The 393,072-nt window shown below is 69.6% G+C and carries 331 protein-coding genes, 6 tRNA genes and 1 other RNA gene (1 of these 338 cut by a window edge); 192 read left to right on the top strand and 146 right to left on the bottom strand.

Features of this window, described 5'->3' with window-relative positions; genetic code table 11:
* Positions 1-45: 45 nt before the first annotated feature.
* The 3 genes from B9Y95_RS14805 to B9Y95_RS14795 all read left to right on the top strand — a co-directional run bounded on the left by B9Y95_RS14805 (position 46) and on the right by B9Y95_RS14795 (position 3,213).
* Complete coding sequence (locus tag B9Y95_RS14805) at positions 46-294, top strand: HNH endonuclease signature motif containing protein (protein WP_234994127.1); 249 nt, start codon at positions 46-48, stop codon at positions 292-294.
* 629 nt (positions 295-923) lie between these two features.
* Complete coding sequence (locus B9Y95_RS14800) at positions 924-1,751, top strand: inositol monophosphatase family protein (protein ID WP_085512866.1); 828 nt, start codon at positions 924-926, stop codon at positions 1,749-1,751.
* Positions 1,752-2,067: 316 nt separating this feature from the next.
* The gene (locus tag B9Y95_RS14795; protein ID WP_143736501.1) at positions 2,068-3,213 is read left to right on the top strand and encodes a M23 family metallopeptidase; all 1,146 of its coding nucleotides are present in this window, start codon (positions 2,068-2,070) and stop codon (positions 3,211-3,213) included.
* Positions 3,214-3,729: 516 nt separating this feature from the next.
* On the opposite strand, the gene rfbB is transcribed toward B9Y95_RS14795, so the two are convergent.
* Positions 3,730-4,728, bottom strand: a complete 999-nt coding sequence (gene rfbB / locus B9Y95_RS14790) for a dTDP-glucose 4,6-dehydratase (RefSeq protein WP_085512862.1) — start codon at positions 4,726-4,728, stop codon at positions 3,730-3,732.
* A 55-nt stretch (positions 4,729-4,783) separates the two neighbouring features.
* The gene (gene poxB / locus B9Y95_RS14785; RefSeq protein ID WP_085512860.1) at positions 4,784-6,520 is read right to left on the bottom strand and encodes a ubiquinone-dependent pyruvate dehydrogenase; all 1,737 of its coding nucleotides are present in this window, start codon (positions 6,518-6,520) and stop codon (positions 4,784-4,786) included.
* A gap of 244 nt (positions 6,521-6,764) precedes the next feature.
* On the opposite strand from poxB, the gene B9Y95_RS14780 reads away from it, so the two are divergent.
* The 4 genes from B9Y95_RS14780 to treZ all read left to right on the top strand — a co-directional run bounded on the left by B9Y95_RS14780 (position 6,765) and on the right by treZ (position 14,101).
* Positions 6,765-7,826: a serine/threonine-protein kinase gene (locus tag B9Y95_RS14780; protein ID WP_159453425.1), complete on the top strand. Its 1,062-nt coding sequence runs from the start codon at positions 6,765-6,767 to the stop codon at positions 7,824-7,826.
* Positions 7,827-7,920: 94 nt separating this feature from the next.
* The gene (gene glgX, locus B9Y95_RS14775) at positions 7,921-9,969 is read left to right on the top strand and encodes a glycogen debranching protein GlgX (RefSeq protein WP_085512855.1); all 2,049 of its coding nucleotides are present in this window, start codon (positions 7,921-7,923) and stop codon (positions 9,967-9,969) included.
* Positions 9,966-12,320, top strand: coding sequence for a malto-oligosyltrehalose synthase (treY, locus tag B9Y95_RS14770; protein ID WP_085512852.1), 2,355 nt, complete (start codon positions 9,966-9,968; stop codon positions 12,318-12,320). The genes glgX and treY overlap by 4 nt, the downstream gene beginning before the upstream one ends.
* A 5-nt stretch (positions 12,321-12,325) precedes the next feature.
* Positions 12,326-14,101, top strand: a complete 1,776-nt coding sequence (gene treZ, locus B9Y95_RS14765; protein WP_085512951.1) for a malto-oligosyltrehalose trehalohydrolase — start codon at positions 12,326-12,328, stop codon at positions 14,099-14,101.
* A 203-nt stretch (positions 14,102-14,304) separates the two neighbouring features.
* On the opposite strand, the gene B9Y95_RS14760 is transcribed toward treZ, so the two are convergent.
* Complete coding sequence (locus tag B9Y95_RS14760; protein ID WP_085512850.1) at positions 14,305-16,089, bottom strand: glycoside hydrolase family 13 protein; 1,785 nt, start codon at positions 16,087-16,089, stop codon at positions 14,305-14,307.
* Positions 16,090-16,307: 218 nt separating this feature from the next.
* On the opposite strand from B9Y95_RS14760, the gene B9Y95_RS14755 reads away from it, so the two are divergent.
* The 4 genes from B9Y95_RS14755 (at position 16,308) to B9Y95_RS14735 (ending at position 17,965) form a co-directional block, all read left to right on the top strand.
* The gene (locus B9Y95_RS14755) at positions 16,308-16,685 is read left to right on the top strand and encodes a PGPGW domain-containing protein (RefSeq protein ID WP_085512847.1); all 378 of its coding nucleotides are present in this window, start codon (positions 16,308-16,310) and stop codon (positions 16,683-16,685) included.
* A 73-nt stretch (positions 16,686-16,758) separates the two neighbouring features.
* Positions 16,759-17,697 carry a lytic transglycosylase domain-containing protein gene (locus B9Y95_RS20900; protein ID WP_234994120.1) on the top strand — a complete coding sequence of 313 codons (939 nt, stop codon included), beginning with the start codon at positions 16,759-16,761 and terminating at the stop codon, positions 17,695-17,697.
* An 80-nt stretch (positions 17,698-17,777) separates the two neighbouring features.
* Positions 17,778-17,849 (top strand) — tRNA-Thr (locus tag B9Y95_RS14740).
* A gap of 42 nt (positions 17,850-17,891) precedes the next feature.
* Positions 17,892-17,965, top strand: a tRNA-Met gene (locus tag B9Y95_RS14735).
* Positions 17,966-18,021: 56 nt separating this feature from the next.
* On the opposite strand, the gene B9Y95_RS14730 is transcribed toward B9Y95_RS14735, so the two are convergent.
* The 4 genes from B9Y95_RS14730 to B9Y95_RS14715 all read right to left on the bottom strand — a co-directional run bounded on the left by B9Y95_RS14730 (position 18,022) and on the right by B9Y95_RS14715 (position 20,298).
* A complete protein-coding gene (locus B9Y95_RS14730; RefSeq protein ID WP_085512842.1) occupies positions 18,022-18,507 on the bottom strand; it encodes a DUF3592 domain-containing protein in 486 nt (161 codons plus the stop codon).
* A 36-nt stretch (positions 18,508-18,543) separates the two neighbouring features.
* Positions 18,544-19,095 (bottom strand): hypothetical protein, encoded by a 552-nt coding sequence (locus tag B9Y95_RS14725; protein WP_143736499.1) that lies wholly within the window; start codon positions 19,093-19,095, stop codon positions 18,544-18,546.
* 82 nt (positions 19,096-19,177) lie between these two features.
* Positions 19,178-19,756 (bottom strand): hypothetical protein, encoded by a 579-nt coding sequence (locus B9Y95_RS14720; RefSeq protein ID WP_143736497.1) that lies wholly within the window; start codon positions 19,754-19,756, stop codon positions 19,178-19,180.
* A gap of 143 nt (positions 19,757-19,899) precedes the next feature.
* Positions 19,900-20,298, bottom strand: coding sequence for a MerR family transcriptional regulator (locus tag B9Y95_RS14715; RefSeq protein ID WP_085512836.1), 399 nt, complete (start codon positions 20,296-20,298; stop codon positions 19,900-19,902).
* Between the two features lie 92 nt (positions 20,299-20,390).
* On the opposite strand from B9Y95_RS14715, the gene B9Y95_RS14710 reads away from it, so the two are divergent.
* Positions 20,391-21,092 (top strand): SDR family oxidoreductase, encoded by a 702-nt coding sequence (locus B9Y95_RS14710; RefSeq protein ID WP_085512834.1) that lies wholly within the window; start codon positions 20,391-20,393, stop codon positions 21,090-21,092.
* Between the two features lie 101 nt (positions 21,093-21,193).
* Here B9Y95_RS14710 and B9Y95_RS14705 read toward each other — a convergent pair whose 3' ends face one another.
* The 3 genes from B9Y95_RS14705 to B9Y95_RS20415 form a co-directional block, all read right to left on the bottom strand.
* On the bottom strand, positions 21,194-21,883 hold the full coding sequence (locus B9Y95_RS14705; RefSeq protein WP_085512832.1) for a M23 family metallopeptidase: 690 nt from the start codon (positions 21,881-21,883) through the stop codon (positions 21,194-21,196).
* A 103-nt stretch (positions 21,884-21,986) separates the two neighbouring features.
* Positions 21,987-22,637, bottom strand: a complete 651-nt coding sequence (locus B9Y95_RS14700) for a M23 family metallopeptidase (protein WP_159453424.1) — start codon at positions 22,635-22,637, stop codon at positions 21,987-21,989.
* A gap of 113 nt (positions 22,638-22,750) precedes the next feature.
* A complete protein-coding gene (locus tag B9Y95_RS20415; RefSeq protein ID WP_143736495.1) occupies positions 22,751-23,119 on the bottom strand; it encodes a hypothetical protein in 369 nt (122 codons plus the stop codon).
* Between the two features lie 154 nt (positions 23,120-23,273).
* Between B9Y95_RS20415 and B9Y95_RS14690 the strand changes: the two genes are divergently transcribed.
* The 3 genes from B9Y95_RS14690 to B9Y95_RS14680 are packed head-to-tail and all read left to right on the top strand — an operon-like array spanning position 23,274 to position 24,423.
* The gene (locus B9Y95_RS14690; protein WP_085512825.1) at positions 23,274-23,717 is read left to right on the top strand and encodes a helix-turn-helix domain-containing protein; all 444 of its coding nucleotides are present in this window, start codon (positions 23,274-23,276) and stop codon (positions 23,715-23,717) included.
* Positions 23,680-24,108, top strand: coding sequence for an ImmA/IrrE family metallo-endopeptidase (locus B9Y95_RS14685; protein ID WP_159453423.1), 429 nt, complete (start codon positions 23,680-23,682; stop codon positions 24,106-24,108). Before B9Y95_RS14690 ends, B9Y95_RS14685 begins: the two co-directional genes overlap by 38 nt.
* A gap of 21 nt (positions 24,109-24,129) precedes the next feature.
* Entirely contained in the window at positions 24,130-24,423 is a 294-nt protein-coding gene (locus B9Y95_RS14680) for a DUF3253 domain-containing protein (protein WP_085512820.1), read from the top strand.
* Positions 24,424-24,447: 24 nt separating this feature from the next.
* On the opposite strand, the gene B9Y95_RS14675 is transcribed toward B9Y95_RS14680, so the two are convergent.
* Positions 24,448-24,855 (bottom strand): DUF6855 family protein, encoded by a 408-nt coding sequence (locus B9Y95_RS14675; protein ID WP_085512818.1) that lies wholly within the window; start codon positions 24,853-24,855, stop codon positions 24,448-24,450.
* A gap of 101 nt (positions 24,856-24,956) precedes the next feature.
* Between B9Y95_RS14675 and B9Y95_RS14670 the strand changes: the two genes are divergently transcribed.
* The 6 genes from B9Y95_RS14670 to B9Y95_RS14645 all read left to right on the top strand — a co-directional run bounded on the left by B9Y95_RS14670 (position 24,957) and on the right by B9Y95_RS14645 (position 29,153).
* Positions 24,957-25,547 carry a histidine phosphatase family protein gene (locus B9Y95_RS14670; RefSeq protein WP_085512815.1) on the top strand — a complete coding sequence of 197 codons (591 nt, stop codon included), beginning with the start codon at positions 24,957-24,959 and terminating at the stop codon, positions 25,545-25,547.
* A complete protein-coding gene (locus tag B9Y95_RS14665; RefSeq protein ID WP_234994119.1) occupies positions 25,544-26,341 on the top strand; it encodes a sulfite exporter TauE/SafE family protein in 798 nt (265 codons plus the stop codon). Before B9Y95_RS14670 ends, B9Y95_RS14665 begins: the two co-directional genes overlap by 4 nt.
* Before the next feature lie 99 nt (positions 26,342-26,440).
* Entirely contained in the window at positions 26,441-27,019 is a 579-nt protein-coding gene (locus tag B9Y95_RS14660; RefSeq protein ID WP_085512813.1) for a DUF937 domain-containing protein, read from the top strand.
* A 108-nt stretch (positions 27,020-27,127) separates the two neighbouring features.
* A complete protein-coding gene (locus B9Y95_RS14655; RefSeq protein ID WP_085512810.1) occupies positions 27,128-27,577 on the top strand; it encodes a MaoC family dehydratase N-terminal domain-containing protein in 450 nt (149 codons plus the stop codon).
* The gene (locus B9Y95_RS14650; RefSeq protein ID WP_234994118.1) at positions 27,574-28,005 is read left to right on the top strand and encodes a MaoC family dehydratase; all 432 of its coding nucleotides are present in this window, start codon (positions 27,574-27,576) and stop codon (positions 28,003-28,005) included. Before B9Y95_RS14655 ends, B9Y95_RS14650 begins: the two co-directional genes overlap by 4 nt.
* Before the next feature lie 11 nt (positions 28,006-28,016).
* Positions 28,017-29,153 (top strand): UDP-N-acetylmuramate dehydrogenase, encoded by a 1,137-nt coding sequence (locus tag B9Y95_RS14645; protein WP_085512808.1) that lies wholly within the window; start codon positions 28,017-28,019, stop codon positions 29,151-29,153.
* Positions 29,154-29,199: 46 nt separating this feature from the next.
* Here the strand turns inward: B9Y95_RS14645 and B9Y95_RS14640 are convergent, their stop codons facing one another.
* The 3 genes from B9Y95_RS14640 to aceA all read right to left on the bottom strand — a co-directional run bounded on the left by B9Y95_RS14640 (position 29,200) and on the right by aceA (position 33,650).
* Positions 29,200-30,429: a pyridoxal phosphate-dependent aminotransferase gene (locus tag B9Y95_RS14640; protein WP_085512942.1), complete on the bottom strand. Its 1,230-nt coding sequence runs from the start codon at positions 30,427-30,429 to the stop codon at positions 29,200-29,202.
* 121 nt (positions 30,430-30,550) lie between these two features.
* Positions 30,551-32,215, bottom strand: a complete 1,665-nt coding sequence (gene aceB, locus B9Y95_RS14635) for a malate synthase A (protein WP_085512806.1) — start codon at positions 32,213-32,215, stop codon at positions 30,551-30,553.
* An 88-nt stretch (positions 32,216-32,303) separates the two neighbouring features.
* Positions 32,304-33,650, bottom strand: a complete 1,347-nt coding sequence (gene aceA / locus B9Y95_RS14630) for an isocitrate lyase (protein ID WP_085512940.1) — start codon at positions 33,648-33,650, stop codon at positions 32,304-32,306.
* Positions 33,651-33,801: 151 nt separating this feature from the next.
* On the opposite strand from aceA, the gene B9Y95_RS14625 reads away from it, so the two are divergent.
* Positions 33,802-35,295, top strand: a complete 1,494-nt coding sequence (locus B9Y95_RS14625) for a helix-turn-helix transcriptional regulator (RefSeq protein ID WP_085512938.1) — start codon at positions 33,802-33,804, stop codon at positions 35,293-35,295.
* Positions 35,296-35,355: 60 nt separating this feature from the next.
* Here B9Y95_RS14625 and B9Y95_RS14620 read toward each other — a convergent pair whose 3' ends face one another.
* Positions 35,356-36,429, bottom strand: a complete 1,074-nt coding sequence (locus B9Y95_RS14620) for an alkene reductase (protein ID WP_085512804.1) — start codon at positions 36,427-36,429, stop codon at positions 35,356-35,358.
* 237 nt (positions 36,430-36,666) lie between these two features.
* On the opposite strand from B9Y95_RS14620, the gene B9Y95_RS14615 reads away from it, so the two are divergent.
* Positions 36,667-37,935, top strand: a complete 1,269-nt coding sequence (locus tag B9Y95_RS14615) for a low temperature requirement protein A (protein ID WP_085512802.1) — start codon at positions 36,667-36,669, stop codon at positions 37,933-37,935.
* Here the strand turns inward: B9Y95_RS14615 and B9Y95_RS14610 are convergent.
* Positions 37,910-38,464, bottom strand: coding sequence for a DUF805 domain-containing protein (locus B9Y95_RS14610; RefSeq protein ID WP_085512800.1), 555 nt, complete (start codon positions 38,462-38,464; stop codon positions 37,910-37,912). The two genes, B9Y95_RS14615 and B9Y95_RS14610, sit on opposite strands and share 26 nt — an antisense overlap.
* Before the next feature lie 243 nt (positions 38,465-38,707).
* Between B9Y95_RS14610 and B9Y95_RS14605 the strand changes: the two genes are divergently transcribed.
* The 6 genes from B9Y95_RS14605 (at position 38,708) to B9Y95_RS14580 (ending at position 42,174) form a co-directional block, all read left to right on the top strand.
* Positions 38,708-38,780, top strand: a tRNA-Trp gene (locus B9Y95_RS14605).
* Positions 38,781-38,821: 41 nt separating this feature from the next.
* Complete coding sequence (gene secE / locus B9Y95_RS14600) at positions 38,822-39,094, top strand: preprotein translocase subunit SecE (RefSeq protein WP_079706702.1); 273 nt, start codon at positions 38,822-38,824, stop codon at positions 39,092-39,094.
* A gap of 139 nt (positions 39,095-39,233) precedes the next feature.
* On the top strand, positions 39,234-40,190 hold the full coding sequence (gene nusG / locus B9Y95_RS14595) for a transcription termination/antitermination protein NusG (protein ID WP_064294553.1): 957 nt from the start codon (positions 39,234-39,236) through the stop codon (positions 40,188-40,190).
* Between the two features lie 93 nt (positions 40,191-40,283).
* On the top strand, positions 40,284-40,715 hold the full coding sequence (rplK, locus tag B9Y95_RS14590; RefSeq protein WP_056014074.1) for a 50S ribosomal protein L11: 432 nt from the start codon (positions 40,284-40,286) through the stop codon (positions 40,713-40,715).
* 114 nt (positions 40,716-40,829) lie between these two features.
* Positions 40,830-41,519 (top strand): 50S ribosomal protein L1, encoded by a 690-nt coding sequence (gene rplA, locus B9Y95_RS14585; RefSeq protein ID WP_085512798.1) that lies wholly within the window; start codon positions 40,830-40,832, stop codon positions 41,517-41,519.
* Between the two features lie 79 nt (positions 41,520-41,598).
* Positions 41,599-42,174 (top strand): GNAT family N-acetyltransferase, encoded by a 576-nt coding sequence (locus B9Y95_RS14580; RefSeq protein ID WP_085512796.1) that lies wholly within the window; start codon positions 41,599-41,601, stop codon positions 42,172-42,174.
* 23 nt (positions 42,175-42,197) lie between these two features.
* Here B9Y95_RS14580 and B9Y95_RS14575 read toward each other — a convergent pair whose 3' ends face one another.
* Entirely contained in the window at positions 42,198-43,226 is a 1,029-nt protein-coding gene (locus B9Y95_RS14575) for an NADP-dependent oxidoreductase (protein ID WP_412458827.1), read from the bottom strand.
* Between the two features lie 230 nt (positions 43,227-43,456).
* On the opposite strand from B9Y95_RS14575, the gene B9Y95_RS20720 reads away from it, so the two are divergent.
* Complete coding sequence (locus B9Y95_RS20720; protein WP_159453422.1) at positions 43,457-44,086, top strand: Pr6Pr family membrane protein; 630 nt, start codon at positions 43,457-43,459, stop codon at positions 44,084-44,086.
* Positions 44,083-44,856 (top strand): DUF998 domain-containing protein, encoded by a 774-nt coding sequence (locus B9Y95_RS14570; RefSeq protein ID WP_159453421.1) that lies wholly within the window; start codon positions 44,083-44,085, stop codon positions 44,854-44,856. Before B9Y95_RS20720 ends, B9Y95_RS14570 begins: the two co-directional genes overlap by 4 nt.
* Here B9Y95_RS14570 and B9Y95_RS14565 read toward each other — a convergent pair.
* Positions 44,823-46,049: an ROK family transcriptional regulator gene (locus tag B9Y95_RS14565; protein ID WP_085512792.1), complete on the bottom strand. Its 1,227-nt coding sequence runs from the start codon at positions 46,047-46,049 to the stop codon at positions 44,823-44,825. The genes B9Y95_RS14570 and B9Y95_RS14565 overlap by 34 nt on opposite strands.
* Before the next feature lie 42 nt (positions 46,050-46,091).
* On the bottom strand, positions 46,092-46,754 hold the full coding sequence (locus B9Y95_RS14560; protein ID WP_085512790.1) for a YqaJ viral recombinase family protein: 663 nt from the start codon (positions 46,752-46,754) through the stop codon (positions 46,092-46,094).
* A gap of 153 nt (positions 46,755-46,907) precedes the next feature.
* On the opposite strand from B9Y95_RS14560, the gene B9Y95_RS14555 reads away from it, so the two are divergent.
* From B9Y95_RS14555 to B9Y95_RS14540, 4 genes are read left to right on the top strand one after another with little or no spacing between them, the layout of a single operon-like run.
* Entirely contained in the window at positions 46,908-47,654 is a 747-nt protein-coding gene (locus B9Y95_RS14555; RefSeq protein WP_085512788.1) for a sugar phosphate isomerase/epimerase family protein, read from the top strand.
* A complete protein-coding gene (locus B9Y95_RS14550; RefSeq protein WP_085512786.1) occupies positions 47,651-48,760 on the top strand; it encodes a Gfo/Idh/MocA family protein in 1,110 nt (369 codons plus the stop codon). Before B9Y95_RS14555 ends, B9Y95_RS14550 begins: the two co-directional genes overlap by 4 nt.
* A complete protein-coding gene (locus tag B9Y95_RS14545) occupies positions 48,757-49,875 on the top strand; it encodes a Gfo/Idh/MocA family protein (RefSeq protein WP_085512935.1) in 1,119 nt (372 codons plus the stop codon). Before B9Y95_RS14550 ends, B9Y95_RS14545 begins: the two co-directional genes overlap by 4 nt.
* Positions 49,872-50,906 carry a sugar phosphate isomerase/epimerase family protein gene (locus B9Y95_RS14540; protein WP_085512784.1) on the top strand — a complete coding sequence of 345 codons (1,035 nt, stop codon included), beginning with the start codon at positions 49,872-49,874 and terminating at the stop codon, positions 50,904-50,906. The genes B9Y95_RS14545 and B9Y95_RS14540 overlap by 4 nt, the downstream gene beginning before the upstream one ends.
* A 148-nt stretch (positions 50,907-51,054) precedes the next feature.
* Here the strand turns inward: B9Y95_RS14540 and B9Y95_RS14535 are convergent, their stop codons facing one another.
* On the bottom strand, positions 51,055-51,315 hold the full coding sequence (locus B9Y95_RS14535; protein ID WP_200811423.1) for a thioredoxin domain-containing protein: 261 nt from the start codon (positions 51,313-51,315) through the stop codon (positions 51,055-51,057).
* A gap of 109 nt (positions 51,316-51,424) precedes the next feature.
* Between B9Y95_RS14535 and B9Y95_RS14530 the strand changes: the two genes are divergently transcribed.
* On the top strand, positions 51,425-52,282 hold the full coding sequence (locus B9Y95_RS14530; RefSeq protein WP_085512782.1) for an NAD-dependent epimerase/dehydratase family protein: 858 nt from the start codon (positions 51,425-51,427) through the stop codon (positions 52,280-52,282).
* 168 nt (positions 52,283-52,450) lie between these two features.
* Here B9Y95_RS14530 and B9Y95_RS14525 read toward each other — a convergent pair whose 3' ends face one another.
* From B9Y95_RS14525 to B9Y95_RS14505, 4 genes are all read right to left on the bottom strand, one after another.
* Positions 52,451-52,942, bottom strand: a complete 492-nt coding sequence (locus B9Y95_RS14525; RefSeq protein WP_123539745.1) for a MarR family winged helix-turn-helix transcriptional regulator — start codon at positions 52,940-52,942, stop codon at positions 52,451-52,453.
* 17 nt (positions 52,943-52,959) lie between these two features.
* Positions 52,960-54,762: an MDR family MFS transporter gene (locus B9Y95_RS14520; RefSeq protein WP_412458826.1), complete on the bottom strand. Its 1,803-nt coding sequence runs from the start codon at positions 54,760-54,762 to the stop codon at positions 52,960-52,962.
* A 360-nt stretch (positions 54,763-55,122) separates the two neighbouring features.
* The gene (locus B9Y95_RS14510; protein WP_085512775.1) at positions 55,123-55,803 is read right to left on the bottom strand and encodes an ABC transporter ATP-binding protein; all 681 of its coding nucleotides are present in this window, start codon (positions 55,801-55,803) and stop codon (positions 55,123-55,125) included.
* A gap of 90 nt (positions 55,804-55,893) precedes the next feature.
* A complete protein-coding gene (locus B9Y95_RS14505; protein ID WP_085512772.1) occupies positions 55,894-57,417 on the bottom strand; it encodes an ABC transporter permease in 1,524 nt (507 codons plus the stop codon).
* 235 nt (positions 57,418-57,652) lie between these two features.
* Between B9Y95_RS14505 and B9Y95_RS14500 the strand changes: the two genes are divergently transcribed.
* From B9Y95_RS14500 to B9Y95_RS14485, 4 genes are all read left to right on the top strand, one after another.
* Positions 57,653-58,411 carry a response regulator transcription factor gene (locus tag B9Y95_RS14500; protein ID WP_123539744.1) on the top strand — a complete coding sequence of 253 codons (759 nt, stop codon included), beginning with the start codon at positions 57,653-57,655 and terminating at the stop codon, positions 58,409-58,411.
* Positions 58,408-60,003: a sensor histidine kinase gene (locus B9Y95_RS14495; protein ID WP_085512770.1), complete on the top strand. Its 1,596-nt coding sequence runs from the start codon at positions 58,408-58,410 to the stop codon at positions 60,001-60,003. Before B9Y95_RS14500 ends, B9Y95_RS14495 begins: the two co-directional genes overlap by 4 nt.
* Positions 60,004-60,030: 27 nt before the next feature.
* Positions 60,031-60,651 (top strand): phosphoribosylanthranilate isomerase, encoded by a 621-nt coding sequence (locus B9Y95_RS14490; protein WP_085512767.1) that lies wholly within the window; start codon positions 60,031-60,033, stop codon positions 60,649-60,651.
* A gap of 100 nt (positions 60,652-60,751) precedes the next feature.
* The gene (locus B9Y95_RS14485) at positions 60,752-61,162 is read left to right on the top strand and encodes a DUF5684 domain-containing protein (protein ID WP_079706722.1); all 411 of its coding nucleotides are present in this window, start codon (positions 60,752-60,754) and stop codon (positions 61,160-61,162) included.
* A gap of 24 nt (positions 61,163-61,186) precedes the next feature.
* On the opposite strand, the gene B9Y95_RS14480 is transcribed toward B9Y95_RS14485, so the two are convergent.
* Positions 61,187-62,344, bottom strand: a complete 1,158-nt coding sequence (locus tag B9Y95_RS14480) for an AAA family ATPase (RefSeq protein WP_085512765.1) — start codon at positions 62,342-62,344, stop codon at positions 61,187-61,189.
* 320 nt (positions 62,345-62,664) lie between these two features.
* On the opposite strand from B9Y95_RS14480, the gene rplJ reads away from it, so the two are divergent.
* The 5 genes from rplJ (at position 62,665) to B9Y95_RS14460 (ending at position 66,017) form a co-directional block, all read left to right on the top strand.
* Complete coding sequence (gene rplJ / locus B9Y95_RS14475; protein ID WP_056014121.1) at positions 62,665-63,183, top strand: 50S ribosomal protein L10; 519 nt, start codon at positions 62,665-62,667, stop codon at positions 63,181-63,183.
* Positions 63,184-63,261: 78 nt separating this feature from the next.
* On the top strand, positions 63,262-63,645 hold the full coding sequence (rplL, locus tag B9Y95_RS14470) for a 50S ribosomal protein L7/L12 (protein ID WP_056014124.1): 384 nt from the start codon (positions 63,262-63,264) through the stop codon (positions 63,643-63,645).
* A 329-nt stretch (positions 63,646-63,974) separates the two neighbouring features.
* Complete coding sequence (locus B9Y95_RS20715; RefSeq protein WP_159453420.1) at positions 63,975-64,118, top strand: hypothetical protein; 144 nt, start codon at positions 63,975-63,977, stop codon at positions 64,116-64,118.
* A 148-nt stretch (positions 64,119-64,266) separates the two neighbouring features.
* Positions 64,267-64,728: a MarR family winged helix-turn-helix transcriptional regulator gene (locus B9Y95_RS14465; protein ID WP_064294532.1), complete on the top strand. Its 462-nt coding sequence runs from the start codon at positions 64,267-64,269 to the stop codon at positions 64,726-64,728.
* Positions 64,725-66,017, top strand: a complete 1,293-nt coding sequence (locus B9Y95_RS14460) for an MFS transporter (RefSeq protein WP_085512762.1) — start codon at positions 64,725-64,727, stop codon at positions 66,015-66,017. The genes B9Y95_RS14465 and B9Y95_RS14460 overlap by 4 nt, the downstream gene beginning before the upstream one ends.
* A gap of 113 nt (positions 66,018-66,130) precedes the next feature.
* Here B9Y95_RS14460 and B9Y95_RS14455 read toward each other — a convergent pair whose 3' ends face one another.
* A complete protein-coding gene (locus tag B9Y95_RS14455; protein WP_085512759.1) occupies positions 66,131-67,180 on the bottom strand; it encodes a LacI family DNA-binding transcriptional regulator in 1,050 nt (349 codons plus the stop codon).
* 298 nt (positions 67,181-67,478) lie between these two features.
* Between B9Y95_RS14455 and B9Y95_RS14450 the strand changes: the two genes are divergently transcribed.
* The 3 genes from B9Y95_RS14450 to B9Y95_RS14440 all read left to right on the top strand — a co-directional run bounded on the left by B9Y95_RS14450 (position 67,479) and on the right by B9Y95_RS14440 (position 71,027).
* Entirely contained in the window at positions 67,479-68,792 is a 1,314-nt protein-coding gene (locus B9Y95_RS14450) for an ABC transporter substrate-binding protein (RefSeq protein WP_085512757.1), read from the top strand.
* Between the two features lie 130 nt (positions 68,793-68,922).
* Entirely contained in the window at positions 68,923-70,056 is a 1,134-nt protein-coding gene (locus B9Y95_RS14445) for a carbohydrate ABC transporter permease (protein ID WP_085512754.1), read from the top strand.
* Positions 70,053-71,027: a carbohydrate ABC transporter permease gene (locus B9Y95_RS14440; protein ID WP_079706730.1), complete on the top strand. Its 975-nt coding sequence runs from the start codon at positions 70,053-70,055 to the stop codon at positions 71,025-71,027. The genes B9Y95_RS14445 and B9Y95_RS14440 overlap by 4 nt, the downstream gene beginning before the upstream one ends.
* 237 nt (positions 71,028-71,264) lie before the next feature.
* On the opposite strand, the gene B9Y95_RS20710 is transcribed toward B9Y95_RS14440, so the two are convergent.
* Positions 71,265-71,786 carry an endonuclease domain-containing protein gene (locus tag B9Y95_RS20710; protein ID WP_159453419.1) on the bottom strand — a complete coding sequence of 174 codons (522 nt, stop codon included), beginning with the start codon at positions 71,784-71,786 and terminating at the stop codon, positions 71,265-71,267.
* A 667-nt stretch (positions 71,787-72,453) separates the two neighbouring features.
* Between B9Y95_RS20710 and B9Y95_RS14430 the strand changes: the two genes are divergently transcribed.
* The 6 genes from B9Y95_RS14430 to B9Y95_RS14405 all read left to right on the top strand — a co-directional run bounded on the left by B9Y95_RS14430 (position 72,454) and on the right by B9Y95_RS14405 (position 80,490).
* Positions 72,454-74,343, top strand: a complete 1,890-nt coding sequence (locus B9Y95_RS14430) for an ABC transporter ATP-binding protein (RefSeq protein WP_085512929.1) — start codon at positions 72,454-72,456, stop codon at positions 74,341-74,343.
* 201 nt (positions 74,344-74,544) lie between these two features.
* Positions 74,545-76,791, top strand: coding sequence for an adenylate/guanylate cyclase domain-containing protein (locus B9Y95_RS14425; RefSeq protein WP_200811422.1), 2,247 nt, complete (start codon positions 74,545-74,547; stop codon positions 76,789-76,791).
* Entirely contained in the window at positions 76,788-78,209 is a 1,422-nt protein-coding gene (locus B9Y95_RS14420; protein ID WP_085512750.1) for a mechanosensitive ion channel domain-containing protein, read from the top strand. Before B9Y95_RS14425 ends, B9Y95_RS14420 begins: the two co-directional genes overlap by 4 nt.
* 32 nt (positions 78,210-78,241) lie before the next feature.
* A complete protein-coding gene (locus B9Y95_RS14415) occupies positions 78,242-78,910 on the top strand; it encodes a GntR family transcriptional regulator (RefSeq protein ID WP_085512748.1) in 669 nt (222 codons plus the stop codon).
* A gap of 121 nt (positions 78,911-79,031) precedes the next feature.
* Positions 79,032-79,823 carry an aquaporin gene (locus B9Y95_RS14410; protein WP_085512746.1) on the top strand — a complete coding sequence of 264 codons (792 nt, stop codon included), beginning with the start codon at positions 79,032-79,034 and terminating at the stop codon, positions 79,821-79,823.
* A gap of 157 nt (positions 79,824-79,980) precedes the next feature.
* Entirely contained in the window at positions 79,981-80,490 is a 510-nt protein-coding gene (locus tag B9Y95_RS14405) for a hypothetical protein (RefSeq protein WP_085512744.1), read from the top strand.
* 92 nt (positions 80,491-80,582) lie between these two features.
* Here the strand turns inward: B9Y95_RS14405 and B9Y95_RS14400 are convergent, their stop codons facing one another.
* From B9Y95_RS14400 to B9Y95_RS14390, 3 genes are all read right to left on the bottom strand, one after another.
* Complete coding sequence (locus B9Y95_RS14400; RefSeq protein ID WP_079706736.1) at positions 80,583-80,792, bottom strand: antitoxin; 210 nt, start codon at positions 80,790-80,792, stop codon at positions 80,583-80,585.
* A gap of 118 nt (positions 80,793-80,910) precedes the next feature.
* Positions 80,911-81,699: a DUF305 domain-containing protein gene (locus B9Y95_RS14395; protein ID WP_234994116.1), complete on the bottom strand. Its 789-nt coding sequence runs from the start codon at positions 81,697-81,699 to the stop codon at positions 80,911-80,913.
* A gap of 4 nt (positions 81,700-81,703) precedes the next feature.
* Positions 81,704-82,408: a DUF3105 domain-containing protein gene (locus tag B9Y95_RS14390; RefSeq protein ID WP_085512741.1), complete on the bottom strand. Its 705-nt coding sequence runs from the start codon at positions 82,406-82,408 to the stop codon at positions 81,704-81,706.
* Between the two features lie 175 nt (positions 82,409-82,583).
* Between B9Y95_RS14390 and B9Y95_RS14385 the strand changes: the two genes are divergently transcribed.
* The gene (locus tag B9Y95_RS14385; protein WP_234994115.1) at positions 82,584-83,828 is read left to right on the top strand and encodes an Nramp family divalent metal transporter; all 1,245 of its coding nucleotides are present in this window, start codon (positions 82,584-82,586) and stop codon (positions 83,826-83,828) included.
* Between the two features lie 81 nt (positions 83,829-83,909).
* Here B9Y95_RS14385 and B9Y95_RS14380 read toward each other — a convergent pair whose 3' ends face one another.
* The gene (locus B9Y95_RS14380; RefSeq protein WP_085512736.1) at positions 83,910-84,587 is read right to left on the bottom strand and encodes a metal-dependent transcriptional regulator; all 678 of its coding nucleotides are present in this window, start codon (positions 84,585-84,587) and stop codon (positions 83,910-83,912) included.
* A gap of 119 nt (positions 84,588-84,706) precedes the next feature.
* Between B9Y95_RS14380 and B9Y95_RS14375 the strand changes: the two genes are divergently transcribed.
* From B9Y95_RS14375 to B9Y95_RS14325, 11 genes are all read left to right on the top strand, one after another.
* A complete protein-coding gene (locus tag B9Y95_RS14375; RefSeq protein ID WP_085512731.1) occupies positions 84,707-85,915 on the top strand; it encodes a hypothetical protein in 1,209 nt (402 codons plus the stop codon).
* Positions 85,906-87,861 (top strand): GMC family oxidoreductase, encoded by a 1,956-nt coding sequence (locus B9Y95_RS14370; RefSeq protein ID WP_085512729.1) that lies wholly within the window; start codon positions 85,906-85,908, stop codon positions 87,859-87,861. Before B9Y95_RS14375 ends, B9Y95_RS14370 begins: the two co-directional genes overlap by 10 nt.
* 2 nt (positions 87,862-87,863) lie before the next feature.
* On the top strand, positions 87,864-89,723 hold the full coding sequence (locus B9Y95_RS14365; protein WP_159453418.1) for a GMC oxidoreductase: 1,860 nt from the start codon (positions 87,864-87,866) through the stop codon (positions 89,721-89,723).
* A complete protein-coding gene (locus tag B9Y95_RS14360; RefSeq protein ID WP_085512725.1) occupies positions 89,720-90,781 on the top strand; it encodes an alpha/beta hydrolase in 1,062 nt (353 codons plus the stop codon). The genes B9Y95_RS14365 and B9Y95_RS14360 overlap by 4 nt, the downstream gene beginning before the upstream one ends.
* Entirely contained in the window at positions 90,778-91,479 is a 702-nt protein-coding gene (locus tag B9Y95_RS14355; protein ID WP_085512723.1) for a hypothetical protein, read from the top strand. The genes B9Y95_RS14360 and B9Y95_RS14355 overlap by 4 nt, the downstream gene beginning before the upstream one ends.
* A 54-nt stretch (positions 91,480-91,533) precedes the next feature.
* Entirely contained in the window at positions 91,534-91,896 is a 363-nt protein-coding gene (locus tag B9Y95_RS14350) for a hypothetical protein (RefSeq protein ID WP_085512720.1), read from the top strand.
* A gap of 228 nt (positions 91,897-92,124) precedes the next feature.
* Entirely contained in the window at positions 92,125-93,489 is a 1,365-nt protein-coding gene (locus tag B9Y95_RS14345; RefSeq protein WP_085512717.1) for a cystathionine beta-synthase, read from the top strand.
* A gap of 129 nt (positions 93,490-93,618) precedes the next feature.
* Positions 93,619-94,797 (top strand): cystathionine gamma-synthase, encoded by a 1,179-nt coding sequence (locus B9Y95_RS14340; RefSeq protein WP_071258797.1) that lies wholly within the window; start codon positions 93,619-93,621, stop codon positions 94,795-94,797.
* A gap of 183 nt (positions 94,798-94,980) precedes the next feature.
* A complete protein-coding gene (locus tag B9Y95_RS14335; RefSeq protein WP_085512715.1) occupies positions 94,981-96,486 on the top strand; it encodes an MFS transporter in 1,506 nt (501 codons plus the stop codon).
* 180 nt (positions 96,487-96,666) lie between these two features.
* Positions 96,667-97,233, top strand: a complete 567-nt coding sequence (locus B9Y95_RS14330) for a DUF1648 domain-containing protein (RefSeq protein WP_159453417.1) — start codon at positions 96,667-96,669, stop codon at positions 97,231-97,233.
* A 116-nt stretch (positions 97,234-97,349) separates the two neighbouring features.
* Positions 97,350-98,237, top strand: a complete 888-nt coding sequence (locus B9Y95_RS14325; RefSeq protein WP_085512710.1) for a DarT ssDNA thymidine ADP-ribosyltransferase family protein — start codon at positions 97,350-97,352, stop codon at positions 98,235-98,237.
* A gap of 304 nt (positions 98,238-98,541) precedes the next feature.
* Here B9Y95_RS14325 and B9Y95_RS14320 read toward each other — a convergent pair whose 3' ends face one another.
* From B9Y95_RS14320 to B9Y95_RS14305, 4 genes are read right to left on the bottom strand one after another with little or no spacing between them, the layout of a single operon-like run.
* Positions 98,542-99,591: a LacI family DNA-binding transcriptional regulator gene (locus tag B9Y95_RS14320; protein ID WP_085512707.1), complete on the bottom strand. Its 1,050-nt coding sequence runs from the start codon at positions 99,589-99,591 to the stop codon at positions 98,542-98,544.
* A gap of 59 nt (positions 99,592-99,650) precedes the next feature.
* On the bottom strand, positions 99,651-100,568 hold the full coding sequence (locus B9Y95_RS14315) for a sugar phosphate isomerase/epimerase family protein (RefSeq protein WP_085512705.1): 918 nt from the start codon (positions 100,566-100,568) through the stop codon (positions 99,651-99,653).
* Entirely contained in the window at positions 100,565-101,752 is a 1,188-nt protein-coding gene (locus tag B9Y95_RS14310) for a dihydrodipicolinate synthase family protein (protein WP_085512703.1), read from the bottom strand. Before B9Y95_RS14310 ends, B9Y95_RS14315 begins: the two co-directional genes overlap by 4 nt.
* Positions 101,749-102,918 (bottom strand): Gfo/Idh/MocA family protein, encoded by a 1,170-nt coding sequence (locus B9Y95_RS14305; protein ID WP_085512922.1) that lies wholly within the window; start codon positions 102,916-102,918, stop codon positions 101,749-101,751. The genes B9Y95_RS14310 and B9Y95_RS14305 overlap by 4 nt, the downstream gene beginning before the upstream one ends.
* Before the next feature lie 358 nt (positions 102,919-103,276).
* Between B9Y95_RS14305 and B9Y95_RS14300 the strand changes: the two genes are divergently transcribed.
* From B9Y95_RS14300 to B9Y95_RS14275, 6 genes are all read left to right on the top strand, one after another.
* The gene (locus tag B9Y95_RS14300) at positions 103,277-104,233 is read left to right on the top strand and encodes a carbohydrate ABC transporter permease (protein ID WP_085512701.1); all 957 of its coding nucleotides are present in this window, start codon (positions 103,277-103,279) and stop codon (positions 104,231-104,233) included.
* Positions 104,226-105,152, top strand: a complete 927-nt coding sequence (locus tag B9Y95_RS14295) for a carbohydrate ABC transporter permease (protein ID WP_079003233.1) — start codon at positions 104,226-104,228, stop codon at positions 105,150-105,152. Before B9Y95_RS14300 ends, B9Y95_RS14295 begins: the two co-directional genes overlap by 8 nt.
* A gap of 117 nt (positions 105,153-105,269) precedes the next feature.
* Positions 105,270-106,583: an ABC transporter substrate-binding protein gene (locus B9Y95_RS14290; RefSeq protein WP_085512699.1), complete on the top strand. Its 1,314-nt coding sequence runs from the start codon at positions 105,270-105,272 to the stop codon at positions 106,581-106,583.
* Between the two features lie 95 nt (positions 106,584-106,678).
* Positions 106,679-107,689, top strand: a complete 1,011-nt coding sequence (locus B9Y95_RS14285; RefSeq protein ID WP_085512697.1) for a DUF6807 domain-containing protein — start codon at positions 106,679-106,681, stop codon at positions 107,687-107,689.
* Entirely contained in the window at positions 107,686-109,047 is a 1,362-nt protein-coding gene (locus tag B9Y95_RS14280; RefSeq protein ID WP_085512695.1) for a Gfo/Idh/MocA family protein, read from the top strand. The genes B9Y95_RS14285 and B9Y95_RS14280 overlap by 4 nt, the downstream gene beginning before the upstream one ends.
* Positions 109,044-110,531 (top strand): dienelactone hydrolase family protein, encoded by a 1,488-nt coding sequence (locus tag B9Y95_RS14275; RefSeq protein WP_085512693.1) that lies wholly within the window; start codon positions 109,044-109,046, stop codon positions 110,529-110,531. The genes B9Y95_RS14280 and B9Y95_RS14275 overlap by 4 nt, the downstream gene beginning before the upstream one ends.
* A gap of 119 nt (positions 110,532-110,650) precedes the next feature.
* Here B9Y95_RS14275 and B9Y95_RS14270 read toward each other — a convergent pair whose 3' ends face one another.
* From B9Y95_RS14270 to B9Y95_RS14255, 4 genes are all read right to left on the bottom strand, one after another.
* Entirely contained in the window at positions 110,651-112,276 is a 1,626-nt protein-coding gene (locus tag B9Y95_RS14270) for an aldehyde dehydrogenase (NADP(+)) (protein ID WP_085512691.1), read from the bottom strand.
* An 81-nt stretch (positions 112,277-112,357) separates the two neighbouring features.
* The gene (locus tag B9Y95_RS14265) at positions 112,358-113,452 is read right to left on the bottom strand and encodes a mandelate racemase/muconate lactonizing enzyme family protein (RefSeq protein ID WP_085512689.1); all 1,095 of its coding nucleotides are present in this window, start codon (positions 113,450-113,452) and stop codon (positions 112,358-112,360) included.
* Positions 113,453-113,454: 2 nt separating this feature from the next.
* Entirely contained in the window at positions 113,455-114,396 is a 942-nt protein-coding gene (locus B9Y95_RS14260) for a 5-dehydro-4-deoxyglucarate dehydratase (RefSeq protein ID WP_085512687.1), read from the bottom strand.
* A gap of 14 nt (positions 114,397-114,410) precedes the next feature.
* Positions 114,411-115,379, bottom strand: a complete 969-nt coding sequence (locus B9Y95_RS14255) for an NAD-dependent epimerase/dehydratase family protein (protein WP_085512686.1) — start codon at positions 115,377-115,379, stop codon at positions 114,411-114,413.
* A 127-nt stretch (positions 115,380-115,506) separates the two neighbouring features.
* On the opposite strand from B9Y95_RS14255, the gene B9Y95_RS14250 reads away from it, so the two are divergent.
* Genes B9Y95_RS14250 through B9Y95_RS14235 form a run of 4 tightly spaced genes read left to right on the top strand, consistent with a single transcriptional unit; the run spans position 115,507 to position 120,839 of the window.
* A complete protein-coding gene (locus tag B9Y95_RS14250) occupies positions 115,507-117,516 on the top strand; it encodes a DUF6807 family protein (RefSeq protein ID WP_085512684.1) in 2,010 nt (669 codons plus the stop codon).
* Positions 117,513-118,673, top strand: a complete 1,161-nt coding sequence (locus B9Y95_RS14245) for a Gfo/Idh/MocA family protein (protein ID WP_085512682.1) — start codon at positions 117,513-117,515, stop codon at positions 118,671-118,673. Before B9Y95_RS14250 ends, B9Y95_RS14245 begins: the two co-directional genes overlap by 4 nt.
* Positions 118,670-119,722 (top strand): M24 family metallopeptidase, encoded by a 1,053-nt coding sequence (locus B9Y95_RS14240; RefSeq protein WP_085512680.1) that lies wholly within the window; start codon positions 118,670-118,672, stop codon positions 119,720-119,722. The genes B9Y95_RS14245 and B9Y95_RS14240 overlap by 4 nt, the downstream gene beginning before the upstream one ends.
* Positions 119,723-119,726: 4 nt before the next feature.
* Positions 119,727-120,839, top strand: coding sequence for a glycerate kinase (locus tag B9Y95_RS14235; RefSeq protein WP_085512678.1), 1,113 nt, complete (start codon positions 119,727-119,729; stop codon positions 120,837-120,839).
* 25 nt (positions 120,840-120,864) lie between these two features.
* Here the strand turns inward: B9Y95_RS14235 and B9Y95_RS14230 are convergent, their stop codons facing one another.
* The 3 genes from B9Y95_RS14230 to xylA all read right to left on the bottom strand — a co-directional run bounded on the left by B9Y95_RS14230 (position 120,865) and on the right by xylA (position 125,861).
* The gene (locus tag B9Y95_RS14230) at positions 120,865-121,908 is read right to left on the bottom strand and encodes an NADPH:quinone reductase (protein ID WP_085512676.1); all 1,044 of its coding nucleotides are present in this window, start codon (positions 121,906-121,908) and stop codon (positions 120,865-120,867) included.
* Positions 121,909-123,106: 1,198 nt separating this feature from the next.
* Positions 123,107-124,540, bottom strand: coding sequence for an FGGY family carbohydrate kinase (locus tag B9Y95_RS14220; protein WP_085512672.1), 1,434 nt, complete (start codon positions 124,538-124,540; stop codon positions 123,107-123,109).
* 130 nt (positions 124,541-124,670) lie between these two features.
* Positions 124,671-125,861, bottom strand: a complete 1,191-nt coding sequence (gene xylA / locus B9Y95_RS14215; RefSeq protein WP_085512670.1) for a xylose isomerase — start codon at positions 125,859-125,861, stop codon at positions 124,671-124,673.
* A gap of 187 nt (positions 125,862-126,048) precedes the next feature.
* Between xylA and B9Y95_RS14210 the strand changes: the two genes are divergently transcribed.
* The 7 genes from B9Y95_RS14210 (at position 126,049) to B9Y95_RS14180 (ending at position 133,644) form a co-directional block, all read left to right on the top strand.
* Positions 126,049-127,095, top strand: coding sequence for a LacI family DNA-binding transcriptional regulator (locus B9Y95_RS14210; protein ID WP_085512668.1), 1,047 nt, complete (start codon positions 126,049-126,051; stop codon positions 127,093-127,095).
* Positions 127,096-127,321: 226 nt separating this feature from the next.
* Complete coding sequence (locus B9Y95_RS14205) at positions 127,322-128,512, top strand: Gfo/Idh/MocA family protein (protein ID WP_123539742.1); 1,191 nt, start codon at positions 127,322-127,324, stop codon at positions 128,510-128,512.
* A gap of 50 nt (positions 128,513-128,562) precedes the next feature.
* Entirely contained in the window at positions 128,563-129,873 is a 1,311-nt protein-coding gene (locus B9Y95_RS14200; protein WP_085512666.1) for an extracellular solute-binding protein, read from the top strand.
* A gap of 7 nt (positions 129,874-129,880) precedes the next feature.
* On the top strand, positions 129,881-130,807 hold the full coding sequence (locus B9Y95_RS14195) for a carbohydrate ABC transporter permease (protein WP_071258845.1): 927 nt from the start codon (positions 129,881-129,883) through the stop codon (positions 130,805-130,807).
* Positions 130,807-131,760 carry a carbohydrate ABC transporter permease gene (locus tag B9Y95_RS14190; protein WP_085512664.1) on the top strand — a complete coding sequence of 318 codons (954 nt, stop codon included), beginning with the start codon at positions 130,807-130,809 and terminating at the stop codon, positions 131,758-131,760. Before B9Y95_RS14195 ends, B9Y95_RS14190 begins: the two co-directional genes overlap by 1 nt.
* Positions 131,761-131,809: 49 nt before the next feature.
* Entirely contained in the window at positions 131,810-132,505 is a 696-nt protein-coding gene (locus tag B9Y95_RS14185) for a ThuA domain-containing protein (protein ID WP_064295003.1), read from the top strand.
* Positions 132,490-133,644: a Gfo/Idh/MocA family protein gene (locus B9Y95_RS14180; RefSeq protein WP_234994114.1), complete on the top strand. Its 1,155-nt coding sequence runs from the start codon at positions 132,490-132,492 to the stop codon at positions 133,642-133,644. Before B9Y95_RS14185 ends, B9Y95_RS14180 begins: the two co-directional genes overlap by 16 nt.
* On the opposite strand, the gene B9Y95_RS14175 is transcribed toward B9Y95_RS14180, so the two are convergent.
* A complete protein-coding gene (locus B9Y95_RS14175; protein WP_085512662.1) occupies positions 133,641-134,159 on the bottom strand; it encodes a metallophosphoesterase family protein in 519 nt (172 codons plus the stop codon). The genes B9Y95_RS14180 and B9Y95_RS14175 overlap by 4 nt on opposite strands.
* 151 nt (positions 134,160-134,310) lie before the next feature.
* Here B9Y95_RS14175 and B9Y95_RS14170 point away from each other — a divergent pair, with 151 nt between their 5' ends.
* The 7 genes from B9Y95_RS14170 (at position 134,311) to yicI (ending at position 143,916) form a co-directional block, all read left to right on the top strand.
* Positions 134,311-134,922 carry a hypothetical protein gene (locus B9Y95_RS14170; RefSeq protein ID WP_064295001.1) on the top strand — a complete coding sequence of 204 codons (612 nt, stop codon included), beginning with the start codon at positions 134,311-134,313 and terminating at the stop codon, positions 134,920-134,922.
* Positions 134,923-135,118: 196 nt separating this feature from the next.
* Positions 135,119-136,135, top strand: coding sequence for a LacI family DNA-binding transcriptional regulator (locus B9Y95_RS14165; protein WP_159453416.1), 1,017 nt, complete (start codon positions 135,119-135,121; stop codon positions 136,133-136,135).
* Positions 136,136-136,326: 191 nt separating this feature from the next.
* Positions 136,327-137,607 carry an ABC transporter substrate-binding protein gene (locus tag B9Y95_RS14160; RefSeq protein WP_085512657.1) on the top strand — a complete coding sequence of 427 codons (1,281 nt, stop codon included), beginning with the start codon at positions 136,327-136,329 and terminating at the stop codon, positions 137,605-137,607.
* Between the two features lie 87 nt (positions 137,608-137,694).
* On the top strand, positions 137,695-138,630 hold the full coding sequence (locus B9Y95_RS14155) for a carbohydrate ABC transporter permease (RefSeq protein WP_085512655.1): 936 nt from the start codon (positions 137,695-137,697) through the stop codon (positions 138,628-138,630).
* 8 nt (positions 138,631-138,638) lie between these two features.
* The gene (locus tag B9Y95_RS14150; RefSeq protein WP_085512653.1) at positions 138,639-139,535 is read left to right on the top strand and encodes a carbohydrate ABC transporter permease; all 897 of its coding nucleotides are present in this window, start codon (positions 138,639-138,641) and stop codon (positions 139,533-139,535) included.
* Positions 139,532-141,571: a beta-galactosidase gene (locus tag B9Y95_RS14145; RefSeq protein WP_085512651.1), complete on the top strand. Its 2,040-nt coding sequence runs from the start codon at positions 139,532-139,534 to the stop codon at positions 141,569-141,571. Before B9Y95_RS14150 ends, B9Y95_RS14145 begins: the two co-directional genes overlap by 4 nt.
* Entirely contained in the window at positions 141,568-143,916 is a 2,349-nt protein-coding gene (yicI, locus tag B9Y95_RS14140) for an alpha-xylosidase (RefSeq protein WP_085512648.1), read from the top strand. Before B9Y95_RS14145 ends, yicI begins: the two co-directional genes overlap by 4 nt.
* A 105-nt stretch (positions 143,917-144,021) precedes the next feature.
* Here the strand turns inward: yicI and B9Y95_RS14135 are convergent, their stop codons facing one another.
* Positions 144,022-144,459 carry a GNAT family N-acetyltransferase gene (locus B9Y95_RS14135; protein WP_085512646.1) on the bottom strand — a complete coding sequence of 146 codons (438 nt, stop codon included), beginning with the start codon at positions 144,457-144,459 and terminating at the stop codon, positions 144,022-144,024.
* A 158-nt stretch (positions 144,460-144,617) separates the two neighbouring features.
* On the opposite strand from B9Y95_RS14135, the gene B9Y95_RS14130 reads away from it, so the two are divergent.
* Complete coding sequence (locus B9Y95_RS14130) at positions 144,618-145,814, top strand: ROK family protein (protein WP_234994113.1); 1,197 nt, start codon at positions 144,618-144,620, stop codon at positions 145,812-145,814.
* A 224-nt stretch (positions 145,815-146,038) separates the two neighbouring features.
* Here B9Y95_RS14130 and B9Y95_RS14125 read toward each other — a convergent pair whose 3' ends face one another.
* Complete coding sequence (locus B9Y95_RS14125; protein ID WP_064294998.1) at positions 146,039-147,058, bottom strand: LacI family DNA-binding transcriptional regulator; 1,020 nt, start codon at positions 147,056-147,058, stop codon at positions 146,039-146,041.
* Positions 147,059-147,192: 134 nt separating this feature from the next.
* Between B9Y95_RS14125 and B9Y95_RS14120 the strand changes: the two genes are divergently transcribed.
* The 10 genes from B9Y95_RS14120 to B9Y95_RS14080 all read left to right on the top strand — a co-directional run bounded on the left by B9Y95_RS14120 (position 147,193) and on the right by B9Y95_RS14080 (position 159,311).
* The gene (locus tag B9Y95_RS14120; RefSeq protein ID WP_085512643.1) at positions 147,193-148,212 is read left to right on the top strand and encodes a serine hydrolase domain-containing protein; all 1,020 of its coding nucleotides are present in this window, start codon (positions 147,193-147,195) and stop codon (positions 148,210-148,212) included.
* Positions 148,213-148,477: 265 nt separating this feature from the next.
* Positions 148,478-148,618 (top strand): hypothetical protein, encoded by a 141-nt coding sequence (locus B9Y95_RS20705; protein ID WP_159453415.1) that lies wholly within the window; start codon positions 148,478-148,480, stop codon positions 148,616-148,618.
* A gap of 107 nt (positions 148,619-148,725) precedes the next feature.
* On the top strand, positions 148,726-149,838 hold the full coding sequence (chvE, locus tag B9Y95_RS14115) for a multiple monosaccharide ABC transporter substrate-binding protein (RefSeq protein ID WP_079706775.1): 1,113 nt from the start codon (positions 148,726-148,728) through the stop codon (positions 149,836-149,838).
* Positions 149,839-149,975: 137 nt separating this feature from the next.
* The gene (gene mmsA / locus B9Y95_RS14110) at positions 149,976-151,484 is read left to right on the top strand and encodes a multiple monosaccharide ABC transporter ATP-binding protein (protein WP_064295024.1); all 1,509 of its coding nucleotides are present in this window, start codon (positions 149,976-149,978) and stop codon (positions 151,482-151,484) included.
* Between the two features lie 31 nt (positions 151,485-151,515).
* Positions 151,516-152,769 carry a multiple monosaccharide ABC transporter permease gene (mmsB, locus tag B9Y95_RS14105; protein ID WP_085512640.1) on the top strand — a complete coding sequence of 418 codons (1,254 nt, stop codon included), beginning with the start codon at positions 151,516-151,518 and terminating at the stop codon, positions 152,767-152,769.
* Between the two features lie 41 nt (positions 152,770-152,810).
* Entirely contained in the window at positions 152,811-154,547 is a 1,737-nt protein-coding gene (locus tag B9Y95_RS14100) for a hypothetical protein (RefSeq protein WP_085512638.1), read from the top strand.
* A gap of 233 nt (positions 154,548-154,780) precedes the next feature.
* Positions 154,781-156,478 carry a ribulokinase gene (gene araB / locus B9Y95_RS14095; RefSeq protein ID WP_412458830.1) on the top strand — a complete coding sequence of 566 codons (1,698 nt, stop codon included), beginning with the start codon at positions 154,781-154,783 and terminating at the stop codon, positions 156,476-156,478.
* Positions 156,475-157,182 (top strand): L-ribulose-5-phosphate 4-epimerase, encoded by a 708-nt coding sequence (locus tag B9Y95_RS14090; protein WP_071258853.1) that lies wholly within the window; start codon positions 156,475-156,477, stop codon positions 157,180-157,182. The genes araB and B9Y95_RS14090 overlap by 4 nt, the downstream gene beginning before the upstream one ends.
* Before the next feature lie 140 nt (positions 157,183-157,322).
* On the top strand, positions 157,323-158,840 hold the full coding sequence (gene araA, locus B9Y95_RS14085; RefSeq protein WP_056014267.1) for an L-arabinose isomerase: 1,518 nt from the start codon (positions 157,323-157,325) through the stop codon (positions 158,838-158,840).
* A 150-nt stretch (positions 158,841-158,990) separates the two neighbouring features.
* Positions 158,991-159,311: a hypothetical protein gene (locus B9Y95_RS14080; protein WP_085512633.1), complete on the top strand. Its 321-nt coding sequence runs from the start codon at positions 158,991-158,993 to the stop codon at positions 159,309-159,311.
* Between the two features lie 30 nt (positions 159,312-159,341).
* Here the strand turns inward: B9Y95_RS14080 and B9Y95_RS14075 are convergent, their stop codons facing one another.
* From B9Y95_RS14075 to B9Y95_RS14055, 5 genes are read right to left on the bottom strand one after another with little or no spacing between them, the layout of a single operon-like run.
* Complete coding sequence (locus B9Y95_RS14075) at positions 159,342-160,184, bottom strand: hypothetical protein (RefSeq protein WP_085512631.1); 843 nt, start codon at positions 160,182-160,184, stop codon at positions 159,342-159,344.
* A 42-nt stretch (positions 160,185-160,226) separates the two neighbouring features.
* On the bottom strand, positions 160,227-161,543 hold the full coding sequence (locus B9Y95_RS14070) for an alpha-L-fucosidase (RefSeq protein WP_234994112.1): 1,317 nt from the start codon (positions 161,541-161,543) through the stop codon (positions 160,227-160,229).
* The gene (locus B9Y95_RS14065) at positions 161,540-162,418 is read right to left on the bottom strand and encodes a carbohydrate ABC transporter permease (RefSeq protein ID WP_085512627.1); all 879 of its coding nucleotides are present in this window, start codon (positions 162,416-162,418) and stop codon (positions 161,540-161,542) included. Before B9Y95_RS14065 ends, B9Y95_RS14070 begins: the two co-directional genes overlap by 4 nt.
* Positions 162,415-163,326: a carbohydrate ABC transporter permease gene (locus tag B9Y95_RS14060; RefSeq protein ID WP_085512625.1), complete on the bottom strand. Its 912-nt coding sequence runs from the start codon at positions 163,324-163,326 to the stop codon at positions 162,415-162,417. The genes B9Y95_RS14065 and B9Y95_RS14060 overlap by 4 nt, the downstream gene beginning before the upstream one ends.
* Positions 163,323-164,675 (bottom strand): extracellular solute-binding protein, encoded by a 1,353-nt coding sequence (locus B9Y95_RS14055; protein WP_085512622.1) that lies wholly within the window; start codon positions 164,673-164,675, stop codon positions 163,323-163,325. Before B9Y95_RS14055 ends, B9Y95_RS14060 begins: the two co-directional genes overlap by 4 nt.
* A 225-nt stretch (positions 164,676-164,900) precedes the next feature.
* Between B9Y95_RS14055 and B9Y95_RS14050 the strand changes: the two genes are divergently transcribed.
* On the top strand, positions 164,901-165,881 hold the full coding sequence (locus B9Y95_RS14050) for a cyclase family protein (RefSeq protein ID WP_085512619.1): 981 nt from the start codon (positions 164,901-164,903) through the stop codon (positions 165,879-165,881).
* Positions 165,882-165,936: 55 nt separating this feature from the next.
* Here B9Y95_RS14050 and B9Y95_RS14045 read toward each other — a convergent pair whose 3' ends face one another.
* A complete protein-coding gene (locus B9Y95_RS14045; protein ID WP_085512616.1) occupies positions 165,937-168,819 on the bottom strand; it encodes a hypothetical protein in 2,883 nt (960 codons plus the stop codon).
* Entirely contained in the window at positions 168,816-170,705 is a 1,890-nt protein-coding gene (locus B9Y95_RS14040) for an HSP90 family protein (RefSeq protein WP_085512613.1), read from the bottom strand. Before B9Y95_RS14040 ends, B9Y95_RS14045 begins: the two co-directional genes overlap by 4 nt.
* Positions 170,706-171,033: 328 nt before the next feature.
* Here B9Y95_RS14040 and B9Y95_RS14035 point away from each other — a divergent pair, with 328 nt between their 5' ends.
* The gene (locus B9Y95_RS14035; protein ID WP_205858686.1) at positions 171,034-172,275 is read left to right on the top strand and encodes a multidrug effflux MFS transporter; all 1,242 of its coding nucleotides are present in this window, start codon (positions 171,034-171,036) and stop codon (positions 172,273-172,275) included.
* Between the two features lie 210 nt (positions 172,276-172,485).
* Here B9Y95_RS14035 and B9Y95_RS14030 read toward each other — a convergent pair whose 3' ends face one another.
* On the bottom strand, positions 172,486-172,914 hold the full coding sequence (locus tag B9Y95_RS14030) for a YchJ family protein (protein WP_085512611.1): 429 nt from the start codon (positions 172,912-172,914) through the stop codon (positions 172,486-172,488).
* A 162-nt stretch (positions 172,915-173,076) separates the two neighbouring features.
* Between B9Y95_RS14030 and B9Y95_RS14025 the strand changes: the two genes are divergently transcribed.
* From B9Y95_RS14025 to B9Y95_RS14000, 6 genes are all read left to right on the top strand, one after another.
* Positions 173,077-173,862, top strand: coding sequence for a phosphatase PAP2 family protein (locus tag B9Y95_RS14025; protein ID WP_234994111.1), 786 nt, complete (start codon positions 173,077-173,079; stop codon positions 173,860-173,862).
* A 306-nt stretch (positions 173,863-174,168) separates the two neighbouring features.
* Entirely contained in the window at positions 174,169-175,221 is a 1,053-nt protein-coding gene (locus B9Y95_RS14020) for a LacI family DNA-binding transcriptional regulator (protein ID WP_085512609.1), read from the top strand.
* A gap of 43 nt (positions 175,222-175,264) precedes the next feature.
* Positions 175,265-176,317 (top strand): LacI family DNA-binding transcriptional regulator, encoded by a 1,053-nt coding sequence (locus B9Y95_RS14015; protein ID WP_085512607.1) that lies wholly within the window; start codon positions 175,265-175,267, stop codon positions 176,315-176,317.
* A gap of 91 nt (positions 176,318-176,408) precedes the next feature.
* Positions 176,409-177,917 (top strand): arabinosylfuranosidase ArfA, encoded by a 1,509-nt coding sequence (arfA, locus tag B9Y95_RS14010; RefSeq protein ID WP_085512604.1) that lies wholly within the window; start codon positions 176,409-176,411, stop codon positions 177,915-177,917.
* Between the two features lie 209 nt (positions 177,918-178,126).
* Complete coding sequence (locus B9Y95_RS14005) at positions 178,127-179,638, top strand: cryptochrome/photolyase family protein (RefSeq protein ID WP_085512602.1); 1,512 nt, start codon at positions 178,127-178,129, stop codon at positions 179,636-179,638.
* Positions 179,639-179,705: 67 nt separating this feature from the next.
* Positions 179,706-181,727: a helicase HerA-like domain-containing protein gene (locus B9Y95_RS14000; protein ID WP_085512599.1), complete on the top strand. Its 2,022-nt coding sequence runs from the start codon at positions 179,706-179,708 to the stop codon at positions 181,725-181,727.
* A 229-nt stretch (positions 181,728-181,956) separates the two neighbouring features.
* On the opposite strand, the gene B9Y95_RS13995 is transcribed toward B9Y95_RS14000, so the two are convergent.
* Positions 181,957-182,832 (bottom strand): aminoglycoside phosphotransferase family protein, encoded by an 876-nt coding sequence (locus tag B9Y95_RS13995; RefSeq protein WP_200811421.1) that lies wholly within the window; start codon positions 182,830-182,832, stop codon positions 181,957-181,959.
* A 612-nt stretch (positions 182,833-183,444) separates the two neighbouring features.
* Between B9Y95_RS13995 and B9Y95_RS13990 the strand changes: the two genes are divergently transcribed.
* Positions 183,445-184,047, top strand: coding sequence for a GNAT family N-acetyltransferase (locus B9Y95_RS13990; protein WP_085512597.1), 603 nt, complete (start codon positions 183,445-183,447; stop codon positions 184,045-184,047).
* Positions 184,048-184,135: 88 nt separating this feature from the next.
* Here B9Y95_RS13990 and B9Y95_RS13985 read toward each other — a convergent pair whose 3' ends face one another.
* Positions 184,136-184,645 (bottom strand): hypothetical protein, encoded by a 510-nt coding sequence (locus B9Y95_RS13985; protein WP_143736493.1) that lies wholly within the window; start codon positions 184,643-184,645, stop codon positions 184,136-184,138.
* 203 nt (positions 184,646-184,848) lie between these two features.
* Here B9Y95_RS13985 and B9Y95_RS13980 point away from each other — a divergent pair, with 203 nt between their 5' ends.
* From B9Y95_RS13980 to B9Y95_RS13960, 5 genes are all read left to right on the top strand, one after another.
* Positions 184,849-185,517 (top strand): GntR family transcriptional regulator, encoded by a 669-nt coding sequence (locus B9Y95_RS13980; protein WP_085512592.1) that lies wholly within the window; start codon positions 184,849-184,851, stop codon positions 185,515-185,517.
* Between the two features lie 119 nt (positions 185,518-185,636).
* A complete protein-coding gene (locus tag B9Y95_RS13975; RefSeq protein ID WP_079706802.1) occupies positions 185,637-186,647 on the top strand; it encodes a 1-aminocyclopropane-1-carboxylate deaminase in 1,011 nt (336 codons plus the stop codon).
* Between the two features lie 390 nt (positions 186,648-187,037).
* Positions 187,038-188,060 (top strand): acyl-CoA/acyl-ACP dehydrogenase, encoded by a 1,023-nt coding sequence (locus B9Y95_RS13970; RefSeq protein ID WP_085512590.1) that lies wholly within the window; start codon positions 187,038-187,040, stop codon positions 188,058-188,060.
* The gene (locus B9Y95_RS13965) at positions 188,060-189,505 is read left to right on the top strand and encodes a bifunctional PIG-L family deacetylase/class I SAM-dependent methyltransferase (protein WP_085512588.1); all 1,446 of its coding nucleotides are present in this window, start codon (positions 188,060-188,062) and stop codon (positions 189,503-189,505) included. The genes B9Y95_RS13970 and B9Y95_RS13965 overlap by 1 nt, the downstream gene beginning before the upstream one ends.
* Before the next feature lie 23 nt (positions 189,506-189,528).
* The gene (locus tag B9Y95_RS13960; protein ID WP_234994110.1) at positions 189,529-190,248 is read left to right on the top strand and encodes a glycosyltransferase family 2 protein; all 720 of its coding nucleotides are present in this window, start codon (positions 189,529-189,531) and stop codon (positions 190,246-190,248) included.
* On the opposite strand, the gene B9Y95_RS13955 is transcribed toward B9Y95_RS13960, so the two are convergent.
* Positions 190,233-190,997, bottom strand: coding sequence for a DeoR/GlpR family DNA-binding transcription regulator (locus B9Y95_RS13955; RefSeq protein WP_085512583.1), 765 nt, complete (start codon positions 190,995-190,997; stop codon positions 190,233-190,235). The genes B9Y95_RS13960 and B9Y95_RS13955 overlap by 16 nt on opposite strands.
* Before the next feature lie 56 nt (positions 190,998-191,053).
* On the opposite strand from B9Y95_RS13955, the gene B9Y95_RS13950 reads away from it, so the two are divergent.
* Together B9Y95_RS13950 and B9Y95_RS13945 are read left to right on the top strand one after the other, a co-directional pair.
* Entirely contained in the window at positions 191,054-191,413 is a 360-nt protein-coding gene (locus tag B9Y95_RS13950) for a DUF4406 domain-containing protein (RefSeq protein ID WP_085512580.1), read from the top strand.
* 54 nt (positions 191,414-191,467) lie between these two features.
* Entirely contained in the window at positions 191,468-191,968 is a 501-nt protein-coding gene (locus B9Y95_RS13945; RefSeq protein WP_159453414.1) for a GNAT family N-acetyltransferase, read from the top strand.
* Between the two features lie 209 nt (positions 191,969-192,177).
* Here B9Y95_RS13945 and B9Y95_RS13940 read toward each other — a convergent pair whose 3' ends face one another.
* The 8 genes from B9Y95_RS13940 to B9Y95_RS13905 all read right to left on the bottom strand — a co-directional run bounded on the left by B9Y95_RS13940 (position 192,178) and on the right by B9Y95_RS13905 (position 202,301).
* Positions 192,178-193,731: an MATE family efflux transporter gene (locus B9Y95_RS13940; protein ID WP_085512576.1), complete on the bottom strand. Its 1,554-nt coding sequence runs from the start codon at positions 193,729-193,731 to the stop codon at positions 192,178-192,180.
* Between the two features lie 233 nt (positions 193,732-193,964).
* Complete coding sequence (locus B9Y95_RS13935; protein ID WP_085512573.1) at positions 193,965-194,408, bottom strand: MarR family winged helix-turn-helix transcriptional regulator; 444 nt, start codon at positions 194,406-194,408, stop codon at positions 193,965-193,967.
* Positions 194,409-194,707: 299 nt separating this feature from the next.
* A tRNA-Ser gene (locus tag B9Y95_RS13930) sits at positions 194,708-194,795 on the bottom strand.
* Positions 194,796-194,938: 143 nt separating this feature from the next.
* The gene (locus B9Y95_RS13925; RefSeq protein WP_123539741.1) at positions 194,939-197,476 is read right to left on the bottom strand and encodes a transglutaminase TgpA family protein; all 2,538 of its coding nucleotides are present in this window, start codon (positions 197,474-197,476) and stop codon (positions 194,939-194,941) included.
* Complete coding sequence (locus B9Y95_RS13920; RefSeq protein ID WP_085512569.1) at positions 197,463-198,857, bottom strand: DUF58 domain-containing protein; 1,395 nt, start codon at positions 198,855-198,857, stop codon at positions 197,463-197,465. The genes B9Y95_RS13925 and B9Y95_RS13920 overlap by 14 nt, the downstream gene beginning before the upstream one ends.
* Before the next feature lie 62 nt (positions 198,858-198,919).
* Positions 198,920-199,963 (bottom strand): AAA family ATPase, encoded by a 1,044-nt coding sequence (locus tag B9Y95_RS13915; RefSeq protein WP_085512568.1) that lies wholly within the window; start codon positions 199,961-199,963, stop codon positions 198,920-198,922.
* The gene (locus tag B9Y95_RS13910) at positions 199,960-200,586 is read right to left on the bottom strand and encodes a hypothetical protein (protein ID WP_085512566.1); all 627 of its coding nucleotides are present in this window, start codon (positions 200,584-200,586) and stop codon (positions 199,960-199,962) included. Before B9Y95_RS13910 ends, B9Y95_RS13915 begins: the two co-directional genes overlap by 4 nt.
* 1,064 nt (positions 200,587-201,650) lie before the next feature.
* A complete protein-coding gene (locus B9Y95_RS13905) occupies positions 201,651-202,301 on the bottom strand; it encodes an SDR family oxidoreductase (protein ID WP_085512564.1) in 651 nt (216 codons plus the stop codon).
* Between the two features lie 154 nt (positions 202,302-202,455).
* Here B9Y95_RS13905 and ffs point away from each other — a divergent pair.
* Positions 202,456-202,552, top strand: an RNA gene (gene ffs / locus B9Y95_RS13900) — signal recognition particle sRNA small type.
* Positions 202,553-202,750: 198 nt separating this feature from the next.
* Here ffs and B9Y95_RS13895 read toward each other — a convergent pair.
* Entirely contained in the window at positions 202,751-204,229 is a 1,479-nt protein-coding gene (locus B9Y95_RS13895) for an LPXTG cell wall anchor domain-containing protein (RefSeq protein ID WP_143736492.1), read from the bottom strand.
* Positions 204,230-204,674: 445 nt separating this feature from the next.
* On the opposite strand from B9Y95_RS13895, the gene pta reads away from it, so the two are divergent.
* The 3 genes from pta (at position 204,675) to B9Y95_RS13880 (ending at position 209,736) form a co-directional block, all read left to right on the top strand.
* On the top strand, positions 204,675-206,843 hold the full coding sequence (gene pta / locus B9Y95_RS13890; RefSeq protein ID WP_085512560.1) for a phosphate acetyltransferase: 2,169 nt from the start codon (positions 204,675-204,677) through the stop codon (positions 206,841-206,843).
* A gap of 12 nt (positions 206,844-206,855) precedes the next feature.
* Positions 206,856-208,079, top strand: a complete 1,224-nt coding sequence (locus B9Y95_RS13885) for an acetate/propionate family kinase (protein WP_085512558.1) — start codon at positions 206,856-206,858, stop codon at positions 208,077-208,079.
* Positions 208,080-208,644: 565 nt separating this feature from the next.
* The gene (locus tag B9Y95_RS13880; RefSeq protein ID WP_085512556.1) at positions 208,645-209,736 is read left to right on the top strand and encodes a hypothetical protein; all 1,092 of its coding nucleotides are present in this window, start codon (positions 208,645-208,647) and stop codon (positions 209,734-209,736) included.
* Positions 209,737-210,258: 522 nt separating this feature from the next.
* Here the strand turns inward: B9Y95_RS13880 and B9Y95_RS13875 are convergent.
* Together B9Y95_RS13875 and B9Y95_RS13870 are read right to left on the bottom strand one after the other, a co-directional pair.
* On the bottom strand, positions 210,259-211,785 hold the full coding sequence (locus tag B9Y95_RS13875) for an LPXTG cell wall anchor domain-containing protein (protein WP_085512554.1): 1,527 nt from the start codon (positions 211,783-211,785) through the stop codon (positions 210,259-210,261).
* Between the two features lie 167 nt (positions 211,786-211,952).
* Positions 211,953-213,551, bottom strand: a complete 1,599-nt coding sequence (locus tag B9Y95_RS13870; RefSeq protein ID WP_085512552.1) for an HNH endonuclease signature motif containing protein — start codon at positions 213,549-213,551, stop codon at positions 211,953-211,955.
* Between the two features lie 150 nt (positions 213,552-213,701).
* Between B9Y95_RS13870 and B9Y95_RS13865 the strand changes: the two genes are divergently transcribed.
* Positions 213,702-214,055: a hypothetical protein gene (locus tag B9Y95_RS13865; protein ID WP_085512550.1), complete on the top strand. Its 354-nt coding sequence runs from the start codon at positions 213,702-213,704 to the stop codon at positions 214,053-214,055.
* A gap of 440 nt (positions 214,056-214,495) precedes the next feature.
* Here the strand turns inward: B9Y95_RS13865 and B9Y95_RS13855 are convergent, their stop codons facing one another.
* The 12 genes from B9Y95_RS13855 to B9Y95_RS13805 all read right to left on the bottom strand — a co-directional run bounded on the left by B9Y95_RS13855 (position 214,496) and on the right by B9Y95_RS13805 (position 228,739).
* Positions 214,496-216,235 carry an alkaline phosphatase family protein gene (locus B9Y95_RS13855; protein ID WP_085512548.1) on the bottom strand — a complete coding sequence of 580 codons (1,740 nt, stop codon included), beginning with the start codon at positions 216,233-216,235 and terminating at the stop codon, positions 214,496-214,498.
* Between the two features lie 469 nt (positions 216,236-216,704).
* Complete coding sequence (locus tag B9Y95_RS21195; protein WP_085512546.1) at positions 216,705-217,661, bottom strand: glycosyltransferase; 957 nt, start codon at positions 217,659-217,661, stop codon at positions 216,705-216,707.
* Complete coding sequence (locus B9Y95_RS20895) at positions 217,603-218,880, bottom strand: hypothetical protein (RefSeq protein WP_170169561.1); 1,278 nt, start codon at positions 218,878-218,880, stop codon at positions 217,603-217,605. The genes B9Y95_RS21195 and B9Y95_RS20895 overlap by 59 nt, the downstream gene beginning before the upstream one ends.
* Positions 218,877-219,263 (bottom strand): CatB-related O-acetyltransferase, encoded by a 387-nt coding sequence (locus B9Y95_RS20890; RefSeq protein ID WP_200811420.1) that lies wholly within the window; start codon positions 219,261-219,263, stop codon positions 218,877-218,879. The genes B9Y95_RS20895 and B9Y95_RS20890 overlap by 4 nt, the downstream gene beginning before the upstream one ends.
* 160 nt (positions 219,264-219,423) lie before the next feature.
* The gene (locus B9Y95_RS13840) at positions 219,424-220,731 is read right to left on the bottom strand and encodes a lipopolysaccharide biosynthesis protein (RefSeq protein WP_143736488.1); all 1,308 of its coding nucleotides are present in this window, start codon (positions 220,729-220,731) and stop codon (positions 219,424-219,426) included.
* The gene (locus B9Y95_RS13835) at positions 220,728-221,792 is read right to left on the bottom strand and encodes a glycosyltransferase (protein WP_143736486.1); all 1,065 of its coding nucleotides are present in this window, start codon (positions 221,790-221,792) and stop codon (positions 220,728-220,730) included. Before B9Y95_RS13835 ends, B9Y95_RS13840 begins: the two co-directional genes overlap by 4 nt.
* 20 nt (positions 221,793-221,812) lie before the next feature.
* The gene (locus tag B9Y95_RS13830) at positions 221,813-222,970 is read right to left on the bottom strand and encodes a polysaccharide pyruvyl transferase family protein (protein ID WP_085512536.1); all 1,158 of its coding nucleotides are present in this window, start codon (positions 222,968-222,970) and stop codon (positions 221,813-221,815) included.
* Positions 222,951-223,478 carry a glycosyltransferase gene (locus B9Y95_RS21190; RefSeq protein ID WP_412458829.1) on the bottom strand — a complete coding sequence of 176 codons (528 nt, stop codon included), beginning with the start codon at positions 223,476-223,478 and terminating at the stop codon, positions 222,951-222,953. The genes B9Y95_RS13830 and B9Y95_RS21190 overlap by 20 nt, the downstream gene beginning before the upstream one ends.
* Positions 223,479-224,041: 563 nt before the next feature.
* Positions 224,042-225,553 carry a sugar transferase gene (locus tag B9Y95_RS13820; protein ID WP_085512531.1) on the bottom strand — a complete coding sequence of 504 codons (1,512 nt, stop codon included), beginning with the start codon at positions 225,551-225,553 and terminating at the stop codon, positions 224,042-224,044.
* Between the two features lie 203 nt (positions 225,554-225,756).
* Positions 225,757-226,764 carry a beta propeller repeat protein gene (locus tag B9Y95_RS13815; RefSeq protein WP_085512529.1) on the bottom strand — a complete coding sequence of 336 codons (1,008 nt, stop codon included), beginning with the start codon at positions 226,762-226,764 and terminating at the stop codon, positions 225,757-225,759.
* A complete protein-coding gene (locus tag B9Y95_RS13810; protein ID WP_085512527.1) occupies positions 226,761-227,360 on the bottom strand; it encodes an arsenate reductase/protein-tyrosine-phosphatase family protein in 600 nt (199 codons plus the stop codon). The genes B9Y95_RS13815 and B9Y95_RS13810 overlap by 4 nt, the downstream gene beginning before the upstream one ends.
* Positions 227,357-228,739: a tyrosine-protein kinase domain-containing protein gene (locus B9Y95_RS13805; protein ID WP_085512525.1), complete on the bottom strand. Its 1,383-nt coding sequence runs from the start codon at positions 228,737-228,739 to the stop codon at positions 227,357-227,359. The genes B9Y95_RS13810 and B9Y95_RS13805 overlap by 4 nt, the downstream gene beginning before the upstream one ends.
* 151 nt (positions 228,740-228,890) lie before the next feature.
* Between B9Y95_RS13805 and B9Y95_RS13800 the strand changes: the two genes are divergently transcribed.
* The 3 genes from B9Y95_RS13800 to B9Y95_RS13790 all read left to right on the top strand — a co-directional run bounded on the left by B9Y95_RS13800 (position 228,891) and on the right by B9Y95_RS13790 (position 232,253).
* Positions 228,891-229,643: a CPBP family intramembrane glutamic endopeptidase gene (locus tag B9Y95_RS13800; RefSeq protein ID WP_085512523.1), complete on the top strand. Its 753-nt coding sequence runs from the start codon at positions 228,891-228,893 to the stop codon at positions 229,641-229,643.
* Positions 229,644-229,804: 161 nt separating this feature from the next.
* A complete protein-coding gene (locus B9Y95_RS13795) occupies positions 229,805-231,565 on the top strand; it encodes a DUF4012 domain-containing protein (protein WP_159453412.1) in 1,761 nt (586 codons plus the stop codon).
* A gap of 142 nt (positions 231,566-231,707) precedes the next feature.
* Positions 231,708-232,253 (top strand): hypothetical protein, encoded by a 546-nt coding sequence (locus B9Y95_RS13790; RefSeq protein WP_085512517.1) that lies wholly within the window; start codon positions 231,708-231,710, stop codon positions 232,251-232,253.
* A gap of 76 nt (positions 232,254-232,329) precedes the next feature.
* On the opposite strand, the gene B9Y95_RS13785 is transcribed toward B9Y95_RS13790, so the two are convergent.
* Positions 232,330-232,509, bottom strand: a complete 180-nt coding sequence (locus B9Y95_RS13785) for a hypothetical protein (protein ID WP_064296076.1) — start codon at positions 232,507-232,509, stop codon at positions 232,330-232,332.
* A gap of 224 nt (positions 232,510-232,733) precedes the next feature.
* Here B9Y95_RS13785 and B9Y95_RS13780 point away from each other — a divergent pair, with 224 nt between their 5' ends.
* Together B9Y95_RS13780 and B9Y95_RS13775 are read left to right on the top strand one after the other, a co-directional pair.
* Positions 232,734-233,156, top strand: a complete 423-nt coding sequence (locus tag B9Y95_RS13780; protein ID WP_085512515.1) for a hypothetical protein — start codon at positions 232,734-232,736, stop codon at positions 233,154-233,156.
* A complete protein-coding gene (locus tag B9Y95_RS13775) occupies positions 233,153-234,007 on the top strand; it encodes a CPBP family intramembrane glutamic endopeptidase (protein WP_085512512.1) in 855 nt (284 codons plus the stop codon). Before B9Y95_RS13780 ends, B9Y95_RS13775 begins: the two co-directional genes overlap by 4 nt.
* 159 nt (positions 234,008-234,166) lie before the next feature.
* Here B9Y95_RS13775 and B9Y95_RS13770 read toward each other — a convergent pair whose 3' ends face one another.
* The 4 genes from B9Y95_RS13770 to B9Y95_RS13755 form a co-directional block, all read right to left on the bottom strand.
* A complete protein-coding gene (locus B9Y95_RS13770; RefSeq protein ID WP_085512510.1) occupies positions 234,167-236,029 on the bottom strand; it encodes a glycoside hydrolase family 2 protein in 1,863 nt (620 codons plus the stop codon).
* Between the two features lie 171 nt (positions 236,030-236,200).
* Positions 236,201-237,529 carry an ABC transporter substrate-binding protein gene (locus B9Y95_RS13765; protein WP_159453411.1) on the bottom strand — a complete coding sequence of 443 codons (1,329 nt, stop codon included), beginning with the start codon at positions 237,527-237,529 and terminating at the stop codon, positions 236,201-236,203.
* Between the two features lie 69 nt (positions 237,530-237,598).
* Complete coding sequence (locus B9Y95_RS13760; RefSeq protein WP_085512504.1) at positions 237,599-238,528, bottom strand: carbohydrate ABC transporter permease; 930 nt, start codon at positions 238,526-238,528, stop codon at positions 237,599-237,601.
* A complete protein-coding gene (locus tag B9Y95_RS13755) occupies positions 238,521-239,462 on the bottom strand; it encodes a carbohydrate ABC transporter permease (RefSeq protein ID WP_085512502.1) in 942 nt (313 codons plus the stop codon). Before B9Y95_RS13755 ends, B9Y95_RS13760 begins: the two co-directional genes overlap by 8 nt.
* Positions 239,463-239,683: 221 nt before the next feature.
* Here B9Y95_RS13755 and B9Y95_RS13750 point away from each other — a divergent pair, with 221 nt between their 5' ends.
* Positions 239,684-240,685, top strand: a complete 1,002-nt coding sequence (locus tag B9Y95_RS13750; RefSeq protein ID WP_085512499.1) for a LacI family DNA-binding transcriptional regulator — start codon at positions 239,684-239,686, stop codon at positions 240,683-240,685.
* Position 240,686: 1 nt separating this feature from the next.
* Here the strand turns inward: B9Y95_RS13750 and B9Y95_RS13745 are convergent, their stop codons facing one another.
* From B9Y95_RS13745 to B9Y95_RS21160, 5 genes are all read right to left on the bottom strand, one after another.
* Positions 240,687-241,265, bottom strand: a complete 579-nt coding sequence (locus B9Y95_RS13745; RefSeq protein ID WP_143736484.1) for a hypothetical protein — start codon at positions 241,263-241,265, stop codon at positions 240,687-240,689.
* Positions 241,262-242,578, bottom strand: a complete 1,317-nt coding sequence (locus tag B9Y95_RS20405) for a signal peptidase I (RefSeq protein WP_200811419.1) — start codon at positions 242,576-242,578, stop codon at positions 241,262-241,264. Before B9Y95_RS20405 ends, B9Y95_RS13745 begins: the two co-directional genes overlap by 4 nt.
* 10 nt (positions 242,579-242,588) lie before the next feature.
* Complete coding sequence (locus tag B9Y95_RS13735; protein WP_123539740.1) at positions 242,589-243,227, bottom strand: SipW-dependent-type signal peptide-containing protein; 639 nt, start codon at positions 243,225-243,227, stop codon at positions 242,589-242,591.
* 20 nt (positions 243,228-243,247) lie between these two features.
* Positions 243,248-243,892: a SipW-dependent-type signal peptide-containing protein gene (locus tag B9Y95_RS13730; RefSeq protein WP_234994109.1), complete on the bottom strand. Its 645-nt coding sequence runs from the start codon at positions 243,890-243,892 to the stop codon at positions 243,248-243,250.
* A gap of 197 nt (positions 243,893-244,089) precedes the next feature.
* Positions 244,090-246,978 carry a helix-turn-helix transcriptional regulator gene (locus tag B9Y95_RS21160; RefSeq protein WP_085512493.1) on the bottom strand — a complete coding sequence of 963 codons (2,889 nt, stop codon included), beginning with the start codon at positions 246,976-246,978 and terminating at the stop codon, positions 244,090-244,092.
* A 514-nt stretch (positions 246,979-247,492) separates the two neighbouring features.
* On the opposite strand from B9Y95_RS21160, the gene B9Y95_RS13720 reads away from it, so the two are divergent.
* The 7 genes from B9Y95_RS13720 to B9Y95_RS13690 all read left to right on the top strand — a co-directional run bounded on the left by B9Y95_RS13720 (position 247,493) and on the right by B9Y95_RS13690 (position 262,473).
* The gene (locus tag B9Y95_RS13720; RefSeq protein WP_159453410.1) at positions 247,493-255,703 is read left to right on the top strand and encodes a choice-of-anchor G family protein; all 8,211 of its coding nucleotides are present in this window, start codon (positions 247,493-247,495) and stop codon (positions 255,701-255,703) included.
* Between the two features lie 117 nt (positions 255,704-255,820).
* Complete coding sequence (locus B9Y95_RS13715; protein WP_085512489.1) at positions 255,821-256,897, top strand: DUF5819 family protein; 1,077 nt, start codon at positions 255,821-255,823, stop codon at positions 256,895-256,897.
* Entirely contained in the window at positions 256,894-257,919 is a 1,026-nt protein-coding gene (locus B9Y95_RS13710; protein WP_085512487.1) for an HTTM domain-containing protein, read from the top strand. Before B9Y95_RS13715 ends, B9Y95_RS13710 begins: the two co-directional genes overlap by 4 nt.
* 257 nt (positions 257,920-258,176) lie before the next feature.
* Positions 258,177-258,965 carry a DeoR/GlpR family DNA-binding transcription regulator gene (locus tag B9Y95_RS13705; protein ID WP_085512485.1) on the top strand — a complete coding sequence of 263 codons (789 nt, stop codon included), beginning with the start codon at positions 258,177-258,179 and terminating at the stop codon, positions 258,963-258,965.
* Positions 258,962-259,963 (top strand): 1-phosphofructokinase family hexose kinase, encoded by a 1,002-nt coding sequence (locus tag B9Y95_RS13700; protein ID WP_085512483.1) that lies wholly within the window; start codon positions 258,962-258,964, stop codon positions 259,961-259,963. Before B9Y95_RS13705 ends, B9Y95_RS13700 begins: the two co-directional genes overlap by 4 nt.
* 118 nt (positions 259,964-260,081) lie before the next feature.
* On the top strand, positions 260,082-262,124 hold the full coding sequence (locus tag B9Y95_RS13695; protein WP_085512481.1) for a PTS fructose transporter subunit IIABC: 2,043 nt from the start codon (positions 260,082-260,084) through the stop codon (positions 262,122-262,124).
* 79 nt (positions 262,125-262,203) lie between these two features.
* Entirely contained in the window at positions 262,204-262,473 is a 270-nt protein-coding gene (locus B9Y95_RS13690; protein WP_056014456.1) for an HPr family phosphocarrier protein, read from the top strand.
* Between the two features lie 606 nt (positions 262,474-263,079).
* On the opposite strand, the gene B9Y95_RS13685 is transcribed toward B9Y95_RS13690, so the two are convergent.
* On the bottom strand, positions 263,080-266,988 hold the full coding sequence (locus tag B9Y95_RS13685) for a glycoside hydrolase (protein WP_085512479.1): 3,909 nt from the start codon (positions 266,986-266,988) through the stop codon (positions 263,080-263,082).
* Positions 266,989-267,289: 301 nt separating this feature from the next.
* A complete protein-coding gene (locus B9Y95_RS13680; protein ID WP_085512477.1) occupies positions 267,290-268,330 on the bottom strand; it encodes a LacI family DNA-binding transcriptional regulator in 1,041 nt (346 codons plus the stop codon).
* Between the two features lie 150 nt (positions 268,331-268,480).
* Between B9Y95_RS13680 and B9Y95_RS13675 the strand changes: the two genes are divergently transcribed.
* From B9Y95_RS13675 to recR, 7 genes are all read left to right on the top strand, one after another.
* Positions 268,481-269,404 carry a carbohydrate ABC transporter permease gene (locus B9Y95_RS13675; RefSeq protein WP_085512474.1) on the top strand — a complete coding sequence of 308 codons (924 nt, stop codon included), beginning with the start codon at positions 268,481-268,483 and terminating at the stop codon, positions 269,402-269,404.
* Positions 269,404-270,354, top strand: a complete 951-nt coding sequence (locus B9Y95_RS13670) for a carbohydrate ABC transporter permease (RefSeq protein WP_085512471.1) — start codon at positions 269,404-269,406, stop codon at positions 270,352-270,354. Before B9Y95_RS13675 ends, B9Y95_RS13670 begins: the two co-directional genes overlap by 1 nt.
* 185 nt (positions 270,355-270,539) lie before the next feature.
* Complete coding sequence (locus tag B9Y95_RS13665) at positions 270,540-271,892, top strand: ABC transporter substrate-binding protein (protein ID WP_085512469.1); 1,353 nt, start codon at positions 270,540-270,542, stop codon at positions 271,890-271,892.
* A 117-nt stretch (positions 271,893-272,009) separates the two neighbouring features.
* Positions 272,010-273,767 carry a glycoside hydrolase family 35 protein gene (locus B9Y95_RS13660; RefSeq protein WP_085512467.1) on the top strand — a complete coding sequence of 586 codons (1,758 nt, stop codon included), beginning with the start codon at positions 272,010-272,012 and terminating at the stop codon, positions 273,765-273,767.
* Positions 273,768-274,113: 346 nt separating this feature from the next.
* On the top strand, positions 274,114-278,097 hold the full coding sequence (locus tag B9Y95_RS21115) for a family 43 glycosylhydrolase (protein WP_085512465.1): 3,984 nt from the start codon (positions 274,114-274,116) through the stop codon (positions 278,095-278,097).
* 134 nt (positions 278,098-278,231) lie between these two features.
* Positions 278,232-281,042, top strand: coding sequence for a DNA polymerase III subunit gamma and tau (locus B9Y95_RS13650; RefSeq protein WP_085512462.1), 2,811 nt, complete (start codon positions 278,232-278,234; stop codon positions 281,040-281,042).
* A 3-nt stretch (positions 281,043-281,045) separates the two neighbouring features.
* Complete coding sequence (gene recR / locus B9Y95_RS13645; protein WP_056014479.1) at positions 281,046-281,645, top strand: recombination mediator RecR; 600 nt, start codon at positions 281,046-281,048, stop codon at positions 281,643-281,645.
* Positions 281,646-281,776: 131 nt separating this feature from the next.
* On the opposite strand, the gene B9Y95_RS13640 is transcribed toward recR, so the two are convergent.
* On the bottom strand, positions 281,777-282,529 hold the full coding sequence (locus tag B9Y95_RS13640) for a GNAT family N-acetyltransferase (protein WP_085512460.1): 753 nt from the start codon (positions 282,527-282,529) through the stop codon (positions 281,777-281,779).
* Positions 282,530-282,741: 212 nt separating this feature from the next.
* On the opposite strand from B9Y95_RS13640, the gene B9Y95_RS13635 reads away from it, so the two are divergent.
* The 6 genes from B9Y95_RS13635 (at position 282,742) to B9Y95_RS13610 (ending at position 289,584) form a co-directional block, all read left to right on the top strand.
* Complete coding sequence (locus B9Y95_RS13635; RefSeq protein ID WP_079706865.1) at positions 282,742-284,028, top strand: aspartate kinase; 1,287 nt, start codon at positions 282,742-282,744, stop codon at positions 284,026-284,028.
* A gap of 113 nt (positions 284,029-284,141) precedes the next feature.
* Positions 284,142-285,209: an aspartate-semialdehyde dehydrogenase gene (locus tag B9Y95_RS13630; RefSeq protein WP_085512458.1), complete on the top strand. Its 1,068-nt coding sequence runs from the start codon at positions 284,142-284,144 to the stop codon at positions 285,207-285,209.
* 34 nt (positions 285,210-285,243) lie between these two features.
* Positions 285,244-285,975 (top strand): SGNH/GDSL hydrolase family protein, encoded by a 732-nt coding sequence (locus B9Y95_RS13625; RefSeq protein ID WP_085512456.1) that lies wholly within the window; start codon positions 285,244-285,246, stop codon positions 285,973-285,975.
* Between the two features lie 115 nt (positions 285,976-286,090).
* Positions 286,091-287,557, top strand: coding sequence for a malate:quinone oxidoreductase (locus B9Y95_RS13620; RefSeq protein WP_085512454.1), 1,467 nt, complete (start codon positions 286,091-286,093; stop codon positions 287,555-287,557).
* Positions 287,558-287,629: 72 nt separating this feature from the next.
* Positions 287,630-288,277, top strand: coding sequence for a thymidine kinase (locus B9Y95_RS13615; RefSeq protein ID WP_085512452.1), 648 nt, complete (start codon positions 287,630-287,632; stop codon positions 288,275-288,277).
* A complete protein-coding gene (locus B9Y95_RS13610) occupies positions 288,274-289,584 on the top strand; it encodes a UDP-glucose dehydrogenase family protein (protein WP_085512450.1) in 1,311 nt (436 codons plus the stop codon). Before B9Y95_RS13615 ends, B9Y95_RS13610 begins: the two co-directional genes overlap by 4 nt.
* Here the strand turns inward: B9Y95_RS13610 and B9Y95_RS13605 are convergent.
* Positions 289,560-289,997: a VanZ family protein gene (locus B9Y95_RS13605; protein ID WP_085512448.1), complete on the bottom strand. Its 438-nt coding sequence runs from the start codon at positions 289,995-289,997 to the stop codon at positions 289,560-289,562. The two genes, B9Y95_RS13610 and B9Y95_RS13605, sit on opposite strands and share 25 nt — an antisense overlap.
* Before the next feature lie 179 nt (positions 289,998-290,176).
* Between B9Y95_RS13605 and B9Y95_RS13600 the strand changes: the two genes are divergently transcribed.
* From B9Y95_RS13600 to B9Y95_RS13585, 4 genes are all read left to right on the top strand, one after another.
* On the top strand, positions 290,177-291,976 hold the full coding sequence (locus B9Y95_RS13600) for a DUF4012 domain-containing protein (RefSeq protein ID WP_085512446.1): 1,800 nt from the start codon (positions 290,177-290,179) through the stop codon (positions 291,974-291,976).
* A 123-nt stretch (positions 291,977-292,099) separates the two neighbouring features.
* Complete coding sequence (locus B9Y95_RS13595) at positions 292,100-292,645, top strand: hypothetical protein (RefSeq protein ID WP_085512445.1); 546 nt, start codon at positions 292,100-292,102, stop codon at positions 292,643-292,645.
* Between the two features lie 308 nt (positions 292,646-292,953).
* Positions 292,954-293,493, top strand: a complete 540-nt coding sequence (locus tag B9Y95_RS13590; RefSeq protein WP_143736480.1) for a hypothetical protein — start codon at positions 292,954-292,956, stop codon at positions 293,491-293,493.
* A gap of 123 nt (positions 293,494-293,616) precedes the next feature.
* A tRNA-Pro gene (locus tag B9Y95_RS13585) sits at positions 293,617-293,690 on the top strand.
* A gap of 559 nt (positions 293,691-294,249) precedes the next feature.
* Here the strand turns inward: B9Y95_RS13585 and B9Y95_RS13580 are convergent.
* From B9Y95_RS13580 to B9Y95_RS13570, 3 genes are all read right to left on the bottom strand, one after another.
* The gene (locus tag B9Y95_RS13580) at positions 294,250-295,224 is read right to left on the bottom strand and encodes a metallophosphoesterase (RefSeq protein WP_231884382.1); all 975 of its coding nucleotides are present in this window, start codon (positions 295,222-295,224) and stop codon (positions 294,250-294,252) included.
* Between the two features lie 149 nt (positions 295,225-295,373).
* Positions 295,374-297,926 carry a transglycosylase domain-containing protein gene (locus tag B9Y95_RS13575; protein ID WP_123539738.1) on the bottom strand — a complete coding sequence of 851 codons (2,553 nt, stop codon included), beginning with the start codon at positions 297,924-297,926 and terminating at the stop codon, positions 295,374-295,376.
* Between the two features lie 121 nt (positions 297,927-298,047).
* Positions 298,048-300,399, bottom strand: a complete 2,352-nt coding sequence (locus B9Y95_RS13570; protein ID WP_085512437.1) for a transglycosylase domain-containing protein — start codon at positions 300,397-300,399, stop codon at positions 298,048-298,050.
* A gap of 108 nt (positions 300,400-300,507) precedes the next feature.
* Here B9Y95_RS13570 and B9Y95_RS20880 point away from each other — a divergent pair, with 108 nt between their 5' ends.
* Together B9Y95_RS20880 and B9Y95_RS13565 are read left to right on the top strand one after the other, a co-directional pair.
* Positions 300,508-300,663: a Sp36 family protein gene (locus B9Y95_RS20880; protein ID WP_162852301.1), complete on the top strand. Its 156-nt coding sequence runs from the start codon at positions 300,508-300,510 to the stop codon at positions 300,661-300,663.
* Positions 300,664-300,686: 23 nt separating this feature from the next.
* Positions 300,687-301,157 (top strand): RidA family protein, encoded by a 471-nt coding sequence (locus tag B9Y95_RS13565; protein ID WP_085512435.1) that lies wholly within the window; start codon positions 300,687-300,689, stop codon positions 301,155-301,157.
* Positions 301,158-301,222: 65 nt separating this feature from the next.
* On the opposite strand, the gene B9Y95_RS20700 is transcribed toward B9Y95_RS13565, so the two are convergent.
* Both B9Y95_RS20700 and acs read right to left on the bottom strand, forming a co-directional pair.
* On the bottom strand, positions 301,223-301,753 hold the full coding sequence (locus tag B9Y95_RS20700; protein ID WP_159453409.1) for an endonuclease domain-containing protein: 531 nt from the start codon (positions 301,751-301,753) through the stop codon (positions 301,223-301,225).
* Positions 301,754-302,206: 453 nt separating this feature from the next.
* The gene (gene acs, locus B9Y95_RS13555; RefSeq protein WP_085512429.1) at positions 302,207-304,198 is read right to left on the bottom strand and encodes an acetate--CoA ligase; all 1,992 of its coding nucleotides are present in this window, start codon (positions 304,196-304,198) and stop codon (positions 302,207-302,209) included.
* A 411-nt stretch (positions 304,199-304,609) separates the two neighbouring features.
* Here acs and B9Y95_RS13550 point away from each other — a divergent pair, with 411 nt between their 5' ends.
* Together B9Y95_RS13550 and B9Y95_RS13545 are read left to right on the top strand one after the other, a co-directional pair.
* Entirely contained in the window at positions 304,610-305,254 is a 645-nt protein-coding gene (locus B9Y95_RS13550; protein WP_085512427.1) for a SatD family protein, read from the top strand.
* Positions 305,251-306,048, top strand: a complete 798-nt coding sequence (locus tag B9Y95_RS13545) for a hypothetical protein (RefSeq protein ID WP_085512425.1) — start codon at positions 305,251-305,253, stop codon at positions 306,046-306,048. Before B9Y95_RS13550 ends, B9Y95_RS13545 begins: the two co-directional genes overlap by 4 nt.
* Positions 306,049-306,091: 43 nt before the next feature.
* On the opposite strand, the gene B9Y95_RS13540 is transcribed toward B9Y95_RS13545, so the two are convergent.
* From B9Y95_RS13540 to uriH, 3 genes are read right to left on the bottom strand one after another with little or no spacing between them, the layout of a single operon-like run.
* On the bottom strand, positions 306,092-307,015 hold the full coding sequence (locus B9Y95_RS13540; protein ID WP_085512423.1) for a ribokinase: 924 nt from the start codon (positions 307,013-307,015) through the stop codon (positions 306,092-306,094).
* Between the two features lie 10 nt (positions 307,016-307,025).
* A complete protein-coding gene (gene uriT, locus B9Y95_RS13535; protein ID WP_412458825.1) occupies positions 307,026-308,462 on the bottom strand; it encodes a uridine transporter UriT in 1,437 nt (478 codons plus the stop codon).
* On the bottom strand, positions 308,459-309,406 hold the full coding sequence (uriH, locus tag B9Y95_RS13530) for a uridine-preferring nucleoside hydrolase UriH (protein WP_079003118.1): 948 nt from the start codon (positions 309,404-309,406) through the stop codon (positions 308,459-308,461). The genes uriT and uriH overlap by 4 nt, the downstream gene beginning before the upstream one ends.
* 150 nt (positions 309,407-309,556) lie before the next feature.
* Here uriH and B9Y95_RS13525 point away from each other — a divergent pair, with 150 nt between their 5' ends.
* From B9Y95_RS13525 to B9Y95_RS13515, 3 genes are all read left to right on the top strand, one after another.
* The gene (locus tag B9Y95_RS13525; protein WP_327083101.1) at positions 309,557-310,636 is read left to right on the top strand and encodes a LacI family DNA-binding transcriptional regulator; all 1,080 of its coding nucleotides are present in this window, start codon (positions 309,557-309,559) and stop codon (positions 310,634-310,636) included.
* Between the two features lie 111 nt (positions 310,637-310,747).
* Positions 310,748-311,782, top strand: a complete 1,035-nt coding sequence (locus B9Y95_RS13520; RefSeq protein ID WP_085512421.1) for a TadA family conjugal transfer-associated ATPase — start codon at positions 310,748-310,750, stop codon at positions 311,780-311,782.
* Positions 311,782-312,843 carry a type II secretion system F family protein gene (locus tag B9Y95_RS13515; RefSeq protein WP_085512419.1) on the top strand — a complete coding sequence of 354 codons (1,062 nt, stop codon included), beginning with the start codon at positions 311,782-311,784 and terminating at the stop codon, positions 312,841-312,843. The genes B9Y95_RS13520 and B9Y95_RS13515 overlap by 1 nt, the downstream gene beginning before the upstream one ends.
* A gap of 46 nt (positions 312,844-312,889) precedes the next feature.
* Here B9Y95_RS13515 and B9Y95_RS13510 read toward each other — a convergent pair whose 3' ends face one another.
* Positions 312,890-313,453, bottom strand: coding sequence for a hypothetical protein (locus tag B9Y95_RS13510; RefSeq protein ID WP_234994108.1), 564 nt, complete (start codon positions 313,451-313,453; stop codon positions 312,890-312,892).
* Positions 313,450-313,800, bottom strand: a complete 351-nt coding sequence (locus B9Y95_RS13505) for a PadR family transcriptional regulator (RefSeq protein WP_085512417.1) — start codon at positions 313,798-313,800, stop codon at positions 313,450-313,452. The genes B9Y95_RS13510 and B9Y95_RS13505 overlap by 4 nt, the downstream gene beginning before the upstream one ends.
* A 175-nt stretch (positions 313,801-313,975) precedes the next feature.
* Here B9Y95_RS13505 and B9Y95_RS13500 point away from each other — a divergent pair, with 175 nt between their 5' ends.
* From B9Y95_RS13500 to B9Y95_RS13490, 3 genes are read left to right on the top strand one after another with little or no spacing between them, the layout of a single operon-like run.
* Entirely contained in the window at positions 313,976-314,188 is a 213-nt protein-coding gene (locus B9Y95_RS13500) for a DUF4244 domain-containing protein (protein WP_085512415.1), read from the top strand.
* A gap of 45 nt (positions 314,189-314,233) precedes the next feature.
* Positions 314,234-314,545 carry a TadE family type IV pilus minor pilin gene (locus tag B9Y95_RS13495; RefSeq protein WP_159453408.1) on the top strand — a complete coding sequence of 104 codons (312 nt, stop codon included), beginning with the start codon at positions 314,234-314,236 and terminating at the stop codon, positions 314,543-314,545.
* Entirely contained in the window at positions 314,542-314,964 is a 423-nt protein-coding gene (locus B9Y95_RS13490; RefSeq protein WP_085512412.1) for an Rv3654c family TadE-like protein, read from the top strand. Before B9Y95_RS13495 ends, B9Y95_RS13490 begins: the two co-directional genes overlap by 4 nt.
* A gap of 19 nt (positions 314,965-314,983) precedes the next feature.
* On the opposite strand, the gene B9Y95_RS13485 is transcribed toward B9Y95_RS13490, so the two are convergent.
* Complete coding sequence (locus B9Y95_RS13485; RefSeq protein WP_064294660.1) at positions 314,984-315,229, bottom strand: hypothetical protein; 246 nt, start codon at positions 315,227-315,229, stop codon at positions 314,984-314,986.
* Between the two features lie 161 nt (positions 315,230-315,390).
* Between B9Y95_RS13485 and topA the strand changes: the two genes are divergently transcribed.
* From topA to B9Y95_RS13450, 7 genes are all read left to right on the top strand, one after another.
* Entirely contained in the window at positions 315,391-318,246 is a 2,856-nt protein-coding gene (gene topA / locus B9Y95_RS13480; RefSeq protein ID WP_085512897.1) for a type I DNA topoisomerase, read from the top strand.
* On the top strand, positions 318,243-318,878 hold the full coding sequence (gene tmk / locus B9Y95_RS13475; protein WP_085512410.1) for a dTMP kinase: 636 nt from the start codon (positions 318,243-318,245) through the stop codon (positions 318,876-318,878). Before topA ends, tmk begins: the two co-directional genes overlap by 4 nt.
* A gap of 542 nt (positions 318,879-319,420) precedes the next feature.
* Positions 319,421-320,554 carry a DNA polymerase III subunit delta' gene (locus tag B9Y95_RS13470; protein WP_085512408.1) on the top strand — a complete coding sequence of 378 codons (1,134 nt, stop codon included), beginning with the start codon at positions 319,421-319,423 and terminating at the stop codon, positions 320,552-320,554.
* A 9-nt stretch (positions 320,555-320,563) separates the two neighbouring features.
* Positions 320,564-322,189 (top strand): alpha/beta hydrolase, encoded by a 1,626-nt coding sequence (locus B9Y95_RS13465; RefSeq protein WP_085512406.1) that lies wholly within the window; start codon positions 320,564-320,566, stop codon positions 322,187-322,189.
* 19 nt (positions 322,190-322,208) lie between these two features.
* Positions 322,209-322,844: a TetR/AcrR family transcriptional regulator gene (locus B9Y95_RS13460; RefSeq protein ID WP_234994107.1), complete on the top strand. Its 636-nt coding sequence runs from the start codon at positions 322,209-322,211 to the stop codon at positions 322,842-322,844.
* Positions 322,845-322,879: 35 nt separating this feature from the next.
* Positions 322,880-322,955, top strand: a tRNA-Thr gene (locus B9Y95_RS13455).
* Between the two features lie 114 nt (positions 322,956-323,069).
* A complete protein-coding gene (locus B9Y95_RS13450; RefSeq protein ID WP_085512402.1) occupies positions 323,070-323,576 on the top strand; it encodes a DUF6301 family protein in 507 nt (168 codons plus the stop codon).
* A gap of 22 nt (positions 323,577-323,598) precedes the next feature.
* On the opposite strand, the gene B9Y95_RS13445 is transcribed toward B9Y95_RS13450, so the two are convergent.
* On the bottom strand, positions 323,599-325,026 hold the full coding sequence (locus B9Y95_RS13445) for an MFS transporter (protein ID WP_085512400.1): 1,428 nt from the start codon (positions 325,024-325,026) through the stop codon (positions 323,599-323,601).
* A 173-nt stretch (positions 325,027-325,199) separates the two neighbouring features.
* Here B9Y95_RS13445 and B9Y95_RS13440 point away from each other — a divergent pair, with 173 nt between their 5' ends.
* Together B9Y95_RS13440 and B9Y95_RS13435 are read left to right on the top strand one after the other, a co-directional pair.
* Positions 325,200-326,069 carry a helix-turn-helix transcriptional regulator gene (locus tag B9Y95_RS13440; protein WP_327083100.1) on the top strand — a complete coding sequence of 290 codons (870 nt, stop codon included), beginning with the start codon at positions 325,200-325,202 and terminating at the stop codon, positions 326,067-326,069.
* A 17-nt stretch (positions 326,070-326,086) separates the two neighbouring features.
* Positions 326,087-327,055 carry an aldo/keto reductase gene (locus B9Y95_RS13435; RefSeq protein ID WP_085512398.1) on the top strand — a complete coding sequence of 323 codons (969 nt, stop codon included), beginning with the start codon at positions 326,087-326,089 and terminating at the stop codon, positions 327,053-327,055.
* A gap of 50 nt (positions 327,056-327,105) precedes the next feature.
* On the opposite strand, the gene B9Y95_RS13430 is transcribed toward B9Y95_RS13435, so the two are convergent.
* Positions 327,106-328,743, bottom strand: coding sequence for an ATP-binding protein (locus B9Y95_RS13430; RefSeq protein ID WP_085512396.1), 1,638 nt, complete (start codon positions 328,741-328,743; stop codon positions 327,106-327,108).
* A gap of 128 nt (positions 328,744-328,871) precedes the next feature.
* Between B9Y95_RS13430 and B9Y95_RS13425 the strand changes: the two genes are divergently transcribed.
* Positions 328,872-329,555 carry a suppressor of fused domain protein gene (locus B9Y95_RS13425; protein ID WP_085512394.1) on the top strand — a complete coding sequence of 228 codons (684 nt, stop codon included), beginning with the start codon at positions 328,872-328,874 and terminating at the stop codon, positions 329,553-329,555.
* Between the two features lie 85 nt (positions 329,556-329,640).
* On the opposite strand, the gene B9Y95_RS13420 is transcribed toward B9Y95_RS13425, so the two are convergent.
* Genes B9Y95_RS13420 through B9Y95_RS13400 form a run of 5 tightly spaced genes read right to left on the bottom strand, consistent with a single transcriptional unit; the run spans position 329,641 to position 336,307 of the window.
* Positions 329,641-330,948 (bottom strand): glycoside hydrolase family 125 protein, encoded by a 1,308-nt coding sequence (locus B9Y95_RS13420; RefSeq protein ID WP_085512392.1) that lies wholly within the window; start codon positions 330,946-330,948, stop codon positions 329,641-329,643.
* The gene (locus B9Y95_RS13415) at positions 330,936-333,206 is read right to left on the bottom strand and encodes a glycoside hydrolase family 3 N-terminal domain-containing protein (RefSeq protein WP_085512390.1); all 2,271 of its coding nucleotides are present in this window, start codon (positions 333,204-333,206) and stop codon (positions 330,936-330,938) included. The genes B9Y95_RS13420 and B9Y95_RS13415 overlap by 13 nt, the downstream gene beginning before the upstream one ends.
* Complete coding sequence (locus B9Y95_RS13410) at positions 333,203-334,054, bottom strand: carbohydrate ABC transporter permease (RefSeq protein WP_085512388.1); 852 nt, start codon at positions 334,052-334,054, stop codon at positions 333,203-333,205. The genes B9Y95_RS13415 and B9Y95_RS13410 overlap by 4 nt, the downstream gene beginning before the upstream one ends.
* A 19-nt stretch (positions 334,055-334,073) precedes the next feature.
* Positions 334,074-335,006 (bottom strand): carbohydrate ABC transporter permease, encoded by a 933-nt coding sequence (locus tag B9Y95_RS13405; RefSeq protein ID WP_085512386.1) that lies wholly within the window; start codon positions 335,004-335,006, stop codon positions 334,074-334,076.
* Between the two features lie 17 nt (positions 335,007-335,023).
* Positions 335,024-336,307 carry an ABC transporter substrate-binding protein gene (locus tag B9Y95_RS13400; protein ID WP_085512383.1) on the bottom strand — a complete coding sequence of 428 codons (1,284 nt, stop codon included), beginning with the start codon at positions 336,305-336,307 and terminating at the stop codon, positions 335,024-335,026.
* A gap of 140 nt (positions 336,308-336,447) precedes the next feature.
* On the opposite strand from B9Y95_RS13400, the gene B9Y95_RS13395 reads away from it, so the two are divergent.
* Both B9Y95_RS13395 and B9Y95_RS13390 read left to right on the top strand, forming a co-directional pair.
* Positions 336,448-337,488, top strand: coding sequence for a LacI family DNA-binding transcriptional regulator (locus B9Y95_RS13395; RefSeq protein WP_085512381.1), 1,041 nt, complete (start codon positions 336,448-336,450; stop codon positions 337,486-337,488).
* A gap of 8 nt (positions 337,489-337,496) precedes the next feature.
* Entirely contained in the window at positions 337,497-338,759 is a 1,263-nt protein-coding gene (locus tag B9Y95_RS13390; RefSeq protein WP_234994106.1) for a glycoside hydrolase 5 family protein, read from the top strand.
* A gap of 205 nt (positions 338,760-338,964) precedes the next feature.
* On the opposite strand, the gene B9Y95_RS13385 is transcribed toward B9Y95_RS13390, so the two are convergent.
* Positions 338,965-340,059, bottom strand: a complete 1,095-nt coding sequence (locus tag B9Y95_RS13385; RefSeq protein WP_085512377.1) for a hypothetical protein — start codon at positions 340,057-340,059, stop codon at positions 338,965-338,967.
* Between the two features lie 154 nt (positions 340,060-340,213).
* Here B9Y95_RS13385 and B9Y95_RS13380 point away from each other — a divergent pair, with 154 nt between their 5' ends.
* A complete protein-coding gene (locus tag B9Y95_RS13380; RefSeq protein ID WP_085512374.1) occupies positions 340,214-340,843 on the top strand; it encodes an isochorismatase family protein in 630 nt (209 codons plus the stop codon).
* A 14-nt stretch (positions 340,844-340,857) separates the two neighbouring features.
* Here the strand turns inward: B9Y95_RS13380 and B9Y95_RS13375 are convergent, their stop codons facing one another.
* From B9Y95_RS13375 to B9Y95_RS13345, 7 genes are read right to left on the bottom strand one after another with little or no spacing between them, the layout of a single operon-like run.
* Positions 340,858-342,366: an ABC transporter substrate-binding protein gene (locus B9Y95_RS13375; protein WP_085512893.1), complete on the bottom strand. Its 1,509-nt coding sequence runs from the start codon at positions 342,364-342,366 to the stop codon at positions 340,858-340,860.
* A 55-nt stretch (positions 342,367-342,421) separates the two neighbouring features.
* A complete protein-coding gene (locus B9Y95_RS13370) occupies positions 342,422-343,294 on the bottom strand; it encodes a MurR/RpiR family transcriptional regulator (RefSeq protein WP_085512373.1) in 873 nt (290 codons plus the stop codon).
* Positions 343,275-344,150, bottom strand: coding sequence for a phosphonate ABC transporter, permease protein PhnE (gene phnE, locus B9Y95_RS13365; RefSeq protein ID WP_085512370.1), 876 nt, complete (start codon positions 344,148-344,150; stop codon positions 343,275-343,277). Before phnE (B9Y95_RS13365) ends, B9Y95_RS13370 begins: the two co-directional genes overlap by 20 nt.
* Positions 344,147-344,980 carry a phosphonate ABC transporter, permease protein PhnE gene (phnE, locus tag B9Y95_RS13360; protein WP_085512368.1) on the bottom strand — a complete coding sequence of 278 codons (834 nt, stop codon included), beginning with the start codon at positions 344,978-344,980 and terminating at the stop codon, positions 344,147-344,149. Before phnE (B9Y95_RS13360) ends, phnE (B9Y95_RS13365) begins: the two co-directional genes overlap by 4 nt.
* The gene (phnC, locus tag B9Y95_RS13355; protein ID WP_085512366.1) at positions 344,977-345,801 is read right to left on the bottom strand and encodes a phosphonate ABC transporter ATP-binding protein; all 825 of its coding nucleotides are present in this window, start codon (positions 345,799-345,801) and stop codon (positions 344,977-344,979) included. Before phnC ends, phnE (B9Y95_RS13360) begins: the two co-directional genes overlap by 4 nt.
* A gap of 39 nt (positions 345,802-345,840) precedes the next feature.
* The gene (phnD, locus tag B9Y95_RS13350) at positions 345,841-346,851 is read right to left on the bottom strand and encodes a phosphate/phosphite/phosphonate ABC transporter substrate-binding protein (RefSeq protein WP_085512364.1); all 1,011 of its coding nucleotides are present in this window, start codon (positions 346,849-346,851) and stop codon (positions 345,841-345,843) included.
* Between the two features lie 31 nt (positions 346,852-346,882).
* On the bottom strand, positions 346,883-347,590 hold the full coding sequence (locus B9Y95_RS13345) for an HAD family hydrolase (protein ID WP_085512362.1): 708 nt from the start codon (positions 347,588-347,590) through the stop codon (positions 346,883-346,885).
* A 150-nt stretch (positions 347,591-347,740) separates the two neighbouring features.
* On the opposite strand from B9Y95_RS13345, the gene B9Y95_RS13340 reads away from it, so the two are divergent.
* The gene (locus tag B9Y95_RS13340; RefSeq protein WP_200811418.1) at positions 347,741-348,364 is read left to right on the top strand and encodes an amino acid deaminase; all 624 of its coding nucleotides are present in this window, start codon (positions 347,741-347,743) and stop codon (positions 348,362-348,364) included.
* A 6-nt stretch (positions 348,365-348,370) separates the two neighbouring features.
* On the opposite strand, the gene B9Y95_RS13335 is transcribed toward B9Y95_RS13340, so the two are convergent.
* Both B9Y95_RS13335 and B9Y95_RS13330 read right to left on the bottom strand, forming a co-directional pair.
* Positions 348,371-348,931 carry a hypothetical protein gene (locus B9Y95_RS13335; RefSeq protein WP_085512360.1) on the bottom strand — a complete coding sequence of 187 codons (561 nt, stop codon included), beginning with the start codon at positions 348,929-348,931 and terminating at the stop codon, positions 348,371-348,373.
* Positions 348,932-349,014: 83 nt separating this feature from the next.
* Positions 349,015-352,134 (bottom strand): DUF7507 domain-containing protein, encoded by a 3,120-nt coding sequence (locus tag B9Y95_RS13330; RefSeq protein WP_085512358.1) that lies wholly within the window; start codon positions 352,132-352,134, stop codon positions 349,015-349,017.
* 175 nt (positions 352,135-352,309) lie between these two features.
* Between B9Y95_RS13330 and B9Y95_RS13325 the strand changes: the two genes are divergently transcribed.
* Positions 352,310-353,941 (top strand): LuxR C-terminal-related transcriptional regulator, encoded by a 1,632-nt coding sequence (locus tag B9Y95_RS13325; protein WP_085512356.1) that lies wholly within the window; start codon positions 352,310-352,312, stop codon positions 353,939-353,941.
* Positions 353,942-353,983: 42 nt separating this feature from the next.
* On the opposite strand, the gene B9Y95_RS13320 is transcribed toward B9Y95_RS13325, so the two are convergent.
* Genes B9Y95_RS13320 through B9Y95_RS13305 form a run of 4 tightly spaced genes read right to left on the bottom strand, consistent with a single transcriptional unit; the run spans position 353,984 to position 358,519 of the window.
* Positions 353,984-355,291: a glycoside hydrolase family 32 protein gene (locus tag B9Y95_RS13320; RefSeq protein WP_085512891.1), complete on the bottom strand. Its 1,308-nt coding sequence runs from the start codon at positions 355,289-355,291 to the stop codon at positions 353,984-353,986.
* A 53-nt stretch (positions 355,292-355,344) separates the two neighbouring features.
* Positions 355,345-356,178, bottom strand: coding sequence for a carbohydrate ABC transporter permease (locus tag B9Y95_RS13315; RefSeq protein WP_079706931.1), 834 nt, complete (start codon positions 356,176-356,178; stop codon positions 355,345-355,347).
* 8 nt (positions 356,179-356,186) lie between these two features.
* Complete coding sequence (locus B9Y95_RS13310) at positions 356,187-357,137, bottom strand: carbohydrate ABC transporter permease (RefSeq protein ID WP_079002957.1); 951 nt, start codon at positions 357,135-357,137, stop codon at positions 356,187-356,189.
* A complete protein-coding gene (locus B9Y95_RS13305) occupies positions 357,137-358,519 on the bottom strand; it encodes an extracellular solute-binding protein (protein WP_085512355.1) in 1,383 nt (460 codons plus the stop codon). The genes B9Y95_RS13310 and B9Y95_RS13305 overlap by 1 nt, the downstream gene beginning before the upstream one ends.
* Before the next feature lie 150 nt (positions 358,520-358,669).
* Here B9Y95_RS13305 and B9Y95_RS13300 point away from each other — a divergent pair, with 150 nt between their 5' ends.
* Complete coding sequence (locus B9Y95_RS13300; RefSeq protein ID WP_085512353.1) at positions 358,670-359,710, top strand: LacI family DNA-binding transcriptional regulator; 1,041 nt, start codon at positions 358,670-358,672, stop codon at positions 359,708-359,710.
* A gap of 37 nt (positions 359,711-359,747) precedes the next feature.
* Positions 359,748-360,665, top strand: coding sequence for a carbohydrate kinase family protein (locus B9Y95_RS13295; RefSeq protein WP_085512351.1), 918 nt, complete (start codon positions 359,748-359,750; stop codon positions 360,663-360,665).
* Between the two features lie 19 nt (positions 360,666-360,684).
* On the opposite strand, the gene B9Y95_RS13290 is transcribed toward B9Y95_RS13295, so the two are convergent.
* The gene (locus B9Y95_RS13290) at positions 360,685-361,317 is read right to left on the bottom strand and encodes a MerR family transcriptional regulator (RefSeq protein WP_085512349.1); all 633 of its coding nucleotides are present in this window, start codon (positions 361,315-361,317) and stop codon (positions 360,685-360,687) included.
* A 69-nt stretch (positions 361,318-361,386) separates the two neighbouring features.
* On the opposite strand from B9Y95_RS13290, the gene B9Y95_RS13285 reads away from it, so the two are divergent.
* Positions 361,387-361,878, top strand: coding sequence for a DUF4188 domain-containing protein (locus B9Y95_RS13285; RefSeq protein ID WP_085512347.1), 492 nt, complete (start codon positions 361,387-361,389; stop codon positions 361,876-361,878).
* A 3-nt stretch (positions 361,879-361,881) separates the two neighbouring features.
* Here the strand turns inward: B9Y95_RS13285 and B9Y95_RS13280 are convergent, their stop codons facing one another.
* Both B9Y95_RS13280 and B9Y95_RS13275 read right to left on the bottom strand, forming a co-directional pair.
* A complete protein-coding gene (locus tag B9Y95_RS13280; protein WP_085512345.1) occupies positions 361,882-362,505 on the bottom strand; it encodes a hypothetical protein in 624 nt (207 codons plus the stop codon).
* A gap of 46 nt (positions 362,506-362,551) precedes the next feature.
* Positions 362,552-363,820, bottom strand: a complete 1,269-nt coding sequence (locus B9Y95_RS13275; protein ID WP_085512342.1) for an ammonium transporter — start codon at positions 363,818-363,820, stop codon at positions 362,552-362,554.
* Between the two features lie 178 nt (positions 363,821-363,998).
* On the opposite strand from B9Y95_RS13275, the gene B9Y95_RS13270 reads away from it, so the two are divergent.
* Positions 363,999-364,310, top strand: a complete 312-nt coding sequence (locus B9Y95_RS13270) for a GNAT family N-acetyltransferase (RefSeq protein ID WP_085512888.1) — start codon at positions 363,999-364,001, stop codon at positions 364,308-364,310.
* Positions 364,311-364,407: 97 nt separating this feature from the next.
* Here B9Y95_RS13270 and B9Y95_RS13265 read toward each other — a convergent pair whose 3' ends face one another.
* The gene (locus tag B9Y95_RS13265; RefSeq protein WP_085512340.1) at positions 364,408-365,751 is read right to left on the bottom strand and encodes a BNR-4 repeat-containing protein; all 1,344 of its coding nucleotides are present in this window, start codon (positions 365,749-365,751) and stop codon (positions 364,408-364,410) included.
* Between the two features lie 619 nt (positions 365,752-366,370).
* On the bottom strand, positions 366,371-367,642 hold the full coding sequence (locus tag B9Y95_RS13260; protein WP_085512338.1) for an HNH endonuclease signature motif containing protein: 1,272 nt from the start codon (positions 367,640-367,642) through the stop codon (positions 366,371-366,373).
* A gap of 710 nt (positions 367,643-368,352) precedes the next feature.
* Between B9Y95_RS13260 and B9Y95_RS13255 the strand changes: the two genes are divergently transcribed.
* A complete protein-coding gene (locus B9Y95_RS13255; RefSeq protein WP_085512336.1) occupies positions 368,353-368,943 on the top strand; it encodes a DUF805 domain-containing protein in 591 nt (196 codons plus the stop codon).
* An 87-nt stretch (positions 368,944-369,030) separates the two neighbouring features.
* Here B9Y95_RS13255 and B9Y95_RS13250 read toward each other — a convergent pair whose 3' ends face one another.
* Positions 369,031-369,489, bottom strand: a complete 459-nt coding sequence (locus B9Y95_RS13250) for a VOC family protein (protein ID WP_085512333.1) — start codon at positions 369,487-369,489, stop codon at positions 369,031-369,033.
* A 98-nt stretch (positions 369,490-369,587) separates the two neighbouring features.
* Between B9Y95_RS13250 and B9Y95_RS13245 the strand changes: the two genes are divergently transcribed.
* Positions 369,588-370,595 (top strand): helix-turn-helix transcriptional regulator, encoded by a 1,008-nt coding sequence (locus B9Y95_RS13245; protein ID WP_085512331.1) that lies wholly within the window; start codon positions 369,588-369,590, stop codon positions 370,593-370,595.
* On the opposite strand, the gene B9Y95_RS13240 is transcribed toward B9Y95_RS13245, so the two are convergent.
* The 9 genes from B9Y95_RS13240 to B9Y95_RS13200 form a co-directional block, all read right to left on the bottom strand.
* Positions 370,549-371,136: a DUF1349 domain-containing protein gene (locus B9Y95_RS13240; protein ID WP_085512328.1), complete on the bottom strand. Its 588-nt coding sequence runs from the start codon at positions 371,134-371,136 to the stop codon at positions 370,549-370,551. The genes B9Y95_RS13245 and B9Y95_RS13240 overlap by 47 nt on opposite strands.
* A gap of 57 nt (positions 371,137-371,193) precedes the next feature.
* Positions 371,194-371,676, bottom strand: a complete 483-nt coding sequence (locus B9Y95_RS13235; RefSeq protein WP_085512326.1) for a hypothetical protein — start codon at positions 371,674-371,676, stop codon at positions 371,194-371,196.
* Positions 371,677-371,787: 111 nt separating this feature from the next.
* A complete protein-coding gene (locus B9Y95_RS13230) occupies positions 371,788-373,365 on the bottom strand; it encodes a glycoside hydrolase family 32 protein (protein ID WP_085512325.1) in 1,578 nt (525 codons plus the stop codon).
* An 82-nt stretch (positions 373,366-373,447) separates the two neighbouring features.
* Positions 373,448-374,890 carry a glycoside hydrolase family 32 protein gene (locus tag B9Y95_RS13225; RefSeq protein WP_085512324.1) on the bottom strand — a complete coding sequence of 481 codons (1,443 nt, stop codon included), beginning with the start codon at positions 374,888-374,890 and terminating at the stop codon, positions 373,448-373,450.
* A gap of 10 nt (positions 374,891-374,900) precedes the next feature.
* The gene (locus tag B9Y95_RS13220; RefSeq protein WP_085512323.1) at positions 374,901-375,941 is read right to left on the bottom strand and encodes a LacI family DNA-binding transcriptional regulator; all 1,041 of its coding nucleotides are present in this window, start codon (positions 375,939-375,941) and stop codon (positions 374,901-374,903) included.
* On the bottom strand, positions 375,938-376,852 hold the full coding sequence (locus B9Y95_RS13215) for a carbohydrate ABC transporter permease (protein WP_085512322.1): 915 nt from the start codon (positions 376,850-376,852) through the stop codon (positions 375,938-375,940). The genes B9Y95_RS13220 and B9Y95_RS13215 overlap by 4 nt, the downstream gene beginning before the upstream one ends.
* Positions 376,849-377,730, bottom strand: coding sequence for a carbohydrate ABC transporter permease (locus tag B9Y95_RS13210; RefSeq protein WP_056013507.1), 882 nt, complete (start codon positions 377,728-377,730; stop codon positions 376,849-376,851). Before B9Y95_RS13210 ends, B9Y95_RS13215 begins: the two co-directional genes overlap by 4 nt.
* Positions 377,731-377,800: 70 nt before the next feature.
* Positions 377,801-379,162 (bottom strand): ABC transporter substrate-binding protein, encoded by a 1,362-nt coding sequence (locus tag B9Y95_RS13205; protein WP_234994105.1) that lies wholly within the window; start codon positions 379,160-379,162, stop codon positions 377,801-377,803.
* Between the two features lie 81 nt (positions 379,163-379,243).
* Positions 379,244-380,734, bottom strand: coding sequence for a glycoside hydrolase family protein (locus B9Y95_RS13200; protein WP_085512321.1), 1,491 nt, complete (start codon positions 380,732-380,734; stop codon positions 379,244-379,246).
* A gap of 139 nt (positions 380,735-380,873) precedes the next feature.
* Here B9Y95_RS13200 and B9Y95_RS13195 point away from each other — a divergent pair, with 139 nt between their 5' ends.
* The 5 genes from B9Y95_RS13195 to B9Y95_RS13175 all read left to right on the top strand — a co-directional run bounded on the left by B9Y95_RS13195 (position 380,874) and on the right by B9Y95_RS13175 (position 384,028).
* On the top strand, positions 380,874-381,149 hold the full coding sequence (locus tag B9Y95_RS13195; protein WP_085512320.1) for a hypothetical protein: 276 nt from the start codon (positions 380,874-380,876) through the stop codon (positions 381,147-381,149).
* 42 nt (positions 381,150-381,191) lie between these two features.
* Positions 381,192-382,205 (top strand): squalene cyclase, encoded by a 1,014-nt coding sequence (locus B9Y95_RS13190; RefSeq protein ID WP_085512319.1) that lies wholly within the window; start codon positions 381,192-381,194, stop codon positions 382,203-382,205.
* 78 nt (positions 382,206-382,283) lie between these two features.
* Positions 382,284-383,267, top strand: coding sequence for an intradiol ring-cleavage dioxygenase (locus B9Y95_RS13185; RefSeq protein WP_085512318.1), 984 nt, complete (start codon positions 382,284-382,286; stop codon positions 383,265-383,267).
* A gap of 56 nt (positions 383,268-383,323) precedes the next feature.
* A complete protein-coding gene (locus tag B9Y95_RS13180) occupies positions 383,324-383,515 on the top strand; it encodes a twin-arginine translocase TatA/TatE family subunit (protein WP_079706953.1) in 192 nt (63 codons plus the stop codon).
* A 15-nt stretch (positions 383,516-383,530) separates the two neighbouring features.
* Complete coding sequence (locus B9Y95_RS13175; RefSeq protein WP_200811416.1) at positions 383,531-384,028, top strand: twin-arginine translocase TatA/TatE family subunit; 498 nt, start codon at positions 383,531-383,533, stop codon at positions 384,026-384,028.
* On the opposite strand, the gene B9Y95_RS13170 is transcribed toward B9Y95_RS13175, so the two are convergent.
* Positions 384,009-385,595 (bottom strand): MFS transporter, encoded by a 1,587-nt coding sequence (locus B9Y95_RS13170; protein ID WP_085512317.1) that lies wholly within the window; start codon positions 385,593-385,595, stop codon positions 384,009-384,011. The genes B9Y95_RS13175 and B9Y95_RS13170 overlap by 20 nt on opposite strands.
* 236 nt (positions 385,596-385,831) lie before the next feature.
* On the opposite strand from B9Y95_RS13170, the gene mmuM reads away from it, so the two are divergent.
* A complete protein-coding gene (mmuM, locus tag B9Y95_RS13165) occupies positions 385,832-386,731 on the top strand; it encodes a homocysteine S-methyltransferase (protein ID WP_234994104.1) in 900 nt (299 codons plus the stop codon).
* Here mmuM and B9Y95_RS13160 read toward each other — a convergent pair.
* Positions 386,728-387,537 carry an SDR family oxidoreductase gene (locus tag B9Y95_RS13160; protein ID WP_085512315.1) on the bottom strand — a complete coding sequence of 270 codons (810 nt, stop codon included), beginning with the start codon at positions 387,535-387,537 and terminating at the stop codon, positions 386,728-386,730. The two genes, mmuM and B9Y95_RS13160, sit on opposite strands and share 4 nt — an antisense overlap.
* Before the next feature lie 54 nt (positions 387,538-387,591).
* A complete protein-coding gene (locus B9Y95_RS13155) occupies positions 387,592-388,179 on the bottom strand; it encodes a TetR/AcrR family transcriptional regulator (RefSeq protein WP_085512314.1) in 588 nt (195 codons plus the stop codon).
* 32 nt (positions 388,180-388,211) lie between these two features.
* Here B9Y95_RS13155 and B9Y95_RS13150 point away from each other — a divergent pair, with 32 nt between their 5' ends.
* Positions 388,212-389,237, top strand: a complete 1,026-nt coding sequence (locus B9Y95_RS13150; protein ID WP_085512313.1) for a DMT family transporter — start codon at positions 388,212-388,214, stop codon at positions 389,235-389,237.
* Here B9Y95_RS13150 and B9Y95_RS13145 read toward each other — a convergent pair.
* Positions 389,155-389,772, bottom strand: coding sequence for an FMN-binding negative transcriptional regulator (locus tag B9Y95_RS13145; protein ID WP_085512312.1), 618 nt, complete (start codon positions 389,770-389,772; stop codon positions 389,155-389,157). The two genes, B9Y95_RS13150 and B9Y95_RS13145, sit on opposite strands and share 83 nt — an antisense overlap.
* 7 nt (positions 389,773-389,779) lie before the next feature.
* Entirely contained in the window at positions 389,780-390,694 is a 915-nt protein-coding gene (locus B9Y95_RS13140) for a DMT family transporter (protein ID WP_085512311.1), read from the bottom strand.
* Between B9Y95_RS13140 and B9Y95_RS13135 the strand changes: the two genes are divergently transcribed.
* The gene (locus B9Y95_RS13135; protein ID WP_085512310.1) at positions 390,693-392,105 is read left to right on the top strand and encodes an aminotransferase-like domain-containing protein; all 1,413 of its coding nucleotides are present in this window, start codon (positions 390,693-390,695) and stop codon (positions 392,103-392,105) included. The genes B9Y95_RS13140 and B9Y95_RS13135 overlap by 2 nt on opposite strands.
* Before the next feature lie 21 nt (positions 392,106-392,126).
* Here the strand turns inward: B9Y95_RS13135 and B9Y95_RS13130 are convergent, their stop codons facing one another.
* On the bottom strand, positions 392,127-392,612 hold the full coding sequence (locus tag B9Y95_RS13130) for a pyridoxamine 5'-phosphate oxidase family protein (RefSeq protein WP_085512309.1): 486 nt from the start codon (positions 392,610-392,612) through the stop codon (positions 392,127-392,129).
* 283 nt (positions 392,613-392,895) lie between these two features.
* Here B9Y95_RS13130 and B9Y95_RS13125 point away from each other — a divergent pair, with 283 nt between their 5' ends.
* Positions 392,896-393,072, top strand: the 5' portion of a protein-coding gene (locus tag B9Y95_RS13125) for a hypothetical protein (protein WP_085512308.1). The gene runs 132 nt beyond the window's last position; 177 of the gene's 309 nt are visible here — the first part of the coding sequence; the start codon lies at positions 392,896-392,898; its stop codon lies beyond the right edge, outside the window.

Genomic DNA, 393,072 nt, shown 5'->3' with positions numbered 1-393,072 from the left:
CGGAAGCAGTACCGGGTTCCGGCCGATCTGCAGCGCGCGGTCCGCTTGCGAGACGGCACCTGTCGGGCACCGGGGTGCGGCAGGCGCGCCAGAGCGTGTGACCTCGATCATTCGGTCGCGTGGGAGGACGGGGGCGCGACGGATGTCGGCAATCTCGCGTGCCTGTGTCGACATCACCACCGGATGAAGCACCTCCCCGGGTGGAACCTCGACCACGGTCCCGGTGGTGTGCTCGGGTGGACGACACCCGACGGCAAACACCACCGGACCGAACCGGACCCCGCGCCGTTCTGACCCGGAGACGCTCCGGTCCCTGGGTCTGTTGAAGGGTTCCTCGTGGGCACTTCGACAGGCTCAGTGAGCGGGCTGGACTGTGCTCGCAAGCTTTTCGGTCCCTGAGCCTGTCGAAGGGTACTCGGGTCGCGCCACCTCGATGAGCGGGAGAGGAGCACCCGGAACGAGGAGGGTTTCTCGTGGGCACTTCGAAAGGCTCAGTGAGCGGGCTGGACTGTGCTCGCAAGCTTTTCGGTCCCTGAGCCTGTCGAAGGGCACTCGGGTCGCGCCACCTCGATGAGCGGGAGGGGAGCACTCGGAACGAGGAGGGTTTCTCGTGGGCACTTCGACAGGCTCAGTGAGCGGGCTGGACTGTGCTCGCAAGCTTTTCGGTCCCTGAGCCTGTCGAAGGGCACTCGGGTCGCGCCACCTCGATGAGCGGGAGGGGAGCACTCGGAACGAGGAGGGTTTCTCGGGGGCACTTCGACAGGCTCAGTGAGCGGGAGGGGTGTGTCCGGGAGACTCCGGTCCCTGAGCTTGTCGAAGGGCGCTCGGGTTGTGGCGCCTCGGCCCGCGGCGGACGTGTGCCCGGGCTCGTTCCGGTCCCTGAGCTCGTCGATCGGCGGCGTGAGCCGCCATAGGGTGGTGGGGTGACCGGACACGAAGAACTCCTCCAGATCGCCACCGACATCGCCGCAGAGGCCGGCGAACTGATCCTGCGCCGACGCCGGGAGGGCGTCGAGATCGCCGCGAGCAAGTCGTCGGTCGAGGATGTCGTGACGCGAGCCGACCGCGAGTCCGAGCAGTTCATCCGCGACCGCCTCATCGCAGCACGACCGGACGACGGATTCCTCGGCGAGGAGACCGGCACGGAGGGTGGAGCGACGGGTACCTCCGGCCTGACCTGGGTCGTCGACCCCATCGACGGCACCGTCAACTACCTCTACGACATCCCCGCGTACGCCGTCAGCATCGGGGTCGTCGAGGGCGAACCGGACCCGGCCACCTGGACCGCCCTCGCCGGAGCCGTGGTGAACCCGGTCCTGGGTGAGCACTACACCGCCTCCCGCGGCGGTGGAGCACGACTGAACGGCCGCGCTCTCGAGGTCAACCGAGGCGTGGCACCGAACGTGGCGCTGCTCGGCACCGGCTTCTCCTACACCGCGTCGCGGCGCATGGAGCAAGCGGCCGTGCTCGGAGCCCTCCTCGGGACGTTCCGCGACGTCCGTCGGATCGGCTCCGCCGCACTCGACCTCTGCAGCGTCGCGTCGGGCCGCCTCGACGCCTACTACGAGAGCGGCCTGAAGCCGTGGGACCAGGTCGCAGGCGCGCTCATCGCTGCCGAGGCGGGCGCGACGGTCGCCGGCTTCGACGGTGCTCCGGCCACCACGCAGCTCATCATGGCCGCCGATGCGCCGCTGCTCGCGGTCCTCGAACGGCTCCTCATCGAGCAGGGCTTTGCGACGCCGATCGGGTGACACCGGATGCGCGCCGCCGCCGCTCGCGGTAGCGCTCCGGTGGCGACTCGTTCATAAGAGAACTCTCATATAGCCTCTGACCAGGGCTTTATCGTGCAAAACCGAGCACTGCCATGGCTTTTTCAGCCTCCCGTTGCTAGCATTTATGCATTCGTTACCTTCGCCTTCCCCCGCGCGGACGGACGTCGAGATCTTCTTGCTAGCCCATTGAAAGGCCCCCGCCCCCTTGTCACGCCATGCCAGCCCTGAGGACACCCCTGTGCTTCCCGACCCTCAGGACCCGCAGAACACGTCTGTCGAGAACGACGCTGCACCCGTGCAGACACCTCCGCTCGGCCGCCGTGAACTCCGCGAACGTGAGCGTCAGGCGGCGGCTGCCCTGGAGCACCAGGAGTCCGTACTGCAGGAGCCGACGCACGAGGCCAGCGCCGACCAGGAGGAAACGGCCGCGGCCGTCGACCCGGTCGACCAGATGATCGCCGAGGCGATCGACGCCGTGCACACCACCGACGTCGCAGACATCGCGCCGGTCGAGGCAGAGCCGCTCATCACTGAACCGGCCGTGGCTTCCGAGTCCACCCCGGCCACCGAGTCCATCACCGTGACGGTCGACGCGTCCACGATCGACGCCCCCCGTGTGCGCCGCGCAGCTGCACCGAAGCCGGCCTCGAAGCCACGCGCATCGTCCGGCCCGGCCACCGCACCGGCGTCGCCCCGCCCGACGACCATCGCGCGCAAGCGTCGCATCACCACCAAGATCTTCGCGGGTGCCGCGATGGGCTTCGTCGCGCTCATGGCCGTGGCCACCTCGGTGCCCGCCAACGCGCTGCTCACCGCTGAAGACGTCGCGACGTCGGTGGCAGAGGCCTCGCAGGCCGAGCTCGGCGACGGCAACGGGCTGAGCAACCAGGCGTCGCAGTCGCTCGACAGCGAGGGTTCGGCCGAGTTGACCTTCACTCGCGACGACTACACCACAAGCACCGTCGAGGAAGCCGCCGCCGCCATGGGCATCCGCCCGGCGAACACCTTCACGAACAACCCGAACGGGACCATCCAGTGGCCGTTCGCGGTCGGGGTCACCATCGGTGACCGCTTCGGTGCCCGCGACTGCGCCGGGTGCTCGAGCGACCACCACGGCCAGGACTTCAACCCTGGCAACGGCGCGCCCATCCAGGTCATCGCCGACGGCGTCGTCCGCCACGTCGAAGACGGCGAAGGCTCGCTCGGCGTCAACGTCATCGTCGACCACACCATCAACGGCCGCCTCGTCTCGAGCGTCTACGCGCACATGCAGCACGGCTCGGTCCGCGTCGTCGAGGGGCAGGCGATCAAGGTCGGCACCATCCTCGGCCTCACCGGCAGCACGGGCATGTCCACGGGCCCTCACCTCCACTTCGAGATCCGACTCGACGGCGTCACCTGGGTCGACCCGCTCGAGTGGCTCTACGCGAACGTCGACTGACGCCGCGGAACCCAACGCTTCGACTGCCTCGCCCGACTCCGGGCGGGGCAGTCGTGTCTCGCCCCGAGGACGGGCGCCCTTCGACAGGCTCAGGGACCGGGAGGGGTTCCCAGGGGTGGGGATGGGGCCCTCGTGGTGCGGGGTACTTCCTTCGGTCACTGAGCTTGTCGAAGTGCCCACGGGGTACGTCGCCCTTCGACAGGTTCAGGGACCGGTGTTGGGGGCTGAGGGACCGGTGTTGGGGCTGAGGGACCGGGAGGGGTTCCCAGGGGTGGGGATGGGGCCCTCGTGGTGCGGGGTACTTCCTTCGGTCACTGAGCTTGTCGAAGTGCCCACGGGGGTATGCCGCCCTTCGACAGGCTCAGGGACCGGTGTTGGGGCTCAGGGACCGGTGTTGGAGCTGAGGGACCGGTGGTGGGAGCTCAGGGACCGGTGGCGGGGCTCAGGGACCGGGCACCGGACGACGAAGGCCCGCCCGGCTGCTGCCGGACGGGCCTTCGTGACGGTGGCAGAGGGTTACTGGCCCTGCTCCTGGTACTTCGCCTCGGTGGCGGCCTTCTGCGGCTTCCACCACGACTCGTTGTCGCGGTACCAGGCGATCGTGTCGGCGAGGCCGGCCTCGAAGTCGCTGAACGCCGGGGTCCAGCCGAGCTCCGTGCGCAGCTTCGACGAGTCGATGGCGTAGCGGAGGTCGTGGCCGGGACGGTCGTTCACGTGGTCGTAGGCGTCCGCCGACTGTCCGAGCTGAGTGAGGATGAGCTCGACGACGTCCTTGTTGTTCTTCTCGCCGTCGGCACCGATGAGGTACGTCTCGCCGATGACCCCCTTGTCGAGGATCGTGAGGACGGCGGACGAGTGGTCGTTCGCGTGGATCCAGTCGCGCACGTTCTCGCCCGTGCCGTACAGCTTCGGGCGCTCACCGCCGAGCACGTTCGTGATCTGACGCGGGATGAACTTCTCCACGTGCTGGTACGGCCCGTAGTTGTTGGAGCAGTTCGAGATGGTCGCCTTGACGCCGAAGGAACGCACCCACGCGCGGACGAGGAGGTCGCTGCCGGCCTTCGTCGAGGAGTACGGGCTCGACGGGTTATACGGCGTCTGCTCGGTGAAACGCTCCGGGTCGTCGAGCTCGAGGTCGCCGTAGACCTCGTCGGTCGAGATGTGGTGGAAGCGCGTGCCGTGCTTGCGAGCCGCCTCGAGCAGCGTGTACGTGCCGATGATGTTCGTGTCGAGGAACGGGCGCGGGTCGTGCAGGGAGTTGTCGTTGTGCGACTCCGCTGCGTAGTGCACGACGGCGTCGTGACGGCCGAAGAGCTCGTCGACGAGCGTCGCGTCCTGGATGTCGCCGACGACGAGCTCGAAACGATCGGCCGGGAGGCCGTCGAGCGAGGCGCGGTTGCCCGCGTAGGTCATCTTGTCGAGGACGGTCACCGAGTGATCGGTGTTGTTCAGGACGTAGTGGACGAAGTTCGAGCCGATGAATCCGGCGCCGCCGGTAACGAGAAGTCTGGACACGGTAGTCGAGTCTACCCGGCGGTCTCTGGATACCGCGGGGGAATCCGCTCGTCGCTCAGTGACCGGGCAGGATGCGGCGCAGCAGGTTCGTGTTCGCGAGGTCGAGCAGTTCGTCGCCCCTGCCCGACATGACGGTCCGGAGCGCGTACAGGGTGAAGCCCTTCATCTGCTCGGCGGTGATCGTCGGCGGGATCGACAGCTCCTGTCTGGCGGTCACGACGTCGACGAGCGCCGGACCGTCGTGATCGAAGGCCCGACGGATGGCGCCCTCCAACTCGCTGGCCCGTTCGACGCGTTCGCCGTGGATGCCCATACCCTCGGCAACGCGGGCGAAGTCGGGGTTCTCGAGGTCGGTACCGTAGGTGACGAATCCGGCCGCCTTCATCTCGAGCTCGACGAAGTTGAGCGAGGAGTTGTTGATCACGATGATCTTCACCGGCAGCTTGTTCTGCGTGAGGGAGATGAGCTCGCCGAGCAGCATGGTGAGTCCACCGTCGCCCGCGAGCGCGACGACCTGACGACCCGGGTGCGAGGCTTGCGCGCCGAGCCCGTGCGAAACGGCGTTCGCCATGCTGCCGTGGCTGAACGAACCGATGAGTCGACGCCGACCGTTCATGGTGAGGTAGCGCGACGCCCAGACGACGGGGGAGCCGACGTCGGGGATGAACACGGCGTCGTCCGTCGCCAGTTCGTCGACGACCTTCGCGAGGTACTGCGGGTGGATCGCCTGGCCGTCGTGGTCCGCGGTCGCCAGATCGTCGAGCCCCTTCCGCGAGCTGCGGTAGTGCTTGAGCGACTCCTCGAGGTGCTTGCGATGGGTCTTGCGCTCGAGCTTCGGCAGCAGCGCGTCGAGGGTGTCGCGGACGGTGCCGACGAGTGGGAGGTCCACCGGGTGTCGGCGGCCGATCTGCTCGCCGCGGATGTCGACCTGGATGACGGTCGCGTCCTCGGGGAAGAACTGCGGGTAGGGGAAGTCGGTACCGAGCATGAGGAGGACGTCGCACGACAGCATCGCGTGGTAGCCGCTGGCGAATCCGAGGAGGCCGGTCATGCCGACGTCGAAGGGGTTGTCGTATTCGACGTGCTCCTTGCCCCTGAGGGCGTGCACGATGGGCGCGGCGAGGGTGTCGGCCGTGTCGATGAGCTGGGCGTGAGCGCCCGCGACGCCCGCACCGGCCAGGATCGTGACGCGCTTGCCGGCGTTGAGGATGCGTGCGGCCTCGTCGAGCTCGTGCTCCGACGGCAGGATCCGAGGCTGCGTGGCGCGGATGGCGGAGACGTGCTCGCTCACGGCCCGCTGGAGCATGACGTCGCCCGGCACGACGACAACGGCGACGCCGCGGCGCTCGACCGCGGTGCGCATCGCGATCTCGAGCACCCGCGGCAGCTGTTCCGGGACGGACACGAGCTCGACGTAGACGCTGCACTCCCGGAACAGTTCCTGGGGGTGGGTCTCCTGGAAGTAGGTGCTGCCGATCTCCGAACTCGGGATGTGGGCGGCGATCGCGAGCACCGGTACCCGCGAGCGGTTCGCGTCGAAGAGGCCGTTGATGAGGTGGAGGTTGCCGGGGCCGCAGCTCGCCGCGACGACCGCCAGCTCCCCGGTCAGCTCCGCCTCCGCAGCTGCGGCGAAGGCGGCCGCCTCCTCGTGGCGCACGTGCACCCAGTCGATGCCGCCGGAGGAGCGGAGGGCGTCGGTGAAGCCGTTCAGGGAGTCGCCCGGGAGTCCGTAAACGCGTTGCACACCGCTGGCCTGGAGGGTTGCGACGACGGTTTCAGCGACAGTGGACATGGGTGCTCCTCGCAGCAGACGACTCGGCCCGGGTTCCCCGGCCCCCTCCATGGTCCTCGTCGCGGTTCGGGGCCCGCAAGGGAGCATCGTGGTCTTGCAGACGCCTACCAGGTGCGCTAGCCGTTCTCAACACTCCGACACGAATCCGGCTGAACGACGAACGCCTTGTAACGTGGTTGCTGGAACAGCCTGCCGAGAACGCGGTGGCGCGGCCAACATCGACTGCACCGTGAAGGGGGCGGCCGTGAGCGACTCTTTGCACCGCCCGCCGGCACACGCCGGATCGATCACCGATCCAGCTGCGATGTTCACCGAGCACACCGAGACGGTCGTCACCGGTGTCAGCCTGTCGAACGGGCGTTACAGCATCGGTGAGCAGCTCGGCTCCGGCGGTTCCGCCAACGTCTACCGGGCACGCGACGAACTGCTCTCTCGTCCCGTCGCCGTGAAGCTCTTCCGCGACGAGGCCGCGACCGCGAACGACCGGCTGCGCCAGGAGCGGGAGATCCGCCTGCTCGGCGAACTCCGCCACCCGGGCCTCGTCGAGCTGTACGACTCCGGTTCCGTCGTCCACCGCGGCGTCGAGCACCGGTTCCTCGTCATGGAGTACATCCCGGGCGCCACGCTCACCGACAAGCTGCAGGCCGGCCCGATGCTCCCGCGCGACGCCGCAGCGCTCGGTGCGCAGGTCGCCGACGCGCTGTCCTTCATCCACACGCGGTCGATCGTGCACCGCGACATCAAGCCCGACAACATGCTGTTCAGCGACATCGCCGCGTTCGGGCACGCGAACCTCGTGAAGCTGTCCGACTTCGGGATCGCGCACTTCGTGGGCGGGTCGCGCCTCACGAACACCGAGGCCATCTCCGGCACGGCGTCCTACCTCTCGCCCGAGCAGGCGCTCGGCGACACCGTCGGCACCGAGACGGACATCTACTCCCTCGGCCTCGTGCTGCTCGAGGCTGTCACCGGCCGCCGGGAGTTCGACGGCGGTCTCGTCGAGGCGGCCATCGCACGCCTGCACCGCGACCCGGTGATCCCGCCCGAGCTCCCCGCCGCATGGCACCCGCTCCTGCGGTCGATGACCGCCCGCAAGCCGGAGGACCGACCCGCCGCGCACGAGGTCGCAGCCAGCCTGCGCGAGATCTGGTCCGAGTCGCGCGTCCGCCGGGTCCGCCGGGTGCGTGCGCGCCTCGGTCTCGTCGTCGACCAGGGCGTCGACCCGCGGATCGCGTTGCTCCTCGCCGCCGCGACGGCCGCTGCAGGGCTCGCCATCGGTGTGGCGATCGGCATCTTCGCGTTCTGATCGGCCCATTACCACGTTTCGTCCGGATCCGGGGAAGTCATCCGGGCGGTGTACCGTCTCAACAACGATCGATCCCTTCGAGTGAAAGGGCGCCATGACGCTCTCGACCCCCTATCCGCTCGGCGTCACCCTTCGGGGCGATGGTGCGAACGTCGCCATCTACTCGGAGACCGCCGACGCCGTCACCGTGTGCATCTTCCCCGAGGGCGGGGAGGAGCAGCAGACGCGCCTCGAACAGCGCACCGGACACGTGTTCCACGGGTTGGTGGAGGGCCTTCTCCCCGGGACGCGCTACGGCATCCGCGTCGACGGCCCCTGGGACCCGGCGAACGGCCTCCGCCACAACCCGGCGAAGGTGCTGCTCGACCCGCACGCGACGGCGGTCACGGGCCGCTACGACCTCGGCCAGGCGCAGTTCAGCCACCGTCTCGACGCACCGGAGACGATGGACGACACCGACTCCGCAGGCCACGTCGCGCTCGGCGTTGTCACCGACCCGTCCTCGTTCGACTGGGACGCCGACGGCCAGGACGTCGCTCCGCGCATCCCGCTCGCCGAGACGATCGTGTACGAGGTCCACGTGAAGGGTTTCACCAAGCAGCTCGCCGAGGTGCCCGAGGAGATCCGCGGCACCTACGCCGGCCTCGCCCACCCGGCGGCCATCCGCTACCTCACCGAGCTCGGCGTGACGGCGGTCGAACTCCTCCCGGTGCACCAGTTCGTGCAGGACAGCCACCTCGAGGAGAAGGGCCTCCGCAACTACTGGGGCTACAACTCCATCGGCTTCTTCGCCCCGCACGGCGAGTACGCGGCCGCCGGCGACAGCGGTGGGCAGGTCGACGAGTTCAAGGCCATGGTCAAGGCGATGCACGCGGCCGGCCTCGAGGTCATCCTCGACGTCGTCTACAACCACACGGCCGAGGGCAACCACATGGGCCCGACCCTGTCGTTCAAGGGCATCGACAACGCGGCCTACTACCGTCTCGTCGACGAGGACCGCGAGCACTACTTCGACACCACGGGCACGGGCAACAGCGTCAACGTCGGCCACCCTGCGGCGCTCGGCCTCATCATGGACTCCCTGCGCTACTGGGTGACCGAGATGCACGTCGACGGCTTCCGCTTCGACCTCGCGACGACGCTCACCCGCCAGGACGGTTCCGCCGAGATCCACAGCGCGTTCCTGTCGCTCATCGAGCAGGACCCGGTGCTCGCACCGATCAAGATGATCGCCGAGCCGTGGGACACCGCCGGCTACCAGGTCGGCGGCTTCCCCGCGAGCTGGTCCGAGTGGAACGGGAAGTTCCGCGACGACGTCCGCGACTTCTGGAACGGCGCCGACAGCGTGCTCGGCACCATGTCGCAGCGCGTCCTCGGCAGCCCCGACGTCTACGAGGCGTCCCGGCGCTCACCGCTGTCCAGCGTCAACTTCGTCACCGCGCACGACGGCTTCACCCTCGCCGACCTCACGGCGTACTCGATGAAGCACAACGCCGCCAACGGCGAGGACAACAACGACGGTGAGAGCGACAACCGCTCCAGCAACAACGGTGCGGAGGGCCCGACGGACGACCCCGCCGTGAACGCGCGCCGCGATCGCCAGCGCCGCAACTTCCTCGCGACGGTCCTGCTGTCGGCCGGTGTCCCGATGATCCTCGGCGGCGACGAGATCGCCCGCACCCAGGGCGGCAACAACAACGCCTACTGCCAGGACAACGAGGTGTCGTGGTTCGACTGGGAGCACGCCGACCACGACCTCCTCGGCTTCACGAAGCGCCTGATCGCCCTGCGCCTCGCCGAGCCGGCGCTGCGACCCGACTGGTTCCGCCAGGGGCCGGGCTCCAAGGCCGACGACCGGGTCTTCATCACCCGGTCCGACGACGAACCCTTCGCCGACGAGGACTGGGACAACCCCGACGCCCGCTCGATCACCTTCGTGTTCCGTCACGCCGGATCGGCGTCCTTCGCGCTGTTGCTCAACGCGGCCGAGAACGGCGTGGAGTTCAGCCTGCCGAAGGCTCCCGGCCTGCCGTGGACGCTCGTCGAGTCGAGCGACCCGGAGCAGATGCTCGCCGAGGGGTCGACGACGGTGATCGTGCAGGGGACCTCCTTCACCCTCCTGCGATCGGGGGTCGCATCATGACCACCGCGTCCGGCGGCGGGCCACAGCGTTCCACCGTGCCCGTCTCGACCTACCGTCTCCAGCTGACCGCGGACTTCCGGCTCCAGGACGCCGCGGCGCTCGTCGACTACCTCCAAGCTCTCGGCGCCGACTGGGTCTACCTGTCGCCGATCCTCCGTGCGGAACCCGGATCCACCCACGGCTACGACGTCGTCGACCACACCGAGGTCGACCCGGAGCGCGGCGGTGCCGACGGGCTCACGGCGCTCGCCGAAGCAGCCCATGCGGCCGGCCTCGGCGTCCTCATCGACACCGTCCCGAACCACATGGGCGTCGCGACACCGGTCGAGAACGCCTGGTGGTGGGACCTGCTCCAGCACGGTCGGGATGCAGAGCACGCGGCCGCGTTCGACGTCGACTGGGAGGCCGGCGACGGTCGGATCCGCGTCCCGATCCTCGGCGACGACGAGGACGGCCGCAGTGCGCTCGACGACCTCAGCATCGAGGACGGCGAACTGCGCTACTTCGACCACCGACTCCCCATCGCCCCCGGGACGGCCGACGACGACGCGAGCCCGCGCGAGGTGCACGACCGGCAGCACTACGAACTCGTCAACTGGCGCCGCGCCGACAGCGAGCTGAACTACCGACGGTTCTTCGCCGTCAACACGCTCGCAGCGATCCGGGTCGAGGACCCGGCGGTCTTCGACGGCTCGCACGTCGAGATCGGTCGCTGGTTCGACGACGGCCTCGCCGACGGGATCCGCGTGGACCACCCGGACGGACTCCTCGACCCCGGTGCCTACCTCGATCGACTGTCCGAGCGCATCGGTGGCGCACCCATCTGGGTGGAGAAGATCCTCGAGGGCGAAGAGGACCTCCCGGCCGAGTGGGCCACGCTCGGCACCACCGGCTACGACGCCCTGGGCGACGTCGACCGGGTGCTCGTCGACCCGACCGGTCTGCCCACGCTCGGCCAGCTCGCGGGGGTCGAGCTCACACGCGAAGCCTGGGACGACCTCGTGCACACCACGAAGCGGGGCATCGCCGACGGGATCCTCGGTTCCGAGGTCCGACGCCTCGCGAGGCTCGTCCCCGAGGTGCCGGACGCCGTCGACGCGCTCGCCGAGATCCTGACCGCGTTCCCCGTCTACCGTTCCTACCTGCCGCTCGGCGACGAGTACCTGGACGCCGCGCTCGACGAGGCGGAGACCCGGCGGCCGGAGCTCGCCGACGCCTTCGCCGCGCTGGCTCCGCGCCTGCGCAGTGCGACCGATCCGCTCGCCGCGCGGTTCCAGCAGACCTCGGGCATGGTGATGGCGAAGGGCGTCGAGGACACCGCGTTCTACCGCTACACGGCGCTGACCTCGCTGACCGAGGTCGGCGGCGACCCCGCCGAGACCGACATCAGCGTCGCCGAGTTCCACCACCGTCAGGCACGGCGGCAGGCGGAGTGGCCGTCCTCGATGACGACGCTCAGCACGCACGACACGAAGCGCAGCGAGGACGTCCGTGCCCGCATCGACGCCCTGAGTGAGGTCGCGGACCGGTGGGCGGAGCACGCCGTCGCCCTCCACACCTCGAACGGCTTCCCCGACCGGCAGCTCGAGCAGCTGGTCTGGCAGGCGGCCGTCGGTGCGTGGCCGATCGAGCGCGAGCGACTGCACGCCTACGTCGAGAAGGCCGCCCGCGAGGCCGGCGACTCGACCACCTGGACCGCACCGGACGAGACGTTCGAGGCCGCTCTGCATGCGGCGGTCGACGGACTGTACGACAGCCGTCGTGCGAACGCCGCGCTGCTCGACGCCGTCGCGGACGTCGAGGCGGCCGGATGGTCGAACAGTCTGGTCGCCAAGGCGATCCAGCTGACGATGCCGGGCGTGCCGGACGTGTACCAGGGCAGCGAGCTCTGGGACCGATCGCTCGTGGACCCCGACAACCGTCGCTCCGTCGACTACGCCGAGCGTCGCGCGGTGCTCGCCCGTCTCGACGAGGGTTGGCTACCGCCGGTCGACGCCGACGGAGCGGCGAAACTCCTCGTGACCAGCCGACTCCTCCGCCTGCGACGGGAGCACCCGACCCGGTTCGCCGAGTACACCCCCATCGGGGCGGACGGACCGGCCGCCGACCACGTCGTCGCGTTCTCACGCGGTGGAGTGACCACGGTCGCGACCCGGCTCTCGCTCCGGCTCGCGGAGCATGGCGGTTGGAAGTCGACCACGGTCACCCTGCCGGAGGGCCGGCTCGTCGACGTGCTGACCGGCCGTGAGTTGCAGGGCGGCGAGGTCCGTCTCGCGGCGCTGCTGGAGCAGTATCCCGTCGCCGTCCTGACGCGGCCCGACGATGCGGCCGAGGCCGCGAGCGAGGAGTGAGCACGATGACGACCAGCACCACGAGTCCGGCTGACGGGTTCCGCGTCTGGGCACCCGAGGCCCAGCGCGTCGACCTCGTCCTGGACGGTGAGCAGCACCCGATGGACCGCGACGTCGCGGAGGGGTGGTGGATCGCGCTCGACGGTGCCGAGCCACGTGCGGCGGTCGTCGACAGCGACTACCGCTACCTCGTCGACGGTGAGGGTCCGTTCGCTGATCCCCGCTCGCGTCGGCAGCCGGAGGGCGTCCACGGCCCGTCACGCGTCGTCGCATCCGACCCCGTGCCGTGCGACGGGACCGGCTGGCGGGGGCGCTCGCTCATCGGTGCCGTTCTCTACGAACTCCACATCGGGACGTTCACCGAGACGGCGACCTTCGACGGGGCGATCGAACGCCTCGACGAGCTGGTCGAGCTGGGTGTCGACGCCGTCGAGATCCTGCCGGTCAACGCGTTCAACGGTGTCTGGAACTGGGGCTACGACGGCGTCTTCTGGTCGGCGGTCCACGAGGCCTACGGCGGACCGGACGGCTACCGTCGCTTCGTCGCCGCGTGCCACGAGCGCGGGCTCGCCGTCATCCAGGACGTCGTGTACAACCACCTCGGTCCCTCCGGCAACGTCCTGCCCCGCTTCGGTCCCTACCTCGCGGACGGTGCCGGGAACACCTGGGGCGACAGCCTCAACCTCGACGGGCCGGACTCCGACGAGGTGCGTCGGTACATCATCGACAGCGCGCTGCTGTGGTTCGAGGAGTATGGCGTCGACGGCCTGCGCCTCGATGCGGTCCACGCCCTGCACGACACCCGTGCGATCCACCTCCTCGAGGAACTCGACGCCGCGGTGGACGCGCTCAGCGCCGACCTCGACCGACCGTTCACGCTCATCGCGGAGTCGGATCTGAACGACCCGAAGCTCATCACGCCCCGGGGTCCCGGCGGCGCTGGCGGGTACGGTCTCGACGCGCAGTGGAGCGACGACTTCCACCACGCACTGCACGTGGCGCTCACCGGCGAGGTGTCCGGCTACTACGCCGACTTCGCCCCGCTCGGTGCGCTCGGCAAGGTCATGGAGGAGGGGTTCTTCCACAACGGCACCTGGTCGAGCTTCCGCAAGCGCCACCACGGCCGCCGCATCGACCTCGAACGGACGCCGAGCTGGCGACTCGTCGTGTCCGACCAGAACCACGACCAGATCGGGAACCGGGCGACGGGCGACCGGCTGGCCGCGACGCTCGACGACGGGCAGCTCGCCATCGCCGCCGCGGTCACGCTGCTCGGACCGTTCACCCCGATGCTGTTCATGGGGGAGGAGTGGGCCGCCTCGACGCCCTGGCAGTTCTTCACCTCGCACCCGGAACCCGAGCTCGGTGAGGCGACGGCGAAGGGCCGGATCGCCGAGTTCGCGCGGATGGGTTGGAACGAGGCCGACGTGCCGGATCCGCAGGATCCTGAGACCTACCGTCGGTCGGTGCTCGACTGGTCGGAGCGATCCGGTGGACGGCACGCGACGCTGCTGACCTGGTACCGACGGGTCATCGAGCTGCGACGCACGGTCCCGGCGTTCACCGATCCGGCGTTCGCCGACACCACGGCGATCGTCGATGAGGCGACCGGCTCGTTCGTCCTGCGTCGTGGCTCGGCCACCCTCGCGGTCAACTTCGGGACGGAACCCGTCGAGCTCGCGCTGCGGGTCGGCGAACTCCTCGACAGCTTCGGTGAGGTCGTCACGACGGACGGTTCCCTCCGGCTCGGCCCCCACGCGGTCGCGATCCTCCACCACTGACCTGCCCTGCCCTTGGGCCAGCGCGGTGCGCTGACGCGAGCGCGGGTCTCCGGCGTGAGCGCGCCCCTCCGGAGGGGCGCGCTCACGCGCACGCCCCGCGGCGGGGCCGATTCCGGCGCGCTCGCGTCAGCGCACCGCGCCGGCACCGAATCGCCCGCGGTCACGTCAGCGCACCGCGCTGGGCAACCGGCCGACGGAGTGACTCAGGCGACGGGCAGGGTCGAGGGCGTCGTGAACCAGACCGTCGTGTCGCCGTGGATGGTGCTGCCGTCGAAGGGTCCGCTCGCGACGAGCACTGCCGAGTCCGCGAGCGACGAGGGCACGGCGATGTCGTCGGCACCGGTGTTCGCGACGACCGTGACCGCACCGTTGGTCAGCGCGAGGATGGTCTCGGGAGCCCCCTCGATCCAGGCGATCGAACCGAGTCCCAGCGTGTGCTCGCGGCGCAGGCGGAGCAGCGTGCGGTACAGCTCCAGCGTCGAACCGGGGATGCCGGCCTGTGCGTCGCGCGAGTAGTCGTTCCAGTCGTCGGGCTGCGGCAGCCAGGACGCACCGGTCGTGTTGAAGCCGTATGCGGGGTGCCCGGCCTCCCACGGGATCGGCACGCGGCAGCCGTCGCGGCCGTACCGCTCGTGGTTCGTGCGGAACCACGTCGGGTCCTGTCGGGCGTCATCCGGCAGGTCGATGACCTCGGGGAGCCCGAGCTCCTCGCCCTGGTAGAGGTACGCCCCACCGGGCAGACTCAGCATGAGGGCGGTCGCCGCCCTGGCCCGCTGCAGCCCGAGTGCCCGATCGGGCTGGCCGGGGGTGTTCGGACCGACACCGTAGCCCTGGGGGTTCTCCTCCGTGAGCGCGAGACGGGACGCGTGGCGGACGACGTCGTGGTTGGACAGCACCCACGTGCTCGGAGCGCCGACCTGCGCGAACGCCCGCAGCGACTCGCCGATGACCGTCTTGAGGTCCGCGGCGTTCCACGGGGTCTCGAGATACGGGAAGTTGAACGCCTGCTGCATCTCGTCTGGACGCACCCACAGCGCCATCTTGTCGAGCGGGTCGACCCAGGCCTCGGCGCACAGCACCCGGTCGCCGTCGTAGGTCGCGAGGAGCTCGTGCCAGTCGCGGTAGATCTCGTGCACGCCGTCCTGACCCCAGTACGGTGCCGTCTCCGGCCACGAGGCGGGCCCGGTGCTGATGCCGGGTTCGAGTGCGACGCCCGCCGAGGCGCCACCCATGCTGCCGCCCTCGGCCGGCGGGGTGTAGTCGGGCAGGCCGTCGGCCTTGATCATGCCGTGCGCCACGTCGACGCGGAACCCGTCGACGCCGCGGTCGAGCCAGAACCGGAGGATGTCGCGGAACTGCTCGCGGACCCACGGGTTCGTCCAGTCGAAGTCGGGCTGCGAGGAATCGAAGATGTGCAGGTACCACTGGCCAGGCGTGCCGTCGGCCTCGGTGACGCGTGTCCAGGCCGGACCGCCGAAGACGGACTCCCAGTTGTTGGGGGCGATCTCACCGTGCTTGCCCTTCCCGTCGCGGAACATGTATCGCGCGCGCTCCGCCGAGCCGGGGCCGGCCGCGAGGGCTTCCTGGAACCAGCGGTGGGCGCTCGAGGAGTGGTTGGGGACGAGGTCGACGATGACGCGGATGCCGGCAGCGTGCGCGGCTGCGGTCATCGCGTCGAAGTCGGCGAGCGTGCCGAAGATGGGGTCGACGTCGCAGTAGTCGGCGACGTCGTAGCCGGCGTCCTTCTGCGGGCTCGTCATGAAGGGGGACAGCCAGATGGCGTCGACGCCGAGCTCCTGCAGGGCGCCGAGGCGGGAGGTGATCCCGGGGAGGTCGCCGAGGCCGTCGCCGTTCGCGTCCGCGAAGGATCGCGGGTAGATCTGGTAGATGACGGCGGAGCGCCACCACTCCGAACCGGGGGTGGAGCCTCCTGCGGGGGAGGCGTGCTGAGCTGCGGTCGCCGACGTGGTCGGGAGGGCGGAGTCCATGTCGCTACCCTAGGCCATTCACGGGGGCCGTCGCCGCTCGTGGACTGGCCAGCGCGGTGCGCTGACACGAGTGCGGTGCATGGCGGCGAGCGCGGCGCTCCGGAGGGGTGCGGTCGCGCTGGCACCCCGCACTCACGCCGGTTCGGTCACACGGGAACCGCGTCGATTCTGACCGGATTCCCGGCCACCGACCCGCCCGTCCTGCTTAGAGTGGGGACATGACCACGGAATCGGACGGCTCGGCCCGCAGCACGGCGAAGCGCGTCGCCGCGCAGGCGGGAGGCATCGCCGGATCAGCGGCCCGCACGACGCGTGGCATCATCCGTCGGAATCCGACCGCGAACCGGGTGTACCGGGCGGGTGTCGGAGTCGTCGGCGGTGGCACCGTGGCGCTTGGCGTGGCTCTGATCCCGCTCCCCGGACCGGGCGCACTGATCGCCGTCGGCGGGCTCGCCGTCCTCGCCTCGGAGTTCGAGGGTGCGAAGCAGGCCAGCACGAAGGCGAACGCCGCCGCCAAGAAGGGTGTCGCCGTCGCGAAAGACCTTCGGGCGAAGCGCCAGGCCAAGCAGGCTGCGAAGGCCGCTTCGGAGCGCTGAGCCCGCGGCGCATCGCTGACCCGGCTCGCGTGGGCGCACCGCGCCGACACCAGCGCCGGGCTACGGTGGATCGGTGGGGACATCGGCGAAGGGGCGTGGCGCGCGCCGGCCCGCACGACGCAAGACCGCTGCGCCCGGACGACGCACGACCAGCACCACCCGCTCGACGCGGAAGCCGCGGTCCCGACCGACCAGCGCGCGCAACCGCTCCCGACGTCTGACCGCGCCGACGCGCCGGAACCGGCTGTCGAGCATCCGGGTGGGATGGCTCGTCGCCGGCGGGGCGGTCGCGATCGTCGGTCTCGCCGTCATCGTGGCAGCGGTCGTCTGGGGACCGGAGCTCATCAGTCGAGCGGAAGCACGGGACTCGACCCTCGGAACCGCGCCACATGCTGCCGTCGAGGGACCCGGGATCCCGGCACTCGGCTCGGCCGGCACGGCGCCGGCGGCCATCACCGACCGGGTGGACCGTGCCTGGGCGACGGCCACGGCGCTCCGCCTCGGCATCCCCGAGCGGGCGATGGTCGCCTATGCCGGTGCGGCGCTCGCCGTCGCCGAGAGCCAACCGGGCTGCGGGATCGCCTGGAACACGCTGGCCGCGCTCGGCAGCGTCGAGTCCGGGCACGGCACGATCTTCGGCGGTGCACTCGACGACGCCGGTCGGGCCGTTCCGCCCATCGTCGGCCCGGCGCTCACCGGCACCGAGTTCGACGCCGTCACCGACACGGACCGTGGTGCCTTCGACGGCGACGCCAGATGGGACCGCGCGGTCGGGCCGATGCAGTTCATCCCGTCCACCTGGCAACGGTGGGGAGCGGACGGGAACGGCGACGGTGTCGCGGACCCGCAGCAGATCGACGACGCGGCGCTCGCCGCAGCGCACTACCTGTGCCATGGTGGCCGGGACCTCCGCGTCGAAGCCGACTGGATCGCGGCGATCGGCTCGTACAACGGGGCCGCGTCGTACCTGCAGAAGGTCGTCCACGCCGCGGACACCTTCGCCGCGAACTGATCCCGATCCGGTGTACGAAGCACCCCTCGCGGGATGCTAGTCTCTACTGGTGCCATTTCCGCGTGAGCGGTTTGGTTCGCGCTCCGATAGCTCAGTGGTAGAGCACTTCCTTGGTAAGGAAGAGGTCGCGGGTTCAAGTCCCGCTCGGGGCTCGTTCTCTCCGTCACTGCTCTCGCCGGCATACGGAGAGACGTGGCAGGGTAGCTCAGTTGGTGAGAGCGCACGACTCATAATCGTGAGGTCGAGAGTTCGAATCTCTCTCCTGCTACGCAAGGCCCGGGATACCGGGCCTGTTGCGTTTCCCGGCCGCTCGTCTCGGTGCCGTCAGTCCTTCGGCTCGGGTCCCCGCCCCGCACGGAGCAGGACGCCGACGAGCATCGCGGTGCCGATCAGGAGACTCACGCCGGTCAGTACGACACCGATTCCGACGACCGAGGTCCCCGGCCCGTCATAGCCCTCGAGCACCGCCGTGCCGGGGTCGTCCGCTCGATAGATCACGGTGACGACGTCGCCGACGGCGGGTTTGCCGTCGAGGGGCCAGTCCGCCCAGACGCGCTGTGGCGAACCGTCGGGCGCCAGATAGTCGGTCCTGAACCGGTGGTCCGACGCGTTCCTCCCGTCATCGACCTCGGTGACCGTCCCACTCGTCCGCTCCCCGTTCTGCAACAGGTCGCTGTCGGCAGCCATCATGAAGGAACCGACGACCACGGCCACCGGACCGGCCAACAGCATCAGGGCGATCGCCACCGTCTGGAACACCCTGCTGTGCAGGAAGCCCCGTGTGTCGCCTGTCGCGCGTTTCCGTGCCATCACCAGTGCGCACCGTCCCGATTCGAAGCTCCTGCATCAATGGTTCCCAGTGAGGGAGAGACTCAGCATGACGATGGCGGGCACGATCAGGCCGATCGCGACGCCAGCGGCCGCCGCCCAGAGCCCGATGCGGACGTGGGGGCTCATGCGGGGGCGCAGACCGAGTTCCTCGCCGATCTCCTTGATGCGCGCGCGTTCGTTCTCGGGACTGAACGCGATCTCGAACCCGCCGGGGGAGGTCCCGAGCATGATGACCCTGGCGTATCGGACCCGGCCGGACTGCCAGGAGAACGACCAGGAGAGGCGCGGCACGAAGCCGGAGACACCAGCCGACCAGCTCATCCGCTTGAGTTTGTCGGTGATGCTGAACCGCCGCCGTCGTTCGTCGACCCGCACGGTGTAGGTGATGCTGTCGGACACCTCGTTCAGCTGCAGGACGTTCCACCAGCGGGCGTCCGCGAGGTCGTATCCGACCTGGAACCCGTCGGGGAGGCGGGTGACGATGAACGGGGTGTTCTGCAGCTCGGCCTCGACGGCCCACTGATAGTCCTCGAGCACGCCTGCCGGTGCATCTTCGGTTCCACTCACGGACTCAGTATGGCAACGCGGTGAGAGTACGCGCCCATCGTCGGATGGGCAGTGCTCCCCATCGCAGATTGGCCTCGAACAGTCATCGCTCCCAGATGCGACGGTAGCCGGGCATGAAGGCGATCATCGCCGCGAGCAGGGTGCCGAGGTTGAGGAGTGGCAGCGCCGGGCCGATGGTCCAGGGCGAGTCGGCGTAGACCCCCATCAGCATGACCATCCAGGCGCCGATGTTGCCGAGGATGAGCACGATGATGAAGGTCACAGCGGTCGCTCCCGCCCGGGACGAGATGCGCTTGCCCGCGAGCGTCGGCGCGGTGCAGATCGTGCCGATGATCACGACGATGAGCACCAGGAACGCGCTCGCGAACAGGATCGAGGCGGCCTCCGGGTCGCCGTCGTCGTCACGATCGGCGAATCCCGCGAGGAAGAAGAACAGGTTGAAGGACTCGGGGTCCTCATCCGTCTTCGTCTGGGTCGCGTAGGGGACGAACAGCGAGAGGATGAGGGCGATCTCGAGGAGCAGCATCGGGACCGAGATCAGGATCGATTCGATGCCCGCCACGCGCTCCTCGAGCCGGGTGCGGGCCGCCTGGGCGGCGACCGATTCGGTCGCGGTCGCTTGGCCCTGCTTCGCTGGGCTCTGCTTCACTGGTTCACTCATCGCTGACCCCCCGGATCGGGAGTCGGGCTCAGGCGTGCCCGACTCGACTGCCGCGAAGGCGAGCGACCGGTTCTGTCCTCGACCTCCGACGAGGTCATGGTAGCTGCGATGGGCCGACCATGCCGGAGTTGTGCCGGATGGCGTCAGGCGGCGTCCAGCTCGGCCGGAAGCTCGTCGCGCAGCGCGGGGCAGTGCTCCGGCGTCGGGTGGAGGGTGATGTCGATGACCGCTTCCAAACGGGCGCGTGCTGCTTCGAGGTCGGCCATCTGCGCGGTGATGCGGTCACGTTCGGTCCGGAGCAGCGCGAGCGACTCCGGCGTCGCGACGCCCGCATCGACGCAGGGGAGCAGCTGGACGATCGTGCGGCTCGGCAGACCTGCGGCGAAGAGTTGCTGCACGAGTTCGACGCGTTCCACTGCTGCTCGTTCGTAGGTCCGCTGGCCGCTCGTCGTGCGGGTGGCGGTGAGGAGTCCTTGCTCCTCGTAGTACCGGAGCGAGCGGACGCTCACCCCGGTCCGAGCCGCGAGATCTCCGATGCGCATCGAGCTTCCGTTCCTGGCTTGCACCTGACATTGATGTGAGGTCTTAGCCTAACCAGGCTGCTGCGGGATCGCCCCGCACGCGGAAGGGAATCATGGACATCGCAGGATCCGTCGCACTCGTCACCGGCTCGAACCGGGGCATCGGCCGCCGGTTCGTCGTGCAACTGCTCGAGCGCGGCGCGTCGAAGGTGTACGCCACCGCGCGGCGCCCGGAACTCGTCGACATCCCGGGCGTGGAGGTGCTGCAACTCGACATCACCGATCAGGCGTCCGTCGCTGCGGCGGCCGAGATCGCGACCGACGTCACGTTGCTCGTCAACAACGCCGGGATCGCGACACAGGGCTCGATGCTGACCGACGACCTCGCGAACGCTCGGCGGGAGATGGACACGCACTATTGGGGCAACCTCGCCATGGTGCGTGCGTTCGCGCCGGTGATCGAAGCGAACGGTGGAGGGACGATCGTCAACGTGCTCTCCGCCCTGAGCTGGTTCGCCCATCCCGGCTCCGGCGGATACGCCGCGGCCAAGGCGGCGGAGTGGAACATGACGAACGCGGTCCGTCTGGAACTCGCGCCGAAGGGTGTCACGGTGCAGGGGCTCCACCTCGGGGCCGCCGACACCGACATCATGGCCGGCTACGACGGCCCCATGGTCGACCCGGCGGACGTCGCACGGGCCAGCCTCGACGGCGTCGCGTCCGGCGCTTCCGAGGTCGTCGTCGATGAGTGGAGTGCCATGGTCAAGGCCTCGCTCGCCCACGACCCTGACGCGTTCTACGCGCAGTTCGCCTGAGTATCGAGCTTGCACGCTGTGCTCCGGGCGTGCACGGTGCAGAATGGAGGAAGCCCCCGAACAGTTACGGTCTGCTCGGGGGCTTCCTCACGCCCGTGCGGCTACCGCAGCCCCGCGACGAGTTCGGCGAAATGCTGACCTCGTGCGTTCGCCTCCGCGACCAGCGTGGTGACCTGGTCTTCGGTCAAGCCGCTGACCTGACCGTAGGCCTGCGTGTTCGCGGCGATGGAGAACCCCTGCCCGCCGTCGGGCGAGGTGTACTTCGTCCCGAAGGTCTCGGTGACGAGCGCGATGGTGCCGGCCGGCACGCTGATGATCTTGGGCATGTCTGACTCCTTGAATGGGTGTCCCGGGTCGTCGCCGTTCAGGCGAGCGTTGATGAACGGATACGGATCGGTCGTGACTCCGATGTCGGCGTTGTTCCATGTGCCGTCCGCGGTGAAGGTGATGGTGAGATGCAGATGGGCTCCGCTGGAAGCGGACCCGGTGTTCCCGACGACGCCGACGGGTTCACCGCGGACGATCGCCGCACCGACCTGGTGCGGTGAGGCGGCCGCCAGGTGGCAGTAGCCCGAGTACATGCCGTCGGGGTGGGCGATGACCAGGACGTTGCCGAGCGCGTCGCTCCAGCGGTTGGCGGAGACGACGCCGGCTGCGACCGCCGGGATCGCGGCATCGGCGCCGGGCTGGTAGTCCAACCCGCGGTGCGGTTGGGATCGTCCTCCTGCCATCGAACCCCAGCCGTCGGCCAGATCCATCTGCGGGAACGGGTGTTGATAGCGGAGGACCATGTGGCTCCTTTCCTGGCGCGGAGGGTGGGCCCCCGAGCAGTTACGGTCTGCTCGGAGGCCGTTCTCCGTTGCCGGTCAGTGGTGACTCGAGGTCACCGGTGCGCTACGCCTGGTTCGACGTGAGCTCCCGGATGGTGGTGTAGAACTGGTCGCCCGTGAGGTTCACGAACGAGCCGTAGGTCGGCACCAGGGCGTCGTAGACGGCCGGTGCGGGGATGTAGCGGACGTAGCCGGGGCCGACGAGCGCCATGGCGCCGAAGGTCTGCTTGCCCTGCCAGACGTAGCCGGACTGTCCCTGACGGATGATCTTCACGAGTTGTTCTCCTGTGTTTGTGGATGGGTTCGCGGAGCCGAAGTAGCTCCACGGGTTCTGGCGGCTGCCAGAGGGGTCGAGCAGGTGACGGTGGAGGTGCTGAGGCACGCCTCCCGTGTTGCCCGAATAGGCGATGATGTCGCCCTGGTTGAAGTGCTGACCGTTGCTCCCGACGTATCGGTCGAGGTGCGAGAACACATCGGCCCATCCGGGGTTCTGGTCATGGTTGAAGCGGCACGAGTTGCCCGCTGATCCGTCGTTCGGAACCCAGTTCATGGTTCCGGGCGTGGGTGCGAGCACCGGGGTGCCCACAGCGGCGACGAGGTCGACCCCGCCTCGGCCGGTCCGGTCGAGGTGGTTCTGCCAGGACACGTAGGGGTCGCGGTTGTCGTCCGCGATCACCGTGGACGGGCCGTTCAGCACGTAGTTGTTGAGCGCCACTCTGCCTCCAATCTGTTGTTTCGTGGAGGAAGTGTCCTCCGAAATTCGAACGTGTGTTCGAGAGAGACTCTACGACGATCTCGTCGTTTTGTCCAGTTCAATTTGCCTATTCATCATGAAATTCTTTCTTCAGAGGCAGATTCAGCATCCGAATCGAGTCGAGCATGGCGAGGTGTCGAGCCTGCGCTCAGTCTGGTCAGGAACCCGTTCACGCCGGGGATCGCCATGATCCGGGCCAGTGCTGCGGCGATCGCCGCCGTCGTGGCCACGGCCGCCGCCGCCCAGGCGTAGACGTCGTCCGGGAGGAGTTCCCGAATCGCCTCCAGGAGCTGTGGCGCGATGATGCTCGCAGTCGTGACGCAGGCCGCCGAGCTCAAGATCACGGCCGCCGTCGTCTGGATCACGGTGCGGATGATCCGCTGTGCCGGAAACGGGACGGGTGGTGGTGTCGCTGGTTCCGGTGATGTCCGGTGTTCGGTCATAGTGCCTCCTCAGGCGTCGTGGGTGGTGATGGACGACCTGGATGGTTTCCAGAAGTTGTCTGATCTGGCATCATTCAGGTCGGAGGTGACACTATAGAGCGCAGGAGGCAGGTTTTCTGCCGTTCACGACAGGGTTTCTGGCTACGATCGGAACGTGAACGCAGCAGAGGCGATGGTCAATCAGGCGTTGGCGGACGAACTCGTCGCCGCCTACAAGCGGCGACGCATGAATCAGCGCGCCCTGGCTGAGGCGACGGGGATGAGTCCGACGACCCTGCAACGTGTCCTCGCCGGTCGCAGCGAGATCAGTGGCCCGACGTTCGTCACGCTCTGCGCGGCGACCGGCGCCGATCCGGTGCGCCTCCTGGCCGACGCCCTGCAAGCGGTCGGGGGGATGAGTCGGATCGAGGCCGAACTGCAAGCGAGCGACGACGAGCGCGTGGCTCCCGTGTCGGACACCACTGCTACGAATGACGAGCTGGATCGCAGACGCCGGCAGAGGGAAGCTGCGTCGTGGACGACGGAGCAGTTGGAGGGGGAACGTGGGGCGGCAATCACCGATGGAGAACTGGAGCAACCCGAGCCGGAAGCCCCGTGAGCGCGGGCGCGCCTACGACCCGTATGCGCACGCGGAGGAGCTCGGTCTCGCGGTGATCTTCCGGCCCCTGCGGGTCTCCCATGAGCGCTGGCTGCCGTCCGCGCACACGATCGTCATCCAGGAGTCGCTCCGGTCCGTCCACCGGCGGAACGCCCTCGCCCACGGCATCGCGCACTGCGTGCTCGGCCACGAGGACGACAGGCCGAAGCACGAGGTGCAGGCCGACCGCTTCGCCGCGTCGAACCTCATCGACCTCGACGAGTTCCGGGCCATCGCGCGTTGGGCACCGGACCTCGAGCATCTCGTCGCGGAACTCGGCGTCACGAAGCGCCTGGCCCGGGCGTTCGTCGCGCAGCATGAGGACCTGGCCCAGCACGCCGACCTCGCGTAGCGGCGCGCGCATACTGGGACCATGACCGACGAAGCCGCACCGGACCCGCAGCCTGCGGCAGCCGTCGACGACGACCTCCTGGAGTCGACGATGCTCGACCTGCTGGGGAAGCGGGCCGCGACCTCCTCCATCTGCCCGTCCGACGTGGCGCGAGCCGTCGGCGGCGACGACTGGCGAGCGCTGATGGACGACACCCGCCGGGTCGCCTGGCGCCTGGTGGACGAGGGGCGGGTGCGGATCACGCAGGGCGACGAGGCGGTCGATCGCGCGACGGTCCGCGGCCCCATCCGGATCCGATGGGCAACCGAGGACTGAAGCCGAGTCGGTGGGACCAGCCCGTCAGCGCGCCCTGATGCGGTTGTTCCGTGCGTCGTGGGTCAGCTCCGCGAGGCCGAGCGCCTCGAGCAGTGGCGGGAGGTACATGCCGAAGCGTCCACGGAACCCCTTGCGGAGGCCGTACCAGCCGCCGACCGGGTTGTCCTCGGAACGCCCCCACGCCTCGACCGAACCGGCGGCCGGCTCCTTCTGCTCGTCGGCGGCGCCGAGTGGCACCCAGTCCGCCCGCTCGACCAGCCAGGCGTGCAGGTCGTCGACCGCACTCGCTCGATAGCTCAACGTCGTCGAGCCCACGCGGCAAACGAGGGCCGGGGGAGTCCCCTCATCGTCCCGGTACATCGTGTAGGCCGAGCTGCCGGGAGCCGTCGAGAGCTCCCAGGGTGATTCCTTCGAACCGGTTCCGGTCACCATGACGTCTCCTCGATCGTCCACGCAGGATCGGCGTCGATCGTGCGCTCACAGTATGCGCCCGCATCGGAGAGGGCACCAGCGACGCCGGTTAGGCTGGAGACATGACCATCGCCCTCATCCGTCACGGACAGACCGCCTGGAACTTCGAACGACGGCTGCAGGGCACGACGGACATCCCCCTGAACGACACCGGGCGGGAGCAGGCGGCGACGGTCGCCCCTCGGCTCACCGGCACCTGGGACGTCGTCGTCAGCTCCCCACTGGGGCGCGCACGCGAGACCGCGCAGATCATCGCGGACGCGCTGGGTCTCGAGCTCGGCCCCACGTACACCGACGTCGTCGAGCGCCACTACGGCGACGCCGAGGGCGCGACGGCGCAGATGGTCGTCGAGAACTGGCCCGACCACCAGTACCCGAACCTCGAGACCGAGGAGTCGGTCATCGAACGCGGACTCCGCGGCATCGAGGCCATCGCACGCGACTACCCCGGGCGGAACGTCCTCGTCGTGAGCCACGGCACGCTCATCCGCCTCACCCTGAGCCACCTCTCCGGTACGACGGTCCCGCCGCTGGAGAACTGCTCCGTGTCGGTCATCGAGGCGACCGAAAGCGGTTGGTCGCTCCTGGACGCCGGGACCGCTCGCACGACGCCCTCGCTCGAGACGGCGCTCTCCGGTTCCAGCGCGCAGTGAGCGGGAACGACCCGATCGGCCGTCCGGTCCGCTCCCCGTCGGGCATCGCCTGGCTGATCGGCATCGGACTGACCGCCGGATTCCTCTCCGGGCTGTTCGGGGTCGGCGGAGGCATCCTCATCGTCCCGGCCGTCGTCTTCCTCCTCGGCTTCGGACAGCGGCTCGCCGCGGGGACCTCCCTGGCCGCGATCGTCCCGACCTCGCTCGTCGGCGTCGTGTCCTACGCGGTGAACGGGACCGTCGACTGGGTGGCGGCGATCCTGCTGGCGATCGGTGCGATCGGCGGCGCACAACTCGGCAGCTATCTCCTCTCCAAGCTCCCCAAGAAGGCGCTCCAGTGGGGCTTCATCGGCTTCCTGCTCGTCGTGGTGGTGTCGCTGTTCCTGATCGTCCCGTCTCGTACGGCCGAGATCGATCTGCACGTCGGCTCGATCATCGGCCTCATCGTGCTCGGCTTCCTCACCGGCGTCCTGTCGGGGCTGCTCGGCATCGGCGGCGGGGTCGTCGTCGTACCGATGCTCATCCTGCTGTTCGGTGCGAGCGACCTCATCGCCAAGGGCACCTCGTTGCTCATGATGGTGCCGACCGCGATCTCCGGCACCATCGGCAACGTCCGGCGAGGCAACGTCGACCTGACGGGCGCAGCGATCATCGGCATCGCTGCCTGCACGACCACGGCCCTCGGCGCCATCGTCGCGTCGGTCGTCCCGCCGTTCGTCGGCAACCTGCTCTTCGCCGCGTTCCTCGTGGTCATCGCCATCCGCATGGTGTTCCAGGCGCTCAAACGTCCGTAGCCGGTCCACGCCCCAGCACCACCCCTGGTGTCGCAGCCGGGGCGGCGCTAGCCTCTGGCCGAGAGTTCCGCCACCGGGGCGGCCTCGGAGGGGAACAGCATGACCAGCCTGGACGACATCTTGGGGACCCTGCCGATCGGCGACATCGCGAAGAAGCTGGGCGTCGACAGCGCGACCGCGGAGGCGGCGGTGAAGCAGGCGCTTCCCGCGCTCGTCGGCGGCCTCGAGGCCAACGCCAAGGACGGGGGAGCGACATCGATCGAGCAGGCCGTCGAACGGCACGGATCGTCGCTCGTCGACGGCGGCGTGACACTCGACGACGTCGACACGGACGACGGGGAGAAGATTGTCGACAACGTCTTCGGTGCGAAGAAGCCCGAGGTCGTCGCAGCACTCGGATCGTCGCAGCCGGCAGCGGCCGGCGGCATCAGCCCGGAGCTCATCGGCAAGGTCCTGCCGATCCTGGCACCGATCGTCTTGAGCTTCCTTGCGAAGCAGTTCTCGCCGAAGCCCACCGGCGAGGCGACCGAGTCGGCGCCGAAATCGACCACGGGCGGTGGCGGCATCGGCGATCTCCTCGGCGGACTGCTCGGCGGCGGCGGGTCGGGATCAGGCGGTGGTGGCCTCGGTGATCTCCTCGGCGGCCTCGGTGGCCTGCTGGGCGGCGGGAAGCGCTGAGCGTTCACGATTCAGGACCGTTGCGGCGCGTCGTGGTCCGGATCCGCGAGGTCGGTTCAGCTCGCCGTGCACGTCCTCCGTCGTGAACCGGCGGGTAGGCTGGAGGGCGTGTCAGTGAACCCAGAGCTCGCCGGTCGGGTCTTCCCGCCCGTCGCCCCGTACCTGGTCGGACGCGAGAAGATCCGCGAGTTCTCGCGGGCCGTCTTCGCGACGAACCCGATCAACCTCGACCCGGAGGCGGCCCGCGCCGCAGGATACGCCGACGTCGTGGCGCCGCCCACCTTCGCCGTCGTCGTCCAGGAGCACACGCTCCAGCAACTGCTCGCCGCACCCGACGCGGGTATCGACTTCAGTCGGGTGGTCCACGGCGACCAGCGCTTCGTGCACCACCGTCCGATCGTCGCCGGCGACGAGCTCACCGCGCAGCTGACCGTCACCGCGGTGAAGTCCCTGGGTGGCCACTCGATGGTGACGTGCGACTCGGTCATGACCGATGCCACCGGTGAGCCCGTGGTCACCGCGACCTCGACGCTCGTGGTGCGAGGAGACGAAGGATGAGCGACGTGCAGCAGACCCCGACCATGCCGGTTGTCGGCGACGTCGTCGCGGAGCGGACCGTCCACCTGACGCGCGACGCCCTCGCGCGGTACGCCGGCGCCTCCGGAGACTTCAACCCCATCCACTACCGGGACGATGTCGCGGCCTCCGTCGGGCTGCCGGGCGTGCTCGCCCACGGCATGCTGACGATGGGGATCGCGGCCCAGCCGGTGGTCGACTGGATCGGCGACCCCGGTCGGGTGCTCGAGTACCAGGTGCGGTTCACCCGACCCGTCGTCGTCGATCCCGAGACCGGTGCCGACCTCCAGATCGTCGCCAAGGTCGGCAAGGTCGACGAGGAAGCCCGCTCCGCGCGTGTCGACCTCACCGTCACCTATGCCGAGCAGACGGTGCTCGGCAAGGCGCAGATCGTCGTCAGCTTCGCCTGACCCGGAGGACCATGACCGACACCATCCGTCTGAGCGAGCTCACCACCCTCGGGGTGGGTGGGCCCGCCGCAGCCTTCGTGGAGTGCACGAGCGAGGCCGAGCTGATCGAGGCCGTGCTCGACGCCTGGAACACCGACCAGCCGTGGCTGTTGCTCGGTGGCGGGTCGAACCTGCTGATCGGCGACGAGCCTCTCGACGCGACCGTCATCCGGGCGGCGAACCGCGGCATCGAACGCCTCGACGCACCGTCCGGTCGCGTCCGCCTGCGGGTGCAGGCCGGTGAGGACTGGGACGCGCTCGTCGCCTCCACCGTGGAGCACGGCTGGGCGGGTGTCGAGGCGCTCTCCGGTATCCCGGGATCCTGTGGAGCTGCGCCCGTGCAGAACATCGGCGCCTACGGGCAGGAGATCGTGTCGTCGCTCGTCGCCGTCGACCTGCTCGACGAGGAGTCGCAGACCGTCGAACGCGTTCCGGCCGCGGAGCTCGGGCTCGGCTACCGGACATCGGTCCTGAAGCGCCACGGTGGCGGGGAACCCGAGCGCTCCGGCGTGGTCGTGGCGATCATCATCGACCTCGACGACGTCGGTGTCGACGGACTCGCCGCACCCATCGCCTACCAGCAGCTCGCCTTCGCACTCGGGGTCGAGGTCGGCGAGCAGGTCCGCCTCGCCCAGGTGCGCACGACCGTGCTCGCACTCCGGGCGTCGAAGGGCATGGTGCTCGATCCCGACGACCCCGACACCGCCAGTGCCGGTTCGTTCTTCACGAACCCGATCGTGTCGGAGCACGTCGCCCGGTCACTGCCGGGGGACGCCCCGTGGTGGCCGGTCGACCCGGCGGCCGACGACGACACCGAGTACGTCTTCCCGCTCGGCGAGGTCGTCAACCCGCCCAGACCGGCTCCCGTGGAGCGCCTCGCGAAGCTCTCGGCCGCCTGGCTGATCGAGCGGGCCGGCGTCCGTCGCGGGTTCGCGCTCCCCGGATCGCACGCTGCGGTCTCCACGAAGCACACGCTCGCCCTGACGAACCGGGGCGGGGCGACCGCCACCGAGATCGCCGAGCTCGCGCGATTCGTGCAGGCGCGCGTCCACGCCGAGTTCGGTGTCCTCCTGCAGCCCGAGCCCGTGGTGGTCGGCGTCACGATCTGACGCTGCCGAGGTCCGCTCGCCTGAAGACGAGCGGACGGACCACGGGTCAGGACGCGAACAGGCGCTGGAGACGCTTGACGCCCTCGAGGAGCTGGTCGTCGCCGAGTGCGTAGCTGAAGCGCAGGTAGCCGGACGGCCCGAACGCCTCGCCGGGCACGGCCGCGACCTCGGCCTGGTCGAGCATGAGGTCGGCGAGTTCGAGCGACGTCCTGGGCGTCACCCCGCCGAACGTCCGGCCGAGCAGCGCCCTGACGTCGGGGTAGACGTAGAAGGCGCCCTGTGGGGTCGGCGTGTCGAAGCCATCGATCGTGTTGAGCTCGCCGACGATGAGCTTGCGGCGGCGGTCGAACGCCTCACGCATCGCCTCGGCGGCGTCCTGCGGACCGGTGAGGGCCGCGATCGCCGCGCGTTGCGCGATGTTGTTCACGTTGCCGGAGAGGTGCGACTGGAGGTTGCCGAGCGCCTTGATCGCGTCCGCCGGGCCGACGGTCCACCCGACGCGCCAGCCCGTCATCGCGTACGTCTTGGCGACGCCGTTCACGAGGAGCGTCTGCTCGGCGAGCTCGGGGACCGCCTCGACGATGGAGATCGCCTTCACCGCCTCGCCGCTGTCGCCGGCCGAGTAGGTGAGGTTCTGGTAGATCTCGTCGGAGATCACCCAGATGCCGTGCTCGAGCGCCCACTCACCGATCGCCTTCGTCTGCTCGGGGGAGTAGACGGAGCCGGTCGGGTTCGATGGCGAGACGAAGAGGAGGACCTTGGTGCGCGGGGTGCGAGCCGCCTCGAGCTGCTCGACCGTGACCTGGTAGTTCTGCGAGGCGTCGGCGAAGACGTCGACCGCGACACCGTCGGCGAGGGCGATGGCCTCGGGGTAGGTGGTCCAGAACGGCGTCGGCACGATGACCTCGTCGCCCGGGTTCAGCAAGACCTGGAACGCCTCGTACACCGACTGCTTGCCGCCGTTGGTGACGATGACGCGGCTCGGGTCGACCTCGAGACCGGAGTCGCGGAGCGTCTTCTCCGCGATGGCGGCACGGAGGTCCGGCAGGCCGGCCGCTGGGGTGTACCGGTGCGCCTTCGGGTCGCGGGCGGCGACGAGCGCCGCTTCGACGATGTGCTCGGGCGTCGGGAAGTCCGGCTCGCCCGCCGCGTAGGAGATCACGGGCCGGCCTTGCGCCTGCAACGCCTTCGCCTTCGCGTCCACCTTCAGCGTGGCGGACTCGGCGATCGCTGAGATCTTCGTGGACAGACGGGGCGTGGGAGTCGATTCAGGCACGAGTCCGAGCGTACCGAACCCGGTGTCGAGAGGACAGTGCGTGTCCGACCTCGCGTACAGCGAGGTGAGGCACCTCGTCGCCCGGTCCACCGGGGAACGACGACGTGCCTCACCTCGGTCCTCATGCGGGGTCGACGAGGTACCGCGTGTACGCCGGGACGGTGAGGAAGGTCGGGAACTCGTCGCGCAGTGCCACCTCGCGGAACAGCTCGGCGGCGTCGTCGAAGCGGTCGTCCGCGGTGCGGGGGAGCGAGGCGAGGAGCTCGTCGAGGAGGCCTTCGACCCGCTCACGGGTGATCGGACGGCCGTCGTCGGTCGCGACGTCCTGGTGGATCCACTGCCAGACCTGCGATCGACTGATCTCCGCCGTCGCCGCGTCCTCCATCAGTCCGTCGATGGCCGCGGCGCCGAGCCCGCGGAGCCAGGAGTCGAGGTAGCGGACGGCGATCGACACGTTGTCGCGGAGACCGACGTCCGTGACCGCGCGACCGATGCGGACGTCGAGGAGCTGCGACGGCGTCACCGACACATCCTCACGCAGGCGGTCGAGCTGGTTCGGACGATCACCGAGGACCGCGTCGAACTCGGCCCTGGCGGTCTCGATGAGGTCCGGGTGCGCCACCCAGGTCCCGTCGAAGCCGTCGCCCGCCTCGCGGCGCTTGTCGGCTGAGACCTTCTCTATCGCGCGCGCCGTCGCCTCCGGATCGCGACGGTTCGGGATGAATGCGGACATCCCGCCGATCGCGTGCGCACCGCGGCGGTGGCACGTCTGCACGAGGAGCTCGGTGTAGGCGCGCATGAACGGCACCGTCATCGTCACCTCGCTGCGGTCGGGCAGGACGAACCGGGCACCGCGCCCCCGGTAGTTCTTGATGATCGAGAAGATGTAGTCCCACCGACCGGCGTTGAGACCGGCGCAGTGGTCGCGGAGCGCGTACAGGATCTCGTCCATCTCGAACGCAGCCGGGAGCGTCTCGATGAGCACGGTGGCGCGGATCGTGCCGTGGTCGAGACCCAGGCGTTCCTCGGTGAACGTGAAGACGTCGTCCCAGAGCTGCGCCTCCTCGCTCGACTCCAACTTCGGGAGGTAGAAGTAGGGCCCTCGGCCGGCGTCGATGAGCGGGCGGGCGTTGTGGAAGACGTAGAGGCCGTAGTCGACGAGGCTTCCGGAGGCCGCCATCGCCGCTCCGGAGCGGTCGACGAACCGCAGGTGCTTCTCCACGAGGTGCCAGCCGCGTGGGCGCATGACGATCGTCGGCGTCTCCGTCGCGGTGACGCGGTACACCGTGCCCGCTTCGTTCGTGAACGTCAGCTCGCTGCGGACGGCGTCGCGCAGCGAGAGCTGACCGCCGATGACGTTGGCCCACGTCGGGCTCGTCGCGTCCTCCTGGTCGGCGAGCCAGACGTTCGCGCCGGAGTTGAGGGCGTTGATCGTCATCTTCGGATCGGTGGGGCCGGTGATCTCGACCCGGCGGTCCTCGAGACCGGGCCCGGCGCCGGCGACGCGCCAGGAGCGGTCCTCCCGGATCGCCGCGGTGTCGTCGCGGAACCGCGGGTCGCGGCCGTTCCCGATCTCGAAGCGTCGGCGCATGCGCTCGGCGAGGCGGTCGTGCCGTGCACCCGCGAACCGCTGGTGCAGGTCGGCGAGGAAGGCGAGGGCGTCCGGGGTGAGGATCTCGTCGTACCGGTCCCCGAGACGACCGACGACCTCGATGGCGGGGCCGGTGCGCTGCGTGGGCACCGGCGCGGTGGTGGGCGTGGACGGGGAAGCGAGCAGGGTGTTCATGGGGTGACTCCGTTTCGGATGGTCGTGCGTCGGATGGGCCCTTCGAGCGGTCCCTGAGCTTGTCGAAGGGCGGGGCTGGTATGGATCATCAGTGGAACTGTTGTTCCTCGGTCGACCCGGCGAGGGCGAGGGTGGCGCTGCCGGGGTTGAGGGCGGTCGCGACCAGGTCGAAGTAGCCGGTACCGACTTCCCGCTGGTGCTTGGTGGCGGTGTAGCCGCTGGCCTCTGCGGCGAACTCGGCTTCCTGGAGGTCGACGTAGGCGCTCATCGCCCGCTCCCGGTAGTCGTTCGCCAGGGTGAACATCGAGTGGTTCAGCGCGTGGAAGCCGGCGAGGGTGATGAACTGGAACGCGTACCCCATGGCGGCGAGCTCGCGCTGGAAGGACGCGATCTGCGCATCGTCGAGGTGCGACTTCCAGTTGAACGACGGCGAGCAGTTGTAGGCGAGCAGCTTGCCCGGGAACCGCTCGTGGACGGCCTCGGCGAACCGCCGGGCGAGGTCGAGGTCGGGTTCCGCCGACTCGACCCAGAGCAGATCGGCGTATTCCGCGTAGGCGAGGCCGCGCGCGAGCACCGGACCGATGCCGTTCTCCACCTCGTAGAAGCCCTCCGGGGTCCGGTTCCCGTTCAGGAACGGCAGATCGCGCTCGTCGATGTCGCTCGTGAGGAGCGTGGCTGCCAGCGCATCGGTGCGGGCGATGACGATGGTCGGCACACCGGCGACGTCCGCCGCCAGCCGGGCCGCATTGAGGGTCCGGATGTGCTGGCTCGTCGGCACCAGCACCTTGCCGCCCATGTGGCCGCACTTCTTCTCAGCCGCGAGCTGGTCCTCCCAGTGGACGCCCGCGGCGCCGGCCTGGATCATGCCGGCCATGAGTTCGTAGGCGTTGAGCGGTCCACCGAAGCCGGCTTCGGCGTCGGCGACGATCGGCGCGAGCCAGTCGATCGCCTCGGGTCCCGGCGTCTCCCCGACGGCTCGCTCGGCGAAGTCGATCTGCTCGGCCCGGAGCAGCGCGTTGTTGATCCGCCGGACGACCGCCGGAACCGAGTTCGCCGGGTAGAGGCTCTGATCGGGGTAGGTCTGCCCGGAGAGGTTCGCGTCGGCGGCGACCTGCCATCCGGAGAGGTAGATCGCCTGCAGGCCCGCCCGGACCTGCTGCACGGCCTGGTTGCCGGTCAGCGCACCGAGTGCAGGCACCCACTCCTCGGTGTGGAGGAGGTTCCACAGGCGCTCCGCGCCTCGGCGGGCGAGCGTCGGTTCCTCCCGGACACCGCCACGCAGGCGGACGACGTCCTCGGCGGTGTAGTCGCGGCGGACCCCGTCCCAGCGCGGGTCGGTGTCCCACTCGCGCTGCAGTTCCTCGGCCGTCTGCGTCTGGTCGCCGGCGCGGAGGGGCGTGCGGTGGTCGGTCGGTCGGGTGGCTTCGTTGCTCACGATGACTCCTGTGGTGTCGAGGTCGGTGGGGCGGGTCGTGCTGTGGGAACGATCCTGCGCTCGCCGCAACCCCGACGGACGTCATCCGTGGACAGAAGAACGGCCGACCTTCTGTTTGCCGGAACAACCGGGGCGTGTGAGCATGATGACCATGACCAGCACCGCCGCTGCTCCACCCGCCTCCGCCACCCCTGGTGACGGAACTGCTCCGCACGCGGACGCCCTCGTCCTCGGTCGCCGGATCCGCGATGCCCGGTCCCGCGCGGGCCTCACGCTCGACGAGCTCGCGCAGGCGATCGACCGCGCACCGTCCCAGGCGTCGGCGATCGAGAACGGGCATCGGGAGCCGAGCCTGTCGATGCTCCGCGTCATCGCCGCGGCCCTCGACACCACCGTCGACGACCTGCTCCGTGACGAACCGCCGAGCGACCGCGCCGCGCTCGAGATCGCCGTCGAGCGTGCCCAGCGGGGCCCCGTCTTCTCCGCCCTCGGGATCGCACCCATCCGCGTCTCGAAGGGGACGGCGGACGAGACGCTGCGCACCGTGCTGGCGCTGCACGACGAGGTCGCCCGCCTGCATCGGGAGCGCGCGGCGACGCCGGAGGAGGCGCGCCGGGCCAACGCGGTCCTCCGGGCGGACATGCGGGCGGCCGACAACCACTTCCCCGATCTCGAGGCCGTCGCGAAGGGGCTGCTCGACGCCGTCGGCTACACCGGAGGGCCGGTCTCGCACCAGACGGTCGCCGAGATGGCACAGCACCTCGGGTTCTCACTCCACTACGTCGGCGACCTGCCGCACTCGACGCGCTCGGTCACCGACCGGCGCAACGGTCGGATCTACCTGCCGACCGAACCCTCGATGTCCCGTGATTCGCGTTCCCCCATCCTGCAGGCGTTCGCCAGTCACCTGTGCGGGCACGAAGAGCCGGGAAACTACGCGGACTTTCTGCGGCAGCGCGTTGAGACCAACTACCTGACGGCGGCCATCCTCCTGCCCGAGCGCGACGCCGTGCGCGTCCTCGGCGAGGCGAAACAGCTCCGGCGCATCTCGATGGAGGACCTGCGCGACGCGTTCGCGGTGTCGTACGAGACAGCCGCGCACCGCTTCACGAACCTCGCGACGAGGCACCTCGGGCTCCCGGTGCACTTCATGAAGGTGCACGAGTCGGGGACGATCATCAAGGCCTACGAGAACGACGGGGTCACGTTCCCATCCGACGTCCTCGGAGCGGTGGAAGGCTCGCTCGTCTGTCGCAACTGGACGGCCAGGACCGTCTTCGACGTCGAGGACCGCTTCAGCCCGTGGTATCAGTACACCGACATGGACACCGGCACCTTCTGGTGCACCTCGCGGATCGAGAAGGCCAAGGAGGGCGAGTACTCGGTCAGCGTCGGCGTCCCGTTCGCGCACGTGAAGTGGTTCCGCGGACGCGAGACACCGCATCGGTCGACCTCGAACTGCCCCGACGAGCGATGCTGTCGTCGGGCCTCACCGGCGCTCGCCGAGCGGTGGGAGGGGAACGCCTGGCCGGCGGCGCGGACACCGACGAGTCTGCTGGCGGCCCTGCCGACGGGATCCTTCCCGGGGGTCGACTCCGTCGAGGTGTACGAGTTCCTCGAGTCGCACGCGCCACGGGCGGACTGAGGTGAGGCACCTCGTCGCCCGACGAGGTGTCGAGCGACGAGGTGCCTCACCTGAGCGTGATCAGCTCGCGAGGCGCGGGTAGTCGGTGTAGCCCTCGGCGCCCGGGCCGTAGAAGGTGGCCGGGTTCGGCGTGTTCTCCTCGTGCTCGCCCGCCCAACGCTCGACGAGGTCGGGGTTCGCGATGGCGAGACGCCCGACGGCGACGGCGTCGGCGTGCGCGTGCTCGACGAGGGCGATCGCCTCGTCGCGCGTCGTGACGGTGCCGAAGCCGCTGTTGACGATGAGCTTGCCGCCGAAGTGGCCGCGCAGGTCCTGGACGAGCTCGCCGGCCGGGTCCTCGTGGAGGATGCTGAGGTAGGCGAGGCCGAGCGGTGCCAGGGCGTCGAGCAGTGCCTCGTAGGTCGCTCGGACGTCGGCCTCGTCGGTCTCCGCCGTGTCGCCGGCGCCGTTCATCGGGGAGATGCGGATGCCGACGCGCGCTGCGCCGACCGCCTCGGCGACGGCACCGACGACCTCGGCGACGTACGACGCGCGAGCCTCCGGGCTGCCTCCGGCGCGGTCGTCGCGCACGTTGGAGACGGGGGACAGGAACTGGTGCAGCAGGTAGCCGTTCGCGGCGTGGAGCTCGACGCCGTCGAGCCCTGCCTCGATCGCGTTGCGGGCGGCCTGGACGAACTCCTCGCGGACCGTGTCGAGCTCCTCGGTGCTCAGCGCGTGCGGGACGGGGTACGGCTGGGCGCCCGTCGGCGTCCGGACCTCGCCGGCGATGGCGATCGCGCTCGGCGCGACGATGCGGTCGGTGCCCGTGATGTCGGTGTGCGAGACGCGGCCACCGTTCATGAGCTGCATGACGATGAGCCCGCCTGCTCCGTGCACGGCCTCTGCGACGCCACGCCAACCCTCGACCTGCTCGGGGGTGACGATGCCGGGCTGGCCCGGGTAGGAGCGAGACTCGGCGCTCGGGTAGGTGCCCTCCGTGATGATGAGCCCGAGCCCTGCGCGCTGGCTGTAGTGCTCGGCGACGAGGTCGCCGGGGACGCCGTCGGCTCCGGACCGCATGCGGGTGAGCGGGGCCATGACGACGCGGTTGGCGAGTTCGAGGTCGCCGAGTCGGACGGGGGCGAAGAGATCCATACGGGTGGTGCCTTTCGTGGGGGTGCGGCACGCGGACGACGCGGCCTTCGGACGCAACCCGCCGGTGGCCGCCGATATTCCGATGATGCTTCTGGACCTTGTGCATCTGGAATACTTGTTGCTACGCTCGCCTGGTGGTCGTCGGGCTCTGTCCCCGCAGCTCGCGACGACCACGACCCGGTGTCGACGAATCCGAGGGGGAGGCGTCGGCACCGGGAACCCTGCCAGGATACGAAGATGCCCGCCCCCAGATTCGGCCTCGTCGCTGATCTCCGTCGCCCGGAGTCCGGTGAACGCGCCGAGCGCGTCACATTCGTCGAGTTGTTCTTCGACCTCGTCTTCGTCTTCGCGCTCACCCAGCTGAGCAAGCTCATCGCCGACGACCAGAGCGTCACCGCCGCGCTCGAGTCGATCGTCCTCATCCTGGCGCTCTGGTGGTCCTGGGTGTCCACGAGCTGGGTGACGAACTGGCTCGACCCGGAACGGCTCGCGGTGCGACTCGCGCTCATCGGCTTCGGCCTGTTGGCGTTCGTCGCGGCGGTGTCGGTGTCGGCGTCGTTCACCGACCGCGCGCTGGCGTTCGCCGTCGCCTACGTCGTGCTCCAGCTCGTCCGGACGCTGTTCATGGTCGTGGCGACCTGGCGGCACGACCGCGACGTGGCCCTGAGCTTCGCACGCGTCCTCGTCTGGACCGCGTTCGCCGCCGTCTTCTGGATCGCCGGCGCGCTGGTGCCGGCCGACTGGCAACTGGCGTTCTGGATCGGCGCCGTCGCCATCGAGTACGGCGGCGGGGCCCTCGGATTCCGGCTGCCGGGTGTGCGGGCCTCGAAGGTCGAGAGCTGGGAGCTCTCCGGTGCGCACCTCTCCGAGCGGGCGTCGCTCTTCATCATCATCGCGATCGGCGAGTCGCTGCTCGTCACCGGGTTCGCGTTCGTCGAGCTCGAGACCTCGGTCGCCGGCGTCGTCGGGATGCTGAGCGCCTTCGTCTCCGCGGTCGCGCTGTGGTGGTTGTACTTCCACCGCACGGAGGCGGCGGGGCGCCGAGCGGTGGAGGCCGCCGAGGCGGAGGGCGACCGCGCCGACCGCGACGAAGGCCGTCCCGGTCGACGGGGGCCGGGTCGTCTCGGTCGCATCGCGCGCGACGGGTACAGCTACGCCCACGTCGTGATCGTCGCCGGGATCGTGCTCGTGTCGGTGGGGGACAAGGAGATCCTCGACCGACCGGCGGACGCCGTCGAGCTCGCCGGAGGCGTCGTGATCCTCGGCGGTCCTGCCCTCTATCTCGTCGGGTTGTCGCTGTTCCGGTTCGTCGTCGATCGCGCCGTTCCGCTCGCGCCGGTCATCGGCCTCGCGATGCTGGCGGCCTGCGGGGTCACCGCGCTCCTCGTGCCGCAGCTCGGTGAACTCGTCCTCGGGTGCCTCTGCACGGCGGTGCTCGTCGTCGCCGCGATCGCCGACACGGTCCTCCCGGACCGGCGGGTCACTGCGGAGCGTCGGCAGGCTTGATCGGGGCGCCCTCGCGGTTCGGCCCCGTGTCGTAGCGGGCACCGCCCCGGTCGCTCGGCTGCGCCGCGAGCCAGATGAAGAAGAACCACCCGAAGATCGGGACCAGGTTGATGAGCTGCCACCAGCCGCTGTGGTCCGTGTCGTGCATGCGGCGCGCGTTCAGCGACAGTCCCGGGATGATCGTCGCGAGGCCCCAGATCCCGGACAGGATGCTCTGGGCGCCCCAGGCAGGGCCTTCGGTCACCTGACCCTCCCAGAACCCGGTCGTCGCCCCGGTCGCGACGTCGACGCCGCGACCGATCACCAGGAGCGCGGTGACGATGACGGCGTGGACGACCACCCACCACCAGAACTCGCTCCGGCTGGCCCGCCCGGTGAAGATCGGATACCGCTTCCAGAACCGGAGGAACGCCTGGATCGGGCCGGCACCCGGGAGTGGGCTGTCATCCGCGAAGCGGGGTGGGATCGGGTGGTCGTGCTTCCGGATCGTCTCCGGTGCGGCCTGCGGGTCTTCGTCGGCGTTGCTCATCGGTCCCCCTGGGTCGAGTCGTGGTGCGTTCGAACCAGCAACCCTACGCGGGCCTCGCCGAGTGAGGTGGGCGCTGAGCACACGCGGCGCCCACCGCTGGTTTTACAGCCGGGCGACCGTGCCGTACACTGGATGGAGGTAGTTGAAATCTGCCATGATTTTCTGCGCCTGTTTTCGCCCCTGTGGTGAGGCAACGTTCAGGAGGTCAGGGTAGCTTCGACCCCTCCGGTGCGTCAGCACTGAAGGGCGGTGGCTCAATTGGTAGAGCAGCGGTCTCCAAAACCGCAGGTTGCAGGTTCAAGTCCTGTCCGCCCTGCGAGTCGGTGCGTATGCACCGGCACACGAAAGGTGTAACGAGTGGCCCCGAAGAGTACCGACACGCCCGGCGAGGACGTCGTCGTCAAGGCGAAGGCGGACCGTGCCGAACGGCGCGGCTTCTTCTCGGGCATCGTCCTGTTCCTGAAGCAGGTCTTCGCGGAACTCAAGAAGGTCGTCACGCCGACGCGGAAGGAACTCCTCAGCTACACGGCTGTGGTGCTCGTCTTCGTCTGCATCATGATGGCGCTCGTCTACGGCATCGACTTCGTCTTCGCCTGGGTCGTCACGCTGGTGTTCGGTACCGCGAGCTAGTTCCGCTCAGGTTCCGGTGCTCCGGTCCGGCACCCGGGTTCCACAATCACAGACGGCGACGCAGTCGTCACGCGCCAGGATCTGGCGCCGCGGTCGGGGATCACCCACGATGCGCACAACAGAAACGGAATGGAAATCAGTGTCTGAGCGAAACTCGAACGACGTCGACTGGGCAACCGCTGCCGAGCAGTCCTCGGAGGACGACGAGGCCCAGGAGGGCAACGTGCTCTCGGCCGACGAGCACTCCGTCGACCCCGCTGAGCACAACGCCGTCCACGTCGAGGAGACCGGCGACACCGAGGTCGACCTCGACGCCGTGCTCGACGCGATGGCCGAGGCCGTCGACCCCGAAGCCGACGCCGTCGTCGACGACGCCCTCGAGCTCGACGAGGCAGCCGAGGTCGAAGCCGCAGCAGAGGCCATCGCCGAAGAAGAAGCGGACCCCACCGACGCCGAGCCCGCCGAGGAGTCCGAGGAGGACCCCTACGACGCGTTCCGCAAGGAACTCCGCTTCCTGCCCGGCAAGTGGTACGTCATCCACTCCTACGCCGGTTTCGAGCGCAAGGTGAAGGCCAACATCGAGCAGCGCAAGTCGACGCTCGAGGTCGCGGACTACATCTACCAGGTCGAGGTCCCCATGGAAGACGTGGTCGAGATCAAGAACGGCCAGCGCAAGATGGTCACCCGCGTCCGCATCCCCGGCTACGTGCTCGTCCGCATGGACCTCAACGAGGACAGCTGGTCGGTCGTCCGCCACACGCCTGGCGTCACCGGCTTCGTCGGCAACGCGCACAACCCCACGCCGCTCCGCTTCGAAGAGTCCTTCAACATGTTGAAGTCGCTCGTCGAGGTCAAGGAGACCGCGCCCGTCAAGGGCTCCGGCACCAAGGGCAGCGCCACGCAGCAGCGGGTCATCCCCGCCGAGGTCGACTTCGAGATCGGCGAGACCATCACGATCAAGGAAGGCTCGTTCGCGGGTCTCCCCGGCTCCATCAGCGAGATCAAGCCCGAGAGCGGCAAGCTCACGGTGCTCGTCTCCCTCTTCGAGCGCGAGACGCCGGTCGAGCTCAGCTTCGACCAGGTCACCAAGCTCTAAGCCACACGGCTCCACAGTCCACCGCCGCCCGACGGGCGCGCGGGAGAGCGCACATCATCCGATGGCGTTCGAACCCCAGAAGAAGGAAGAAACATGGCACCGAAGAAGAAGGTCACGGGTCTCATCAAGCTGCAGATCCAGGCCGGCGCCGCAAACCCTGCTCCCCCCATCGGCCCCGCCCTTGGTCAGCACGGCGTCAACATCATGGAGTTCTGCAAGGCGTACAACGCGGCCACCGAGTCGCAGCGCGGCAACGTCATCCCCGTCGAGATCACCGTCTACGAGGACCGTTCGTTCACCTTCATCCTGAAGACCCCGCCCGCAGCGGAGCTCATCAAGAAGGCCGCCGGCGTCGCCAAGGGCTCCGGTACCCCGCACACCGTCAAGGTCGCGAAGCTCACCAAGGAGCAGGTCCGTCAGATCGCCGAGCAGAAGGCTCCCGACCTGAACTCGAACGACATCGACGCAGCCGCGAAGATCATCGCCGGCACCGCCCGCTCCATGGGCATCACGGTCGAGGGCTAGTCCTTCCGAACCGCACGGGGTGAGCCGTCCAGGCCACACCCTCGCACCTTTCTTTTTCACTCGTGGCAGCGCCGGCCAGGCGCAGATGACCACATTTCTCATAGGAGAACGCACATGGCACAGAAGTCGAAGGCCTACCGGGCCGCAGTCGAGAAGATCGAGGCTGACAAGTTCTACACCCCGAACGAGGCCGTCGCCCTCGCCAAGGAGACCGGTTCCGCCAAGTTCAACAGCACCGTCGAGGTCGCCCTCAAGCTCGGTGTCGACCCGCGCAAGGCTGACCAGATGGTCCGCGGCACGGTCATCCTCCCGCACGGCACTGGCAAGACCGCCCGCGTCATCGTCTTCGCGACGGGCCCGGCAGCAGAGGCCGCGATCGCGGCCGGTGCTGACGAGGTCGGCGGCGACGAGCTCATCGCGAAGGTCGCCGAGGGCTACACCTCGTTCGACTCCGCGGTCTCCACCCCGGAGCTCATGGGTAAGGTCGGTCGCCTCGGTAAGGTCCTCGGTCCCCGTGGCCTCATGCCGAACCCCAAGACCGGCACCGTGACGCCGGACGTGGCCAAGGCCGTGTCCGACATCAAGGGCGGCAAGATCGAGTTCCGCGTCGACAAGCACTCCAACGTGCACTTCGTCGTCGGCAAGGCCTCGTTCGACGCATCGCAGCTCGAGGAGAACATCAACACCGCGCTCGAGGAGATCCTCCGCCTCAAGCCGTCCTCCTCGAAGGGCCGTTACATCCAGAAGGGCGCCGTGTCGACCACGTTCGGCCCCGGCATCCCGCTGGACGTCAACTCCATCTAGTCTCACCAGCACGAAGGCCCGGTCGCGTCACGCGACCGGGCCTTCGTCGTACGCCGGGGTGGCGTCGTACGATGCAGGAATGGTCTCCACCCGCACCGCCACGGCCGATGACGCCGCCACCCTCGCCACGCTCGCCGCAGCGACCTTCGCCCTCGCCTGCCCGCCCGGCACCGCGCAGCAGCACATCGACGCGTTCATCGCCGAGCACTTCACCCCCGACCGGTTCGCCGGGTACCTGGCCGACCCCGGACGCGCGCTCCGGCTCCTGGTCGACGACGATGACAGCACGGCCATCGGCTACACGATGCTCGTCTTCGGTGATCCGGTCGACCCCGACGTGTTCGCCGCGGTCACGCACCGCCCGACGGTGGAACTCAGCAAGCTGTACGTGCTCCCCGCGAGCCACGGTGCCGGCGGAGCGCGCACACTCATGGAGGCGACCCTCGACGACGCCCGGTCCCGAGGCGTCACGTCGGTGTGGCTCGGGGTGAACCAACAGAACGCCAGGGCGATCCGGTTCTACGGCAAGAGCGGGTTCACGGTCGTCGGGACGAAGACGTTCCTCGTCGGACCCGAACGGCACGACGACTTCGTCATGGAGCAGGTCGGTCCTCCGGTCCCTGAGCTTGTCGAAGGGCGGTCCTCCGGTCCCTGAGCTTGTCGAAGGGCTGAGCGGATTCAGCCGTCGGCGACCTTGAGCACGATCTTGCCGCGTGAGTGACCGCCTTCGAGGAGCACGTGGGCCTGCCGGACGGCGTCGAGGTCGAACACCTGGTCGACGAACACCCGGACGTCCCCGGACTCCAGCAGCCGACTGATGGTGTCGAGTGTGGCGCCGTCGGGTGCGACGGTGAACCGCGTCGCGCGGACGCCCGCGGCCCGGGCCTCATCCTCGAGCGTCGGCCAGGATCCGGTCGGCGCGTTGATGATGAGCCCGCCGGGGCGGAGGACTCGCAGGGAACGCGACCCCGTGTCCTCCACGGTGTTGCCGACGAGGTCGATCACGACGTCGACCTGGTCGACGACGTCCTCGAACCGGTGCGACTCGTGGTCCACCGCCTGATGGGCGCCGAGTTCACGCAGCCAACCGACGTTCCGACCGGAGCCGGTGGCGATCACCCGCGCGCCGAAGTAGCTGGCGAACTGCACGGCGAAGTGACCGACGCCGCCGCTCCCGGCGTGGATGAGGATGCGCTGCCCCTCGTGGGCCTTCGCGACGTCGACGACCATGCCCCACGCGGTCAGCGCGGCGAGGGGGACCCCGGCGGCCTCGACGTGTGACAGGGTCGTCGGCTTCCGCGTCAGGCTCAGGGAGGACACCGCGACGTACTCGGCGTAGCTGCCGCCCGTCCGCGGGAAGCTGGTCATGCCGTAGACCTCGTCGCCGGGCAGGAGACCGGCGGCCGCGAACGGTGACTCGACCACGATGCCGCTGAAGTCGTACCCGAGGACGGCGGGCATCGCCGTGATGGCGGTGGAGACGCCCCGGCCCGCGCGGGTCTTCGCATCGACCGGGTTCACGCCGGCCGCGACGACCTTCACGAGGAACTCCGCCATGACCGGACGCGGTGTCGGTACGGTCTCCATCCGGAGGACCTCGGGGCTGCCGACGGCGTCGATGACCGCGGCTCGCATGGTCTCCGGTGCCGGCTTCACCGCGTCCGCGGTTGTCACCAGTGACCAGGAGTGTCCGGCTCCTTGACGCATCGAGTACTCCTTCGTCGTTCATCCCCCGAAAGCTCCACCCGGCGGAGGTCGGCTCGGCGACGAGTCTCGCTCCGGTGCGTGGTCCGGCTCTGCTCTCATCAAAGCCGTCGAATGAGTCGGCGCTGTTACGGGGGTGTCAATTGGCTGGAAACGATTCCCTCTCTTCGGGGGACACGGCGGCCCGGTCCCACCTCCGACCGAAGGGCGTGTGCTTCCGATACAGTGGCGCAATGCGAGCACTGTTCGGAGTCATCAGGATCGTCGCAGGTGGCGTGATCATCGCAGCCATCGTGGGACAGCTGGTCTACACGCTGTCGTTCGATGACGCCCCCGAGGACTTCCTCGTCAACTTCTTCAGCTACTTCACGATCCTGTCGAACGCCCTGAGTGCGATCGTGCTGTTGATCGGAGCCTGGTTCTGCTTCCGGGTGCGGCGTGACCCGGCCTGGTACAACCTGGTCCTCGGCTGTGCAGTGACCTACATGGCCACCACCGGTGTCGTCTACAACCTGCTGCTCCGCGGTATCAAGCTCGACCAAGGGCACACCCTCGCCTGGTCGAACGAGGTGTTGCATCTCATCGCCCCGATCTACCTGGTGCTCGTGTGGATCGTGACGCCCGGCAAGTCGCGGCTGGAATGGCGTCAGGTGTGGGCGATCATCGTGTTCCCGCTCGTCTGGACCGTCTACACGATGATCCGCGGACCGATCGTGGGCTGGTACCCCTACCCGTTCCTCAACCCGGCGCAACCCGGCGGGGTCGGGGCCGTCATCGTGTACATGATCGCCATCGCCGGGTTCATCGGCCTGATGGGCTGTGCCGTCATCGCGTTGAGTCGGACGAGGCTCATCCGCGGATGACGGGGACCGTATCAGGCCAGCGGATCCCTCGCCCGTCGGCCGCACGTCGGCGCCGATCCGTCGCCCTCGGGTTCGCGACCATCGGTGGCGTGCTCGTCGTGGTCGCCACGGCCATGATCTGGGCCGCGCGCCTCAGCCTCGGTAAGAACAGCTATGTGAGCGGCCTCGGTGCCACCGGCGAGGTGACGGCTCCGGTCTTCAACACGGCGCTGCTCATGGTCGCGGTCGGTGGTCTCAGCATCGCCGTAGCGCTGCAGCGAGTCGTCCCGTCCCGCGAGCCCGGTCAGCGCCGCACGAGGGTGGGACTGCCGCTCGTCCCCTGGCTGCTCGTCGGACTGTCGAGCCTGTGCTTCCTCGTGGCGTCACGGGTGACCTGCACGTACGAGTGCCCGATCCCGTCGAATCCGCTGTTCACGCTCCAGGATGCGGTGCACATCTCCTTCGCGGTGCTGGGCTTCGCGCTCGCCTGCCTGGCGATGATCGGGTCGGCCCTCGGATCGCGGCTGCGCGCCGTCCGGCGGCTGTCCTGGTTCGCCGGGTCCGCCGTCGCGGTGATCGCGGGTCTCGGCGGCCTGCTCTCGCTCGCCGAGGTCGGGCAGCAGGTCGGCAGTTGGTTGGAGTTCGCCGCGATGACCATCGCCCTGCTCTGGCTCGTCGGGTACGGCCTGGCCGAGGTACTCGCCATCGGGAAGACGGACGACGTCGGACGCCCCGGATCCGCAGTGGGGGACGCGCGTCAGGTCGATGCGGCGTCGAGCGCCCGGGGCTGAGTCATCGCGTCGATCGCCGGTGCGGACAGAGCGTCGCGCAGCACCATGATCGCCGCTCCCAACACCCCGGCCTCCTCGCCAGCCGTCGAGGTGACGATACCGAGGTGCCCGGTGGCGAGCGGCATCGACCGACGGTAGACCACCTCGCGGACGCCGGTGAGGAGATGTCCGCCCGCCCGGGTCATCGTCCCGCCGAGCACGATGACCGTCGGGTTCAGCAGGTTGACGACCACACTGAGCACCTCGCCGATCTCCCGGCCGGCCTGCCGGGTGGTCTCGATGGCCTTTCGGTCACCCGCACGGATGAGCGCTGCGACGTCGCGACTGCTGACGGCGTGGATCCCGTGGGCGCGGAGTTCGGTCGCGATCGCCGGTCCACTCGCGATGGCCTCGAGGTCGCGCTCGTCGTCCGCGGGGCGCGGTGAGTCGCGGCCGACCGGAACCTGGACGTGTCCGATGTCGCCCGCCGCCCCGAGTGCTCCCCGCTGCAGCTCACCACCCGCGATGATGCCGGCGCCGATACCCGTGGAGACCTTCACGTAGACGAGGTCGTCGGTGTCAGGCCAGGAGATCGCGTGCTCCCCGAGGGCGAGGACGTTGACGTCGTTGTCGACGAGGACCGGGACGTCGATGGTCCGTCGGATGTAGGCGGGGACGTCGAACCGGTCCCAACCCGGCATGATCGGCGGGTTGGTGGGCCGTCCCGTGGAGTGCTCGACCGGTCCCGGGAGGCCGATCCCGATCCCGATGACCGGGGGAGCGAGCGGCTGGGGTGTGGCCCAGGTGTGCGGAGCGTCCAGCAGAGCCGACGCCGCTTCGACCACCCAGTCGAGGACGGGCTCCGGTCCTGCGGCGATCTGCAGCTCCGCGCGGCTCGTCGTGAGGATCGCCCCGGCCAGGTCGGTGACGGCCACCGTCCCGTGTGTCGCCCCGAGGTCGACGGCGACGACGACGCGCGCGAGCGGGTTGAACGCGATCCGGGCGGGCGGTCGGCCGCCCGAGGACGCCGCTTCTCCGGCGGGACGGAGCAGGTCCGCGGCCACGAGGGCGTCGATGCGGAGGGAGACGGTGGAGCGGGCCAGACCGGTCAGGGCGCACAACTCCGCCTTCGTGCGTGCCTCACCGCCGCGGAAGAGTTGGAAGAGGTCGCCGGCGCCCGGTGCTCCGGGGGAGGGGCGTTGCGGCTCGGTCATGGCGACAGTCAACCACCTCGGTCGACTTCTGTCGACTTGTCGTCAGAAGTCGAGGCTCAACAGGGGTTCCCGGAGCGGCCGAGTGCCGGGCGCGGGCTCCGGGAGGACCGGGCGCCGGGCGGCTGGATTGGTGCGGTGGTACAGCTCGTCGATGAGTGCGTTCGCGAGGCCGACCAGCTTCGCGATCTCGGCGTCGTCCCGCTCGACCCACCGACAGAGCGGTTCGTCGTCGATGGGGACGAAGTCCTTGTGCTCCTCCCAGACCACGAGCGTCCGCTCCGCGCCGATCACGTACTGCTGCCACCACACCTGACGCAGGTAGTTGCGGGGGATCGAGCGCCAGGACTTCGTCGTGGTCTTGATCTCCGCGAGCACGACGGCCCCGCGCTCGGTCACGGCGATGCCGTCCGGGGTGGCGAGGTGACGGTGTTCGACCTCGGCCCGGAAGAGCGCCGACGAGGGGTTGATCCCGTGCGTCGCGGCGACCCACCGGGCGATCTCCGGCTCGCGGGCGCGTCCGTGGTCGGTGAAGGCGTTGCCGGAGAAGCCCGTCCCACCGAGCTTCGCGTCGGCCGCCCGCTGGATCGAGGCCGGGGTCGAGAGGGTGGCGACGTCGGTCGCGGTGATTCCGCGCGAACGAGCCCGCAACCACGAGATGCGGTCGCTGGAGTCAGCGACGATCCGGGAGAGCAGAGCTGAGTTCACCTCTCCATTGTCCCCCACGCTTCCGACTCCTGCGGTATTCGTCGCCGGGGAGCGGCGAGCGGTGGACGACTTTTGTTTGACCACCGACAGAAGTGTGGTTACCCTGGATCTCGCAGCAGCGGCTGCCTGACACCATCATCATTGAGGAGCATCGTGTCGACTTCCCAACTCTCTGTCCAGCTCTACTCGGTACGGGAGCCGCTCACCGCGGATCGTGCCGCAGCGCTGCAGCGCCTGACCGAGATCGGTTTCCGCCAGGCCGAGCCGTTCGGCTTCGGTCCCGGCGTCAGCCTGCAGGACATCCACGATGCCGGCCTCGCCACCCCGAGCGCGCACGGCAAGGTCATCGCCGACGACATCGACCTGTCGGCGGCTTTCGGCGCGGCGGCTGAGCAGGGCGTGGAGGTCCTCATCGATCCCGCCATCGCCGAAGAGCGCTTCGCCACGGCCGAGACGGTCGCATCGATCGCCGACGAGCTGAACGCCGCGGCGGCGGTCGCCGCCGGTCACGGGGTCCAGGTGGGCTACCACAACCACTGGTGGGAGCTCGAGGGCGACGTGGCGGGCACCAGCCCGCTCGAGCACCTCGCCGCACTGACCGACCCCGCCGTCGTGTTCGAGGTCGACACCTACTGGGTCGAAGTCGGCGGACGCCGCGCGGTCGACGTCCTCGGTGCGATCGGTGATCGCGTGCGCTTCATCCACGTCAAGGACGGCGACGCCTCCCGCGACACGCTGAAGCAGCTGCCCGCGGGTGCCGGGGTCGTCCCGGTGCTCGACATCCTCGCCGCGGCACCGCAGGCCCTGCGTGTCGTCGAGTTCGACGCGTTCGACGGCGACATCTTCCAGGGGCTCGAGCAGAGCTTCACGTACCTCACCACGAACGGAGTCCAGGCATGAGCAACAGCACCGGAACGGTCGGTGTCGGGCTCATCGGCGCCGGCGTCATCAGCGACCAGTACCTCAGCAACCTGGTCACCTTCCCCGACCTCGACGTCCGGTTCGTCGCGGACCTCGACCTCGAGCGGGCGAAGACGCAGGCCGAGAAATACGGGGTGCCCGGCCACGGCTCCGTCGCCGAACTCCTGGCCGACCCCGAGATCGAGATCGTCGTCAACCTGACCATCCCGAAGGTCCACGTCGAGGTCGCCATGCAGATCCTCGACGCCGGCAAGCACGTGTGGAGTGAGAAGCCCTTCGCGCTCGACCGTGAGAGCGGGCAGGCCCTGCTGGCCGCCGCGAGCGAGAAGGGGCTCCGTGTCGCCACAGCCCCCGACACCTTCCTCGGCGCCGGCATCCAGTCCGCCCGGCGACTCGTGGAGGCCGGTGGCATCGGCCAGCCCCTCACCGCGCTGACCCTCATGCAGAGCCCCGGCCCGGAGTCATGGCACCCGAACCCCGACTTCCTGTTCCAGGACGGCGCCGGTCCGCTCTTCGACATCGGCCCCTACTACATCACGGCGCTCGTGCAGCTGTTCGGTCCGATCGCCCGCGTCACCGCGCTGGCCTCGCAGGCCTTCCCGCAGCGGACGATCGGATCCGGCCCGCGCGCCGGTCAGTCGTTCGACGTGACGGTGCCGACGCACGTGAGCGCCCTCTTCGAGTTCGAGAGCGGCCAGCTCGCGCAGAGCGTCTTCAGCTTCGACTCCAAGCTCGGCCGCACGCAGTTCGAGGTCGCCGGCTCGACCGGCACGCTCGTCGTCCCCGACCCGAACACCTTCGAGGGCGACCTGCTCGTCTACGGCGGCGGCGAGGAGCCCGAGTCGATCCCGTCGACCGGTCCGACGCAGGGCCGCGGAACCGGAGTGGTCGAGCTCGCCCAGGCGATCCGCGCCGGTCGCCCCGAGCGCGCCTCCGGAGAACTCGCCTACCACGTGCTCGACGTGATGGTCTCGACGGCCGAGTCGGGCCTGAGCCGCACCTCGGTCGACGTCGTCAGCACCGTGGAGCTCGCTCCCGCGCTGCCCGAGTCGTGGACGCCGGCGGACGGCACCTTCGGAGCATGACCGTGGCCGGTCCCGGTATCGCGGTGGTGGGCGGTGGCTTCATGGCCACCGTCCACAGCCGGGCGGCCCGGGCGGCGGGGGCCAGGCTGGTCGGTGTCGTCGCCTCGACGCCCGAACGCTCGCGGGAGGTCGCCGCGAACCTCGGGTTCGAGCGCGGGTACGGCTCGCTCGACGAGCTGCTGGTCGACCACTCGGTCGATGTGGTGCACGTCTGCACGCCGAACGCGCTCCACGCCGAGCAGGCCCTCGCGGCCATCGCGGCGGGCAAGCACGTCGTCTGCGAGAAACCCCTCGCGACCGACGCCGCGACCGCCGAGCGTCTCGTCACCGCCGCAGCCGCGGCCGGTGTCGTCGGCACGGTGCCGTTCGTGTACCGCTTCCACCCGCTCGTCCGGGAGGCCCGCGCGCGTGTCGCCGCCGGTGACCTGGGAACCCTGCTCACGATCAGCGGGTCGTACCTCCAGGACTGGTTGCTCGCGCAGGCAGACGACAACTGGCGGGTCGACTCGGCGGCCGGCGGTCGTTCGCGCGCCTTCGCCGACATCGGTTCGCACCTCGTCGACCTCCTGGAGTTCATCACCGGCGCGCGCATCACCGAGCTGAGTTCGACGGTCCGCACCTTCTTCGCCGAACGCGCGAACACCCCGGAGGTCACGACCGAAGACGCGGCCGCGGTCGTCATCCGGCTCGAGGGCGGCGCCATCGGCACGCTGCTCGTCTCGCAGGTCGCGCCCGGTCGGAAGAACCGGCTGCACCTCGAGGTCGCCGGGACGGAACTCAGCATCGGCTTCGATCAGGAAGCGCCCGAGACGCTGTGGCTCGGACGTCGGTCGGGGACGCAGGTGCTGCCTCGCGATGCCGACCAGCTGCATCCGGACGCCGCACGCCTGTCCATCGTCCCATCCGGGCACCCGATGGGCTATCAGGACGCCTTCAACGCGTTCGTGGCCGACAGCTACGCGGCGATGGCCGGACAGTCGCCGGACGGCCTACCCGTCTTCGCCGACGGACTCCGCACCGCGCGTATCACCGAGGCCGTCCTGGACGCGGCCGGAACCGGCAGCTGGCAAGCGGTCGGCACCTCCACCGACGACGAGCAGAGGATCACCGCATGACCGAGACCTCCGACAAACGGTATGCGAGCCGCCTCCCGGTGACGCTGTTCACCGGACAATGGGCCGATCTCCCCTTCGAGGAGGTCGCCCGTCTCGCCGCCTCCTGGGGCTACGACGGCCTCGAGATCGCGGCCTCGGGCGACCACCTCGACCTGAAGCGCGCGGATGAGGACGACGCCTACCTGCAGTCCCGCCTCGACATCCTCGACCGGCACGGGCTGGAGGTCTTCGCGATCTCGAACCATCTCACGGGCCAGGCCGTGTGCGACGACCCGATCGACTTCCGCCACCAGGCGATCGTGCGTGACTACACGTGGGGCGACGGCGACGCGGAGGGGGTGCGCCAGCGGGCGGCCGAGGACATGAAGCGGTCCGCGCGGGTCGCGCGCAAGCTCGGCGTCGACACGGTCGTCGGCTTCACCGGGTCGAAGATCTGGCAGTACTCCGCGATGTTCCCGCCGGTGCCGGCCTCCGTCATCGACGCCGGCTACGAGGACTTCGCGACCCGCTGGAACCCGATCCTCGACGTCTTCGACGCCGAAGGCGTCCGCTTCGCGCACGAGGTGCACCCGTCCGAGATCGCGTACGACTACTGGACGAGTGTCCGCACCCTCGAGGCGATCGACCACCGCCCGGCGTTCGGTTTCAACTGGGACCCGTCGCACATGATGTGGCAGGGCGTCGACCCGGTCGGGTTCATCGTCGAGTTCGCGAACCGGATCTACCACGTCGACTGCAAGGACACGCGGATCCGGCCGGCCACCGGTCACGCCGGTATCGTCGGCTCGCACCTGCCCTGGGGCGACCCGCGACGCGGCTGGGACTTCGTGTCGACCGGTCACGGCGACGTGCCGTGGGAGGACGCCTTCCGTGCGCTGTCGAGCATCGGCTACGCCGGGCCGATCTCCATCGAGTGGGAGGACGCCGGCATGGACCGCCTGCACGGAGCCGAGGAGGCCGTCGGATACATCAGGAACCTGCTCTGGAAGCTGCCCGAGCAGTCATTCGACGCGGCCTTCAGCACCCAGTAGCCCGGTCCCTGAGCTCGGAACCCGGTCCCTGAGCTTGTCGAAGGGCGGTCCTGGAGCTGCTCCTCCGGTCCCTGAGCTGCTCCTTCGGTCCCTGAGCTGCTCCTCCGGTCCCTGAGCTGCTCCTCCGGTCCCTGAGCTTGTCGAAGGGCTACAACGCCTTCGCCGCCGCGACGAGCACCTGGTTGAGCGTGGGCGCACCTGTCGCGCGGAACACCTCGGTGCCGTCGTCGGCCGTGATGATGACCGTCGGGGTGGAACGGATGTCGTCGGCCTCCGCCTCCGCCGAACGGAAGGCGACGTCGCGCTCCTCGACGACGGCGCCGGCCACGAGCGCCGGGACCTCGGCCAGGACGGCGCGAGCCTGCATGCAGGGGGCGCAGAACGCGGAGGTGTACAGGGTGAGCTTCACACCTCGTCCAACGCGACCCGGCGACCCGCCATTCCGCTTCGGTCGCCCGATCCTGGGGGAGTTGTCAATCGTCCACGCGATCACGGGTTGATGGACCAGGATGGGCGTCATGAGAATCGCAGTGACGGGAGGCTCGGGCAAGCTCGGGCGAACAGTGGTCGGCCACCTTCGGGAGCACGGTCACCTGGTGATCAACCTCGACCAGGCGGGAGAGCGGGGCGACGGCTTCGTCCGCATCGACCTGCGTGACGCGGGCCAGGTGTTCGACGCCCTCACCGGTGTCGACGAGCAGGCGCCGGACGGGTTCGACGCGGTCGTCCACCTGAGCGCCATCCCCGCGCCGGGGCTCTCGACGAACACGGCGACCTTCCAGAACAACATCCTCAGCACCTACAACGTGTTCAACGCCGCCATCAAGGCCGGCATCACGAACATCGTCACGGCGTCGAGCGAGACCGTCCTCGGGCTGCCGTTCGACACCCCGCCGCCCTACATCCCCGTCGATGAGGCCTACGCCGCCCGACCCGAGTCGACGTACTCGCTGTCGAAGCACCTCGAGGAGCAGCTCGCGATCGAGCTCACGCGGTGGCACCCCGAGCTCAAGATCATCGCCCTCCGCTTCTCCAACGTGATGGACGAGGCCGACTACGCGGCGTTCCCGTCGTTCGACGCCGACGCCACCCTCCGCAAGTGGAACCTCTGGGGCTACATCGACGGCCGTGACGGCGCCCAGGCCGTGCGGCTCGCGCTCGAGCACCAGGCCACGGGGTTCGACCGGTTCATCATCGCCGCGGCCGACACGGTCATGTCGCGCGACAACGTCGAGCTCGTCGCCGAGGTCTTCCCGGACGTCCCCGTCCATGGCGACATCGCCGGCAACGGCACGCTGCTCTCGATCGACCACGCCCGCGAGGTCCTCGGGTACGACCCGAAGCACAGCTGGCGAGACACGGTCGCCCCGGCCTGACCCGCGTGTGGTTCTCTCCCTAACTCAGGAAGCGCCCGGCGTGTCGCCCGGCTCCCGCGATGGGCCGCGTCGACACGCCGACGGCGTCCTGAGTTAGGGAGAACAGAATGGGGCGGTGTGGTTGGGGTGTCAGGGGAGTGAGGAGCTCACTGGACGGAGCGACTCGGGTCAGAGGGCGCCGTTGAGCTTCGCGAGGAGTTCGGCGAGCCGCCGCACCTCGGCCTCGTCCCAGGACGAGAGCTGCTGGTAGAGCATCGCCTGGTCGTTGGCCCGTGTCGACTCCATCCGGCGCTCGCCCTCGGCGGTCGCGACCACGAGGCTCGCACGGCCGTCCTCGGGGTCCGGCGTCCTCGTCACGAGGCCGAGCGTCTCCAGCTGGTGGATGAGGCGGCTCACCGCGCTCTTGTCCGTCGCGAGCATCTCGGCCAGGGCACCGGCGCGGATCGCTCCGGATCGCGAGACCATGCTGAGCAGCTTGTAGCCGGCCGGCTGGAGTCCTGGGGAGATCCGCTCGGCGCGGTCGCGGATGCCGTTGCGGATGCGGTTGACGAGCAGGGCGAACTGCTCCTCCACGGCACCGATCGCGAGGTCGTGCGCGGTGCCGGCCGCTGCGTCGTCGGCAGCGGCCGGCCCAACCTGGGCGTCGTGATCGATGGACATCGTTCGCATTGTACGGACTAGCGGCCGTGGCGGGGGCTGTGCGCCTCGGCCTCCGAGCCGCTGTCGGCGGTCTCGTCCCGTCCTCGCTCGAGCCGGGTGTCCGCCTCGCCACCGATCATGGCCTCGGCGACGTCGAGCGCACCGGTCGCGAACGACTGGGTCGACGTGGACGCGGTGGCCGTCGTGACGGAACCGGTGGCCGCACCGACGAGGGCCGGCTCCCCGGCGCCCTGCTCGGCCATGCGCTGCACGGCGTTCTTCGAACCGAGCTTCTTGTTCGGCAGGAAGATCACGGCGATGATCGTCAGGATCGCGAGTGGTGCGGCGACGAGGAAGATGTCGGCCACCGCGTCACCGTAGACGGATTCGATGATGGTCCGCACCGACTCGGGCAGCGTGCTCACCTTCGGGATCGTGCCGCTCGAGAGCGTCTCGGCGATCTTGGCGCCGGGAGCACCGAGGGCGACGATGGCCGCCTGCAGGTCGTCCTGCCGGTCCGAGAGCATGTCGGTTACCTTCGTCGCGAGCACCGAGCCCATGACCGAGACGCCGATCGTGCCGCCGAGGCTGCGGAAGAACGCGACTCCCGCGCTCGCCGTCCCCAGCTGCTGCGGCAGGACGTCGTTCTGGACCACGAGCACGAGGTTCTGCATGACCATGCCGACACCGGCGCCGAGGACGAACATGTACACGGAGACGAGCAGGTAGTTCGAGTCGTAGTGGATCGTGCTCATGAGGAACAGGCCGACGGTGAGGAGGATCGAACCCACGATGAGGTACGGCTTCCAGTGGCCGAAGCGGGAGATGAACTGCCCGACCACGATGGAGGCGATCAGGAGGCCGCCGATCATCGGGAGCGTGAGCAGGCCCGACTCGGTCGGCGTCGCTCCACGCGCCAGCTGCATGTACTGGCTGAGGAACACCGAGGTGCCGAACATCGCCACACCCACCGAGATGCTCGCGACGACCGCGAGGGTGAAGGTGCGGTTCTTGAACAGCGACATCGGGATGATCGGCTCGTCGACCTTGATCTCGACGATGACCGCCGCGGCGAGCAGGAGGACGGAGATGCCCACCATGACGAGCGTCGTGAAGCTCGCCCACTCGAACTGCGTCCCGGCCAGGGTGACCCAGATGAGCAGCAGCGAGACGCCGCCGGCGATCAGGGCTGCGCCGAGGTAGTCGATCTTGACCTTGCCCACGTTCCGCTTCGGGAGGTGGAGCGTGCGCTGCAGGAGGAAGATCGCGGCGATCGCGAAGGGGACGCCGACGAAGAAGTTCCAGCGCCAGCCGAGCGAGTCGGTGAGGAGGCCGCCGAAGAGCGGGCCGCCGACCGTGCCGACCGCCATGACCGCGCCGAAGAGGCCCATGTACCGCCCACGCTCACGCGGGCTGATGATGTCGGCCATGATGATCTGGCTGAGCGCCGTGAGACCACCGGCGCCGAGGCCCTGCAGGACGCGGAAGCCGATGAGCGTTCCGGTGTCCTGCGAGAAGCCGGCGAGCGCCGAGCCGAGGACGAAGACGCCGAGGGCCAGCTGGATGAGCAGCTTGCGGTTGAAGAGGTCGGCGAACTTGCCCCAGATGGGCGTCGAGACGGTGGTGGCGAGCAACGTGGCCGTGACGACCCAGGTGAACGCCGTCTGGTCGCCGTTCAGGTCGGAGATGATCCGCGGGAGGGAGGTCGAGACGACGGTTCCGGCGAGGATCGACACGAACATGCCGAGGAGGAGGCCGGAGAGGGCCTCGAGCACCTGGCGATGCGTCATGCCGTTGTCCGCGCGAGCGGGCGTGGCGGGTGTTGAGGTGGTGTGTGACATGGGCTCCGCGATCGTGATGACGTCAGCTAGTTGATATGCGTCAACTATATGAGAAGTAGTTGATCAGTGTCAACCAATCACGACGGCGCGGTATTCCCGTGGCCCTTCGACAGGCTCAGGGACCGGGGAGGGGCGGATCAGGGACCCGGGGAGGGGCGGCTCAGGGACCGGGGAGGGGTGGCTCAGGGGCCCGGGAGGGGCGGCTCGGAGACGGGGAGGGGCGGCTCAGGGGCCCGGGAGGGGCGGCTCGGAGACGGGGAGGGGCGGCTCAATGACTGAGCGCGATGGCTCAGGGACCGGGGAGGGGCGGCTCGGGGAGCGGATGGGAGCCACTCCCCGAGCCTGCCGGGGAGGGGCCGGTCAGCGCCGAGTCGTGACGTCCTTGAGCTTCCCGTTCGCGATGTGCAGACGACGCTCGGCGCGCTTGGCGACCGCGGTGTCGTGCGTCACCACCACGACCGTGAGCCCGCGGTCCCGCCACAGGCCCTCGAGCAGGTCCATGATCTCGTCGCGGGTCTCCTCGTCGAGGTTGCCTGTCGGTTCGTCGGCGAGCAGCACCTCGGGCTCTTTGACGAGCGCACGGGCGATCGCGACCCGCTGCTGCTGCCCGCCCGACAGCTCGGCGGGGAGGTGCGAACCCCGCTCCGCGAGTCCGACGGACGCGAGCGCCGCCCGAGCCCTGGTTTCGCGTTCGGCCCGCGGGGTGCCGATCGGGACCAGGGCCATCTCGACGTTCTCCTGAGCCGTCAGCGTCGGGATGAGGTTGAACCCTTGGAACACGAAGCCGATCTCCGTGGCGCGGATCCTGCCGAGCTTCGTCTCGCTGAGCGTCGAGAGGTCGTCGCCGGCGAGGGAGATGCTGCCGGAGGTCGGTCGGTCCAGTGCGCCGAGCATCTGGAGGAGCGTCGACTTGCCGCCGCCGGTCGGGCCTTGGATGGCGACGAGCTGTCCGTCCGGGATCTCGAGGTCGACGCCGTCGAGCGCCGTGACGGAGCGCTTCGCCTGGCGGTACTGCTTGGTGAGGCCGGTGATCGTGTACATGGGGTCCTTCGTTCTGCTGGTCGGAGTGAGGAGTGGGACCGCCAGGTGGTCGCGGGGGAGACGACCACCCGACGGCGTCTGGTGCGTCGTCTAGGCGACGGAACGGAGCGCCTCGGCCGGGCGCAGTCGTGAGGCGCGCCACCCGCCGATGGCACCGGCGAGCAGCCCGCCGAGGATGGCGATACCAACGGCGATGACGATGATCCACGCGGTCACGGGAGCCTGGAGGACGATGTCGGTGGTGGTCGCGGCCGCAGCGCCCGGGGCGCCGCCGAACCCACCGGCCGCTCCCGCCGCCGCATCCGACGGCATGCCCGCGGCGCCGCCGGGGCCGCCGAGTCCGCCACCGGCCGAGGTCGTCGCCGCCGCGCTGAGCGTCGGAGCGACGAGGTTCACGACGAGGATGCCGACGAGGCCGACCGCGACACCGACGGCGCCGCCGATGAGCGACTGCACGACGGACTCACCGGCGACCTGGCCGACGATGCGCCGGTCGCTCCAGCCGATCGCCTTGAGCGTGCCGAACTCTCGGGTCCGGCGCGTGACGCCGGAGATCGTGAAGAGGATCGCGATGAGGAAGGCGGCGGCGAGCACGATGATCGAGAGCCAGGTGCCGAGGTTCGACACGAGCGTCGACGCCGAGGCGAGCGAGCCGGACACGGTGGACGCGAGGTCCTCCTGGGTGCTCACGGTCGCGTCCGGCAGGGCTGCCTCGATGTCGGTCTGCACCTGCGTGATGTCGGTCGACGAGGCGGCCTGCACGTACACGTCGCTGACCTGGCCGTCGAGGCCTGCGAGGGTCTGCGCGACGTCGAGGGGGATGTAGACGTTCGACGCGGTCGTGGCGTCGGCCCCGGAGGCGGTCACCGTGCCGACCACGCTGAACGTGGTGCCCGCGATGTCGATCGTGTCGCCGGTGCCGATCCCCGCCTCGGTGGCGTAGGAGGCGTCGAGGACGGCGACGTCTGTGCCCGCGTCGTCGGCGGCGAGCGACCGACCGTCGCTGAGAGTGACGGCCGAGAGTGGCCCGACGGCGTCACCCGAGGGGTCGAGCCCGAGGACCGTGAAGGAGTCGACGCCGAAGGAGCTCCCGCCTGCGCCGTCGGGACCGCCCTGCGGCGGGGTCGCACCGGACGCGTCACCGCCGGGCACGCCTGCCGACCCGTCGGATCCCTGCGTCTGGGAGAAGTCGGGCAGCTCGCCCGTGAAGGTCGTGTTCGTGAGCGACAGGGTGGCTGCGGCGGCCTCGACGTTGGCGACGTCGGTGATCGTGCCGAGCGCCGTCGCGTCGAAGGTCGAGGTGCCGCGCGCCGCCTCCAACCGCGACTGGTTGACGGTCGTCGTGCCGTCGCTCGTCGACCCGTCGCCCGAGCCGAAGTCGAAGTTCTGGCCGGGGCCGCCGCCCTCCGTCGGCGCCTCGGCGGCCTGACTGACGGTGATGTCCGTTCCGACCCCGTAGACGGACTCCAGCACCGACGCCTGCGCCGTCTTCACGCCGGCTGCCACCGAGTTGACGATGATCACGAGGGCGATGGCGAGCGCCATCCCGATGGCGATGATGATGGTCTGTTTGCGACGACCGACGAGTTCCCGCCGGAGATAGGTTCCGAACATGTCTGCGTTTCCTTCTGCTCTGGTGCACGTGCCGGCGTCCCCGTTGCGCGACGCCGACGATCCGCACGTCGCGGATGACTTGGACCGGACGCTACGGACGCTCGCTTGGCCTGCGCCTCGGCGACGCTATGAATCGGCCCAGGCCGCTGCGGGCGCTTCGCCGGCTCGGGAAGGGCACAGCATCCGTCTGGTCGGTTCATAGACAGCTCATAGGGCGGAGGCGAATACTGAATGCGTGAACATCCCGACCCAGGCGCCCGGTGCCGCGCGAAGCGCACTCAAACGGGCCGACGGCACCGCCGTCCGTGTGCTCGTCGTCGACGACGAAGCGACGCTCACGGACCTCCTGCAGATGGCCCTGCGCTACGAGGGCTGGGAGATCCGGACCGCCGCCGACGGCCGCGAGGCCCTCGCGACCGCCCGCGACTTCCGCCCGGACGCCATCGTGCTCGACATCATGCTGCCCGACCTGGACGGCCTGCAGGTGCTGAACCGCCTGCGGACCTCGGGGAGCGACGTCCCCGTGCTGTTCCTCACCGCCAAGGACTCGCTCGACGACCGCATCGCCGGCCTCACCGCCGGCGGCGACGACTATGTGACGAAGCCCTTCAGCCTCGAGGAGGTCGTCGCCCGGCTGCGCGGGCTCATCCGCCGCTCGACCCTGCTGGCGGCGGACGAGTCCGGCCCGGACATCGTGGTCGGCGACCTCGTGCTCAACGAGGACAGCCACGAGGTGACGCGCGACGGCGAGCCCATCGAACTCACCGCGACCGAGTTCGAGCTGCTGCGGTTCCTCATGCGGAATCCGCGCCGGGTGCTGAGCAAGGCCCAGATCCTCGACCGGGTGTGGAGCTACGACTTCGGCGGTCGTGCGAGCGTCGTCGAGATCTACATCTCCTACCTGCGGAAGAAGATCGACGCCGGGCGCGAGCCCATGATCCACACCGTGCGCGGCGCCGGCTACATGTTGAAGATCCCGACGGTCGGTTCGTGACCACGAGCGCCCCCGTCACCGACCCGGCAGCGACGACCACCGGCTCCGCACACCCCAAGCGCGCTCCGTGGACGCTCCGTCGACGCCTGATGGTCGTCGTCGTCGGGCTCCTCGCCATGGGCAGCGCCATCGTCGGTGTCGCGAGCGCGGTGGCGGTGAGCGGCCTGCTCACCGAGGGCGTCGACAACCAGCTCACGAAGGCCGCCGAGCGGATCGTCGACTACGGCCGGAACGGTCAACTCCCCGCGCCGGATTCCCTGCCGGACTCCGGTATCCCGGACGGCTACGGCGGCGGTTCGGGCACGCGCGAACCACCCGCCTTCATCGGCGCTCCAGGCCTCGGGCCCGGCGCACTCGGTGCGATCGTCGTCGACGGCACCATCGTCAACGCCGGATACCTCAACGCCGACGGCAGCACGGTCCCGTGCACCGAGAGTCAGGACGCCATGATCCTCACGGTGTCGGCCGGCGACCGACCGTCGACCATCAACCTCGGGGAGCACCTCGGCGACTACCGCGTCGTCGCCGTCACCGACGCGAGCGGCGCGACGAGGATCATCGGGCTTCCGCTCGCCGAGGTCGCGTCGACGGTCATGCAGCTCGTCACCCTCATCGCGATCATGAGCGTCGTGGTCCTGCTGCTCGCCGGGCTGGCCGCGTTCGCGATCGTGCGGTACTCGCTCCGCCCGCTCGACCGGGTCGTCGCGACGGCCGCGGTCGTCGCCGAGCTGCCCCTCGACCGCGGTGAGGTGGCGCTCGCCGTCCGGGTACCGGAGTCGGACACCGACCCGCGCACCGAGGTCGGACGCGTCGGATCGGCGATCAACCGCATGCTCGGGCACGTCTCCTCCGCCCTGAACGCCCGGCAGGCGAGCGAGAACAAGGTGCGCCGGTTCGTCTCGGACGCGAGCCACGAACTCCGGACCCCGCTGGCGTCCATCGCCGGATACTCGGAACTCGCCGCCCGGAAGTCGGACGCGCTGCCGGAGGACGTCACCCACTCCCTCGGCCGGATCCGCTCCGAGGCCGGTCGCATGACCACGATCGTCGAGGACCTGCTGCTGCTGGCGCGGTTGGACGAGGGACGCGAACTCGCGAAGCGACCCGTCGACCTCACCGAACTCGTCATCCACACCGTCGGCGACGCCCATGTCGCCGGGCCGGACCACGTGTTCGAACTGGATTTCCCCGAGGAGCCCGTCCTCGTCACGGGGGACGCGTCCCGGCTGCAACAGGTGATCGTCAACCTGCTGGCCAACGCCCGGACCCACACGCCCGCCGGGACGACCGTGCGGACGGGACTGGCGGTCGAGAGCGGTCCTGCGGGCGAGATCGCCGTGCTGACCGTGTCGGACGACGGCCCCGGCATCGACCCTGCGCTGCAGCCCAACCTCTTCGAGCGCTTCGTCCGCGGTGACGACTCCCGCTCGCGGGCCACCGGGAGCACCGGCCTCGGGCTCGCGATCGTGCACGCCGTCGTGGCCGCGCACCACGGCGCGGTCAGGTGCGAGAGCGCACCAGGACGGACGGTGTTCCGTGTGGAGCTGCCCGCCGTCGCCACCCCGGACGTCCTCGTCCCGACGGCGGAGTGATCCGTGCGGCCGGGTAGCGTGGTCCCCATGTGGGTGAAGGTGTGCGGTCTGTCCGAGGCGTCCGATGTCGCTGCGGCGGTGGACGCCGGAGTCGACGCGATCGGATTCGTGTTCGCGCCGGGGTCGCCCCGGACCGTCGAGCCCGAACGCGTCGCGGCGCTGCTCGCCGGCGTCCCCGAGTCGGTGCTGACCGTCGGCGTCTTCCGGCGACAGTCCGTCGAGGAGGTCTCTCGGATCGCCGGCGCTGCCGGGGTGCAGGCCGTCCAGCTCCACGGCGACGAACCACCCGAGGCGTTCCAGGAGCTGCAGGCGATGGGGTGGCGGACGCTCCGGGCGACCTCGGCGGTGCACTACGCCTCCGAGAACGCCGCCGAGCGCGCCGCCTACGCTGAGGAGCTGTTGCTCCTCGACGCACCGGACCCGGGAGCCGGGAAGACCTTCGACACGATCGCCCTGGTGGCGAACCCACCCACCCGCACCTGGATCCTCGCCGGCGGTCTCACACCGGAGAACGTCCAGGGCCTCGTCGCGGAGCTCCGCCCCTGGGGGGTCGACGTGTCCAGCGGGGTCGAGTCCTCGCGCGGGGTGAAGTCACCGGAGCTCATCCGGTCGTTCGTGCACGCTGCACGCACCGCCCGGGCGGTCTGAGCGTCTGAGGACCCCCGCTGGTCCGGGGTGTGACCCGCACGCTACATTCGTCGGATGAGGCGGTCGGTCGACCGCGATGACGACAAGGAGCGCCACCACCGTGATCGACACCATCCTGCTCGCCGCGGACGACAACGGTCGTGCCGCCATCGAGTTCATGAACGCCCCCGCCAACGTCTTCGGCGGCATCATCGGCTACGCCCTGTTCGTCGCCTCCGTCTGGGGGATGTTCGAGAAGTCGGGCCGCTCCGGCTGGACCGCGATCATCCCGATCTACAACTGGTACGTCGTCGTGAAGCTCGCCGGCTTCACGGGCGCGGCGACCATCCTCTACTTCATCCCGCTCGTGAACATCGTGTTCGGTTGGATCGTCGGATGGCACATCGGCAAGCAGTTCGACAAGAGCACGGTGTTCCGGATCTTCGGACTCGTCCTGTTCCAGCTGATCGGGTTCTTCATCCTCAGCTACGGTTCGGACCGCTACCTGGGCAAGCAGGCCGACCGCGCCTAGACGGCGGTCACCGGAGCCGGACGCTCACCGGGACGGCCAGGCCCACGGCGGCGTCGACAGCAGGCCCTGATCCTCGACGGTCGTCTCGCCGAGTCGCTTCACCAGCCGGTGCTCGTGCACCTCGCCGGCCTCGAGCATGGCCTCGATGAGCGGGCGGGCGTGGGAGACGACCACGAGCTGTGTGTCGGCGCTCGCCGCGGTGATGAGCCGAGCGAGCTGGGGGAGGAGGTCGCCGTGCAGGCTCGTCTCGGGCTCGTTCAGCACCATGAGCTCGGGCGGGCGAGGGGTGAGGAGCGCCGCGACGAGCAGGAGGTAACGGAGCGTGCCGTCGGACAGCTCGCCGGCCGAGAGCGGACGGAGCATCCCGGGCTGTTCGAGCTCAAGCCGGAACACCCCGTCGTCGGCGCGCACGCGCAGCACGCTGCCGGGGAACGCATCGTCGACGGCGGCGTCGAGGCGATCCCGGCCGCCGGACTCGATGATCGTCTGCACCGCGGCGGCGAGGTCCGCGCCGTCGTGCCCGAGTACAGGCGTCCTCGTCCCGACCTGCGGCGCACGTGCGGGGGCATCGCGGTCGGTGCGGAACTGGTCGTAGAACCGCCAGCCGCGCACCTGGCCGCGCACGCGGAGGACCTCGGGCGTCGCGTCGGCGTCCGAGAACTCGGTGAGGATGCTCTCCGAGGTGCCGAGCGTTCGACCGATCGGACGCCACGACCCGTCGCGGACGCGGACCGCCGGACCATGTCGGTCGACGAGGAGGCTGCTCGGTTTGGCCAGTGCGCCGGCGAAGATCTGCTCCAGCTTGATCTCGGGGTCGCGGCCGAACAGCGTCGTGGACGGCTGCGGGATCCCGAGGTCGATGAGATACCCCAGCGTGTCCGTCGCGAACCCGAGTCGCAGGCTGATCGGACCCGAGCGGCGCGTGCCCTGGACCGGGACGGAGCCGTCGACCATGGCCCGACTCACGTGCTCAGGGCCGGCCCAGAGCGTCGAGGAGAGCCCGCCGTCGCGCGCGAGGGATCCGACGACATCGCCGTCGCCCGCACTCGCGAGGAGTCGGAGTGCCCGGTAGAGGTTGGACTTGCCCGTGCCGTTCGCGCCGGTCACGACGTCGAGGCCGTGCAGCTGCAGCACGGTGTCTCGGATGGACCGGTAGCCGGAGATGGCGAGCGTCTGGATCATGGCTCCATGGTGCCGGTCGCCTCGGACATCCGGACGGGGGGTCGTGAGCGCCCGGTGCACGCCTGTCGGAACGGGGCCGGGGGTGTGTTATGGTTATCGAAACCAAAGACCGCCGGTCACTGTCGCGTGCAAACGAGACAGTCGAAGGTTCTCATGACGAGACGTCCAGCGCAGGTGTATGAAGAACTGATCGAGGCTCGCCTCTCCCCAGCTCCGTGCGCTTGCGCCGGAGCTTTTTTCATGCCCGAACCCTTCACCGGCCCGGCGGTTGGTGTGTGCGGCCTCCGCTGCATGCATTCAAGATTCGAAAAGGAGTGGCCATGGCGAACAAGGAAGCCTCGGTTGCCGAACTCACGGAGAAGTTCCAGAGCTCGACCGCCGTTCTGCTGACCGAGTACCGCGGCCTCACTGTTGCTCAGCTCAAGACCCTGCGCAAGAGCATCAGTGCGGACGCAACCTACGCCGTGGTGAAGAACACGCTGACCAAGATCGCGGCGAACAACGCCGGCATCTCGTCGTTCGACGACGAGCTCGCCGGTCCGTCCGCGATCGCATTCGTGCACGGTGACCCGGTCACCGTCGCGAAGGCTCTTCGTGACTTCGCCAAGGCAAACCCTCTCCTCGTGGTCAAGGGCGGTTACTTCGACGGTAACCCGCTGACCGCTGAAGAAGTCGGCAAGCTCGCCGACCTCGAGTCCCGTGAAGTGCTGCTGGCAAAGCTTGCCGGCGCCGTCAAGGCCTCGCTGTTCGGAGCTGCCTACCTCTTCAACGCACCGCTCTCGAAGGCCGTTCGCACGGTCGAGGCGCTGCGCGAGAAGCAGGAGTCCGCGGCCGAGTAATTCGGTTCCGCGAACAATCAACCCCGTACCTGTCCGCCGCGTGATGCGGTTGCAGGGCATGAAACAAGGAGAACAATCATGGCAAAGCTGTCAAACGAAGAACTGATCAACGCGTTCAAGGAGCTCACGCTCATCGAGCTCAGCGAGTTCGTCAAGCTGTTCGAGGAGACCTTCGAGGTCACCGCTGCTGCTCCCGTCGCCGTCGCCGGCCCGGCTGCTGCTGGCGCTGCTGTTGAAGAGGTCGAAGAGAAGACCGACTTCGACGTCATCCTCGAGGCTGCTGGCGACAAGAAGATCCAGGTCATCAAGACGGTCCGCGAGCTCACCTCGCTCGGCCTCGGCGAGGCCAAGGCTCTCGTCGACGGCGCTCCGGCTGCCGTCCTCGAAGGCGCCAACAAGGAAGCCGCTGACAAGGCGAAGGAAGCCCTCGAGGCTGCCGGCGCCACCGTCACGCTCAAGTAGTCGGTCCCCTGCGGGGGACAACCACTGGGCTGGCGACCGACTCCGGTCGGTCGCCGCTGACGATCGCGGATCTTCCTGAGACGAGTGCTGCATGCACTCGGCAGAGACATCCGTGATCGGAGGGCATCGCCCCCGATTCGTTCGGGAGCGGTGCCCTCCGTCAGTTCACCGGAGGGTTTGCGATTCGTCGCGTCACTCCACACGGCCGCGGATGCTCTGCACCCGTCGACGACGTTCGTCGACGGTTCACGCAGGTATCCGCGTCGTCGTCCCGCTCCGTGTGAGCGTGGGCCGTCGGTACGGTGCCCGAATCGGGAGAACCCACCACCATGAACACCCACGCACGCTGGCGTGCAACCATCACCTGGATCCGAGCCCAGCTCGCATCCGCCTTCACCGAGTCGGAACGGGCGAGCGACGCCCGCCCGCCCGATCCGCGGGTCGGCCAGTCCTTCACCACCTGGATGCGCTGACCCTCGGACCACTCCCTCCCCAACTCAGGAACACCGCGGCGTGTCGCCTCGGGCGCCCGGCGCTGCCGGGCGACACGCCGCCGATCTCCTGAGTTGGGGAAGTGGCGCAGGGCCAGTGCATAGCTTGGCTATGTATACTGGGTGGATCATGACCGAGAACCGTACGCATTCACCCCTGCACACCATCCTCGGCGACCTCATCACGGCGTCGCACCGGCTCACTCGCCTTGCCGCCCAGGCCACCGGATCCTCCGAATCGCCCGCCGTCTGGCGCACGCTCTCCGTGCTCACCACGGTCGGCCCCGTCCGGGTCGGCGAACTGGCCCGCCAGAGCCGGGTGTCCCAACCCACGATGACGAAGCTCGTACAGAGCCTCGACGAACGCGACTGGATCAAGCGGATCGCCGACGTCGACGACCACCGCGCGTGGCTCATCGCCATCGCCCCCAAGGGGACGGCCGCCCTCCTCGCCTGGCGCGACGAGCTCACCGACGCCCTGGAGCCTGCCTTCACCGACCTCGAGGACGACGACCTCGCCGCGATCGCCAGGACGGTCGAGATCATCCAGGCCCGCGTGGCCGTCGAGGTCGCCTCGGAGCTGACGGCATGAGCGCCGACACCAGCGCACGCACGTCCTCCACGCCCACGGCGTCGAGCCACGGCCACGGCTCCGGCCACAGTGCAGGCCTCGGCGGCATCCTGCACCAGCCGAAGGCCGTCTGGGCGGTCGCCTTCGCGAGTGTCATCGCCTTCATGGGCATCGGCCTCGTCGACCCGATCCTGCCCGCCATCGCCGAAGACCTCCAGGCGACGCCGACGCAGGCCGAGATGCTCTTCACGAGCTACCTGCTCGTCACCGGTGTGGCCATGCTGTTCACGAGCTGGCTGTCGAGCCGGATCGGTGCCAAGCGCACGCTCCTCATCGGACTCGCACTCGTCGTCCTGTTCGCGCTCCTCGCGGGCCTGTCCGACTCCGTCGGTGCCGTCATCGGTTTCCGGGCCGGCTGGGGCCTCGGCAACGCGCTCTTCATCTCGACGGCACTCGCCACCATCGTCGGAGCGGCAGCTGGCGGTCGCGCCAATGCGATCATCCTGTACGAGGCCGCACTCGGGCTCGGCATCGCGATCGGTCCACTCCTCGGTGGTCTCCTCGGCGGCATCGGCTGGAAGTGGCCGTTCTTCGGCACCGCGACGCTCATGGCGGTCGGGTTCATCGCGATCGTCACCCTGCTGAAGACCGAGGGGCCGAAGCCTGCGCCGCTCAAGCTGTCCGCGCCGTTCAAAGCGCTGGCGATCCCGTCGCTGGGAACCCTCGCGGCAGCCGCCCTGTTCTACAACATCGGCTTCTTCACGCTCCTCGCGTACTCGCCGTTCCCGCTCGGGCTCGATGCGATGGGGCTCGGGTTCACCTTCTTCGGCTGGGGTGTCGCGCTGGCGGTCACGAGCGTGTTCGTCGCTCCGCTGCTCACGGCTCGGATGCGTCGCACCTCCGTGATCAAGCTGGTCCTGCCGTTGCTGGCACTGGACCTCGTCGCGGCCGGACTCCTCGTCCAGTCCACCACCGGCCTCATCGTCTGCATCGTCGTCGGCGGGCTGCTGCTCGGCGTCATGAACACGGTGCTGACCGAGTCGGTCATGGAGGCGACGGACCTGCCGAGCAACGTCGCATCCTCGGCGTACTCGTCGGTCCGGTTCCTCGGCGGTGCCATCGCGCCGCCGGCAGCCGCGGAGATCGCGAAGCTCATCTCGCCCGCCGCGCCCTACTACGTGGCCGCCGGCTCGCTCATCGTCGCGGTGCTCATCGTCGTCCTCGGACGCAAGCACCTCGCCCGCGTCGACGGTCCGGTGGAGAGCGAGCTCGACGAGGCCATCGCGATCACCGCAGCCGACGCGAGCTGATCGGACCGCTCACCGCGCCCCACTGACGCGAGCGCTCCCCTCCGGGGGCGTGCGCTCACGTCAGTGGGGCGCGCTCGGCTCAGCGCACCGCGCTGGGAGTGCAGCCGGGGTGTCTACTCGGCGGACTCGGGGCGCGTCGTGGTCTGCCGGATCACCAGACGGGTCGGCCAGCGCACCTCGGAGACGGTGCTGCCCGGCTCCCCGGAGTCCGGGGCCTGCGCGCGTTGCTCGTCCTCCAGGTCTTGGAGGAGGATCTCGACGGCATGCCGCCCCTGCGCGCGGGGCTCCTGCTCGAAGGTGGTGAGCGCGAACATCTCCGCGTAGGAGTGCCCGTCGATCCCGATGACCGACAGCTCCGCCGGAACGGTGATCCCGAGGCGTCGTGCGGCGATGATGATGCCGATCGCCACCTCGTCCGTCGAGGCGAACACCGCCGTCGGACGGATCCTCGAGTCCCGCAGCAACTGCGCCGCGGCCTCGTACCCGCCCGGCAACGAGTGGACCGCGGGCAGAACGTGCACGGCGGAGGTGAGCCCCGCATCCTCCATCGCCGCCAGGTAGCCGGCCAGGCGCCTGCCGTGCACGGTGTCCGTCTGCAGTTCGGCGTCGTGGCCGGTGATGTGGGCGATGCGCGTGTGCCCGAGCGTCATGAGGTGCTCCGTCGCCTCGCGGCCGAGCGCCTGGTCGTCGATGTTGATGGAGTGGGCCCCGCGGATGTTGCCCCCGATCGACACCAGCGGGCGGGGGTTGGCGAGCAGGCGCGCGATCTCGTCCTGCGAGGCCTCGATCCCGATCGAGATCATGCCGTCGAAGCGCTTGTTCGTGAGGTACGAGTCGAAGATGCGGTCGCGTTCCGGGGAGTCGGGCGGCAGATGGTGGAGCGTCAAGTCGTAGCCCCGAGCACGGAGAGCGCCCTCGGCGCCTTCCAGGACCTCACCGAAGTACCAGCGGTTGAGGAACGAGGTGAGGACGCCGATGGCCAGCGTGCGTCCAGTGGACAGGCTCGCGGCGATGGGCGAGGCGACGTACCCGATCGTGGCCGCGGCCTGCACGACCCGTTCCCGGGTCTCGGCCGACACGTATCCGCGCCCGGTGAGCGCTCGCGAGGCCGTCGCTTTCGAGACGCCGGCGAGGGCCGCGACATCACTGATGGCACCACTCATGCCGACTCCCTCCGTTGGGTAGCACCACCATAGCGAATCTGGAACAGACCTGGAACTACCGACTGGAACTGATCCATAACATCTGGAACACGAATGGTCCGTCCGGCCGCGTGATTTCGGTGGGAGCGCTCTCACTGTCTATTTCGTTATGTTCTCGTGCTTGCATCCTGTCGCCGGGTGAAGTACTTTGACGCATGGAAACGGTTCCGCATCCGGACCGATTCCGCACCAGTGCATCATCGGAACGGCTCGACCCTGGAGACGTTCGAACCTGCAGCACTCAATGAGGAGGACACAGATGAGTTTCATTCGGACCCGCCGGACGGCCCTGCCGCTGGCCGTCCTGGCCGTCGCGGGCGTCGCGCTCACCGCTTGTTCAGGCGGATCGGGCAGCAGCGGCGGTGGCGACGACGACAAGACCGTCACCATCTACGGGACGATCGCCGACACCGAGGCGAAGCTGCTCGAGGAGAGCTGGGCCGACTTCGAGAAGGACAGCGGCATCACGATCAAGTACGAGTCCTCCAAGGAGTTCGAGTCGCAGATCGGTATCCGCGCCCAGGGTGGTAACCCGCCCGACCTCGCGATCTTCCCGCAGCCCGGCCTCCTGGCCGACCTCGCCAAGCGCGACTACCTGAAGCCCGCGCCCGACAGCGTCAAGGCGAACATCGAGAAGTACTGGTCGACGGACTGGGCCGCCTACGGCACCGTCAACGACACCGTCTACGGCGCTCCGCTCATGGCGAGCGTCAAGGGCCTCGTCTGGTACCAGCCGGCCAAGTTCAAGGAGTGGGGCGTCGAGGTCCCCAAGACCTGGGACGAGCTGCTCACGCTGACCAAGACCATCCAGGAGAAGACCGGCGCAGCACCCTGGTGCGCCGGCTTCGGCTCCGGCGACGCCTCAGGCTGGCCCGGCACCGACTGGATCGAAGACCTCGTCCTGCGCCAGCAGGGCCCGGACGTCTACGACGACTGGGTGGCCAACAAGGTCAAGTTCACCGACCCGAAGATCAAGGAAGCGTTCGACTCGGTCGGCGAGATCCTCAAGAACCCGGAGTACGTGAACGCGAGCTTCGGCGACGTGTCCTCGATCAACTCGACCGAGTTCGGTGACGTCGCTCCGGCGCTCGCCTCCGGCGCCTGCGCACTGCACCACCAGGCATCGTTCTTCTCCGGCTTCCTCGAGGACGCCGGCGCGACCGTCGCCCCCGACGGTGACGTGTGGGCCTTCGTGACCCCCGGCATCAAGGAGGGCGAGACCGCTGTCACCGGTGGTGGCGAGATCGTCGGCGCGTTCAGCGACGACGAGAGCACCGTCAAGGTCCAGGAGTACCTCTCGAGCCCTGAGTGGGCGAACAAGCGGGTCAAGCTCGGCGGCGTCATCTCCGCCAACAACGGCCTCGACCCGGCGAACGCCTCGACGCCGATCCTCAGCCAGGCGATCGAGATCCTGCAGGACGAGAAGACCACGTTCCGCTTCGACGCCTCCGACCTGATGCCCGGTGCCGTCGGCGCCGGAACCTTCTGGAAGGGCCTCGTGAACTGGATCAACGGCGACGAGACCGACCAGGTCCTCAAGGACATCGAAGCCGGCTGGCCCTCCAGCGAGTAATCGATATCCGGAACTGCTGCTCATGAGCGGAAGCGCCGGAGGGTGATCACCACCCTCCGGCGCTTCCGCCTCGGCAGTGGAACCCCCTAGGGTTCACTCAGGGTCCAACGCCGTACTCGAAAGGCCAGCTATGTCAGGTTTCCTCAACTGGTTGGGCGGACTGCCACCGCTCGCCCAGATCCCGATCGTCGTCATCGCCTTCGGCGCGGTGGTGGCCCTCCTCCTCTTCTTCGTGGACATCGCGCCACGCAAGGGCACCCTCTACACGGTCATCCGTCTGGCGTTCTGCGTCCTGGTGCCCGTCGTCGTCGTCCTCTTCTTCGGCTCGTTCCTGTGGGCCGCTGCCGTCGCAGCCGTCCTGGGTGGCGTGCTCTTCCTGCTCGACTACCGGTCCAAGAAGGGCGTCGGGTACCTCGTCCAGCTCGTCGGCTTCCTCGCACCGGCCTTCCTGCTGCTGCTGATCGGCCTGATCCTGCCGTCGATCAACACGACGATCGCCGCGTTCATGTCGGCCTCCGGCAAGAACTTCGTCGGGCTGAACAACTTCATCTGGCTGTTCACGCAGCCGAGCGCCATCCGGACCGTGATCAACACGATCATCTGGGTGCTGCTCGTCCCGTCGCTGTCGACGGCCTTCGGCCTCGCCTACGCCGTGTTCATCGACAAGTCCCGCGGCGAGAAGTACTTCAAGATCCTCGTCTTCATGCCGATGGCGATCTCCTTCGTCGGCGCCTCCATCATCTGGCGTTTCATCTACGCCTACCGTGAGGCGGGCGCGACCCAGATCGGTCTGCTCAACCAGATCGTCGTGTGGTTCGGCGGCACCCCGGTGCAGTGGTTGCAGAACGAGCCGTGGAACACGCTGTTCCTCATCGTCGTGCTCATCTGGGTGCAGACCGGGTTCGCGATGGTCGTCCTGTCCGCCGCGATCAAGGGTGTCCCCACCGAGCAGATCGAGGCCGCCGAGCTCGACGGCACGAACGGCTGGCAGCGCTTCACCAACGTCATCGTCCCCGGCATCCGCTCCTCGCTGGTCGTCGTCGTCACGACGATCTCCATCGCGTCGCTGAAGGTCTTCGACATCGTCCGCACCATGACCGCCGGCAACAACGGCACCTCGGTCATCGCGAATGAGATGTACACCCAGTTCAAGAACTTCGAGAACGGCCGGAGTGCGGCATTCGCCGTGATCCTGTTCATCCTCGTGCTGCCGATCGTCATCTACAACGCACGGCAGATCAAGAAGCAGAGGGAGATCCGATGAGTGCTGTGCAGCCGATCGAACTACCGATCGACGAGTCCACGAAGGACCAGCTCGCGAAGGGTGAACGCGGCATCGAGGCTGCGAGCCGACGGACGAAGAAGCGGCTCACGAGCCGTGGCGCGACCATCGCGGCCGTCGTCATCGCGGTGCTGTGGACGATCCCGACCTTCGGTCTCTTCGTCTCCTCGTTCCGGCCTGAGCAGCAGGTGAAGACCACTGGTTGGTGGACGATCTTCTCCGACTTCCAGGTCACCATCGACAACTACGTGCAGGTGCTGCAGGCCGGCAACTCGACGCTGAACCTGGCGGGCTCGTGGGTCAACTCGATCGCCATCGCGGTCCCGGCGACCCTGATCCCGCTGGTGGTGGCGAGCCTCGCGGCGTACGCGTTCGCGTGGATCGACTTCCGCGGCAAGAACTTCCTGTTCATCCTCGTGTTCGCGCTGCAGGTGGTGCCGATCCAGATGGCGCTCGTCCCGCTGCTGTCGACCTTCTCCCGTGGCCTGAACATCTTCGGTCTGCAGGTCGGCGAGGGACTGGACGCGAGCGGCACCTTCGCCCAGGTGTGGATCGCCCACACCATGTTCGCGCTGCCGCTGGCGATCTTCCTCCTGCACAACTTCGTCGCGGAGATCCCCGGCGAGGTCATCGAAGCGGCACGCGTGGACGGCGCCGGTCACGGTCAGATCTTCTTCCGGATCGTGCTGCCGCTGACCATGCCCGCCATCGCGTCGTTCGCGATCTTCCAGTTCCTGTGGGTGTGGAACGACCTCCTGGTCGCGCTCATCTTCGCGGACGGCGAGGTCGCACCGATCACGAAGCTGCTGGCGGAGATCACAGGTACGCGTGGCAACGAATGGCACCTGCTCACGGCCGGCGCGTTCATCTCGATCCTCGTCCCGCTCGTCGTGTTCTTCGCACTGCAGCGGTACTTCGTCCGCGGGCTCCTGGCCGGTTCGACGAAGGGCTGACCCGACACGCGGTTCGATCCTCCGATCGACAGCGTCGTCGGTGCGCGGACGCCCCGGGAGCTCACGCTCCCGGGGCGTCCGTGCGTCTGCGGGTCGTTCCCTTCTCGTGCTGTTTCCCTCCCTAACTCAGGAGCGTCTCGGCGAGCCTCGCCGAAGAGGGGCGTGACAGACCCGACACGCCGCGCCTCTCCTGAGTTAGGGAACGTTTCGAACCAGGGCGGGCAGCTGTTGGATCGATCAGGGGCGGCGTTGCGCGACGTGTGGAGGTGGGCCGAGTGGACCCGCGGCCAACGTCGACCGGATAGCACCCAGGACGACGTACCAGTCGTTCATCACCATGCGATATGTGAACCTCAACACCTGATACCCCTGCACGACCAACTGGGCGTCCCGCCAGCGATCCTCTTCGTGAGCGTCGCGATTGTCGTGGAACTCACGGCCATCCCACTCGAGGACGAGCCATCCGTCGATCACCTGATCGACCCGGCCGACAGCCGGAATGACGACCTGGTGACGGCCGACAATGCCGGCGGACTCGAGGCGGATGCGAGCGATGCTCTCGAGAAAACTGTGGCAACCCGGTTCCACACGCGGTAACCGCTCGGCGCGTGGCGACGGAAGTGCATCGATCCAGGAGGGGAGTGCTGTCGACAGCGCGGGTTCTCTGTGGGTGAACGAGTCCAGAGCCGCCCCGACGACCTCAGGGTGCTGGCAATCGACCAGGTGGCCGATCACCTGTCGCCGTGGTTCGACGAGCATCGGGAGGAGGGTGCCGCGGGTGGGGGTTGTGGCCCAGTCGTCCCAGTGGAGCACGGCGTCGTCGCGGTCTTCGGCCGGCGGACGTTTCCACCGCTCATCGGCCGAACGGAGGCGGGCTGCATTCGGCGGTAGCGCGACATGGAGTCGAGGCGTCGACGGAACGGCCCAGCCGTACCAACGTGCTGCCGAGACGCAGCTCAGTCGGCCCCCGACTCGCACAGCCCTCACCAGGTCACTCGCCGCGTCCGGCGCCGCGTACCAACCGCGCCGCACCCGTATCAGCATCCCGGTCTCGACCGAGATCCGAAGTGTCTCCTTCGTGTGCCCGAGCCGCCGGAGCTGATGGACGGTGGCGATCCCATGAGCTGGCTCCAGGAAGGTCGTCGCAATCGTCATCCTCCGATCGTGCGCGCCGGGGCTGGTCGCCCTCCTACCCGAGCGCCCCCGTCGTGCAAGGTGTCGCGCACACGCGGGCTGTGGAGGGTCGTGCCTGGCTTGCCTAACTCAGGAAGTGGGCGGCGTGTCGCGCGGGCGGTAGCCCGTGACGGGGCGCCGCGCCGGAGAGTTCCTGAGTTAGGGAGAAAGAAAGGACGGGACCGGACGGGGCGATGGAGGAGGGGAGAGGGGCGGGGAGGACGGTGGGCGGGGATAGGGTGGCGGAATGAGCATGCACGGCGGACGGGGCGGGCCACGCGGCGGTGCACCCGGGGGCGGCGGGCCCCGCGCGGGTAGCCGCGTCAGCGGTGGCGACATGGCGGCGCAGAAGGCGCTCAACGCCGAGGCACCGCGGATCCCGAACCTGGGCAAGCGCATCGTCGCGCTGTTCGTGCCCTTCCGCGCCAAGATCATCCTCACGATGGTGCTCGTCGTCATCGGCGCGGCCCTCGCGGTGCTCCCACCGCTGCTGGTCAAGCAGGCGTTCGACGTCGGCCTGTTCCCGACCGACGGTGGCAGCCCGAACCTCGTCGCCCTCGCGGAGATCGTCGGCGCGATGGTGGCGCTGTTCATCATCGCCGCCCTGCTCGGGGTCTGGCAGACCTACCTCACGGCGACCGTCGGCAACAGTGTCATGGGCGCCCTGCGCATCAAGCTGTTCTCGCAACTGCAGGCGATGGAACTGAGCTTCTTCACCCGAACGAAGACGGGCATCATCCAGTCGCGCCTCCAGAACGACGTCGGCGGCGTCGCGAACGTCCTCACCAACACCGTGTCGAGCGTGCTCGGCAACACCGTGACGGTCATCTCCGCGCTCGTCGCGATGCTCATCCTCAACTGGCAGCTGACGATCGTCGCCCTCATCCTCATGCCGATCCTGGTGATCGCGCAGCGCCGCGTCGGTCAGGTCCGGGCACGGATCGCGACGAAGACGCAGGAGTCGCTGTCGGAGATGACCGCGATCACCCAGGAGGCGCTGAGCGTCTCCGGCGTGCTCCTCGCGAAGAGCTTCAACCGTCAGGACACCGAGGTCGAGCGGTACAGCGCCGAGAACCGCACCCAGATCCGCCTCCAGGTCAGCCAGGCGATGAGCGGTCAGTGGTTCTTCGCGATGGTGAACATCTTCCTGTCGTCCATCCCTGCGATCGTGTACCTCGTGGCCGGCTGGCTCATCACCGGTGGAGCGGCGGACGTCACTGCCGGCTCGATCGTGGCTTTCACCACCATCCAGGCCCGCCTGCTGTTCCCGCTCATGGGCGTCATGCGCGTCGCCCTCGACCTGCAGACCTCCGGCGCCCTCTTCGCCCGGATCTTCGAGTACCTGGACCTCAAGCCGGCGATCGCCGACCGCGCAGGTGCCGCACCGCTCCCGAGCGCCGCGCCGCAGATCCGCTTCGACGACGTCACCTTCCGATACGCCGACGCCCAGGACGACTCGACACCCACCCTCGACGGCGTGTCCTTCACGATCGAACCCGGACAGTTCGCCGCGTTCGTCGGCCCCTCAGGAGCGGGCAAGACGACCATCTCGTACCTCATCCCGCGCTTCCAGGAGGTGTCGGGCGGCCGGGTCATGGTGGCGGGCGCCGACGTCCGCGACGTCACGCAGGAGTCCCTCGTCTCCCGCATCGGCATCGTCAGCCAGGAGACCTACCTCTTCCACGCGACGATCGCGGAGAACCTCCGCTACGCGAAGCCGGACGCCACCCTCGACGAGCTCGAGACCGCCTGCCGCGCGGCGAACATCCACGAGACGATCGCTCGGTTCGAGGACGGCTACGACACGCTCGTCGGGGAACGCGGGTACCGCTTGTCCGGCGGCGAGAAGCAGCGCATCGCCATCGCGCGCGTCCTGTTGAAGGACCCGGAGGTGCTCATCCTCGACGAGGCGACGAGCGCCCTCGACACGATCTCCGAACGGGTCGTGCAAGTGGCGCTCGACGACGCGACCCGCGGACGCACCACGGTGTCGATCGCGCACCGCCTGTCGACCATCGTGCACGCCGACGTCATCTTCGTGCTCGATCGCGGGCGCATCGTGGAGCGCGGCACCCACCAGGAACTGCTCGCCGCCGGCGGCGTGTACGCGACGCTCTACGCCCAGCAGGCCGTCACCGTCTGAACCGGGTCGCGGGACACCCCTCCCGGTCACGCCACGACGCAGCGCGCCGCCGCGCGGCCGCGCCGCCGCGCAGTGTCCAGTCCGCGAACAACTGTGGTCCAGCCATTGTGGGCGCGTGACCAGTGTGGCTAAAGTGAGCGCCATCGTGACCCCCGAAGGAGGGGCGCCCGCGCACCGCCGGATCGAGTAGGGGACTCGTCGATGACCGCAGCTGTGAACGCACCATCCGGACCATCGCCACACGACGGCACCGCAGCCGCTGAAGCCTCGACGACGGGTCCGCCGATCCCACCCGCGCCGTCGTCGGCAGCGCGGTCCCGCGGCCTCGGACGTGGTCGCTTCGGGCGGCCCGGCTTCAGCATCCAATCCAAGCTGCTCGTGATGCTGCTGCTCGTCAGTGTGGGCGCGTCGGTCGTGACCGGAATCGTCGGCTACCTCTCCGGCAGCGAATCGCTCCGGCAGGCGTCGTTCGAGCGATTGACCGAGCTGCGCGAGTCGCGTGCTCGGGAGATCACCAACTTCTACCGCCAGACGGCGGACTCACTGGTCGTGTACACCCGCGGCACCACCGTCGTCGACGCGATGAACCGGTACCACGACGCGTTCCACGAGTTGGAGGAGCAGCCGGTCGCCCCGGAGCGAGCCGCAGCCGTCGACCGCTTCTACACGGACACCTTCGTCCCCGCGCTCGACGAGCAGACCGGCGACACCGCGGATCCGGAGGCGTTCATCCCGACGAACCCGGCGCAGACCTACCTGCAGTCCGTCTACACGCCCGAGGATCTCGACTACGACCAGGCGATCACGGTCGACGACGCCGGTGACGGGAGCACCTGGTCGGCCGTCAATGCGACCTACAACGACTACTTCCGCGAGATCATCAACCGTTTCGGCTATGAGGACGCCCTGCTCATCGACGACGAGGGCGATGTGGTGTACAGCGCGTTCAAGGGACCGGACCTCGGGACCAACGTGCTGACGGGCCCGTACCAGGGCGGTGTGCTCGGCGACGGCTTCACGAAGGCGTTGCGGTCCAACGCGGTCGACTACACGGGCATCACGGACTTCGAGCGGTACCAGCCCTCGCTCAATGTACCGACACAGTGGATCTTCTCGCCGGTCGGACAGGACGGGCGCATCGACGGCGTCCTGGCGTTGCAGGTGCCCATCAGTCAGATCAACACGATCATGACGAGCGGTGGCGAGTGGAAGGACGACGGTCTGGGGGAGACCGGCGAGACCTATCTCGCCGGACCCGACCAGCTGATGCGCTCGACCTCCCGGCTGCTCCTCGAGGACCCCGAGGCGTACCTCAAGCAGTCGATCGCCGCCGGGACGCCGCCGCAGGACGCGCAGCGCGCCGTCGACGTCACGGGCACCATCCAGATCCAACCGACGCGCACGATGTCCGTCGAACGTGCGCTGGCCGGTCAGACGGGCACGCTCATCGGTCGCGGCTATCTCGGCGGCGAGAACCTGACCGCCTACACACCGCTCGACATCGACGGGCTCCAGTGGGTGCTCGTCGCGCGGATCGACTCGTCGGAGGCCTTCGCACCGGTCACCGACTTCACCCGGAACCTCATCATCTCCGTCCTCGCGATCGTGGTCGTGGTGTCGTTGCTCTCCTTGCTCCTCGCGCAGGTCTTCGCGCGCCCGGTGCGGGCGCTGGTCGGCGCGGTGCGGCGCGTGGCGGCCGGTGACTACAGCGTCGAGGTGCCCAATACGAGACGCGACGAGTTCGGCGACCTGGGTGCCGCCTTCAACGACATGAGTCGCAGCCTCCGGGTGAAACAGGAACTCATCGACGAGCAGCGGGCCGAGAACGAGAAGCTCCTGCTGACGCTCATGCCGGCGACGGTGGCGAAACGCTACAAGGAGGGCGAGGAGACCATCTCCGAGGTCCACCAGGACGTGTCCGTCATCTTCGCCGACCTCGTCGGGTTCGACGACCTCACCCGTGGCCTCGATCCGGAGCGCGAACTGTCGATGCTCAACGCCCTCGTCCGCAGCTTCGACGAGGCGGCGGAACGACTCGGGATCGAGCAGGTGCGGACGCTGCGGGAGGGCTACCTCGCGAGCTGCGGCCTCATCGTGCCCCGCGTCGACAACGTCCGCAGGACCCTCGACTTCGCGCTGGAGATGCGGACCATCGTCGAACGCTTCAACGCGCAGCACCAGGCGAACCTGACCCTGCGGATCGGGGTGGACACCGGTGTCGTGACGAGTGGCCTCGTCGGCCGGACGAGCCTCGCCTACGACATGTGGGGTGACGCGGTCAGTCTCGCCAACCAGGTGCAGTCGGTCTCCGGTCGGGCCGGGATCTTCGTCAGCCAGCGGGTCCGCGACCGTATGCAGGACACGGTCTCCTTCGAGTCCGCCGGCACCGTTGAGACGCGCGGCGGTCCGCAGGCCGTCTGGCAGGTCGTCTCGGGGCCGAAGTCATGACGCAGGTGTGGCAGGAGGCGTGGTTCCCCTGGGCCGTCGCGCTGGCCGTCGGCGTCCCTGTGCTGCTCATCGTCCTGACCGAAGTGCTCGGTGCGCTCAACCGCCGGAAGCACGCGGCGGCGAAACCGATCCGTCTGCTGCGCAACTATGTGGTGCCGGTCGGCGCGGTGTTCGCGCTCCTGGTGTTCGCCACGGCACGGGCGGACGACATCACCTGGGTGCGGATCGTCGGCACCCTCCTCGGGTTCCTCGTGATCCTGCTCATCCTCTCCGCCTTCAACGTCGCCCTGTTCGCGAACGCCGAGGAAGGGTCGTGGCGGGACCGGATCCCGTCGATCTTCGTCGACCTCGCGCGGTTGGCCCTCATCCTCATCAGCCTGGCGATCCTGTTCTCCTGGGTGTGGGGAGCCGACATCGGTGGCCTCGTCACCGCGCTCGGCGTGACGTCGATCGTGATCGGCCTCGCCCTGCAGAACGCGGTCGGTGGGGTCATCTCCGGGCTGCTGCTGCTGTTCGAGCAGCCGTTCCGGCTCGGCGACTGGCTCGACACGGGAAGCGTCCGCGGTCGCGTGGTCGAGGTGAACTGGCGCGCCGTGCACCTCGACACCGGCAACGGCATCCAGATCGTGCCGAACTCCTCGCTCGCCGGGGCGTCGTTCACGAACCTCAGTCAGCCGGCCGGTGCGTACACCGCGAGCGTCGAGGTGACCTTCTCGACCGACGACCCGCCCGACGACGTGCTCCGGCTGCTCCGCGAGGTCGGATCGGGCCTCCCGATGCTGGAACCGGGGGACGTGGTGTCCGCCTCCTACCTCGGTTCCGCGCGGTTCTCCGTCACCCTGCCCGTGTCCGGGCCCTCCACCGCCGACGCCGCCGTCGCCCTGTTCCGCGCCTGGCTCTGGTACGCCTCGCGGCGCCGCGGTCTCGCGCTCGACGGCGACGGCTCCGACCCGATCGCGACGCCGGAGCGATTGCGCAGTGCGATCGCGGCCTTGGCACCGACCCTCCACGCGCGGGAGGAGGACTACGACGACCTCGCCCGGACCTGCGCGCTCGAGCGGTACGGGCCGGGGGAGACCATCCAACAGGCGGGGATCATCCCCGGCGCGATGCGGTTCCTCGTCGAGGGTGGCGTCCATCTCGCCGTGCCGACGACGGACGGGCTCATCACGTTCCAACGACTCGGCGTCGGCGACTTCATCGGCCAGACGGCGCTGACGAGGGAGGTCGCCATGGCCGCCGCGATCGCCGACGGGACGACCCTGGTCCTGCGGATGCCGCTGTCCACCATCGACCAGCTCGTGCGGAGCAAACCCCGACTGGCCCAGGAGATCGGCGCCTCGATCGACAACAAGCACCGGCAGGCGCAGGCGGCGCTCGCCGAGGCGGGGATCGTCCGCGGTACGATCGGCCGGTAGCCAGCAGCCGTCCCCAGCCGAGCGAGGAACCGATGACGAACCCCGATGGACCGTCCAGGTCTCGCCCGTCTCCCGTCGGTGAGTCCGTGACCGAGCGGATCCGCAACGCGATCTACGACGGGACGCTCGCCTCCGGCGAGCTGCTCATCGAGGAGGAGCTGCGGGTGTGGCTCGGCGCGCCGACCGATGCGATCGTCGCAGCACTCCGGGAACTCGAGCGCGTCGGACTGGTCGAGACGGCACCGCAACGGCACACCCGCGTCGCTCAGCCACGGGCCGAGGACCGGACAGCCGTCCTGCAGACCCTCGGAGCGCTCGTCAGCGGCGTCGTCCGGGTCACCGTCCCGACGTTGACCGCAGGACAACGGGCCGAACTGCTGGCGTTCGTCGAGCACACCATGACGACGGTGGCGGCGGAGGACGCGGATGCGCACGGCCGCTGCGTCTGGGGGCTCGTGGACCGGTTCCTGAAGCACTGCGAGAACCCGGTCCTCGTCAGGGCGACGAAGGACGTGATCGGCGCCCTGATCTACCGCGTCGCTGCGACGCGGTCGGCTGAGACGGTGGACTGGTCGGATCTGCGCGTCGGCTACCCGCACCTCCGCTCAGCGATCGCCTCGGGCGACGCCGTCGGCGCGGAGCTCGCGATCGAGCACGTCTTCCGGCTCCAGGTCCCGCTCCACGACCTGGAGGTGCACTGACGGACGGCGACATGCGGACCGCGGGCTGTCGCCGGTGGAACGCCTGGCAATAGTCTGCTGGTGACGCGGTGGCCGCCAGCCGACCACGTCCACGTCGTCACCACGAGCGAGAAGAGCCCAGATGTCCTCCCCGGAAGTCCCACCCTCCGTCGAACCGACGACCGCGTCGCAGCTGCTCGCCGAGGTCGCGGGCACCTTCCTGCTCGTCTTCGGTCTCGTCGGGACGGCGACCTTCTCCGCATTCTTCGGCGAGGAGACGTCCAACCCCCTGGGCGTCGGTTTCCTCGGAGTGGCGATCGCCCTCGGCCTCTCGGTGACCATCGCCGCCTACGCGTTCGGCCCCATCTCGGGCGGGCACTTCAACCCCGCGGTGACGCTCGGGTTGGCCGCGGCCGGTCGGTTCCCCTGGCGTGCGACGTGGACGTTCATCCTCGCGCAGCTCGTCGGAGCGTTCCTCGGTGCGCTCGCGGTGTTCGGCCTCGCTGCCGGCGGCCCGGCGGGCTTCCTCGACAAGGCCGTCGCGAGCGGCTTCGTCTCGAACGGCTTCGGCGAGCTCTCGCCCGGCGGATTCGGACTCGTCTCGGCGATCGTGATCGAGGTCGTCATCACCGCACTCTTCCTCTACGTCATCCTCGGCGTCACGCACACGCGGGCGGCCGCGGGCTTCGCGCCGATCGCCATCGGCGGCACCCTCACGCTGTTCCTGTTGATCGCGATCCCGATCGACAACGGCTCGATCAACCCGGCGCGCTCCATCGCGACCGCGATCTTCGGCGGAGGCGACTGGCTCGCGCAGGTCTGGGTGTTCATCGTGTTCCCGATCATCGGCGCGCTGATCGCCGGATTCAGCTACCGGATCCTGTTCGAGGGGACCCGCCCGGTGGGTTCCCGACCGGTCGCGAACCGCAGCTGAGTCGTCCGGGCCTCGCCCGCACCCCGTCCGCCCTGGCGGACGGGGTGCGTCGTTTCGGGTCGGCACCCCGCGAACGCGGGCAACCCGCATTGGGGGACGCGCTTTCCACGGACACCGAGCATGCTTGACGTTCGAGCGCCGGAACCTTGGAGGGGCGATGACGATGACCGAACGCGACGCCCCCACGACCGCGTGGGTGGGTCCGCTGCAGGATGGCGGCAGCGTGCCCGATGCGCCGCTCCCACCGGACGTCGCCTGGGAGCTCCTCCGGGAGGCGCTCGTCGAGGACTTCATCGACGACCTCCCACGTCCGGTCCGGACGGCGGAACTCGCCGCGCGGCTCCATGTGAGCCGAGCGTCCCTCATGACCAACATCCGTCGTGGCAATGTCGTCGCGAACCGTCGCGCCGGCCGATGGGAGATCGACACCGTCGCGAGCCGCACCTATCTGCGGTCGGCGATCCTCAGCCTGGGTGAACGTCGTCGCGCGCTGAGCGGTGTTGATGAAGACCGCTCCACGACCGTGCAACTGACGCTCAGCGGACGCGCGTCGGAAGTCCTCTCGGACCTGATGCAGGACACGCACCTGTCCGCTCCCGAACTCGTGGCCATCGCACTCGACCGGTTCCGGAGCAACCCCGTCGACGCCGACGTCGACGGGCGCTGACCGGCACGGAGTGACGATCGACCGCTGACCGTCGCAGACGCGAACGGCCGGGCTCCCATCGGGACCCGGCCGCCACGTCTCGAGCCGGGGGACTACTCGTTGCCGACGGCCTTGTCCGCCGCGTCGCGGGCGCCGTCGATCTGCTCGTCGAACTTGCCGCCGGTGACCTTCTTGGCCGCGTCGGCCACGCTGCCGAGGAGCTTGTCGCTGATGTCCTCGGCCTGTTCGCTCTTCAGTGCGTCCTTGACCTTGTTGTCCTTCAGGAATTCCTGAGCCTTCTTGGTGATGTCGTCGAGTGCCATTCGTCGCTCCTGTTCATCGGGCCCGTTCGGGCGTCGGGATCATTCTTCGCCGTCGAGTGGTGTTCTGGCTAGCCCCTTGTCGGTGCCGGTAGATCGACCGGGCGGTCGACGGGAGGCGTCAGTCGACGAGGTCGACCGGTCCGCCGCGGTCGTCGAGCATGCGGGTCATGAGCTCGATCTCCGCCTGCTGGCTCGCGATCACCGCGCGCGTGAAGGCCAGCGCGGTCGCGTTCGTGGTCCGCGGCTGCAGCGCCTCGGCCATCTCGACCGCGCCCTGATGGTGGGCGATCATCAGGGTGAGGAACACGCGCTCCGCCTGGAGACCGGACGCCGCCGTCAGCTGGTCGATCTGGGCGGGTGTGGCGAGGCCCGGCATCGGTTCGCCCGGGGTGTGGGTGGACCCCGGCGTCGCCGTGTCGCCGCCATGTGCATGGCCGCTCGCACCCGTGAGCGTGGGCAGCGTCATCCACGTCATGTCCGGCTGCCGCGAACCCTGCGGCAGGTTCCACTGGACGAGCCAGTCGTACAACTGGCCCGACTGCTGCGCCTGGGTGGTCGCGATGTCGTACGCGAGGGTGCGCACGTCGACCGCGTCCGTCCGGTCGCGGATGATCATGGCGAGCTCCACGCCCTGGTTGTGGTGCACCTGCATGTCGCGCGAGAAGCCCGCCTCGGCACTCGTCGTGGTCGGTGTCGGGTCGGCGAGGGTGCTGAGCCGGCCGACCGAGAAACCGATCGCCGCGGCGACCATGATCGCGACGACCGCCATCGCGGCGATGACGACGCGGGTCCGGCTGGAGCCGTCGGGGGAGCCTTGCGCCTCCCAGGCGGCGAGTTCCTCGTCGGTCACGCCGCCGTCGGACGGTTCACCGGTCGCCGGGGCGTCGGGTGTGCTCGCCGGGGTCAACGGATCAGACCTTGCCGGGGCCGTCGATCGCGCCGGTGCAGGCCGCGCCGGGCTCCGGGACGTTGTTGCTCTTCCAGAACTCCTCGAAGAAGTCGGCGATGCGCGCGTCGCTCGCGTTGTTGACCTGCAGCTGCGAGTTCCAGCCGCTCAGCACGATCGGCGAGGGGAGGTCGGACTTCGGCGACAGGACGACGTACGTGGTGGGGAGGATCTCCTTGAGCTTCGTGAGCTCCGCGTCGCTGAGCGACGGGTCGTAGGTGACCCAGATCGCGCCGTGCTCGAGGGAGTGGACCGCGTTCTCGTTGGTCTGCTCCTCGGTGTAGACGCCGCAGTTCAGCCAGTACTGGTTGTGCGGGCCACCGGCCGGCGGGTTCTGCGGGTAGTCGACCGTGCCCTCGACGTGCTCCGAGGTGTTCTGGAACAGTTCCACGCCCGCGATGTCCTGGCCGGTGCCGGTGCCACCGCCGGGGTAGCTGGCGTTCTTCGGCAGGGTGAGGACGACGCTCGTGATGAGGACCGCGATGACGGCCACGCCGCCCACGACGCCGGCCCAGATCCCGATGCGGCGGTTGCGGTTCTTCCGCTTCTGCGCCTGCTTGAACGCCGCGACCTTGGCCTGACGCTGGACTTCGCGCTCCTGCTTCACGCTCTGCTGCTTGACGGCGGGCGGGACGGGGGTGTTCTTGGGGCGATCTGCTGCGGGGGTCACGGGGGCCTCTCGAAAAAGTTGTATGCGTAACTATCGAACCAGATGTGCTTCCGGGGGCCGTTCCGGCGCCTGACGATGCGCAGTCGATTCTCAGGCTCATCCAAGCAGACGGCGGGTGAATCCAAGAGTTAGACTCGTCTAACAAATGTAGCGCGGTCTTGCTAACATGGCCGACGTGACCACTGACCTCGCCGCTCCGACGACCCGCGCGCCCCGCGGACCACGACTCCTGTTCCTCCTCGGGCCCGCCTTCGTGGCGGCGATCGCCTACGTCGATCCAGGGAACGTCGCGGCCAACCTCACGGCGGGAGCCCAGTACGGCTACCTGCTCGTCTGGGTGCTCGTCGCCGCGAACGCGATGGCCGTGCTCGTCCAGTACCTCTCCGCCAAGCTCGGCCTCGTCACCGGGCAGAGCCTGCCCGAGCTGCTCGGCTCGCGACTGCGCACCGGGCCGCGTCGGCTCTACTGGGTGCAGGCGGAGCTCGTCGCCGCCGCGACCGACCTCGCCGAGGTGATCGGCGGTGCCGTGGCGCTCTACCTGCTGTTCGGGATCCCGCTCGTGCTCGGCGGCGTCATCGTCGGGGTCTTCTCGATCGGGCTCCTCGCCGTGCAGAACCGGTACGGCCAGCGGCACTTCGAGTTCGCGATCCTGACGCTCCTCGCCGTCATCGCCGTCGGCTTCCTCGCCGGCCTGTTCGTCAGCCCCGTCGACTGGGGTGCCGCGGCCGGTGGCCTCGTTCCGCGGTTCGAGGGCACGGCGACGGTCCTCCTCGCCGCGAGCATGCTGGGCGCGACGGTCATGCCGCACGCGATCTACCTCCACTCCTCGCTCAGTCGGGACCGGCACGGCGTCCAGACGAACGACGGCGCCATCCGTCGGCTCATCGTGGCGACCCGCTGGGACGTCGCGGCGGCACTCGTCCTCGCCGGAGCGGTGAACATCGCGATGCTGCTGCTCGCGGCCGCGTCGCTCGGCGGCGTCGAGGGGACGGACTCGATCGAGGGGGCGCACGCGGCGATCACCGCTGCGCTCGGACCGGTCATCGGCGTGATCTTCGCCATCGGTCTGCTCGCCTCGGGGCTCGCCTCGACCTCGGTGGGCGCCTACGCGGGAGCGGCGATCATGGGTGGGCTCCTCAAGGTGCGCATCCCGTTGCTCGCCCGACGCGTGATCACCCTCATCCCGGCACTCGTCATCCTGGCGGCGGGCATCGATCCGACGACCGCGCTCGTGCTCAGCCAGGTGTTCCTCAGCCTCGGCATCCCCTTCGCGCTCATCCCGCTCGTGCGCTACACGGGCGACCGGCGGATCATGGGTGTCCACGTCGACCGGCCCGCCACCCGGGTGTTCGCCTGGATCGTGGTCGCGCTCATCGTCACGCTGAACGTCGCGCTCATCGTGCTGACGTTCTTCGGCTGATCAGCCCGGCGGTTCGTTCGCCCATCCTTGGGCGAACGAACGCCCGTTCGCCCAAACCTGGGCGAATGAGACGGGCCGCGATCAGGCGATGACCGTCACCCAGACGGCATCGGCGGCGAGGCGACCGAGCGTGAGGCGGGTGCCGGTGGCGGTGAGCCGGAGTTCCAGTTCGCCCGCGAACGCACGGTGGTCGTCCACGCTGAGCTCGGTGTCGAGGACGATGCCGAGGGTGCTCAGGTGGCGGAGGGTCTCCGGGTCGGCGTCCGAGATGCGGCACACCGTCAGCGGGCTGTCCGACGGCGCCTCGTTCAACCGGACCGCGTCCGGGCGGTGCGGGGTTCCGTCGGCAGAGGGGATCGGATCGCCGTGCGGGTCGCGGATCGGGTGGCCGAGCGCGGCGTCGATGCGCTCGATCATCGTGTCGCTCGCCGCGTGCTCGAGGATCTCCGCCTCATCGTGGACCTCGTCCCAGCCGTAGCCGAGCATCTCGACGAGGAAGGTCTCGATGAGCCGGTGCCGCCGCACCATCGCGACCGCGTGCGCCTGCCCGGCAGGGGTGAGCTCGATGCTGCCGTAGGGCTCGTGCACGACGAGTCCCTGGGCGGCGAGTCGCTTCACGGCGTCGGAGGCGGTCGCGGGACGGACACCCATGCGATCCGCGAGCAGCTTGACGGTGGCCGACTCGTCGGCCCACTCGGAGGTCGTCCAGATCGTCTTGAGGTAATCCTGGGAGACGGCGGAGAGGCCGGAGACGGTCATGTTTCGATTGTACGGATGCCCGTCGGGCTGAGCCGACGGCGTGTTCCGAGCGTCGCACCGACGCTGTTGTCACCGGTTTGAAATACACACAGGATATATATCATCGGTACATTTGACTCATGTCGAATTCCGATCACGCGGGGACGCAAGGTCGCCCCCGCCGACACGCCACCGGCGACAGCGGGACCGATCGTCTCGCGGCGAGCACCGTCGGGGTGCTCACGCTCGCCGTCGGCATCGTCCTCTTCGTTGCCCAGATCCTGCCGTTCGTCGATGGCTGGGTGTACCCCGTCGTCATCGGTGCGGTCACGATCGCGCTCCTCGTCTTCGGGCGACGCGCCGCAGCCCGCGCGCGCACGGCGACCGCCCGCCTCTGGGCCGGATGGGCCGGTCTCACGGCCTCCGTCGTCGTCTTCGCGGCCATCAACCTCGTCGGGCTCGGCGGAGCCCTCGTCTCCATCCTCCTCGTCGTGATCGTCGTCAACGCGCTCATCGCGCTCTGGTTCCGTTCGGGTGTCCATGCCGCGATCGTGCAATGGCTCGGCTTCGGATGGGCGGTGGTCGCCTACCTGTACGGCGTCGGACCTTGGGCCGCGATCGTGCTCGCGCTGGCCGGACTGTGGTGGGTCGGGCGGATCGGCATGTCCCGTGCGGTCGTCGCGTCGACCACGCTGCTCATCCCGCTGACACTCGCACTGGCCCTCCACCCGGTGACCCATGACGGCTTGGCGATCGACGGCGGGGACATCGCCACCGCGGCCGGGCTGACCGCGCTCGCCCTCCTGATCGGGGCCGTCATCGGCCGGCGGGAGCAGTACGCGTCGTTCTGGCCGACCATGCGCGTGACGGCGATCGTCTTCCTCGTCCTGCAGATCCTCCTCGCCGGGACCCCCGCCGTCGCAGCCGTGTTCGAACCGGTGGACCCGCTCCCGTCCCTGCTCGGAGCGCTCGCCGCCTGGTTCGTCGCGGCGCTCGTCGCCACTGCCGTCCCGACGAGACCGGGCATCGCGAGTGCACTCACGTACCCCGCCGTCCTGTGGGCCGTCATCGCCTCCTCGGTCTGGTTCGGCGGGCCCTGGCCGACGATCATCGCCGCAGTCGCGCTGGCTGTGCCGCTCGGCTGTCGACTCCTGGCCGGCGCACCGTGCGGGATCCTCGGCGGGGTCTCCTCCGACGGGCGCGGCGTGGTGCTCCCGACGCTCGGGATCGCGCTGCTGGTGGGGTTCGCGCTCGTCGGGACGTCTGCCGGCGTGTCCGTCGTCATCCCCGTGCTCATCGTCGTGGGCGTCGGTCTGATCATCGTCGTCGGGAGGCTGACATGGACGTGACCAGACGCGGGCTCATCACGGGTCTCGCCGCTGGAGCCGCAGCAGCGGCCGTCGGAGCGATCGCAGCAGCCGTCCCCGGACGAGTGGCGTTCGACCCGGAGGGTCCGAGGCGTCCCGTGATCGACACCGACGCGCTGGAGAGCAAGGACGAGTACGACTACGTGATCGTCGGCGCCGGCGCGGGTGGTGGACCGCTCGCCGTCAGGCTCGCCGAAGCGGGCTACGAGGTACTCGTGCTCGAAGCAGGCCCTGCGAAGACGGACGCCGACACGTATTCGGTGCCCGCGTTCCACTTGTTCGCCTCCAGCGACCCGGAGATGAGCTGGGACTTCTACCCCCGGCACTACTCCGACCGAGCACTGCACGGCAGCCGCTTCGTCGACGCTGAGGACGGCATGTTGTACCCGCGCGCGTCGACGCTCGGCGGATGCACCGCGCACCACGCGCTCCTCATGCTCGCGCCCGAGTCGGACGACTGGGATCGGATCGGACGGATCACCGGCGACCCCAGTTGGAACGCGCTCACGATGGCCGAGTACGAGCGCCGGGTGCTCGAGTGGTTGCCGATCGAGACGTCACCCGCATCGATCCTCGCCCAGGATGAGACGCTCGCCCGCCTCGTCGCTGCGGCCCTCATCGACACCGGAGCCGAGTCCGCGCCGATCAGCGCGGTCGACCTCAACCGGGGTCGGTTCGACGGCACCCTCATCGATCCCAACGACCCGGCGAACATCGAGGCGTACCGCGAGGGCGTCACCCTCGTACCGCAGTCCTCGCGCGACGGTCGCCGCTACGGCACCCGCGAGCGTCTGCTCGATGCGGCGCCGGGTCTCGTCGGAAACCTCTTCCTCCAGACCGATGCGCTCGCCGAGCAGGTGGTCTTCACCGCTTCGGACGACGGAACACCGCGGGCGAGCGGCGTCGAGGTGCTCGTCGCCCCCTACCTGTACGGCGCGAGTCCGCTCCGGCGACCGAGCGATCCGGACGAGCGGGAGCGCATCCGCCGGCGGGTCACCGCACGGCGCGAGGTCGTGCTCGCCGGTGGGGCCTTCAACACCCCGCAACTGCTCATGCTCTCCGGCATCGGGCCCGAGGAGCACCTGCGCGAGCACGGCATCGACGTCGTCGCCGCATCCGAGGGTGTCGGTGGCAATCTGCAAGACCGCTACGAGATGACCGTCGTCACCGAATTCGACCGGCCGTTCGGCGTGCTGGAGGGGAAGACCTACGGCAACCGACGCGACCCCGGACTCGCCGAATGGCGCTCGGGCGACCCCAACGCCCTCTACCGTTCGAACGGACTGCTCGTCGGGCTCAAACACCGCTACAGCCGCGGCAGCGAGCATCCCGAGCTCTTCGTCTTCGGTGCGCCGTCGAACTTCACCGGCTACCGACCCGGTTTCGCGGAAGACGGCCTGGCGGGTGCGAACCACTTCAGCTGGGCCGTGCTGCGCGGATACGAGGAGAGTCAGCGCGGGACGGTGCGTCTCCGATCCGCCGACCCGACCCGGACGCCGGAGATCAACTTCCGGTACTTCGACGACGGCGCAGGCGGCCCGGGGAGCGACCGTGATCTCGAAGCGATGCGCGAAGGCCTCAGCCGTGCCCGGAGCATCAACGAAACGGCAAGACGTCTGCGCTTCGCCGACGCCGCGACCGACGTCGAGACCTTTCCCGGGCCTGATGTCGTCTCGGACGCACGACTCGATGAGGAGATCCGCCGGGAGGCGTGGGGGCACCACGCGAGCTGCTCCGCCCCGATGGGGTCGGACGGTGATCCGATGGCGGTGCTCGACTCACGCTTCAGGGTGCGTGGAGTCGCCGGCTTACGGGTCGTGGACGCCTCGGTGTTCCCGAAGATCCCAGCGCTCTTCCCCCTCATGACGATCTTCGCGATGTCGGAACGAGCTGCAGCCACCATGATCGACGATGCGAGACGAGGATGAGCGTGGAGCGTTCGACCAGCAGTGCGGAGGGAACGGCCTCCGGTCGTGCCCGGCTCGCGACCGACGACCTGCCCGAGGAGTGCGGCGTCGCCGTGATCGGATCGGGCTTCGGCGGCTCGGTCATCGCCGCGAGGCTCGCCGGCGCCGTGCCCGACGGTGAGCTCGTGGTTCTCGAACGCGGGATCGAGCGGGTGCCGGGGGAGTTCCCCAACTCGTTCGCGAGCATGCGGTCGTCGATCAGGACACGACGCAATCCGTTCGGGCTCTTCGAGCTGCACTTGGGACGCGACGTCGATCGTCTGACCGCCTGCGGGCTCGGAGGCGGATCGCTCATCTACGCGAACGTGCTCCTCGAGCCTCGGCCCGAGGTCTTCGACGACTCCTGGCCGTCGCAGATCGATCTCGACACACTCGCTCCGTACTACGACCGGGTGCGGTCGATGCTGCAGCCGGAGGTCTACGTCGACGAGCAGGACGTCCGCGACGGCGGGCCGGTCGTGACCCGAGGGGCGCTTCGTGGTTCGGCTTTCGAACGAGTGCTCGACGATCCGAACGCCACCGGACGCACCGACTGGGCAGGGCGGACGTTCGACCAGCGCCGGGTGCTCGGCAAGGTGCGGGCGCTCTCCGGACTGGCCGAGAAGCGTGGCGCCGTCGCGATGCGCGTCCCCGTCGCGATCAACCTCACCTCGCCCGCTGAGCGCAACGCCCACGGTGTCGGGCAGCCGAAGTGCACGATGTGCGGCAACTGCGTCACGGGATGCAACGTGGGCGCGAAGACCACGATGTGGGCGAGCTACCTGAGGGTGGCCCGTACAGCGGGTGCCCGGATCGTGACGGCTGTGGAGGTGCGCACCATCGTCCCGTCCACGCGTCCCGACCGGCGATGGATGCTCCGTGGACGGCGCTGGCTCGAAACAGGCGGACGACGCAGAGCGGTCGGTTTCGAGCTGCACTGCGACGTCGCCGTGCTCGGAGCGGGTGCACTCGGCACCACCGGCATCCTGCTGCGCAGCGCAGCGGCCGGTCTCCCGGTCGCCGCAGGGCTCGGGCGACGCTTCTCCGGCAATGCCGACGCCCTCGCCGTGTCCTACAACTCCGCGTGGCGACAGAGCGGCACCGGTGCTCCCGACGAGCACCAGCCGGACCCTGAGCCCGGTCCGACCATCACCACTGAGCTCGACCGTCGCACCCCGGAAGGCGGATACCTGCTCCAGGACGGCGCGATGCCCAACGCCCTCACCGAAGCGCTCCGACGCATCCTCGCACTCCGCTTCGCGTTCTCCGGTGATCGCAGGATCTGGTGCGATCTCCGCCCAGGTGGCTGCCCTCCCGGATGCGGAGCGATCGAGCATTCGCAGGTGTGGCTGGCGATGGGATCCGATTCCGCCGAGGGCACCGTCGGGCTCGACCGACGTGGCGAGCCCCGGGTGCGGTGGGTCGGCTCCGGAAAGCAGTCGATCTACGCCCAGGAAGCCGCCGACCTCGCGCAGCTGTCGGACGGTGCCGGGGCGACGCACGTCAGCAATCCGCGGCACGCTCTCCTCAGCGGCGGCATCCCCTCGTACACGCCGATCACCGTGCACCCGCTCGGCGGAGCAGCGATGTCGGACGATCCGGCGACCGGTGCGTGCGACGCCGACGGACGCGTGTACCGGGCGGACGGCTCTCGCCACGAGGGCCTCTACGTCGCCGACGGCTCCGGCTGCCCGAGTGCCACCGGTGCGAACCCCGCACTGACGATCGCCGCGCTCGCGGAACGGATCGCCTCGACGCTGCTGAACGGTCGCCTGGCGGCGCTCACCCGGCTTCGTCCCGCCACCACGAACCCGGTGGCCGACCCGTCGACGGTCAGCCCATGACCGCGGCTCGGCCCCGCGGCCGTCTCTTCGGCGGTGTCCTCGCCGCCGCAGCCGTCGTGAGTGTCCTGGTACCCATGGTGACCGGCTTCGAGACCGAAGGCGTCGCCGCTGCGACGGTGGCGCAGACCGTGACCGACACCGGCCTCGACCTCAGCATCGACCCGACGGGTCCGGTCGTCGGCCTCGCGACCGGCTGGCTCGACGTCTCGGACCTCGCGCCGCCGGGGATCGCCGGCGGCGAGCACCGCGTGCGCGTCGGGGTGATGGAACCAGCAGGCGAAGCAGTCGCCGACGTACTCTTCCTGCACGGACACGCCGACCGTCTCGACAACCACCCCGCACTGTTCGAACACCTCGCCGCGCGGGGGCTCCGCGTGATCTCGTTCGACCTACCGTCCCACGGCGAGACGGACGCCGGCCTCATCGACGCGTGGTCCTTCGACGACGTCGCGGCGCTCGCCGGACGGGTCGAACGCGCGACCACCGAGGACCGGAACCGGCCATTCGTCCTGGTCGGTTGGTCGTTCGGCGGACTCCTCGAGACGACCATCGTGCAGTCACCCGAACGGCGCGCGGCCTTCAGCCGTCCGATCGCCGGCCTCGCGCTCGAGGCGCCGGCGATCGTGCCCCTCGCCTTCTCCGGCGGTGACGGCGTCTCGAAGCTGCGCACCCTCACCCACGATCTCCGTGCCCCCGTGGCCGGACCACCGAGTCCGGCATCGCCGTTCCAGGACCCGCTGTTCGCCGTCAGGCTCCTCGCCCAGGCGCAGCTCGCGGCGATCACCCCGTTGCCGTCGGACGTCCCGGCGCTCGTGGTGCTGGGCGATCCGGCACTCGACCGCTACATCGACGTCGCCGCCGTGGACGACTGGGCGCGGACGACCGCCGGCGGGGACGGTGCGCCCGTGCGTGTCCTCTCCTGCGATGGAGCCCGCCACGGCCTCGACCTGGAGTCGTGGCCGATCGGCGAGGCGGTCGGGCAGGCCGTCGGTGACTTCGCGGTCGAGGTCGCGACCGGACGCACCACCGCCACCCACGAGAGCGGAGCCTGCGAATGACGGCACGACCGACGAGCTTCACCGAGCGGATGGTCGGACCGGTCACCGCGGTCGACTGGGCGGTGCCCGTGACCCTGCCGGCGCGCGGACCTCGGTGCGGTGACGGTGTCCGTGCGCAGGCCGAGTCGTACCTCGCCGACGCCGTCGGCACCGGGGCGCCCACCCGGACGCTCGATCTGGACGCGCTCGAACTCGTCGTCGACCCGGCACCCGACCGCTACGACGGATACCGCGCCGAGATCGTCGGCGGACGCGCCACCGGGCTCGGCGCAGGACTCGACGGTCCGATCGTCGCCGGCTTCGCCGATCTGCTCCTCCGGGCGCGTACGGGCCGGCGCTTCTCCTACCGGATGCTCGTCGACGGCGGCGCTGGGAACGAGGCCCGCTGGCGGATCGTCGAGGGCATCAAGTCGGTCGCCGGCGGCGCTCGTCGGGCATGGCCGGAGACGACCACGCTCTACACCAGGGTCTTGCGTCCGGTGAGCCTCGCCGGGACGGACGAGCTGGGATCCGACTTCGGCCGCACCCTCAGCGAGGGGGTGGCGGGGGAGATCCCCGCGGCGTTCGTCGAGTTCGTGGGAGTCCTGCGTATCCGGCCCGCTGATCTGTTCGCGCAGGGGTGCTCGATGCGTGGTGGCGTGCTGCCGTTCCTCGCCGGATTCGGCGCCCGGATCGTCGACCGCGGAATCGTCCGCTGAAACCGTTCACGAGCCTGCCCGGCCGCAGACGCACATCGTTCAACTCTGCCCCCTATGCTGGGGGCACTCGTCCATCCGACCGATCGGCACACCGTGCTCGAAGCAGGCACCACACCGCACCCAGGTTCCACGCTCACGCAGCGGCTCTCCTCCGGTGCGCGCGCGACGCTCGAGCTCATGGCGGCAGCGCTCGCGGGTGAGGGACACCGTGATGCGGCCGAACGGTCGGGCGCCGGTCGCGGCCGCCCGGTCGAGGTCTCGGTGCGTCGCCTCCCGGCGGTCGTCGTCGTCCTCCTGCTCGGTCTCATCGTCCTGACGGCCATCGGGACGCTGTTCGTCATCGCCGCGATCGGCACCGGCGTCGCGGCCGTGCTCGGTGCGGTCGATCAGCGTCGGCAGCACCTCGCGATCCGCTGAGCGGGCGGCGAGGGCGCGGTGACGCTCCCCACCACCACCGCGCGGCCCCGTCATCCGGCTGCGTTCCCCGCACTCGCCGGGTAGGGTGGTCTGTATGCGTCTCCGCCTGTCGTGTTCCTGCTGTCCCCGCTGAACCGTCCCCGCCGGGATGCCGCCTCAGCCGCCCCAGCCATCCGGTGACGCACGCGAGAGTCGTGCGGTGACGCACCACAGGAACAGATTGCAGACATGAACTACGCAGACTCCGTCCTCGATCTCATCGGGAACACGCCCCTCGTCAAGCTCAACCGGGTCACCGAGGGCATCGCGGCCACCGTGCTCGTCAAGGTCGAGTACCTCAACCCGGGCGGCTCCTCGAAGGACCGCATCGCGACGCGCATCATCGACGCCGCCGAGGCGTCGGGCGACCTCAAGCCGGGCGGCACGATCGTCGAGCCCACCTCCGGCAACACCGGTGTCGGCCTCGCCCTCGTCGCCCAGCAGCGCGGGTACCGCTGCGTGTTCGTCCTGCCCGACAAGGTCGGCGAGGACAAGCGGAACGTGCTCACCGCCTACGGTGCGGAGATCGTCGTCACGCCCACCTCCGTCGCTCCCGACAGCCCCGACTCGTACTACAGCGTGTCCGACCGCCTCACCGCCGAGATCCCGGGCGCGTTCAAGCCCAACCAGTACGCGAACCCGAACGGACCGCGCAGCCACTACGAGTCGACCGGTCCCGAGATCTGGCGCGACACCGAGGGCGAGATCACCCACTTCGTCGCGGGCGTCGGCACCGGAGGAACCATCTCCGGGACGGGCAAGTACCTCAAGGAGGTCTCCGAGGGCGGCGTTCGCGTCATCGGTGCAGATCCGGAGGGCTCGGTCTACTCGGGCGGCACCGGGCGCCCGTACCTCGTCGAGGGCGTCGGCGAGGACTTCTGGCCGACCGCGTACGACCCGTCCATCCCCGACGAGATCATCGCCGTCACCGACGCCGAGTCGTTCGCGATGACGCGTCGCCTCGCCCGCGAAGAAGGACTGCTCGTGGGCGGCTCCAGCGGCATGGCGGTCCAGGCCGCTCTCGTCGCGGCCCGCGACCTCCCGGCGTCCGCCGTGGTCGTCGTCCTCCTGCCCGACGGCGGGCGTGGTTACCTCGGCAAGATCTTCAACGACTCCTGGCTGCAGTCCTACGGGTTCAGTGAGGTCGCCGACGACCGCACCGTGGGCGACATCCTCCGTGGCAAGGGCTCGGAGATGCCGGACCTCGTGCACGTGCACCCGAGCGACACCGTCCGCGACGTCGTCGACATCATGACCGAGTACGGCGTCTCGCAGCTCCCGGTGCTGAGCGCCGAGCCGCCCGTGGTGATGGGCGAGGTCGTCGGTGCGATCGACGAGGCGAGCCTCATGGACGCCGTCTTCAGTGGCGCGGCCAAGATGAACGACGCCGCGAGCGCGTTCGTCGGCGACCCGCTGCCGCTCATCGGTCTCGGTGAGTCCATCCCGGCGGCGCGCGCGGCGCTCGGCTCCGCTCCGGCCTTCCTCGTCACCGACGGCGGCAAGCCGATCGGCGTCATCACGCGGCACGACCTCCTCACGTACCTGGCGGGTTGAGCGTGGGCGGCATGCAGGTCGTCTGGGCGGATTCGGGGCGATGTCCCGACCACGCCCGACCCAGGTGACGCCGTCCGACCGGTCGCCCACCCAGACACCTCCTCGAATCCTGAACCGAAAGAGTCACCCATGAGCAAGCACGACCACGGCTTCGCCACCCGCAGCATCCACGCCGGACAGGAGTTCGACCCCACCACCGGGGCGATCATCCCGCCGATCTACCAGACGTCGACCTTCGTCCAGGACGGCGTGGGCGGGCTCCGCGGCGGCTACGAGTACAGCCGCTCCGCCAACCCGACCCGCACGGCGCTCGAGACGCAGCTCGCCGCCCTCGAGGGTGCGAAGCACGGCTTCTCCTTCGCCTCCGGCCTCGCCGCCGAGGACGCGCTCATCCGCACGGCGCTCCGCCCCGGCGACCACATCGTCATCGGCAACGACGTCTACGGCGGCACCTACCGGCTGATCAACCGGGTGCACGGCGCCTGGGGGATCGAGCACACGGTCGTGGACCTCGGCGACCTCGCGGCCGTCGAAGCGGCGATCATCCCGGGCCGCACGAAGCTGCTGTGGGTCGAGACGCCGAGCAACCCGCTCATGAAGATCAGCGACATCGCGGCGCTCGCGGCCCTCGCGCATCGCCACGAGGTGCTCTCCGTGGTGGACAACACCTTCGCCTCGCCGGCGCTGCAGCAGCCGCTCTCGCTCGGGGCCGACATCGTCGTGCACTCCACGACGAAGTACCTCGGTGGTCACTCCGACGTCCTCGGTGGCGCCATCATCATGAACGACGACGAGCTCGCCGAGCAGCTCGGCTTCGTGCAGTTCGCTGCCGGCGCGGTCTCGGCCCCGCTCGACGCGTGGCTCACGACGCGTGGCATCAAGACCCTCGCGGTGCGCATGCGTCAGCACAGTGCGAACGCGCAGGCGATCGCCGAGTTCCTCGACGGCCACGCCGCCGTCGAGCGCGTCTACTACCCGGGTCTCGAGAGCCACCCCGGTCACGAGCTCGCCGCCCGCCAGATGTCCGGGTTCGGCGGCATGCTGTCGCTCGCGCTCGTCGGTGGCCCGGCTGCGGCCACGCGCCTCGTCGAGAAGACGAAGCTCTTCGCGCTCGCCGAGTCGCTCGGCGGCGTCGAGTCGCTCATCGGCCTGCCGGCGCAGATGACGCACGCCTCGGTGAAGGGCACGGAGTTGGCCGTCCCCGAGAACGTCGTCCGGCTGTCGGTCGGCATCGAGGACGTCGCCGACCTCATCGCCGACCTCGACCGCGCGCTCGCGAAGGTCCTGAAGGCGAGCGCCAAGCACTAGCGGGCCGTTCCGGCTCGTTCGCAATTCATCCTCCTGCCCCTCCCTAACTCAGGACGCCCGCGGCGTGTCGCGCGCTGAGGCCGACGTCGGCCGGCGACGCGCCGGGGCCGTCCTGAGTTGGGGAGGGGTGCGGGGTGGCGGGCGCTTGACCTCAAGTCACGTTGAGGTTCTAGGCTCGGAATCGTGACCACAGCGACGACCCCCGAGCCCGCGACCGGAGCCGACCCGACGCCCCGCGACCGCGGGATCTTCAGCCGCCGCTTCGTCCTCGTCACCATCGGTGCGTGCGCGCTCGTGTTCCTCGGCGCCTTCGAGTCCCTCGCCGTCACGACGATCATGCCGCTCGTGAGTGGCGAGCTCGGCGGCGAGCAGCTCTACGCGCTCGCCTTCGCCGGCCCGCTCGCCGTGAGTGTCATCGGCATGGTCGCGGCCGGCTCGGTCGCCGACCGCCTCGGCCCGGTCCAGCCGCTGCTCGCGTCCGTCGTCCTGTTCCTCGTCGGTCTCCTCCTGGCCGGAACCGCGACCACCATGTGGGCCGTCGTCGCCGGACGCCTCGTCCAGAGCCTCGGTTCGGGAGCGATGACCGTCGCCCTGTACGTCCTCGTCGCACGCATCTACCCACCGGCCCTGCACCCGCGGATCTTCGCCGGCTTCGCGGCCGCCTGGGTGGTCCCGTCCCTGATCGGACCGTTCCTCGCCGGGGTGGTCGCCGAGCGGTTCAGCTGGCACTGGGTCTTCCTCGGTGTGGTCGGGCTCGTGGTCGTCGCGACGATCCTCCTCCTGCCGGCCCTCCGGATGCTGCGCGCCTCCGCAACCGAACGAGCCGAGCGGCAGGCCGCCGAGCAGGAGTCGGCGGAGGGCAGCGGCGAGGCGGCCACCGTCGCGCGGACGGGCGCGGAGCTGCGTCGACTCGGGTGGGCGGTGCTCGTCGCGGCGGCGGTCCTCGCGGTCAACCTCTCGACGGAGTTCTCGGGATGGACCGCCTGGGCGCTCCCGGTCGTCGGTGCGATCGTCGCGATCCTCGCCCTCCGACCACTCATCCCGCTCGGCACGCTCACCGCACGCCGCGGGCTCCCGACGGTCATCCTGGTGCGCGGACTCACCTCCGCCGCGTTCTTCGGCGCCGAAGTGTACGTGCCGTACCTGCTGACCCGCGAGCACGGGCTCACGCCAGCGCTCGCCGGACTCGCGCTCACCGGTGGGGCGATCGCGTGGTCGCTCTCATCCTGGTTGCAGGGGCGCCTCGGGGACCGGCTGTCGAATGCGAACGCCGTGCAGATCGGGTCGTCACTCGTCACGGTCGCCGTCGCGATCGCCCTCTCCGCAGCCCTCGTCGGCCTGCCGCCGGCGGTGCCGGTCGTCGCCTGGGTGGTGAGCGGCGGCGGGATGGGACTCATGTTCCCGCGACTCAGCGTGATGACGCTCGCCTACTCCGACGAGCGCTCGCAGGGGTTCAACAGCGCGGCGATGTCGATCGGCGACGCGATCGGCGGGGCCCTCGCGCTCGCGGCGACCGGGCTGGCGTTCACGGCACTCGACGGCTCTCGCGTGTTCGCGGGGTTGGGCTGGATCGCTCCCGGCGGGATCGCGTTCGCCGGATGCTTCGCCATCGCGCTGGTCGCCGGTGTCGGAGCGGTCGTCGTCGCGCGTCGGGTGAGCCGATCAGCTGAGGCAGGCGCGACCGGGTGAGCCGAGACGCCGTCGCCTGGGTAGTGCTGCGGTGCGTGGGGGGTAGCGTCGCCCACGCATCGCTGCAGTGTCCAGGCGGCGGACTCGCGCTCGAGCGCCGCGCACCGGGTATGATTGATGCAGATATTCCGCGGGCCACGACATGCGTCATCGGTGGCGCTCGCCCAGACGAGGAGCGCCATGCAGGACCCGACGACCACTCGCCCGGAGCAAACCGTTCGCCGGACGCCGGTCTGGCCGCATCTCGTCGCACTCGTCATCGTCGCGGCGACGCTGGTCGTCGGCCTGGCGGTGTATCCGTCTGCACCGGATCCGATGCCGGTGCACTTCGACGCCGCACTCCAGCCGGACACCTGGGCGGCCAAGAGCCTCGGCGGGTTCCTGCTGCCGGTCATCATCGGCACCGCGGTCGTGGCGGTCTTCTGGATCATCGCCGCCTGCACGCCGCTCGCTGGAACGACCCGGTCGGACGACGGCCCACACCCATCGGCCACTGCATCGACGTGGTCCACGCAACTGTCGCCTCGTCCCGAGGTGACAGCGGCCACGACGGCGGCCACGATGCGGCTGCTGGGCGACATGTCGATCGCGACCGCCGCGCTCATCGCGGTCGTCGCACTCACCACCTGGCTCGGCGTGCCCGCGTGGATGGCGCCCTGGCTGCTCCCGGTGCTCCTGGCGATGTTCTTCGGATCACTCGCCGTGTCGTGCGTCCGGGTGTTCCGGGCGCAGCGCGGGCTCGGTTGACGGCGCCCGCGTTCACGAGGGGTGCCGAAGCCGCGTACCCTTGATGCGTACGTCTCGGCTCGTCCCCCCAGTGACCCGCTCCTCGTGTCTCGGAGCCGGACTGCAGAAGGACTCTCTTGAGCGACGAATGCAAACACGGTTTCGACAACGGCCTCTGCGCGACCTGCTTCCCGCCGCCGCCTCGCGAGGTGCCGGTCGCTGAACCACCCGCTCCCAAGGTCCGTCGGTCGACGGTCGCTCCCTCGCTCCGCGAGCCGGCCCCGACCCGCGTGCGGACCGCCGCCACCACGAAGACGGTGACGAAGGCGGCAGCCGCCCTGCCCGTCGTGCGCGTCGGCGAGCAGCGGCTGTACCACGTCACCCACATCCGCAACCTCGAGCGCATCCTCGAGACCGGCAGCATCCTACCGGTGGCGTCACCGGCGCTCCCCGACGGGCCGGTCGTCGACATCGCCGCTGCGAGCCACCGCGAGGCGCGACGCACGATGGTGCTCGCCGGCACCGACGACCTCACGCCGGCCGACTTCGTCCCGTTCTTCCTCACCCCGGACGCCGACCTCTGGGCGGGCATCCGCGCGGGCGAGCACGACGTCCGCCTGTCCGCCGAGGCGTTCGCATCATCGGTCAACGACTACGTCGTGCTCGTCACCACGATCGACGGCGCCGCCGTGCACCCGGGTGAGTTCGACGCCGACACCGGCCGGCCCTCCCGGGCACGCGTCGTGGTCGCCGACGGTGACGCCTCCCACGTGCTCACGAGCATCGGCGCCAACGCGATGACCGCCGACCGCATGGTGCAGCGATTCGCGACCGACGAGGACCCTGCGGCCCTCCGACGCGCCGAGGTGCTCGTCGCCGACGCCGTGCCGTTCGACCGAGTCACGGTGATCGGTGTCGCGACGGTCAACGTCCGCGAGCACGTCAAGCGACTGGTCGCCGGCGCCGGCCACCGCACCAAGGTCGCCGCCTACACCCCCTGGTTCCAGGAGCACGTCGCCGAGTAGGCGAAGCCTCACCGCGTTCACAACTCCTGGTGTGCGGTGCCGGAACCGACTGCCGGCGCCGTGTCGGGCGGTCCAGCCGCCCTCAGCAGGAGTTGTGCGCGGGAACGAGTGCGCACCTCGGCCGCGCGGAGGTGACGCGTCCCCGTCCGAGGGCACCGGACTCAGGGCGAGCTGCTGTCCGCAACTCCTGCTGCATGGCCCCAGGACCACCGCGCCGGACGCGGAAAGGCCGGATCGGGGCGAGCTGCAGGAGTTGTGCACGGATGAACGCCCCGGGGGAGGGGACGGGACAGGACGGGACTGGTCAGGCGCGCGGCGGCGTGCTCTCGCGGAGGAGGACGGTCGCGCCGACGGGCTCCGTCGTCGTGCTGTCCGTCGCCGGGTCCAGCGCCAGTCGCACCGCGTGCTCACCGACCGCCTCGAGCGGCACGGCGACCGTGGTGAGCGCCGGGGTGACGTCGCGGGAGGTCGCGATGTCGTCGTAGCCGGCGACCGCGAGGTCCTCGGGAAGGCGGAGCCCGGCCGCGCGGAACGCCGACATCGCGCCGATCGCCATCACGTCGTTGACGGCGAAGACCAGGTCGACGTCGTCGAGTCCCAGCTGCAGGAGTTCGGCGGCACCCTGGCGCCCGCCGTCGCGGGTGAACTCGGCCCGGACGATCCTCGACGGATGGATCGCGATACCGTGCTCGGCCAAGCCCTCGGCGAACCCGCTCACGCGCTCGCGGGAGGTCAGCAGGCGATCGTCGCCGGCGATGACGGCGAACCGGCGGTACCCGGCACCGACGAGCTCCCGGGCCAGCTCGCGGGCGCCGGTCGCGTTGCCGAGCTGCACCGTGGCGAACGGCAGCGTCCGCTGCGAGACGAGGACGACGCGTCCACCCGTCGACTCGTAGGCCGCGAGCTCATCCGACAGTCGGTGCTCCGACGCGACCCCGTCCCAGCGGCTGCCCGTCAGGATGATGGCACGTGGCCGTTGCCCGCGGAGCACCCGCACGAGTTCGAGTTCGCGCTCGTGGTCGCGGTGCGTGACCGCCATCGTCGTGGCGATGCGCTGCTCGTCGGCCGCGCGGATGGCCCCGGCCGCGATGGACGAGAAGTACGGGTCGGCGATGTCGCTCACGAGGAGCGAGATCGTCGACGACAGCCCCTTCGCGACCGCCTGGGCCGACAGGTTCGGCGTGTAGTTCAGGCGGAGCGCGGCGTCGAGGACCCGCCGGCGGAACGTCTCGTTGACCGTCCGGGTGCTCCCGTTGAGCGCGCGCGACGCGGTGGCGAGGGAGACCCCCGCCTCACGGGCGACGTCGTGCAGCGTCGGTGGGACCGGCGTCGCCCGGTGCTCGTCGACCGACATGGCGCTCCTTCGTACTGGCGGCTGCTGAGACACACTCTGCCACAGGGCGGCCGCGGCGATCAGGGGTGGTGGATCGCGTCGTCGTCGTGGTCGAGGTGCGGGACGACCGTCGCCTGGAACGCGTCGACGGTGCGATCGACCACCTGCTGGAACGGGCTGTCCCAGATGTCCTGGTTGAAGAGCTCGACCTCGATGTCGCCCGTGTACCCCGCCGCCTCGACGGCACGGGTGAGCGAGCCGAAGTCGACGACGCCGTCGCCCGGATAGTGCCGGGAGAGGAGGACGTCCGCGGCGAGCGGCGTCACCCAATCGCACGCCTGGTAGCTGGAGATCCGACCGGTCGCACCCGCGCGGGCGATCTGCTCGAGCACCTGCGGGTCCCACCAGATGTGGAAGGTGTCGACGACCACTCCGACGGACTCCGGAGCGAACTGCTCGGAGATGTCGAGGGCCTGACCGAGCGTCGAGACGACCGCGCGGTCCGACGCGTACATCGGGTGCAGCGGCTCGATGGCGAGCTGCACGCCGGATTCGAGCGCGTGGTCGGTGAGTTCACCGATCGCGTCACGGACGAGTTCGCGGGCGCCGATGAGGTCGCGGGACCCGGCAGGGAGGCCGCCGACCACGAGGACGAGTGCCGGGGCGCCCAGGGCTGCGGCCTCGTCGATCGCGGCCCGGTTGTCGTCGATCGACGTCCGGCGAGCCGGTCCCTCGGGCATGGTGAAGAAACCACCACGGCACAGGCTCGAGACGCGCAGGCCGCTGTCCGTGAGGAGGCTCGCCGAGGCTGCGACGCCGTACTCCTGAACGGGCTCGCGCCAGGCGCCGAAGCTCGTGACGCCGGCCGCGGTGACGGCCGCGACCGCCTCCGGGAGGGTGGCGTACTTGATCGTGGCCTGGTTGACCGAGAGTCGCGGGTGCGGGGTGGTGCGCCCCTCGACAGGCTCGGGGACCGGGGTGTGGGTGGTGGCGCTCATCGGGTTCCTCCCGCAGTGGTCAGCGTGCCGACGACGCCGGCCGTGCGCAGCAGGCCCGTCCAACGTTCGGCGGCGAGCTCCGGGTGCTCGAGTGCGCCGGCCGCGTCGGCGAGGCGCACGATCTCCGACAGGTGCGGCAGGCTCCGGGCCGCGTGCAAGCCGCCGACCATCGAGAACGCCGGCTGGTGGCCGTTCAACCAGCTGAGGAAGGCGATGCCCGTCTTGTAGTAGTACGTCGGCGCGGCGAAGATCTGCCGCGACAGGGCCTCGGTCGGTCGGAGGATCCGCTCGTAGGCGGCCGGGTCGCCGGCGTCGAGCGCTCGGATCGCGGCGGACGCGGCCGGAGCGATCGCGGTGAACGCTCCGAGCAGGGCGTCGGAGTGTCCGACGGCGTCACCGGCGATGAGGTCGACGTAGTTGAAGTCGTCACCGGTGAACATCGTCGTGCCGGCCGGGAGGCGACGTCGGACGGCGATCTCCGCGTCGGCGTCGAGGAGGCTCATCTTGACCCCGGCGACGTGGTCGACGTGGTCGGTCATGATGCGCAGCAGCGTGTCGGAGGCCTCGGCGACGTCGGTCGAACCGAAGTACCCCTCGAGGCTCGGGTCGAACGCCGTGCCGAGCCAGTGCAGGACCACGGGCGACTGCGCGGCCGACAGGACCCGGTCGTAGACGCGACGGTAGTCGTCGGCGGACTGCGCCGCCCTCGCCAGGTGTCGGCTGGCCATGAGCACGGTCCCGGCGCCCGCGTCCTCGGCGAACGCGAGTTGTTCGAGGTAGGCGTCGGCGACCGCGTCGAGCGAGACGGTCTCATCGGTGAGGTGGTCGGTGTTGACGCCCACGACGAGCGCGCCGCCGACGGAGGCGGCCTCCGCGGCGCTCCGGGTGATCAGCTCGCGCGTGGCGGCGGTGTCGAGCCCCATGTTCCGCTGGGCGGTGTCCATCGCGTCCGCGACGCCGAGGCCGTACGACCATACGTGGTGGCGGTAGGCGAGCGTCGCGTCCCAGTCGAGCTCGGCGGGCGCGCCCGGCACGTTGTCGCCCCAGGCCGTCGGTACGACGTGTGCCGCGGCGTAGGCGGTGCGGCTCGTCAGGGGAGTGCTCGGGCGCTCGGCCACGACGGGCTCGCGGAGCTCCAGCGCGGTGACCGTGCCGTCGGTCGAGAGCAGCGGGACGGACGTCATCGTGCGACCGAGGCCTCGAGCGACGCCAGCTCCTCGTCCGCGCCGGCGGTGTCGCCCGGGCTTCCGAGCGTCACCTCGGGAAGGTCGAGGCGGCGGCCGGTGCGCGAACTCTCGAGGCCGAGTTCCGCGAGCAGGACGCCGCGCGCGCCGGCGAGCAGGTCGTACTCGTAGGGGCCGTCCTCGACGACGTGGCGGAGGAACTCCTCCCACTGCGTCTTGAAGCCGTTCTCGAACACGTCGTTCGTCGGCACGTCCTGCCAGTCGCCCGCGTAGTCGTGGTCGTCGGCGAGGTCGGGGTTCCACACCGGCTTCGGGGTGACGTTCCGCGGCTGCACCTTGCAGCCGAAGAGGCCGGCGACGGCGGAGCCATGCGTGCCGTCGACCTGGAACTGCACGAGCTCGTCGCGGTCGACGCGCACCGTCCAGCTGGAGTTGAGCTGGGCGATGACGCCGCCCTCGAGCTCGAAGACCCCGTAGGCGGCGTCGTCGGCGGTGGCCGCGTAGGCCTCGCCCCGTTCGTCGAAGCGCTCGGGGATGTGCGTCGTCGCCTTCGCGTACACGGACTCGACCCGACCGAAGAGGTTCTCGAGCACGTAGCTCCAGTGCGGGAACATGTCGACGACGATGCCGCCGCCGTCCTCGGCCCGATAGTTCCAGCTCGGGCGCTGCGCCGGCTGCCAGTCGCCCTCGAACACCCAGTAGCCGAACTCACCGCGGACGGAGAGGATCCGACCGAAGAAGCCCGAGTCGATGAGGCGCTTGAGCTTGCGCAGCCCCGGCAGGTAGAGCTTGTCGTGCACGACGCCGTTCTTCACGCCCGCCTCGGCGGCGAGGCGTGCGAGCTCCAGCGCCTCCTCGAAGGACTCCGCCGTCGGCTTCTCCGTGTAGATGGTCTTGCCGGCGGCGATCGCCTTGCGCAGTGCGGTGGCGCGGGCCTTGGTGACGAGGAAGTCGGCGTAGATGTCCCAGCGGGGGTCGGCGAGGACCGCGTCGAGGTCGGTCGAGGTGTGTTCGATGCCGTGCCGCGCGGCGAGCTCGTCGAGGGTCACCTGGTTGCGGCCGACGAGGATCAACTCGATCTGGCGGCGGGTGCCGTCGGACAGCTGCACGCCGCCCTGCTCCTGGATGGCCAGCAGCGAGCGCACGAGGTGCTGCCGGTAGCCCATGCGCCCGGTGGCGCCGTTGACGATGATCCCGATGGTCTGCTCTGACACGGTGGCTCTTCCTCTGGTTCGTGTTCCGGTCCCGGCGGCCTCGGGCCGTCCGGAAAGCGTTTACCGGGTCACTGTAGAACGACGTGCAGGGCCGTGGCAAGCGTTCGAACCGATTCGGTCACAGGTGATCACATATCGGACACGGATGCGGATTGAATCGTTGCATCGTCCGACGGGGCCGTGATAGAACTTGATGCAGCTCAGCCGGGAAACGCTTTCCGGGAAGTCATCAACGACGATCGACAAGGAGGTCCGACGTGGTCCGTGCAACTCCAGGAGCGCCCAGGACGACACTCGCGAGGGGTGTTCGGTGAGCGCGCTCGGCGAGCTCCGCAAGCTCAGCGCCGGCAAACGCCCGCAGACGGCGGCCGAGAAGGCCTTCATCAAGAAGGACAACCGCCGCGACAACAAGGCCGCCTACCTGTTCCTCCTCCCGTGGCTCATCGGACTCGCCGTCATCACCGTCGGCCCGATGGTCGCCTCGCTCGCGCTGTCCTTCACGAAGTACAACCTGCTGCAGGCGCCCAAGTTCATCGGCCTCGACAACTTCATCCGCATGATCGGCGACGAGCGGCTCCACAACTCGCTCGGCGTCACGTTCGTGTACGTCTTCGTGTCGGTGCCGCTCCAGCTCGCCGCGGCCCTGGCGCTGGCCGCCCTGCTCGACCGCGGTCTCCGCGGCCTCGCGATCTACCGGTCCGTGTACTACCTGCCGTCGCTCCTCGGCTCCTCCGTCGCCATCGCGGTGCTGTGGAAGCAGGTGTTCGGCGGCGAAGGCCTCGTGAACCAGTTCATCGCGATCTTCGGGATCGAGGGCCGCAGCTGGATCGCCGACCCGTCCACCGCCCTCTCCACACTGATCACGCTGAACGTGTGGACCTTCGGCGCACCGATGGTGATCTTCCTCGCCGGCCTGCGGCAGATCCCCGTCATGTACCACGAGGCGGCGCAGATGGACGGCGCGACGAAGTGGCAGCGGTTCACCAAGATCACCCTGCCGCTGCTCACCCCGATCATCTTCTTCAACCTCGTGCTGCAGATCATCCACGCGTTCCAGGCCTTCACGCAGGCCTTCATCGTGTCGGGCGGAACGGGCGGCCCAGCCGACTCGACGCTGTTCTACACGCTGTACCTCTACAACCGCGGCTTCTCGAACTTCGACATGGGCTACGCCTCGGCCATGGCCTGGTTCCTGCTCCTCATCATCGGAGTCTTCACCGCGATCAACTTCTGGGCCTCGAAATACTGGGTGAACTACGATGACTGACACGCTGACCACACGGTCCATCACGACGGACAGCAAGAACCGCAGTCGCGAGGCCAAGGAGGCCGAACGGCAGTACCGCCGCGCTCGTGGCTGGTCGCCCTGGAAGTCGGTCCTGAAGCACATCGGCCTCATCCTCGTCGGCTTCATCATGCTCTACCCGGTGATCTGGCTCGTCGTCTCCTCGCTCCGCCCGACGGAGGAGATCTTCCGGAACCCCGGCATCGTCCTCGACAGCTTCGAGGTGAGCAACTACAGCGAGGGCTGGAACACCCTCTCCGAGCCGTTCCACGTGTTCCTGCTGAACTCCGTGCTCATCGTCCTCGGCTGCATCGTCGGCAACCTCGTGTCCTGCTCGATGGCCGCCTACGCCTTCGCCCGGCTGAAGTTCAGCGGCAAGCGCTGGTGGTTCGCGGCGATGCTCATGACGCTCATGCTGCCGATCCACGTGATCATCGTGCCGCAGTACATCATGTTCTCCCAGCTCGGTTTCGTGAACACGTACCTGCCGCTGATCCTGCCGAAGATCCTCGCGACCGACGCGTTCTTCGTCTTCCTCATGGTGCAGTTCATCCGCGGCATCCCGAAGGAACTCGACGAGGCGGCACGCATCGACGGCTGCGGCCACCCGCGCATCTTCGGGGTCATCATCCTGCCGCTCATGGTGCCGGCGCTCGCGACGACCGCCATCTTCACCTTCATCTGGACCTGGAACGACTTCTTCAGTCAGCTCCTGTACCTGACGAAACCGGAGATGTACACGGTGCCGCTCGCCCTGCGGGCGTTCATGGACGCGCAATCGTCCACCTCGTGGGGGCCGATGTTCGCGATGAGTGTCGTCTCGCTCCTGCCGATCTTCCTCGTCTTCCTGTTCGGTCAGCGGTTCCTGTTGAAGGGCATCGCGACGACCGGCGGCAAGTGAGGGCCGACCCACCGACCAGCACCTCCGCAGCACCCGCACCAGACCACCAGCACCACACCCAGCACCACCGGATCCAGCAGCTCCGGATCCGGATCGATCGATTCGAAAGGGAACAGCATGAGCATCAGCAAGCACGGCAGAGCCGCCGGCTTCATCGCGACGGGAGCCGTCGCAGCCCTCCTCCTCGCCGGCTGCAGCGCCGGGGGCGACGCCGCCACCGAACTGTCCGACGAGCCCGTCACCCTCCGCTTCACCTGGTGGGGCAACGACGCCCGCACGGCGGCGACCCAGGAGGTCATCGCGGCCTTCGAGAAGGAGCACCCGAACATCACCATCGAGCCGCAGTTCACGGACTGGGCCGGCTACTGGGACAAGCTCGCCACCGAGACGGCGGCGAACGACACCCCCGACATCATCCAGATGGACGAGAAGTACATCGCCACCTACGGCGACCGGGGCGCGCTCCTCGATCTGAACACGGTCACCGACCAGCTCGACCTCGGCGACTTCCCCAAGGAGACGCTGACGTCCGGCACGGTCAACGACTCGCTCTACGGCGTCCCCTCGGGCATCACGAGCTACTCCTTCGTCGTGAACCCCGACCTGCTCGCCTCGGCCGGCATCGAGATGCCCGATGACGAGACCTGGACGTGGGACGACTTCACCGAGCTGAGCGAGCAGGTCTCGGCAGCCGGTGGCGGATCGATCTACGGCTTCCAGCCCTTCGGCTTCGAGGACGGCGGCCTGAACAACTGGGCCCGTCAGCACGGCGACGAGCTGTACAACGACAAGGGTGAGGTCTCCATCAAGCCGGAGACCCTGTCCTCCTGGTGGGCGTACCTCCTCGACCTCGTGAATGCGGGAGCGACGCCGTCGCCGTCCGCGATCATCGAGAAGCAGGCCGGTGGCCTCGCCGAGTCGTTCACCGCGACCAACTCGGCCGCGTTCGCCCCCTGGTGGAACAGCCAGCTGACGGCCCTGACCGAGGCGAGCGGGTCGCCGCTCGAGCTCCTGCGGGTGCCGACGGTGGACGGCGGCGCCGATGGTTCCGCGTACTACAAGCCGTCGATGTACTGGTCGGCGTCCGCCCGGACCGAGCACCCCGCCGAGGCCGCGCTGTTCATCGACTTCCTCGCCAACAGCGAGACCGCGGCCGACTCGCTCCTCACCGAGCGCGGCGTCCCGGCCAACACGAAGATCCGTGAGTACATCACGCCGAAGCTGGCCGAGACCGACCAGGCGGTCGTCGAGTTCCTCGACGGGCTCGCCGACGACATCGGTGAGCCGCCGACCGTCACGCCCGCCGGTGGCAGCGCGATCGAGGCGCTCGTGAAGCAGTACACCGAGCAGGTCCTCTTCGGCAAGAACACGCCCGACCAGGCCGCCGAGGGGTTCATCAAGGACCTCAAGGCCGCCGTCGCAGCCGGCTGATCCTGCCACCGCCTCTCGACCGGCTCGGGGAACGACGTCCGTTCCCCGGGCCGGTCGATCGGCAGCTCCACCACCGCTTCATCCGAGGGGATCCCGTGACCACCGACCACCGCCCCCGTCCGACCGGTCTCGCGCTGACGCACGAGGTCGGTTCGGCCATCACCGTGCACCTCGACGGGATCGCCATCCTGCGGTACACCTACCGACCGGACACGGTCCAGCGCGAATCGCCGAAGCCGTACCTCCATCCGGTGCGCACGGCAGGTGGCGCGCTCGTGACGCTGGCCAGACCGCACGACCACGTCTGGCACACCGGGATCGCCTGGGCCCTCCCGCACGTCGGCGACGACAACTTCTGGGGCGGCCCGACCTTCACCGGGACCGCCTACGAACAACTCGCGAACAACGGCCGCTCCGAACACGTCGCCGTCACGGACCTCCGCGCCGACCCGGACGAGGTGCGGTTCGCGCATACGCTCGCGTGGACCGCGGAGGACGGTCGGCACCTCGTCGACGAGGAGCGCGCGCTCACGGTGCGACCGGCCGCCGGCGACTGGACGCTGACCTTCGAGACCCGGATGCGCAACGTCTCCGGCCGGGACCTGTCGATCGGGTCGCCCACGACGAAGGGGCGGGAGAACGCCGGCTACGGCGGGCTCTTCTGGCGCGGCCCGCGATCCTTCACCGGCGGCACCCTGCACACCCCCGACGGGAGCGGCGGCGAGGAGTTCCGCGGCACCCGCCACGCGTGGATGGGCTTCACCGGCCTCCACGACGGAACGGCCGCGGCGTCGAGCATCGTCATCGTCGACGACCTGCGGAACCCCGCGCACCCGCCGCAGTGGTTCGCGCGCACCGAGGAGTTCGCCGGCCTCTGCCCGGCGCCGTTCTTCAGCGAGGAACTGCCCTTCGGAGTCGACGAGACCCTCGAGTTCCGCTACGCCGTCGTCGTCGCCGACGGTGCAGCCGGGGACGGCCGGGCCGCTGCGCTCGCCGCATCCGGTCGAGACGCGCTCGAACGGTCGCGTTCTGGCCGTGCCGATCACCACGACAGCGCGCCCACAATAGCGCCCGCCGCACCGACCCGGAAGGACCCACACGCATGACCACGACCCGCGAACGCTACGCCCTCATCGGCACCGGACACCGCTCGCAGATGTACCTCGACGCCATCGCCGGCCCGCACGCCGACGTCGCCGAGCTCGTCGCCTGGAGCGACAGCAACCCCGGCCGGCTCGACCACTACGAGGCGGTCCTCGCCGAGCAGGGGGTCCCGCTGCCGGCTCGGTACGGCCCGGACGACGTCGAGCGGCTCATCGCCGAGGAACGCGTGGACCGGGTGATCGTGACGACCCCCGACTTCACGCACGCCGAGATCGTCTCGCGCGCGCTCCTCGCAGGCGCCGACGTCGTCGTCGAGAAGCCGCTCACCATCGATCGCGAGGGCGTCGAGCGCATCGCGGCGGCCGTCGCCGAGAGTGGCCGGAACGTCGTGACGACCTTCAACTACCGCTACAGCCCGCGGAACTCGGAGCTGCGCCGCATCGTGCAGGACGGTGGGATCGGACGGGTGACGAGCGTGCACTTCGAGTGGGTGCTCGACACCGTGCACGGCGCCGACTACTTCCGCCGCTGGCACCGCGAGAAGGAGCACTCCGGCGGGCTCCTCATCCACAAGGCGTCGCACCACTTCGACCTCGTCAACTGGTGGATCGGTGCGCGGCCGGCCTCCGTCTACGCCACCGGAGGCCTCCGCTTCTACGGTGATGCCAACGCGGCCGAGCGCGGGCTCGCGGCGCGTCCAGGGCGTGGATCGGTGCCGGACGACGCCGAGGCGGCGGCTCGCGGGCGCTCGAACGACCCGTTCGCCCTCGACCTGCGTGACGACCCGCGGCTCGAGTCGCTCTACCTGCGGGCGGAGCAGCACGACGGGTACCTGCGCGACCGCGACGTCTTCTCGCCCGGGATCGACATCGAGGACAACCTGTCCGTCCTCGTCGCGTACGACGGCGGCGCCTCGCTCAGCTACTCCCTGAACGCCCACGCGCCGTGGGAGGGGTATCGCGTCGCCGTCAACGGGACGGAGGGCCGGGTCGAGCTCGAGGTCGTGGAGCGCGCCGCCGTGCTCGTGGGGGCCGACGGGCGCGTCGTCCTCGACCCGAGCCTGAGCGGCGACGGCGAGACCGCCGACGGCGCTGCCTCCGCCGCACCGGTCCGCTCGCGCGGGGAACGCCTCGTGCTGCAACGCCACTGGGAGGAGGCCCGGGAGGTCGAGATCCCCGAGGGCGTCGGCGGACACGGCGGCGGCGACGCGTTCCTGCTGCGGCACCTCTTCGACCGCGTCACCGAGGACGAACTGGGACGGCCCGCCGGCTACGACGACGGCGTGCGGGCGATCTCGGTGGGCATCGCCGGGAACGAGTCGCTGCTGACCGGGCGTCCGGTCGCGACGATCGCGCCGTGAGCAGCGGCTCGGAGGCCGGCGCCGGCGCCGACCCGGACGTCGGGTCGACCTCGGCCGCTGAGCCGATGACCGAGCCCGCCCAGATCACCGAGTCTGTTCCGGCCGCTGAGTCTGTTCCGGTCGCCGAGTCTGTCCCGGTCGCCGAGCCTGTCGAGGTCCGGTCCCGGACAGGGTCGGTCCCGGTCCCGGATGCTGCCTTGCGGGATGGTCCCGTATCGGTCGGCGTCCCGGTCGCCGGCCACGTCCCGGTCGTGGACCATGTCGCGGTCACCGAGCCCGTCGAGGTGCGGTCCCGACCGGTCATACCTCCACCTGCGCGCGACCCCGGTCTGCGGGCGCTCGCCGCCCGGTTCCGGGAGTCGATCCGGGGCGTCAGTGCCGCAGACTGGTCGCTCGACGCCACGCGAACGCGCCTCGCCGAGGTCCTCGGTCTCTTCCCACGACCGGCGCCGCCCGAGCCGCCCGAGGAGCTCGGCAGCTGGACCCGTGACGGCGTCGACGGGGTCGGACTCCGCTGGTCGACCGGTTTCGGTGCGCCGACGTCGGCGTGGCTGTTGCGGCCGGCCGGCGAGACGGGCGTGCTCCCGGGTGCGCTGGCCCTGCACGACCACGGTGGGTTCACGCGCGTCGGGCGGGAGAAACTCGCGGACGGGCCCGATGGCGTGCCCGCCACGACGTCCGTCTCGTGCGAGGAGCTGCAGGCGTTCCGCGACCGCTACTACGGAGGCCGCGCCGTCGCGTCCGACCTCGCGCGCGACGGGTTCGCCGTGCTCGTGCACGATGCGTTCGGGTGGGGATCCCGGCGGATCCCGGACGAGGCCGTCGCCGAACGCTTCCATCGGACCGTCGACCTGCAGCTCGCCGGCCGTCGGGCTGAGTCGATCCGACGCGGAATGGAGGTCGCGGTGGTGTCGCCCGGGCAGCGGTCCGAGCTCCTCGCGGCGGCCAACGAGCCGCAGCTCGCGAAAGAGCTGGGCGTCCTGGGCACCTCGCTCGCCGGTCTCGTCCTCCGCGACGACCTCATCGCGCTCGACCAGCTGGCGGCCGCGCCCGGGGTCCGTTCCGGAGCCGTCGCGTGCTTCGGCCTCTCCGGTGGCGGTGCCCGGGCCGTCCTGCTCTCTGCCATGGACGACCGGATCCGTGCTGCGGGCGTGGTCGCGATGATGTCGACGTTCGACGGGGTGCTCGACGGGCACGCCGATCAGCACTCGTGGTCGTTCCTCTCACCGGGACTGTCGCGGGTCGGCGACTGGCCGGAGCTCGCCTCCCTGCGCCCCGGGCTGCCGCTGCTCGTCCAGTACGCCGAGCGCGACGAACTCTTCGAGCCGGCCGGGATGCGCGATGCCCACGCGATCCTCGCCGAGCGGTACCGGATCGGTGCCGAGCGCTCGGCCTACACGGGCACCTTCCACGACGAACCGCACAGCTGGTCCGTACCGATGCAGGCCGAGCTGCGCGCCTGGCTCGCCGCCGCCCTCGCCTGACCCGTCATCCGCCGGTTCTGTCCCAACTCAGGAGAAGTGCGGTGTGTCGGGTCTTTGCGGACCCTCAGGTGGGTGACGCGCCGGAGAGCTCCTGAGTTGGGGATGAACGGGAGCGGCGGTCAGGCGGGGAGCTCCAGGACGCCGTCGACGCGGCGGGGGAGACGGAGCGGGTTCGCCTCGTGCAGGGCCTCGGGGAGCGCACGCTCGGGTGCGTCCTGGTAGACGATCGGACGCTGGAAGCGGCGCACCGCCGACGCACCCACCGAGGTGTGGAGCGAGGTCGTCGCCGGCCACGGTCCGCCATGGTGCTGCGCCCAACCCACAGCGACACCCGTCGGCCAGCCGCCGAAGAGCACCCGGCCGGCGATCGGCTCGAGCCGCGACACGAGACCGGCGATGTCCTCACCGGGCGCCGCGTGCACGGTCGCGGTGAGCGCGCCACCGACCTCGGCCAGGACCGCGAGCAGCTCGGCGTCGTCCGCGACCTCGATGACGAGCGTCGCCGGCCCGAAGATCTCCTCGAGCAGGACCTCGGGGGCGTCGAGCACTGTCGCGGCGGTGGTCGCGAGGACGGTCGGAACGCCGGAATCCGCAGCCGCCGTCTCGCCGCCGAGGAGCGTCCGCACCCCGGGATGGCCGGCGGCGCGAGCGGTACCCGCGGCATAGGCCTGGGCGATGCCCGGCGTCAGCATGCGCCCGGCGACGGTGTCCGCCGCGGCCTGCGCGACGAGCTCGGCGAACCCGCTGCCGCTCGGCACGAGGACCAGGCCGGGGTTCGTGCAGAACTGCCCCACGCCGAGCGTGAAGGATGCCGCCAGCCCGCGAGCGAGGTCACCCGCCGCCTCACCCTGCAGCGCGGCCTCGGTGATGACGACCGGATTCGTGCTGCCGAGCTCGCCGTAGAAGGGGATCGGGGCCGGCCGCTGCGACGCCAGGTCGAACAGTGCGCGCCCGCCGGCGAGCGAGCCCGTGAACCCGACCGCGGTGATCGCCGGGTGCTGCACGAGGGCGGTGCCCTGCTCACGACCCTCGACGAGCGCGAAGGTGCCGTCCGGGGCTCCGGCCGAGCGCAACGCCTCGGTGACGATCGCCGCGGTCAGCCGGGAGAGTCGCGGGTGGCCGGAGTGCGCCTTCACGATGACCGGGCACCCGGCAGCCAGCGCCGACGCCGTGTCGCCGCCGGCGACCGAGAACGCGAACGGGAAGTTCGAGGCACTGAAGACCGCGACCGGCCCCGTCGGCCGGAGCATCCGTCGCAGCTCCGGCTTGGGCGGGGTGGCGGAGGCGTCGGCGTGGTCGATGACGACTTCGAGGAATGCGCCGTCGCGGAGGACGGCGGCGAACAGCCGCAGCTGGCCCGTCGTCCGCGCGACCTCGCCCGTGAGGCGCGCGGTCCCGAGGTGGGACTCCTCGTCGGCGAGTGCGACGAGCTCGTCGACCCGGGCGTCGAGTGCGTCGGCGGCGGCCTCGAGCCAGGCGGCGCGGGTCCAGGGCGCGGTGGATGCGAGCTCGGAGGAGGACGCGGCTGCTGCCGCGGCGACCTCGTCGACGGTCGGAACGGCGGCACGGCCCGCGTCGGAGGTGATGGCTGCGGTTCCCGCGGCGCTGGCGGCCGAGCTTCCGGTGCGTCCGCTGCCGCTGCCGCTGCCGCTGCCGGCGTCGGGGCCGGCGGTCCTGGCGGTGGCGCCCTGCAAGTCGGCCTCGGTGCGGTCGATCGTGCCGGTGCTGTGGTCGGTGTCGTGCATGGCGATGACTCCTCGAGGATGCGGGTACGGCTGGTGATGATCGGGGCGTGTGGCCGGCCTGCGGAAGGCCGAGCGGACGGGTCAGCGCCCGACGGCAGCGGTCTCGGCGATCCGGTCGCGGATGACGAAGCCGAGGCCCGGTCGCTGCTCGACCTGCACCAGGCCCGCCGCGATGGTGACCGGCCCGGGCGGGTCGATGGCGCCGATCGCGACGAAGCCCGCATCCTCGACGTCCTCGACCTCGGTGAGCTGCGGGAGGGCGAGGGCGAGCTGCCCGGAGAGGTCGGGGAGCAGGTGCGGCGCGAGCGTGAGTCCGGCGTCGTCGACGAGCGCGGCGATCGCGAGGAAGGGGGTGATGCCGCCGACGCGGACCACGTTCGGTTGCAGGACGTCGGCGACGCCACGGTCGACGAGGTCGCGGAACCGGTGGATCGTGTGCACGTTCTCGCCCAGTGCGATCGGGAGGTCGGTCGCCTGACGCAGCCGTTCGTACCCCGCGGTGTCGTCCGAGCGCAGCGGCTCCTCGATCCAGGCCGGGTCGACGACGCCGAGCCGTTCCAGGGACGAGACCGCTTGGTCGACGTCCCAGCGCTGGTTCGCGTCGATCATGAGCCGGCGGTCCGGTCCGAGCAGTTCGCGCACCATCGTCACGCGGTCGACGTCCTCGGCGAGGTCGGGCTTGCCGACCTTGATCTTGACGGCGTCGTAGCCCGCCGCGATCCACCGCTCGACCTGCGCGGCGAGCGAGGCGGCGTCGAGGTGGAGGTTCACGCCACTGCCGTACGCCCGGACCGTGTCGCGTCGACGGCCGAGGAGGTCGGCGAGCCCGAGACCGGCCCGTCGCCCGCGGAGGTCCCAGAGCGCGGTGTCGAGCCCGGCGAGCGCGATCGTGGTGATCCCGCCACCACCGGCCTCGTGCAGATGCGCCCACAGCCGCGGCCAGAGCGTTTCGGGGTCGGTCGTCGCTCCGAGGGCGGCGGCCGTGATGTCGTCGTCGAGCAGCGCCCGGACGGCCGTGGCTCCGATCGTCGGTGTCCAGGTGAAGCCCGAGCCGGTCGCGCCCTCGTCGTCGACGACGTCCACGCGGATGAGATGGAGCCACGGCGCCTCGGGCACCCAGGGGCGCGGCATGGCGAATCGGCCGAGCGAGGTGGTGATGGAGGCGATCCCGGGCATCGTCAACGCCCTGCGGCCAGGGTCGCGTGCTCGGCGACGAGGTCGGCGCCGGTCGCGAGGAGTGCGTCCAGGCGGTCGGTCTGCTCGGGGGTCGGATCGACGAAGGGCGACCGCACGGAACCGACCGGCAGACCGCCGAGCCGGACGCCGGCCTTGATGAGCGACACGGCGAAGCCGGGGGTCTCGTCGCGGAGGGCGACCAGCGGCCGGTAGAAATCGCGGAGCAGGCGCTCGCGCAGCGGTTCGTCGTGCTCGGTGTACGCGCGGTAGAACAGCGTCGCGAGCTCGGGCAGCATGGCGAAGACGGCCGAGGAGTAGAGCGGGATGCCGATGCCGCGGTAGGCGGCCTGCGTGAGCTCGGCGGTGAGGAGGCCGTTGAAGAAGGCGAAGTCGCAGCGTCCCTCCTCGTGCACCGCCAGCACGATGTCCTGGGCGGCCGCGACGTCGCCGACGCCGTCCTTGAAACCGACGACCTGGGGGTTGCGCGCGAGGTGGCGCATCGTCGCCGTCGTGTACCGGGCGTTGTTCCGGTGGTAGACGATCGCCGGGAGGCTCGTCGCCGAGAGGACGTCCTCGACGTACGCCTGCAGACCGGCTGCCGGCCCGGAGACGAGGTACGGCGGCATGAGCAGGATCGCGTCGGCCCCCGCCTCTTCGGCTGCCACGGCGAGTTCCTTGGCGGTCGCCACGCCCCCGCCGGCGCCGCCGATGACCGGGACGGCGCCGTCGACGACCTCGACGGTGCGCCGGACGACGCGGGCGGCCTCCGACGGCGACATCGCGTGCAGCTCGCCGGTGCCGCAGGCGGGGAACACCCCACCTGGCCGGTGTTCGAGTCGCGACTCGAGGTGGGTGCCGAGGAGCCCCAGGTCGACCTCGCCTGCGGCGTCGAAGGGGGTGATCGGGAAGTACAGGACGCCGTCGAAGGCGAGTGGTGCTGGCATGGTGGAGGTCCTCGTCATCGTGGGGCTGGGGCTGGGGCTGGAGTGGTGGCCGGCCGGCCGCTGTCGGCGGCGAGTAGATCGGTGAGCCGGGCCGCCTCGGCGGGGCTGAGCGCGGACCGCCAGTCGTGCTCCGGGCGCCACCCGAGGTGGGCGGTAGCCTTCGCACTGCTGAAGGCGGCGGCTCGATCGATGAGTCCGTCGGCGAATCCGGCGGTGCTCGGTACGTGCGCGGGCAGCAGGGTGGACAAGGGAGCGAGGGCCAGGGCGTCGTCGGCGCCGACGAAGTACACCTCACCGGAGTGCCGGGCGTCCGCACGATCGATCCAGGCGGCGACGAACCGGCCGGCGTCACGCGCGTCGACGTAGTTGTAGAGCGAGACGGCGGCGAGTGCGGGATCGGCGAGCCGGTCGACGATGGTGTGCCCCTGCTGCGTCGGCGCCCCCTCCCATTCCTCCGGGGAGACGACGAAGCACGGCCGGAACGCGCCGGTGACGACGGTGTCGCCGTGGGCTCGGGCGAGCATCGCGACCGTCGACTCGATCGCGACCTTCGACAGTGCGTAGGCGTTCCACGGGGCAACCCGGTGCTCCTCGGTGATGGGGAGCGCCTCGGGCGTCCACCCGTGCGGGGCGCCGTAGCCGATGACGGTCGGGCTGCTCGCGGCCAGCAGCCTGGTCGCCCCGGCGGCGATCCCGGCGGTGAGGGCGGTGAAGGCGAGCGTCTGGTTGGTGGACAGGATGACGTGCTCCGGCGCGCTGAAGGGCACGGCGATCGCCGCCAGGTGCACGACGGCGTCGGGCCGCAGGGTGGCGAAGAGCTCGTGGGTGGCGTCGTGGTCGAGGAGGTCGGCGGTCCGGCCCTCGACGCCGGGCAGTCCGGGGTCGGTCCGATCGACGGAGACGACCTCGTGGCCTGCTTCGGCGAGGGCGCTCGCGACGCTCCGCCCGAGTCGTCCTGCGCCGCCGGTGACGATGATGCGCATCGGTGTCCTCTCTGACCACGTCCGGGTCGACCAGGTCGACCAGGCAAAACCGAGAAACCGGTTTCTCAACGTGAGCCTATAGGATGATTGAGGACGGCACCACCCGTGACGAGTCGAACGAGGACGTATGAGCAACCGGTTCCCCAGCGCTGGACCGACACCGACGATCTCCGACGTCGCCGTGCAGGCGGGCGTCTCGAAGGCCACCGTGTCACGTGTGCTCAACGGCAAGGCGACCGTCGACGCGGCGATCGCCGACCGCGTCCTCGCCGCGGTGGACGCCCTCGGCTACCGCCCGAGCATGCTGGCCCGAAGCCTGTCGCTCGGCCGCACGAACACCATCGGGGTCGTCGTGCCCGACCTCGAGAACCCGATGTTCCAGGAGATCCTGCGCGGGGTCACCCGGGCCGCGGCGGCCGACGGCTACCGCGTCCTCGTGACCGACACCGAGGAGGACCCGGCCGACGAGGCTGCGGCGGCCCGCGAAGCCCGTCGTCGCTGCGACGCGATCGTCCTCTGCTCACCCCGTCTGGCCGAACCGGAGCTTCGAGCGCTGCTCGCCGAACTCCACCCGGTCGTGCTCGTCAACCGCGAGCTCGCCGACTCGCCCGTGCCGTCGGTGTCCATCGACTACGCCAGCGGCATGGAGCAGGTGCTCGCCGAGCTGCACGCGCTCGGGCACCGGCGCATCCTGTACCTCGCGGGGCCCACCGCGAGCCAGGGCGATCGCCTCCGACGGGTCGGCATCGCCCGCGCGCGCTCGGACCACGACGACCTCTCCGTCGACATCGTGCCGGCCGGGTCAGCGCTGGTGGACGGCGCCGCGGTCGTCGAGACGGTGGTGCAGCACGACGCGACCGCCGTGGTCGCCTTCAACGACCTCGTCGCCCTCGGGCTCGTCTCGGCGCTCCGCGGCGCCGGTGTGTCCGTCCCCTCGGCGCTCAGTGTGGTCGGCTTCGACGACATCCCGTTCGCGGCGTTCGCGGTGCCGGCGCTCAGTACGGTGTCCGTCCCGCGACGCGAGCTCGGCGCCGAGGCGTGGACCAGACTGCGCGACACCATCGGCGGCGCGGAGGGTGGACACCCGCTCGTCTTCCGGCCCCGGTTCGTCGCCCGGGAGAGCACCGCAGCGCGCCCGGCCGCGAGTCCACCGGTCTGGCGCGGAACCGAGCAGCACCCCACGTCACCGGAGCTGACCGCCCGGCTCGGCGACCGAGAGGTCCTCATCCTCCACGACGGCAGCGGCCTCGAACCGGCCGACGCCCCGCGACCGTTCGCGCACCCCGTCACCTCGCTCGACGGGACCGTCGTCACGGAATCCGCTCCCGACGACCACCCCCACCATGTCGGACTCTCGATGGCCGTCGCCGACGTCGACGGCGTCTCGTACTGGGGCGGTCGCACCTACGTCGCCGGGCAGGGGTCGACGATGCTCGACAACCACGGTGTCCAGCGCGTCACCGAGACCGAGGTGGACGCCGGTGTGCTGCGTCAGTCGCTCGACTGGATCGGGCGCGACGGGACGACGCAGCTGCGGGAGTCGCGCAGGACGGTCGTCGAGGAGTTCGCCGTGCCTGGCGTCGGGAGCGGGAGGTCGGCGCTCCGCGTCGCCGTCTCCAGCGTCCTCCGGACGACGGGATCGACGGCGACGATCGGGTCGCCGGCCACGAACGGCCGCGAAGGTGCCGGCTACGGCGGATGGTTCTGGCGATTGCCCGCGGACGCCCACCGGTCCGTCCTCAGCGCGGACGGACCGGGGGAGTCGACCGCGCACGGCTCCCGTGCGGCCTGGGTCGCCTTCGTTCTGGACGCCGACGGAGGTGCCGACCCGGATGCGGGTGACACCACCGAGCCCGCCCCGACGCCGGCTCGACGCCCCACCACGGTCCTGTTCCGACAGCCCGCAGCGAACGCCTTCCCCTGGTTCCTCCGCGCGGCCGAGTACCCGGGTGTCGGGGTCTCGCTCGCCGCCACCACCCGCACCACCATCACCGCCGACACCCCGCTCGTCACCGGTCTGGAGGCGGTCGTCATCGACGGCGCTCTGGACGCGCAGCAGGCGGAGGCCATCCACCGCGCGCTCCTCATCGCTGAGGAACGCCGCACCGAACCGCGCAGCACAGGGAGTGACGCATGACCAGCACCGACCACCCCACCGCCCCGACCGTCGTGGTCGTCGGGATCCACGGCCATGGCGCCAGCCACGTGGCGGCGGCCAGGGCGCTCGCCGCGACCGGCGCGATCCGCCTCGTCGGCCTCGTCGACCGGACGTTCACCGAGGAGGACCGCGCAGCCGGGGACGCTCCGCTCCGCGACTCGCTCGAGGAGTGCTTCGCCGCCGGGCAGGTGGACATCGTCATCCTCTCGACCCCGATCCACACGCACCTGGACCTCGCCGTCGCCGCGCTCGAGCACGGCGCCGACGTCCTGCTCGAGAAGCCCCCGGTGACCTCGAACGACGAACTCGATCGGCTGCAGGCCACCGCCGCCCTGACCGGCGGGCTCGTGCAGGTGGGGTTCCAGAGCCTCGGGTCGCACGCGATCGGCGAGATCGCGGACGTCGTCGACAGCGGGGAGATCGGGGCCGTGACGGCACTCGAGGCGAGGGGCACCTGGGTCCGCACCGTCGGGTATTGGACGCGTGCCGCGTGGTCGGGCCGGCGCACGCTCGACGGCACACCGGTCGTGGACGGCGTCGTCACCAACCCGTTCGCGCACGCGGTCCAGACCATGCTCCGGCTTGGCGGCACGACCGACCGCGCGGGGATCGCCACCATCGACCTCGATCAGTACCGGGCGAACGACATCGAGGCCGACGACACCTCGGTCGTCCGCATCACCCCACGGCGCGGCCCGATCATGACCGCGGCGCTCACCCTGTGCGCACAGGAGACGACCGACCCGGTGGTCACCGTCCACGGTGAGCTCGGTTCGATCCGGTTCCACTACACGCGCGACGAGGTCGAGGTGGTCGTCGACGGCGTCACCCTGCGACGCTGGACGACGGGCCGGACCGACCTGCTCCCCGACCTCCTCCGCGCGCGCGAGGCGGTCCTGGCGGGTGAGGATGCCGCACTCGTCAGCTCCCTGGCCGACGCGTCCGCCTTCACCGCCGTCCTCGACGCGGTCCGGTCGGCCCCGGCGCCACACCGCATCCCCGCTGATCTCGTCGACTGGCTCGGGACGGGCGACGAGCGCCGCCCGGTCATCCCGAGGATCGAGGAGCTCGTCGCCGAAGCGGCCGCCACCGGCAGCACCTTCGCCGAGCTCGGGATCGATTGGGCCCGGCGATGAACCACGAGCGGCCCGGGCCGGACGAGGTCGACCGCCGTCGCAAGCACGCCCGATTGGTGTCGCTCCTGGAGGCCCGCGGAGCAGGCACGATCGTGCTGCGGTCCGCCGCCGCGGTCGGCTGGTACCTCGACGGCTCGCGCGTCCACGTGAGCCTCGCGGCCGACCCGATCGTCGCGGTCGTCGTCTCGCCGGGCGACGCGTGGCTCGTCGCGACCTCCAACGAGGTGGACCGGCTGCAGGCCGAGGAGCTGCCCGACATCCGGGTGCGGACGGTGCCGTGGCACACGCCGATCGACGCGGTGCTGCCGAGTGGGGACGGGGTGCTGCAGGAGGCCGACGTCGCCGCCGAGCTGCGGGCGGCGCGTGCGTCGCTCCTCCCGGCCGAACTCGCGCGCTTCCGTTCGCTCGGTCGGGAGACGACGTCGGCGGTCGAGGCGCTCGTCGACGAGCTCGACCCTGCCCGGACGGAACGCGCGGTCGCGGCCGACCTCGCCGGGCGCCTCGTCGCAGCCGGGATCGACCCGCTCGTCCTCCTCGTCGCCGGGGAGGGCAGACTCGCCCACCGGCACCCGCTGCCGACCGAGGGGCGACTCGGTTCCCGGGCGATGGTCGTCGCCTGCGGCCGCCGCGACGGGCTCATCGTGAACCTCACGCGGTGGTTCGACGATGGCGGCACCCCGGCGGAGCCGTTCGCCACGGACATGCAGCGCATCCGCGCCGTCGAACACGCCTATCTCGACGCCACCGTGCCGGGCGCCTCGCTCGCCGACATCCTGCGGACGGGGAGTGCGGCCTACGCGGAGCAGGGCTTCGACGCCGACGAGTGGACGAGGCACCATCAGGGCGGTGCGGCCGGTTACGCGGGACGCGATCCGCGTGCCATGCCTGAGGCGACCGACGTCGTCCAGCCGTGGCAGGCCTTCGCCTGGAATCCGACCGCCCCCGGCGTGAAGGTCGAGGACACCGTCGTGATCACACCGGACGGTGTCGAGGTGCTGACGACGAGCGCGCCCTCGACCCACCCGACCCCGTCCACCGTGGGAGGCTGAAGGCATGACCCAGCACATCGTCATCGCACCCGACTCGTTCAAAGGCACCGCCACCGCCGCGGAGGTCGCCGAGGCGATCGCCGACGGGTGGCGCACTCTACGGCCCGATGACCTCCTGCAGTCGCTCCCCATGGCTGACGGCGGCGAGGGCACGCTCGACGCGTTCGCGGCAGCCGTTCCCGGCGCGCGTCGGCACCAGATCACGGTCACCGGCCCGGTCGGCGACCCGGTGGACGCCGAGTGGCTCGAGCTGCCTGACGGTTCGGCGGTCGTGGAACTCGCGCAGACGAGCGGGCTGACACTCCTCGACCCCCTGCAACCGTTCGCGGCGCACACCGTCGGCTTCGGTGAGGCCATCGAGGCCGCGCTCGACCATGGCGTGCGACGACTGCTGCTCGCGATCGGCGGAAGCTCCAGTACGGACGGCGGAGCCGGGCTGCTCACCGCGCTCGGAGCGCGGCTGGTGGACGTCGACGGGGGACCGGTTGCCACCGGCAACGCCGGGCTCGCGACGATCCGCGACATCGACACCGCCGGACTCCGCGCGCTGCCGCCGGACGGCGCGGTCATCCTCAGCGACGTGACCAACCCGCTGCTCGGCGACCGCGGTGCCGCTGCGGTCTTCGGTCCGCAGAAGGGTGCGACCACTGTGGACGTCGCCGTCCTCGACGCGAATCTCGCACGGTTCGCGAGCCGCGCTGCGGAGGCGTTCGGGCGGGACCATGCGGAACGCGCAGTGGTCGAGCCCGGTGCCGGTGCTGCGGGCGGTGCGGGCTACGGCCTCCTGCTGTGGGGCGCCACCGCCACCTCGGGCGCGCGCGGCGTCGGTGAGGCGATCGCCCTCCCGGAAGCGGCCGCCGCGGCGTCGATCGTGATCACGGGAGAGGGCCGTTTCGACGACCAGACGGCCGACGGCAAGGTCGCCTCCTGGGTCGCCGGGCTCGCGGCGGACCGGACCATGCTCGTGGCCGGAGCGATCCAGGCGCCCACCGAGGGGATCTTCCTCGCGGCGGCCTCGCTCACGGAGCTGGCCGGCGGCGTCGAGGCGGCGATGGCCGAACCGCTCGTCCACCTGCGTGCGGCAGGGGCGGCACTGGCCACCCAGTACCGCCCCTGATCACGTCACGTCGACGCGCCGCCGGTCACGCGGTGACGTCGATGAGGACCTTCCCGACCGTGTCGTCCTCGACGGCGGTGTGGGCCGCAGCCGTCTCGGCGAGCGGGAACACCGTCAGCGCCAGACCGTGGTCTTCGCCGACGTGGAGCGCGCCGTCCTCGATCGCTGCGGTGATGTCCTCAGCGGCGGCGTGGAGTGCGGCGTCGCCGACCGTGTAGAGCAGCATGAACTGGAGCCGCGTGTTGAGCCCCATGTGCGGCCGGATGTCGAGCGTGATCGAGTCACCGCCGTTGTTCGCGTAGCTGACCACCGTGCCGCGCGGGGCGAGGACCGCCTGGTCGAGGGGGAGGTTCTGCGCGATCGCGACCTCCACGACGAGGTCGACGCCGTCGGGTGCCACCTCGCGGATCGCCGCGGCGGTGTCACCCTCGCGGTAGTTCACGACGTGGTGTGCTCCCGCGGCGGTCGCGAGGCGGGCCTTCTCGTCGCTGCTGATGGTGCTGATCACCGTCGCGCCGGCCCAGCGGGCGAGCTGGATCGCGGCGTTGCCGACGGCGCCGGCGCCGCCCTGGACGAGGACCGTCCGGCCGTCGAGGGCACCGGGGGAGAGTCGGGTCGGGCCGTCCTGCGCGACGGTGAGGGCGCGGTGCGCGGTCATCGCGGGGACGCCGAGGCTGGCGCCGAGCTCGAACGACGCGGCGTCGGGTAGGGGGACCACACGGGAGACGGGCTGCACCGTGAACTCCTGGGCCGTGCCCAGCGGGCTCTCGTGCGCCGCGAGGTACACCCAGACGCGGTCGCCGACGGTGAAGGTGGTCGTGGTCGCCGCGTCGCCGGTGGCGGGGCCGACCGCGTCGATCACGCCGGCGCCGTCGAGGTTCGGGACGACCTCGGGGAAGGGCATGCCACCCGAGGGGCCGCCGCCGCGCCTGGTCTTCCAGTCGGTCGGGTTGACTCCGGAGAACGCGAGCTTGACCCGGACCTCGCCGGGGCCGGGCTCGGGGAGCTCGCGCTCGACGAGGTGGAGGACGGACGGGTCACCGTTGGTGGAGTAGACGATCGATCGCATACCGGGGCCAACGTCTCCGCCCCGCGGAAGATTCCGCGGTGGCACTTCGACAGGCTCAGTGACCGGTGCGGCGTGCTCGGTGACCGGGGCTGGCTCGCGTGACCGGGGTGGGGGTACGCGTTCCCTGAGCTTGTCGAAGGGCCCCCGGGGTGACGTCGCGGGTCTGGGGGCTTCGGTGTGTGGCACTTCGACAGGCTCAGTGACCGGGAGGGGCGGCTCAGTGACCGGGAGGGGCGGATCGGTGACCGGGAGAGGTCTGCTCAGTGACCGGGAGAGGTCTGTCCGTTCCCTGAGCTTGTCGAAGGGCCCCCGGGGAGGCGTTGCGGGGCGGGAGGCTTCGGGGTGTGGCACTTCGACAGGCTCAGTGACCGGGAGGGGTCTGCTCAGTGACCGGGAGAGGTCGGCTCAGTGACCGGGGGCGGTCTGCTCAGTGACCGGGGGAGGGATGTCCGTTCCCTGAGCTGCGCCGCACTGAGCTTGTCGAAGTGTCGAAGGGCCCCCGGGGTGACGTCGCGGGTTTGGGGGCTTCGGTGTGTGGCACTTCGACAGGCTCAGTGACCGGGAGGGGCGGCTCAGTGACCGGGAGAGGTCGGCTCAGTGACCGGGGGCGGTCTGCTCAGTGACCGGGGGAGGGATGTCCGTTCCCTGAGCTGCGCCGCACTGAGCTTGTCGAAGTGTCGAAGGGCCCCCGGGGTGACGTCGCGGGTCTGGGGGCTTCGGTGTGTGGCACTTCGACAAGCTCAGTGACCGGGAGGGGCGGATCGGTGACCGGGGGAGGGATGTCCGTTCCCTGAGCTTCGCCGCACTGAGCTTGTCGAAGTGTCGAAGGGCCCCCGGGGAGCGTTGCGGGGCGGGAGGCTTCGGGGTGTGGCACTTCGACAAGCTCAGTGACCGGTGCGGGTTGCTCGGTGACCGGGGCGGGTTGCTCGGTGAGCGGGGCTGGCTCGCGTGACCGGGGTGGGGGTACTCGTTCCCTGAGCTTGTCGAAGGGCCCCCGGGGAGCGTTGTGGGTCTGGGGGCTTCGGTGTGTGGCACTTCGACAGGCTCAGTGACCGGTGCGGGTTGCTCGGTGACGGGGAGAGGGCGGCTCGGTGACCGGGAGGGGCGGCTCAGTGACCGGGAGGGGCGGCTCGGTGACCGGCAGGGGTCGGCTCGGTGACCGGGGCTGCTCGGCGGCCGGGGAGGCCCGGGCACCGCCTCAGGCTCGGGCGGCGTACTGCTCCCGCGCGATGCCGGAGGCGTCTGCATCGACCGCGTCCGCCTGGTCGGCGCCGTCGCCGGCCCCCACCGCAGCCCACGACGGGCGAGTGCCGCTGAGTGCCCAGGCCGCCTGCACCGCGGCGCCGTCGGCGACGTACTCCCCGGGGGCCGGCACGACGACCGGCACGTCGAAGACCTCGCGCGCGATCACCTGCACCGCCGGGTTCTGCGCCGCACCGCCGATGAGGAGGACCCGCTCCGCCGTGACTCCCTGCGCGAGCACTGCTTCGAGGCCGTCGGCGAGTCCGCAGAGCAACCCCTCGATCGCCGCCCGGGCGAGGCCCTCGCGCGTCGTCGACTCCAGGGTCATGCCGAAGAGGGTCGCCGTCGCGTCCGGCCGGTTCGGCGTGCGCTCGCCCTCGAAGTACGGCTGGAGCACGAGACCGCGTGCCCCGGCCGGGGCCTCGAGCGCGAGTCGACCGAGTTCCGTGTGGTCGACGCCGAGCAGCGCGGCCACCGCGTCGAGGATCCGGGCGGCGTTGAGCGTCGCGATGAGCGGCAGGAACGCGCCGTCGGCGGAGGCGAACCCGGCGACGGTGCCCGAGCTGTCACGGACCACGGCCGGCGTCACGGCGAACACCGTCCCGCTCGTGCCGATCGACACGACGACGTCGCCGGCCGTCGCCCCGAGCCCGAGGGCGGCTCCCGCGTTGTCTCCGGCACCCGCCCCGATGACCGTGTCCGGCCCGATGAGGCCGCCGTCGACACCGGTCCCGGCGGACTCCTCGGGCGCGAGCACGCGCGGCAGGATCGCATCGTGGCCGAGAGCCGCGACGAGCAGCTCGCGGTCGTACTCGCCGTCGGTGGGGGACCAGTACCCGGTGCCGGACGCGTCGGAGCGGTCGGTCGTCAGTTCGGCGAGGTCCGCGCCGAGTGGGCTCTCGTCGGCCGGACCGAAGCCGCGCAGACGCCAGCTCAGCCAGTCGTGGGGGAGCGCGACGGCGGCGACCTCGGCGGCGTTCGCGGGTTCGGCGTCGCGCAGCCAGCGCAGCTTCGTGATCGTGAAGGAGGCGACGGGGACGCACCCGGTCCGCTGGGCGAGCTCCGCAGCGCCGAACTCGGTGATGAGATCCGTCGCGGCCTGCGCGCTCCGGGTGTCGTTCCACAGGAGTGCCGGACGGATGACGCGTCCGTCGACGTCGAGCGCGACCATGCCGTGCTGCTGGGCCGCGACCGACACCGCGGCGACATCGGCCAACCCTCCGGCGGCGGAGGCCGCCTCCTGCAGCGCCTGCCACCACGCGGCCGGGGCGACCTCGGTGCCGGCGGGGTGCGCCGCGCGTCCTTCGCGGACGAGCGCTCCGGTCTCGGCGTCGCGGATGACGACCTTGCAGCTCTGGGTGGACGAATCGATGCCGGCGACGAGCGTCATCGCTCTCCCTGTTCTCGGTGGTGGGCGGTCGGTTGACCGCCGGGTCTGCTGTGGGGGTGGAACGCGGAACGGCGTTCCGCCCCCGATCCTCTCGGATCAGGAGACGGAACGCCAGGTTCACGGGTGTCGGCTAGCGCGCACCCATGAGGTGGTCGACGGCCAGCTGCTGCAGGCGGACGAACCCGAAGCCCTTGCCGCCGAAGTAGGCGTCGGCGTCGAAGTCCTCGTACGACGAGCGGTCGGCGAGCAGCTGCTCGACGGTCTCACCGGGGTTGAGCGTCGGCTCCCGCAGCTCGGGCACGCGGGCAGCGGCCAGCGCCTCCTGCACCTCGGGGTCGGCGCGGAACGCCTCGGCGCGCTCCTTGAGCAGCAGGTACATGCGCATGTTGGCGGCGGCGGAGTCCCATACGCCCATGATGTCCTCGGTGCGGCTCGGCTTGTAGTCGAAGTGACGCGGGCCGTCGTACGCGGGGCCGCCGTTCACTCCACCGTGCTCGAGGAGGTCGACGAGCGAGAACGCGTTCTGCAGGTCGCCGTGACCGAAGACGAGGTCCTGGTCGTACTTGATGCCCCGCTGGCCGTTGAGGTCGATGTGGTAGAGCTTGCCCTGGTAGAGCGCCTGGGCGATGCCGGCGGTGAAGTTGAGGCCCGCCATCTGCTCGTGGCCGACCTCGGGGTTGATGCCGACGAGCTCCGGGCGCTCGAGGGTCTCGATGAACGCCATCGCGTGGCCGAGCGTCGGGAGCAGGATGTCGCCGCGGGGCTCGTTGGGCTTCGGCTCGATCGCGAAGCGGATGTCGTAGCCCTTGTCGGTCACGTAGTCGCCGAGGAAGTTGACGGCCTCGCGGTAGCGCTCGAGGGCCGCCTGCACGTCCTTCGCGGAGTCGTACTCGGCGCCCTCACGGCCGCCCCACATGACGAAGGTCTTGGCGCCGAGCTCGGCGGCGAGGTCGAGGTTGCGGAGCACCTTGCGCAGGGCGAAGCGGCGGACGGCGCGGTCGTTCGAGGTGAAGCCGCCGTCCTTGAAGACGGGCGCGCTGAACAGGTTGGTGGTGACCATCGGCACGATGACGCCGGTGTCGGCGAGTGCCTGCTTGAGACGGTCGATCTGCTTCTGGCGTTCGGCGTCGGTCGAGCCGAAGGCGAAGAGGTCGTCGTCGTGGAAGGTGAGGCCGTAGGCGCCGAGGTCGTTCAGGCGGGTGACGGCCTCGACCACGTCGAGGTCGGGGCGGGTGGGGCCACCGAACGGGTCGGTCCCGTTGTAGCCGATCGTCCAGAGGCCGAAGGAGAACCGATCGGCTTTGGTGGGGGTGAGGCTCATGCGTGCAGTCCTTCAACGTCGTTGGTGAGCGGATGATTTGTTGTTAACCACAACTTATAGTCCAGAGTAGCAGATCGTCGGCCTCGCGTCACCGGTCGAGTGTCGCGAAATATTTCGTTAGCATGGGCAGAACTTCTCGCTGCAGAGACGGCCGTCCGGCCAGACCGAGGGGGATCGGAGGACTCGGATGAGCGACGACCTCGCGGTGCAGACCGCTGGACCCGGTGCCGTCGGCGGGCGGGCCACCCTGTCGCGCATCGCCAGGGAGGCCTCCGTGTCGGTGTCGACCGCCTCGAAGGTACTCAACGGGCGACCGGGGGTCTCGCCGGACACCCGGGAGATCGTCGAGCGACTGCTGGACCGCCACGGCTACAGTCGCCGCGGTGCCGAGCTCGCGCAGGGTTCGCTCATCGAGCTCGTCTTCGAGTACATCGACAGCTCCTGGTCGCTCGAGATCATCCGCGGTGTCGAGAAGGTCGCGCGCCAGCATGGCATGAGCGTCACCCTGACCGAGACGGGCGCCCGGCGTTCGACCGGCGAGGGCTGGGTCGAGAGCATCATCTCGCGGAAGCCGGTCGGGGTCATCCTCGTGTTCTCGGACATCGACCCGGCGTACCGGCGCCAGCTCCACACGCGCAACATCCCGGTCGTCGTGGTCGACCCGGCGGGGGACCCGGGCCCGGAGGTCGCCGCCATCGGCTCCACGAACTGGTCAGGTGGGATGGCCGCGACGCGCCACCTGATCGAGCTCGGACACCGCAGGATCGGCCTGATCTCAGGCCCGCAGGACCTCATGTGTTCGCGGGCGCGGGTCTCGGGCTACCGGTCCGCGCTCGAGGAGGCCGGGATCCCGCTCGACGAGACGATCCTGCGGCGCGGTGAGTTCATCCCGGAGGCCGGGCGCGTCCTGGCGCTCGAACTGCTGCAGCTCGACGACCGTCCGACCGCGATCTTCGCCGGCAACGACATGCAGGCGTTCGGTGTCTACGAGGCGGCGCGCTCGCTCGGGATCTCGATCCCGGAGCAGCTGTCGGTCGTCGGGTACGACGATGTCCCGCCGGCCAAATGGGTCGGTCCGGCCCTTACGACCATCCGGCAACCGCTCATCGAGATGGCCGAGGAGGCCACCCGCCTGGTGCTGAAGCTGCGGTCCGAGACGGTCGACAACATCCGCCTCGACCTCGCCACCTCCCTCGTCGTCCGCGGTTCGACCGCAGCCCCGCCCACCCCCTAGCCCGCGAACTGTCACTCGCTGCTAGTCCGAGCGGCCGGGACTGTGTCGGAGTGACAGTTCGCGGGCAGGGGCGGGCAGGGGCGGGAAGGGGGGTGTGCGAAAAGTTTCCAATGAGGGATAGGGAAGTTGCGGGGGGACAGGCGGCGGGGCTAGCTTCAGGGCACCGCAGCGAAGCGATCCGGAACCCCGGGGCCGCAGCTGCGCGAGCATCTCGGGAGCGTTGGACATGGCGGGAAGCGGACGGCCGGAACTCCGGGTCGCGATGATCGGATACGGCTTCATGGGAGCCGCACATTCGCAGGCCTGGCGCACCGCACCGCGCTTCTTCGACCTCGACGCGGAACCGGTCATGGCGACGATCGTCGGCCGCAACGCCGAGGCACTCGAAGCGGCCCGCGTGAAGTTCGGCTGGGAGTCGGCCTCGACCGACTGGCGGCGTGTCATCGCCGACCCGTCCATCGACATCGTCGACGTCTGCACGCCCGGCTCATCGCACGTCGAGATCGCGATCGCCGCCCTCGAAGCCGGCAAGCACGTCCTCTGCGAGAAGCCGCTCGCCAACAGCGTCGAGGAGGCGGAGCTGATGGTCGCCGCGGCCGAGGCGGCGAGGGCTCGCGGCGTCCGCTCCATGGTCGGCTTCAGCTATCGTCGTGTGCCCGCCATCGGCTACGCCCGCCAGCTCATCGCGGAGGGCGCACTCGGCGACGTCCGCCAGATCCGCGCGCTGTACCTCCAGGACTGGCTGAGTGACGAAGAGGGTCCGATGACCTGGCGCCTCGACAAGGACCAGGCCGGCTCCGGCTCCCTCGGCGACATCGGCGCGCACGCCATCGACCTCGTGCAGCACCTGACCGGTGCCCGACTCGACACCGTCAGCGGGACGCTCGCCACCTTCGTCACCGAGCGACCGCTCCTCGGCGAGACCGTCGGCCTGAGCGGGACCGCCTCGGAGGAACGCGGCGCGGTCACCGTCGACGACGCCGCCTGGTTCACCGCGAAGCTGACGGGCGGACTCGCGGACGGCGCGATCGGCGCGTTCGAGGCCACCCGCTACGCGACCGGCCGGAAGAACGCGCTCCGCATCGAGCTGAGCGGCTCCCGCGGAGCCATCGCCTTCGACCTCGAGCGGATGAACGAGCTCGAGGTGTACGACGCCACCGCTCCCGCCGGCAAGCAGGGCTTCACGCGCATCGTCGTCACCGAGCCGGAGCACCCGTACATGGCCGCCTGGTGGCCGACCGGCCACGGCATCGGCTACGAGCACCCGTTCTCGCACCAGGTGCGGGACCTCGTCCAGGCCATCACCGCCGGCACCGATCCCGAGCCGTCCTTCGCCGAGGGGCTGCAGGTCCAGCGGGTCCTGCACGCCGTCGAGTCCAGCGCCGCGAACGGCAGCGCCTGGACACCCACCGATTGACCCGACCACATCGCACCATCAGCAGCAGCACCCACCAAGGAGAGAACGCAATGACGCTTCGTACTTCATCCCGCCGTCGGACCCGACTGGCCGCAGTCGCCCTCGGCGTCTCGGCCCTCATGCTCGGCGCGACCGCCTGCTCCAGCGGCGGTGGTGCCCCGAGTGGCAGCGCCACCCTCTGGGGCCTCACCGGCACCGACGAGGACACCGTCCTCGGCCCGTCGCTCAAGGAGTGGAACGGCGCCAACGCCGACGGCCAGGTCGCCGCGACCTACTTCCAGAACGACGCCTACAAGACCAAGATCCGCACGGCGGTCGGCGCGGGCAGCGCTCCGACCATCATCTACAGCTGGGCGGGCGGCACGCTGAACTCCTACGTGGACGCCGGCAAGGTCGCCGACATCACCTCGGAGACCGCGGACGCCAAGGGCAAGTTCCTCGAGTCCGTCTGGAACCAGGGCGTCATCGACGACAAGGTCTACGCGGTGCCGATGAACGCCACCACGCCGATCATGTTCTATTACAACAAGGACGTCCTGAAGGCCGCCGGCGTCGAGGTCCCGACGAACTTCGATGAGATCGTCGACGCCATCCCCAAGCTCAAGGCCGCAGGCGTGGCCCCGTTCTCGCTCGCCGGTGCCTCCAAGTGGCCGTCGCTCATGTGGGAGGAGTACCTCGTCGACCGCGTCGCCGGACCCGAGGCCTTCAACAAGATCATGGCCGGTGAGGCCGACGCGTGGAGCGACCCCGGCATCATCGAGGCGAACGAGAAGATCCAGGAGCTCGTGAAGGCCGGTGCGTTCGTCGACGGCTACGCCTCGGTCACCGCCGACAGCAACGCCGACGTCGCCCTGCTCTACACGGGTAAGGCCGCGATGATGCTCCAGGGCGCCTGGGTCATGACGACCTTCAAGCAGCAGGCGGCCGAGTTCGCCGAGAAGGGTCTCGGCTACACGACCTTCCCCGCCGTCACCGGTGGCAAGGGCGACCCGTCGAACATCGTCGGCAACCCGTCCGGGTACTTCTCCATCTCCGCCTCGGCGACGAAGGAACAGCAGGCCAGCGCGCTGAAGTACCTCACCGAGGGCGTGTTCGACAAGGGCTACATCGACCGCATGGTGAAGGCCGGCCAGGTGCCGCCCATCACCGACATCGACGCGGAGATCGCGGACGCCGGCGGCGACTTCGGCACGACCGTCTACGACCTCACGAAGAACGCGAAGAACTTCCAGATGTCGTGGGACCAGGCGCTCCCGCCCGCACAGGCGACCGCGCTGCTGACGAACCTCGACCAGCTGTTCAACCTGCAGATCACCCCGCAGGAGTTCTCCGACAACATGAACAAGACGATCGGACAGTGATCTCCCGATGACCGTCACCCGTCCATTGAACGGGGCCCGAGGGGCCGGTGCGGCAGCGATGCGCCGCCGCACCGGCCCCAGTGGCTGGATGGTCGCGCCGGCGCTGGGCTTCTTCCTCGTCTTCGCGATCATCCCGCTCATCGTCGCCCTGTACCTGAGCTTCACCCGCTGGGACGCGATCACCGACCCCGCGTGGGTCGGCCTCGACAACTGGGCCTCGGTCCTCGTCGACCCGGTCGCCATCGACGCCCTCGTCCTGACCCTCAAGGTCATCGTGATCTCCTGGATCGTCCAGACGCCGATCAGCCTGCTGCTCGGGACGTGGACCGCCGGCAAACAGCGCAACCGGGCCGTCCTCGGCGCGATCTTCTTCCTGCCGCTCCTGCTGTCGTCGGCGGCGACGGCCATCGCGTTCAAGGCGATCCTCGACCCGAACTTCGGTCTGTCGGCGTCGCTCGGCATCCCGTTCCTCAAGCAGGACTGGCTCGGCAACCAGCAGCTCGTGCTCTTCGTCGTGATCTTCATCATCGCGTGGCAGTTCGTGCCCTTCCACACGCTCCTGTTCCAGGGCGGCGTGCGGCAGATCCCGGCGTCGCTCTACGAGGCGGCCGAGATCGACGGCGCTGGGACGGTCAAGCAGTTCTTCCACATCACGCTCCCGCAGCTGCGGTACACGCTCGTGACGTCGTCCACGCTCATGATCATCGGTTCGCTCACCTACTTCGACGTGATCTTCGTGCTCACCGGCGGTGTTCCGAGCGCCGGCACCCGCATCCTCCCGATCCTCATGTACGTGACGGGCTTCTCCGCGAGCCAGTTCGGGCAGGCGAGCGTCATGGCGATCATCCTGGCCGTCATCGGTCTCGCCATCGCCCTGCTGCTCACCAAGCTGAGCGGCTTCGCCAAGATGGACAGTCAGCAGGAGGGCCTCTGATGTCAGCGACCAACCGACTCACGAAGCCCGGCGCGCTCCCGACCGGGAGCCTCGACACGGTCAGCGTCTCGACCGCCGGCTCGAAGCGCGGACGCCCCGGCGAGCACGAGACGCGAGGTAGGCGCCCCCGCGGCGCGCGCCGCAAGCCGAACATCATCGGCGGTATCGGCGCCTGGATCTGGCTGCTCATCATCGTGCTGCCGATCTACTACATCGTCATCACGAGCGTGCGCCCGCAGGCCGGGTTCTTCTCGAGCAACCAGCTCATCCCGCCCACCGATCCGACCCTCGACGGCTACGCCCTCGTCCTGCAGAGCGACTTCTTCCTCTACCTCGGCAACAGCGTCATCATCACCGTCGCGAGCGTCGCCGTCACCGTGTTCGTCTGCCTGATGGCGTCGTTCGCCATCGTGCGCACCAACTCCCGGTTCACGCGGGGAGCGTTCTCGTTCTTGCTGCTCGGCCTCGCGATCCCGCTGCAGGCGACGATCATCCCGCTGTTCTACATGCTCAGCAAGGCGGGGCTCTACGACACCCTCCTGGCGCTGATCCTGCCGTCGATCGGCTTCGCGGTGCCCGTCACCGTGCTCATCCTGTCGAACTTCATCCGCGACATCCCCAAGGAGCTGTTCGAGTCGATGACCGTCGACGGGGCGTCGAGCTGGCGGACCCTCGTCTCGCTCGTCCTCCCGCTCGCCCGGCCAGCGATCGTCACCGTCGCGCTCTACAACGCACTCAACGTGTGGAACGGGTTCCTGTTCCCACTGGTGCTCACGCAGTCGCCGAGCAACCGGGTGCTGCCGCTGTCGCTGTGGACGTTCCAGGGGTCGTTCAGCGTGAACGTGCCCGCCGTGCTCGCCGCCGTGGTGCTGTCGACCCTGCCGATCTTCATCCTGTACCTGTTCGGCCGACGCCAGTTGATCAGTGGCATGACCGCCGGCTTCAGCAAGTAGTGCTGATCGCGAGCCGACCAATGACCGAACCATCCCCTGAGAGGAACACATGACTGACAAGCAGGCGCTCGTGGTGCGAGGCGGCTGGGACGGGCACATGCCCGTCGAGACGACCGCGGCCTTCATCCCCTTCCTGGAGGCGAACGGGTTCACCGTCCGCGTCGAGGACGGGACCACCGTCTACACGGACACCGACTACCTCGACACGGTCGACCTCATCGTGCAGATCAACACGATGAACACCATCGAGCCGGAGGAGTTCGCCGGCCTGCAACGCGCCGTCCTGAACGGGACGGGCATGGCCGGTTGGCACGGCGGGATCGCGGACTCGTACCGCAACAACGCCGACTACCTCCACATGATCGGTGGCCAGTTCGCGCACCACGCCGGCAAGGACCCGGCCGAGCGGACGGGGGAACAGTCCGACAACTACATCCCCTACACCGTCCACATCACCGAGTACGGCCGGACCCACCCCATCACGGAGGGGATCGAGGACTTCGACCTCGTCACCGAGCAGTACTGGGTGCTGAGCGACGAGTACAACGACGTCCTCGCGACGACGACGCAGGAGGTGCGGCCCTGGGACGCGTGGAACCGACCCGTCACGGCGCCCGCCATCTGGACGCGGCAGTGGGGGAAGGGCAGGATCTTCGTGTCCGCTCCCGGCCACCGCATCGAGATCGTCGAAGATCCGAACGTCCGGACCATCATCGAAAGGGGCCTGCTGTGGGCAGCACGCTGAACGGGGCATCGGAGACCGCCGGGGGATCCGTCCTCAGGGTCGGCGTCATCGGCGTCGGCAACATCTCGAAGCAGTACTTCGCCGAGTTCCCGGAGCTGCCGAACCTCGAGCTCGTCGTCGTCGCGGACCTCGACCTCGTCCGCGCCGCGGAGGTCGCCGCCGAACAGGGCGTGCGGTCGTCGAGCGTCGACGAGCTGCTCGCCGACCCCGAGGTCGACGTCGTCCTGAACCTCACCATCCCGGCCGCGCACGCCGAGGTCGCGCTCCGAGCCCTCGAGGCCGGCAAGCACGTCTACGGGGAGAAGCCCCTGGCCCTGTCGACCGCCGAGGCGCGACCGGTGCTCGAGCTCGCGGCGGCGAAGGGCCTCCGCGTCGGCAGCGCACCGGACACCGTCCTCGGGTCGGGGGTTCAGACGGCGCTCGCCGTGCTCGACAGCGGCGCCATCGGTCGGCCGATCGCCGCGGCGGTCGCCTGGAGCGCCCCGGGCCATGAGCTGTGGCACCCGGCCCCCGCGTTCTACTACCAGCCGGGTGGCGGACCGCTCCTCGACATGGGGCCGTACTACCTGACGAGCCTGGTGTCGTTCTTCGGTCCCGTCGTGCGGGTGTCGGGGGCGGTCGCGCGGTCGGATCGTGAGCGGTCGGTGGCGACGGGACCGCTTGCCGGGACGCCGATCCCGGTGCACGAGGAGGTCGACACGCACGTCACCGCGATCCTCGAGCACGCGAACGGGGTGGTCTCGACCGTGACGGTCTCGTTCGAGGTGTGGGCGAGCCGCGTGCCGCTCTTCGAGGTCTACGGGACGGGTGGGACGGTCGCCGTGCCCGACCCGAACCGGTTCTCGGACCCGGTGGAGATCGCGACGGCCGACGACCGCACCTGGCGTGCCGTCCCCGACAGCGCCGGCTTCGTCGACGCCGGGCGCGGGGTGGGCCTGTCCGACCTGGCCGAGGCGATCGAACAGGACCGCCCGCATCGGGCCTCGGGCGACCTCGCGTTCCACGTGTTGGAGATCATGGAGGCGATCATCGTCGCCGGTCGTGAGCACCGCGTCGTGGACCTGACCAGCACGGTTGACCGTCCGGCACCGGTGGCCCGCGAACTGTCACTCCGGCACAGTTACAGCCGCTCGGACTAGCGCCGAGCGACAGTTCGCGGGACCGGAAGCAGGTGGAGGTCAGTGAGGGTGGCGTCGGTGACCCGCGCGGTCATCATCGTGCACTCCGGTTGACGACGGCGGTCCGTCGGCGACCCGGGGTTCAGCAGGCGCAGACCGGCGGGCGAGACCGAGTCCCACGGGATGTGGCTGTGCCCGAAGACCAGGACGTCGGTGTCGGGGAAGGCCTCGTCGGCCCGTCGCTCGCGCCCGGTCGCCGCCCCGGTCTCGTGGACGACGGCGAACCGCAGCCCGTCGAGCTCGAAGCGAGCGACCTCGGGGAGACGCGCGCGGAGTCCGGGGCCGTCGTTGTTGCCGAAGACGCCGACGAGGCGGGCGGCCCGGGCCTCGAGGGCGTCGAGGGTCGCCTCGTCGACCCAGTCACCCGCGTGGACGACGAGGTCCGCCGTGTCGACGGCGGCCCAGACCGCGTCCGGCAGGACCTTCGCCCGCTTCGGCAGGTGGGTGTCGGCGAGCAGGAGCAGCGAGGTCGGCATGCTCCAACGGAAGCGGATCGCGCCGACGCCGTCAACCGGGTGGTGCTCCCGTGCCGTTCGACAGGCACAGGGACCGGGCGCGGCTCAGGGACCGGGCCGCGGCCCGCCCGTTCACGGATACTCCCGCAGCATGGGCGACTAGGGTGATCCCATGCCAGCAACCGACCTTCGTTTCTCCGGGAGGATCGCCGGCTACGGCACCACGGGCGGCGTCCGCATCGTCCTCGGACTCTGGTCCACCTCGCCGTTCGGCTCGTTCGCCGACGCGATGATCGAGGACTCCCGCGGCAAGCGCCTGCTGCTCGCGCCGACGCAGGAGATCGCCGACTTCATCTCCTCCACGTACACCTTCGACGACGTCGAGATCGGCACGGTCGGCTGGACACGCCTGCCGACGGGGCTCCGCTTCGTGGGCGGTCCGCTCGACACGACGCTCCGCATCGGTGGGAGCTCTCCGCTCGGTCGTGCGCTCCGGGTCGTCCCCAAGCCGGTGGCCGTCAACCCCGTCTGGCTGCAGACGATCGACCCCCTCGCCCGGGTGCTCCAGCCCGGCGCCCGCACGGCGGGCTCCGCCGGCAACGGTCGTCGCGAGTACTACGGCGTGACCGGCGCTCGCCGCATCACCGCCGCCACCGCGAGTTGGTCCGGCGCGGACCTCGGCACCCTCGCCCGTCTGGACCCACCCGTGCGCTTCGGCTTCGGTTCCGCGCCGGCCGACCCGCACCTCGTCGACATCGTCACCACGGTCCGCCAGCCGGCGTGAGCTCGGCCGACCTTCGGCAGGCGATCGGCGCGAGGGCAGGACACTCCCACCAGGATCGTCCTGTTGCGACGCGGATCTCCTGTCCTCGCGCCGGCGGCCATTTGTTGGCGCTCGCCACAAAAGACTTGCGTCCCGACGCGACCTCGCTTAGGCTCCCTCACGAAGCAATCGAAACGTATCGACGATGGAGTCCGAGATGGTGAGCATTCACGATGTGGCGCAGGCCGCAGGTGTCTCCATCAGCACGGTCTCCTACTCCCTCACGGGGAAGCGCTCGATCACCGAGAGCACGCGCCTCCGCGTCGAGGAGGCGGCCAACGCCCTCGGCTACCGGGCCAACGCCGGCGCCCGGATGCTCAAAGGTGCCCGCACCAACCTGCTCGCCCTGAGCGCTCCGCTGCACGCCGGCACCCATGCCCCGGCGCACATGACCTTCGTCCTCGCCGTCGTGAACGCGGCGCGCGAGTACGACTACGACGTCGTCCTCCTCACCCAGGACGACGCGACCGACGGGCTCCGTCGCGTCTCGCAGTCCTCCCTCGTCGACGGCATCGTCCTGCTCGACGTCTCGACCACCGACGAACGCGCGGACCTCGTTCGCGAACTGGGTGTTCCCGCGACCCTCGTCGGTGTCCCGGCCGACACCGACGGACTCGTCTGCGTCGACCTCGACTTCGAGCGTTCGGCCTGGCTCGCGGTCGAGCGTCTCCTCGCACTCGGCCATCGGCGGATCGCGTGCATCGGCCAGTCGCCCGCGATCTACGAGCGCGGGTCGAACTTCCCGCCGCGGTTCCGCGACGCGTTCATCGCCGCGTGCGAGGCGAACGGCGTCGAGCCGGTGTTCCGGGCGTGCGCCGAGGATGCGGGGAGCGTCGTCCGCGCCCTCGACGACATCGAGGCCCAGCTCGGAGCCGCGCCCACCGGGCTCGTCTTCCAGAGCAACGAACCCGTCCAGGCGATGGCGCTGGACGTGCTCGCCCGCCGTGGCGTCCGCATCCCCGAGGACCTCTCGGTCATCTCGGCGTGCTCCAGCTTCGACACCGCCCACCTCGAGCCGGCGATCGACGTGATCCCCCTGCCGGCCGAACAGTCCTGTGCGCGAGCCATCGCGCTCACCATGCGGCAACTCGAGACCCCGGTCGAGCCGCACGTCGAACTCATCGAACCCTGGTTCGTCGAGTACGGCTCCGTCGCGGCTCCGCCCGCCGACTGATCCTGCCCGCCCCGGTCGCCCATGGTGGCCGCACCTGCATCATCGAAACGTTTCGACAACCGACCCGACCCATCGACCCCGACCTCGGACCGTCCGGACCGCGCCCACCCGGGTCCTCCACGCACCACCTCCCGCACCACCCGACACCACCACCCCGCGGTCGACCGACCGCCCTACAAGGAAGTAGCGCCATGAAGATCATCAGCAGAGCAGCGTCCGTGGCAGTCGTCGCGGCCGTCGGCATCTCCCTCGCCGGCTGCAGCGCCGACAGCGGGTCCTCGGGCCCCGTCCAGCTCGAGTACTGGGGCTGGGCTCCGAACATCGCCGACGTCATCGACGTCTGGAACGAGGACAACCCCGACATCCAGGTCAAGCTCGTGCAGGCGGCTGGCGCGGACGACATCGTCGCGAAGACGCTCGCGGCCAAGCGCGCCGGCGAAGGTCCGGACCTCGTCCAGGCCGAGTACCAGAAGATCCCGAACCTCGTCACGAGCGACGTGGCACTCGACATCACCGAGGATGTCGCGTCGTTCAAGGACGAGTTCACCGACGCCACCTGGGCGCTCACCTCCCTCGGCGACGCCGTCTACGCCGTGCCCCAGGACACCGGCCCCATGGTGTTCATGTACCGCGCCGACCTGTTCGAGCAGTACGGCCTGCAGGTGCCGACGACCTGGGACGAGTACGCGGCGACGGCGGCGCAGGTCCGTCAGGTGGCCCCGGACGCCTACCTGGGCGGGTACCCCGACGACGCGTCCACCTTCGTCGCCTACGGTCAGCCGCTCGGCGTCGACTGGTGGTCGATCGACGGTGAGGCCTGGGGCGTCGACGTCGACTCACCCGAGTCCACGCGCGTCGCGGACTACTGGCAGGGACTCGTGAGCGGCGGACTCGCCGACACGACGCACTTCTTCACGCCGGAGTGGAACACGAAGATGAACGACGGCTCGCTCCTCAGCTTCACGGCGGGTGTCTGGGCGCCAGGGGCCGTCGCCTCCGTCGCACCCGACACGGCCGGGCTCTGGAAGATCGCGCCCATGCCGTCGTGGGACGGCGAGACCGCGGCCGGGCTCATGGGCGGCTCCTCCGTCATGGTCACCACGATGAGTGAGCACCCGAAGGAGGCCACGAAGTTCCTCGAGTGGCTGAACGGTTCGCAGGAGGGCTCCTCGGCCCTCGCGTCGATCGCCGGTCTGTTCCCGGCGTCCATCGCCGGGCAGGAGAGCCTGTCGTCGCTGCCACTTCCCGAGCTCGTCTCCGGGCAGTCCGACTTCTGGACGGTGGCCGCCGACATCGCCGCGGACACGGCACCCGTGACCTGGGGGCCGAACACGCAGGTGGCGTTCGACACCTACACGGACGGCATCAAGGCCGCGACCGCGAACGGCACCTCCTTCGCCGACGTCCTCACGAAGACCCAGCAGGCGGTCGTCGACGACCTGAAGAAGTCCGGGTACGACGTCGCCGAGTAGGTCACGGTGGGCGGGCGCCGCTCCGGCGTCCGCCCACGCCCACCCGCACCTGCAGCCCCACCCAGCTCGTCACCGAGAAGGAGCATCATGACCACCGCACCGACCACTCGGGTTGGCCGCACCCGTCGGCGGAGGACAGCCGGCGGGGCGCTCGCCCCGTGGGCGTTCCTCTCGCCCGCGGCCATCCTCTTCGTCCTCTTCCTCATCATCCCCATCGGCTACGCCCTCTACCTGTCCTTCACGCAGCTCAAGGTCGCCGGCGGAGCCTTCGGGAAGAAGCAGCAGGTGTTCGTCGGATTCGACAACTACGTCGCCTCGCTCACCGACCCGGAGTTCGTCGCCTCGCTCGGCCGACTCGGGATGTTCGCCGTCATCGCCGTGCCACTCACCCTCGGACTGGCGCTCGTCTTCGCCCTCCTGCTCGACATCCCCCGGGTTCGGGCGACGCGGTTCTCCCGGACCGCGATCTTCCTGCCGTACGCCGTCCCCGGCGTCATCGCGACGCTCATGTGGGGGTTCATGTACCTGCCCTCGACGAGCCCGTTCACCGCGGCGTTCACGAGCCTCGGTCTCCCCGCCCCGGACTTCCTCGCGGCCCCGGAGATCTTCGGCTCGCTCGCGAACATCGCGATCTGGTCGGGCATCGGCTTCAACATGGTGGTGATGTACACCGCGCTGCGGTCCATCCCCACGGAGCTCTACGAGGCGGCCCGGATCGACGGCGCGAACGAGTGGACCATCGCCTGGCGGATCAAGATCCCGCTGCTGTCGCCGGCGCTCATCCTGACGTTCCTGTTCTCGGTCATCGCGACCCTGCAGGCCTACGGCGAACCGCAGACCCTCCGCAGCCTGTCGAACTCCATCTCCTACTCCTTCTTCCCGCTGATGAAGGTGTACCGCGACGCGTTCGCGCTCGACAACATCCCCGGTGCCGCGGCGACCTCCGTCGTCCTCGCACTCGGGACGCTCCTCATCTCGGTCTTCCTGCTGCGCGGCCTGCAGCGCCGGACCTTCGACAGCTAGGACACTCCGTGAACACCACCTCCGCCACCGTCGCGCGACCTCGTCTCGGTCACGCGCTGCCCACCCGCCGCACCCGACCAGGTGTCCGGGTCATCCCGACGATCATCCTGCTCCTCGGCGCCGTCTACACGCTCCTCCCGATCATCTGGGTCATCACCGCCTCCACGAAGTCGTCGGGCGAGCTGTTCACGAGCGGCTCCTTCACCTTCGGCACCGGTTTCTGGGACAACCTCGCCCAGCTCTCCGCCTACTCGGGCGGCGCCTTCTGGAAGTGGGCGGGCAACAGTCTGCTCTACGCGGGCGGCGGTGCGATCCTGTCCACCTTCGTCAGCGCGACGGCCGGGTACGCCCTCGCCCGCTACAACTTCCGAGGGCGCAGCCTCGTCTTCACGGTGCTGCTCGCCGGGGTGCTCATCCCGCAGATCACGCTCGCGATCCCGCAGTACCTGCTCGTCTCGGAGATCGGCCTGTCGAACTCCTATTGGTCGGTCCTGCTCCCGTCGATCATCAACCCGTTCGGCATCTACCTGGCCTGCATCTACGCGCAGTCCTCGGTGCCGGGCGACACGATCGAGGCCGCGCGGATCGACGGCGGCAACGAGTTCCGCATCTTCCGATCGATCGCCCTGCCGATGATGGTGCCGGGGCTCGTGACGGTCTTCATGCTGCAGTTCATCGGCATCTGGAACAACTTCCTCCTGCCGTTCATCATGCTGAGCGACGAGTCCAAGTTCCCGCTCACGCAGGGCCTCTACCTCCTCCTCAACCGAGGCACCGGCACCCCGGTCCTCTACACCCTGGCCATCATGGGCGCCCTGCTCTCGATCATTCCGCTGGTCGCCCTGATGCTCTTCCTCCAGCGCTTCTGGCGCCTCGATCTCATCAGCGGGAGTCTCAAAGGATGAACACGTTCACATCGACGGCCGACGACCTCGGCGCACCCCGGGAGTTCCCCTGGATCGCCGACGGCCTGGCCTACGGCGGCGACTACAGCCCCGAACAATGGCCGGAGGAGGTGTGGCCGGAGGACGTCGCGCTCATGCGCGAGGCGGGGGTCAACACCGTCAACCTCGGCGTCTTCTCGTGGGGCCTCCTCGAGGTCGCCGACGGCGTCTTCGAGTGGGGCTGGCTCGACCGCATCATGGATCTCCTTCACGAGGGTGGTGTCGGCGTGAACCTGGCGACACCGACCGCGGCCCCGCCGATCTGGCTGCTGCAGGCGCACCCCGAGATCACGACCGTCGACGCGATGGGCGTCCGGGTGTCGCAGGGCGGTCGACTCGCGTGGTCGCCGAGTTCCGCGACGTTCCGCCGCTATGCGCTGCGCGTCGTCCGGGCGATGGCCGAACGCTACGGCTCTCATCCGGCGCTGCGCCTGTGGCACGTGAGCAACGAGCTCGGTAACGAGAACGCCCGCAGCTACGACGACGAGACCGGCGCCGCGTTCCAGCGCTGGCTCGCCGAACGCCACGGCTCCGTGGAGGCGCTGAACCAGGCCTGGGGATCCGCGTTCTGGGGGCACCACTACACCGCGTTCGAGCAGGTGCAGCCGCCGCGGTTCGCCTCGACCGGACACAATCCCGGACTGCTCCTCGACTTCGAGCGCTTCACGAGCGACGCGCTACTCGGGTACTACGAGGCCGAGCGCGCCGTGCTCCGAGACGTCACCCCGGACATCCCGATCACGACCAACTTCATGGTCATGAACGAGCCGGGTGTGCATGATTACGCGCGCTGGGCGAAGGCTGTCGACGTCGTCGCGAACGACCATTACACGATCGGTGCCGACCCGCACCGCGCGGGCGAGCTCGCCTTCAGCGCGGACCGCACCCGCGGGATCGCGGCGGGCGAATCGTGGCTGCTCATCGAGCACTCGACCGCCGCCGTCAACTGGCAGGGCGTCAACCGCGCGAAGGGTCCCGGGGAGATGCGTCGCGACACGCTCGCGCACGTCGCGCGAGGAGCCGACGGCGCGATGTTCTTCCAGTGGCGCGCCTCGACCGCCGGCTCGGAGCAGTTCCACTCGTCGATCGTCCCCCACGCCGGAGCCGACTCCACGATCTTCCGAGATGCCGCCGCTCTCGGCTCGGACCTCGTGTCCCTCGCGCGGGTCCGGGGCAGCCGGGTCGAACGGGCGAAGGTCGCGATCCTGTACGACCAGTTGAGTGCCGCAGCGCTCCGGAGCGGACGGAACCCGAGCAACGACGTCACCTCGACGCGCGAGCCCATCGCGATGCACCGGGCCCTCACCGACGCCGGTGTCGCGGTGGACGTCCTGCCGTCCGACGCCGCACTCGACGCCTACGCCGTCGTCCTCGTGCCGACGCTCTTCCTGGCACCGGACGGCCTCGCCGAGCGACTGGACGCGTTCGTCGCCGGAGGCGGGCACCTGCTCGTCGGCTACAGCTCCGGCATCGTCGACGAGACCAACCGGGTGATCCCGGGCGGCTACCCCGGCGCGTTCCGGGAGACGCTCGGGATCCGTTCCGACGAGCACTTCCCGCAGTTCGCGGAGACCGTGCTGCGCCTCGACTCCGGGGCGACCGCCGGCCGATGGGTCGAGCGCGTGGAGGCACGCGACGCGGAGGTGCTCGTGCGCTTCGACGGCGGCGACTTCCACGGCTGGCCTGCCGTGACGGTCCGTCGCGTCGGTTCCGGGTCCGCCCGCTACCTCGCGACGAGCCTCGACGACGCCGGGTTGGCGCAGCTGCTCGCCGAGGTCGTCGCGGATGCCGGGGTCGCCCCCGTGGTCGTGCGCGACCGCGGACTCGACGCGGTCCGACGTGTCGGTGACGGTGCCTCGTACCTCTTCCTGATCAACCAGAGCGACCGGCCGTGCACCGCGGAGGCCGGCGGGGTCGACCTGCTCACCGGAGTCACACACACCGGCCGGGTGACCGTCGAGCCCGGCGCGGTCGTCGTCCTGGAGGAGGCCCGATGAAGTTCACCGACGGGTTCTGGCACACGAGACCACGCGTCGACGCCCGCTACGCGCAGGAGGCCTACGACCTCGACGCCGCGCCGGACGGCCGCTCGCTCGTCGTGACCGCGCCGACGAAGGTCCTCGCAACCCGCGGCGACACACTCAACCGCACGGTGCTGACGGTCACGCTGTCGTCGCCGCTCGAGGGGGTCATCAGTGTCCGCGTCGTCCACCACAGCGGGGCTCGGCGCAGTCCGGGCTTCGAGCTCGTCGGTGCGACACCCGGCGGGGTCGGCGAGGTCACGATCGACGCGGAGGGCGGCTCGCTCACCAGTGGTCGGCTGACGGCACGGGTGAGCGCCGGCGCACCGTGGTCGCTCGAATTCCTCGACGACGGTGAGCGGATCACGGTGAGCGGAGCGAAGTCCATCGCGCTCGTGCACCTCGACGACGGCGCGCCGGTCACGACCGAACCGGCCGGGGTCGCCGGCGTCACGACCACCGGGCTCGCCGCACCCGGCGCCTACGTGCACGCACAGCTCGCCCTCGGCGTGGGCGAGCTCGTCTACGGACTCGGCGAGCGGTTCGGGCCGTTCGTCAAAAACGGTCAGACGATCGACGTCTGGAACGCGGACGGCGGCACCTCGAGCGAGCAGTCCTACAAGAACGTGCCGTTCTACCTCACGAACCGCGGGTACGGCGTGCTCGTGAACCACCCCGAGCACGTCTCCTTCGAGGTCGGGACCGAGGCCGTCGAGCGCGTGCAGTTCTCCGTCGCAGGGGAGTCCCTCGAATACCTGGTGTTCGCGGGCCCCACGCCCAAGGAGGTGCTCGAACGGTACACGGAGCTCACCGGGCGGCCCGCCCGGGTACCCGCGTGGTCGTACGGACTGTGGTTGTCGACGTCGTTCACCACCCAGTACGACGAGGGCACCATCAACAGCTTCATCGACGGCATGGCCGAGCGGAGCCTGCCGCTCAGCGTCTTCCACTTCGACTGCTTCTGGATGCGCGAGTTCAACTGGACGGACTTCGAGTGGGACGCCCGGGTCTTCCCCGACCCGGAGGGCATGCTCGCGCGGCTCCATGACCGCGACCTCAAGGTGAGTGCGTGGATCAACCCGTACATCGGGCAGCGGTCGAAGCTGTTCGCCGAGGCGGCGGACGCAGGCTACCTCGTGCGCCGCGCCGACGGATCGGTGTGGCAATGGGACATGTGGCAGGCGGGCATGGGCCTCGTCGACTTCACGAACCCCGCGGCGACCGCCTGGTTCCAGGACAAGATCCGCACGCTCGTCGGCCAGGGCGTCGATGCCATCAAGACGGACTTCGGCGAGCGGATCCCGACCGACGTCGTCTGGCATGACGGCAGCGACCCGCAGATCATGCACAACTGGTACGCCCAGTTGTACAACGCCGCGGTGTTCACGGCGCTCGAGGAGGCGAGCGGCGTCGGCGAGGCCGTCCTCTTCGCGCGGTCCGCGACCGTGGGCGGTCAGCAGCAGCCGGTGCACTGGGGTGGCGACAACTCCTCGAGCTACGAGTCGATGGCGGAGACGCTGCGCGGCGGGCTCTCACTCGCGGCGAGCGGGTTCGGGTACTGGAGTCACGACATCGGCGGGTTCGAGGGTTTCCCCGACCCGGCCGTGTTCAAACGGTGGCTGGCGTTCGGGCTCATGTCGAGCCACTCGCGCCTGCACGGCTCCTCGAGCTACCGCGTGCCGTGGGCCTTCGACGACGGCACCGAGGCGCCCGGCCAGAGCGCCGTCGACGTCGCCCGTCGCTTCACGAACCTCAAGCTGCGACTCATGCCGTACCTGTACGAGGTCGGGCTCGAGGCGGCGTCGCGGGGCATTCCGTTCATGCGTCCCATGCAGCTCGAGTTCCCCGGCGACCCCGCCGTCGACCACCTCGACCGTCAGTACCTGCTCGGCGAGCACCTGCTCGTCGCGCCGGTGTTCAGTGAGGTCGGCGACGTGCAGTACTACCTGCCGACGGGGACCTGGACCAACCTGCTGACCGACGAGGTCGTCCAAGGTGGGACGTGGCGGAGCGAACGGCACGACTTCTCGTCGCTGCCGCTGTGGGTCCGCGAGGGCGCCGCGCTCGTGACCGGGGTACGCGACGACCGCCCCGACTACGACTACACCGACGCGCCGCTCATCACGGTGTACCCGGGGGCTCCCGGGGTCTCATCGGTGCGTGTGTCCGATCCGACCGGCGGGGAGGCGGTCTCGTTCGCGGTCTCACGCACGGACGAGGGTGCGACCGTCAGCGGTCCGACGGGTGCTTCGTTCAGCGCTCGGCTGGCTGGCGGACGGGTCGTCGAGGCGGTCGAGGGCCTCGCGCGGCTCACCCGGTAGCCGGAACCGGCGTCGTGGCAGGAGGAGATCCGCTCGGTGACAGGACGTTCCCTAGCCGGACGTCCTGCTGCGGTGCCGATCTCCTGCTGCCGTGCCGCTGGGTGTTCAGCCCCGGCGGACCATCCAGACGTCGACCTCGTCCTCGCGTTCGAGCGTGAAGCCGTGGCGCTCGTAGAGGCGGCGGGCCGGGCTGCCCTGGAGGACGTTGAGACGGAACGGGCGCGGGTCACCGTCGTCGGACAGGAGCTGCGCGAGCACCGCGGTGCCGAGGCCCGCGCCCTGGTGCTCGGGCGCGAGGTAGAAGTGCTCGAGCCATCGCTCGTCGGGTTCCGGACGAAGGGCGACCAGCCCGGCTGTGACCCCGTCGACCTCGATCACCGAGGTGTGTTCCGGTCGATATCCGTCGAGGAAGCGCTGGCGCACGCGGGTCTCGTCGTAGCGACCGAGGCGCTCGAGGTCGGGCCGCATGACGACGGCGCGCAGCTCGGCCATCCAGGTCGAGTCGTCGATGGTTGCAGGGCGGAGTGTCCAGGCGGCGGGCATCCGACCAGTCAACCATCCGCGGCGGACGTGGATGAACGGGCACGTGCCCGGACTCGGGGCACTCCGTGGAACACGTGCCCCGAGCGGGTGCGAGTGCCGGGTGAACCGGCGCGTGCCCGGATAGGGAACACTGGAGGGATCGAGCAGAGGGTGTGCGTGTGAGCGAGTCGACAGCGGTCGGGGCGGGTCCGGCGGGCGGATCCGGCATGGGGAGCGGACTCGACTCGGTGCGCCGTCGCAACCTCGGGCGGATCGTCGAGCTCGTGCACCAGGGCGGGGTGCAGTCGCGGTCGGCGCTCACGAGGGCGACCGGGCTCAACCGGTCCACGGTCGCCGCGCTCGTCACGGAACTCGCCTCGACCGGCATCGTCACGGAGTCGGTCCCGGTCGGCGGGCAGGGAGTCGGCCGGCCGTCGCCGCTCGTCTCGGCCGGCCAGCGAGCCGTCGCCTTCGCGGCGAACCCGGAACTCGACGCGATCACGGTGGCGGCCGTGCGACTCGGCGGCGAGGTCCTCGAGCGCGTGCGTCGCGAGGTCGACACGACACCGACGGCGGCCCAGGCGACGGCGATCATCGCGGAGCTGGTCGCGGAACTCGCCGACCGCCTGCCCGACGAGGCGCGCGGCGGCGGTGGGATCGGGCTGGCGATCCCCGGTCTCGTCCGGGACGCCGACGGGGTCGTCCGGCTCGCGCCGCACTTGGGGTGGGTCGACGAACCCCTGGTCGAACGGCTGCGTGCCGCGACCGATCGTGCGGTGTTCGCGGCCAACGATGCGAGCCTCGGCGCACGGGCCGAGCGGACCTTCGGCGCGGGCCGCGGTATCGACGACCTCGTCTACCTGAACGGCGGCGCGAGCGGTATCGGTGGTGGCATCATCGCCGGTGGCCGACCCGTCGGTGGTGCGCGCGGATACGCGGGGGAGTTCGGTCACACCTCGGCGACGGCCGCCGGCAACGCGCTCGAAGACGCCGTCCGACGCAGTGAGCTCCTCCGTGTCGCCGGCCTCACCGCAGGGGACGACGCGGTCCTCGAAGCGGCGCTCGCCGAGGGCATCGCTGCCGATCCGGCGGGGGCGATGCGGGAGGAGGTCGCCCGGCAGGCCCGGACGCTCGGACGGGCGCTCGCCGGGACGGTGAACATCCTCGACCCCGAACTCGTCGTCCTCGGTGGGCATCTCGGGATCGTGCTCGAACTGGCGTCGGAGGAGTTGCACGACGCGGTCCGTGAGCGGGCGCTCGTCCCGCCGTTCGAGGACGTCACGATCGTGCGTGCCGAACTCGGTCAGGACCTCCTGCTCATCGGTGCCGCGGAACTCGCCTTCGACCGCCTCATCGCGGACCCCGCCGCCTGGTGACCGTCGCCTCGGTTACTGTCGGCCTGGTGGTCAGCGCGGTGCGCTGGCGCGAGACGTGCCCACCCGGTGTCAGCGCGGTGCGCTGACGTGAGCTCGCCCGAATCGGCGTGGGCGCGGGGCGTGGACTCGAGCGCGGGCCTCCGGAGGGTAGCGCTCACGCGTGTGACCCGCGCTCACGTCAGCGCACCGCGCTGGCGCCACCACACCACACACGACCACCAGGGTCAGAAGGCCGGACGACCCGTCGACTTCCGCACGATGAGCTCCGGCTCGATCGTTCCGCGGTACCCGACGGCGTCGACCTCGAGGTTGCCGAGCAGCCGCGCGACACAGCGACGCCCCAGCTCGTCGAAGTCCTGCCGCACCGTCGTGAGCGGCGGCCAGAAATGGGGCGCCTCCGGGATGTCGTCGAACCCCACGATCGACACGTCGCGCGGCACGTCGTACCCCTCGTCGCGGATCGCGTGGATGAGGCCGAGCGCCATCTGGTCGTTCGACGAGAAGATCGCCGTGAAGTCGCGCACCCGCATGAGTTCGATCCCGGCGCGATAGCCGAAGTCGGCCGTCCAGTCACCGAGGATCGGCGCGGTCGTCGGCACGTCCTGCGCACTCATCTCGGCGAGGAACCCGTGCATGCGCGCCTCGGCCTCGATCCAGTCCTGCGGGCCGGCGAGGTGGTAGATGTTCCGATGCCCGAGCTCGATGAGGTGCCGCGTCGCCAAACGTCCACCGGCGACCTGGTCGACGCCGATCGAGTGGTCGTCGAGGTCGCCGCCGGACTGCACCGCGATGAACGGCACCCGCACCTGCAACTCCTCGATCGCCCGGAACACCCGGACCTGCGGCGCGATGACCACGATGCCGTCGACCGACTGCGCGAGCAGATGCTCGACGGCGGCGACGATCGACGCGTCGGAGACGTCGGGCAGGTTCGCCGTGCTGACGAGGTACCCGGCGTCCTTGCTCGCGTTCTCGATCGCCTGGATCATGCTCGCCGGACCGTACTGCGACCGCTGGCTCGCGAGCACGCCGATGGTGCGCGACCGACTCGTCACGAGCGCCCTGGCCGCCCGGTTCGGACGGTAGTTGACCTCGTCCATGACGGCGAGGACCCGGTCGCGGGTCGAGTCGCGGATGCTCGGATGGTTGTTGAGCACTCGCGAGACCGTCTGGTGGGAGACCCCGGCCAGGCGCGCGACATCACGGATATTGGGGGCTCGCCCCCGTTCGGCGTCGTCGCTCACGGATTCCTCGGACCTCGATGTGCACGGTCACATTTCGTGCTGCACCCATTATGCACGCGCGTCCGGCACCTGACGGATCGGGTCCCCCAGGGTGCGTGGAGCCATGGAGGGGTCCGCGACGGTACCGTTGGGGGATGGATACCGAAAGCGTCGCCCGCGTCATCGAAGCCACCGACTTCTCGGGCGTCGTGCTCGTCAAGCGCGGTGACGAGACGCTCTTCGAGGCCGCCCGCGGCCTCGCCTCCCGGGAGCGAGACGAGCCCATCACCCTCGACACCCGCTTCGACACGGCGTCCATCACGAAGCTCTTCACCGCCGCCGCCGTGCTCCAGCAGGTCGACGCCGGACACATCGACCTCGACGAGTCGATCCACGAGTACGTCGACCTCGACGGCACCACCATCCGCCGCGACGTCCAGCTGCTCCACCTGCTCACCCACACCTCCGGCATCGCCGACGACGCCGACGAGACCGCCGGCGAGAGCTACGACGACCTCTGGGCGGAGCGCCCGGCCTCGTCGATCCGCGAGACCGCCGACCTCCTGCCGCTCTTCGCCGACAAGGAGCCGCTCGCGGCCCCTGGCGAGGAGGCGAACTACGTCAACGCGGGCTACGTGCTGCTCGGGCTCGCGCTCGAGGGCGTGACGGGACTGCCCTACCGCCAGCTCATCGAGCAGCAGGTGTTCGCGCTGCTCGGCATGGACCACTCGGGCTTCGTCGACCGCCGGACGGGCGAGCCCGGCCTAGCCGAGGGCGGCGACGTCGACGACGACGGCGTCTGGCACTCGAACGCCGACGCCTTCCCGCCGCTCGGCGGCCCCGACGCCGGTGCACAGTCCACCGCGGCCGACCTCATCACCTTCCTGCGCGCCGCCCGCGACGCGAAGATCCTCACCGCCGAGCTGACGGAGGAGTTCACCTCCCCGCAGATCGAGGTCGACGAGGAGATCTCCTACGGCTTCGGCTTCGAGTTCGACGTCGACGAGGACGGTCAGGTGCGATCGATGTACCTCGACGGTGTCAACCCCGGCGCGAGCGGCATCGTCCGCACCTACTTCGGCCCGACCGCCGCGGACGCCATCGACGTCGTCGTGCTGTCGAACTCCGAGGACGGCGCCTGGGACGTCATCCGCGCCATCGACGCCGAACTCTAGGCGACCACTGGGATCGCCCGGGCACGTCCCCGGGTTACAGGTACGCCGTGCAAGGCGTGCCCGTGGCCGGGGTACGTGTCCGCACGGGCCCACTGAGAGCGCGACCATGCCCCGACCGTCGCCGGTTATGAAAATGAGACCCATCCCGACTTGACATCAGGTGGAGGTCTGGGGCTATCGTGTGACACACAATGTGAACGGTCACATTCGGAGTGACGAGGAAGTCGACGTGGGAACGAAGCGCAATGGAGCGAGCAGGTCGGCGATGAGCCGCCTCCCGATCCACGGCACCGATCGATCCGACCACGACTCCCTCTCGGCCCGGCTCTCCGCCGGCCACCTCTCCCTGCACCCTCGCCGGCACCACGACGAGGCGTCCGCACCCGCACCCGCGAACGCCACGTAGCCGACGAGCGGCCTCGATGAGCTGGACACATCGATGCCGACAGACCTGCGCATGACAATGACGTCCAAGCAACTCCCTAGGGAAGGAACCACACAGTGAAGAAGAGAATGCTCCTCGCCACGCTGGCCGCAGGCACGATGGTCGTGTCGCTCGCCGGTTGCTCCGGCGGCGCAAGCGGCGGATCGGGCGGCGGCGAAGGCGACGGCAAGCTCGTCGGCGTCGCGATGCCCACCAAGAGCTCCGAGCGCTGGATCCAGGACGGCAACGCCGTCAAGGAGCAGCTGGAGAAGGAGGGCTTCAAGGTCGACCTGCAGTACGCCGAGGACGACATCCCGACCCAGGTCTCGCAGATCGAGAACATGATCACCAAGGGCGCCTCCGTCCTGATCATCGCCTCGATCGACGGCACCACGCTCACGAGCGTGCTGCAGGAGGCCAAGGACGGCGACATCCCCGTCATCGCCTACGACCGCCTGATCCGCGACAGCGAGAACGTCGACTACTACGCGTCGTTCGACAACTACAAGGTCGGCGTGCAGCAGGCCAACTCGGTCCTCAACGGCCTCGGCCTCGTCGACCTCGAGGGCAAGCCCACCGAGGGCGCACCCGCCGGTCCGTTCAACATCGAGATGTTCGCCGGCTCGCCCGACGACAACAACGCCACGTTCTTCTGGGACGGCGCTCAGGACACCCTGAAGCCGTTCATCGACGCGGGCACCCTCAAGGTCGCCAGCGGCCAGACGTCCTTCGAGCAGGCTGCAACGCTCCGTTGGGACGGTGAGACCGCGCAGAAGCGTATGGAGAACATCCTCACGTCGACCTACTCCGACGGCAGCAAGGTCAACGCGGTCCTGTCGCCCTACGACGGCATCTCGCGAGGCATCATCTCGGCGCTGACCGACGCCGGCTACTCGGTGGGCGACGGCTGGCCCGTCATCTCCGGCCAGGACGCCGAGCTCGACTCGGTCAAGGCCATCGAGTCCGGCGAGCAGTACGCGACCATCTTCAAGGACACCCGCCAGCTGGCGAGCGAAGCCGTCAAGATGGCCGTCGCCGTGCTGAACGGTGAGAAGCCCGAGGTCAACAACACCGAGGACTACGACAACGGCAAGAAGGTCGTCCCGTCCTTCCTCCTCGAGTCGCAGATCGTCGTCAAGGACAACATCCAGGAGGTCCTCGTGGACTCCGGTTACTGGACCGAAGACGAGATCAAGGGCTAGTCAGTCCTGCAACACCCTTTTCGACAGGCTCAGGGAACGGAATCACTTCCGATCCCTGAGCCTGTCGGAGGGCCCGGTTCAACGACGATCACCTGTAAGGAGACACGGTGTCAGGCGAGACCACGAGCATCCTCGAGATGCGCAACATCATCAAGACCTTCCCCGGCGTCAAGGCCCTCTCGAACGTCACGCTCGATGTGCAGCGCGGTACCGTGCACGCCATCTGCGGTGAGAACGGCGCCGGCAAGTCGACGCTCATGAAGGTGTTGTCCGGCGTCTACCCGTTCGGCACCTACGAGGGCGACATCGTCTTCGAGGGCGAGACGATGGAGTTCAAGGACATCCGCGACTCGGAGTCCAAGGGCATCGTCATCATCCACCAGGAGCTGGCCCTCAGCCCCTACCTCTCCATCGCGGAGAACATCTTCCTCAACAACGAGCTGAAGGGGCCGCTCGGCCTCATCGACTGGAACCGCACCAACCAGGAGGCGGCAGCACTGCTCGCCCGGGTCGGCCTGCGGGAGAACCCGACGACCAAGATCCTCGAGATCGGCGTCGGCAAGCAGCAGCTCGTCGAGATCGCGAAGGCCCTCTCGAAGCGCGTGAAGCTCCTCATCCTCGACGAGCCGACCGCCGCACTGAACGACGAGGACTCCGACCACCTGCTCGACCTGATCCTGCACCTCAAGGAGCAGGGGATCACGTCGATCATCATCAGTCACAAGCTCAACGAGATCAAGAAGGTCGCCGACACCGTCACCGTCATCCGCGACGGCAAGACCATCGAGACGATCGTGAAGAACGACGTCACCGAAGAGCGCATCATCAAGGACATGGTCGGCCGCGACCTCGAGCACCGCTACCCGGACCACACGCCGAACATCGGCGAGGAGATCCTGCGTGTCGAGGACTGGACCGCCCACCACCCGCAGGACCCGACCCGCGTGATGGTGGACGCCGTCAACCTCAACGTCCGCGCCGGTGAGATCGTCGGCATCGCCGGCCTCATGGGTGCCGGCCGCACCGAGTTCGCGATGAGCCTGTTCGGCCAGTCGTACGGCAGCCGCATCAGCGGCAAGGTCTTCAAGAACGGCACCGAGATCCGCACCCGCACGGTGTCGGAGGCGATCGACAACGGACTCGCGTACGCCACCGAGGACCGCAAGTACTACGGCCTCAACCTCATCGAGGACATCAAGCGGAACATCTCGATGGCCTCGCTGAAGAAGCTCGAACGCGGCGGACTCGTCAACGACAACGAGGAGTACAAGGTCGCCGAGGAGTACCGGAAGAGCATGAACATCAAGGCTCCGAACGTGCTCGCGAAGACCGGGAAGCTCTCGGGCGGAAACCAGCAGAAGGTCGTCCTCTCGAAGTGGATCTACTCCGACCCCGACGTCCTCATCCTCGATGAGCCCACCCGTGGCATCGACGTCGGTGCGAAGTACGAGATCTACACGATCATCAACCGCCTCGCCGCCGAGGGGAAGGGCGTCATCGTCATCTCCTCCGAGCTCCCCGAGCTCATCGGCATCTGCGACCGCATCTACGCCCTCAGCGAGGGCCGCATCACCGGCGAACTGCCGATCGAGGAAGCGAACCCCGAAGCGCTCCTCAAACTCATGACCATGGAGAAGCCCCGCTAGGCGGGCGCGGACGGATCGAAGGAGAACCGCAATGTCCGATCTGGACACCAAACCCACCGTCCCGGCAGGCGACGGCACCGCCGCAGGCGGCCTCGTCAACCCGGCCACCAACCGCTTCACGAGCTGGCTGACCCACATCCTCAGCGACCTCGGCAAGAACGGCATCTTCATCGCCCTCCTGCTCGTCGTCGTGTTCTTCGCCGTCATCACCGACGGCATCCTGCTGCGGCCGCAGAACATCTCCAACCTGATCGTGCAGAACGGGTACATCCTCGTCCTCGCGATCGGCATGGTGATGGTCATCATCGCCGGCCACATCGACCTGTCGGTCGGTTCCGTCGCGGCCTTCGTCGGTGCGGTCTCCGGTGTGTTCGCCGTGCAGATGCAGATGCCGTGGTGGATCGCGATCATCCTGTCGCTCGCCATCGGCGCGCTCGTCGGTGTCTGGCAGGGCTTCTGGATCGCCTACGTCGGGATCCCGGCGTTCATCGTGACGCTGGCCGGCATGCTCATCTTCCGCGGCCTCGCGCTCGTGGTGCTCGGCAACGCCAACATCGGTTCCTTCCCGGCGGAGTACCGCGCGCTCGGCAACGGCTTCCTGAACGACGTGTTCGGTGACTTCCCGATCGACCCGCTCACGCTCGGGATCGGTGTCATCGCCGTCGTCGGCCTCGTCGTGCAGCAGGTCCGCACGCGCCTCGGCCGTCAGAAGTACGGTCAGGACACCGAGCCGTTCCCGTGGTTCGTCGCCAAGCTCGTCCTCATCATCGCGGGCATCGGCTTCTTCGTGTACGCCCTCGCCGCGTACAAGGGCATCCCGGTCACGCTCATCGTGCTGGCCGTCCTCGTGCTCGTCTACGGCATCGTCATGAACCGCTCGGTCTTCGGCCGCCACATCTACGCGATCGGTGGCAACCGTCACGCCGCGGAGCTGTCCGGCATCAAGACCCGCAAGGTCGACTTCTTCCTGTTCGTCAACATGGGCTTCCTCGCGGCGCTCGCCGGCCTCATCTTCACGGCCCGCCTGAACCTCGCCGGTCCGAAGGCCGGTGACGGCTTCGAGCTCGAGGCGATCTCCGCGGCCTTCATCGGTGGCGCAGCGGTGCAGGGTGGCGTCGGTACCATCGGCGGCGCGATCATCGGTGGTCTCATCATCGGTGTGCTGAACAACGGTATGTCGATCATCGGCCTCGGCATCGAGTGGCAGCAGGCCGTCAAGGGCCTCGTGCTGCTGCTGGCCGTCGCGTTCGACGTCTACAACAAGCGCCGCAGCGGCGGACGCTGATCCCGAGGTCCGCGACCGCGGAACCCGGATCGATCCGACGCATGGACATCCACCACGGAGGCGAGAGCACCGGCGACCTGGCCGGTGCCCTCGCCTCCGTGCGTGGTGGCGAGGCGACCGCCGAGCGCGAGTCCTCGTCGGTCCCGCCGGCGGCGCTCGCGATCCTGCGGGACGGCACGCCGCTGCTCGAAGTGCCCGTCGGTACGGTGCACGCCGTGCTCGGACCGGTCTCCACGCTCCGGCACCTGATCGCGCGGTTGTCCGGGACGTCTCCCGCCCCGCGCGGCGCGGCCAGGGCCTCCGGCTCCGAGACGGTGCTCGTCGACGGCAGGCCGGCGCGGTTGTCGTCCCGGGCCGCATCGAGCGCCTCCGGGGTGGCGGTCGTGACGGCTGGGCAGGCCATCAGCTGGTCGCAGACCATCGGTGAGAACGTGCTGCTCGGGTCCGAGCGTGCGGCGGGCCTGCGGGAGACGGTCATGCGGCTCCTCCGAGGACCGTCCGCCGACCGGACGTCCGTGGGACAGAGCGATGCCGCGCGGATCCACCGTGCCCTGGGCGTCGTCGGGCTCGACCGGTCACCCGCGGACTCCGCCGGTGCCCTGTCCGTCGTGGAGCGTCGGCTCGTGGAGCTGGCCAGGGCGGTCGCCGCGGAGGCGTCGCTCATCGTGATCGACGACAGTGGCCCCGCGCTTCGAGCGGACGACCTGGAACGGTGGCGACAGGCGATGGCCGGGGTGGCCCGAGCTCCTCGAACCGCTGCCCCCGCACCCGGGGTCCTGCTCGCGACCGGGGCCGTGACGGGACTCGCCGGCTTCGCGACGACCGCGACCGTCCTCGACGGACACGGTGCCCCGTCGCCCTCGATCAGACTGTCCACCGCGGGCGGTGAACGCGAGGTGCTCGCGGCGTTGACGGACGCGGCGGCCGTGGGCGCCACACCCGACCCTCCCTCGGACGCGTCCACGACGCCGGACTCGGCTGTGTCCATCGCATCGTCGGTGACGGCTACCGGCCTCGCCGTCGGACACTGGACCGCGAGCCACCCGGCGGACCCCGAGCGGACCGTCGTCGACGACCTGTCCTTCGCCTGTGCACCGGGGGAGGTGCTCGGGCTGTTCGGTCCGCCCGACTCCGGTGCCGGGGAGGTGCTGCTGAGCGTCTTCGGGCTGTCGTACGGCGCACGGACCCGTGGTTCGGTGGCGCTCGACGGTGCGGTGGTCGACGTCTCGACGCCGGACCTGGCGCGCGCCGCGGGGGTCCTGTACACGACGGAGCACCCGATCCGCTTCGACCTCTCGTTCCTCGGCGGGGTGCCGTCGAGCGTCTCCCCGGACGCCCTCGCGAGGATGGTCAGGCTCGGCGTGGCCGACCCGCGCCGCGACTACCGGGCGACCACCGTGCCGAGCGGCCTGCTCGCCGCGCTCCCCGGCGTGCACCGCGGACCGGACGCCGACCAGTTCACCGAGTCGCTCCGGATCATCGCGGACACGGGGGCGCGCGCCGTGCTGCTCGCCGAACCGTTCGGTCGGGCGGGCGCCCCCGGCTCCGAGAAAGCACGTCGGCGGGCTGAGCGGTGCGCCCTCATCCGCTCGCTCGCGGCTTCCGGCCGGGCGGTCGTCGTCTCGAGCGAGGACCCGGCGGCACTCGCAGCCGTCTGCGACCGGGTCGTCGCCGTCCGCGCGGGCCGGATCGTGGGGACCGTGGGCGCGATCGGCGTCGCGGATGCCGAGCGTCTCGACGCACGCGCCGTCATCGAGGCGATGGGCGGTCTCGCATGAGTCGAGATCGCATCGTCCTGTCCATGGCCACGGCAATATACAACGTTGTACACTGGAGCGCGGCCCAGCCCTGATCCACCCGACCGAGCAACCGCCCCCACCCGCTTGCACCACCGCATCGCGAATCAACCGAGCACCAGATCGACGAAGGAGTCCCACCGGTGAACACCGAGCAGAACCCGGCCGCCAGCGCCCCCGAGCAGGCGACAGCAACGCACGCCGAGACCTACACGATCGGTGTCGACTTCGGCACACTGTCCGGCCGAGCCGTCGTCGTGCGCGTGTCCGACGGTGCCGAACTCGGGTCGGCGGTGCTCGACTACCCGCACGCCGTCATGGATCGCGAGCTCGCCTCCACCGGCGCCGCGCTGCCGCCCGACTGGGCGCTGCAGGTGCCGGCCGACTACGTCGCCGTCATGCAGTCCGCCGTGCCGCGCGCCGTCGAGGCCGCCGGGATCGACCCCGCCGCCGTCATCGGCATCGGCACCGACTTCACCGCCTGCACGATGGTCCCCGTCATCGCCGACGGGACGCCGCTCAACGAGCTCCCCGAGTACGCCGACCGCCCGCACGCCTACGTGAAGCTGTGGAAGCACCACTCCGCGCAGCCGCAGGCCGACCGCATCAACGAGCTCGCCGCCGAGCGGGGCGAGTCCTGGCTGCCGCGCTACGGCGGCCTCATCTCGAGCGAATGGGAGTTCGCCAAGGGCCTCCAGCTCCTCGAGGAGGACCCCGAACTCTACGAGCGCATGGACCACTGGGTCGAGGCGGCCGACTGGATCATCTGGCAGCTCACCGGCACCTACGTGCGCAACGCCTGCACCGCCGGCTACAAGGGCATCTACCAGGACGGTGCCTACCCGAGCCACGAGTTCCTCGCGGCCCTCAACCCCGCGTTCGAGCGGTTCGCCGACGACAAGGTCGCGCACGAGATCGGTGAACTGGGCGCCGCCGCCGGCACCCTGTCGGCCGAAGCCGCTGGGTGGACCGGTCTCCGCGAGGGCATCGCGGTCGCGGTCGGGAACGTCGACGCGCACGTCGCGGCACCCGCGGCGCAGGCCGTCTCGCCCGGCCAGATGGTCGCGATCATGGGCACCTCCACCTGCCACGTCATGAACGGCGACGTCCTCCGCGAGGTCCCGGGCATGTGCGGCGTCGTCGACGGCGGCATCATCGCCGGCCTCTACGGCTACGAGGCCGGGCAGTCCGGCGTCGGCGACATCTTCGCCTGGTACGTCGCGAACCAGGTCCCCGCCCGATACACCGAGGAGGCCGCCGCGCGCGGTGTCAGCATCCACGAACACCTCACCTCGCTCATCCAGGACCAGCCCGTCGGCGCGCACGGGCTCGTCGCCCTCGACTGGCACTCGGGCAACCGCTCGGTCCTCGTCGACCACGAGCTCTCCGGCACCGTCCTCGGCCTGACGCTCACGACCCGCACCGAGGAGGTCTACCGCGCACTGTTCGAGGCGACCGCCTTCGGCACCAGGAAGATCGTCGAGACGTTCAACGCCTCGGGCGTCCCCGTCACCGAGTTCATCGTCGCCGGCGGTCTGCAGCGGAACCCCTTCCTCATGCAGACGTACTCCGACATCCTGCGCCTGCCGATCTCGATCACCGCGAGCGACCAGGGGCCGGCGCTCGGCTCGGCCATCCACGCCGCCGTCGCCGCCGGGGCCTACCCGGACGTCCCGGCCGCCAGTGCCGCCATGGGCAAGGTGAACCGCGCCGTCTACACGCCGAACGAGGCAGCCGCCGACGCGTACGACCTGCTCTACGCGGAGTACGCGACGCTCCACGACTACTTCGGTCGTGGCGCCAACGACGTCATGAAGCGCCTGAAGCGCATCCGCCGAGCCGCCCTCGGTGGCGGCGTCGACAGCCTGCCGACCGACACCGAGACCACCGCCCTCGAAGGAGCAACCGCGTGAACACCTACTCACCCGAGATCGAGGTCGCGATCGCGCGCGTCCGATCCGACGTCGCCAAGCTGCACGGCGAGCTCGTCCGGTACGGGCTCGTCATCTGGACCGGCGGCAACGTCTCCGGTCGGGTGCCGGGAGCCGACCTCTTCGTCATCAAGCCCTCCGGCGTCGACTACGACGACCTCGCGCCCGAGAACATGATCCTCTGCGACCTCGACGGCAACGTCATCCCGGGCACGCCCGGTGCTGAACGGTCGCCGTCGAGCGACACCGCGGCGCACGCATACGTCTACCGGCATATGCCCGAGGTCGGCGGCGTCGTGCACACCCACTCCACCTACGCGGTGGCCTGGGCGGCACGCGCCGAGCCCATCCCGTGCGTCATCACGGCGATGGCGGACGAGTTCGGCGGGGAGGTCCCGATCGGTCCGTTCTCGATCATCGGCGATGACTCGATCGGACGCGGCATCGTCGAGACGCTCACCGGTCACCGGTCGCGCGCGGTGCTCATGCAGAACCATGGGCCGTTCACGATCGGGAAGGACGCCCGCGACGCCGTGAAGGCCGCGGTCATGGTCGAGGACGTCGCCCGCACCGTGCACATCTCGCGTCAGCTCGGCGAGCCGAAGCCCATGCCGACCGAGGCGATCGACGCCCTGTTCGACCGCTACCAGAACGTCTACGGCCAGGCGCCGCAGGGCGCGCTCTAACCCGACCGACCTCCGGTCCCTGACACCCTCCCGGTCCCTGACACCCTCCCGGTCCCTGAGCTTGTCGATGGGCCACCCCGCCACGGTCCCGCGCTTCGACAGGCTCAGGGACCGAAACGACCTCAAGAAAGAACCCACCAATGCCGAAGCCCACCACCACGCTCGACCACTACACCGTCTGGTTCCTCACCGGCAGCCAGAACCTCTACGGCGAGGAGACCCTCCGTCAGGTCGCCGAGCAGTCCCAGGCCATCGCCGCCGAGCTCGGCGCAGCCGCCGACGTCCCCGTGCGGATCGAGTGGAAGCCCGTCCTCAAGGACTCCGAGTCGATCCGTCGCGCCATGCTCGACGCGAACGCCGACGACAGCGTCATCGGTCTCGTCACCTGGATGCACACCTTCAGCCCGGCCAAGATGTGGATCGCCGGCCTCGACGCGCTGCAGAAGCCGCTGCTCCACCTCCACACGCAGGCGAACGTCGAGCTGCCGTGGTCGGAGATCGACTTCGACTTCATGAACCTCAACCAGGCCGCGCACGGCGACCGCGAGTTCGGGTACATCCAGACGCGTCTCGGCGTCGCCCGCAAGACGGTCGTCGGCCACGTCTCCGACCCGCGCGTCCAGCGTGAGGTCGGCACCTGGCAGCGCGCTGCCGCCGGTTGGGCGGCCACGCACGAGCTCAAGCTCGCACGCTTCGGCGACAACATGCGGTACGTCGCCGTCACCGAGGGCGACAAGACCGAGGCCGAGCTGCGCTTCGGTGTGCAGGTCAACACCTGGAGCGTCAACGAGCTGGCCGAGGCCGTGCACGCATCGACGGACGCCGACATCGACGCCCTCGTCGCCGAGTACGAGGAGCTGTACGACGTCGTCCCCGAGCTGCGGAAGGGTGGCGAGCGGCACGAGTCGCTCCGCTACGGTGCGGCGATCGAGCTGGGCCTGCGCTCCTTCCTCGAGGCCGGCGACTTCGCCGCGTTCACGACGAGCTTCGAGGACCTCGGCGAGCTGCGTCAGCTGCCGGGCCTCGCCGTCCAGCGTCTCATGGCCGACGGCTACGGCTTCGGTGCGGAGGGCGACTGGAAGACCGCCGTCCTCGTGCGCGCCGCGTCCGTCATGGGTGCCGGCCTCCCCGGTGGCGCCTCGCTCATGGAGGACTACACGTACCACATGGAGCCCGGCAACGAGCTCATCCTCGGTGCGCACATGCTCGAGGTCAGCCCGACGCTCTCCTCGGCGCGCGCCACCCTCGAGGTGCACCCGCTCGGTATCGGCGGCAAGGAGGACCCGGTGCGCCTGGTCTTCACGGCCGACTCCGGCCCCGCCGTGGTCGTCGCGATGAGCGACATGCGCGACCGCTTCCGGCTGACGGCGAACGTCGTCGAGGTCGTCCAGCCCATCGAGGCCCTGCCGAAGCTGCCCGTCGGGCGCGCCGTGTGGAAGCCGGCTCCGGACTTCGCGACCTCGGCCGCCGCCTGGCTCACCGCCGGTGCCGCGCACCACACGGTCATGTCGACCGCCGTCGGGGTCGAGGTGTTCGCCGACTTCGCGGAGATCGCCAAGACCGAGCTCCTCGTGATCGACGAGTCGACCACCACGCGCGACTTCCAGCGCGAGGTCCGCTGGAACAACGCGTACTACCGCCTCGCCCAGGGGTTCTAGTCCCGGGACGATACGACCGAGACGGCCTCCCGCCCACCGGCGGGAGGCCGTCTCGCGTCGTGGTGTCCTCGATCGTGCGGTGCGACGACGGCGCTTGCTAGCCTGGGGCGACGCGCCGGGGGTGGCGCGCTGAACGACGGGGGTCGACCGATGACGGATGTGTTCACGCAGACGGAGCAGCACGAGCCGGGCGACGACGGGACAGCCGAGCCGACGAGGCTCGGATGGAAGCTCGCGATCGGTGGGACCGTCCTCGTCGCCGGTGTCGGAGCGGTCCTCGCGATCGTCGCAGCGACGGGCGGGTTCACGGCAGCCGACCCAGCGGCCGCCGAGCGGGCGATGGAACGGTGCATCGCGGAGCGGGCGAGCACCATCATCGACGCCGGCGACCGCACCCCGGCCGAGGCCGCCGCCGAGGGATGTGCGCTCGATGCCGAGTCGGACACGTTCCTCGACGAGTACGGCGACTGACCCGGGTCGGTTCGGGCGCGTTCGGGCGCGCTACCGGAGCCCGATGATCGTGCCGACGACGAACAGCCCGAGCGCGCTCCACATGAGGATGTCGTCGACGCTCATCCGGACGGTGAGGCGCCGACCACGGGTGCTGACGCGGCCGGCCGCCGCGGTCGAGGCCGACTCGTCCGCCTTGGCGCTTCGCCGGTCGCCTCGGGTCTCCCGCCACCGTGCCCAGCGTTCGACGCGGTCGTCCACGGCGTCGACAGCGGCGGCGATGTCCTGCCAATCGTCGACCTTGGTCGTGACGAGGTCGTCGGTGGTGACGAGCAGCAGCCAGTCGTCGACGATCTCCACGTCGAAGCCGCGTACGTGGTCGAGCAGTCGCGCCATCACGTCGGGCGTGAACAGGTGGAGGGCGTCGGCCTCGTAGCCGACCGGGCAGTACAGCTGGAAGTGGCGGTCGAACCCGCCCTCGAGGCTGAGCCGTTGCGTATCGGCAGGGGCGCCGGCACCGCTCATCCCTCGGCGCCGGCCGTCCTGGGCGCGCAGCAGGATGTGGGGGAGCGCGACGGGCATCCGAAGCGCGCAGTAGCCGCCGAAGGGGGCCGCGAGGTTCTTGCGGTTGCCGATGACCTCGTCGTCGGCGATCTCGATGCCGCGCGGCTCCCGGCTCCGGAGGACTCGGTGGAGGTTCACCGACCCGCGGCTCCGCCAGGGCATGTCGCGCTGGAGGGCGATGGGACCGACGCGGTAGTCGAATCCGTTGGCCTCGGCGAAGGTGGCGAGGCGGAGGTGTGTGCGCCGCAGGGTCCTGCGTGACCAGACGCGGATCGTCATGCGGACGAGGATCACGGCGAGGAGGATCATGACCACCACGAGCGTGCCCATGCCGAAGGCGATCCCTCCCGCGTTCCTGCCGCCTTGAGCCGCTCAGTCGGGGGCGTCCGTCGGGGCCTCGTACCCGACCGGCAGCTCGGGGACGGTGCTCGTGCCGGCGCGGAACGCGGTGACCGCGAGGAGCGCCGGTACCGGCGCTTCCGCAGAGCGGCCCGCCTCGTCGGCGACGTCGGGGACGAGCGCGATCGTCAGCCGGTCGGTGGTGATCGGTTCGAACACGTGCACCCTCGAGACGCCGACGGAACCGGCTTCGACGAGCGTGCGGCCGTCTGCTGCCTGGACCTCGTGGCGGTCGATGAGCTGCCCGGCGGTGAGGTCCTCGTGCAGCCGGAGGTGATCGATGGTGACCGGCTCCGCGAACGTGACGGTGACCGTCGACCCGTCGGTGGTCAGCGTTCCCGGGATCGGTCGCGCGAAGCGTCGGTCGCGCTCCGCGGCCCAGGCGGTCACGCGTTCCACATCGGCGTCGGGGAGGAGCCCACGGGTGTCTGGTGGGAGGTTGAGGAGCAGGTTCGCGCCGAGTCCGACGGACCGGTAGAAGATCGCGAGCAGATGCTCGACCGACTTCGGCTCGTCGTCCGGGTGCCAGAACCAGCCGCGGCGGATCGAGACGTCGCACTCGGGCGGGAGGTAGAGGGCCTCCTCGAACCGGCTGGTGACGACGGTGTAGTTGCTGAAGTCGGTGTGGTCGACGACGTACCGCACCGGGTCTTCGGCGAGACCGTTCTCGTTGCCCACCCAGCGGATCGTCGGGGCGCCCATGTTGAACACCATCGCCTGCGGCTGGAGCCGTTCGATGATCGCGGAGATGCCGGGCCAGTCGTAGCTGTACCCCTCGGACCCGGCGCCGTCGAACCACAGCTCGACGAGCTCGCCGTAGTTCGTGCACAGTTCGGTGAGTTGGCGGGCGTACACCTCGGCGTAGCGCGCCTCGTCGGCGTACTCGGGAGCGTGGCGATCCCACGGCGAGAGGTACAGCCCCAGTCCGAGACCCGCTTCGCGACAGGCTGCTGCGAGCTCGGCCACGATGTCGCCGTGGCCGTCCCGCCACGGTGAGGATGCGACGCTGTAGTCGGTCGTCGTGGTCGGCCAGAGACAGAACCCGTCGTGATGCTTCGCGGTGAGGATCACGTATCCGGCGCCGATCGAGGCCGCCACGCGCACCCACTGCCGCACATCGAGGTCGCTCGGATCGAAGCTCGAGGCGGGGAGTGTGCCGTCGCTCCATTCCTTGCCGGCGAAGGTGTTGACGCCGAAGTGGAAGAACACGCCGAACCCGTTCTGTTGCCAGCGCAACTGGCCCTCGGTCGGGACGGGACGGTGCTGGTGGTGGTGCGGCTGTTGACTCACTTGACTCCTCCTGCTGCGACGCCTCGATGGAACCATCGTTGCAGCACGATGAACACCACGAGGACGGGGACGACGGCGATGATGGATCCGGCCATCACGACCCTGGGGTCGAACCCGAACGACGACGCCGAGAGTCGTGCGAGTCCGAGCGAGACGGTGAACGACGACTCGCTCCGCAGGACGAGGAGCGGCCACAGGAAGTCGTCCCACGCGGTGATGAACGAGTTGACGACGACGACGAGCATGGCGCCGATCGACGACGGCAGGAAGAGGGCGGTGAACCGCTGCCACTCCGAGGCTCCGTCGAGGAACGCGGCGTCTTCGATCTCGTCGGGCACCGCCGTGAACGCGGCTCGCATGATGAGGACGTTCATCGCGGAGACCGCGCCGGGGAGCCACGCGCCGACGAGGGTGTCGAGCAGGCCGAGCTCCTGGGTCATGAGGAAGAGCGACACCATGATCGACTCGAACGGCACGACCATCGACACGATCAGCACGGTGAAGGTGACCCGCCGCCCGCGCCAGCCGCGTCGGGAGAGCATGTACCCGGCGGCGGTCGGCAGCACCACCTGGGAGGCGATGGTGAGCGCGCAGACGATCGCGCTGTTCGTCAGGTAGGCGTCCATCGGGATCTGCCGGAAGATCGTGACGTAGGCGTCGAGGGTCGGCGACTGCGGGAACAGGGTTGCGTCGCGCCCGAAGAGTGCTTCGCCGGAGCCCTTGAGCGACGACAGGAATTGCCACAGCAATGGGCCGATGGAGATGACGAGCACGAGGAGCAGGAGCGCGTACCGCACCGGTGTCGTCCTCGACCAGCGCTGACGCCGACGCCGCAGGAGTGGTCGTGCGGGCGGCTGCTCGATGTGCGCGCTCATGCGTCCCGCTCCCCGCCGAAGCGCTGAGCCAGCACGGCGAACACGGCGGTGAGTGCGAACAGCGCCACGCTCGCGGCCGCACCGTAGCCCGCGTTACCGGTGATGGGGTCGAGCGCTGCGTCGCGGATGAAGAACGGGAGTGTCCGTGCCTCGCCTCCCGGACCGCCGGTGGCGCCGCCGAGCAGGTAGACCTCGCTGAACACGCGGAGCGACCCGATGCCGGCGAGGAGCCCGACGAGGAGCATCGTGAGGCGGGTGCCCGGCACCGTGATGGTGAGGAACCGTCGCGTCGGGCCGGCGCCGTCGAGCTCGGCCGCCTCGTACAGCTCACGGGGGATGTTGGAGAGCGCCGCCAGGTAGAAGATCAGGTACCACCCGAGCCCACGCCACACCGTGAGGGCGATGGCGCTGAGCAGGATGAGCGATCCCTCTGAGAGGAACGGCACCGCCTGCTGGACGAGACCGACCCGTTGGAGCATCGTGTTCACGGGCCCCTGTTCACCGAGGAGGTTCTGCCAGACCAGTCCGACCGCGACGACGGACGCCACGATCGGAGCGGCGTAGGCGGAGCGGAAGAACCCCATCCCGGGCAGCCGGGTGTGGACGAGCTGTGCGAGCAGCAGCGGGAGGACGACCAGCAGCGGGACGGCGATGATCGCATACAGCACGCTGTTGCCCGTCGCGGACCAGAACGCGGGGTCCTGCAGGATCGAGCGGTAGTTGTCGAGGCCGACGAACGCTCCACCCATGCCGAGCGGGGACGCGTCGGTGAACGACAGCGCGATGGTCCCGACGAAGGGCCCGACGCTCCAGACAGTGATCATGAGCAGCGCGGGGGCGCACCACAGCAGGGGCACCCAGGGCGGTCGATAGCGCGCCGCCCCGTTGAGGTGGATGGCGGTCGTCATCGGGCGTCGGCTCCGATGACCCGGTTCGCCGCGTCCTGGGCGGCCTGGAGTGCCTCACGCGGCGGCTTCTTCCCGGTGAGGGCCAGCTGGAGCTCGGCGTTGACCGCGTTCGCGACCGCGTCGCTCCACTGCACGATGGTCACGATCTCCGCTTCGTCGGCGAGGTCGACGGCGAGACGGTTCGCCTCGTCGATGGGTGCGGTACCGGTGATGTCGGTGAGCTTCGGGATGTCGAGCGACTCGGTGGTGCTCGGGAAGTTCTGGATGCGTGGGTCGCTGATGAAGCGGCTCTGCTGCTCGGCGGCGAGGAGGAACCGCGCGAACGCGATGGCGGTGGCCGGGTTGGTGCTCGTGCTCGGGACACCGATGGTCTGCACCTCGGCGATCGCCGTGCCGCGTCGGTCGAGGAGGGACGAGACGCCCACGTGCTCGTAGACGCCCGGGTTGCCCTCCTGCACGTACCGGAGCGACGAGGCGTTCGGTGAGCCCCAGACGGCCGCGCCCTGGGTGAACAGGGCGGTGGGCTCGTCATCGGACGCGATCGAGTCCTTCGGGATGCCGCCGGCCAGCGCGAGTCGTGTCATGCGCTCGGTCCACTCCTGCACGGCCTGATCGTCGGCGAAGACGAACGCCGAACCGTCGTCGGCGATGACCTCGGCCTCCTGCAGCTGCCACTCGAGCGGGAGTCGCAGACCGAGACTCGCGGAGAAGGCGCTGAACTCGCCGTTCGACCGTTCGGCGACCTGATCGGCAGCATCGAAGAGTTCCTCGAAGGTGGTCGGCGGTTGCTCCGGGTCGAGCCCGGCGCGCTGCATGAGCTCGGTGTTGTACGTCTGGAGGCCGATGAGGCCCCAGTACCAGGGGAGCATGTAGTGGTGGTCGTCGCCCGGGAGGACCAGGCTGTCCCACAGGCTCGGGATGAAGTCGTCGCCGATGCCCGGTGACGCGGCGTCGAGGTCGGCGAGGAAGCCCTGTTCGCGCAGCCCGCCGGCGGTGGCGAGCGGCATGTTCACGACGTCTGCCAGCGAGCACGCCTGCGCGTCCGCGACGAGCCGGGTGGCGAAGCTGCCGTCGCCAGGGTCGTCCTCCCAGGTGACGGTGGTGCCGGGGTAGGCGGCCTCGAACTCCTCGATGAGTTCGGTGAAGTACTCGGAGAACGAGGCCTTCAGCGCGGTGGTCTGGAACGTGATCTCGCCCGACGGCGTCGTGTCGACCGGCGTGCCAGCGGCGAATTCGTCTGCGATCGCGCAGCGACCGACCCGCTCGCCCCCGGCGTCGCTCGTGCACGCGGAGAGCGCGGCCAGTGTGGCGGCTGCAGCGGCGATCGACAGGGTTCGATGGTGCTTCATGGTGGCTCTCCTCGTCCGCGGACGGGTTCGTCAGCCGTCCTTGCATATCGAGGATAAGCATGAGGTATGTGATATGCAAGCCCTGTGTACAAAAGCCTCACGAGGGCTGCTTGTGGAGTGCGCTCAGCCGTCCAGTCGACGGGACCCCACGGTCATGGCCGGATATCGGTGGCCCATGGCCGAGAATCCCTCGGCAGGGTTCGCGGCACCCGTCAGAATGAGGGCATGACCGAACAACGCGCCGTCCTCGATGCCACCGTCAGCTTCCTGAACGGCGGCGGTCTCGCCGTCGAGGACTTCCGTCTCGACCTGCCACCCGCCATCGCACAGACGAAGGGGAAGGCGCAGCAGCAGGAGGTCGGTCGGCTGCTCGTCACGCACCTCGGTCTCGCGATGGTCGGCGAGATCCGCATCACCAAGCTCGAGATCGTGCGCGAGCAGCACAAGGGCTCGCGCGGGATCCTGGCGGCGGCAGCGGCGGCCGGGCTCGAGATCCCGGACACCGCAGCCCAGGCGGACGCCGTGCGCCCCCGTCCGGAGGGCGCGCTCGTCGAACTCAGCCACCCGATCCGAGCCGGCCTCCGCACCTACCCGGGGCTGCCGGAGCCGGTGATCCGTCCGTTCCTCACGCGTGAGGACTCGCGCTCGAAGTACGCCGAGGGCACCGAGTTCGCGATGGACATGATCGAGATGGTCGGCAACACCGGCACCTACCTCGACAGCCCGTACCACCGCTACGCCGGCGGCGGCGACCTCGCGAGCCTGACGCTCGAGCAGCTTGTCGACCTCCCGGCCGAGGTGTTCCACCTCCAAGACTCGACGGAACGCGGCATCGGCGCGAACGTCTTCCTCGAGCGCGACCTGCGCGGGACCGCCGTGCTCCTGCACACCGGGTGGGACCGCCACTTCGCGACCGAGGCCTACACGAAGGACGCTCCCTACCTCGCCGAGGACGGGGTGCGGTACCTCGTCGAGCAAGGCGTGGTGCTGGTCGGCATCGACTCCATCAACATCGACGACGCCGAGCCCGGGTCCGGTGGCGCGCGTCCGGCCCACTCGCTGCTCCTCGAGGCCGGGATCCAGGTGGTCGAGCACCTCACCGGCCTCGAGCAGCTCCCCGCGAGCGGCGCCGCCTTCACGGCGACGCCGCCACTCGTCGAGGACTTCGCGACCTTCCCCGTCCGCGCCTTCGCGCGACTGCCCTAGGCGCGGTCCGAAGACCGTCCTCGCGGTGCCGTCGGCCCGCTGAGGACGATCCCGATCACTCCTCGATCTCGGCCCGGAGCAGTGCCGCATCGGTGTGCTCCTCCAAGCGCTCGTACGCGTCCGCGAGCTCGGCCGTGACCGTCGTCCAGTCGGGCGAGCCTGCAGGGAGGCGTCCGCGAGCCGAACGGAACAGCTCGACGGCGCCGGTGTGGTCGTCGACGGCGACCCGCGACCTCGCCGCGAACACCTCGGCCACCGCCGCGCCGTTCTCGTCACCGGCGGCCACGAACCCCGCGGCGGCGAGCCGAGCGGTCGCCGTCGCGTCGTCCGCGCGACCGAGCGCACCGAGCGAGCGGGCCTCCGAATCGGTGATGTCGGCCACGAGCCACGCCGCCTCGTGCGCCGAGGCGATGTCACGAGCCTCCGAGTAGAGCGGCAGCCCGGTGTCGTCGCCGAAGGCCGCCCGTGCGCTCGCCGCACGCTGGAGTGCCTGGACGAGGAGCTGCGGGTCGCCCAGCCGGCGAGCGGCGGTGAGTGCCTGGTCGATGACCTCGACCGCGTCGTCGTCCTCGAACTGGACGAGGAGCGTGCTCAACCCGAAGCCGGTGCGGATGACCACCTGGTCGTTCCCGACGGACGCGGCGTCGTCGATCGCGGCGCGCCACACCCCGTACGCCATGCCGTGTTCGCCGATCATGCGCGCGGCCTCGCCCATGTTGGCGAGCAGGTCCGCGAGCTCACCCGGCGCGGCGTGCTCGCGCTTCGCCTGGTAGACCTCGTCGTAGTGCTCGAGCGCCGTGGCGGCATCGCCCGCGAACTGGAGGTACCGCGCGAGTTGGAGCGTGAGCGAGTCGAGGTCGGCGTACTCCGCCCGCTTCGCGTGGGTGATCGCGAGCTGCATGCGGGCCGCGGCCTCGCGATCACGGTCGGCGTCGCTCAGGAGGGCTGCCGAGAGGGAGCACGCCTGGATGATCCCGAGTCGGTTGCCGAGGACGGTCTGGAGCGCGACGAGTTCGTCGGCGAGCGCGACCCCTTCGGCGAAGGCCCCGGCACCGCCGAGCATGCGGGTGCGGAGCGTCAGTGCCGGGAGGCGGACGGACGCCCGCTGCCCGGGCTCGAGGAGTGGGTCGAGGAGCTCCACCGCCTCCTCGATCCGGCCGGTCACGGCGAAGAGGTGCGCGTGCAGGAGGCGGGCCGGCGGGCCTGCTTCGCCCGGGTCGTCGACCGCGGCGGCGAGCACGGCCTCTCCCGCGAGCCGGTCGGCGATCCCCATGAACCGTTCCGCGGACTCCTGCTCGGTCTGCGATCCCGCCAGCTCGAACGCATGGCGTGCGGTGACGACGAGCGTGTGGATGAGCCGGTCCGCGTCGACGGGGACGAGACGGGCGTCGTCGAGCTCGGCGAGCAGGAGGGTGAGCCGGTCCTCGGTCGCCGTGCCGAGGAGGGCCACGCCGAAGCGGGCCTCGACGTCCGCGACCGCGATACGTCCTGCTGCACGCAGCGCGGTGTCGCGGTCGGCCCAAGCCGCCCACGCGCGGTCGTCGTCACCCTCGATGACCGCTGCCTGCGCGATCGCGCCCAGGAGTCCGGCGCGGAGGTTCTCGTCGGGATCCGCGTCGTCCGCGAGGAGCGCGAGGCCCTGCTCGGCGGCGACGATCGCACCGCGTGGATCGGCGCTCTGCAGGAGCGCGGAGGTCCGTTCGCGCCACTCGGCGGCCGTGGTCGCCGGTTCAGGCTCAGCGACAGGCGCTGCGAAACCCTCGACCGACAGCGGGAGGTCCCACTGTTCCGTCGCGAGTGCCCGCGCGGCCTCGAGCCGCTCGGTGCGGAATCCGTTGCCGTTGCGTTCGTCGAAGGCACGGGCCAGGTGCTCGGCGGCTGCCCAGGCGCGCGCCGCGACCGCGGTGACGGTCCACTCGGCCGGGTCGGTCGACTCGGTGCCGAGGTACCGCGCGAGCTCCGGGGCGTCGGCACCGCGGACGGGCAGATCACCGTGACCGGCTCGGGCGACGGCATCCAGCAGGACCCCGACCGCGATCAGCCCGTCGGCGTGCCCGGACAGGTTAATGGGGTCGTTGACGAGGGCCGGCAGGTGGCGTTCGAGCATCGCCAGGCCGCGCGCCTCGTTGCCCGTGACGGCGCAGAACACGAGGTGGTCGGCGATGATGCCGAATCCGTCGGCGTTGGAACGGGCGACCCGGTAGCTGCGCTGGTGCGCCGCCTTGGCATCGTCGAACCGGCAGGCGCGGAGGTAGGGGAGGAGCGCCTGTGCCTCGCTCGTCTCCGGCTCCTCGCCACAGCTCATGCGGTTCTCGAACATCTCGTCATAGATCCGGATCGCGTCGTCGTCGTGCCCGCGGAGCTGGTGGAACCAGGCGTCCTCGTTGCGCACGCACGCTTCGCAGTGGCTGTAGCGGTCGTCCTCGATGGTCGAGCGGCGTTCCAGGAACGCGGCGGCCTCGTCGAGGCGACCGGTCACCGTCGCGATGTGGAACTGCGACTGCACCACGCCGCTCATCGTGGCGCCCGCCGCCGCGTACCTCGCCCGCATGTCCTCGTGCATGGCCTCGATCTGCGCGAGCGAGAAGGTCGGGTTCGTCGACAGCCGGCCGGCCATCCACTTGTACTGGAACAGCAGGTCGCAGCCGTCGACCGTGATCGGGAAGCGCTCCGGGTCTGCGTCGTGCTTGCCGACGCACCAGCCGAAGGAGCTGAACATCGCGTCGGTGTCGCCCGTCATGTGCGCCGACTGGGTCAACCGCATGCGGGTCGCGTAGGCGGCCTCCTCGTCGCCGGCGGCCTCAGCTCGCCGGAGTGCCTCGTCGAGCAGGGCGCGCTCGGCGGGACCACACGGCAGGGTGTCGGCCTCCTCGAGGAGGTCCTGGACGCTCGCGTCGGGGTCGATGTCGTTCACGGGGGTGGCGGTGGTGTCGGTCATCGGAGTTCCTTGTCGTCGAGACCGACACTGAGGCCGATCAGGTCGGTCATGGCTGCGTCGAGCATGCGGCGGTCGCGTGCTTCGAGGGGGCGGTGCCCGGCGAGGAGCGCCTGGACGTAGAGCAGTTGGATGCTGCGCTCGAACACGAGGTCGTCGTCGAGGGTCGCCAAGCGGCGGACGAGCGCCGCGTTCCAGTTGAGGCAGAGCCGGGCTGCGGTGTCGGCCTCAGTGCCTCCTGGGCTGGCTTCGGCGAGGAAGGAGTCGACGGCCCCGACCACCTGCGACCAGATACCCGGCGCGACCGAGGCGGCCCGGTGCCGCTCGAGCCGTCGGAGCACGGACGGGTCGGCGACGTACAGCGCGGCGAGGTCGTCCGGCCGGTACCGGCGCACCGATACCCGGCACTCGACCTCGGCGAGCACGCGGCTGGCGCGGTCCTCGAGTGCCGTCGTCGCGGCGAGGTCGTCCAGGTGCGGCGGCTCGAGGTTGTCGAGCTCGTCGGCGACCGTCACCCGTTCGACCCGAACGCCGTCGATCAGGTGGGGCAGTCGCTCCAGGATCTCCTGGTCGTACACGTACCCGCCGTTGACGATCGGTGAGGCCGGATCGACGACCGCGGCGATCTGACGGAACTCGTCGCGGGATGCCGTGTACCGGATGACGCCGGTCTGCGACAGATGTTCGTCGATGGTCATCGTGCCGGCGGAGGTCTCGATCGGCAGCCATCGGACGACGGCGCTCGCGAGGTCGTCGTCGTGCGCGGCGATCGCCTTGATGCCGAGCTGGTGGACGCCGATGAACTCCTGGAGCCGGTGCGGCCGCTGGCGGGCGAGGTCGAGGATCCACCGTCGCAGGGCTGATCCGATGGCCTCGCGGGTGAACTCCAACGCGTCGTCCTGCACGAGCTGCTCGCGCGACGCCGTCGGGCGGAGCCCCGTCGTGTCGACGATGCAGCGCACGAAGAACGCCCACTCGGGAAGCAGGTCGTCGATCTGTTCGCTCAGCAGCATGCCGCCGAGGTAGACCCGGCTCGCCTGCCGGGCGCCCGGCGGAGGCGGTGAGGGGAGGACGAAGGCGGTGCCGCGGGTGCCGGTGCCTGGCACCACGATCTCGATGGCATCGAACGGGCGCGTCCCGAGGAGGTCCTCCCCGAACGCCAGGAGCGCCTCGCGAGTGGTGGCCTCAGCCGTCCGGAACACCGGGTCGACGTTGATGCGCACCGGGTGGTCGGGTGCGGAGGGATCGACCACCTCGACGTCGAGGTCGAGGAACCGTCCGAAGGTCGTGGCGAGGCCGAGCACCGTGCCGTGACCGAGCAGACTGCCGTCGTGCAGCGGGCCGTCGATGCGTGGGTCGAGTACGACCTCCGAGCCGATCGGCATGGCGGCGGTCGTGGCGTCGTCGAGTTCTCGGATCGTGAACGTGCCGTCGGCGTCGCCGATCCACTCGATGGCCGGACCGCCACGAGCCGAGCGGCTGCGGACGGTGATGGTGTCGGCGACCATGAAGCAGCTCAGCAGACCGATGCCGAACCGGCCGAGGTAGTCGCCGCGCTGGAGTTCGTCGAGGTCGCCGCGCTTGGAGCTGCGGCCGACCGTCGCCAGCAGCTCGGCGGCTTCGTCGCGGGTGAGCCCGACGCCGTCGTCGCGGAATCGGAACGGTGAACCCGCCTCCGAGCCGGACGGTGGAACGTGCGGGGTGATGAGGAGTCTGCCGGGAGGTGCCGTCGGGTCCTCGGCGCGACGGGCGGCGACGGCGTCGCGTCCGTTCTGCAGGAGCTCGCGGAGGTAGACGCGCGGTCCCGAGTAGATGTGGCGGCTGAGCAGGTCGACGACTCCGCGGAGGTCGACCTGGAACGGCAGCGGGGCTCGGGAGTGGTCTGGCATGGCTCTCTTCCGTCGGCGGCTACGGGGCCTGCATCGGGGGTATATGCAGGGGGGATCGGGCTCCGGGCAGGCGGACCGCGACCGGTTCGTCTGCAGCCGGATCAGCCTAGCGAACGTCGTGAAACGGATGCTGGGCGGTCGTCTGGGAGTCGTCGAGACGACCGCGCTCCCCAGGGGCTGTGGAGTGAGGTCGGCGCCGATCGGTCGTCCGGGGGTGTCGCGAAAACGCGTCCCCGGCTGCTAGCCTTGACGCCGCTTCTCGAATCGATTCGACATCGGTTCGGACCACCCCTCCCACCCCCGCACCTCGCTAGGAATCCGTTCACCAGTGCACACCGCAGGAATCACCGTCGTCCACCCCGGGGACTCGCTCTCGGGCAGGCAGCGCCTCGTCTACATCCTCGTGCTCGGCGCGCTCACCGCGCTCGGGCCGTTCACCATCGACCTCTACCTGCCGGCGTTCCCGATCCTCGAACAGGACCTCGACGTCCCGGTCAGCCTCATCCAGCTCACCCTCACCGGGACCACGATCGGCTTCGCGGTGGGTCAGCTCTTCATGGGGCCCTGGAGCGACAAGGTCGGCCGGCGTCTCCCGCTCATCCTCGCGACGAGCATCCACATCCTGGCCTCGGTCGGCGCGGCGTTCGCGCCCGACATCGGGTGGCTCATGGTGTTCCGCGTGCTGCAGGGTGCCGGTGCGGCGGCCGGTGGCGTCGTCGCGATGGCGATGGTCCGCGACCTCTTCGGCGGCAAGCCGCTCGTGCGGATGCTGTCGCGACTCGCGCTCGTGAACGGGCTCGCACCGATCGCCGCCCCGGTCATCGGGTCGCAGCTCCTCCTCGTCCTCGACTGGCGCGGACTCTTCGTGTTCCTCGCCGCCTACGGACTGTTCGTGGTCATCGCGGTGTCGCTCTGGATCGTCGAGACCCTGCCGCCGGCGCGGCGTCGCGACGCCGGACACAGCACCGTCCGCGACCGCTACCGCTCGGTGTTCAGCGACCGCGTGTTCGTCGGTGTCGCCCTCATCGGTGGCATGAGCTTCTCGGGCCTGTTCGCCTACCTCTCGAGCTCGTCGTTCCTCTTCCAGGAGGTCTACGACTTCGACGCGCAGGAGTACGGTCTCCTGTTCGCGGTGAACTCGCTCGGCATCGTCGCCGGCGTGCAGATCTCGTCCCGCCTCATGCGCTGGTACGGGCCGCAGTGGATCCTCGCGTGCACGACCATCGTGCAGCTCATCTCGGCGGTCACGATCGTCGCGCTGACGATGGCCGACGTCGGGCTGTTCGGTGTGCTGGTGCCGCTGTTCTTCTTCATCCTGTCGTGCGGCTTCGGCTTCCCGGCGGTGCAGGTGCTCGCACTCGCGAACCACGGGCACGAGGCCGGGACGGCGGCGTCGCTCCTCGGGGCCCTCAACTTCGGCCTCGCGGGGCTCATCTCGCCCATCGTCGGGGTGCTCGGGATCGGTACCGCGATCCCCATGGGTGCCGTGATGGCCGCGACCTCGGTCGTGTCGGTGTGTGCGCTCTGGTTCATCGTGCAGCCGAAGAAGGTCCCCGCCCTCGCCGGCTGACCTGGTGGGTTGCGCCAGCGCGGTGCGCTGACGTGAGCGCGGTCCTGTGGCGTGAGCGCGGGTCTCCGGAGCGGTGCGCTCACGGCTGCGCCCCGCGGTCACGCCGGTTCGCGGTCACTCGGATGGCCGCACCGCGCTGACGCCGGTTCGGGGCGGTTCGGGCCAGCGCACCGCGCCGGCTCGGGGCCGGATCGGGCGAGCGGGTCCCGGTCAGGCGGAGGGGTCCACGCCGTCGACGTACGTCCACGCGCCGGTGTCCTTCGAGAACCGACTCCGTTCGTGCTGGCTCCCCGCCGAGCCCCGCACGCCGGGAACCTTGTGGTGCGCGACGAACTCGACCATCCCCTCGGTGTCGAGCAGCCCACCGCGGGAGGTCGCGACGATGTCGAGCCGGTACCAGCGGAGCGAGCCGTCCAACTCGAGCGACGCCGGCCTGGTCGACGGATGCCACGTGCGCAGCAGGTACTCCGCGTCGCCGACCGCGAAGGCCGAGAACCGCGACCGCATGAGCGCCTCCGCGGTCGCCGCCACCGACTCGCCTCGGTGCAGGCGCCCGCAGCAGGCGCCGTACGTCTCACCGGACAGGCAGGGGCACCGCGCGTCGTCGGCGAGGGCAGCGGTTCGGGAGTCGGTCGTCACCGCTCCAGTATCGCCCGTCAGGCGCGCCCGTCGTGCCCGTCTGACGTCGGCCGCCACTGCCCGTCCGCGCGTATCCGGCGGCGCATCGGCGCGGTGATCAGGGCTTCATCCTCGTGGTGCAAGCCCACGCGTGAGACATGGCTGACACGGCATGATGGGACGATGACGGCACCCGACGACCACGACGACCCAGCAGCCGCACCGGCTCCCGAGGTGCACGAGGCGGTCTCGCCAGCCCTCGACGAGTCGGGCGCACTCGCGATGGATCCGGACCCGGCGTCGATCCGGCCCGATCCGAAGCTCGCGGCGAAGGTCTCCCGGCGATGGCCGTTGATCAGCGGCGCGATCGCCGTGGTCCTCGTCCTCCTGCTCGGCGTGCTGCTCTTCCAACGTGGCCCGAACGCCCCGTTCGGGTTCGACGAGGAGTGGATGCAGGAGGTCCTCGAGGAGCGTTCGCCGTGGCTCGTCCAGGCTGCGCTCGTCATGAACTGGCTCGGTGGCGGGGTCGTCGCGATCTTCGTCGTGCCGCTGCTCGGGATCGCCGTCCTCCTGCTGTTGCGCCGTCCATGGGCCGCCCTGTACTTCGCGCTCGTCTCCGCCCTGAGTGCCGGAGCGGTGCAGATCATCAAGAACATCGTCGGTCGGTCGCGGCCCGAGGACATCCTCGTCCACGCGGACTTCGGTTCGTTCCCCTCGGGGCACAGTGCGAACGCGGCGACCATCGCCGTCGCGTTCGGGATCATCTTCCCGCGGGTCTGGGTGTGGCTGATCGGTGTCGCCTACACGCTGCTGATGATGCTGTCGCGGACCTATCTCGGTGCCCACTGGGTGAGTGACACGATCGGTGGGCTGCTGCTCGGTGCCGGTGTCGCGCTCATCATCGCGGTGCCGTTGCTGCACCGGATGTCGACCGAACCGAAGAAACGGGTCCCGCTCACCGGCGGCTGACCGGTAGGACGCCCGTCGCTCGACGCCTGTCGTCTACCCCCCCGTCGTTCGTGTTCGGTCCCTGACGCCAGCGCGGTGCGCTGACCCCAGATCGATCGAATCGGTGTGAGCGCGGGCCATGCGCGTGACCGCACCCCTCCGGAGGCCGGCGCCCACGCGTCTGACCCGCGCTCGCGTGGGCGCACCGCGCTGGCCGGGGCCACTGACCCGCGCTCGCGTGGGCGCACCGCGCTGGCGGCCACGACACCCCGTGCCGGCGGAGCGGTAGTCTGCTGACAGCCGTGAGCCGGCCGGGGGAGGAGACGCGTGTCGATCACGATGCACGACGTCGCCGCCCGCGCGGGTGTCTCGATCAAGACCGTCTCGAACGTCGTCAACGACTACCCGCACGTGAGCGACGCGACCCGCTCCAAGGTCGAGCGGGCGATCGCCGAACTCGGCTACCGCCCCAACCTCTCGGCCCGGAGTCTCCGCTCAGGTCGGTCCGGCGTGATCAGCCTCATCATCCCCGACCTCCGCAACGCCTACTTCGCGGAGCTCGCCGACGCGGTCATGCGTCAGGCTCGTGCGCGCGGGCTCTCGGTGCTCATCGAGCAGGTGGCCGGCGGACGTGACGTCGAGCTCGAGATCCTCCGCGGGCCGCGCATGCAGCTCGTCGACGGCATCCTCTACAGCCCGCTCAGCCTCGACCGCGACGACAGCGCGCTGCTCCCGGACGGGCCCATGGTGATCCTCGGTGAGCAACTGTTCGACGGCGACCGCGACCACGTGACGATGGCCAACGTCGACGGAGCCCGCGCGGCGACCGAACACCTGCTCGCGCAGGGCAGACGCCGGATCGTCGCGCTCGGCACCGACCCGCACGACACCCTGGGCCCGGCCGCCCTCCGCCTCCAGGGGTATCGGGAGGCGCTCGAAGCCGCCGGCATCCCCGCCGATCCGGCCTACGTCAGCACCGTCGTCAGCTGGCACCGCAGCGACGGGGCGAACGCGATGCGCGAGGTCATCGCCGCAGGCCTGCCGTTCGACGGCGTGGTCGCCTTCAACGATGCGATGGCCCTCGGCGCCATGCGCGTCCTGCAGGACGCCGGGCTCCGGATCCCCGACGACGTCGCGATCATCGGCTTCGACGACCTGGACGAGACGCGCTACGCCCTCCCCACCCTGTCCACGGTCGACATCGGCCGGGAGGAGATCGCCGAGCGCGCCGTCGAGCTCCTGATCGAGCGGATCGCCGCACCCGGGCAGCCGGAGGCTCCGCGCGCGATCGTCAGCGGCTTCCTCGTCGTCCCGAGGGAGTCCACCGGTTCCTTGATCGCCCACACGCCCGGATCCGGGGCCGCTCCTTCAACGTTGTAGAGTGCGTACTGGGCGGCCGGGCATGCCGCCGCCGAGGAGGATCATGGCGACCACCCTGCACGACGTGGCGAAGCTCGCCGGGGTGTCCGCCAAGACCGTCTCGAACGTCGTCAACGACTACCCCCACATCAAGCAGGCGACGAAGGAGCGGGTGCTCGCGGCGATCGCCGAGCTCGGCTACCGCCCGAACCTCTCCGCACGGGGGCTCCGCTCCGGCCGGTCCGGCGTCATCAGCCTGATCATCCCCGACCTCCGGAACTCCTACTTCGCCGAACTCGCCGACGCCGTCATGCACGCCGCCGACCAGCTCGGCCTGTCGGTGCTGATCGAGCTGAGCGGCGGCGACCGGGCGCGCGAGGCCGAGTTGTTGCGCGGCGCACGACTCCGTGCGGTCGACGGCGTCCTCTACAGCGCGCTCCACCTCGGCGACGAGGACCTCGCCGTCGTGGAGGAGGTCACCATCCCGATGGTGCTCCTCGGTGAACGCATGTTCAACGCTCCGAACGACCACGTGACGATGCGCAACACCGAGGGAGCGCGTGCCGCGACGGAGCACCTGATCGCGCTCGGTCGGACGCGGATCGTCGCCTTCGGAGCGCACCGCGCCGACATCGTCAGTTCGGCCAGTCTGCGTCTCGCCGGCTACCGAGCCGCGCTGGACGCTGCCGGCATGGTGTTCGATCCTGCGCTCGTCCGAGAGGTCCCGGTCTGGGGCCGCTTCGATGGAGCGGTCGCGATGCGCGCGATGCTCGATGAGGGTGTCGCGTTCGACGGCATCGTCGCGTTCAACGACGCCCTGGCGCTCGGAGCCATGCGGGTCCTGAGTGAACGAGGCGTCGCCATGCCCGACGAGGTCGCGGTCATCGGCTTCGACGACATCGACGAGGGTCGGTACTCCCTGCCGTCGCTGTCGACGATCGCACCGGGGCGGGAGCAGATCGCCCGGACCGCCGTGTCGCTGCTCATCGAGCGGATCGCCGGGGGAGTCGACGACGTGCCTCCCCGTCGGGTCTACGCCGACTTCGAACTGGTGCGACGCGAGTCGACCGCGACCTCGCCGGTCGGTGCCGATTCCTCAGCTGCAGACGTGTCTTGACAGCTGCCGATCGGCGCACGAGACTGCTTCTACAACGTTTACCTTCAACGTTGTAGAAATCTGGACGACGTCGTCCCCGGAGAGGACCCCAATGACCACCGCACGCATCGCCATCGACCCGAATGCCACGGTCGCCCCCGTCAACCGCCGGATCTTCGGCTCGTTCGTGGAGCACCTGGGACGCTGCGTCTACGACGGCATCTACGAGCCCGGTCACCCCACCGCCGACGCCGACGGTTTCCGCGGCGACGTCGTCGACCTCGTCACGGAGCTCGGCACGAGCACCATCCGCTACCCCGGCGGCAACTTCGTCTCCGGCTACCGCTGGGAGGACGGCGTCGGGCCGCGCGAGAACCGCCCCGTGCGCCGCGACCTGGCCTGGCACTCGCTCGAGACCAACCAGGTCGGCGTCGACGAGTTCGCCAAGTGGTGCAAGCTCACCGGCAGCGAGATGATGATGGCCGTCAACCTCGGCACGCGGGGGGTGCTCGAAGCGCTCGACCTCCTCGAGTACACGAACCACCCGAGCGGCACCGCGCTGTCCGACCAGCGGATCGCGAACGGCGCACCAGAGCCCTACGGCATCAGCATGTGGTGTCTCGGTAACGAGATGGACGGGCCGTGGCAGGTCGGCGCGATGTCGGCCGACGACTACGGCAAGCTGGCCGCCCGGACCGCGTCCGCGATGAAGATGGTCGACCCGAAGCTCGAACTCGTCGTCTGCGGTTCGTCGAGTTCCTCGATGCCGACCTTCGGCGACTGGGAGCGCACCGTCCTCGAGCACAGCTTCGACTCTGTTGACTACATCTCCTGCCACGCGTACTACCAGGAGCGCGACGGCGACCTCGGGTCGTTCCTCGCGTCGTCCCTCAACATGGAGTACTTCATCCGGACGGTCGTCGCGGCCGCCGACCACGTGCAGCACAAGCGTCACTCCGACAAGCAGATCCAGCTCTCGTTCGACGAGTGGAACGTCTGGTACCTCGACGAGTGGAACGCGATCGAAGGCACGATCGAGGAGTGGGCTTACGCGCCCCGCCTCATCGAGGACGTCTACTCGGTCGCGGACGCGGTCGTGTTCGGCAACCTGCTGATGACGCTGCTCAAGCACAGCGACCGCGTCGGTTCCGCGAGCCTCGCGCAGCTCGTGAACGTCATCGCCCCGATCATGACCGAGCCGGGCGGTGGCGCCTGGCGGCAGACGACGTTCTTCCCGTTCTCGGTCACCAGTCGGCTCGCGTCGGGTGTCGTGCTCGCGCCGCGCATCGAGGTCGCTACCTACACCACGAAGGTCCACGGCGACGCGCCACTCGTCGACTCGGTCGCGACGTACGACGCCGAGGCCGGGACCGCGGCCGTGTTCCTCGTGAACCGCCACCAGGACGAGGCGATCACGGTGACCGTCGACGTCTCGGCGCTCGGCGTCGGTTCGATCGTCGAGGCGAACGGCATCCACGACGAGGACGTCTACGCGAAGAACACGATCGACGACCGCGAGCGCGTCGGTCTCGTCGCGAACGAGAGCGCGTCGCTCGCCGACGGCTCCCTGACGATCACGCTCCCGCCCGTGTCGTGGACGGCGGTCGCGCTCGGCGCCTGATTCGCGCTCGGCGCCTGGTCGGGTCGCGGGTCTGTGGGTGCCGGCGCGGTGCGCTGACGTGAGTGCCGGGGAGTCGGCGCCAGCGCATCCCGGCTGCGTGAGCGCAGGTCTCCGGAGACCCGCGCTCACGCGCGCGCGGCGCGCTCACGTCAGCGCACCGCGCTGAGCAAGCCCCCGGCGGTGTGTCTCGTCACGCGTAGCCTGAGGCGATGGACACCATTGGCCGGAGCGCCGCCGAGCGCGACGACGAAGCGACCCCTCGTCGGCGATGGATCCTCACCGGCCAGCTCGGCCCGGCGTTCGACGACGGCGGACCGACCCTGCTCATCGAATCGAAGTCCACCTTCAACAAGCGACCGATGCACCGGGCGAAGGCGCACCTCTTCCTCTCGGCCATCCGACATCGTGCGGCGGAACTCGGCGAGCGGGCGGAGTTCCACCAGGTCGACCGCTACGAGGAGGTCGTCGAGGTCGGCGCCGACCTCGAGGTGATCGACCCGCCCTCGTGGACGGCTCGGCGCTTCGTCCGTGAGCGCGGACTCCGGGTGCTCCCGAGCCGCGGCTTCGTGACCTCGGAGCCGGACTTCGCGGCCTGGGCGTCGACGCGGGACGGCAAGCGGCTCCTCCTGGAGGACTTCTACCGCACGGTGCGGGAGCGGACCGGGATCCTCATGCGCGGCGACCAGCCGGAGGGCGGCCGCTGGAACTACGACCACGACAACCGCAACCCGCCGCCGAAGGGAGCCGCCCGGCTCGGTCTGCCCGAGCCGCTCTGGCCCGAGGAGGACGACATCGACGCGGAGGTCCGGGAGGACCTCGACCGGTGGCAGCGCGACGGACTGGTCCAGCTGGTCGGCGACGACGGGCCCCGGCGCTTCGCGGCCACCGCGGCCGAGGCGGAGGCGGCGCTCGCGGACTTCATCGAGACGCGGCTGGGTGACTTCGGACCGTTCGAGGACGCCATGCTCGGCGGCGACTGGACGATGGCGCACTCCCTGCTGAGCGCGCCGCTCAACCTCGGCCTGCTCGACCCGCGCGACGCCGTCGAGACCGTGGTCGCCGAGTACCACGCCGGTCGCGCACCGCTGTCGAGCGTCGAGGGCTTCACCCGCCAGATCATCGGCTGGCGCGACTACGTCTGGCATCTCTACTGGCACCTCGGCGAGCCGTACCGGACGAGTCACAACGCCCTCGGAGCACACGAGCCGCTCCCACGTCAGTTCCGCGAACTCGACGCCACCGCCATCCAGTCCAACTGCCTCCGCGAGACGATCGACGGGATGCGTCGCCACGGTTGGGCGCACCACATCCAGCGGCTCATGGTGCTCGGCAACTGGGCCCTGCAGCACGGATACGACCCGGTCGCACTCAACGACTGGTTCATCGACATGTTCGTCGACGGCACCCCCTGGGTGATGCCCGCGAACGTCATCGGCATGTCGCAGCACGCGGACGGCGGCATCGTCGCGACGAAGCCCTACGCCTCGGGCGGTGCGTACATCGACAAGATGTCCGACTACTGCGGTGGGTGCGTCTTCAATCCCAAGGTGCGGCTGGGCGAGGACGCCTGCCCCTTCACCGCCGGGTACTGGGCCTTCCTCGACCGCGTGGAACCGCGCATCCGGCAGAACACCCGCATGGCGCAACCGCTGGCCGGGATGCGGCGACTGTCCGACCTGCGTGCCGTCGTCGACCAGGAGCGCATCCGCGAACAGTGGTGATCGGAGCAGCCGCCTCGCCCTCGCGCGACCCCTCGACCCGTGGGGAACGCGTCGCTAGGCTCGGCACATGACGCCCAGTGATGCAGCATCCGACCCACAGATCGCCGCACTCCAGGCTGCCGCCGCCCACGCACAGGCCGAGCTCGAAGCCGCCCAGGCGCAGGCGGCGCTCGCCGCAGCGAAGGTGAAGGCGGCCGAGGCGGCAGCGGCGCTCGCCGGGGCCGGGATCACCGCGTCGGGCGGTGCCTCGGCGGCGGCGTCACCGGTCGAGCCGGCGGGCCCCGGATCCGAGAGTGACGCGCCGGCCGCCGAGGCCCCAGCCGATGTCCCGGCGGACGTCCCAACCGACGACGCGGCCGGTGGCGACACCAGCAGCACGGCCCCCAGCAGCAGCGGCGACGGCGCCAGCAGCACCGATGACCTCAGCGCCGACACCATCGGCCCGGGCCCGCTCGGCCTCGACGACGTGCTGAAGATCCGCGACGGCTACCTCGTGCACGGCCCGGCGCTCGAGATGGGTGCCCTGGTCAACGGCGAACCGCTGCCCGGTGTGCAGGTCCGCATTCCGCTCAGCGTCATGAACCGGCACGGGCTCGTCGCCGGCGCCACCGGAACCGGGAAGACCCGCACGCTCCAGGGCCTCGTCGAGCAGCTCTCGGCCGCCGGTGTCCCCGTGTTCGCCGCGGACATCAAAGGTGACCTCTCGGGCATCGCGACCCCGGGGGAGTCGAACGAGAAGCTCCTCGACCGCACCCGCGGCATCGGCCAGGACTGGACGCCGGCCGCCACCCCGACGGAGTACTTCGCGCTCGGCGGCGTCGGCAAGGGCGTCCCGATCCGAGCCACCATCGCCGCCTTCGGCCCGTTGCTGCTGAGCAAGGTCCTCGGCCTCAACGCCACGCAGGAGTCCAGCCTCGGCCTCGTCTTCCACTACGCCGACAAGGCGGGCCTGCCGCTCCTCGACCTGAGCGACCTGCGCGCGGTCCTCACCTACCTCGCGAGCGACGACGGCAAGGGCGAGCTGCAGGAGCTCGGTGGGCTGTCGGGCGCCACCGTCGGGGTGATCCTGCGCGAGCTCATCACCTTCGCCGACCAGGGCGCCGACGTCTTCTTCGGCGAACCCGAGATCGACACCGCCGACTTCATCCGCCTCGACCCGAGCGGGAAGGGCATCGTCAGTCTGCTCGAGGTGCCGGGCGTCCAGAACCAGCCGGCCCTCTACTCGACGTTCCTCATGTGGTTGCTCGCCGACCTCTTCAACACCCTCCCCGAGGTGGGCGACCCCGAGAAACCGAAGCTCGTGTTCTTCTTCGACGAGGCGCACCTGCTGTTCCGCGACGCGTCGAAGGACTTCCTCGCCCAGATCACGCAGACGGTCAGACTCATCCGGTCGAAGGGTGTCGGCATCTTCTTCGTCACCCAGACGCCGAAGGACGTCCCGGGCGAGGTGCTCGCGCAGCTCGGCTCGCGCGTGCAGCACGCCCTCCGGGCCTTCACCCCGGACGACGCGAAGGCACTCAAAGCGACCGTGTCGACCTACCCGACCTCCGGCTACGCGCTCGGCGAGGTCCTCACCTCCCTCGGCACCGGTGAGGCGGTCGTCACCGTGATGAACGAGAAGGGGGCGCCGTCGCCGGTCGCGTGGACGAGACTGCGGGCGCCGCAGGGACTCATGTCGCCCAGTGCCGACACGGCGATCGACGCGGCGATCGCGGCCTCACCGTTGCTCGCGCGGTACGGGACGCCCGTCGACCGTGAGTCGGCGAGGGAGATCCTGACCGCGAAGCTCGAGGAGGCGAACCAGGCTGCGCTCGCCGCCGAGGCCGAACTCGAACGGCAGCGCATCGCGGCGGAACTCGCGAAGCAGCAGGCCGCCGCCGACAAGGCGCAGGCCGCGGCGCAGAAGAAGGCCGACGCCGAGTACGAACGGTTGCTCCGGAAGACCGCCGGCACGACCCGCCGGACGTCGACGAGGTCGTCGTCGACGTCGACGAAGAGTCCGCTCGAGGAGATCCTCGGGTCGAAGGCGACGCGGTCGATCCTCACCGGTGTCGTCGAGGGCATCTTCGGGACGCGTCGCCGCCGCTGAGCGGCTGCCCCGTTCCTCAAGCGGTGTCCCGTTCCCCTGAGCGGTTCCCCATTCCCTGAGTGGAGTCCCGATCCAGAAGGTTCCCCCGGTCCCAGAAGGTTCCCCCGTTCCCTGAGCGGTTCCCCGGTCTCTGAGTGGTTCCTCGGTCCCTGAGTGGTTCGCGGTCTCTGAGTGGTTCCCCGTTCCCTGAGTGGTTCCCCGGTCCCTGAGCTTGTCGAAGGGCGCGTACCTACCGGAGGCCGTCTTCGGCGAGGCGACCGAGCTCGACGGTGGCCCGGGCGTCGTCGAGCAGCCCGTCCTGCAGCGACCACACGGCGGACAGTGCGGAGCGCGCGACCCCCCACTCGAGGAGGACGGTTCGCGACAGGCCGAGCGATCGACTCACCAGCTCTATCCGGTCGGCGAACAGCTGCGGGTTCCGCGCCGTCGCTGGATCGGGGTTGCTGAACAGTGCTGCGGCGTCGAAGGCGCGGTGGCCGACGATGCCCTTGGGATCGATCGCCCGCCAGTCGCCGGGTGCGAACTCGAGCACGTTCATGTGGTGGAGGTCCCCGTGGAGCACGACGACGTCGGCGGGGGTCGTGGTGTCGAGCAGTCGATCGGCGAGCTCCCGCCCACGCTCGAGGAACGCGGCGCTCGCCGGATCACCGAGGAGAGTGCCGGGGGCTGAGTCGTCGTCGGCGAGCAGCTCGCGGAACCACCGGCGGAGCGTCGGGAGCTCGGCGATGACGCCACCGGCATCGGTCTGCGCCGGGGTTGCGATCGCCGTGTGCAGAGTGTCGAGCACGGAGCACAGGATCGCGACGGCTCCGAGGTCGCCACCTGCGCGGGTCAGCGAGGCGAGATCACGGCCGCTCGTCGCGCGTTCCAGGACGATCGCGTGGTCATCGCCCGCGAACACCGCCGCACACCCGGCGCCGTTCCACGCCGCGAGCAGCCGCCCGCCGAGCGCCTCCTCGTGGACGAGCGGCACCTTGAGCATCGCCGGTCGTCCGTGGTGCGTCACGGGGAGCAGCCGGCTCGACGGCGTCACGATGAGCTCGCCGTCGGGCACGAGTCGCCACTGCTCGACGGCCGCGTCGATGCTCCCTGGTCGCCATGTCACGAGTCTCAGCCTAGGCAACCCGGTTGAACCGGGGCGTGGGTCGTGCCTCGGGTGGTCCGTGGGTCGCGCCTTGATCGCCCCCTCGGTCGGTCCCTGGGCCGCTCCTCGGTCGGACCCTGGGCCGCTCCTCGATCCTTGGGCCACACCTCGATCGCCCCCTCGGTCGGATTTCGGGCCGCACCTCGATCCCTGGGCCGCACCTCGATCGGTCCCTGAGCTTACCGAAGGGCACACGGGTGGACGCCGCCCTTCGACAGGCTCAGGGACCGGGGAGGCTGGGGCTCAGGGACCGGAGGGTGGGGGGCGGGCTCACGAAGGAACGCCGCCCTTCGACAGGCTCAGGGACCGGGGAGGCTGGGGCTCAGGGACCGGAGGGTGGGGGACGGGCTCACGAAGGAATGCCGCCCTTCGACAGGCTCAGGGACCGGGGAGGCTGGGGCTCAGGGACCGGGAGGGTGGGGGCTCAGGGACCGGGAGGGTGGGGGCTCAGGGACCGGGAGGGTGGGAGCTCAAGGACCGGGAGGGTGGGAGCTCAAGTACCGGGAGGGGGAGCAGGCACCCGAAAGACGGCGAACCGGTCCGTCGGGGTGCCCCGCCGGTTAGGCTGGCGCGGTGACCGAGATCCGCGCGTACCGACCGTCCGACCGCGCCGCCGTGGCGGCGATCTGCACCCGAACGGGCGACTCGGGGGCGGACGCGACCGGGCAGTTCAGCACGGACGACCTCCTGCCCGACATCTATGCCTTGCCCTACGTCGAGCACGAGCCCGAGTTGGCGCTGCTCGTCGACGCCGGTGCCGGCCCGATCGGCTACATCCTGGGCACCGCGGACACGACCTCCTTCGACCGCTGGTTCGTCGAGCGCTGGTGGCCGACCGTCGAGAGGAAGTACGAGGCCGCGGCGGCCTCCGGTGCCGCCTCGGAGGGGGAACGCGGCATCGTCCGATCCGCGACCGACCGCGGGGGTCTGGCCCCGGAACTCCTCGCGCAGTATCCGGCGCACCTGCACATCGACCTGCTGCCGGAGACACAGGGGATGGGTGTCGGCAGACGGCTCATCGACACGTTCTGCGAGCTCCTCGCGGAGCGCGGCGTCCCGGGCGTGCACCTCGGAGTCGGCGTCGCGAACACCGGGGCGCAGCAGTTCTACCAGCGGACGGGCTTCATCCGGGTGGACGGCGATCCCGGGGCCCACTGGTACGCGAAGGCGCTCTGACCCGGTCGGTGTCCGACCCGGACCGGATCCCGCGCGGTGCGACAGCGCTCTGGCGCTCCATCGCAGTAGCCGGTGCGAGACGTGTCGGTTAGAGCAGTTCGGCGCGCGCCCAGCGCAGGCGCTCGAGGGGGGTGAGCAGATCGGGGTGGTCTTCGCGCAGGTCGTCGAGCGAGACCGGCTGGCGAGGTCGCTCCACCGGGCCGTCGTAGGCGGCGACGACAGCCGCGATGCTGTCCGTGCTCCAGCGGTTGCTGCGCATGCGGAGGAGCGGTCGGTTCTCGGCGTCGCAGACGAAGAACTGCGAGCTCGCTTGCAGCCCCCGACCTCGGAACTCGAAGAGCAGGCTGCGGCCGATCGCCTCCCGCGGCACGAACCGTTGCCGCCCGACGATGGGCTGCTCGAGGAACCCGTCACGACACACGACGATGCGTTGGCGTCGAGACAGGACGGCCACGCCGAGCAGCACGACCATGCCGATGATGCCGAGCGTGATGACCCACGCGCGTTCGACACTCGGGGCGGGGCCGACGAGCCAGAGCGAGACACCCCAGACGGGGAGGACGACGATGGCGGCGCTCAGGACCGCGCTCCAGAGCACGCGTGGATGCGGTCTGACCGTCACCGGTTTGTCACCCCGTCGCACCACGCGCTCACCCCCGCCGACCATCGTGGCCTGCTTTCAGTGGGTGGACAATCCGCCATCTGGGGGACAAGTAGGACGAATACCCCATTCTTCGAGCCGGTCCACCCGATTGCGCTGATGCGCTTGACTTCGCGGTCTCGCGATGTGCAATATATTGCATGCCTGCTCCCGCTCAAGCCAACCCGCATCGCCGAGCGCTCCTCCGCGACGACGTCTATCAGTCGCTCCGCAACGCGATCGTCGACGGGACATTTGTTCCGGGCGAGAAGCTCGTCGACACCGAACTCGAACGCTGGCTCGGCGTGAGCCGCACGCCCATCCGTGAGGCCGTCCTGCGCCTCGCCCGGAGTGGGCTCGTCATCGCGAAACCCGGACGGTCGACCGTCGTCGCCCCGCTCGACAGCCGGGCGACGTTGCAGGCGCAGGCGGTCGCCGCCGCCATGCACGAACTCGCCGTCCGTGAGGCGGTGCCGCACCTGAGCGCGGCCGACCTCGATCGCATGCGCGCGGCGAACCGTGACTTCGCAACCGCGCTCCAACGTGACGATGCCGACGCGGCGCTCGCAGCGGACGACGCCTTCCACGCCGTGGCTGTGGACGTGGCCGGGAATCCGTTCATCCGTGATGCGCTCGAGGCGGTCACCCCGTTGCTGCGCCGGATCGAACGGTTGCGATTCTCCTCGGTCGCCGCGCGCGGGTCGATCGCGCAGCACGACGCCGTCATCGAGCACTGTGCGGAGGGGGACGTCGACGCGGCGGCCGCGCTCGTCCGGGGCAACTGGACGACCCTCGCCGACCTCGTCCTCGCCCACCTCGACGAGGACTGAGCGGCGCCCACCACTTGACCCGTTCCCCACCACCCGACCCGCTCCCCGAGCTCGTCGAGGGGCCCGCCGGCACCGATCGCCACCACTCAGCCGCACCACCGAGACCCAGGAGCCACCACATGTCCCTCAGCGACTTCTCGCGCTACCCGCTCACCTTCGGACCGAGTCCCGTCCACGAACTCAACCGCCTCACCGCCCACCTCGGTGGCGCGACGATCTGGGCCAAGCGCGAGGACGTCAACAGCGGTCTCGCCTACGGCGGCAACAAGACCCGCAAGCTGGAGTACCTCATCCCCGACGCGATCGCGCAGGGTGCCGACACGCTCGTGTCGATCGGTGGCTACCAGTCCAACCACACGCGTCAGGTCGCTGCGGTCGCGGCGAAGCTCGGGATGCAGGCCGTGCTCGTGCAGGAGAACTGGGTGGACTGGCCCGACTCGGTGAACGACCGGGTCGGCAACATCATGCTGTCGCGGATCATGGGTGCCGAGGTCCGTCTCGATCCCGCGGGCTTCGGCATCGGCTTCAAGTCGAGCTGGGAACGTGCCCTCGACGACGTGCGCGAACGCGGCGGCACCCCGTACGCGATCCCGGCCGGGGCGTCGGATCACCGGCTCGGTGGTCTGGGATTCGCGAACTGGGCCGCCGAGGTCGAGCAGCAGGAGCGTGAACTCGGGGTGTTCTTCGACACGATCGTCGTCTGCAGCGTCACCGGGTCCACGCACGCCGGCATGATCGCCGGGTTCGCCGGGCAGGACCGACCGCGCCGGGTGATCGGCATCGACGCGTCGGCGAAGATCCAGGAGACCCGCGACCAGGTCGCACGCATCGCCCGCAACACGGCGGAGCTCATCGGCCTCGAGCGCGAGCTTCGCGACGACGAGATCACGGTGTTGGAGGGGTGGGCGGGCGACCTCTACGGGATCCCGGTCGAGTCGACGATGGAGGCGATCCGCTTGACCGGTCGGCTCGAGGGCGTGATCATCGACCCGGTGTACGAGGGGAAGTCGATGGCGGGGCTCATCGACCTCGTGACGAGCGGTGACATCCCGGCGTCCAGCAACGTCCTCTACGCGCACCTCGGTGGGCAGCCGGCGATCAACGCCTACAGCGCCCTCTTCCGCGACTGAGCCGGTGCCCGGCACCTCGCCCGAGCGGGGTGCCGGCGCGGTGCGCTGGGCTGAGGTGTCGAAACCTGGCGTCAGCGCGGTGCGCTGACGTGAACCCGAGGGAATCGGCGTGAGCGCGGGTCAGGCGACCGAGCGCGCCCTTCCGGAGACCCGCGCCCACGTCGATGACCCGCGCTCGCGTCAGCGCACCGCGCTGGCACCCCTCCGGAGACCCGCGCCCACGTCGCTGACCCGCGCTCGCGTCAGCGCACCGCGCTGACCCACTACCAGGGTCGATGGTCGCGGTCCAGGGGCGGGCGGCGTCGCGTGGCGGTGCGAGACTTGGACCTCCACGACGCGAGGAGGTCGCATGCGCGCACCGATGGAACCCCGACACCAGACGCGGAACGCATGATCCGTCTGCAGCCGACCGCCTGGCCCACCAGCGGCACCTCCCTCGACCTCGGCGCCCTGCACGACGCGGCGACAGGGGCGTTGGCGAGCATCGAGTCGCGCCTGGCCTTCACGTCGACGGCCGTGCGACTCGTCGGCCCGCTCGAACAGCACACCGCCGGGCGGGTCTTCGCGGGACTCGGCGCGATCGCGGCGGTCGACGTCACGCTCGCACGCGTCGTCGAACCGCACCTCGACGCGCTCGCCATCCTGCATCAGGCCGACCTCGAACCGCCGGCCGTCTCCACCTGGGGTGTGTTCGCGGCCGAGGCACCAGGGCTGCGTCTCGACGCGACCATGGTCGACGACGCCTGGCAGCTGACGGGCACCAAGCCGTGGTGCTCCCTCGCGTCCCACCTGAGCGACGCCCTCGTCACCGCCCACACCGCGCCGGGGGAGCGGCGGCTGTTCGCCGTCGCACTCACCGACCCCGGGGTCACGACCGACGACAGCGCGTGGCTCGCCCGCGGACTGCCGCTCGTCCCGAGTGGCCCGGTCGGCTTCGACGGGGTCCCCGCCTCCCCGGTCGGCGACGACGGGTGGTACCTGCGACGCCCCGGCTTCTCCTGGGGCGGGATCGGCGTCGCCGCCTGCTGGTGGGGCGGCGCGATCACGCTCGTCGACCGCCTGCTCGCCGCTGCACGCACGCGACCCGACGCCGACCTCCTCCTCCGCACGCTCGGCGCCGCGGCCATCGACCTCTCGATCGCCGAGCAGGCGATCGCCGACGCGGCCCAGGCCATCGAGCACGGCCACGCCGACGACGTGGCCGGTCCGCGCCTCGCCCAGCGCGTGCGGTCGACGGTCCGCGGTCGGGTCGACGCCATCCGCGCCGGGGTGCTCGGAGCACTCGGTCCCGGCCCGCTCACCTCCGAACCCGCGTATCTCGCGCGGATGTCCGACCTCGAGCTCTACGTCCAGCAGGACCACGGCGACCGCGACCTCGCGCGCTACGGCCGCATGCTGGTGGAGGCCGACTGATGCCCGCCTTCGACCACCGCGATCCCGGCACGTCGGCAGCCGCCTGGGCGACCCGCTTGCACGAGCTCGACCTGCCCGTCTGGGACGGCTGGCGCCACGCCACCGATGTCGTCGTCCTGTCGCCGCACCCCGACGACGAGTCGCTCGGAGCCGGCGGGCTGATCGCGGCAGCCGCAGCCGCCGGGATCCCGGTCGAGGTCCTCCTCGTGACCCTCGGCGAGGGATCGCACCCCGACTCGCCGACCACCACCCCCGAGGAACTCGCCCCGCGCCGGGAGGCGGAGTTCGTCGACGCGGTCGGTCGTCTCCACCCGACGGTCGGGTACGACGTCCTGCACATCCCGGACGGCGGCCTCGACACCGAACGCGCGGGCATCGCGGAGCGACTGCGTGCAGCCGTCGCCACCGCCGGGTCGCGACCGCTCATCGTCGCCCCCTGGCGCGGCGACGGGCACCGCGACCACCGGATCGCGAGCGAACTCGCCACGGCCCTCGCGACCGAGCTCGACCTCGCGCTCGTGGAGTTCCCCATCTGGCTCTGGCACTGGGCCGACACCGACGACGCGACCCTGCCGTGGGCCGAGGCGCGGATCGTGCCGCTCGACGCGGCGGCGCACGGAGCGAAGATCGCCGCGATGGACGCCTACCCCTCGCAGACGGAGCCCCTCTCGGACGCACCGGGCGACGAGGCGATCGTCGACCACCACCATCTGCAGCACTACGCACGGCGGTTCGAGGTGCTGTTCCCGAACGGACGTGCGCTGGGCCTCGAGCCCGACGGCGACCCGGATGCAGGTGCGGCGGCGGATTCCGACACCGACACCGCCACCGACGCAGCGACGGCCGATACGACCTCGCGGTCGAAGGAGTCGTTCGAGGACCACTACCGCGACCACCCCGACGGCTGGGACTTCGGGTCCTGGTACGAGGAGCGCAAACGTCGGGTCCTCCTCGCCGCCCTGCCGCGTCAGCGCTTTGGCTCGGTGCTCGAACTCGGCTGCGCGACGGGCGTCCTCACGGAGCGGCTCGCGGACCGCAGCGACGACGTGCTCGGGGTCGACATCGCCGAAGCGCCACTCGAGACCGCCCGTCGACGGGTGCCCGCGGCCCGGTTCGAACGGGGCACACTCCCGGACGACTGGCCGAGTGGTGCGTTCGACCTCGTGGTGATGTCGGAGGTCGGCTACTACCTGTCGGCGAGCGACCTCGACCGGGTCATCGACCACCTCCTCGGCTCGCTCGCTCCCGGCGGGAGCATCGTCGCATGTCACTGGCGGCACGCCGACGACCACGCCACGACCTCGGCCGAGTTCGTCCATCGCCGGTTGCTCGAACGCTGGCCCGGCCGTCGGTCGATCCAGCACGTCGAGGACGACTTCCTGCTCGACGTCCTCGTGCCTGCCGATGAGGCGAGCGTCGCCGCGGTGGACGGTCTGACGGGCTGATGCTGCGTCGGATCGATGCCGTCGTGCCCGCACACGACGAGGAGGAGCTGATCGGGGCATGCCTCGACGCGCTGCTCATCGCGCGTTCCGCCGTGCTGCGTGTCCGTCCCGAGCTGCAGGTGGGGATCGTCGTGGTGCTCGACGACTGCCGCGACGACACGGCGCGGATCGTCCGGGCGCGGTTGGCGGGCTTCGGCCCCGAGGAGGCGGTCACCGTCGTCATCGACGAGCGCAGTGTCGGGGCGGCCCGGCGGGCGGGTGTCGCGGCCGCTGTGGGATCGGGTGCTGGGGGATCAGGTGCTGTCGGATCGGCCGCTGCCGACGTGTCAGAGCGGTGGATCGCCAACACCGACGCCGACTCGCGCGTCCCGGAGGACTGGTTCTCCGTGCACGCCGATGCGTTCGACGACGGTGTCGACGTCCTCCTCGGGACCGTCCGTCCCGCCTTCACGGACTTCTCCGAGGACGACGTGGAGCGGTGGTCGCTGACCCACCCGCCCGGACATCTGCCGGGCAACGTACACGGGGCCAATCTGGGTGTCCGGGCCGATCGGCTCGACGAACTCGGCGGCTTCCGTGAGCTGGCCGAGCATGAGGACGTCGATCTCGTCGAGCGTGCCCGGGCATCGGGCCTCCAGGTCGTGCCGACGCTGGATGCGCCCGTCGAGACCTCGGGTCGGCGACGCGGCCGGACCCCGGGTGGCTACGCCGCGTTCCTCGCCGAGACCTACCCGCGATCCTGATGATCCCGCGCGTCTGAACCCTCGGTTCGCGTCGATGGATCAGGTCCGTCCGTCTTCGGGTCGACGATGACCTCGGTGACCTCGCCGACATCGAGCACCGGGTACCGGGAGACGGCTCCGACCTTCTCCTCGCTCGCGAGCACGTAGACGTCGGTGCTGCGCTCGGCGAGGGCCCGTTTCGTCGCGGCGTCGTCGAGGTCGCCGGTGGTGAGGCCGTGTTCGGGATGGAAGCCCGTGACGCCGAGGAAGCAGGCGTCGGCGCTCAGGTGGCGAATGGCTTCCGCGGCGAGAGCGCCGCCCGCGACCATCGAGTGACGTCCGAGTTCGCCGCCGATCATGATGACGCGTGCCGGCGAGTGCTCCGCCACGGCGAGTGCGACCGCCGGGCTCGGGGTGATGACGGTGAGGGTCGGGTCGTCCGGGAGGAGTCGCGCGAGTGCGAGCGCGGTGGTGCCGGCGTCGATGATGATGGTGCTGCCGGGTCGGATCCGCTCGGCGGCGATGCGGGCGACGCGCTCCTTGCTCGCCGTCCCGAGGGACAGTCGATCCCGGAACGGGCGGTCGGCCGCCGGGACCGGGAGCGCCCCGCCGTAGACGCGGACGCAGAGGCCGGCTTCGGCCAGCTCGCGGAGGTCTCGGCGGATCGAGTCCTCGGAGAGTCCGAGCGCAGCAGCGGCGTCCTTCGCGACGATCCGGCCGTCCCGATCGAGGAGGTCGAGCAGGTGTGACCGTCGTTGGGCGCTCAGCATGCGTGCTCCTTCGTGATGTTGCACGATCGTGCACGGTTAACGCTACAGTGCTGGACATGACAACGCCACTCCTCATTCTCATCGCCGGCCCTTACCGCTCCGGGACCGGCGGTGATCCCGACGCCATCGCCCGCAACCTGGAACGACTCGAAGCCGCTGCGGCGCCCATCTACGCGCTCGGTCACGTCCCGATGATCGGGGAGTGGGTCGCGCTGCCGATCCTGCGTGGGATCGACACCGCGGCGGGCGACAGTGACGTGATGTACGAGACGGCGAGGCGGTTGCTCCAGCACTGCGACGCCGTACTCCGGTTGCCGGGGGAGTCGTCCGGTGCCGACACCGACGTCGCGATCGCCCGTCAGCGCGGAATCCCCGTGTACACCGAGCTCTCGGAGATCCCGGCGTTCGAGGGCTGAGGTCGCTTGCTCGCGGCGTCGCGGCCTCCCGGCGCTCCGGCTAGGCTGACGCGCGTGCTCGATGACGCCCGGATCCGCCGCTACCGCGACACCGATGCGCGAGCGACCAGGTCGGTCTTCCGGCGCGCGGTGCGGGTGACGGCTGCCGCCCACTACACGGCCGAGCAGCTCGCCGCCTGGGTGCCGGACGACCCGGCAGGCGCCGTGCTGGACGATTGGGCCGCCCGGCGTGCCGCGGTGACGACGTGGGTGGCCGAGCTCGACGGTTCGGTGGTCGGATTCACCGATCTGCACGTCGAGACCGGCTACCTCGACATGCTGTTCGTCGATCCGGACGCGGGACGACGCGGTGTCGGGTCCGCGCTCATCCGTCAGGTGCTCGACGAAGCCCGGGCGGTGGGGCTCGGGGAGGTGACCGTGCAGGCGAGTCGGACGGCGCAGCCGGTGTTCGAGCGCCACGGCTTCGTCGTGGTCCGCGAGCAGCGCGTCGAGCGCCGCGGGGTGCTCATCGAGAACGCGGTGATGCGGGTGGTCCTCGACGCCTCGGCGGGGTGATGCGCCCGGGCCGGTCCGCGCGCCCGGCGGGGTGTCGCCAGCGCGGAGCGCCGACCCGAGCGCGGTGGTGTGGGCGCCGGCGCGGTGCGCTGACGTGAGATAGCTGCAATCGGCGTGAGCGCGGGTCATGGACGTGGGCGCGGCCCTCTGGAGGCCCGCGCCCGCGCGTGTGACCCGCGCTCACGTCAGCGCACCGCGCTGGCAGTCCGTCAGGCGTCGGCGAGTTGCGCCTCGGCGCGCTCCGGGGAACCGGCTGCGAGCCCCCGATCGATGGCCCGTCGCGAGCCGAGCCAGAGCAGGACCCCCACCAGGAAGACGATGACCTCCGTCACGGTGAGCGACCAGACGATGCCACCGAGTCCGAACCACAGGTTCCCGAGGAGGACGATCGGGACGAACAGCACGCCCTGGGTGACGGCCATGACCGCCGCGGGAAGTGCTCGCCCGGTCGCTTGGAAGAGCGAGGTGATGAGCCCGGTGAACCCGTTGGCGATCATCGCGGTGAGCTGGGCGACGAGGATCGTGACGCCGAGGCCGAGGACGGCGGGATCGGCGATGAACGCGGAGACGATCGGCTCACGCAGGACGAAGACGACGCCGGCGAAGAGGACCGAGATCCCACCGACCGCGAGTGCCGAGGCGCGGAGAGCGGACCGGAGGCGCGCGCCGTCGCCCTTGCCGAACGCGTAGGCGAGCAGTGGGAGCACGCCGAAGGTGACGCCCATCACCAGGAACTCGGGTACCTGGGCGATCCGGACCGCGACGCCCATGGCGGCGAGTGGGGCGTCTCCGTAGGCCGCGGCCAGCGTGTTCAACACGAGCGCGGTGACGATGAGGAACCCGGACTGCAGGAGCGTGCTGACACCGACCCCGAGGACCGGCTTGAGGATGGTCGGTGACAGCGTGAACCAGCGCGGTGCCAGGCTGACGTGCTCGCTGTTGCGCTGCAACCACGCCACGAAGTAGACGAGGACACCGAGGTTCGCCACGCCCATCGCGAGCGCCGCACCGGCGACACCCCAGCCGAAGCCGAGGATGAAGACGAGATCGAGGACGAGGTTCGCCACGGCCGACGCGATGAGGGCGATCATCACCTGACGGGCGGCACCCTCGGCCCGCACGAGCTGTTCCAGGCAGAACGCGGTCGCCATGACGGGGATGAACGCGAGCATGACACCGATGAACGCCGAGGTCGCCGGGGCGGTGACCGCGTCCGCCCCGAGCAGTGACACGAGTGGACCGAGGAAGACGAGGCCGATCCCACCCAGGACGGCGCCCGTCAGGAATGCGCCCCAGACGGAGAAGGAGGCGGCCCGTTTGATGTCCCCGGCCTGTGCCGGGTCGTGTTCGGAGGCGCCCAGGAGTCTGGAGATGAGGGCGCCGCCACCGACGCCGAACAGGTCGCCGATGGCCATGATCAGTCCGAGGATCGGGGCTCCGAGCGTGATCGCGGCGAGCAGGGTGGTGTCGTGCAGCGAGCCGACGACACCCGCGTTGATGAGGTTGTAGACGGCGCTCACGACCAGGGCCGCTGCCATCGGGACGCACAGGTGGATCAGTGCCCTGATGATCGGGGCGGTCGAGAGGTACCAGCGGTTGCCACCCACCGCGTTCGCGGCGCCGGTGACCGGAGCGGAGGCGGTCGCGGTGTCGGGTGCGGCGGCAGGGACGGAAGTGGTCGTGGATGCGGCGTCCGTCGAGGGTGCGGTGCTGCGGTCGATGGGTGTTCCGGTTGTCGGATCGGTGTGGTCGTCGGGGTGCATGGCAGGCTCCGTTTCGGGCGGGTTCCGGGCGCGACGATGAGCGCCGGCGCGGCGAGGGTTCGATGATGGGGTGGTCGTCCGGCGCGGCTGGGCGGAAGGGCTCAGCAGGCGTCCGGGCGCGACGGACAGCGCCGTCGTGGCGTTCGCGGTCGCCATCGTGTGCGGCGGTCGGTGGATGACGCGGCGAGTGGTCTCGGCGCGTGGTCAGGGAGCTCGGGTTCCCCGAGCGTCGATCAGCGGGTCGGCTGCGGCAGGTGGGCCGTCAGCTTCGTGAGCAGAGCGTGCAGGGTGTCGCGTTCGCTCTGGTCCAACGGGGTGAGGATGATGTCGTCGGCCTCGGCCATCGCGGTCTCGAACCCGGCGATGAGGTCGGTGCCGAGCGGGGTGGCGTAGACGCGCTTGGTGCGTGCGTTTCCGTCTTCCGTGCGGCGTTCGACGAGGTCTCGACGTTCGAGTCCCTGCAGGAGGCTCGAGACGCTGGCGGCGCTCGTCCGGCTCACCTCGGCGATGTCGCGTTGGCTCGATCCTGGATGCCGGACGAGGTGGCCGAGGACGAAGGCCTGTTCGTGACTGAGCTCGCGGGCTCGGATCCAGTCCTCGCCGGCTTTGCGCTGGGCCCACCCGATCCAACGGACCAGTTCGAGTGCGCTGCTGAGAGTGGGTGTCTCGTCGTCCATGGTTAGAACACTAACGCTTTGAGTTCTAACTGTCAACCATCGAATGATCCACTCATTCAGCGCGGTGCGCTGACGTGAGGTGGGCGGACTCGGCGTCAGCGCGGTGCGCTGACCCGGGAGTCGCGCATTCGGCGTGGGCGCGGGTCGTAGCCCTGAGCGCGACCCTCCGGAGACCCGCGGTCACGCGTGTGACCCGCGCTCACGTCAGCGCACCGCGCTGGCACCACGGGAATACGTCACTTGGGTTGACCCCGGAAACGCAGAACGCCCCGCGGTGGGCGGGGCGTTCACGGCGAAGCTGGCGGAGAATGGGGGATTCGAACCCCCGAGGGCGTTAACCCAACACGCTTTCCAAGCGTGCGCCATAGGCCACTAGGCGAATTCTCCATGGCTGTTTGTGAAAAACGGCCAGATAGCAGCATACCTGGTTCCCGGACCGCCGCGCGCCACCCGGCCCCGCCGCCGCGCTCCGAGCCCGGCCGAGCACGAACACCCACGGTCGGAGACACCGACACGGACCGCCGCTCCAGTCAGCTCGCGGCAGGCGGTCGCCAGTCCACCCGTTGGTCGCGCCGCAGCACGAGCGATCGAGGGAGGACTGCCGCGAGGACACGTTCGAGCGGCTGGCTCGCCGACCGCAGGGCCGCCTTCGCCTCAGCCAACGCCGCGTCGATCGAACCGGCGCTCGCCGCACCGCCAGCCGAGGAACCGATCCGCGGATCGCCCCAGCCGTCGGGTCGCTCACCGGCACTCGGCGCATAGCTCTCCCGTTCGACCGCCGCCACCAGCCGGTCGACGGCCGGGGACTCGATCCGGAACTGCCCACGCAACCTCGACGCGAACCCGCGTGGTGACTCCGCCGACGTCACGGGGAAGCCGAGGTCGCGGGCGGTGTCGAGGAACTCCGACCAGGCCCAGCCCGACGACGTCCCGTCGGCGAGGGCACGCCGCCGCCCGGCCGCACGCCGGAGACCTCGGGCGATCGACGGGGTGGCGAGCAGCACCAGCACACCGAGCAGGATCGAGAGCGGGACGAGGGCCGCGGTGAAGGCCCCGCCGGACTGGGTCGAGGTCGGTCCGCCGAGCGCGTCCGCGGTGGGGGTGGGCGTCGACGCCGCGGTCGGAGCCGGACGGCTGTCGGGACTCACCGATCCGCTGCCAGGCGTCGCCGTGCTCGCATCACTGAACTGCGTCACGACCCCACGGCTGGCCGTCGGCTCGAACGGCACCCAGCCCACACCCTCGAAGTACAGCTCCGGCCAGGCGTGCAACTGGTCCGAGGTGACGATGTAGGTGTCACGGTTCGCCGGGGTGTTGTCGATCGTCGTGCCCGGCAGGTACCCGATGGCGATGCGCGCGGGGATGCCGAGGACGCGCGACATCACGGCCATCGCGGATGAGAAGTGGATGCAGTAGCCGGCCTTGCGCTCCAGGAACGTCGCGATGACCTCCGCCCCGCTGCCGTCGAAGCCCTCCTCGACGGGTGCCGACTCCGAGTACTCGAAGGTGCTGCGGAAGTAGCGCTGCAGGGCGATCGCTCGGTCGTAGTCGGTCGAGGCGGTCGCCGTGACGTCGGCGGCCGTGTCCCGGATGATCTGCGGCAGGTCGTCGGGTAGCTCGAGGTACGGGGCGGCGGACGCCGGGTCGGCGACCGGCGGGACGTCGCGCATCTGCTGCGCCGTCGGCAGGATCGCCGTGCTCGTCGCCGTGTACGTCTGCCCGCGGGTGGATCCACGCTCCGCCATCGCCGTCAGCCCGGCGGCCTCGAACCGCCAGTCACCGCGGAGCCCGTCGACCTTTTGCGTCGGATACGGCAGCGGCAGCCACGGGCTCGACAGCGCGTCCACCGTGACCGTCGTCTCGAAGGTCTCCACCGGGATCGCTTCGCTGAGCCCCGCCGGCGCGGGGAAGGCGTCCAGCGTGTTGCCGTCGTTGTAGCCGGAGTTGTCCGGTCCCCAGACGGTGCCGGTGAACTCGTTGAGGTCGGTGACCTTGAGGTACGGCGGTTCGTCGGCGGTGGTCGTGTACTCCAGGGCGGTCGTGTTCGCGGGGCGCCGCAGGCTCTGGCCGAGCGAGATGAGCGGGTTGATGCCGTTCACGAACGGACCGCTGCCGCGGGCGCCGGCGGTGACGTCCCGCACGGCGAGGTCGGGGAGCACGGCCGGCGTGAGGAGGGCGACCACCACGGCCACGGCACTGACCAGGACGGCCGGGCCGAGGCCTCCGAATCGACCGGCACCGGTCATCGCCGACGGGCCGACGCCGCGTCCATCGCCGGCAGCCCGGGCCGAGGCAAGGCCTCGCAGCAGCTCCCGGCGTCGGACGTCCTCACGGAGCAGCCAGAGGAAGGAGAGCGCGACGAACGCGAACACCCACGGATCGAGGGGGAACGACACGGCGACCGTCGGCCCGGCGTACACGGCGAAGACCAGGACGGCTGCGAGCACCGGCGCGTGCCGGCCGAGCACGAGCCAGGCGACCGCCAGCGCGACGAGGCCGCCGCCCGCGGCCATGACGAAGACCACGCCGGCGTCGGTGTCGAGTGGGGCGGAGCCGTCGTGGAAGGTCTGGAACCCGGCGTCACGCAATCGCTCGAAGGCGCCGAGCGTCGTCGGGGTCGGGACGATGCCGACGATCGCCGTCTCGCTGGCGAAGAACAGCGTGATCGTCAACAGCCACGCGACGCCGGCGCCGAGCCACACGAACACCGCCGGCAGTCTCGTGCGCCGGAGGAGGATCACCGTGGCGAGGACGATCGCGATGACGAGGTTCGTGACGAACCACCAGCCGAGCGCGTCGAGCACCCGCCCGAAGCCGAGACCGCCCGTCGCGAGGAGGAGGAAGGCGGCGAGGCCCAAGCGCAGATCGCCGACGTTCGCGGTGTCGCGCGGGTCGTCGCGGCGTCCGCCGGCGCTTCCCGACCACGACCCACCGCTGGTTCCACCGCGCGACGGTCGCCGGGGGGTCGACGAGCGGGCACTAGGACGGACACCCGAGGGCACCCCTCCGCGAGACGGCACACGGCCACGGGCGGCCGCCGCCGCGCGGCGTTCCTCAGCGACGGACATACGCACCTCCGGCGCCCCGGCGACCGCCCTGGCCGCCCCGACCGCCGCGGCCGACCGACTGCGGCGCCAGCGTGGTGGTCGCCGGACCGCTCGTGCCGGACCACAGGGCCTGGAACGATGCGCCGCGCTCGCCGACGTGACAGCGCCACCCGGCTGATTCCAGGAGCTCGATGCTCCGACGCCGGGCGCCGGCCGGGAGGAGTGCGACGGGGAGTGGTGAGAGGTGCGCGACGGCGGTCAGCTCGCCGAGGTCGCCCTCCTCGACGTCGCCGAGGATCGCGATGACCGGTTGCGACCGGCGCGCGGCGATGACGGGTGAGAGGTCGAGGAACCGATTGGGCTGCACCGATGGTCGCAGGAGGGCCAGGTCGAGCAGGGCGGCGTCGAGGTCGTCCTCCTCGAGATGTTGCCCGCCGCGGGCGAGCGCGTCGCCCATGTCGCCGACGGGGCTGGACCGCAGGCCACCGGACGCGGATCTCGCGCTGATCTCCCGGGAGAGCTCCTCGGTGCCGGCACCGACCAGGTTGACGCGGTAGTCGGCGTCGACGAGGTGGGCGGTGATCGAGGCGGCCAGCGACACGGCCTGCTCGAACGCCGGCAGGTACGACGGATCGTCGTCGGGCCAGGCCCAGTGGGCTGCGGCGGTGTCCAGGAGTACGGTCGCCTCGGGGTCGTTGCGCTGCTCCTCCTGCCGCACCATCAGCTCACCGTGGTGCGCGCTCGCCCGCCAGTGCAGTCGGCGGATCGCGTCCCCCGGCAGGTAGGGACGGGCGATGATGTCGTCCTCGCCCGCGCCGACGTGCAGCGACGACGGGCGGGTGGAACCGTCGCGACTGGCCGTGAGCGCGGGGATCTCGGGGAGGGCGACGACCTCTGGCAGGACGACGACCGCATGCGTCCCGCCCACGTCGCGACGACGGACGACGAGTCCGAACGGGTCGCTCACGGTCAGCCCGAGCGGGCCGAGCTCGTGCTCCCCGCGACGCAGCGCCGTCACGGTGTACTCGGCCGTCCGGCGGCGTGAACCGATGCCCGCGACGCCGGTACTCGGCAGGGTCCCCTCGGCGCTGCCGGCGAGTCCGGCCGGCACGCGGTCCTTCCACTCCGTGTGGACGTGGGGGAGTGCGCTCGTCTCGGCGATCGTGACCTCGACGGAGATCCGCCCGCCGACCGCGACGAGGTCGGGCCGGGTGATGCGGTCGACCCGGAGCGACGGTCGCTCGAGGTAGACCGCGCCGAAGCTGGCGGCCACGAGCGCGACGAGCAGGCCGGCCGCTGCGAGTAACTCTGGCGAGCCGATCCCGCGCGCGAAGATGAGGCACACGCCGGCCGCGATGAGCACGCCGACCGCGCGTCTCGTCAACGGCACGCGACGCTTCATGGGCTCAGGACCTCCGGTGCCGGATCACGGCGATCCAGCGGTCGCGGTGCGGGGCCATCGGATCAGGACCTCAGCTCGGTGCGACCGGAGTGCGGCACGGGTGTCCGCTCCAGCAGCTCGACGAGCACCTCGGAGACGGCCTGGACACCTGAGCGGTCGTGGGCGCTCACCGCACGGCGGGTGGGGATGAGCCGGTGGGCGAGGACCGGTGCGAGCAGCTGGTCGATGTCGTCGGGGAGGACGAACTCGCGGCCGTCGAGCGCTGCGAGCACCTTGGCCGCGCGGACGAGCTGCAGGGTGGCTCGCGGGCTCGCGCCGAGTCGGAGTTCGGGGTGCACGCGGGTCGCCTGCACGAGCGAGACGCAGTACTGCTCCACGATCGGCGACACGAAGACACCGCGGGCCCAGGCGATGAGGCGTTCGACGTCGCCGCGCGACGCGACCGGACCGATGGTGTCGAGCGGGTTGACCGTGTCACGCTGGCGGAGCATCGCGAGCTCCGCGGACGCGTCGGGGTACCCCATCGAGATGCGCGCCATGAAGCGGTCGCGCTGAGCCTCCGGCAGGGCGTAGGTGCCCTCCATCTCGAGCGGGTTCTGCGTGGCGACGACCGTGAACGGCGACGGCAGGGCGTGCGTCTCGCCGTCGACCGTGACCTGACGCTCCTCCATCGACTCGAGCAGCGCCGACTGGGTCTTCGGCGAGGAGCGGTTGATCTCGTCGGCGATGACGATGTTCGCGAATACCGCGCCGGGCTTGAACTCGAACTCGCGGTCCACCTGGTTGAAGATCGAGACGCCGGTGACGTCGGACGGGAGCAGGTCGGGCGTGAACTGGATGCGGCGGACGGTGCTGCCGACGGATGCGGCGAGGGCTTTCGCGAGGACCGTCTTGCCGACGCCGGGGACGTCCTCGATGAGCAGGTGACCCTCGGCGAGCATCACGATGAGCGCCATCCGGGCCGCGAACGGCTTGCCGTCGAGGACGCGCTCGACGTTGTCGAGGATGCGCTCGGCCAGCACCTGGAACTCCTCGGCGTTCAACGGTGGCTTCAGTTCGGCGACGGTGTCCCGCGGGGCGCGGCTGGTGTTGCTCTGCTCGGTCATGGTCGGCTCCTGCGGTCGTGGTCGAGCATGCGCTTGAACAGCAGCGCGACGATGGTGGCGAGGCCGATCGTGATGAGGGTCGGGGCGAGTGCTCCGAGGAACTGCATCCAGAGGTAGTTGTCGGTCGGGCCGCTGTCTCCGACGAACCCGCGGTACAGCAGGGTGAACGACTGCCACAGCCCCACGCCGCCGCCGAGGGTGAAGACGACACCGACGATCCAGAGGACCCGTTCCCAGACGGCGGCGCGGACCCGGTGGGCGTCGGCGGCGTCGAGGTACTCGCCGTACCGTTCCTGGTCGAGCTGGGTCTGCTGCGTGTCGGGACCCGCCGCCCCAGGCGGATCGGCGACCGCCGTGGTGTCGCCGGTCCGGGCTTCGAACGGGTGCACGCGACGGTCGGTCTGCGATGGCATGCCGCGGGACGGCTGGGCGCGCGGGCCATCGTCGAACCGGTCGTCGGTCGGTGGGCGGACGGGTCGTCCGTCGGTCGGCGGCTGGATGAGCTGCGGGGCGACCTCCTCGAGCGACGCGAGGCGGCTGCGGCGGCCGGTGTCACCCACGTTCGGGCGCGGGCGATCGTCGGTGTGTCCGCGCTGGAACGCGGGGTCGTAGCGTTGGTCCATCGTCGGCCTCCGTCGCGCTGCGTACATCGTCCGGGCCGGAACCCGTTGCCCGATCCTAGGACTGATAACGAACAGGTAACACCCCTGGACGTGTCGCCCACAGGAACTCCATATGTGCGCCAGGTCGCGCGCACACGGTGCCGGTACCGGTCAGGGAACTCTTCGGAGCCGTCGCGGGCATCGGTTGTGGTGCACTTCGACAGGCTCAGTGACCGGTGTTCGTCGCCCGTCCTCGTTCCGGTCCCTGGAGTCTTCTCCGGTCCCTGAAACCTTCTCCGGTCCCTGGAACCCTCGCCGGTCCCTGAAACCCTCTCCGGTCCCTGAGCTTGTCGAAGGGTGGTGTCTCGCGTGTGCACTTCGACAGGCTCAGTGACCGGTGTTCGTTGCCCGTCCCCGTTCCGGTCCCTGGAACCTTCTCCGGTCCCTGAGCTTGTCGAAGGGTGGTGTCTCGCGTGTGCACTTCGACAGGCTCAGTGACCGGTGTTCGTTGCCCGTCCCCGTTCCGGTCCCTGGAACCCTCTCCGGTCCCTGAAACCCTCCCCGGTCCCTGAGCTTGTCGAAGGGCGGTGTCTCGCGTGTGCACTTCGACAGGCTCAGTGACCGGTGTTCGTCGCCCGTCTCCGTTCCCTGGAGTCTTCTCCGGTCCCTGGAACCCTCTCCGGTCCCTGAGCTTGTCGAAGGGCGGTGTGTCCCGTGTGCACTTCGACAGGCTCAGTGACCGGTGTTCGTCGCCCGTTCCCGTTCCGGTCCCTGGAACCTTCTCCGGTCCCTGAGCTTGTCGAAGGGTGGTGTCTCCCGTGTGCACTTCGACAGGCGCAGTGGCCGGTGTTCGTTGCCCGCCTCCGTTCCGGTCCCTGAGCTTGTCGAAGGGTGGGGTCTTCTCGTGGTGCCCTTCGACAGGCTCAGGGACCGGGTACCGGGTCAGGGACCGGGTACAGGGTCGGGGACCGAGAACCGGCTCGGGGACCGGGTCTTCCGGAGACGACGACAGGCCCGGGAACGGGGATCCGTTCACCGAGCCTGTGCCGGTGCCGCCCTTCGACAAGCTCAGGAGCCGGACTGGCCTACAGCGCCGAGAGCGCCTCGCGGATCGGGGTCTCGCCGCCGATGACCTCGAACTGCGTGCGGGACGCCGCACCCGATTCGATGAGCGCGAACAGCACGGCGGCGACGTCGGCGCGCGGGATCGAGCCGCGGTCGGTGGTCGTCGCGGCGGTGATCGTGCCGGTCGGGGCGTCGTCGGTCAGGCCGCCCGGACGGACGATCGTCCAGTCGAGGTCGCGCCCGCGGAGGTCGGCGTCGGCCTCGGACTTCGCCCGCAGGTAGACCTGGAACACGTCGTTCGACTCCGGGTCGAAGTCGTCGGTGCTCATCGCCGACACCATGATGTAGCGAGGGACCTTGGCGAGCTCGGCCGCCTCGGCGAGGAGGATGGCGCCGTCGCGGTCGAGGGTGAGCTTGCGGTCGGCGCCGCTGTTCGGGCCGGCTCCCGCCGCGAACACGACGACGTCGGCCCCGGCCAGTTCGTCGGCGAGTTCTGCTGCCGAGGAGTGCTCGAGGTCGAGGACGATGGCTCGGGAGCCGATGCCCTGGAGCTCGCCCACCTGCTCGGGGTTGCGGATGATGCCGGCGGGGGAGTGTCCTGCTTCGGCGAGCAGTCGCTGCAGGTGCAGGGCGATCTGTCCGTGTCCTCCGGCGATGACGACGTCGGTCATGTGAGTCCTCTCGTTCGATGCGGTCCCGATCGGTGCGCCGTCCGTTCGTGGGGACGGCGGTCGATCGGTGGTCTGGGGCCAGTGCTCCCAGATCCGCCAGTCAACGCCTCAACCGGGGCGTACGCAACCCGGTCGCGGCTCGGGTACACTGGGTGACGGCTCCCCGCGTGGCGCCATCCAGGCCAACTCCCCCAGGGCGGAAACGCAGCAAGGGTAACCGGGCTCTGGCGGGTGCGCGGGGAGTCTTTTCGTGCGTGCGGTGCGTGCGGTGGCCGTCTCCGGCCCGGCACGATCGGCCCGTCCGCGTCACAGCAGGACATCCGCCTCGCAGCCGGACATCCGGCGCCGCTTCCTCCTGCTCTCGCGCCGATCTCCTGCGACTGCGGAAGCACGCGAAAGCCCCGGAGCCCTGCGCATGGCAGGACCCCGGGGCTCGGGAGTGCGTCAGATCAGCTGAGCTGTGCGCGACGCTTCCGGACGACGAGCAGAGCGGCTCCACCGAGCATCAGCAGGGCGCTGAGACCGATGAACGCGGTGCCGTCGACACCGGTCGACGCGAGGGAGTTCCCGGCGTTGGCTGCCGGCGGCGTGGCTGCACCCGGTGCGACAGCGGCCGGGGCCGCAGCGAGGGTGAAGGACACGGGCTCGGACGGTGCCGAGATCTGGTCGACCTCGGTCGGGGCGGGGACGGTGCTCTGGATCGCGACGGTCGTGTACGCGTTCGGTGCGAAGGCGAGCGTGACGCTCCACTGACCGTTCTCGTCGACGAGGATGTCGTCGGCGGGGTCGGCCGGCTCGGCTGCAGCTCGGGCGTTCGCGGAGACCTCGTCGAGGGCGGCGGTCGGCACGGTCAGGAGACCGATGTAGGCACCGGGCTCGCCGGTTCCCGTGAACGTGACGCGGTCGCCGACGACCGTCTGGCCCTCGGTCGGGCTGGTGATGCTCGGAGCGCCGAGGACGGTGTTGACCGGGAGCGTGAAGTTCACGGTCTGCTCGCCGCGGCCTGCGCCGCCGGTGACCTGGTTGACGTTGACCGTCTGGGCGACGGCTGCGTCGTCGGCGTAGGTGCCGGTGGTGGTCCACTGGCCGCCCGTGACGACGGCGGCGGTGGTGCCGGGGACGCGGTCTCCGTTGGTGTCGAGCACGTTGACGGTGGAGCCGTCGGTGCCGGTACCGGTGAACGTGACCGTGCGGGAGCCCAGCTGCTGGCCTTCGGTCGGGCTCGTGACCGCGAAGGTCTGCGCGGGCACGGTGGTCGGGAGCGTGAAGTTCACGGTCTCTTCGCCGCGGCCTGCGCCGCCGGTCAGCTGGTTGACGTTGACCGTCTGGGCGACGGCTGCGTCGTCGGCGTAGGTGCCGGTGGTGGTCCACTGGCCGCCCGTGACGACGGCGGCGGTGGTGCCGGGGACGCGGTCTCCGTTGGTGTCGAGCACGTTGACGGTGGAGCCGTCGGTGCCGGTACCGGTGAACGTGACCGTGCGGGAGCCCAGCTCCTGGCCTTCGGTCGGGCTCGTGACCGAGAAGACGGGGGCGACGGCCGGGAGGGAGAAGTCGACGGGGACCTGCGGGATGCCACTGCCGCCGAAGAGGCCACCGACCTTGATGTTCTGGGCGACGGTTGCGTCGTCCGCGTACGTCGGGAGCTGGACGCTGTAGTCGATGGGCTGGCCGAAGCTGCCGCCGACGTTGGTCCGAGCGAGCGGGGTGGTGCCGTCCGCCGCGTAGACGATGACGGTCGAGCCGCCGAACACGGAACCGGTGACGGTGACGGTGCGGGAGTCGACGGTGGAATTCTGAGCCGGCGCGGTGACTGTGAGGCCGGCTTCGGCAGCGGAGGCCGGTGCTGCGGTGAGCACCGCGCCGCCGAGGGCAAGAGCGATGGCGGCGGGCACGGCGAGTGCCTTCCGCCAGGACAGGTGTCGTGACAAGAGCATTCCTTGGGTTCGGGAGTCGGTTTGGGTCGTCCGGGATGACAGGCGCGTGCGACTGTGCAGTGCGTCCGTGTTCTTGGACGGGTGTTCTGACCGGACCGGGCGTCCGTCAAATGTCGGTTGCCCTGCGGGAGAAGCTAACAGTTCCCTGAGAGCTTTCGGCCCCCAAGCGGAAATTGGCTAATCGACAAAAATGCCTGGTCAGCGCAACGCTACGCGGGTGTAGCGCGGGGATCGGCGGCCACTTCGGCGGAACGTCGCGGTTGTCGAGCGTGTAAGCGTTTCCATTGCCAACCATTCCCGCAGTCGCGCTGGCCGCAACATTCATGACGGCGGATATCCAGGCTTGCCCCGGGCCGGATTCGCTGCTACCGCTCCCCGCGAGGACGACATTGTGCGCTTACCCAGCCCCCGCAGAGCCCGCCCCCGTAGGCTGGAAACCGTGGCGCGAAGCATTTACATCATCTCTGCCGAAGGACACTCCGGGAAGTCGACGGTGGCCCTCGGGGTCCTCGACACCCTGAGCCATCAGATCGAGCGGATCGGGGTGTTCCGCCCCATCGCACGGTCCACGACGAAACCCGACTACGTGCTGCAGCTGCTGCTCGAGCACGACGGCGTCGACCTCGCCTACGAGGACTGCATCGGCGTCAGCTACGACGACGTGCACACCGATCCCGAGGCGGCGCTCTCGCGCATCGTCCAGCGGTACAAGCACATCGAGGCGCAGTGCGACGCGGTCGTCATCCTCGGCTCCGACTACACCGACGTCGGCAGCCCGACGGAGCTCGGCTACAACGCGCGGATCGCCACCAACCTCGGCGCACCCGTCCTCCTCGTGCTCGGCGGCCGCGCCGGTCAGGGTGCGGGGGAGCAGCTCGGCCAGTCCGTCGCCCGCACGCCCGACGACATGCGCAACATCGCCGAACTCGCCCTGGGCGAGCTCGCCGACGCCCACGCCCAGTTGCTCGCCGTGGTCGCGAACCGCGCCGATCCAGACAAGCTCCTCGAGATCACCGCCGCGATCAGCGACGCCATCCACCCGAACGGCTCCGCGAACGGTTCCGTCGTCGCACCGGCCGGCCACGCCGCCGGTGCCGCGATGGTCCCCGTCTGGGCCATCCCCGAAGACACCTTCCTCATCGCCCCGACCATGGACAGCATCCTCGAGGCCGTCGACGGCACCCTCGTGAAGGGCAGCGAGGAGCTGCTCACACGCGAGGCGCTCGGCGTCGTCGTGGCGGGGATGTCCATGGTCAACGTGCTCCCGCGCATCACCGAGGGATCCGTCATCGTGATCCCCGCCGACCGCACCGAGGTGCTGCTCGCCGCACTCATGGCCAACGCCTCCGGCACGTTCCCGTCCATCGCGGGCATCGTCCTCAACGGTGGGTTCCCGCTGCCCGAGGTCGTGGAAGAGCTCATCTCCGGTCTCGGCGAGATCCCGCCGATCGTCAGCACCGACCTCGGCACTTACGACACCGCGGTCCGCGTCATGAACACTCGCGGCCGTCTCGCCGCCGACTCGCAGCGCAAGTACGACACCGCGCTCGCGCTGTTCGAGCAGAACGTCGACGCACCGCTCCTGCTCGAGCTGCTCAACGTGGCGCGCGCCGACGTCGTCACGCCCCTCATGTTCGAGTACGGACTGCTGGAACGTGCGCGGTCGAACCGCAAGCACATCGTCCTGCCGGAGGGCGACGACGACCGCATCCTCCGTGCGGCCGGCACCCTGCTCGCCCGTGAGGTCGCCGACCTCACCATCCTCGGTGAGGAGATCGAGGTGCGGTCACGGGCCATCGAGCTCGGCATCGACCTCAGCAAGGCGACCATCGTCAGCCCCTTCGACGCGGTCCTGCGCCTCAAGTTCGCCGATGAGTACGCCCGGCTGCGAGCGCACAAGGGCGTCACGATCGACATGGCGAGCGACGCCGTCACCGACGTCTCCTACTTCGGCACGATGATGGTGCACCTCGGGCTCGCCGACGGCATGGTCTCGGGTGCCGCCCACACGACGGCGCACACGATCCGGCCGTCGTTCGAGATCATCAAGACGAAGCCCGGCGTCTCCGTGGTGTCGAGCGTGTTCCTCATGGCGCTCGCCGACCGCGTGCTCGTCTACGGCGACTGCGCCGTGAACCCCGACCCGACCGACGCCCAGCTCGCCGACATCGCGATCTCGTCGGCCGAGACGGCGGAGCAGTTCGGGATCGAGCAGCGCATCGCGATGCTGTCGTACTCCACCGGTGACTCCGGTGCGGGCGCCGACGTCGAGAAGGTCCGCTCAGCGACCCGACAGGTGCGTGAGCGTCGGCCCGACCTCCTCGTCGAGGGGCCGATCCAGTACGACGCCGCCGCCGACGCCGCGGTGGCCGCGACGAAGATGCCCGACTCGCAGGTCGCCGGCCGCGCGACGGTGTTCATCTTCCCCGACCTCAACACCGGCAACAACACGTACAAGGCGGTGCAGCGTTCCGCTGGCGCCGTCGCGATCGGTCCGGTGTTGCAGGGGCTCAACAAGCCGATCAACGACCTGTCGCGCGGCGCGCTCGTGCAGGACATCGTCAACACGGTCGCGATCACCGCCATCCAGGCGCAGGAACAGGAATAGGTCCAGACGCACATGCCCACCGTCCTCGTGGTGAACTCCGGTTCCTCGTCGTTCAAGTACCAGCTCATCGATGTCGAGACGGAGAGGACGCTCGCCAGCGGACTCGTCGAACGCATCGGCGACGCGACGGGTGCCGCCGAGCACCGGTCGTACCTCCCGGATGCCGCGGGTGCGACGACGCCGCCCATCGAGGAGCGCTGGGTCATCGAGCGGGCGATCCCCGACCACACGGCCGGGTTCCGGGTCATGCTCGACGCGTTCGCCGAGCACGGGCCGTCACTCGACGAGCATGCGCCGATCGCGGTCGGCCACCGGGTGGTGCACGGTGGGAAGCGCTTCTTCGAGCCGACGGTGGTGACGGACCTGGTGAAGATCAACATCGAGGACATCTCCGAGCTCGCCCCGCTGCACAACCCGGCGAACCTGCAGGGCATCAACGCGGCACAGGTCGCGTTCCCCGACGTCCCGCACGTGGCGGTGTTCGACACGGCGTTCCACCAGACCATCCCGGCCGCGGCGTACACGTACGCGATCGACGCGGAGCTTGCCGCGAAGCACCGCGTGCGTCGGTACGGCTTCCACGGCACCTCGCACAAGTTCGTGTCGGAGGCGGCTGCGGCGTTCCTCGACCGTCCGCTCGGTGAGCTGAAGCAGATCGTCTTCCACCTCGGCAACGGTGCGTCGGCGTGCGCGATCGACGGCGGCCGCTCGGTCGACACCTCGATGGGCATGACGCCGCTCGAAGGACTCGTCATGGGGACGCGCTCCGGCGACCTCGACCCCGCGGTGCTCTTCCACCTGCATCGCAAGGCGGGGCTCGGGTTCGATGAGCTCGACACGTTGCTCAACCGCCGCAGTGGACTGCTGGGGCTGTCGGGTACCGGAGACATGCGCGACGTCACCGAGTCGGCGTCGAAGGGCGACGAAGCGGCGCAGCTCGCGCTCGACGTGACCGTTCACCGCCTGCGTCACTACCTCGGCGCGTACCTCGCGGTCCTCGGTGGCCTCGACGTCGTCGTGTTCACCGCCGGTGTCGGCGAGAACGCGCCGTTGATCCGCGCGGGTGCGGTGCAGGGGCTCGAAGGGCTCGGCATCATCCTCGACGAGGACCGCAACGCCGAGCGTGCTCGTGGCATCCGGGTGATCTCGACGGACGACTCCCCGGTGACCGTCCTCGTCGTCCCCACGAACGAGGAACTCGAGATCGCCCGGCAGACGGTCGCCGCCCTCGCGTAGTCCCGCTGCTCCGGTCCCGGAGCGCACTTCGACAAGCTCAGTGACCGAAGGCGTCCCGAGTACCTCCTCCGGTCCCTGATCGCACTTCGACAAGCTCAGTGACCGAAGGCGTCCTCGAGTACCTCTTCCGGTCCCTGAGCTTGTCGAAGGGCCGATGGGTGCCCCCACGTCGGACCGGGTTCCTCGGGCGCACTTCGACAGGCTCAGTGACCGGATTGGTCCCCGGGCTCCTCTTCCGGTCCCTGAGTACCTCTTCCGGTCCCTGAGCTTGTCGAAGGGCCGATGGGTGCCCCCACGTCGGACCGGGTTCCTCGGGCGCACTTCGACAGGCTCAGTGACCGGATCGGGCCCCGGGCTCCTCTTCCGGTCCCTGAGTACCTCTCCCGGTCCCTGAGCTTGTCGAAGGGCCGCTGGGCGACCCTCGCCCGCGTGTCCCCCGTGCGGAGGACAAAAGAATGAGTGGTTCCCCCTATTAACTTTCCCTGGGAATCCGCTTAGTCTCAGAAAACCAACAGGTACGTCGCGCCTGTCGGACCCCTAGACGAAAGTACTCACCTCAGTGAATTTGAAGACGTCACGCCGCACTGCGGCTCTCGCCACCGGCCTCGCAGTTGTCGCCGGATCCACCCTCCTCATCGCCGGACCCGCATCCGCAGCTGAGATCCAGGTCACCGCAGACCAGATTCAGGGCAGCATCGAGCCAGGGGCTTACGCAGGCTGGCACGAAGGGTATGCCACGCCTGGTGCCCCCGCGACGCTCAGCGATGCTGGCCTCACCATGACCGGCAACTCGCAGATCATCTACGGCTACAACGAGACCGGCGGCGTCGCCGTCGACGGCGTCGGGGTCACGTTCGCACAGCTCGTCGAGTCCGCCAGCTACGCCTCGGTGTCGGACAGCCTGTACTTCCAGGTGCCGGTGTTCGCGGACGGCGACGACACGACCTTCACCACGCTCCGTCCGGAGCTGCCGGGTGCTGCGAACGTCGGCGGCAACTGGGTCGCCAGCGAGACCGTCCCGGGGATCGCCAACGACGCCGTCTACACGGTCGACGAGCTCAGTGCGGCTCTCGGTTCGTTCAATCTGCTCTCGTTCGGCGTGCTCGCCAACGCCGGCACGGTCGACACGCTGCAGTCCGTGACGTTCGACGGCGACACCTACAACTTCGCCGCTCCGGTCGTCGCTCCGGTCTTCGACCCGCTGGTGGTCGTCGACCCCGACACGATCTACTTCTCCGACGTCCGCCCCGGCGGTGCAGGCTTCGCGGTGACTGTCACGGGCTTCACTCCGGGTGACACCCTGACGATCAGCGTCATCGACCCCAACGGCGAGGTCTTCGGATCCGCTGACGGTGGCGACACGGTCATCGCCGACGCAGACGGTGGTTTCGCCGTAGCTGACCTCACCTTCGTGGGCGAGGGCATCCAGGTCGGTACGTACACCTTCCGCGTGACTGACAGCGCGGGTGTCTTCGCCGAGGACGCGATCGCCGTCATCGCTGACCCGGTCGCCGCTGGCGCCCCTGTCCCGACGCTGGCTGACACCGGCTCGGACTCGGGTGTCCTCGTCGGTGGCGCTGCCGCGCTGCTGCTCCTCGGCGCTGCCGGCATGCTGTTCGCAGCTGCTCGCCGCAAGGGCGCGCAGGTCACGGCCTAGTCTCACCCTGCGAAGCCCCGTCGTCGACTCCGGTCGAGGGCGGGGCTTCGTGCTGTCGCAGGGGTGCTGACACGTCGTCACGCTCAGTGACCGCGCCCGCTCCCTGAGCTTGTCGAGGGGCCCACGGATGGCTGCTGCGGCCGGCTGGGTGCAGCGTGGTGTACTTCGACAGCCTCAGCGACCGATACCCCCGGTCCCTGAGCTTGTCGAAGGGCTCGGGAGACCGCTCGATTCGAGGGCGGGAGGGAAGGGCGGAGCGGCAGCCCCGTTGCTGTGCTCCGCCCGGTCGCATCGGCCGGGCCGCTCGGACCAGGCGTTGCGCGCCGACCATTTGCGCATTCGGGTAACGAAAATGACCGGAACCTCTTGTTCGGAGCAGTGTCCCGGCCGGATTGGGTCGATTCGACGTCACGGTTCCATGCACCGATTCCTGTCGGTTCGGTCCTCCGGTGTCACGACGAGACCTGCCGAGCGCGAGTGCGCTCGGCGGGTCTCGGTCGGCGAACGGGTCGCCTGGTGTGGTCAGGCCGCGCGACGTCGCATCAGCACGGTCACCGCTCCACCGAGGAGGAGGAGCATCGCGGCCAGAGCGGCGAAGGGAGCCGCCTCCACGCCGGTGTTCGCGAGCGTCCCGTTCCCACCGCCGGCGTTCGAGCCGGCCGGGGAGACGGTGGTCCCACCGCCGGTGCCCGGAGTCGTGCCCGGCTGAGCGGCGATCGCCACGGAGAACGCCGTCGGGGTTGAGAACGGCGACGTGCTCTCCGGGACGACGCCACTCGCGCTCGCCGCGCGGGTCGCTGAGGCCGAGACGAGGTACGCGCCGTCGGCCAGCTCGACCGGGAGGGAGAACGTGCCGTCGGCCTGGACGGTCGTGGTGAGGGTGGCGGGGACCGCGACCGCTGCTGCGGCGAAGGCGTCGGCTTGTTCGACCGGAGTCGCGTCGTCGTTCGCCGGGGTGATCACGATGGTGATGGTCTCGCCCGCGTCGCCGGTGCCGCTGATGGTCGTCGTCGGGGTGGTGACGACGGCATCGGTGGCGGGAGCGACGATCGTCGGCGTGTTCGCGACGCAGTCCAACGTGACCGTCTTGGAGTCGAGGACGACCGGTTCACCGGACGTGTCCTCAGCCGTGACGGAGACGACGGTCTCGAGGTCTTCGGTCAACGACCAGGATCGGACTCTCGTCTCGCCCTCGGCCACGGTTCCGCTCTCGACCACGGTGTCGCCGTCGAGGAACGCATACGCTGCGTCGGACGTGCCGAGGCTGTTGTCGAACGTGTACTCGACGCCCGGGATGGTGGGGACGAGGACACCTCCGGTCGGGATCTCGCACGATGCGTCGGTCACGGCGCCCGTCGGGGCCGGGCCCGGCTCGCAGTCGAGGTCGAATGAGCCGGTGGCGACGACCACGGGGTCACCTGCGGCGTCCACCGATCGGATCGCCGACGTGCCGCTCTCGTTCGGGGTGAGCGATGCGGCGTAGCTTCGCGTCTCACCGGCCGCGAGCGTGCCGCTCTCGACGACCGTGTCGTTCTTCACGAACTCGTAATCCGCCGCTCCGACGCCGGACGAGTTGTCGAAGGTCCAGAGAAACCCGGGCGAGGGCGGCACGATGCCACCCGAGGGGAGGACACAGCTGGCCTCACCGATGGTGGCCGTGGCCGTCGGGCTGAAGTTCGGTGTACAGTTCGCCGTCTGCACGGCACCGGCGATGACGCCACCGGTGACGTCGATGACCTGGAGCGGGGTGGACACGTCTTCGGTCACGGGGATGACGTAGTCGTCGCTCTCGCCAGGAGCGAGCGTGACGTTGTCGAACAGGACGGTGCCGTAGTCCTGGACGATCTTGTAGGTGAGGTCGGTGGCGTCGTCGGCTGCGTTGCTGACCGAGATGCTGACGGTGGCGGCGGCTGGGACGGCGCAGTCGGGCGCTGCGATGGTGGCCGAGGATGGAAGCGCCTGGGCGGGAAGGCCCGTGAGCGCGATACCGGCGGCACTGAGCGCGATGACGCCCAGAACTGCGAGTGATCGTTTGAGCGGTGACGTCATTGTGCAAGTGCTCCTTCGTTGGATGGCGCAATACTGCGCGATTCGGGTTCGGAGCAGGGAGGGACGTGGATTGGAGCGAATCCGCAGGGAGGTCGCGGCTGGCGATCAGGTGCCGGCGCGCGCAGGGCGCCCACCGTGGCGCGGCGGGGTCACGCAGCGTGCCGTCGTCAGGCGGCTCGCAGCCTCGGTTTGCCGCCGCGTCGTGGAATGCGATGCGGGTCGACATGCGCGGGTGGGATGAACCAGGGCACGTGGTCGCGCACGACGACCTCCCATCCGTCGTTGTGGATGCGATGGTGATGGAAGCCGCAGAGCAGGATGCCGTTGGACAGGTCGGTCGGTCCGCCCCGTGACCACCAGACGAGGTGATGGGCCTCGGTGTACGACGGTGGATGGGTACAACCGGTCCAGGCACACCCACCGTCGCGTTCGGCGAGGGCCAGCTTCTGGTTTCTGGTGAACAATCGTGTGCCGACGCCGAGGTCGAGCACCTGGGACGGCCCGCCGAGCACCATGGGGATGATGCGGCCGTCCGCCGCCATGCGTCGTGCCGTACCGGCGGTGATCGGTTCCGAGACGCCGTCGATGAAGGCCTTGCCGTCGGACCAGGGGCTGGCGTCGGCCAGATCGGGTTCGTCCATGCGGATGATGAGGGAGACGGGCGCCAGTTCCATGACCGCCGTCTCGCAACCCGCGGCGTGGCGGAAGACCTCGACCAGTGCCTCCACCCGCCGTTCGTCCATCGTGCGGGTGTCGGGCATTTCTGCGGCTGGAACGTAGGCGTCGTCGAACGGATCGGCGGAGGGCAGCGCGTCGCCTGCGTCAGGAGTTGCGGCGGCGTCAGCCGATGGATCGACGAACCGTACCTGCCGCAGCTGCTTACCGACGACGGCGTCCATCGTCGCGCGGATCCATCCCGCCGCCTGGGGTGCGAGGAAGGCGCGGAGCTCGGTCATGCCGTCGGGGAGTTCGCGGAGGGTGCAGCGCTGCTGCTTCCGGAGCGCTATCTCGCGCGGCACGGGGCCGTCTTGGTCGAGGCCGGTGCGGACGAGCTTGGCGAGGCTGCTGACCTCGGCGAGCGGCGCGCCGTCGCAGTGCTCGATGCCGGCGCTGACGGAACGGTGGACGCGTTCGGCGTCGACACCGGAGCTCACGAGCCGTAGCTCTCGCAGCAGGATGCCCGCGCCCTCGACGCTGAGTGCGGACCGGACGAAGCCGCATGGGGTGGTCGCCTCATCGTGGTCGACCGTGCACGTCGGGTTGTCGCCTTCGGACAGCGGCAGGCAGGGTGCGTCGACGGCGGGCCGGGGTTCGATGGCGGCAGCGATCTCGGGGCGGTCGCACTCGATGACGTCACCGGTGAGGGCGCGTTTGGGGGTGATCGCCTGGCCGACCGAGGTGATCGTGGCGGCGCGTCCGCGAGGCATCCGCCACCGTTCCGAGAGCATGACGGCCGGCGTCGCATACCCGTGGCTGCGGGCCAGCGGGTCGTGGCCGACGATGCCGCCTCGGGAGCGCTCGGACACCGAGCCCATGACACGTGCTGCCAGGACCTCGACGACGTGCTGCACTGCACCCAGCTGGTCGAGGACGCGGACCACGCCCGCGTCGTTCATGCCGGCGAGCTGCTCGATGGCGTCGTCGCCCGGTCGGATCGGGTCGAGCGCGCCCGACCAGGTGCGCAGGAGCTCGGACACCGTCTCGCCCAGCGTGCCCAAGGGGTCGGCGGAGACCGGACCAAGGGGAACGCGTGGGCTGCTGGACATGGGACCATCCAAACATGAGCCACCGACATTCGAAGGACGACCGATTGTGCCCTTGATCTGGGATATTTAACCAGCATGTGTTGCGTGCTGCCGCGTCGGTAGGTTCGGCCGGGGAGGGGGGCGTTCGAGTGCCCCGCGTACACTCGCCCTATGCGCCCCCTCTCCGTCCGTGAGCGTGACCTCCTGGTCGCACTGATCGCCCGCGGTACGGAGCACGGTGCCGACCGGGCCGTCGCTGTTTCTGATCGGGAACGGTGGGCGGGACAGCTTCCAGGCGTCATGGTGCACGGGATGTGCGGGTGCGGCACCTGTCCCTCGATCGACCTGACTCCCGACAGCGGCGGCCGACCGGCCCCGACGCGTCAGACGGTCCTCGAGGCGATTACGTCGAACGCGTGCCTACTCCTCTTCATCGAGGACGACCGGCCGACGTACCTGGAACTCGCCCCGTGGGGCGAAGAGCCGATCACCGAGTTCCCGCTGGTGGCAGACGTCGAGTTCTGAGGTCGCACCTCGACGGAGGTTGCCACCCTTCGACAAGCTCAGGGACCGGGAGGGGGCTCCGGGATCGGGTGGGTGCCCCGGGATCGGGAGGGGGCTCCGGGATCGGGTGGGGTGCCCAGGGATCGGGCGGTGTGCCCAGGAATCGGGAGGGGTGCTCGGGGACCGGGAGGGGGCTCCGGGATCGGGTGGGGTGCTCCGGGATCGGGCGGGGTGCCCAGGAATCGGGAGGGGTGCTCGGGGATCGGGAGGGGGCTCCGGGATCGGGAGGGGCCTCCGGGATCGGGTGGGTGCTCCGGGATCAGGTGGGGTGTTCAGGCCGGGAGGATGCTCAAGGATAAGGCGGGGTGCGCAGAGGCCAGAGCGGTGCGGAGAATCGGAGCGTTCGAATCCGTCGCGATCCGCTCCGGTCCCTGAGCTTGTCGAAGGGCAGCCCCGCCCACTCAGTCCCGCGTGCCGAACAGCCCTTCACCGTGCTTCGTCAGCACCTCGTACGCGTCGGCGTAGTTGTCGGGCAGTGGGGCCCCGGGTTCGTACTTCGCGAGGAGGATCCCGATGAGTCCGAGGGCCGGTGGGGTGAGTGGTCGCTTGCGGTCCTTGTCCTTGTCGGCACGGGCGTTCGCCTCGGGGTTCGGCGGCACGTAGGCGGGCGTCACCGTCGGCCAGAGCACCGGTTGCCTCGGTGAGGTGAGGTTCACGGCGTTGAAGATGCTCGTGGCGGTGCGGTCGCGTTCGGTCAACGGATCGAGGCCGTGCAGCTCGGCGAGGGTCTTCATGAGTGAGCCGTGATGCATCTCCTCGTTGATGACGCTTCCGGCCTTCGTGTACGCGGAGATGACGATGGCCGGCACCCGCAGGCCGAGGCGGTCGAAGGTGAAGCCCATCTCGCCCGCCTCCGGCTTGCCCGACGGCGGGGTCGCCTCAGGTGGTGCGACGTGGTCGTAGATGCCGCCGTGCTCGTCGAAGGTGACGAGCATGACCGTGTTCATCGCGTTGGAACCGGTGGTCGACGCCCCGTGCTTGATCGCCGTGTAGACCTCGCCGAGCAGTTGCTCGCCGGCGCGCATGTCTGAGTAGGCGGAGTCGAGCTCGGGGTCGACGTCGTCTCGGCCCGGGTTGTCGGGGCGGACGACCGGCGGGTGCATGTCGTTGTGGTCGAACACCATGCGTGGTTCGACGAACGCGTAGTCGGGCAGGTCACCGTTGGCCGCATCTTCGTGGAACTGCTCCATGCTGCGGAAGTTGCTCTTCCAGTACTGCTCGATGGATGGCGCGCTCAGGAGACCGGTGAGGGACACGACCTGTTGGGCGTCGTAGTAGACGCGCCAGGTCTTGCCGGCCTCCTCGAGTCGGTTGAAGACGGTGGGGACGGCCGGTGCGCTCAACCACTTGCCGATGCCGTCGCCCTCGATGTTGGTGACGTAGCCGTGGGAGGTGCTCGCGTGGAAGAAGGAGCGGTTGCAGAACGTCTGGGAGGGGACCGCCGCGTACCAGTGGTCGTAGACGCCGAAGTTCTTCGCGAGCGTGGACAGCACCGGCAGCATCTCTGGTGAGAAACCGCCCATCACGGCGGAGTACTCCTCGGGCGTCGGCTTGCGGCCGCGGGCGAGCGTGGAGTTGACGATGTAGTCCTTGACGAAGCCGTCGTTCTTGGGGGAGGAGGTGTCGGCCGGGAGGTTCCACGGCGGCTGGAGCGGGTTGCGGAGGTCGCCGTTGCTCTCGGGGTCGATGGTGCCGAAGAGCTGCGTGTTGACGTGTGGGTAGAACTCGCCGGGGTCCGGGTCTGGTTGCGCCATGATCTGGTCGGTGGGGCCGGTGTAGACGTGGGCGGGGACGGCTTCGCCGGACTCGCCGGGGTTGCTGTAGTCGCCCTGGGCGAGGCCGTCGAAGGTCTGGCTGGCCGGCTCGCCACCCGCGGGGTAGAGCCATCCGAGCATGTGGTCGAACGAGCGGTTCTCGAACATCACGACGACGACGTGGTCGAACCCCGGTTCGCTGCGCTTGGGGAGCGGCGTGAAGCCGTAGTCCTCCTGCGGGTTGGACGCCGTGGCGGCTGCGATCCCGCCGGCCACGGCACCCCCGGCAGCGAGACCCGCGACGCCGAAGCCTGCGGCGCGGAAGAAGTCGCGGCGGGAAGTGGGGCGTTTGGGATGGGCATCCTGTTCCCCGCAGGGCTCGCTCACCTTTGGCTGCGCGGGGCCATCACTTTTGGTCACTTGTGCCTCCCCTCGCCCATCTCACCGATCCGCATAGACCCGCGTCATCCCAGACACCGGAGCACTGACGACAATTCTGCCCCCTAGCGTCCAAGGTAATCGAGCTGGAGGGAGCACGCAGGGTGTTATCGCAGGCGAAGGGCTAGGCAACCCCTGGGTCTCCAACCCGACTGATTCCCAATTTGACGAAATGGGCCATTCAGACGAGTTCGAGGGTGTCGACAGATTCTTCCAAGCTCGCACAGTCGCGCCGGATCGAATCTGCCATGACTATGAAGCGGACGGTAGGGGCGTCGTGAGCGCAGTGTGGTCTCGGTTCCATGACACGGACGTCCCCACACGCTCGGTAGCATCGCGAGAGAAGCCAGAGAAACCGCCCCTACCGCGATCAAAGCTAGAAGAGATTACGCCCACAGCCGAGACCGGAACCGACCGCTCATCGCTCCACCGGCGAATATCGAGGGGCCTCGCGGCGGACACCCCATCTTCGTAGCTCGCGCAAACGGGCAGCACGGCTTGCTTTGGATCCTGAGGTGCGGCCCAGGCCAGGCAGGAGTCCGATGATGGTCACGGCGAGAAGGTCCAGTCGAGTAAGCAGACTCTGAGCCCTGGGTAGGTGGTAGCTTGCAAGACGAATTGCGGCGTCGGCGCGAGCCCGCTCTACGAGGGTTGAGTGCGAGGCTTGCGAAGAGGCTCCTACGTGTTCTACTTGCGCAGTGCGCAGCGCGTATAGCTTGCCGCCCCCCTTCAAGACGCGTTGCGATAGATCCGCATCTTCCCCGTACAAGAAGAAGCGCTCATCGAACGCCCCGAGGCGCTGCAAGAACTCTCTGTCCGCAAACATCGCACCCCCGCTCACCTTTTGCACAGAGACGAGGTCAACTGCCGCGGTCTCTAGATAGCGTCTGTAACTCGGGCGCTTGATTAGGCGCCCCGTAGACGACCACCAGTGCATGAGTCCATCCACCTGAACTGAACTACCGCTGACGAGCCAGCCGGCGATGAGATCACCACGATGCTGCTGGGCGACACCATGCAGAGCAGTCAGAGCACCTGCGCCGAGGGAGGCGTCTGGATTAAGAAACAGTACGAAATCACCCTTCGCCTCAGTGAGAGCCAAGTTTGATGCGGCGCCGAAGCCCAAGTTCACTGGGCTTGCAATCCACACGTTGGTGCGGCTCTCGAACCTCGCGCGAAGCGAAGGCTCGGCGGAGTTATCGACCACCACGATTTCGACCTTGAGACCGGACTCATCTCGAGCTTGATCAAGCGATGATATACAACGTTCCACTAGATCGGGGTCGGTATGAAAAAGCACTATGCACACCGTGACATCAGTTCCCAATTCTAACCACCTTCGTGTCGGTTTGAAGCATGCTAGGGCGAGCCTCATTGAGGGCTTGTGAGCGAACACGGTATGTCATGGCGCAGAAAATACCCAAAAGCAAGAGCACGGGGCGAGTATAGATGGCATCGTAAACGAAACCAGAGAGCAGAACGGAGGTAATACCGATTCCGCCAGCTATCGCGACGATGTCTGCGCGGCGACTAAGTAGGCAACTTATCGCTATTATGGCGACAGCCAGTAACATGGCACAACCTATTAGGCCCATATCCCATAATACAGTAACGTACATATTGTCCACAGTGGTTAAGCCAAGAATGCCAAGCGATGAACCCAGGTCGTTTTGCAGACTCCGAGGACCGCTGCCTGCAATTATGCAGGTCAAATCACAACCTGTCGCCCATCGCTCGAGGATCTCGTTGGAAAAGAGGCGTCCCTGGACGGAGTCTGAACCGGCGAGCTCTGCGAACGAGAAAAGCCGACTATTGCCGAGCGAAGTCGAAATGGATGGCCAAGCTGCCAGAAGCCCGCCCGCGGACAAAATACCGGCGAACATAGCCAGCGGGCTCAGCCTAACAGTACGTTGCACAACTGACCGAAGAGCAATCATGGCGGCCATCACGATGGTTAGCAAAAACGCTGACCTCGTTCCGGTCATCAGTAACGAGCCGAAGACGCAGGCGGCCGAGAGTAACCGTCCCTGCAGCCGCGTTCGACCTGACACGTTATGCTCAGCCAAGAGCCAACAGACAGCGCCCAGGCTGACGGCAATCATTGCTGCGGGCACCGGTTGCCCCACAATGCCCCTAGCGCGGAAACCTGCGAGATCGACGAGCGAACGAAGCGGCGTGCCGAAGAACTCAGAGACTATCGTGGCTCGCGCAATGTAATCAATCGCTAGAGTAGCCGTCACCACAATGAGCAGAACGAGGAGAATACGATAAAGAGTATCGCGGGTCGATGCAAAGGTCAGGCCAACCCCCATCAGGAATGGCGCGAAAAAGAACCCGACTGAAGCGACGTCTCCAACAACCATGGTGCCGATTCCAATGAGAACGGCTAACGGTATTAGGTGTCGAAATAGCGGGGTGGCTCCGGCACGGGCAAGAACTATTGTTGCAAGGAGAGCTCCTAATGTAGTGGTCGCCAGCGAGAAGACACCCCACGCGCCCGAGAGTGTGACGTAATTGACCGGAATCGCCCAGGCCAGAACCGCCAATACCACGGTCGCACCGTCAATAAGAGACCTGCGGCCCGTCTGCTTCAAGTGTGTTCCCCTCGAAGTGCGAGCAGCCTGAGACCGTCCTCGGCGATCCGGTCACTCAGTATCTCAACATTTGCCTTAATCTTCTCATCGTCCCAATTCCACCACTGCATATCCTGCAGCGCCCTCGCTACGTCAGCGTCAAATCGGGGCCGAATATTGCGCGCTGGAACACCTCCCGCAATTGTAAACGGTGCGATGTCTGAAGTGACGACGCTTCCGGCCAGCACAATGGCGCCATCGCCAATCGTGACTCCAGAAACCACTGTTACCCCGAAGCCGATCCAAACGTCGTTGCCGATTCTCACGTCCCCCTTCGAGGATGGAAAGCCGTCACCTCCTGCACCAGGAAGGCCTAGCTTCTCGCGCAGCGGGAACGTCGTCATTCGGTCTATTGGGTGGTTACCGCCTAATAGGATGGTTACGCTGGGACCCAGTGAAGTAAAGTTGCCAATTACCAGCCTGGTTGAATCGTTAGCGAACGTTTTTAGCACTGGAATGGCGTATGAATGACGCCCAATCGCCACTCGCCCTTGGGACTGCAACTCACGAAACTTCGCGAGGCGAGCCCTTCTCGGACTGAGGAACGAACCGATCTTCGTGAACATTAGGCCACACTCCAGTCATATATCTCGGTGCTCGAATGATGAATCCGATAGAGGTAGCGGTCATCGCAATTGCCCAACCCCCAATGAGGAGGAGCGGCTCGCCAGTTCCAATTGCAGCGCCATACGCGACGAGGCATGTGATGGCTAGCGGAGCCAAGTATCGGAGTTCGAACTCCGGGTGTCCGGCGCCGGTCAACAGCAGTGTGGCGGAGATGGTGACAACGTTTGCACCTTGCGCGATGCTGACCACGGCGATGATGCCGATCACGAGCAGATCTGGCTCGCGGCCCTGAAGCATGATCCAGGCGATCGTCCCGGTCACGCTACCCGCCGCGATGTACAAGAGCCCGACCATGCGCTGGGAACTAGCCAGCATTCTTAGAGCCTCGGAGAGGCGAGCGGTGCGGGCTCCCTCCGAAATGAGACCGGCGGCCAGCGCAATCAGCGCAATCTTCGGAATCGTAGCGAGTCTTGTTGAGATGTCGTAGGTGGCGAGTAGAGATGGGTCCGCTACGAGGCCGAGAGCCCACCGGTCGAGCTGTGTGGCAATAATGCCAAGCGCGGTGGCGAGGCCTTTGACGGTGACGAAGCGCTTTAGTAGTGAGCCTAGGTCGATACCATCTTCTGAGGAGAAACTGTCGCCTCTGCGCTCGCACAGAAATCCAATCAGGAACTGTGCGAGACCACCTACGACTACGCCAATGCCCAAGGACCAGTACCCTGTGCCCATTGCTAGGCTCGCCACTGTCGCCGTTGCCTGAGTCAAGGCCCCCGCGAGAAGGATCGCAGTGCGCTTGCCGAAGTTTTCCCGGCCAAGTGAAATGGCGGCAAACACGACGCCGACGCTACGCATTGTTGTACCTGCGGAAACAGCTACGATCAGCCACATCACTCGGTCGGTTGGGGCGCTGGTGATGTCCGAGAGTTGGGAGTACAACGGCCAAAGCAGCACCGCGCAAGCCCCAAGAATGACCGGCGGAGTGGCCGTGATTGCCGCAAGCTTGGCGACGAAGTTTCTGCTTAAACGTCGTTCGGCGGCCAGCTTTGTGGCAAGGCTGGTTGTTCCGAAGTCAAAGATGATGAATATAGTGGACAAGGTCGAGACGAGCGCCCAGACAGCGTAGTCCGAAGTTGAAAGAAATAGAGCACCAGTCAGAGGCACAACCGCCACAACGCCGCTACTCACGAGTGCCGGAGCACCTCCACGCAGGAGCTTCAGATAGTCCGTAGATCTCTTTTGTTTCATCTCAGGACATCCTTAAATGGCGGCGCTTCGTCAACTGGCCCTTTATCGACCGGATGGGACGCCAGGTCTAGGTCAGTGATATTGTAGGCTGCTACCAGCCGAAGGCGAGCATCGGATTCGGTGTAGCGCAGTGCGGCAGAACGCGTTGCGGACTTGATGCCTTCACGGTAGCTTGGCTCGTCGAGAAACCGTACGACGGACTCGGCGAGATCGCCTACCTCTATACCGCCGAGGGGGTAACCAAGAGAGTCGAGGGCAGGTAAATTTCTGCAAATGACCGGTACGCCACTCGCTGCTGCCTCCGCTATGGACATCGGAGCAGACTCCCACGCCGCTGTGTGTAGGTACAACGTGGCGCTTTCCAACTGTCTGGCAACGTCCTCCTTGCTCAGCCAGCCCGTAACGTCGACACCGGCGTCTCGAAGGTACTTGCGATCGTCGGTGTCGCCGTCGCCGATCCAAACGAACTGGGAGCGATCGCCGACTCGGCTAGCGATATCTGCGAAGAGGCGAGGCAGCTTTTGGTGGCCGATTCTGCCGACCATCACCACTCTGTCTGTCTGCGCTGTAGCGGTGTTCCCTGGCGCTACGACAACGTTCGGGACGAAATGGACTTCCGCCGGACCTCCGAGAGCTGTGCACAGCGAGGCTTCGTGTGGGCTCACAGCCACAAATGCGTCGGTCTGCCGAGAGAGAAGACGCTCCGCCCAGACATAGGCAGCGCGCTGCGCCCGGCCGATATCCGTTCGTTCGAAAGCGAAGCAGTGTGGTGAGTAAACTACGTGCGCGCCTTTTGGCACGAGAAGTCGTCCCAGGCCGGCGAGGCTGGAGTGGAAGTGGACAACATCGGGTCGAATGACGGAGATGTTTCTGCGCACCCAGAGCAGGAATGGGGCGAGTGGCCCGTCGAATCGTCTGACGTCTACTCCTGTAGGCATCACATATGAAGACTCGCCGCTACGTGGACGTACAAGCGCAACGGTATCTGCCTCAGGTATCAGGCTCATCAGGCGTGCGATGGCGCTTTGGACGCCGCCGCCCATAGCTTCGGTGACGTGCACGACCTTCGGACGAGGCCGCTTCACGAGGGGTGCGATTTCGACTTGTCGCGAGATTCAGCGGTCGAGCCTTGGGGGCGTCGAGCAGTGTCCCGAAGCTTCTGAACGACGCTGGCGTGTTGCGCAATGATCTCCGGCATCTTGAGGCGTACGGCATTCCAGTACCGTTGAGGATCGTCCAGGATCTTCAACTCCAGACTGCGGATGGTTTCGAGCTGGGCGTCACGTGCCGGAAGCACGTACTCGGGAAGCCCTAAGTCATCGAAGGCTCCCCACCCCTTTCGCTCGTAGCTGAGATGGATGGCTGGGAAGCCATTTAGCAGAGCAGAGAGGGCGCCATGCATACGAGTGCTGATAATGATCCGCGGTTGCCGTTCTTCGAATATCTGGGAGAGCGTCGGTACGGTATCCTTCGCGAGGCGTTCCGTCAGCGGGCGGTCATTATTGGCGCCAACCTCGGATTGCACTGCCCAATCGTAGCTGCCTGTTGATGCCATCTGAGCGAGTAGATCGTAGTAGTGCCGCGGGTTCTTCAAGTTTCGGGCCACGACGACCGGGGGCCCGGAAGGAATTGACTGTGTAGATCTCGAGATGGTTTTCGCGATTTCGAGCACCGCGAGGTCCGGTATGCGCTCGACCGTCGAAACGGTAGCAAGATCCCGCGCCGACCTGTCGTCTCGTACCATCACGGCCGAGATTCGCCGCAGTCGGCTTCGGATGGCAGTTAGGTACATCCCGTGGAACGGCCCAATACTTTGCGGCAGGTAGACGGCAAACTCGCCGACAGTTGCCGCGAGCCTGAGCTGACCGTAGTGAGCACCGAGCGACTTCAATGACTCCAGGAAATGACCTCCGCGAAGATATCCCCCACCGACTGCTACGACGAGGTCGGCATTAGTAACAGCTGCGCGGATTGATCGGGATGGTCCGAGGAAAACGGTTGATACCATCGAGAGGTTTCTCGAAAGGCCAGCCTTTCCGGCGATCGGGCCACCCCATTGAGTCACATCAGCACGTGCGAACGCCGAGGCGTCCGCAGCAATCACCACAATTTCCGTGGCTCCAAGCGAATCCGCTATCAGCTGCTCCGCCAATTGGACGAGGAGGCCGTCGCCGGCGTTTTTCGGGCTGTACGCGTGAAGCAAAACAACCTTAGGCGGGTTAGCGGTTGAGTTGGTCAATGATCTCGCTCTTTCCTCTTAATTGGGACGCAGCTATAACTCCTCGATCGAATGCGTCCCGCCGCAGCGCTTCAGATGCGCTGAGGTGCCGAACGACTTGGGCGAACGTGTCCGGTGAGCTGAAAGTCCACAGTGGTCCCTCCTGCTGCAGATCTTGAAAGACGTCTATGTCGCTTGCGATGACGCCGCGACCGCGTGCCCAGGACTCCCACACAAATAGCGGGTTCAGTTCCCACCGGCTGGGAAGGAATGAAGCGTCTGCCCAGTCAAGGTGTGACTGAACGGATCTCACGTGGTCGCGATATTCTACGACGTGATGCCCGTGTGATTTGTCGGCGAGCGATTCGACGAAGGGACGATCCTCCCCGTCACCGATTATACGGAGGTGGACAGGAGTCTGAGTGGCAGCGAGCAGCCTAGCAACTCGATCGAGCCCCTTCTGAGCCGAGAGCCGGCCTGCAAAAAGTAGTCGCACATGGTCCGTACATGATTGCCGGTGCGGAGCCATGTCTGTGCTGTCGATAGATATCCGGTTGCGCTCCAGAACTGGGTTCGACGCAAACTTCCGATCGCGTAGCTCCGCGACGGCTCTGCGTGAAGGAGCCGTCACGAGCTGGGCGCTAGTCGCAGTACGCCTGACCAGGATGTCCTCAACTTTACCTTGAAGACCCGTGCCGTCCTGGCTTGGCAATTGATGGAAGGTCGCGACCAAGTTGGCATCTGATAGCTCCAGACGGGGGAGTGTTCCGAGTACCAGATGACTCGCTCGCATTAGTGAGTAGACCGAGGACGAGGACTTGATAAGCGGACGGATGGCCTTTCTCGCGTGGAGAATGCCCTTTGGGCTACGAGGTAGATCGAGAAGATGAACGTGTGCAGCGAGCGAATACAACTCATCGAAGTGACGATTGCCCTCGAAGAGGACTACTGCGTCGATTCGATCTCGCGGCATCATCCGTAGCAGTCCGAACAGCGCCCCTTGTGCGCCGCCGCCTTGCAGCCACGGGATGACTACCAATATTCTCGCTCGTGCCGGCCCAGTGGCGGGTTGTGGCTTGTCTGGCTGCGCCATCAGTGGGCTTCCTTGCCTGGAGCCACAACGGCCCGGATTGTCCGCCAGAGGATGACGACGTCGCCCATGAGCGACCAGTTCTCGACGTAATACAGGTCCAGGCGTATCGCGTCCTCCCAGCTGAGGGCCGAGCGACCACTGACCTGCCAGAGGCCCGTCATGCCGGGCTGCACGATGAGGCGACGCTTGGCGGCGGAGTCGTACAGAGCTACTTCGCCCTCGCGCTGCGGGCGCGGGCCGACGAGGCTCATGTCGCCGCGGAAGACGTTGATGAGCTGGGGGAACTCGTCGAGCGAGAACTTCCGGAGGGTGGCGCCGACGCGGGTCAAGCGTGGGTCGTTCTGCACCTTGAACAGCGGGCGGTCGCTGGTTCCCTGCTGAGCGAGCAATGCGGCGAGCTCAGCGTCGGCGTTCACTCGCATGGAGCGGAACTTCAGCATGTTGAACGGTTCACCGTTGAGTCCGACCCGCTCTTGGCGGTAGAGCACCGGGCCGGGGCTGGTGAACTTCACGAGCAGGGCGACGATGAGCAGGATCGGTGACGCGACGAGCAGGATCGCGCCGGAACCGAGGATGTCGAAGAACCGCTTCGAGAACCGCTTTCGCCCCTCGTAGCGCGGGGTCTCCACATGAATGAGCGGCAGGCCGGCGACGGGACGTGTGTGGATGCGAGGGCCACCGATGTCGGTGAGGCTCGGCGCGACGATGAGGTGCTGACGACCGGGCTCGAGGCTCCAGCTGAGCTGCCTGACCCGCACCGGCGTGAGCTCGTCGGAACTCGTGATGATGACGGTGTCCGCACCCGTCGCTTCGAGCGCTTGCAGCACGGTGTCGACGGTGCCGGACACGGGGATCGTCGTCGATCCGAGCGTGCCACCGACCTTGCCCGTCGGAACGCAGGCGCCGACGACGTGGTACCCCGAATCCGTCGAGCGGCCCAACTCCCCGGCGATGTGCTCCGCGGAGTCAGCGGACCCGACGAGGAGGACGCGCGAGGAGTAGTTACCCCGCGCGCGCTGCACTGACAGCCACTGCCGCCACATCCAGCGCGAGAGGAGGAGCACGAGGATGCCGAGCGGGAACGCAAGGAGGAAGTACCCGCGGGCGAGGTCGAGTTTGAAGAGAAAGGCGACGATCGCGACGAGGCCGAACAGTCGGATGCTCGCGTCGGCGATGAGCTTGTACTCGGCGTTGCCGTTACCGACGATACGAGCCTCGCGGGTGCCGAACACGCGGAGGGTCAGCATCCACGCGCCGATGAGGACGAGCGAGATGACCGTGTAGTTGACGGCGACGTACATCCTGTTGGAGAGGCCGACATCGGTCGTCTCCTGGTCGAAGTCGAACCAGACGAGCTGCGTGCCGAACACCACCCAGATGAGTACGAGCGCATCGGTCAAGGCCAGACGGTTCGCGTACACCCGACGCCAATCGCGCACGGCGACGGGAGCTGGGGCGGGGGCAGTGCTCGCAGGCGTCGTTGACAGCGGCACGGAAGGCTGCGACAGCATGCGGTCTCCGTGGTGGAACACGTAGTTACTACTGATGACGATGGGCAGAATCACGGTTTCGATACGCGGCTGTATCGATGTTGTTGAGACTAGCGGTCGAGATGCGCAACATCTGTCCTCCTTTTGGTGGATGTCACCCGTTTGGGCCACGAGAGCGACAAATGTAGGGAAAACCCTACTGCGAGCGGCGTCTGAAGAATGGCTCAGGATGAGAGTGCTGTCCAGGTGGCCCCGCCATCGCTCGTGGTGAACAGCGCGTCGCCAACCCAGAGCCAGCTCGCGCCGTCGCTGGAGGCCAGTGCCGCCGGCTCTGCGAGGTCGGCGTCGGAAACGCAGCCGATGCTCTCAGCTGAGGATGCCGAGGTGAGCGTGGCGCCCGACACGCGAAGCACGCCAAGTCCCGCGCACCCCGGAACGCCTCGGGCGGCGAACACGATCTGCTCGGCCTGGACATCGAGGGCGTGGATACCGGCGAACGGGATCGCCGACCATGATCCGGTCGTCGCGTCCCACTCTGCGAGCACAGCTGAACAGGCGGCTACGGTGCGCTCGGACCCCGCCGCCATGGCCTCGACCCCTGGACACGGTGCGGCTACCGTTTGACCAGCCAGCACAACAGCGCTCGAGCCATCGGCTGCAGCCGGCGTCTGGTACGCGACGGTCGAGAGCAACTCGGGCGAGGAGTCCCAGGTGTCGCCGGCGTCGGTCGACGAGAATCCGCTGACCGCGCAGTCCACCCCGGCTGATCCGACGAGCTGCACCTCGTCCTCGCTCGTCGCCGTCAGGGCGTAGACGACGCGGAGGTCGAACGCCTGGGCGGTCGGGATCACCGCCCAGGTGACACCAGCGTCCTCGCTGCGCTCGACGACGGCGGGAGCCTCGCAGGTGCCCTGTGTCGCACGCCAGAGGACCGTGGCGTTCCCCGCAGCCATGAACCGCTCGGTCGACTGAGTGGCAACGGGCTCCTCAGTGACCTCCGGCGAGGCAGTGGCCGACGGCGTCCCACCGAACGTCGGAATCGGGCGCTGCGTGGGCTCATCGGTGCTACGGCCGTTGGCCGTGAGCGCGAGCCCGACGAGGACGACATCAGCGATGAGGAACAGCGCTAGCCCGATGATCGCCAGCGTCCGACGTTTGGAGCCGAGCCGATCCCAGAAGGTCTCCTTGCGATCGCCCGCGCGATACGTGGACCTGCTCTGCTTGGGCGTCACGCTCGGTCGCCTGCCTGAGCGAGTCGATCCGCGATGACGGCCACGTGGCCGTGGATCTGGTCGCCGACCCGCGCGTAGGTGGACGCGCTCCGGCGGTACGGGTCTTCGATGTCGTCATCGTCCGGGTCCTCCGGTGGGGGAACGGCTCCTCGCTGCGCGGCCACCTCGTTGACGAGTGCCCACGGATCGGAGACGACCGGGGCCTCTGCAACGAGCCTCGCGAACTGCGGCACGGTGAACGAGACGCGGGAGGCTCGGGGGAGGAGCCGTGCCACGACGCTGCGGTGCTCGCGGGTCGCCGTCAGGATCAAGTCGGCATCGGCCACGAGGTCGCGGTCGAGCGGTGTGGGGACGTGGCCCTCCGGTGAGCCACCGAACCGGCGCGACTGTTCGACCACCTCGTGGGGCATCTCGAGGCCCTGGCCGACTCCCGTACCCGCGCTCGACACAGCGATCGGCCTGCTGCCAGCGGTCACCCCGGCTGCGGCGAGCCTCGCCGTGAGGATCTGCGCACCGAGCGCTGAGCGGCAGATGTTCCCCGTGCAGACGAAGAGGACCGAGAACGGCCGCTCATGGGTTCCAGAGGAACCCGTCACTTCTTCACATCCTCGGCGTAGCCGTACCCGGCTCCGTAGCCGTAGCGCGCATACCCGTAGGCGTCGGGCCCCTTGGTTGGAACCATCGTCATGACGAGCCCCGCGATGGAGGCGTTCACATGAGCGAGCGACTCGATCGCGCCCTTGAGCTGGTTCTTGTGCGTGCGACCCGCTGCCACGACGACCAACGCGCCGCCGGTGTGACGGGCGAGGAGCGCACCGTCGGTGACTGGCAGGAGCGGCGGTGCGTCGATGAGGACGTAGTCGAACTGCTGCTCGAGGCCGCGGATCAGCTTCTGCATCGTCACGGAGCCGAGGAGCTCGCTGGGGTTCGGTGGAACGGCACCGGCAGGCAGGATCTGCAAGAGCCCGCGCCCCCAGGGCTGGATGGTGTCATCGAGGGAAGCGCGCCGGATCAAGACATCGCTGAGCCCGACCGCGCCCTCGATGTCGAAGTAATTCGCAAGCTTGGGGCGCCGCAGGTCTGCGTCGATGAGTACGACCCTGTGGCCGGCGTCGGCGAGCGCGATTGCCAGATTCGCCGCCGTCGTGCTCTTGCCCTCGCTCTGGATCGAGGACGTGATGACGTAGCTGCGAGGCTGGTCGGTCACGTCGAGGAACTGCAAATTCGTCCGGAGGCTGCGGAACGACTCGGCGCGCGGGCTCTTCGGGTCGGCCTGCACGATGAGTGGTCGCTGCCGGGCCTTCGGATCGAAGGCGATGCCGCCCATGAGCGGGATGTCGGTGACACCTTCGACGTCGCGCTCGTTGCGGATGCGGGTGTCCAGCGTCTCCTTCAACACGGCGAAACCGACCCCGAGAGCGAGACCGATAAGGAGGCCGAGGGCGATGTTGAGCGGGACGTTCGGGCTCACCGGAGCGTTCGGCACGTCGGCCTGCTGCACCAGGGTGAGCTTGACCGGACTGGAAGCGCCATCCTCCGGCGTTTCGATCTTGGACACTGCATTAGTGAGACTTTCGGCGGTGGTGTTCGCGATCTCGGCTGCAAGGACCGGATCGGGGCTCATCGCGGTGATCTCGATGAGGGTGGTGTCAAGCGGCGCTGACGCGGTCACCTGCTCGGCGAGCTGCCCGGCCGTGATGTTGAGCTGTAGTGTGCCGATGACCGGGAGCAACACGATCGGAGTGCTGACGAGGTCGGCGTAGGTTTTCACCCGCTGCTGAGTAAACGTGTTGCCTTGGGCGAGTTCCTGCACGTTGTCGCTGGACTGCGTCGAGACGAACACCTTGGCCGACGAGCTGTATTCCGGCGTCTTGACGATCGAATAGGTCGCAGCCACACCGATCCCGACGAGCGCGAGCGCCACGATCAGCACCCAGTACTTGCGAAGGACACGGAGATAGTCACGAAGCTCCACGCGGTGGCGTCCGATCAGTCAGAGGGGAGAGCATGGCACCTCGGTTGGAGGCGGCCCCGAAGAGGGGGTTGTGAGCCATGGTGCCACAAACCGTCAGCTGTTCCCGAGCGTCGTGATCGAGCGAGTCGACGCGTGGCGTAGCTTTGCGACCGTGACGGACGACCCAGGAACCCCTTCGAGTACGGACACGCGACACGCCAGGACGCGGCTGACCATCGCCCTCATCGGGCTCGCTGTCGCAGCGCTCCTGGCCGCGACCATGCGGGCCGGGGTGCAGATCCCGCAGCCGTTCGACGCGCTCGGTGGCTACGTGCTGGTGTGGGTCCCACTCCTCGGCGCGGTTCTGCTCGCCCGGTTCGCTATTTCGGCTCCTCGGGGAAGTGCACCGGTGCTCGGCCTCGCTCTCCGACCGATCGACCTCCTCTGGGGGCTGGCCGCGGGGCTGATCCTCCGCATCCTCGTCAGTGTCCTCGAGGTGGTCGTCTACGGCTCACTGCCGTCGACGGCCGGCGGCGGAGCGCCGACCGGGAGCGCGCTCATCGTGATGTCGTTCATCGTCGCAGTGCTCGCAGCGACGGTGATCGCGCCCGTCGTCGAGGAGCTGTTCTTCCGGGGGCTCGTGCTGCGATCGGTGCGCGGGAGTCTGCCCGGCCGGGTCGCGTGGATCGCCGTCGTGATCTCGGCAGCGCTGTTCGCTTCGCTGCACCTCGTGGTCGCCAGCGGGCCGTCGGAAGCACTCGTCACCGGTGTCGGGACGTTCCTCGTCGGCCTCGGAACCGGCACCGCCGCAGTCCTCACCGGGCGCCTCGGTCCGGCCATCGTGACGCACATCGTCTTCAACGCCTCGCTCCTCGTGCTCGGTGTGACCGCCGTGTCCGGTGGAACAGGCGTCGTGATTGAATAGCGCCCATGCCGTCCCCATCCGACGACCGTCGTTCATCTTCCGGCGATCGCCCCGCCGCCCGACGGTCCGAGGGGTCGAGCCGCACTGACGGTTCTCGCCGCAGGTCGAGCGCCAGTTCGCGCGCCCGTCGCCGGGAGGGTGCGCGTGACGAGCGGCTGAAGGTGCGCCGTCGCAGGACGCTGCTCATCGTCGGTGGTCTCGTCCTCGTCGTTGTCGCGGCTGTGGCCTGGATCGGCGTGCGCGCATTCCTCGCCAAGGGTGAGCTCGAAGCGGCTGTTCCGCTGGCGCAGACGGTTCGCGAGCAGGTCGTCGCCGACGATCCGGGCGCGGCCGGCAAGACCGCACGCGAGCTGGCTGCGCATGCGCGATCGGCCGCCGGCCTCACGAGTGATCCGATCTGGCGAGCCGCCGAGATCGTCCCGTGGGTCGGACCGAACCTCACCGCCGTCCGCGAGCTGGCCGGCGCGACCGAAGACGTCGCGGTTGGCGCCATCACACCATTGGTGAACCTCGCGGGTTCCCTCCGCCCGGAACTGTTCAAGCCGGTCGATGGCGCGGTGCCGGTGGAGCCGATCGTCGATGCGCAGGCGGACGTGCGCAAGGCCGACGACGCCCTGGAAGATGCCGCCGAACGCGTGCGGACGATCGACGAGGGCCCGCTCATCAGTCAGGTCCGCGGCGCGGTCGACCAGCTGCGCCCCGTTCTCACCGAGACCGCCGACACCGTGGACGCGGCGAGGCGGGCGATCGACCTGATGCCGGCCATGCTCGGCGCCGACGGGCCGCGCACCTACCTCGTGATGTTCCAGAACCCGGCCGAGCCGCGCGCGAGTGGCGGGAACCCCGGCGCGCTCGCGCTCATCGGAACCGATGGAGGACGCATCACGTTGCTCCAGCAGGCGTCCACCGCCGACTTCCCGCGGTTCCCGGAGCCCGTGTTGCCGCTTGCGAGCGACACCGCCGGCATCTATGGGAACATCACCGGTCGATGGTTGCAGAACGTCACGCTGACGCCCCGGTTCCAGGAGTCAGCCCAGCTGGCCTCCGAGATGTGGCTCGAACGGTTCGGAACCAGGGTCGACGGCGTGCTCAGCATCGACCCGGTCGCCCTCGGCTACCTGCTCGACGCGACCGGCCCGATCGCCCTCGCCACCGGCGACGAGCTGACCTCGGCGAACGCAGCCGCTCTGCTGCTCAACGAGGTCTATGTGCGGTACCCGGTCGGCCCCGATCAGGACGCATTCTTCGCCGCGGCCTCCGGAGCGGTCTTCGAACGGATCGCCTCCGGCACCTTCGACCCGACCAAGCTGATCGGAGCGCTCGCGCAGGCAGGCTCGGAGCGACGCGTACTGATCTGGAATGCGAATGCATCCGAACAGACGCTGCTGGACGGGACGACGCTGACGGACCTGCTGCCGACCGCGGCCCAGGCGCCCAACGCGTTCGGCGTGTACATCAACGACGCCACCGGCAGCAAGATGGGCTACTACCTCGACGTGCAGACGGCCGTCGGGTCGGCGCAATGCGACTCCGACGGGAAACTCCTCGGCCTGCGATTGACCCTGACGAACACCGCACCTGCTGACGCGGCGACGACGCTCAACGACTACATCACGGGCCAGGGCCAGTACGGCGTGCCCAAGGGCAGCTTCCGGTTCCGGGTGATCGTCTATGCGCCTCCCGGGTCCATGCCGGGCGGTGTCGAGCGCGATGGAGCGGTGCTCCCTTCCCAACTGGCGACCGACGGAGAGTTTCCGATCACCCAGTTTGCGATCGAACTCGCGCCCGGCGAGAGCACGACCGTCGACCTCGGTGTGACGGCGTATGAAGCGTCAGGAGCCCCGGAAGTCGTGGCCACGCCGAAAGTTCATCTCTCTGAAACACAACAAGCGTCCATTAACTGTGAATTTGCTCTACAGTAAGGACTGTTGTCGCTCTTGACCCGTTTTCGGGGGGTGTCGGGGAGGCACGCTCTACTTCCGCCGCTCGACGACATCGTCAAGGCGGTCGGCTACAGCACTGTCATTGCACCAGCACACCTGCAGAGCCTTCAAGGGGACACTCATGATCAAGAAAATCACCGCGATCTTCGCGCTGGTCCTCGCGGGCCTGTTCATCGCGCCTGTCGCAGCCAACGCCTTCTACGCTCCCGACGGATCCGTCACGGTCAGTGGCACGGTCACGCCGGGCGGCACCAGCACGGTCGCCTTCACCGGTGGATCCTTCCAGCCCGGCGAGACGGTCTCGTTCACGCTGACCGGTGAGAACGCCTCCGGCGCCACCCTCGCCGCGGTCGAGACGAAGTCCCTCGAGAAGACGGCATCGGGCACCGGTGCAGTCAACCTCAACGTGACGCTTCCGAGCAACGCCAGCGGCACCTACACCGTTGCGGCAGTCGGCCTCACCTCGGGCACGCCCGGCAGCGCCACCCTCACGGTGACGGCAGCTGGCGCGGGCGGCTCGGGCGACAACGACAACGACCTCGCTGACACCGGCTTCGGCGCTCCGGCGTTCGTCGTCTGGGGTGCAGCCGGCGCAGTCGCCCTCGGCGCAGCGCTCATCGCGGTCCTCGTCATGGTTCGCCGCCAGCGCGCTTCGCTCGCGGCCTAGTCACATCGCGGCTCACGCCGCACACGAAACGGCGGCCGGTGCTTCTGCACCGGCCGCCGTTTCGTCGTCCCGAACCCTACGCGTCGTCGCTCGGGTGGTCGGGGTCCTCCTCCTGGTTGAAGTTCGAGGCGTCGGGGTCGTGACCCACCGCGAGGCCGTCCTCGCTGTTGGGGATGGTCTGGTTCTCGCCCAGGCCGCCCGGCTTCGGCGTTCCCTCGCTGCTGTTCTGGTCGGTGTCGTTCGTGTCGTTCGTCATGGGGAACAGGTTAAGAGGTACGGGAGCGCGCGTGAGCGGGCTTGACAGGGTGCTCGGGCGGTGGTTTCGGGCCCTTCGACAAGCTCAGGGACCGGGAGGGCGACGGTTCTTGCGGAAAACGGATAGGCCGGGACATACCTCCCTTCCGGGGGACAGATGACGGGCAATACAGTTCGAGCAGCCTGGATCCGGTCGTCGGATCCTCCACGACCGAAACGAGCACCATGACCATGACCATCGGCAAGAAGACCGTCCCGACGCCCATCGCCGTCTCCTTCTGGCTGTGGGTGGTCGTCGCCGTCCTCCTCGTCATCACCGGCATCATCACGGCCACCTCACCCGCAGAACAGGCCGCCGCCACCAGCCTCAAGCTGCCTGTGCCCACCGAGGTCATGACCATCTCCTCCGGCATCGGCTCGATCATCGGCGCCGCACTCCACGTGCTCTTCGCGTGGTTCATGGTCCAGGGCCGCAACTGGGCGCGCGTCGTCCTCACGATCTTCGGCGTCCTGTCCGTGCTCGGCTCCATCGCCTCGATCTTCGTCGGCAGCATCCTCGCGATCGTCGTCGTGATCGTCACGATCGGCGCCGTCGTGGAGATGTACCTGCCGGCAGCCCGCGCGCACTTCTCCCGCCCCGTCCGATGACCCAGGAACGGACCGACTCGCCGCTGACCCCGCGCCAGCAGCGCGCCGAGGATCGACGCTCGGCCGCGGCATTGCCGTACAGGCCGGCGGACGGCAGCCGGTGGGGTGCAGGCACCGCGCTCGTGATCCTCGTGATCACCCTGGCCTTGCTGGTCGTGCTCCGCATCGTGCTCCCGGCGACCCTCGGGGACACGCAGCTCGCCGACCTCATCCTTTGGACCGTCTTCTACGGCGGCATCCTCGTGGCGATGGGCGTTGTCTGCAAACGGCTCGGCACCGGCTCCTGGGTCACCGACTTCGGCCTGCAGTTCCGCTGGTTCGACGTCTTCATCGGCCTGGGCTCGGCGATCGGCATCCGTCTCGTCGCCGGCATGATCGACGGCGTCGTCATCACCCTCATGGGCGGAGCGCCGAAGTCCAACATGGCGCCACCGGCACCCGAGATCGGGTGGGTCGTCCTCAACTCGGTGATCGCGGTCGCCATCGTCGCGCCCTTCTGCGAAGAGCTCCTCTTCCGCGGCCTGTTGCTGCGCGGCTTCCGGAACACGATCCTCCGCGGACGGTCCGCGGGAGCGATGCGCGGTGGGGTTGCGACGCCCTCCACCTCTCGTCGGCGGACCGCGGCCGTCGTGTCCGTCGGCGTCAGCGCGCTGCTCTTCGCCGCCGTGCACCTCTACGAAGGGTGGGGGAGCCCGGTGACGATGGTGACGCTGGGCCTCAGCATCCTCGTGCTCGGTGTCGTCAACGGTGTCTACGCGGCGACCACCAAGCGCCTCGGCCCCGGCATCTGGACGCACGTGTGGTTCAACGGCATGGCCGCCGCCACGGTGATCGTCACCGCGATGAGCTGACGGCCCGAGGGGTTCGGGGCGGGGCAGCTCGGAGGGGAGAGGTGTGCTCGTGGGCCCTTCGACAGGCTCAGGGAACGGGATTGGAGTTCCTGGATCGGGGTCCGGTGGGTGGATCTGGTCCCTGAGCCTGTCGAAAGGCGGGGCTCAGGGACCGAGGGATCAGGAGGCGGAGGGGCGGACGCGACGCTCGTAGGCGGCGTCGGCCGCGAGCACCGCACGCACTCGGGCCAAGTCGAACTTCGGCTTGCGATCGAAGTCGTAGATGCCGTTCTGCTCCTGGAACGTGTCGGTGAGCTGCGTGTAGCAGTAGCCGAACATGTTCTCGTCATCGGTCAGCACCCGGACGAGCCCCGCGAAGCGCTCGTGGAACTCCTCAACCGACGCCACCCGTGCGCCGTAGCCCCAGGAGTCGCCACCGGTGTCCGCCGCCGCGAGCTCCGCGTTCCACCAGATGCCGCCGAACTCCGACACGAAGAACGGCTGCCCCTCGTACGGCAAGGAGATGGTGCGTCCATCCTCCAGGTTCGTGAACGGCTCACCGTCCGCGATCCCGCCCTGCTCGACAGCGAACGCCGCCGGGTCCTGCTCGTACGAGTGCGCGTCCCACACGTCCGTCTCCCGCACCCGGTGCGCGTAGCCCGAGGCATCGATCACCGGGCGACTCGGGTCGATGAGCTTCGTCGCGAGGAACATGCCACGCGTGACGTCGTCGAGGACGGTCACGCGGTCGTGCAGGGTCTGGTGCGTCTCGTTCAACGGGCACCAGCCGATGATCGACGGATGGTTGACGTCGCGCTCCAACGCCTCGACCCACTGCGTGATGAACGACGCCGTCGGCCCCTGGTTGTGACCGACCGTGCCCGCACCCGACACGCCCCAGTCGCCGAACTCGCCCCACACCAGATATCCGAGCCGGTCCGCGTGATAGAGGTACCGCTCCTCGAACACCTTCTGGTGGAGCCGTGCACCGTTGAACCCGGCGTCGATCCCGAGGGTGATGTCGGCCACGAGCGCGTCGTCGTCCGGCGCGGTCATGAGCGAGGACGGCCAGTACCCCTGGTCGAGCACGAGCCGCTGGAAGACATGCTCGCCGTTGATCAGCACCGCGGTGCCGTCTATCGCGACACTCCGCAGCCCCGCGTAGCTCGAAACGCGGTCGGTGACGTCGCCAGCACCGTCGCGGATCTCGATGTCGAGGGTATAGAGGAACGGATCGGCCGGGCTCCACAGACGCACCTGGTCGGTCGGGACCTCGAGCCGCACCGACGGCGACATCGTCGACCCGAGCTGCGCCGTCTCGCTCGCGACGACGACGCCATCGGCGGACAGGGTCACCGTCGCGGTCCCACCGGCGGCGTTCCGGCTGGGGACGAGCGTGCAGTCGAACCGTGCGGCGTCCGCATCGGGGACCACGGTGAAGCGACGCAGGTGCAGCTCGTCGACGGCCTCCACCCAGACCGTCTGCCAGATCCCGGTCGTGCGGGTGTAGTAGCAGTCGGTGTTGCCGTACCAGGTCGCCTGCTTCCCTCCGGCCTTCGGCTCGTGGCGGGTGTCGCGGGCGCGCACCACGATCTCCAGCTCCTGGCCCGGCTCGACCGAGCCGAGCGGTACCCGGATCGGGGTGAAGCCACCCCGATGCCGCATCGCCTCGACTCCGTCCACCCACACGGTCGTGTCGTGGTCGACGGCACCGAAGTGCAGGATGCCGTGCTTCCCCTGCCAGCCGGCCGGCACCGTGAACCGCGTGCGGTACCAGACGGCCTCCATGAAGTCCGTGTGCTCGACGCCCGACGCGGCCGACTCCGGTGCGAACGGAACGAGGATCCGTTCGGTCAGTTCACGGCCGAGGAGCCCGCGCTCGAGCCCGCTGTCGCCGGCGTCGATCTCGAACTCCCACAGGCCGTTGAGGTTGACCCAGCCATCACGGACGAGCTGCGGCCGGGGGTACTCCGGGCGCGGCTGCGGCGTGGAGTCGGCGCGGCCGCTCGGCAGCGGGGCGGGGAAGAGGAGAGGGTGCGTCATGGGTGTCGTTCCGATGCGTCGTGGTGGGTGGAGGTGTCGTCGGGCCCTTCGACAGGCTCAGGGACCGGGGTGGGGCTCAGGGACCGGGGTGGGGCTCAGGGACCGGGGGATGGGATCAGGGACCGGGGTCCGATCGGCGGTCCCTGAGCCTGTCGACGGGCAGGGGAGGTGCTACCGGGCGTCGTCGACGGCCTTCGTCAGCTCGGCGACGAACGCCTCAGCGGCCTCCTTGGGTGTGGTCTTCCCGAACTGGACGTCCTGGTTGTAGCGGCCGAGGATCTTCTCGCTGTCGCCACCACCGACCGGGGTGATCGCCGGCGGGGTGCCCGACTCCTCGCGCGCGGCGTCGACGACACCCGCCACGATGAGGTCCGTCGGCGTCAGGTCGGGCTCGATCGCCTTCTGGAAGTCCGGGTTCGCCGGCATGCCGCGCTCGGTGCCGAACAGTTTCGCGACCTCGGTGTCCGTCGTGAGGAAGTCCACCAGCAACGCCGCCTCAGCGGGGTGCTCGGACTTCGACGAGACCGACCAGTACATCGACGGCTTCAGGTACTGGAATCCCTCCGACGAGTCCTTCGCCGCCGGGAACGGCAGCAGGTCGAGCTGGTGGTCGGGAGCAGCGGCCTGGAAGGCGGTGAGCACGGACGACGGCTGGAAGGTCATGGCGACCTTGCCCGTGCTCATGTCCATGAGGTCGATCGCCACACCGTTGCCCTCGGCCAGCTGCGAGGCGCTCGGGGCCGCGCCGCTCTCGATCTGGTCGAGCGCGTACTGCCAGTAGCTCTCCACGACCTCGGGCTTCAGGATGACCTTGCCCTCCTTGTCGTAGATGTCGTTGCCGTGCTGCCGGGCCCACAGGGTGAGGGTCGGCATGTCGCCACCGAAGGGGGACATGCCGTGGACGGCGCCGCCCGAGGCCTCGGTCACCTGCAGGGCGACCTCGTTGAGCTCGTCCCACGTCCAGGTCGTCGCGTCGGGCAGCTGGATCCCGTACTGCTCGAAGATGGACCGGTTGACCATGAGGCCGACGGTACCGACACCGATCGGCACGCCGTACAGCTCGTCCTTGACCTTGCCCTGATCGAGCACCTCGGCGCTGAGGTCGGAGGTGTCGAGGAACTCGTCGAGAGCACCGAGGTCGGCGAGCGCCCCGCGCTGGGCGTAGGAGGCGAGGTAGAGCTGGTCGAACTGCATGACGTCGGGGGCGTCCCCGCCGGCGACCGTCGTGGCGAGCTTGTCCCAGTAGCCACCCCACTCGGTGGACTGACCCTTCACGGTGATGTTGGGGTACTTCTCCTGGAAGAGGTCGATGGCGGCGCGGGTGCGCTCGTCGCGGGCGGCTGCGCCCCACCAGTTGAAGGTGATGGTGACGTCCTCGTCGCTGAGGGCCGCGTCGCCGTTCCCACCGCCGACGGCACAGCCGCTGAGGGCGAGCGCCGAGATGGCAGTGGCGGCTGCGAAGCCGAGGAGGCGGGACCGGGATCGTGGTTGGCGTTGCATGATGCTCCTTTGCATGGGGTGGATGGGTTGGCCCTTCGACAGGCTCAGGGACCGGTTGGGGACTCCGGGCTACTTGCCTCCGGTGGTCGCGATGCCCCGCAGGAGGAAGCGCTGACCGAACAGGAAGGCGAGGAACACCGGCAGGAGGGTGACGACGCTCATGGCGAAGAGGGCGCCGTAGTCCGATTGCGACTGGGTGTCGACGAACGAGCGAAGGGCGACCGACGACGTGTACTTGTCGGGGTCCGTCACGAAGATCAGCTGGCCGAAGAAGTCGTTCCAGGTCCAGATGAAGGTGAAGATCGCCGTCGTCGCGAGTGCCGGGGTCATGAGCGGGAGCATGATCTGCACGAAGATCCGCAGGTGTCCCGCCCCGTCGATGCGCGCCGCCTCGTCGAGCTCGCGGGGGATGCCGCGGATGAACTGCACCATGAGGAAGATGAAGAACGCGTCCGTCGCGAGGAACTTCGGCACGATGAGCGGCAGGTAGGTGTTGATCCAGTCGAGCTGCGCGAAGATGACGTACTGCGGGATGATCAGCACGTGGATCGGCAGCATCATCGTGAGCAGCATCGCCGCGAAGGCGAAGCGCTTGAACCGGAACCGCAGCCGGGCGAAGCCGTAGGCGGCGAGCGAGCAGGTGAGCAGGTTGCCGATGATCGAGCCGACGACCACGATCGCCGAGTTCGCGAGGTAGCTGCCGAACGGCTGCGCGAGCGCGTTCCAGCCGTTCGTGTAGTTCGACGCCTCGAAGGTGTCGAGCACGAGGCCCGGGTTGTCGAAGATGTACCCGTTCGGGCGGAGTGACGACACCACCATCCACAGCACGGGGTAGAGCATCAGCAGCCCGAGCAGGATCAGCAGCGCGTGCTTGCCGATACTCGAGATCCGCTGACGGCGCAGGAGCTTGGCGCGTTGAGCGTCGCCCCGCTCGCGACGGGCGGCCGCATCGGGGGAGAGGCCGTCCTCGGAGGACGGGCGGGTCTTGAGGTCAGTCATCGTAGAACACCCAATACTTCGAGGCCCAGAAGTTGATGGCCGTGGCGGCGGCGATGATGATGAGCAGGAGCCACGCGATCGCCGACGCGTACCCCATCTGGAAGCTGCCGAAGCCCTTCTGATACAGGTAGAGCGTGATGAACAGCGTCGAGTCGGACGGCCCGCCCGATCCGTTCGACACCACGTAGGCCTGCGTGAACGACTGGAACGCGCCGATGATGCCGAGCACGAGGTTGAAGAAGATGATCGGGCTGAGCAGCGGGAGGGTGATCGACCGGAACTGCGTCCACCGGCCGGCACCGTCCGTCGACGCCGCCTCGTAGTACTGCCGCGGGATCTGGCGGAGGCCGGCGAGGAAGATCACCATCGGGGCGCCGAACGTCCACACGTGCAGGATGATCAGCGTCGACAGGGCGGTGTCGGGTTCCGAGATCCAACCGGGCCCCTGGATGCCGAAGACGGCGAGGAGCGCGTTGACGAGGCCGCTCGAGCCGAAGACGAGTCGCCAGAGGACGGCGATCGCGACGCTGCCGCCGAGGAGCGACGGCAGGTACAGCACCGACCGGTAGAACGAGAGCCCGCGCAGGCCGCGATCCAGGAGGACCGCGATCGCCAGGGCGACCATGAGCTGCAACGGCACCGAGACCAGGACGTAGGTGATGGTCACCCCGAGGGACTGGTGCAGGCGGGGGTCCTCGACCATCCGTTGTGCGTTCTCGAGCCCGGTGAAGTTCGGGTTCTGGAGGAGGTTGTAGTCGGTGAACGACAGGTAGAGCGAGACGAGCACCGGCCCGAGCGTGATGACGAGGAAGCCGATGATCCAGGGGCCGAGGAAGAGGAGCGCCGCGCGGTTGTCCCGGAACTCGGAGGCGTCGCGATGCTTGACCGCCCCCTTCGGCGTCCGCAGCGCGCGCAGCTCGTTGAGCGCGCTCATGTGGCGGCTCGGGTGATGGGTGGTGGGCTCTCGAACATGCTGCGCATCTCCTTCGACTCGCTGCGACCGTGCTGACAGGGAGACACACTAATGGCTTGTGCTACGTAGCACAAGACGCATCTGGAAAACGGTTGCCGTGATGATCCGGCCGTCGCGGAGTCGCTACGCTTGCGTCAGGACGGACGCACGGTAGAGCGTGCGCGACCGACGGGGAGGCACGGATGGCAGTGACCGCACGGGATGTCGCGCAGGCGGCCGGTGTCTCCCAGCGCACGGTGTCGGACGTCGTGAACCTGCCGGGACGGGTCGGTGCCGAGACCCGCAAACGTGTGCAGGCGGTCATCGACGAACTCGGTTATCGGCCCAATCCGCACGCGAGAGGACTCCGCAACAACCGCAGCGGTCTCATCGCGCTCGTCGTCCCCGAGCTCGACGTGCCGTACTTCTCGGACCTCGCGCGTTGCCTGATCCCCGAGCTCACCAAGCGCTCACTCACGCTCGTCGTCGATCAGACGAACGGCGACCCGGAACGCGAGCGTGCCGTACTCACCGGGGGAGCGGTGTCATCGACGTTCGACGGCGTGCTGCTCAACGCGCTCAACCTCACAGCCGCCGACGTCGAAGCAGCCGCCGCGACCCAGCCGATCGTCCTGCTCGGCGAGCGCGACTACGGCGCGAGCGCGGACCATGTCGCCATCGACGGTACCGAGGCGGCCTACGCGGCGACCCGGCACCTGATCGAACGCGGATGCACCCGCATCGGCGCCATCGGTCGGCAGGCCCGTTCCACGGGTACGGCGAAGCAGCGCGTGGACGGGTTCACGCGCGCGATGCACGAGGCGGGACTCGACCCCAACCGGTATATGGCCGAAGGGGAATACGATCGTGCGAGCGGAGCGGCGGTCATGGGCGAGATGCTCGACGCCGGCGATCCCCCCGACGGGGTGTTCTGTTTCAACGACCTCATGGCGCTGGGCGCGATGCGTGCGGCCTGGGACCGCGGCGTCGACATCCCGCGCGACCTGGCCGTGGTGGGCTTCGACGACATCGAGGACGGCCGGTACGCGATGCGGTCGCTGACGACGGTCGCACCCGACAAGGAGGCCATCGCCCGCGAGGCCGTCGCGATGCTGGTCGAACGCGTGGCCGGGCACGTCGGGCCGGGGCGGCGCGTGCGGGCCGGGTTCGAGCTGATCGTCAGAGAATCGTCCGGTCCGGCGTGATTCACCCGATGACGGTGCACGTCGGGTTCGTGCCCAGGAGCGCTGTACCCACCTGCACGACGGCCCACGGCGACGTCCAGATCGTGTCGCGAGTGAGCGGCGGGACGATCAGGCTGGACGGCGCCACACGAACGCCGAGATAGCCGGTTCCGCCGAGCAGGCCGGTGAGGAGTCCGTCGAGAAGACCTCGGTTGAACGTGACGGAGTACTGCCTCGTCGGGTTGGGGGTCGGCGAGGTCGCGGCCGGTGTGACCGCGGCGGAGGCGAGGGCGATCGTGGTCGACGTGTTCCCGCCGCCGACTTGGATGTCCGCCGAGCCGTACCCCTCCGGCATCGTGAACGTCAGGGTGTAGGAGTTGATGACCAGACCGACGCCGAGCACCGACGTCGTGGATATGGAGCAACCGCTTGCTCCGGCGAGGTAGACGGGCTTGGCGATGCTCAGTGCGGCGAACGCCACGGCACCCGACTCGGCGTCCTGCCAAGCGGCGTCCACCGGTTGCGGAGCAGGGGCCGCCACGAATGCGACCGTCGTCGCGAGGACGACCGCTGCGACGAGTCTTGACCGACCTGGTTTCATCGTGCTGCCCTCGCCGAGCGGGAGTGCTGACGCAGCGCGCCGAACCACGCGCCGACGAGGCCGATGAGGATCGCGCCGGCAGCGGTCCACACGGCGAACTCGATGCTCGCGCCGGTGCGGGGGAGCGTGGTGATCGGGCCGGGCGAGACCGAGACGTCGTCACCGATGCCCTCGGCCGTGACCGTGAGGGCGACCGAGGCGTTCGCAACCGCTGCGCCGGACGGCATCCGGACGTCGAACTTCAGCCACCACGCCTCCGAGCTGCGCATCGAGAGGACCGCGCGCTCGACGCCGTCGACGGGCACCGCCATCTCGTCGAACAGGTGGGTGACGGTGCCGACGCATCCGGCCGCGGTCCACCGGACGGAGCAGGCGTCGACCACCATGACGAGGCCGAGTTCGGACGAGCCGGAGCCGACCATGGTCACGTCGATGGAGCCCGGTGTGGCTTCCGGCTTGGTCCTGATGCCCACCTCCCAGGGCGTCGACCGACCGGGGGTGAGGGACCGCATGGCCGACGGGTCACCGATCGAGGTGAGGACGACCGCCTCACCGGCGATGACGTCGACCATCGGTTCGGCGTGCGCGGGAGCGGCGCCGCCGATCGCGAGGCCGGCGCCGAGAAGGAGGGCGACCGGTGAGTATCGGAGCGCGGCGTGGCGGGCCGGTCGTGGTCCGGCTGCGTCGGCGCCGGCCGTGGAGGAGCGGCGTCGGGAAGCAGCACGACCGTTTCCGCCGGTCCCGCCCGAATCACTCGGTGGGCGCTTGCGGTCGGAGCGCGGCCAGAACGCCCACATGACGAGGGCCGAGCAGCTGAGCGTCAGTCCGGCCAGGACCCACGGGTTGGACAACCACACGACGAGGTACGCGAGCCCCGGCACCGAGGCGAGCACGATGCGGACCGTCGAGACGGTGTACGGCTCGGGGTCCTCCGACAGGTTCGCATCGCCCTGCATGGTGATGGTGCGCTGCGGTCCCGCGGTGTCGACGCCGCCGCTCACCGAGGTCACGCGGTGGGTGACGGGCAGCTGCCCGGCGCGGTCGACGGTCACCACGTCGCCCACCGCGATGTCGGATGCCGGGATCTCGCGGACGAGCGCGAGTGAGCCGGTGGGGATCGTCGGGCTCATGGAACCGGTCTTGAACATGATGAGGGTGATGTTGAAGCAGGTCGCGAGGATGACGAGCACGATGCAGACCACCCCGCCGACGGCGGCGAGGTTCAGCAGGGTGTCTCCGACGATCGACGCCACCGGGCGGCGGGGTCGCTGCCGCCGGGTGGCGTCGATCGCTTCCGTGGAGGGACGGGTCACGGTGCTCCGATCAGGAACTGGAGGTGCTGGTGAACACCCAGGTCGCCGACGCCGTCGAGCCCTGGAAACTGGGCAGCGTGCCCGGCTTCACCCGCACGTCGAAGCAGAAGCGCACCGGGGTCGCCGACGCCGTGCCCAGGGTGCCGGACGCGGCCGGCACCGCGGCGCCGGCCGCCAGTGACCCCGTGTACGTCTGCGAGGCGAATGCGCCCGCTCCGCACGTCGTGCCCGTCGCCGTCGCCACGACGCGGTACTCGAGCGCCGGAAGTAGCCCGCCGGTGGCCGCCGAAACCGCGGACAGGGCAGCCGACCCGCCGATGGTCGTCGCCGAGGTGGTGCGGATGTCGATGTATGCGTACTGGGACAGTCCAGGCGACATGGCGGTCGCGTTGAACAGCAGCGTCACCGGATTGGCCGCTTCGTGCGCCGCCCAACTTCCCGTCGCCGTCTGCGATTCGACGGCGAAGGTGCTCGCCGCGAAGGTCGCCGTTCCGAACTCGTCGTCGCTCCAGGCCGCGAGGGTGAGCGAGGTCCCGACACCCAGCACGAGCGCTGCTGCCAGGGCCGCTCTGGTCTTCGTGTAGCGCGACGTGCTCCGTCGCTCAGCGGTGCGGTGATGCCTCCGCGCCGCCGGGGTGTGTCGTCCCATGATCGCCGTCCCGCCGCGGGTTACGGCAGCGGGGTGGTGGACTCGGCCGCGAACTGCCAGACCACCGTGCCGCTCGGCGACGCCTGTGGGAGGCTCGCTGCCGGGGTGACCTCGAAGCACAGGAACACCGGCGTGGTGACGGCACCCAGCGTGAAGACGTCCGCGGCCGTGCTCTCCGCCGTGGCGGCGTCCGTCACGAGCGGGTCACCGGCCGCGAAACTCGCGGCGTCACAGCCGAAGGTGGTGGTCTCCACGACGGAGTAGCTGAGCGATGAGGCGATGGCGTCGCCGCTCGTGGCGGTGACGTCGACCGTTCCGGCGTACGTCGACGCGGCGGTCAGCTGCACGGCGAAGCCGGCGTAGACGGGCTCCTCGGGTGCCAGGTTGTCGGCTTCCACCGCGAAGGTGAGCGGGGCGGCCGCAGCCTCGGTCGGGTGCTCGGTGAACGCGGTACCGTCCGTGCTGCCCTCGATGCCGAAGCCACCACCGGCGAAGATCCCGGTCGCGAACTCGGAGTCGTTCCAGGCCGCGAGGGTGATCGCCGCACCGACGCCGAGCACCAGACCGCCGGCGAGGATCGCCTTCGCCCGCTTGCTGCGCTGACCGCGGACGGGCGCGTCGGTGCCGGTGGCCGCTGGAGCCTCGGTGCTGGTGTCGATGGTCATGGAAGCCCCCTGGAGTCCGCCGGTGACGGCTCGCGTCACCACAGGTGTCGGGCGTGCGGAGACGGCCTCCGCGCGTCTCACGACACTCTCAGGACGATAGGCAGCGGGCTGAGCGTTGTAACCAGTAGTGGGGTACTGGGATCGGCGGACGCTACCGAGAAAACTGCTGAACCGCGCCGCATCGCCCGATCGGGGGGTCAGGCATGACGCTGCGAGGACTGCGCGACGAGGCGGCCCAGGTCGCGCCGTCTCCCCGCACCCAGCTTCGTCCGCGCCTGGAGCACGTGCGACTCGACGGTGCGGACACTGAGGAAGAGCCGCGTCGCGATCTCCTGATTGCTCAGTCCTTGCGCGATGAGCAGGGAGACCTCCAGCTCCCGCCGGGTGAGCGCGCTCAGGTCGGCCCCGGCGGTCTCCTGGCCGGTGTCCGTCTGTCCTCGGGAGAGGTAGGCCAGGGGTGCGTGCGTCGCGGGCGGCTCGACCGGGACGATGCGCTCGACGGGCACGGTCTCCTCGGTCGTCTCCGGTCGGTAGGTGGCGAACACGGGCGATGGAGAAACGACTGAGGTCCAGCCGGCCTCCGCATCCGCGGCGGCGCCGGGCACGGGACCCACGAGTTCGGCGGCCCGCTCCGCGCAACGGCGAGCGTGCTGCAGTCGACCCTGGGCCTCGTGGAGTCGTTCTGCGAGCAGATGGGCTCCGATCGCCCGATGCCGTGCTCCGACCTCCTCGAGCGAACAGGCGGCCTCTTCGACGCGGCTCGCGTCACCGGCGGCGCCGGCCTCGAGGAGCAGCATGAGCGACGCCTGCAGTGGCGTGAGCTCCAGCGATCGGGCGTCAACGACCCAGGACAGGGTCTCGGACAGGTCGGTGCCGGCCGCGGAGGCCAGGCTCGCGGAGTAGACCCGCTCGGTCAGCGGCTTCCGGATGTCCTGCGCGAGCCGACCTAGGTGATCCCGGGCCTCCATGACGCGACCGCCTGCCATCAGCAGACCGAAGTCGGCGATGTCCGCCAGGTAGGAGAGGACCGTGGAGGCGGCGATGAGGCGTTCGTCCTCAGCAGCTCGCCGTTCCGTCGCCTCCTCGAGCTCGCCCGTCTGGGCGAGGGCGCCGACGAGGAGCAGCGCGGTCTGCGTGTGCACCTCGGGCGGGACGGTCGAGTCGAGCAGGCGCTCGACGACCCGGAGGTCGGCGACGGTGCGGTCCGGGCGGCCGTCGAAGAACGCTAACTGGGCTCCGAGGATCCCGACGATGCACTGGTCCGTCGTCGCCAGGCGCCCGGTCCCGCGCTCGGCGCGAGCGACGAACTCGTCGATGTAACGCGCGAAGCCGGCCCAGGAGAGGCCCGTGAGCAGGCGGATGGTGCCGGCCGACAGGACGTACATGGCGCTCGCGTCGCGTAGGGCGTGCGACAACGGCCGCGCTGCGCTGTAGGGCACCGACCGGTAGACGGCGTCACCCAGCTGGAGCAGCTCCCGCAGCTCGGACGGTGGCAGCCTGAGGCCGAGCCTGGTCACGAGCGCAGCGGCGGCATACAGTCGCGAGGACTGCGCGGCGTCGACGTCGCGCAGGACCTTCCAGAAGACGGCGTCGCTCTCGGACGGACCCTGCCGATCCTGGTCGCGCCAGGTCTCGACCATCAGGATCCGCTGGGACAGCACGCGGCTGTGCTCCTCCTGCTCCGTCAGCTCCTGCGCACAGGTGCGCTCGGACCAGCGGTCGAGGATCGCCCGCCAACTCAAGACCTCCGCCTGCATGTCCTCGTCGGAGTCGGCAGTGGGATCGACCTCCAGGACCCGCTGAGCCCCGTCGCCGTCGCCCAGCATGGCGAGCGATCGCGACCACTGCAGCGCCGCTGCCACGGAAGGACGCCAGGTGTAGGCGCGTTCGGCGAGCAGACGACCGTCCTCGGCGAGCCCGGAGACGTTCGCGACGTGCGCAGCCTCGAGAAACGTGCGCGCCATCGTGAGGGACTCGAACCCCTCGTCCAGCTCGGTGTGCGGGGCCGTCAGCCAGTACCGGCCGAGGATGAAGGACTCGTTCGGCGTGAGACGGGCACCGCCACGCAGGTCCGAGATGAGCGTCCGCTGGACGCGGTCGTGGCGGTGCAGTCGTCCGCTGTGGCGCCACTCCGCGAGTGCCGACCACGCGTGCAGTTCGTCGGCGACGATGCGGTCCTGGCCTGAGCCGTCGTTCCGCGCGAGTCCGAGCCGGAGGAGCGCGTGCAACTGGTGCTCGCCGAGCAGGCGGATCGCGCGCGAGTAGGGGACCGGACCGAGCTTCGCCAGCATGACCAGGGCGTACCGACCCTCGTCCTCGAGCCGGGAGAGCTGGGGTTCCGTGAGGTCGTGCACCCGGGGTGAGACCCCCGCGACCCCGAGCGAGAGGATGCTGCGCGGCAGGTAGAACTCCCCGCCCGTCTCGAGCGCGTCCTTCGTGAGCTCATGCACGAGCCGTGGCGAGCCGTTGCTCAGCCGCACGATGACGGCCTTGGCCATGTCGTCGAGGACCGCATCTTCGGCGGCCTCGTCCACCATCGCCGAGGCTTCGAACCCGTCGAGCGCCGGGAGGTCGATCCGTGTGAGCGACCCGGTCCGCCAGACGGCGAGGAGCCGATCGGCGGACTCGTCGCCGCGCCCCTGCAGTCCGGCGAGCTCCTGCTCCAGCGTCACCAGGGCGACCTGCTCACGCGACCGCGAGAGTTCGATGATGTCGGCGAGGCTCGCCGGGTGGAGGTTCGCCCCGTCGTCGACGATGAAGACGGCACCGCTCGGCGCCGCACGCCAGTCGCTCAGCGTGTGCGAGGCGTCCCGTGACGCACCCGACACGTGGATGACCGGGCGTCCGTCCTCGTGCATCCGACGTCCGATCGCGTCCGCGGTGAAGGTCTTGCCGTAGCCGTGTGGTCCGACGAGGAGCGTGCTGGTCCGGTTCGCGATGAGTGCCGTCATCCGGGCGATCGCCGCCGCTCGACCGCTCGGTTGGGCGGGAGCGCGGGTGGCGGATTGCCGGAACTCGCCGGAGCGACGGGTGGGGGATGCGGCGGACCACGCTCCGCCGCTGAACCGATGCGCGCCCGGGTTCATGGGACGACCTGCTCGGTCGAAGCCGGATGTGGATTTCGCCCCACTGCCGTCGCAAACGGTTCTTCCATATCGCAGCCCCCTCAAGCTCCGTCAGGACGACGGGATCCACATCACTAGGGATGCTGCGAATACTCCGTCGGATGCCCCATTATCCGTAATCCCTGAGTGCTTCCGCAGCCCAAAGAGAGCGTTCTCAGTAGAAACTACGCATCTCGGTCGGGGGTAAACCCCCGGCCAGTGAGGGTTATCCCTCAATCGTCATCGATGACATGACGCGGGTGGAACCAAGTGCACTGGAGCCCCGCCACCGATGACGCGTCGGAGGCCCTCCGGGACCGATCGAAACCCGGCGTCCCGCGGCGCCGCCTCGCACTGCGGAGGCCAGTACCGGTTTTCCATCCGGCACTACGGAGGTTGGGGTCCCTCCTCTGGGGGACAGGGACACCCGCCCATAGATTGGCCGGGATCGACGCCAGTCGCGGGTTCGCCCGTGCACCGAAGAAAGGGTTCCACCGTGGGGGGACAGCAACGCAGCATCCTCGGCCGAGGCCGTGCGTGGAAGGTCGCGGCCATGGCCGTGGTCGGCACGGTCATCGCCATGGGATCGACGACGGCGGCCACAGCGGCCCCGACCGATGTCTCCGACGGCTTCGGCCGGTTCCTCGGAGGACAGGCGGCCGGGATCAACCTCGACGCCCTCGCCGCAGTCGCCGGCGCCCGTGCCGAGAACCCGAGCGGGGTGCACCCGGTCGCCGCGAACCCGCTGTCCGCCGAGGTGCTGAACACCCTCGGCGTCGACCTCGGCAGCTCGCTCCAACTGTTCGGCGCCAACGGCGTCATCGAGCTCGGTGCAGTCGCCCAGTACGGGTCCGCCGCCGCCAACGGCGACGCGATCGCCGGCTCGGGCGCGGTCACCGACCAGGGCGGCGTCTCGATCGGCGGACCGGACGCACCACCGGCGAACGCCGAACTCGACCTCACCGGGCTGCTCGGCCGCGTCGGCACCCCCACCGGTGGCGTCCTCAGCGACCTCTCGCTCAGCCTCGGCGCCCTCGCTTCCACGATCTCGCAGACGGGTGGCGCCACGGCCGTTCCCGACTACCAGATCTCCGGTGCGACGCTCACGCTCCAGAGCCCGCTCGTGCAGAACGTCTACACGAACCTCCAGACCACGGTCGGGAGTGTCCAGACCTCCCTCACCGGTCTGCAGACCGCACTCAACCAGGCGCTCACCGGAGCGATCAACCTGGGCATCGTGACCTCGACGACTTCCGTGGCCGTCACTCCTCCGAACCTCAACGCCCTGCTCCCCACCGGTCCGGTCGGCTCAGCCAGCGGTGTCACGGTCGACCTCACCACGGGTGCTGTCACGGTCGACATCGAGACACTGCTCGCGGCAGACCCCGATCTGCCGGATCTCAACGAGCTGCCGCCCAACACCTCGCTGCTGTCCGGTCCGATCGCCGCTGCGATCGCCGACGGGATCACGCAGGCCATCACCGATCAGGTGACGGCGGTCGTCACCGGTCTCCGGGCTGCCGTCGAGGCCACCAACGTGAACGCCGTCGTCCAGGTCCGAGCGCTCGGCCAGAACGCTGTCACCCTGACGCTCAACGCCCCGCTGTCCGCCATCGAGGACGGGTCGGCGACCTTCGTCACCTCAGGCATCGTCGGAGGCGTGCTGAACACGGTGCTCGGAGTCCTCGGTATCAGCCTCGACCAGATCATCTCGAACCTCCTCAACCTGGTGCTCGGGGTCGTCGGCGGAGTGTTCACGGTCCTCGAGACAGCGGAGTCGACGGTCGACGGCATCACGGGCGGCCTGGCGGCGAACGTCGTGGGGCCGATCCTCAACATCGTCCGCCTGGTCGCCGACGTCACCGCCAACGTGCAGCCGGCCACCGGCGACCTCGGTGATGGATCGGCGACCGTCCGAGCCGTGCAGATCTCCCTCGTCCCGGCGATCTCGCTCGCGACGGTCAACCTCGCCTCGTCGTCCGTGCGCGGGACGGTCGTCGTGTACGACACGGCCATCACCGCCACGCCTGCGACGGTCAACCCCGGCCAGTCCACGGTGATCGACGGCACCGGCTTCGCGGCGAACGAGCAGGTCACGATCACCGCGCCCGGCCTCGACCCGGTCACCACGACGTCGGACGCCGCCGGTGTGATCAGCCAGAGCGTCGCGATCCCCGTCGGCTTCACCCCGGCGACCCTGACGTTCACCGCCACCGGTGTGACCTCCGACACCCCGGCCACCACCGACCTCGTCGTGGCGCCGTTCGTGACCGCCATCACCGCCGACCCGGCGACGATCGCGCCCGGCGGCAGCACGACGATCACCGGCACCGGGTTCCTGCCCGATGAGTCGGTGTCGATCACCGTCCCCGGCCTCACCGACCCGGTGGTCACCACCGCGTCGGGCACCGGCACGATCTCCGCCAGCCTCACACTCCCGACGGACTTCCCGCTCGGCCCCGTGACGGTCACGGCGACCGGTGCCTCATCGGCCAGCCCCGCGACCACGACGGTCACCGTCGAGGCGACGCAGTACGTCACCGCCATCACCGCCGACCCGGCCAGTGTCGTCGCCGGTGGGACCACGACGATCACCGGCACCGGCTTCGCCTCCGGCGAGTCCGTCGCCGTCTCGATCCCCGGCGTCGACCCGGTCACCACGACGGCCAGCGGAACCGGCACGATCTCGGTCGAGCTCGACGTCCCGGCGGACTACGCCGCAGGCTCGGTCGTCGTGACCGCGCTCGGCGAGACGTCCGACACCCCGGCCACGACCAACCTCGCCGTGGTCTACGAGACCTCGATCGTCGCCGTCCCGGCCACGGTCGCCGGTGGCACGACCACGATCATCAACGGCGCCGGCTTCGCGCCAGGCGAGGACGTCGTTGTGACGTTCCCAGGCCTCGAGCCGATCACCGTCACCGCCACCGCACTCGGCGCGATCGGCACCCCCATCGCGGTCCCGCAGGACTTCGCGGTCGGCGACGTCACGGTCACCGCGCTCGGAGCCGTGTCCGCGACCGAAGCGACCACCGTCGTCACCGTCACCGCGACGGTCTACGACACCGCCATCACGCTCGACCCGACGTCGCTCATCCCTGGGAACACCACGACCGTCACCGGCACCGGCTTCCTGCCCGGCGAGACGGTCACCGTCGGCTACCCGGGCGGCACCCCGGTGACCGTCGAGGCGGACGGCGACGGCGGCTTCACCGTCGACCTGCCCGTCCCTGCCGGCACACCGGTCGGCACGCTCGTCGTCACCGCGACCGGCGAGACCTCCGCAACCCCGGCGACCGCCGACCTCGAGGTGCTGCCCTACGACACGGCCATCACGGCCGACCCGGCCTCGCTCCTCCCCGGCAACTCGACCACCATCACCGGCACCGGCTTCGCCGCGAACGAGTCGGTCTCCGTCTCCTACCCGGACGGCACGCCCGTCGTCGTGACGGCTGACGGCGACGGCGGCTTCACGGCCGTCCTGCCGATCCCGTCGGGTACGGCCGCCGGCCAGCTCACGGTCACCGCCACCGGCGCGGTCTCCGCGACGCCGGCCGAGACGGACATCACCGTCGAGGCCTACGACACCGCGATCGCGCTCGACCCGGCGACCATCGCTCCCGGTGGCAGCACGGTCGTCACCGGTTCCGGCTTCGTCCCGCTCGAGTCCGTCTCGATCACCATCCCCGGCCTCGCCACGCCGGTGACGACCACGGCGAACGGCGACGGTGAGATCACGGTCAGTGTCACGCTTCCTGCGGACTTCCCGCTCGGGGACGTCACGGTCACCGCCACCGGCGACGTCTCGGCCACCCCGGCCACGGCGACGCTCACCGTCGAGGCCACCACCTACGTCACGGCCATCACGGTCGACCCGACGACCGTCGTCGCCGGGGAGAGCACGCTCGTCACCGGTACCGGCTTCGAGCCCGACGAGACCGTCACGGTCTCCATCCCGGGTGCGCCCGCGGTCACCACGCAGGCGTCGGCGACCGGCACCATCTCCGTCTCGCTGCCGGTCCCGGCGGACTACGCGGAGGGCACGGTCGTCGTGACCGCCCTCGGCGAGGTCTCCGACACACCGGCAACCACGAACCTCGCAGTCGACGTCGTCTACACCCCGACGATCACCGCGGACCCCGCGACCGTCCCCGGCGGCACGAGCACCGAGATCTCGGGCGCAGGCTTCGCGCCGAGCGAGAGCGTCACGGTCACCTTCCCGGGCCTCGACCCGATCACCGTCACGTCGAACGCAGCGGGTGAGATCACGACCACCGTCGACGTCCCGCAGAACTTCGCGGTCGGTCCGGTCACGGTCACCGCCCTCGGCGTCGTCTCCGCGACCGAGGCGACGACCACGGTCACGGTCGAGGCGACGGTCTACGACACGGCGATCACCGCCGACCCCGACACGCTCCTCCCCGGCGGCAGCACCACCGTCACCGGAACGGGCTTCCTGCCCGGCGAGTCCGTCTCGGTCTCCATCCCCGGCGGCACGCCCGTCGTGGTGGAGGCCGGCCCGGACGGCGACATCACCGCCATCCTGCCGATCCTGCCCGGCACCCCCGCCGGCCCCGTCGTCGTGACGGCCGTCGGCGCGGTCTCGGCCACGCCTGCCACTGCGACGATCACCGTCGAGGCGTTCGACACGACGCTCACCGCGACGCCGTCCACGCTGAACCCCGGTGACTCGACGATCCTGTCCGGCACCGGCTACGTCGCCAACGAGTCGGTGACCATCTCGGCTCCCGGCTTCGACGACGTCGTGACCACGGCGAACGGGCTCGGCGAGATCAGCCAGGTCGTCGCCTTCCCGGCGGACTTCGTCCCCGCGACGGTGACGTTCACGGCCACGGGCGCCCTGTCGCTCACGCCGGCGCAGACCTCGGTCCTCGTCGAAGCGGTCGTGTACGACACGGCGATCACGGTGGACCCGACGACGGCCAACCCGGGTGGAACCACCACCGTCACGGGCACGGGCTTCGCGCCGAACGAGACCGTCACCATCACCATCCCGGGCGGCGACCCCGTCACGGCGACGACGAACGGCGACGGCGACTTCACGCAGCCCGTCACGATCCCCGCCGGAACGCCGGCCGGACCGATCACGATCACCGCGACCGGTGAGACCTCCAACACGCCCGCCGACGCCGACGTGACCGTGGTGCCCTACGAGACCGCGATCACCGCCGACCCCGACACCCTGCTCCCCGGCACGTCGACGACGATCACCGGTACCGGGTTCGCGCCGAACGAGTCCGTCTCGGTCTCCATCCCCGGTGGCACACCGGTCGTCGTGACGGCGAACGGCGACGGCGGCTTCACCGCCGCCCTGCCGATCCCGTCGGCCACGGAGGCCGGACCGCTGGTCGTCACCGCAACGGGCGCCGTCTCCGCGACGGACGCGACGGCGACGGTCACCGTCGAGGCCTATGAGACCTCGATCACGGTCGACCCGACGACGGTCGCACCCGGTGGGAGCACCCTCGTCACCGGTGACGGCTTCGCACCGAACGAGTCCGTGAGCGTCACCGTCCCGGGCATCGCGACGCCGATCCCCACCACGTCGAACGGCAACGGTGAGATCTCCGTGAGCGTCGACCTCCCGGCGGACTTCCCGCTCGGACCTGTGACCGTCACCGCCACCGGGGCCGTCTCGGCGACCCCCGCCACGGCGACGCTCACCGTTGAAGCCACGACCTACGTCACGGCCATCACCGCCGACCCGACCACCGTGGTCGCGGGTGCCAGCACCCTCGTCACCGGAACCGGTTTCGCACCGAACGAGACCGTCACGGTCTCGATCCCCGGCGCCGACCCGGTGGACACGACGGCGACGGCGACCGGCACCATCTCGGTGTCGCTGCCCGTGCCGGCCGACTCCGCCGAGGGCGTGGTCGTCGTGACCGCGCTCGGCGCGACGTCCGACACCCCTGCGACGACGAACCTCACGGTCGACGTGGTCTACACGCCGACGATCGCCGCCGACCCGGCGACGGTCCCCGGCGGGACCTCGACGGAGATCTCGGGGAGTGGCTTCGCTCCGACCGAGAGCGTGACGGTCACCTTCCCCGGTCTCGCGCCGGTGACGGTCACCTCGAACGCCGACGGTGAGATCACCACGACGTTCGCGGTCCCGCAGGGTTTCGCGACCGGTCCGGTCACGGTCACCGCACTCGGCGTCGTCTCGGCGACCGAGGCGACCACCACCGTCACGGTCGAGGCCACGGTCTACGACACGGCGATCACCCTCACACCGGACACGGTCAACCCGGGCCAGACCACCACGGTCACCGGTACCGGCTTCCAGCCGAACGAGTCGGTCAGCGTCTCGATCCCCGGCGGCTACCCCGTCGTGGTGACGGCGGACGGCGACGGCGGCTTCACCGCGACCCTGCCGGTGCCGCCCGGAACGCCCGCCGGGCCGGTCACGGTGACCGCGGTCGGTGAGACCTCGGCCACGCCCGCCGAGGCGGAGCTCACGGTCGAGGCCTACGAGACGGCGATCACCGCCGACCCGAGCACGGTCACGGCCGGCGGAGCGACGCTTGTCACGGGCACCGGCTTCGCGCCGAACGAGTCCGTCACGGTCACGGTGCCCGGTGGCACGGCTGTTCCGGCGACGACGAACGGTGCCGGCGAGTTCTCGGTCGGGATCACGGTCCCGGCGAACGCGCCGGTCGGCCCGCTGGTCGTCACGGCGGAGGGAGCGGTGTCGCAGACGCCGGCCACCGCGACCGTCACGGTCACCGCCATCGTGTTCTCGCCCGTGATCACCGCCTCCCCGGACGCGCTGATCGCCGGCAACACGACGGTCATCACCGGATCGGGTTTCGCAGCCAACGAGACGGTCACGGTGTCGATCCCGGGCGCCCCGGTCGTCACGCAGGTGACGAACGCCGGCGGCGGCTTCACGGTGACCCTGCCGGTCCCCGACGGATATGCGCTCGGCGACGTCACGGTCACGGCACTCGGTGCCGCATCGGACGAGCCGGCGACCACGATCATCGAGGTCCTCGCGTACGATACGGCCATCACGGTCGACCCGTCCTCGGTGCTGCCGGGTGAGACGGTCACGGTCGACGGCACAGGCTTCGCCGGAGGGGAGACCGTCACGGTCTCGATCCCGGGCGCACCGTCGGTCACCGTGGTGACGAACCCCGACGGTTCCTTCACCGTGGACCTGCCGATCCCGGACGACTACACGCCCGGACCGGTCACGGTGACCGCCGAGGGCGATGTCTCCGAGACGCCGGCCGAGTCGGACGTCACCATCGAGGACGGAGCGGTCGACGTCGACACCGACGCCGCTGCGGTCGATGTGGACGCTGCTGCTGACGTGGACACCGACGTGGACGTGGATGCCGCGGCTGATGTGGATGCTGCTGCCGATACGGACGCTGCTGCCGATGTGGATGCTGCTGCGGACAGCGACGCCGCGACTGATGTGGACGCCGCCGCAGACGTGGACGCTGCGGCTGACACCGACGCTGCGGCCGATGTGGATGCTGCTGCGGACAGCGACGCCGCGACTGATGTGGACGCCGCCGCAGACGTGGACGCTGCGGCTGACACCGACGCTGCGGCCGATGTGGATGCTGCTGCGGACAGCGACGCCGCGACTGATGTGGACGCCGCCGCAGACGTGGACGCTGCGGCTGACACCGACGCTGCCGCCGATGTGGATGCTGCGGCTGATGTCGACACCGACGCTGCTGCGGATGTGGATGCTGCTGCCGACACGGACGCTGCGGCTGACGTCGATGCTGCCGCTGATGTGGATGCTGACGCGGACGCTGACACGGATGCTGCGGCTGACGTCGATGCTGCCGCCGACACGGATGCCGCTGCTGACACGGACGCTGCGGCCGATGTGGATGCTGCGGCTGATGTCGACACCGACGCCGCTGCGGATGTGGCTGCCGACACCGACACCGACACCGATGCTGCTGCGGATGTGGATGCTGCGGCCGACACGGACGCTGCGGCTGATGTGGATGCTGCTGCCGACACGGATGCTGCGGCTGACGTCGATGCTGCCGCCGACACGGATGCCGCTGCTGACACGGACGCTGCGGCCGATGTCGATGCTGCTGCCGACACTGACGCTGCTGCCGACACCGATGTTGCAGCTGACGTGGACGCTGCGGCGGACACCGCCGCTGACGGCACCGATCTCGACCTCAACGCCGACGCCGACGCCGACGCGGACACCGCGACTGACGCCGACACAGCGACCGACGCCGACACGGCAGCTGACGCCGACGGTGACACCGACGCCGGCGACGACCGCCTGGCGACCGTCAAGTACGTGACGATCGTCCGCGACACGGGTGTGATCCAGGAGGTCTACGCCACCGGCTTCGAGCCCGGCGAGACCGTCTCGGCCACCGTGTTCTCGACGCCGTTCGCCCTGACGCCCGTCATCGCAGACGCCTCCGGCAACGCCACCCTCACCTTCCCGGTCGACTCGTCGATCGAGCTGGGTGCCCACCGGGTGGAGCTCTCCGGATCCGTGACCGGCGACCTCCCGCTCGACCGCGAGGCGACCGCCTTCACGGTCACCGCAGTGGCCGCCGCCGCACCGGGGTCACGCCCCGGTCTGCCGAGCACCGGCTTCGACGGCCTGTGGCTCGGGGGACTCGGCGCCATGATGCTCCTCCTCGGAGGTGCCTTCGTGGCTACGCGACGGGCGCGTCTGGAGTGACCCCGCCGAGTGGGCCGCGCCGCATTCGGGTCGGCGCGGCCCACTCCTTCCCCCGCGGACGGCACCACCGAACGGGTGTCCCCGCGGTTCATCACCACCCAGCACCAAGGAGGAACCGTGACTCCGATCACACGCACACCCGTCGAGGGCCGTTCTGACGCCCTTCGACAAGCTCAGGGACCGGAAGGGGCTCAGGGACCGGACGGCGCCGAGGGACTCGAGGCCGGGCAACCGGTCCCTGAGCCTGTCGAAGGGCAGGCTTCGGCGGGGACCCTTCGACAAGCTCAGGGACCGAAGGGCGCTCAGGGACCGAAGGGCGCTCAGGGGCCGGAAGGGGCTCAGGGGCCGGAAGGGGCTCAGGGACCGAAGGGCGCTCAGGGACCGAAGGGCGCTCACGGATCGAGCGGCGGTCAGGGAGCGGAGTCGGCGGCCCCGCCGAAGCGGGCCGCGCGCATCGCCGCCGCGGTCTCGATCGCCCTCGTCGGCGTCTACGTCGCGGGCACCCTCGTCATCGTCTCGCCGACCACACCCGTCCGCGGTGCCGTCGTCGCCGCGGCCGGCCCGTACTTCACGCAGAAGTGGAACGTCTTCGCGCCGAGCATCATGAAGACGAATATCACCTTCTCCGTCCAGGCCCAGTGGCGCGACGCCGACGGGACCCTCGTGAAGTCCGACTGGATCAATGTCACGAAGCTCGAGCAGCAGGCGGTCCCCGGCCACGCCGAGCCGTCGCGCATCCAGAAGTCCTCGTGGAACGCGATGCTCGCCTACAACGCCCGGTACCTCGCGCTCGACGCCCAGCAGCGTGAGATCGTCCGCGACACCTTCATCCAGCGGGCCGACGGTGGCGGGTATCGTGCCCAGTCGGCCGAGTCGCTCATCGCCGACCTCGACGCCGTCAGCACGACGCCGGGCTCGGGGCAGGGCGACGTCGTCCGGTTCCTCCGCTACGACTACATGCTCAAGGAGTACGCGACCGCGTTCTCGACGGCGTACTTCGAGCAGGACGTCGAGCGCGTCCGGTGGCGGATCGACCGCACCCGCCCGAACGACTTCGACAACCGCTTCTCCGAGGAGCAGCAGTTCGACGACACCGCCGTCACTTTCGGCTGGCGGCACGTCGACGACGTCATCGACCCGGAGACCCTCGCCGTCTACCGGGACGTCGTCACCCGCTACGGAGGTGCACGATGAACGCCGTCCGCGCATCGTTCGACCGGTTCGCCGGCTGGGTCACGGGTGCCAAGCACGCCGGCTACAGCCTCTCCGCCCTGCGAGTCCTCTACGGTGTCGCGATCGTCAGCTTCCTGTTCACGAGCCTCGCCGACCGCCACTACCTCTGGGGCGTCGCGTCGAAGTGGGTCGATCCGGAGGCGAACCGCCGCGCCTGGTTCCCGCTGTTCGAGCTCGTCTTCACGAAGGACAGCGCCTTCGTCTTCGACCTCGCCTACGGGGTCCTCATCGTGCTCGGGCTGCTGTTCCTCGTCGGCTGGCAGACCCGGTTCGTCACGCCAGTCCTGCTCGTGTTCTGGGTGGGGCTCGCGACCAACAGCACGGTGCTGACCAACGGCGGCGACACGATCATCCGCATCACGCTGCTGTTCCTGGTGTTCGCGGACCTGTCGCGTCACTGGTCGGTCGACGCGTGGCTCACCAAGCGGCGGGGACGAGCGCTGCGGCCGATCCTGCGCGGTCGGTTCGCGATCCCGGCGTGGCTCGCGAACGCCGCCAACAACACGGCGGTCCTCCTCTGCGCGTACCAGATCATGCTCGTCTACGTGAACTCCGGCATCTACAAGCTCATGGGTCCCGAGTGGCGCGAGGGCACGGCGTTCTACTACTCGCTCGTCCTCGACGTGTTCCGGCCGTTCCCCGCGCTGAGCGACCTCGCCTGGCAGGTCGGTCCGTTCGTCTGGGTCGCCACGTTCCTGTCCGTCTGGGTGCAGCTGCTGTTCCCGGTGCTGATCCTGTGGCGACCGACGCGGATTCTCGCGCTCGGTTTCACGATCCTGATGCACCTCGGCATCGGCCTCTTCCTCGGGCTGTGGCCGTTCTCGCTCGCGATGATCGCCCTCGACCTCCTCTTCGTCCGCGACCGCAGCTGGGTCGCCGTCGGTCGGTGGGCGGCGCACGCCGGGGGAGTGCTCCGCCAGCTGCGGCCGGAGCGCCAGAGGACCGAGAGATCCGTCACGACGTCGGCGGGTTCGCCGTCGTGACCACAGCCGTCTCGCGCGTTCGGGTGCGAGACGAACCGGCGGTCGGCGCCACGGTTGCGCCGACCGCCACCCCTTTGCCGGTTCCGTCCCTCGCGCCCTGAGGTCCCCTTACATTCGCCCATTTTTGGGCGAGGGAACGCTCCCTCGCCCAAAGATGGGCGAATGAACGCACCTGGATCTGTGTTTCTCTGTGTTTGTGTGATACTTTCTTCGCACTGCAAGCCTGCAACACCGGAAACGAAGGTCAAGGACGACGCATGTACGCGACGGAGCGGCACGAGCACATCACCAGCCGGGTGAAGACAAGCGGACGGGTCTCCGTCGCCGATGTCTCCCGTGAGCTGGGCGTCACCGCCGAGACGATCCGCCGCGACCTCGACCAGCTCGAAACCTCGGGTGTCCTGCGCCGCGTCCACGGCGGTGCCGTCTCAGCAGCACGTGCCTCCGTCGCGGAAGCCAGTCTCGCCGATCGCCAGGGCCAGCGGAGCGACGCGAAAGCGACGATCGCCCGTGCGGCCCTCCGGCTGATCCCGGCCACGTTCAGCGGCTCGATCGTCATCGACGCCGGGACGACCACGGCCCACCTCGCGGACCTCCTCGTCACCTGGCGCCCGGCCACCGCCGGCCAGACGCTCACGGTCATCACCAACTCGGTCCCGATCGCCGCGACGCTCCACCACTGCGACCACGTCGAACTGCACCTCCTCGGTGGCCGCGTCCGTGGCATCACGAGCGCGGCGGTCGGCAGCACCACCGTCGACGAGCTCGGCCGGTTCCGTCCCGACATCGCCTTCGTCGGCGCCAACGGGGTCAGCGCCGACTTCGGCCTGAGCACGCCCGACGAGCTCGAGGGTGCCGTGAAGTCGGCGATCGTCCGCGGTTCGCGCCGGGCCGTCGTCCTCGCCGACGCCGCCAAGCTCGGTGAGGAAGCGCTCATCCGCTTCGCCGCCCTCGACGAGATCGACACCGTCATCACCGACGAGGTCGTTCCGACGACGCTCGGGGACGCCCTCGAGGCTGCGGGTGTCGAGGTGGTCGTCGCATGATCATCACCCTGACCGCCAACCCCTCGCTCGACCACACGGTGGAGCTCCCGGGCATCGTCGAGCGCGGCGAGGTCCTCCGCGCCCTCGCCAGCCGGGAGCAGCCGGGCGGCAAGGGCGTCAACGTCTCGCGGGCCATCGCCGCCGCCGAGCTGGCGACCGTCGCCGTCCTCCCCGGCGAATCGACCGACCCGATGATCGAGTCGCTCCGCGCGCAGGGCGTCGACGTCCTCGCCGTCCCGACCGGGCAGCCCGTGCGTCGCAACATCACGCTGACCGAGCCCGACGGCACCACCACCAAGATCAACGAGCCGGGTCCGCTCCTCACCGAGGACGACGCTGCGCGGCTGGTCGACGCGACCGCCCGTACCGCCGCGAATGCCGAGTGGCTCGTCATCGCCGGCTCGCTGCCACCCGGTCTCCCCGCCGACTTCTACGCACGGATCGTCCGGGCCGCTCGCGCCCTCACCGACGGCACCCGCCCGCTCGTCGCCGTCGACAGCTCGGGGGAGCCGCTCGCCGCCCTCCTCGCCGCCTTCGCCGCCACCGGCGAACGCGTCGACCTCATCAAGCCGAACGGTGCCGAACTCGCCGAACTCACCGGCACCGCATCCGGCGACGAGATCGAGGCCGACCCGGCGCTCGCCGCATCCGTCGCCGCCACGCTCATCGGCACCGCGGACCGACCCGGTCCGGTCGCCGCCGTCCTCGTCACCCTCGGCTCCCGTGGCGCCGTGCTGGTGGAGGGTGACACGGCTTGGTCGGCCCGGGCCCCGAAGATCGTCGCGCGCAGCACCGTCGGCGCGGGGGACTCCTCCCTCGCCGGCTACCTGATCGCCCGAACCGCAGGTCTCGCACCTGCAGCACGCCTCGCGCAGGCCGTCGCCCACGGAGCCGCAGCCGCGGCACTCCCGGGCAGCGACGTGCCGGCGCTCAGCGGGACGGACGCCGCCGCCATCGACGTCGTCCAGCTCCCGCAGCGGATCCCCTCCGCCCCCTGACCGCCCCGGTCCCTGACCGCCCACCCCGGTCCCTGACCGCCCACCCCGGTCCCTGAGCTTGTCGAAGGGCCGCCCCGACCACCCGAAGCACCAGCATCCGTTTCGAAGGAGAACCCAGATGTCCACCCCACTCATCACCCCAGGGCTCGTCGCCCTCGACGCCGACCTCGGCACCGATCGCGCGGGTGTCATCCGCGCGCTCGCCGAGCTCGTCGTCCGCGCCGGCCGTGCCACCGACACCGAGGCCCTGTTCGCCGACGCCTGGGCGCGGGAGAGCAAGACCGACACCGGCATCCCCGGCGGCATCGCGATCCCGCACTGCCGTTCCGCCGCCGTCACCGAGCCGACGCTCGCGATGGCCCGTGTCTCGCCGCTCGTCGACTTCGGTTCCGACGACGGCCCGGCCGACCTCCTCTTCTTCATCGCGGCTCCGGACGGCGCCGACCAGGCGCACCTCGCCCTGCTGTCGAAGCTCGCCCGCTCGCTCATCAAGCCCGAGTTCGTGACCTCGCTGCGTGAGGCGCCCGACGCCGCCGCGGTGGTCGCCCTCGTCGATGGTGCGCTCAGCGACGCACCCAAGCCGGCAGCGGCTCCCGCAGCCGAGCGCGCCGCGACGGCTCCCGTCGAGGCCGGCGACCAGGCCGCACGGCCCGTGCTCATCGCGGTCACCTCCTGCGCGACGGGCATCGCGCACACCTACATGGCGGCCGACTCGCTCGCCGCCACCGCGAAGCGCCTCGGTGTCGAGCTGCACGTCGAGACGCAGGGCGCCTCCGGTGCGACCCCGCTGCCCGCCGACGTCGTCGCGAAGGCGCAGGCGGTCATCTTCGCCGTCGACGTGGACGTCCGCGACGTCACCCGCTTCGCCGGCAAGCCCGTCATCAAGGCTCCCGTGAAGCGCGGCATCGACGCCCCGGAGCAGCTCATCAACGACGCGGTCGCCGCGATCTCGAACCCGAACGCCCCGCGGGTCGCCGCGGCGGCTGGTGACGCCTCCGCGTCGACGTCGGACAAGAAGGACGCCAACGTCGGTCAGTCGATCAAGCGCTGGCTGCTCACCGGTGTCAGCTACATGATCCCGTTCGTCGCGGGTGGCGGTCTGCTCATCGCGCTCGGCTTCCTCCTCGGTGGCTACGACATCACCGAGAACGCCGGCAAGATCATCGTCGAGAACAGCCTCGTGAACCTGCCGGCCGGTGGACTCGGCGCCTACCTCGGTGCGGTCGCGTTCTCCATCGGCAACGCCTCGATGGCGTTCCTCGTCCCGGCCCTCGCCGGCTACATCGCCTACGCCATCGCCGACCGACCGGGCATCGCACCCGGGTTCGTCGCCGGTGCGGTCGCCCTCCTCATGAGCGCCGGCTTCCTCGGCGGACTCGTCGGTGGTCTGCTCGCCGGTGGTGTCGCCTACGGCCTCGGCCGCCTGAACGTGCCGCGGTGGCTGCGTGGGCTGATGCCCGTGGTGATCATCCCGCTGATCGGCTCGATCGTCGCGTCCGGCCTCATGATCCTCGTCCTCGGCGGCCCGATCGCCGCGCTCATGGGCGGGCTCAACTCCTGGCTCTCTGGCCTCACCGGTGTCTCCGCGATCCTGCTCGGCGTGATCCTCGGCACGATGATGGCCTTCGACCTCGGTGGCCCCGTCAACAAGGTCGCGTACTCGTTCGCCGTCGCCGGTCTCGGTGCGGGAACGCTCGCCAACCAGGCACCGTGGCAGATCATGGCCGCCGTGATGGCCGCCGGCATGGTGCCGCCGCTCGCGATGGCACTCGCCTCGACCGTCCTCAGCCGTCGTTCGTTCACCGCGGTCGAGCGGGAGAACGGCAAGGCGGCCTGGCTGCTCGGTGCCGCGTTCATCAGCGAGGGCGCGATCCCGTTCGCCGCAGCCGACCTGTTCCGCGTCATCCCGGCGTCGATCCTCGGTGGTGCCGCCACCGGTGCGCTCATCATGGCGACCGGCGTCACCTCGCAGGCACCGCACGGTGGCATCTTCGTGTTCTTCGCCATCGGCAACATCGGGATGTTCGTCCTGTCGGTCGCGATCGGCACCGTCATCACCGCGGTCGCCGTCGTCCTGCTCAAGCGGTTCGCCCGTCGTCGGCCGGTGGAGGGTGCCGACTCGGCAGCCCCCGCGGTCGCCACCGAGCCCGCGACCGTCTGATCCGTACCCGTCCGATCCACAGCCTGACCTGATCCACTGGTCTGGCCGGCACCAACCGAACCGCAGAAGGAGCATCACCATGGCCGAACGCCAAGCCACCATCGCCAGCCGCGTCGGGCTGCACGCCCGCCCCGCCAAGCTCTTCATCGAGACGGTCAAGCGCCAGCCGGTGCCCGTCACGATCGAGCTGGGCGACTCGGGCCCGCTCGACGCCTCGAGCATCCTCACGATCATGAGCCTCGGCGCCACCAACGGCGACGTCGTGACCCTCCGCGCCGAGGGCGAGGGTGCCGACGAGGCGCTCGCCGAGCTCGCCGGTCTCCTCGAGACGGACCTCGACGCCGAGTAGTCACCCGACCCACGAAGCCCCGCCGCCCGAGTCATCCCGGACGGCGGGGCTTCCTCGTGGGCCCTTCGACAGGCTCAGGGAGCGGGGTACCGTTCTGGTCACTGAGCTTGTGGAGGTGTCTTCGGGGATCCGTTTCGTGTCGGGTGTGGGTGCTCGTGGGCCCTTCGACAGGCTCAGGGAGCGGGGTACCGTTCGGGTCACTGAGCTTGTGGAGGTGTCTTCGGGGAGCCGTTTCGTGTCGGGTGTGGTTGCTCGTGGGCCCTTCGACAGGCTCAGGGAGCGGGGTACCGTTCGGGTCACTGAGCTTGTGGAGGTGTCTTCGGGGAGCCGTTTCGTGTCGGGTGTGGGTGCTCGTGGGCCCTTCGACAGGCTCAGGGAGCGGGGTACCGTTCGGGTCACTGAGCTTGTGGAGGTGTCTTCGGGGAGCCGTTTCGTGTCGGGTGTGGTTGCTCGTGGGCCCTTCGACAGGCTCAGGGAGCGGGTCTCTCCGCGGGAAGGGCTCCGGTCACTGAGCTTGTCGAAGTGCCCCCGGGAACCGCGCGCCTGCCGACACACGACGAACCCCGCCACCCCAGACGACGGGTGACGGGGTTCGTCAGGAGCGACCTACTCCGCGGAGCGACGGCGACGCGCGATCAGCACCGAGGCGAAGCCGACGAGGCCGAGGAGCAGCGCGACGAGCCCGATGCTCGACACGTCGACACCCGTGCGCGACAGCGAGTCGGTGCCGGTGGCCGAACCACCCGAGGGCGAGCTCGTGCCGTCACCACCACCGACCGTGCCACCACCGGAGCCCGTGCCGGGCCCGGTGCCGGGGTTCGTCCCCGGGTCGGTGCCGGGATCGGTCCCCGGGTCCACCGCGGCGGCGAGCACCGTCACCGGCGTGGACGTCGTCTCGACCGGCGCGAATCCATCGGCAGAGACCGTGACCCGCACCGCGAGCGCGGCACCCGCACTGCCGGTGGGCGGCGTGAACGTCGCCGTGTCGGCGCTGTCCACGACCTCGTCGTCGAGCAGCCAGGCGTAGACCACGGCCGCGTCCTCGGGGTCCACGACGACCGCCGCGGTCGTCGGGACGCCCTCGCGGGCCACGCTCGACAGCGTCGCGGTCGCGACCGCCGTCCGAGCGAAGGTGACGGTCGTCGACTGCGTGGTCACGCCGTCGGCCGCCGTCACGGTGATGACGACACCGTCGCTCGCATCAGCCGCAGCGCGAGCAGCGGCAGCCGGTACCGCGTCAAGCGGCTCGATCGTCACCGTCGCGTCGCGGTCGGCCGGGATGGCGTCGACCACCGGATCGGCGGACCCGGCGAGCGGCACCTCGTACTCGAGGACGCCTGCGTCGAAGCCCTCGACCGGTGTGCCGTTCACCCGCAGCGCGGCGAGACTCGCCTCGGTCGCGACCGACGGTGCGAGCGCGTAGATCTCGACCTCCGAGACGACCAGGTGGGTGTTCGCGTACGCCGTCATCACGACGCGGACCGCACTCGTCGTGACGCCACCGAGGTCGACGTCGACGATCGGAGCCGTCCCATCGCTCGGGACCGGCACGGCGACCGCCCCACCCGGAGCATCGATCCACGCGCCGTCGGCGTCGCGGAACTGCACGGTCAGCGCACTCGGCCAGCTGTTGGTGCTCCCGTCCTTGTAGGCGTAGAAGGTGACGTGCTCGATCGTGTGCTCACCGCCGAGCTCATAGCTCAAGGTGTCGCTCGCGGGCTTGTTCGACGAGCGCCAGTTCGACCAACCCTTGTCGTTCCGCACACCGTTCTTCGTGTTGCTCGCGGGATAGCCGGACTCGGTGGACGTCGCGCTCGCGACGGTCGTGGCGTCCGGTGCGATGTTCCGCTCGCCGGGCGCCGTGACGATGATCGACAGGAGTGCGTCGACCGGTGCCGCGGTCGGGTCGTTCGACGCAGCCGCGCCGCGCACCTGCACCACACCGGTGTCGGCGAGGTCGGCGTCGTCGAGGGTGCTGAAGTCCCACGTGACGGCCGTGTCGAAGCGGTTGGTGCTCGCACCGATCTGCGCCGGGACCGTGGTCGGCGCCGCAGCGATGACGGCGCTCGCGGGGGACCCTGCGGCGACCGTCAGAGAGACCGGCTCGGTGGTCGTGAAGCCGCCGATGTCGACGGCGGCCTGCGCGGTGAACGCCGCACCCCACCCGTCGGTGCCGGAGCCGTTCACGACGATCGTGCCCGGCGTGTTCCAGTCCACGGCCGAGGTGTCCCAGGTGACCGGCACCGGAGCGCCCTGGACCGCGCCGTACAGCGGCACCACGGTCGCGGGCAGCGCCGCCGGAACACCGGCGACGGTCTGCACGGTGACGGGCTGCACTCCCGTGAGGGCGGTGTCGACGAAGCTCCACGTCTGGTTCGCGCCGTTGTTCGACTGGTAGACGCCGACGGCGGCACCCGTGGCGGTGGACTGCCCGCCGACCTCGAGGGCCTGGCTGGTTCCGACGTTCACGAGGCTCCACTCGGAGCCGTTGGTCGTCGTCGGGATCCACTGCAGCGATGGGTCGGCCGCAGCTTGTTCCCGCGTCGCGGCGACGAGCGAGGTGCCGGCGGAGGTCGCGGAGAGGAGTGCTCCGGACGAGCTGCGGACGGCGTAGCGGTCGGTGTTCGTGCCGCCTCCGGAGAGGAGCTCGGCGGTCCACACCTGTGCGGCACCGGTCGTGGCGTCGGAAGCGCGCGGGGTGATCGTGCCGGCCGGTACGGACCCCGTCGAGGCTGCGGCGGTGAACGCCTTCGCGCTCTGCCTGCCGACGAGCTGGTAGGCGTGTCCGTCCTGGAACGGCGCCGCGTCGGCTGCGACACCGGTCGCACCGTCGACGAGGAAGGTGGTGACCGACTTCGCCGGGACGGTGAGCGTCGCCTGCTTGGTCACCGGGTCGATCGACACGGCGTCGCCCTGCACGAGTGCATTGGCGGTGACGTCGTCCGCGGGGGACTCCGTCGTCACGACCGGCGTGACCGTCGCTCCGGGAGCGATGTCGGCGAACTTCGACAGGTCGATCGTGATCGTCCGAGCCGAGGTCGACGGGTTGGCGTGCACGAGGGTCGCGCCCGTGCCGTCGGCACGGAGTGCCGTGGTGGTCTGCGCGTCGGTGGACGGGATGAGGTGGTCACCGGGTTGCACGTAGTGGGTGAAGTTGCGGAGCGTGTTGTACTTCGCGTTCGTCTTCACCGAGCAGCTCGGGTCGGCGTCACCGTCTGCGATGCGTCGCTCCGAGTCACCCTCGGCGTTGCAGTCGAAGTCGATGAGGACGCTGCCCCAGTTGAGCTTCTCGACCTTCTCCATGTTGTAGAGGTCCTCGACGGGCTGCCAGAGCACCCACGCGGTCGGCTCCAGGTTGCGGAGGTCGTCGATGAGGTGCGTCGCCATGCCGATGCCGTTGTCGATGTTCGTGAGGTTGTGCTTGCCGCTGGAGTCCCAGTTGCCCTCGACCTCGCTCATCCACAGCGGCTTGCCGGCGGTCTTCGCGATGTCGCGTGCGACGACGCTGCCGCCCTGGCCGTAGCTGTGGACGTTGAGCTGCGTGACGAGGTCCTTGGCGGTCTGTGACCAGCCGTTCCAGTTCGTCGCGAAGATGCCGGGGTTCGTCTCGTCCATGGCCGCGATGACGGCCTCGGTCGAGGTGCCCTCGGCGGCGAGGCGCTCGGCGAGGGCCTTGATGACGGTGTCCTGCATGGCCGGGCCGATGTGCGCGCCCTCCTGGCGTCCGCCCTTCGGCCAACCGGTGGCCTCGTCGATCTGGGTGCCCCAGTAGTTGGTGTTCGGCTCGTTGAAGGGGTCGATGGTGTCGAAGTCGATGCCCGTGTCGGCCTCGAGGTGGTCGACGACGGTGGTGAGGTACGCGACGAAGTCGTCGACACTCTCGGGCTTCAGCTGCTCGTCGGCGGCGTTGAAGTTGCCCGACGCATAGCCGCTCTCGGTCATGAAGTAGGGCGGGGAGTTGCTGAACGCCTCCCACTTGGTGATCTTGTCCTTGAGTGCTGTGAGCCACCAGCGCTGGGTCTCGTCGGCGTCGAAGTCGTAGGAGGCCGGGTCGTCGGCGTCCCAGGCGGCGGCGTAGCGGTCGCGGTCGACGTAGTCGGAGGTGATGGGGCCGTCGGCGTCGCTCGCGGCGAGGTCCGGGTTCCACCAGCCGTCGACCGCGCCGCCGGCCCGCAGGTAGGGCGGGACGTCGCTCGCGTTGCCGCCACCGATGTTGTAGCGGGCGATGTTGAGATTGAGGCCGTCCTCACCGAACACCTTGTCGAAGAGGTCCTGGCGGACGTCCGCCGGGTAGTCGCCCGTGGCGTTGGCGAACCAGACGAGGCTCGTGCCCCAGCCTTCGAACGCCTCGTTCTGGTAGGCCGGGTTGGGGGTGATGGTGAGGGTAGTGCTCTCCGCGGCGGCCGCGGGTGCGGCGTCCACGGTGGCGAGTGCTGGCGCGATCGCGGCGATGCCGAGGGCGACGGCGACGGTCGCTCCGATCGTTCGTCGGCGGACTGGTGACGGCAGTGTCATCGGTGGTTCCTTCGTTGGAGGCCGTGGTGCAGGGGATGTTCACGTGAACATTCGGCGGCGTCGAACCACCGTGTTCACGTCAACATTTCCGACGAGTATGGGCGACCCCTCGCTCGGGTGTCAAGCGATGGCCGGCCGCTGAGGTCCCCGTTCCGGTCCGTTCCGGTCACTGAGCCTGTCGAAGTGCGGAGGTGTGCATTTCGACAGGCTCAATGACCGGGGCTTCGTTCGCCGAGCTGATCGAGGTGTCGCCGTGGGCATTTCGACAGGCTCAATGACCGCGTGGAGTGTCTCCCTCACCTCAGCGCGCGGGCGGGGGAGCCGTGCTCGCGCGGACGACGAGGGACGTCGGCGTGAGGGGCTCGGTGGAGAGCTGCGGGCCCTCCTCGATCTCGCGGAGGAGCGTGGTGATCGCCCGGCGGCCGATCTCGTCGAAGTCCTGGTGCACCGTCGTGAGTGGCGGCCAGAACGAGTCCGACTCCGGGGTGTCGTCGAAACCGACGACGCTGATCGACTGCGGCACGGCACGCCCACGCTCGTGCAGGGCGCGCAGGAGCCCGAGCGCCATCTGGTCGTTCGACGCGAACACGGCCGTGATCTCCGGGCGCTCGGCGATCTCGAGGCCGATCTCGTACCCCGAGGTCGTCGACCAGTCGCCACGGAACGCGGGCGGCGGGGTGATGCCGGCCTCCCGCAGGGTGTCGGCCCAGCTCTGCTCACGACGAGCCGCCGAGTAGGAGGTACGGGGGCCGGCGATGTGCCAGACGCCCTGGTGTCCGAGGTCGAGGAGGTGCTGGGTGGCGAGTGCCGCGCCCTGTGCCTGGTCGTTGTCGACGACCGGGTAGTCGGTGCGTGCCGCGGAGTCGATGACGACGACCGGCAGGCCGGAGGGGAGTTCGACGTCGGCGCCGTCGACGATGTGCGACTCGATGACGATGATCAGGCCGTCGACGTCCTGCTCGCGGAGGCTGTCGAGCGCGACCGCGACGTCGCGTTGCGTCGGGTACTCGACGGGGACGACCGTGACCGAATACCCGGCCCGTGCCGCCTGGACCGTGATCGCGTCGAGCGTGCGCATGTTGCCGTAGGAGGAGAGCGTGAACATCGTGATCCCGATGCTGCGCGTGCGCCCTGATCGCAGCGCCCGCGCGGCCTTGTTCGGGCGGTAGCCGAGCTCGGTCATGGCCTCGAGCACGCGGTCGCGGGTGCCGTCGTCCACGTTGGTCAGCCCGTTCGCGACGCGGGAGACGGTCTGGGACGAGACGCCGGCGTGCGCTGCGACGTCCGCCATCGACGGTGCTCGCCTGGCGCGGCCAGGCGCTCTCCGGGTGGTGTCCGTCATGGTCTCCCTATCGTCGCATCCATCCTTGCATGTTGACGTGAACATGCTATGGTACCGAACAGATGTTGACGTAAACATCCAACGTGTTCCCTCCCCCGCACGGCTCCACCGCACGACGGTTCCGCCCGAATCCCAGCAAGGAAGCTGCCCATGACCACCACGACCGCTCGCACCGGCCGGCCACCAGCGGTCCGTGTCCACCGACGCGACCGCCGGGATTGGAAGGGCTGGGCGTTCATCGCCCCCTTCATGATCGTCTTCGCGCTGATGATCATCGCGCCGCTCGTCTACGCGCTGTACCTCAGCTTCTTCCAGGAGAAGCTCATCGGCGGCAACGCCTTCGTCGGCCTCGACAACTACGCCCAGGTGCTCCAGGACCCGAAGTTCTGGGAGCCGTTCGGCCGCGTCGCCCTGTTCTTCGTCGTGCAGGTGCCGATCATGCTCGCCCTGTCCCTCACCGCGGCGCTCGCGCTCGACAGTGCCCGGCTCCACGGCGCCGCCTTCTTCCGCATCGCGCTCTTCCTGCCGTACGCCGTCCCGGGCGTCGTCGCGGCACTCATCTGGGGCTTCATCTACGGCGACCAGTTCGGTCTCGCCGGCAGCTTCAACGACCTCGTCGGCGCCCAGATCCTCGAGCCGTTCAGCTCCCAGGCCGTCCTCGCGTCCATCGGCAACATCGTGACGTGGGAGTTCATGGGCTACAACATGCTCATCTTCTACGCCGCCCTCCGTGTCGTACCCGGTGAGATCTACGAGGCGGCCGAGATCGACGGGGCCGGACAGTTCCGCACCGTCTTCAGCATCAAGATCCCCGCCCTCCGCGGAGCCCTCGTCATCGCGACGATCTTCTCCGTCATCGGGTCGTTCCAGCTCTTCAACGAGCCGAACCTGCTGAAGAACCTCGCGCCCAACGTGATCACGAGCAACTTCACCCCGAACATGTACGCCTACAACCTGTCCTTCGCCGGTCAGCAGTTCAACCTCGCGGCGACGGTCGCGATCATCATGGGCGTCATCACCGCCGTCATCGCCTACGTCGTGCAGGTGCGCGGCTCCCGACAGGAGAACAGCTGATGGCCACCGTCTCGAACCCGACCGTCCGCCCGCAGACCGTGTCGACCCGGACCGCCCGCAACCCGCGCGCCTTCGACCGGCCCACCAGGAAGCGCCACGACCCGCGCCGGAAGCGCTCGATCGTCCTCACGATCGTCATGGCCGTCTTCCTCATCTACTCGGTCGTCCCGATCCTGTGGCTCGTCATCAACGCGACGAAGTCCCAGCCCGACCTCTTCTCGTCCTTCGGTCTCTGGTTCGGCGACGGCGGGTTCAACCTCTGGCAGAACATCGTCGACACGCTCACCTACCGCGACGGGCAGTTCGTCGGCTGGTTCGGCAACACGCTGCTCTACGTGGTGGTCGGTGCCGGTGGGGCGACGCTGCTCGCCACGATCGGCGGCTACGGCCTCGCCAAGTTCCGGTTCCCGGGCAAGCGCGCCGTCTTCGCGATCATCCTCGGCTCCATCGCGGTGCCGGGCACGGCGCTCGCCGTCCCGACCTTCCTGATGTTCAGCCAGCTCGGCCTCACGAACACGCCGTGGGCGGTCATCCTGCCCTCGCTCGTCAGCCCGTTCGGTCTGTACCTCATCTGGACGTACGCGGTGGACGCGGTCCCGACCGAACTGCTCGAGGCCGCCCGCATGGACGGCGCGGGGGAGTTCCGCACCTTCTTCACGATCTCGCTGCGACTCCTCGGCCCCGGCATCGTCACGGTGCTCCTCTTCGCGATCGTCGCGACGTGGAACAACTACTTCCTGCCGCTCATCATGCTGTCGGAGCCCACCTGGTATCCGCTCACCGTCGGCCTCAGCCAGTGGAGCGCCCAGGCCACCGGTGTCGCTGCCCAACCGATCTTCAACCTCGTGATCACCGGATCGCTCCTGACCATCGTCCCGATCGTCATCGCGTTCCTCTTCCTGCAGCGCTTCTGGCAGTCGGGCCTCAGCGCCGGCAGCGTCAAGGGCTGATCCTTCCTGCGGTCTCGGTTCCTGAGCTTGTCGAAGGGCCACCCGCGCCAACACCCGTTCCCAACCCGCACCACCGCATCACCAACCGGTCCCTGAGCTTGTCGAAGGGCACCACCTCCGCCCTTCGACAGGCTCAGGGACCGGGGCATCACCTCCTCCTCCCAACGCAGTGAAAGGAAACACCCATGAAGCGCATCTCACCGTCTCGCACGGTTCTGCGCCGCGCGGCCACGGCGGCCGTCGCGTCCGCGATGATCGGAGCCTCGCTCGTCGCCTGCTCGTCCGGCGGCGGCAGCACCGCCTCGGGCGACGCGAAGGACATCGAGTCCGCCCTCGAAGCCGGTGGCGAGATCACCTACTGGTCCTGGACGCCCTCCGCCGAGGCGCAGGTCGCCGCGTTCGAGAAGGCCTACCCCAAGGTCAAGGTCAACCTCGTCAACGCCGGCACCAACACCACCGAGTACACGAAGCTGCAGAACGCGATCAAGGCCGGTAAGGGTGCCCCCGACGTCGCGCAGGTCGAGTACTACGCCATCCCGCAGTTCGCGCTCAGCGACTCCCTCGTCGACCTCAACGCCTACGGCTTCGGCGACCTGAAGGACGACTACAGCCCCGGCCCGTGGAGCTCCGTCAACATCGGCGACGGCCTCTACGCCCTCCCGCAGGACTCCGGCCCCATGGCCATGTTCTACAACAAGACGGTGTTCGACCAGTACGGCATCGCCGTGCCGACCACCTGGGACGAGTACATCGCGGCAGCCGCACAGCTGCACACGGCTGACCCGTCGAAGTACATCACCAACGACTCCGGTGACTCCGGCTTCGCGACCAGCATGATCTGGCAGGCCGGTGGACGTCCGTTCACCGCCGACGGCACCAAGGTGAGCGTCAACCTCGCCGACGAGGGCTCCAAGAAGTGGGCCGACACCTGGAACCAGCTCGTCGAGGGCGACCTGCTCTCCAGCGTTCCCGGCTGGAGCGACGACTGGTACAAGTCGCTCGGCAACGGCAGCATCGCGACGCTCATCACGGGCGCCTGGATGCCCGGTGTGCTCGAGTCGTCCGTCGCCGAGGCCTCCGGCCAGTGGCGCGTCGCCCCGATCCCGACCTACGACGGCAAGCCCGCCAACGCCGAGAACGGTGGCGGTGGCCAGGTCGTGCTGAAGCAGAGCAAGAACCCGGCGCTCGCCGCGGGCTTCCTCAAGTGGCTGAACAACGACGAGGACAGCGTCAAGGTCTTCCTCGACAACGGCGGCTTCCCGGCGACGACCGCCGACCTGAACTCCGACGAATTCCTCTCCGCGGCGCCGGAGTACTTCGGTGGACAGAAGATCAACGAGGTCCTCGTGCAGGGCGCGAAGGACGTGTCGACCGGTTGGCAGTACCTGCCCTACCAGGTCTACGCGAACAGCATCTTCGCCGACACCGTCGGGCAGTCCTACGCGAACAAGGCCGACCTGAACGACGGCCTCGCCGACTGGCAGAAGCAGCTCGTCGAGTACGGCAACACGCAGGGCTTCACGGTCACCGAGAAGTAGTCGAACGGCACCTGTAGCACCAGCACCATCGACCGCGGCCGGTCGGAGGGTCCTCCGGGATCCGCTCCGGCCGGCCGTGGTCGCTCCATCCGCACCCCTTCATCACGGAGCCCCAGCATGCCCACCTTCTCCATCGGCGACGACGACTTCCTGCTCGACGGTCAGCCGTTCCGGATCCTCTCCGGAGCCCTCCACTACTTCCGGGTACACCCCGAGCAGTGGGCGGACCGCATCGCGAAGGCGAAGCTCATGGGCCTCAACACCATCGAGACCTACGTCGCGTGGAACCAGCACAGCCCCGAGCGCGGCGTGTTCGACACCACGGGCGTGAACGACCTCGAACGCTTCCTCGGACTCGTGGCCGACGCCGGCATGTACGCGATCGTGCGTCCCGGCCCCTACATCTGCGCCGAGTGGGACAACGGCGGCCTGCCCGGCTGGCTGCTGCACGACCCCGAGCTCGGCCTCCGTCGCAGCGAGCCTCGCTACCTGGCCGCCGTCCGCGAATACTTCGAGGCGCTACTGCCGATCGTCGCCCCGCTGCAGATCGACCGCGGTGGTCCCGTCATCCTCGTGCAGGTCGAGAACGAGTACGGCGCCTACGGCGACGACCACGACTACCTCCGCACGCTGACGGCGTGGACCCGCGAGCTCGGCATCACGGTGCCGCTGACGACCGTCGACCAGCCCACGGCCCAGATGCTCGAGGACGGCAGCATCCCCGATCTCCACAAGACCGGCTCCTTCGGCAGCCGCTCGCTCGAACGCCTCGCGACCCTGCGTGAACACCAGCCGACCGGGCCGCTCATGTGCTCGGAGTTCTGGGACGGCTGGTTCGACCACTGGGGCGAGCACCACCACACGACGCCCATCGCGGAGACGGCGGCGGACCTCGACGCGCTCCTCGCGGCCGGTGCGTCCGTGAACATCTACATGTTCCACGGCGGCACGAACTTCGGGTTCACCGGCGGCGCGAACGACAAGGGGCAGTACCGCTCGCACGTCACCTCCTACGACTACGACGCGCCCCTCGACGAGGCGGGCCACCCGACGGAGAAGTTCTTCGCCTTCCGCGACGTGATCGCGAAGTACGCCGAGGTGCCGACGGAGATCCCGCCCGCTGCGACGGACGCCCCGGCGTTCACCGCGTCCTTCGAGCAGGAGGTCCCGTTCGCGGACGTGGCCGACGAGATCGCGCCGCTCCGGGCCTTCGACCGGATCCCCACGATGGACGAACTCGGAGCGTTCAGCGGTCTGGCGCGCTACCGGGCGTCGATCGGCGGACGCGGCGGGGTGCTCCGGTTCGCCGAGGTGCGCGACCGCGTGGTCGTCTCCGTCGACGGCGTGCCGGTCGGTGCACTCACCCGCGAGTTCAAGGAGCGGTCCATCGTCATCCCGGCGGGCGAGACGCTCGAACTCCTCCTCGAGAACCAGGGCCGCGTCAACTACGGCAAGCGCCTGGGGGAGCCGAAGGGGATCATCGGGCCCGTGTCGCTCGACGGCGTGGAACTCACGTCGTGGGGCATCGCCCCCGTGGCCCTCGACCGCCTCGACGCCGTCGTGGACGCCGCAGCCACGCGCACGGCTGACGCGCCGATCAGCGGTGCCGGGCCGGTCCTCCTCACCGCCACCGTCACACTCGACGCGCCCACCGACCTGTTCCTCGACACCGCGGCCTGGGGCAAGGGGCTCGTCTGGGTGAACGGCTTCCTGCTCGGCCGCTACTGGTCGCGGGGGCCGCAGCACACGCTGTACGTCCCCGGCGGCCAGCTCCGTGCCGGGGAGAACCGCTTCACGGTGTTCGAGTTCCACGCGCTCACGACGCCTGCCCTGTCCTTCCTCGCCCGCCCCTCGCTCGGCCCGACCGAGTTCTAGCCGCCAACCCGCCCCGGTCCCTGACCCCACCCGGTCCCTGAGCTCGTCGAAGGGCCACCAATCCTCTCCCCGCCCTTCGACAGGCTCAGGGACCGATCCAAACGCAGCACCTCAACCCCGGTCCCTGACCCCACCCGGTCCCTGAGCTTGTCGAAGGGCCACCAATCCTCTCCCCGCCCTTCGACAGGCTCAGGGACCGATCCAAACGCAGCACCTCAACCCCGGTCCCTGACCCCACCCGGTCCCTGAGCTTGTCGAAGGGCCCAAAACCTCTCCCCGCCCTTCGACAGGCTCAGGGACCGATCCAAACGCAGCACCCCACGATGACGTGAAAGGACGCCGCAGCATGCGACGAGCGACGAGACGACCCGACCGATCGACACCGGATGGAGGTGCCGCCGTCCTGCGGCGGGGCGGTCTCGCCGCCGGCCTCCTGACGGTCGCCATCGTCGGCACCACCGCCCTGACGGCCGGGAGCGCGACCGCTGCCGAGGCGCCCACGGCGACCCTGCTCAGCTGGGGCGACCCGGCGGCTCCCGCGGAGCTCGTCGGCATCCCGGTCACCGGTGTCGCCGCCGGTCTTGGCCACGCCGTCGCGCTCGGCGCGGACGGCACCGTGCTCGCGTGGGGCGCCGACGGTTTCGGCCAGGCGACCGTCCCGAGCCTCACCGGGACGATCACCCAGGTGGCGGCCGGCACGAACCACTCGCTCGCGCTCGCCGCCGACGGCACCGTCACCGCCTGGGGCCGCGACGCCGACGGCCAGGCCACGGTCCCGGCAGGGCTCGACCGGGTCCTCCGCATCGCCGCCGGCGGACCGAACTCGGCCGCCGTCCGCGCCGACGGCACGCTGGCGCTCTGGGGTGACGACGCATTCGGACAGAACGACCTCCCGACCGCGCTCGACGGTGCACGCGTGACCGACGTCGCCATCGGCTCCGGCTTCACCGTCGCCCTCACCGACGACGGTGACGTCGTCCCCTGGGGCCGGAGCGACGCCGGGCAGCTCGAGCTCCCGGCGGCGCTCGCCGACGAGGACGTCGTGCAGCTCGCCGCCGGCACCGACCACGCGCTCGCCCTCGCCGACGACGGCACCGTCCTCGCCTGGGGTGCGGACGGCTCCGGCCAGACCGAGGTGCCGGCGTCCCTCGACGGGGTCGACGTCGTCCGTGTCTTCGCGGGTCCGTACCTGTCCGGGGCGATCGCCGCCGACGGATCGGTCACCGTCTGGGGCGCTGCCGACGCCCGTGCGGCACTGCCCGACGGTCTGCTCGCGGCCGGCGTCGCGCTCGGCGAGACGGGTGCCGTCGCCGCGGCCGGTGCAGTCCCTGTCGCCGATGGCACGAACGGCGGCCCGGGCAACACCGTCGACTCCCTGCCCGGTGGCACCGATCCCGGAACCGGGCCGGGCGGCGAGCCAGGGGCGAACCCAGGGGTCGGTCAGCCGGGCTCGGGCACGAACGCAGGCGGTGCCGGTGGGCTCGCCGTGTCGGGTGTCTCGATCACCGCCGCGGTGATCGTCGCTGCGGTGCTCCTGCTCGCGGGTGCACTGCTCATCCTCCGCCGTCGTCGGGTCGCCGCCTCGAGCTCCGCCGAAGACGCGTCCTCCAGCGCCGGTGTCGGACGCAGTGGCGTCGCGGGCGCGGTGGTCCTCGCCCTCGGTCTCTCCGGCGCCCTCGTCACGGCGGACGCACCGCGTGCCGAGGCCGCACCGAGCTACCCGAGCCCGACGGTCGACGAGCTCGTCGCCAACGACTTCGTCCTCTACTTCGCGAACGCCGGCAGCACGGTGACCGACGCGGTCTCCGCCGGCGACCACATCGGGCTGTACCAGTCACGCACCGACCAGTCCTACGGGGTCGACGCCGCCACCGGCGCGTCCTGGGGATTCGTCGCCGACGCGAACAGCAACCCGACGCCCAACAGCTCCTCCGGGACCGAGAAGACCGCCTCCCTCCGCTACGACGCACCGCCCGCGGGCAGCTCCCTCCCGACGCGGTCGGTCGACTACGCCTTCGACCTCCCGGCCGGCGACTACGAGGTCACCCTCGGGTTCAACCTGCCGAGCGGCTGGGCGGCACGACCGCTCGACCTCCGGGCCGAGGGCGAGACGCTCGCCCAGGTCACCGCGCCGGCCGGTGCGCTCCTCGAACAGCAGCTCACGGTGAGCGTCGACGACGGCACCCTCGACCTCGAGGTCCACAGCCCGGCGGGTCGAACCAACACCTACACCGACCCAGCGGTGAACTACATCGTCATCCGAGCGCCGCACACGGCCTCCACCGAGGTGCTCGCGGCGAAGATCCGGGCCGTCACCCTCGACGAGGGTCAGCGTGCGGGCTACGTCGCCGATTCGCTCGCCGTCCTCGACGCGGCGATCGCCGACGCCCAGGCGCTCGTGGACGCTGGGTCGACCGACACCGCGGCACTCACCGCGGCCTACGACGCGCTCGGGGCCGCACTCACCGCACTCCGGCCGATCGTCACCTACGACTCGTTCCGCCCGGGCCAGGCCTGGGTGGACGACCAGGGCAACCCGATCCAGGCACACGGCGGGCAGGTCGTGCCGTCGACGGCCGCCGACGGCCAGCCGATCTACTACTGGTACGGCGAAGACCGGTGGAACGGCTACGCGAGCAGCCGCGGGGTGCACGTGTACTCCTCGCGCGACCTGTACAACTGGACCGACGAAGGCCTCGCGCTGCAGGCCCTGTCGACCGCCGACCAGCTCACGACCGATCCGGCCGCAGCCGAGCTGTACGCCGACTACACGGCCCGGCAACGCGCGGCGGTCGTCCGCGACCTCCTGACGGTCCCGAGCGATCCGGCCGTCCCCGCGGCGATCCTCGAGCGGCCGAAGGTCATGTACAACGCCGCAACCGAGCAGTGGGTCATGTGGATCCACACCGACGGGCCGAGTGCGACTTCCGACGCGCAGTACGCGAAGGCGACCGCCGGGGTCGCGGTCTCCGACTCGCCGACCGGCCCGTTCCGCTACGTGGACAGCTACCGCCTGAACGTCGCACCGGAGGGCGAGCCGAACTACCAGCCCGACAGCCCCGGTATGGCGCGCGACATGAACCTCTTCACCGACGTCGACGGCACCGGCTACATCATCTACGCGAGCGAGGAGAACCTGACCCTCTTCATCTCCAAGCTGTCGTCGAACTTCATGTTCCTGTCGGCACCCGTCGACCGCGCCGTGAAGGGCGAGGACTTCACCCGCACCTACATCGGTGGACAGCGGGAAGCTCCGGCCGTGTTCGTCTACGACGGCACCTACTACCTGATCACCTCGGGCGCGACGGGCTGGAACCCCAACCCGGCCAAGTACGCCACCACCGACTCGATGCTGGGGGAGTGGACCGACCACGGCAACCCGGTGAGCGGCTCCGGTGCGTCGACGACCCACGGCAGCCAGAGCACGTCCGTGATCCCCATCGACGCGGCCGCCGGTGAGTTCATCTACATGGGCGACCGCTGGACGCCGTCCGACCTCCGCAACGCGCCGGCCGTCTGGCTCCCGCTCGAGTTCGGCGACGACGGATCCCTGTCCCTGAAGTGGTACGACGAGTGGACGCTCGCGGACCTCGAGGGGAAGGGCAAGGTCGCGGTCGACGTCGACGTGCCGGCGACCGTCCGGCTCGGCGATGCGAGCACCCTGCCGACCGAGGCGCAGGTCACGGAGGGCGGCGCCACGACCACCCGGTCGATCACGTGGGACACCGCGGCGCTCGCCGTCCCCGGCCCGGTCTCGCTGACCGGCACGGTCGAGGGCGTGTCCCGCCCGGTGACCCGCCAGGTGACGGTCGTCCCGAAGGACCTCGTCTACCTCGTCGACGCCGGGGGAACGGCGTCGCCCGAGTACGACGCGATCCGCTCGGTGGCGGAGGCCGACGGCACCCTGCTCAACTCCACGTTCGACCGGACGCTCGGGGCCGACGCGGCCACCGGCGCGAACTGGGGCGTCGTCGGCGCGGAGACGGGCACGACCGACGGGCCGTTCTCGGAGTCGCTCCGCTACGTCGCGAGTTCCGCGACCGACCGCACGCTGGAGTACGCGTTCGACTCGCTCGACGCGGGGAGCTACGACGTGTACGTCGGTCTGTACGATCCGTGGTCGCAGTGGGCGAACAACCGGCGCGCGGACATCGGGGCGAACGGGGCGACACTGCTCAGCGCACAGCCGATCACCGGCACCCCGACCGTGGCGACGCTGTCGTCCGTGCAGCCGGATGCGGACGGCCGTCTGTCGATCACCCTCGATCCGGTCGGTTCGGGCGGTGGCACGGACGTGCAGCTCTCCTGGATCATGATCGTCCGACGCTGACGGCTTCCGCCTGAAGCGGACGTTCCCTCGCCCATTCCCGGGCGAGGGAACGATCGTTCGCCCGGGAATGGGCGAACGGACGGGGGAGTCCGATCCCCGACTCCGATGTCGGGGGCGACGGCTACCATTGGTGGGTGGTCACAGCTCTGTATCGCCGGTATCGGCCCGAGACGTTCGCCGACTTGATCGGTCAGGCGCAGGTGACCGATCCCCTCATGACGGCCCTGCGCACCAACCGTGTCAACCACGCGTACCTGTTCAGTGGTCCACGTGGTTGCGGCAAGACGACGTCCGCGCGCATCCTCGCCCGTTGCCTCAACTGCGCCGAGGGCCCCACCGACACCCCGTGCGGCGTCTGCGCGAGCTGTGTCGACCTCTCCCGCGACGGCTCCGGCTCGCTCGACGTCGTCGAGATCGACGCAGCCAGCCACAACGGTGTCGACGACGCCCGCGACCTCCGCGAGCGCGCGATCTTCGCGCCCGCGCGCGACCGCTACAAGATCTTCATCCTCGACGAGGCGCACATGGTCACCCCGCAGGGGTTCAACGCCCTGCTGAAGATCGTCGAGGAGCCGCCGGAGCACGTGAAGTTCATCTTCGCGACGACCGAGCCCGACAAGGTGATCGGCACGATCCGCTCCCGCACCCACCACTACCCCTTCCGGCTCATCCCGCCGGCGCAGATGCTCGACTACGTCCAGCAGCTGTGCGAGAGCGAGCACGTGGGTGTCGAGGCCGGCGTGCTGCCGCTCGTCGTCCGGGCCGGTGGCGGTTCCGCTCGCGACACGCTGTCCCTGCTCGACCAGCTGATGGCCGGGTCCGAGGGTGACTCCGTCGACTACGAGCGCGCGGTCGCCCTGCTCGGCTACACCCACACGGCCCTGCTCGACGAAGTGGTCGACGCCCTGGCCGCCCGCGACTCCGGTGCCGCCTTCAGCACCGTCGACCGCGTCATCCAGACCGGCCAAGACCCACGCCGCTTCGTCGACGACCTGCTCGAGCGACTCCGCGACCTCATCGTCGTGGCCGCCACGGGCGAGAACGCTGCAGCGGTCCTCCGCGGCCTCCCGCAGGACGAACTCGACAAGATGCTCGCCCAGGCGCGGGCGTTCGGCATCGCCGAGCTGTCGCGCACGGCCGACGTCGTGAACGAGGCGCTCACCCAGATGACGGGCGCGACGTCGCCCCGGCTCCACCTCGAGCTCATGATGGCGCGCATCCTCGTGCCCGCAGCCGACGACTCCGCTCGTGGTGCGCTCGCTCGGGTGGAGCGGCTCGAACGTCGCATCGGCGTCGAAGGAGCTGCAGCCGAGGGCGGCCAGACAGCGGTCTCGGCGCAGCCCGTGGTCGCCGACCGCGCTCCGGCCCCTGCCGGCGCGGTCCCCGCGAGCTCGGCGGCGAGCTCCACCCCGGCTCCCGCCCCGGCCGCTGCGTCCGCCGCCTCCGCCGCCTCCGCTGCTTCGGGCCAGTCCGCGGCCCCCGACCGTCGACCGGCGCAGGAGTCGGATCAGGCGCACACCGCGGCACCCACCCCCGCCGCCCCTCGGGTCGGCCCGGTCACCCTGCAGCACATCCGCGACGCCTGGCCCGAGATCGTGGCGCGGGTCGAGAAGTCCGACCGCAAGGCCTGGATGATCGTCGTCAACACCCAGGTCGGCGGGTACTCGGACGACGACGTCCTCACGCTCGTGTTCGCGAACAACAGCGATCTCAACGACTTCAAGGCACGGCACGCCCCCGGCACCGGTGTCGCTGAGGTCCTGCGTACGGCGGTCCTCGACGTCCTCGGCGTGCGGGTGAAGTACCTCGCCAAGGTGGCCGGTGCCGACGAGCCGCCGGCACCACGGACCGATGCGCCCGCCACCGGCGCTCCGTCGTCGGAGTCGTCCGCCTGGTCGACCCCGAGCCTGCCGCAGACCGTCCCAGCCCCCGCTGCCCCGTCGTCGTCCGCCGGCGCCGGCGGGTCGGGATCCCGGTCGTCGTGGCCCACCGTCGCGCCAGCCGGTGGCGAACCCGCGTCCGCTGCTCCGGCCGGCGTCGCGCCGTCGGCACCCGCATCGTCGGTCACCGCCCCGGCGGAGCAGCAGACCTCCGTCTCCGCCTCCTCGTGGGCGACGGTCGCGCCGCCGGCCGATGAACCCGAGCCGTCTCCGGTCTCTGAGCCGGTCGAAGGGCAACCCCCGGTCCCTGAGCCTGTCGAAGGGCCCGCGTCCGCACCCGAGCCTGCTTCGTCGACCCGGCCGTCCTCGGTCCCTGAGCCTGTCGAAGGGCCCACGTCCGCGCCCGAGCCTGCTTCGTCGACCCGGCCGTCCTCGGTCCCTGAGCCTGTCGAAGGGCCCGAGTCCGCACCCGAGCCTGCTTCGTCGACCCGGCCGTCTCCGGTCCCTGAGCCTGTCGAAGGGCCCACGTCCGCGCCCGAGCCTGCTTCGACGACCCGGCCGTCTCCGGTCCCTGAGCCTGTCGAAGGGCAGCCCGGGCGACCCGCCGGATCCGGAGCCCCCGAGACGCCGGCCACCTCGTCCACGCAGCGGCAGCCGTCGACCCCGCCGCGCCAGCAAGCACCAGCCCGAGGCCCGTCCAACGGCGACGCGCTCGGCTCGCGCACCGTCACGTGGGACGTCGTCTCGATCCCGTCCGACGACGACGCACCGCCGCCGGACGACGAGCCGCCCTACCCCGACCCGTTCGAGTCGTCGGCCCCTGCTCCATCACCTGCGGCCGTCGCGCCATCCGCAGCTCCCGCCGGCTCTCCGCAGGCCGCATCGGCTTCCGCACCGGTCGCCGAGCAGCGCCCGCAGCCCCCGGTCCGGATGCGCCAGGCGCCCCCGGTGCCGACGACCCACCCCGCGGGCGACAACCGGTACGGCGAGAGCGTCGTCCGCGAGCTCCTCGGCGCCACATTCATCGAGGAGCAGCCGCACGAGCCGCGCTCCGGAGGGCGGTAGGCCATGTACGAGGGAATCGTCCAAGATCTGATCGACGAGTTCGGGCGGCTGCCCGGTATCGGTCCGAAGTCGGCGCAGCGCATCGCGTTCCACATCCTCCAGACGGAGTCGTTCGACGTGTCGAAGCTCGCCGAGCTGCTCACCGTCGTCCGCGAGAAGGTCAAGTTCTGCGAGATCTGCGGCAACATCTCCGAGCAGAACCTCTGCAGCGTGTGCCGCGACCCGCGTCGCAACCCGGCCCTCATCTGCGTCGTCGAGGAGCCCAAGGACGTCGTCGCCATCGAGCGGACACGTGAGTTCCGCGGCTTCTACCACGTACTCGGCGGCGCCATCAGCCCGATCGACGGCGTCGGTCCCGACGACCTGAACATCCGGCGCCTCATGCAACGCCTCGCCGACGGCACCGTCACCGAGGTCATCATCGCGACCGACCCGAACCTCGAGGGGGAGGCGACCGCCACCTACCTCAGCCGGCTGCTCCTCCCGATGGGGATCCGCATCACGCGCCTCGCCTCCGGTCTCCCCGTCGGCGGCGACCTCGAGTACGCCGACGAGGTCACCCTCGGTCGTGCCTTCGAGGGTCGCACCGTCGTCAGCGGCTGACCCCGCCGCCGCCTCGCCCCCCCTCCGCCCCTTTTTCGCCATCGGTCCTCTCTCAGGAGTCGGCCGGTGTGTCGGGGCTGGTGGGTTCCGCCGTGCCGCCGGAATCCTGAGTCGGGGCAGCCGGGCGCGCCTCAGGCGTCGGCGGAGGGCGCCGGCCACTCGGCGACCACCGGGCGGGCCGACAGTTGTCGTCCGATCGCGGAGAAGCCGAGCTTGCGGGCGACGGCGCGAGAGCCGGGGTTCGTGTCGGCGGCACGCCACTGGGGGAGGAGCCCAGCCGCGAGGGCGTGCTCGACCGCGGTCGACGCGAGTCGGGTCGCGAGACCGGTCCCGCGAGCCTCGGGGGCGGTCAACGCCGTCACGTGCGCGACGCCCAACGGCCACGACCGGTAGCCGGCGACGGCGAGGACCCGACCGTGCTCGCGCACCGAGAACAGCGGCGAGGTGATGCCGAAGATCCCGCTCTCCGAGGCCTCGTCGTCGCCGACCTTCGACAGCAACGACTCGATGGCGGGGTCGCTCGCCTTGCTCGCCACCACGTCGATCTCCTCGGCCGGTCGGAACCGCCCGGGTAGCAGGTAGTCGAGCGTCGCCGGCCCGAGGACATCGGCCACCTGCACGCGCGAGCGGAGGAACTCGACCGTCCCGACGCTCCTCGGTGACTCGTCCTCGATGGCGAGTCGCCTGGCGGTGTCGTCGTCGGGCACGATCGCGAGGGCGCTGCCGTCGATCTCGACGACGCCGATCCATCCGGGCGGGCACGCCATGGAGCCGGCGTTCACGACGACGGCGACGCGGCCGGCGGAGAACCGTGCGGTCGGCGAGGCGAGTCCCTGCCAGAGGCGTCGCACCGTCGCGAGCACCCGCGCGTCTTCCTGCTGCATAGGCCAACCCTACCGAGGCCCACCCGTCTCCCCACCGCAGGAGATCGGCCCGACAGCAGGACCGGACGGGCCGAAGCGTCCTGCTGCGGGGCGGATTTCCTGCCCCGGAGCGGGTGAGGGTGCCCTTCGTCACATGAACGGCGCGGAATGCCCGGATGGGTAGGATGATCGCTGGGCCGCTCGTGCCCGCACCGACTTCCCCAGGAGATCCGATGGCATTGATCGTGCAGAAGTTCGGCGGGTCCTCCGTCGCGGACGCCGAGAGCATCAAGCGCGTGGCGAAGCGCATCGTGGAGACCCGCAAAGCGGGCAACGAGGTCGTCGTCGCCGTCTCGGCGATGGGCGACACGACCGACGAACTGCTCGACCTCGCCCACGAGGTGACGCCCATCCCGGCTCCCCGCGAGCTCGACATGCTGCTGTCCAGCGGCGAGCGCATCTCGATGGCGCTCCTCGCGATGGCGATCAGCAGCATGGGGTACGTCGCACGCTCCTTCACCGGCAGCCAGGCCGGCATGATCACCGACGCCCAGCACGGCGCCGCGCGCATCGTCGACGTCACCCCCGTGCGCCTGCGCGAGGCCCTCGACGACGGCGCCATCGTCATCGTCGCCGGCTTCCAGGGCTTCAACCGCGACACCCGCGACATCACCACGCTCGGTCGTGGCGGCTCCGACACCACGGCCGTCGCGCTCGCCGCGGCCCTCGACGCCGACGTCTGCGAGATCTACACCGACGTCGACGGCATCTTCACCTCCGACCCCCGCGTCGTCCCGAAGGCCCGGAAGATCGACCGCATCTCCAGCGAGGAGATGCTGGAGCTCGCGGCCTCGGGCGCCAAGGTCCTCTACATCCGCGCCGTCGAGTACGCACGCCGCCACGGCGTGACGCTCCACGTCCGGTCGTCCTTCAACAACAACGAAGGCACGCTCGTCCTCAACGACGCGAGCCGCAACAACCCAGGAGCAGGTGAGGCACCCATGGAGCAGCCCATCGTCGCCGGAGTCGCGACCGACCTCAGCGAAGCCAAGATCACCGTCGTCGGTGTCCCCGACCTGCCGGGCAAGGCGGCGGAGATCTTCACGATCGTCGCGAAGTCGGGCGGCAACGTCGACATGATCGTCCAGAACGTGTCGACCGCCGTCTCCGGCGTCACCGACATCTCGTTCACCCTGCCGAAGCCCGAGGCGCAGCAGGTCCTCCGCGCGCTCGCAGCCGAGCAGGAGCGGGTGGGCTTCTCGGCCATCCAGCACGACGACCAGATCGGCAAGCTCGCCCTCGTCGGTGCCGGCATGCGCACGAACACCGGCGTCTCGGCGAAACTCTTCGAGGCGCTCAGTGCAGCGGGCATCAACATCGAGATGATCTCCACCAGCGAGATCCGCATCTCGGTCGTGACGCGCGCCGACACCCTCAACAAGGCCGCCAACGTGGTCCACTCCGCGTTCGGTCTCGACGGCGAGGACGAAGCGGTCGTCCACGGCGGCACCGGCCGCTGAGCCGCCTCGTCCACAGGCTCCGGAACCAAGCCGACCAAGGACCGACGGGCGGGATCCCGCCGATCCTGATGCAAGATGGTTCACAACAACCCCCTGAAACCAGAGGAATCCCCATGAGCAACGGTGTACGTGTCGGTGTCGTCGGAGCGACCGGTCAGGTCGGCAAGGTCATGCGCCGCCTGCTGGAGGAACGCGAGTTCCCGATCAGCGAGATCCGCTTCTTCGCGACGGCGCGCTCGGCGGGCACGACGCTCCCGTTCCGTGGCCAGGACATCGTCGTCGAGGACGTCGAGACGGCCGACCCGAGCGGCATCGACATCGCCCTCTTCTCGGCCGGGGCGACCGGCTCCCGCACGCAGGCTCCGCGGTTCGCCGCTGCCGGTGCGCTCGTCATCGACAACTCGAGCGCGTGGCGGATGGACCCCGAGGTCCCGCTCGTCGTCAGCGAAGTGAACCCGCACGCCATCAAGGACGCGGTGAAGGGCATCGTCGCGAACCCCAACTGCACGACCATGGCGGCCATGCCGGTCCTCAAGGTCCTCGACGCCGAGGCCGGGCTCACGCGCCTCATCGTCAACACCTACCAGGCCGTCTCCGGTTCCGGGCTCGCCGGTGCGGCTGAACTCGCCGGCCAGATCGAGGCCGCGGTCGCTCAGGGCGACCTCACCCGACTCGTCCACGACGGTTCGGCGATCGACTTCCCGGCCCCCGAGAAGTACGTCGCCCCGATCGCCTTCGACGTCATCCCGCTCGCCGGTTCGATCGTCGACGACGGACTGGGCGAGACCGACGAGGAGAAGAAGCTCCGCAACGAGAGCCGGAAGATCCTCGAGCTCCCCGAGCTGCTCGTGTCGGGCACCTGCGTGCGCGTGCCCGTGTTCACGGGCCACTCGCTCTCCATCAACGCCGAGTTCTCGCGCGAGCTGTCGCCGGAACGGGCGATCGAGCTGCTCCGCGACGCTCCGGGCGTCCAGCTCTCGGACGTGCCGACGCCGCTCGAGGCCGCCGGTGCAGACCCGTCGTTCGTGGGGCGCATCCGTCCGGACCAGAGCGCGCCGGCCGGCAAGGGCCTCGCGCTGTTCATCTCGAACGACAACCTCCGCAAGGGTGCCGCCCTCAACGCGGTGCAGATCGCCGAGATCGTCGCCGCCGAGCTGCTCGCACAGCCTGCCGCGGTCTGACCGGCCCTCCCTCCACCCGATCGGGGACGACGACATGGCCCGCCAGCGACCACGCCTGCGCCGACGGTGGTTGGCCGCGTTCATCGCGGCGGCCATCGCCGTCACCGCGGTGATCACCGTGAGTGGTCTGCGTGCCGACGTCCAGCAGACGACGGTCGCCCGCGCCGACACCTCCGGCTCCGAGGTCGCCGTCGGACCACTCGTCGCGTTCTACGGCGACTCGTACACGAAGGGCTCGGCAGCGTCGTCGCCCGCCGCCCGCTGGTCGTCGCTCGTCGCGCAGGCCGAGGGCTGGACGGAGTACAACGCCGGCTACCCGGGTCTCGGCTTCGTCCGCAAGCGCGACAAGGTCGGTGACGTCACGGCCGACGTCATCGCGCAGCACCCCGAGGTCCTCATCGTCGCGCTCGGCATCAACGACAACTTCGAGTGGACCGGCAACGAGCAGGCGATCCAGGAGGCGATCCTGCCGGAGTTCCAGCGGTTGCGCGACGGTCTGCCCGGCACCCGAATCATCGTGGTGGAGCCCTGGTGGTACACCGCCGAGCGACCTGCCTCCGTCGAACAGATCATCGGATGGGTGCACGACGCCGCCGACACCATCGGGGCCGACTACATCTCCGGTGCGTCGCACTGGCTGGACGAGGACCCGGCGACGTGGATCTCCGCCGACGGCCTCCACCCGAGCGACGCCGGGTATGCACACCTCGCGCAGCGCATGCTCGAGGAGCTCGACGCCCTCACCCCCGCACTCCCCGGACGCTGAGCCCACGTCCACCCAGTCGGGCCGAAGTGTCTCGACATCGAGCGATCTCGTCGCACGCGATCAGCGACAGCACGCGGGTGGAGAGCTCGGGCCTCGCCGCGACTAGACTGCTCTGGTGACCGAAACCATCGACGTAGCCCTCATTGGTGGTGGCATCATGAGCGCCACGCTCGCCGCCCTCATCCACCAGGTGCAGCCTGACTGGAAGGTCGAGGTGTACGAGCGCCTGAGCGACGTCGCGCTCGAGAGCTCCAACCCCTGGAACAACGCCGGGACGGGCCATGCCGCGCTGTGCGAGCTCAACTACATGCCGCAGGACGCCCACGGCCAGGTCGACCCGGCGAAGGCCATCGGCATCAACGAGCAGTTCCAGCTCAGCCGTCAGTTCTGGTCGCACCTCGTCGAGGAGGGCCTGCTCGGGGCACCCGACACCTTCATCAACCCGACCCCGCACATGACGTTCGTGCGCGGCGACAAGGACGTCGAATACCTCCGGAAGCGCTACGAGGCGCTCAAGGATCAGCCGCTCTTCGCCGGCATCGAGTTCTCGGAGGACCCGGCCGTCATCGCCGAGTGGGCTCCGCTCCTCATCAACCGTCGCGCCGTCGGTGAGCGCATCGCGGCCACCCGGATCACCGCGGGCACCGACGTCGACTTCGGTTCACTCACGCACAAGCTCTTCGGTGCAGCGCCGAACACGCACGTCCGCACCAACCACGAGGTCCGGTCGCTCAAGCGATTGAAGGACGGCACGTGGCGCATTCGTGGCCGCCAGACCCTCGGTCGTTCACCGATGGAGATCAACGCCCGCTTCGTCTTCGTCGGCGCCGGCGGATGGGCGCTCAAGCTGTTGCAGAAGTCCGGCATCCCCGAGATCAAGGGCTACGGCGTCTTCCCCATCGGCGGGCAGTTCCTCCGCACCGACAACCCCGCGGTGGTCTCGAAGCACCAGGCCAAGGTCTACAGCCAGGCCTCGGTGGGGGCCCCGCCGATGTCCGTCCCGCACCTCGACACCCGCGTCGTCGACGGCCAGGCGAGCCTCCTCTTCGGCCCGTACGCGACGTTCAGCCCGAAGTTCCTCAAGCGCGGATCGATGCTCGACCTCGTCACCCAGGTGCGCCCGCACAACCTCCTCCCGATGCTGGCGGTCGCGAAGGACAACCCGAGTCTCATCACGTACCTCGTCGGGCAGCTCCTGCAGTCCCGCAAGCAGAAGATGGACAGCCTCCGCGAATTCCTGCCGACGGCGAAGGACGAGGACTGGTACCTCATCGAGGCCGGGCAGCGCGCCCAGGTCATGAAGAAGGACAAGGACAAGGGCGGCGTCCTGCAGTTCGGTACCGAGGTCATCACGGGTGCGGACGGCACGATCGCGGGACTGCTGGGTGCTTCCCCCGGCGCGTCGACGGCCGTGCCGATCATGCTCGACGTCCTGCGCAAGTGCTTCCCCGACCGGATGACCGCGTGGGAGCCGAGGCTCCGCGAGATGATCCCGACCTACGGCTCGACGCTGAACGACGTCCCCGCAACGGCAGCGAAGGTCCTCGAGAGCACCGCCGAAGCCCTCGACATCTCGCTGTAGCCGCCGCACGGGCCTTCGCCCGGTCTGTCGTCGGATGCCACAGGTGTAGCTCGGGAACCCTAAGCTTGCCTGGTGGCGAAACTGTACTTCCGATACGGGGCGATGAACTCCGGCAAGAGCACCGCTTTGCTCCAGGCGGCGTTCAACTACGAGGAGCGCGGCCACCGCGTCCTCCTCGCCAAGCCCTCGCTCGACACGAAGGGCGACGCCGCCATCGTCAGTCGCCTCGGCGTGACCCGCGACGCCGACTTCCTGCTCGGTCCTGACGACGACGCCGTCCGGGTCTTCGCTGAGCACCGTCGCCGGGTCGTGCAGGAGACCGGCGAGGACGTCAGCTGCCTGCTCGTCGACGAAGCTCAGTTCCTCCACGGGGAACAGGTCGACGACCTGCTGCGCATCGCGCTGCTCGAGGGCATCCCGGTCCTCGCCTACGGCATCCGGACCGATTTCCAGACCGTCGCGTTCCCCGGGAGCCGCCGCCTCCTCGAGGTGGCCCACAGCCTCGAGGAGCTCAAGACGATCTGTCGCTGTGGTCGAAAGGCGATCTTCAATGGCCGCCGGTTCGGCGACACCTTCGTGTTCGACGGCGACCAGGTCGCCATCGACGGCACCACCGTCACCTATGAATCGCTCTGCGGCGTCTGCTACCTGCAGGAGTCCGGCGGACGCCTGTCCAGCACGCCCACCGTACGTCCCACCAGTGAAGGATCACACGCATGAAGCTCTCCGTCATCGGCTGCGGCTACCTCGGGGCCGTGCACGCGGCCGCCATGGCATCGATCGGGCACGAGGTCGTCGGTATCGACGTCGACCCGGCCAAGATCGAGGCACTCTCCGCTGGACGCTCACCGATCTTCGAGCCCGGCCTGCCGGAGCTGTTGCTGGCCGGCGTCGAGTCGGGCCGCCTGCGGTTCAGCACCGACATGGCCGATGCGGCCGGGGCGACCATGCACTTCGTCGCGGTCGGCACGCCGCAGAAGGCCGGCTCCAACGCGGCCGACCTGCGCTACGTGGACGCGGCGGTGACGGCACTCCTGCCGCACCTGTCGGCAGGCGACGTCGTCGTCGGCAAGTCGACCGTACCCGTCGGCACCGCGGCACGGCTCGCGGAACTCGTCGCCCCGACCGGCGCTGTGCTCGCTTGGAACCCCGAGTTCCTGCGGGAGGGCTTCGCCGTGCAGGACACCATCGCGCCCGACCGACTCGTGTACGGGCTGCCGCCGACGCCCGAGGACGCCGCCGTCGCGCGAGCCGCCTTCGACGAGGTCTACGCCCAGGCACACTCGACCGGCACACCGCTCGTCGCCACGGGGTACTCGACCGCGGAGCTCGTGAAGGTCGCCGCGAACGCGTTCCTCGCCACGAAGATCTCCTTCATCAACGCGATGGCGGAGATCGCCGAGGTCACCGACGCCGACGTCACGGAGCTCGCCGACGCGATCGGCTACGACGCCCGGATCGGTCGCCGCTTCCTGAACGCCGGTGTCGGGTTCGGCGGCGGCTGCCTGCCGAAGGACATCCGCGCCTTCACCGCTCGCGCCGAGGAGCTCGGTCGAGGGGAGTCGGTGGCCTTCCTCAAGGAGGTCGACGCGATCAACCTGCGTCGCCGCCAGCGCGTCATCGACCTCGTCGTCGAGGAGCTCGGCGGGAGCGCCTACCAGAAGCGGGTCGCGGTGCTCGGGCTCGCCTTCAAGCCCGACAGCGACGACGTCCGCGATTCGCCGGCCCTCGACGTCGCCGTCGGCCTCAACGGCCTCGGCGCCGTGGTGCTCGCCTTCGACCCGGAAGCGGTCCCCAACGCTCGTCGACTCCACCCGCAACTGACGTTCGCGGACTCGGCCGAGCAGGCCCTGGCGGACGCGGACATCGTCGTCGTCGTGACCGAGTGGAAGGCGTTCCGCGCCCTGGACCCCTCGGCCGTCGCCGAGTTGACCGCGGGCAAGACGATCGTGGACGGACGCAACTGCCTCGACGTGGACGCCTGGCGGGGCGCCGGGTGGCGTTACGTCGGTCTCGGTCGTCCGTGACCGGTGACGAGTAGCCGGACGACGAGCACGATCGTCGCGCCGAGCAGCCCTCCGGTCGCATTGGCGTAGACGTCGGCGATCGTCGCGACGCGCTCGGGGAGCAGGGTCTGTCCGAGTTCGATCGCGACCGAGAACAGGGTCGTTGTCAATGGTGCGATCCACCAGAGGCGCAGCGGCAGCTCCAGGGCGAGCAGGGCGCCGAGCGGGATGAACAGCACGACGTTCGCGGCCGATTCGACGAAGCGGTAGTCGAACCAGGCCGGGGCGCCCGCGGCCTGCAACCGGTCGAGGATCGCGAGCAGCGTCGTCCGGCCGTCGGCGTCGACGGGCGTCGGCCAGAATGCGATGCCGAGCATGACGCACAGGCAGAGCAGCAGCAGGATCCCGATCACGATGCGCGGCGTCCGGGTCATCTGCGGAGCGGCTCCAAATCGGTCGACGAGCGTGCTGACGGCACCCCGCAATCGTAGGCCATGAGCGGCCGTGAGCCCGGTTGTCGCGTGCGCCGTCCACCCCTGAAAGGGGGCGTGCACCGACCCTCGGAGGCCATCATCCGGCGGTTAGGCTGTGCCTACCCGAAGAAGGAGCACTCTTGGCTGACCCACGCCCGGCGACCGCCGGCATCCGCCTGCCCGGCCGTCGGCGTTCGCGTCTGTGGTGGGTCGCACTCGCGGTCCTCCTCGTCGTCCTGGCGCTCGGAGCCTGGCTCGGCGTCCGGGCGTCCCTGGCGAAGAACGCGCTCGAAGCCGCCCAGTCGGAGGCGAAGTCGCTCCAGTCGGCCGTGCTGAAGGGCGACGCGAGCGGCACCGAGGCCACGCAGCGCGCACTCACGACGCACACCGGCGAGGCGGTGTCCCTGACGAGCGATCCCGTCTGGCGGGCGGCCGAGGCGGTCCCGTTCATCGGCGTGAACTTCTCCGCGGTGCGACAGGCCGCCGCTGCGACCGACGACGTCGCGGTCGACGTCGTGCCGAAGGTCGTCGAGATCGCCGATCAGGTCAACCTGTCGTCCCTGCTCCCCGGGGACGGATCGATCGCGACGGAGCCGCTCCGCGCCGTCGCGCCGACAGTGGCCGAGGCGGCTGCAGCGGCTGACATCATCGCCGGGCGCGTGGACACGATCGGCACGGACGGAGCGCTGCCGGTGGTCGCCGACGCCGTCGAAAAACTCACCCGGACGATCACCGGTGCCTCCACGATGCTCGACACCGCGGCGCGGGCCACGGCGCTCCTGCCGGACATGGCGGGTGGGGCCGGGCCCCGGAACATCATGGTGATGATCCAGAACAACGCGGAGCTGCGCTCGAGCGGCGGCATCGCCGGGGCGGTGGCCCTCATCCATGCGGAGAACGGCGCCATCACCTTCGCCGGCACCCGGGGGAGCGACGACTTCTCCGGCTTCCCCGCCCCCGTGCTGCCGCTCACCCCGTTCGAGCAGAACGTCTACACCGACAACCTCGGCCGGTACATCCAGGACACCAACCTCACGGTCGACTTCAGCCGCACCGGCGAGCTCGCCGCAGCCATGGGGACCCAGGTGTTCGGCGTGCCCATCGACACCGTTGTCGCCGTCGACCCCTACGTCCTCGCCCACCTGCTGGAGGCGACCGGACCCGTCGCCCTCCCGGACGGCACCGAGCTCACCGCCGACAACGCCGCGAAGACGCTGCTGAGCGACGTCTACGCCCGGTTCCCCGACCGGCTCGTCCAGGACGCGTTCTTCGCCGCGGTCTCGGGTGCGGTGTTCGAAGGCATGATCTCCCGCTCGCCCGACCCCGGCGCCCTCGTCCAGGCCCTGTCCGAGTCCGGCGCGGAGAACCGGCTCCACGTGTGGAGTGCGGTCCCCGCCGAACAGGCGTTGATCGCCCAGACGAGCCTCGCCGGGATCCCGCCGGCGACCGACGATGCGGCCGTGTACACCGGGGTCTACCTCGAGGACCTGACCCGCGCGAAGATGGACTACTACCTGGAGACGAAGGTCGACATCCGCGACGCCCGGTGCACGAAACAGGGCGCCGAATACGTCGTCGCCGTCACCCTGACGTCCACTGCGCCGGCGGACGCCGCGACCTCCCTGCCGGACTACGTGACCGCAGGCGGGCGTTTCGGCACCCCCGCGGGAGACATCGCGACGCGCGTCGTGATCCACGGTCCGCTGGGCGCAGCCCTGCTCGGAGCGAGCGACGGCGAGGACCTGCCGGTCAAGGCCGTGACCGACCCGAACGGTCGTCTCTACGCCCAGACCGATGTGACCCTCACTCCGGGGGCGACAACGGAACTCGTCTTCACGGTGCTCGCCCCGAAGGCCTCCGACGTACCCCCAAACCTGGTCACAACCCCCGGAATCACGGGCAAAACGACCATTTCAGCCTTCCCCCGGTGCGGCTCCTGACATAGCATGACAACACCTCAGGAAGCCACGCACCCGAATTCGTGACCCTGGGGAACCTCGCGCGGACGCCCACCCGAAATCGGCGGACGCAGGGGGTATTCGACGTTCCTTGGGGATATCAACATGAAGCGCACCCTTGCCCTAGCATCGCTCTGCCTCCTGGCAGTCTTCGCGGCCCCGACCGCCGCGAGTGCAGCGACCGACTCGTCCACCTACGGCCCTGCCGGCTGTGCGACCCTCACACCGGTGTCGGTGACCCAGGGGGAGTCGACCGTCTTCCGCTGCGACGGCACCTTCGACCCCGGCACTCCGGTGACGGTCACCGTCGCCGGACCCGGCTGCAGCATTCCCGCTGCGAAGCCGAACACCGCCGGCGCGACCGAGCAGGCCGCCGAGCAGAGCGCCGTGCCGACGTCCGGCACGTTCAGCGCCGACGCCGCCCGGGCGTTCGCGGTGACGATCGAGACCAGCAAGACCGCCTCCGGCACCTGCATGGTGACCGCAGCCCAGGGCGCGACCACCGAGAGCGCCTCCTTCCAGGTCTCGGAGCGCGAGTTCGCCTCGACCGGCTTCGACGGTGGAGCCCTGCCGTGGATCGGTGGAGGACTCCTCGTCGTCGGTGCCGGCGTCATCGGCGCGATGGCGATCCGTCGCCGAAAGACGGCCTGATCCGTCGGTCGGAGTCCGTGGTCCGAGCGGTCCTCCGCTCGGACCACGGCCTGACGGAAGGGCCCCTCGCCCTCCTGGGCTTCGGCTTGGCGGCGTCTTCGCCCGGCTTGGCGTCAGACGGACAGGGCGTACCCCCAAAGGTGGTCACATCCGCGGAATTCCGCGGTTTTCCAGCCCTGGCGAGATGACGGCTGCCCTAGCATGATGACGGCCATGGAGGCCACGAGTGAACAGCGCTCGGCTCCAGGCCCTGTCCGCATGTCGCATCACGCAGCGCATGCGCCATCCGCACACCTAGGGGCCCGCACATGAAACGAACTCTCTCCGCCGCCGCACTCGTCCTCCTCGCCGTCGTCGCGCTGCCCACCGCAGCCAACGCGCTAGAGGGCGACAGCTACGGTCCTGGCAGCTGCAACTCGATCACGCCGGCGAGCGTCGCGCGCGGCGCGGCGGTCTCGTACTCGTGTTCGGACTTCTGGGTCGCGAACCAGACGGTGTCGATCACCATCGACTCCTCCGCGGCCGGTGTCTCCGCTCGCACGCTGTCGACCGTCGCCGACGCGGCAGGCGACATCCAGGTCTCCATCGACACGGCTGCGGACCCCGCAGGCACCTACACGCTGACCGCGACCCAGGGCACCGTGACCGACTCGTCCGACTTCACCGTCCTGGACCCGGCGGACGCCGCTGCGGCCGCCGCATCGGCCTCCGACCCGTCTGCCGGGGGCAACGCGCTCGCCGACACCGGATTCGCCGGAACCGCCCTCCCGTGGGTCGCCGGCGGGCTCCTCGCCGTCGGTGCTGCCGCGCTCGGCACCGTGGTCGTGCGTCGCCGCCAGCAGGCGTGAGAAGACGGATCGGCCGGGCGGCGATGGCGGCGTCCGGCTGATCCGGTCCGGGATCCACCGATTCCACGAAGTGGCGAACAGCCGCTGAAAAATCGGCTATCCTAGACAAGGCCTTCGGGCCATCGGGGTGTGGCGCAGTTTGGTAGCGCGCTTCGTTCGGGACGAAGAGGTCGTGGGTTCAAATCCCGCTACCCCGACAGTACAAGCCCGGTCAGACGAGAAATCGTCTGGCCGGGCTTCTCTGTTTCTCCGGGGCCCCCGGTCCCTGAGCCTGTCGAAGGGCAGCACCCACCGGCGATCCCGGTCCCTGAGCCTGTTGAAGGGCAGCACCCACCGGCGATCCCGGTCCCTGAGCCTGTTGAAGGCAGCACCCACCGGCGATCCCGGTCCCTGAGCCTGTCGAAGGGCAGCACCCACCGGGGTCCCGGTCCCTGAGCCTGTCGAAGGGCAGCACTTCGACAAGCTCAGTGACCGGCGGAGGGCGCTCAGGCCGGCGATCCCGGTCCCTGAGCCTGTCGAAGGGCAGCACTTCGACAAGCTCAGTGACCGGCGGAGGGCGCTCAGTGACCGGGGGAGGGTGCTCGGGCCGGGGGTCCCGGTCCCTGAGCCTGTCGAAGGGCAGCACCCACCGGGGTCCCGGTCCCTGAGCCTGTCGAAGGGCAGCACCCACCGGGGTCCCGGTCCCCGAGCCTGTCGAAGGGCAGGCACCCACCGGGGTCCCGGTCCCTGAGCCTGTCGAAGGGCAGTCGGGCCCGGTCAGACCACCGTGCGACGGGGGAGGAGCGTCACGAGCGATGCTTCCGGCCGGCAGGCGAAGCGCACGGGCGCGTAGATGGACGTCCCGACACCGGCCGACACGTTCAGGTACGCCGAGCGGAGGGCATGGCGCCAGACACTGAGCCCCTTCACCTGCTTGCGAGGGATGTCGCAGTTCGTCACGAGTGCCCCGTAGCCGGGCACGCAGACCTGACCACCGTGGGTGTGCCCCGCGAAGATGAACTGCGCACCCTGCGTCACGAACGCGTCGAGCACCCGCCGATACGGAGCGTGCATCACGCCCACCGTCACGGTGTGCGCCAGCGACGGATCGTCGGTCTCCAACGTCTCGGCGTCCAGTCGTTCGTCGATGAGTGCCGTGAGCGTGTCCAGGCGGTCGAAGTGCTTGTGCGGGTCGTCGACGCCGAACAGGTCGAGGCGTGTTCCACCGACCGAGATCTCACCGACCGCGTTGTTGAGGTCGATCCAGCCGAGTTCGTCCATGAAGAACCGCTCGAGCGCACCCGTGTCGAGCGTCGTCGGGGAGACGTGCTTCGAGGAGGTCTGCGTGAAGTACTTGAACGGGTTCTTCGCGGTCGGGCCGTAGTAGTCGTTCGAGCCGTGCACGAACGCCCCGGGAACTCCCGCGAACACCGAGAGCGCAGCCCGGATCCCGTCGATGCCCTGCTCATGCCCCAGGTTGTCGCCCGTGTTGATCACGACGTCCGGCCGGAGATCGGCCAGTGACCGCAGCCAGGCCTGCTTGCGACGCTGCCAGGGCGCCATGTGGAGGTCGGAGAGGTGCAGGACGGTGATCGGCTCGGCGTCGGGCGGGAGGACCGGAGCGGTCACCCTGCGCAGCGTGAAGGCGTTGCGCTCGATCACCGACGCGTACCCGAAGGTGAGGGCCCCGAGGCCTGCCACGACGGCCGCTGCCGTTCCGAGTCTGCCGCCGGTGCTCATGGGTGCCGCCATCGATCGTCTCCTCCTTCGGTCGCCGAGTGGTTCCGACCGTCCCACGAGCGTACCCGCTGGCCCCTCCGAAGACGCCCGGAGCGCGTCCGAGGGTACGACGAAGGGCCCGGTCGACATCCGACCGGGCCCTTCGTCATCGCGTCAGAGCGTCAACACTTGTCCTTCGTGATCGACACCGTGATCTTCGCGTCCTTCTTCGCCTGGGATCCGGCTGGTGGATCCACGCCGGTCACCTTCGTGCCCGTGGCCGCAGGGTCCGCGACGCACTTCTGACCCACGTTCGAGAACCCGGCACCCTGGATGGCCGCCTTCGCATCGTCGAAGCTGGCGGCAGCACTCACATCGGGGACGACGCCGACCAGGCCGTTGCTCGTGTAGACGGTGATGATCGAGCCCTTCGGGACGGTGCCGGCAGGGTTGGTGCTGGCCGCCTGACCCACGGGGAGGGCGGAGTCGGCGGCGCCGCCGTTCGCGAAGCCGAAGCCGGCATCCTCGAGGATCTTCTGTGCCTCCTCGATGGACTTCCCGGCGACGTCCGGCACCTGCACGGACTGGCCGTTGATGAGGGATGGATCCGGGTCGCCGAACGCTGTGCCGCCGTACTTGCCGTTGGCGACCTCCATGATGCGCGGCCAGATCGAGTGACGGAGGACCGCGACCTGCCCGGCATCGAAGTAGGTGCGTCGGAGGTTGACGTGGCCGGTGGCGTTGAAGACCCCGACGACGGTAGCCGCGGAGGTGCTCGCACCGCTCATCCAGGTGGCCTCGTTGTTGTCGGTCGTTCCGGTCTTGCCGATGAGCGGGATGCCGTCACCGATGCGCGATGCGCTCGTCGTACCGCCGTTGAAGGTCGCCTGGAGGGCGACGTTCGCGGTCGCCGCGACGTTGGGCTCGAGGCCCTGGCGGCAGTTCGCCGCCGGAACGGGGATCTCCGTGCCGTCGGGCTTCACCACGCGGTCGATCGCGATCGGGTCGCAGGTCACGCCGCCGGATGCGAAGGTCGCGAAGGCCGTCGCCATGCTGAGCGGAGCCACCTCGTTCGTGCCGAGCACGGTGGCAGGGGACTGCAGGAGCGGCCCGCCGTCGGCGCGGTGCACGCCCATCGACTCGGCCGTCTTGCGGATGCCGCAGAGGTCGAGCTGCTTGGACATGGCGATGAAGCCGGTGTTGATGGAGGCCTTCGTGGACTGCAGCGCCGTGTAGTAGCCGCCGTTGCCGCCCTCGTCGTTACCGGGGTTCCAATCGGAGCCGGCGTAGACCGTGCCGCCGTCGGCGCAGGAGTCCTTGAACGTACCCCACGGCGATCGCTTGCGTCCGTCGACGCCCTCGTTCAGGCCGTGGCCCTCTTTGAGCCACTCTGCCAGGGTGAAGGTCTTGTACGTGGAGCCGGGCTGGAAGCCGCTCGATCCGCCGTAGTCGTAGTCGGTGTTGTAGTTGACGCCGCTGAAGTTCGCTCCGGTCGCCGCGATCTCCGGATCGTTCGTGTAGTCCTTGTTCTGCGCCATCGCGAGGATCCGCCCGGTCTTCGGCTGGACCGTGACGGCGACCGCGCCGATGTCGAGCTGGTCGCTCGCGTGCGGGATGTACGCGTCGAGCGCGCTCTGTGCGGCCCACTGGAGGTCGAGGTCGAGCGTGGTGAACACGCTGTAGCCGCCGCGGTTGAACGCTGCCCACCGCTCGTCCTCGGTCTCGCCGAAGATCGGGTTGTTCTGGAACACGCGGGTGACGTAGTCGCAGAAGAATCCGGAGCCGGGGCTGATGTTCACGGCCGTCTGGCAGCCGGTGCTCGCCGGCGTGATCGTGGGCGTGATCACGGTGGCGATCGCCACGTCGAACTGCTCCTGCGTGATCTTGCCCTCCTTGATCATCTGCTTGAGGACGTAATCGCGGCGGTCCTTCGTGAGGGCGTAGCCGTTGGCCGCGCCGTTGGTCTCGCTCTCGGGGCGGTCGAGGCGCAGCGTCTCCGGGTTGTTCACGATCGCCATCAGCGTCGCTGCCTGCTCCAGGTTGAGGTTCGCCGCGTTCGTGGCGAAGTAGTAGTTCGCTGCGGCTTCGATGCCGTAGGTACGACCACCGAAGCCGGCGATGTTCAGATACCCCCGCAGGATGTCCTGCTTGCCATAGCGCTTCTCGAGGCCGATCGCCATACGCATCTCCTTGAGCTTGCGCTCCGGAGTGGTCTTGGTGGCCTCGTCGTACGCGGCCTCCATCTTCTCCTTGTCGGTGATCGCCTCGGCCTTCTGCACGAGCACGTTCTTCACGTACTGCTGCGTGATCGACGAACCACCCTGGAGGTCGTTGCCGGACAGGCTGATCGCGGCCGCACGGATCGTACCCGTGAGGTCGACGCCGCCGTGCTCGTAGAAACGCGGATCCTCGGCCGAGACGGCCGCGTCCTTCACGAACTGGTTGATCTGGTCCCAGCCGACCTCGATGCGGTTCTGCGTGTAGAACGACGCGAGCAGCTGCGGCGTACCGGCACTGTCGGTCGCGTAGATGTTGGACTTCTGCGCCAGCTCGTCGAGGGCCAGGTAGTCGGGCAGACCATCGAACACGTTGATCGTGCTGTTGGTCGCGATCCCCGTTACGGCGAGCGCCGGGGTGACCGTGGCGGTGACGAGGACGCCCGCGGCGACACTCAGGCCGAGGAAGCCGAGGAAGCCGCCGAGCACACCGGTGGCCGTGCGATGTTGTTGAGGCATGGATCGATGCTAAGCGACAATCCTGAAAAAGGCCCGCTCAGCACCGCGTTGAAACCCGATCGTTGCCGCCGGGCGAGCTGATGCGGCTACCGCTCGGCACGCGACCGGCAGCTGCATCGGATCATCCGGGCGAGCCGTTCCCGTTCCCGTTCCCGGCTCCGCCGCCGTTCCCCGGGACGTTCCCCGGGGCTGCGGGCCCGCCGTCCTCTCCGGTCCCATCGGTGTCCCCGCTGTCGCCCGGTGCCGGTGTCGGCGCTTCGCTCGGGGCCTGCGTCGGGTCGGTGGTGGGTGTCGGCGCAGGCGTCGAGTCTTCCTCGCTGGTCCCCGAGCCGTCGCCCTGCAAGGTCGCCCGGTCGGCCGCGGGGAAGTCGCCGCCCGGGTACTTGGCGAGCGCGGCCGACATGATCTGGGGCCAGATGTAGTGCCGCATGGACGCGACCTGGGTGCCGTCGATGTAGGTGTCGCGGAGGTTGACGTGTCCGCTGACGTTGAAGGTGCCGACGACCGTCGCGACCGTCGTGCTCGCACCGCTCATCCAGGTCGCCTCGGCGTTGTCCGTGGTCCCGGTCTTGCCGATCAGCTCACCGACGCCGTCGGTGCGGGCGCCTGAGGCGGACGCGGTGCCGCTCGACACGACACCCTGGAGGACGTCGTCGGCTGCGGCCGCCACCTTCGCGTCGACCGACTGGCGGCAATTGGCGGAGGGGACCTCGGCGGTGGAACCGTCGGGCTTCGTGATCGAGTCGATCGCGATCGGGTCGCACGTCTTGCCACCGGCGGCGAGCGTCGCGAAGGCGGTCGCCATGCTCAGCGGAGCGACCTCGTTCGTGCCGAGCACGGTGGCGGGGGAGTTGTTCAGTGGAGCGCCGTCGGCACGGTGCACGCCCATCGACTCAGCGGTCTTGCTGATGTCGCAGAGGTCCAGCTCCTGCGCCATCGCGATGAACGCGGTGTTGATCGACTGCTGCGTCGCGCGTCTCACGGTGTAGGACCCCGATTCGCCCTCGTCGTTCCGCGGACTCCACCCGGCCTCCGCCTGCTCCGTCCCACCCGGGACGCAACTGTTGGTGAAGGTGCCCCAGTCGGATCTCCGGTTGGCGTTGATCGACTCGTTCACGCCCTTGCCCGACTTCAGCCAGTCCGTCAGGGTGAAGATCTTGTACGTCGACCCGGGTTGGAAGCCAGCAGAGCCGCCGTACGCCTGATCGGTGTTGTAGTTGATCGCGCTGTAGTTCGAGCCCGTCGCGAGCACGTCGGGATCCTGCGAGTAGTCCTTGTTCTGGGCCATGGCGAGGATCCGCCCGCTGCCTGGCTGCACGCTCACCGAGACGGCACCGAGGTCGAGTTCAGTGGTCGTCTTCGGCACGTACTCGTCGATCGCGGCCTGCGATGCGTTCTGCAGATCGAGGTCGAGGGTCGTGAAGACGCTGTAGCCGCCGCGCTTGAAGTTCGTCCACCGTTCGTCCTGAGTGGCGCCGAAGATCTCGTTGTTCTGGAGCACGTTCGTCACGTAGTCACAGAAGTAGGCGGAGGACCCGGCCGCGGAACAGCCGGTGATGGGAGGCACGATCGTCGGGGTGATCGGGATCGCCACCGCGGCATCGTGCTGCTCCTGTGAGATCTTCTGCTCCTTGAGCATCTGGTCGAGGACGTAGTCCCGTCGCGTCTTCGTCAGGGCGTAGCCGTTCGCCGCGCCGTTGTCGGCGCTGTCGGGCTTGTCGATCCTCAGGTTCTCGGGGTTGTTGACGATCGCGAGCAGCGTCGCTGCCTGCTCCAGCGTGAGGTTCGCCGCAGTGGTGTTGAAGTAGTAGTTGGACGCGGCCTCGATCCCGTAGACGCGTCCGCCGAAGCCGGAGATGTTGAGGTACCCGCGGAGGATGTCCTCCTTGCCGTAGGTCTTCTCGAGACCGATCGCGAGTCGCATCTCCTTGAGCTTGCGCTCAGGGGTCGTCGCGGTCGCCTCCTCGTAGGCCGCATCGCTCTCCGCCTTGTCGGGGATGGCCTCCGCCTTCTGCACCAGGACGTTCTTCACGTACTGCTGCGTGATGGAGGAGCCACCCTGCGTCGACCCACCGGCGGCGTTGTTGACGACCGCGCGGACAGTGCCCGCGAGATCGATGCCACCGTGCTCGAAGAAGCGGGGGTCCTCGGCCGAGACCGCGGCGTCCTTGGCGAACTGGGAGATCTGGTCCCAGCTGTCCTCGATCCGGTTCTGGTCGTAGAAGGACGCGAGCAGCACCGGGTTGCCGGCGGAGTCCTTGGCGTAGATGCTCGACTTCTGGGCGAGCGAGTCGAGCTGGAGGTAGTCGGGGAGGCCGTCGAAGACGGAGATGCCCGTGGAGGTGGCGAGACCGGTCATCGCGATGGCAGGGGTGACCGCGGCGGTGGCGAGCACACCGGCGGCGACGCTCAAGCCGACGAAGCCGAGGACGCTCTGTGCGACCGTCTTCGCGGGGGTACGTGGTTCAGGCATAGGATCGAAGGTAAGCGGGGAAACTGTGAGCGAGCTTCACTTGGGGCTCGCCATGAACATCCCCTGCGCCTCCGCCTCTCCGTGCGGAGCGCCCGATCGAGGAGAGACATGACCCGCTGGGAGTACCTCACCACGCCGTTGATGATCCACAACACGGCTGCCATCCTGAACAACTGGGGCGGGGAGGGTTGGGAGCTCGTCCAGGTCGTCACCGGTCCGGAGGGTGGGCTCGTCGCCTACCTCAAGCGCCCCATCGCCGACTGACCCGACGTCCCGGAGGAACCCCCATGTCCCAGATCGCCGACCGACTCGCCGAGCTCGGTATCACCCTGCCCACCGTCGTCCCGCCCGTCGCCGCCTACATCCCCGCGGTGGTCTCCGGCGAGCACGTCTTCACCTCGGGCCAGCTGCCCATGACCGACGGCAAGCTCCCCGCCACCGGCAAGGTCGGTGAGGGCGACGGACTCGTCTCGCCCGCCGACGCGAAGGCGTACGCCCGGACGTGCGCCCTCAATGCGCTGGCCGCGGTGGAGAGCCAGATCGGTTCGCTCGACCGCGTCACCCGCGTCGTGAAGGTCGTCGGTTTCGTCGCCTCCGACCCGGCGTTCACCGGCCAGCCCGGCGTCATCAACGGTGCGTCAGAGGTCCTCGGCGAGATCTTCGGCGACCTCGGCGTGCACGCCCGGTCCGCCGTCGGCGTCGCCGTGCTCCCGCTCGACTCGCCCGTCGAGGTGGAGCTCATCGTCGAGTTCGCGTAGCGCCTCGCCGCGCCACATGCACGAGAGCCGGACGGAACGACTGATTCCGTCCGGCTCTCGTGCATTCAGCGATGCCGCCCTTGAGCGACGGCAGCCACCACGGATTGCTCCACCCGCTCCCACTCATGCATCACCTGCTGATAGCTGAAACGCAGCACGGTGTAGCCGAGCAACACCAATCGCCGATCCTGGCGCAGGTCCCGACTCCGCTGCTGCGGTTGCTGGTGCGGGGTATGCCCATCGAACTGCAGAACGAGGCGACGGCCGATGAGACCGTCGACGCGGTGGCCGTCGACGACGGCCTGTTGCTCCATGCGCAATCCGATCCGCTCGAGTCGGATTCTGGGGATCGTCTCGATGCCCGAGTCCGCCAAGCCAGTGCATTCCGCGACGACGGCGCGGAAGCGCGTCGAACGAGTCTCCAACCGCACGAGGTGGTCACGGTCGATGAGTCCCATGCGAATCGCGGACTCGGCCGTCGTCAGCGCGGATTCGAATGGTTGACAGGTCGCCAAGTGGATGAGGGTCGTCTCGACGGGCTCGACCAGTCGACGGCTACTCGCGCCTGGCGGCGTGCGCATCCAGTGGAGCTTCACCTCGGGAGGTGAGGGTTCCGATGAACTCGCCCTGACGCTCACGTGGACGAGCCCGTCGTCGATTACCCAGAGTCCCAGCGCGCGAGCCGCGCTGAGGCACGTCAGCTTCCCTCCCCGCGCTGCCGCCGTGGTCAGAGCGGTCGGCGCGGTGGCCGTCGCGAGCCATCGGCGACGAATGAGTCGGAGGGTGCCGGCTCTGAGAGCGGAGTCGATCTGCGTTCGTGTCGCGCCGAGCTCGATCGCCTCCCGGCGTTCAGCGATGCCGTCGTGTCGATCCAGCCATCCGATGAGGTCCATGCCGGCAGCTTGATGCAGGCGGGGTGTGACCGCCGGTGGGAGCGGACCGGATGTGGATGGCCAGGTCGTGATGCGTGCCTGGGAGGCGGTCGCCACATGCACGAGAGCCGGATGGAATCAGCGATTCCGTCCGGCTCTCGTGCTTGTAGCGACTCGTTACGTGCTCTTCACCATCTTGTCGGTGATGATCTGCATGACCGTGGTGTCGGCGAGCGTCGTGGTGTCGCCCACCTCGCGGCCCTCGGCCACGTCGCGGAGGAGACGACGCATGATCTTCCCCGAACGCGTCTTCGGCAGCTCGTTCACGAGGTAGACCTCGCGTGGGCGGGCGATCGGACCGATCTGTTCGCCGACCCAGCTGCGGAGTGCCCCGGTGATGTCCGCGAGCCCGGACGCCTGCTCGAGGTGGGACTCCTTGATGATGACGAAGGCGACGACCGCCTGCCCGGTGGTCTCGTCGGCCGCACCGACCACGGCGGACTCGGCCACCATCTCGTTGGCGACGAGTGCCGACTCGATCTCTGCGGTCGAGAGTCGGTGCCCGGAGACGTTCATGACGTCGTCGACGCGGCCGAGCAGCCAGACGTCGCGGTCGGAGTCGAGTCGGGCACCGTCGCCGGCGAAGTAGAACGGGCCGCCCTCGACGTCCCAGAACTTCTCCCAGTAGGTCTCCTTGAACCGCTCGGGGTCACCCCAGATGCCGCGGAGCATCGACGGCCACGGTTCGGTCACGACGAGGAGTCCACCGCCGCCGGCACCGACCGCGCCACCGGCGTCGTCGACGACGTCGATGGCGATGCCCGGGATCGGGACCTGCGCGCTGCCGGGCTTGGTCGACGTGACACCGGGGAGGGCCGACACCATGATCGCCCCGGTCTCCGTCTGCCACCAGGTGTCGACGATCGGCGCGACCTTGTTGCCGATGATCTTGCGGTACCACATCCACGCCTCGGGGTTGATGGGCTCACCCACCGAGCCGAGCAGACGGAGCGACGACAGGTCGAACTGCTTCGGGATCTTGCGACCGAGCTTCATGAACGAGCGGATCGCCGTCGGAGCCGTGTAGAAGATGCTGACGCCGTACTTCTCGATGATCTCCCACCAGCGTCCCGGGTGCGGCGCGTCCGGCGTCCCCTCGTAGAGCACCTGCGTCGCGCCGTTCGCGAGGGGTCCGTAGGTGACGTAGCTGTGACCGGTGATCCAGCCGATGTCGGCCGTGCACCAGTACACGTCGGTCTCGGGGTGCAGGTCGAAGACGTTCTTGTGGGTGAACGCCGTCTGCGTCAGGTAGCCACCCGAGGTGTGCAGGATGCCCTTCGGCTTCCCGGTGGTGCCGGAGGTGTACAGGATGAAGAGCGGCTGCTCGGCGGGGAACGGCTGCGCGTCGTGCTCGGGCTCGGCTTCGGCGATGGCCTCGTGCCACCAGAGGTCGCGTCCGGTCGTCCACTCGACCTCGTTCTCGCCGCGACGGACGACGAGCACGTGGTCCACGGTCGTCTGCTCGGGCAGCTCGCCGCGGCTCGCGAGCGCCGCGTCGACGGCGGGTTTGAGCGCGGAGACCTTGCCCTTGCGGTAGCCGCCGTCGGCGGTGATGACGAGCTTGGCCTCGGCGTCGTCGATGCGGGAGCGCAGGCTGTCCGCGCTGAACCCGCCGAAGACGACCGAGTGGACCGCGCCGATGCGGGCGACGGCGAGCATCGAGACGATCGCCTCCGGGATCATCGGCAGGTAGATGGCGACCCGGTCGCCGGCTTCGACGCCGAGGCTGGTGAACAGGTTGGCCGCACGCTTGACCTCTGCCGTGAGCTCGGCGTAGGTGATCGTGCGGGTGTCGCCGGGCTCGCCCTCCCAGTGGAGGGCGACGCGGTCGCCGTTGCCGGCCTCGACATGCCGGTCGAGGCAGTTGTATGCGACGTTCAGCTCGCCGTCGTCGAACCAGGTGGCGAAGGGAGGGTTCGACCAGTCGAGGGTCTTCGTGAACGGCTTGCTCCACGTGAGCAGCTCGCGGGACTGTTCGGCCCAGAAGGCGAGCCGGTCACTCGACGCCCGCTCGTAGAGTTCGGCGCTGGCGATCGCCTGCGCGGCGAACTCCTCCGACGGTGGGAATCGTCGGTCTTCGTGCAGCAGGCTGTCGATCTGAGTGCTCATCGTGTGTGTCTCGCTCCCTTGCGAATCCGCGTTCCTGACTCGAGCTGCCGAGGCGGGTCGAGTCCGTGCCATGCACGAGCGTAGCGCGTTCTCGGTTGCGGGTTTGTCACTCATCCGAACAAATTCGTGGGCCCATTCTGTGAATGATCTGGGCATGGTAGGGAAACCACTCGATCTGGGGTCGTCTGAGTGCTTGTGTTCCCCGTCCACTGGCGTACACTTGGACCCGGCCGAATACACATTCGTGCATGCAGTGCCAGCGATTCCCCCCAATCCGGCACTGTAGAGGCGGCACCCATTCCCCCCAATGGGTGCCGCCTTCTTCTGTCTCCGGTGCCGGCTGCAGGTGGCGGCCGGACAGTATTCGAATATTGCTTATAGTTCTGCCACTATCAGCTCTATGCTTCTGAGATGACCGATCTCCTCCTGGCCGTCGTCGTCGACATCGTCGGTTCCCGCCGTCTCGACGATCGCACCCGCGCTCAACGCACGATCCAGGACGTCTTCCTCCAGGTGGAGGCCACGTGGCCCGCCGAGCAGCCGCTGCGTCCGACGGTCGGCGACGAGTTCCAGGTCGTGTACGCGGACGTCGCGACCGCGCTGCGTGCCACCACCCTCGCGCGACTCCTGTTCCCCGCCGGGGTCGACTGCCGGTTCGGCCTCGGCTGGGGCGAGGTCACGGACATCGATGCCGGGCAGGACGCCATCATCCAGGACGGTTCCGCCTGGTGGCGGGCCCGAGCCGCCATCGACGAGGCGCATCGGCGGGAGGACAAACGTCAGCCGTACCTGCGATCGTGGTTCGAGGGCGAATCGCCCCAGGACGGAGACGCCATCGTGAACGCACTCCTCACCCTGCGCGACCACACGATCGATCAGATGCGGAACCCCCGGCAGCGACAGCTCGCCGCGGGTGCGCTCCTCGGCCGCTCGCAGGAGTCGATGGCCCTCGAGGTCGGTATCTCCCAGTCCGCGGTGTCGCAGAACCTACAACGATCGGGCGGCGCCGCGCTCGTCTCGGCCCTCGACCTGCTCGCCGGAGCGCCGACTCGATGATCACGGCCGTCCTGTTGCTCATGATCGGGGTCGCCGACATCTGTCGTGGACTGATCCGGGGCCCGCGCTGGTCGCCGGCGATCGGGCTGCTGGTCGTCTGGCTGTTCGCCGTGCTGGGCCTCGGGCTCGACTGGTGGTGGCCGACACTGACAGCCATCGTCGCCCTCGGATGGATCGTGGCCATGCCGTCCTCGGACACCTCACGACCACGCGGACTCTGGCCCGTGCTCCTGCTCGGTCTCCTCGTCGTCGCGTCCACGCTCGTGTTCGGGGCGGGCGGGACGGCCGACAGCCCCGCCGCACGGGTCTACGCGGGCTTCGACCTCGGCGTGCTGCAGGAGGTGCCCCTGGCTCTCGCCGTCGCAGCCGGGTCGATCCTTGTCTTCCTCACGCGGAGCAGCAACCTCATCGTGCGGGCGTCGCTGCGCCGCGCGCGTGAGGACGATGAGCCGCAACCGGCCGCGAAGCCCGCCTCCGCCTGGACGGTCAGGATCCGCGGTCGCGAGTGGGGGAGCGTCGAGCAGGGCGCCACGCCGCGGCGTCCGACGACGCAGCTGCTCGGTGGCCGACTCATCGGCCCGCTCGAACGGGTCTTCATCGTCGTCCTCGCGCTGAGCGGCACCGGCATGGTGATCGCCGCCCTCGTCGCGGCCAAGGGCATCGTGCGCTTCCCGGAGATCTCCGAGGATCGCGGTGTCGGTGGGAAAGCGGAGGAGTTCCTCGTCGGCAGCTTCACGAGCTGGGCGATCGCTGCTGCTGCGGTGCTCTACCTCTGGGTGATCGCGGCCGGGTGAGGCCCCGCAGGGTCCCGCGTCGGTTCACGCGGGACCCCGTGTCTCATCGCTGCTCGAGGAACGCCGCGAGCTGCTCCTGATCGGGGTACGACGCCTGGGCGCCGGCCCCGGTCGCCGCGTAGCTGCCGACGGTCGAGGCGAATCGAGCCGCGTCGACGAGTTCGTCGCCGGCAGCGAGTCGCAGCGCGAGGGCACCCATGAACGCGTCGCCGCAGCCGGTGGTGTCGACGGCGTCCACCGTCGGTGACGGAACCGACGTCGGGTCGGCCTCGCCGTCGATCACGACACTGCCGGCGGCCCCGGTCGTGACGACGGCTCGGCGGATGCCGTGGCTGCGCAGCGCCGTGGCGGTCGCCTCCCACCCGGCCTCCTCCGGGTCGACCCTTGCGAGGTCGGCCGCCTCGTGCTCGTTCACGAGGAGGACGCCGGTCGCCTGCAGGAGTTCCTCCGGCACCGGCCCGTAGGGGGAGAGGTTGAGGAGCACGAGCGCCCCGGCCGCAGCGCCCCGCCGGGCCGTCTCGAGCACGGTGTCGATGGGCACCTCGAGGCACAGGCAGACGACGCCGGCACCGTCGAGCGCTGTCCACGCCTCGCCGATCCGATCCGGCGTGAGGGTGCCGTTCGCCCCGGGCGACACGATGATCGTGTTCTCCCCGGCGTCGTCGACGGTGATGACAGCGGTGCCCGTCGCGACGTCGTCACGTCGGGCGATCCGGGTGACGTCGACACCGGAGCTCGAGAGCGACTCGCGCAGGAGGGACCCGTGCGCGTCGTCGCCGACCGCGCCGACCATGGTGACGTCGCCGCCGAGTCTGCCCGCGGCGACCGCCTGGTTGGCGCCCTTGCCGCCCGGGATGACGGCGAGTTCGGATCCCGTGAGCGTCTCCCCGGGCTGCGGGAAGCGTGCTGTGCGGACGACGAGGTCCGCGTTCAAGGACCCGACGACGACGATGCGTGGACTCTGCATGGTGACCTTCCTAGGCTGCCGAGGCGGTCTCGGCCGGACGGACCTCGGCGCCCGCGGGCTTCGGGATGAGGAACGACACCAGCAGGGCGACCGCGGTGATGCCCGCGCCGACCAGCATGGCACTCGTGTACCCGGCCGTCGACGTCCCTCCGGCGGGCGCGACGGCGATCTGGACGGCGGGGAGGACGACGAAGCTGAGGCCGGCACCCAGGTTGAAGGCGCCCGCGTTCAGTCCGGGCAGGAAGCCCGGGTTCTCCTTCGGCGACAGGACGATGCCCAGCCCGTTGAGCATGATGTTGCCGATGCCCGCGTAGGTCGCACCGATGAGGACGGTCGTCGCGATGAGGACGGGGAGCGAGTGCACGCCGACGAGCGCCATGATGACGATCGAGACGATGCTGCCGATGAGGCCGATGCGGAGCACGTTCAGGTAGCCGAGCGTGGGCGCGAGACGACCGGCGAACGGGCCGACGAGCCAGCCGACGAGGGCGTACGGCGTCAGGAACGCGAGGGAGGCGAGGTCGGCCTCCATGCTGAAGCCTGCGTCGACGTTCTGGGCGATCGAGGTGACGAGGCCGTTGGCGACGGCGAAGACCCCGGTCATGGTGAGCAGCGTCGTGAGCAGGAGCGCCCAGGTGCTGCGCTGGCGGAGGTGTCTCGTGGCGACCAGCGGTTCGGCGACCCGGTTCTCCACGGTCCAGAAGATCCCGAAGGCGACGAGGGCGACCACGATGAACCCACCGACGAGCAACCAGTTCGCCGCCGCGAGCTTGCCGGCCTCGTTGAACGCGGTGAGCAGTGCGGCGATCGACACGACGAGCGGGAGCACGCCCCACCAGTCCATCCTCGTGCCCTTCGAGGGCTGCGAGTTCGCGGCCCACAGGACGACGAAGACGATCGCGACGGCTGCGACGACGGCCATGGTCCAGAAGACGGACCGGAAGCCGTGGTTCGTGACGAGCCAGCCGCCGGCGAGGGCGTCGATCCCGGCGATGCCGCCGTTGACCGCGGTGATGAGCCCCATCATGGCGCCGTACCGCTTCGGGTCGGTGACCTCGGCGCGCAGCATGAGCAGGGTGATGGGCACGACCGGCCCGGACACGCCCTGGATGATGCGGCCGACGAACAACATCTCGACGTTCACGGCGAGGGCCGCGACGACGGTGCCGACGAGCATGACGACGAGCATCCCGGTCAGGACACGCTTCCGGCCGACGATGTCGCTGAGGCGGGGGAGGAAAACGGAGAACAGCGCCGCCGTGGTGAAGAACATGGTCTGCGACAGGCCGATGGTGGCGTCGTCGGTCTGCAGTTCGCGCGCCATGCTGACGAGCGCGGGGCTCAGCATGCTGGCGTTCAACTGGAACGCGATGCACGCGGCGAGCAACGCCGTCATGAGGGCGCCGATGCGGACGGCGGGCTTCGTGGAGTTCAGGAGGTCGCTCACAGCTCGATCTCCCCGATGTTCTCGAGGGCGTCGGTGACGAGGCCCCAGAAGCGTGCGTGGTCGAGTTCGGTCGCGGCCCAGGTGCTGCAGTCGTCCGGAGCCGGGCTGCGGAAGTCGGCGACCGTCATGCCGAGGGTGAGCGTGCCCGTGAGTTCGATGTCGATCGGCACCTTGACGGTCCGCACGATCGTCGGGTCGATCACGTAGGCGACCGCGCACGGGTCGTGCACGGGCGGGCTGTCGAAGCCCTGCGCGTCCTTGTAGGTGGTGCCGAAGAACTCGAGCAGCTCCTCGACGAAGCGTGCCGGGCCGGTGCCGATCGCGGCGATCCGCTCGACGACCTCCGGGGTGGCGAGGGCCTGGTGGGTGAGGTCGAGGCCGACCATGACGACGGGCCAGCTCTCGTTGAAGACGATGTGCGCGGCCTCGGGGTCGATCTTGATGTTGAACTCGGCCACCGCCGACCAGTTGCCGACGTGGTAACCGCCGCCCATGAGGACGACCTCCTTGACGCGCTCCACGATGCGCGGCTCCTTGCGGGCCGCGAGGGCGATGTTCGTCAGGCCGCCGGTCGGGACGAGGGTGATCTCGCCCGGTTCGTGCGACATGACGAGGTCGATGATGAGGTCGATGGCGTGCCGGTCGTCGAGGGCGATCGCCGGTTCGGGGAGGACGGGGCCGTCCATACCCGATTCGCCGTGGATGTCCGGCGCGTTCTCGAGCGGGCGCACGAGCGGGCGGTCGGCACCGGCGGCGAACGGCACGTCGGTGATCCCGGCGATGCGGGCGACGGCGAGGGCGTTCCGGGTGACCTTCGGGAGCGTCTGGTTGCCGACGACGGTCGTGACGGCGAGCAGCTCGATCTCGGGGTTGCCGTGTGCCAGGAGGATCGCGATCGCGTCGTCGTGGCCTGGGTCGCAGTCGAGGATGATCTTGCGGGGCATGGTTCTCCACATCGTTGGGGTGCTGGGGAAGCGGGCGACACGGCACGTAAAGCGCTTCAGGTCCGCCGGGAGCAGCCTATGTCAAGCGCTTTAGGTTCGCCAAACCGGGTCATTCGGCCCAGGGTTCCGCGGCCCCGATACGATCGACGAGTGCCCCTCGAACCGAACGATCCCCAGCCATGCGCCGCCCGTCGCGTCACCGCGGCGATGGTGGCGGAGCGAGCCGGGACGTCGGTCGCGACCGTGTCGCTCGTCGCCAACGGCAAGGATGCAGGGCATGTCTCGGCACAGAACGCCGAACGGGTGCGCCAGGCGATCGCCGAGCTCGGCTACGTCGCCGACCACGCCGCGCGGGCGCTCGCGAGCGGGTCGAGCAACCTGGTCGTCTTCGTGACACCGGATGCGTCGAACCCCTACTTCGGTGCGGTGATCCGGGGGCTCAGGGCCGGCCTCGGCGACGCGTACCAGCTGCTCGTGTCGGTGACCGGGGAGGGCGACGTGCCCACGGCGGCGGCGCTCGGCCGACTCGCGGCCCTCCGACCGGCCGGGGTCGTGGTCGACGCGCCGAGCGAGGCCTTCCTCGATGAGCTCCGGCTCGACACCGCGCTCGTGTTGCTCGACGCACCCCGCCTCCCGACGACGACGGCGGAGGCCTCGTCCGGTGCCGTCGCCGCCGACCGACGCGCCGTCTCCGTCGACTTCGACCTCCTCGGCGGTGTCCGGGCACTCCTCGACCACCTCCACGTCCTCGGTCACCGGCAGCTCGGGTACCTCGGTGGGCGGACGGCGACGGACACGTTCCTCCTGCGTCGACTGCTGCTCGAGCGTGAGGCCGCCGTGCGCGGGATGCGGGTGCACGCGGACGATCGAGCGGAGAGCATCATCGACCTCGAAGCGGCGGCCGCGGCGTTCGTCGACAGCTGGCCGCGGTGGCGCGACGCCGGGGTGACCGCGCTGGTCTGCGCGACCGACACACACGCGTACGGGGTGCTGCAGTCGGCGCGGGCGATGGGCATGCCGGTGCCGGGTGAGCTCGCGGTGGTCGGGTTCGACGATCTGGCGTCGTCGGTGGTGAGCGACCCGCCGTTGACGAGTGTGCGGTTGCCCGGCGAGGCGCTCGGTCGCGCTGGTGCGGAGCAGCTGCTCGCTCGGATCGAGGGCCGGACGGTGGCACCCGCCCCGGTGATCGGCGCGGACCTCGTCATCCGCGCCTCGACGATCGGCCGCTGAGGCGGGTCGACGTCCGCCTGACACCGCTCCACAACCGGGGCCCTCTGCGTGAGATCGTGGGATCCGGGCCCCGCACCTCGGGGCTCGACCCGGCCCTTCTACGCTCGGCGCATGTCCGATCGCTTCGTCGTCTCCGTCCCGCCCGAGGCCACCCCTCCTGATCCGCCGGGAGCGGAGGCCGACACCGAACCCGCGCGTGCGGGCGAGTCGCGCGGAGTCACGGCGCTCGCCGACTTCGGGGCTCTTGCTCCCTACCTCGCCGATCCGGGGGTCACCGACCTCTTCGTCAACGGTTCGTCCGGCCTCTGGCTCGACCACGGTGCCGGGCTCGTCCGTGAGGCGGGGTGGCGCTCCGATGAGGCGACCATCCGCGCGCTCGCGGTGCGCCTGGTGGCGAGGGGCGGGCGGCACGTCGACGAGGCGACCCCGTGCGTCGATGTGCGTCTGCAGGACGGCGTGCGGGTCCACGTGGTCCTCCCGCCGGTGTCGACGCGAGGGACGCTCCTGTCCATCCGGGTACCGCGGGACGAAGCGCTGGGGTTCGATGCGCTCCAGGCCGCCGGGATGTTCCCGGCGACGGTCGCCGAGCTGCTGCGCGACGCCGTCGCCGCCCGGACGAACATCCTCATCACGGGCGCGGGTGGCTCCGGGAAGACGACGCTGCTCGGCGCCCTGCTCGGTCTCGCCTCACCCGCCGAGCGGCTCGTCGTGATCGAGGACGTCGCCGAGCTGCGGATCCTCCACCCGCATGTCGTCGCACTCCAGTCGCGCCAGGCCAACCTGGAGGGTGCCGGCGGCATCGACCTCGAACGCCTCCTCCGCGAGGCCCTCCGCATGCGCCCCGACCGGCTCGTGCTCGGCGAGTGCCGGGGGCCCGAAGTGCGCGAGCTGCTGTCGGCGCTCAACACCGGGCACGACGGTGGTGCCGGCACCCTCCATGCGAACTCCGTGACCGACGTGCCCGCCCGCTTGGAGGCGCTCGGTGCGCTCGCCGGAATGAGTCAGGAGGCCGTCGCGCGTCAGGCGACGAGCGCGATCGGACTCATCGTGCATCTGGCGCGACTTCCTGTCGGCCGGCAGGTGGTCGCCGTCGGCCGTCTCCTGATCGACGAACACGACCGCCTCTCCGTCGAGGAGTTGCCGTGATGTCGTCACGCGTCCTGCGGCGGGTGCTCGCGGTGCTTCCCGGCGCGGCCCCGCCGGACGATGACGGTCCCGCTCGTGTGGCGCGCACCACCCGTCGCCTGGCCGTGCTGCTGGGTGCCGGCGTCGCGCCCGGCAGCGCCTGGAGGCATCTGGCCCTGGAAGCGGACGCCGATGCGCGGACACCATCAGCAGCGGTGCCCGACGGCCTCGCGACGGATGAACCGGACGACGAAGCCGGCCCGACGAGCGATCATCGGTCCGACGCGGCGGTGCTGTCCGCGGTGGCCGATGCTGCAGCGCATGGCGGCGACCTGCCGGCGGCGATCGCCGTCATCGCTGATCAGGAGACCGGTGCGGGCGCCCGGACGGCCTGGGCGGGCCTGGCCGCCGCTTGGCAGGTCGCTGCGATCACCGGCGCGCCACTCGGCGTCTGTCTGCGCGACCTCGCCGGGTCACTGCGCGAGTTGGACCGCATCGGTCGCGACGTCGGCACGGCGCTCGCCGGACCGTCCGCGACGGCGAGGCTGGTGCTCTGGTTGCCGCTCGTCGCCGTCCTCCTCGGGATGGCCCTCGGTTTCGACACGCTGCGGACGCTCTTCGCGACACCTCCTGGGCTCTGCTGTCTCGCGGCCGGCGTGGCGTTCCTCATCGTCGGTGCGCGCTGGAGTTCGGCACTCAGCGCACGGGCGGCCAGGCGCGACCCCGCACCGGGGTTGTCGCTCGACCTGGTCGCGGTGGCGATGGCGGGTGGGGGAGCGGCGCCGACGGCCCGATCGATCGTCGAGGAGGCGTGCGAGCGGTTCGCCGTCCCCTACGACGGTGCCACGATCACGGGCGTCCTCGCTCTGTCGGCCAGGGCGGGCATCCCCGCCGGCGAGCTGCTGCGCAGTGAAGCGGAGCAGCAGCGTGACCAGGCGCGGTCCGACGGCGAGCGGGCTGCCGCGATCCTCGCGACCCGCCTCATGATCCCGCTCGGGGTCTGCATCCTGCCGGCCTTCCTCCTCGTCGGTGTGGCTCCGCTCCTCCTCAGTGTCGTCACGTCCACGACGCTCGGCTTCTGACGCCCCGGACGCCGCCGACCCGCCGTGCTCCGATCGCGGGACTGCTTCAGTCGCGGGAGCGTGGCAGTGCGCGCCAGCAGCGTGCGCCGATGAGCACGGCGACGGTGATGATCACGATCGGCACGAGGATCCACGCGACGTCACCTGACCAGCCGACACCGATGCCGTCCGCGTTCGCGAAGGCGAGCACGTCGACGAAGAAGAACCGTGCGTGTGCTTCATCGAGCGTCGACTGCTCGACCACCGCGAGCATCCCGAGGGTGAACAGGGCGAACGAGAACCAGTAAGCGAGGATGGCGACGCCGCCCCAGACGACCCCGATCGACCAGGTCGGTCGCAACCTGGCCGGGTCGTCGGCGTAGCGGGCGGCCAGGGCACGTGGTGAGCCGAGGTCGGCCAGCGCGATCGTCATCGGTCGCCGATCGACCGAGAGTTCGTCGCGGAGCGATCGGATGATCGAGCGGCGCTCCCGCCCCGTGACCACGGCTTCGAGGTGCCAGTCGAGGCGCTGCAGGTACGAGTCGCGTCGCCAGCGGTCCGCGAAACTCAGCCCGCGTGCAGCGCGCTCGGCGAGCAGGTCGTCCGCTGTGGGGCGCTTCTGATCGATCATGCTGATGCTCCTTCAGGGTCGATTCCTCGTTCGGCGATGTCGGTCATCGCCCTCCAGCGGGCGATGGCGTCGAGCCTCGCCGCGTCTCCTCGTTCGGTGATCGTGTAGTACTTCCGTGCTGGGCCGCCCGATGAGGCGACCCGACGCGCGGTCACCAGTCCGTCGCGTTCGAATCGGCTGAGGACCGGATACACGACGCCGGTCGCCAGATCGGCGAGACCGAGGGCTCGGAGCCGCTCGACGAGCTCGTACCCGTAGGTCTCGCCGCGGTGCACGGTGGACAGGATGAGCATCGGCAACACGCCCCGGAGGAGTTGCGAGTCGCGAGCCGCCAACTGTTCATCCATGACTATTACTCAAGCATGAATAGCGAGTGATCGCAAGACGAGCCCGCTCCACAGCCGGCGTGCGGGCTCGACCCGTCGTCATCTTCACTGCCGACGGCCGGCAGCCGGAGGGGATCGCCGAACATGGAGGTGTTCGTGCCACGAGCGCAGCACTCCGGTGCGGGGAAGGAACATCATGATCACGATCGGTCGTCGAGTCGAGCAGCGTGTCACGCGCGAGGCGCGGCGCGTCCTGCAGGACGAACGGGGGTCCGCCACGGCGGAGTACGCGGTGGCCACGATGGCGGCCGTCGGCTTCGCCGGGCTCCTCGTCGCCATCCTCCGCGGAGACGAGGTGCGGGGCATCCTCACCGACCTCATCCGACGAGCCCTGACGGCGAACGGTTGAGCCGTGCGGCTGAAGGTACCGACCTGCCGTTCGGAGGACGGCGCGGTGACCGCGGAGTTCGCGGTGGTCGTCCCGGCCGTCGTCCTCGTGCTGGCGATGGGGCTCTCCGCGGTACAGGTCGGGCTGACCCAGCTCCGCGCGACCGACGCGGCGGCGGACGCCGCCCGGAGCCTGGGGCGAGGCGACGACGCCGGGACCGCGGCGGGTCGGGTCGCCCGCGTCCTCCCGGGGGCCACCATGACGAGCGTCGTGGAGGGCGACCTCGTGTGCGTGCGGGTCGACGCTGACGGCGGATCCGGCCTGGCCGGCGTCGTCCCGGTGTCGGCATCCTCGTGCGCCATGCGTGACGGCCGATGAGCGTGAAGTGGCGCTGCCTGGTCCTCCGCGCGAAGAACGGGATCCAGGAGGAGACCGGAGCCGGGTCGGTTCTCGCGGCAGGCGTCCTCGGCGCGCTGGTCACCGTCCTCCTGGCGACCCTGCCCGTGGTGACGCTGTTCGCCGCTCATCAGCGAGCCGCGAATGCAGCCGACGCAGCCGCGTTGGCGGCAGCCGACACCGCGTCCGGCCGTCTCCCAGGCTTCGCCTGCGAAACTGCTCGCATGGTCGCGGCGCGCAATGCCGCGTCGCTCGGCACCTGCAGTGTGGAGGGCGTCACCGTCCTCGTCGACGCCACTGTCGACACGGCCTTCGGCGCCATCACGGTCGCCGCGAGAGCCGGACCTCCGCCGGAGGCCTCCGGCGCAGTCGTCGGGGTGCCCGTGGCCGCCACCTATTAAGAGGTAGCGGTGCGATCGGTCAGCCTTGACCGGAGTCGGTCGTGAAGACCGCCTCCAGGAAGCGGTAGTCGACGGCGCTCGGGGCGCCGGAGTCGTCGTACTCCTCGCCGGTCGTGCGGGCGTACCGGTAGACCTTGCCGGCGGTGCCGCTCGGCACGTCGACGGTGGGCGTCGGTGATCCGTGGTCGCTGAGTCGGGCGCTGATCGTCTTGCCCTCCAGTGGACCGTCGGTCAACTTCACGGTGTAACTCGTCTGGGTACTCATGGCAGACATTCTGCTCCGAACGCCGGAGAACGCAAGGGGATGGACACGCGCGTGGCCGCCCCACGATTGGACAAGCCTGCTGTGCACGTGTGTATGGTGTGCCTGATGGAAGGAGCCTCGTGGCAGGCAAGAAACTCGTGATCGTAGAGTCACCGACCAAGATGAAGTCGATCGCCGGATATCTCGGTGACGACTACGAGGTGCTGTCCTCGGTCGGTCACATCCGCGACCTCATCGAGCCGAAGAACCTTCCCGCCGAGCTCAAGAAGGGCTCGCTCGGCAAGTTCTCGGTCGACGTCGACAACGGCTTCGAGCCGTACTACGTCGTCTCCGACGCGAAGAAGAAGACCGTCGCGGACCTCAAGCGCGCACTCAAGAACGCCGACGAGCTCCTCCTCGCGACTGATGAGGACCGCGAAGGCGAAGCCATCGCGTGGCACCTCCTGCAGGTCCTGCAGCCCAAGGTCCCCGTCAGCCGCATGGTCTTCCACGAGATCACCAAGGACGCCATCCTCGCTGCGAAGGACAAGACGCGGCCCCTCGACACCGACCTCGTCGACGCCCAGGAGACCCGCCGGATCCTCGACCGCCTCTACGGGTACGAGATCTCGCCGGTGCTCTGGCGCAAGGTCGGCCCCGGGCTGAGCGCCGGGCGCGTGCAGTCCGCCGCCACCCGACTCGTCGTCGACCGGGAGCGCGAGCGTCTCGCCTTCCGCGCCGCCTCCTACTGGGACGTCATCGCCCGCTTCCTCCCCGAAGCCGACGCCACCGGAGCACCCTTCACCGCGCGTCTGGTCCGGCTCGACGGCGACCGCGTCGCCACCGGCCGCGACTTCGACGACCTCGGCCAGCTCAAGGGCAGTGCCGTCCCGCTCGACGAGCAGCGTGCCACGGCGCTCGCCGCAGCACTCGAGCAGTCGAAGGCGACCGTCCTCTCCGTCGAGTCCAAGCCGTACTCCCGCCGGCCGGCGGCACCGTTCACGACCTCCACACTCCAGCAGGAGGCCGGTCGCAAGCTCCGGTTCTCCGCTCGCCAGACGATGAGTGTCGCGCAGTCGCTGTACGAGAACGGCTACATCACGTACATGCGTACCGACTCGCCGTCGCTGAGCAAGCAGGCGATCGACGCGGCTCGGAAGCAGGCTGCTGCCCTCTACGGTGCCGAGACGGTGCCCGACAAGCCGCTCCTCTACAGCGGCAAGAGCAAGAACGCGCAGGAGGCGCACGAGGCGATCCGTCCCTCGGGCGACACGTTCCGCACGCCGTCCTCGCTCGCATCGACCCTCCGCGGGAACGACTTCAAGCTGTACGACCTCATCTGGAAGCGCACCGTCGCAAGCCAGATGGCCGACGCGAAGGGCTCCACCGCGACGATCACGCTCGAGTCGAAGACCGACGTGGGCCGTGCCGAGTTCACCGCGTCCGGCACCGTCATCACCTTCCGCGGCTTCCTCGCCGCCTACGAAGAGGGCCAGGACGAGGACCGCAACTCTCAGGACGACGCGTCCGAGGCGAAGTTGCCGCCCCTCACCGAAGGCCAGCAGCTCGGCATCGAGGACCCGGAGGCGAAGGGGCACGAGACCTCGCCGCCCCCGCGCTACACCGAGGCCAGCCTCGTGAAGCGGCTCGAGGAGCTCGGCATCGGCCGACCGTCCACGTTCGCATCGATCATCTCCACGATCATCGACCGCGGCTACGTGACGCAGCGCGGCCAGGCGCTCATCCCCAGCTGGGTGGCGTTCAGCGTCGTCCGTCTCCTGGAGGAGTACTTCGAGGAACTCGTCGAGTACGACTTCACCGCTGAGATGGAGAACGACCTCGACCGGATCGCCGGCGGCTCGGTCGACCGCGTCGACTGGCTCAAGGGCTTCTACTTCGGCGACGATTCGGGTCGCGGCCTGCGTCAGGTCATCGACAACCTCGGCGACATCGACGCCCGCCGCATCAACTCGATCGTCATCGACGACGGGGTCACGCTCCGCATCGGCAAGTACGGCCCGTACCTCGAGGTCACGCCCGACGGTCCGCCGCCGGCCGAAGGAGAGGAAGCCCCGACGCCGCGTCGGGTCAACCTGCCTGAGGACCTCGCGCCCGACGAACTGACGCCCGCGAAGGCGCACGAGCTCATCGACGCACCCGTCGTCGGCGATCGCGTCATCGGCGTGAACCCGGCGACCGGCAAGGAGATCGTCGCGAAGGACGGACGCTTCGGCCCGTACATCACCGAGGTCGACCCGGAGCCCGAGGCGGAGCTCTCCGTCGACACGGCGACCGGCGAGGTGACCGAGCCGGCAGCGGGTGCCAAGAAGAAGGCCCCCGCCAAGAAGAAGGCGGCAGCCGAGAAACCCCGCACCGCGTCGCTCTTCAAGTCGATGGACCTCGCGACCATCGACCTCGAGACCGCGCTCAAGCTCCTCGACCTGCCGCGGGTCGTCGGCGCCGACCCCGAGTCGGGTGAGGAGATCCTCGCGCAGAACGGTCGCTACGGTCCGTACCTGAAGAAGGGCACCGACACCCGGTCGCTCACCTCCGAGGACGACATCTTCGCGGTCGACCTCGCCGGTGCCGTGGAGCTGTTCGCGCAGCCCAAGTACGGAGCACGGAAGGCGTCGAGCGCCCTCAAGGAGTTCGAGGCCGACCCCGAGAGCGGGAAGCCGATCAAGATCAAGGACGGCCGCTTCGGCGCCTACGTGACGGACGGCGTGACCAACGCGACGATCCCTCGTGGCGAGGAGGTCGACGACGTCGACTTCGAGCGAGCGGTCCAGCTCCTGGCGGACAAGCGCGCGAAGGGCCCGGCGAAGCCGAAGGCCGGTCGCAAGGCTCCCGCGAAGAAGGCACCCGCGAAGAAGGCTCCGGCCAAGAAGACCGCCGCCGCGAAGACGGGGACCGCCAAGACGGCGGCCACGAAGTCCGCGACGGCCACGTCGACCGCCCGTTCGGAAGCTGCGAAGAAGGCTGCCGCGACCCGCGCCGCGAACAAGGCGGCTGCGGCGAAGGCCGACGCCGTCACGTGAGCGGGGGAGGACGCCCTCGGGGCCTGTTCATCACCCTCGAGGGCGGTGACGGCGTCGGGAAGTCGACGCAAGCGCGACTCCTGAGCGACTGGTTCGAGCAGCAGGGACGGACGGTCGTCCGGACCCGTGAGCCGGGCGGCAGTGAGCTCGGTGTCGAGATCCGCGAGATCGTGCTGCATCACCGGGGCGACATCAGCCCGCGAGCCGAAGCCCTGCTCTACGCGGCGGACCGTGCTCACCACATCGCCACCGTGGTGCGCCCGGCTCTCGCGAGGGGCGAGGTCGTCCTGCAGGACCGGTACCTCGACTCGTCGGTCGCCTATCAGGGCAGCGGACGCGTGCTCGACGCGCAGCAGATCCGCGACATCTCGCTCTGGGCCGCCGAGGACCTCCTGCCCGACGTGACCGTCCTGCTCGACCTGGACGTCGCCGTCGCCCGCGGTCGTCTCGACAACGCCAACAAGCGCTTCGACCGGCTCGAGGCCGAGGCGCAGGACTTCCACACCCGGGTGCGGGAGTCGTTCCTCGCCCTCGCGGCCGCAGAACCCGAGCGGTTCCTCGTCGTCGACGCCGCGCTCCCGCCCGAGCAACTCGCCGCCGACATCCAGGCCCGCATCGCGCCGCTCCTCTGAGCGCCAACCGTTCCGATCCCTGAGTCCACATCCCTCCGGTCCCTGAGCCCACACCCTTCCGGTCCCTGAGCGCACACCCTTCCGGTCCCTGAGCACACACCTTTCCGGTCCCTGAGCCTGTCGAAGGGCGCACACCGTTCCGGTCCCTGAGCACACACCTTTCCGGTCCCTGAGCCTGTCGAAGGGCGCACTCCGTTCCGGTCCCTGAGCCCACACCCTTCCGGTCCTTGAGCCTGTCGAAGGGCGCACTCCGTTCCGGTCCCTGAGCCCACACCCTTCCGGTCCCTGAGCCTGTCGAAGGGCGCGCATGTGTGGTCGGCACTTCGACAAGCTCAGTGACCGTGGGTCAGCTCAGTGACCGTGGGTCAGCTCAGTGACCGTGGGTCGGCTCAGTGACCGTGGGTCGGTTCAGTGACCGTGGGTCGGTTCAGTGACCGTGGGTCGGCTCGGTGACCGTGGGTCGGCTCGGTGACCGTGGGTCGGCTCGGTGACCGACGCGCACCCCGCCGGCTCAGGTCGGTGCCGCCCGGTATCCTGGAGGTATGGCTTCCTGGACCGACTTGACGGGTCAACGCGACGCGATCGAGCTCCTCCAGTCGGCGTCGGACCCGGTCACGCCCAAGGGCCTCACTCACGCCTGGCTCATCACCGGGCCGCCCGGTTCCGGCCGGTCGACCCTCGCCTACGCGTTCGCCGCCGCGCTGCTCAGTCGTGAGCCCGGGGGCGACGACGTCACCCGTCGTCAGGTGGAGGCGCGCACCCACCCGGACCTCTCCGCCCTGAGCACCGATCGCGTGATCATCACGATCGACGAGGTCCGCGACCTCGTCCGGAACGCCTACCGCGCGCCGTCCGTCGGTCGCTTCCGCGTCATGGTCGTCGAGGACGCCGACCGCATGACCGAGCGCACCTCCAACCTCCTGCTGAAGTCGCTCGAGGAACCGCCGAGCAGCACGATCTGGGTGCTGTGCGCACCGAGCGAGGCCGACCTGTTGCCCACCATCCGGTCGCGCGTCCGCTCGGTCCGCCTCGGTGTCCCCACCATCGACGATGTCGCCGAGCTGCTGGAACGACGCGACGGTGTGGCGCCCGACCTCGCCGAGCGTGCCGCCCGCGAAGCGCAGAGCCACGTCGGCATGGCCCACCGCCTCGCGACCGACCCCGGCGCACGGCAGCGCCGTGAGTCCACGCTCCGTGCAGTGCTAGACATCCGGAGCGCCGGCCAGGCGGTCGTCACCGCGGGTCGCCTTCTGGAGTTGGCGGGCGACGACGCGAAGGCGTACACCTCGCTCCGCGACGAGGCCGAGCGGGAGAGCACCCTGCGCTCACTCGGCGTCGAGCCCGGTCAGTCGGTCCCGCCGGCCCTCCGCTCGCAGGTGCGGGCGATGGAGGAGGACCAGAAGCGGCGCGCCACCCGCAGCCTGCGCGATGGTCTCGACCGGATCATGGTCGACCTGCTCTCGCTGTACCGCGACATCGTGCTCCTGCAGCTGGGGCACGACGCCACGATCATCAACCGTGAATTGCGTCCGGAACTCGAGGAAGCCGCTCGCCGGACGACGCCTGCGGTTACGATCGAAACCTTGGAGGCGATCTCCGTCGCCCGCACACGAATCGAAGGGAACGTCGCCCCGGCGCTGGCCTTGGAGGCCATGCTCGTGTCGGCGGTCCGGTAGGGAGCCTCTGTGACTTCGCCCAGGCAGCAGCCGTCGGACTCGACGGGATCGACCGGTGCACCCCGTCGCAGGGGTCCCGGTGCGCGCCGTGCGGCGCGGGTCGCCCTGGTGGCCGGTCTCGCGGTCGCGGCGCTCACCCTGAGCGGGTGCGTGACGGCCTTCCTGCCGCCGAAGGCCGCCGAGCCGACGTCGTCGTCCTCCTCGCCGGCGACGAGCGACGTCGATGCCGAGCTGAAGCCCTTCTACGAGCAGAAGCTCGACTGGAAGACCAGCGGCTGTGCCGACGGCTTCGAGTGCGCCACCGCGAAGGCGCCCATCGACTGGGACAACCCCTCGGACGGCGAACTCTCCCTGGCGCTCGTGCGTCACCAGGCGACGAACGGCAAGCCGATCGGCTCGCTCTTCATGAACCCCGGCGGCCCGGGTGGTTCCGGCTACAGCCTCGTCGCCGACAGCCTCGACTTCGCGGTCGACAAGGACCTCCAGGAGAACTTCGACGTCGTCGGCTTCGACCCGCGCGGTGTCGGCAAGTCGACGCCGGTGACCTGCCTGACCGACTCCGAGATGGACGCGTACCTGTACGACGTGACGCCGGGGAAGCGCGGCTCCGACGAGTGGATCGCCGCGAACGAGAAGGCCGCGAAGGACTTCGGCGACGCGTGTGCGGAGGAGACGGGCAAGATGCTCGAGTTCGTCGACACGCAGAGCGCTGCGAAGGACCTCGACATGCTGCGTGCAGCCGTCGGCGACAAGCAGCTCTACTACCTCGGCTACTCGTACGGCACCTTCCTCGGCGCGACGTACGCGGAGCTCTTCCCGAAGAACGTCGGGCGCCTCGTGCTGGACGGCGCGATCGACCCGTCGACATCGAACTTCGAGGTCGTCAAGGAGCAGGCCAAGGGCTTCGAGAGTGCTCTGCGTGCCTACCTCGAGGACTGCATGACGGGTAAGGACTGCCCGTTCAAGGGCTCCGTCGACAGCGCGATGACCGAGATCAAGACGCTCCTCGACGAGGTCGACGCGAACCCGATCCCCGGCGACGACGGACGTGAGCTGGGCGGCAACACCCTGCTCACGGCGATCATCTACCCGCTGTACCAGGCCGATGCGTGGCCGTACCTCAGCAAGATGTTCGCCGAGGTCATGCAGGGTGGGACCGACATCGCCTTCCAGTTCGCCGACGGCTACAACGGTCGCAGCGAGTCCGGCAAGTACGCCGACAACCAGACCGAGGCCTTCAACGCGATCAACTGCCTCGACTACAGCTACGACGACGACAAGACCAAGATGGCCGACGAAGCGAAGCAGCTGCAGGAGGCGGCTCCCGTGATCGGCGAGTACATGGCCTACGGCGACACGTTCTGCGCCAACTGGCCGTACCAGACGCGGACCGAGCGTGGGGAGATCCACGCGAAGGGTGCTGCGCCGATCCTTGTCGTCGGGACGACGAACGACCCGGCCACGCCGTACGTCTGGGCGCAGAACCTCGCGGAGCAGCTCGACAAGGGTCAGCTGATCACCTACAAGGGGGAGGGTCACACGGGCTACAACAAGGGCAGCGACTGCGTGAACCAGGCGGTCGACCAGTACCTCATCGACGGCACGGTGCCGTCGAAGGACCCGATGTGCAGTTGACGGCGGGATCCTGATGACCATGACGGCGCCGGCTGAACTCGGGCTCCGCGAGCGGAAGCGGCTCGCGACGCGTCGGGCGATCCAGCACGCGGTGCTGACGCTCGCGAGTGAGCAGGGGCTCGAGAACGTGACGGTCGAGGAGGTGAGCCGTCGGGCGGAGGTCTCGCCGCGGACCTTCTTCAACTACTTCGGGACGAAGGAGGAGGCGCTGATCGGCGACATCCCGCTGATCCCGGACGGTGACGCCCTGCACGCCTTCCTCACCGCGGGGCCCGCCACCGACGTGCTCACCGATCTGGGAGAGCTTCTTGCCAGGACCGTCGGTGATGCCGACGAGGACGTCGAGATCCACCATCTCCGCAAGGACGTGCTGCGCGACCACCCGCACCTGCTGGGTGCGCGGATCGCGAGTATGCGCGGCTTCGAGGAGGGCCTCTACAAGGTCGTCGAGCGCCGGGTGCTGAACGACGACCCGACACTCGTAAAGGACGCTGAGGCGCTGTTCGACCGCTGCTGGATGGTGACGATGGTGGGCTTCGCCGGCCTGCGTCATGCCTGGCGCTGCTGGGCCGATGCGCCGACCCCAGGGTCCCTTGCGGAGCGGATCCGTCGTTCTTTCGCCGAGCTGTACACGACGGTCCAAAAGCTGCGCTAACATGGATACTCGTGCGCCGGGCGACCAGTGCACGCGCCGCCCTAGCTCAGTCGGCAGAGCATCTCACTCGTAATGAGAAGGTCAAGGGTTCGATTCCCTTGGGCGGCTCCATCAGCTTCACCCGGCCGTTGCCCTGGAACATCCAGGTCAGCGGCTGTTCTGGTTTTCGGGGCTGCTCGTCCGCGGCCGCCGAATCCGGTGCGGAGACAGCCGTAGGATGACCTGATGGGTGCACTCGCCAGAGCCACGGACGCACAGATCGATGCCGTCTGCGAAGCCTTCACGTCGGTGTCGTGGCCGCTCGGTCGCGACGACTTCACGGCACTCGCGGAGCGTCTCGGGTGGCAGCTCAAACTGGAGACGTCGAGCGGTGTCCAGCACCGTTCCGGGTATCCCGTGAACCTGCCGACCGTTCGTTCGCTCGTCGCAGATGAAGCGATCTCCCAGGTCGTGATCGCTGTCTCCGACAAGAGCGACGACCCCGGCGCGCTGCGGAGCGCCGCATACGAGCTGCAGTCGGCGCTGAGCGTGCACTTTGGTCAGCCCGCCGGATCCCAGGTCGGAGACCTGCACTGGGAACTGGCGAACGGCGGCAGGATCTGGCTGAAGACGGTGCCCAAGAAGGTGCTGCTCGTCGTCGAGGACCAGCGGTTCGCCGACGTGGAGCGGGGCGAGGAGCGGCTGGGCATCGACCCCGGCCGCAAGCCGGGCGTCGGCGACGACACTGACTGATCCCGTCTGGTCGATTGCGGCGTCATGACGACCCGTCCGCCGGCCTGATGAACACGCTCGCGATCGCGGTGAGGAGGATGAGCGCGGCGGCGACGACGAGGCTGAGTTGCAGACCGGCGACGAAGCCCGTCGAGCCGGTGAGGAGCGCCCCGAAGACCGCGATGGCGACCGCACCGCCGAGTTGGCGGAAGGTGTTGAACACCGCACTCGCGGTGCCGGCGCGCGATGCCGGGACGCTCGCGAGGACCACGGAGGTCACCGGCGGCATCGCCACGGAACCTCCCGCGGCGGTGAAGCACGCGAAGACACCCACCCAGATCGGCGACCCCAGGTGCGCGGTGGCGACGGTGCCGACGAGCCCGACCACCATGAGGAACAACCCCGCCACGATCGGGACCCGCACACCGAACCGGTTGGCGACGGTGCCACTGACGATGTTGCCGACGACGGCGAAGAGGGCCGACGGGAGGAACACCAGGCCCGCGAGCAGCGGCGGCAGTCGGAGCTGCTGCTGCAGGAACAGACTGAGGACGAACACCGTCCCGAAGTTGCTCACCATGAACGCGAATCCGACGGCGAGGGCGATGCGCATACCGCTCGATCGGAACAGATCCAACGGCATCATCGGGTGCGCGCTCCTCGCCTGGATGACGAGGAACCCGACGATGCCGAGCAGCGCGACTCCGAGGCTGGCGACCACGACAGGACTGCCGAACCCGTCCGACCCGCCCTCGATGAGTCCGAACACCAGCGCCGTCGACGCGATGAGCCAGACGAACTGTCCGGCCCAGTCGAACGGTTCCGGCCGTGCAGGGGATGATGCGACCGTCCTGAGCAGCAGGAGCATCATGATGCAGACGGGCAGGTTGATCGCGAACACCAGTCGCCAGTCGAGCGTCGTCAACGCGCCGCCGAGGACCGGCCCGAGTGCGGTGGCGACCGCGCCGCCGACCGCCCAGACACCCAGGGCGCGAGCGCGCTCGCGCCCTCCTGGGAACGCCTCACGGATGAGCGCCATGGACGCCGGCAGCATCAACGCCGCACCGGCGCCCTGCAGGGCTCGAGCGGCGATGAGGACACCGATCGACGGGGCCACCGCACACGCGATCGACGTGACGAGGAAGACGGTGATGCCGACGCCGAACGCCCGTTTCGCGCCGAACCGCTCCGAGAGGTTACCGGCGAGGAGCAGGAGGGCCGCGAACAGCACCGTGTAGGCGTCGATCACCCACTGCAGCGATGCCGTCGTTCCACCGAGGTCTCGCGCGATGCTGGTGAGCGCGATGGTGACGATGAGGATGTCGAGGGTGATCAGGAAGAACCCGAGCGCAGCCAACAGCAGCGTCAGGCGTTGTCGCGGCTTCCGGCCTGCACGGTCGTCGGCGACGTCATCGTCCAAGGCCGGTGGTGACGCGCGGTGTGCTGCCGCGTTCCCGTGGTCGATCTGCATCCCTCGATCACACACCACCGGCGACGAAGCAGGGATACTCCGCCAGGGCACGTCTCAGGGCGGCGCGGGCACGTGAGACGCTGCGTGCCTGCCCGGACGGCCTCCACGAGGTCGAGGATGGGTGTCCTGCGGGAACACCCCAGCGCCGGAGGCCGCGTCATATCGTTGTCGGCATGAACAATCGAGACGAGGTGCGCGAGTTCCTGACGACCCGTCGGGACCGACTCGCGCCAGAGCAGGTGGAGCTGCCTGGCGGAACGAACCGACGCGTGCCGGGTCTGCGTCGCACCGAGGTCGCGATGCTCGCCGGAGTGAGCGTCGAGTACTACTCGCGTCTCGAGCGCGGGAACCTCTCGGGGGTGTCGGAGGCGGTCCTCGACGCGATCGGCACCGCACTGCGGTTGGACGACGCGGAGCGCTCCCACCTCACGGACCTCGCTCGGGCGGCGAACGAATCGCCGATCAGGGCCCGCCGACGGTCTGCGCCGGCCGGCGTGCGGCCCGGTATGCAACTCGCCCTCGACTCCATCACCGCAGGCCCGGCGTTCGTCCGGAACGGCCGCATGGACGTCCTCGCCGAGAACGCACTCTTCCGCGCGCTGTACGCCGACCTCTACGCGCTCCCGGAGCGCCCGGTGAACCTGGCTCGGTTCGTGTTCCTGCACCGCGACCTCGCGGAGGCGTTCTATCCGAGCTGGTCGACCTCGGCCGACATCAACGTCGCGATCCTGCGCACCGAGGCGGGGCGCAACCCGCACGATCGGGCCCTGCAGGACCTGGTGGGTGAGTTGTCGACGCGCAGCGAGGAGTTCCGCGTCCGTTGGGGCGCGCACAACGTCCGCCATCACACGTCCGGCGAGAAGGTGTTCCATCACCCGGTCGTCGGCGAGCTCCGCATGATCTACGAGGCGATGGAGCCGATGGATCAGCCCGGCCTGAACTTCCTGATCTACAGTGCCGAACCCGGATCACCGAGCGAGGAGTCACTCAAACTCCTCGCCAGCTGGGCGGCCACCTCCGGACACCCCTCGCCCCACCACTGACCCAAGGAGCACCAAGCATGGAGTACACCCGCCTCGGAGCGACCGGACTCCGCGTCAGCCGCCTCGCACTCGGCTGCATGACCTACGGCGATCCGAACCGCGGACTCCACCGCTGGACCCTCGATGAAGCAGCGTCAGCGCCGTTCTTCCGGCAGGCGGTCGAGCTGGGGATCACGTTCTGGGACACCGCGAACGTCTATCAACAGGGCAGCGGCGAGGAGTACGTCGGACGCGCGATCAAGCGGTTCAGTCGCCGTGAGGACATCGTCCTCGCGACGAAGGTGTCGGGGAGGATGCATGACGGGCCCGGGGGATCGGGACTCTCCCGAACAGCCATCCTCGAACAGGTCGACGCGTCGTTGCGACGACTCGGGACCGACCACATCGACGTGTACTACGTCCACCGCTTCGACGAGGAGACCCCGGTCGAGGAGACGATGCGAGCGCTCGACGACGTCGTCCGGGCGGGGAAGGTGCGCTACCTCGGCGCCTCCTCCATGTACGCCTGGCAGTTCGCGAAGCTGCAGACGGCCGCAGCGGTCCACGGGCTGACACCTTTCGTCGCGATGGAGAACCAGTACAACCTGCTGAAACGCGAAGAGGAACGGGAGATGATCCCGATGTGCGCGGACACCGGCGTCGGCCTCACGCCGTACTCGCCGAACGGTAAAGGACGGCTCGCCCGGCCGCGCGGTGCAGCCACGAACCGCTCGAACATCGACGAGGTGGCGAAGGCGTTCGACACGGACGCCGACGGCCCGATCATCGACGCCGTCGAGGAGATCGCCGTCGAGCGAGGCATCCCGATGGCGCAGGTCGCACTGGCCTGGGTCCTGCGGAACCCGACGGTCGCAGCTCCCATCATCGGTGCCACCAGACCGGCACACCTCACGGATGCCGCCGCCGCGCTCGACGTGCAGCTGACGGACGACGAGGTCGCCCGGCTCGAATCGCCCTACGTGACGCAAGCGCCCTTCTGGTGGTGAGCACCACTCGGCCCGGGCGCCTCAGCGACTGAGACGCCTCGGCGGCGGCGTCAGCCGACCGAGCGGCTCCGCCGGGCCAGCGGTAGACGGACGATGAAGGTGGTTCCGGGGTCACCGGTGGCGAACGCCTCGATCGTGCCGCGGTGCGCCTGCGCGATGGATCTTGCGATGGTGAGTCCGAGGCCCGAGCCGCGGATCGTCTCCTCGCGCACGTTGCCGGCCCGGTGGAACCGTTCGAAGACCCTGGCGAGTTCGTCCGTCGGGATGCCGATCCCCGTGTCGGTGACGCGGACGATCGCATCGACGCCGTCCGAGCGCACGCTCAGGAAGATCTCGCCGGCGCGGGTGTAGGTCACCGCGTTGTCGAGCATGATCGAGAGCAACTCCCGGAGGCGTGCTCGATCGCCGACGAGCTGCAGCGTCGGCACTGCAGCCGTGCGCAGCTCAACGCCGTCGGGCAGGCCGAGTCGTCGTCGCTCGTCGGCCGCCTCCAGGACGATGGCGCTGAGGTCGACGGGTTCGTCGGTGATCTCCAGATGGGGAGCGCTCGCTGCGAGGAACTGTTCAGCCAGACGCCCGAGATGATCGGCGCTCCGGCGGATGACGGCGAGCTGGGCCTGCACGCGGGGTGCGACGTCCGTGTCGTCGTCGAGCATGTCGAGATACCCGAGGATGCTCGTGAGGGGCGTCCGGAGCTCGTGGCTGAGGCTCGTGAGCGACTCGGTGCGCATCCGGACGGCTTCGGTGAGCTCGGTCACGTCCTGTCCGACGAGGAGCGCTCCGTTCGGTTCGCCGTCGGCGCCACTGACCGGTCGGCCGTTCGCGACGAGGGCTCGTTGCTTGCCGGGAGGCCCCACCCAGTAGAAGAAGTCGCGGACGTCCTGTCCATCGAGGACCCGCACGACCGGTTGGTCCTCCGTCGCCAGCGGGGTGACACCGTCCGCCGCCCAGATGAAGCGGGCGCCCCCGGTCGACGCGTCGTAGCCGGCCAGCGTCGCGAGTTCCACGGCGAGTCGGTTGTTGAGGATCTGGTCTCCGTGTTCGTCGAAGAAGACCAGTCCGACGTTCACCTCGTCGGCGACGGTGCGGAGCATCACGGCCAGCCGGTTCTGCCGCTCCAAGGCCTCGACCTTCGCCTCGCCCTCGGCCCGCACGCTCGCCTGGGCGCGTTCGAACCGTTGCGACTGCAGGCCGACGGCGAGGATGACCAGCACCAGCAGCAGGGTGAGCGCGACGAGCTCGCTCCGGTCCCGAGCGCTCTCGGGTGCCTCGCCGTACAGCAGGCTGGGCAGCCAGATGACGAGCACGCTCCCCACGAGAGCGAGGACGACGCCGAGACGTCCGAAGCTGTAGGACAGCCAGAGCACGGGGAAGGCGAGCAGCACGATCGAGGCGCCGAGGACGGGGGACACCGCATGGTTCACGAATCCCACGACGGCGAGGTCGGCGCTGACGAGGGTGAGCGCCCACGGGCGCGCGATCCGCTCCCACGGAAGCACGAGTGTCGCGACGAGCGCGAGTCCCATCACGGCCCAAGCCAGTTGGAGCTCGGTGACCCGGAGGACGGCCGGACTGGTGGTGCCGACGATCGCCGTGACGATCCCCACCCCCAGCGCCAGCGGACCCTGACTCCGGCTCAGCAGGCCGAGCCGAGGGTGGCGTTCGGTGCCTTCGATCCAGCGTGGCATCGGGCCTCCCAGGTGTCCCGCCCGGTGTCGGGCCAATTCACTGTATCGCCGTCGCGCCTGATGGGCGGCACCCGTGATCCGCCCTCACCCGCGGGCGCGTCCGCGCGACCGATGCCTACACTCGTCGCATGCGCTTCTTCCGACGCAAGACCCAGCAGCCACCGACCCCGCCCGCCGCGACCGAGCCGGATGCAGGCGGGCCCGACGAATCCGACGACCCCGACGACTTCGACGAGCGGGGATGGGACGCCGTCACGCAGGCCGCGTCGCAGCACTACTCGGGTGCCCGCGAGTTCCATGTCGCCTACTCGCCGGGACTGCACTTCGGGTCCGCTCTGCAGGGGTGTTCGGCATTGCCTGGGCCGGACCACTGGTTCTACGTCACCTACGGGCTCACCGAGCTGTGGGGCAAGGACTCCGACGATCCGACGACCAGCGGCTTCGGGTACGAGCTCACCATGCGCGTGCGCCGGTCGCCATCGGATGAGACACCGCCCCAGTGGCCGTACCGCGCGCTGATCGTCCTCGCGCAGTACGTGCGCAGTGGGCCGCAGGAGTTGTGGCTCGGGGACCGGATCAGGCTCGCCGACGGCGTGACCGACGATCCCGACGGCGCCCTCACCACCCTCGCCGTCACCGCCGACCCGGTGGTCGAACCCATCGAGACGCCGAACGGCCGGGTCGCCTTCTGGCAGGCCGTCGCGTTGACCGACGCCGACGTCGAAGAGGCGAAGCGGTCGACGACGGACGAGGTGCTGGAACGTCGGGCGGTCGACGAACCGCTGCTGATCATCGACCCGGATCGCCGCTGAGTCGTCGGCCGAACCGGGTCAGGCGCGGTCGCTCGTCGTCCTCCGGGGAGGCGGTCCGCTGCGGCGCTCGGGCACCGGCCCGGAGTCACACCACCCGTGCCCGCTCGTCGTCCAGCACGGTGAGGGCGAGCTCGCAGAACATCGATTCGGCCCAGGAGAACCAGGGTCGCGAGTAGACGGTCGGATCGTCGACGTCGATGCTCTCGTGCACCCGGCCCGTTCCGGCATCGGTGTCGGCGATCATCCGCAGCAGACGGCGACGTTCGGCCGGGGTGCCCACCAGTCCTTCGACGGCGAGGGCGATCGGCCAGACCCGCCGATCACGGGTGTGCGGACTCCCGACGCCGCGCAACACCGAGCCCTCGAACCAGTACGGGTTCGCCGGACTCAGCACGACGTCGCGCGTGGCCGCCCACACGGCCGGATCGAGGACGGTCGGTGCGATCAGGGGGAGCGAGAGCAACGACGGCGTGTTCGCGTCGTCCATGATGAGGCTGCCCCCGAGCCCGTCGACCTCGTAGGCGTAGATCGGGACGCCACCCGGCCCGGGCACGACCCCGTGCGCCTGGACGCCGGCGACGAGTTCGGCGGACAGGGTGCGGGCTTCCCCAGCCAACGGCATGTCTTGGAGCACCTCGGTCGCGATCTCGGCGAGCGCGAGCAGCGCTTCCGCAGCGAAGAGGTTGGCCGGGATGTTGTACCCGAACGTGCAGGCGTCGTCGGACGGCCGGAACGCGCTCCACGTCATGCCGGTCTCAGCGACGGGGGAACCTCGACCGCCGCGCGGCAGCGTCTCGGTGGGGATGGCGGTCGCCCGCTCGAACCGGTACGGAGAGGTGTCGTGTCGCTGCTCGGCGCGGAGCTGGTCGACGACGGTCCGCAGCACGCCGGGCGTGGGGGCGTCGAGCAGGAACCCGGTCCGCCCGGTCCTGCGCCACAGCGCGTGCGCGAGGGTGATCGGGTAGGCGAGGCTGTCGACCTCGTACTTCTGCTCCCAGACCGCCGGATCCTCGCACACGTCTGCTGGCTCGTAGTGGGCTCCGGTCGGTCCGTCGTTGAACGCGTTGGCATACGGGTCGTGGGCGATGAACCCGAACTGCCGTCGGACGACCTGCTCCACGAGGTCGGCCAGTTGCCCACTGCGTTCGAGGAACCGCAGATACGGGGTGAGCTGGGTCGTGGAGTCGCGGAGCCACATCGCCGGGATGTCTCCCGTGATGACGAACACCTGTCCTGACGGGCCGACGCCGACGGTGTCGGTGAGCGTGGCCAGCAACGCCCTGCCGACCAGATCGCCGATCCGGCCGTCGGTGACCCGTCCCACCTCTTCGGCGGCGTCGGTGAGCAGCTCACGGGTGCGGGCGTCCGGGGCGAAGGGGGTCAGTGTTCCCATCCCGTGCGTCCTTCCTCATCGGTGACCCGCACGACGAGGGCGTCGGGCGGAGGATCGTGGCTCGGGTCCGTCCAGGCGACCACCTCCACGGGGGCGGCGACCGGACGACCACTCGCCCAGGAGCCGAGTTCGTCGAGACCGAGGGTGAACCCGACGGCGGTCGTGGACCCGGCAGCGACCCGGACACGTTCGACGGCGAGCAGACTGCGCCGGCGTGGACGGATGCCGAGCTCGTGCCTGCGTCCGTAGAGCGGCACCGCGAGGGAGGCGGTCCGGTCGGAGTCGTTGACCAGGTCGGCGGTCAGCGTGGCCGAGCCTCCGTCACGCAGCGCCTCCGAGGTGAGCGTCACGCTGTCGGGACGCAGCGTCACCGATACAGCGGGAGCGCCGCTACCGAGCAGGCTGCCCGCGGGGTGCCGAGCGTCGACGTACCCTCGGGCCGTCTCCAACCGCTCGTCGTGTGCGACGGGCAGCACGCCGTCGCTCGCGGGGAATGTCGCCGGAAGCAGCCCACCGCCGACACCGCTCGCGAGCACGTCGACGATCGCGGATCCGCCCCCGGGGCCGGGGAACGGTGCGACGATCAGCGCGTCGGACAGCGCGACGAGTGGCCCGAGGGGACGTGGACGACCGTCGATCAGCACGGCGATCACGACGGGGACGGCCGCCCGGGCGGCACGGAGGAGGTCGAGTTGCGCCTCGGGCAGGGCGAGGCGTGAGAGGTCGACGCCCTCACCGTTGGTGGTGTCTGGCGCGGGGCCGTCGACGGCGCCGTTGTCCGCGAACTCGTCGTCGTAGCTGCGCCGACTGGTCCCACCCAGCACGACGACGGCCGCGTCCGTCCCGGACAGTGCCGCGGCCACCTGTTCCGCCGCATCACCCGGCAGCCCGGAACGGTGCGACGTGCCCTGCGCGTAACGAATGTTGCCGATGCCGTGACGCGCCTCGAGCGCGGACCGCACCGTGGAGGCCTGCGGGTCGTCGGCCGGCCGCGGCGGGGTGTAGTCGCCGAGCTGGGCGTCGAGATCGTCGGCGTTCGGCCCGATCACGGCGACCACTGCGGAAGCGCGGAGCGGCAGTGCGTCGTCGTCGTGCACGAGGACACAGGACTGTACCGCTGCACGGCGCACGAGTTCGAGGAACTCCCGCGGAGGGTGGCACCTGGCCGGATCGGCGACGGCGTACTCCGGCGCTTCCTCGAGCAGGCCGACACGCCTCTTCAGCGCGAGGACCCGGTCTGCGGCGCGGGTCACGAGCGCCTGATCGAGGAGACCGCGTTCGACCGCCTCCTCCACGTGCGTGAAGGCCTCGTCCCACAGGCTCAGATCGACCCCCGCTGTGATGGCGAGTGCCGCGGCGCTCGCCGGATCGGGCGTACTGTCGCGCAACCGGTCCACCGCCGTGCCGTCGGCCATGACGATCCCCTCCCAGCCCCAGTCCTCGCGGAGGACCCCGGTGAGGAGGTCCGCGTTGGCGCTGCACGGGATGCCGTCGATGTCGTTGTACGCCGCCATGAATCCGGCGACGCCGGCCAGAGCGGCCACGTACGCCGGTCGCAGGTGGATCTCGCCGAGCTCGCGGCCGCCGATCGGCGCGCCTGACCCGTTCCGCCCTCCGATGCCGGCGCCTTGCCCGGCCAGGTGCTTCGCCACCACGGCGATGCGGTCGTCGGCGATCCGGCCGTGCGTGCCACGCCCCTGCATGCCCCGCACGGTCGCCTCCATGAGCAGCGCGGCCAGCGCTGGGTCCTCGCTGAAGCACTCCTCCGCGCGGCCCCAGCGGGGATCGCGCAGCACGTCGAGCCCGGAGACGAGCGCCACGTGCGTGCCTCGTGCCCTGGCCTCGGCTGCCACCTGGGCGCCGAGCGCTTCCACGAGGTCGACGTCCATCCCGGCACCGAGCGCGAGGTTCACCGGGAGCGTGGTGCCGCCGAGTGCCATGAGGCCGTGTGGGACCTCCTCGACGAAGAGCGTCGGCAGCCCGGATCCGCGAGTGCGGACGACCTCCTGCACCGCCTCGTAGGCCTCCGCGCTCCGTTCGGGCGGGATGCCGTTGCTCCATCGCACCTGCGACCACGGGTCGGCACGCAGGACGCCGTAGATCGCGCCGATCCCGCCCCACCGGTCGACCTCGCGTCGGAGGACGTCGGTGACGCGTGGGGCGCCGTCGACCCATTCGACGGCCTCCCACCCTTTGAGTCGCTGGTTGATCTGGCCGATCCGCTCGCGCAGGCTGAGCTCGGCCGTCGACCGGGTCATCCCTTGACGGCTCCCGACACCAGCGCCTTCTGCATCTGCTTCTGGAGGACCGTGTAGACGAGGTAGACCGGCAGCAGGGTGAGCAGGGTTCCGGCCATGAGGACACCGTAATCGGTGCCGGCGTCGACCTTGAGCGTCGGCAGCGCGACCTGGATGGTGCGTTGGGCGGTGTCGGGGCCGATCAGGATGAGCGGGTAGAGGTAGGAGTTCCAGAACGACAGGAAGTTCAGCAGCAGCACCGTCGCGATGCCGGGGATGCAGATGGGGAGGTACACCTGGCGCAGGACCTGCAGCGTGGACGCGCCGTCCATGGATGCGGCCTCCTCGAGCTCGCGCGGGATCGTCCGCATGAACGCGGTGAGGATCACGATCGACAGCGGGAGTGCGGTGGCCGGGAGCAGCAGGACGACGAAGGTGCGGGTGTGGAACAGCCCGACGGCAGCGGCGAGGAGGAACGTCGGGAACAACGCCGCGAAGGCGGGGATCAGGAAGCCGAGGTTGAAGACGTTCTCGATGACCTTCCCGAGCCGGCCCTGCGCCCGTGCGAGCGCGAACGCCGCGGGGAGGGCGAGCAACAGGGTGAGCACGAGTGCACTGATCGTGGTGAGCGCCGAGTTCGCGATCGCGAGCCCGAGGTCCGCCTGCCGGAACGCGGTGGCGAAGTTCGAGAGGTCCCACGACGTCGGCAGCGCCAGCGGCGATTCGAAGATCTCCTCGTTCGTCTTGAACGACGAGGAGATGAAGTAGTAGAAGGGGATGAGCAGGATCGCCGCGTACAGCCAGGCGAGGGTGCCGCTCGTGAGGGACCCCAACCGATCACGGAGGGGGAGGACGGTGCGTGATGCCATGAGAGTCTCCTGGATCCGATCAGTGGGTGGCGCGCAGGGTCCGGCGGATCAGCCACATGCCGAGCAGCCCGAGGACGAACAGGACCACACCGACCGCCTGGCTGTAGCCGAGGTCCGTCTCGACGAACGCCTTGCTGTAGATGAGGTACGACAGTGTCATCGTCGAGGTGCCCGGACCGCCCTGGGTGAGGAGGAGGACCGTCTGTGCCGAGTTGAACAGCAGCGACAGGAACTGGAGCATGGTGACCACGCCGATGAAGTCGCGGGCGATGGGCCAGTACATCCGCCAGGCGATGCGCCAGTCGCTCGCGCCGTCCACACGGGCCGCCTGCACGATCTCAGTGTCGACGCCGTCGAGACGGGCGGCGATCAGCACGGCCGAGTAGCCGATGCCGCTCCACAGTTCCACGGCGATGATGGCGCCGAGCGCGGTCGACGGGTTCGCCAGCCAGGCGTTGCCCGCCAGGCCGAGCGGTGCGAGCAGGCCGTTGACGAGTCCGTCCGGGTTGAGCATGGCGTAGAACACCATGGCGGTCGCCGGCGCCGAGATCAGCGCAGGGATGAACAGGATGTACCGCAGGACGCGGTGCCCGCGGGGCTTCTGCACGACGTAGAAGGCGAGGAGGAACGCCAGCACGATCATGATCGGGAGTCCGACGACGATCTGCACGGCGGAGTTGCCGAGGGCCGCCCAGAAGGTGGCGTCCGCGAAGACGGTCCGGAAGTTGTCCAGGCCGGCGAAGGACGGGGTCTCGAGCATCCCCGGCCAGCGCAGGAAGGCGATCACGAAGATCGCGACGACCGGTCCGATCATGAAGACCGCGTACCAGATGAGCGCCGGGAGAGCGAGGCCGGGGAAGCGCTCCCGGAGCGGAGAGCGCCGTGGACGAGCGCCGGGTGGTCGGGCGGAGACGGGTCGTCCCGTCGTGGGGGTGGCTTCGAGCACGGTCATGATGTCCTTTCGGGCCCTCAGGCCGCGTTGTAGGCCTGCTCGAACCGGTCGATGATCTGGTCGGCGCTCGCGGAGCCGTAAGCCATCGCGGTCACCCGGATCATCGGTTCGAAGACCGCATCGGGGATGAGCAGATCGGGCAGCATGACCGGGGTCACCTGGTCGGTGGTGAGCTGCGAGGCCTGCGCGACGAGGGGGAAGTCGGTGCTGACGACGTCCGTGATCCGGTTCATGTCGCGACCGGAGCCGAGGATGAACTCGCTCGTGACCTCGGGGGAGTAGAGGTTCTGGATGAAGGGCTTCAGCAGTTCGAGCTTCTCCGCGCCGTTCGCGCTGATCCAGATGCCGTGCCCGTTGTAGCTCTGGATGACGGTCGGATGGTCGACGACGCCTCCCTGCGAGGGTGTCGGCCACCCACCGACGGTCACCTCGGCTGCACGCTCCGCGGGGACGAGGGCGAGGGCGGACGACATCGCCGGCACGATCGCGGCCTTCCGCGTGTTGAACTGCGTCAGTTCCGAATCGGAGGTGTACCCCTGCACGTTGTCGACGAAGACGCCGGCGTCCCGTAGTTCGACGAAGTGCTGCACGCCGGCGATCGCTCCGGGGAACTCGGAGAGCTTGCCGGAGGAGAACGCGCGGGTGGCCTCGTCCTTGGTGAGGAAGCCCTGCAGGATCTGCAGGAACAGTTTCTGGCCGCTCCAGTCCGATCCCCCGACGGTGACCGGACCGATGCCTTTCGACCGGAGGGCGTCGGCGACGAGGATGAGTTCGTCGGACGTGGTCGGCACGTCGACGCCCGCCTCCGCGAGCAGGCCGGTGTTGAACGACACCGGCCAGTTGGTCCGGGTGAAGGGGAACGCGCGGAGGTGTCCGTCCTCGTCGGTCCACTCCTCGAGGGCCTCCGGGATGATCTTGTCGCGGAGGCCCCAGTCATCCAGCAGATCCTCCACGGGGATCGTGGCGCCGAGCCGGGTCCAGGAGAGCGTGCGTCCCTGGAGGTTCACCATGGCGATGTCGGCCTCCTTGCCCGCGAGCGAGCTCGTCTCGAAGACGATGGGGAGGTCGGAGCCGTTCTTCAGGAGGGCGACGGCACGGTCGGTCTCGCGGGAGTACGCGGCCACGACGTCGGAGAAGACCTGGGCTCCCGAGACGGCTCCGCTCAACTGCGTGTGCACCGAGATCGACCCGGGGATGCCGGAGGCCGGAACGAGGGGGCCGCATCCCGTGAGCAAGGGGATCATCACCCCGCCCCCGATCACCGTGCCGAGGAACGTACGTCTGCTGATGCCATCGGTCATGAGACCTCCTGAGAGCTGCGGTGCGTCGGGATGGGATGTGATCGTGTCGTCCGCGTGGCGCTTGTGTAGCGGTACACATCAACGTGCGGTCAATGTATGCCGCTTTACAAGATCCGGTCAAGCCCCTACTCTCGGACACGATGAACGACAAGAAACCGGCTCGCGCGACCATCGCCGCCGTCGCCGCCCGGGCGGGGGTCTCCCCGTCGGCGGTGTCGCACGTGTTCAACGGACGACCGAACGTGTCCGCGGCCACCGCTGCCCGCATCCGCAGCGCGGCCGACGAGCTGCACTGGCGGCCGAACTACGCCAGTCGCAAGGTCAGTGGCCGCGGCGGGCGCAGTCTCGGGCTCGTCGTGACGCGTTCCGGCGACACGTTTGAGCGCGACCCATTCTTCATGCGGCTGATCGCCGGTCTCACCGAGCCCCTCGCAGCCATCGGTTGGTCGTTGTCGCTCACGCTCGTGCGGGACACCGATGAGGAGCGCGTCTACCGCGAGTGGTGGAGCGAGCAGCGGGTGGACGCGTTCCTCCTCGTCGACGTCCGCGACGACGACCCCCGGATCCTGCAGGTGCGCGAGCTGGGGGCGCCGGCCGTCCTACTCGGTGCGCCGGTGGACGATCTCGTGCCGGCCGTCACGGTGCACGACGACGCGGCCTACGAGGAGGTGCTGGAGCATCTCGCCGCACTCGGTCACCGCGCGATCTCCCGCGTGAGCGACTCTCCGGGCCTCGTCCACTCCAGGGAACGAGACCGTCGCTTCGTGGAGGCCGCGGAACGTCGGGGTATGACGCCGACGGTGCTGCACTGGGAGCCGTCCGCCGAGGATCCCGTCGCCGACGTGCTGCGGCGCTCCGGCGCGGCCACGGCACTCCTCGTCGACAGCGAGGCGATGGCGGCCGAGATCATCGCGCACGCGCCCGAGCTGGGCGTCCGGGTCCCCGAGCAGCTGTCCGTCATCGCCTGGGAGGACTCGTGGGTGTCGACCCTCGTGCGTCCCCGGATCACCGCGCTCGACGCTCCGGTCGAGGAGAGCGCGAGAACGGCGGTGAAGCTGCTCGAGCAGCTCGTGAACGGCGAGCGAGCCGTCTCACAGACCGTCTCGGCGCGCCGACTCATCGTGCGGGAATCCACCGCGCGGGTGCCGGCCCCGGCCCCAGACCCCGATCGAGAAGGATGAGTGACCCCGTGACCGACCACACGCCGCGCTTCGGAGCGAACTACACCCCCTCCAAGGACTGGATGTTCCAATGGATGGGCATCGACGCCGACGTCGTCCGCGGTGACTTCGAGGCGTTGGCCAGACTCGGCCTCGACCACGTCAGGGTGTTCCCGCTCTGGCCGGTACTGCAGCCGAACCGCACCTTGATCCGACGCCAGGCGCTGGACGACATCTCGCTCGTGGCCGACCTGGCCGCCGAGTTCGGACTCGACATCGCGGTCGACGTCATCCAGGGGCACATGTCGGGGTTCGACTTCGTCCCGGCCTGGCTCCTCAACTGGCACGACGGCAACATGTTCGTCGATGAGGCCGCCGTCGACGCGCAGGCCTCGCTCGTGTCCGCCGTCTACGACGCAGTGCGGGACCGCCCGAACCTGATCGGCCTGACCCTGGGGAACGAGCTCAACCAGTTCCAGCTGCCGAATCCGGCCGCGATGCCCGCTGACAGCGACCAGGTCGCACACTGGTTGACCAGACTGCTGGAGGCTCCGGTCGACCCGGACCCACGGCATCTGCTCACCCACAGTGAGAACGACCACCTCTGGTATCGGGACGGGCATCCGTTCCTCCCGGTGCACGCCTCACGGCTCGGCGACATCACGACCGTGCACTCCTGGATCTTCAACGGCACGGCGAAGCGCTACGGCGGCCTGTCCCCGCAATCCGTCCGCCACGCCGAGTGGATGATCGAGCTGTCCAAGGCGTTCGCGACGGACGTGGAGCGTCAGGTGTGGCTGCAGGAGGTCGGTGCTCCGTCGATGAACCTGGCGGATGCCGAGATGCCGGAGTTCGCGGCCCGGACGGTGGAGGCGGCGCTGTCCACGCCCGGTCTCTACGGCATCACCTGGTGGTGCTCGCACGACGTGTCCCGGTCGCTCGGCGACTACAAGGACCTCGAGTACTCGCTCGGCCTGCTCGACGTGGACAACACGGTCAAGCCGCTCGGCCATCGCTTCGCCGAACTCGTCGCGGACGCTCGTACCGGTGCGACCGCCCGCGTGCTCCCGCGGACGGTCGGTGTCGTCGTCGACGTGGACGAGGACGATCTCCCGATCGCCCGGGCCGACCTCGCGCCGGGCGGTGTCGTGTTCGAGCGCTGGCATGAGCTGCGTGAGCAGGGCGAGCCGGTCACCGTCGTGACGTCTCGCACCGCTGCGGATCCGGCTTCGCTGGCGAAGCGTGGCATCACCGCCGTGCACGCCGTCCCCAGCGCGGGATCGGCGCGGTGACAGGGACCGACGGCTGAGGCGCGGCGAGGGGCGTCAGATCGGCACGCTCACGGGCCCGATCGCGATCGCGGTCGAGTGAGCCGGTCGACTGGTCTCAGCCGTGGTCGCTCGAGAGCAGCCCGAAGACGACCGTGTCGGTCCACTCGCCCTTGCTCCACCAGTTCTGCCGGAGGTGGGCCTCGTGCCGTATGCCGCGGTCTCGCCGCTACCGGGTCTGGGCGATGATCGCCTCGGCGACCGTCTGTGCGCCGTCGCCGGAGCTGACGGCGTAGAACGTCTCACCGACGGTGAGGTAGAGCGGCGACCGCGGACCGTCCATGCGGCGCGCGACGAGTGCCGACTCGCCGTCGACCGCTCCCTCGAGGGTGACCGGCTCGAGCGCCGCCGCCATGTCGGGCTGGGCTGCCAGCCCGTCGATGATCGTCGCGCCGTCGCGCACGACCAGGATGTCGGTGTACCCGAAGCCCTCAGCGAAGAGTTCGCAGCTGAACGCACCGACGCGGGCGCTCGCCGCATCCTCCAGGTCGCCGATCGGCTGGGCCCGCGGATCGATGACGGTGTAGGTGGTGGTGGCCTCGCCATATTGCAGTGCGGAGACGATCCCTGCCTCGTCCAGCCCGCCGTCGCAGGTCGCGTCGCCCTCGCGCGGCGCGAGCGCGGGCCAGGCGAGCTGAGTCGCGGAGGCGGGCCCCACCGTCGAGAAGGTGGTCTCCGCCGCCGTGGCGAGGTTGTCGAGGACCTCGCCCGCCGGTGTGCCCTCGAACCGGCTGCCGGTGGAGGTCAGCCCGGAGGCGGTGATCGACAGCTCGACCCAGGCCGAGCCGACGGGAGCGGACACGCGCCATCCGGTCTCGCCCGACGAGGTGGTCGCGTCGACACCGGCGATCGTCCTCGTGTCCTCGGACGGTGTGTCGCCGGCGTAGGGCGGGGCCCAGTCGTCGGCAGCGCCCGGGAGGATCTCGATCGAGAGGTAGGCCCAGTCGCCCGCTCCGTCGCCGATCATCTGCTGTCCGGCGCCCACCCGCCAGGAGCAGGCGAGCCCACCGGCCGCCGTCAGGACGGCCAGATCCACGGCGTCGGACGGTTGGACGGCCTCGACGACGTCCGCCGGTTCGGCGGCGAGGACGCCGGCGACCGTATCGAGCGACGCGAGGTCGCTGCACGCGAGGAGGCCGGTCGATACCGGGGCGCTCGGTGCGTCTGAGGTCGGCGACGCGTTCGGTGTCGCGGACGACGCGCACGCCGACGCTGACAGCGCCACCATCACGGCGAGTCCCGCACTGATTCCGACCGACCGCATCCCCGCACCCCTGATCCCCATGCGCCGAGACTATCGGTGGCGCGCGTCGACGCGGAGCAGGTCGGTGGATGTCGAACGGCAGGCTTCGTCCGCTCCCGAGGGAGGATGGAACCGGCGTCGTACCGTCACCGCCACCGAACCGAGGAGTTCCCCGATGAGCACCACCGCCCGCGCCCTGATCCTGATCGACGTCCAGCAGGAGTACTTCGAGGGTCCACTCGCCATCCAGTACCCGCCGCGCGACGAGTCGATCCTGCGGATCGCGGCCGCCATCGACGCGGCGACGGCCGCAGGAATCCCGGTCGCCGTCGTCCAGCACTCATCGGGCAGCGGGGCGCCAGTCTTCGACCCGGATACGAGCGCGTTCGAGCTGCACCCCGAGGTCGCCCGCCGCGCGCAGCCGTCCTGGAAGGGTGTCGTGAAGCAGTACGGTTCGGTCTTCGCCGGGACCGAGCTCGAAGCGTGGCTGCGCGAGCAGGGCGTCGACACAGTCACACTTGTCGGCTACATGACGAACAACTGCGTCATCGCGTCCGCGGCGGGTGCCGAGGAACTCGGAATCGACGTCGAGGTGCTCTCGGACGCGACCGGCGCCATCAACCTCGAGAACGCGGCCGGGTCCGTCGACGCGAAGACGGTCCACACGACCCTCATGGCGCTGCTCGACTCGAACTTCGCCGCGGTCGCGACGACGGCGTCCTGGACGCAGGCCCTCACGGACGGCACGGCGCTGCCGAAGGACGACCTGGTGTCCTCCGCCACTCGAGGTGCGGGTCGCGGTTAGCCTCCCGCCGCCGATCAGTCGGTGACGGCGACGTCCCGGAGGTCGAGGTGCTCGCTGACGAAGTCGGTGGGGAAACCGGTCACGCCGTCGCGCACGACGGTGAGGGTGATCCCGGTGTAGAGCCAATCGGCCGCGTGGTCCTGCGAAACCAGCGCTGCGGCTTCCCGGAGTCGTTCGTCGGCGACCTCGGGGTCGGTCGCAGCCCTGGCCTCGGCGACCAACGACTGCACCGTCGGGTTGTCGTAGCCGAAGTAGTAGTCCGGGTCCGCCCAGTGCTGGACGTCGCGTGCCTCCACGTGGTTCACGAGACTGAGGTCGTAGTCGTGGTTCGTGTAGACGTCGTTCAACCACGTGGGGAACTCGACGCTGTCGACCGTGAGGGTGACGCCGATGGCCTTGAACTGCGACACCAGGACGTTGGTGGCGGCGGTGCCGTAGTGGTTCGGGACGGTGAGCGTGAGCGCGAGGTCCTCCTGGCCGGCCTGGGCGAGGAGCGCCTTCGCCGCCTCCGGGTCGTAGCTCACGACGTCACTGAGGTCCTCGTAGCCGGGGTCGAGCTCCGGGATCGGTCCGTACTGCAAGGCCGCGGCGCCGCCGACCGCCTCGACGATCGCCGCGTGGTCGATGGCCGTGCGGAGCGCCTGGCGGACGAGAGGGTCGTCGAGCGGTGCGCGCTGGTTGTTGAACGCGAGCGTGTACTTGTCGGTCGTCTTCCCCTCGACGATCGTCAGGCCGTCGGCACGCTCGACCTGGTCCCGCAGGTTCGCGTCGAGACCGATCTGCACGTCGACCTCGCCGGCGAGGGTCGCGTTGACGGCCGAGGACGCATCGGGGATGTAGCTGAAGACGACCTCCTTGACCTTCGGAGCGTCACCCCAGTAGTCGGCGTTCCGCTCGACGGTGATGCTGTCGCCCTGCTTCCACGACGTGAGCGTGAACGGGCCGGTGCCGTTGGCCGTCGTCGACAGGTCGTTGTCGGCTCCAGCCCGGAGGACGAGCCCCGCACGACCCGTCAGCGCCCACAGCAGGTCGGAGTCGGGGGAGCTGAGCTGCAGCCGGACCGTGTGGTCGTCGACCGCCGTGACGCTCTGGAGCTGCGCCAGATCCAGGTGGTCGACGAACGCGACGTTCTGTTGCACCTGCGTGAGCGAGTCGACGACGTCGGCGGCGGTGAGTGGAGCGCCGTCGTGGAAGGTCACGCCGTCGCGGAGGACGAAGGTATAGGTGAGCCCGTCGGCGCTGACCTCGTGGCGCTCGGCGAGGGTGTCGACGATCTCGTTGTCCGTCGTGCGCGAGACCAGCCCCTGGTAGACGTTGTCGATGAGGACCTGCTCGAGTGCGACGCCGGAGGTCGTCCGGATGTTCAGGTCCGACGGCTCGAGGACGAGGCCCACGCGGAGTGTCGCGTCGGTGTCCGCGGCCGGTGTCGTGGCGGGGCCCGCGCAGCCGGAGAGGACGAGGAGGGAACCGGTGGCCGCGATCACGGCGGTGAGCAGGTGACGACGCAGTCGGTGACGGGGCATGGAGAACATTCTCGCGGATCCCGGCACCGGCCCGAGCCGGTCGGCCTGAGCCTGGTCAGTCCGAAGCGTCGTCCGACAGCGAGCCGCTGATGACCGCGAGCGTCGCCGACTGGGCGCGCTGTGCGCGATCGCCACGTCGGCCCACGAGCAGCCCGACCACGGATTCCGTCACGAGCATGATGGCCGCCCGGGAGGTGTGCACGAGTTCGTCCCGGAAGGTCGCGTCGATGGGAGCGACCACGAGCGCGACATCGGCGAGTTCGGCGACGGCCGAGCGCGGGAAGGAGGTGATCGCGAGGACGGTCGCGCCACTCGCCCGAGCTGCCGCGGCCACGTCGACGGACGCCCGGTTCGCGCCCGAGCCCGACAGGACCAGACACGCCGCGCCCGGACCGAGGTGGGTGGCCGCGATCTGCTGCCCGAGCGTGTCGGGCAGATACTCGGCCGGCCGGCCGGCCGAGATGAGCCGCATCGCCAGATCGGAACCGAGCGGTGAGGAGAGGCCGTTCGCCGCGATGAGCAGTCTCGGTGCCTCGTCGAGCACCCGGACGAACCGTTCGAGCGTCTCCTCCGTCATCGCCGACGTCGTCTGGCCGAGGCGACCGGCGAAGTGGTCGATGGCCCCGCGGAGGGTGCCGAGCATCGTGTCGTCACCATCGTCGCGGGCGGTCGATGTCCCGAGCGCGACCTCGCGGGTGAGGGCGACCCGCAGCTGCGGGTAGCCCTCGTATCCGAGCGACTGCGCGGTGCGGATGACGGTGGCGCGGCCGACACCGGCGAGGTCGGCGACCTCCTGGGCGGTGCGCTCGATGCTCGCCTCGATGTCCTCGGCCACCGTCTCGGCCACCCGGCGTTCGCTCGGCTGGAGCGACGGCGCGAGCATCGCGATCCTGGCCGTCGGCGGGGCGTCAGCGGACCCTGTCCACATTGCGGCTCCTCGTCGTGCGGGCGGGAAGGGCGGTACGGGTGGTGCGGGCGATGCCGGGGCCCCGGGTGATCCGGCGTCGGATGGCACCCGAGATCGCGTCCATCGTCATGGTCACGACGACCACCACGATCAGCAGCATCCCGACTGTATCCCACTGGCGATAGTTGGTGTAGTTCGCCAGCATGCTGCCGATCCCGCCCGCGCCGACGAGCCCGAGGACCGCCGACGTGCGGATGTTGATCTCGAACCGGTAGAGCGCGAGCGACAGCAGTGCCGGGGCGGCGGCGGGCCAGAGCGCCCAGCGCGTCACCTCCGCGGTACCGCCACCGGCAGCGCGGACGGCCTCCGAGGCACCCTCCTGCACGGACTCGATCGTCTCGTAGACCCACTTCCCCTGCGTGCCGATGCCGGCGATCCCGAGGGCCAGCGCACCCGTGAACGGGGTGAGCCCGGTGATCGTGAGCAGGATGAGGGCGATGATCACCTCCGGGACCGCGCGGATCACGGCGAACACCCCGCGCAGCGGCAGCCGCAGCCAGACCGGACCGACCGACCCTGCCGCGAGCATGCCGAGCGGGATCGAGACGAGGACGCAGAGGATGGCCCCGATCCAGGCCATCGAGATCGACCGCCACATCTCGGTGAGGGCCCGCGGCAGCTTCTCCCAGTTCGGGCTCTCGAACATGAGCCCGCCGAAGTGCACGAGCTGCGCCGGGACGGTGCCGAGGTCGCGCCAGTCGATCGGCAGGCCGGCGGTCGCGGCGATGACGACGATCCCGACGGCGACGGCCGCGAGGGTCGGGACGAGTCGCGAGGGACGGCGGGGGAGCAACGTGTTCGGATCGTTCGCGGTCATACGAGTCGCCTCCGCAGCAGGTTGGACGCGACCTCGATGAGCACGACGACGACGAGGATCTCGAGGACGATCACCGAGACGTCGTCGTAGGCGTAGAACGCCCGCCGTTCGTCGAGCAGCCGACCGATGCCGCCGGCGCCGACGATGCCGAGGATGGCGGAGATGCGGACGTTGAGCTCCAGGGTGTACAGCCACTGGTTCGCGAACAGCGGCCAGACCTGCGGGAGGACGGTGACGCGGTTGATCTGCGTCTGCGTCCCACCGGCGGCCCTGCCGGCCTCGATGTACGGGTGGTCGGCCGAGTCGATCGCCTCCGAGACGAGTTTGACGATGATGCCGAGGTCGAAGAGGAAGAGCGTCAGGAGGCCGGGCAGCGCACCGACGCCGACCATGGCGACGAGGATGGTCGCGTAGACGAGGTCGGGCACCGCTCGGATGACGTTGACGATCGCGCGCAGGATGCGACGCGACAGACCGTTCGGGTTCGTCGGGGCCGCCGCCCACAGCGTCAGCGGGACGGACAGCAAGGCCGCGGCCACTGCACCCACGAGCGCCATCTGCAGCGTCTCGAGCATCGGTTGCACCGTCCGTGGCAGGAAGGCGAAGTCGGGTTGGAAGAGCTGGAGGAGCAGACCGGATCCGTTGTCCCAGTGGGAGATGAGCGCGCCGAAGTCGAGCTGCACGCCGCCGATCGCCGGGAGGCAGGTGGCGATCGTGAAGGCGGCCACGGCCCCGATGATGAGCGCGGTCCGCAGCCGGTTGCTCGGCCTGGGCGGCAGCTGCCAGTCGGTCCCGGGCGGCAGCTGCACATCGGTCCCGGTCGCCGTCATCGGTCCAGCCGATCGTCGGGCTGGATGGGGCGACCGTAGATCCGCTCGAAGTCCGCCTCGGTCGCGTCCGCTGCGGAGCCGTCGTAGACGAGTTCGCCGTCGCGGAGCCCGATCATGCGGGTCGTGTAGGTGCGAGCGAGGTCCATGAGGTGGATGTTGACGAGCACCGTGAGGCCCGTCTCGGTGTTCACCCGGCGAAGGTCGTTCATCACCGTGTGGGCGGTCGGCGGGTCGAGGCTCGCGACGGGCTCGTCGGCGAGCATGACGCTCGGCTGCTGCGTGAGGGCGCGGGCGATCGCGACCCGCTGCTTCTGCCCGCCGGAGAGCTGCGCCGCGCGGGTCCAGACCTTGTCGAGCATGCCGACCGAGTGGAGCGAACGCAGGGCGAGCTCCCGGTCGGTGGCGGTCGTCAGGCCGAGGACGTTCCGGTACGTCGGGGTGCTGGCGAACCGGCCCACGAGCACGTTGCGGTACACGCTCGTCCGGTCGGCCAGGTTGAAGCCCTGGAAGATCATGCCGACGTGCCCGCGCAGCCGACGGAGCTGCCTGCCGCGCAGACCGGTGACGGTGTGCGGCCCGACGGCGACGGTCCCGCTCGTCGCCGGCACGAGGCCGTTGATCGTGCGGATGAGCGTCGACTTGCCGGAGCCGGAGAGCCCCACGACGGAGACCATCTCCCCGGCGGCGATGTCGAGTGAGACGTTGCGGAGCGCCTTCGTGCCGTTCGGGTAGGTGACCGAGACGTCGTCGAGACGGATGGACCACGACGCGGAGGCCGCGAGCTGGGCTCGGGCCTCCGCGCGATGCTGATCAGTGTTCATGCACCGGATTCCTGGAGAGGGGCGATCGGTTGGAGCGGGTCAGTTCGAGAACTGGTCGAGGATCTCGCCGTAGCGGGTGATCTCGTCCGGTGCGGTCTTGTCGGTCCAGCCGGAGAGGCCGACGAGGTCGAACATGACCTTCTTCGCCGCGTCGGAGGAGTCCGCGTAGCCCGCCATGAGCGTGGTGAGCTGCTTGGTGAGGTCGGCCGGGAGCGACTTCGAGACGGCGACGCCGCCGTTGGGGATCATCTCGGTGTACGCGAACGCGACGACCTTGTCGGCGACGTCGGGCGCCTCCTTGAGGACGGTCGTGCGCGCGTCCCAGTAGCCGAACGAGACCTCGGCGTCGCCGTTGTAGACGGAGAGGACCGCGTTGTTGTTGCCTTCGACCGGCACCTGGGTGATGTCGGCGTCCGTGTCGATGCCGGCGTCACGCATGGCGACCACGGGGTACTGGTAGCCGGCGGGCGAGGTCGCGGCCTGCAGAGCGACCTTGGTGCCCTTCGAGATCTTGTCGAGGGCCTTCAGCGCCGCCGGCCCTGCGCCGGTCGCCGCGTCGGCGCCGGGCTCGATGCCGTTGCAGTACGAGAGCGGGGTGTCGCTCGCCGCATAGGTGACCATGACCGGCGCCTCGGCGCAGTACTTGTCGGGGTTGTTCGTGTAGGCGACCGACGCGTACGAGGTCGCGCCGAAGCGGACGTCGCGCAGGACGAGGTTCGCGTCGTAGCGCTCGGTCGCGTTGTAGAGCGAGCCGGCGTCGGTGATGATGACCTGCGCCTGGTCGCTGCCGAGGGCCTCGACGGTCGCGGCGTAGTCGGTCGCGACGACCCCGTTGACCTCGATGCCGAGGTTCTCCGACAGGTAGCTGGTGAGTGGGTCGAGTGCTTCGGCGAGGTCCTCGCCCTCCACCGACGGCACGAGCGAGATGGTGATGGAGTCGGGCCAGGACGCCGTGCCCGTGGCCGACGGGGAGGAGGCGGCGGGGCTGCAGCCGGCGAGGGCGAGGGCGGCGACGGCCGCGACGCCGGTGAGGAGCAGGGTCTTGCGCATGTTCGGGATGCCTTTCGAGGGTGGAGGGTGATCAGGAGGCGGACGGAGCGGGAGTGGAGGTCTGGGAGGCGTCGGGGAGGCGCGATGCGGCTGCGGCCCACGCGATGATCTGGTCGTACAGGTCGGCGAGCGAGCGCCCACGCATCGTGGCGGTGGCCGTCGAGCGCGCGAAGGTCGCGCCGACGAGGGCGGTGTCGGCACCCAGTTCGGCGGCGGGAGCGAGGTCGTTCTCGACGATGTCGCCGACGGCGAGGACGGGGCCGGTGGCGAGTGCATCGCGGATGAGCGGGACGAGGCCTGCCGGCTTCCCGACGGTGAAGTGCACGGCGTCGAACGCCTCGGCGACGCCCCAGGACTGGAGGAGCGCCGTGATGCCGTCGCCGGGCGCGTTCGTGGCCAGGACGAGTCGGGCGTGGGTGCCCAGCGTCTCGAGGAATGCGGGCAGGCCCTCGGGGGAGTCGACCGCCGCCTCGCTCGAGCCGAGCAGAGCGCGCGAGTCGTCGTACGACGCGCCGATGACGTCTGCATCGACGCCGGCTTCGCGGGCGATCCGGGTCACGGCGTCGTACCCGTCGCGGGCGTCGGTCTCGCCGGTTGCGAACGCGGCGAGGGCGGCCTCGGCGCGCATCGCGAACTCGGAGTCGCCGGTGCGCTCGGCGATGGCACGGGCGAAGGCCGTGATCGGCCCGTCGCCGAGGGCGAGGGTGCCGTCGAAATCGAAGAGGATGGTGGGGGCCACAGGCGCTCCTTCTGAGCGTTTCGTTCACACGGCCGCTCCTGCGGACGCTGCGTCCATCATGGACGGCGAGTGTGGACGCAATCACCATGGCGGGTGAACGGCGGGTGAATTCACCGACGCACGAGCCGCCTATGCTGTGGTGCTGTGATGATGACGGAGCTCGCGCGACGAGCAGACACCGAACCCTCGACCGTGCTCGAGGAGCACTCCTGGTTGGGTGCGGCGATCGACGACGACACGGCGGCCGGCCGGTTCGCCTCGTGGGGTTCGTCGACCGTCATCGACGAGCACACGGGCGGGCCCGTGATCCCTCGTGCGCTGTTCGAGGCGCTCCATGCACGCGCCGGCCTCACCGCGGCCTGGCCGGTCGGGAACGCCGGGCTCCTCCACGTCTACGGCTACCTGCTCTCGTCGGTCCCGACGCCCTACGGGTTGAAGCGTGATCGCTGGCTGGACGGAGCGCTCGCGCGCGCGTTCGGACTCCCCGACGACGAGTTCGTCCCCTGGGCTCGTGCGTCGTCCCTGCTGTCTCGGGTGACGGTCGCCGCGCAGGACCTGCTCGCACGACCGGTACGGACGGCCGACGGGCCGAGCGGTCGGATGCGTCTGGCGCTCGGCGACCCGACGGACTCCGACGCCGACGCCGTCGCGCTCGTGTACGGCATCGACGAGCGCCTGATCACGACCTTCCCGGTCGCCTCCGGAGCAGCTGTGCTGGAGGAGTGGGACGCGGACCCGGAACGACGCCGGTGGAACGCGGCCCCCGAAGCCTGATCCGGATCAGGCGTCGAAGGATCCTCGGCGGGCGTCACCGCGACGCCCTGATCGCACGCCGGATCGGCGGAGGCGACCGGCGACGAGACCGGCCAGCTCCATGGCGATGACGTAGCTCACGATGCGGACCGCGAGCAGCACGATGACGAGCACCGGCGAGACGAGGTCGGGCGAGATCACCGCGAACGACAGCGCCCAGATCGCGACGCCACCGGCCGCCGCCGCGACCCAGGTCGTCACGCGGGCGGGGTGACGGCGGCGGGCGAGCACCAGGTCGATCGCCGCGGACGGGACGACGAGCGCGACGATGAGCGCCGGGCCGAGGGCCGTGACGGGCAGCGCGAGGAGCCCGGTGACGGCTGCGGTGAGCACCGTCGCACCGGGGACGCCCGTCCAGCGCCTGGCGAGCATCGGCATCACCATCGTGACGGCGGCGATCGCGGCGTAGAGCACCGGGTTGAGCACCGCGGCGGTCGAGGTCAGCGGGCTGACGAGGAAGAGGATGACGGCACCGACGGCGCCGAAGGCCGCGCAGCGCAGCAGGGTCGTGGTGGTCGCGGTTCTCATGGCCTCAACAGGGTAGTGGTGGTGGAAGGACGACGGGCGGGCGGAGCCCGAAGGCTCGACCCGCCCGATCGGTCAGGTCCGGGTCAGTGCCCGGTGACGAGGCGGCGTCGGATGACGAGCCCGGTACCGAGCAACAGCAGGATCGCCGCCCCGACCACCAGTGGTGCGACGGTCGTTCCGGTCGAGGCGAGCACCGGACCCGGCGTGCTCACGGTGGCCGTGGACGGGTCGGAGGTGAACGACTCGCCGCCCGGCGTCACGCCGGTCCCGAACGCGGTGTTGCGGATCGAGCCCGCGTTCAGGTCAGCCTGGGTGACCGTGTAGGTCGCGGTGCAGACGACCTGGAGGCCGGGCGCGAGGAGCGCCGTGCCCGTCGGGCAGGTGATCGCGGAGAGCGTGCCGGTGCCGGTGAAGTCACCTTCCTGGACCGCGACGTCACGCAGGGTGACGTTGCCGGTGTTCGTCACCTGGAACGAGTAGGTGATGACCTGTCCTGCAGTCGTGGCCCGCTCCACGTCGGCCGTCTTGACCACCGAGAGGCCGGGGACGGGCGGCGACGGGATCGTGACCTCGGACGGCGGCGAGACCGGCGGGACACCGTTCACGCTGTTCGGCGGCGTCGCCGTCGCGGTCGCCGAGTTCGTGATCAGCCCCGCGTCGACGTCTGCCTGCACGACCGTGTAGGTGGCCTCGCAGGTGATCGTCGCGCCCGGTGCCAACGAAGCGGCTTCGGCCGGGCAGACGACCTCGGACAGCTCGCCGGCGCCGGAGAACTCCCCTTCCGTCACCGTCGGGTTCGTCAGCGTGACGTTCCCGGTGTTGGTGAGGAGGAAGGAGTAGGTGACGACCTGGCCGACCGCGAGGCCGTCCTGAGCCACCGCATCGGCCGACTTCACGACCGTGATGGCTGGCGTCGCCGGGAACGCGACGGTGGTCTCCGACGGCGGCGAGAGCGGGGGAGTGCCACCGTTCGGCGGGGTGCCGGTCGCGGTCGCGCTGTTCGTGACCGATCCCGCGTCGACGTCAGCCTGGGTCACCGTGTAAGTGGCCTCGCAGGTGACGGTGGCCGCTGGGGCGAGCGAGACTGCCGCGGGCGGGCAGACGGCCTGGGACAGCTCACCGGTCCCGCTGAACTCGCCCTCGACGACCGAGACGTCGGCGAGCGTGACGTTCCCGGTGTTGGTGACGAGGAACGAGTAGGTGACCTCCTCACCGGCGTTCGCGACCGTGGTCGGCGTCGCGGACTTCGCCACCGTGATGGCGGGCGCTGCCGGGAACTCGACCGTGGTCTCCGACGGCGGTGAGACCGGGGGAGTGCCGCCTGCCGGCGGGGTGCCGGTCGCGGTCGCCGAGTTGGTCACCGAGCCGGCGTCGACGTCGGCCTGCGTGACCGTGTAGCTCGCTTCGCAGGTGACGGTCGCGGCCGGAGCGAGCGAGCCGGCTGCAGCCGGGCAGACCACGTCGGAGAGCTCGCCGGTGCCGGTGAACTCGCCCTCGATGATCGAGACGTCGGTGAGGGTGACGTTGCCGGTGTTGGTGACGAGGAAGGAGTACGTGACGTCGTCGCCGGCGTTCGCGACCGTCGTCGGCGTCGCCGACTTCGCGACGGTGAGTGCCGGGGCCTGGGCCACGCCCGGAATGGTGACCTCGGACGGCGGTGAGACCGGCGGCTGGCCCTGCGGCGGTGTCCCGGTCGCGGTGGCCGAGTTGGAGACGCTACCGGCATCGATGTCGGCCTGCGTCATCGTGTAGGTGGCCTCACAGGTGACGGTCGCCGTAGGCGCGAGCGACGCGGCTCCCGCCGGGCAGACGACGTCGGAGAGGTCACCGGTCCCGGTGAACGCGCCCTCGTCGACCTGGACGTCGGTGAGCGGGACGTTGCCGGTGTTGGTGACGAGGAAGGAGTAGGTGATCTCGTCGCCGACGGCGTACTCCGCCGCAGCGGGGGACGCGGACTTCACGACGGTGATCGCGGGAGCCTGCGGCACGAACTCGACCGTGGCCACGGCCGGCGGGTTGAGGCCCACGCTCGTGATGTTGTCGGGACCGTTCGTGAACGTCCCGGCGACGGGCGACGTGACCTCGACGGTCACGGCGCAGGAGGCCATCCCCTGGCTGAGGTTCCCGGTGACGTCGATCGACGAGCCGCCCTCGGGTGCGGTGACGACACCCGACGGGCAGGTGGTCGACGCGTCGCCGTCCGCGATCGTCAGGCCGGCGGGCAGCGCGTCCGTGAAGGACCAGCCGTTCTTCGCCGCGAGCTCGTCGGTGTTGGTGATCGTGAGGGTCAGCGTCGACGTCTCACCGGCGACGACGCTCGCCGGGCTGAACGACTTGTCCAACTGCGGGGAGACGTCGAGCACCTGGATGTTGTCGAAGGCGTGGTCGTTGCCGGCCGTGCCGCCGCCGGTCAGGTTGCGGGCGACGATGCCGACGGTCGCCCCGGGGAGCAGGACCGCTCCCGGTGAGACGTAGGTGCCGACACGGACGTTCTCGGCCCCTGCCGCGCCGGTGGCCGGTGCGGTGACGGACCGGGAGCCGGCCGCGGTACAGCCGTTGACCGCCCCGACGGAGTGGGCGCCGCCCTGGTCGTCGGTGAGGAAGAACTCGAGGACGGGCTGCTGCGACGCGTTGCACGACACCGCGGCGAGATCCACCGAGGTCGTGAGGTACCGGCCGGCGCTCGTGAGCGCGATCGGGTCGACGGTCGCGAACTCGACCGCGTTCGGCGGGTTCATGGTGAGGTTCTGCTGCGAGGTCCAGGCACTCACGGAGTGGTTGGCCGTGTCGCCGGCGCCGAGGGCCCAGGCGAGCTGCCGCGTGCGTCCTTCACCGGACGCCGATGCCGCGAGGCACTGCGGCTCCGCGGACGAGGCGAAGCTCGTGATGTTGCCGTTGCACTGGGTGTGGTCGCGCCAGGAGGCGTCCGCGGTGTACCGCGTGCCGTCGGCTCCGACGTAGTCCTCGATGTACGTCGGCGACGTCACGCCGTTCTCGAAGTCCTCGGTGTAGACGACCGAGCCCGACTGCGGCGTTCCCGGCGTCCCGGGCAGCGCCTGCGCGCTCGAGCCGACCCCGACGAGCGAGAGCGCCGACAGGACGGTCACCCCGATGATCCCCATGGTCGCGCGACCGGCGGACGGTGCCCCCCACTGGTTCCGCCACCGTGCGCGGTGACTCCTTCGACCCGTGTGCTGCTGCATGTGTGTCGCCTTCCCCGTGAAGCGGCGGTGCGCCCGCCGAAAACCTGGCCCCAGCTGTGGGGCCGAGGATCAGTAGAGCGGCAACCCCGACGCGGTCCGGGCGGATCGGCCAAAGACCACCCCGCATCCTGCCCCGGGTGTTCCCCGACAGGTGACGGTCACTTAGGGTTGACCCGTGCACATCGGTCGGAATAGGTACTTTCCCTCCCTCGGGGCGGGGTTCCTCCACCCCACGGACGTCGCCCCGGTCACCCGTCTCCTCACCACGGCCATCCAGGAGGAGGACTGGGACACGGTCGTCTCGGTGATCGAGTACGAGTGGGGGATCCTCATGGCGCTCGACCTCGCGACGCTCGACCGCGCACTGCAGGCGCTCCCGGCGCGCGTGCTCTCGAACCACCCCATCGTCTTCGCCGTCCGGGAGATCCGGCTCAACATCCGTGGGGAGACCGACGCACTCGACCAGTCGGTGGCGCAGTTCCAGCTGCCGACCGATCCCGACGATCTCCGGGACCGAGCTCGCACCGAGCTCGCGCGCATCAGCCTGAGTGCATCGACGGCGTTCATGATCGCCTACCGCGTGCACGGTCGGCACCAGCGGGCGTTGCACTACGCGCGGATCACCGAGGAGCTCGCGCGACGGGCCCGTGTGCACCGCCCGACCGAGTTCGCGCCCCGCGTCCCCACGGCGCTGCTACAGGTGGGGATCACGAAACTGCTCGTGGGCGACCTCCACGAGGCGAGCCTCGTGCTCCGCGAGGCGTACGAACTCCGACACGAGTCGTGGGACGGCCGGAACGGCGGTGATGCCTCCGGCAAGCTCGCCCTGCTCTACGCGGTGCGCGGCGAGATCGTGGAGGCGGACCGCTGGCTCGAACGCCACGACGACGGGGGCGGCGCGCACGGGTGGATGGTGCCGCTGGTCCAACTGTCGGGTGCCATCGCCCGGGCCTTGATCGCCATCGCCCGCGTCGACCGGGCAGCGGCGGAGGCGGCGCTCGCGACCCTGGAGCTGCAGGTCAACCGTGAGCGTTCCTGGGCACCGTTCATCACCTACGCGCAGGCGCAGCACGCACTCCTCTGGGGCGATCGACGGGCGGCGCTGCAGCTCATCGAACGCACCCGCGTGTTCGCCGGTCGCAGCCTACGTCATGCCGGGTCGGAGCGACTCCTCGACGCCGTGGAGGCGTCACTCCTCCTCGCCCTCGACCGTCCGACGGAGGCCAGCGTCCTCCTCGACGGCCGTGACCGCAACGCCCACACCGCGGCGGTCGCCTCGCGGCTCGCCCTCCTGACCGATCGCAAACCCCTCGCCCGGGAACTCGCCACCGCCGGGCTCGCGGAGGAGCACATCGACGCCGGTGCGCAGACGGAGCTGCTCATCACCTCGGCGCTCGCCGACGACTCGGACGAGGACGGGCGGCGGCATCTCCTGCAGGCGATCGCGACGACGGCGCGGACCGGGATGCTGACGCCCTTCGTGGTGGCGCCGCGCAGGCCGCTCCGACAGCTCCTCGGCACGATGTCGCCCAGCGAGACCCATGCGCGGATCGAGCGGACGCTCGCCTCGAGTCCCGAGCCGACGCCCGAGACCGTGCAGCTCGTGGAGCTCACCGCCACCGAGCGCCGGATCCTCCAGCTCTCCGCGGAGGGTCGGACCCGACAGGACATCGCGCAGGCACTGTACGTGTCCGCGAACACGGTCAAGTTCCACTTCCGGAACGTCTACCGGAAGCTCGGCGTCGACTCCCGCGAGGACGCGCTGGCCACCGCACGGCGGTTGGGACTGCTCCCGACCGAGCGGTGACACGCCCACGTCCGGCGCTGCAGGTGGCGCCGGACCCGATCCTCAGACCGCCAGCGACCAGGCGTCGGCTCGCACGGTCGCGTCGTGCCGCACGGCGTACCGCTCGCCATCGGCCGGATACGCCCGGAACGTCCGAGCGGGGTGCCCGGTGTGGTGGATCTCGACGATGGACGCGTCGATGAGGATCCGGACCTCGTCGCCCTCGGCCAGCTCGCCCCGCCAGATCACCTGCGTGTCCGAGCCCTCCAGCTCGAGGGAGGCCGTGCCTGCGCCGGTGAGCCGCACCTCCGCCTGATCGGGAAGCGCTGCCGCGTCGACGACCTTGGCCCGGAGTCCCGGCAGTTCCCGCGCGGGGACCAGCTCGACCTCGTCGCCGCGGACCACGAGCTCGCGCGGGAACGTCAGCATGCCCGACCAACCCTGCTCGTCGGTGTCCGCCTGCGTCCGGCCGCGCACGCCATCGGGTGCGATCTCCTGGGCCCAGCCCCAGAGGAGCACCCGCTCCGGGTGTCCGTCCGAGCCGTCGGACTGCACGGCCTGCGGCGCGTAGAAGCTCGACCCCTCGTCGATGATGCCGGTCCGGCGGGCGCTGAACACGGGCCGCCCGGTGGCCTCGTCGAGCTCCATCGAGCCGAGGATCCAGGCCACCCCGCGGTGCGGCTGGCCGTCGAGCCACAGCGACACCAGCAGCACCCAGTCGTCGCCGACGCGCACGAGCTGCGGGCACTCCCACCCTTCGCACGGAGCGAGCTCCGAGACGACCGGCGCCTCGGCCGTCAGCAGGTACCCCTCCTCGGTCCAGGCGTCGAGGTCGTCGACACCGTAGAGGAGGAGCGCCCCACCGACGTCGGAGCGGCCGGCACCCTGGATCGCCCAGCGGCGCCCACCCAGCTCGAAGAGGAACGGGTCGCGCACCATCGTCACGCGCTCGTCCGCGGGGAGCCCGGCAGCGACGACACGTTCGCCGCTCCAGTCCTGCGCATCCGCCGAGCCGTGGACGACGACGACCTCCGAGAACCCGTGTCGATCACGCGCGCCCGAGTAGACGACGGCCGGCCGGCCCTGGTCGACGACCCCGACGCCGCTCCAACAGCCGAAGCCGTCGGTGGTGCCCGGGCGGGGCGCCAGGGCCACCGGGTGCTCCTCCCAGGCGAGCAGGTCCGGCGAGCTCACGTGACCCCAGTGGATGTCCTCGTGCCGGGCCGACCCCGGGTTGTACTGGAAGAACACGTGCCAGCGACCGTCGACGAACATGATGCCGTTGGGGTCGTTCAACCACCCGGCCTCGGGTCGTGGGTGCAGCAGCGGGAAGCCGCGGTCGAGGACGTGCGTTGCGTGGAGGCCGGTCATGGCTTCCTTTCGGTTCGAGATCAGTCGGATCGAGGGGAGGACGGTGGTGCTGGTCACTTGCTGACGCCGGCGGTGAGCCCTTCGCGCAGCGGCTTCTGGCCGAAGACGAAGACCAGCGCAGCCGGGATCATGGACAGGACGACACCGGCGAGGACGGTCGCGACCGACCCGGTGCCGAGGTTGCCCTGCAGGGTCACGAGCCCGAGCGGGAGGGTGAAGTTCTGCTCGCTGATCGTGAGGATCAACGGTCGGAAGAACTCGTTCCAGTGGTAGTTGAACGCGAGGATGCCGACGATGGCGAGGCCCGGGGCGGCGAGCGGCAGGTAGATGCGGAAGAAGATCTTCCACGGTCCCGCCCCGTCGATCTGCGCCGCCTCGGCGAGCTCCGGCGGCAACCCCATGAAGTACTGCCGCATGAGGAACGTGCCGAACGCCGTCGGGATCATCGGGATGATGAGCGCGAGGAGCGTGTCGGAGAGTCCCATGCCGCGGATGAGCATGAACACGGGGACGATCGTCACCTGCATCGGCACCATCATCGTGGCGAGGATGAGTCCGAACAGGATGCGCTTGCCCCCGAAGTCGAAGCGCGCGAACACGTAGCCGGCCATCGCCGCACTGAGCATCTGCCCGGCTGCGATGAGGAGCGTCACGAGCGCGCTGTTCCACGTGTAGAGCAGGATCGGGATCTTCTGGAAGACGTCGATGAACGCGCCCGGGCCGAACTCGGTCTGCCCGGTGTCGACGTTCGCCGGGGTGAGCGCCGTGATGAGCGTCCAGACGACGGGCGCGAGCGTGAGGAACGCGGCGATGACGAGGACGAGGAACTTCCCGGCCGAGGCGAGTCGGCGGCGTGATGAGTCGGGGGTGACTGCTGCGATGGACATCTGGGACCTCATCCGTAGAAGACGAAACGCTTGCTCAGCCGGAACTGTGCGGCGGTGACGAGCATGATCAGGAGCGTCAGCACGATGCCGATCGCTGCGGCGAGACCGAAGTCGAGCTGCTGGAACGCGGACTCGTAGATCACCATCACCGCGGTACGGGTGTCGTCTCCCGGCCCACCTCGCGTGAGGACGTACGGCTGGTCGAAGATCTGCAGGGCGCTGATGATGGCCATGACGGACGCGACGAGCATGGTCGGGCTCACGAGGGGCAGGGTGACGTTCCGGAACTGGCTCCAGCCGTACGCGCCGTCGAGCGACGACGCCTCGTAGACCTCGCGTGGGATCGCGGCGAGTCCGCCGATGAACAGCAGGAAGGTGAAGCCGAAGTTCTGCCACACGTAGACGAGGAGGACGACGATTTTCGCCCCGAACCCGGTCGTCAGCCAGCCGATGTTCCCGACCCCGAAGAGTCCGAGGAACTCGTTGACGAGGCCGAACTCCTGGTTGAACAGGTACGACATCACGAGCGAGACGGACGCGGCCGACAGCACCAACGGGAAGAACAGTGCGGAGCGGAAGAAGGTGCGCAGCCATTCCGGCATCCGCGACTGCACGAGGATCGCGAGGAGGAGGGCGACGGCGAGCTGCAGCGTGACCGCGACCACGACGAAGCCGACCGTGTTCAGGAAGGAGACGCGGACCGTCGGGTTGGCCGCGAGGTCGACGAAGTTGCCGACGCCGACGAACTCGGGTGCCGAGATGATGTCCCACCGGAAGAACGCGAGGACGAACGACCCGATGATCGGGACGAAGCTGAAGAGTCCGAGGCCGATGAGCGTCGGGGCGAGGAACACCCAGACGAGCAGTCGGCTGCCGCGAGGGGCACGCTTGCGCCGGCCGGTCTCGGCCTCGGGCGGGACGACCAGTGCTCGGGTCGCTGTCGGTGACTGCAGCGCCATCATCGTCCCTTCAGCGCGAGCTCGAGGTCCCGCTGCATCGTCTCGAGGCCGCGGCGGACGCCGTTCGGGCCGTTCGTGATCGTGCCGACCACGTTCTTGATGAGGGCCGACTCCACAGCGGCCTGTTGGGGCGGTGCGGGCATCGGGCCGGTCGTCGGGAACCGGTCGAGGGTGTCGTAGAAGACCTCCCAGTGCTTCGGGCCGATGTCACCGCCGTACAGCTCGGCGTTGAGCGAGCGCCGGGGCAGCGACGAGTCGGGCTGGCTGTGCGCGATCGACATGCCCTCGACGGAGATGCAGTACTTCATCCACTCCCACGCCTCGTCCTTGCGTTCGGAGGTCTGCATCATCGCGTAGCCGCCGGCTCCGAACTGGTGGCGCTGTCCGCGCATCTTCGGGAAGTAGGTGACGTCGTACTCGTCGTCGCCGAGGCCGGCGTCGTTGAGTCCCTTGACCCAGAACCCGCCGGCCGGCGTCATGCCGACCGAGCCGCGGGAGAAGAGTGAGACGAGCTCGTTGCCGCCGCCCTGCGCGGGGTTCGCGGCGATGCCCTCGGAGACCATGCGCTGCAGGACCTCGAAGCTCTCGACGGTGCGGTCGCTGAGCGCGTCGGCGTTCTCCCACAGGTACCCACCACCACGAGGGGTCTCGTTCGGGTAGAACTTCGACCACATCCAGTCGCCGCCGGGTGCCTTCTCCTCGGTGAGGAAGCTCGTGTCGTTGATGTACAACCAGGGCACGACACCGCCCCAGAGTCGGTTGTTCCAGAAGTAGGGCAGGAACGATCCGGGGGCGCTGGCCTGCATGGTGCGGCCGACGGTGAAGAAGTCGTCGACCGACCAGTCGTCGCGCGGACGCTCGAGGCCGGCCCGCTCGAACGCGGAGGTGTTGTAGTACATGTTCGCCGCGTTGAAGTTGTCGGGCAGTTGGAACAGGTTGCCCTTGTACATGAACGACTCGATGAGCGACGGGTTCACGTCGTCGAAGTACTCCTGCAGCTCGGCGGCGTCGCGCTGCACGTACTCGTCGATCGGGTGTGCGAGTCGCTCGGCGAACAGCTGCGTGCCCTCCGTGGCGACCGACACGATGTCCGGCGGGGTGCCGGCCGCGACCATCGTGAGGATCTTCGCGAAGAAGTTGCCCCAGTCCTGGCCCTGGATCGCGATGATCCGGACGGGGATGTCGGGGTGCAGCTTCTGGAAGCCGTCCACGAGCGACTGCCGGGCGGCGGCGTCCTGGGCGGTGCCGAAGAGGGCGACGGTGAGGGCGTCGTCACCTCGGCCGGGGATGTCTCCGCCGGTGAGGCGCGGCCAGGAGATGGCCGTGCCCGCCAGACCGAGACCGAGCAGGGCGAGTGCCGCCCTGCGACTCAGATCAACCACGTTGTTGCTCCTGCGAAATCGGGGCCGACCGTTCGCAGGGCGCGGACGATGAGCCGTGAATGGAGGTGCTGAACGGATTCAGCAGACGAAACATAACACAGCTCCGCGCGATATGCTGAACTGATTCAGCAAACCGCACGAGGGAGTGTCATGTCCACGCAACGCCGCCGCACGACCCTCGCGGACGTCGCGGAGCGCGCGGGCATGTCCAAGGCCGCGGTGAGCATGATCATGAACGACCGCCCCGGTTCCCGGCTGTCCGCGGACGCCGTCGAGCGGGTCCGCGCCGCCGCGGCGGAGCTCGACTACCGCCCGAACCCCGCGGCCCAGGTGCTGCGCCGCGGGAAGACCAAGACGATCGGGTTCATCTCCGACGAGGTCACGCTCACCCGGCACGCCTCGGGGCTCATCGGCGGTGCGCTCGAGGTGTCGAAGGCCCACGACCACACGATGCTCATCGCGGAGACCGAGGGGATCGAGGGCGGCCTCGCCCGCGCCTTCGAGACGATGATCGACCACCGGGTCGACGGCATCCTCATCGGCCTCCTCGGCGCCCGCCTCATCGACCTCCCCGCCACCTCGACCGGTGTCCCCGTCGTCGTGCTCAACGGAGCGTCCTCCTCGGGACACGCGAACGTCCTGCCCGACGAACGAGCTGCCGGGTACGCGGTCGCGAAACGGCTCGTCGACGCGGGCCACCGACGGATCGGCGTGGTCGGCGACCTGCCGCAGGACGTCATCGACGATCCGCGACAGACGGCGACGGTGGCGCTCCGCTTCGCAGGCATCGCCGCGGCGTTCGCGGAGGCCGGGATCGAACCTGCTCGGGTCGACATCGTCGAGTGGCAGCCGGAACCCGGCTACGAGGCGACGACCGAGCTCCTCGCGCACCATCCGGACGTCACCGCCATCCTCGCCGCGAACGACGGTGTCGCCTTCGGTGCCTACCAGGTGCTGCTCGAACAGGGGCGTCGGATCCCGCAGGACGTCTCCGTCGTCTCCTTCGACGACGAGATCCTCGCCGGCTACCTGCGCCCGGGCCTCACCACCGCACGGCTGCCCTACCAGGAGATCGGCGCGCTCGGAGCCTCGATGCTCCTCGGCCAGCACGCCCTCGGGCACGAGCTGGTCACCATGCCGATCATCGAGCGGGACTCGCTCATCGCCGCGGTGTCGACCGACGCCGGTTGACGCCACCCGACCCTCGGATCCAGCAGAGAGAGATGCCATGCACGCAGCCCCCACGACCGACGTCCTCATCGCCGGCGAGACCCTCATCGACATCGTCCGGCGGCTCGACGGGACGCAGGCGGAGAGCCCCGGCGGCAGCCCGGCGAACGTCGGGATCACCCTCGGCCGGCTGGGCCGTGCCCCGGCTCTGGTGACCCATGTGGGCGACGACGAGCGCGGCGCGGCGATCCGCTCCTGGCTCGACGCGTCCGCAGTGGCCCTCGTGTCGGCTCCGACCGGCCGGACGTCCACGGCGCAGGCGACCCTCGACGCCGAGGGGGCGGCCACCTACGAGTTCGACCTCTCGCTCGATCTGGAAGCGTCTGGAGCACCGGACGCCGCCGTCGTCCACACGGGCTCGATCGCCTCGGTCCTCGAGCCGAGCGCCGACCGCCTGCGCGAGCTGGTCGACGCGCGTCGTCCCTCGGCACTCATCACCTACGACCCGAACATCCGGCCATCGCTCATCGACGACGCGGCCCGCGTCCGTCAGTCGGCCCTCGACTGCATCGCACGCGCCCACGTCGTGAAGGCGAGTGACGAGGACGTCGCGTTCCTGCTGCCCGGTGTGGCGCCGGTCGACGCGGCCCGGGAGTGGGTCGCGGCCGGGCCGGGACTCGTGGTCGTGACGATGGGTGGTGACGGGGCGGTCGCGGTCAGAGACGGTTCCGTGCTCGAGATCGAGACGCCGCGGGTGCAGGTGGCCGACACCGTCGGTGCCGGCGACACGTTCATGGGTGCGCTGATCGACGGGCTGCTGACCGCCGGTATCGCGGGGCCCGGGGCCGAGGAGCGACTTCGTGGGGTGTCCGACGAGGTGCTGCAGCAGCTGCTCGATCGCGCCGCGCGAGCTGCGAGCATCACGGTGTCGCGGGCGGGAGCGAACCCGCCCACCTCGGCGGAACTCGACGCCTGAGGCCCTCGGAGCCTGAGCGTCAGGACGGCTGGGGCGCCGGGTCTTCCGTCCCGGCGAACCGCTCCGACGACACCACCTGCTGGGCCGCCCGGCGGAGGGCGAGGATCAGCGGTTCGGTGAGCACGGTGCCGAGCACGATGTACTGCACCGCGAGCTCGGGGGAGTCCGCCGGGATGCCGTCGATCTCGGCTTCGGCGATGCTGCGCGCTGCGTCGACATAGCGGTCGAGGACCGCGGGTGGCACGGTGAATCCGGCTCGTTCCAGGGTGTCCAGCGCCCCGGCCAGACCGGCGAGGAGTCTGGGATCGCACTGCGCCTCGATCCCGCCGAGTCGTTCGTAGAGCTCCAGTGCGCGGGTCGTGTCGACCGGACCACTCGGGCGCGGGGTGACGGCGGTGTGGGCGACGCCGAGGAGGTCGTACGGGCCCGCCGGCGGCGAGTCGAGCGCGGCGACGACGTTGCGGGTCTCCGCGATGGTCACGCCGGCGGTGAGGAGCGCGCGGATCACGCGGAGCCGGGACACGTGGGCGTCGCCGTAGCTCGCCTGGGTCGCCGAGGTGCGCTCGCCCTCCGGGAGGAGTTGCTCGCGCAGGTAGTACTTGATGGTCGCCACCGGCACCTCGGACACCGCCGCCAATTCCGAGATCCTCATCCTGTGCCCCTCGTCTGGATAGTGCTACTATCCAACTTGGATAGCGTCACTATCGAACAGGAGCAGTCTATGTCACGCGTCGTCGTCGGCCGAATCACCCATCGTCACGAGGGGGAGCTCGTCGTGTTCCACATCGGGATGACCATCAACCAGTGGTGGCGGGTGGACAAGTGGCTCCCGATCTTCGGTGACATGCCGCGCATGCTGCAGGAGCTCATGTCCGACCCGGAGTCCGGGCTCCTCGGTTCGCACATCCTGATCGGTTCCAGCGGCCCGTACCTCGTCCAGTACTGGTCGTCGATCGACAAGCTCTACGCCTACGCGTCGGCACCGGCCTCCGCCCATCGGCCTGCCTGGTCGCGGTTCAACAAGCGCGCCCGGTCCGCGCCGAAAGCCGTCGGCGTCTGGCACGAGACGTTCCTCGTCGATCGCGCCGAGAGCATCTACGTGTCGACGCCGTCCATGGGGCTGCCCGCGGCGACCGAGGCCGTGCCGGTCGGCTCACGGCAGCAGCACGCGCGACAGCGGTTCGCCGACGGCCGGACCGCCGGTCAGCGGTAGCGGTCAGCGGTAGCGCGGCGGAACGGCGAACGGTGCGGAGACGAGGGCGGCACCCTGTGGCACCTCGCCATCGCCGCGCCGGATCGGACCGCGCAGGGCGAGGGTGATCCGCAGGCCGTCGGCGGGATCCTGCGCGGTGTCCGGCTGCTCGAAGTTCAGCGTCGGCGGGTCCTCCGAAGTGCTGTAGCTCAACAGGATCATCGAGCTCGACCCCGAGGCCCGCAGCCGCGGTCTCGAGAGACGCACCGACGATTCGCGGACCGTCAGGACCTCATCGCGGTGCAGGATGCGTCCGGGACCGTTCAGCTCGTTCCCGCCCGCGCGGACCGCGACCTGTGGGCCGGCGAAGCCGACGATCGCGTGGTTCATGTCGTCGGGAGCGGCGATGAGTCCGGCAGCGTCACGGAGGTCGACGACCTGCAGTCGCCAGCGGATGCGGCGGTCGACGTCGGTGCTCGTCCAGACGTCTCGCACGCTGCCACGGCCACGGTCGAGTGGTTGCCGCACGAGGTCGGTGAACCGGACGAGCTGCGGCGGGCCAGGGTCGGCCGGTGGTCGTGACGCGACGTCGACGAGGACGAGATGAGCGGGGGTGGCAGCCGGTTCGGGTCCAGCTGCTCCGCGCATCTCGTCCTCGTCGGGTCGGGTCGGGCAGGTCGTTCAGGCCGGTGGATCAGGCCTTGTCGTCGACGAGGATGTAGCCCTCTTCACCGTGGACCACGGTGTCGATACCGGCGATCTCATCCTCGTTCTTCACACGGAATCCGATCGTCTTCTCGATCGCGAAGCCGATGATGAAGGCGAGCACGAAGGAGTAGATGAGGACGGAGAACGCGGCGATCGCCTGGACGAGCAGCTGCGAAGCGTCACCACCCATGAAGAGGCCCGTGCCGTTGGCGAAGAAGCCGAGGTACAGGGTTCCGATGAGACCACCGACGAGGTGGATGCCCACGACGTCGAGCGAGTCGTCGAAGCCGAGCTTGAACTTCAGGTCGATCGCGAGCGCACAGACCGCGCCGGCGACGACACCGAGGACGATGGCCCAGATCGGGTGCAGCGAACCGCACGCCGGGGTGATCGCGACGAGACCGGCGACGGCACCCGACGCGGCACCGACGGAGGTCGGCTTGCCGTCCTTGATCTTCTCGACCACGAGCCAGGCGAGCAGGGCTGCTGCCGGGGCCGCGATGGTGTTGACGAACACCAGTGCCGCAGTGCCGTCGGCCGCCAGTTCTGAACCGGCGTTGAACCCGAACCAGCCGAACCAGAGGAGACCGGCGCCGAGGAGCACGAACGGCGGGTTGTGGGGGACGTAGGCACCCTTCTTGAAGCCGACACGACGGCCGAGGACGAGCGCGAGGGCGAGGGCTGCAGCACCTGCGTTGATGTGGACAGCGGTACCGCCGGCGAAGTCGATGACGCCGACGCCGAAGACGTCCTGCAGGCCGTGCGTGATCCAGCCGCCGTATGCGAAGCTGCCGTCGTCGGCGAGACCGAAGTTGAACACCCAGCTCGCGACGGGGAAGTAGACGACGGTCGCCCAGATGCCGGCGAAGATCATCCAGGATCCGAACTTCGCTCGGTCGGCGATGGCGCCGGAGACGAGGGCGACGGTGATGATCGCGAAGGTGGCCTGGAAGGCGACGAAGGCGAGCGGCGGGTAGGCCGCTCCCTCAGGCGTCTCGAGGGCGGCGGTCAGGCCGATGTTCCCGGTGTCGATCGCCCAGGGGGCGACGGTGCCTTCGGAGCCGGGGAACGCGATCGCGTACCCGTAGAGCACCCAGAGGACGCCGATGAGGCCGAGTGCGCCGAAGCTCATCATCATCATGCTGATGACGCTCTTCGCCTTGACCAGGCCGCCGTAGAAGAACGCGAGCCCTGGCGTCATGAGCAGCACGAGTGCCGCTGATATCAGGATGAACGCTGTGTTTCCTTGATCCATTCGAGGTGCCTCTCCGCAGGGACGCGGCTGGAGCGCGTCGGGTGCGCCCAGCGTGACACCGACGTGTTTCCGATGGCCTGTGCCCGTGTTTCCGGCACGTTGCGGAATCGGCCGCTGCGTAAACAGCACGTGACGGATCGCTCGACGTACAGTGGGGGACGAACGGAAGGCAGCCCCGATGTCGACATCGAGCACACCCGAGGACGGCCCGCAGGTCGTCCGCAACGACGAGCGTCACGAGTACGAGATCCGGGTGGGGGAGCGCGTCGCCGGGATCGCCGGGTACCGGGAGGAACCGGGTCGCATCCTGTTCACCCACACCGAGATCGATCCGGACTTCGGAGGGCAGGGGCTCGGCAGCGTCCTCGCCGCCGCCGCGCTCGACGATGCAGTCGAGCGAGGACTGACGATCGTGCCGTACTGCCCCTTCATCCAGGCCCACCTCCGCAAGCACCCGGACTTCAGCGGCGAGGTGTCCTGGCCGGAGTGACCGGTCGTCATGCGGCGTGAGCTGGCCGTTCATCCGGGCCGAGCTCCGGCAGGTTTCGGACTTCAGTGGCGGGGTGTCCTGGCCCAGTGACCGGTCGTCACTCGGTGCGTGGCAGCCTGAGCAGGACGGCCTCGCACCGGTAGTCCTGCGAGCTCGCCATGTTCCCGCGGAACCACAGGAGCGAGACCGTCGAGGGGTCACCGGGTGCGACGATCGGACGCAGGTTGTCGACGTCCGAGTCCTCCGTGAGCGGCGTCCACGTCCAGGTCGCTCCGCCGTCGCCGGTGCGACCATGGAAGATCTCGTGGTGGGCGAGCGGCTGGTCGTCCCGAGGATCGATCGGCGTCGAGACGTAGAGCGAGTCGAGGTCGTCCGCGTCGATGGCGGCGAGTCCGGTGTAGTCCTGCTCGTGCGGGAGGAGGCCGGGGCCGGCGAGGGCGAGCGGGTGCACCTGCCAGGAGCCGCCGGGCGTGAGGCGGGCGAACAGGAACCGATGGTCCAGGACGGGCCGGAGGCGTTCGGTCGCCTCGTCCGGATGCGCTGGTCCGTCGTCGGCGCGGGCGGAGACGACGGCGGCCACGGTGCCGTCAGGGGCTCGTCGCACGTCGACGGTCCAGCAGTGGGAGAGTCGGTCGCCGGCCCAGGTGCCGCCGTCGGGCATTCGTGAGCCGGCGGCGACGAGGGTGGTGAGCTCGACCTGCGAGGGCGCGTCGCCACGCAACGGATGCGGGTCGACGACGGCGCCGTCGGTCCGGTGGAGCCCGTCGGCGTCGAGGAAGCCGTGGTAGACGCTGTTGTCGTAGTCGCGCGGGTGGTGGTCGGTGGTGATCAGGTCGATGCAACCGGGGGAGGAGACGTAGCGCGTGTAGCCGTTCACGTAGCCGACCTTCGGTCGGGTGAACAGCTTGCCGGCGTAGTTCCAGGTGTCGCCGTCATCGTCCGACACGAGCGCGCACTGGTCGTCGTTGACGGCGCGGGCGAAGCAGTACAGGCGGCCGTCGAGTTCGTGGAGGTTCGAGTAGGTCACGCCGAGTCCACCGGTGTGTGCGCTCCAGTCGAACGTCTGCTCGGGCCCCCAGTGGCGTGGGTCATCCGGTTCACTGATGCGCCAGCGGGTGAGGTCGTCGGTCTTGTGGCGGGTGTACATCGCGAGCCAGCGCCCGTCGCGCCGCCGCCAGAGAGCCGGGACGTCGTGATCGTCGGACTCGAGGCGTTCGTGCAGGACGACGATGTCGGCGGTGCCGGTGCTGAGGTCGACGACGGTGACCTCGACGTTGCCGCCGCGCTGCTCGCCGTCGACGCCGCCCGTTGACGCGATCGAGCCGACGACGAGGAAGTTCGATGTGGGATCGACGAGCGCGCGCTCGTCCTGGAACCAGCACCAGGCGGCGTTGTCGTTGACGACGGTCGGCGTGGTGGAGGTGTCGTTTCGGCGCAGCATCGCGACCTTCCGGGTGGGGTTCCGGACGAGGTTACCGGTGCGAGCGTGCGCCCGGCAAGCGCTTTCCGGAAGGTGACGCGGTTCGGAGCGCGCTCACCGGGGTGTCGCGACTCAACTGCCCTTCGACAGGCTCAGGGACCGAAACGAGCCCGATGCACCTCTCCCGGTCACTGAGCTTGTCGAAGTGCCCACGAGGAACCCTTCGACAGGCTCGGGGACCGATTCGTTCCCGGGTGCACTTTTCCCGGTCGCTGAGCTTGTCGAAGTGCCCACGAGGAACCCTTTGACAGGCTCGGGGACCGATTCGTTCCCGGGTGCACTTTTCCCGGTCGCTGAGCTTGTCGAAGTGCCCACGAGGAACCCTTCGACAGGCTCGGGGACCGATTCGTTCCCGGGTGCACTTTTCCCGGTCGCTGAGCTTGTCGAAGTGCCCACGAGGAACCCTTCGACAGGCTCGGGGACCGATTCGTTCCCGGGTGCACTTTTCCCGGTCGCTGAGCTTGTCGAAGTGCCCACGAGGAACCCTTTGACAGGCTCGGGGACCGATTCGTTCCCGGGTGCACTTTTCCCGGTCGCTGAGCTTGTCGAAGTGCCCACGAGGAACCCTTCGTCGGCGGGGTCAGAACGGTGCAGGGTCCGGTTCGGTCCGGTGGTGTTTGCCGTCGGGTGTCGTCCAATCGAGCACCCCGCCGGCCTGGTGGTCGAGGTTCCATCCGGGGAGGTGCTTCATCCGGTGGTGATGTCGGCACAGACAGGCAAGATTGCCGACATCTGTTGTGCCGCCGTCTTCCCACGCGACCGAGTGGTCGAGGTCGCAGGCTCTGGCTCGCCTGCCGCAGCCCGGTGCCCGACAGGTGCCGTCCCGCAGGCGGATCGCGCGTTGGAGGTCGGCCGGGACCCGGTACTGGTTGCGGCCGACGGAGAGGATCGCGCCGGTTTCCGGTTGGACGAGGATCCGGGTGAAGCTCGGTGCGTTCACCGCGATACGCGCGGCGGTCTCCGGGTCGATCGGGCCGTAGCCGTCCAGCGTGGCCGGGGCATCGCTGACACCGGCCATGCTCAGCGCCGGCACGGTGATGTGCACGGTCGGCTTGATGTGCTCCTGGACCTCGATCGGGTGAGGGAGCACCGAGCTCGACATGACGTCGTCAGGCGTGACGCCGCTGAGCGCGAGGGCCGCGAGGGCGTCCGCCTGCAGTTGGGCGCAGGTGCGGGTGTCGCCGGTCTGGCGTGATTCGGCGGAGGCTGCCTCGACGCGCTCGACGATGCCCTGGGCGATCGGTGCTGTGGTGAAGAGGTGCACCCAGGCCATGCCGTCGGCTGCGGGCTCGAACTCGACCCGGCGGTCGGCTTCGGAGCGGGTTGCGCGCGCCGTGATGGATTCCGGGTGGAGACGCTCCCGCAGGACACGGGCACGTTTCCGGAGGTTCGCGTTGGTCAGCTGCTCCGCGGCTGGCAACACCGCCTTCAGGAACGCCGCCCGTCCTGCGGTCGGTACGTCGCTGAGTTGGTCGATGATCGTCTGCGCGTGCCGCGCCGAGATGCGCCCGGCCTCAAGGGAGGCAAGCACGGACGGCGCATCGTTGACGAGGCGTTCGTCGTCATTCGTCGCCCGCTGGACCGTCCGTTCAGGTATTCGGGTCGCCATCGCCAACGCGGCGCAGGTCGAACGGCGTGAAAGTGCCTGACGCTCGGCCGGCGGGAAGATGGCCGGGACCGTGGCGTCTGCGAAGGCGTCGGCGTAGGCGGCAGAACGGGCGAGGAGCCGCGCCTCTCGTGCATCGAGGGCCGCCCGCAGCCGGTGGATTTCCGCGAACTCGTCCGAGAACTCCGCGAGCTGCGCGGCATACTCATCGCCAGCTCGAACTGCGGCGGAGGTGGTCTCGGTCATGGAACCAGTCCACCATGGACCACTGACATTCCAGATGCTGAGTTGCACCGGTTGGGGAACATTCTCGTGTGCCCTTCGACAAGCTCAGGGACCGGAAGAGGATTACTGGAGTGGGAGGTTCTCCGTGTGCCCTTCGACAGGCTCAGGGACCGGGAGAGGGGCGCCGGAGCGAGAGGTTCCTCGTGTGCTTTTCGACAAGCTCAGGGACCGGAAGAGGGTCACCGGAGCGAGGGGTTCCTCGTGTGCCCTTCGACAGGCTCAGGGACCGGGAGAGGGTCACCGGAGTGGGAGGTTCTCCGTATGCCCTTCGACGGGCTCAGGGACCGGAGGAGGTTGCTCAGGGACCGGAGGAGGTTGCTCAGGCTCCGGGGAGTGGAGCTCTGGAGCGGGAGGCCCTACGGGAGCCCTTCGACAGGCTCAGGGGCCGGAGGAAGAGTGCCCGATTCGTGGGCTGCGGCGTGGGCCCTTCGACGGGCTCAGGGACCGGAGGAGGTTGCTCTGGGACTGTCGGGGTTGCTTCTGAGACCGTCGGGGGTGCTCAGGGGCCGGAGGGGAGTGCTCAGCGATCGGAGGAGAAGCTCGGGACCGGCAGAGGGATCACCGAAATGCCGCGGAGCATGCCCGAAGTCGGTCGGTCGCGCAAGTTGTTCTGAGGTGGTCATGTGTTATGCCAGGATCTCAGTGACCGCGCACATCGATCGAAAGACGCCATGAGTTCCAACACCACCCCCGAATACCCCGCGACGCCGACGTACGGGCAGCCGTACGCGCCCGCTCCGATCCGCGGCGCCGCCTCCCCGGAGGACCTCACGCTCCCGCTGTACGGGGCGACCTTCCCGCAGGCCGTCAAGCGCTACCTCCGCAAGTACACGACCTTCACCGGCCGCGCCTCGCGGAGCGAGTACTGGTGGGTCACGCTGTTCATCTTCCTCGTCACGCTCATCCCGAACATCCTCTTCTTCACGGGTGTCGGGATCGGTGCGGTGTCGGCCGCCGCGCAGCGTGAGCCGGTCGTGTTCGACGGCATCACCAGCTCCAAGACGTACTACACCCAGCCCGGCATACTCGAGATCCCCGGAGCCGCTCCGCTGATCCTGACGGGCGTCGTGCTCCTCGGCCTCATCTGGCTGGCGACCATCGTCCCGAACCTGGCCCTCGCCTGGCGCCGCCTGCACGACGCCAACTTCCCCGGCCCGTTCTACTTCCTCTCGCTCATCCCCTCGATCGGTGGCCTCATCCTGTTCGTCCTCTTCCTCCTGCCCTCGAAGCCTGAGGGTCAGCGGTTCGACCTGGTGCGCTGAGCCGCAACCTGACGACCGGGCGGGCCGGTGTGGACGCGATCGTCCGCACCGGCCCGTTCTCCGTCTCGCAGGACGTGCGCGAACGCCTCAGCCGGCCGCCGCCACGTCGAGCACCCACGTGACGCCGAACCGGTCGGTCACCATCCCGAAGCCGGGGCTCCAGGCGGACGCGGCGAGCTCCTCGACGACCGAACCTCCGACGACGAGTCGGTCCCAGAACGTCTCGACCTCCGCGAGCGTCTCGCCGCGCACCGCGACGAAGCAGGACTGCTCGGTGAGGGTCGTCCCGTGCTCGCGGCGGGTCGTTCCGGTGCCGATCAGCGACGCCGCCGGAGCTCCGGGGCTGTCGTACGCCATCACCCGGAAGCCGTCCTCGGATTCGACCTGACCGAAGACGACCAGGTCGGCGCCCGGGGCGTCCTTCGGCATCCCGAAGTCGCTGTAGCTCGCGATCGTCGTCCGCCCGCCGAAGACGGACTGGTAGAACTCCAGCGCAGCGCGGGCGTCGCCCTGGAAGTTGAGGTGGGTCGTGGTCGTGATGCTCATGCGTGCTCCTCGAGTCGTGCCGGGTTCCTCCCGGTCGAGTACGACTGTCCCAGGTGTCTAGGACAGATCATGTCCTGCACTCGGACTACGCTCGCACCATGGCCTCACCGACCTCCAGACTCCTGCAGTTGCTCTCGCTCCTGCAGGCACGGCGCGACTGGCCGGGTGCCCTGCTCGCCGACCGGCTGGACGTCAGTCACCGCACGATCCGCCGCGACGTCGACCGGCTCCGCGAGATGGGGTATCGCATCGAGGCCACGATGGGGCCGGACGGCGGGTACCACCTCGACGCCGGGAGCGAACTCCCGCCGCTGCTCTTCGACGACGAGCAGATCGTCGCGCTCACCATCGCCCTCCAGACCGCAGCCGTCGCGGGATCCGGGTTCAAGGAGCCCGCGCTCCGAGCGCTGACGACCGTGAGACAGGTCCTGCCGTCGCGGCTGCGGCATCGACTCGACGCCCTCGACGTCACCTCGGTGCCCCGAGCCGGCGATGGACCGACGCCGCAGGTGGCCGTTCCGGTCCTCCTCGCGCTGTCCGCCGCCATCCGCGCACAGGAGGTCCTCCGGTTCGGGCGATCCGACGATGATCCGGAACCGCCTCGGCGCGTCGAGCCGCACCACCTGGTCACCTCCCAGGGGCGCTGGTACCTCGTGGCCTGGGACCTCGACCGCGACGACTGGCGGATCTTCCGCGCCGACCGCATCGTGCCGAGGACGCCGACCGGACCGCGGTTCCGTCCGCGTGAGGTGCCGGGTGGAGATGTGCAGGCGTTCGTGGCTGCGAGGTTCAAGGGATCCGAGCAGGCCGATGCCTGGCCCTGTGTCGGCACCGTCGTGCTCCACCTGCCGTTCGATGCGGTCCGGCCGTTCGTCGGCGACGGCACCGCCGAGCCCCTCGGCCCGGACCGCACGCGCTACACCGCCGGCGCGTGGTCGTGGGTGGCGCTCGCCGCCTCCCTGAACCGCTTCGACACCGACGTCGACGTCGTCGAGCCGCCCGAACTCGTCACCGCGTTCGCACAGCTCGCGGAGCGCAATGCCGCGACCGCACAGACGGTCAGCCGTGGAGCGCGTCGTCCGGCGGACCGAGACGCACCGCGGTGAACCGCACCGTGAGGCCGGCGCGCGTCGGGGCTGCACAGAACAGCCCCGCCTCGACGTCGGTCTCCGGGTCGAGTTGGGCGACGCGGACCAGTCGCCAGTCCTCGTCGTCCACCCGTGCGCGTACGGTCACGGCGTCACCGTCGCGGCTCGCGCGCACGGTGACCGTTCGTCCGAGCCAATCGGGGACCGGCGCCACCGACCAGTCGGAGGTCCCGTGCGTCACGACCGCACCGAGCTGGGCGACCCCGTCGGACACCTCGACCCCGGCCTTGATCCACGTCGACTCGGAGACGCGGAGGAACACCCCGGCCTGATCGAACTGCTCGGTGCCGTCGAGGACGAACGACACCTCGATCGCCGCCCGTCGCTGCATCGGCGCGATCAGCGCGTGCTCCGTGTCGTGGACGAAACCGTAGGAGGTGTGCCGCCAGGCGTCACTGCCCCGGGCGGCGGTGACGAGTAGGGAACCGTCCGGCTCCGTCGTCACCGCCGCAGGGGCCGTCGTCCAATGTCCGTGTTCGACCAGGTTCTGCAGATCCATCCGTCCATCCTGACGTATGGATGCAGCATGCGATGGCGCGAGAGCGCGTCCGACCCCTCAGGCAGGCGACCTTTGTGCGGAGCCGCCGGTACGGTGTCGCCTCGTCACGATCAGGTACACCGTCACGATGAGGACGACGTGGACGGCCGAGTTTGAGGCGCCGAAGGTGATCCAGCCCTCGAGCCACTTCGCCGGACCCTGATTCAGGTCCAAGAGGGAGAACCGTCCGACGAGGAGGGCGACGCCGACGGCGATCTGCACGAGCGTTCCGGTGCCGAAGCCGAGTCGCAGGAGGCGTTGCGCGTCCGACCCCGGGGTCCCGCGTCGCATGAGGATCCACAGCACCGCTCCGCTCGCCATGGCGATACCGAGCACCTGCAGGAGGCCTGCGTTCGGTTCGGTGACGGCCGTCAGGGTGTTGCTGAGGTCGAACACCGCGCCACCCGCGAGACCGGCGATCTGGATCGACAGCACGCCGACCAGGGAGACATAGACCAGGCTCAGCGCGAGCCCGATCGCGTACGACGCGGCGTTCTTCACGGGATCCCCATCTCCTGTCGTCCGGCGATCCTGCCGGAAGGAACGTCAAGCCTACCGAGCGCACCCGTCGGACGCGGGCGGGCACCGTCGCCGTGCCCGCTCGCGCTCGCCTCAGATCGCCGTGCCGAACTCGCGGATCGTGATCGCCGAGGCGGTCAGTGGCCCGCCATCGGTGTAGAGCGAGATCCCCGTGTCGCCCTCGGCGAAGTGCACCTGCTGCGAGACGACGGTGTGACCGGCGTTGACGAAGACCTCGACGCTCTGCGTGTCGACGAAGACCCGCAGATGGACCGAGCGTGCAGCCGCGTCGATCGGTGCTGCGGCCCGGGTGTACGGCTGCAGCGAGAAGCCCGCCAGGTCGGACGGTGCGCGGTCGACGTAGAGCTCGGCCCCGGCTTTCCCGATGTTGGTGTGGCGAGAGCCGTCCGCAGACCGCCCGACGGAGAGACCGACGTTGGTCGCGGTGTCCCAGGTGAGGTCGAGTTCGATCTCGTACGCCCGGCCGCTCCAGGGCAGGACGGCGCTCCCGGTGACGGTCTGGCCCGGGAGGGAGACGGTGGAGGTCGCATACCCGGCCAAAGCGTCCACGGGTGAACTGAGCAGGCTGTACCGACCACCGGACTGCGCCTCGAGTCGCAGCTCCCGGACGACGGAGTTCTGGCCGTTGTAGCCGTCCGAGGCGTCGGTGGGGACGTCGCGGGCCGCGTACTTCCAGTTGTTCATCCACGCGATCGCGAGCCGGCGGTCGTCGGGCGACTCCGCCTTCGGCCAGGTGACGGCGGCGTACCAATCCCAGCCCCAGTCCAGCCACTGCGGGGTGAGGTCGTCGGCGGTGAACCGCGTCCCGTCCCACGTGCCCGTCCAGTAGGCGTAGGTCATCGGCAGGCCGATCGAGTAGGCGTCCATGCTGGCGCCCAAGACCCAGTGCCAGCTGCCGTCACCCGCTCGCATCTGGAACAGGTCCGGGCATTCGATGCCGCCGAGGTCGTGGTTCGGGAAGTCGAAGTTGTGCTGCAACTGCCAGTTCGTGAGATCGGGCGAGGTGTAGAAGGCCGCGTAGCGCGCCCGGCCGATGACGCACACCCACTCGTTCCTGGCCGCGTCCCAGTGGACCTTCGGGTCCCGGAACCACTCGGCGTTCTCGATCTCCGCCGTGGTCTGGGCCGCACGTCCGTCGGTGTTCACGATCACCGGGTCGGGGAGCATCGTGAACGTGAAGCCGCCGTCCGTCGACCAGTAGAGGTACTGCTCCTGGTACTTCCGGACGCCGTCCGTGGGCTGCGTCGCGAGGGCGATGACCGCACCCGCCCCGAAACCGGCGGTGTTCGCGGTGTCGACGACGGCGGATCCCGACCACACCGGGAAGTCCGGCTGCAGGGGCATGACGGTCCCGTGGTGGGTGAAGGCGACGCCGTCGGTCGTCGTCGCGTGATCCCAACCGCCCGGACCGTTGTTCTGGCCGGAGTGCAGGTAGTACAGCTGGTAAGCGCCGTTCGTGAACACCGGTCGTTGCGGGTCGCAGAGCCACCCCGACGGCGGCGTCATGTGGAACACCGATCTGAGGGAGGCCTGCGCCTGGGCGGTGGTCTGCGCCTGGGCGGCGAGGGGTGTGCTGGCACTCGCGAACAGAGCGAGCGCCCCGAGGCCGGCGCCCTGGAGGACGGTCCGGCGGGAGAGGTCGTGCGTCATTGCGGTTCCTTTCGTCGATGCCGCGGGCGCGCCGAAGGCACCCGTGGCGGGGATGGTGCTGGATCGTGCGGTGGAGGAGTGCTCAGGCGAGCGCGTGCACCTGGTCGATGGCGGGCGCCCGGTCGAGAACGGCGACGGCCACCGAGACGGGACTGGCGCGTTCACTCGCGAGGGTCAGCGTCGGTCGACCGCTCCCGAGGAGGACGAGGTCGGAGACGGTGGCGAGACCGCCGTCGACGAACAGCTCGAGCAGCGGGCCGTCGAGGCTGAGGAGAAGCCGAGCCGGACGGTCGCCGGCGAGCGGGACGATGCTCGTGGAGGCGAAGTCGGGGTGCACCGTGTCCATGGCACCGCCCGACCGGGCGACGGAGAGTGACGCCGCCGCCGGGTCGTGGACGATGAGGGCCACCCCGTCGGTGTCGGCCGTCAGTCGGAGCCGCAGCTCACCGGTGATCGACGGATCCCAGTGCAGCTCGACCACGCCGTCGCCGTCGAGCACCAGGTCGACGGCGTCCGAGGACACGGCGACGGTCGTCGGGTCGATCGCGGCCAGTCGTTCCTTGACGAAGGCCGGTGGCCCCTGCACGAGTCGCTGCTCGCCGTCGACCGTGGTCAAGGACAGGCGTCTCGGGAGCGACATCGCGCCCCGCCACGGCGAGGCTGGGAGATCGGCGGCGTAGCGCCAGTTGCCCATCCAACCGAGGATCACCGCTTCACCGTCCGGAGCGCGGTCGAACCCGACCGCCGCGTAGAAGTCCCGACCGTGGTCGAGCCGCTGCAGCTCGGCCCGCTCAGGCGTGAACACCGAGCCGTCGAAGTCGCCGACGAGATAGCTCATCGACGACCCGTCCGGGTCCTGCGCGTCGCCGACCGGGTTGGTGCTGAGGAGCAGGACCCACCGGATCTCGTCCGGGCGGCCGTCGACCGCGAGCGGGATGAGGTCGGGGCACTCCCACACGACGCCGGTGGGACCGAACGGACCGACGGTGCTGACGTGCTCCCAGGTGCGGAGGTCGGTGGAGGAGTACACGAGGACCTGACGCTCCACGGCCTCCACCGTGAGCATGATCCAGCGGAAGCCTGCGGCGTCCTCGTACCGGATGATCTTCGGGTCGCGGAACGCGTGCGAGCCGCGGTCGAGGATCGGGTTCTCCGGGTCGCGCTGCCAGGTGAGCCCGTCGTCGTCACTGGTCGCCCGGGACTGCGCCTGCCGACCGTCGGTGGACACGCTCGTGTAGTACGCCGTGAGGCGTCCGTCGGGACCCGCGGCGACCACGGATCCCGAGTACACCTGCTCCTCGGCGGTGTACCGCAGGGCGACCGGATGCTCGTCCCAGTGCTGCAGGTCGACGCTCGATGCATGGCCCCAGCTCATGTTGCCCCAGTCGCTGCCCTCCGGGTTGTACTGGAAGAACGCGTGCCACCGCCCGCGGTGGAAGACCAAGCCGTTCGGGTCGTTCATCCAGTTCCGCTCCGGCGTCAGGTGGAAGGCGGGCCGTGGAAGGGTCTGCTGCTCGTCGTGCACGGTCGCGCCCTCAGACGGAGTGCCGCGGGACGGCCGGGCAGGCGATGAGCTGCGGCCCGGCCGGCAGCGCGGCGTCGAGACCGAGCAGCCGACGGACACCGGCCGCCCCGAGCTCGTAGTGGGGGAGGGCGACCGTCGACAGCGGCGGCCGGAGGTGTGCGGCGATGACGTCCTGGTTGTCGAAGCCCATGACGGCCATGTCGTCGGGGATCCGCAGTCCGCGCTCGCGCAGGCCGTCGTAGAGTCCCATCGCCACGCGGTCGTTGTGGCAGAAGACCGCGGTGGCGCCCGAGTCGACGACCGCCGTGGTCGCCGCGTATCCGCCCTCCTGCTCCGGTGAGGCCGGGAACACGAGGGCGTCGTCGAACGCCACCCGCGCCGCCTGCAACGCCGATCGGTATCCGGCGAGCCGGCCGGTCTGTGCCGGTGAGGGGGTCGTCGTGTTGACGAACGCGATCCGTCGGTGGCCGGCCGCGAGCAGCGCCTCGGTCGCGGTCCGCCCGCCCTGCTCCTCGTCGGGGACGACGGCCGGGAGTCCGCTGCCCGCGGCGTAGCAGTCCACGAGCACGGTGTCGGTCTGGAGGAGTGCCTCCGGCACGGTGATCTCGTGGTGGAACCAGGTGGAGTAGAGGATCCCGCGGACCTGGTGCTCGAGCATCATCGCGATCGCCTCATCCTCGGCGGCCGTGTTGCCGTCGGTGTTGGCGACGAGCAGGACGTAGCCGTGGCGCCACGCCTCGTCCTGGGCGCCGTGGATGATCTGGCCGGCGAACGGGGTCGTCGCGATCGCGTCGGCGACGAGGCCGATGAACCGGGAGTGCCCCTGGGACAGCGTCTTGGCGAGGGCGTTCGGCCGGTAGCCGAGCTCCGCCACCGCCTCGTGCACCCGACGTTTGGCGTCCTCGCCGATCCGCGACCCCGGCTTGTCGTTGACGACGTGGGAGACGGTCGCCACGGAGACGCCGGCGGCCTTCGCGACGTCGCGCATCGTGATGCCCGAGGTGTTCTTCGGGTGGTCCGCGCCGGGCTTCGGCTGGTCGGTGCTGCTCATCCCTTGGTCGCTCCGCTCTCGAGGCCGCTGATCATCGCTTTGTTCAACACGAGGAACACCAACAGCAGCGGTGTGACCGTGACGCAGACGGCGGCGAACGTCGCCGTCCAATCAGTGTTCCCCATCGCCCCGATGTAGTTCTGCAGGCCGAGCGGGATGGTCTTCAATCCGTCGGAGAGCACGAAGGTGTTCGCGAAGATGAAGTCGTTCCAGATGAAGATGCTGTTGACGAGCACGACGGTGATGATCGTGTTGACCGAGAGCGGGAAGGTGATCTGGCCGAAGATCCGGTACGGACCCGCCCCGTCGAGCGACGCGGCCTCGTACATCTCCCTCGGGATGTACTCGTAGAACGACGAGAACAGGTACACCGCCATCGGCAGGGCGAACGCCGCCAGCGGGATGATCATCGACAGGTGGGTGTCGAGCAGGCCGACCTGCGAGTAGTCGATGAACAGGGGGACGAGCGCGATCTGCACGGGCACGATGATGCCGAGGAGGAACAGACCGCGCACGAGCCCGCTGAACCGGAACCCGAGGACCTGGAGCGCGTACGCCGCCATCATGCCGGCGATGACGATCAGGACACTCGACCCGAGGGTGACGATCAGGCTGTTGACGATGTTCAGCCCGAGGTTGCCGGTCGAGAACGCCCGCGCGTAGTTGTCGAGCGTCCACTCGGACGGCAGCGCGAAGGGGTTGCCGCCGGCGAAGTCCGCCGCCGTCCGGAAGCTCGTGAGGAGCAACCAGACGAGGGGGTAGACCTGGACGAGCACGATCGCGACGACGGTCACGGTGAGGATCGTCCGCTGCACCCGCACGCGTGGGGTGTGCCGGGGTTTCCGCTTCGGTGCCGGTGCCGCCGGGGGCGCGACGTGTTCGGTCGGCCGGGCGGGGAGGGTGGCGGTCATGACTTGTCCTTCCGTCGGAGCAGCAGGAAGATGAGGCCGACGGCGACGAGACACTCGACGACGATGAACATGGAGATCGCGCTGGCGTAGCCGTAGTCCGTGTGGACGAACGCCGTCTTGTACATGTACGTGGTCAGCAGCTCGGACGACTGGCCGGGCCCGCCGTTCGTCAGCAGGTACGGGATGTCGAAGCCGCGGAGGGCGAAGGTCGTCGCCATGACCGTCGTCGTGATCCACACCGGCCGGATGTACGGGAAGCGGATCCGCCAGAAGATCTGCCACCAGGAGGCGCCGTCCAGCCGGGCGGCCTCCTCGAGGTCGCGGGGCACGGCCATGAGGGCGGCGTAGATGATGAGCATGTACAGGCCGGTGAACCGCCAGCCCTCCGGGATCGACACGGCCGCGAGGACCGTCTGCACGTTCGACAGCCAGGCTGTCTGGAGGTCGCCGAGTCCGACCCACGCGAGCAGCTGGTTGATCAGCCCGACCGGTTCGAGCGCGTACAGCCGCTGGAACAGGATGGCGATCGCGACCGTCGAGATGACCGCGGGCAGGAGGTACAGCGTCTTGACGAGCTCGCGGGCCCGGGGGAGGGCGGTGAGCAGTCCGGCGACGAGGAGCGCGCCGCCGAGCTGGAGCACCAGACAGATCGCGAGGTAGCCGAGGGCGTTGCCGAAGGAGGTCCAGAAGACGTCGTCCCGCGTGAGCATCTTGACGTAGTTGTCGAGTCCGACGAACGCCATGTCCGTGATGCCGTCCCACGAGAAGAGGCTGAGGAACAGCGACTGCACGATCGGCAGGAGTACCGCGACACCGTAGAGGACGAGGGGCGGCACGAGGAACACGAGCACCGACAGCGTCGACCGGCGGGGCAGCATCGACGTGGACATCGGCTTCCGCCGCCGCGGTGGGCGGGCCGGTGCCGCGCCCACCGCGCTCTGGGTGAGCTCAGTCATCGACGTTCTCCGTGAGGGCCGCATCCATCGTCTTGATGAACTCGTCCGGCGTGATGTCGCCCTGCACGAGCAGGGTCAGTTCCTGCTGGAGTCGGGTGTTCGTGGCCGGGTCGAGCTGGGTGTCCCAGGGCATCGCGATCGCCGGTCCGACGCCGTCGGCCTGCGCCACGGAGCTCGCGTACAGCTCGGTCGCGTTCGTGGGGACGGTGGTCTGCGCGGAGGTCGTCGGCGACAGGGCGCCCGTCGCCGCGTAGAGCTCCGGGTAGCGCTCGAGGGCGAACGCGAGGAAGTCGCGCACGAGCGGGTCGTACGTCTTCGCGTTCACGGCCATGCCGATGCCGGAGGGGGTGACGTACTCGTTGTCGGCGGTGACGGCACCGTCGATGGTCGGCAGCGTGAAGGTGCCGACCGCGTCACGGACGCCGGGGTCGAGCGCGTCCGTCGCGAGGTTCGAGAGCTCCCACGTGCCGATGTTGTAGACCGCGGCCTTCCCCGAGGTGAAGAGCGCCTGCGCGTCCGCGTAACCGGTCGAGGAGAAGCCTTCCTGGAAGCAGCCGGCCTGCCCGAGGTCGTACAGCCACTCGGCCGCGGCCTTTCCGGCCGGGTCGGAGAAGGAGGCCTTCCCGGCCTTCAGGTCCTGGATGTACTCGGGACCCGCCATCCGGAACGGGTAGTAGGCCATGTATCGTTCGAGCGGCCACTGGTCCTGACCGTCGAGCGCGATCGGGGTGACGCCCTTGGCGCGGAGCGCCTTGCACATGGCGGGGAAGTCGTCGAGCGTGGCCGGGACGGTGACACCGGCGTCCTCGAGCAGGGAGCGGTTGTACCAGAAGAACTCCAGCTGGAACTCGAACGGCACCATGTAGAGCGAGCCGTCGTCGAACCGTTGGTAGTTGAGCGCCGCCTCGCGGTAGGAGTCGGCGAGACCGAGGTCCTCGAGGAGCAGGTCGACGTCGACCATCCGGCCCTGCTTCGCGAGCTTCTGCGCGAACGGGGTCGCGTCGGTGTCGAAGAGCTCGGGGAGCTTGTTCGCGGCCGCGAGGGTCTCGTACTTCTGGATGTAGGACGGGCGGTCGGGCGTCGTGATGAGGTTCAGCGAGAAGCCGGGGTGGTCCTTCGCGTACTCGTCGGCAATCTGCTCCATCGCGGTGATCACCCCGCCGTCGGCCGGGCGGGAGAGCAGCCACGAGATCTCGCGGGGGACGATGTCGCCCTTCGGGTCGACGTCGGTCGGGTCCGTGGCGCTCGATCCGCCGGCGCAGCCGGAGAGGGCGAGTGCTGCAGCGGCGACGAGCGCCACGAAGGCGGTGCTGCGGGCGGGGCGCATGGTGCGGGGGCGTGCGGTGGTTGGCATGGTCGGAATCTCCGTTGATCGATCACAGGTGGGTGCGGGTGTGCGGGTGGTGGTGCAGTAGGGCGGAGCGTGGTGTCGGGATCAGGACGTGGTGCTGGTGAGGAGTCGGTGTGAGGTGGGGTCGTCGTCGGAGTCGCCGCCGTCGCGTTCCAGGAGCGTGCACGCCTCGACGGTGACGGTCCCTTCACCGACGAAGACGCCGACGCGACCAGCCGGTCGGTCGTAGAGGCGCGTGCTGAGGACGACCGCGTCGTCGACGGTCGCGACGCAGAGGTCGCCGTCGACGATCACCTCGAGCTCGTGCAAGCCGGGGGCGAGGTAGCAGGGGCGTTCGAGTTCGACGACGAACGGGACGTCGCCGGAGATCTGCCACTGCTCCGTGCCGGTGCTGGAGCGGGGCCAGCGGTCGAACACGAGGCGGTCGCGCTTCGGCTCCAGGCGCAGGACGTAGCCCGCGTCGCCGTCGTCGCTCGCCCGGAGGAGGACGCCGCACTCGGTCGTGCCGGGGGCGATGTCGAACCGGGCGACCAGTCGGAAGGAACTCGGTGCGTCCACGGCCGACAGGGCGTCGGCGTACCCGTCGGGGGCGCTCAGGACCGTGCCCGAGGTGATGACGGCGTCCGTCCGCTCCTCGGCGGGTCCGAACGTCTCGCGGAGTTCGACCGGTGGATGGAAGGCGAGGCTGCCGTCGGCACGCTGCTCCGCTTCGAGGACCGACATGGTGCCGGCCCACTGCCAGGCGCCCGCGTCGTGGGCTCCCTCACGCGAGGCGATCCAGCCGAAGAAGAACCGGCGTCCGTCGCGGGCGGCGGACTTCGCCGCGTAGTAGGCGCGACCGTCGAGCGTGTCGTGCTCGGGGACGAGCCAGGGGCCGTGCAGGGTGCGGGACATCCGGTAGCGCGTCGTGAACGACTCACTGAACTCGGAGTACACGAGGTACCACCAGTCGCCCCATTGGAAGACCTCGGGGCACTCGTGGGCGATGTAGCGGCGCGGGTCCCAGAACGGCTCGACCGGTTCCCAGATCGAGAGGTCCGTGGAGGTGCACTGGGCGATGACGCCGCGACGCCGTTCCGGGCCGTGTGCGTGTCGGGCGGTGATGAGCATCCGCCAGACGGCCGCGTCCTCGTCCCAGAAGACGAACGGGTCCCGCCAGTCGGCGGTCTCATATCCTGCGGTGGCGCCGAAGGTGTCGGCCTCCCGGCGCTCCCAGGTGCGCATGCCGTCGGTGCTGACGGCGTGCATGACGAGTTGCAGCGCCAGACCGTCGGCACCGCGGCGCTCCGGGTGCTGTCCCGTGTAGAAGACGTGGTGGACACCGTCGGGGTCCAGGACGACGCTGCCCGTGTAGACGTTGAAGTCCGGCGCGGACGGTCCGCCCGACGCCAGTGCCTCGCCGAGGTCGTCGAAGTCGACGAGGTTGCGGGTGGTCACGCGATGCCACGGCATGCCGATCTTGGGCACCCGACGTGACTCGTGCAGGTAGAAGAGGTGGAAGACACCGTCCTCCTGCCAGGGGATGACGTCTCCGACCCATGCGCCGTTCGGCTGGTGGAACCCTCGTTGGTTCATGACGTCCTCTGCAGTGAGTGGTTAATCGGTTACGCAGTTACCGTAGCGAGGTGCGGTGAAGATGGTCAAGCGGTTAAGCAAAATTAAGCAGCTCGAGTATCGACTTGCCTCACGCGACATTCGAACGTATGTTCGACACATGACCCGCCCGCATCCGATCCGCCTCGACCACGACACGTGGCTCGTGATGCGGAACGACCCGGTGATCCCGAAGGCGGTCATCGAACGGCGCCGTGATCGGGGTGGTGCCGACGCCTACTTCGTCATCGCCTGGGACATCGATCCACTCAAGCGGGTGTTGATGAGCGTGCAACCGAGCCTGGAACGCGCCGACGCGCTCGTGCGGTACGACGTGCCGCGCACCGCCTCCGACCGCGACGGGCCGCCCAACGGGCTCAAGGCCACCCCGCGCTGATCCACCCTGTCGGAGCGCGCCACCGGGGAGTAGCGTTCCCGCATGGCGATCGATCCGAAGCTGCTCGACTGGTTGCTCGACGCCGACCCGGCCATCCGGTGGCAGGTCGAACGAGACCTGGCGGGAGCGCCACCCGAGGTCTGGGAGGCGACGCGGGGCGCCGTGGCGGCGACCGGGTTCGGTGCCGAGCTGCTCGCGCATCAGGACCCTGACGGACAGTGGGCGGGCGGCGCCTACTTCCCGGCCGGGTTCTTCGGCAGTGCCGAGCAGGAGGAGCCCGGGCAGCCCTGGGTCGGGACCACCTGGGCGCTCAAGGACCTCCGCGAATGGGGTGTCGATGCCGGGGCCCTGACCGACACTGCCGAGCGCCTGACCGCCAACAGTCGCTGGGAGTACGACGATCTGCCGTACTGGGGCGGTGAGGTCGACGTCTGCATCAACTCCTTCACGCTCGCCACCGGCGCCTGGCTCGACGTCGACGTCACCCCGCTCGCCGCCTGGTTCTCCACGCATCGCCTCGCCGACGGCGGCTGGAACTGCGAGGCGGAGGAGGGCGACTCAGTGCGGTCCTCCTTCCACTCGACCCTCAACGCGGTGCGCGGTCTCCTGGCGTATGAGTCGTACACGGGGGACTCGAGTGTTCGTGAGGCCCGGCAAGGTGGCGAGGAGTACCTCTTGACGCGACGACTCCTCAACCGGGCGACGACGGGTGAGCGGGTCGGCCCGTTCGTGGACCACTTCGTCTACCCGAACCGCTACCGCTACAGCGCCCTCGCCGCCCTCGACCATTTCCGGGACGCGTCTCTCGCCGGCGGCACACCCCCGGATCCGCGCCTCGCCGACGCCGTCGAGCTCGTCCGCGCGGCACGGCGGTCGGACGGGATCTGGCTGCAGGGACGGGTCCTCCCCGGACGCGTCTGGTTCGACACCGACGTGCCGGAGGGTGAGCCGTCGAAGTGGCTCACGCTCATCGGTTCCCGGGTCCTCGCCTGGTGGGACGATGCGGACTCGGCAACCGCCCAGCAGACCCATCGACGACGTATGGACGGCTCATAGGAAGCCCATAGCCGGCACGCCGATGCTCGTCTCACCACCGATCGAGACCACCGATCGCAGACGAAGGCGAGGCGCACCATGAGCAGGATCCCGACACCCGAGACCACCCCGGACGGCCCGGCCTACGAGGGCCGCCTGCTCGACCGGGCCGACGAGGAGGTCGTCGACCAGGGCGTCGCGTTCGACCTCGGAACCCTCGTCAGCCGACGCACGGTGCTGAGCCTCGTGGGCGCCGGGGTCGGGGCCGTCGCGCTCGCCGCCTGCTCCACCGGGGCGTCCGGCAGTAGCAGCACGAGCACCGGCGCTGCGAGTACCGGCACGAGCACCGCGACCGCGACCGGCGACCTGCCTACCGGCGAGATCCCCGACGAGACCGCGGGCCCCTACCCGGGCGACGGCTCGAACGGAGCCGACGTGCTCGAGGAGTCCGGCATCGTCCGCAGCGACATCCGATCGAGCATCGGATCGGGTACGACTGCCAGCGGGGTCCCCATGGCCCTCTCGCTGACCATCCTCGACATGGCGAACGGTGACGCCCCGTTCGCCGACGTCGCCGTGTACGTCTGGCACTGCGACGCGTCGGGTGGCTACTCGATGTACTCCGACGGGATCGAGGACGAGACCTACCTCCGCGGCGTCCAGGTCGCCGACAGCTCGGGGACCGTTTCGTACACCTCGATCTTCCCGGCCTGCTACTCGGGCCGGTGGCCGCACATCCACTTCGAGGTGTACCCCACCGTGAACGACATCTCCGACTCCGCGAACGCCATCGCGACCTCCCAGGTCGCCCTCCCGCAGGCGGCGTGCGACACCGTCTACGCGCTGTCCGGCTACGACGGCTCGAGCGCGAACCTCGCCCAGGTGAGTCTCGACGACGACAACGTCTTCGGCGACGACGGCGGTGCACTACAGCTCGCGACGGTGACGGGCGACGCGTCCTCCGGCTATCAGGTGGCGCTCACCGTGCGGGTGGACACCACGACGACGCCGACCGCCGGTGCCGCTCCGTCCGGCGGTGGCGGGGCTGGCGGCGGCGGAGGAACGCCGCCGAGCGGACGCTGACCGCGGCACCTCCACGCACTCCCGTCCCGACCCGCATCGACCCGAAAGGACCCGTCATGGGATTCCTCCAGAACCTCACCGGCTGGCACGCCCTCATCGTCCTCGCCGTCATCCTGCTGTTCTTCGGCGCCGCGAAGCTCCCGAGCCTGGCCCGCAGCGTCGGGCAGTCGGCACGCATCCTGAAGGACGAGGTGTCGGGCGACGCAGATACGCGCGCAGACACTCGCGCCGACACCCCTGCCGCCTGATCATCGGAGCGCATCGTGTTCGGACTCACCATGGACAAGCTGATCGTCATCGGCATCCTCGCGGCCGTGCTCATCGGCCCGAAACAGTTGCCGGTGTACGCCGAGAAACTCGGGGTGCTGGTCCGCACCGTCCGCGACCTCGTCGCCACGACCAAGGCGCGAGCCGCCGAGGAGCTCGGCCCCGAGTTCGACCCGACCGAGTGGAAACGCCTCGACCCTCGACAGTTCGATCCCCGACGGATCATCCAGGAGGCGCTCGTCGAGGAGCGTGGGCCGGTCGCGCAGCCTGAGGAGTCGACGACGTCGGAGGTGCAGGTGGAGCCGACCGTGCCGTCTGTCCCGGCGAAGCCGGTCGCGAGCGGCGGCTGGCAGGCCGCGCTCCTCGAGCGGGTCGGACGCGACGGGGCGGATGCGCACCGCGCACCCGCCCCGATCGTGATCACCGAACGCGTCGTCCTCGACGAACGCGTCGACGAACGCGTCGACGAACCCGCTAGCCGGCGGGCGTCGTGACGCGTCCGTCCTGGCCGTCCGCCGTGGCGCCGGTGGTCGACGCGGGCGGCAGGATGTCGAGCGGCATCGTGTGGGTGTCGATGAGCGGGTTGTCGTCCTGCCCCTTGACGAGTTCCTCCGCCTCGGCCTTCGTCTCGACCGTCGGCACCGAGCCGATGAGCGGACGTCGAGCCGTCTCCCGCATCGTGAGCACGCCGACGCCCGCCACTGCCGCGAAGAACATGATGTAGAACGCGGGCATGAAGGTGTTGCCGGTGAGCTGGATGAGGAACTCGCTGAACAGTGGCGTGGTGCCACCGAAGAGCGAGACCGACAGGTTGTAGGCGATCGCCATCGCGCCGAAGCGGGACGCCGTCGGGAAGAACGCCGGCAGCGAGGCCGCAGACGGTCCCGCCCACAGGGCGACGGGGACGGCGACCATGAACAGGGCGATGAAGATCGCCCAGATCTCGCCGATCTGCATGACCGCGAACGCCGGCACCATGAGGGCGAGGCTCGCGCCGACCGCCATCAGGTAGACGGGCTTGCGACCGAGCTTGTCGGACATCCGGCCGACGAGCGGCAGGCAGGCGGACATGATCAGCAGGACCGGGATGGTCGCGACCGCGGCCGTCAGGTTGGAGACGCCGACGTCCTTCTCGAGGTAGGTCGGCATGTAGCTCGTGAGCGCGTAGCCTGCGGTGTTCGTCGCGGCGACGATCGCCATCGCGATGAGGATCTGGCGCCAGAAGTGACGGAAGATCCCGAAGACACCCTGGCGGGCCATGGGGTCCTCGTGCTCGGACTCGATCCCACCGGCAGTCTCGGCGACCTCGTAGGCCGGGGTCTCGGGGATCTTGAGGCGGAACCACACCGCCACCGCACCGAGCGGCAGGGCGATGAGGAACGGGATGCGCCAACCGAACTCGGTCATCGCGTCGGGGCCGGCGAGGCCCTCCGCGATCAGCGTGGTGAGGGCGACGGTCCCGGCACCGGCCGCGAAGCCGACGTAGGACCCGACGTCGAGCCAGGAGGCCCAGAACCCACGGCGACGGTCGGGTGAGAACTCGGCGACGTAGGTGGACGCGCCGGCGTACTCACCACCGGTCGAGAACCCCTGGATCATCTTGAGGAGGTACAGCGGGGCGATGGCCCACAGCCCGATCTGGGCGGCGGTCGGCAGCACGCCGATGAGCGCGGTGGCTGCAGCCATCATCGACATCGTGAGGAAGAGGATCTTCTTCCGGCCGATCTTGTCGCCGAGTGGTCCGAGCACGAGCCCGCCGAGCGGACGCACGAGGAACGACACGGCGAAGCCGAACAGGGTGACGAGGATGCCGGCCTCAGGAGGGAGGCCCTCGGTGAAGACGACGGTCATCGTGACCGCGAGGTAGCCGTAGATGCCGAAGTCGAACCACTCCATGAAGTTGCCGACGACGGTGCCCGAGATGGCGGTGCGGATGCGCGACCGCTTGACGACGAGGACGTCGTCGACGCGGAGGCGCCTGGTCTTGCGGGCCGGCTTCCGGCCGGTTTTAGGGGAGGGGGATGCGGGGGACGATGATGCCGCGTTGTCGCTGGAGTTCACAAGCAGTACTCGTTTCCTGACAGTCGTGTTGAATCATTCGGCACTCGCGTAATCGCTCAGTGCCCGAGAAATGCCGGAGGATCGCCATGCTGCACTGGCACGGAGCTCGGGGAGCTTCACGTCGGGTGGCGGGTCGTTCTCGGGGAGAACGCGTCCTCTCGGCTCTGGACGGGTATAGACAATACCAGGTGTCCAGTGGCGCCCCTCCCCGCGGTGGTGCGGGCACAATGGACGGCATGGATGTTCGGCGCGGTGTCTGGACCCTCGACGGTGGTCTCGGAACGCTGCTCGAGGCACGCGGGCACGACCTCTCCGACGCGCTGTGGAGTGCTCGTCTGCTCCTGGAGAAGCCACAGTCGATTCTGGACGCTCATCGGGAGTTCTTCGCCGCCGGTGCGCAGATCGCGATCACGGCGTCGTACCAGGTCGGGTTCGAGGCGTTCGAGCAGATCGGCATCTCGGTTCAAGAGACCGAACGGCTCCTGCGATCGAGCGTCGAGCTGGCGCGTGCGGCGCGCGACACGCGGTCGGAATCGGACCCCGACGGCCCGCTCCTCGTCGCCGCGTCGGTCGGTCCGTACGGCGCGACGCTCGGCGACGGCTCGGAGTACCAGGGTGCCTCCGGTCTCAGTCGGACCGAGCTGCGGCAGTGGCACGAGCGGCGTCTGGCAGTGCTGGCCGACGCCGGCCCCGACCTCCTCGCCCTCGAGACCATCCCGACGCTCGACGAGGCGACGGCGCTCGCCGATCTGGTGCGGGGTTCGGGCGTGCCGGCATGGTTGTCGTTCACGGTGGAGGACGGTCGTCTGCGGTCGGGTGAACCGATGGCCGAGGGCTTCCGTCTCGTCGAGCGGATCGACGAGTTCCAGGCCGTCGGTGTCAACTGCTCGCACCCGGACGAGGTCCTCCCGGCCATCGCCGCCGCGCGGTCCGTGACGGACAAGGCCGTGGTGGTTTATCCGAACTCGGGCGAGCGCTGGGACGCCGACGCCCGCTGTTGGCGCGGAGCCGCCGGGGTCGGCGAGGTGGAGGCCTGGCTGGAGGCCGGGGCGACGATCGTCGGCGGCTGCTGCCGGATCATGCCGACCGACATCGCCGACATCCGTGCGCGGGTCGGCCGGGACGCACGTTCCTAGCCGACGTTGAAGCCGCCGTTGCTCGAGAGCACCTGGCCGTTGATCCAGGAGCCCGCCGGCGAGAACAGGAAGCGGACGAGGTCGGCGGTGTCGGACGGCGTGCCGAGCCTGCCGGCGGGCGTCGCCTCGGTGCCCCAGCGGCGGATGTCGTCGGTCATCCAGCCCGTGTCGATCGGACCCGGGTTGATGACGTTCGCCCGCACCCCGCGGTCGCCCAGCTCCACTGCCGCAGCGGTCACGATGCGGTCGAGCGCACCCTTGCTCGCCCCGTAGGGGAGGTTGTTCACGGTGTGATCGCTCGTGAGGGCGACGATGCGACCGGCCACCCGGGGCGGTGCCTCCTGCACGGGGAGCTGTTCGGCGAAGGCCTTGATGAGGAGCCACGTCGCCCGCGCGTTCACGGCGAAGTGGCGGTCCCAGCTGTCGACGTCCGTTGTCAGGATCGAGCTGTCCACCGACTCGCAGTGCGACATGACGAGCCCCGACACGGGACCGAGCTCCGCCGCCCGCCCGACGAGTTCGGCCGGGAACGCCGGGTCGGCGAGGTCACCGGACACGAGCTCGACGGTCACGCCGAGCGCACGGCACTCGTCCGCGATCGCCTCGGGGTCGTCGGGGGTCCGCTCGTAGCCGAGGCGCTCGTCGTAGGGCCGCCAGGCGTTGAGGACGAGGTTCCAGCCGTCCGCGGCGAGGCCGGTGGCGAGTCCCGCGCCGATCGAGCGGCGGCGTCCGACCCCGGTGACGATGGCGATGCGGTCGGTGCTGTTCTCGCGGTCGGCGGCGGTGGCGTCGTCGGTGGAGTCCATCCCGAGACCCTACGCGATGTCGGGCGGTCGCCGACAGGCCGGGTCCGGCTCCGGTCAGGTGGCCAGGAGGCGGCCGGCGATCGCGCGGGCGGTCTCGAACGGTTCGCGGAAGGTGCGCATCCCGACCGTCACGATGGCGCCCTCGTACAGCAGCATGAGTTCGCGGGCGCGCGCTCCGGGGTCGGACAGGCCTGCCTCGGTGATGAGTTCGGCGAAGCGGTCGAGCAGCCACTGCTTCTGCCGGGTGACCTCGGGGAGGACGAGGCCGCTCGTCGCGTGGTCGGGGATCTCCGCGCGTGCGTTGACGGCGCTGCAGCCCTTGGGGCTGTTGTCGTCCGACCAGCCGATCGCCGCGTCGAAGATCGCGAGGACCCGGTCGATCCCGGGCTCCGGGTGTCGGGCGAGGAACTCGTCGACCCAGACGCGCCAGCGGGCGTCGCGATGCTGCAGGTAGGAGAGCACGAGGGCCTCCTTGCTGCCGAAGCGGTCGTAGAGCGTCTTCTTCGTGACCCCGGCCGCCTCGGCGATGGTGTCGACGCCGACCGCGTGGATGCCGTTCTCGTAGAAGAGCACGGAGGCGGCGTCGAGCACGCGTCGGGCGCCCGGCGTGAGGGGTGCGAGCTCTGGAGTGTCGACCGTCATGCGAAAACTATACCAGTCTGTATACTGCGGGAATGAGTAAACAGATCGGTATACCTGTGGTTCGTGCGATCCGAGCGGTCATCGTCCCCCTCGCGGCGATCGGGTTCGTCCTCGCGTGGAGCTCCGGGTTCATCGTCGCCAAGATCGGAACCGAGGACGTGCCGGTGCTCACCGTGCTCCTCTGGCGGTTCGTCCCGCTCGCCGTGGGGCTCGCGATCGTGCTGCTGCTGAGCGGGCAGTGGCGGAACGCCACCCGGGCACAGGCGCGGTCGCAGCTCGTCATCGGCCTCTTCGCGCAGTTCGGCTACGTCGTGTTCGTCTACGCCTCGGTCGCGGTGGGCATCTCGACCGGGACGACCGCGCTCATCGACGCCGTCCAGCCGCTCGTCATCGCGGCACTAGCCGGACCGCTGTTGCATGTGCGGGTTCCAGGGGCCCAGTGGCTGGGACTCGGGATCGGCGCGGTCGGGGTGTTCCTCATCGTGCAGTCCCAGTTCGGCGCCTCGGATGCGCCGCCGATCGCCTACGCCCTGCCCGCACTGGCCATGGTCAGCCTCATCACCGCGACGATCCTGGAACGGCGCTCCGTGCACCGATCCCCGGTCCTCCTCACGCTGACCGTCCACGCGACGGCGACCATGGTGCTCCTCGCGGTGCTCGCCCTCGCGACCGGTGAGGCGGTGCCGCCGGGCGACGCGACCTTCTGGCTGACGACGCTCTTCCTCGCGCTCGTCCCGACGCTGTCGGCCTACGGGCTCTACTGGTGGCTGCTGCGTCGCATCGGGGTCACGGTCCTCAATGCGCTCCTGTTCCTCGTCGCGCCGACGACCGCCGTCGCGGGTGCGCTCCTGTTCCGGGAGCCGTTCACGCTCTTGACGGCCGGCGGGTTCCTGCTCAGTGCGGCGGGCGTCGCCCTCGTGCTCGCGAGCGACGCCCGCGGTCGCGTCGGTGCCCGTCGGGTCAGTGCCCGTCGACTCAGTGCCCCGCCGGCCGCCGATCCTGCTGACGGCGCATCTCCTCGGCCAGTGCCGGATTCCGCTCCGCAAGGTGCGCGGTGATGTCGTCGACCACCTCGGGCGTCTTGTTCTGACTGAGCTTCGCGCGGGCGTCGAAGCGGGTCACACGCATCCGCAGGCCGACCGTCCCCTTCGCGGCCCGCCGGGTGCCGGCCTCGTCCTGGGACAGGTGGCGGCCGTCCGGTCGGTGATCCTCGAAGTGGTCGGTGAGTCGCGAGAGCATCTCGTAGTTCTCGTCCTCACTGAGGACCTCCGGCGTGCCGTACAGGTGCGCGGTGACGTGGTTCCACGTCGGGATCAGCTGGCCCTCCGGGTACCAGCTCGGCGAGACGTAGTCGTGCGGTCCCTGGATGATGACGAGGATCTCGTGCTCGCCGAGCTCATGCGAGCGCTCGTCCGGTCGGCCGAAGTGGCTGACGATCGACAGCTCGTCCCGGTCCTCCTCGAGGATCGCCGGGTAGTGGGAGGCGACGAGTCCGGTGCTCGCGGGCGAGACGAACGTCGCCCACGGGTGGTTGCGGATGAGGCGCTTGACCTCGTCGACGTCGGTCATCAGGTACGTGGGGGTGTGGCGCATGGTGGGGTCACTTCCGGTCGAGACGGGTGCGGACGGCGAGGCCGGCGCACAGGATGACCGCGAGCCCGCCGAGCACGGTGGCCCAGTCGAGTCGCTCGCGGAGGATGAGGGTCGCCCAGATGATGCTCAGCACCGGCTGGACGAGTTGGATCTGGCTGACCCGGGCGATCGGGCCGATGGCGAGTCCGCGATACCAGGCGAAGAAGCCGAGGAACATGCTCACGATGCCGAGGTAGCCGAACGCCAGCCAGGTGCCGATGGCTGCGGTCGGCGGCTGCTGGACGACCGACAGTGCCGTGAGGGCGACCATGAGCGGTGCTGCCACGACGAGCGCCCAGGAGATCGTCTGCCAGGAGCCCAGCTCCCGGGCGAGCAGTCCGCCCTCCGCGTAGCCGACGGCGGCCGCGACGACGGCGCCGAGCAGGAGGAGGTCCGACCAGGCCATCGGCGCGAGGCCGCCGTGCTGCACGGAGGCGAACAGCATCGCCGCGACCGCGCCCGAGCCGGCGAAGACCCAGAAGCGGAGCGTCGGGCGCTCGCCGCCCCGGAGGACGGCGGCGACCGCCGTCGCCGCCGGGAGGAGGCCGATCACCACGGCGCTGTGACCGGCGGGAGCGGTGGTCAGCGCGAAGGAGGTCAGGAGTGGGAATCCGACGACGACGCCGCCGGCGACGATCGCGACGCGAGCCCACTGCATGCCGGTCGGTCGCCGCGCTCGCAGGGTGGCGAGGGTGATCGCGGCGAGCAGGGCTGCGACGACCGCGCGCCCGGAACCGATGAAGAGCGGCGAGAGGCCGACGAGTGCGACCTTCGTGACGGGGACCGTGAACGAGAACGCCAGGACGCCGAGGAAGCCCCAGCCGAGCCCGCTGCGGGATAACACTCGCGCCGGGGTCACGATAACGCTACTCTGTGGATTCATGGACAACGATAGCACCGGGCGGATCGTCGCCGCCATGACCGCTTGGATCGCAGCGGCACCTCCGGGTGCGCGCGTGCCCTCCAATCGGGCGTTGACCGCCGAGTTCGCAGCGAGCCCCGTCACCGTCCAGAACGCGATGCGCCAGCTCGCCGGGCGAGGACTCATCGAGAGTCGGCCGGGCGTCGGCACCTTCGTGCGGGCGGCTCGTCCGGCGCGGTCGGTGGACTACGGCTGGCAGACCGCCGCGCTCGGCGCGCTGCCGTGGCGCTCTGGCGCGCTGTCCTCGGCGCAACGGTCGGTCGCACCCGCCGCGATCGCGATGCACTCCGGATACCCCGCCCGAGAACTGTTGCCCGAACGGCTGGTCCGTGCCGCGCTCACCCGCGCCGCCCGTACCGACGTGGCGATGACCCGATCGCCGGCGGCCGGATCGCCGGAGCTCCAGGCGTGGTTCGCAGCCGACCTCGCGGCAGCCGCACCGCCCGGGGTCACCCCGCCGACCGCCCGGGACGTCATCGTGATCTCCGGCAGTCAGAGCGGACTCAGCTCGATCTTCCGTGCGCTCGTCGGTCCGGGGCAGCCGATGCTCATCGAGTCGCCGAGCTACTGGGGCGCGATCCTCGCGGCCGAGCAGGCGGGCGTGACGCTTGTCCCCGTGCCGACCGGTCCCGACGGACCGGACCCGGACGTCGTGGAGCGCGCGTTCCAGGACACCGGTGCGCGGGCGTTCTACGCACAGCCGACCTTCGCGAATCCGACCGGCGGCCGCTGGTCGCCGGAGACCGGGGTCGCGATCCTCGAGACCGTCCGGCGGCACGGCGCGTTCCTCGTCGAGGACGACTGGGCGCACGACCTCGCTATCGACGTCGACGCCCGGCCGCTCGCCGCGCTCGACGACGACGGACACGTCATCTACCTGCGGTCGCTGACCAAGAGCGTCTCACCGGCGCTGCGGGTCGCCGCCGTCATCGCGCGGGGGCCCGCCCACGACCGGATCCTGGCCGACCTGGCCGCCGAGTCGATGTACATCAGCGGGGTCTTGCAGGCCGCCGCCCTCGACGTCGTCACCCAGCCCGGGTGGCGGTCGCACCTCCGTGGTCTGCGACCGCTCCTCCGGGCCCGGCGGGACCTGCTCGTCGCGTGCCTGCGCGAGCACGCCCCGACGGCGCACCTCGAGCGGTTGCCGCTCGGTGGACTGAACCTGTGGCTGCGGCTCCCCGAAGGCACCGATGTGCCGCGCGTGGTCCGCACCTGCGAGAGTCGTGGGCTCATCGTCTCCGACGGCACCGAGTGGTTCCCGGCGGAGCCCGCGGGGCCCTACCTCCGGGTCAACTACTCCGGCGAGGACGCGGGGCGCTTCGATGAGGCGGCCCGCATCCTCGGCGGTGTCCTGGCGGACGAACGCGCCTGAGGGTGTCCAGGCGACCGCTCGTTACAGGTCGAGCTTCGCGTTGTCGCCGCCGTCGTAGGTCTCGCCGGTGACCTTCGACTTCACGAACGCGACGGCGGTCGCGATCTTGCCGCCGGGGCTGTCCCAGTATTCGGCGCTGTCGGCCGAGAACTTCAGCAGACCGACGCGCGGGTCGGAGGGGCCGTCCGGGAACCAGGCCTCGACGACGCTGTTCCACAGCTCTTCCAGCTTGGCGTGGTCGTCGACGAGCTCGGCGGTGCCGGCGAGCGACACCCATGAGCTGTCCGAGCTCAGCGTGACGCCGGCGTTCGGGTTGACGTCGAGCTGCTGCACGGCGGAGGCGTCCTTGCCGACGATGAACCACAGGTCGCCGTCGAACTCGCGCTCCTGGACGGTGAGCGGGTGGGCGACGAGCTTGCCGTCGAGGTCCACCGTGGTGAGCATCGCGAACCGGAAGTCCGCGAGCAGCTTGTTGAGGGTCGTGTAGGGGTCGGTGTCTCCGGCCATGAGGGTCTCCTTCGTCTCGTCGACCGGCCCGTCGGTGTCGGGGTGCCGGTCTGCGTGGCTCGCAGCCTACGACTCGCGGCTCCGACCGCACCTGGATGGTGCCGACCGTTGACGCGAGGCCGATCTTCTGCTCCTGCGGCGACTCCGGTCGTCGTGTCCGGTCGCCGTCTCCCGTCGACGTCTCCGGTCGCCCTATCGCACATCTCGTGCGCGAGCGCCATGCTCCCGTCGTTCCCGGGTCCGCTCACTACCCTGGACTCTTCACCACCGTAGGGAGAGACACATGAACACCTCATCGCTCACGAACCAGATCAACGAGGCGCTCGCGGCACTTGGCGGCGGTCCGTTCCTCACGACGAAGACCACCGAGAAGGACGCCACGACCACGGTCACCGGCACCCTCGGCGACAGCGAGATCCACATCGACTTCATCGAGGAGGGCAACGGCACCGAGGCCGAG

Source organism: Plantibacter flavus (assembly GCF_900177615.1).
Classification (GTDB): Bacteria; Actinomycetota; Actinomycetes; order Actinomycetales; family Microbacteriaceae; genus Plantibacter; species Plantibacter flavus.
Note: the sequence above shows the minus strand (reverse complement) of the source record. Positions and strands in the feature narration are given on the sequence as shown.

Excerpts from the sequence above, each read along its gene's own strand:
- poxB (WP_085512860.1), bottom strand. The coding sequence starts at position 6,520 with ATGTCCACTGTCGCTGAAACCGTCGTCGCAACCCTCCAGGCCAGCGGT.
- glgX (WP_085512855.1), top strand. The coding sequence starts at position 7,921 with ATGACGCTCTCGACCCCCTATCCGCTCGGCGTCACCCTTCGGGGCGAT.
- treY (WP_085512852.1), top strand. The coding sequence starts at position 9,966 with ATGACCACCGCGTCCGGCGGCGGGCCACAGCGTTCCACCGTGCCCGTC.
- treZ (WP_085512951.1), top strand. The coding sequence starts at position 12,326 with ATGACGACCAGCACCACGAGTCCGGCTGACGGGTTCCGCGTCTGGGCA.
- B9Y95_RS14760 (WP_085512850.1), bottom strand. The coding sequence starts at position 16,089 with ATGGACTCCGCCCTCCCGACCACGTCGGCGACCGCAGCTCAGCACGCC.
- B9Y95_RS14755 (WP_085512847.1), top strand. The coding sequence starts at position 16,308 with ATGACCACGGAATCGGACGGCTCGGCCCGCAGCACGGCGAAGCGCGTC.
- B9Y95_RS14730 (WP_085512842.1), bottom strand. The coding sequence starts at position 18,507 with ATGGCACGGAAACGCGCGACAGGCGACACACGGGGCTTCCTGCACAGC.
- B9Y95_RS14720 (WP_143736497.1), bottom strand. The coding sequence starts at position 19,756 with ATGAGTGAACCAGTGAAGCAGAGCCCAGCGAAGCAGGGCCAAGCGACC.
- B9Y95_RS14715 (WP_085512836.1), bottom strand. The coding sequence starts at position 20,298 with ATGCGCATCGGAGATCTCGCGGCTCGGACCGGGGTGAGCGTCCGCTCG.
- B9Y95_RS14710 (WP_085512834.1), top strand. The coding sequence starts at position 20,391 with ATGGACATCGCAGGATCCGTCGCACTCGTCACCGGCTCGAACCGGGGC.
- B9Y95_RS14705 (WP_085512832.1), bottom strand. The coding sequence starts at position 21,883 with ATGGTCCTCCGCTATCAACACCCGTTCCCGCAGATGGATCTGGCCGAC.
- B9Y95_RS20415 (WP_143736495.1), bottom strand. The coding sequence starts at position 23,119 with ATGACCGAACACCGGACATCACCGGAACCAGCGACACCACCACCCGTC.
- B9Y95_RS14685 (WP_159453423.1), top strand. The coding sequence starts at position 23,680 with ATGGAGAACTGGAGCAACCCGAGCCGGAAGCCCCGTGAGCGCGGGCGC.
- B9Y95_RS14680 (WP_085512820.1), top strand. The coding sequence starts at position 24,130 with ATGACCGACGAAGCCGCACCGGACCCGCAGCCTGCGGCAGCCGTCGAC.
- B9Y95_RS14675 (WP_085512818.1), bottom strand. The coding sequence starts at position 24,855 with ATGGTGACCGGAACCGGTTCGAAGGAATCACCCTGGGAGCTCTCGACG.
- B9Y95_RS14670 (WP_085512815.1), top strand. The coding sequence starts at position 24,957 with ATGACCATCGCCCTCATCCGTCACGGACAGACCGCCTGGAACTTCGAA.
- B9Y95_RS14660 (WP_085512813.1), top strand. The coding sequence starts at position 26,441 with ATGACCAGCCTGGACGACATCTTGGGGACCCTGCCGATCGGCGACATC.
- B9Y95_RS14650 (WP_234994118.1), top strand. The coding sequence starts at position 27,574 with ATGAGCGACGTGCAGCAGACCCCGACCATGCCGGTTGTCGGCGACGTC.
- B9Y95_RS14645 (WP_085512808.1), top strand. The coding sequence starts at position 28,017 with ATGACCGACACCATCCGTCTGAGCGAGCTCACCACCCTCGGGGTGGGT.
- aceB (WP_085512806.1), bottom strand. The coding sequence starts at position 32,215 with ATGAACACCCTGCTCGCTTCCCCGTCCACGCCCACCACCGCGCCGGTG.
- B9Y95_RS14625 (WP_085512938.1), top strand. The coding sequence starts at position 33,802 with ATGACCAGCACCGCCGCTGCTCCACCCGCCTCCGCCACCCCTGGTGAC.
- B9Y95_RS14620 (WP_085512804.1), bottom strand. The coding sequence starts at position 36,429 with ATGGATCTCTTCGCCCCCGTCCGACTCGGCGACCTCGAACTCGCCAAC.
- B9Y95_RS14615 (WP_085512802.1), top strand. The coding sequence starts at position 36,667 with ATGCCCGCCCCCAGATTCGGCCTCGTCGCTGATCTCCGTCGCCCGGAG.
- B9Y95_RS14610 (WP_085512800.1), bottom strand. The coding sequence starts at position 38,464 with ATGAGCAACGCCGACGAAGACCCGCAGGCCGCACCGGAGACGATCCGG.
- rplK (WP_056014074.1), top strand. The coding sequence starts at position 40,284 with ATGGCACCGAAGAAGAAGGTCACGGGTCTCATCAAGCTGCAGATCCAG.
- rplA (WP_085512798.1), top strand. The coding sequence starts at position 40,830 with ATGGCACAGAAGTCGAAGGCCTACCGGGCCGCAGTCGAGAAGATCGAG.
- B9Y95_RS14580 (WP_085512796.1), top strand. The coding sequence starts at position 41,599 with ATGGTCTCCACCCGCACCGCCACGGCCGATGACGCCGCCACCCTCGCC.
- B9Y95_RS14575 (WP_412458827.1), bottom strand. The coding sequence starts at position 43,226 with ATGCGTCAAGGAGCCGGACACTCCTGGTCACTGGTGACAACCGCGGAC.
- B9Y95_RS20720 (WP_159453422.1), top strand. The coding sequence starts at position 43,457 with ATGCGAGCACTGTTCGGAGTCATCAGGATCGTCGCAGGTGGCGTGATC.
- B9Y95_RS14570 (WP_159453421.1), top strand. The coding sequence starts at position 44,083 with ATGACGGGGACCGTATCAGGCCAGCGGATCCCTCGCCCGTCGGCCGCA.
- B9Y95_RS14565 (WP_085512792.1), bottom strand. The coding sequence starts at position 46,049 with ATGACCGAGCCGCAACGCCCCTCCCCCGGAGCACCGGGCGCCGGCGAC.
- B9Y95_RS14550 (WP_085512786.1), top strand. The coding sequence starts at position 47,651 with ATGAGCAACAGCACCGGAACGGTCGGTGTCGGGCTCATCGGCGCCGGC.
- B9Y95_RS14545 (WP_085512935.1), top strand. The coding sequence starts at position 48,757 with ATGACCGTGGCCGGTCCCGGTATCGCGGTGGTGGGCGGTGGCTTCATG.
- B9Y95_RS14540 (WP_085512784.1), top strand. The coding sequence starts at position 49,872 with ATGACCGAGACCTCCGACAAACGGTATGCGAGCCGCCTCCCGGTGACG.
- B9Y95_RS14530 (WP_085512782.1), top strand. The coding sequence starts at position 51,425 with ATGAGAATCGCAGTGACGGGAGGCTCGGGCAAGCTCGGGCGAACAGTG.
- B9Y95_RS14525 (WP_123539745.1), bottom strand. The coding sequence starts at position 52,942 with ATGTCCATCGATCACGACGCCCAGGTTGGGCCGGCCGCTGCCGACGAC.
- B9Y95_RS14520 (WP_412458826.1), bottom strand. The coding sequence starts at position 54,762 with ATGTCACACACCACCTCAACACCCGCCACGCCCGCTCGCGCGGACAAC.
- B9Y95_RS14510 (WP_085512775.1), bottom strand. The coding sequence starts at position 55,803 with ATGTACACGATCACCGGCCTCACCAAGCAGTACCGCCAGGCGAAGCGC.
- B9Y95_RS14505 (WP_085512772.1), bottom strand. The coding sequence starts at position 57,417 with ATGTTCGGAACCTATCTCCGGCGGGAACTCGTCGGTCGTCGCAAACAG.
- B9Y95_RS14490 (WP_085512767.1), top strand. The coding sequence starts at position 60,031 with ATGTGGGTGAAGGTGTGCGGTCTGTCCGAGGCGTCCGATGTCGCTGCG.
- B9Y95_RS14480 (WP_085512765.1), bottom strand. The coding sequence starts at position 62,344 with ATGATCCAGACGCTCGCCATCTCCGGCTACCGGTCCATCCGAGACACC.
- rplJ (WP_056014121.1), top strand. The coding sequence starts at position 62,665 with ATGGCGAACAAGGAAGCCTCGGTTGCCGAACTCACGGAGAAGTTCCAG.
- rplL (WP_056014124.1), top strand. The coding sequence starts at position 63,262 with ATGGCAAAGCTGTCAAACGAAGAACTGATCAACGCGTTCAAGGAGCTC.
- B9Y95_RS20715 (WP_159453420.1), top strand. The coding sequence starts at position 63,975 with ATGAACACCCACGCACGCTGGCGTGCAACCATCACCTGGATCCGAGCC.
- B9Y95_RS14465 (WP_064294532.1), top strand. The coding sequence starts at position 64,267 with ATGACCGAGAACCGTACGCATTCACCCCTGCACACCATCCTCGGCGAC.
- B9Y95_RS14460 (WP_085512762.1), top strand. The coding sequence starts at position 64,725 with ATGAGCGCCGACACCAGCGCACGCACGTCCTCCACGCCCACGGCGTCG.
- B9Y95_RS14455 (WP_085512759.1), bottom strand. The coding sequence starts at position 67,180 with ATGAGTGGTGCCATCAGTGATGTCGCGGCCCTCGCCGGCGTCTCGAAA.
- B9Y95_RS14450 (WP_085512757.1), top strand. The coding sequence starts at position 67,479 with ATGAGTTTCATTCGGACCCGCCGGACGGCCCTGCCGCTGGCCGTCCTG.
- B9Y95_RS14445 (WP_085512754.1), top strand. The coding sequence starts at position 68,923 with ATGTCAGGTTTCCTCAACTGGTTGGGCGGACTGCCACCGCTCGCCCAG.
- B9Y95_RS14440 (WP_079706730.1), top strand. The coding sequence starts at position 70,053 with ATGAGTGCTGTGCAGCCGATCGAACTACCGATCGACGAGTCCACGAAG.
- B9Y95_RS20710 (WP_159453419.1), bottom strand. The coding sequence starts at position 71,786 with ATGCTCGTCGAACCACGGCGACAGGTGATCGGCCACCTGGTCGATTGC.
- B9Y95_RS14430 (WP_085512929.1), top strand. The coding sequence starts at position 72,454 with ATGCACGGCGGACGGGGCGGGCCACGCGGCGGTGCACCCGGGGGCGGC.
- B9Y95_RS14425 (WP_200811422.1), top strand. The coding sequence starts at position 74,545 with ATGACCGCAGCTGTGAACGCACCATCCGGACCATCGCCACACGACGGC.
- B9Y95_RS14420 (WP_085512750.1), top strand. The coding sequence starts at position 76,788 with ATGACGCAGGTGTGGCAGGAGGCGTGGTTCCCCTGGGCCGTCGCGCTG.
- B9Y95_RS14415 (WP_085512748.1), top strand. The coding sequence starts at position 78,242 with ATGACGAACCCCGATGGACCGTCCAGGTCTCGCCCGTCTCCCGTCGGT.
- B9Y95_RS14410 (WP_085512746.1), top strand. The coding sequence starts at position 79,032 with ATGTCCTCCCCGGAAGTCCCACCCTCCGTCGAACCGACGACCGCGTCG.
- B9Y95_RS14405 (WP_085512744.1), top strand. The coding sequence starts at position 79,981 with ATGACGATGACCGAACGCGACGCCCCCACGACCGCGTGGGTGGGTCCG.
- B9Y95_RS14400 (WP_079706736.1), bottom strand. The coding sequence starts at position 80,792 with ATGGCACTCGACGACATCACCAAGAAGGCTCAGGAATTCCTGAAGGAC.
- B9Y95_RS14380 (WP_085512736.1), bottom strand. The coding sequence starts at position 84,587 with ATGACCGTCTCCGGCCTCTCCGCCGTCTCCCAGGATTACCTCAAGACG.
- B9Y95_RS14375 (WP_085512731.1), top strand. The coding sequence starts at position 84,707 with ATGTCGAATTCCGATCACGCGGGGACGCAAGGTCGCCCCCGCCGACAC.
- B9Y95_RS14370 (WP_085512729.1), top strand. The coding sequence starts at position 85,906 with ATGGACGTGACCAGACGCGGGCTCATCACGGGTCTCGCCGCTGGAGCC.
- B9Y95_RS14360 (WP_085512725.1), top strand. The coding sequence starts at position 89,720 with ATGACCGCGGCTCGGCCCCGCGGCCGTCTCTTCGGCGGTGTCCTCGCC.
- B9Y95_RS14355 (WP_085512723.1), top strand. The coding sequence starts at position 90,778 with ATGACGGCACGACCGACGAGCTTCACCGAGCGGATGGTCGGACCGGTC.
- B9Y95_RS14350 (WP_085512720.1), top strand. The coding sequence starts at position 91,534 with ATGCTGGGGGCACTCGTCCATCCGACCGATCGGCACACCGTGCTCGAA.
- B9Y95_RS14345 (WP_085512717.1), top strand. The coding sequence starts at position 92,125 with ATGAACTACGCAGACTCCGTCCTCGATCTCATCGGGAACACGCCCCTC.
- B9Y95_RS14340 (WP_071258797.1), top strand. The coding sequence starts at position 93,619 with ATGAGCAAGCACGACCACGGCTTCGCCACCCGCAGCATCCACGCCGGA.
- B9Y95_RS14330 (WP_159453417.1), top strand. The coding sequence starts at position 96,667 with ATGCAGGACCCGACGACCACTCGCCCGGAGCAAACCGTTCGCCGGACG.
- B9Y95_RS14320 (WP_085512707.1), bottom strand. The coding sequence starts at position 99,591 with ATGTCGGTCGACGAGCACCGGGCGACGCCGGTCCCACCGACGCTGCAC.
- B9Y95_RS14315 (WP_085512705.1), bottom strand. The coding sequence starts at position 100,568 with ATGAGCGCCACCACCCACACCCCGGTCCCCGAGCCTGTCGAGGGGCGC.
- B9Y95_RS14310 (WP_085512703.1), bottom strand. The coding sequence starts at position 101,752 with ATGACGTCCGTCCCGCTGCTCTCGACCGACGGCACGGTCACCGCGCTG.
- B9Y95_RS14305 (WP_085512922.1), bottom strand. The coding sequence starts at position 102,918 with ATGGGCTACCGGCAGCACCTCGTGCGCTCGCTGCTGGCCATCCAGGAG.
- B9Y95_RS14295 (WP_079003233.1), top strand. The coding sequence starts at position 104,226 with ATGACTGACACGCTGACCACACGGTCCATCACGACGGACAGCAAGAAC.
- B9Y95_RS14290 (WP_085512699.1), top strand. The coding sequence starts at position 105,270 with ATGAGCATCAGCAAGCACGGCAGAGCCGCCGGCTTCATCGCGACGGGA.
- B9Y95_RS14280 (WP_085512695.1), top strand. The coding sequence starts at position 107,686 with ATGACCACGACCCGCGAACGCTACGCCCTCATCGGCACCGGACACCGC.
- B9Y95_RS14270 (WP_085512691.1), bottom strand. The coding sequence starts at position 112,276 with ATGCACGACACCGACCACAGCACCGGCACGATCGACCGCACCGAGGCC.
- B9Y95_RS14265 (WP_085512689.1), bottom strand. The coding sequence starts at position 113,452 with ATGCCCGGGATCGCCTCCATCACCACCTCGCTCGGCCGATTCGCCATG.
- B9Y95_RS14260 (WP_085512687.1), bottom strand. The coding sequence starts at position 114,396 with ATGCCAGCACCACTCGCCTTCGACGGCGTCCTGTACTTCCCGATCACC.
- B9Y95_RS14255 (WP_085512686.1), bottom strand. The coding sequence starts at position 115,379 with ATGCGCATCATCGTCACCGGCGGCGCAGGACGACTCGGGCGGAGCGTC.
- B9Y95_RS14250 (WP_085512684.1), top strand. The coding sequence starts at position 115,507 with ATGAGCAACCGGTTCCCCAGCGCTGGACCGACACCGACGATCTCCGAC.
- B9Y95_RS14245 (WP_085512682.1), top strand. The coding sequence starts at position 117,513 with ATGACCAGCACCGACCACCCCACCGCCCCGACCGTCGTGGTCGTCGGG.
- B9Y95_RS14240 (WP_085512680.1), top strand. The coding sequence starts at position 118,670 with ATGAACCACGAGCGGCCCGGGCCGGACGAGGTCGACCGCCGTCGCAAG.
- B9Y95_RS14235 (WP_085512678.1), top strand. The coding sequence starts at position 119,727 with ATGACCCAGCACATCGTCATCGCACCCGACTCGTTCAAAGGCACCGCC.
- B9Y95_RS14230 (WP_085512676.1), bottom strand. The coding sequence starts at position 121,908 with ATGCGATCGATCGTCTACTCCACCAACGGTGACCCGTCCGTCCTCCAC.
- B9Y95_RS14220 (WP_085512672.1), bottom strand. The coding sequence starts at position 124,540 with ATGACGCTCGTCGCCGGCATCGATTCGTCCACCCAGAGCTGCAAGGTC.
- xylA (WP_085512670.1), bottom strand. The coding sequence starts at position 125,861 with ATGAGCCTCACCCCCACCAAAGCCGATCGGTTCTCCTTCGGCCTCTGG.
- B9Y95_RS14210 (WP_085512668.1), top strand. The coding sequence starts at position 126,049 with ATGAGCGACGACCTCGCGGTGCAGACCGCTGGACCCGGTGCCGTCGGC.
- B9Y95_RS14205 (WP_123539742.1), top strand. The coding sequence starts at position 127,322 with ATGGCGGGAAGCGGACGGCCGGAACTCCGGGTCGCGATGATCGGATAC.
- B9Y95_RS14200 (WP_085512666.1), top strand. The coding sequence starts at position 128,563 with ATGACGCTTCGTACTTCATCCCGCCGTCGGACCCGACTGGCCGCAGTC.
- B9Y95_RS14195 (WP_071258845.1), top strand. The coding sequence starts at position 129,881 with ATGACCGTCACCCGTCCATTGAACGGGGCCCGAGGGGCCGGTGCGGCA.
- B9Y95_RS14190 (WP_085512664.1), top strand. The coding sequence starts at position 130,807 with ATGTCAGCGACCAACCGACTCACGAAGCCCGGCGCGCTCCCGACCGGG.
- B9Y95_RS14185 (WP_064295003.1), top strand. The coding sequence starts at position 131,810 with ATGACTGACAAGCAGGCGCTCGTGGTGCGAGGCGGCTGGGACGGGCAC.
- B9Y95_RS14175 (WP_085512662.1), bottom strand. The coding sequence starts at position 134,159 with ATGCCGACCTCGCTGCTCCTGCTCGCCGACACCCACCTGCCGAAGCGG.
- B9Y95_RS14170 (WP_064295001.1), top strand. The coding sequence starts at position 134,311 with ATGCCAGCAACCGACCTTCGTTTCTCCGGGAGGATCGCCGGCTACGGC.
- B9Y95_RS14165 (WP_159453416.1), top strand. The coding sequence starts at position 135,119 with ATGGTGAGCATTCACGATGTGGCGCAGGCCGCAGGTGTCTCCATCAGC.
- B9Y95_RS14160 (WP_085512657.1), top strand. The coding sequence starts at position 136,327 with ATGAAGATCATCAGCAGAGCAGCGTCCGTGGCAGTCGTCGCGGCCGTC.
- B9Y95_RS14155 (WP_085512655.1), top strand. The coding sequence starts at position 137,695 with ATGACCACCGCACCGACCACTCGGGTTGGCCGCACCCGTCGGCGGAGG.
- B9Y95_RS14145 (WP_085512651.1), top strand. The coding sequence starts at position 139,532 with ATGAACACGTTCACATCGACGGCCGACGACCTCGGCGCACCCCGGGAG.
- yicI (WP_085512648.1), top strand. The coding sequence starts at position 141,568 with ATGAAGTTCACCGACGGGTTCTGGCACACGAGACCACGCGTCGACGCC.
- B9Y95_RS14135 (WP_085512646.1), bottom strand. The coding sequence starts at position 144,459 with ATGCCCGCCGCCTGGACACTCCGCCCTGCAACCATCGACGACTCGACC.
- B9Y95_RS14120 (WP_085512643.1), top strand. The coding sequence starts at position 147,193 with ATGGATACCGAAAGCGTCGCCCGCGTCATCGAAGCCACCGACTTCTCG.
- B9Y95_RS20705 (WP_159453415.1), top strand. The coding sequence starts at position 148,478 with ATGAGCCGCCTCCCGATCCACGGCACCGATCGATCCGACCACGACTCC.
- chvE (WP_079706775.1), top strand. The coding sequence starts at position 148,726 with ATGCTCCTCGCCACGCTGGCCGCAGGCACGATGGTCGTGTCGCTCGCC.
- mmsA (WP_064295024.1), top strand. The coding sequence starts at position 149,976 with ATGCGCAACATCATCAAGACCTTCCCCGGCGTCAAGGCCCTCTCGAAC.
- mmsB (WP_085512640.1), top strand. The coding sequence starts at position 151,516 with ATGTCCGATCTGGACACCAAACCCACCGTCCCGGCAGGCGACGGCACC.
- B9Y95_RS14100 (WP_085512638.1), top strand. The coding sequence starts at position 152,811 with ATGGACATCCACCACGGAGGCGAGAGCACCGGCGACCTGGCCGGTGCC.
- araA (WP_056014267.1), top strand. The coding sequence starts at position 157,323 with ATGCCGAAGCCCACCACCACGCTCGACCACTACACCGTCTGGTTCCTC.
- B9Y95_RS14080 (WP_085512633.1), top strand. The coding sequence starts at position 158,991 with ATGACGGATGTGTTCACGCAGACGGAGCAGCACGAGCCGGGCGACGAC.
- B9Y95_RS14075 (WP_085512631.1), bottom strand. The coding sequence starts at position 160,184 with ATGGGCACGCTCGTGGTGGTCATGATCCTCCTCGCCGTGATCCTCGTC.
- B9Y95_RS14065 (WP_085512627.1), bottom strand. The coding sequence starts at position 162,418 with ATGAGCGCGCACATCGAGCAGCCGCCCGCACGACCACTCCTGCGGCGT.
- B9Y95_RS14060 (WP_085512625.1), bottom strand. The coding sequence starts at position 163,326 with ATGACGACCGCCATCCACCTCAACGGGGCGGCGCGCTATCGACCGCCC.
- B9Y95_RS14055 (WP_085512622.1), bottom strand. The coding sequence starts at position 164,675 with ATGAAGCACCATCGAACCCTGTCGATCGCCGCTGCAGCCGCCACACTG.
- B9Y95_RS14050 (WP_085512619.1), top strand. The coding sequence starts at position 164,901 with ATGACCGAACAACGCGCCGTCCTCGATGCCACCGTCAGCTTCCTGAAC.
- B9Y95_RS14045 (WP_085512616.1), bottom strand. The coding sequence starts at position 168,819 with ATGACCGACACCACCGCCACCCCCGTGAACGACATCGACCCCGACGCG.
- B9Y95_RS14040 (WP_085512613.1), bottom strand. The coding sequence starts at position 170,705 with ATGCCAGACCACTCCCGAGCCCCGCTGCCGTTCCAGGTCGACCTCCGC.
- B9Y95_RS14025 (WP_234994111.1), top strand. The coding sequence starts at position 173,077 with ATGACGGCACCCGACGACCACGACGACCCAGCAGCCGCACCGGCTCCC.
- B9Y95_RS14015 (WP_085512607.1), top strand. The coding sequence starts at position 175,265 with ATGGCGACCACCCTGCACGACGTGGCGAAGCTCGCCGGGGTGTCCGCC.
- arfA (WP_085512604.1), top strand. The coding sequence starts at position 176,409 with ATGACCACCGCACGCATCGCCATCGACCCGAATGCCACGGTCGCCCCC.
- B9Y95_RS14005 (WP_085512602.1), top strand. The coding sequence starts at position 178,127 with ATGGACACCATTGGCCGGAGCGCCGCCGAGCGCGACGACGAAGCGACC.
- B9Y95_RS14000 (WP_085512599.1), top strand. The coding sequence starts at position 179,706 with ATGACGCCCAGTGATGCAGCATCCGACCCACAGATCGCCGCACTCCAG.
- B9Y95_RS13980 (WP_085512592.1), top strand. The coding sequence starts at position 184,849 with ATGCCTGCTCCCGCTCAAGCCAACCCGCATCGCCGAGCGCTCCTCCGC.
- B9Y95_RS13975 (WP_079706802.1), top strand. The coding sequence starts at position 185,637 with ATGTCCCTCAGCGACTTCTCGCGCTACCCGCTCACCTTCGGACCGAGT.
- B9Y95_RS13970 (WP_085512590.1), top strand. The coding sequence starts at position 187,038 with ATGATCCGTCTGCAGCCGACCGCCTGGCCCACCAGCGGCACCTCCCTC.
- B9Y95_RS13965 (WP_085512588.1), top strand. The coding sequence starts at position 188,060 with ATGCCCGCCTTCGACCACCGCGATCCCGGCACGTCGGCAGCCGCCTGG.
- B9Y95_RS13955 (WP_085512583.1), bottom strand. The coding sequence starts at position 190,997 with ATGCTGAGCGCCCAACGACGGTCACACCTGCTCGACCTCCTCGATCGG.
- B9Y95_RS13950 (WP_085512580.1), top strand. The coding sequence starts at position 191,054 with ATGACAACGCCACTCCTCATTCTCATCGCCGGCCCTTACCGCTCCGGG.
- B9Y95_RS13940 (WP_085512576.1), bottom strand. The coding sequence starts at position 193,731 with ATGCACCCCGACGACCACACCGATCCGACAACCGGAACACCCATCGAC.
- B9Y95_RS13935 (WP_085512573.1), bottom strand. The coding sequence starts at position 194,408 with ATGGACGACGAGACACCCACTCTCAGCAGCGCACTCGAACTGGTCCGT.
- B9Y95_RS13925 (WP_123539741.1), bottom strand. The coding sequence starts at position 197,476 with ATGTCCGTCGCTGAGGAACGCCGCGCGGCGGCGGCCGCCCGTGGCCGT.
- B9Y95_RS13920 (WP_085512569.1), bottom strand. The coding sequence starts at position 198,857 with ATGAAGCGTCGCGTGCCGTTGACGAGACGCGCGGTCGGCGTGCTCATC.
- B9Y95_RS13915 (WP_085512568.1), bottom strand. The coding sequence starts at position 199,963 with ATGACCGAGCAGAGCAACACCAGCCGCGCCCCGCGGGACACCGTCGCC.
- B9Y95_RS13910 (WP_085512566.1), bottom strand. The coding sequence starts at position 200,586 with ATGGACCAACGCTACGACCCCGCGTTCCAGCGCGGACACACCGACGAT.
- B9Y95_RS13905 (WP_085512564.1), bottom strand. The coding sequence starts at position 202,301 with ATGACCGACGTCGTCATCGCCGGAGGACACGGACAGATCGCCCTGCAC.
- B9Y95_RS13885 (WP_085512558.1), top strand. The coding sequence starts at position 206,856 with ATGCCCACCGTCCTCGTGGTGAACTCCGGTTCCTCGTCGTTCAAGTAC.
- B9Y95_RS13875 (WP_085512554.1), bottom strand. The coding sequence starts at position 211,785 with ATGACGTCACCGCTCAAACGATCACTCGCAGTTCTGGGCGTCATCGCG.
- B9Y95_RS13870 (WP_085512552.1), bottom strand. The coding sequence starts at position 213,551 with ATGTCCAGCAGCCCACGCGTTCCCCTTGGTCCGGTCTCCGCCGACCCC.
- B9Y95_RS13865 (WP_085512550.1), top strand. The coding sequence starts at position 213,702 with ATGCGCCCCCTCTCCGTCCGTGAGCGTGACCTCCTGGTCGCACTGATC.
- B9Y95_RS21195 (WP_085512546.1), bottom strand. The coding sequence starts at position 217,661 with ATGAGGCTCGCCCTAGCATGCTTCAAACCGACACGAAGGTGGTTAGAA.
- B9Y95_RS20890 (WP_200811420.1), bottom strand. The coding sequence starts at position 219,263 with ATGACGACGTTCCCGCTGCGCGAGAAGCTAGGCCTTCCTGGTGCAGGA.
- B9Y95_RS13840 (WP_143736488.1), bottom strand. The coding sequence starts at position 220,731 with ATGAAACAAAAGAGATCTACGGACTATCTGAAGCTCCTGCGTGGAGGT.
- B9Y95_RS21190 (WP_412458829.1), bottom strand. The coding sequence starts at position 223,478 with ATGGCTCCGCACCGGCAATCATGTACGGACCATGTGCGACTACTTTTT.
- B9Y95_RS13820 (WP_085512531.1), bottom strand. The coding sequence starts at position 225,553 with ATGCTGTCGCAGCCTTCCGTGCCGCTGTCAACGACGCCTGCGAGCACT.
- B9Y95_RS13790 (WP_085512517.1), top strand. The coding sequence starts at position 231,708 with ATGATCAAGAAAATCACCGCGATCTTCGCGCTGGTCCTCGCGGGCCTG.
- B9Y95_RS13785 (WP_064296076.1), bottom strand. The coding sequence starts at position 232,509 with ATGACGAACGACACGAACGACACCGACCAGAACAGCAGCGAGGGAACG.
- B9Y95_RS13780 (WP_085512515.1), top strand. The coding sequence starts at position 232,734 with ATGACCATGACCATCGGCAAGAAGACCGTCCCGACGCCCATCGCCGTC.
- B9Y95_RS13775 (WP_085512512.1), top strand. The coding sequence starts at position 233,153 with ATGACCCAGGAACGGACCGACTCGCCGCTGACCCCGCGCCAGCAGCGC.
- B9Y95_RS13770 (WP_085512510.1), bottom strand. The coding sequence starts at position 236,029 with ATGACGCACCCTCTCCTCTTCCCCGCCCCGCTGCCGAGCGGCCGCGCC.
- B9Y95_RS13765 (WP_159453411.1), bottom strand. The coding sequence starts at position 237,529 with ATGCAACGCCAACCACGATCCCGGTCCCGCCTCCTCGGCTTCGCAGCC.
- B9Y95_RS13760 (WP_085512504.1), bottom strand. The coding sequence starts at position 238,528 with ATGACTGACCTCAAGACCCGCCCGTCCTCCGAGGACGGCCTCTCCCCC.
- B9Y95_RS13755 (WP_085512502.1), bottom strand. The coding sequence starts at position 239,462 with ATGAGCGCGCTCAACGAGCTGCGCGCGCTGCGGACGCCGAAGGGGGCG.
- B9Y95_RS13750 (WP_085512499.1), top strand. The coding sequence starts at position 239,684 with ATGGCAGTGACCGCACGGGATGTCGCGCAGGCGGCCGGTGTCTCCCAG.
- B9Y95_RS13745 (WP_143736484.1), bottom strand. The coding sequence starts at position 241,265 with ATGAAACCAGGTCGGTCAAGACTCGTCGCAGCGGTCGTCCTCGCGACG.
- B9Y95_RS13735 (WP_123539740.1), bottom strand. The coding sequence starts at position 243,227 with ATGGGACGACACACCCCGGCGGCGCGGAGGCATCACCGCACCGCTGAG.
- B9Y95_RS13730 (WP_234994109.1), bottom strand. The coding sequence starts at position 243,892 with ATGACCATCGACACCAGCACCGAGGCTCCAGCGGCCACCGGCACCGAC.
- B9Y95_RS21160 (WP_085512493.1), bottom strand. The coding sequence starts at position 246,978 with ATGAACCCGGGCGCGCATCGGTTCAGCGGCGGAGCGTGGTCCGCCGCA.
- B9Y95_RS13710 (WP_085512487.1), top strand. The coding sequence starts at position 256,894 with ATGAACGCCGTCCGCGCATCGTTCGACCGGTTCGCCGGCTGGGTCACG.
- B9Y95_RS13705 (WP_085512485.1), top strand. The coding sequence starts at position 258,177 with ATGTACGCGACGGAGCGGCACGAGCACATCACCAGCCGGGTGAAGACA.
- B9Y95_RS13700 (WP_085512483.1), top strand. The coding sequence starts at position 258,962 with ATGATCATCACCCTGACCGCCAACCCCTCGCTCGACCACACGGTGGAG.
- B9Y95_RS13695 (WP_085512481.1), top strand. The coding sequence starts at position 260,082 with ATGTCCACCCCACTCATCACCCCAGGGCTCGTCGCCCTCGACGCCGAC.
- B9Y95_RS13690 (WP_056014456.1), top strand. The coding sequence starts at position 262,204 with ATGGCCGAACGCCAAGCCACCATCGCCAGCCGCGTCGGGCTGCACGCC.
- B9Y95_RS13685 (WP_085512479.1), bottom strand. The coding sequence starts at position 266,988 with ATGACACTGCCGTCACCAGTCCGCCGACGAACGATCGGAGCGACCGTC.
- B9Y95_RS13680 (WP_085512477.1), bottom strand. The coding sequence starts at position 268,330 with ATGACGGACACCACCCGGAGAGCGCCTGGCCGCGCCAGGCGAGCACCG.
- B9Y95_RS13675 (WP_085512474.1), top strand. The coding sequence starts at position 268,481 with ATGACCACCACGACCGCTCGCACCGGCCGGCCACCAGCGGTCCGTGTC.
- B9Y95_RS13670 (WP_085512471.1), top strand. The coding sequence starts at position 269,404 with ATGGCCACCGTCTCGAACCCGACCGTCCGCCCGCAGACCGTGTCGACC.
- B9Y95_RS13665 (WP_085512469.1), top strand. The coding sequence starts at position 270,540 with ATGAAGCGCATCTCACCGTCTCGCACGGTTCTGCGCCGCGCGGCCACG.
- B9Y95_RS13660 (WP_085512467.1), top strand. The coding sequence starts at position 272,010 with ATGCCCACCTTCTCCATCGGCGACGACGACTTCCTGCTCGACGGTCAG.
- B9Y95_RS21115 (WP_085512465.1), top strand. The coding sequence starts at position 274,114 with ATGCGACGAGCGACGAGACGACCCGACCGATCGACACCGGATGGAGGT.
- recR (WP_056014479.1), top strand. The coding sequence starts at position 281,046 with ATGTACGAGGGAATCGTCCAAGATCTGATCGACGAGTTCGGGCGGCTG.
- B9Y95_RS13640 (WP_085512460.1), bottom strand. The coding sequence starts at position 282,529 with ATGCAGCAGGAAGACGCGCGGGTGCTCGCGACGGTGCGACGCCTCTGG.
- B9Y95_RS13635 (WP_079706865.1), top strand. The coding sequence starts at position 282,742 with ATGGCATTGATCGTGCAGAAGTTCGGCGGGTCCTCCGTCGCGGACGCC.
- B9Y95_RS13630 (WP_085512458.1), top strand. The coding sequence starts at position 284,142 with ATGAGCAACGGTGTACGTGTCGGTGTCGTCGGAGCGACCGGTCAGGTC.
- B9Y95_RS13625 (WP_085512456.1), top strand. The coding sequence starts at position 285,244 with ATGGCCCGCCAGCGACCACGCCTGCGCCGACGGTGGTTGGCCGCGTTC.
- B9Y95_RS13610 (WP_085512450.1), top strand. The coding sequence starts at position 288,274 with ATGAAGCTCTCCGTCATCGGCTGCGGCTACCTCGGGGCCGTGCACGCG.
- B9Y95_RS13605 (WP_085512448.1), bottom strand. The coding sequence starts at position 289,997 with ATGACCCGGACGCCGCGCATCGTGATCGGGATCCTGCTGCTGCTCTGC.
- B9Y95_RS13595 (WP_085512445.1), top strand. The coding sequence starts at position 292,100 with ATGAAGCGCACCCTTGCCCTAGCATCGCTCTGCCTCCTGGCAGTCTTC.
- B9Y95_RS13590 (WP_143736480.1), top strand. The coding sequence starts at position 292,954 with ATGAAACGAACTCTCTCCGCCGCCGCACTCGTCCTCCTCGCCGTCGTC.
- B9Y95_RS13580 (WP_231884382.1), bottom strand. The coding sequence starts at position 295,224 with ATGGCGGCACCCATGAGCACCGGCGGCAGACTCGGAACGGCAGCGGCC.
- B9Y95_RS13575 (WP_123539738.1), bottom strand. The coding sequence starts at position 297,926 with ATGCCTCAACAACATCGCACGGCCACCGGTGTGCTCGGCGGCTTCCTC.
- B9Y95_RS13570 (WP_085512437.1), bottom strand. The coding sequence starts at position 300,399 with ATGCCTGAACCACGTACCCCCGCGAAGACGGTCGCACAGAGCGTCCTC.
- B9Y95_RS20880 (WP_162852301.1), top strand. The coding sequence starts at position 300,508 with ATGACCCGCTGGGAGTACCTCACCACGCCGTTGATGATCCACAACACG.
- B9Y95_RS13565 (WP_085512435.1), top strand. The coding sequence starts at position 300,687 with ATGTCCCAGATCGCCGACCGACTCGCCGAGCTCGGTATCACCCTGCCC.
- acs (WP_085512429.1), bottom strand. The coding sequence starts at position 304,198 with ATGAGCACTCAGATCGACAGCCTGCTGCACGAAGACCGACGATTCCCA.
- B9Y95_RS13550 (WP_085512427.1), top strand. The coding sequence starts at position 304,610 with ATGACCGATCTCCTCCTGGCCGTCGTCGTCGACATCGTCGGTTCCCGC.
- B9Y95_RS13545 (WP_085512425.1), top strand. The coding sequence starts at position 305,251 with ATGATCACGGCCGTCCTGTTGCTCATGATCGGGGTCGCCGACATCTGT.
- B9Y95_RS13540 (WP_085512423.1), bottom strand. The coding sequence starts at position 307,015 with ATGCAGAGTCCACGCATCGTCGTCGTCGGGTCCTTGAACGCGGACCTC.
- uriH (WP_079003118.1), bottom strand. The coding sequence starts at position 309,406 with ATGCCCCGCAAGATCATCCTCGACTGCGACCCAGGCCACGACGACGCG.
- B9Y95_RS13520 (WP_085512421.1), top strand. The coding sequence starts at position 310,748 with ATGTCCGATCGCTTCGTCGTCTCCGTCCCGCCCGAGGCCACCCCTCCT.
- B9Y95_RS13515 (WP_085512419.1), top strand. The coding sequence starts at position 311,782 with ATGTCGTCACGCGTCCTGCGGCGGGTGCTCGCGGTGCTTCCCGGCGCG.
- B9Y95_RS13510 (WP_234994108.1), bottom strand. The coding sequence starts at position 313,453 with ATGATCGATCAGAAGCGCCCCACAGCGGACGACCTGCTCGCCGAGCGC.
- B9Y95_RS13505 (WP_085512417.1), bottom strand. The coding sequence starts at position 313,800 with ATGGATGAACAGTTGGCGGCTCGCGACTCGCAACTCCTCCGGGGCGTG.
- B9Y95_RS13500 (WP_085512415.1), top strand. The coding sequence starts at position 313,976 with ATGATCACGATCGGTCGTCGAGTCGAGCAGCGTGTCACGCGCGAGGCG.
- B9Y95_RS13490 (WP_085512412.1), top strand. The coding sequence starts at position 314,542 with ATGAGCGTGAAGTGGCGCTGCCTGGTCCTCCGCGCGAAGAACGGGATC.
- B9Y95_RS13485 (WP_064294660.1), bottom strand. The coding sequence starts at position 315,229 with ATGAGTACCCAGACGAGTTACACCGTGAAGTTGACCGACGGTCCACTG.
- topA (WP_085512897.1), top strand. The coding sequence starts at position 315,391 with ATGAAGTCGATCGCCGGATATCTCGGTGACGACTACGAGGTGCTGTCC.
- B9Y95_RS13470 (WP_085512408.1), top strand. The coding sequence starts at position 319,421 with ATGGCTTCCTGGACCGACTTGACGGGTCAACGCGACGCGATCGAGCTC.
- B9Y95_RS13460 (WP_234994107.1), top strand. The coding sequence starts at position 322,209 with ATGACGGCGCCGGCTGAACTCGGGCTCCGCGAGCGGAAGCGGCTCGCG.
- B9Y95_RS13450 (WP_085512402.1), top strand. The coding sequence starts at position 323,070 with ATGGGTGCACTCGCCAGAGCCACGGACGCACAGATCGATGCCGTCTGC.
- B9Y95_RS13445 (WP_085512400.1), bottom strand. The coding sequence starts at position 325,026 with ATGCAGATCGACCACGGGAACGCGGCAGCACACCGCGCGTCACCACCG.
- B9Y95_RS13440 (WP_327083100.1), top strand. The coding sequence starts at position 325,200 with ATGAACAATCGAGACGAGGTGCGCGAGTTCCTGACGACCCGTCGGGAC.
- B9Y95_RS13435 (WP_085512398.1), top strand. The coding sequence starts at position 326,087 with ATGGAGTACACCCGCCTCGGAGCGACCGGACTCCGCGTCAGCCGCCTC.
- B9Y95_RS13430 (WP_085512396.1), bottom strand. The coding sequence starts at position 328,743 with ATGCCACGCTGGATCGAAGGCACCGAACGCCACCCTCGGCTCGGCCTG.
- B9Y95_RS13425 (WP_085512394.1), top strand. The coding sequence starts at position 328,872 with ATGCGCTTCTTCCGACGCAAGACCCAGCAGCCACCGACCCCGCCCGCC.
- B9Y95_RS13420 (WP_085512392.1), bottom strand. The coding sequence starts at position 330,948 with ATGGGAACACTGACCCCCTTCGCCCCGGACGCCCGCACCCGTGAGCTG.
- B9Y95_RS13415 (WP_085512390.1), bottom strand. The coding sequence starts at position 333,206 with ATGACCCGGTCGACGGCCGAGCTCAGCCTGCGCGAGCGGATCGGCCAG.
- B9Y95_RS13410 (WP_085512388.1), bottom strand. The coding sequence starts at position 334,054 with ATGGCATCACGCACCGTCCTCCCCCTCCGTGATCGGTTGGGGTCCCTC.
- B9Y95_RS13405 (WP_085512386.1), bottom strand. The coding sequence starts at position 335,006 with ATGACCGTGCTCGAAGCCACCCCCACGACGGGACGACCCGTCTCCGCC.
- B9Y95_RS13400 (WP_085512383.1), bottom strand. The coding sequence starts at position 336,307 with ATGACCGATGGCATCAGCAGACGTACGTTCCTCGGCACGGTGATCGGG.
- B9Y95_RS13395 (WP_085512381.1), top strand. The coding sequence starts at position 336,448 with ATGAACGACAAGAAACCGGCTCGCGCGACCATCGCCGCCGTCGCCGCC.
- B9Y95_RS13385 (WP_085512377.1), bottom strand. The coding sequence starts at position 340,059 with ATGCGGTCGGTCGGAATCAGTGCGGGACTCGCCGTGATGGTGGCGCTG.
- B9Y95_RS13380 (WP_085512374.1), top strand. The coding sequence starts at position 340,214 with ATGAGCACCACCGCCCGCGCCCTGATCCTGATCGACGTCCAGCAGGAG.
- B9Y95_RS13375 (WP_085512893.1), bottom strand. The coding sequence starts at position 342,366 with ATGCCCCGTCACCGACTGCGTCGTCACCTGCTCACCGCCGTGATCGCG.
- B9Y95_RS13370 (WP_085512373.1), bottom strand. The coding sequence starts at position 343,294 with ATGTGGACAGGGTCCGCTGACGCCCCGCCGACGGCCAGGATCGCGATG.
- phnE (WP_085512370.1), bottom strand. The coding sequence starts at position 344,150 with ATGACCGCGAACGATCCGAACACGTTGCTCCCCCGCCGTCCCTCGCGA.
- phnE (WP_085512368.1), bottom strand. The coding sequence starts at position 344,980 with ATGACGGCGACCGGGACCGATGTGCAGCTGCCGCCCGGGACCGACTGG.
- phnC (WP_085512366.1), bottom strand. The coding sequence starts at position 345,801 with ATGAACACTGATCAGCATCGCGCGGAGGCCCGAGCCCAGCTCGCGGCC.
- phnD (WP_085512364.1), bottom strand. The coding sequence starts at position 346,851 with ATGCGCAAGACCCTGCTCCTCACCGGCGTCGCGGCCGTCGCCGCCCTC.
- B9Y95_RS13340 (WP_200811418.1), top strand. The coding sequence starts at position 347,741 with ATGACGGAGCTCGCGCGACGAGCAGACACCGAACCCTCGACCGTGCTC.
- B9Y95_RS13335 (WP_085512360.1), bottom strand. The coding sequence starts at position 348,931 with ATGAGAACCGCGACCACCACGACCCTGCTGCGCTGCGCGGCCTTCGGC.
- B9Y95_RS13330 (WP_085512358.1), bottom strand. The coding sequence starts at position 352,134 with ATGCAGCAGCACACGGGTCGAAGGAGTCACCGCGCACGGTGGCGGAAC.
- B9Y95_RS13320 (WP_085512891.1), bottom strand. The coding sequence starts at position 355,291 with ATGACCGGCCTCCACGCAACGCACGTCCTCGACCGCGGCTTCCCGCTG.
- B9Y95_RS13315 (WP_079706931.1), bottom strand. The coding sequence starts at position 356,178 with ATGTCCATCGCAGCAGTCACCCCCGACTCATCACGCCGCCGACTCGCC.
- B9Y95_RS13310 (WP_079002957.1), bottom strand. The coding sequence starts at position 357,137 with ATGGCGCTGCAGTCACCGACAGCGACCCGAGCACTGGTCGTCCCGCCC.
- B9Y95_RS13300 (WP_085512353.1), top strand. The coding sequence starts at position 358,670 with ATGTCCACGCAACGCCGCCGCACGACCCTCGCGGACGTCGCGGAGCGC.
- B9Y95_RS13295 (WP_085512351.1), top strand. The coding sequence starts at position 359,748 with ATGCACGCAGCCCCCACGACCGACGTCCTCATCGCCGGCGAGACCCTC.
- B9Y95_RS13290 (WP_085512349.1), bottom strand. The coding sequence starts at position 361,317 with ATGAGGATCTCGGAATTGGCGGCGGTGTCCGAGGTGCCGGTGGCGACC.
- B9Y95_RS13285 (WP_085512347.1), top strand. The coding sequence starts at position 361,387 with ATGTCACGCGTCGTCGTCGGCCGAATCACCCATCGTCACGAGGGGGAG.
- B9Y95_RS13280 (WP_085512345.1), bottom strand. The coding sequence starts at position 362,505 with ATGCGCGGAGCAGCTGGACCCGAACCGGCTGCCACCCCCGCTCATCTC.
- B9Y95_RS13275 (WP_085512342.1), bottom strand. The coding sequence starts at position 363,820 with ATGGATCAAGGAAACACAGCGTTCATCCTGATATCAGCGGCACTCGTG.
- B9Y95_RS13270 (WP_085512888.1), top strand. The coding sequence starts at position 363,999 with ATGTCGACATCGAGCACACCCGAGGACGGCCCGCAGGTCGTCCGCAAC.
- B9Y95_RS13265 (WP_085512340.1), bottom strand. The coding sequence starts at position 365,751 with ATGCTGCGCCGAAACGACACCTCCACCACGCCGACCGTCGTCAACGAC.
- B9Y95_RS13260 (WP_085512338.1), bottom strand. The coding sequence starts at position 367,642 with ATGACCGAGACCACCTCCGCCGCAGTTCGAGCTGGCGATGAGTATGCC.
- B9Y95_RS13255 (WP_085512336.1), top strand. The coding sequence starts at position 368,353 with ATGAGTTCCAACACCACCCCCGAATACCCCGCGACGCCGACGTACGGG.
- B9Y95_RS13250 (WP_085512333.1), bottom strand. The coding sequence starts at position 369,489 with ATGAGCATCACGACCACGACCCACCTCAACTTCCAGGGCGACGCCCGC.
- B9Y95_RS13245 (WP_085512331.1), top strand. The coding sequence starts at position 369,588 with ATGGCCTCACCGACCTCCAGACTCCTGCAGTTGCTCTCGCTCCTGCAG.
- B9Y95_RS13240 (WP_085512328.1), bottom strand. The coding sequence starts at position 371,136 with ATGGATCTGCAGAACCTGGTCGAACACGGACATTGGACGACGGCCCCT.
- B9Y95_RS13230 (WP_085512325.1), bottom strand. The coding sequence starts at position 373,365 with ATGACGCACGACCTCTCCCGCCGGACCGTCCTCCAGGGCGCCGGCCTC.
- B9Y95_RS13220 (WP_085512323.1), bottom strand. The coding sequence starts at position 375,941 with ATGAGCAGCACCGACCAGCCGAAGCCCGGCGCGGACCACCCGAAGAAC.
- B9Y95_RS13215 (WP_085512322.1), bottom strand. The coding sequence starts at position 376,852 with ATGACCGCCACCCTCCCCGCCCGGCCGACCGAACACGTCGCGCCCCCG.
- B9Y95_RS13210 (WP_056013507.1), bottom strand. The coding sequence starts at position 377,730 with ATGCTGCCCCGCCGGTCGACGCTGTCGGTGCTCGTGTTCCTCGTGCCG.
- B9Y95_RS13205 (WP_234994105.1), bottom strand. The coding sequence starts at position 379,162 with ATGCCAACCACCGCACGCCCCCGCACCATGCGCCCCGCCCGCAGCACC.
- B9Y95_RS13200 (WP_085512321.1), bottom strand. The coding sequence starts at position 380,734 with ATGAACCAACGAGGGTTCCACCAGCCGAACGGCGCATGGGTCGGAGAC.
- B9Y95_RS13195 (WP_085512320.1), top strand. The coding sequence starts at position 380,874 with ATGACCCGCCCGCATCCGATCCGCCTCGACCACGACACGTGGCTCGTG.
- B9Y95_RS13190 (WP_085512319.1), top strand. The coding sequence starts at position 381,192 with ATGGCGATCGATCCGAAGCTGCTCGACTGGTTGCTCGACGCCGACCCG.
- B9Y95_RS13185 (WP_085512318.1), top strand. The coding sequence starts at position 382,284 with ATGAGCAGGATCCCGACACCCGAGACCACCCCGGACGGCCCGGCCTAC.
- B9Y95_RS13180 (WP_079706953.1), top strand. The coding sequence starts at position 383,324 with ATGGGATTCCTCCAGAACCTCACCGGCTGGCACGCCCTCATCGTCCTC.
- mmuM (WP_234994104.1), top strand. The coding sequence starts at position 385,832 with ATGGATGTTCGGCGCGGTGTCTGGACCCTCGACGGTGGTCTCGGAACG.
- B9Y95_RS13160 (WP_085512315.1), bottom strand. The coding sequence starts at position 387,537 with ATGGACTCCACCGACGACGCCACCGCCGCCGACCGCGAGAACAGCACC.
- B9Y95_RS13155 (WP_085512314.1), bottom strand. The coding sequence starts at position 388,179 with ATGACGGTCGACACTCCAGAGCTCGCACCCCTCACGCCGGGCGCCCGA.
- B9Y95_RS13150 (WP_085512313.1), top strand. The coding sequence starts at position 388,212 with ATGAGTAAACAGATCGGTATACCTGTGGTTCGTGCGATCCGAGCGGTC.
- B9Y95_RS13145 (WP_085512312.1), bottom strand. The coding sequence starts at position 389,772 with ATGCGCCACACCCCCACGTACCTGATGACCGACGTCGACGAGGTCAAG.
- B9Y95_RS13135 (WP_085512310.1), top strand. The coding sequence starts at position 390,693 with ATGGACAACGATAGCACCGGGCGGATCGTCGCCGCCATGACCGCTTGG.
- B9Y95_RS13140 (WP_085512311.1), bottom strand. The coding sequence starts at position 390,694 with ATGAATCCACAGAGTAGCGTTATCGTGACCCCGGCGCGAGTGTTATCC.
- B9Y95_RS13130 (WP_085512309.1), bottom strand. The coding sequence starts at position 392,612 with ATGGCCGGAGACACCGACCCCTACACGACCCTCAACAAGCTGCTCGCG.